Below are 461,373 nucleotides of genomic sequence, written 5' to 3' on the forward strand. Positions count from 1 at the left end.
GAACACCACGCCTGCGAGAGCGTAGAAGAACGACTTTACATTGGGCTTGTAGAATGTGCATCCGAGTGCGATACCGGTAAGCACGGGCGAGAAACCGTAAAGACCGTTGATGATACCTGCGTGCTCGGCATTGAACACGATTGCGACAAAGAGTGCCACAGCCGATGACAATGCGGCCCAGAATGCGGCCCAACGGCTGCACAGTGCCAATCCTACGAGGAAGAATATTCCGGTAACCCATGAGTTTACAAGGAATACCTGGGAGATACCCTTAAGCCAATAGATTACAAGGTCGGCAAATGTATAGGTGAGGTCGGGCGATGTAACGTTGGTGGGAAATTCAGCCACGGCTTCGCCTACGGGAGGCAATTGGCCCATGAGTCGTCCCGACAGCAGGATGAACCATGAAACGACGATAAACGGGAATGTGTAGGATGTGGTGTTAAACGGTGCAAATACATTGTTGAAGCCTCGGCGGGCTACAACAGTCATTGCCGAGCCGAAAATCAAGGCCAACCATGCCCACACGGTGTTGCCGAGGAATGTAAATACCGCACATCCCACCAGGATGCCGTTGAATCCCCAGAGTCCCTGGTCGCCGTCGCTCTTGGACTCAAAGATATATCCCATGGCTGTCGACACTACAAGTCCCACGAGGGCACCCCATGCCACAAGAGGCATGTGTTCACCGTCGGGGCCGTAACATCCCCAGAATATACCTGCCATTATTAACAGTCCTGTCCAGGCACTACCTTGAAACATCACCTGTCCGGCACCTTTAAGTGTGCCTGAAATGTAGGTCATCAGCGTACGCTGCTTGTTTCCCGAAGTTGATTCGTTATCCATAACTATGATTTATTTATCGCCAAGGGAAATCGGGTAGCAATGGCTTGCCTTTTACGACTTGACGAACTGTTGAACAAAAATTTCTTATTTTGTCTTTAACGGGCCCGGTTTCAAATCCGAGGACCTTATACAACAGTCCCGCTTCATTTGGTAATCGGGTCAAACCCACCGCCACCTTTCCGTCATCAAGAAATCCGACTTCGGTTTTGTCGTATATCTCCTGAGCTTTTTCGGGAGGTGTCAGTACTATTACATTGGCAAACATGTCGTATCGTCCCATTATGCCGAGGTTGCGCAGATCATATTCCTTAGGGTCGATTATGAATTTCTCACGGAACAGGCGAGTGCCGTCGGGACGCATGGCGTTGCAGGTTACCGACAAAATGTCGTACTTGAACACCTCGTTGTCGCGATGTTTTCGTCCGCAAGTGAATACCTCGCTATAAAACATGGTGGCCGAAGGATGGCACACGATGTCGGTATAGGTGATGTAGCGTGCGTTGCTGCACGGGATTGTATGCTCGGGAATGAATTCGAGATAACTGTCCTCCTCTAATGTGATTTTTTGATAGAGAGCCGAGAAATTATCCTTCATTTCAGCAATCTTGGTCGCTGCTCCTGTTGTGACATGGCCAAAAGAGCCTCGACGCATCTCGATATCCTGTTCGTAGCGGTCGCCGTCGACATTGGGGCCGCCCGATGATATTATATACACGACCGGCATTTCGGGCATGCCTTCATCACAATATAGCTCCTGCTGTACGATAAGCGGAGCTATGCGCTCATGGTCGCGTAATATGCTTTTACCCCAAGCGTCGATCTCGAATCCAAGACGCAGATAGCCCACCTTGCCCGGAGCGCCGATAAACATAGCTCGGGTAGGGTTGTTGTAGGGCTGCATCTCTCGCATTGATTCAAGACGCTTTATCTCGGGTGCATTTGCTACATCTTTCATAATTAAGGACGATTTTAAATTATATCAGGCTTTGTCGTGGTCAAAAAGGGCCATGGCCTTGATAAGCGAAACGAGTTCATCGATGCCTTCGCCTGTCATGCAGTTGGTAAATACAAACGGCTTGCCGGGACGCATCAGTTTTGAATCATGGTCCATAACCTCAAGTGACGCATGAACGTAGGGGGCGAGGTCGGTCTTGTTGATTACGAGAATGTCGCTTTGCGAGATGCCGGGGCCGTCCTTGCGCGGAATCTTGTCGCCTGCCGCTACATCGATTACATAGATGAAGAAGTCAACCAATGCCGGCGAGAACGTAAGGGTGAGGTTGTCGCCTCCCGATTCGATAAGAACTATATCGGTGTCGGGGAACTTTGCCTCCATCTCCTCAACGGCTGCGATGTTCATCGAGGGATCCTCGCGAACGGCGGTGTGGGGGCATGCTCCGGTTTCGACGCCTATGATGCGATCCTCAAGCAGGACGCCTTTGAGCATTCGACGCACGTGCTTGGCATCCTCGGTGGTTACTATGTCGTTAGTGATAATCAACACCTTGAATCCATCGTTGAGAAGATGGGGTGTTATTGCTTCTATAAGGGCGGTTTTGCCTGATCCGACAGGACCTCCGATACCGATTCGACAAGTACTCATGTAATAAATAGTTTTTGATTTAGTTAATAAGGATGATTATGTAATTATAATGTCGCGTTACATTGTTTAGTTCATGAACATGCGCATGTTGCCTTTCTCATGAAGTGACGCCATGATGTCCATGCCGGGAACGAATGCCCTCATGTCCTCGAAGTCGAGATTGCGCACAACTTCATAGTCACGAGCAATCAACGGAGCCATGTTGTAGGCAATCTTCTGTGTGTCGTAGTGCGACACTCTCACACAACGTAACGACGCGCCGAGAATCATGTTTATGACGCCGAATTGCTGTGAGGTGAACATCTCCTCCTCCGATATTCCGGCGCAGTGCATGGCGATGGCCTGTGCCACGGGGTAGGTGCCGGCAGTGCGTTCATTGCGGATATCATCGAGGAAACGTTGCATCGTCGAACAATCCATGATTTGTACAGCGAGTTCTGCGAGCTTTTTGCCCATTCGCAATACCATTTGCCTTGCTTCATCATTCATTTTGCAGAGTATCACCTCCTTGTCGGCCAGCAACAGTCGGTCGTAATCGTCGTTGCTTATGGCACGATAGGCCTGTATTGCCGCGATTCCGTCACTGTAGGCCGATTGGAGCGATGCTGCATGGGCATACTGGCTCAGCGTGTCGGCATCATGTACTATTTTCTCGTAAGAGGCTGTTTCAAGCCCGTTGGAGAATGAAAAGTTGCCTACCGGAAATTGCGAGTCGCTCATTTCGAGTAGTCGCATACAAGATATGATTGAAGAAGCGCTCATGGTGTAAACAAATTGAGTATTGATTAATGGTCGTGATGGTGTTCGTCGTCATGTACATGGGGATGGACATGTGTCGTCCCGTCGGGATGAGTGTGTACATGGGCGTGCATTCCGGGATCACCGTGAACATGAGCATGACTTTCCTGAGCGGTGCCGCCGAAGAGATTGCGTATCTCATGAGGGGCAAGATAGGGAATCACCTCTTTTCCGGCCTGGAACTCGTAGGTCACCTCGGGAATTGCGTGAGTGTCCATGACGCTTTTCATCACTTTCTTGTCGACGGTGAGCGGGATGTAGACTTTGGTGCCCTTTATCACGGCGGGCCAGTGCTGGTTGCCTATGGCGTGACCGAGCTCGATGCAGGTCTGTATGATTTTAAGCTTATCTTCTTTTTCGATCGCCGCAAGGTCGATGACAAACACCGGACTCAATTCGATGCGTGCCACGATGGCCGAGTTGGTGTCGGGGTCATATTCAAGGACATCGCCTTCAATGAGCTGTGTGTTGCGCTTCAACGCCACTGCACATTGTGTGCCTTTGTCGCCTGTAACTATGAATCGGCTTTTCTGGGCTGTCCATTGATCGAGGTCGAGGTATTCGACCGATGCTTTTTCAATCTTTTCGGCAAGATTCTTGTCACCGTGGATGTTGCCTATTACTTCGCTGAATATCTTCATGTCGGGTATAAATAGTTGAGTTATGCGTTGATTAAATCATCACTGCACGCTCAGTGGGGGCGTGCAGTGACTTTTATGAGAAAACAATGTGTTATCTTTAGCTGAACCAGTACAATTGAGAGAGTGCAAGCGACGGTGCCGGCGGCACGTAGGCAAGTTCTCCGTCAACATATACATAGAATGTTTCAGGATTGATCTCAATGCGAGGCATGGCGGTGTTACGAACCATGTCGTACTTGGATATCTGGCGTGTTCCATGAACAGGATAGCATATACGCTCAAGACCAAGCTTCTCAGGTACGCCTGCATCAATTGAAGCACGTGACATAAGGTTTACGCAAGTAGTCTTCAACGCCTTGCCGAATGCACCGTACATAGGACGCATGTAGACCGGTTGCGGTGTCGGGAGCGAAGCATTGGGGTCGCCCATTTGTGCCCAGTTGATAAGACCGCCCTTGATGACAAGTTTCGGTTTTGTTCCGAAGAATGCCGGTTCCCAAAGAACGAGGTCGGCCATCTTGCCCTTGGCGATGCTTCCGAGCAGGTCGGAGCAACCGTAGGTGATTGCGGGGTTGATGGTGATCTTGGCAAGGTAACGCAGTACACGGAAGTTATCGTTCTCGTCGCTGTCCTCACGAAGTTTTCCGCGGACATCCTTCATGTATGAAGCCATCTGGAATGTACGCATAAACGATTCTCCTACACGGCCCATTGCCTGAGAGTCGGATGATACCATCGACAATACTCCAAGGTCGTGGAGAATGTTCTCGGCCGACTGGGTTTCGGGTCTTACACGGCTTTCGGCAAATGCCACATCGCTCGGGATATTGGGGTTAAGGTTGTGACATACCATAATCATGTCAAACAACTCGGCCTTTGAGTTGATACCGAAAGGAAGAGTGGGGTTGGTCGATGACGGAAGCACGTTGGCCATCGAAGCCACCTTCAAAAGGTCGGGAGCGTGACCGCCACCGGCACCTTCGGTGTGGTAGGTGTGGATTGTACGGCCGTCCATAGCTGCGATAGAATCCTCTACATAACCCGATTCGTTAAGGGTATCGGTGTGGATTGCTACCTGAACATCAAGTCGGTCGGCTGAATCAAGACATGCACGTATTGCGGCAGGTGTCGAACCCCAGTCCTCGTGGATTTTGTATCCGCAACTTCCTGCATAAATCTGTTCGTCCAAAGTTTCCTTAACTGAGCTGTTACCCTTGGCAAGACATCCGTAGTTGATAGGAATACCTTCAAATGACTCAAGCATCTTGTACATGTTCCATACACCTGAGGTTATGGTTGTACCGTTGGTACCATCGGTCGGGCCGATACCACCGCCGATAAGTGTAGTGATACCGTTGGACAGACAGTTATAAGCCTGCTGAGGTGAAATGTGGTGTACGTGACCGTCGATACCTGCAGCGGTAAGGATCAGATGCTCACCTGAGATAGCGTCGGTCGACGGACCTGTAACGAGGTCGGGCGATACACCTTCCATAGTGTCGGGGTTACCGGCCTTTCCTATGCCCGCAATCTTGCCGTCCTTAATACCTACATCGGCCTTTACTACACCGAGGATAGGGTCAAGTATCGTAACATTGGTGATTACCAGGTCAAGGGAGCCTCCCTTAACCGAATAGCGGTTAGCCAAGCCCATGCCGTCGCGCAATGTCTTGCCGCCTCCGTATACGACCTCATCGCCGTATACACGCAAATCCTTTTCAATCTGTACATAGAGGTGAGTGTTGCCGAGTCGGATTTTATCACCTACGGTAGGACCGAAAAGATTGTTATATTCTTGTCGAGAAATAGTTGCCATAGTTTTAGTCAATTACAGTGATTACTTTTGATATTCCGCATCGGCTTCATCTTCGCTTACGCTCTTGAATCCATATTCATTCATTTTGCGGATGGCATGAATCTTATTGGGATAGAATGTAGGAGTATCCTGACCTCCGGTATAACCGTTGGCAAGATCGTTGAAGCCCCACACTTTGCGCTTTCCACTGTAGCTTACAAGCTCTACTTCCTTTTCATCACCGGGTTCAAAACGGATTGCGGTAGTAGCCGGAATGTTCAAGTGACATCCATAGGCTTTGGGGCGGTCAAATTCAAGATAACGGTTCACTTCAAAGAAATGGAAGTGTGAGCCAACCTGAACGGGTCGGTCACCGGTGTTGTGTACTGTTACCTTTACAGTGTAGCGGTCGGTGTTATACTCTATAGGATCCGATGCTAAATCGACTCCACCTACGGGTACATACTTCGTGGGGGTAAATCCGGGCTCTTTTTTGTCGTAGATTGGCGGTACACCGTTATAAATAGTAGTCGGAGTGTCACTTGCTTTGGGTGGATTATCCTTGCTGTAACCTTCGGCATTCAACGGAGGATTACCGGGTATTTGCCCGGCAACGTTAGCCTGATTGTTGTTTGTTGCCATGATTTTTTGTGTTTTAAAGGGTTAATTACTTGATTGGGTGGTGAATACTAACAAGGCGAGAGCCATCGGTAAACACAGCCTCAACCTGAAGCAAGGAAATCATGTCGGCTACGCCGGGCATGACATCGTCTTTAGTGAGAACATTGGAGGCTTCCACCATCACTTCCTCAACCGTCTTACCGGCACGGGCTTCTTCAAGCGCAGCCGATGTGATGTATGCAACAGCTTCCGGATAATTAAGCTTAAGTCCTTTGTTTTTACGGCGCTCAGCAATCATTCCGAGATTGAGCAACATCAATTTGTCAATTTCTTTAGGCGTTAAATGCATAATAGTAGCGAATTAAATATTCATAATATTATAACAAGATTAATTAGAAAAAGATTGATTGTGGGTAAACTTTTTTACAGAATGAAATAATTGGGCTATCTTTGCCATAAAAGAAGCTAAACAATGAATAATTCTATAATAAATAGTATATTGACTTTGTGCGTTACGTTGGCTTCATTCTCGGCTTCGGCTCAGAATTGGGCGTTACCTCATATTTCGGTAGCAAACGTGCGCACCAATCCCTCTCACAGTTCGGAACTGTCGACACAGGTGCTCATGGGTACGCCGTTGCGTGTGCATGACAGGATATCCGATGGCTGGTACTTCGTGGAAATGCCTGACGGATATTGGGGATATGTGATAGACAATTCGCTGACGGTGACCGATGACGAATACATGAAAAAGTGGCGCGACGCTCCGAGGGTAATAGTGGTAAGCGATCGTGAGGTCAAGGCCTACTCGGGCGAGAAAGATAACGTGACGGTAAGTGACCTGGTGCAAGGCGACATTATGGAAGGAAGCATCAAAAACGGAAAGCGGCGTACCGAAGTGACGCTTCCCGACGGGCGTACAGCATGGGTCGACACAAAGGATGTGATGTCGCTTGACAAGTGGAGCCGGCAGAATCCCGATGCATCGCTTGTGGTGTCTACGGCTGCAGCAGTGATGGGAACACCATATCTATGGGGCGGATTGTCGTCAAAGGGAATGGACTGTTCGGGCTTGACTAAGATGTGTTACTATCGCAACGGCTTAATATTGATGCGTGACGCATCGCAACAGGCTTTGACCGGCACTGAGGTTAATGAAGATGACTTAAAGAAGGGCGATTTGCTGTTTTTCGGAAATATGGTCACTCGGCGCGTTAACCATGTGGGTATTTATATAGGTGACGGCATATTCATAGAATCGGCCGGACGCGTGAGATTGAACCGCCTGGATGCGGTGGATAATTTCTTTTTTGCGCGTCGAATATTGGGTGGCGGCGAGTCGAAAGGCATAACCAAGGTGATTAATCATCCTTGGTACTTCAATCAGGAGAATTAGACCCCGTTTCCCAATATTTTAATCGAGGAAAGAGCTGTAGATTGAATCAATTTTAGCTTCAATAACCTCGTCGAGGTCAAATTGCATCGGCTCGTTCTCAAATTTGGGAGTTGCGGGCTTCTCCGGCTTAATCTTTTTGACGGGCTTTGAGGATGTTTTGCGTTGTACGTGACCCGATGAATGGTAGGTTGATGTGTAATATTTCTCTTCAAGTCGGCTTACGATTACGCCGCGACTTGCTGATGAATGTATAATCTGTCCGTTTCCAACATACAGACCGACATGTGACACACGTGTTTTGTCGCGTCCCGTGCAAAAGAATACGAGGTCGCCGGCATTGAGCTTGCTTTTGTGTATCGACTTGCAGAATTGTTGCTGTTCACGTGACGAGCGAGGAAGCGCTATGCCAAGCGCTTTCATGTAAACCTGCATGGTGAGCCCCGAACAATCGGTGCCGTTATAGTCCTTGCCGCCGTATTTGTAACGTGTTCCGAGCCATGTCAACGCTTCGTCGACAAGAAGCTTCTCGTCGCCGTATAACTCGGGAATTTCAATGCGGGTGTCGGCAGGTCGATTCTTGTCATAGGACGATGTCGAACCCGTCACCGATTTTGATGATTTACATCCGGTGGCAAGCAACACTGTGACTATAGCGAATATATATAATGACCTGCGCATTGTCGTTTTGGAAAATTAAGTTGACTACAACAAAATTAAATATAAAATTCATTTATTACACCATAATTCATATTTTTTAGCTTATGTAAAATGACAGTAAAAAGAGGCATCGTTGTCACATGACAGCGATGCCTCGGTATTAACAATGAAAAAATTTTATGCTTTCTTGTAAACGTTTACTTCCGAAGGAGTAAAGTTGTTGATGAATTCGGCGTGCTTTGCAACCTCGGCCTTGGCTATGTTATTGTAAACACGGGCCGAAGCGTCAAACTCGGTAGTTTGACAGTTGCATTTTCATGAATCTTTTTTGCTGGCACGCTTGCACGTGTCAAATTTTATTACTATCTTTGTAGCACCGTGTAGCAATCAACGGCAGGGCGGCATAATATGAAGCTGAAAATAACCAAGACAAAAAAGACTTCCATCCTTTATGTACAGAAGGCATACAGGGACAAGAACGGCAAAAGTACCTCAAGAATCCATGAGCGCCTTGGAACGCTTGAGGAAGTTCGTCAGAGATGCGGAGACAGAGATCCTGTTGAATGGGCCAGGGGATATATCGCCAGGCTTACGGCACAGGAGAAGGAGGGCCGGCAGGTGATAATATCACGTCTGTCGCCCACAAAGCTTATTGAAAAAGGCGAGGCTCAGAGTTGCGAGAGCGGATATCTGTTTCTTAAACGGCTGTACCATAAGGTCGGGATGGACAGGATATGCGAGGCAATCTCACGTAAACATAAGTTCGACTTCGATTTCAACAAAGTTCTGGAGCTGATGGTCTACGAACGGCTTTTGAGACCGGCTTCAAAACTAGGTAATTATCGCAGGAGCGGAAGCTATATCGAGCCTTTTGATATAGAAAAACAGCATATCTACAGGAGTCTGGATATCCTGGACAGACACGGTGAATACATCCAGAAGAGACTTTTCCTTAATTCGTCAAAGGTTGTCGAACGGGATACGACCGTCATGTACTATGACTGCACCAACTATTTTTTCGAGAGAGAATCTGCCGATCCGGACTATGTGACAGACAAAAAAGGGAACGTTCATGAACGTATACGCAAGTACGGAGTCTCCAAGGAACATCGACCGAACCCCATCGTACAGATGGGTATGTTCATCGACAACTCCGGCATGCCGGTTGCGATGTGCATCAATCCCGGCAATGCCAACGAACAGACTACCTTGATTCCAACTGAAAAGATTATAGTTGAGAAGATGGGGGTCAGCAAGATTGTAGTCTGTACAGACGGAGGTCTCTCTTCTGAAGGCAACCGGTCATATAACTCCACAGCAGAAAGATCATTCATAACGGTGCAGTCAATAAAGAAACTGGAGGATAATCTCAGGGACTGGTGTCTGGAACCGACAGGATGGAAACTTGTAAAGTCCGACACGGTACAAAAAGACAAGCGGTACCGGGATGCAGACGAGGATGAACTGGAGTTTGACCTGACTGATGCCGATACTGCCCGTTATTACGGAGACCGCACTTTTTATCGCGAGCGTTGGATTGTCAATGAAAAGACAAAGTTCTCTCAAAGATTGATTGTGACATTTTCATACAAATACCGCGACTACCTCCGATTCCTGCGTCAACGCGAGATTGACAAGGCTGACAGCAATGCACGTGGAAACAGGACATTGACCAAATCTTATAAGAGCCCTGACAGGTTCCTTTCCGAGACCTACGCCACAGAAGACGGCGAGGTTGCGGTATTCAGAACCGTCTCCCTGAATCTTGACGCCATATCAGAAGAAGAAAAATATGACGGCTTCTATGCGATATGTACGGATCTGTCTGACAATGTGACGAAAATCATCGAACTGAACCATAACCGCTGGGAGTCGGAGGATGCCTTCAGGGTCATCAAGACTGACTTCAAGGGTCGACCCGTCTTCGTCTGGACGGCGGAACACATAAGGGCCCACTTCATTGTCTGCTTTATCACACTACTGCTCTTCAGAATAATGGAAAAGGAACTGAACTATAAATACACATCCTCCGCTATAATTGAGAAACTACGGTCAATGACTATGAACATAGTCAAGGGAGAAGGCTACAAGCCTAACTTCACACGGGATGATCTTACCGATGACCTACATGCCAAAGCCGGCTTCAGACTCGACACCGAGATTGTTACTCGTCAGAAAATCAAACAGATTATTGCTAATATTAAAAAAGGTTAAATATAGATAACCCCATTCCAGTGCTACATATATAGACCCTTTTGCACATGGCTTCACGCCAATGTACAAAAGGGTTTGCTCGTTTTTGGACTGTAAAAGATGGGAAATTAAATATAAAATTCATTTATTACACCATAATTCATATTTTTTAGCTTATGTAAAATGACAGTAAAAAGAGGCATCGTTGTCACATGACAGCGATGCCTCGGTATTAACAATGAAAAAATTTTATGCTTTCTTGTAAACGTTTACTTCCGAAGGAGTAAAGTTGTTGATGAATTCGGCGTGCTTTGCAACCTCGGCCTTGGCTATGTTATTGTAAACACGGGCCGAAGCGTCAAACTCTTCGTTGCGGCTTGCATCGAGGATGAGCAGATAGCTCATGATGATGTTGCCTGCCATCTCGACAAGGCGACGGGCCATGAAGTCAAGATATTCCGAATCCTTTGCCGATGTAACTTTCTCAACTGCGGCGGCATATATGTCGGTAAGCTTAACAAGCTCGTCCTTCAACGGCAGATAAGCTTCGGCAATGTTCTCGTTCTCATAAGCGCGTATCTGGTTCAGATAGGTGCCTGTGGTCACGTGGCGTATGGCTGCCACAACCTGGAGCTGTGTAGTACCTTCGTAGATTGAGGTTATGCGTGCGTCACGATAGATGCGCTCGCAAGCGTAGTCCTTCATGAAGCCTGAACCGCCGTGTACCTGTACTGAATCGTAAGCGTTCTGGTTGCTGTATTCGCTGCCCATGCCCTTGGCCATGGGAGTGAAGGCATCGGCAAGACGTGAATACTTCTTCATCTCGGCGCGTTCGTCGGGAGTCAGTGAGCGTTCACGTGCTATGTCCTCGTAGGTCTTGTACATGTCGACAAAACGAGTGGTTTCATAGAGCAGCGAGCGTGATGCATCGAGCTTGGCCTTCATTACTGAAAGCATCTCGTAAACAGCGGGGAACTCGATAATTGCCTTTCCAAACTGACGGCGGTCACGTGCATAGTCAAGAGCTTCACGGTAAGCAGCTTCCGATACACCTACCGACTGAGCTGCGATTCCGAGGCGGGCACCGTTCATGAGGGCCATCACATACTTGATAAGACCGAGCTTACGTGAACCGCAAAGTTCAGCCTTTGCATTCTTGAAAACGAGCTCGCATGTGGGTGAACCCTTGATCCCCATTTTATTTTCGATGCGGCGAACTGTTACGCCTCCGTCATTCTTGTCGTAAATGAACATCGACAATCCGCGACCGTCCTTTGTGCCTTCCTCGCTACGTGCGAGTACAAGTGCTATGTCACCGTCGCCGTTGGTGATGAAGCGCTTCACGCCGTTAAGACGCCAGCAGCCGTTCTCCTCATCGGGAGTAGCCTTGAGCATAACGGCCTGAAGGTCGCTACCTGCATCGGGCTCGGTAAGGTCCATAGCCATGGTTTCGCCTGCGCACACGCGGGGAAGATAACGCTTACGCTGATCCTCATCGGCAAATTCATAGATTGTTTCGGCACAGTCCTGCAGACCCCAGATGTTGACAAATCCGGCATCGGCACGACTAACCATGTCGGCTGCCATGATGTAGGGTACAAGCGAGAAGTTAAGACCGTTGTAGCGGCGGGGCAGTGAGATGCCCATAAGGCCTGCCTTTACAAGAGCGTCGAGATTCTTCTGAGTACCTTCGGCATATACAACTCGACCGTTTACTACGTGAGGGCCTTCGTGGTCTACGCTTTCAGCGTTGGGTGCTACGATGTCACCACTTATTTCACCGGCGATTTCAAGGACCTTTTCATAGGAGTCCATGGCATCGTCATAGTTGAAAGGAGCGTAGTCGTACTTCTCGGCGTCGGTATAGTTACGCTCTTTCAATTTGATAATCTTACGCATCAACGGATGAGTCAGATGATGCTTAAGACTGGGATTGTCGTTATAAAAATTAGCCATTACTATTGGTTGTTTATTATTTCATGTTATTTAGGTGTCACTACAATGCCTATTACATAGTAGTGCGGTGAATTATCGACTATTTCGCTTGACAATGAACTTATCTCCTTTTCTCCGCAGCTTCGGAATATCTTGAAATCATCATCCCACCAAAATGAGCCGGCCCACACGAGTGGAGTGAAATCATTGATACGGATAGAATCCACTTTGAAGGGACGTGTATTATATTCAATCATAATGTCATCGCCCGTGTCGGGATTGTGTACCTTGCGCATTTTAAGGGATAGAGGCATGGTACCAATCTTGGGAATATCCATTAATACGGCTTTGGTGGAATCAGTGACTGAACGCAATCCGATGTTGACTTTTCGGCCTAAAGTGTATATGCCTTTTTCAGGGACAGCCATCTCTTCGGCCGGAATTATGGTATCTTTAAATTCGCTTGCCATAGTTCGATTATATAGAGCATAGGGTATCATGTTGGTCTTGAAATCGGTTTTCCCTGCCTCATATTCGCGAATTTGCAATTGAATGTAATAAGAACTGTCGGCAAGATCCGAAATATCAAAGCTTTCCAAATGGAAACCGGCATTCTCCAGCAGAGGGATGTAATCCTCAAATGAAGTCGTTTTCAAGTGCAATTCACGACCTCCGACAATGGAGGACATGATGCATAAGCAAGCAAATATAGAGATAAGTCGATTCATTCGATCAAATATTATTTTGAGTTCTTCTTGTAATATTTGATGAGTTTGGGAACGATATCTTCAACATTGCCGGTGATAACGTAGTCGGCGATGGTGTTGATGGGAGCGTTGGGGTCGTTGTTTATCGAGATGATGATAGAGCTTTCCTGCATACCTGCAATGTGCTGAATCTGTCCTGAAATACCGCAGGCTATGTAAAGCTTGGGACGAACGGTAACGCCGGTCTGACCAATCTGACGGCCATGCTCGGCAAATCCGGCATCAACGGCTGCACGTGACGCTCCGACTTCACCGCCGAGAGTGTTGGCCAATTCAAACAGAAGGTCAAATCCCTCCTTGCTTCCCATTCCGTAACCTCCGGCAACGATGATGGGTGAGTTCTTGATGTTGACTTTCGACTTCTCGATGTGACGGTCGATGATTTCAACAACAAAGTCTTCGGGGCTTACATACTTGGATGCGTCAAGATTTATGGCCTCGCCTTTGTAAGCGGGATCCTTGATCTCTTTCTTCATCACGCCTTCGCGCACGGTTGCCATCTGAGGACGGCAGTCGGGATTCACGATGGTTGCAACGATGTTACCGCCGAATGCCGGGCGAATCTGGTAGAGAAGGTCGGTGTATTCCTTGCCTGTCTTGGGATCCTTGTGGTCGCCGATTTCAAGAGCTGTACAGTCGGCGGTAAGGCCGCTGTGGAGGCATGAAGATACGCGGGGACCGAGGTCACGGCCTATGCAGGTTGCACCCATGAGGCATATCTGCGGCTTGATTTCCTTGAACAGGTTGATCAGCACGCTTGCATGAGGATTGGAAGTATAGGGATAGAGGCGTGCATCCTCAACCTTATATACAGTGTCGACTCCATAGGGATAGAGCGTTTCTTCGATTTTATCCAACTTGTCGCCAATTACGAGGGCTTCCAACTTGACACCGAGCTTATCGGCAAGTACGCGACCCTTGGTGAGAAGCTCAAGGCTCACATCGGCCACTTTGCCGTCTTCGTATTCGCAATATACGATTAAGTTATTATTGTCTGTCATGATTGTGTTGATTCTTTAAGTAGATTAGCCTATAGTGTGATTAGCGATAAGTTCCTTTACGAGTTCTTCGATCTGGGCATCGTCATTGTCGAGTGTGAGGCTTTCCTTGGCAGTGAATACTACATTTTCGATAGCCTTTACCTTTGTAGGCGATCCTGCAAGACCTATCTGCTGCGGGTCGGCGTCAACGTAGGCGGCGCTCCACTCCTGAAGGTTTAGATAGGGACGGGCGTCAACTATGGCCTTCATGTCATCGGAAAGCTTCTCCTTTTCGCTGGGAGAAACGGCATATTTGTATTTCTGAACTCGACGGGCGTTGCGGGGACGACATTCGGCTGCCGAGCCGTTGACTGTAACGACACAGGGCAGGGGAGCCTTGACGGTTTCAACGCCTGATTCAAGACGACGCTTTACAACTACATGACCATCCTTAAGCTCAAGGATCTCCTCGGCATAAGTAACCTGGGGCAAACCGAGTTTTTCGGCTATCTGAGGACCAACCTGAGCGGTGTCACCGTCGATAGCCTGACGGCCTCCGAGGATTATGTCATAATTGCCGAATTTCTTGACAGCCTGAGCGAGAGAGTATGAGGTGGCAAGAGTGTCGGCACCGCCAAGAGCACGGTCGGTAAGAACGATACCGGTGTCGGCACCGCGGTAAATAGCTTCACGAATGATTTCAGAGGCACGTGGCAGCCCCATTGTAAGCAATGTAATAGTGGACCCCGGATTAGCGTCCTTGAGGCGAAGTGCCTGTTCAAGGGCGTTCAAGTCCTCGGGATTAAAGATGGCAGGGAGAGCCGCACGGTTTATAGTGCCATCTTCCTTCATCGCATCTTTGCCAACATTACGGGTGTCGGGCACCTGCTTTGCGAGCACAATGATGTTTAGACTCATGATTAAAAGATATTAGACAGTTAATATATTATACTTTATATTGATTGCAAAGATAGTGTTTTCTAAGGTCTTAACCAAAAAAACGTATTAATCGAAACTGCTTCCGTCGAAACAGTGGGTGCATACGCAGCATTTGGGCAAGCCTATCGACTTCACTATGGTTTCGATGGAGTTGAACTTCAGCGATGTCAATCCAAGTTCCTCGCGAATGCTCTCAACCATCGCCTTGTATTTGGGCGAATCGGTTGTGGCATACTCCTGGAGATCTTTGTCATGACGACCCTCAAGGCGCTGTATCACGCGTCGTGTGATGAGCTCCATGTCGCTTTTGGATGCCGTAAAGTTAAGGAACTTGCACGGATAGATGAGCGGCGGGCAGCTGATGCGGATGTGCACCTCTTTAGCTCCACAGTCAAACAAGTCCTTCACGTTGTCGCGCAACTGAGTTCCGCGCACTATCGAGTCGTCGCAGAATATGACCTTCTTGTCCTTGAGCAGAGTCTTGTTGGGAATCAACTTCATCTTGGCCACAAGCTCACGGCGTTCCTGGGTGCTGGGTGTAAAGCTTCTGGGCCATGTAGGGGTATATTTCACGATACCGCGCTGGTAGGGGACTCCTTTGCCTTGGGAATAGCCCAAAGCCATTCCAATTCCCGAATCGGGCACCGCGCTGACGAAATCGACTTCAGTGTCATCGTTACGACCCATTTCAAGTCCTGATTCGTAACGCATGAGGTCGACATTCTTTCCTTCATACTCGCATACCGGGTAACCGTAATAGGTCCACAGGAATGCGCATATCTGCATGGTCTTTTCAGCCTCCTTGAGCTTTGTAATGCCATCGGCCTTGACCTCTACAATTTCGGCAGGGCCGAGATTGTAGCACACATCGTAGCCGAGATTGGGGAATGCGCACGTTTCACTTGTAATGGCGTGTGCGCCGTCCTTCTGTCCCACGATTATAGGTGTGCGTCCGTATTTGTCACGCGCCGCTATGATGCTGTCCTCAGTGAGCAACAGCATTGAACATGAGCCTTTGACACGGGCATATACGTTCTTGATACCTGTGACATAGTCGGTTCCCTCGCTGATTAGCGCGGCTATCATCTCAGTGGGGTTGATGATGTCGTAACTGTGTTCACAGAAATGGTGTCCCTTGGCAAGCAGCTCCTTCTCAAGTTCGTTGATATTGTTGATGCGGCCTACGGTGACTATTGCAAACTTGCCGAGGTGGCAGTTTACAATTATGGGTTGTGCATCGGTGTCACTTATGACACCGATGCCTACATTTCCCCTGAAATCCTTCAGATCGCCTTCAAATTTGGATCTGAAATAGGAATTTTCAATATTGTGGATGGAGCGCGTGAACACGCCGCCGTAGCAGGTGGCTATTCCGGCACGTTTGGTGCCCATGTGGGAGTTGTAGTCAACTCCGTAGAACAGCTCGTTTATGCATTCGTCGTGTTTTGCGACTCCGAAAAATCCTCCCATATTATTACGAGATTGATTGTTTTACTTCACTCTTTTTTCAATCCACTTGCGAGCATTGACAAATGCGTCAATCCATGGCGTAACTTCGTCGTTGCGATGGCTGTCGGGATAGAATCCGCACTGCCACGGGAATATGGCGCGTTCGAGGTGGGGCATCATTGCGAGGTGACGACCGTCGGCCGATGCTATACCTGCTACAGCTCCACGCGAGCCGTTGGGATTGCCGGGATAAGCCGAGTAGTTGTACTTGGCCACAATGTTGTATTTGTCAAGCGATTCGGGCAAGTTGAAGCGTCCTTCGCCGTGAGCAACCCATATACCGAGCTTTGAGCCTGAGAGCGAGCCAAACATCACGGAGTTGTTCTGCGGTATTGTTACGCCGAGGAACTGTGACTCAAACTTATGTGAGATGTTATGCTCCATGACAGTTTTGCGCGAATGCTCGGGATTGATAAGGTTGAGCTCAATCATCAGCTGACATCCGTTGCAGATACCGAGGCTGAGAGTGTCGTCGCGCTTGTAGAAGTTGTCAAGCGCTGCTTTTGCCTTTTCATTCCAGAGGAATCCTCCTGCCCATCCCTTGGCTGAGCCGAGTACATCGGAGTTGGAGAATCCGCCGCAGAATACGATCATGTTGACATCCTCAAGCGTTTCACGACCCGACATGAGGTCGGTCATGTGGACATCCTTTACATCAAATCCGGCAAGGTAGAGTGAATAGGCCATTTCACGGTCGCCGTTCACACCCTTTTCACGGATGATTGCTGCGCGTATGCCCGACTTGTTGTCACGACGCAAGGAGAGTCCGCGTGACTTCAGCGAGCCGTTGTAATCCTTGGGAAGACGGTAGCGTATGGGTTGTTTCTTGTAATTCTCAAATCGCATTGCAGCGCACTTCTCACCGCTCTGTACGGCATCCATTAGGTAAGATGAACGGAACCACACATCACGCAGATAGTCGATGAAGAGCATCTGCTCGTTTCCGTCGTGATTTATGACGAGGGTGCGTTCGCTCTGAGGCTGACCTATGGCGCAGAAGCGAGCTCCGGCTTTTTCAAGTACCGATTCAACCTTGGCGGTCTTTGCGTCGGCAACTTGTATTACAAGCGCGGGGTTCTCGGCAAAGAGAATCTTGACGAGATTGGTTTCTCCCATCGAAGCGAAGCCTTCGGTCGACATGGCTATACCTCCGTCGACATTGGCAAATGTCATTTCAAGAAGGGTAGTGACAAGACCTCCGGCTGAGATGTCGTGAGCTGCCATGATGGCTTTGTCGTTGACAAGGCTTTGTACGGCATTGAATGTCTTCACAAACTGTGCTGCGTCGGTAACTGTGGGGGCGTCGCTTCCAAGTCGGTTCAATGACTGGGCAAGTGCCGAACCGCCGAGCTTCAGCGAGTCGCTTGAGAAGTCTATATAATATAATGTGGACTTCTTATTGCGGAGCACGGGTGAAACGGTCTTTTTGACATCGCTGACCTCGCCGGCGGCCGAGATGATTACGGTGCCGGGAGCAAATACTTTGTCGTCGCCGTATTTCTGGGTCATTGAAAGGCTGTCCTTTCCTGTGGGAATGTTCACACCTAATGCGCAAGCGAAATCGCTGCAGGCTTCCACTGCACGGTAAAGAGCTGCATCCTCTCCGGGGTTCTTGCACGGCCACATCCAGTTGGCGCTTAACGACAGGCTCTTTATGCCTTCGCTCAACGGAGCCATGACGATGTTGGTCAGTGCTTCGGCAACTGCAACTACCGAACCCTTGGCGGCATCTACCAATGCAACCTGAGGAGCGTGACCTATAGAGGTGGCGATACCGGCCTTGCCTTGATAGTCGAGTGAAACGACACCGCAGTCGCTCAACGGAAGCTGAGTCTCGCCCTGACACTGCTGACGGGCGATTTTGCCGGTAACCGAACGGTCGACCTTGTTGGTCAACCAATCCTTGCAGGCTACGCCTTCAAGGCTCAGCACATCGCGTAGATAATCCTCGATGTGTGCTGCATCGTATTCAACATCCTTATAGGTGGTGGTAACGGTTGAGTCCTTCATTACGGTCTTGGGCGAATTGCCAAACATGTCGGCCATTGCCAGGTCGATAGGCTTCACGCCGTCCTTCTGCTCAAATACGAAGCGGTCGTCGCCGGTAGTTTCTCCTACTACATAGAAGGGTGCGCGTTCGCGGTCGGCTATTCGTTTAACGTATTCGATATCGTCCTGCTTGAGAACCATACCCATGCGTTCCTGACTCTCGTTGCCCACGATTTCCTTGGCCGAGAGAGTCTTGTCGCCTATAGGCAGTGCGCTGATGTCGATCTTGCCGCCGGTAGCTTCAACGAGCTCCGACAAGGCGTTGAGATGACCGCCTGCGCCATGGTCGTGAATCGATATTATGGGGTTGTCGTCGCTTTCGGCAAGTGCGCGGATTACATTGCTGACGCGTTTCTGCATTTCGGGGTTGGCGCGCTGAACGGCATTAAGCTCGATTGAGTTGTCATATTGTCCGGTTTCAACCGACGATACGGCACCACCGCCCATTCCGATGCGATAGTTGTCGCCGCCCATCACTACAACCTTCTCGTTGGCAACAGGCTCGCCCTTGATTGCATCCTTCTTTGCGGCGAATCCAACACCTCCGGCAAGCATTATCACTTTGTCATAGGCATATTTCTTACCGTTCTCCTCATGCTCAAATGTGAGCAGTGAGCCGCAGATAAGAGGTTGTCCGAATTTGTTTCCGAAGTCCGAAGCTCCGTTTGATGCCTTTATAAGGATGTCGCACGGGGTCTGATATAGCCATGCGCGGGGATCCATCATCATTTCCCATCGATGTTCGGGTGACATGCGGGGATAGGATGTCATGTAAACGGCGGTACCTGCGATGGGAAGACTTGCCTTACCACCGCCGAGGCGGTCGCGTATCTCACCGCCGGTACCTGTAGCAGCACCGTTGAAAGGCTCAACTGTCGTGGGGAAGTTATGGGTTTCGGCTTTAAGCGAGATGACCGTGTCGAGAGGCTTTACCTCGAAGAAATCGGGACGGTCGGGATTTACCGGATAAAATTGGTCAACCTTAGGGCCGTCGACAAATGCCACATTATCTTTGTAGGCTGAAACGAGCTTGTTAGGGTTGACCTGCGATGTTTTCTTGATGAGCTTGAATAGTGACAGCGGTTTCTCCTCACCGTCGATTATGAACGTGCCGTTGAATATCTTGTGGCGGCAATGTTCGGAATTCACCTGTGAGAAACCGAATACTTCGCTGTCGGTAAGGGGGCGTCCGAGCTTTTTGCTCAGGTCGCGAAGATACTGCTCTTCGTCCTTGCTCAATGCGAGTCCTTCGGCTTTATTGTACTCCGATATGTCGTCGATGTAGACGATGGGGGCCGGAGTTTTTGCAACTGTGAATATCTTGCTGTTCAGTCCGTCGTAGACACGCTGCAGCATTTTGTCAAATCGGGGCTTCTCCTCGGTCGTGCGGTCAAACTCCTCGATTCGGGTTATGCCTTCAAGGCCCATGTTTTGGGTAATCTCTACTGCATTTGTACTCCAGGGTGTGATCATTTCACGACGCGGTCCAATGAATCGACCTTTGAGTGATGTACTTGTGAGGGGGGTGGCACCACCGAAAAGCCATGATAGCTTATCGCTTTCATTTTCGTTGAAACGATGATCGGTTTCAACTGCGATGAAATGATTGGCGCCTTTTTTAAAGAAAACAACCATACTCTTTACCTTACTTATTATTGATTGGTTTATGGGTGCAAATTTAGTAAAAATTTAGATATTACTTCGGCTGTCCATCCTTATTTTTGTTAATAAATCATTATAATGCAGCCGGTGTGTGACTGCTTGCCGGTATAAAGATTAATTTGGCATAAAATTTGCTATAATTGCATGTCGTATCGGTAAAAAAGTTGACTTGAAATTGTTTAATACAATATTAAAAGTTAATTTTGTGGCTGAATTTTAGGCCCCGACTTCACGTATTTTAGCTTAATCGGCTGGACGTGACGGCGTTAACTCCGATTTTGAACTATAAAGAAATTAAATATTAATACAGTCTTATGAACGTATCGATTGAGAAGACCGGCAATGTGAGCGCAATACTCACCGTGTCGATTGAGGAGAATGACTACAAGGAAAAGGTGACCAAGGAACTTAAGGAGATTGGCAAGAAGCACAATATCCCCGGATTCCGTCAGGGTCATGTACCTTTCGGCGAACTTAACCGCCGTTTTGGAAAGCAGGTTACAAGCGATGTTATCAACAATGAAGTTTACAATGCAGTTGTAGGTTATATCCGCGACAACAAGCTTGGTGTGCTTGGCGAACCGCTTCCCGTGGATGTAGTAGAGCTCGACCTTAAGAACAAGAAGGACTTCACGTTCCAATATGAACTCGCCCTCGTTCCTGAACTCAACATTGAGGCAGGTAAGGACACTACCGTTCCTTATTACACCATCGAAGTTACCGATGAGATGATCAATGAGCAGGACAAGAACTTCCGTGAGCGTTTCGGCGCACAGGTGCCCGGCGAGGAAGTTGAGCCCAACGCACTTGTAAAGGGTTCGATCATGGAGCTTAACGAGGACGGCACTGTAAAGACCGAAGAGGATGCCATCCAGATGCTTAACGGCATCGTAGCTCCTATGTATTTCAAGGATAAGGAGCAGGCCGACAAGTTCATCGGAAAGAAGGTTAACGACAAGGTTGTGTTCAACCCCTGGAAGACTTGCGAAGGCAATGCCGCCGAGCTCTCATCAATGCTCGGAGTTGACAAGGATAAGGCCGCTGACATAAAGGGCGACTTTGAAATGTCAATTTCTGAAATCATAGTCGTTCGTCCCGCCGAACTCAATCAGGAACTCTTTGACAACGTGCTCGGTAAGGACAAGGCGAAGAATGAAGAGGAGTATCGCAACGGTGTCAAGGAGATGATTGCCCGCGAGCTCGCACGTAACAGCGAAATGCTTTTCCGCGTTGATGTCGAGAAGGCCATGATGGCAAAATACGGCGACATGGAACTTCCCGCCGAGGTGCTTAAGAAGTGGCTCGTGCGTCGCAACGAGGGCGTAACCGCTGAGAACGTTGACGCTGAATACGTTAAGATGGAGCCGTCGCTGAAGTGGCAGCTCGTGAAGGAGCGTCTTGCCGACATCTGCCAGGTTAAGATCGAAGAGCAGGATCTCATAAATCACGCCAAGATGATTGCCCGCGCACAGTTCGCTCAGTACGGCATGACAAATATGGATGACGACACGTTGACCGACTATGCCCGCCGCATTCTCGCCGACAAGAACTACCGTCCGCGTATCGTTGAAGAGGTAGGCGATGTCAAGCTGTTTGACGCCATTAAGGATAAGATTACAGTCGATAATAAGACCGTTTCTCTCGACGAATTTAAGGAAATTGCTACCAAGGAATAATTCAACAGCATATTCTTGAATGATAACGGGGCGGTGCGGAAGCATCGTCCCGATTTTTTTGACAAAAAAAGAAAAACATCACCGTTATTTTTTTGCAGTAATCTAATATTTATTTTGTATCTTTGAATAGTAAACTAAAATGTAACGTACTTATATGAACAACGACTTTAGAAATTACGCCGTAAAGCATTTGGGCATGAACGGACTTGCTCTCGACCAATATGTCGCAGCCACAAATGCTTCCAACATCACCTCAAGCTACATTTCACCTACCATCATAGAGGAACGCCAGCTAAATGTGGCACAAATGGATGTTTTCTCACGACTGATGATGGATAGAATCATATTCCTTGGTACCGATGTCAATGACTATACCGCCAATGTCATACAGGCTCAGCTTCTGTACCTCGACTCGGCAGATCCCGGTAAGGATGTGTCGATATACATCAACTCACCCGGCGGCTCGGTATATGCCGGTCTTGGCATATATGACACTATGCAATACATTTCAAGCGATGTAGCTACTATATGTACAGGCATTGCCGCTTCGATGGCTGCCGTGCTGCTTGTGGCCGGTACCGCCGGCAAGCGATTTGCGCTTCGTCATTCAAGAGTCATGATTCATCAGCCCATGGGCGGCGCTCAGGGTCAGGCTTCCGATATCGAGATTACTGCCCGTGAGATTCAAAAATTAAAGAAGGAATTATATACGATAATTTCCGAGCACTCAGGCGTGCCGTTTGAAAAAGTCGAAAAGGATTCCGACCGCGATTATTGGATGACGGCTGAGGAAGCCAAGGATTACGGCATGATCGATAAGGTCCTTGTAAAGGCTAAACATTAACCCTACGGTCCTGTGATATATGGCAAAAAGCACTGACACAGCTAAATGCTCGTTCTGTGGTCGTCCGGCCAACATGACTGAGGCCCTGGTGCCTTCAGTCGACAAGGCCAACACCTATATATGCGCAGAATGTGTAGCGGCGATAAGCGGAATGCTCGAAGAGTATCACCGCGAGAACAAGGCGGCCTCCAAGGAAGCCACTTCACTCACCGACATACCCAAGCCGAAGGAGATATACGAATTCCTTAATCAATATGTAATCGGGCAGGACGATGCCAAGAAGTATCTTTCGGTGGCCGTCTACAATCACTACAAGCGTCTTTCGCAAAAGCAGGATGACGATGTAGACATCGAGAAGAGCAACATAATCCTTGTAGGGCCTACCGGTACCGGCAAGACATTGCTTGCAAAGACAATCGCCAAGTTGCTCAATGTGCCGTTTACCATAGTCGATGCTACGGTGCTGACACAGGCCGGTTACGTGGGCGAGGATATAGAGAGCCTTCTCACTCGATTGCTGCAAGTCGCTGACTATGATGTCGCTAAGGCTGAAAAGGGTATAGTGTTCATCGATGAGATTGACAAGATAGCCCGTAAGGGCGACAATCCGTCGATTACACGTGATGTGAGCGGCGAGGGTGTGCAGCAGGGCTTGCTTAAGCTACTCGAAGGCTCAATCGTGAATGTACCGCCTCAAGGAGGCCGCAAGCATCCCGAGCAGCGCATGATTCCCGTAAACACCAAGGATATCCTGTTCATTTGCGGAGGTGCATTTGATGGAATCGAGCAGAAGATAGCTCACAGGCTCAACACCCATGTGGTGGGATACTCGACCGACCCGGCCCGTCAGCGCATTCAGCGCGATAACTATCTGAAATTTGTAGCTCCACAGGACTTGAAGTCGTTTGGCCTCATACCGGAGATAATAGGGCGATTGCCCATTCTCACCAATCTTGAACCGCTTAACCGCGATGCTTTGCGCAGGGTGCTCACCGAGCCTAAGAATGCCATCGTGCGTCAATATGTCAAGTTGTTTGAGATGGACGGTGTGAAGTTGTCGTTTAGCGACGACGCACTCGACCTCATTGTGGACAAAGCCATTGAATATAAGCTTGGAGCTCGTGGATTGCGCTCGATTGTCGAGTCGATCATGATAGACTCCATGTTTGATATTCCTACGGAAAAGCCCGAAACTTTCGAGGTGACGCGTGAATACGCGCTCGAAAAACTTAAGAAAGCCAATTTTGAAATAAATCAATAAAACCGGAAGCTGAAAAAGACAAGATAAAGATTGACAGAAACCATCAAAATCTTACAACCATGGCAAAGAATATAGTTCTTACAGAAGAGCTTAAGAAGCACTTCGGATTTGACACCTTCAAAGGTAATCAAGAGGCAATCATTTCCAGCCTTCTTGCGGGGAATGATACATTTGTCTTGATGCCTACGGGCGGTGGCAAGTCATTATGCTATCAATTGCCATCGTTATTGATGGAGGGTACGGCCATTGTCATTTCACCGCTAATTGCATTGATGAAAAATCAAGTCGATGCCATGCGCAATTTCAGTGAGGATGACAATGTGGCCCATTTCCTGAACTCCTCTCTAAATAAAACTGCAATCGATCAAGTCAAGAGCGATATAATAGCAGGGAAGACCAAGCTGCTCTATGTGGCACCTGAATCGCTCACCAAAGAAGAAAATATTGAATTCCTTAAAACAGTTCCCATCTCGTTTTATGCCGTTGACGAGGCACACTGTATTTCGGAGTGGGGTCATGACTTCCGCCCTGAATACCGACGCATACGCCCGATTATAAACGAGATAAGTCGTCGTCCTGTAATAGCTCTTACTGCGACGGCCACACCGAAGGTTCAGCATGACATACAGAAGAATCTTGGTATGCAGGATGCCGCTGTGTTCAAGTCGTCGTTCAATCGCACCAACCTATATTACGAAGTGCGACCCAAGACGGCCAATGTCGACCGCGACATAATCAAGTTCATTAAGGCCAATCCCGACAAGAGCGGAATAATCTACTGCCTGAGTCGAAAGAAGGTCGAGGAACTTGCCGAGATTCTGAAGGTAAACAACATCAAGGCTCTTCCTTATCATGCCGGTATGGATGGAGCCACCAGGTCGGCCAATCAGGATGCATTCCTTCTCGAGAAAGTGGATGTAATCGTTGCCACTATCGCGTTTGGCATGGGTATTGACAAGCCCGATGTGCGATTTGTAATCCACTACGATATCCCCAAGTCGCTCGAAGGTTACTACCAGGAAACCGGTAGAGCCGGAAGAGATGGCGGAGAGGGGCAGTGCATAGCGTTCTACATCAACAAGGATCTCTTGAAGATGGAGAAGTTCATGCAGGGAAAGCCTTTGGCTGAACAGGAGATAGGAAAGCAATTGCTTATTGAAACCGCCTCTTATGCCGAATCGTCGATATGTCGTCGAAAATCGTTGTTGCATTATTTCGGAGAAGAGTACAATGAGGACAACTGCGGGAACTGTGATAATTGTTTAAATCCCAAAAAACAAGTGGAAGCTAAAGATGAATTGTGTGCCGTGATTGAAACTGTCGCCGCACTTAAAGAAAAATTCAAGTCCGACCAAGTAATCGACGTTATGCTGGGAAACAATACGGCTACCGTCAAGTCTTACAATCACGATGACCTGGAAGTATTCGGTTGTCTGCAGGGTAGTGACGCTCGCACTGTCAATACAGTGATACGACAAGCCATAATAGCCGGATACCTTGACCGCGACATCGAGAATTTCGGACTATTGAAAATCACCGCTAAAGGTAAAGCGTATTATAAGAAACCTACTTCGTTCAAGATTGTAGAGGACAATGAATTCAACGAAGAGGAGGAAGAGATGGTTGTGAAGAGCGGAGCCGCTTGTGCGGTCGATCCGGAGTTGTATAACATACTCAAGGATTTGAGAAAGAAGCTGGCCAAGCGACTCGAACTGCCTCCCTACGTGATATTCCAGGATCCGTCGCTGGAAGCCATGGCCACTACCTATCCTATAAGCATCGAAGAGCTGCAGAACATCCCGGGTGTGGGAGCCGGCAAGGCAAAGCGATATGGCGAAGAGTTCATAAAGGTCATAAAGACCCACGTGGAGGAGAATGAAATCGAGCGCCCCGAGGATTTGAGGGTGCGCAGCGTCGCCAACAAGAGCAAGCTTAAGATATCGATAATCCAGGGTATCGACCGTAAGATAGCACTTGATTCGTTGGCTGAGAGCAAGGGCCTTGAATTTGGCGAGCTTCTCGACGAGATAGAGGCTATAGTCTACTCGGGTACGAAGATAAGCATCGACTATTTCCTTAACGAGATTATGGACGAAGACCGTCAGCTCGATATATTCGAGTACTTCAAGGAGAGCGAAAGCGACGCTTTGGAGGATGCCATAAACGAACTCGGCTCCGAATATACGGAAGAAGAGATAAGGCTTATGCGAATAAAGTTCCTCTCGGAATTGGGCAATTAATCGCGGCCGAATAAAGCATTAAAGGGCTGTCCTCATTGTGTAGGACGGCCCTTTATTGTAACAATTGCCTGCAAAGGAGCATGTCGCGGGTGAATTTTTTGGCTCATAGTGCCGATTATTAGCATGTTTTGGTGTAACTTTGCGTTACAATGAAGAAAACTATCTTTATAACAGGCCTTGTCGTTGCCGCTATTGCGGTAATGCAGGCAAAGGACCCGGTAATAGCACCGTCCTATGCATGGAAAATGCTTCCCCCGTTGGGATTGAGGGAGCCGTCAACCATCGACACCACACTCTATAACTACGCGCAGGAGTCGGTGCCGTCGGCAGTGTCGTCGGCTTATGCCACTACCGGCAATCTTGGTGCGGCGGGACAGAACATGATATTCTTTGACCGAGAGCCAATGGGCGAATTCTTCTTCAAGGATGCGCTTTATGCTTGGCTGCCTTCGCTGTCGACCCACAAGTTCTACAACACCCGAATACCTATGACTCTGCTCTCCTACAATACGGGCGGAGGCAAGGAGAATGTTCAGGACCGATTGAAAACGACATTTTCAGGCAACGTGAACAAGAAGGCCCAGATAGGCGCAATGATTGACTACATATACTCGAAGGGTAGTTATGACTATCAGGCCACCAAGGATCTTATCTGGGGATTGTCGGGATCGTACATGGGCGATCGATATGAGATGCAAGCGTTCCTTAACCACTGGAATATGCTTGGTCAGGAGAACGGAGGAATAACCGACGACCTCTATATAACCGACCCGGCACAGCTTCAGGCCGGCCAGAATAAGATTGAGCCTAAGGCTATCCCTACCAATCTTACAGGTGCGTTCAATCGTGTAGTAGGCGCACAGTTTTATGTCAATAATGCCTATAAGGTGGGATTCTGGAAGGAAGAGGAAATCGACGACTCCACTACGGTTGAAACGTTTGTACCCGTGTCGAGCTTTATATGGACGCTCGACTACAAATCGGGCCGTCATACATTCAAAAACAAAGTGGCTTCGGAACGTGACTATTGGGAAAACACCTATCTCAATCTTGACGGAACCGACGACCACACTAAATATTGGTCATTGACCAATACACTTGGAGTGTCGCTGCTTGAGGAGTTTAACAAGTTTGCCAAATTTGGAGCAGCAGCATTTGTAACTCACGAAATACGCAGCTATACTCAGACGACCGATACTATCGACCGATTGCCTTCGCTGCCTGAGGGATTGTCGCCTTACCCCGTAAATAAGGTGCCTGAGAGCGCTAAACAGAATCTGCTGTGGGTAGGGGGCCAGTTGACCAAACAGTATGGCTCGTTATTGACCTATGAGGCAACGGCTCGTTTCGGTCTTATCGGAGATGTGGTAGGCGATCTCGACATCGACGGCAGTGTGTCGACACGATTCAAATTGCTTGGCGATTCAGTTACGATAACCGGATACGGTCGTTTCAGGAATGAAGCGGCTCCATATCTGATGAACCATTACGTGTCAAATCACTTCATCTGGGATAACGATTTTGGCAAAACTCGCAGCTTCAGGGTGGGCGGTCGCCTGTCGATTCCGCACACCGGCACTTTCCTGACGGCAGGTGTTGAAAATATTCAGAATTACATCTATTTCAATAAAAACTGCATGCCGGTGCAGCATGGTGGAAGCGTGCAGATATTCAGTGCCACGCTTAACCAGGATCTTTCATTCGGCCCCTTTAACTGGAACAACAAGGTGACTTATCAGACATCGTCGGAGCAGGACATAATTCCGCTCCCCAAGCTGGCGATCTACTCCAATATGTTCCTTTCGTTTAAGGTGGCTCGCGTGCTTGATGTGCAGCTCGGTGTCGACTGCGACTACTACACCAAGTACAAGGCTCCCGGTTATCAGCCTGCGACTATGACATTCTATAATCAGGATGAAATCGATTGCGGAGGATATCCGTTCATGAATGCCTATGTCAACATGAAGTTGAGCAAGACACGCTTTTATGTCATGTTCAGCCATTTCAACCAGGGTATGACGAGCAACAACTATTTCTCGATGCCTCACTATCCCCTTAATCCCCGCAAATTCCAGATAGGACTTTCAATAGACTTTGCTAACTGATGGGACCGATTAAACCTGCATCACGCGGACATGTGGTGTTATACCTGATTCTGCTTATCGTGATAGTCGGATTGTTTTATTCGCTTCGCAAATGCAATCGCAGCTATCTTTCCGATGAGCTTCGCCCGTCGGGAGGTGACACTCTCGATGTCGCTATCGAGTATTCGCCGATTTCGTTCTATACAATAGAGGATACCCTTGGCGGATTCAATTACGACCTTATGCGCATGATTGCGGAGCGTCACGGTCTTAAGTTGAAGTTTCATCCGGTGGTCACGCTTTCCAAGGCTCTGCAATATATAGAAAACGACACCTACGACATATTGGCCGCCGACATCCCTCTCACCGCCGAATTCAAGGAGCGTTACGCTTTCCTTGAACCCGTTTTGCTCGACAAGCAGGTGCTGGTGCAGCTGCGCGACTCCTCGGGTAACGCAAGGGTCAACAATCAGCTTGATTTGGCGGGCGACACGGTGTGGATTGTCGACGGTTCGTCGATAGAGAGTCGCATAATCAATCTGGGCCATGAGATAGGCGACACAATATACGTGGAGCATGAGAAGCTTTATGGTCCTGAGCAGTTATTCCTGATGACAGCTCTTGGCGAAATAAAGCAGGCCGTAATAAATGAGCGTGTGGCTGAAGCCATGGCAAAGGACTATCCCGATGTTGACATATCGACCGACATCTCATTCACCCAATTCCAATCGTGGATAGTGAGCAATAAGCGTCCCGAGATGCGCGACAGCATCGATAAATGGATAAAGGAGATAAAGTTCACTCCCGAATACAAGGAACTCGAAAATCGATATTTGAAATAGTATTTGTTATAATAATATGCGCGGGGCGAAGTGTTCTAAATGAATCCTTCGCCCCGCGTTATTTTATAAGGACAGGAATTTATATCATTCCCACTATGTCGTTGATGTCATCGACTCCGTGTCGCTCACAGTAGTCGTTCATGTAGTCGATTATCTTAATCGTCACTGCGGGGTCGATGAAGTTGGCCGTACCTACCTCTATGGCACGAGCACCGGCAAGCATGAACTCTATAGCGTCACGACCGTTCATGATGCCTCCAAGGCCCACTACGGGGATTTTGACTGCATGGGCTACCTGCCATACCATACGCACGGCTACGGGGCGTACAGCGGCTCCAGAGAGCCCTCCGGTGATGGTTGACAGATGCGGACGCTGTCGTTCAACATCAATCGACATTCCGAGCAGGGTGTTGATGAGCGATACCGAGTCGGCGCCTTCCGCTTCAACAGCTTTTGCAATTTCGGCGATGGATGTCACGTTGGGTGACAATTTTACTATTACGGTCTTTGGATAGGTGCGTCTTACGGCACGCGTCACCTCGGCGGCTCCCGAGCAGCTGGTGCCGAATGCCATACCGCCTTGCTTTACATTGGGGCATGATATGTTTACCTCGATGGCGTTGATGGCATCGAGCGGAGCGAGTTTTTCGCAAACGGCTACATAGTCGTCAACTGTAGCACCGGAAACATTCACGATTACTTCGGAGCCGGCATCCTTTATGCGCGGATAGATGTGCTCGATCATGTAATCGACGCCTTTGTTTTGCAGTCCTACCGCATTCAACATTCCCGAGGGGGTTTCAACCATGCGGGGATAGGGATTGCCTTCACGATGATTGAGTGTCGTGCCCTTTATTATGAAGCCTCCAAGTCGGCTTAAATCGATAAAATCGGCAAACTCCTCGCCGTAGCCGAATGTTCCCGATGCGGTAAGCACGGGATTTTTCAGCTTGAGTGCTCCTATGTTTACATTCAATCTTGCCATGTCAGACTATTTATATTAAATATGGGACCTTCAGTACATACACATACATTGCCTTTCACAGTGTTCTCGACACAGCACAGGCAGGCGCCGAGGCCGCAGGCCATCATGTTTTCCAATGACACCTCGCATTCGGCATTTATTGATCGTGCAACTTTTGCAACGGCTTTCATCATCGGAGCCGGACCGCAGCAATATATCATATCCCAATGTTGCGACAGGGCGCTGTTGGTGGTGACGAGGCCTTTCTCGCCGAGAGTGCCGTCCTCGGTTGAGATGTTTACTTTTCCGATTGCCTTGAACTCCTCCAGCTCAAGGATGTCGCCGGCCGAACGGGCTCCAAGTAGGAACTCAGGCATGGTTCCATGTTCCTTAAGACATTTTCCCCAATAGAGCATCGGGGCTACACCTACGCCTCCGCCGGTCAGAAGAACCTTCTTGCCGGGAGCGGGGACGGTGAATGAGTTGCCCAGCGGCAATACCAAATTTACAATGTCACCGCTCTCTTTTTCTATAAGAGCGGCTGTGCCGTCGCCGGCTTTACGAATAAGCAGCCACAGATGGTTCTGCTCGTAATCCACATAATTTATGGAGATGGGGCGTCGCAAATAGGTGGTCTTTGAATTGTCGACAGCCACCTGTACGAATTGTCCCGGCAACATGTCGGGTAGTGTTCCCTGACAAGGACGCAGGATGAGTAGTGAATACAGGTCGTGTAGACGACGATTTTCAACTACCGTAAAATCAAGAATGAATTTCTTCATGTTGTTGTGAAAATGATTTTTGATTATTCGCAAAAATAAGAAAAAAACAGCATACCTTAAAGGCTGCTGTTTGAAAAAGTAGGCTTAGATGATTAATTGCGTCATGATTTGGGTACGAACCATTCAAAACTGTTGTCGTTATAAAACACCATGATGTTGACAATCTTCTTTGTGTTGTCAAAATTCAACGACATTGAGGCCTGCGGTGCTGGCTGTACAGTGTCGGCAACGTTGTTTTCCTTGCGAATAGGGCGTTTTATGCTGTTTGCCGATTCATCAATTTTTTCCGGCATTTGAAGCACTTCACTTTGCACGAAGTCGGAATCCAATGCAAATCCCTCATTATCATTTGATTCGGCTGCTTGAGATGCTGAAAACAGGTCATTTTCAGGCTCTGAGATTTCGTTATTTGCATCAGGCACCATGCTCCCTTCGCCAAACATCAACCACAGGACGGATAGCGACGGGTAGGCGTCATGAATTTTGCCGATGACTTCATCGCTGACTTTTTTATTGCGTCCATTCAGCAGTTGCGACAGGGATGGACGCGGGATTCCGCATGTATCGGCAAATTGAGAACTGGGAATTCCCAAATAATCCATGAAAATTTTGATGCGTGAAGCTATATCCATTGGTGTTTAATTTTGTAATTAGGATGTGCAAATGTAATTAATTAAATTGTAAATTCCAAATTTGATAATGAAAATTATTGTAATGCATTTGCAAATTTGATTTTGGTTGCAAAGTACAACAGGGTGGGGAAGATGTAAATCTGCTTATGCTTTAACTTTAATATTTGAATATAATATATATGATTATTAATTAGTTATATTATACCATGAATGGCAAAAGCTAAAGTAATTTGCATTTGCGGCAGAATAGTTAAAGTAATACTTAATCGATTTTAAATAATATATATGGGGATTGGTTAATTAGGTTAAATATTTAGGAGTGTTAAGTGGTAAAATTGGCTTTTGTTAATAGATTTGAGGCGGCAATTTTAAGAATCGAAAACGTTTCGCAGTGTAAATTATCTGTATTCAAATGCAACTTGGATTTGTTTGTAAATCGAGTTGTAATTTGCATTTGCGGATTTGCAAATTGAATTTCGCTATTTCAAATTTGCAAACACATAGATATGTGTTTCATTTGTAAATTTGTAGTCGATCAAACCTCTGTTTATATTCTAACATTATGTTTGATTGAATTGCTTATCGATTTAGTAGTTATTAACCCGATAAGTGCCTATAAATCGGATATTTAAAGTTTATTCACCATTACTCTTAATATTTAAACATATTATGCAAATTATTTTATATGTTTTGCAGCATAAATTCTTTGTGGTATTTTGGATTTTATGGTAGTTGGTGTGCAATATGGCAATCTGCTATAAACAAAAAGTCGCTGCCGTTAATTTAAACGACAGCGACTCAGTATATTGAGTACAATTATTGCTGTTTCAATTCGTTTGCAATATAGATTGCTGTGGGTGAATCTCCACGTGCGACTTCTTCAGGAGTACCTTCGGCAATTATGCAGCCTCCGTTTTTGCCTCCTTCGGGTCCCATGTCTATAATATGGTCGGCGCATTTCAGCACATCGAGGTTGTGTTCGATGACGAGCACTGTGTTTCCGCGCTCGACAAGCTTGTTGATGACGCCGAGAAGCACGTTTATGTCCTCAAAGTGCAATCCGGTCGTAGGTTCGTCAAGGATGAACAGAGTGTTTCCTGTGTCCCTTTTCGATAGTTCGGTGGCAAGTTTCACACGCTGGTTCTCACCTCCCGACAGTGTGCTTGAAGGTTGTCCGAGCTTGATGTAGCCCAATCCTATCTCCTGAAGCACCTTTATCTTTTTCAGGATGTTTGGCACGCTTTCGAAGAACTCTACGGCCTGGTTTATCGTCATGTCGAGCACATCGGCAATCGATTTGCCCTTGAATCTCACCTCAAGGGTTTCCCTGTTGTAACGCTTTCCTCCGCACACTTCACACGGCACAAGCACATCGGGCAGGAAGTTCATTTCAATCGTCTTGTATCCGTTGCCGTTGCAGGCTTCACAGCGTCCTCCTGCGACATTAAACGAGAAGCGTCCTGGCTTGTATCCACGTATTTTGGCTTCGGGAAGATTTACGAAAAGATTGCGTATGTCGGCAAACACTCCGGTATATGTGGCCGGATTGGAGCGTGGCGAGCGGCCGAGAGGCGACTGGTCGACTGTCACGATCTTGTCGATGTTGTCTATGCCTTCGATTTTCTCGTAGGGCAACGGTTCTTGTTGCGAGCGATAGAAATGATGGCTTAATATAGGCTGTAACGTGCCGTTTACGAGGCTTGATTTTCCGCTTCCCGACACGCCTGCTATGCACACGAATTTGCCAAGCGGCAATTTCAGTGTCACATCCTTTAGATTATGTCCCGTGCACCCCGACAGCGTTATGAACTTGCCGTTGCCCTCGCGTCGCTTTTCAGGGATTGCTATGCATTTGGCGCCGTTAAGGTATTGGGCGGTCAATGTGTCGGTTTTAAGCATCTCTGACGGGGTTCCGGCAAATACCACATTACCGCCCTTGCGACCTGCTTTGGGGCCGATATCGACCACGTAATCGGCTTCCAGCATTATCTCCTTGTCATGCTCTACGACTATTATTGAATTATAGGCGTCACGCAGCCTTTTCAGGGAGTTTATAAGCCTTTTGTTGTCGCGTTGGTGGAGGCCTATGCTCGGTTCGTCGAGAATGTACATGACATTTACCAACTCCGATCCAAGTTGTGTGGCAAGCCTTATACGTTGGCTTTCGCCTCCTGAGAGGGTCGATGAGTTGCGGTTGAGCGACAGATATTCCAAGCCCACATCCACCAGGAATTTCAGTCGCGTCCTTATCTCCTTGAGAATTTCACGCGCTATCATTGCCTGCTGCGACGACATTCCCTCTTCGGCGGTGAGCATCCATTGATAGAGTGCCGATATGTCCATCGCGGCAAGCTCCGCGATGTTTTTGCCGTTGATGAAGAAGTGAAGTGCCTCCTTGTTCAGCCGCTGTCCGTTACATTCGGGACACACGCAGCGCGAATAGAATTGTCCGCTCCATTTTTGCGCCTTGGCCGAAGCATCTTCCGATTGCTGAAGCTCGATGTACTTCACCAGTCCCTCATAGGTCTGGAAATAGTTGAATGTGCTTTGGCTGTCAGTCTTTAGCTGCAGGCGTTCATTGGTGCCGTTCAGGATGTCATTCAGCGCCTCTTCGCTCAAATCCTTTATCGGAGTCTTTATCGTGTAGCCATACTTCTCGCAGATGGCTGAAATCTGCCAGAATATCATCGAATTCTTGTAGGAACCCAAGGCCACTATGCCTCCCTCGTGTATCGACAGCTTGTCGTTAGGTATGAGCTTCGAGCGGTCGACGATGTTGACATATCCGAGGCCTTTGCATGTAGGACACGCTCCGAGCGGTGAATTGAACGAAAAATTGTGAGGAGCCGGTTCACGATAGGATATTCCGCTGACGGGATCCATCAGCAACTGGCTGTAGTAACCTATTGAATCACCCTCCACATCATAGATCATCAGCTGCTTTCCACCTTGCTGAAGTGCTTTGTTCACCGAGTCACGCAGTCGCGTCACATCCTTGTGGTTGACCTTCAGCTTGTCGATTACAAGCTCGATGGAGTGATTTTTGTAACGGTCGAGCTTCATGCCGAATGTGATTTCACGCATTTCGCCGTCGACTCTCACCGTGAGGTAGCCTTTTTTGCGCTGTTGCTCAAACAGCTCCTTGTAGTGGCCTTTTCGGTTCTTAACAAGCGGAGCGAGAATGTATATCTTCTTGTCGATATACTTCTCAAGAATCATCGAAACGATTTTCTCGTCGGTGTATTTCAGCATCGGTTCTCCCGTTATGTAGCTTCGGGCCTCTCCGGCGCGAGCATACAGAAGACGCAGATAATCGTATATTTCAGTCGTGGTGCCTATTGTGCTTCGCGGATTTCGGTTGATGGTCTTCTGCTCAATTGCGATTACGGGGCTTAGTCCCGATATGTTGTCGACATCGGGCCGCTCAAGCGTTCCGAGCATATTGCGTGCATAGGCTGAGAATGTTTCGATATAGCGACGCTGGCCTTCGGCGAATATCGTGTCAAAAGCCAGCGATGACTTTCCGCTGCCGCTCAATCCGGTAATTACCGTGAGCTTGTTGTGCGGAATGTCCACATCTATGTTTTTCAGATTATGTACTCTTGCACCGAGTACCGAAAGCACTTCTTGATTCTCTTCCATATATTGTTTCGGGTTTTAATAAGTCCTGGTCGTAGATTGTCGCATCAATCTATGACCCAGTTCTTATTGTAGACGCTCTTTTGCTGGGTCGAGCGGTTCAGGTCTTCCTTCAGCGGTATCTTTACCTCATAGGTCTTGCCCGTCTTGTTGGGAAGCGATTTCGCTCTGATCCAGGGATTGTATTCGCGCAGTATCATGTAGTTTATGTCGTGGTCAAACGCCCACTTCTGCCAGTCCTCCACAGGGCCGTTTACGGTTACGGTCTTTGTGCGTATAGGCTGATAAAGCTGGTCGGATGAAAGTCTGAAACCGTATTTTGCCGGATTCTCCATAATCAGCTTCATCGACAGCAGGCGATAGATGTAACGAGCCGTTTCATCGACAAGATAGAGGTCGTAGGCGCTTGATACACCTTGTGCCGACAGCTCCTTGGTTATTCGCCCCATGCCGCCGTTGTAGGAGGCTGCTACCGATTCCCAGTTGCCGTATTTGGAATATGCCGACTTCAGATAACGGCATGCCGCTGCTGTGGCTTTTTCGGGATGATAACGCTCGTCGACATACTCGTTGACTTCAAGGCCATATTGCTTGGCTGTGGAGGAAATGAATTGCCACAGTCCGGCCGCCTTTGCGCTTGAATAGGCTCGCGGATTTAGCGTGCTTTCAATGCAGGCAAGGTATATCATGTCCTCTGGAACTCCGTTCTTTTTCAGTATGGGTACAAGTTCGGGAAAGTATCTGTTGGCACGCTTCAGCACAAGCAGTGTATTGCCATGGGTGTATATCATTGATGTAAGCTCACGGTCAAGTCGCTCGTACATGTCGGTTCGGTCAAGGTCGATTGTCTTGTCGGCAAACTTTATCAACGAAGGTATGTCGGGACTCTCTACGCGTGAAAACACAGTTGATGACGACGGTGTGTTGTCGGCTCCGTTTATTGCCGTTGTGGAAAGTATTATCAGCGATAACGCCAATATGGTCGATTGTAGATTCATAATTTTGTTGTGTTGTTTTCTGATTAAGTTTCTTACTACACTATGCATCATCAAGCCGATGAATCAGTTTCGGGGCTCGATGATGCACAATTTATATGACGAAGTCAAAGATACGAAAAAAATTCGATATCATAAACTAATTTGATGCTGTGGAGGCGGCTGCAGGAGCGGCTGTAGCGGTGGCGGGCTTCGATGTCGTGTTGTTGCCCTGCGTTGTGTTGTCGGTGCCTTTGCGTGTCATGGCATTGGTTATGTAGACTGTGAATACCGGGAAGAGGATAAGACCTTCGGCCGCCAGTATTACAGCGAGAACCTTGCCGGTGGGCGTTATGGCGTTGATGTTGCATCCTACTGTGGTTACATCCATAAATGCCCACCATAGCGATGACCAGAATGTAGTCACTCCGGGATTAACGTAATGTTCCTCGATGAAAAACATCAGGCTTGCAAAGTAGACCGTCGTGATGAGCAGACCGACATAAGCGGCAAACATACTCGAAATCTTGTCGGTCGACAGCACTCCGAGCACTATTGCAAGTACGTAGGCGGCTCTAATCATGGGTATGAATCTCACAAGATAGAGCATTTCGGGTGACAGCTGGATGTTGTAGTAGGCTATTATGTTAAGATAGGGAATGCTGACAATGAAAAACAGTAGATGCTGGCAAAAATAGGTCCATTTCTTGGGATATAGAAAGAACTCCACCGCAATGTCAAAGATGAAGAACAGGCATATCCAGAATTGCAATTTCAGATACGTTTCATTGGCAATGAACGATATGTTACGGAATGCGTCGTAGGATATCAGCACTATCAAGGCTATTGACATCAACAACACAAGAATGTGAAGAATAAGCAATATTCTCCGCTTAGCACCTCTTTTATGATCCGGTATGGGTTTAGTTACATTATCCATAAAAGTTGAAATTATATCTAATAAAACATAGCATTTAACATTATTGTTTAGCGTCGTTGCCTTACAAACCCACATAAAAAAAGTAAGGGGCTCTCACGAGTCCCTTGCTCTTCATTCATCACATTATGCTTAAAAGTGCTATAGTCGGTTTTGCGCTCTCGCGCGTATATGAGAAAAGTACGATTCTTTATTTCTTGGTGTATCGACTGCCGACTACATCCCAGTCGACGATGTCCCAAAGCTTATGTAAGGCTTCGGCTCGGCGATTCTGGTAGTCGAGGTAGTAGGCGTGTTCCCATACATCGAATGTAAGAATAGGTGTCAATCCCTGAGTGAGGGGATTAGCCGCATTCGGTCCCTGGGTTATAAAGAGTCGTCCGTCACCATCCTGTGAAAGCCATACCCAACCTGAACCGAACAGGTTTACACCTGCCTCTTCAAACAGTTTCTTGAATTCCTCAAATGACCCGAATTCGCGTACTATTGCTTCTGCGAGGTCACCTTCGGGTTCTCCTCCGCCATCGGGCGAGAATGAGAAGAAGTAGAATATGTGGTTCCAAGCCTGCGATGCATTGTTGAACAGCGGACCTGATGCCTTCTTGATTATGTCCTCAAGCGGCATGTCCTCCCATTCGGTATCGCGGATAAGCTTGTTAAGATTATCAATATATGTTTTCTCGTGTTTACCCCAATGATAGCTTATGGTCTCGCTGCTTATAATCGGAGCGAGTGCATCGGGAGCATAAGGTAGTTTTGGCTGAGAATAAATGTTAGTTTCCATAATTCAATAAGTTTTTTATGTATAATAGAAACGCTCCAAACCATAAAAGGTTCAGAGCGTTTTCCGTGAATGAGTTAATGTAATATAATTGTATTATTCGGTCACGAGCGTGTACTTGTTCAGTTCGGCCAGCGCTTGATTGTAGCGGTATTGCAGATCGAGATAATCCTGACGGGCTTCGAGAAAATAGGCCATCTCTCCGAGATAGTCAAGTATCGAAATCTGTCCTCCGTCAAGGGCCATTTTCAACAGTCGGGCATTGTCGTCATTACCGAGTGCCTTGCCGTAGGAATCGAGTTGACGGTGGAGGCTGAGCGCTTTATTGCGATTGCCCATCATCGTGGCGTGCAGCTGTGATGCAACCGATTCCTCCTGATAGGCAAGTGACTGCTGCATAGCCTTTGCCGCTTTCACCTTGTGGCGTGTTGAGAAGAAGGGAAGAGTCATGCCTACTACAAGACCGTTGAACACATCTCCGTCCTCCCAGCTGTGGTGATAACCTAGTGTGAATCCGGGTAACCGGCTCAGTTTTTCGGCCTGTACCATCTGGGCCTGTGACTGTGACATCAGCGACGAGTAGTTGTTCATCGGGTTGTTTTCGGTGAGCATCTTCTCGTAATTATCGACAGGCAGTATCATGTCGTCGGGATATTCATTAAGCTGTTCGATCAATGAGTTGCACTCCTTGCCGCCATTTTCGCCGACTAATGTCGAGCACAGCATTTCATAATCCGATTCAATCGATGATAAAGAGTTGTTAAGTTTTGCTCTTTCGATTTTAATCTTATTTATATCGAGTATTGTCAACTCTCCACGTTCCTGGCCATGGGTGTATTTGTCGATAAGCTCATCCATTATGCCTATGCGGCTTTTGAGCAGGGCGATGTTCTTACGCGCGTTTATGATGTCGATGAAGAGCAATTTAAGCTCAAGCTTTTTATCGATATAGTTGCTGCGGTCGAGAAACTCCATTGCCCGTGATGCTGTGGCAATGGCCTTGCCTCGTGCTCTATACACTCCGGGCCAGTCAAATCCTTGAGAAACGTTTATGTCAAACTTGTCACCAACCTCATGTCGTCCCCACTGGTATTCGACCTCCACTTCCGGGTCGGGAAGATTGTTTTCACTTTTCAGGTTCAACAATTCACTTTCGTTGGCATAACGTGACGATGCCACCGCCTGATTATTTGAAAGGACTGAATTCAGCAATTGGTCGAAGTTTTGGGCCTGAGCGCTCAATGAGATTGTCAGAATAGTTGTGATTCCGATTAAAGACTTCATCTGGTTATATCGTTATTTTATCATTTAGGATGCAAAGTTAATAAATATTACAACTGCTAAACTCACGAAGTTGTTCATTTTTTGATTCTGTTATGATAGGTCAGATAGAACACTATCGGAACAATGAATATGTTCAACACTGTTGAAGTCAACAATCCGCCGAGAATCACAATGGCCATAGGCGATTGAATCTCATTGCCGGGTTCGCCGCCACGCAATGCGAGGGGAATTAGCGCCAGGGCCGATGTCAGGGCCGTCATTACAATGGGGAGCAGTCGATCGGTTGAGCCACGGCGTATGCACTCCATGAATCCTTGACCTTCGGCAAGCAGATGATTGTAACGCGATATAAGCAACATGCCGTTACGTGTCGTGATTCCGAGCAGCGAGATGAATCCTATTATCGCAGGAATGTTAAGCTCCCCTGATGTGCAACACAAGATTATGATGCCGCCAATCATTGCCAGTGGCATATTGATCAATATTATGAGCGACTCTTTCATGTCACGGAATTCCGAGTACAGCAACATGAGAATGATAATCAACGCACCGATTGAGGTGAGGGCAAGAGTGCGTGACGCTTCGGCCTCGCTCTCAAACTGTCCGCCATAATTGATGTAGTAGTTCTCGGGGAGATTTACCTCCTTGTCGACTGTCTTTATTATGTCGTTTACGGCACCTCGCAGGTCGCGTCCGTCGACATTGGCGGCAATGACAATGCGTCGGCTTACATTCTCACGATTGATGGTATTGGGCCCCGTAGTGGATACGATGTCGGCTACGTAGCTCAACGGTATCTTGCCTTGATTGCTGTCAATCATAAGGTTGGATATGTTTTCCATCGAGTTGCGCAAATTGTCGTCGACAATTACCGTCAAGTCGTAGGGGAGGCCGTTTTCATAGACCTGGCTGACAACCTGTCCGGCCAATGCCACATCGACAAATTCCACAAATTTGCTGACAGGAATGCCGTAACGCGCAAGCATTTCACGACGCGGACGCAGATCGAGTTGTGGGCGACCTATCTGCTGCTCTATGTTTATGTCTACGATACCGGGAATCTTCGATATGCTTTTCTTGATGTCGGTACCGAGTGAATAGAGCTTCTCAAGGTCATCGCCGAAAACTTTTATTGCAATCTGCGCCTCGGTGCCTGAAAGCATTGCATCGATGCGGTGGGATATGGGCTGGCCTATCTCTATGTTTACTCCGGGAATTTCGCTGAGTTTTGCTCTAAGTTCCCTTACGACCTCTTCGCGGCTTCGCTTGTCGAGCTTGTAGGGAGCCTCGATTTCCGATACGTTGACACCGAGCGAGTGCTCGTCAAGTTCAGCTCGGCCGGTTTTGCGTGCAACGGTTTTTACTTCGGGTACCGACAGTATCATCTCTTCGGCCATTCGTCCTATCTTGTCACTCTCGTCAAGCGAGATTCCGGGAAGCGAGCTTACATTTATGGTAAACGAGCCTTCATTGAACGAGGGGAGGAAGCTTCGTCCCAAGGTGAAGAACAATCCGATAGAGAGGGCGAATAGAGCGCCTGTGACGATTAGGACACCTTTCTTGTGAGCAAATGAGAATCCAAGAGCTTTGCTGTAGGCAGCTTTCAATTTGCGCGTTGCCCAAGGTTCATTGCTCAATTTTTCCTGTCCCGGATTGTTAAGCAGGTAGCTGCACAATACCGGTGTCAAAGTGAGTGCTACAATTGTCGATGCAATCAAGGCTACTATAAACGATATGCCGAGAGGGATGAGCATTCGACCCTCGATGCCTTGAAGGAAGAACAAGGGAAGGAAGCTCGCAATGATTATAAGCGAAGAGTTGAAGATGGGCATGCGCACTTCCTTAGATGCCTCAAATACGACATCAATTGTTCTGCGGCGTTTATCTTCGGGTAATTTGCGGTTTTCCCTCAGTCGCTTATACACATTCTCCACATCCACAATGGCGTCATCGACGAGCGAGCCTATTGCAATAGCTATACCGCCAAGGCTCATTGTGTTGATGCTGAAGCCGAGGAAGTGCAACACCAGCACCGTCACGATAATCGACAGAGGCAATGCAATGAGCGATATAAGCGTGGTGCGCACGTTCATCAGGAAGAAGAACAGAATTACGATGACAAATATTGAGCCTTCAAACAGTGACTGTTGCAGATTACTTATTGAATTGTCGATGAAGTCGCTCTGTTTGAAAATGTCGGTTGATACGTTGACATCGGAGGGCAGGGTGTGACGCATGACGGCGAGCTCGTCCTCGATGCGTTCGGTAAGGGCGATGGTGCCTGTGCCGGGTTGTTTCGTAACGGTAATTAGCACTGCGGGCTTGGTGCGCTCCGATGCCACACCGATACGCGGCAATTTGTTGCCGGTGGCTACTGTGGCTACATCCTCAAGTAGCACGGTGCCTCGTTCATCACTTCGTACCACCGACTTGCCGATGGCGTTGACCGATGAAGTGTTGACATCGCCCTTGATGATGTACTCGTTGCCATATTCATAGAGAACGCCGCCTCCGGCATTGGCATTTACCTGCGATGCAGCATCAAGTATCTCGGTAAGCGACACGTTGTAGTGACGCATCCGTTCAGGCTCTATCTTGATTTGATACTCCTTTATGTCACCGCCTATGACCGATACTTGCGACACTCCGCCCATGGCAAGCAGTCGTGGACGAATCACACGGTCGGCAAGGGTGCGCAGGTCACCCATTGATGTAGAGTCGGAGGTAAGGCCGATGATCATTATTTCGCCAAGAATCGACGATTGAGGGCCAAGAACGGGAGTGCTTACTCCCGGAGGAAGTGTTTCGGCCACTGCGGCAAGTTTTTCCGACACAATCTGTCGGGCACGGTATATGTCGGTTCCCCAATCAAATTCGACCCAAACTACCGAAAATCCGGTAGCCGACGAAGAGCGCACACGCCTTACATCGGTGGCTCCGTTTACTGCCGTTTCAACGGGAAATGTCACAAGCTTTTCAACCTCTTCGGGTGCAAATCCCGGCGCCTCGGTCATCACGACAACCGTGGGGGCATTAAGGTCGGGGAATATGTCGACCTCCATGCGCAGAAGCACTGTTGTTCCCGCAAGGAGTAACAATCCGGCCAATATTATCACTACGACGCGATTGCGCAATGACAATTGTATAATCTTGTTCAGCATGATGACAAAGGCGATTAATGGTTATGGGAATGTCCTTCAGGAACTACATTGCTTGTTTCGGCAAGCTTTACGGCTATCGCTCCGGCCACTACAACATCGTCGCCGGGATGCAGTCCGCTGAGAATTTCCACCGCCTGACCGTCATTGGCGCCGATGGTGACAAGATGCTTTTGGTAGCCCTCTTCGTCAAGTCTGGTGTAGACGAAATATTTGCCCTGATGTTCGGTAAGTGCGTCGAGGGGAATTGTCAGGACATTGTCGCGTGACTGTCCGAGCAGATAAACTTCGGCGTAAGCACCTGGAATGACACTGCCGTCATTGTCGAATGAGAAGTAGACGGGCACATATCCTGGTTGCGACACTGAATTTACCGAACTGCTTGAAATCAGTTTGCCATTCAGCTTTGCGAGCGATACGATGGTGTCATTATAAGTGGTGCGGAAGTTTGCGTCATTGATTTGCGGCATAAGTGAATAGTATTTTTCGGGCAAATCGGCTCGCAATGTCAGTCGTGAATTGCGTGATATGACGGCTATAGGCTGGCCTGCAGTGACATATTCGCCTTGCTGGACGAGCAATTGGGTTATCGATCCGCTTACAGGTGCTGTCGCCACGCTTCCCGATTTACTGCCCGAATGAGAGGCACGGGCCTGTTCGTAGGCTTGCTCGGCGGCGTTATAGTCCTTCTGTGATACGATTCCTTCCTTATAGAGCGGGGTTATTCGGTCAAGCTCTTTCTTGGCTGCATTAAGTGCGATGGCGGTAGCTTCATTGGTGTCACCTCCCGAGAATCCTTTGGATGACAATGTGGCTATTGTAGCTCCGGAATTTACGCGGCATCCGGGAGTTATGCCGTGAGCGAAGGTGACAATGCCTGATGACCGGGCCGATATAACGACTTGATCGTCGGGGGCGGGGACAATCTGGCCCGATACCTTGATTACTTCATTGAACATGCCCGGTGTCAATTTAGCGGTTTTGACCCCGAAGCGTTCGGCCATTGAATGTGACAATATTATTTCGTCAGAGTGATTATGATCGTCTGCTACGACTTCCTTAGCCGCGTTTTCATGCTGAGCGGCATGGTCATCGTGTTTACATGATGATAAAAGGGAAAATAACACCACAATTGATATGGTGCAGATATAATTTAGGCTATGCATTTTGTCGATTCTTAATTATATAATATAAAACATTGCAAATTAACGTATTGTAGACTCAAATCTACAACCATGCGGCTATGTCATTATATTATATAATCGGAGGGGCGCGGAGAGGCGTTCCTAATCGGTCGATAGGTTTGTAGGCGAATGCATTGTATGGGGTGTCGATGACGCATGAAACAAGCGTTACGGCATTCACCGAATCAATTATGTCGCACAACAGTGCGCTGAGTGTACATGAACTGCAATCACACACTCCAGTGATGTGCTGTCGCAATGCGTCGGTCGCGCCGAGATGCATTGCACAGTTTTGTTCACCGTTGCATTTGTGAGGCTTTCGGTGGTCGTGGTTGCACTTTGAGATTAACGACTGATGGCCTCCAAGCGTAATGTCGGTCGAAGTGGTGAGATTGATGTAGACGCGTCCATCACAATCGTGGTGATGAAATTGAAGCACGGTCGTCATCGTGACAACCGTTACTACAAGATATGTGATAATGGCGCGTAACATCAAGTATGATTTTGGATTGCGTAAAGTTAATGAATTGTCGCATAATATACAAGAGATTGGCGGGCGTTTTCCCTACGGTGTGCGCAATACGTGTTGCACATAATCCATATTATGTTAAATAGGAGATATCGAGAAATAGGGATATAGCTAATTGCACTCTTTTTTTAATATGATGTCCCTTTAAAATATTATGCTATGACAATTCTATTCATGTATCAAGATTTGCAAGCGTTACGACCTACATTACTCAGATAGTTTCATTAATCATGTTTTGCAGCTGCCGCTTCATAAGATACAAAAAAATAGGAGCACCAATCGGATGCTCCTATCAGATGTCTATTGAGTCTTTACTCTAAGCGTTATTTTGCGAATGAGCCAGGTAGATTGCGACAATTGTACTGTGAAGCCATTATCTCTCCATATGCTCCTGCCGAACGTAATGCAAGCAAATCGCCACGCTTGGTCAAAGGCAATGTTTCATCCTGTCCGAAACAGTCGGATGACTCACATATCGGGCCTACTACATCATATACATCGGTAACATCAGATTTTGATGTTATATTCTCTATCTTATGATGTGCTTGATACAGAGCCGGTCGTATGAGATCGGTCATTCCTGCGTCGACAATTACAAACTTTTTCTTAAGCCCCTCCTTGACATACAGTACACGGGTTATCAATGAGCCGCATTGAGCCACAATTGAGCGTCCGAGTTCAAAATGCAGATGCTGTTTGGGCGATAGCTTAAGATATTTGTTGAATGTGTCGAAATAGTCTTTGAAATCAGGAATGGGATTGCGGTCAGGATCGTCATAATCGATTCCGAGGCCACCGCCTACGTTTATCGATGTGAACACTACCCCTTTCTCGGCAAATTGCTTTACGAGATCGTTTATGCGCTCACATAATATGCGGAAAGGCTCATTGGTCGTTATCTGACTTCCGATGTGGAAATGCAGTCCTATGAGCTTTACATTGGGTTGTGCATAGCAATATGATATCGCTTTTTCAAGCATCTGCATCGATATGCCGAACTTGTTTTCTTCCAGTCCCGTGGTTATGTAGTGATGAGTGTGAGCATCGATGTCGGGATTTACTCGCAACGCCACGTTGGCGTTACATCCCAATCGCGATGCAATCATCTGAATCACTTCAAGTTCGGGAATCGATTCAACATTGAAGCATCCGATGTCCGATTTAAGCGCATACTCGATTTCACGGTCACTCTTCCCTACTCCGGCAAACACGATGTCGGAGGGGGCGAATCCCATGTTGAGAGCAGCTTTAATCTCACCACCGCTTACGCAGTCAACACCAAGACCTGCCTGCTGGATTACACGCAGGATTTCGGGGTTGGCATTGGCCTTTACCGCATAGTGTACGTGATAATTGGCGTAATGCGCAGCCTCCTTTATTGCCTTGAGTGTTGATTCAAGCAACTTTAGGTCGTAGTAATAGAATGGAGTTTCGAGATTCTCAAACTCTTGTATTGGAAAAATCATAGGTGTGTCAATTACAATGAATTCTATTACTTTTTGTTCTTGAAGAGGCGGTCGCTCAGCATGTTAAGCGCTTTTACCTTGTCTTCGCGACGCACGAGGAACGAGATGTTGTAGTTGCTTCCTCCGTATGAAATCATACGTACCGGAATGTCCTTCAATGCATCGAGTGCTTCGGCCTCAAATCCGCGGTTCTGCCATTCAAGATCGCCGACAACGCAGATGATCACCATGTCCTTGTCGACTGTAACGGTTCCAAACTTCTTGAGGTCGTCGAGTATATTGGTCAGGTTGCGCTCGCTGTCGATTGTAACCGAAACACCGACTTCCGAAGTCGCAATCATGTCAATCGGAGTCTGATATGTTTCAAATATCTCGAATACCTTACGAAGGAAACCGTAAGCGAGAAGCATTCGGCCCGACTTGATCTTGATTGCGGTGATGTTGTCCTTTGCGGCAACAGCCTTTATGATGTGAGCCGACTGTTGATTGTGAATCAGCGTGCCGGGGGCATCAGGCTGCATTGTATTGAGCAGTCTTACCGGTATATTGTTCAGCTTTGCGGGAAGGATGCAAGTGGGATGAAGAATCTTGGCTCCGAAATAGGCAAGCTCGGCAGCTTCCTCAAAGTGCAGCTGGTGAACAGGTTGAGTGCCTTCTACAAAGCGAGGATCGTTGTTGTGCATACCGTCGATATCGGTCCATATCTCGATTTCATCGGCATTTATGGCCGCTCCTATCAGCGATGCGGTGTAGTCGCTGCCTCCGCGCTGGAGGTTATCGATTTCACCATAAGCGTTTCGGCATATATAACCCTGGGTTATATACAGGTCGGCACCCTGATGCTTGTCAAGCTGGGCGGTGAGCTTCTGACGGATGTACTGTGAATCGGGCTCGGCATTCTTGTCGGTGCGCATATATTCGAGAGCGGGAAGAAGAACCGAGTTTACCCCCTGCTCTTTCAAGTATATGTTCATCAACGCAGTCGACATGAGTTCGCCTTGAGCAAGAATCTCCTTTTCTTCAAACAGGGTGAAGATATCCTTGGTGAAGGAGCGAATGTAATTGAAGCAGGCCTTAATCTCGCGAGTGGCCTCCTCTTTGGCTTCGGGAGTTGAATACAGCTCATCGATGGTGCGCATGTATTTAGCTTCCAACGCATTGACAGTTTCTTTGGCTCCGTCGATATTCTTTTTGTACAGATAATCGGAAATTTCAACAAGTGTATTGGTAGTGCCCGACATAGCCGAAAGCACTATTATGTTACAGCCACGAGCTGTTACAAGCTTAGCTACTTCCTTGATTCTTTGTGCAGAACCCACGGAGGTTCCACCAAATTTTAATACTTTCATCCTGTTATCAGTTAAATTCAAATAGATTATAATCGTTGCAAAATTACAAAATAATGTGCATATACGCTACATTATTCGCATTCAAGTTTTTCTTCATTATTTGATTCCTCCACGATGTGCTTGTCGGAACAGCGTAACAAGCGGCCCGGGAACTGTTCAAGCCACGCGAAATTGTGGGTTGCCATGATGACGGCGGTACCCTCTTTGGCTATATCGTGCAGGTAACGCACTATCTGTTCTCCAGTATCGGGGTCGAGATTTCCGGTAGGTTCGTCGGCAAGAATCAGTTTGGGCTTGTTGAGCAAGGCACGTGCGATTACGATGCGCTGTTGTTCGCCTCCCGAAAGTTCATGCGGCATCTTGTAGGACTTTGTGAGCATACCCACCTCTTTAAGAACCTCCTCGATGCGGTCGTCCATCTCGGTCTTGTCCTTCCAGCCCGTAGCCTGCAACACAAACATCAGATTGTCGTATACCGTGCGGTCGGTAAGAAGCTGAAAATCCTGAAACACGATGCCTATTTCACGCCTTAGCATCGGTATCTGCTTGCGTTTAAGGGTGGTGAGATCGTATTCAAGCACCTTTGCCTCGCCGCTCTCGATGGGAATTTCGGCATACATGGACTTAAGCAGACTGCTCTTTCCGCTTCCCACCTTACCTATTATATAGGTGAACTGTCCGGGCTCTATCGTCAGGTTTACGCTTTTGAGAACTACATGCTCCTTGCGGAGTATCTCAACGTTTTCGTACTTTACAATGCTCATCGGTGTTGTCCTATTTATGGCGTTTGATAAGTTCCTCTGCAAGCTCCTCTATGCGGTGGCCTTTGGATGTCAGCAATACAATCAGGTGATATATAAGGTCAGAAGCCTCATATATAAGACGGTCATCGGTGCCGTTGGTCGCCTCTATCACCGTTTCAACAGCCTCCTCACCTACTTTCTGCGCCATTCTGTTTACTCCCGACTTGAACAGTGAGGTAGTATATGAGCCTTCGGGCATTTCCTCGTGACGGCGTGATATAAAGTCTTGCAGATAGCGGAAGAATTCAACTCCGAAATCATTGGATGTGCCGAAGCAGGTGTCGGTGCCTTTATGACATGTAGGACCTACCGGATGTACCTTTATAAGTAATGTGTCGTGGTCGCAATCCTCCTCGATTGACACCACGTTAAGGAAGTGTCCGCTCTCTTCGCCCTTGGTCCACAGGCGACCTTTTGTGCGGCTGAAGAATGTGACCTTGCCGCTCTCTACCGTTTTCAGATAGGCTTCCTCGTTCATGAATCCGAGCATCAACACATTCTTTGTGTCGGCATCCTGTATGATTGCGGGAATCAGTCCCTGCAATTTGCTGTAATCCAATTGTGCCATATTTATTGTCTGATAATTATATTATTCTCTTTCAAATAGGTTTTCAACTGCGCTATGGGCACTTCGTTGAAGTGAAATATGCTTGCCGCCAATGCAGCATCGGCTTTGCCGATTGTGAATACATCGCGGAAATGCTCGCAATTTCCTGCGCCTCCCGATGCAATTATGGGAATTTCAAGATTGTCGGCGAGTTCGGCAAGGGCCTCGCATGCAAATCCGGTCTTTACACCGTCGTGGTTCATGCTTGTGAAGAGTATCTCCCCTGCTCCACGCTCCTGAGCCTCATGCGCCCATTCAAGCAATCGGCGTGACGTGGGCACTCGACCTCCGTTGAGATAGCATATCCACTCTCCGTTGTCAAAGCGTGCGTCAATTGCGGTGACACACACCTGCCGGCCAAATCGCGATGCTATGTCGTCGATCAGGTCGGGATTGCGCAATGCGGCCGAGTTTATCGATATTTTGTCGGCTCCCGCGCCAAGCAGGGTTTCCACATCGGCTACGTGGTTGATGCCTCCGCCCACGGTGAACGGTATGCTTACATTTTCGGCGACACGACGCACGAGGTCGACAAATGTCTTGCGACCCTCATGTGAGGCCGTTATGTCGAGATAGACCAGTTCGTCGGCTCCGTCTTCGCTATATTTGCGGCCGAGAGCAACAGGGTCGCCGGCATCGCGGAAATTCACGAAATTAACCCCTTTCACGGTTTTACCGTCTTTTACATCGAGGCAAGGTATTATACGTTTTGCAAGCATGTAGGGTTTAATTTAAGTTCATTTTTTCAATTTCCTTCAATGTAATGCGCCCTTCATATATGGCCTTGCCCACAATTACGGCGGGAACCGATATGGAGTCAAGACGCTCGATGTCGGTGATGCAGCTTACGCCACCGCTTGCAATAAGATATATATCGGGAAATGCGGTGAGAATGTTTTTGTACAGCTCGATTGACGGGCCGTTCAATGTGCCGTCGACATTGATGTCGGTCGAGATCACGTAACGTATGCCCTTTTCCACATAGGAACCGATGAACGGCACTATGTCATGTCCCGAATCATCGAGCCAGCCCACTGTCGCTATTTTGCCGTTACGAGCGTCGGCCCCGAGTATTATGTGCTCGTTGCCGTAATGGTTGAGCCAACCGGTGAATATCGCAGGATCCTTTACCGCTATGCTTCCTCCGGTAATCATCGATGCTCCGCTGTCAAACGCTATTTTGGCATCTTCGTTGCTCTTTATTCCACCGCCGAAATCGATAATCATGTCGGTTGACGATGCTATTCGCTCGAGTGTGCGATAATTCACTATGTGCTGCGACCTTGCTCCGTCAAGATCGACGACATGCAGCCGGGTGCATCCGCAGTCGCGGAATCTCAAAGCCATGTCGACAGGATCGTCGGCATACACGCGTGAGCTTTCGTAGTCGCCTTTGGTGAGCCTTACGCATTTGCCATCTATTATGTCTATAGCCGGAATTATCGTCGTCATAGTTCAAGGAAGTTTTTTAGGATGCGTTCACCTATTCCACCGCTCTTCTCGGGATGGAACTGGGTCGAATAGAAATTGTCCTTATGCATGGCCGCACTGAACTGATCAATGTATTCGGTCGTGGCTATTGTCGCGTTGTTGACCGGTACGTAGTAGCTGTGGACATAGTACACGTATTCATTTTCCATGTCGGATGTTATGATTCCGGGATGCGTGACATGAAGCGTGTTCCACCCCATGTGCGGCACCTTCAGTCCCGACATTGCGGGGTTGAATCGCAGCACATCGGCATCAAATATTCCGAGGCAGTCGACATCGCCCTCCATGGAGTGACGGCACATCAGCTGCTGGCCGATGCAAATTCCGAGCACCGGCTGATGTAGCGACTTTATTAACCGATCAAGATTGTGTTGACGCAGATAGGCCATTGCTGAAGCGGCCTCCCCCACTCCGGGAAAAATCACCTTGTCGGCTTCGGCTATCTTTATAGGATCGTCGGTGACAATCGCTTCTACGCCTATGCGCTTCAGTGCGCATATAACCGAAAAATTGTTGCCGGCGTTATATTTTATTATAGCTACACCCATACACAATTGCAATCAACTGAACACCACGGTCTTATTGTTGTAGGCAAGCACTTTGCGCTGGATGTGCTTCTCGACGGCGCGTGACAATACAATCTTCTCAAGGTCGCGGCCTTTCTTGATAAGGTCGTCGATTGTGTCTTTGTGGGTTATGCGCACGATGTCCTGCTCTATTATGGGGCCTGCGTCAAGATCGGCGGTTACGTAATGGCTTGTAGCTCCGATGAGCTTCACGCCTCTCTCGTAGGCCGCATGATAAGGCTTTGCTCCGACGAAAGCAGGGAGGAAAGAGTGATGTATATTGATTATGTGATGGGGATAACGCTTTATCATCTCGTCCGATAGAATTTGCATATATCGGGCCAACACTATGAAGTCAATTTCGTAACGTTCAAGCAATTCAAGCTCGCGGGCCTCCATTTCGGCTTTGTTGTCACGGTTGATTGGAAACACCTCAAAGGGGATGTTGAACTGCTCGGCGACAATCTGCAGGTCGGGGTGGTTGCTTACAATCACGGGTATGTCGACGGCCCACTCTCCGGCGATGTATCGAGCGAGTATGTCATAGAGGCAGTGCGACATCTTGCTTACGAAGATGGCCATGCGCTGACGCTTGTTGGAGAAACTCAGCTTATAGGTCAGCTGGTAACGCTGACCGTAAAGAATCTGGAAATACTCGCTTAGCTTTTCACGCGGAATTATGAAATTTTCCAAATCCCACTCCACCCTCATGTAGAAGATGCCGTTAAATTTATCGACATACTGATCGAGGTAAACGATGTTACCTCCGTTAGCGTTGATGAACTCGGTTATAACGGCGATAATGCCCGGCTGGTCGGGGCAGTGCATGAGAAGTATCGCGGTGTCTTTTTTCTTGCTTTCCACTTTGACAATTAATAATTGATATTAGATGCAAAGATACACAAAATGTGGCTATCAAGAAATAAAATGCTGCCGAAATGCCGTTATGTACTGACAAATTACAACAAAACGCACTATGCAAACGGGTCGATGGAGCTCAACGGCACATCATGGCTACTGTCGATTGCTTCAAGGATATTGCGCAACACCGATTGCACGCCTATGGCTACGAGCCGTTTCTCGTAGGGATTGATATCCGATATATTGTAGTTGACGATGAAATCGGCGAGCTCTTTTGCCGCATTCTGATAGCCTTCGCGCAGGAGGCTCAGCACCATGATGAGTGCATCGGGTAACGATAGGCTCAATCCGCTTATGTCGCGCACTCTCAACACATATTTTCGATATAGCTCCACTACTTCACTATATCGGCCGCAACGATACAGACTTTCAAGCAGTTGCGTCCAGTCAAACAATGAATCGGTGTTATATAGCCGACACAGCAGAATGTCGGCGCAAGCCTGATATTGTTCACGCTGATAGAAGGTGTCGGCCCACGCAACCCATTCCTGTTCGGTGGACAATGCTCCGCTCTTGAAATATCGGTTAAGCTCCTCATTGTCGACCTCCCTGTTGCCTATTGTCAGCAGATGATCGATGGCCTCCTTGTCGCCGGGATGCTCTTTAAGGTAATTGCGTATTATTGCCAAAGCACCCTCGGTGTTACCGTCAAGGGCGAGCATGGCCGCTAAGGTGTGGTTGGCGAGTGCATTGTCGGGATCCTCCAGGAGAACTTCGCGCATCATTGAGCGTGCTTTTTCGCGGTCTTGATTCATGTCATACAGAATCTGTGCCTTCGTGACAAGCATATTTGTCGACTTAGGGTCGATGGCGAGCGCATAGTCGATGGCCTGAAGCGCATTGTTGTAGTCGTCATTGTTGACATATTGCTGTGAAAGCATGTGCCAATATACCGAATTGAACGGCTCAAGCATTGTCAGCTCCTCAAGCACCGAAATGCCGAACTCATAGTCGCGCTTTCCATCGGCGACCTGCGAGAGTTCATAGAGGAATGTGTCGGGATAGAGGCAACGCTTCTTTATCAGCTCACGGTTCTCCTTCAACCAATCATAAAGCTCAAGCTCCACGCATGCGTCAACCAGCTGTATGATGGTTTCATCGTCAAAGTCGGTAAAGGTGTCGACTATGGAGTTCATCTCCTTTATCGACTCCTCCATGGGAGGATGCTTGACGAGCAACAGCAATATCTCCCAAAGCGCCGTTTCCCCCTTATGGTTAAGAGCAATGTTTACAGCCCCTTCGGTCATCGACAATGTCGTGTACAGGAAGAAGGCCCTGCGCTGAGCCAACTCTTCGCTTTCGGGATATATGCGCGCACCGCTTAGGATGACCTCCATCTGGACATATTCATCGTAGATGTCATTGGCATAATCGTATATTTCGATTAAGTCGTTTTCATCGTAACCCGATGCTATATGGCCCGACACGAGGTCAGCCCTGAATTTCATGTATAATTTCTCGCGGCGGCGTTGCTCTTGATCCATCAAATGTAGATGCGGAGAGAGGTTATTGGAAGTTTTTCAATTACTTCTTCTGAAGCTTTTCCCAAGTGTCCTTGAGCTGCATTGTGCGGTTGAACACAAGCTTTTCGGGAGTTGAGTCCTTATCGGGAGTGAAGTAGCCTATGCGCTGGAACTGGTAGTGATCACCCACCTTTGCATTCTCGGCGATAAACGGCTCAATCTTTACTCCTTCCACAACTCTCAACGAATCGGGATTAAGCATCTCACGGAAATCCTTGTCCTTCTCTTCGGCGGGATTTTCTACCGAGAAGAGTCGGTCATACATCCTGACTGTAGCGTCCTTGGCTTGTGCGGCCGACACCCAATGGAGTGTTCCCTTAACCTTGCGCATGCTGCCGGGCAGGCCGCTGCGGGTATCGGGATCGTAGGTACAGTATATCTCTTCGATGTTGCCTTCGTCATCTTTCTTGACTCCGGTGCACTTGATGATGTATCCTCCTTTAAGTCTTACTTCACCGTCAGGGGCGAGGCGGAAGAATTTCTTAGGCGGATTTTCCATGAAGTCGTCACGCTCGATGTATATTTCGCGGCTGAAGGGCATCTGGTGTGTGCCTGCTTCGGGATCCTCGGGATTGTTTTCCATCTCAAGGATTTCGGTCTGACCTTCAGGGTAGTTGGTTATCACCAGTTTTACGGGATTTATCACAGCCATGACACGTGTAGCAACCTTATTGAGGTCCTCGCGCACGGCATGCTCCAGAAGCGAGATGCTGTTCAATGCCTCAAATTTGGTGTAACCTATCATGTTGATGAAGTTCTTGATCGACTGAGGTGTGAAGCCGCGACGGCGCATACCCGATATCGTCGGCATTCGGGGATCGTCCCATCCTGCCACAAGACCTTCCTGTACAAGTTGCAGCAACTTGCGCTTGCTCATTACAGTATAGGTGAGATTGAGTCGGTTGAACTCTATCTGTCGGGGACAATAGCTCTCGTCGGCCAACTCCTTGACGAAGTATTCATACAAGGGGCGGTGAGGCACAAACTCAAGGGTGCATATCGAGTGAGTAACCCCCTCAAAGTAGTCGCTCTGGCCGTGTGCGAAGTCATACATCGGGTATACCTTCCATTTTGTGCCTGTGCGGTGATGGGGATACTTTATAATACGATACATTATAGGGTCACGGAAGTGCATATTGGGCGACGCCATGTCGATTTTTGCACGGAGCACATAGGTGCCTTCCTCAAACTCGCCCGCATTCATGCGCTGGAACAGGTCGAGATTCTCCTCTATCGGACGATCACGATAAGGACTGTTTACACCGGGTTGTGTCGGCGTACCCTTCTGACGGGCAATCTCCTCCGATGTCTGGTGGTCGACATAGGCCTTGCCCTCTTTTATCATGCGTATTGCCAAATCATACAACTGGGGGAAATAGTCGCTCGCGTAATACTCGCGGTCGCCCCAGTCAAATCCAAGCCAGTGGATGTCCTCTCTTATGGAGTCGACATACTCGACATCCTCCTTTGTTGGGTTGGTATCATCGAAACGCAGATTGCAGGTTCCTCCAAATTTCTCGGCTACACCAAAGTCCATGCATATAGCCTTGGCGTGTCCAATGTGAAGATAGCCGTTAGGTTCCGGTGGGAAACGCGTATTGAGGCGTCCGCCATTCTTACCGGCTGCGAGGTCATCGCTTACTATTTGCTCTACAAAGTTAAGCCCTCCTTTTTCTTCAGTGATTTCTTCAGTGATTTCCGACATAGTTTTTGTGTACTATTGGTTTATTTTAGATACAAAATTAGTGATTATCTTTAAGATTGTATGAATTTTTGAGGCTAAAAAAGCAAAGTTTCCGTAACTTTACCGACAGTAATGTCGTTTTATTGCTATGAGCGAGATAAAACATATTATTCGCAGGATGCAAAGCCGTCTACACAACATCAATTTGACTTGGAACCGTGCGTTGCGTCACTCCAGGACTGCGATTACAGCAATCTCGGGACTGCTTGAAGTGCTCTCGGTAATTGCAGCAATCGGATGCCTGCTATGTGCGACATTATATATAGGATTTGAACGCGAGGCTAATGAATTGCGCACGCTGCTTGTGTATTTCCGCACATTCCAGTGCATATTTCTCGCCAAAGTGCTTTTCAACCTTATTTTCAATCTGAAAAATACAATCGAAAACACCCGTGTAATCAAGTGGATAGTCGACATTACACTGCTGTCGACGCTTCTTCCCGCATTATATCCCCGCCCCGCCAATCCTTGGATTCCATGGCTCGAGGATGTCCTTTACAGCAACAAATTCCTGCTTGGCATCCTGGTGGCTTTTGCCATAGTCGAGATAAGCTATTTTGTAATCAGGATAATGGGAAAGCGCACCAACCCGTCGCTTATACTTTCATGCAGCTTCCTGTTTTTCATCTTTTTAGGGTCATTCCTGCTCATGATGCCACGATGCACCTATCACGGCATAGGTTACATCGACTCGCTCTTTGTGTCGACAAGCGCCGTTTGCATCACCGGGCTGACAACTATTGATGTAGCATCGACATTCACTCCGCTGGGACTGTTGATTCTTGGTCTTCTGATTCAGATAGGCGGATTGGGTGTGATGACTTTCACGAGCTTTTTCGCCCTGTTTTTCAGCGGTAACACATCGGTCTACAGCCAGTTGATGGTTAAGGACATGATCTACAGCAAAACCATCAACGCATTGCTGCCTACGCTGCTGTATATCCTCGGTTTTACCGTGATTGTCGAATTGATAGGAGCATTCTTTATATGGCTCTCAATTCACGATGTGCTTATCATGTCGACCGAAGATCAAATCATATTCTCGATATTTCATGCCGTTTCGGCTTTCTGTAACGCCGGATTCTCCAATCTTCCCGGCGGTATGGCAAATCCGGTGTTGATGAATTCCAATCAGATGATATACATTGTCATAGGAATAATCGTGATGGCCGGAGGTATTGGCTTCCCGGTACTTGTAAATTTCAAGGAGGCGTTTATCGAGTATTTCCGTCGATTGTGGCGCCGCATAAATCATGGGACAAAAATAGGACGCTCGGTTCACATCTGGAATGTAAACACCAAGATTGCGCTCTACACCACATTGATTATATTTGCGGTAAGCACGGTCGTGTTTTTCATTCTTGAACGTAACAACACATTGGCCGGCATGAGTCTTTACGACAGCATAGTACAGTCGTTTTTCAACTCCACAACTCCGCGAAGTTCAGGCTTTGTATCGGTCAATCCTGCCAATTTCCTTAATGTGACGCTTGTCATCGTATTGTTTCTGATGTGGATTGGAGGAGCTTCGCAGTCAACCGCCGGAGGTGTCAAGGTCAATACGTTTGCATTGATACTGCTGAATCTTAAATCGATAATACTCGGCAAGGATCATGTCACGGTATATGACCGCACTATTGCTGTAGGTTCTATAAGAAGAGCCAATGCAGTTGTGGCAATCTCGATAGTGTCCTACACCATCTACAGCGTTATATTGTTGCTGCTTGAGCCGCAACTTCCTGCCAAGAGTGTTCTATTTGAAACTTCTTCGGCGCTGTTCACCGTGGGCTCGTCGCTCGGCATTACATCGGAGCTTGGCATGAGCTCTAAAATAGTTTTATGCACCGCGATGTTTCTGGGTCGCGTGGGTATAATATCGCTTCTGATAGGTGTGACAGGCAATCGTCACGACTACCCGGTGAAATATCCAACTGAAAATATAATAATAAACTGATAAATAATATGCGTTATCTGATAATAGGACTCGGAATATATGGCTCCAATCTTGCCACCGACCTTACCGACATGGGACACGAGGTAATAGGAGCCGATCACAACCCCACTCTTGTCGAACAGGTGAAGGATAAGATTTCAACGGCCTATATAATCGACTCGACCGATGAAGCGGCACTTTCGGTATTGCCGTTAAAGACCGTCGACCTCGTGATCGTGGCTATCGGCGAGAACTTCGGCGCAAGTGTCAAAACCGTGGCGCTGTTGCGAAAACTCGGCGTGAAACGCATATATGCACGTGCCGTCGACGACATTCATGAAACGATATTGCAGGGATTTAAAGTCGACCGAATACTTACTCCCGAACAACGTGCCGCCCGTGAGCTCACGCGTGAACTGGAACTGGGTTGCACTGTTGACTCACTTCGCATTGACGCCGACCACTATGTGATAAAATTCGATGTCCCCGACTTCTACTATGGCATGAAGTATGAGGAGCTGAATTTTGAGGCGGATTATGGAATAAAGCTCATATCAATATCTCGACCTGCTCCGCGACGCAATATTATCGGTGTAACCAATGATGTGCCTATGATTGTTGCCGATCCCGATGCCGATTTCCGCATAGAAAAAGGCGATGTGTTCACCATTATGGGTACACAACGCCAATTTCGAGATTTGTTCAATCACATAAAATAATCCTAAAACTCATAGTCGACGCATGCACGCGACTCCTTGTGTCCGGCAAGGAGTGATGCTGCGGCAACATGGGCGGGATGCTTGGCATACACGGCAACATCGTCCATCGTGTTCACTATTGCAGTCAGGACTACATCCCAGTCCTCGGCCGGATTTTCATTTATGCCGACCTCCATTGAGTGAAGCACTTCGATTTTTTCGGGTAGAGCCATCAATGCTGCCTTGAAGCTTTCAGCCACTTGGCGACGCTCCTCTTGAGTGCCGTTGAGCTTGAATGTTACTATATGTTTTACCATGTCACTGACAATTTATGTTTATGCGTTATAAAGTCGTTCACGTGCGGCGGCTACTCGCTCGTCGGTGATGTAGTCGTCATAGTCCATTATCTTGTCGATGATGCCGTTGGGCGTAAGCTCGATTATGCGGTTGGCCACGGTCTGGATGAACTCATGGTCATGCGATGCAAAGAGGATGTTGCCTTTGAATGTCTGAAGCGTGTTGTTGAATGCCTGGATTGACTCAAGGTCAAGATGGTTGGTGGGCGAGTCGAGCACGAGAGTGTTGGCGTCACGCATCATCATTCGGGCTATCATGCAGCGCATCTTCTCACCTCCCGAAAGCACCGAAGCTTTCTTAAGCACCTCTTCGCCCGAGAAGAGCATCTTGCCGAGAAATCCCTTGAGATATATCTCGCTTGAATCCTCACTCCATTGACACAGCCAGTCGACAAGGTTCAGGTCGGTGTTGAAGAACGAAGAGTTATCGAGAGGCAGATATGCGGTTGTTATCGTCTGTCCCCAGTCGTAGCTTCCTTCATCGGGCTTGCGATTGCCGGTTATTATCTCAAACAATGCGGTCATGGCTCGCGGGTCACGGCTCAGGAATGCAACCTTGTCCCACTTCTCGATAGCAAAGTTCACATCCTTAAACAACACCTCTCCGTCGACCGAAGCAGTCAGTCCGTGTACTTCAAGAATTTTGTTGCCCGGCTCGCGCAACGGCGTGAATATGATGCCCGGATATCGGCGTGACGAAGGCTGAATCTCCTCTACGTTAAGCTTTTCGAGCATCTTCTTTCGTGATGTGGTCTGCTTTGATTTGGCTACATTGGCCGAGAATCGCTGTATGAATTCAAGAAGTTCCTTGCGCTTCTCCTCGGCTTTCTTGTTTTGCTGTTGCTGCTGTTTCAATGCAAGCTGCGATGACTCGTACCAGAAACTGTAGTTACCGGCAAACAATGTAACCTTGTTATAGTCGATGTCGAGTGTGTGAGTACATACCGAATCGAGGAAGTGACGGTCGTGTGATACGACAAGCACCGTATTCTCAAACTTTGACAGGTAGTCCTCAAGCCAAGCTACCGTTTCAAGGTCAAGGTCGTTGGTGGGCTCGTCGAGAAGCAGGTTGTCGGGATTGCCGAAAAGTGCCTTGGCCAGCAGCACACGCACCTTTTCGTTACCACTCATGTCCTTCATGAGGGTGTAGTGCTTGTCCTCCTTGATTCCGAGTCCGCTGAGCAGTGCGGCGGCATCGCTCTCGGCATTCCAGCCTTCAAGTTCGGCAAACTTCTCCTCAAGCTCGGCTGCGCGGACACCGTCTTCATCCGAAAAATCGGCCTTCGCGTATATGGCGTCTTTCTCTTTGATGATGTCCCACAACACTGTGTGACCTTGAAGCACCGTGTCCATTACAGTGCAGTCGTCAAACTTGAAGTGATCCTGTTCAAGAACCGACATACGCTCTCCCGGACCCTGGGTCACAGTGCCGTGGGTAGGCGACAGTTGGTCGCTGAGTATGCGCATAAGGGTTGATTTACCGGCTCCGTTGGCTCCGATGATGCCGTAACAGTTGCCCGGTGTGAACTTCAAGTTTACATCCTGGAAAAGGATTCTTTTACCGAATTGAATACCTAAATTATTGACCGCTATCATATATGGATTCTATATATTTCAAAAATGCGACTGCAAAGTTACTAAAAAATCCCGTAACTCCCATCGGGCAAACATAAAAAGACCGCGAGCGACACCTTTAACGGCATCGCTCGCGTTATGAATCGAATGTTCCCTGTGGATTAGAACAAGGGGAATGTGGATGTGCTGTAGACAAACTTGCGCTCAAAGTCGGCCTGCGACATTGTAAACATCATGATTCCTTGAATGAGCCAGAGAATTCCGGGAATACCGCAAGTGATGATGCTGAGCACCAATGCTATTACGCCTGCAGTATTTTTACCGAGATAGAAATATTGGATTCCGAGAGATCCCAGGAATATAGCCAGAAGAGCTGCTACTCCGCGACTTTTACCTGAGGGACCGGGAGAGAATACGTCATTGCTCTGAGGAGGACATTGTTGGTTTTGTTCCATAGCTGTTAAATTTATTAAAGTTAAAATGATAATGATTACACAAACTTACAAATAATTTTTCATTTCATACAACTATTGATATGTAAAATTCATCGTTTGTCTACATTACCCTCATAATAATTGATATAGGCGCGGTTGACAAGTCTTATGCCGCCGGGGGTGGGATAATTACCTGAGAAATACCAATCTCCGGGACATCCGGGCACTGCTTCATGAAGCCCTTCAAGCGATTGATACACTATCGATACCTCGGCCGAAGTGTCATCGGGCGTAAGCATACTCGCGATCTTAGCCGATATTTCATCATCGGTAAACGGTGCATAGATTGCCTTTACGCAATTCTCAAGATGCGCATCATCGACATTCTCCTGTTCAAGGCATCTATTGTAAACCTCTTCAAGCCGATTCTCCATGCCCTTTTCCTTAAGTAGCTCCACTACCGCACGGAAAGCACAGAATTCACCCATGCGTGACATATCGATGCCGTAATAGTCGGGATAACGCACCTGGGGCGATGAACTCACAATAACTATTTTGCGCGGATGCAGCCTGTCGAGCATCTTTATTATCGATTGCTTAAGAGTGGTGCCCCTCACGATTGAATCGTCAATCACTACAAGTGTGTCTACATCATTCTCGACTATGCCGTAGGTCACATCATATACATGGGCGGCGAGGTCGTTGCGTGACTCTCCCTCGGCAATGAACGTGCGCAGTTTTATATCCTTTATGGCTACTTTTTCGATGCGCAGTTTCTGTGACATTATCTTCTCTATCATGTCACGCGACAATGTGCCTTCGGCGTTACATGCCATAATCCTGTCGGCCTTATAGCGGTCGAGATGCTTTTCAAGACCTTCGGCCATGCCTATAAAGGCAACCTCGGCCGTATTGGGGATAAACGAGAACACGGCGTGGGCGAGATCGTAGTCAAGCTCATGCAATATCTTGCCGACAAGATTGCGGCCCAAAGCCTTGCGCTCCTTATATATGTCGGCGTCACTTCCTCTTGAGAAATAGATTCGCTCAAATGAACACCGCTCGTTCCGGCCCATTCCGAGAATGTCGTCCACGCTTACCTTGCCGGCTTTGTTTACTATTATCGCACTTCCAGGAGTAAGCTCGTTTACGGCACGACGCGGAACATTGAACACTGTCTGTATTACCGGACGCTCCGACGCCACTACCACCACCTCGTCGTCATAATAGTAGAAGGCCGGGCGTATGCCGTGAGGATCGCGCAAGGCCCACATGTCACCCGAGCCTAGTGTGCCGCATATCACATATCCCCCATCCCATCCCGGAGCGGTGGACGCAAGTACCGGACGCAGGTCGATGTTATCCTCGATTGCCAAGGCACGAGGTATTCCGTCAAGCCCCTTTTCGGTGAATTCATGATAGAGGCGGTTGTTTTCCTTGTCGAGGGCATATCCAAGCTGTTCAAGTATTATTACAGTGTCGGAGTATATGCGGGGATGCTGTCCTTTTTCGACCACTGAATTGAATATTTCGTCAACGTTGGTCATGTTGAAGTTGCCGCAAAGCATCAGTGAACGCGAGCACCAGTTGTTGCGACGCAAAAACGGGTGTACATAATTCAATCCGCTCCTTCCTGTGGTTGAATATCGCAGGTGCCCCATGTAGACTTCGCCAATGAACGGAGCATAGGATTCGACCCATTCATTTGACTGCTCATTTATGTGGACATTGGCCAGCTGACTGTTTATCGACGAGAATATCTCCTGTATCGCTCCCGACCCCAATGCACGTTCACGGAACACATATTCGCTGCCTGCCGGAGAGTGCATCTTTATACATCCAACTCCGGCACCCTCCTGTCCGCGGTTATGTTGTTTTTCCATCAGCAGGTACAACTTGTTGAGTCCGTAAAGATAGGTGCCGTACTTTTGCTTATAATATTCAAGCGGTTTGAGCAGGCGTATCATTGCCACTCCGCATTCGTGTTTCAAAGGTTCCATTGAAATGTGGTATTGTATTAATTGTAACGGGCCGACTGACAAGCCGACCCGTTGAATTATTCGATTTTATTTTTCAGTGAGATAATTGTGTATTCCTTCAGCAGCTTTTCTGCCCGAAGCGATACATCTTACTACAAGTGATGCGCCAGTAGAGGCGTCGCCGGCGGCAAATACCTTGTCGATGCTGCTTTGCTGCTTATCATCGACCTTTACATTGCCGCGTGCGTCCTTATCGACTCCCAGCTGTTTAAGTATGCCGTCCTGTACGGGATTGGTAAATCCCATCGCGAGCAATACGAGTTCGGCCTTTATGCGCTCTACGTTTCCGGTGTGAATCAAATTCATGCGTCCGGTGGCTTCATCCTTTTCCCAACGCACTTCTTCGACTTCGACCTCGGTTACCTTGCCGTTCTCTCCTATTATTCGGCGAGTGTCGAGCAACCAACGACGATTACAGCCCTCGTCATGCGAACTTGATGTCTTCAACACCACGGGCCAATAGGGCCACGGAGTTGCAGGGTTCTCTCCTTCCGGCGGCTTGGGCATTATCTCGATCTGTGTAACCGAAAGAGCTCCCTGGCGGTTGGCTGTTCCTACACAGTCGCTGCCGGTGTCGCCACCTCCGATTACGAGTACGTTCTTCCCTTTGGCCGATATGCGGTCGTCACGCGAAATCTCGCGTCCGGCGTTTACCCTGTTCTGCTGTTGCAGAAGTTCGAGTGCGAAGTGTACGCCTTTAAGATCTCGGCCTTCTACCTTAAGGTCACGCGGCACTTCAGCGCCGATTGCTATGCACACGGCATCATAGTCGCGCACAATATCCTCGACCGCAATATCCTTGCCCACCTCTACGCCGGGCTTGAACTCAACGCCCTCTTCGGTCATCAGCGCTACGCGACGGTCGATTATGCTCTTGTTGAGCTTGAAATCGGGGATGCCGAATCGCAGCAATCCGCCTATTGCTTCATTCTTCTCAAACACTGTAACCGAGTGTCCGCGGCGATTCAGCTGATTGGCGCAGGCAAGTCCTGCAGGGCCCGAACCTATCACGGCAACTCGCTTTCCTGTACGGTGCTTGGGAACGTAGGGCCTTACATATCCTTCAAGGAATGCTCGCTCTACAATGGCGGCTTCGTTTTCGCGTATGGTGACGGGTTCATGTATCTTGTTAAGTACACAACCCTTCTCGCATAACGCCGGACAAACTCGTCCTGTAAATTCAGGAAAGTCGTCGGTCGCGGTGAGCAATGTATATGCTCCTTTTATATCATTCTTGAACAGTCGGTCCTGCCACTCGGGTTGCTTATTGCCGAGCGGACAGCTCCAGTGACAGAACGGAACGCCGCACTCCATGCAACGTGACGCCTGTAGACGACGGTCCTCGGGGTTCAATGTCTGCTCCACTTCACCGTAATCTCTTATACGATCGGAAACAGGACGATAGCCGGCTTCCTTGCGGTGGATGGTTAAAAACGCTTTTGGATTTCCCATATCATATATAGTTTTAAGCGATTTTCATTAATTTATCAGTCACGTTCCACACTTGCAATTTTCTGTTGCAGCTTGGCCAGCTTTTCATCATGAAGCACTTTCTTGTATTCAAAGGGTATTACCTTTATGAACTGCCCCACATATTCATGCCAGTTGTCGAGCATTCGTCCGGCAAGCTGACTGTGAGTGTGCTTGTAGTGATTGCCTATAAGGCGATAAAGCTCGCGATTGTCGGCCATGTCCTCGATCAATGACAACTCCACCATCTCCATGTTGCAGAAATAGTCGAAATCGCCATTGGGATTCCACACGTAGGCAACACCACCGCTCATACCGGCGGCAAAGTTACGGCCTGTCGAACCGAGCACTACGGTGCGGCCGCCTGTCATGTATTCACAGCAGTGGTCGCCCACTCCTTCGACTACGGCAATGGCACCGGAGTTACGCACGCAGAATCGCTCGCCTACGCGTCCGTTTATATAGACTTCGCCTGAAGTGGCACCATACAGCAGTGTATTTCCGGCGATGATATTGTCCTGCGGAACAAACTGGCTTCCCTTCGGAGGCACGATGACAATCTTGCCGCCCGACAGGCCCTTACCTACATAGTCGTTGGCGTCACCTTCGAGTCGGAACGATATGCCGTGAGCCAGGAACGCACCGAAGCTTTGTCCGGCCGAACCACGGAATGTACACAGGATTGTATTGTCGGGCAATCCGTCGTTGCCATATTTCTTGGCCACCACACCCGACAACATTGCGCCTACCGAACGGTCGGTGTTGGCAATCGGGAAATCAAGCTCGACAGGCATTCCCGATTCTATTGCGGGGAATGAGCGGCTTATAAGCTGACGGTCGAGCACATGCGCTATGTCATGCTGCTGCTCCGTTACATTTATTATGGCGTTGGTACGACACTCTGCCGGCATATACAATATGCGTGAGAAGTCGAGATGTGTTGTCTTGTGGGTGGCGTGTTGGGGCTTTACCTCAAGCATGTCGGCACGACCTATCACATCATCAAGCTTGCGCACTCCTATTTCGGCGAGGGTTTCACGTATCTCCTGAGCAAGGAACTTGAAGAAGTTGATCAGATACTCTGAACGGCCTACAAATCGTTTGCGCAGCTCTTCATTCTGTGTCGCTACTCCCACAGGACAGGTGTTAAGGTGACATTTACGCATCATTACGCATCCGAGCACAATTAACGCACTTGTCGCAAATCCGTACTCTTCGGCACCCAACATGGCCATAATCACCACATCACGCGCTGTCTTTAATTGTCCGTCGGCCTGCAGCTTCACTTGTCCGCGCAGATTGTTGAGCACAAGTGTCTGCTGTGTTTCTGCAAGACCTATCTCGACGGGAAGACCGGCGTAACGTATCGAACTTGCCGGAGAAGCACCCGTTCCGCCGTCGCTACCGCTTATGGTTATAAGGTCGCTCTTGGCTTTTGCCACACCGGCAGCAATTGTCCCCACACCGCTTTCCGACACGAGCTTCACGCTCACGCGAGCATCGGGATTTACATTCTTTAAGTCGAATATCAGCTGAGCCAAGTCCTCAATTGAATATATATCGTGGTGAGGTGGCGGCGATATGAGCGAGATTCCGGGGATTGAGTGACGCGTCTTGGCAATTATCTTGTCGACCTTGAATCCGGGCAGCTGTCCGCCTTCACCGGGCTTTGCTCCCTGTGCAATCTTAATCTGTATCTCGTCAGCATTTACAAGGTACTCTGCGGTAACTCCGAAGCGTCCCGAAGCAACCTGCTTTATAGCCGAGCGTGCCGATGTGCCGTCTTCGCGTGTCTTGAAGCGTTCGGCATCCTCGCCTCCTTCACCGGTGTTGCTTCGTGCGCCGATGGCGTTCATTGCGATACCGAGTGCTTCATGGGCCTCACGGCTTATAGAACCGAATGACATGGCACCTGTCACGAAACGACGCATTATATTCTCTATAGGTTCAACTTCGTCAACAGGTATAGGCTCGCCTTTCTTGAAGTCAAGAAAATCGCGAATGAATATCGGTTCGGGCTTGTTGTCGACCAATGAAGTGAACTCCTTGAACTTCTTGTAACTTCCAAGGCGAGTGGCAAGTTGAAGTGTTGCTATCGATTCGGGATTCCATGCGTGGGTTTCTCCATCCTTGCGGAATGAATATTGTCCGAGGTGACGCAAAGGCAGTTCTTCGTCAAAATAGGGGCTGAACGATTCGGCATGTGACTTCAATATGTCACGACTGAGGTCGTTCATGTCGATTCCTCCGATTTTGCTCACGGTGTTGCCGAAATACTTGCGTGACATCTCTTCCGACACTCCGATAGCTTCAAATAGCTGTGCGCCCTTGTAGCTGGTAAGTGTGGAGATACCCATCTTTGACATAACCTTGAGCAATCCCTTGTCGATAGCCTTGATGTAGTTCTTTACGGCTGTATTGTAGTCAAGCTGTATCTCCTGTCGCTCCACAAGGTCGTTGATTACGGCAAAAGCGAGATAGGGATTTATTGCGCTTGCTCCGTAGCCCGACAGCAATGCGAAGTGCATCACCTCTCGTGCATCGGCGGTTTCTACTACGAGAGCTGTCTGCAGACGCTTCTTGCAGTCGATGAGATGATGATGAACGGCCGAGGTGGCGAGCAATGAGGGTATGGGCGCATTGTCGGCGTTTACTCCGCGGTCCGACAGCACAATGTAGTTGCAACCTTCGTCAACGGCGGCTTCAGCTTCCTTGCACAGGCGCTCCAATGCCTTCGTTATGCCCTCGGCTCCCTCTTTTACGGGGAATGTCATCGAAAGTTTGCGGGTGTTGAATCCCTTGTATCGGAGATTGCACAATATATCAAGCTCCTGATTTGTTATGATGGGGCGCTTCAGCAGCACCATCTTGCATATTTCGGGATTGGGCTCGAGCAGATTCATGTCGATTGCTCCGATGTAGCTGTCGAGGCTCATAACGAGCTCCTCACGCAGAGGGTCGATGGGCGGGTTGGTCACCTGAGCGAAATGCTGACGGAAATAGTTGAACAGCAATTGAGGCTCGTTGGACATGACGGCGAGCGGAGTGTCGTTGCCCATTGAATTGACCGGCTCTTTGGCATCAACCACCATCGGCGTTATTATCTTCTCTACCTCCTCGCGGTGATAGAAGAATGTGTGCAGAAGCCTTGCGAAATCGTCGACTTTGTTGCCGACTTTGCGACCGCTGCTTATCTTGTCAAGTATGATGCGGTTGCGTGACAGCCAGTCGCGATAGGGAAATTCCGATGCAAGTTTCTCCTTGAGTTCAGCATCGTGATATATCTCGCCCTTTTCCATGTCGACCATCAACATTTTTCCGGGACGAAGACGGCCTTTCTCCTTAACCTCCGACGGATCGAATGCCAACACGCCCATTTCGGATGCAATCACCATCGTGTCGTTGTTGGTGATCAGGTATCGTGCGGGGCGCAGTCCGTTTCGGTCAAGCATTCCGCCGGCGTAGCGTCCGTCGCTGAACAGCAATGTCGCAGGACCGTCCCAAGCTTCCATCATGATTGAATGATACTCATAGAATGCCTTCAATTCCGACGAAATCGGGTTCTTGTCGTTGAACGATTCCGGTACGAGCATGGCAAGAGCGTGAGGCAGGCTCATGCCCGACATTACGAAGAATTCCAATACATTGTCGAGTGAAGCCGAGTCGCTCATGTCGGGTTGGATGACAGGCGTGACATCGGCGCCGCCGAGTGTCTGGGGATGTAGTACACATTCACGTGCCTTCATCCACATTCGGTTGCCCTGTATGGTGTTTATCTCGCCGTTATGTCCGAGCATTCTGAAGGGCTGAGCCAACGACCATGTGGGGAATGTGTTGGTACTGAAACGAGAGTGTACCAAAGCCATACCCGTTGTGAAGTGAGGATTCATCAGGTCGGGGAAGTAGTAGCGTAATTGCAGGCTCGACAACATGCCCTTGTAGACTATGACGCGCGACGACAATGACACGATATAGAATGTCTCCTTATCGGGAAGCGACGACTCGGTCACCTTCTTCTCGATGCGTCGGCGCAACACGTAGAGCCGAGGCTCGATACTGTCGTTGCTCTTCTCATCGGCAATGAATATCTGCTTTATTACAGGTTCGGCTTTGCGAGCCACGGGACCGAGCTGCTCATTGTTGGTGGGTATGTCACGCACCGCAATTAGAGTGAGTCCAAGTTCGATGGCTTCGCGCTCGATGATGTCAAATATTATCTGCTGTGTGTCTTCATCGTGAGGCAGGAACACCAATCCGCATCCGTAGCGGCCCTTCTCGGGAACGGCAATTCCTTGAAGCAGAATGAATTCGTGGGGAATCTGCACCATTATACCGGCACCGTCGCCTGTCTTGGGATCGGCACCTTCGGCTCCGCGATGAACCATGTGCTCAAGCACCTGCAATCCTTTTTCTACAAGTTGGTGCGACTTTATTCCCCTGATATTTACCAACAGCCCCACTCCGCATGCGTCACTTTCATACTGCGGATCATAGAGGCCTTGAGTATGAGGCATATTTTTAATCATAACTTTCTAATAAAAACATTTGAAAATGCCATGGAGCACCATGCTACTACTTGATGCCATAACAGGCATCAATGGCGCTCCAGGCTTGTTATTCAATAATTATGTTAACGAATGAAGAGCAATTCGCGATATTTGGGCAACGGCCACATTTCGTCATCGACCATAAGCTCGAGCTTATCGATATGGTAGCGTATGACATCCATGCACGGTACAACAGTGTCGTGATATGCAATGGCCTTTTCTCTCTCATTCTCGATGCGGTTGGCTGCCTTGCGGGCGTTGACCATCTTCTTGGTTTCCTCCATGATTGTTGCCATGTGGGCCGACATGCGCTCGATAGTGTCGAGGTCGAGCTGTGCAAGCTTGTCACCCTTTTCATTGGGGAACAGAGTCTTTAGCTTGAATACATTGTCGGTGAGCACCGATTGATAGCGTATCGCAACGGGAATCACATGATTCACGGCAAGGTCACCGAGCACACGGGCCTCAATCTGAATCTTCTTGGTGTACATTTCCCATTTCACCTCATTGCGAGCTTCAAGCTCTACTTCGGTGAACACGCCGGTGCTCTTAAACATGTCGATTGACGACTTGCTCAGATATGCGTCAAAGATTTTGGGTACGCTTGTTTCGCAGTCAAGACCACGGCGGGCGGCCTCTTCCTTCCATTCATCGCTATAACCGTTTCCGTCGAAGTGTATAGGCTTGGAGTATTTTATAATCTCCTTTATCTCCGACAGGATAGCGTGATTCTTGTCCTGACCATTGGCGATGCGGGCGTCTACATTGGCCTTGAATTCCATAAGCTGCTCGGCTACCGCTGCGTTAAGTGCTATCATGGCCGATGCACAGTTGGCTGAAGAGCCTACGGCACGGAACTCAAAGCGGTTACCGGTGAAAGCAAACGGCGATGTACGGTTACGGTCGGTGTTGTCGATTATAATTTCAGGAATCTGGTCGACATTGAGCTTAAGACCTTTCTTGGCCGAGAGGTTGATGATTTCATCCACATCATCCTTTTCAAGCTTGTCGAGGATTTCGGAGAGCTGTGTACCCATGAATATCGAAATGATGGCAGGGGGCGCCTCGTTGGCTCCAAGACGGTGTCCGTTGGTGGCTGAAGCGATTGATGCCTTCAATACTCCGTTATGGCGGTACACGGCTGCCATTACATTGGCAATGAAGGTGATGAACTGAAGGTTGGCTTCGGGTGTCTTTCCGGGCGCAAACAACAGTACCCCGGTGTCGGTGCCAAGGCTCCAGTTGTTGTGCTTTCCTGAACCGTTGATGCCTGAGAAGGGCTTTTCGTGAAGCAGGACGCGGAAATTGTGACGGCGTGCAACCTCTGCGATAAGCGACATGAGCAACAGATTGTGGTCGTTGGCAAGGTTGGTTTCCTCAAAGATAGGCGCAAGCTCAAACTGGTTGGGCGCTACTTCATTGTGACGGGTCTTTGCCGGAATTCCAAGCCTGTGACACTCGATTTCGAGGTCAAGCATGAAGGCTTCGACGCGCGACGGAATTGCTCCGAAATAGTGGTCCTCAAGCTGCTGATTCTTAGCACTCTCGTGTCCCATCAATGTGCGGCCTGTCATAACAAGGTCGGGACGGGCCGAATAGAGAGCCTCGTCAACAAGGAAGTATTCCTGTTCCCATCCGAGATAGGAGTTGACATGCTTTACATTGGGGTCGAAATACTGTGCGACACCTGTAGCGGCCTTGTCGACTGAATTCAGGGCACGAAGCAACGGAGTCTTGTAGTCGAGCGATTCTCCTGTATACGAAATGAATATTGTAGGAATACAGAGTGTCTTGTCGAGGATGAATGCCGGCGAAGAGATGTCCCATGCCGAATATCCGCGGGCCTCAAATGTGTTGCGGATACCTCCGTTGGGGAAGCTCGACGCATCGGGTTCCTGCTGAACGAGCAGCTTGCCGGTGAATTGTTCAACGACACCGCCTTTGCCGTCATGCTCGATGAAAGCGTCATGCTTCTCGGCTGTACCGTCGGTCAACGGATGGAACCAGTGGGTGTAATGACGCGCACCGTTGTCGATTGCCCACTGCTTCATGCCTGCGGCTACACTGTCGGCAACTTCGCGTGATAGCGGCTTTTTGTTGTCGATCGCTTCAACAAGTGCGTCATAAGTGGTCTTGGGCAGGTATTCAAACATCTTCTGACGATTGAACACGTACTTCCCATAATACTGTTCCGGGCGTTCTGCCGGAATTTCAACCGGAATAGCTTTACGATCAAAAGCTTCTTCCACTACTTTAAATCTCAACTTTGACATAATATATATATAATTTTATATATTGAAATATCATTTTATTTGTTCAGTTTCAATGAACTAAGCCGTTCAACTGCGGCAACAGTGTCCTCATATCGTCCAAAGGCCGTCAAACGGAAGTAACCCTCGCCCGACGGACCGAAACCAACACCCGGAGTGCCGGCGATACCGCACTTTTCAAGCAGCAAATCGAAAAATTCCCATGACGAAAGGCCGCCGGGAGTCTTCACCCAGATGTAGGGAGCGTTTACCCCGCCCCACACTTCAAGTCCGGCAGCCGACAGGCCGTTTCTCAACAATGAAGCGTTACGCATGTAGTAAGCGATGGTTTCTTTCACCTGATGACGCCCCTTTGTCGAGTACAATGCTTCGGCAGCACGCTGCACGATGTAGCTTGCACCGTTGAACTTGGTGCACTGGCGGCGATTCCACAATGCGTTAAGCGATACTTCATCGCCGTTTTTCGACAATCCCTTGAGCTCCTTGGGAACTACTGTGTAACCGCATCGCAATCCTGTGAATCCGGCAGTCTTGGAGAAGCTGCGGAACTCTATAGCCACCTCTTTGGCTCCGGGGATTTCATATATGCTGTGAGGAATGTCGGGTTCTGTAATATATGCCTCATAGGCCGAGTCAAATAATATGAGTGCATTGTTGTCCTTTGCATATTCGACCCATTTTTCAAGCTGTGAGCGATTCAGAGTTGTGCCGGTGGGATTATTGGGATAGCACAAATATATGACATCGGGGTTGTCCTTAGGCAATGATGGAATAAATCCGTTTTCGGCCGTGCACGGCAGATACTCTATCCTACTCCAGCGTCCGTCGACGAGATGCCCTGCCCTTCCGGCCATGACATTTGTGTCGACATATACGGGATATACGGGATCGGTCACGGCAACTTTGCAGTCGGTGGACAGAATGTCGCCTATATTGCCCGTGTCGCTTTTCGCACCGTCGCTTATGAATATCTCATCGATGTCTATGTCGATGTTTCGTGAGCGATAATCAACATCTACGATTCTCCTGCGCAGGAAGTCATATCCCTGCTCCGGGCCATAACCGTGGAAGGTCACGCGATCGGCCTGGTCGGCAACGGCATTTTCCATTGCCTGAATGGCTGCCGGACATATAGGCTGCGTTACATCGCCAATGCCCATCTTGATGATTTCGACATCGGGATGCTCAGCCTTGAAGGCATTGATTCGCTTTGCTACATCGGAGAAAAGGTAGCTTGCAGGAAGCTCGCAAAAATTGTCGTTAATCTTAATCATAGGTCAGTGAATCCGTTTTTTTCTATTGTTTTTATTTGTTATCAACTTTGTCTTTCGTAGACTCCTTCAAACACCGTGGTTGCGCCTCCTGTCATGTAGATGTGTGAATCATCGGGATTCCGATATATCTCAAGGTCGCCGCCAAGCAGATGCACTGTCACCCGATCGCCTGTACGGCCTGTAAGCGCGGCGGCAACTGCGGTGGCACAGGCTCCGGTTCCACAGGCCATTGTTTCGCCGCTACCTCTCTCCCACACTCGCATCGTTATTTCGGAGGGTGAATTTATTTGCGCAAATTCGATGTTTGCCCGGTCGGGCCACATGGGGTGAATTTCAAGTTCACGCCCCAATCCGTGTACATCCACATTATCGAGCGAGTCGACAAACACGACTCCGTGGGGATTGCCCATCGAAACGGCTGTCATCTCAACCACTCCGCACGATGTATCGACCGGAGCGTTGACCATCATCTCATTATTATATATAACCGGAATTTCCCTGACTGATGTGACCGGCTCACCCATGTCGACGGTGACCGAGTCAACTTTGCCTTTATTTACGTGCAGGTGCAATGTTTTGATGCCTGCCAATGTTTCAAGAGTTACGACATTCTTGTCGGTCAATCCGTAATCATATACATATTTGCCGACACAGCGACTTCCGTTTCCACACATCTTGGCTTCGGAACCGTCGGCATTGAATATGCGCATCTTGAAATCAGCAACCTCCGACGGACAAATAAGGATGATGCCGTCACCGCCAACACCTGTGTGGCGGTCGCTCATCTCTATCGATAATTCACTTAGACGCTCCGGCGTGACTTCCATACAGTTTATATATATGTAGTCATTGCTGATGCCATGCATCTTTGTGAACTTTATTTGCTTCATCGCTAATAAGAATGATTTTAATTCTTTAATCTTATTTCACGTTGCAAAGTTAATCAATTTGCAATATAATCCAACTATTTTGTGTGATTTTTCTTCATAAAAGTGTTTTTATTTGACATATTTCAATGATTTTGTGACTTAAAGTGGCGATTTAACATATTCAAGCCGCATATTGGCTACTAAATGCCAACAATAACCTCATTTTGCTTCCATATTTTCACCGGGCAATCTACTTTATTATATGAAAAATAATTATTAACTTTGACGAAGCGTAAAATAATTAATCCAACTCTATTTATAACACGAAATGAAACATTCAATTCAATCATTGTTGGCAGTGTCAGCACTGTCGACATTACTTGCATCCTGCGGAGGCGATAAGAAAGCTCCCGAAGCTGTAACCAACGACGATGTCATACTCCATGCCTGGTCATGGTCGTTTGACACGATTGCAGCCAATATGAAAAATATTGCCGATGCGGGGTTTGATTATGTGCAGACATCACCTGCCAACACTTGCTATGTGGGCGAAGGCGGCGGTATGGCCCTATACAGCCAGCCCGGCGACTCGGTTACCGGAAAATGGTACTACTACTATCAGCCGATCGACTGGAAGATCGGTAACTATCTTCTCGGCGACCGCGACCAGTTCAAGGCTATGTGCGACAGCGCCGCAAAATATGGCATAAAGGTGATTGTCGATGTGCTCCCCAACCACACTGCGGTAGACCACACGGCAGTAACCGCCGACCTTGACAGTGCAGTAGGCGGTCATGACAAGCTGTTCCACGCCAACGGACTCAACGATATTATCGATTATAACGACCGTTATCAGTGTACGACAGGAAAGATGGGTGGTCTTCCCGATGTAAACACCGAGAATCCCGACTTCCAGTACTACTACATGAAATATGTCAACGATCTGATTGCTTGCGGCGCACGCGGATTCCGCTATGACACGGCAAAACACATCGGATTGCCGTCGGACCCCCTCGACTCGCTTGCCGAGCGTAACAACTTCTGGGACATAGCCACCGGTCGCGAACCCATACGTGACATAACCCTGTCGATGCCCGACAGCCTGTTCATATATGGCGAAGTGCTTCAGGACAAGAACGTAAAGGAGGATGAATATGCCGAATATATGAGCCTTACTGCAAGCGCTTACGGACATGCACTGCGTAACGCTCTTGTAAATCACAACTATTATGCCGACAGCCTTGCATCATGGCATCACAAAGCCGACCCCACGAAGCTTGTCACTTGGGTTGAATCGCACGACACCTATGCCAATCAGCATGAATCGGCCGGCATCAGCGACGAGTTGATTCGTGAAGGTTACGTATTCCTCACTGCCCGTCAGAACGGTGTTCCCTTGTTCTTCAGCCGCCCGGCCGGAAGCACCCGCGACAACTACTGGGGCAACAATCGTGTAGGCGCACGCGGAAACGATGAGTTCATGAATCCCGAGGTGGTTGCCGTAAACAAGTTCCGCCACGCAATGCACGGACAGCCTGAATCGATATTCGTGTCCGACAACGGTGCTGTCATCGAAGTGGCCCGCGGCAACAAGGGTGTTGCTCTTATTAATATAGGAGAAGAACAGGCATCGATCGACCTGCCCACCACGTTGAAGGACGGTGAATATGTCGACAAGGTACATGACACGACTTTCAAAGTGAAAGACGGCAAGATTTCAGGTGTTTTAACACCTCTCACATCCTATATAATATATTAAGTTGACAAAATGACATCTCGGAGGGCCGTGAATATAGCATTTCACGGCCCTCCGCTTGCATCTGTAAAGCAGGAATTTGATTTTAACTTATTTTAATTAAGTTTCAATTCGCAACATTTTCTCGCGCAAATATAAATGATTACGATTTTTAATTTTAGGGCTATTATTTTTTATAATTATACATGCCGTTAAAGTTGCGGAGTGTAATTTTATGTTGTAAAACATATAACCTTATATGCATTAAGTTTAAAAACAATTTATTACCTTTGCAATGTGATTGAACGAAGGAATCAATCACCAATGCGAATCTTCTTAGCTAACTAGGAAATCCGTATCATGAGCAACACGAAATACTTAAAAGGTAATAACAGAATACTTTTTCATACGTAACTTTCCAATAAAGACAGAATAGATATTCAACAAGCAACAAGCGAAAAATAAGGGAGCCGGGAGGCTGTCTTATTTTTTTTTGCTAATTTTGTCATCGTCATGAAGAAAATCGATCGGGAAACAGTACAGCGCATTCTTGACGCCGCCGACATTGTGGAGGTGGTCAGCGACTTCGTGCATCTGAAACGCAGAGGCAGCAGCTATCTCGGGCTTTGTCCGTTCCACAATGAGCGCACTCCGTCGTTCTCGGTGTCCAAATCTAAGAATATATGCAAGTGCTTCAGCTGCGGCAAAGGCGGCAGTCCCGTGAATTTCATCATGGAGCACGAACAGATGAGCTATTACGAGGCCCTTCGCTATCTTGCACGTAAATACAACATCGAAATCAAGGAGCATGAAATGTCGGATAAAGAGCGCGAAGAGGAATCGGAGCGCGAAAGCATGCTTGCCGTGAATGATTTCGCTTTGAAACATTTTGAGAAAAATCTGCAAGAAACCGACGATGGCCGTGACATCGGGTTGTCATATTTCCTTGACCGAGGCATAAACGAGGCCTCGATAAAGAAATTCCGACTTGGATATTCGCTTGAGAAGAGCAACGACTTGCTGAATGCAGCAAAATCACGTGGCTATAACGAGAAGTATCTTATTGAAACCGGATTGTGCATAAAGACCGACCAGGGGCGTGTTTACGACCGCTTCAAGGGACGCGTTATGTTTCCGGTATTCTCCATTTCGGGCAAAGTGATAGCATTCGGCGGCCGAACCTTGAAAAAGGATGTCGCCAAATATGTCAACTCACCCGAGTCACTCATTTACAAGAAAAGCTATCAACTCTACGGACTTTACCAGGCCAAGCAGGCCATTGTAAAGCACGACAAATGCATTCTTGTCGAGGGGTATATGGATGTGATATCGATGCATCAGTCGGGCATCGAGAATGTTGTCGCATCATCGGGAACATCGTTGACCGACGGCCAGATAAGACTCATCCATCGGTTTACCGACAATGTAACCGTAATATATGACGGTGACGCTGCCGGAATAAAGGCGTCGTTGCGCGGTATCGACATGCTTCTTGCCGAAGGGCTCGACATAAAGGTGCTGTTGCTCCCCGACGGCGATGACCCGGACTCATTTGCACAGAAGCACACATCATCGGAGTTGGAGGAATATATCTCCGCCAACGAAACCGACTTCCTTCAGTTCAAGACCTCAATATTGCTGAACGGAGTCAAGAACGATCCCATAGCCAAGTCGAGAGTCATCAACGACATCGTGCGCTCAATTGCAGTCATACCCAACCCCATCACCCGCAATGTCTACATAACCGAGTGCAGCCGAATGCTTGAAATCGACGACCGCATCGTGGCATTGCAGGTCAACAAGCTGTTTATGGAGCGTGTGGGCAAGGACAACCTCAAAAAGCAACAGGAAGCGGCAGCGGAAACCATAAGCGACATCGTGAATGTTGAAGAGCCGGCAAAACCGGTCGAGGCAGCCGCCGAAGTGAAGCAACAGCCATCGTCGGTCGATTCCAATTCAAGCTTTCTTCGGGCTTACGAGCAAGGCATACTGCGTTACGTGCTGCGTTACGGAATGTTGGAGTTGTGTGAGGATTACGACGACATCGGCAATCCCATATCGGTAAAAGTCATCGACTATGTCAATGAGGAGCTTAAAAACGATGATCTTAAATTCTCAAACCCCGACATAGAGAAGACCTTTGAGGAGGCCATCAAGTGCTCATCGATGACATGGGAGGAGGACAACCAAAGAAACAATGAAACGCTGCTGAAGGAGCGTGAGCGTTACATTGCGGCCGGCGAAGAGGAGATACGCACAACCGTTACCGACCTGAACAGCATAGCGGTAAGGGAAAAAGAGCTTGTGGAGCGCGCCGATCAGCTCTATTTCAAAGGACAGCGTGAGTACGGAATGATGTATATAGAGAAAATCCTCTGTTCACATCCCGATGACAGCATACGTAATCTGACACTTGAACTCGTAAGCGACAAGCACACCCTGAGCAAGGTTCACACGAAATATGCAAAGATCGAAACCGATGAAGACCGCTTGCCCGAACTTGTGCCGAGATCCATATACGAATTCAAGGATGCAATACTTGAGTGCCGCATCCGCAAGCTTCATGACGACATAAAGGCCGCCTACTCCACCCCGTCGCCCGACAAGGAGGTGATACGCGAGCTTATGGAGCGTCACGTGCAGCTTCAACGCCTTCGCGGAGAGTTTGCAAAATTCCTCGGCGAACGAATAATCAACCCACGTAAATAGACAAAGCGGCCAAATATGGAAATTTTTCCATATTTAGATAGAAAATGCAATAAATTTTTGCTTAAATTTCAAGCGATTTTGTACCTTTGTCATGTATTATAGCACTATTGCATATAATAGTGATTTATACCTGAAAGCATTTTTCTATAAAACTATAAATTAATACCAAAATCATGGCAGAAAAAAAAGAAAAATTGTTCGACATGTTTCCTGAGTGCTCCTACGACGAGTGGAGAGCCAAGGTCGAAGCTGACTTGAAAGGCGCCGACTTTAACAAGAAATTGGTTTGGAGAACAAATGAAGGCTTTAACGTTCAGCCCGTATACCGTGCCGAGAACATAGCCGACTTTAAGACTACCGATTCCCTTCCGGGTGAATATCCTTACGTTCGCGGAACCCGTACCGACAACGACTGGCTTATCCGTCAGGAGGTTCTTGCCGAAACTCCTAAAGAAGCCAATGAAGTTGCCCGCGACATTATCACTAAGGGCGTTACTTCGCTCGGTTTTAATGTTACACTCGATAATGTAGCTGCTGTTCGTGAGCTTCTCGACGGCATTGATGTGGCAAAATATGAACTTAACTTCAAGTGCTGCCCCCGTCACGCCGTTGAAACTGCAAAGGTAATCGTTGAGTATCTGCGCGAAACAAACAACCTCACCAACTTCCGCGGTTCAATCGACTTCAATCCCATGCGTCGCGCCCTCAAGCACGGCACTGAATTCCCCGGCGACATCAAGGCTATAGCTCTTGAACTTCTCGAGGTGGTTAAGTCAGTTCCCGAAATGAGAGTTCTCTCTGTGGATTCATTCATGTTCTGCAACGCCGGAGCTTACATATACCAGGAACTCGGTTATGCTATGGCTTGGGGTGCCGAGTGGATGACAATACTCACCGATGCAGGTGTAAAGGCCGACGAAGTCGCTCACCGCATCAAGTTCAACATGGGCATTTCATCAAACTACTTCATGGAGCTTGCAAAATTCCGCGCCGCTCGCATGGTGTGGGCACAGATTGTTGAGCAGTATAAGCCCGAATCAAAGCTTTCATGCAAGATGATGGCTCATGCAATAACTTCGCGTTTCAACCAGACTATATATGACGCTCATGTGAACCTTCTCCGTTCACAGACCGAAACCATGTCGGCTGCTCTTGCCGGAGTTGACTCGATCACCACTACCCCGTTTGATGTTCCGTTCAAGACTCCCGATGCATTCTCGGAGCGCATTGCACGCAATCAGCAGTTCCTGCTTAAGGAAGAGAGCCACCTTGACAAGGTAGTTGACCCTGCCGGAGGTTCTTATTATGTTGAAACCCTCACCGTTTCACTTGCACAGGAAGCCTGGAAGCTCTTCATCGACATCGAAGACAAGGGCGGATTCCTCGCTTGCATCAACGACGGCTCGATCCAGAAGACAGTCAACGAAACTTCGGCAAAGCGTCACACCGATGTTGCCCGCCGCAAGGAGATTCTGCTTGGAACCAACCAGTACCCCAATGTAAATGAAACCGCCGCCGGAAAGATTGAGAACACCGGATGCAACTGCGGATGCCACCATGGTGACGCCAACGAGGGCGAAGGCCTCTCGATGAAGCGTGCCGCAAGCGACTTCGAGGCTCTGCGTCTTGCAACCGAGGCTGCTTCAAATCGTCCGAAGGTGTTCATGCTCACTATCGGAAATCTTGCAATGCGTCTTGCACGTGCACAGTTCTCAACCAACTTCTTCGGATGCGCCGGATACGAGATTATCGACAACCTCGGATTCGACACCGTTCAGCAGGGTGTTGACGCCGCTCTTGAAAAGGGTGCCGATGTAATCGTGCTCTGCTCAAGCGATGACGAGTATGCAACACTCGCCCCCGAGGCCTACAAGTACCTCGACGGTCGCGCAATGTTTGTTGTGGCAGGTGCTCCCGCTTGCATGGAAGAGCTTCAGGCACTCGGCATCAACGACTTCATCCACGTTCGCTGCAACGTTCTCGAAACACTTCAATCATTCAACGCCAAACTTCTTAAATAACCTATCGCAATGAGACCCGATTTTAAAACAATAGATATTACAAAGGATGCTTTCGGCGCTCAGCATGGTGCCGTAGCTCACGGTGAAGATTGGCTCACTCCCGAGTTGATTCCCGTAAAACCCATATACACCAAGGATGACCTTCAAGGAATGGAACACCTCAATTTCATGTCAGGTATTCCCCCGTTCCTTCGTGGCCCGTACAGCGCCATGTATCCCCTTCGTCCTTGGACAATCCGTCAGTATGCAGGTTTCTCGACTGCTGCCGAATCTAACGCTTTCTACCGCCGCAACCTTGCATCGGGACAGAAAGGATTGTCGGTTGCATTTGACCTTGCTACTCACCGCGGTTACGATGCCGACCACGAACGTGTTGTAGGTGATGTCGGCAAAGCAGGTGTTTCAATCTGCTCGCTTGAGGACATGAAGGTGCTCTTCGACGGTATACCCTTGAACAAGATGTCAGTGTCAATGACCATGAACGGTGCCGTGCTTCCCGTGCTTGCATTCTACATCAATGCAGGTCTTGAGCAGGGTGCCAAGCTTGAAGAGATGGCCGGTACTATACAGAACGACATCCTCAAGGAGTTCATGGTACGTAACACCTACATCTATCCGCCGGAATTCTCAATGCGAATAATCGCCGACATCTTTGAATACACTTCAAAGAACATGCCCAAGTTCAATTCGATTTCAATCTCCGGTTACCACATGCAGGAAGCAGGTGCAACCTGCGACATCGAGCTCGCCTATACTCTTGCCGACGGTCTTGAATATCTGCGTGCAGGTGTGAATGCAGGCATGGACATCGACTCGTTTGCTCCGCGCTTGTCGTTCTTCTGGGCAATCGGTATGAACTTCTTCATGGAAATCGCCAAGATGCGTGCCGCACGTATGCTTTGGGCCAAGATTGTAAGCCAGTTCAATCCCAAGAATCCCAAGTCACTCGCACTGCGTACTCACTCTCAGACTTCAGGATGGTCGCTCACCGAGCAGGATCCCTTCAACAACGTTGGTCGTACATGTATCGAAGCCATGGGTGCCGCTCTCGGTCACACTCAGTCGCTTCACACCAACGCTCTTGACGAGGCTATCGCACTTCCTACCGACTTCTCGGCACGTATCGCACGTAACACTCAGATTTATATCCAGGAAGAAACTTACGTTACAAAGCAGGTTGACCCGTGGGGCGGTTCCTACTATGTTGAAGCTCTTACCAACGAAATCGCACATCGTGCATGGGAGCACATCCAGGAAATCGAGAAGCTCGGCGGTATGGCCAAGGCTATCGAAACCGGACTTCCCAAGCTCCGCATCGAGGAGGCTTCAGCCCGCACTCAGGCCCGCATCGACTCAGGTCGTCAGACTATCGTAGGTATCAACAAGTATCGTCTTGATCACGAAGATCCCATCGACATTCTTGAAATCGACAACACCGAGGTGCGCAAAGAGCAGATCGAGCGTCTTAACGATGTAAAGGCTCACCGTGACGAAGAGGCTGTCAAGAAAGCTCTTGCTGACATTACCGAATGTGTTCGCACCAAGAAGGGCAACCTCCTTGACCTTGCAGTCAAGGCTGCCGGACTCCGTGCTACACTTGGTGAGATTTCAGATGCCTGCGAAGAAGTTGTAGGCCGTTATAAAGCAGTAATCAGAACTATTTCAGGCGTGTACAGCAACGAAACAAAACAAGATCCCGACTTCATCCGCGCACAGCGCATGTGTGAAGAGTTTGCTAAGAAAGAAGGTCGTCAACCTCGTATCATGATTGCCAAGATGGGACAGGACGGACACGACCGCGGTGCAAAGGTTGTAGCTACCGGTTATGCCGACTGCGGATTTGATGTCGACATGGGTCCCTTGTTCCAGACTCCGGCCGAAGCAGCCCGTCAGGCTGTGGAGAACGATGTCCACATTCTCGGTGTATCATCACTTGCCGCAGGTCACAAGACTTTGATTCCTCAGGTTATCGAAGAACTCAAGAAGCTTGGTCGCGAGGATATCATCGTAACCGCCGGTGGTGTAATCCCCGCTCAGGACTACGACTTCCTTTACAAGGCAGGTGTTGCAGCAATCTTCGGCCCCGGTACACGTATTCCCGTATCGGCCATAAAGATGCTTGAAATCCTCAATGGTGAAGAATAATCGTAAGATATTATAACAATCTTGATTGTGGCGCAACATTTTAACGATGTTGCGCCACTTTTTTATATCTACTTGTATTGCTCCCGTTACGTTTGCGTAAATTACTGCAAATACGTAAATTTGCGCATTAATACACGGGAATATGATAATAAACTCAATCATCCGATATGCGTTGATACTGTTTTGCCTGCTACCTCTTTGGTCATGCGGCGGTGCGGAAAGCCGGCTCTTGGAAACTTCAGCACGAATTGTTGATGAAAGGCCCGACAGTGCATATATGCTTCTTAAAAATTTGGATTTCAACAATCTGAAAGATAAGAAACTGAAAGCCGACTATGCACTTACCCGAGCCAAAGCCAATATGTATATGGGAAGGTCGCTCGTAACCGACACGCTTTTGTCGCAGGCGGTCGAATTTTATAAGGCGGCAGGTGATACTGCGTCATATATTGAATCGGCTATAGCACAGTCCAATCATCTTCGTTCGTTGGAGCGTAAAAATGAAGCTTGGGCGTTGATCGATTCGATAGTAAACGACATGCCTTGCGATATTCAGAAACATTTGAATCAAGTGCTTCTCGGCTTCTCGTTCTCTGACAAAGATTATGAAAGGGCATTAATAATAATCGACCGTCAGATAAAATTGGCCCACGATGGTGACGAGCGTCTTGATTTCGAGATAAAGAAAATAACCCCGCTTGTAGCGTTGAATAGAAGCAAGGATGCAGTGGCGTTATGTGATTCTCTTTTTGCCCTACCCGATGCTCCCGAAGAAGGCTCAAACGAATGGCTGTATATGCGCATAAATTATGCCGCAGCCCTTGGTGAATACCGTGAAACTTCTCCACAGGCAGTAGCGATCCTAAAGGATGTAATCGGGCGGATGAAAAATGTGCCCTCCGATAAGCTTGTAGAGTTCTATATTCCTATGGTTAATCTTCAGTTGAACTCCGGAAACATTAATGAAGCCACAAAATATGTCAATCTTGTCGACAGCCTGGACATGGATATGTTCGACCGTGATCCGGTGGCGGCTTCCTATCTTGAGTTTCTAAAGATTGTGCTGGACTACGAGCATAGCGGGGCTCTCTCGCTTAGCCGACTATCAAATACTGCCCACTCGCTGAGAAAAGTGAGCAACGACCTTGAAGTAAAGCGACAGGAACGTGACGATGCTCTTGAGAGTGCTTACGATTTAAGTCGCAGCAACTATGAGCTTACCATCAGGCATCAACATCTATGGTTGTTTATAATCTTGATAATGCTTGCGGGAGTAATCATTGTGGCGGTAATCGTTTTTGTCGCTCATCGTCGCCGACAGAAGCTTATAGAGGCCGAAGAACGGATAGAGGCATTGGAACAGCTTGCAATGGCTGCGACAAAACCTTCGCCCGATGATAAGCAGGCACTCCTTAAGAAAACGCTGTTGTTGCAGATCGACATAATCAGGGCTTTTGCCGAAGCTCCTACAGCCCATAACCAAGAAGCGCTTAAAAAGATAAGCAACGCCGGCAATTCGGATTCGGAAACCGATGCCCTGGTAAACTGGTCGGAACTCTATCCCGTAATCGACGAGCTTTACAATAATTTCCACGCTAACCTGTTGAACGATTATCCCGGATTGCTATCCGAAAGGGAGATACAGATTCTTTGCCTCCTTCGTGCCGGATTCTCGACAAAGGAGATCGGGGTATTGATTCAGCAGACCTCAAACTCAGTTTATGTCAGCAAAACATCTATCAGAAAGAAGCTCAGATTACTCCCCAAAGAAGATTTCATAACGTTTCTGGCTACCCGTAAACCCTCATCAGGGAAGGCTTAAGGCCGCTAAAGGGCGATTTAAGATTTCAATAAGTAATACCCACTGAATATCAACTGATTACATATCTAATTTAAGAGAATTTTGTCATTGTTTAAGTAGGCATGAAAGCCATGTCTACGCTAATTTTGCAGTGTAAAAATTCAAAAACCAAACGATATGAAAAAATCAGTTTTGATTCTAATTGCAATCATCACATGGCTTTCGGCGGCCGCACAAACCGAACGCCGACTTAATGAAGTGACGGTAGTTGCCTCTCGCACGACAACCGATGCCGAAGGCTACACCACCAATCTTCGCGGTTCTGATATAACAAAAGGCAAACCCGCAGTCGATGTCCTCGGTTTTCTCCCAAACATATCACACGAAAACGGCACATTCAAAATCAACGGACTTGTCGCAAGTGAGATATACGTTGACGGCGTGAAACTCTCCGACCTGTCGGAACTTGACAACATCCCCGGTGAAATGATCGATAAGGTGCAGGTAAAATACCTTGCCGGAGCCGACCATAATGCATCACTCAGCGGAGGAAGCATAATGATTACACTCCGTTGTCCTCCTGAGGGAGGCTATTACGGAAGTATCTTGGCAAATGCCGACTGGTACAGAAGTTGCGACTTCGGTAATGCGGGAATAAGCGGTATGATAAACTATCGATATAAGGGATTAAGCGTATACAATAATCTATATGCCGGGAACACAAAATTTGAGGAGAATTCCGCTCAAACATTAAGCGGTCCCGACCTTCACACATTCCTGACTGAAACCTCAAAATCTCACGGATTCAATTTCAGAAATCGTCTTAGCCTCACACAACAGCTTCAATCAGGCGCACAATTGGGAGGCAGTTATCTTATATCCATGTCATCGCCCCGCCCGTCATCCGTGTCTTATGACGGCAACACAATTTCATCGGTCAGCATCCGTGAAAATACATCGTTGCAGGAAGGTACAATAATGTTCATGCAACCGCTTGGATCACGCGGCACTCAATTGCAACTTACAGCCGACTATCTTAACCGTCACAGCAATGACAACAGTAGCTATTTTCTCGATTCGGAAAGAGCGGCTGCAATAAAGGAAACCACCAATCTAAATCTTTGGAAATTCAAAGCCGATTTCATGTATCCGCACAGCCGCTCTCTTATATGGAAGTTCGGTGCATCCGCACAGTTTATATCGTCATCTTACACTCCTGCCGACATCCTTAAAAACGACAGATTTGAAACGAGCGACATTCCAACCAAAACCTCCGGCCTTACCCCTATTGTATATGCCTCGGCACAAGGCCGGATTTGGAAACTTAAATACAGTGCCGGGATGAACTGGCAACTAAACCGTATAACCTACGAAGACCGTTCAGCCAATCGCAAAAACACAAACACCCAATGGTCAATGAATCCCACTGTTCAGGTGATGATGCCGTTTGGCCCGGGAATGGACCATGCCTTAATGGTAAGCTACAAACGAACATTGAGCGATATCCCCTACACTGCCATATCATCTGTCATAAACTGGAGCGACGCATATAACTACACCGTAGGAAATCCCGATCTCAAAGCTCAGTCGGCCGACATTGTCATGGCCGGACTGTCGCTACTGCGAAACAAAATCAACATCACCGCTCTTTATGCCGTGTCGCATGACCGTATCTACTGGCAGACATTGCAAAGCGGAGAGAATCCCGATGTATTCTATACGATGCCATTAAACATCAATAGTCAGGGTGTATGGGGTTTCGGTGCGGAATGGATCGAATCACCGTCACGGGTGTGGTGTTTCAAACTCTCAGGCCGCGTAGAAATTACTCCGGAGAATACTATGCTTGACGGAATACATTACAACAAGACTCGCGTCAAGGAGTATTTTTACTTCAACAACAACTTCCGATTCGGTCATGGCTGGGGAGGAATGCTTAACGCCAATTTCGAGCCTACGTTCCGCACTCTCGACCGCACATATCATGTCGTTTACAACGTAAGCGGACAAATTTACCGAACATTCCTGAATGACAACCTTCAGGTTGCATTGGATTTTACTCCTATAGGAAATCGTCGAAAACTCGACCGATATGCCGACGCAAACAAAGTTTCATATAAATATACTACTCCGGTACAGTATGTGGGATTTTCGCTTACATGGAATTTCGCAGGAGGCAAAAGCGTAAATGTAGATGTTGTTGACGGCATCCAGAACTACTACGAAACCAAAGACAATAGATAATAATTAAGAAAATTATGAAGAAAACAGCAATGATTGCATTGGCGATGTCAGCTCTAATTTTTGTGGCATGTCGTCACACCACTGACTCCGATTATGAGGCCGAACAAATGGAATTTGCCAAAGAGCAGGAAGAGTTGGAAGCAGAGCAGGAAGAGCTTCGCCGCGAGTATGAGAAGATGAAAGAGGAGTATATTCGCGAAAAGGCTGAGTTTAAAAAGGAACTGCAAGCACTTAAGAAAGGCGTGAGAAAAGAACGCAATACCAATACAATAAAGCGTGACTCAACTAAACGCCAATTAAACGAAAACGAGGCTTCGGAATTGACCGACAAAGTTAAATCAGCAGGACTGTGGCCAACTGATAAATAGAGCGACTCTCTCACTTTAGGAATATGATTTCGGGGGATTCGGTATCCGACTTGCGGTATAGATTGTGGCTTGTCATGTAGTCGTTGAACAATGCGCTACGTTGTCTTAACGTAGCCGGAGTAGATGCAATGGCGGCAAGTTCATCCTTATCGGCCGATGTGACGGCTTCCGATGATGCTATAATGATTATTCCGGGGAAGAATTCGGTTGATGAAGTTTCGCGCTCAAATGGCTCTATCGACATCTCATTGCCGTCAACCGACAATAGCGCCGTGTAATGTATAACTCCTCGGTCAAGCACTGCATGAGCGAGATAACGCTTCATAATCCACCTATTATTTCTTTCCGTTACGGTACTCCTTTATATTACCTCGGAAATAGGTGCTTGGCGAGAATCGCGAGCGCACAAGCGATATACTGTCGAGATACACGCTTTCGCCGGGTATGGGGTTCATGGAGATGTTGCCATAGATATATTTTGCCGTCTTAGCCGAATCGGTGACAAGTTTCAGTTCATTCCATCCGTCCTGGTTGACCGATGATGTCATGTAATCGCTCGTACCGTCGGTATAGTCGACAGCCATCGTCCAATTGATTGTCGACAATCGGTTGTTGGCGTAGAAACGCCAGGTATATACATCGCCCTTCTCCCAGTTCTCGTCATGCGAAAATGAGAACTTAACGTTGTCAACCGGCTCTCCGTTGAAGAAATGACGATAAGGCACCTCACTCCATGCATCGACCGAGTCACCCACGACTGCAAGATGCAGACGCTCGCCGCCCGACGACACATCGGCATTCTTGATGTCCTTTTCAAGCTGTTCGATCACGCCGTCGTAGATCTCTATGTACTTCTCCACATTGTGTCCGTACCACACGAGCGAAGTGTCGACCTGCTCAGCCGTTACGCCGTGTTTGGCATATATCGACTGCTTGACAACCTTGCGCATTGAGTCACTGCTGTAGGCCGATCGGTTAAGGTCGATTACGCTCTCACCCTTGTGTATGTCGACAAGCAGTGATGTCATCTCCTTTGGCCCGATTACATAGTCGGGTGTGCGGTCGCAGGCCTGAAACATGGAACCTGCTATCGCAGCGATGAACAATGTTTTGAATATTGTGACAAAACGGCGCATGGGCAAGTGACTCAGCGGTTATTTGTTATTACTGTCATTCGATTCGGCAATCTCTTCCGACTTGTGAGGCGAAGAGAGATACTTGGAATAGAATATTATCAACACGAGGATACCAACGGTGATAGCGGCATCGGCGATGTTGAATATCGGTTGGAAAAACAGGAAATGGTCGCCTCCTACAAAAGGCATCCACTCAGGCCAATAGAAGCTGAACAACGGGAAATAAAGCATATCGACCACCTTGCCGTGGAACAAGGCCGCATATCCGCCTTCAGGAGGAAACATCGTAGCCACCTCGGGGGGATAAGGATTGTTGAATATCAATCCGTAAAACACGGAATCTATAATATTGCCGGCCGCTCCTGCCGTAATCAGCGCGAAACACACTATATAGCCGCTCTTGATGTAGGATTTACCCTTTATACGGCATATATAGATGATCAGTGCCGCTACAGCAACAATGCGGAACAGGGTGAGAAACAGTTTGCTTCCCACCTCCATTCCGAATGCCATACCGTTGTTTTCTATAAAATAGAGATAGAACCAATCGGCTATTTTGTACTCTTCACCAAGATAGAAATGAGTTTTAATCCAAATCTTGAAAATCTGGTCGATTAAAAGTACGCCGATTATAATGATCGTTGCGAGCCAGCCTTTGGACAGCTTCATCAAATTTATTTCTTTTTTTGTTTTGTTGTTCTACTTTTTGCTGTTTTGCTGCTTTACATCGATGCTCAATGTTGCATGGGGAACAGCACGAAGCCTCTCCTTGGGAATCAGCTTGCCGGTTGCACGGCATATTCCGTAGGTCTTGTTCTCGATGCGCACGAGTGCAGCCTGAAGATGTTGAATGAACTTCATCTGACGCTGTGCCAATTGTCCGGCCTCCTCTTTTCCCAATGTACTTGCGCCCTCTTCAAGCACCTTGAATGTGGGCGATGTGTCGGCGGTGTCATTGCCGTCATTGTTCATCACGTTGGCTTTCAACAGGTCGTAGTCGCGCTGTGCCTTTTCAAGCTTGGCGAGAATCAACTCCTTGAATTCCTGGAGTTCTTCATCGGTATACCTTGTCTTTTCGCTCATGGTTGTAGTGCTTTTAATTATTTTAGGTTTAGTTGTTCAGTTCTATGAGTACCTTGACTTCGGTTCCGTCAATGTCGAGAACCTCGGCCGCAGCATCATCGGCAAGTTGTGCCACTTCCAGTGAGGTGGCAAGTACCTGCTTGGCTATATAGTCGCCATAGGCCTTGATTGCCTCCTCGGTAGCCGGATCGGGAGCAAACGTGAGCTTGATTTTGTCGACAATGTCATAGTTGCGTCCCTTACGTATGTTCTGGATGCGGTTCACTATGTCACGTGCTATACCCTCGTTGCGCAGTTCGTCGGTGATTGTCACATCAAGAGCGACGGTTATATTGCCGTCGTTGGCTACCTGCCATCCGGGAATGTCCTCCGATATTATTTCAACATCGGCAAGCTCAACCGAAGCCTTGACACCGTCGATGTCAAACTCCATCGAGCCGTTACGTTCCAGTGCGGCGATATCGGCCTGTGACATGGAGCTTATGGCGGCGGCAACGCTCTTCATAGCCTTTCCGAATTTCGGGCCGAGCTTCTTGAAGTCGGGTTTAACGCGTTTTACGAGCACACCTTCATCGTTGCCTACATACTTTATGGTCTTTACGTTTACCTCATTGAGTATCAAGTCGGCCATCGACTCTATCATCTCCTTCTGTGCTTCATCGAGCACGGGAATCATCAATGTCGACAGCGGTTGACGCACCTTTATATTGACCTTGCGGCGCAATGAAAGCACCATCGATGTTATCTCCTGTGCCAGCTTCATGCGTGCTTCAAGATTCTCGTCGCTTTCTCCTGCCTCGGGGAAGAGTGCCAGATGCACCGATTCGGTCGAGCCTTTGGTGACCGAAGTCAGGTCGGTATAAAGACGATCGGCAAAGAACGGCGATATTGGAGCCATCAACAAGGCCACGGTTTCAAGACAGGTGTACAGAGTCTGGTAAGCCGACAACTTGTCGACATCCATTTCGCCTCCCCAGAAACGCTTGCGGTTAAGACGCACATACCAGTTGCTGAGATTGTCATTGACAAAGTCGTTTATGGCACGGGCTGCCTTGGTGGGTTCATAATCGTCGAGAGCTTCGTCAACCTCACGAATGAGCGTGTTGAGCAGTGAGAGAATCCAGCGGTCTATCTCGGGACGCTCAGCCAGCGGAACCTGCGGTGCGCTGTTGTCAAATCCGTCGACATTGGCATAGAGTGCAAAGAACGAATAGGTGTTGTAAAGTGTCGCAAAGAGCTTGCGGGCGGTTTCCTTGACACCCTCCGAGTCATATTTCAGGTTATCCCATGGCGATGAATTTGCAATCATGTACCATCGCAACGGGTCGGATCCGAATTGCTCTATCGCCTCAAACGGATTCACGGCATTGCCGAGTCGCTTTGACATCTTGTTGCCGAAACGGTCAAGCACAAGACCATTGGATATAACGGCCTTATAGGCAACCGAGTCAAACACCATTCCTGCTATTGCATGGAGGGTGAAGAACCATCCGCGTGTCTGGTCAACACCTTCGGCTATGAAATCGGCCGGATAGAGTTCGCCCGAATCAAGACCCTCCTTGTTCTCAAAGGGATAGTGAATCTGGGCATAGGGCATCGCACCCGAATCAAACCACACATCGATCAAGTCAAGCTCGCGATGCATCGGTTTGCCTGAAGGCGACACAAGCACTATGTCGTCGACATAGGGACGGTGAAGGTCGATTTTCTCATAATTGGCCTTGGTGTATTCGCCGGGCACAAATCCTTTTTCCTTGTAGGGATTGGCCGACATAACGCCAGCGGCTACAGCCTTCTCTATTTCATTGTAAAGTGTTTCAACGCTGTCGATGCATATCTCCTCGGTGCCGTCCTCGCTGCGCCATATAGGCAGAGGTGTGCCCCAATAGCGGCTGCGTGACAGGTTCCAGTCCTGAAGATTTTCAAGCCACTTGCCAAATCGGCCGGTGCCTGTCGACTGCGGTTTCCACTTTATTGTTTCGTTATTGGCCATCAATGCTTCACGAGCCGATGTAGTGCGTATAAACCAGCTGTCGAGCGGGTAATAGAGCACGGGCTTGTCGGTTCGCCAGCAATGAGGATAGTTGTGTACATGCTTCTCGATCTTGAATGCGGTTCCGGCCTGCTTCATCTCCATACACAGGACTATGTTCAGGTCTTCGCTCTTTGATGCGGCGGCTTCGTCATACTTACCGTTGGCATTGAATTTCGGGTCGTAAGCATTCTTCACATAGTCACCTGCATGTTTCTCGTAAGCGGCTACGTTGACGCATTTATCCACAAATTCAGGAGCGCACTCATCGATTGTGTAATATTTACCGGTAAGGTCGACCATGGGGCGTGTTTCGCCTCTGCGGTTTATCATAAACAGCGAGGGGATGCCGGCAAGCTTGGCAACCTTGGCGTCATCGGCACCGAAAGTGGGTGCGATGTGTACGATACCCGTACCGTCCTCAGTAGTAACGTAATCGCCGGGGATTACACGGAAGGCTTCAGCTTCGAGTTCAACGAACTTGTCCTTGCCTACTGAAAATACCTTTTCGGGATTGGCGGCAGCGTAATCCTGTACAAATCCGGGAGCATTGGCGTCAATGCGCTCAACGGGCTTAACCCAGGGCATAAGCTGCTGGTAGTGCATTCCGAGAAGATCGTTGCCGATATATGAACCCACTACGCGGTAAGGCACAATCTTGTCGCCGGGCTTGTACTCGTCAAGCGGCATGTCGGCTCCTTCAGCCTTGAAGTAGGCCGAAAGGCGCTCCTTGGCAAGAACGGCGCTTATTTTCTCTCCGTTGTAGGGATTGTAGGTCTGTACGCACACATATTCAATCTTCGGGCCAACGCACAGTGCAGTGTTTGACGGAAGTGTCCACGGTGTTGTGGTCCATGCGAGGAAGCAGGGAGTACCCCACTCTGTCATTTCGGGACGCGGATCCACGATTTTGAAAGCGGCGGTCACCGTAGTGTCCTTTACATCGCGGTAACATCCCGGCTGGTTAAGCTCATGGGTGCTGAGGCCGGTTCCTGCAGCCGGCGAATAGGGCTGTATTGTGTAACCCTTATAGAGGTAACCCTTCTTGTGCAGCTGACTGAGCAACCACCACACCGATTCGATATAACGGTTGTCGTAGGTGATGTAGGGGTCATTCATGTCGACCCAGTAACCCATGGAGTTGGTAAGATTCTCCCACTCCTTGGTGTACTTCATCACCTCGCGACGACAAGCGGCATTATAGTCATCTACCGAAATTTTCTTTCCGATATCTTCCTTGGTTATTCCGAGTGCTTTCTCCACACCGAGCTCTACGGGCAGTCCGTGAGTGTCCCATCCGGCCTTTCTCTTAACGTGGAAACCCTTCATCGTCTTATAACGGCAGAAGATGTCCTTTATGGTTCGTGCCATGACATGGTGGATGCCGGGCATACCGTTGGCCGAAGGAGGGCCTTCATAAAAGACAAAAGAGGGACACCCCTCGCGCACCTTCATACTCTGCTCAAACAGATGTTCCTTATTCCATCGGTCGAGCACTTGACGATTGATATCTGAAAGATTGAAACTGTCGTATTCGTTAAATTTCTTTTTCATGTAGTGGACTATTAGTGCTACTTAAAAAATTTTTGCAAAGTTACAATAAATAGCTGCAATGTGAAAGTCATTGACTGTTTTTTTATTATATAAGGTGTGATTTTGGAATTTACAATAAAAAAGCGTGACATCCTGTTGAATGTCACGCCCCGTAATCCTTTATCTTAGAGCCGTTAACATTTATTGTCGAACCGGCTCTTAGCATCACTTGGCATGCTGGTAGAGATAACGCTTTATCGACCGCTTAGGTGTCTTTTCAAACTCTTCGTTATAGAGTTTCACCTTACGAATCTGTGAATAGGCCGGCAAATCCTTATTGAGAGCCGCTATGTTGTCGTCCATTATCTTGCTGAGCGTATCGGTGTGAATGCCCTGCTTGGTTGCGAGCTCGAGATCGGGATAGATCAATGCCGCCAATTGTCCGTCGCTGTCTACGACAAGCGATTCGGCCACATAAGGCATATTGTTCAGCTTCTGCTCAATCTCCTCGGGATATATGTTCTGTCCCGACGGGCCGAGAATCATGTTCTTGTTGCGGCCTCTTATGTAAATGAATCCGTCGGAATCCATAGTGCAAAGGTCGCCCGTATTCATCCAACCGTCCTTCATCACGGCATCGGTAGCATCTTTATTCTTGTAATATCCCTTCATTACATTGTCGCCGCGCACCCACAATTCGCCCGGTATATGCTCGGGATCGGGTGAATCGATGCGGCCTTCCATTCGGTCGACAATCTGTCCGCACGAGCCGGGACGCTGCTTGTCCCATTGAGCATAAGCTACAAGAGGAGCACACTCGGTCATGCCATATCCCACCGTATAGGGGAAATTGATGCGACGGAGGAATGTTTCCACATCCTTGTTAAGCGCGGCACCGCCAATGATTATCTCCTGTACATTTCCGCCAAATGCGCCCATGAGCTGAGTCTTTATCTTCTCAAGCAGTCGGTCGTCTATGACGGGAATGTGCATCAACAGCTTCATCAACGGCTTGTCGAGCAGCGGGAACACCTTGGTCTTCACTATCTTTTCGATAATCAGCGGAACCGTCACAATCAATTTGGGACGCACCGTGGCAAACGCCTCAAGGATAACCCTCGGCGAGGGCATTCGGGTAAGGAAGTAAACGTGACACCCCTTTACCAGCGGATGCAGCAGCTCCACTATGAGGCCGTACATGTGAGCAAGCGGAAGCATGCACACTATTCCATCGCCGGGATTAAGGAAAGTAAGACCGTCGATTGTGAACTGAATGTTGCTCCACAGGTTGTTGTAGGTCAACATGACGCCCTTGGAGAATCCCATCGAGCCCGAGGTGTAGTTTATCAACGCCAATTCATCCTTCTTCTCCTTGTAGTAGACGACATCATCGGGAGTGAATCGCTCGGGATACCTCTTGCCGAATATCTCGTTAAGATGCTCTCGGGCATTGGTAAGACGCTTGTTTCGCGACATTATCAGCGAATAATCGTGAAGTCTTATTACACCCTCAAGACCGTTCATCGAATCGGGGTCGAGATTCTCCCATATTGCATCATCGGTGTAGAAGAGCTTTGCCTCGCTGTGGGTTACAAGGTGATGTATGTTATCGGCCTTGAACTCATGCAGAATAGGCACAGCCACAGCTCCGTAGGTTATTGCCGAAAGGAATGCGACAGCCCACTGTGAGGAGTTCTTGCCACACAAGGCAATCTTGTCGCCTCGTTTCACTCCGGCCTGTTCATACAGAAGATGAAGCTTGGCGATTTTACGCGCTATGTCGCGATATTGAAATGACACTCCGTTGAAATCGGTGAGAGCAAGCTCTTCCCAATTCTTTCGCACGGAGCTTTGCAGATATCCGTTTAATGTTGTTTCCATACAATATATAATCGAATGTAATCGTAAATGGTTTTACAAAAATAGCTAAAATTAGCAATCAAAGGAAATAAATCATTAATACCGGAGCAGCTAATCAATGTGACTTGCCATATTTCTTTATCAATCGCTCGACAATGATTTCATCATTCACCTTATAACAATTGCTGCATATCGGCCAACATTGATGCGGCAATTCAGGATGTAGCTAATTTTTGATTTATGCGAATTTAATAAATATTTTGAATTCATTCGCGACATTATGGGGTGAAATCGGGTTATGCGATGCATTATCTTTGTCGAAAAATAAAATTGATATATGGAAACATCACACAACAAGCGAGGCCCCAAGTTTAAATTTGACAAGGAATGGACCGATGCCATTATACGATTACCCAAGCACTATCAGGACGAGTTATACAATGCAATCGAGGCTTATCAGCGCGATTTGACCGTGATTGATGTAAGCGAAGGTGTGCCGAGAGCCATCTTCATGTTGATAATGCCTACAATACGCCGCCGATATATCGCACGACAAAACAGCCGCATGGCACGCGACCGAAAAAGAGCGGTCAGAAGCTCCGACATGAAAGAAAAATCGTCAAAAATTCATAATTCTCCCAATATTTGCAGCTCCGAGCCGGAAACTGAACCGATTGCTGCAAACCCGCCTCAGATAGCCAAATCCACGCCTAAAGACACCAACAAAAAGCGACATCGAAACGCATTGAAAAGGCTCAAACGCCACGCATCACGACGCGACAAATCTTTGCCTCCGATTTAACAAATCCATGAACAGGAGTGTTATAGCTATATCAACTCAACATTTTTATTTATGGATAAATTCAATGCCTTGACAACTGTCGATGAAATGTTCATGGACATGGCGGCCGAACTGGCCGAAGTCAATGTCAGCGAAGGAGGAGGGCCTTTCGGTGCAGTGATAGTGCTTGATGGCACTGTCATTGCGACCGGGGTGAATTCCGTGACACGCGACAACGACCCTACAGCCCATGCCGAAGTGAACGCCATACGCAATGCGTGTGCGGCCCTGGGGACATTCAAGCTCGACCAATGCGTTGTGTACAGTTCTTGCGAGCCGTGCCCCATGTGCCTTAGCGCACTCTATTGGGCAGGCGTGAAACGCATATACTACGGAAACACCAAAGAGGATGCCGACCGAATCAATTTTAGTGACAAGTTCATCTATCAGCAACTCGACAAGCCGCCGGTGGAACGCGCCATACCTTGCATACATGTCAATAGCAAACGCGCTATAAAAGCATTTGAGATGTGGGTCGACAAGAATGACAAAATCACCTATTGAACAGGTCGCCCTGCCTGATGCCTTTGGTTTTGAGGTAGGAGTTGAGCTTGTGGGTGAACTCGTAGTTTTTTAGTCCCCATTGCGGAGAGATCAACAGGGATGCAGGCGACTGACTCGTAAACCGCTCTATTGCTATGGAGGGATTCAGCCGTGCAACAATTCGCGAACATAGATCAATATATTCATCGACCGTGTAACCGGGCACAGTGTACAGCCGTGCCTCGAGGTCGCGTGCAAGTTTCGTGCCCTTTATTACCTGAAGCTGATGCAGCTTAACGGTATCGACGGGCAATTGCGACACTGCATCGATTGTCGACATGATGGTGTCATCGTTCTCCTCGGGAAGTCCTAAGATGAGATGCAGCCCTACCGGTATTCCGGCATCGGCAGTGCGGTTAACGGCATCAACGGTGTCGTTCCAGGAGTGGCATCGGTTAATCAGCTTCAATGTTGATTCGCACGACGATTCAGCGCCATACTCCACCATCACAAAGTGATTCTCATTAAGTCGCGACAGGTAGTCAAGCAGTTCATCGGGCATGCAGTCGGGCCGGGTTCCTATTATCAATCCGTCGACATCGGGCTGCGCCAAAGCCTCTTCATAGAGAGCCGAAAGTCGGCTTATTTCAGCAAATGTATTGGTATGGGCCTGAAAATAGGCCAGATAGCGCATCGACGGATATTTGCGGCTGAAAAATCGCTTTCCTTTCTCAATCTGTTCCGCTACCGACAGCTGCGGCTTGCAGTAGTCGGGATTGAACGTTTGGTTATTGCAGTAGGTACACCCTCCCCTGCCCACTGTGCCGTCACGGTTAGGGCATGAGAATCCGGCGTTTATGGAAATCTTCTGTACCTTCCCGTCGAAGTGCTCGGCGAGAAAGTCGGCATAGTCACGATAAGCTTCAGCCATGGGGAGCAATCACAGGCGAGTGGCCTTATTTAGCAGATAGGCGTCGAGCAGAGTCATAGCCGCCATTGCATCGACCACTGGCACGGCACGCGGCAATACACAGGGATCATGACGACCACGCGCCTTCAGCACCACGGGATTTCCCGAATCGTCAATCGTAGGCACCTCTTGCAGCAGTGTGGCCACAGGCTTGAACGCAACTCTGAAATAGATGTCTTCGCCATTGGATATTCCGCCTTGTATCCCGCCGGAATTGTTGGTTGTAGTCGACACTTTTCCGTTGGCATCGGTGACAAAACGGTCGATCATCTCGCTGCCTCGGTGGCTTACACCGGCAAATCCCATTCCGTATTCAAATCCTTTCACGGCATTGATGCCGAGCATGGCAGCTCCGAACATTGCATGCAGCTTGCCGAACACCGGTTCGCCGAGTCCCGCCGGCACACCCGTTATGACGCAAGTGATAATGCCGCCTATGGTGTCACCTTCGCCCTTTATCTTGCGTATCAGCTCCCGCATTCTTGCGGCCATTTCAGCATCGGGGCACCTCACGTCGTTGCTGTCGATTGTCGAGAGATCGTATTTTGTATAATCGGCGGAGAGCGACAAGTCGCCCACGGTCGATGTATAGGAGTGTATGCTTATGCCGAGTCGCTCAAGAGCCTGCATGGCAAATGCGCCTCCCACCACGCGGGCAATCGTCTCTCTTGCCGACGAGCGGCCGCCTCCACGATGGTCACGCAACCCGTACTTTGTGGTATAGGTATAGTCGGCGTGCGACGGACGGAATGTGTGGCGCATATTCTCATAATCGCTTGAATGTTGATCGCCGTTCTCGACAATGAATCCGATAGGTGTTCCGGTTGTCTTTCCGTCAAACATTCCGCTCAGAATCTTTACACGGTCCTTTTCATCGCGGGCCGTCACGATTGTCGATTGTCCCGGACGGCGACGGTTGAGCTGATGCTGCACGGCATCAAGGTCGATGTCTATGCCGGCCGGCATTCCGTCGATTATCCCCCCCACAGCGGGGCCGTGTGATTCGCCGAACGTAGTCAGGCGATATATGTTGCCAAATGTATTCATAATTATTCAGTCATTGGTGTGGCGATGTCGGCCACCGTTGCCTTAACGTAGCCTATCAGGTCGCCGGGTGATACCTTGAATTGCAGGCCTCTCACCCCTGCGCTTACATAGATGAAGTCGTAATCAAGTGCCGTGGAGTGGAAATATGTAGGAAATGCCTTCTTCATCCCTATGGGTGAACATCCTCCCCTAATGTAACCGGTGAGCGGGAGCAACTCTTTCATCGGAATCATCTCGACCTTCTTTGCACCGGCCGTTTTGGCGGCGGCTTTAAGGTCGACCTCCATGTTACCCGGAATCACACACACGAAGTATCCGCACTTGTCGCCGTGAAGCACAAGGGTCTTGAACACCCTGTTTATGTCCTCGCCCAACTCTTCGGCCACATGGTCGGCGGCAAGATTGTTCTCATCGACCCGATAGGGAATCAACTCATAGGCAATCCGGGCCTTGTCAAGCAGCCTTGCTGCATTGGTTTTAGCTATTCCTGACATGATTACTATTTTTTGCAAAAATAATCATTCCGTATCACTTATCCAAAAGCAAGTATGCGACACGCCGTGAAGCTGTCGATTTTATATATGCTTTTTTGCGTGAATGACGGATTATGAGTAACTTTGTATCGTGGGACGATTAATGGCAATAGATTACGGACGAAAACGTTGCGGCATAGCCGTGACCGATACGTTGCGCATTGTCGCCACGGGACTTACAACGGTGTCGACCCATGAACTCATCGATTGGGTGAAGCGGTATATTGCCTCGGAGCAGGTCGACGAAATAGTTGTGGGAAAGCCCACTACCCTGCGAGGCGAGCCGTCGGAGTCGATGCGCTACATCACGCCAGGCATAAGCAAGCTGCGCTCGGCGATACCCGAAGAGATTCCAATCGTGTTCTGGGACGAACGATTCACCTCGACAATGGCTCATAGGGCCATGATCGACTCAGGCATGCGCAAAAGCCGTCGACGCGACAAGGCGATTGTCGACGAGATGGCTGCTACGATAATATTAAACGACTACATTCAAAGCAAAACATATAACCAATAATGAAATTACCGATATATCTTTACGGGCACCCGGTGCTTCGCCGTGAATCGGCTGAGATAACGCCCGAATATCCCGAGCTCAAAAAGCTCGTCGCCGACATGTGGGAAACGATGTACGGTTCCGACGGTGTAGGACTGGCCGCCCCCCAGATAGGTCGCAACGACCGCATCGTGGTGATCGACAGCAATGCCTTTGCCGAACATTTCCCCGAATGTGCCGACCGCAAGTTCACATTAATAAATCCTGAAGTGGAGGTGCTCGACGGCGAAACCATAACGCGCGACGAAGGCTGCCTCAGCCTGCCCGACCTGAGTGAGGCTGTGCCTCGCATCGAACACATACGCCTTAAGTGGGTCGATGAAAACTTCGAGCCCCACGAAGAGGAGATAACCGGATTCCTGGCACGTATAGTGCAGCATGAATGTGACCATCTCGAAGGCAAGATGTACATAGACCACATTTCGCCCATACGCAAGCAATTGATCAAGGGTAAACTCAACCGCATAGTGACCGGCAAGACACGCTGCGACTATCCGGTGCGTTACGCCCCCAAGAAATAATTAATCATAACAATCAACCTGTAACGACATGGCTGACGATAAGAAAATTATCTTCTCGATGGTGGGAGTGAGCAAAATCTATCCCCCTCAAAAACAAGTTTTAAAGAACATATATCTGTCATTTTTCTATGGCGCAAAGATAGGAATCATAGGTCTTAACGGTTCCGGTAAGTCATCGCTGCTCAAGATAATCGCCGGCCTCGACAAGAGCTATCAGGGCGAAGTTGTATTCTCGCCGGGATATTCGGTGGGATACCTTGAACAGGATCCGCAACTCGATCCCGACAAGACGGTTATCGAGGTTGTTCGCGAAGGCGTTCAGCCCATAATGGATCTGCTTGCCGAATTTGACAAGGTGAACGAGGCATTTGGCGATCCCGATGTGCTTGACGACCCAGACAAGATGGACGCACTCATTGCCCGTCAGTCGGAATTGCAGGACAAGCTTGACGCCGCCGATGCATGGAATATCGACTCTAAGCTTGAGCGTGCAATGGATGCGCTTCAGTGTCCGCCCGACGATCAGGTTATCAAGACCCTTTCGGGAGGTGAGCGCCGTCGTGTGGCTTTGTGTAGCCTTTTATTGCAGCAGCCTGATGTGCTGTTGCTTGACGAGCCTACCAACCACCTCGATGCCGAGTCGATCGACTGGCTCGAGCAGCATCTGCAGCAATATCCCGGTACGGTAATCGCCATTACCCACGACCGTTACTTCCTCGACCATGTTGCAGGATGGATTCTTGAGCTTGATCGTGGCGAAGGAATACCCTGGAAGGGCAACTACTCTTCATGGCTTGAGCAGAAGACAAAGCGCATGGCTCAGGAGGAGAAGCAGGCCAGCAAGCGTCGCAAGACTCTTGAGCGCGAGCTTGAATGGGTGCGCATGGCTCCCAAAGCACGACAGGCCAAAGGAAAGGCCCGACTCAACTCCTACGACCGACTACTCAACGAAGACCAAAAGGCACGCGAGGAGCGTCTTGAGATATTCATTCCCAACGGCCCGCGTCTTGGTCAGAAAGTGATCGAGGCTACATCACTTGCCAAGGCATTCGGAAAGAAGCGCCTGTTCAACGATCTGAGCTTCTCGCTTCCGCCCAACGGCATAGTCGGTGTAATCGGCCCTAACGGCGCCGGCAAGACTACCCTATTCCGTCTTATCATGGGTCAGGAAACGCCCGATAACGGAACATTTGATGTGGGTGAAACTGTCAAAATAGCCTATGTCGACCAGACTCACCATGACCTGCTGCCTGAAAAGACAGTCTATGAAGTGATTTCGCAAGGCACCGAAACATTCCGTATGGGAGGTCGCGATGTCAACGCACGAGCCTATCTGTCGAAGTTTAACTTCACGGGAGCCGACCAGGAGAAGAAGATCGGTGTGCTTTCGGGAGGCGAACGCAACCGATTGCATCTCGCCATGGCGTTGAAGGAGGAAGGTAATGTGCTGTTGCTCGACGAGCCTACCAACGACATCGATGTCAACACGCTTCGTGCCCTTGAGGAAGGTCTTGACGACTTTGCCGGATGTGCGGTGGTTGTCAGCCACGACCGCTGGTTCCTCGATAGAATATGCACCCACATTCTGTCGTTTGAAGGCGAAGGCAATGTAGTGTTCTACGAAGGCTCCTACTCCGACTATGAAGAGTACAAGAAAGCCCGCAACGGAGGCAAAGAACCGCCTCGCCGCCGCTATCGCAAGCTGATGGAGTAATATCCGTATCAATCAACATAAAAATACGACCGTCGACACCCCGTCAACGGTCGTATTTTATTTTATATCATTTCAAGAGGCTTTTCCAGTGTAAATGTCGATGAACATCTTGACGCGGGCAAGGTATTCACGAAGTGTATTTTTTATCTGACTGTGGACTATTGGCGATGGATTGGCGTTATATCCTATAGCATGTATGCAATATTTTTCAGCGAGATATATAGCGCGTTCATTATGATATTTCTGTGAAATCAGTGTCAAACTGTCAAGCCCATAAACCTGTTTTGCTTTTGCAATAGAATTGAGAGTTCGTGTACCCTCATAATCCAATATTATTCTATCTGCCGGAACACCTCTTACTATAAGAGAATCGAGGATGGCTTGCGGTTCGTCACATCCGTTATCTTCTGTTTGAGTGTAGTCGCCGCCACTGGCGATTATATAGTCAACTTTACCGGCCTTATATAATTCTTCAGCAGCTTTTACACGATTGTCAAAGTTGTAGTTGTGAGCTCCCCCGGGAGTGATTGGCGATGTAGCCAAAAATAGCCCCACTTTATTATAAGGAATCTCTGTTGCATCAGAGTACAATCTGCCATCCGCATTTTTCTCCACAATGGAAAAGCATGTAATAGTAACCGCTACGCCGCCAATAAGCATAGCGACAATGCTTAAAATAGCTATTTTATATTTCCTATTTATTTTCATATCAATCAATTATTGAAATGTCATACTTATATTGAGTTCCTTTCTGACAAGTCCTAATAAGTATATTGTCTTTATGTATTTCATCATCAATCCAATAATCTTTATTATCTCCAAGCTTGAAAAGCCTATACTTTCCACTTCTTCATCCATTCAAGAGAGCTTCTATTTCCTGTTTGAGTAATGGCATATGGTTAACTACAATACCCCAAAGGATGTCTGGTTTCAAAGAGTCATAGGCATGGATTACAAAGTTTCTTGTATCCACTACCTTTCTTGATGCTGTGATTGGAAGATTGGGATTAATTCTCAAAGCTTGGTTCATAGCCTCTCTCATTATCTCAATGTTCCTTTCAACACATCTTCATATGGTGTCATTGCAGAAAGTGGCATATTCATTTGGTCTGTCCTCCAAGAATGACTCTATCTCCAAGATTGAAGAAAGAATGTCTGACAGATATTTCTGTAATTTCCTATCCATAAATCAGATGTTTTGTTTCTTCAAGTTCCTCCTTGAAATAAGGGTTCTTAACTGCTGACTCATCAACTAAATCCACATCCCTTCCAAATAAGGCTTTCAAGGCATAGTAGAATTCAAAATAGTTGTCAGCATAAGTATTATGGTCTATTTCAGAATTAAAGTCCACAAGGATGTCAACATCGCTCTGCTCATTGAATTTTTGGGTAAGTATAGGCCCAAAGGTATATAACTTCCTCACCTTGTACTTCCGGCACAAGGCAAAAAGCTTCTTTATGTTGTCATTGATGAGGTGCATACTATTTCTTCTATATGATTACAAAGTTAATGATTTCAGTTGGATAAATGTTCAGACCAAGTCAAAATCTGTATTTCATAGCATGAATTTATATCCGGAATCCTGGTCATCTCAAAAGCAAGATTAAAAATGAGAATATCGTGATTTTAATTATTTTTTTCAGCTTCATATCTATTTTATTATTGAGACATCAAAATTATATTGAATATTTCAGTTCCTATTAAAATTCATTATTTATTTCCACGGAGAATAAGGCGTATGCTTTTTGGCATCATTATAATCTAATCCCATCTTCATGATATGACAACAATTTTAATTTTTTTAGTCTAAAATGAAATGAATTAAGTCTGTTAAATAATACAACCATCTGAAATATGGTTTAATTGTATAATAACGTATACCGCAATGTTCAATGGTAAATGGTGCATAAAAAATAAATATTAGAAAACTCAACAAATATATTATTATTTCTGTACGCCTAATTGTCTTATTTGTTATGTGATTAGATCTTGGAAAATTTAAGCATATTATCATAACCACAATTAAAAACAATAGATCATAAGTTGATAATCCATCTAATCCATATAATAAATAGCAGTATGCTCCGGTGTGATGATCATAAGACTCAACTGATAGACATATTATAATAAAAAAACGTATTTAATTATACCTATCATTACGGGGTTGTATTGTAAATTCATAACTATATAATTTACTGGTTATTAAATTTCGACATTCCACTAATGATTATTGAAATGTCGTACTTATATTTAGTTCCTTTCTGACAAGTCCTAATAAGTATATTGTCTTTATGTATTTCATCATCAATCCAATAACCTCCATTCTCTACAAGCTTGAAAAGCCTGTGCTTTCCACTATTTAGAATTATGACAGCCCAATATCCATCCCTATTTTCAGGCATGAATTTCACTACAACTTTCTGTATCTGATACTTTTCAAATGCAGAAAAGGGTCTGATTTTTATAACAGTCCATTCTTCAGGGAGATAAGCATTCTTCCTATTGAGGATGTTCTTAATCCATTCAAGCCTTTCACTGAAATTAATAAAATATCCTCTCCGGTATACCATTATCAATGGAACAACTAAGTAGCATATTCCAATGCCTATTAGAGCTACAATTATATTCGGGGCATCTTCATCCATACATTTAGTATTTACGGATTAAATCCTCGGCCTATCACAGTATTCTGTTCGTATGTGTCAATTTTTCCAGATACTTCTACAGTTCCGTCTATATCAACAGTACCATGCAGAAAATCTACCACGCAATATCTATTTCTATCAGCCAACTCTATTGAGATAATAATAAGAGTAAGTGCAATGACTGTTAGAATGAATTTCATATAAAGATTCTCAATTTGTATGATGCGTTTCAATAATTGCTTTGAGTTATATAAAAGTGACATATCTCTCATGCTTGAGATTATTGAAATATATTCGGAGCATCCTTCATCCATTATAATTATACTTCTATCCTATAAATGTCTTTCTCACCCTCTTTGCTAAGAGTAAGAATCTGTGCCTCCTGAAGATTTATTTCTGCATTTTCAGAAAGCATATTATTCAGTAAGGGTATGTATGATGATACTTATTGCTATTCTGAAGGTATCGCCAAACACTTATAATCAAGCAAATAAGAAAAGCCCACACCTATTTAGATGCAAGCATTTCCTTTATACTGCGATGATTATATCTGTTAAATTGGCGATTTTTCAGAATACATCAAGTAAAAAGTGAAACACTCTTTTTAATATGTCTTGGTTAATAATTTTATTTCATTGGCTATTATCGTTTTTGTTTATATTGCAAATATAGATAATCGACAGGATATAAGCAAAATATTATAAGCGGAATAAAACTATTGTTTTGAGCATATTCACCCGACACGAGCGTGAGCTACATCTTATTAACAAGTGAAAATGTCGAAATTGGACATTTAATTATTTAAGGGAGCTACGGTTATAGATCGGGGTTGTCCACTGAATAGGGGTAGATGAGTTGCTTTGTCACGCCAAAGAGGAGCATGCCTACCGCTTGCCAGTCAGTATATTCCGGCTTATGATTATATTTTATTTTCGATGCATTAAGGTTAAGCTCATCCGATTTCTTGACGGGCATTGCAGTCAATGTCATGTCGACCATATTGAATCGTATGCGGTCGAAAAGGATTATAGATTGCAAACCGAGATTACAGTCAACATCATCGGCAAACATGGGTATTGAACTATTGTCGCCGCACACAAAAATAGATTGACCGCGTACTTGGCTATTCCCGAGTTTGATAAGCGGATTCTCAAGGTTGAAACCCTCTATCTTAATCCATCCGCCAAGCCCCGCCTGCCGTATAGTATCGGGAACAGAATGTGACAATACATAATCCTTATTACGCTTATAGAACGAAGGCATCAATATGCCGGTGGATGCATCGCCGGTATCAAGATTGAAAAGCAACGGACGCCCGTCGACACCACCTTTGACCAACAGATTCATCTGGGAAGAAAAACACATATTTGACTGTTTGTCACTACGCACCGCAGCCTCTCGTGGTATTGATATGGAGCGCTTTATAAAATCCACAGTCAAATCCTTAATCGCCAACATCAGTTCGCTTCCAACTATTAGTTCAAGATGCGATAAATAATTGTCGGCCTCCCGGTTTCCGGTTGACATGTCGACAACATAAAATGGCACATCGGTCAGCGTGACATTTCCGAGAACGAGCTCCTTTGCAATTGCAAGGCGAGCCGACTTTCGCCCTACGCCCATTACGTTTACATCGGATTCCTGATAAATGAGTCCGCACAATCGGGCAATAGAATCATTGACTATGTTTACTCCCGCACCGGTGTCAAAAGTTGGCTTGACATCATGACCGTTGACTTGGCATCGCTCAAGTTCGATGGCCAATCCAGGTTTCTCAGTGCGACCTACTTGTGTCAACTTAAACGGGATAACACCTTCGTCGCCATCTATCGACATTGCATAGGGTTGATATGTCGACAATTCCCTATATTTTGATTCATAGCTACGCATGGTCATGACCGCCACAGAGTCAAGATATTGTAACGACTGTTCAATAACTTGCGACATCAGCGATGCGGCCTCCTTATTCTTTCCCACCCGGCTTAAATCCATCGCCCACATAACCGAAGAACTGAGATAGTTATTAAGGTCCAGCGACTCATTATAATTATTGAACAGCTCCTCAAACGCCGGGATTGAAACATCGGGGCGGTTAAGACGGTTGCCTATGAGGCAACGTGAGAACACCTCCAAAAACGGATTTATCGAATCCTTAGGTGTGGACTCATATATCGAATCAAGGCCAAACCAATCGGACGCGTTCATGGCATTGGCAATGCGTTCATCCACCGATTGTGAATTTGCCGATATTGAAGCTACAAGCCCTATTGTTAAGATGATAAGCCATTTATGAAACATCATGCAAGGAGATCGCATTAGAGCGAATGCACAAATCTAACATTTTTCATCTTCACAACCTAATTTGTTGTTAAAAAAACATCTTTCAGTTGATTTATTGCGAGGAAACGATTAATTTTGAGCATCAATCAAGCTATCACATTATCACATGAATAATAAGAGGAACATAATATTTCGCAGAATAGGATTATCGTTGGCTACATTTGCAGTCGTCGTCACCCTATTCACCATCATTGCCAATATTGTGGTTGAACGCAGCACACGCGACCGAATATATGACGACATTGATGCCCTGCCGCACAATCGCGTGGCCCTACTGCTCGGAACTTCGCCGCTTAACCGTTACGGCACACCTAACTCCTACTTCACCAACCGCATCAATACTGCGGTAGAGCTGTTCCGTCAAGGAAAGATTGATTACATAATCGTGAGCGGCGACAACCACACACGACAATATGACGAAACGACGGCCATGAAGGACTCACTCATGGCTCACGGAATTCCCGAGGATGCAATCGTGCCTGATTATGCCGGATTCCGCACTCTCGACTCAGTGGTAAGAGCAAAGGAGGTCTTCGGCTGCGACTCATTGACAATAATATCACAGGCCGACCATAACGCACGTGCCCTCTATCTTGCTGAGAAAAGCGGCATCAAGGCAGTGGCTATAGCTGCGCCCCTGCGTGCCGGACGGCTGGTGAGAGTGCGGCTTGCATTGCGTGAATGGCTCGCCCGTGACAAGATGATGCTTGATCTGCTTGTAGGGAAACGACCGCATTTTCTCGGCGAAAAAATCGAAATCCCACAATCGCCATCAAATCCCTACGCTCCGCTAAAGGAGAAGCTTACCCAATACATAGCCGATAAAAATGCCCGAATCGGAATTGCACTACTTGTCAACGGCCGGTATTCGGTATCGGTCAACGGCGATGACGCATTTCCAATGTTGAGCGTTTATAAATTCCCAATCGCCATGGCCGTGGCCGAATATTGCCGAATGCGTGACATCGACTTCTCGGATTCATGCCTCGTTACAGCCGGCGATTTACATCGCGACACCTACAGCCCCATGCTGCAGAAATATGCCGAAGTCGACACCGCGTCAATCACATTTGATGAATTGCTGACCTATGCCCTTCAGCAAAGCGACAACAATGCATCGGACATTTTGCTTAACCGCATAGGCGGAGCCACTTCAGCCAATGAATATGTATCGGGAATCGGAATAGAAGGCGTTACAATCAAATGGAGCGAAGACGACATGCACATCGATATGTCGCGATGCTACGAAAATTCAGCAACCCCTCTAGCCATGGCCAAACTGATGTGGACATTTGACTTCCAATGTAACGACACGCTGTCGAAACGCATAAAGCAATTGATGGAGTCATGCGAAACCGGTCAGGGACGATTGGCCAAGCCTTTGATTGAAGCCAATGCGGTAATAGGACACAAGACGGGAACCGGTTTCGTAAATCCCGATGGTAGCCTCATGGCTGTAAACGATGCGGGATACGTGCATCTTCCCGACGGAACACGCTACAGCATAGCAGTGTTTATCGCCGACTCACACTACGACATGGAGCATACCGAGGATATAATTGCCGACATTTCGGAAATGACAGCAAAGTTCATAACCAACGCGAATCAATAAGCGATTATTGAACTTCTCAACAAACAAAAAGGTTAGGCTCACCGAAGCCATTTCGGCGACACTTTATATATGATTTTACAGACCAACAATTTATAATTTCATCATGAAGAATATACTCATTATCTCATCAAGCCTGCGCCTGAACAGCAACTCCGAAGCTCTTGCCAATGAATTTGCACGTGGAGCCGTAGATGCGGGTCACAATGTAGAGTTTGTGTCACTTCGCGGAAAAGACATAAGATTCTGTCGCGGATGCCTTGCCTGTCAGGCGACACAACAGTGTGTAATCAATGACGACAGCCGTCAGATAGTAGCCCGAATGCATGACGCTGACATAATTGTCTATGCAACGCCAATCTACTATTACGAAATGAGCGGACAACTTAAAACGCTTCTTGACCGAGCCAATCCACTATATACATCCGACTATCGATTTCGCGACATATATGTGCTGACAAGCGCAGCCGAGGACGAAGAGGATGTTCCGTCGCGCGCCGTTGCGGGAATTACAGGATGGATCGATTGCTTCGAGAATGCACGACTTGCAGGCAGCGTTTTTGCCGGCGGAGTATCGGGCCCCGGCGAAATGACCAACCACCCGGCAATGCAGCAAGCCTACACCCTCGGAAACAGCATAAAGTAACGCCACAACCGCCAACCAGGCTCTAAACATCGCTCTAAACACGGGTTGAAAAACTCTAAACTATTTCTAAACATTTCCGTTCATACTGCACATGGGATGTGTCGTTATGTACGTAAAAAATAGGCGATAACCCCTTTTTCATCAAGGGCTTATCGCCTATCTATCTGATTGTCAGAATATTCCGATTATCCCTCAATTGCAGCCTGGGCCATTAGTATATGGCACACAATCTTAATGACTTAACCTGTATTGGTAAACAATTGGTAAACAATTTTTGACCGTTTACAGATTGGCTGCAATGTCGGTGTATAGTAGTTTTAATTCATTGATTTACACGTTGTTTGTATATGTTGATTAACTCGTTTTTATCATCGAGCTGCGATTTGAGTTGAGAAATCTGATCCTTCAGACCATTTATCTGGTCGATAAGAAGGGTCTTACTCTCCTCCATGCCCTCGATTTTCAGCTTTTGCTGCTCTATGATGGAGGCAAGAGCGGCATCTCCTATATTATTCATGGCATTGCCGTCACCCAAGGCAACAGCAGCCATGTAAGCATAGACATTATTGGGAATATCGCAATATAATGAAAAGAAATTGAAGTCAAGGACACGGCTGATCTTAATGAGCTTTGCCGTGTCTATGGACGCCTTTTCAAATATACGATTGACATGTTGCTGAGGAACCCCTATGAGCCGTCCGAATTCGGATTTGCTCATATTAAGCTCCTCTCTGCGCTTGTCAATCTCCTGTCCGATATGGACCTCTTTCAGTTGAATATTAAACATTAAACATTAAACAGCGAATATTTCCTAATTAGCTATCATAATATTTGTTTATCTAAACCAAAATGCTGTACTTTACGTTACAAGAACAGCGATTGATTCTAATCGCAAAATTAGTCATTAATCCTCAAACAACCAAATATTAAACAAGATTTTTAAGGAACTATGAATGAGAACACCCAGAAAATCCGCCCCACATTGGTGGAAATGAAAGGTGGCGATACCGCCACATTCCCCATCGCTCGGCTAAAGAGCGTTCGCACTCAGGCTTCAGAACTCGGAGCAATTTATAATCGTCAGTTTACGACAAAAACGAATCGTGCTGCACAGACTATTGAAGTCCGTCGCATGGCTTGACTAAAGACAGACTACTATGGCATTACTTCAATTTCTTGACCATCTCATTCCGTATGAGACGTTCCTTAACGATTTGGCTTCCCGAGTAGTCGCATTGCTAAAAAACGACAATGACGACCCGGAATACCTGAGCCAGAGAAAAGCATACGAGGTATTTGGCAGACGCAACGTAGAGCGTTGGAGACGTCAGGGTAAAATAGAGCCGATAAAAAGACCCGGAAAGGTTGAATATCGCACTTGCGAGTTGCGTATGCTACAGAGAACTGTTCAGGATTATCTTGACTAAATAACCAGTTGTGGGTATGGGGCAACACATTAATGATGTAAAACACCGCGATGCCAACCAACTTTGTGCATATCTCGATCTGCTCTCGGAACGACAGAGGGTTAAATTTGTGACAGAGGTTGTCGAGGCTACCGGTGTCAACCGCAGGACATTCTTCAACTGGAAGTACATGTGCTGCCGTATTCCTGAGTGGGCGAAGACCGCTATGGGAAAGGTGGCCGGGCAGTCGATATTTCTCGACGAGCTTCCAATAATCAGTGTGACATGAGAGAATTACCACCGACTTGCAATCCGGCTGGGGTGTATTGTGTGAAAAGAGCCTGTGCGGAACTTGGAATCAGCCGTAAGACCCTCCGTAGATACAGATTGCTCGGATTGATTAGTCCAATCAATCCCGATAACAAACAAAGACCGAAATATTCCGGGCAGTCAATCATCGACTGCTGGAATCTACATGCCAAATTATGATAAGCGACAAGACTATCCAAAGAGTCCGCGATCTGGACATAGCCGATGTGCTGAAACCTTATGTGAATCTCAGGAGGAGCGGGGCTTCGCTTATCGGTTCATGTCCGTTTCATACCGATAACAAGCCGTCATTTTCAGTTTCTCCGGTCAAAAAGCTATTTCACTGTTTCAGTTGCCAGCGGGGAGGTGATGCCATCAGCTTCATCATGGAAAAGGAGAACCTTACATTCATCGAGGCAGTAAGGAAGATTGCCAATGATAACAATATCCCCATTGAGGAGAGCGAAGCCGCCGGAACAGAGGAAGACAGAGCCGATGCCAGGCATCGTGAGTCCATGCTTGCTGCGCTGGATATTATACAGAAATTTTTTGTTGACTCCATCCGTGTTAACATGACGGATGAGTCGCGTAAAGCAGTTGAATATCTCAAATTCCGCTGGTCAGAAGATTTTTACAGCATAGCCGGAATCGGTTATGCTCCTAAGAACGAAAGGGGATTTATGGAATACTGCCGACGGAAAGCTATTCCGGAGGATATTCTGTTTGAATTGGGTATGTATTCACGCGGCAAGGACGGAAGTATATATGCGACATTCCGCCAGCGTATAATGATACCCATCCGCAACAGGTGGGGCCGGATCATAGCATATACCGCGAGATACATTGGCGACAAAGTAAATGTTCCAAAATACATCAATTCCCCTACATCACTTATATACGAGAAGGGAGAGACATTGTTCGGCATTGACCGGGCTTCCCGTAACCGCCAGTCAGAATATGTTATCATAGTCGAAGGCGCATCCGACACTCTGCGTATGCAGTCAATCGGATATGATAACACGGTCGCGCCACTCGGCACGGCTATGACCGACAGCCAGTTTGAACAACTGAAGAGAATAACCGAATCGGTATGTTTTATCCCGGACTCGGATGTTGCCGACAACAAGCCATACGGCCCGGGCTTCGAGGCTGTGATGGCAAACGGAGTCACGGCACTTAAAAAGGGCCTTCATGTGACAGTCAGGGAACTTCCATTCAGCGAAGTACCTATGACTGAACAGGATTTGTCGGAACTATATCCTGACGGTGTCCCGGTAAACGCACCGCGAATGAAACCCGGCAAGAACGACGCTGACAGCTTTATCCTCATGCCGGAGGATTATTTATCTTTGAAAGAAAAGCATTTCATAGTTTGGCTTGGCGAAAAACGGTTCTTTCAGGCAGGTTCCATGATGGAGGAAAGAAATGTCGTATCGGAAATAGCCACCCTGCTGCGCTATGTCAGGGATCAGCTTGTGTTCGACCAGTGCATAGAACAACTGTCAAAGATACACGGCAAAGCCAAACAGTGGCGTGATGCCGTCAACATAGTCAGAAATGAAGCCCGGAAGCAGCATGAGAAGCTATCTGCCATGGACGAGCAACAGCGTGATGTGGAGCTGCTGCGTCAGTTCGGGCAGTTTATCCGCGACAACTGCTACTATTCCATCGGTGATGAAGAAGATGAACCTGTACGGTTGTCCAACTTCATCATGGAACCGCTGTTCCACATAGCCGATGAAGTCAACGGCACGAGACTTTTCAAACTAAGGAATATAGCCAATGAGACCGTTGATATAGAACTTCGTGAATCAGAGATGTGTTCCCTCACCAAGTTCCAGCAGAGGACCGCCTCCCTGGGCTATTTCATGTGGAAAGCGAAAATAGACAAACTCAACCGTGTAAAGGAATACATATATAAAAAGACCGATACGGCACAGAGGATAAGGAAACTTGGATGGGATAGCCAGAGGGAGTTCTTCGCTTTTGGTAACGGACTGTATGACGGTGGAGTATTCCGTACTGTGGATAATCTCGGCATTGTCAGGGGCGCCGACGGCAAGGCATACTATATACCGGCGACATCGAAGATGTACCGAGATAATGACGAGATATACCAGTTTGAACGACTGATGATACATGAGAACCGCAATGGTATCAAACTGTATGATTTCGCAGCAATGCTCATAGAGGTGTATGGAGAACAGGCACGGATTGCGATATGCTACCTTCTCGCTACTCTTTTTCGAGACATTATCTACCGTCAGACAAGGCATTTCCCGATTCTCAATCTCTTCGGTGAGAAAGGTACCGGCAAGACCTCGCTCGCTACCTGCCTCCAGCCATTCTTTTTGCATGGAATAGATCCGCCCAATATGAGCGTGACATCCATTCCGGCGATGAACGACAGGGTTTCGCAGGCAGTCGATACCCTTGTGGTGTTCGACGAGTATAAGAATGACCTCGATGATATAAAGATTGGCTTCCTCAAAGGACTCTGGGGAGGCGGCGGTCAAACAAAGAAGAACACCAATACGGACGGCATGGCTGCACAGACCATAGTATCCACCGGGGTTATTGTCTGCGGTTAGGACAAACCTACCACGGACATGGCACTCTATACCCGTCTGGTATATCTCGCTTTCTCGAAAGTGTCATTCTCGTTTCAGGAGAAGAAAAAATACGAAGACCTTATATCCACCGCCAATCTCGGACTCACACATCTGACATTACAACTGCTGGATCACCGGGATTTGTTTGCCGACAACTTCAGGGAAGTATATTCGGCAGTCAAAAAAGAATTTTCATCAAAGCTTTCTGAAGAGAAAATCCATGACCGTATATTCGGCAACTGGGTCATCATACTTGCAGCCTACAGGACACTTGAAACAGCCATTGAGTTGCCGTTCAGTTACAGCGAACTGTTTGAGACGGCATTGAAAGGCGTACGCAATCAGAATGAATACGCCAAGGAAAGCTCCGAGGTGTCTGATTTCTGGAATGCGCTACAAGGGTATCAGACATCAGGCAGATGTATCGAGAAGGCACATTTCAGAATAAAGTATCAGAGAACGTTCAGAGCCATCAACTCCAAGAACGAGATAGAGTTCAAGGAAGCCCGCCCGATACTGTATCTCAACACGGCTGCCGTGGCGGAACTGTTCCGTGGACGCTCCAATAACCCGACATCGAGCCGTTCCAACTGGTCGACGATATTATCATACCTAAAGTCGCATGAATCTTATCTCGGCACCAAGCAGGACAGATTTGTCATTCTCAATCAGAATGCCGTTCCGGAAGTCATAATGCAGGAGGATAACGGACAGCAGGTACGAAGAGTAAAGTATAATCGCCCCAAGGCATTGTGCTTCGATTACCAGATGCTTAAAGATGAATTAAGCCTCGATCTTGAAACCGAGATTATGGACGATGACGAAGATACCTCCGATGACATACCGGAGAACGACACATAAGATACCCACTCACAGAAAATAGAAAAGGAGCCTGTAAATGGCCTCCTTTTCTATATTGAATATCCGGGCTTGGCAGTCCGATGAACTACAAGGGCATTACAGCGGCCGACTCCGGTAATGCAAGGCTTTCGGGAAAAATACCGGAGCGAAGCGAGGATGATTTTTCCCGAAACCGCAAGGCCCGGCCTTGCAGTCCGAAAGAGGCGGACGCTAATTTTGCCCGGTAGTTTCTTCGGGTCTGTCAGCCAGACTATTCCTCTCGACCCTGTTTCATGCAGTCATTTTTCAATGAGGTTCTACTAATATCAAGTTTTGTTGTATGCTTTGTTTCAAATATAATTCAATCCTCATTATTAATTATGAACCATACAGCGGATACAGGTGTTGAAATTGAATAGTAAATATATGTAATATTACAGTTTATGACACAATATCAATTAAAACGGGCTTACGAACCCGCTTCTCCGGAAGACGGCTTCAGGGTATATATAGACAGACTTTGGCCGAGAGGTCTCTCTCACGAGACTTTCCATTATGATTTGTGGGATAAGGATATCGCGCCGTCCACAGAACTCCGCGAATGGCTTCATGCGGATCCCGATAACCGATGGTCTGAATTTGAGACTCGATATTCCAAAGAACTGGAGACCAGCCCTTCGTTTGTGGCATTGCGACATCTTCTTGCACAGAAATCTGTAGTGACATTACTTTATTCGTCTCATGATGAACGACATAACAATGCCATTGTGGTTTACAACTTATTGACAAAATAATCTCTTAACATATCCTCCACTTATGAAAATGTTCTGTTACCAGTGCCAGGAGACCGCACGCGGCAAAGGCTGCGAGATACAAGGTGTATGCGGAAAGAAACCAGAAACGTCTGCAAGAATGGATCAGCTGCTTTACATCGCCCGTGGTATGGCCATCGTAAACCGACAGTTGCGAGAGAAAGGCGCATCAAGCAAGGATGCATCCCGGTTCATCGTCGACGCACTGTTCACCACCATTACCAACGCGAACTTCAACAATGATATGCTCGACGGCTATATCTCAAAAGCCCTCGACCTGAAAAACGAACTCGAAGGAGAGTCGAAAAAGCGCGGCATGGAGCCTCCTTTCATGCCTGAGGTGTCGTATCATATCCCAAAGGAGGAATATGGCGTACATGAGGTAATCGAACACAGCGGCACTCTTGAAGAAGAAATCACAAGTGTGCTCCATGACAAGAACCCGAATATAAGAGGTCTCAAGCAGCTTGCCATGTACGGCTGCAAGGGTATGGCAGCCTATGCCCGCCACGCCTGTAACCTCGGTTATGAGGACGAAGACATATATGTCGTGATAGAGAACGCCCTTGCCGAGATAAGCCGTCCTGACATAAGCGTGGATGAGCTGTTTTCGCTCGTGCTCAATGTGGGTGACGGGGGTGTCAAGGCTATGGCTCTGCTTGACAAGGCAAACACATCGACCTACGGCAATCCAGAAATCACAAAGGTAAACATCGGAGTAAGGAACCGTCCGGGCATACTCGTGAGCGGTCACGACCTCAAGGATCTTGAGGAACTGCTCGAACAGTCAGCAGGCAAAGGGGTTGACATCTACACCCACTCGGAGATGCTCCCTGCCCAGAGCTATCCTTTCTTCAAGAAATTCCCCCACTTTGCAGGTAACTACGGCAACGCATGGTGGCGGCAGATTGACGAGTTCGAGACATTCAACGGCATGTTCCTCTTCACCTCCAACTGCATCGTGCCCCCGCGTCCGAAAACCACCTACATGGACCGCGTCTACACGACCGGTGTCGTCGGAATGCCCGGCACACATTTTATCCCAGAGGGGAAGGACGGCAAAAAGGATTTTTCTGAAATCATAGAGCGGGCGCAGACATGCCAGCCGCCGACAGAGATAGAGCGCGGTGAGATTGTCGCCGGATTCGCCCATAACCAGGTGCTTGCTTTGGCGCCTAAGATTATCGACCTCATCAAAAGCGGTAAAATCCGCAAGTTTGTGGTCATGGCAGGCTGTGACGGCAGAATGCCCTCTCGCAAATACTATACGGAATTTGCGGAAAGGCTTCCTAAAGACTGCGTGATTCTCACCGCAGGCTGTGCCAAATACCGCTACAACAAGCTTCCGCTCGGTGATATCGAGGGTGTTCCGCGCGTGCTCGATGCCGGACAGTGTAACGACTCCTATTCGCTCGTCGTGATTGCCAATGCTCTCAAGGACGCTTTCGACCTGGAGAGTGTCAACGATCTGCCGATTGTCTACAACATCGCATGGTATGAGCAGAAGGCGGTGATTGTGCTTCTGGCCCTGTTGAGCCTCGGAGTGAAGAATATCCACACCGGCCCGACGCTGCCGGCGTTTTTCACCCCCGAAATTCTGAAAGTGCTTCAGGAGAAGTTCAATATAGGTACCATCGCCACCGTTGACGAAGATTTGGCTACCCTTATCGGTTGAAAGAAATGGACGGTCAGAATGTGAATCGATTTATCCATAAATATGTGATAGCGGCGGCGCACGCCATCCTTTGGCTGGCAGCGCTGTCTCTTGCCGCATATTTCCATCTTGACCACGGATATTCGGCTGCCGAGGCGCTTCTCGGCTCCACGCTCATGGCATATTGTGCATATGTCTGTGAGTCCGGACTGTGCACATGGCGCGTGGCGGCCGCTGCCGGTGATGTTAGGATTGATTTCAGGAAGGCCGGATTGTGGGGATGGATTATCGTGAACATAGCGGTAGCAATAACCCTGTCATTGCTTTTTCTGAAATACCCCGAATGGTGGATATTGCTCCTCATCATACTTAACGCCGGATGGCAGAAATATATGAACGGGCGAATACCCCCGCGTTTGCAGGAAACCTTCCAGTCTGTAAAGCTATGAAAATATCATCCGAACTGTTCCTCTGCCTCGGGCTTGTCTTTGCCGCTTTATATTTTCTGATATTCGGTATCGGCTTTGTCATCACTATGAAGATTCGCAAAAAAAGAAACCTCTAAATAAATTTACGACATGTTCAGATTAAAAGACAGAATTCCATACGCTGACGGCTCCATAGCGAAGGAGATTGTCATGCAGAACCATAGCGGGCTTTCGCTCCTTATGGCAGTTGACAAGGGACTTGAGATTCCCACACATACGGCTAATGCCGACGTGCTCGTCCAGGTAATAGATGGGAGCATGGAGTTCAACATTGAGGATAAAGTACTTGAGTTGAAAGAGGGTGATGCGCTCACTATGACACCGGGTGTGAAACATTCCTTAAAGGCTACGGAACGGTTCAAGGTTCTTGTCACAAAGCTCAACGCATGAGCACGGCATCGTTCGGTCTTCAGGCATCCTGAGGGTATGGATTCCCCGGATGCCTTTTCTTTTTGAAACATCTATATTCGGAATATCAGACACATATGTTTCGGGATAGTCAACGTTGAAAAGTCATAATGTGCTACATAATAGACAATTGTCCTATAAAGTATGCGTTGACAAAGGTTGACAAAAGTAGTCATTTTGAAAATCCATCGAAAAATTATAGTCAATGGTTGACACTTTTCACTCTATATATTTATATTCTTTTGTTAGAGAAAAATAGATAAGATATAGTAATAAAGGGAGTTACAGGCAGTGACTGACAATGTTCAGTGGAGCCTTAGTCAGTGTCAACGTTGACTATACCCAAATATACCGGTTCCACAATCTCCGGACAGTTATTCTCTTCCCGACAGCATGGATTAGGCAGGAGGTAAACCATTATCCCCACAAGTAAACCAAATGCCTCTTAATGCCCCAAACCGCAGATTGTGAGGCACATAAATAAGCAGTAACTTTGCAGTACCGAACCAATCTTCATCACATCATGTACTTATGGATTGCCGAAAACACACAGTTGAGATTGTATCGGAACAACTCTACACCGTAGCGTATGCCTCCAGATACCTCGGTGTCCACCGATGCACAATCTACGATTACATCAAGCATCCGGAGCGACCATTGAGGTTCTTCCATTCCCCGGATGAGAGAAGGCTACTGTTCAGAGGAGCAGACCTGATAGCCTACAAAGAAGCGGGCCTTCCGAAGAAGGGTAGAAAACGTAAGACTGGAAAACAGTAACGACCTTTATCTATCTTCAGTTCCAGCGGTACCACGGAAAGTTGAGAAGTTTATCGCCTTGCTCTGCGATTTCGGAAAGGTCTAAGGCGAGAAGCCAAGCACGGGTGCGGATGTCATCCATGTCTGTCACTGCTTGAAAATACCGCGACGGGGATAAGTCACCGGATATTTCAAGCCACTCGCCGGCATAACGCTCGGGGTCGAGCACATCGACAAAGAAGATGATCTCGTCTACGAGTGTGCCGACAAGTCCATCGGTAAGCTCGGCGGTGAAGCTGAACTGCAAGCCGCCGAGCGTCTGCCGATGAAAATCGCAGAAGAAGCCGCCCTCACTATCAGTTATCGAGACCTGCCAGCCATTCTTGACTGCTATCTTAATTATATCACTATGTAACATGCCTACTTACTCGTTTTTCATAAATTAATTGGGTACAATTCCGCGCACTCAGACCTGCCATGTCCGTGATGGATATGGCAGGTCGCTTTGTGGACTTAAAGGGCAATCAGTATTCTTCGGGAACCTCCATTTCCTTTATAGCGTCCAAAAGTTCCCCTATCATCTTCTCGGTGGCTTCCATATCTTCAAGCACGGATCTCATTCTGTAAGGAGCGCCGTTTCTGCCATGTCCCGACTGGTCAAGCCAGATATATGTCTCGGAGTCAACATCAAATCCCTCATAGTAATTGTCGATGTCCTCGATAAGAGAGTTGATGTTGGCGCATTTCATTGTGGCGTTGAAAGAAAAGTCACGTCCGGCAGGGCTGTACTTGCCAAACTCAAACTCACTTTTCTGCTCCTTGTAGATGATGCCCGCTTCCACGTGCCAGCCTTTGGCTTCGGCACATGCAACCACCGCATCGGTCAAATCGTCGATATACATAGTCTATAGGTATTTATGTCAGCCATGGTGGAGAATGCCACGGCTGACAGATTGATTAATCCTCGAACCTTGCGAGGAACTTCTGCAAGCGGTCATCGCGTAGGTTCTTCAATGCGGTCGGCTTGAAGTCGGTCTGCTGGCGCACTTGGAGTTTGCCGTAGCCTTGTGCTGTCAGGTCGAGTTCTACACAGGAGAGTTCTTTCAGCGACACATAGCCGTATTCATCATCAAGCAAGCCTATGACTATGCCGAACAAGATAGTGTCATCGCCCTCCCTTTCGCCCTCAAGTATAAACCATCGGGCGGAGCCTATTGCGAATATTGCACGGCATATCGCTTCCTTTCCCTTGCCGTCCTGGGAGTACAGGGGGAAGCCGTTTAAGGCTTCCTCCAATTGGGGTGTCTGTAATCTGCACATATTATGATGCTTTAGTCAAATTGGAGCGTTGCGAAATCGGGGTCGAATATTAAGGCGGTCTCAATGAGGTGGCCGTATGCCTCGGCGGCGATACGTGAGGCCCACTCGTTGCGGTCATCATAAAGCCCCCTGCGGTAGTTGTGGGCCAGAGCCTTCATGTAGCCCATGAAGACCTTGAAAGCCTGCTGCTGGAGGTAGCGGTGCATGGTGGTCATTGCCATGCCGGTCTTTTCGGCGCTGCTCATCTTGCCGTTCACGAAGTTCTCGAACTCGTGGACGAAAGCCTTGTCTCCCTCGGCTATCTTCATGAAATCAATGTCTGTATTCATATCGGTTGGGGTTAGATTGTTGCCTGATTGTAGATTTGTGGTTCGGGCGACACATTATAGATATAGTCACCACAACGTACCAAAAGGCAGTCCGCTCCATAATAGAGCTTCTTCATGCCTCGGACACTTCCTGTCTTGTGGAAGTTCGGGAAGCGGTTGATGCCTACGCGCTGGCCCTCCTCGATGGTCATTTTCTTTACTCTCATATAGTTCCTTATTATTTGTGAGTTCCTAAATGTCGATCCTTTTTCCTTTTGTGAAGCTCCTATGAGCTTCCCGGTCGGGAGAACCGTTTTTCGTGCAAGTGACCACTGCGGACACGAGGGAGTATAAGGCAAGGGTGTAGGCGAGACTGTGACCGGGATACCCATTTTTTGAGGCACGATAAAAATGCGGAGGCTCACGGGTGCAGTCACCGCCGGAAAGCACGGCGACTCTTGCCGTTGCTCCCGTCCGCAGTAACTTTGCACCGAAAAAACTCTCCGACCGGAAGCGCAAAGGGACTATAGCCAAAATAAAATTTGACAGAAAGTCTTATTATTGAAAGATTTTCATTAATTTTGTGGAAAACAATCCCGCTATGGAGAATCGTCCGACCAATAGACTGAAAGTGGTACTCGCAGAGCGACGGCAGACCAACAAATGGCTTGCCGCCCAGCTTGGTGTTGACCAGACTACCGTCTCGAAATGGTGTACCAACTCCAGTCAACCCGATATATTCACATTCTCCCGAATCTGCCGTCTGCTTAATGTCAGCATGGAGGATATGATTCGCGAGGATTCAACCGTAAAGACCGATGGCAATAGATAAAAACATAATACAAAGTCTGCTCAACGATATAGAGAGCGACCGGGCTGAAAGGACTATATCCGTAAACAACACAGATAAGTTCGGTCAGGCTATATGCGCATTTGCCAATGACCTACCCAACCACGGTAAGCCTGGCTATCTGATTATCGGTGCCGATGACAAGACTGGAAAGGTTATCGGCTTGAATATTACAGATGAGCTGTTAAAAAACCTCTCCGCAATCCGTACTGACGGCAATGTCCAGCCCCAGCCGTCAATGATTGTTCAAAAGGTCGAGCTTGCCGACGGCGATGTCGCAGTTGTTGAAGTACAGCCGTCTCCATTTCCCCCGATACGATATAAGGGGCAGATATGGGTTCGTATCGGCCCGCGCAAAGGTGTCGCCAATGAGCAGGACGAGAAGATTCTGATTGAGAAGCGCAACAGTCAGGCTTTGACATACGATGCGCTTCCATGCCTGCGTGCCACGCTTGACGATATTGACATGCAGCTTTTCCTTAACGGCTATCTGCCGAAGGCGTTCCCTGCCGATGTACTAAAAGATGACAAGCGGGACATCAAGCACCAGATGCAGTCGCTCGGATTCTTCGACACCCGATTTGACTGTCCCACCAATGCCGGAATAATCATGTTCGGAAACAATGTCGAGCGTTTTCTGCCCGGTGCCTACATACAGTATGTCAAGTTCAGAGGAAAAGGCAAAGGCGGCGAGGTGGAGCGTGAGTACAAATTCTCAGGCAACCTGATGAAAGTGCTGTATCAGCTCGACACTTTCGTCGATACCACCATCACCAACAGACGCCCTGTACCTGTATCGGTTCTCCGGGAAGAGACTATCGTGGATTATCCGCATTGGGCTACAAGAGAGCTGCTTATGAATTCGATTTGTCATCGCACGTATGACTCGAATGGCCCGATACAGTTCTATCAGTATGACGACCGCATCGAGATTCTCAACCATGGTGGTCTTTATGGCAAGGCAAATGCAGACAATTTTCCGAACGTAAATGACTATCGGAATACAATCATAGCTGAGGCTCTGCGTGTCCTTGGATTTGTCAATCGTTTTAGTCGTGGAGTCCAAAGGGTTGAGAACGATCTCTTGGAAAACGGCAACGGTCAACCGGAATTTGACCTGTCTTTGGGTACAGCTTTCAAGGTCATCGAGCGCAAGGCTCATATGGATGAGACAGAAAAGGAGACAGAAAAGGAGACAGAAAAGGAGACAGAAAAGGAAACAGAAAATCCTTCATCAAAATTCTCATTATCAGAGCCCCAACGTAAAGTGTTCCATTTGCTTTGCATGAACAGCGACATAACGTATGCGGAACTGATGAGACAAACAAATCTGTCTAGAAGCTATCTATCACGAATAATCTCAGCGTTGAAAGAGCATGGTTATGTTGTACGCAAAGGAAGTGACCGCGCCGGCAACTGGGAAATCCGCAAATCACTGACTGATTAAGCCTTGATTAATGAAATGTCTATGATAAAGATAATGTTTCTTCATGGGTTCACATCAAGCGGAGATTGTGAGATTGCCGATACACTGAGAAAGGAACTGGATGGAATCGCCGAGGTGGTCGCTCCGGATATTCCGCTACATCCATACGAGGCGATGGATGTGCTTCAGGACTTGTGCGGGGAGCAACAGTTCGACCTCATTGTCGGGTCGAGCTGCGGCTCATTCTACGGCCAGCAGCTTGTGAGGTTCACAACTCTGCCGGCGATTCTTGTCAGTCCGTTCCTGAAGATGACGGAGTTTCTGGAGCCGCGCATCGGCATCCACGAATACAAGTCGCCGCGCAAGGACGGCCAACAGCAGTTTGAGATTACTCCAGAGCTTATCGCCGAGTTTGCCTGGATGGAGGCTCATCAGTTCGACTGCTACGACCCCTTCAACCGCGACCGAGTCTGGGGAATGTTCGGCTCGCAGGACACGCTCGCCCATTTTCGGAATCTGTTCACTGAATATTATCCCAAGGCAATCGACTTCGACGGCCCACACACCATGACCGCTGGAAACGTCCATCAAGACCTCGTCCCGGCAATAAAACAGATGCTCGCCGAAGTGACGCCCGTCCGCGAACGCTACTTCCGCCACTTCAAAGGCGGTAAATATCGGCTATGGCATATAGCAAAGGATTCCGAAACCCAGGAGCGCATGGTCGTCTATCAGGCTCTCTACAGCAAACACGGCTATTGGGTACGCCCCGAGCGAATGTTCTTCGAGCGCATCATTCGCGATGGCGACACCTTCCCCCGCTTTGCCGAAATCAAAAAAGAAGATCTATGAGACCGATGAGAAAAGTGCAGCGTCAGCGCGATGCCGCCTGGGCACTGCAAGTGTTCGACAAAGCGCCCTATGTCACAGTAAGCATGACTCGTCCGGACGGAACACCATACGGATTGCCTCTGTCGCTTGTAAGATGCGGCACCGACCGATTATATTTCCATTGCGCCGGAGAGGGAGAAAAGCTGGACTGTCTGAGAGCCAATCCGATAGTCAGCTTGTCGGCAGTCAGCAAGTGCACGCCCAAATTTGAAGAAGAAAAGCATAACTTCACAGAATATTTTCATTCAGCTGTGGCTGTCGGAAAAGCCGAAATAGTCGAAGACGACTCCGAGAAGATACAGGCTCTGCGTTTGCTCTGCGAACGCTTCCTCCCCAACTATATGGCTCATTTCGATGAAGCCATCGCCCGCAGCCTGTCACGCACCACCATAGTAAGGATTACCCTTACCGAACCTCCGGTCGGCAAGTGCAAGCCCTGATCGAAGCAAAAGGCAACTAGACTTCTATTTGAATTGGAACAGTGTATTCAATATCATTTTACATTTCAGTGCAAAGATTTAGCACTGGATATGGCTAATTTTGCGGTGTCCACGGACTTATGCCCTCGACATCAGCATAAAACTCGGGTGTAATGCCATCAAATTCGAGAAAATTTGTTAACTTTGCATTCTATACAACGGAATATCTGAGAAATGACCAGTCAACACAATACAAAGACATAAGGCGCGAGCCGAGAAAACTTTGAGAACCCCTTCGTAGTCGTTACAGGCTTTGGTCGGCCTTCAGATACTACGCTGGGGTTCTCTGCTTTTAATGAACCGACAAATCGCATGAAAGCGAGTGATAAACATAAACTTATTGACCGCATCAAGACCTTGGAGGGCTTGTCCCACGATGAACGCTCGGCCCTTCTTGGGCTTCTCAACGAGACCAAAACATACGGTCTTGTTTGGGAGGATAAGCCCGAGGTGGAAAAGTCGGTGCAGATTGCCCCCTGTCGGCGGGAAAAAATTGACCCCCTCGTCAAAATAAGATTGACCCCTGAAAAGTCCTGGCGGCGGGGGTCAATTTAATATTGTCGATTTTATATCCGGCTTACTTTTTAGCCTTGAGTTTTCGCATGCTTTCTCCGGAGAGTTCGATGGTATGGGCGGAGTGGACTATGCGGTCAAGGATAGCGTCAGCCACAGTCGGATCCCCCACCATGTCGTACCATGCCGAGGGCGGATACTGGGATGTGATGATTATTGATTTGCGCTCGTGCCGGTCTTCGATTATGTCCAGCAGTATGGGACGTTCCTTTGCGTCAAGAGGGACAAGGAACAGGTCGTCAAGAATCAGAAGCTGACAGCGTTCGATTTTCTTGAGTTCGGCTTCAAGGCAGTTTCTGACTTTTGCCACCTTCATGGCGCCGAGAAGTTTTGCGGCATTGCCGTACAGGGTGCGTATGCCGCGCTTGCAGGCCTCATGTCCCAGAGCGCATGCCAGGAAGCTCTTGCCGGTTCCTGCCGAACCTGTGATGAAGAGATTAGTACCCTGGCGCACGAAGTCGAGAGTGGCGAGCCGTTCCATCTGGTTACGGTCGAGGCCCCGGCTGACGGTGTAGTCGATTTCTTCCATATAGGCCTTGTAGCGGAATGACGCATTTCGGGTCAGACGTGCAATGGCGGCCTGAGCGCGCCAGTCCCATTCCCGAGCGAGCAGCATCGAGAGGAAGGAGTCCGGAGTCATCGACTGTGCTGTGGTGCCGGCGATGCTTTCGCGGAAGGCTTCGGCCATGCCGTGCATTTTCATTCGGTTCATCAGATCGAGCGAGATCTGGTTCTGGTCCTGTACTGCGGATACAGGGGCGGTTTTATTGTCTGTTTCCATTGTTGTCTTTTTTATTGTTGTTTGAGTTCCGGGCCAGGAAGTATTCACGGCCACGTATATTTTTGTGTATCAGAGAAGGAACGGGGTCCTGCGGCCGGGAGATGCTGCCGTTTTCATCCGGCAGGAAGTCTGCGTCCTCACCCAGTTCGAGCACCCGGCGCAATGCCTGGTAACCGTATTCCGCCTTCATTCCGGCACAGGCGCAGGCCGCGATGAGACGGTCGGCCCCATACTTCTTTTCAAGGGTGATTATCCCACGGCATGAGCTGAAGGACTTCGGCGGATACTGTAGGTGTCTGTCTACTTCCCGGAGATAGTCGAGCACGATGTTGTCGATCTGTCCGGCGCGTACGAACAGTTCCTCAAGGTCCTTGTCGTAAGCCCCGTAATGGCCCGGCAGGTTGTGCTCCCGTTTCCATGAGTAGGCATAGGGGATGTCGCAGCGGTTGTGAACCGCCACAAGATTATATCTCCACGGTGTCGGCGTCATAGAGAATGACCACACGTTTGCCGACATGTTCTCTGGGTACGCTGTAGTGATGCTTGGAAAGCGACACATAGCAGTTCTTTCCGACAGTCATCAGCTTGCGTTCCTTCACAGTGAAGCTCCGCTCGGGCAGCGGACGCAGCTGGTCTTTCTCCATACGGTTGAACATCTGCACTCGTGAGACGTTCCGCCCGGCCATTGTCTTTTCGTTGAAATCGAGCAACGAGATATGGATGGCGGTGTTAAGCTCGTCAAGGCTGCCGAACGTCATTCCCTCGATATCGGCATAGACGGATTTGTAAAGCAGTTTCACGGCATTCTCCACCAGGGCCTTGTCCTTGGGGTGCCGGACACGTGCCGGATATACCGCACATCCGTAATGCTCGGCAAATGCGGCGAACACTTCATTGATCACCGGCTCGTTGCGGTCGCTTCTGCTTACGGCCGCCTTGAGATTGTCCGGCACTATCGCGGCAGGAACGCCGCCGAAGTATTGCATGGCGCCCTCACATCCTTTGATGAGGTCTTCCTTGCGCTGGGACCATGCGGCCTCACAGTAAGTGTAATGACTGAAAGGCAGTATCGCGACGAACACCTCTGCTTTTTTAGTCTCGCCCGTCATGCAGTCGACCACCTCAAGGCGGTCTCCGGCAAAGTCGATGTACATCTGGTCTCCGGCATAATGCTCCACATGTCCGACCACCTTGCTTTGATGCAGGTACTGACGGAGAGCCTGCTTGAACATCGTCAGTCCATAGCCGTCAGGATAAGCAGCATGATACCGCTCGTACAGCCGTGCCTTGGACATACCCTTGCGTGTCAGCTGTTTTGCATACTCGGGAAGAAGTGCTTCAAGCTCCGTCTCACGCTCTGAAGGTTTGCTGTGTCGCACCTTCTCCTGCCCAAGCTCCTGCCGGAGTTGTTCTTCCGTCATTGCAAGAAGCTTTTCCATGGACTTGCCGCTCGACTGAAACAGACGCACATATTTGCGCGTGCTGTTGCGGGATATATGGAAAACCGCGGCAATTTCCTTTAATCCCATCCCCGACTGGTAACATCGAAGGATATTTTTTAATTTTGTAACCATAAATTTGTAATTTTAGATTTACCCCCGCCGTGCCAGGACTTGGATTTCTAAAACTACAAAAAAATCCCTTGCGGAGTATTCCGACAGGGGTCATTTTTATTTCGTCGCCGAGGGTCAATCTTATTTCGACGAAAAGGGTCACATTTTCCCGCCGACAGGGGTCAATCTGCACCGACTTTTCCAATCTGCACGTAACTCAGTCGCCGAGGCTCCCCGGCAACCCCCGTCGATGCCCCCTGCTCCTTGGGCTTCAACACATCAGGCTTGGATGCCTGCTCCACCGACACCGTCCTCGGCTTCACATCCAGTCCGCCTTCAGGCACCGCAACACGCCGCACCCCGTCGGCAACCGTCGAGCCGCCCGCATCCTGTCGGGCAGTCGGCTGGGCAACAGGCTGCTGCACCTCGTTGCCCAAAATCCTATCTCTCGTCGTCATGGCTAAAACAATCCTGCAATGTTTGTACCCGCCGACGACACACCGCCCACGGCCTGCGACACCGCATGGCTCTTATTGATGTTAAGGTCGTTAATCTGCTGCTGCAACGCATCATCCTTCGCGTGGTACTGCGACTCGATCATGTCCTTGCGGCGTTCCGCATTGGCCGCTATCGCCGTCGTGGCATCCGCAAGAGCGCGGTTGTTGGCCTCCTTGGCCGCAGCAACAGCCTCCTCGGTGCCGCCCATCACCGCCTGTGCTCCCGCCGCCTGGCGGTTACGATTCCTTATCGACTCCTCTGTCTTCGCGAGTATAGCCTGTGCATCAGCACGCTGCGTCGCATCCTCGTTGTACCGGCGGTTGTACCAGTCTGCATTGCGTTGACGCTGCTCGTTAAGGCTGTCGCGCACCTGTCGCATCGCCTTCGACGCTTTAATACCGCCAAATATGCCCCCTATAGCTTTCAAGCCGAGGCCTATTCCTGCACCAATCATTGTAGTTTACGGTTAAAGTTATAATCAATGTGCTAAGTTAAGTCATTAACTTTGTATCAATCTTTTAACTTTAACCGCACGTATACGACAATGGCACTTGGACGAAAAACAGGCGGCCGCGTAGCTGGCACGCCCAACAAAAAAAATCCCCTGAAAGGCTACCTGCGCACCCACTCAATCGAATACTTCACAGCCCGTCCACGCACCGACGAACACGGCAACAGCTTCATCGCATCCGACTTCGACCTCGACCTCGCCGAGCTGGCTCCCGTCGATCGCGTCACCGCCGAGCTCAAACTGCTTAAATTCCACACGCCCGAGATGAAGTCAGTCGACATGGACATGACAGTCGACGACACCTCAAGGTCCATCGCCGACCGCCTCTCACAGCTCGTCGACGACACCCCCGCCTCCTAACCACCCCACCCCGCCCCGTCCCTTGACAGCTCCCAAACCGCTAACCTCGCTTGCAAACGCGCTTCAGCTCTTCAAGGTCACAACGCTTAGGGCTGTCGCTGTTTTTGGTCGCATCTATGAGTGGCATGTCGTTAGTGAAGGCCGTCCACGACTTGCCCGTTGCCGGCGAAGTGTAAATTACCTTATAGCGGCCATGTCCTGCAAATGTGAAGTCAAAGTCGTAGATGGTTGTCTTAGTTCTCATAACGGTTATTTTTTTGTTGTTGGTTAATTTTATGATGCAAAGATATAAGATAAAACTTATATCGCAATACACGTTATAAGATTTAACTAATATTTAACACTATGTTTAATATTCGCTAAAACTAATATAGTTGTAAAATTTTTAAGTTATATCTTATTTATACTTGAATATTGGAAAGTTTTTACTACCTTTGCGGTATTCGATAAAACTTATATTATGGACATAAAAAAGATAATTCAAGAACGCGGATGGACGATCAGCCAAGTCGCTGAACAAATGACAAACAAAAAAGGAGAGAAAGGAATATCTCAATCAGCACTATCTCAGCTCATAAATGGAAATCCAACCATTGATAAGCTTCAAGAAATAGCGTCGATAATAGGAGTGTCACTGTCTGTTTTGGTGGGAGGGGGCAATTTTGTCATTTGCCCATACTGCGGCAACAAAATCAATGTTGAGCTAAAAAAACCGGAATAAAGCCCCCTTCATCTACTTCATCTACTTTTTTCGCAATTATTTCCTCCGCATTTATCGCCGTTAATTACGCAAAAATGGCAATAAATGCGGATTGTCATTAATAGGGTTTTCTCAGAAGAAACTGGGGTTTCCTCCGAAGAAACTGGGGTTTTCTCAGAAGAAACTGGGGTTTTCTCCGAAGAAACTGGGGTTTTCTCCGAAGAAACTCGCAATAATGATTTTTGTCAAAAATTTCAGTACACCTATTTATAAAATATAATATTAATAAGAATAATATATATAAAAGAAAATAAAGAAGAAGACAAGAAGAAAGAAAAGAAAAAAACGACGACGACGCCGACAATAAAAATATTTTTTTTAAAATTTTTTTCAATAAAAAAAACGACAGTGCGCACTAAAGAGCTCTATCGGTCTAAAAAAATTCAAAAGGGAAAAAGGGGGGGCGCGCGAAATTATCAAAAGCTCACACCCTTCATCCGTTCAAAAAACGCAACCTGTCCCTTATCCACGATCTCGATCTTTATCTGCACGTTCGACCGGTTCGGTATCCGGTCAGGAACAAAAGCAAGCAGCTTGCCTATCACCTCGTCCACGTTGCCGTAGCCAATGTCCCGAATCTCGCCCAGCAGCTCGCCCTTAAAATAAATGCCCGCATGTATCATCTGCTTGGGCGAAAAGCGGAATATCCCCGCCCCCTCATCCTCACGATGACGGCTGCTCGGATTATTGGTGAAAAATATAAACTCAACCACCTTTTCGTTAAGCTCCCACGCCGGCGAAAAGTCTGGCCTGATATAGCCACGCGTCACATTATGCCCGTCACTGTGGTTCATCGCAAAGGCAACCTCGGCAATCGTAGCCCCGCAGTCATTCTGCGCCACTGTCCCCCAAGTGTGCCTGAACGTATACACGCAATACCGGCTGTCACCCGTTATGCCCATGCTCTCACAAATCTGCTTAATACCCGTGTTCGCACCGCTGCCAAAGCTGTCCGAAGTCGAGAACCGGTTGTGAAACGAAAACAACCTGTCGTCGTCATCCCCCGTGGCATACTTCTCCATCAGCGGCTGCAAGATAGGCGGCACCCTCATCTCGATGTACGCCTCGTCCGAGCGACTCCCTCGTGTCTTCGACCGCTTGTAGTGCAAGATTCCCTCATGGTAATCCACCTTGCGCATGTTGTACAAGTCAACCGTATTGATGCCCGCCAGGCACAACACAAACATAGCCGTGTCACGGCCCACCTCGCTAAGCGGAGCGACAACCTTCGTCTGTGGTAGCGGAGCGGCAAAAAAAGCCCTCGCCTCCTCAGGAGTGATCGCAAGCTTCTCCGGCCTGTCAGCCCGAGGTATTCTAATCCTCATCCACGGATTAGTCTTAATCCTCATCACCCCCTTGTCATAGTCGTTGTAATCCAACAGCGCCGCGCGGAACACCTGCCGCAAGCACACCGGGTACATCTCCTTAGCTCGGCTCGTCGTCGACAGTGAGCGTATCCACTTCTCGATCGTCGCCGATGTCAGCGCGCTGAACTTCACATCCGTCGTTCCCAAGAACCGCTCCAAGTGTTGAAGTGCAAGCACGTAATTTCTCGCGTTTCGCACATGCCCCTCGTCAACCATCCTGTCAGCGTGCCTTCGCGCATACTCCGAAAAGCTGATATCCTCCGTACCCGTCTTCAGGAAGTTCACCACCTCCTGCACCGTCCAGTTCGTCACATCAACCCTGTTCAAGGCTTCCGTGTATTCCACAATCCGAGGCATCAAAAGCGACAGGACGAAAGTATCCTTGATTTCCCTCGATTTAGTAAGCCCCTTGTCGTTAACAACCTTTCCCGTGGGCATGAAACTCGGCTTTCCCCTATGCACGACCCTGATGTAGACAGGCCAATAACCGTCCTTTCTCTTCTTTTGTACAACCAATCTAAGTGTTGCCATAATCTAATTATTTGATTTACAAAAATTTTCTTTTCTAAGTTTCTTTCTAAGTAGGGGTCCTAAATTTTCTTAGTATTTTCTAAGTTTTTCCGTTCATACTGCACATGGGATGTGTCGTTATGTACGTAAAAAATAGGCGATAACCCCTTTTTCATCAAGGGCTTATCGCCTATCTATCTGATTGTCAGAATATTCCGATTATCCCTCAATTGCAGCCTGCGCCGCAGCTACACGAGCGATAGGAACGCGGTAGGGTGAGCAGCTCACGTAGTTCATGCCAAGTTTAGCACAGAACTTAACTGATGAGGGTTCACCTCCGTGCTCGCCGCAGATACCAACCTTGAGTTCGGGCTTGGTGGCGCGACCCTTCTCAACGCCCATGCGTACGAGCTGGCCAACACCTTCCTGGTCGAGTACCTCAAAGGGATCGGTCTTGATGATGCCGTGCTCCTTGTAGAACTTGAGGAACTTGGGAGCGTCGTCACGAGAGTAACCGAAGGTCATCTGAGTCAAGTCGTTGGTTCCGAATGAGAAGAAGTCGGCAACAGTTGCAATCTGGTCGGCAGTCAAGGCAGCGCGGGGCACCTCAATCATTGTACCTACCTTGTAGGGAACTGATTCGCCTCTTTCCTCAAATACCTTTGCAGCAGTGATGTTGATTACATCGGCCTGGTTCTGGATTTCCTTCAATGTACCAACAAGAGGAATCATGATTTCAGGATGTACATCGATACCGCGAGCCTTCATGTTGAGAGCAGCCTCGATGATGGCGCGGGTCTGCATTTCGGTAATTTCGGGATAGGTGATACCAAGACGGCAACCACGGTGACCGAGCATCGGGTTGAATTCCTCAAGGCTGTCAACCTTAGCCTTAACTTCCTCAAGAGTCAAGCCCATTTCCTGAGCGAGCTCTTTCTGAGTGGCAGTCTGGTGAGGTACGAACTCGTGCAACGGGGGATCGAGAAGACGGATGGTAACTCCGTAGCCGTCCATAGCCTCGAAGATGCCTTCAAAGTCACCACGCTGCATGGGAAGAAGCTTCTTAAGAGCGTTGCGACGGCCATCGACATCATTAGAAAGAATCATCTCGCGAACAGCCTTGATGCGGTCGCCTTCAAAGAACATGTGCTCGGTGCGGCAGAGGCCGATACCCTGAGCGCCGAAGTTGCGAGCCTGCTTTGCATCGCGGGGAGTGTCGGCGTTGGTGCGCACGAGAGTCTTGGTGTATTTTGCAGCGAGGTTCATGATTGCGCCAAAGTCGCCTCCGAGTTCGGGCTCGGTAGTGGGAACCTGACCGTCATAAACTTCACCGGTAGAACCGTTCAATGAAATCCAGTCGCCTTCATTGTAAACTTTACCGCCCATTTCAACAGTCTTGGCCTTGTAGTCAACCTTAATTTCGCCGGCACCTGATACACAGCACTTACCCATACCACGGGCAACCACAGCAGCGTGAGAGGTCATACCACCACGCATTGTGAGGATACCTTGTGCTACAGCCATACCGCGAAGGTCCTCGGGAGAGGTTTCGATACGTACGAGAACGACTTTCTTCTTCTTTTCAGCCCAAGCTTCAGCATCCTCAGCCGAGAATACGACCTGACCTGCAGCAGCACCGGGTGATGCGGGAAGACCCTTGGCAACAACCTTGGCACGCTTGAGGGCAGCCTTGTCGAATACCGGGTGGAGAAGTTCGTCAAGTTTCTGGGGTTCCATGCGCATGAGAGTGGTCTTTTCGTCAATCTGACCGGCACGAAGGAGATCCATAGCTATTTTAACCATAGCAGCACCTGTGCGCTTACCGTTACGGGTCTGGAGCATCCAGAGCTTACCATCCTGAATGGTGAACTCCATGTCCTGCATATCCTTGTAGTAGTCCTCAAGACGGTTTGCGATAGCTATAAGCTCGGCGGCGCAGTCAGGCATAGACTCCTCAAGTGAAGGATACTTGTTCTTGCGGTCGTCTTCCGAAATACCCTGAAGAGCGGCCCAGCGGCGTGAACCCTCTACAGTAATCTGCTGCGGTGTGCGGATACCGGCAACGACATCCTCGCCCTGAGCATTGATAAGGTATTCACCGTTGAACATATTTTCACCGGTTGCGGCGTCACGGCTGAAAGCAACACCGGTAGCCGAATTGTTACCCATGTTACCGTAAACCATTGCCTGTACATTTACTGCAGTACCCCACTCTTCGGGAATCTGGTTCATGCGGCGATAAAGGATGGCGCGCTCGTTCATCCAGCTGTCGAATACGGCGCAGATACCACCCCAAAGCTGTTCCCATGCGCTGTCGGGGAAGTCCTTTCCGGTGAAGTCCTTAACAGCAACCTTAAACAGCTTTACAAGGTTCTTGAGGTCGTCAACATCAAGCTCGGTGTCAAGCTTAACGCCCTTCTGCTCCTTAACTTTTTCCATGATTTCCTCAAACGGATCGATGTCGGCCTTGCTCTTGGGCTTCATGCCAAGAACTACGTCACCATACATCTGGACAAAGCGACGATAGCTGTCCCATGCAAAACGGGGGTTACCGCTCTTTTCAGCAAGTGAAGCTACAGTAGCGTCGTTCATACCAAGATTGAGGACGGTGTCCATCATACCGGGCATTGATGCACGAGCACCCGAGCGAACTGATACGAGCAGGGGATTGGCGGGATCATCGAATTTCTTTCCTGTAAGTGATTCAACGTGGGCAATTGCTGCTTCCACATCCTTTTGAATCAAACGAACGACTGCGTCACGGCCATCCTGAGTGTATTGGTTACATACTTCTGTCGTGATGGTGAATCCCGGAGGAACCGGCATTCCCAAGAGGTTCATTTCAGCGAGGTTAGCGCCTTTACCACCCAGAAGATTTCTCATCTCGGCATTACCTTCGGCTTTACCGTCACCGAATGTGTAAACTCTTTTCATTGGATTTAATTGATGTTAAAATTAAACTTATTTTATTTTTTGGTTATAGTCTAATCGGCATTAGTTATGTTGCAAATTTAGGATAATATAATGAGAAAACGAAACACTTTCGACGAAAAAATACGACAATAGGGCTATTTTTAACGGCAATTTGCTTGTTGTGCATTGTTAAAATAGTATTTAACATACGAAATCGGCCAATACTGTCGATGATATTCAGTTTGTGCAATCAATGATTTCTGATTCTAACTTATTATTAGTAATTTTGTCGCCGATAATCATTAAAACCGACTGAAATTGTCACGGAAACGCAAAGAGCTCCCGGTATTGGAGCAGATAACCATAGAAGATGTTGCAGCTGAAGGCAACTCGATAGCTCGTGTCGACCAAATGGTGGTATTCATTCCCTACGGTGCCCCCGGCGACATAGTTGATGTCAAGATAGACAAAAAGAAGAAAAGCTACGCCGAAGGTCACATCACAAAGATGCACACCCCCGGCGAGGTGAGAATAGAGCCTCGATGCGAGCATTTCACGCTGTGCGGAGGTTGCCGCTGGCAGCACCTTCCCTACTCTTTTCAGCTGAAATGCAAGCAGAAGCAGGTCAAGGATGCTATCGAAAGGATAGCCAAGGTGGAAGCTCCCGAGATAACTCCGATAATAGGCTCGGACAACATCTGGGAATATCGCAACAAGATGGAGTACACATTTTCCAATAAGAAGTGGCTCACATTTGAGCAGCTTGCTTCGGGCAAAGAATTTCCCGACCGCGATGCCGCCGGATTCCACATACCCGGAGCCTTTGACAAGGTGCTCGACATCAACAAGTGCCACCTTCAGGACGATCTCGGAAACAGGCTGCGTCTTTTCGTGAAGAATTTCGGCAAGGAACACGGCTACACATTCTATGACCTCAGAGCGCAGTGCGGATTGTTGCGTACGCTCATGATAAGAATAGCATCAACCGGTCAAGTGATGGCGGTGATGGTATTCGGCGAAAACGACGCCGAGCGCATCAATATGCTCATGTCAGCCATCAAGGAGGCATTCCCCGAAGTCACCTCGCTGATGTATGTAGTCAACACCAAGGTCAACGACACCATAGGCGACCAGGATGTAATACTCTACAGCGGAATGCCTTATATCGAGGAAGAGATGGAAGGTCTGAAATTCAGAGTGGGCCCGAAATCATTTTATCAAACCAATTCCCTTCAAGCCTACAAGCTTTACAAGGTTGCGCGTGACTTCGCACAACTAACGGGAAAGGAACTGGTCTACGACCTGTACACCGGTACAGGAACCATTGCAAATTTCGTGTCACGTAACGCGGCTAAAGTCATAGGCATCGAGTATGTGCCCGAAGCCATCGAAGATGCGAAAATCAATTCGGAGGTAAACGGAATCGACAACACCCTCTTCTTTGCCGGCGACATGAAGGATGTGCTCACCGACTCATTCATCGAGCAGCACGGACATCCCGATGTCATGATAGTCGATCCCCGCGAGCAGGCATGCACGAGGATGTCGTGAAGGTGATTCTGAATGCCCGTCCACATCGCATCGTCTACGTAAGCTGCAACCCGGCCACTCAGGCACGTGACCTTGCACTGCTCGACTCGGAATATCGAATCGAAGCCATACAGCCGGTGGATATGTTCCCCCACACGGCCCATGTCGAGAATGTAGTGAAACTCACATTGCGAAATTAACACCGTCACGCGCCATGTACTATGTAACCAAACGAATCGAGATATCGGCTTCGCATAGACTGGAATTAAGTTATCCGAGCAAGTGCAGCCGGCTTCACGGCCACAATTGGGTCATAACCGTATATTGCCGTGCCCGTGAATTGAACGCCGACGGAATGGTGTGTGACTTTTCGCATATAAAGGAGCTTATTCACGGTTATCTTGACCACGGCAACCTGAATGAATTGCTTCCGTTCAACCCCACGGCCGAGAACATCGCACGATGGATCGTGGACCGCATACCCGAATGTTACAAAGCCCGCGTCCAGGAATCGGAGGGTAACGAAGCGATATACATTGACGACAACGCCACCGACGCATGTATCTGATTAACGAGATATTCTACAGCATTCAGGGCGAAGGCGTCAATGCCGGAGTTCCGGCAATATTCCTGCGATTCAGCGGTTGCAACCTGAAATGCCCTTTTTGCGACACATCACATCAAACGGGAAACCCAATGTCGCTCGACGATATAATGCACGAAGTGTCACGCTACAATGCTTCGCTCGTCGTATTGACAGGCGGAGAGCCTTCGCTGTTCATCGACGACGCTATCGTGGAGGCGCTCCATAACGCAGGCAAGACTATCGCAATTGAAACCAACGGCACTCACCCGCTGCCCGCCGGCATCGACCACGTGACATTGTCGCCCAAAGATGATTTCTGTGACAATGCACAAACGGTAATTGAACATTGCGACGAGCTGAAAATCGTGTATCGCGGCGACAACGATCCGTCGCGCTACAATCACATCAAAGCGTCACATCGTGTACTGCAGCCGTGTGACACTGGCGATGACGAACAAAACCGCCGCATAACATCGGAGGCATTGGACTATTGTCTGTCACATCCGCAATGGCGGCTGTCGCTGCAACTACACAAAATACTTAACGTGCGCTGACAGCACCTGCTCCCTATTTCTTGACTCCGAGCATTGAGTTATAGTAACGGGGATCACCCGTCACCTCCTCGCCGATAAATGGAGGTATATCAAACTCTTCATCAACACTCGACAATTCAACTTCAGCAACAACCAGCCCGGCATCGGGCGACGAAAACTCATCGACTTCCCACACTTTCCCGCTATATGGCACGATGTAACGCTGCTTGTCGATGACCGGTCCGTCGACAAGCCGTTGCAGCATACTCCGTGCATCGTCCAACGGAATCGCATACTCCCACTCATCCCTTTCTATGCCGTGATTGCGACCCTTGACCGTCAAAAACGACTTATCATTGCGTAGGCGCACCCTTACCGTGGCGTCGACATTGCGCGACAAATAGCCCTGGACTATGTGGTCGCAGGATGTCGCAATCGATTTATAACTTTGGTTTACAACGAGGAACTTTCGCTCTATTTCTTTGGACATTTCTATATGACGGAAAAAATTCGTAACTTTGCAACCCTTTCAGTGGCATCGGAATGTAGTATGACGAAACCACACGAGGAATACATTACAAAGTTATGCATTTGTTTTGAATAGATATTGATTTGAAAACGGGTTTTAGGTACATTATAACACACTTGATATTATTTACGGCATTTGCCTGCGGGGTGTCGATCAATGCACAAACGACACAGTTGCGCGGTGTCGTAAGAGATTCCATCACTCATGAGCCGATTCCTTATGTAGCACTGTTTCTTGAAGGCACCAACAACGGAGTGCTCTCGGAAGAGAACGGTACATTTAGATTGTCGTCACCTCGAAAAGCGACCGGATTAAGGGTGTCGGTTATGGGCTATACCACCAAAACAGTGGAGCTGAAGTCATCACAGATACGCAATCTCATAATAGATCTGTCGCCCGACGGAGTGCAGCTTAATGAAATAATAGTCAAGCCCACAAAGGAGAAATACAGCAAGAAAAACAATCCCGCAGTTGAGTTTCTTGAACGAATACGCGCCACGCGTGACATAAACGATCCCTATCGCAACGACTACTTCAACTACGACAAGTATGAGCGCATGACAATAGCGCTCAATGACTTCAACCCATCGGATGATTCATGGATAGAACGCAAATTTGATTTTCTGAAGGATCATATCGACATATCGGAAGTGTCGGGCAAGCCGATACTCAATGTCGCAGTACAGGAAAAGTCGTCATCGGTCCACTATCGCAAGTCGCCCGAAAGCGAACGTGAGTATGTGAAAGGCATAAAGCGCGAGGGAGTCGACCAGATGGCCGACCAAGAAAGTATGCGCCGATTCATGGAAGATGTGTTCCGGGAGATTGACATTTATGACGGAAACGATGTGACATTGCTGCAAAACAGATTTGTGAGTCCGTTGTCACGGATAGCAACCGACTTTTACAAGTACTATCTTTCCGACACTACAGTAGTTGAAGGCGACTCATGCATAGTGCTTAGTTTCGTGCCTCACACACCACAAACATTCGGGTTTCTCGGGAAACTATATGTTTCCAAAAACGACTCGACAATGTTCATTAAGAAAATCGACCTGCATCTGCCCCACTCCATAAATGTAAACTTCGTGGATGCAATGTCGGTGTCGCAAACCTACGAAAAGGCTCCCGACGGCTCCCGTCTTAAGACAAAGGACGACATGATTGTCGAATTTCGCGTCATGCCGGGCACCCCGAGCTTCTATACGCGCCGCAACACGGTTTACAATAATTTCAGCTTCGACAGGCCGCCGGTCGGTGTCGATGATGTGTTCAACCACGCCGAGCACGAAGTTGTCGATGCCTCCGCATTTAAGCGCGACGACGATTTTTGGGAAAAGAACCGACTTGTACCGCTCGAGGTGGGTGAAGGAAGCGTGAAATCGCTTGTTGAGCGTTTACGCAGCGTCCCCTTGTATTACTGGACCGAGAAGACATTGAAGCTGCTCGTTTCAGGCTATGCACCTACGGGCAAGAACAGCAAGTTTGACTACGGTCCTGTAAACACGAGCATCTCCTACAACACAGCCGAGGGAGTGCGCCTGCGAACCGGAGGAATGACAACGGCCAATCTGTCGAAGCGGTGGTTTGGCCGCGGATATGTAGCCTATGGTCTTCGCGACCATAAATGGAAATACAAAGCCGAACTTGAATACTCGTTCATCGATAAAGAATATCATTCACGCGAATTTCCCGTAAAGTCATTGCGATTCACCCAGTCCTACGAGCTTGACCAGCTGGGACAAAAATATCTGTTTACCAATCAGGACAACCTGTTTCTTTCATTCAAGCGCATGGAGGATACACGCGTAACCTACAGGCGGCTCACCGCGCTGGATTATACGCTTGAATTACGTAACGGATTCTCCCTCGTGGCAGGATTTGCCTACGAGCGCCAAGAGGCCACCAAGTGGATACCCTTTATCGACAGCGCAGGCAAGCACTACGGCCACTACAATGAAGCGGCGTTCAACATAAAGCTGCGATATGCACCCGGCGAAAAGTTCTACCAGGGAAGGACCAACCGCTATCCCATCAACCTTGATGCGCCGGTAATAGAGCTTACCCACACCTATGCGCCACGCGGGTTCATGGGAAGCATGTTCCCCATCAACCGCACCGAGCTGCGATTGCAAAAACGCATCTGGCTATCGGCATTCGGCTACATCGACGCCGTGGCAAAGGGCGGTCATGTGTGGGAAGCGGCACCTTATCTGAACCTGTTGCTGCCCAATGCCAATCTCTCCTACACGATTCAGCCCGAAAGCTTCGCATTGATGAATCCACTGGAATTCATCAACGACACCTACGGCCTGATCGACATTACCTACTGGGCCAACGGCGCTCTATTTACACGCCTGCCGTTACTGAAGAAATCGAAACTAAGGGAGGTGGTGTCGTTTAAAAGCCTTTGGGGACATCTCAGCAAAAAGAACGACCCGACCTACAACCCTGAACTGTTTCGCTTCCCTGAGGACATAACGGTTACCCGTATGTCGGGACGCCCCTACATGGAAATAAGCGCGGGACTCGACAACATTTTCAGTGTCCTGCGAGTCGACTATGTGTGGCGTCTATCCTATCGCAACACTCCCGGAGCGCCCAACTCAGGCTTGAGAATAGCGATGCATTTTACTTTCTGACAGCATAAGACACATTGAACATTATCATAGGATATAATGTTATAGTGTTGATAATTTTAATATTAGATAACTATGAAAAAAATTGGAATATTTTATGGTTCTTCGACCGGAGTTACTGCCGATGTAGCACAACTCATAGCAAAAGATCTCGGCGTTGCCGATGTTGATATACATGATGTTGCAAAGTCATCGCCCTCGGATGTGGCACAATATGACGTACTTGTTCTCGGTTCCTCGACCTGGGGTGCCGGCGATCTTCAGGATGATTGGTATGACTTCATCGACGGCCTTGAAGCTCTCGACCTTAAGGGTAAAGAGATTGCAATATTCGGTTGCGGTGATGAATCGATGAGCGACACATTCTGCGGTGCTGTAGGTGAAATCTACAAACGCCTCCAAGGTACCGGCGCCAAATTCATCGCTCCATTTGATGCAAGCGTCTACACATTTGACGAGTCACCCGCATTTATCGACGGAGTTTACGTAGGTTTGCTTCTTGACGAAGTAAATCACCCCGAACTCAGCGATGAACGCATAAAGGAGTGGACCGACAAGATAAAATCAGAGATTTAGCAAATCAAAGGGGTCATCCTTTGGGATGGATGCGGATGTCCCTATTAAATCACTGAATAACGCGGATGAAACTGACGGCAGGAAATCGTCAATTTCATCCGCTTAGGTTTTATATTAATACATTATCTATTTAATAACAGTACGCCCGAAAAGCTTCATAGCTCTTCGGGCGTACCCCTAATTAGAATATTGTGTAATTATTTGTTTGTCGGAGCTTGCTGTGGGCGCTGTCCGTCACCACGATGCTGATGGCGGCCATCCTTCTTCATTCGGTCACCGTGACGCATTGCCTTGTCGCCATGTCGTCCCATCTTACCGGGCATAACCGAGTGGCCTTTGCCTTGAGGATTGTTCAACACGATGTTCTCAAGGAATATCACATACTGGTCGGGGCCTACGATAGCCTTTACTTCCTCAAGATAGTTCTTGCGGTCGGCCATTCTCAATGAGTCATTCTGCCTGCGGTCGCTCTTTTTCTGAGCCTTTGCGCTTTCAGCACGCTGACGCATCTTGGTTGCTCGCTTCTCCTGCAAAGCCTTCAACTGGGCCTGCTGATCGGCGGTAAGATTCATGCCTGAGAAAAGTGTAGGACACTGCTTGTCGCACTTTTGGTCGTTGCACTGAGATGCTTTGCACTCTTTTTTACACTCTTTGGCGGGAGCATTATTTGTTGTCGGATTTTGAGCCACTGCGTTAATCGAGAACATTGACATTGCTATTACAGCAAGACTTAGAATTTTCTTTTTCATAATTTGTTGTTGTTTTTAATTCAGATACTTTATAGACAATATCCCCGATTAAAAGTTTATCTATAATTTTATTGATTAACAACAATTTAACACAATCCCGATATGTGATTACAAAAATTAACCCCGACTCCTATTTAATAAATAGGGAATCGGGGATTGTGGTTATGGATGATAAATTCAGTGTTGTCAGCGTATGCGATCGTAGCTTCTAAGGAGCTTTTCGTCAGCCTTCATTCGAGCATAAGCGAAGTATGTGAATATTATTGCGACAACCGGACACACAAGCTGCACTTCCCAATTGGTGGCAATGTCAAGAACTGAACTGAGATAAGCCGTGATAGCAGCCGAAACAAAACAGAAGCAGATGCATATCAATGCTACGCGTTTCTGCAATTTCAAGTTCCTGTACATAAAAATGTCAACCAACAGCAGCACTGTAACGAGTGCATTAAGGATTGATGTGATATAACCCATCATGCAGCTCACGGGAAGGAAGAAAAATATTCCCATTGCCACTGCCGCAATGAAAAGAAACACCGTTTGCCAACGTTGTATTACCATAATTATAATTGTATTTAATGTTAAAAGATAAACAAATGTACTACACTTTTTGCAAATGACAAAACAGTTGCACAATTTAGTGCCAAATATATTTCATGTTGACAATATCACGACGCATGAATTGGCATATTGTCAGCGAATATAGGTGTGCACATAAGCCGCTGTGGCACTGCACTGTCAAATTGCAACCAAACAGCATAAATACATTAATATTTCAATGAAATGAAGCCCTTTTACTTTACATAAACAATTTAATTAAAGAACATGAAATTTTTCATTAAAAAATAGTGTTTTATTCAAAATTTATTGCTTACATTTGCGATACACAATTACTATTTAATACTTTTAAAGTATGGATATTAACAATATCATGAATGCCCTTGAGGCAAAACACCCCGGAGAAAAGGAATATCTTCAGGCAGTTAAAGAAGTGTTATTATCGGTAGCTGATGTCTACAATCAGCATCCCGAGTTTGAGAAGGCTCGCATAATCGAGCGTATGGTTGAACCCGACAAGATCGTGACATTCCGTGTAACATGGATCGACGATAAGGGCGAAGTTCAAACCAACATCGGTTACCGCGTACAGTTCAACAACGCCATAGGCCCGTACAAGGGAGGCATACGCTTCCATGCATCAGTCAACCTTTCAATCCTTAAGTTCCTCGGATTTGAGCAAACATTCAAGAATGCACTCACCACTCTTCCGATGGGTGGCGGCAAAGGCGGTTCCGATTTCTCGCCCCGTGGCAAGAGCGATCGCGAAATCATGCGTTTCTGCCAGGCATTCATGCTCGGATTATGGAAGAATCTCGGTCCCGACCGTGATGTTCCCGCCGGCGACATAGGTGTAGGCGGCCGTGAGGTAGGCTATATGTACGGTATGTACAAGAAGCTCATCAATGAATGTACAGGAACATTCACCGGAAAGGGTCTTGATTTCGGAGGCTCACGCATTCGTCCCGAAGCTACCGGTTTTGGCGCTATATATTTCGTAAACGACATGCTTGCCCGCAAAGGCGAAACCATCAAGGACAAGAAAGTCGCTATCTCAGGATTCGGAAACGTTGCCTGGGGTGCAGCTCTCAAGGCTACCGAACTCGGCGCAAAGGTTGTGACAATATCGGGTCCCGACGGTTACGTATATGATCCCGACGGAATTTCAGGCGACAAGATTGAATATATGCTTGAATTGCGTGCATCGGGCAACGATGTAGTAGAACCCTATGTTGAGAAATATCCCAATGCAACATTCTTCCCTGGCCGCAAGCCTTGGGAACAGAAGGTTGACATCGCTCTTCCCTGCGCTACCCAGAACGAGCTTAACGGCGACGATGCAAAGCAGCTTGTCGACAATAACGTAGAACTCGTTGCCGAGGTTTCAAACATGGGTTGTACACCCGAAGCCATCGACCACTTTATCGAAACCCGCACAATCTATGCTCCCGGCAAGGCTGTAAATGCCGGCGGAGTTGCAACTTCGGGTCTTGAAATGAGCCAGAATGCAATGCACCTGACTTGGAGCGCCGAAGAGGTTGACCAGAAACTCCACGGAATCATGGACGACATCCACGAGCAGTGTGTGAAGTACGGTACACAGCCCGACGGCTACATCAACTACATGAAGGGCGCCAACATCGCCGGATTCATGAAGGTTGCCAATGCAATGATGGGTCAAGGCATAATCTGATAACCAATCACCTTTATAATAAAATACCTCCGCCGATGATTCGGCGGAGGTATTTTTCTATTTGTATAATCTGAATCGTTACTTATTGAATATATCCTTTATCGCTCCTATTGAGCTCAGCACGCTCGATGCTTCATAAGGGATGTAGACAGTCTTGTTGTCCTTTCCAGTGGTCATCTCACGCAATGTATCGATATACTTCATTGCGAGCATATAGGTTGCCGGATCGGTGTTGGACGACTTTATCGCCTCGGCAACACGCATGATCGCTTCAGCTTCGGCCTGAGCGGTCAACACCTTTGCACGGGCTTCACCTTCGGCACGCAGAATCTCGGCCTCCTTAACGGCTGTAGCCTGATTAATCTGCGACTGCTTGTCACCTTCCGAAAGCAGGATAACCGAGGTCTTCTGTCCTTCGGCGTTCAAGATTTCGGCACGACGATTTCGCTCGGCCTGCATCTGCTTCTCCATAGCCTCACGCACACTGCGGGGAGGCGTTATGTCCTGCAGCTCGACGCGGTTGACCTTGACACCCCACTTGTTGGTGACATCATCGAGAATTACCTGAAGACGCGAGTTTATGGTGTCGCGCGATGTAAGTGTCTGGTCAAGTTCAAGCTCGCCGATTACGTTACGCAGCGATGTCTGTGTCAACTTTTCAAGTGCGTTGGGCAGATTGTCGATTTCATATACGGCCTTCTTGGCATCTACAATCTGGAAGTAAAGCAACGCATTGATTTCGGTAGTCACATTATCCTTGGTGATCACCTGCTGTGAAGGAAAATCATATACCTGCTCACGAAGGTCGATGGCGGTCGATGAAGTTATGCGCACGATGTTCTGACCGTTGATAGTCGATTCCACCCGGCGTGTGTACACTACTTTCGGCTTGTCGATAAAAGGCCAAATGATATTGAGTCCCGGACTAAGTACGCTGTGAAAACGACCAAGACGCTCCACTACGCGAGTTTCGGATTGCGGGACAATCTTTACGCCGGCCGATACGACAATTATCACTATCAGCACAACAAGTCCCAGAAAAATATAAGTTCCCATTGCTTAGAGTATTAATTGGTTAATTATTTACGACTTAAATTACAGGCTTGACGGTAAGTATTATACTGTCGTAGCCGGTGACACGCACGCGCACACCCGATTCAATGGCATCTCCCGAATTGCTTACGGCCTGCCAGCTGTCACCGTCGACGGTTACGCGCCCCACTCCGCCACCGTCGGGAATCGATTGCGTCACAAACACTTCCCTGCCAATGAGTGCGTTCATGTTGCTATTGTACTCCTCACGGTGAACGTTATGCTTTTTCCTAAGGTGATTGATCAACGGCGCAAAAAGGATGAATGCCACTATTACACCTACAGCCAGACCTATAAGTTGCGCTTCAATGCTCAATCCCATAAAATCCAACACGGCAGCAATCACACATCCTATAGCTACACAGAACGTTGCAACAAAGCCGGTTAGCAACTCTATGATCATAAGCACAGCCGCTGCGATAAGATAAACAATCCACAATGACATAATCTAAAAAATATATTTAGAGGTTTATTACTTTTCCAAAAATACAAAATTATGCTTAATAAAACAAATAGTTACTTTAAGATGGCGGAAGAGGAAGAGGAAGAGGAAGAGGAAGATGCCGATGACTCATGTTTCAGCTCATTGTCACGCTCCACCCTTTTTCCATAGCCGAAAGTATATGTGGCGGTCAAAGCGAATCCCATGTGTTGCGAAGGCGAGTATACCCTTCGTGACATGTCGTAATATTCCGAACGGAGTATTTCTCGATTGGCGCGCCAATCCGACCGCAGAAAGTTTGAAGCCGAAACTCTTAAATTCCATGCTCCACTTCCCCACCCGAGTTGCAGCTGATACTGCGATGATGTTTTGCTCTCTATACCGCTGTTCTCGTCGGGATAGTGACTTGGGGTCATATACCAACCTGTGGCATAAAAATTACCGAAAAAATAGGTGAGTTGAGCCGTACATGTCAGCTCGTTACGTGTCATCACAAAAACTCCGGTTGTTCTTCGCAGCCATAATTGGGGATTTATTCTTGCCGTCAGTTTGCCGCCAAGGAGCTTTGCCGTGGCATTAATACCAATCATAGTACTCATATAATTGCCATTGTTAGTGTAAAAACGGAGCATCTTCCCATCGGGACCTTCGGGTAGATAATCGGAAACACGCCTATCGGTAATGTCGTAATGGAATCCGCTGAACGCCAGCTGCCATTTATTGGACGGAAGCCAAACCGCCTGCAGCCCCACCTCATGTGAAGGCGAATTTTTCAGTTTAGGATTACCCGAATAGTACATCAACTCATCCTGTTGAAGGACAACCGGGCCGGTCGATGACGCAGTGGGCATTGTTTCGTAGTATTCATAGGATGCAAGTAGTTGGGAATTTTGTGTCGGGGAATAAGTAACCTCGGCATTTATTCTCGAATAGGATGTGTTGAACTTATAATTGCTTATGGAATTTTTCTGCCATGTCCAACCAAGATTAAGGTGAGTGCTCCAGCAGTCTGTGGCAAAATCATAAGAGGCCCCCGCTTGATACCCGTCAATCTTATAGGACTGGCGTGACGACGAATTGCCTTGATAATCTATTTTGCTGTCACGCCATGCTCCCACCGCATAGGCTCGGAGAGTGTGACAATCGTCAATCAACCAATATAGATTGGGATTTACTGTTCCGGAATAAGATTTTTCATAAGCGTTATTTGTGATCGATGTTCCCTCGTAGCCACAATACAATGAGTTTACCTTATTGTTACCGTATTCAAAGCTCATCCCGATGTTAAGCGTCAGGTTTTCCGGTAGCATAAACAGATGCTGACCTCTATATCGGGCACTCATGTCGCTTCTTGAGGATATCGAACGCGTCGTTTCACTTCCCGACCAATCATTGCCATATAAGAGATTGTTGGTCGTTTCAGTTTCAGGCGACGATGCATAGCTGAAGCCTATGCGATTGTTAAGTTGAATTTTATCGCTATCATATATGGCTCGGAATGAAATGTCATTAGTATTGGTATGACTGTTTTCGGGTTTACTGAAATTGGACCTGATCACATTAGCCGGCCCATTGCCAAGAAGATTGGGAAACCGCATATCCTCAACGCTTTCATCGCCGGCATTTCTGATTGCATTGTATCGTTCTCCGGCATAAATGTCATAACTCATGCTCTTATACTTCATCTTGGAATAGACGGAAGCATCGGTCTTTGTCACCCTAAAGCTTTGCGCGGCATCCATTTTAGTATAACCTCCCCATTCATATTTCTGCATGATGAAATTTATGACATATCTTTTACCCGAAAACCTTGGATCGGAGGTGTTGTCGTAGTATTCAACCTTTTTCACATCACGCGGGTTCAGGCCCGAAATGTCCTCCGACGAAGCTTCTACGTAGTCAATAAAAATTGATACCGGCTGTCCCGAAAGTGTCTCAACAGCATCGGTGACAGGATCGACCGACAATTGCGGGATAGCCATTAAATTAAGCAACGACGCTGCATCCTTTGCTGCATTTTTCTCCCTTGCACCGGGAATGTAAGCCGACATCCGGGCTGTCGTATTCTGCATCTGCGCCTCGACAACAACTTCGTTTAGCACTCCGGCATCCAATGAATCGGGCATCTCAGCAGGCTGCTGCGCATAACCTCCATGCCATAACGACAAAAGTGTTGAAAGGATCATTATTCTCTTCATATAACAGTGACTTTTATTTGATGACAAAATTACATACGATGCTGCCTGTCAAGCCTTAGTTGAGCCTCCTTTAGTCTTAGTTAGTCTTAGAGCCCATTCCCATTTCAAGAAATTCTTCGTAAATTTGTTTATGAAAAAATTCAGAACCATAACAATTGTATGTCTTAGCGCCATTGCCATTATGATAGCGGCAAACGCTTGGTTCATGCACCGACTATATGACACATATAAGCAGCAGTACATAGATAAGGTGGAAAGCTGCGTGCGTCAGGCCGATATAATATCCTGGATCAGCATTGCGCAGTCAACCTATAATGTCGATGACTCAAAGTTGAATCTTATATTGACTTTAACAGGCGATACAACCGAAACCGAATGGTACGATTACCCTGATGTCGATAGAAAAATGGTTGAAGAGCTGATCTCGGCCTTTGCCGCTCAAGGTGAGTATGACCAGCAGATGAAGGGCAAGAACTTCACGATTATAGACAATGTGTTTCGCCGACAACTTGACTATGCCGGTCTTCATCCCGACTATGCGGTTGTTCTGCCTCCCGATTCCACCCTATCTGATGATTCAGGACTTTGGCATATAAAATTTACAATCGACCAAGGCAATACACATCTATATAATGTGTACATATCATCCCTTGGTACAGAGGTTTTGAAACAGATGTCAGGTATTATCGCGACATCAGCTATGATACTAATCCTGATGGGATTCCTGATATGGTATCTGCTTCATTGGGTCGGCAGGTTACGCACTATCGAGCAGATGAAAGACGATTTCACGCATAACATGACGCATGAGTTGAAGACACCTGTAGCCGTGGCATATTCAGCCGCCGATTCCATGCTGCGTTACTACGACCAAAGCGACGAGGCGAGAAACAAGCAGTTCCTTAAGATTATAATGCAGCGGTTGAGTTTCCTGTCGGGAATGATCGAGAACATCCTGTCAATGAGCATGGAACGGTTCAAGACAATGAAGCTCAACATTGAACCGGTTGCAATAAAACCTGTTGTAGAGGATGTTTCGGGCATGATGGGACTGAAAGCCGACAAGCCCGTCGACATAAACATCGATATTCCCGACAACCTTTCGGTACGGGCTGATTCACTGCATCTTGGCAACATATTGTCAAATCTCATCGACAATGCAATCAAATATTCGGGTGATTCAGTGAACATCAACATAAAAGCCGATGACCGCTCAATAACAATAGCCGACAACGGCATAGGAATTGAGAAGGGAAATTTACCTTACATATTCGATAAATTCTATCGCGTGACCTCAGGCGACCGCTATGAGGCGGGAGGTTACGGACTCGGACTTTTTTATGTGAAACAGATTGTCGAATTGCTTGGCTGGAGCATTGATGTGACAAGTAAGCCGGGACAAGGCACAAGATTTACAATAAAATTCAAAAGCGATGAAAAGAGATAAGATTTTGCTTGTTGAGGATGACTCGACACTATCATTCATCATTCAGGACGCGCTGACACGTGAGGGATTTGATGTAGAGTGTGCGCCCAATGGCGAGGCGGGGCTTAAGATGTTCGGCAAATCATCGCCCGATATTATTGTCGCTGATGTTATGATGCCGAAAATGGACGGCTTTGAGATGGTGCGTCTTATAAGGCTGACTTCACCCACCGTACCGGTGCTTTTCCTCACCGCCCGCACAGCTCTCGATGATGTTGTAAAAGGCTTTGAACTGGGAGCCAATGACTATATACGCAAACCGTTTCAGATACTTGAACTTGTTGTGCGCATAAAGGCGTTGTTGAAACGCAACCGTCAAGGCGCGGCCGAAGATTCCAATCCTACCCTATGCGACTGTTCGCTTGACTTTGCATCGCAGCGTCTTGCAGTAGGAGCTGACACAATTGAGCTGTCGCATACCGAGGCCGTGATCATTGACGAACTGTTTCGTCATCCCAATGAGGTGGTCGAGGCCCGAACGCTAATGTATCGCATTTGGCAGAACGACGATTACAACAATCTCAATCGCCTGCACGGCTTCATTTACAAACTACGCAAATATCTGTCGAAGTCAACCGGGCTTGAACTCCTGAATGTGCGCGGAATCGGCTACAAATTGGCCGCAAATCCGACATCTCTTCGCAACGCACCAACCGCCGATTAAACTTCACCGTTTTTGTGAAATATGCTTTTTATGGGCACTCTTTCACCGGATTCCGACCGGCATACTATAGCTGCGTTGTCGCTGTCCCATTCGTGTGACATTATGCGATATAAGATATTAATTTGTCGTGCGACACGATTATGTATCACTTGATAGTAAAGCGAGCCCTCCTTGGTGGCCACGCACGATGGCCGGTATTTCAATCTGACTGTTGCCATAGGTTTTGTTTTTAATATTGTATACATATATTATACCGCTACACTATGGCACGTTGTGCAGGGATGAGATGCGCAACATTTGGCAACACTCTTTAACATACTTGTGCTGCAATTCTGCACACCATGTCGCTAATTTTGCCGATGAAAGTCATATCGGCTTTCCGCGTAATCCATAAATACACTCCGTTATGTTTTTCATCGTTGTTATTATTTGCGTTTTAGGTTGGCTTGGGCCGGCTCTCAAAAGTGGTGCGGACATAAAATGATACAATTATGATTGGTATAGTTATTTGGGCGATATTGATAATCTTCATTGTCATTTGCGCATGCCCCGGCTTCATAACCGCGCTTATCGTCAACTCGGCGATTGTGTTGAGCGTCTATGGACTTATCCTGTGGATAGCTCCCAAAATCAAAAAACGTTTTTAAACAATAATCAGTCATGTCATTCTGGAATTTTCTCGGCGAATTCGCTATATTCAATATGATATGCAACCTGTTTTCGCGCAAATCGAAATCAAGTACAATCGGTACATATCAACCACATTATATTATCAATTCGCAATATGAGGCACGTATTCAAGAACTGGAGAATGAAATCAAGGAGTCGGAAAAGCGAATTGCCGAATGTCAAAAAATAGTCGATAATAGTCAACCGACTGATTTAAAAGATTACGACATTGATGAACTGCAAGACCGCATCGATGAGCTTGAGGATCAGCTCGATAATTGCGATGTGGGGTCGAACCGCTATGAGCTCATACAAGACGAAATGGACCGGCTCCAAGACCAGCTTGATGACATGGAGGGGCTTGATGATATAATGGACGATTTTGACAGTTTCAGAGATGATATATATGACGCGGACTCTTATCGCGATGACCGGTAACCAGCCAATCCCAAGCATCCAGATTGTTAAAAATGCTTAGGCTCATTATCAGTGGGGTCATGGGTTCTAATCCTATTTCTTCATCTTTCTTGTTCTAATGGGTATAGTGCTTAATTTAGGCAATAAATTGGGGTTGTTGCCGAAATTAAGTCGAGTAAAATAGACGAAGCATATTTTTGATACAAAAAATTGCGACTACAATCCTCTATGGGTACAAATTTTTGCGATTATAACTGCGATTTTTACAAAAAACTGAGTTTAGAACGGTTCTGAATTCGGAATTGCTCATATTCTGTTCAATAAAAACGCTGTACTGAATATAATAGTGAATAATTTATTCAGTGCATGTATTGCGAACCATATATTCGGCCAGAACCAAATATAACCGCATTGCCGGAGTTCTATAAAATCCGGTCAACTGTGAATCCGCCAGGCTTTCCGTTTGAATCAGGCAGCTATTTGTCGAGTCGTTCTTTAAGACAGTTAGTATTCAGGCGTAATTGCTTGACGAATGCCTCATTGTTTTGGTACACTCGTACGGATGCTTTGCTGCTGGTTATCCCGAACGTGTTTTCGAGGTGTAGCGTAATATTGTACATGGCATTATAATTGTCTTGGCTGTCGGGCAACATTCCATATTGGGCAATTTGTATGTGTCAATGAAGCCGCGGTTGAGATTACGCTTAAGTACTTTAACATTTTCATCCCAATAACCTTTTTCCGTCAGGTTGGTGGGACTGATTGTTTCCTCAACGGTGTACTTTCTTTTCCAATTGTCATAATCGGCTTTAAGCGATTAGAATAGGGTTTCGTTTATAATCGTAAAATCGAGATCGCTTTTATCGTTGAACGGACGGCCATAATTATCGGTCGAAAGCGAGAACCCGGTCTTTGAGCTCCCTATCAACAGCATATCATGCAGCTCGACTGAAAGCAGATTGCTCAGATATTCCTTGATTTTTTCAAATATCAACGGACGGTCTTTGAATATGTATGGAGTATTACTCTGCATTACATGACGGAGGAACGTTTGCGCATCGCTTTCATTGGAATTGAAGTAATATTTAAGAAACTTCTCAGGCTTGACATAAGTTTCTGATATTGCTCCGATTACTGGCGAATTGTTGAGATAATCGCTGATATTAATTTCAAATGAATAGGATGTTTTCGCAAATATAACTTTAATAAATGAGATGTACGCCGCTCAATTTGATAATTATTACTCTCGGACATTACTCTGGGCTCTGGATATTTCAGCCTCGCTATAATTGATGCGCATACTTTCAGGTCAATATCAGCATCTCTTGAAAGACCGAACCCGGCAAGTATGGCGTCAAGCGATGGGTATTCGGTACCATAATAAGCTATATCAAGATATGATATAGCCAACTGTTGTCTATCAAATTTCATTCTAATGATTACAGCAAGCAATATCTCCTTTAGCTTTCGAGAAAATGTCATGCTGTAGTCAGCGGTTATCACCCTAACAAGTTGTTGCTCTATAGTGCTCGCGCCCTCTTTTAATCCTGTTGTTACACGGCGGTATATGGCCCTCGTTATAGCTATTATATCGAACCCTATGTGATATCTGTTGCGATGGTCCTCTCCTAAAACCAATAAATCTAACAACATTTTGCCTGACTGCGTTGAAAGCAACGGTGAGTTCTTTTCTATCAGGTAGGGGATAGTTGTCAGAAGTACTTCGCGGTCATTAAGGAAGCTTTTAATAAATTTTAAAGTCATCAACGTGATACCAGGACATATTGATTAAAAACAAAAAGGAATCATTTTAAAATGATTCCTTTTGTGATCCGCCTGGTGTCGGATATTTTACACTCAACTGAGTTGATTTGTAGCGTTTTATCTTTCGTGTCCATATTCCTGACCACGAATTGCACACGGCATGAATTCATCGGTTTTCCATGATTTGCCATGTGGATGCGACCGGGACCTCTGTCCCGGAAGGTGATTGAGTGTCCTCTTTCACACCGCAAAGATAGCCGTTTTTATTGGTTCGGACACCATTTTCGATGTTAAAAATCGTGATTTTTGATTCGATTATTTCAATTAAGCGGTCTTATATTGCAGGCGGTGGTGCCGCAACTCCCTAATTCATTAAAAATTTGTATATTTGCAGATTTTATAGCAACGAGTAGTATGTTGACAACGGTCAATATTCTGTCTAACTTTGCATACTAAATATAGCGCAAATAAAGTGACTCGAATAGAGAATACGATGATTATGTTCGGCAGAAATGTTCAATTGCGTAGACAATCAATTGGCATTTCTCAGGAGGAGCTGGCATTTAGAGCCGGGCTTCATAGAACTTATATCGGTATGGTTGAGCGTGCTGAACGGTCAATTTCACTGCAAAACGCAAAAAAAATTGCTGATGCGCTAAATGTGAAATTAGACAATCTACTTAACGATGGTGAAAAAACTTAGAGGCGAAGTTCAGTATCATCCTAATTACGAAAAATATGTAGAATTTATAGTTAATCACCCTAACTATGCCGGATTATTTTATGAACGAGATGACAATGGCAGAGTTAAATGGGTGGTTGCAGGAAAATCGCCTAAAGGTCAGTTACGACAATCTTGGTGGGATAATCAATGCAAAATTCACAATATCCCCATACAAAAAGGCTGTTATGCAAAGTTAGCACGCTTGATTCATCCTACAGGGATACACATATGCCAATGTTGTGGCGAGGGTAGAAGTATATTTTATGAATACCCTGCTAAAACAACTGTTGGAATACTGAATAAAATACTCGGCTGTAACATTGATAAAGATAACGACGAGGAGCGAGCACAAAATACTATTCGTGAAATAATTGAACAATGGTGCGATAGTATGGAAAAGGCTAAAGCGATAGCCGCTGCTTTTGGACTAAGAACACCTAAAGACAAAGACGACTTAATCGAGTTAATATATTCAGAGATGGTCGATAAAGAAAGTTCACGATTTTCTCCGGGCGTTATGTGTAATCCTCCTGACCGATTTAATGGGTTTCATTCTTATGCACTATGTTGTCGAACAAAGTTTGATACTGGAAGGCATTCAGAAAATATGATGACTTATGGACAAGATCGGAGAGCATACGAAGATTGGTCTGACGGCGATTATAACCTTGCCAACCGATTAATGGGTGAGTTTCGTAAACAGCCGCCTATGGCGTGTCCTGTTTGCGGAAATACAGAGAAAATGAGTGCAGATCATATCGGCCCGATTTCTCTTGGTTTCTGCCATAGCAGAAATTTCGCGCCAATGTGTAGCGGTTGCAATAGCTCCAAAAATAATCGCTTTACAAAGAGTGATGTCGATGAATTAATAAAGATAGAAGAAAGTGGTGAACAAGTAATTAGTTGGCACTCAAAAGCAATATGGGATGCTGTAAAGCATACCATAAAAAACGATATAGATGCAAAGTTCGCAAGTTCAGTAATGGCTAAATGCCATCAGAATGTTTTGAATATATTATCTATAATCTATAAGAAAACTGGCACTGAATTTTTAATGCGCTATCTCCATCCTGAATATTCTCTTGTAGATTATAGATATTTGCTTCACCTTGAAAATTTGAAGATAATCTCAACGCCATTGGATAGCAAAAATAAGCGAAAAAATCAGGAGCGTTATGTTCGCATAGCGTTTGACAGTCTTGAAGAATTTTCAAGTAAGAAGAATCGAAAGAACTATTTCTTGATAGATGAGGATTCCAAAGAATTAGACCCTATTATTGCATCAATCGCGTTAAGAGAATATGATAAAGCGGATAAGTTGTTGCGCCAACTTATCCAAAGTGTCAGTAATAGCATATTGGAAAAAGAAACGCATGAAAGGTTTTTCGGATACGGAGAAATAGATAGTCCTTTCTCAATAGCAGCAGAGCCTGAATAAAGAATAAAATAGAGGGGGTCAAAAATGACCCCCTTTATTTTTACTTATTACACATAAGATCGTAGAATTTATCAAAATCAATTTCCTTTTGCATCAACATATCATAAGGAGATTTTAAAACAAATTCATAATCCATTTCAAGTTCGCCGCCTCCATCTTCAATATGAGGTAGGTTTCCAATTGCATCACGGACAGTTACGAAAGGTGGAGCTATCAGAGAATCTTCTTCAAAAAGAGGCAAAGGTTGCTCAATCGTAATGTCGGGATCAAGAGAACCTATAATAATTACACGTTTACGTTTCTGTGGAACGCCAAAGTTAGCTGCGTTCAATTTAAGAGGAGGATTCACGTGGTATCCGATTTCCTCGAAAGCCTCAATAATTTCTTTAATGGCTTGGCCTTTGCGCATAGTAAGAATACCTAATACATTCTCCATAACAAAGAACTTAGGTTTGATACGTTTCACCAACTCAACAAAATCTCTGAATAGTTGATTTCGGGTGTCGTTCGGATCGCGCCATCCTGCGTATGAGAAGCCTTGACAAGGAGGTCCGCCAATTACGACATCTACACTATGACCCTCGCAAGCATTTATAATCTGCTGTTTGGTTTCTTCCTGTGTAATATCACCAAGAATGAAGTGGCTTTCATCTGTATACTTAGAATGATTAAATTTATTCGTAAGCATAATATTCTTGTCAACTTCGTTTACGGCAAGAAGATTAAAGCCATTCATTATAAAGCCTTCCGACATTCCGCCACAACCTGCGAATAAATCGACAAAATTATACGAGTTAAGATGTGGCTTTATTAGACTTGAAACTAACCGAGCCAATAAAGGAGGAACAGCATTCCCAATTTGTTTATATTGGGAAGCCTTTGATCCTTGAAAGATAAAATCGTCAGGGAAACTTTGAAATCGAGCCGCTTCGCGGTTAGACATCACTCGATTTTGTTCTGGATGCAAATTGCACCCATTACCAACACGATTGAAGTATGTAGCAATAGTATAGCTTGGTTTATCCCAAGCTAAGCGACCGTAATAAGTAGTACGACCACCGGTTGCTCTGATATTATCAAGCCTCGTATCTGAATATGATAGCGGAATATCTTGCCAATTCCCTCCTTCTTGTATAAAGGAGGCGATGGTTGCTTCCCGCTGACCCATTTTAAATGCTACGTGATTATATAATTTCATATTGCAATGAGGTTTCTTTCATCTTTAGATAGACCATACAAAGCACCAATATATTCATCTAATTCCTCTTGAGAAGAATACGAGAATGAGGCATCTACTTTGTCAAGGTCAATTATAGGAAGTTCGTCTAATTCATAGTTATTAATATGATTATTCGAACTTGTTATCTTAAATCGCCAGTTAAGAACTGAACTATTTAAGATTAGATACAGTTTTGCAAGAGTTTCTTCATCAGAAGAAATATAATTGCATGAGTTACCGAGAACATCAGTTGAAGCACAGAAAATAAATCTCAGTCGGCGACGGAGTCCACCATTAGAAATTTGTTGACATATTAATCGCTTCCGATTAAAGTCATAAGTACGGTAGTCCTTAGAACGTGTAGGAATAAATGATTCTAAAACAAATTCTCCATTAATGTCCTTTACTTCTGATTCTCCAATCATATTCCCACGTACTAATCTATAGGGAGTCTGTGCTGAAGTAACGAACTCTCTGCATAGAGATAAATCTAATTCTCCGCGACGGTTTCTAATTGAAGGAAATTGCTTAAGTTTTTTCAATGTAGATAATTTTCGCAAAATATCCCATTCTGAAGACTTTATAGTTGGAATTTCAAGATTTTCAGGAAACAATTCTTTAACTAAAGAAATGTTTACATCAAAGACATCCTCCTCCTCAGATATTGTAATATCTGAGGTAGTGCCTCCTTTTTGTAGTATAAAAATATTTGTTGCCTGATTAACATTCTCAAACAATGGAATTTTTTCTGCAAAGAAGCGAATACTTCTAACATTGTTACGGAGTAATAAATGTTTGCGAAGTTTTTTTGCAGAAACATCCCCGAACAAAGTAGAAGGGCAAATAATTCCCAACTCTCCACCTATCTTCAACATTTGAAGCATTCTTTCTATGGAAAGTTGGTATAAATTTAGCATACCTTCAATAGAATATTGATAAAACCCACAAGTACGATAATAATTTACCTGTTCCTGAATTTTATCGGAGCCTCCAACGCCAGCTTTGGATTTGTTGGGCTTTAGAACAAGATATGGAGGGTTTGAAACAATCGCATCAAAGCCACCTTCTGCAAGCCCATCAAGATCCGCAGGTGAGATTTGCAGTGGTTCCGGGAAAAATGAGTTGTTTTTACGAAGAGCGTCTTTTAAGACAATGTGTTGGCATAGTGTAAAGCATTCTTCTTTAGATAAGGAGTCAATAAAAGAAAGAGCCTTTAAACGAGTTATGTTTAATGCGTCTAAGTCCAAATCGATAGCATAGACATTAAATAATACTCCTTTTTTCTTATCTTCAAAGTATGGAATTACATTTTCGTAAAAGCGCCCAGTACCACAAGCGAAGTCAAGTACTTTTGCTTCTTGTATGGGAACAGGAAGATTAGCAAAAGTATCATCAACAATGTTCTTTGCAATATGAGATTGTGTATATACTGCACCAAGTTCAATAAACTGTTCCTTAGATTTAGACCGAACTTTAGAAGACTTAATACTAAGAGAGAATTTAGAATTTAGGAATGAAATATGCAACTGCTCACACAAAGAGGGAATGGTGTCTATGTTTGAAATAGATAAGCCGGTAGTACAGATACTATTTGTATTGAAGCAAATTTGCATTATATCAGTGCAATTTGAGAATTTATTAGAAACATAAATGTATATTAGTTCTAATAAAATATGATGATGAATGCGAGTAGCTATTTCTCGAATCTTAACATTTGCGTTTTCAATAACCTCTGAGGTTATCGGAGCAAATGGATCATCCGAGTTTAAAAGTTCAATTGCATCCTGATAAATATATTTGTCTTCTAATGAAATAAGTGTCTTAATTTCCATAATCGGATTTCTTGCCATCGTTAATATTCTCAGCCACAATATTCAGAATGTCGGATGCATCTTCTTCTTCGTTCACTACTGAAAGAACTTTGTCAGCAATCCACATCTTTCTCAATTCTCCGCAATCAACTTTGAGTTTTGAAGCAAGAATGGGAATATGTTCTTCTTTAAGTGGTCTTTGACCTCGTTCATATCGGCTATACATAGGCACATCCACCGAGAGGACTTCCGCAAGTTCTTTCTGCGCAAGTCCCAACGATTCACGGTGTTGCCGTATATAATCACAAAACTTCATTGTCTTATATTGTCAAAATTTGACAACAAAGTTAGCTCAAATTTTCTACACTGCCAAATGGAATTGTCAAAATTAGACAAACTGGATAGTATTTTGTGTTTCACATAGAGTTGCAAGACTCGCTTACTCGTCAAGTCTAACAAATGGAATTATTGGGTTTGATGGTAAATTCCCAGCTTGAGCAAAATGTACTACTGGAGAATATTCGATATCAATTTCATTTTCCATTCCCTTATTAACAACAAGGGAATGGTGCATTGAGTAATTTGAAATTCCAAGTCTATTTGCAATCTCCCAAAATTCTTGTTGTTTTAAGTCAGTACCGATCCCCTCAATTAATAGCTTAAAAAATTTAGCTTCACATTCTTTATGAATTTTTTATGGTACTTACTCTTAAAGAGTATACTATTACGAGATGCGTTTACCAACATTGTGTCTTCGTAAATAACGTTACAGATAGCAGACGGAGAACATCTAAGAATAAATAGTGCCTTTTCTTGGTTTTCGGTGTCTAAAACGAGATTCCCTTGCATTAAAAGCACTTCATTTAGAAAAGACTGATTGACCAAAGTTTGGTAATCATTAGAAATAATTGAAGAAGGGAAGAATAGATTTGAAAATAAATATCTAAAGAAGGCTATATAGGAAGAAGGTTGAATTATCTTTATCGGAAGTGAATCAGAAACATATTTAGTGTCTTTAAGAACTGAAACAACATCATGAAAAGTGAAATTCATCTTTGTTTTAGACAAAGTGGATTCAATCTCTGCTTTACAATTTCCACAATTGCAAAGAGCGCAATATAGAATAAAACCTCGTAAAGAAGAAATTTTTAATTGGGTTTCCCTTTCTTCGATAAGATCAATATAGTTAAAAAAAGATTTTTTTGACAACTTCGGTAAAGATTTTTTTAATTCTTTGGAAGTAAGAGGTGTTTCATCATTCTTAATTATCGTAAAGTCTTTTGAATTAAACCGAAGCAGCCAGTAGATTTGATTATCATATAAAATAAAATCTACTGTATCAACTACACGATTAGAATAGAGTTCTCCGATTCGTCGTATATGTTCGATTGGAGATAAATTGTACTCCTTGACCACATACTTGATTAAATCGTCTTTAGCAATTATATGAATATTACTTTCGGTAGAGATTAATGGAGTTGCAGCCCCCCATACATTTCCGTTGACACCACATAGTGCAACAAAATATCCTTCTGCCAACTTATTGTTTAATTGTGCAGTATGAAATTTACCAAGAAATTTAAGCCAATGTGTCATTTCACAAGGCTTATTATAAGCCTTGCATTCGGCAATTATTGGAATGGAAACTTCTGTTCCATCTTCTTGCTGAATGATTTTTTCCGCGGTAACATCGTATTCATTACCACCCGCAGCAATAAAATTCAAGGTAGAATTTTTAAAGCCTAATTTTATAAATAATCGTCTACAAAACCTTTCTAATTCTGCACCTTTACTTTTAGTATTCTTCCCAAGTATTATTAGTTCCATTTATCGTATACGGCTTTAATAATTTTCGATGGCTTCGATGAACGGTGCATCGGCTTCCTCGCACGAGCGGAGCGGATAGCGGTCGGGAGTGGCACTTTCGTTTGCGCCGTAGCCTATGCCGGCGCAGAAAGCGAGAGCCTGCTGCTCGGTGTCAAACACTTCGGGGTCGGGGAAGTAGAGCATATCGTCGGAGTCAAGGTATTCCTTGAAGCCGTCGATGTCATCGTCAACGAGGAAATTTATTGCGAGAGGGTCGGAAATCACATAAACTTTTACTGCCATAGTCGAGAGATTTTGAAGTTGTTTTTATAGGTACAAAGTTACGAAAAATCCGCGAGAAAAACAACTATTTCAGCAAAGTATTTGCCTGAAAAAGAGCGGTTTTGTGAGAAATTTTATCGCTTCCAAATATTCTCCCAATAGGTATATTCAGGCATACGGAGATTGTGGAAAATCCAATTAATGATTACCACAATCAGGGCGAGCAGTAGCATAGGCGAAACTGTGAGCCATTGAAGTATTTTTTTGAGCCTTTGCATATCTGCAAAGATAGTAAATAATTTTCAGTTGGGGGCGTGAGGTCCTCAACTGAAATCAGATTACTCCTGACATTGACAGGCTGAAAGAGTCGTGATATGGGAATTTTTCGCAGCCGATGAAAAGAGTATCGAAAGCGTCGGTGCCGTCGGTGCGGTGTTCGAGGAGGTCTTCTTCGGATTCCGCAAGTTTCTCGCCGGACTTGTCTTTGCGGAAGCCGTTGCGACCGCGGCTGACCCTGCCGACTGTAAGGCGATGCAATGCATCTTATATGGCGTAATTTGATTTTAGATTTGGAGAAAAATGCCCTAAAACAAGAATTAAAACCACTAAAAATTCGATTTTGATTTTGTGATGCGACGGATTTTCGCTATATTTGCGCCATTAAAACGCATCGGATATGATACAAGAGCTGAAAATACGTAATTTCAAGTCGTTTCGCGATGAAGTGGAATTGAGTTTTGAGCCGTCGACAGACGACCGTTACAACAGTGTGGTCACGATGCCTGACGGCGTGAAGCTGTTGCGCTTTGCAGTGGTGCTCGGCGCAAACGCCAGCGGCAAATCAAATCTGCTTGAAGCGATTGAGTTCCTGCGCGGTTTCTGGAACACACTTCCATCCACCAACGATGACGGTACGGATGTGCAGCCATTCCTGTTACGCGACGATGCGCTGTCTTTCGACACGGAATTTGAACTTAAATTCTATGCTGACGGTCTGCGCTATTGGTACAAACTCAAGGTAAATCCTGAAAAGGTCTGCCATGAGTCGCTCTTCGTCTATCTCACCAACCGCCCGACAAAGGTGTTCTGTCGCGAGGATGTCGGTGGTATATCCAGGTTGAATTTCAATCCGGCTGTCGTCAGACTCTCTCAGGCGGAGGTGGACGTCATGACGATGAACTGTCTCCGCAATATGTCGCTGCTGGCTACCATGAAGAAGGTGAATGTCTCGGTCGCATATCTTGACAATATGCGCCGGTGGATTGACAGCCGTATTCTTTCATTGCAGAGCGGTTCGCTTTCCTCTCTTTCAAATGATGCGAAAAAGCATATAGCGGACAGTGAGGATTTCCGCGAGTATCTTCTGCAATTCGCAAAGGAGGCAGACTTTAATATATCAGACATAAAGATTCAGAAAATGGCAGCTCTGTTCGGCCATAAGGTAGAGCATGCCGGCGGTTCGCAGGATTATATACTCCCTGAGGCTTGCCAGAGCACGGGCACAAAGCGGATGGTGGAACTGGAGTCTCTGATTTACGAACAACTCAACCGTCAGGCGTTCCTTTGCATTGACGAGATTGAAGCCTCGATGCACCCCAACCTGATGGAGTATATACTCTCGAAATTTGTCAATACACAAGATAACCAGTCTCAGCTTCTTGTCTCTACACATTACGATCCGATTCTTAAAGACATCGACGACATTTTCGGCAAGGACTCCGTATGGTTTACAGAGAAAGGGAAGGACGGCAACTCGCAGTTGTTCTCGCTGGTTGATTTCAATGGTCTAAACAAACTCTCATCTATCCACCGCGCTTATATGAACGGTCGTTTCGGCGCACTTCCCAACGTATTGTAATCATGGCAAGAAGAATCAAAGAGCGTAAACTCAAAAATCCGGCGATTACAATCATCGGCGAGGGTGCTACCGAGCGCTACTACTTCACACACCTGAAACTCCTCAACGGTTATAACTACGTCTGCAAGCCCCGCAACTTTGCCGAGCAGAACATTGATGACATTCAACGGCAGGTGGAACGGGTACTCGCTGATGACGGGATAGCCGTATGTGTATTATATCCTAAAGTTTTATCAAGTTTTTGTGTCTCGATATCCTCAACCCTTTTATAGTCGAACTTATCAATATCGACATATCCTCCACTATTTAGAGTGGCATAGTTGAATATCGCAAATCTCGTTCCCATGAAAAGACGAGTATAGTCAAATCTCATTTGGAATGGATTTCCAATTTCATTCCATACTTTACCATCGAGGCTATAAAAACAGGTCGCCAGATCTTTGCCAAGACGGAAATCAGCAACGATGCGCAGGTAGATTGTATTACCCTTGATCTCTATCCGCTCCTCTTCTTCATCATCGACTTGAACCTCGAGTGTTATGGGGTTGCTGAAATTGACCAATTCGTTATGTTTGACAAGATATTTCTTCCGTCCCATTTTCTTAACTGATAATAGAACTGAATGTCCATTGAATGCTGCCAGACCAGCTATGTCACCATCTTTCATTTTTGACATATCCATTTTAATGGATCCAAAGCATTCCGGGCCTTCCATACGCTGACTGAGTGTATTAACAGCCTGATAGATATTTCTGGCAATCCTGGAAGTTTTAAGCCTCAAGAATCCTGGCCGGTCGGTCAACGACCAGAATTCATTGTCCGGACAATGGTTCCATTGCCAGTTTAAGCCTATTGTATCTGAGTCGAAATCGTCACTTGATACGATACGAGATGGCGCTTCTCCTCGATTAGTATAAGTAATTGTCTTTGGTATCCTGCCGTCTTCATTCCCGAGCATGGGCCAACCGTCAATCCATCGGCAAGGCATAACTGTGGGTACACGACCTACGGCTCCGCGGTCCTGAAATATAAAGCCCCACCAGTTTCCGTCTACATCATCTACAATGGTGCCTTGAGCTGCGTATGGAAAACCGTCAAGATTATCTTCAAGAACCACATGCTTCTCGTATGGGCCCGTGATGTTGTCGGCACGATAACACAATTGACGACGATTTCGTCCTTCGGGCCAGTTGATTATCATAATATAATACTTGCCGTTATACTTTACTGCTCTACTGCCCTCGTGAAGTCCTCTGGCTTCTTCATCAGGCTCGATTACTGTCATGTCGATTCCTCCTTCTTTCACACCGGTCATATCCGGTTTTAATTCACGAAGGTTGATAGCGCCGGAACCATAAAAAACGTATGCCCTGCCATCATCATCAAAAAATAGTGATGAATCATGGAAGTGGTTTGTTCGGCACACCTGCTCCCATTTATCCCGAGGGTTCTTTGCTGCAAAAATATAAGACTGGAAAGGTGCGTCATTGGGCGAAAACATAACATAAAACATTCCGTCGTGATATCTCAAGGAAGTAGCCCATTGACCTTTGCCATAGACAGTCCCTCCTTCGAGATGGTAACGAAGAGAGTCCTCCAGTGTATCAAAAACATAGTTAATTATTTCCCAGTTGACAAGATCTTTTGAGTGCATGATAGGACATCCCGGCATCAAATGCATGGTGGTGGATACCATATAAAAGTCATCTCCGACCCTTATCACATCTGGATCGGGAACGTCTGCCCATATAACTGGGTTAGGAGAGTTTGCAAATCTCTCTCCTGGACTTTCTTCACCGGCAGAAGCGCTGAGGCACAGCAACAGGCTTGCAGACATTATAATATTACGTAGAATCATATTTTGTTATTAAAAATTAATATTCGTTACAGCGAATGCTCTATTGTAGTGGACAACTATAAGTGTAGAGCCGTTTTCAAATATTCATAATATGATTGAATGAATTCTGCCCTAACATGACAGACCACGGCACACACGATATAGGATTTGCAAAGTTACATCATTGCCTCAGAGTGGAGAGGAATATGTTGTTTCTTTCATTCATCAAGATGTATCGGTGTAAAGAATTTATGTTTCACATCTTTTACCAGATGTAATGGATGAATACTGAAGTCATCTGACACATACGATGAATAGTATGATACAAAAAATACAGTGTAACCATCAGTTATTAAGGCGTTAAACATGATTTTTTTGTAATTTTGCAAACGAAACAACAATGGTTATGTTACGCATCATTATTATATCTATAATACTATTATTTGGTATCGTATCGCACGCTCAGCGTCTGCGCACCTATGACTATGCTGAGTTGACGTGTGGAAGAATCAATGCGATGGCGCAGGACTCTGACGGTTTTATATGGATTGCCACAGAGAATGGACTCAACCGTTTTGACGGATGGAAAATGAAGTACTATCTGTCCGACCAAAATGACTCGACCGCACTGTGCAATAATTTCGTAGGGATGATTTATGTCGATAATGATGATCGGTTATGGGTAGGAAGCGGCAGTGGATTACAACGTTATTCTTCCTACTCTGATGCGTTTGAGAATGTCAACTTCACCGGAGGAGAGAAACCGTCAGTTATGGCTATGAAAGAGCTGTCAAACGGCGAAATGTGGGCTGTGACCAATGGCTATGGCATCTATCGGATCAACCCTGTTGATATGAGAGCCGATCGATTGACTGAAATCAACAGCATGTTTGACTCGGAGTTCATGCTCACAATTACCGAAGACAGCTATAAGCGTATCTGGATAACAACCAACAATCAAAGAATATTCTACATCACACCCGACCGCAGTAAAATAGTATCGGTAAACAGTCCGGGAATGATTCAGAACATAACAGTCGACATATTAGGTAATATTTGGTGTGCGACTCGAGACGATATATATTATTGGGACGAGGCCAAATCGCACTTCTGTAAAATAGAACTCACAGGAACAACAATCAAAAATATAAGCGAAATAATATCGTTGTGTGATGGAACTTTGTATATAGTAACCCGTAACAGCGGTGTGTGGCAACTCAAAGACAAGCAACAGTGTCCGACTATTTATTTCCATGAATGGTCATACAGTGCAGACAATCTTTACAAGTGTCTCTTTGATAGCAAGAATCGTTTATGGCTTGGCTATCATAAATCAGGAATTGCCCAACTCTCATCAAATCCGTTCAGATTTTCCTTTGAGGATATCACGCCGAGCATAGACCAATATCTTACCGGTATTGCAGAAGATTCTGCCGGAAGAATTTGGGTCTCGACTAATGACGGTAATATGCGTTGCTATACCCCAGACATGCATTTGGTCAACAGTTTAAGTATAGGCAAATCTATAACCGGCATGACTATAGACCATGATGATATGATATGGACGGTATCATCAGACGGAATTATAAACAGGGTCCGTAAGGATGGAAGCGTTGCTGAGACATACGAGGTAAACAATAGATCTTACCTGAGCAACGTGATTGAAGGAAATGACAGGCGCATGTATGTAGCGACCATAGGAAGTGGTTTTCTGCAGATAGCGAATGGAAAAATAGTCAATGCGATAACTAGCAATACGCAGCTTGCCACTGACAAGTCTTTGTATAATGATTACATAATGACACTTTACTGTGATTCCAACGGGTTTATATGGATAGGACATTGCGATGGCATCGATTGCTATGACCCGTATAATAACCGCATGCTTGACTTAGATTGCAGTGAAGCACTCAAATCGCACGTCGTCTACGCATTAGCGAGCGATCACTACGGTCGGATGTGGATCGGTACAAGTAAGGGGATGTATGTGTATGATGTAAACAAAAGTAAGTTGGCACACTACTATATGTCGGATGGATTGCCGAGTAATATGGTGTGTGGTTTGAACGTTGCCGATAACGGCGACGTATGGTTCTCGACCTATAAGGGACTTGGTAAGCTAAATGCTTCAACAGGTGCGATTAACGCGTATATCTCAGGCAACGGACTGGTCGATACAGAGTATATCAAATCAGTGTACTTGAAATCCTCGACTGGCAGGATGTATTTTGGTGGACTCAGAGGGGTGTCTTACTTTATACCAGATGTTGTACTGCCAGGCAGTGAACCCGGCTGTCCGGTACTAACCAATCTCTATATTAACAACGAACAAATTTCTGCAGATACTTATATTAATGGTAACCGGGTCGCAGATAACAACTGGAGTGAGTGCTCTCAGATAAATCTTGACCTTGAGCACAACTCCTTGGTACTGGAATTTTCGACATTTAGTTTTGATGACAGGGAGACAATACAGTTTGAATTTCGGATACCTGAGATTAATGACAGCTGGCAGACTTTGTTAATTGGCGACAACAAGGTAATGTGCAACTACTTACCATCGGGTAAGTATCATCTGGAAGTGCGTGCTAACGAGAATGGCGTTTACTCACCAGTGCGAAAATTCAATATCTCGATAGCCCCTCCATGGTATGCATCCAACACGGCTATAATCATGTATTTATTTCTGGTGATAGCGTTAATATCGTTAACACTGTATGTGTACAAACGCCAGCTTAATCGAAAGAAAAAGGAGGAAGTACACGAGGAACGTTTTCGGTCGTTTATCAACATAGCCCATGAACTTCGATCACCCTTGTCTCTTATTGTCAGTCCACTTTCTTCATTGATTAAGTCCGAGACCGACAGCAAGAAAAAAAAGGCTCTAATTACTATGTCGCGTAGTGCGTCGAGAATTGAAAATCTTGTGAATCAAATCCTGGATATAAGAAAGATTGAAAAAGGGCAGATGAAACTTGGGTTTATCAAGACTGATGTCGTCATTCTTGTGAAGAACATTGTTGATGAGTTTGAGTATGTAGCAGCCGAACGTCATATCACCTTATCATTTGAACATGACAAGGAGTCTCTTTTCCTTTGGATTGACCCTCACAATTTTGATAAAATCATTATCAACCTTATTGCGAATGCATTTAAATTCACTCCGGACAATGGAATAATCAAGGTAACTATTACGTCTGATGAACAAGAAGCCAAAATCATAGTTGAGGATTCCGGAATAGGATTAGATGAAGGGAAAATAAATAAGATTTTCGAACGCTTTTATCAAGCGTCAAATGAAACGGCAGGTTATGGAATTGGACTTCATCTCACCAAAATGCTGGTAGACCTTCACCATGGAAGACTTACTGCGGAGAACCGAAAAGAAGAGAACGGTAGCCGTTTCATTGTCATAGTCCCTTGCGGGAAAGGACACTTGTCTGAAAAAGAAATTATTAACCCCATTCAAACTAATGCATTGCATGAACGTCCTGTGATACTCAGAGATAATATTGTCCAGGTTGAAAAACCAAACAGTCATTCAATCAAACGCAAACCGCGGTTACTTATCGTGGATGACGATGAGGATATACTTATGTACTTACAGACCAATATGTCTATTGAATATAAAGTATTAACGGCTAAAGATGGTATCGAGGCTTTCAACATAGCCCAGACTTCGGGTGTAGATCTGATTGTTTCAGATGTCATGATGCCTCGCATGGATGGTTTTGAACTTTTGAAACGATTGAAATCCAACTCACGCACCTCTATCATACCGATTATCTTGCTTACCACAAGAGCTGAATATGAGACACGGATCAAGGGTTGGGATATAGGAGCAGAAGCCTTTATCTCAAAACCATTTAAGTTGGAGGAACTTCTTCTTTTGTGTGAAAATCTAATAAATGGTCGTATAAAATTAAAAGGTAGATTGTCAGTAGATAAAGATATCCAAGAGAAAATACAGCCATTAAAGATGAAAAGCAATGATGACATATTTATGGATAAACTCACTGCAGTCATCAATGAGAATATCTCAAATTCGGATTTTAAGATTGAAGATCTGGCAGACAATATAGGCATGAGCCGTGTCACTCTGCACCGAAGAATTAAGAATCTCACCGGCATTTCTCCGGTGGAGTTTGTACGTAACATCCGGCTTGCACAGGCAGCAAAATTGTTGCGCTCATGTGACACAAATATTTCACAAGTTGCCTATGCGGTAGGATTTTCTAATCCTGGTGTATTCTCCACTGCTTTCAAAAACCTATATGGATATACACCTTCTGATTATGCCGAGTTATCAGAAGAACAAGTAAATATTCTTAATAATACCGAAAATTCATATGAATCTGCTATCGACAACTAAGAAGGTACTTTTGTTTATTGCCTTTTCAACTATATCCGTCTTGTCTATCTCATGTAACATGGCAGCCTTGACCGGAAAAGCCGTATTCTCTGATTTTGATTATCGTGTGACCGAACAATTCTTCCAGCCCGATACATCCCATGGTGTGTATTCGTTCTATTATTCAATGGATAATAATTCATTTGAACAAGTGCCGCTGAAACTTCCTGCTGATATATTAAGCACTAAGACTGCAGGAAATTTACTGGTACTATGGTTGGAGTGTATGCCACATCACAACAAAAGAATTCTCGAGAACAATAATAATAACATTATTCATTTTTTAATTAAGCAATGAAGAAACTTTTTTTCATGGCTGTAATCGCCATTTTTTCTTCGTCAGGCTTACTGGCGCAGAAAATTGACTTCTATACCCCTGGTATAGTGAGAGTTACAAGAGATAATGGAGAGGATGCTTCTAAGAATGTATCTCTTGTAGTCACTGCTACTCCTGAAAATGTTGCAGTAGTAAAAAAATCAGAGGATGGTAAAACTGTATATACTACAGACCAGCTCACAGTCACAGTGGAAAACGGTAAGGTGTCTTTTGCCGACTCAAAAGGTAATCTCTTGATGACCGAAGGCGAATATGCTTTCACGCCTCGCCATACTGGTCCTGACCGTAATTCTTATAAGGTAAAGCAAACATTCTCGGTAGAACCTGACGAGGCTATATACGGTATCGGTATGCTTCAAAACGGCAAACTGAATCAGCGCGGCGAGCAACGTCGTATGGAACAGGCTAATACCGAGGACTATGCTCACTTCTATCAGAGTGTCAAAGGTTACGGCGTATACTGGGATAATTATTCTCCAACGTTCATATCGGTACCCGAAAATGGCATGGCCGGTGAACTTGTTCTCGAATCGGAAGTCGGTGATATCATAGACTACTATTTCATCTACGGCGGCGACGCCGACGGTGTAATAGCCGGTATGCGTCATCTTTCTGGTAAAGTGCCTATGGCTCCCCTTTGGACCTATGGTTTTCATCAGAGCCGCGAACGCTATGCAACACAATCTGAATTACTTGAGGTTGTGGATAAATATCGCGACCTGAAAATCCCCTATGATGGTATCGTACAGGACTGGGAATACTGGGGCAGTCCTTTCCTTTGGAATGCAATGGAATTCCTTGCAGAAGGTTTTCCCGAACCTCAGAAGATGATCGATCATGTACATGATCAGAATGCTCATATAAGCGTATCTGTATGGCAGTCTTTTGGCATAGGTACAAAACCTTATCGCGAACTGGCTCGCAAAGGTCACCTGCTTGATTTTGAGACATTCCCTCCCAGTGGTCTCCCAGGCTGGCCTCCTCGCGATGATTATCCCAGCGGTTCAAGAGTCTATGACGCGTATAGCGCTGAAGCCCGTGACATATATTGGAAAAATCTCTCACGTCTCCACCGTATGGGTGTTGATTGCTGGTGGATGGACTCTACCGATCCCGATTTCTATAACGAAAACGACCGCGACCTTGATGTGCCGACGGCGCTCGGATCACTGCGATCGGTGCGCAATGCATATCCTCTTATGACTGTAGAGGGCGTGTACAACCATCAGCGCGATGTCGACAGCACCAAGCGCGCATTTATCTTTACGCGTTCCTATTTTGCTGGTCAGCAGCGCACAGGTGCCAATACATGGAGTGGCGACGTAGCTTCGTCATGGGATGCAATGCGTAAGCAAATACCTGTGTGCCTGAACTTTACCCTGACTGCTAATCCAAATGTTCATTCAGACATAAGTGGTTTCCTTGCCCACGACTACAATACAAATGGTTGGGCTTCAGCAAAAGATAATCCTCAGTTCCGAGAACTATATGTAAGATGGATGCAGCTTGGCGCATTCATGACAATGATGCGAAGCCATGGTACAGGAGCTCCCCGTGAAATATATCTCTATGGAAAAAAGGGAGAACCTGTTTATGACGCCCTTGTAGATGCTGTAAAACTACGCTATCGTTTCCTACCGTATATATATAGCCACGCCTGGCAAGTGTCAAAAAATGATGATTCGTTCATGAGAGCTCTCTTCATGGACTTTAAAAACGATAAAAAAACATGGGATATAAACGATGAATTTATGTTTGGCCGCAATCTGCTGGTTTGTCCTATAGGCAGAGCGCTCTTTACTCCTGAAGAGATCGACCGTTCCGGGAAATTCGCAGAAGTTGACTGGAATGCCGCCAAGACCTATGATGTATATCTTCCCGAAGGAATACGCTGGTATGATTTCTGGACAGGAGAGCTGTTTGACGGCGGGCAGACTATTGCTGCCGATGCACCTATTTCAAGATGTCCGTTATATGTTAAGGAGGGTAGTATTCTCCCATTAGGTCCTGACGTACAGTATGCCAATGAAAACAAATACGATAATATTGACATAGTCGTATATCCCGGAAAAGATGCTTCATTCCTGCTTTATGAGGACGAGGGTGACAATTATAATTACGAAAAGGGCAAATATTCTACTATTCCCTTGAAATGGAATGATAAAGCCAAGAGGCTTACAATAGGCAAACGCAGTGGATCTTTTGACGGCATGCCTCTCTCTCGCAAGTTTAATGTAAAGATTGTCGGTGATGATAAAGTCAGAGAGATACGCTACAACGGAAATCAGATTTCAGTGAAATAAGCCCCAGACTTCATTTAATCTTAAAAAGGGGGATACGTGAATACTTATTCCCCTTTTTTTACAACCAAATTTATGAATAGATTAAGATATATTTTCTCGATTTGTGTGGTTATGCTTACACCGGCATTTGTAATCAATGCCAGATCAAACATTTCTGCAATAAACTCTACGCAAAGAAAACAACTGATTGACGATGCGTGGCAATTCACCCTTGTACAAAACGATAAAGGAGAGCAGGTGCCAACCAGTTTCCAGATGGTTGATCTACCTCATGACTGGAGTATATTGAATGACTTTACCAAAGGCGCTGCCATGGGTAATGACGGCGGGTACCTTCCTGCTGGTAAGGGTTTGTATAAGAAAACATTGGTAGCAACAAACGATGATATAGGCAAAGGTAGACATATGCTGTATCTTGAGGGAGCGTATATGGACGCCCATGTCTTTGTAAACGATTCATTAGTAGGCCATAGACCGTATGGATATTCATCTGTGTTATATGACCTTTCCTCATATCTCAAACCGGGCGAGAATGAGCTGTCGATTTCTGTAGACAATTCACAACAAAGAAACGCACGATGGTACACAGGTTCGGGAATATATCGTCATGTGTGGCTGTTGAATCTGCCAAACACGCATGTAAAGCCATGGTCGGTTTATATCACCACGCCCAAGGTAGAGAAATATAGATCCACAGTCAAGGCTTCGTTTGATGTAAACGGTCAATCCGACGGATTCACAGCAAGTGTTTATATAAAGAATTCCGATGGCAAACTTCTATATGAAACCAATACCCCTATAAACAGTGAGTCAAACAACGTAGAGTTTAAAGATGTCCCCTTAGAGCTTTGGGATATTGACTCTCCATATATTTACACGTTGGAAATTTGTCTTAAAGACAAAGATGGAAACATAATTGATACTATTGACGAAACTTTCGGCGTGAGAAAGATTGAATACTCGGTATCTGAAGGGTTCAAATTAAATGATAGACCGGTATTGTTGACTGGTGCGTGTGTACATAGTGATAACGGACTTATCGGAGCAAGAAGCTATGACGCTGCAGAAGCCCACAAGGTTAAAATGCTTAAGGAGGCTGGATTCAATGCCGTTCGTACGAGCCATAATCATCCGGCACCGTCATTTCTTGACGAGTGTGACCGTCAGGGAATCCTCGTTATTGACGAAGCTTTTGATGGATGGCGTTGGGAGAAAAAACCGTTTGATTATTCCAAACACATTGATCAGTGGTGGGACGCCGACATTAAGTCTCTCGTGCTCCGTGATAGAAATCACCCGTCCATAATATGCTGGAGTATCGGCAATGAAGTAATAGAGCGTAAGCAGATTGAAGTTGTGAAGACTGCTAAAAAACTTGCTGACCTTTGCCGGGAACTCGACCCGACACGTCCTGTGACAAGTGCACTGTGTACCTGGGACCATGAGTGGGACATTTTCGACCCTTTGGCAGCCGAGCTTGACATAGTAGGTTATAATTATCTAATGCATAAGGCCGAAGATGATCATAATCGTGTGCCCGACAGAATCATGTGGCAGACGGAGTCTTATCCCCGCGATGCTTTTGACAACTGGAGTAGAACTGCGAACCTTCCTTATGTGATAGGTGATTTCGTATGGACCGGAATTGACTATTTGGGCGAATCAGGAATAGGAAAGTATTATTATGCAGGTGAAAATAATACCGAATTTTTTGTAAGTGATCAATGGCCCTGGCATTCTTCATATTGTGGAGATATCGACCTGATATATCAGCGCAAGCCTATATCTCACTATCGAGAAATTCTTTATAGTGATAAGCCTTCATTATTCATGTATGTGAAGGAGCCAGAGGGGTATTATGGCTCTATAAATGAAAGTATGTGGGGAACTTATCCTTCATGGGAAAGCTGGACATGGCCCGGATATGAAGGTAAGCCTATAGAAATAGAAGTTATTACCAAATTCCCTGCTGTAAGACTTTATGTGAATGGCTCAGAATATGATACCAAAAAAGTAACATATGACACAAAGTATAAAGCAGTATTCAGCGTGCCCTATGAGGCGGGTAATATAAAATCTGTAGCCCTGGATAAAAATGGCGATGAGACTGATTATTTATCAATCATGGAAACAGCCGGGAATCCAGTGGCTGTCAAGCTTACCGCAAATAGAAATATCCTTACAGCTAACAACCAGGATCTTATATTTGTGTTGGCAGAGGTCGTTGATAAAAATGGGAATTTAGTCCCTATTGCCGACAATGAAATAACTTTTTCAGTGCTTGGTGAAGGAGAATTGATTGGATCTGGAAGTGCAGACCCCAAATCAACTCAGGGCTATCATCACCCAAACCATAAAGCATGGAAAGGGAAAGTCGGTGCTGTAATTAAGTCTACCGGTAAGCCCGGTAATGTTATTATTAAGGCTGAAGCCATAGGTCTTAAGGTTGCACAAATAAAACTCAAGTCACTACGACAGAAATGAAAGCTATGTCTGTAATAATGTCTTTAATCATTATCCCTGCAATGGGAGTTAAGGCAGAGATGCCTATATATCAGAATGATTCATATCCAATACAAGAACGTGTGGAAGATGTTCTCAACCGTATGACTCTTGATGAAAAAGTAGCGATGTGTCATGCTCAGGGGAAATTTTCCTCGCCAGGTGTTCCTCGTCTTGGAATCCCTGATTTATGGCTCAGCGATGGTCCTCACGGTGTTAGAGCCGAGATTAACTGGAACGACTGGAGTTCTTGTAATCGTACAAACGACTCAACTACTGCATTTCCGGCGTTGACTGCGTTGGCAGCTACATGGCGGGAAAACAGTTGTCACCATCTCCGACAATGGCGGCAAAGCTGTGTATTCTGTTGATTATGACGGAAAACGTTTTATACAGGACTCCCCGCTTGGCATGAAAACCAATATCGGTGACTACACAGATGGGCTTTCCATTTCAGGAAATCCTGTTATTGAAAAGATAACAGACTCAGATTCTCTTCCCAACATAAAAAAGAGTGAGGTAAACTATAATGCTAACAAGGGGGAACTGACTTTTGCCAAAGGGGAAACGCCTGTGTTCGATTTCAAATTATCGGCAAATATATGTCTATATTGTTAATAGATATTAAATATTGCCGATTCCACACGATTTTAACCTTGAATTTGAGCAAAATCTTGTTCAAAACCCCACTTTTGAGGCTCGCAACTTCCGTACTGTGTTGATATACCGTATATTGTAAGCCCACATCCTCAATCGTGTGCAAAACTGCACACGATTGGTCTTGCACACGAATTACACACGGCAGAGCCGCACAGGGCGCACTCAGATGCCGTTTGGACATAAAGAAAAAACACTGCTACTGAACCAGTTGCAGTGTTTTGCAGTATTCTGCCGAATACTTCTGTGATCCGAGCGGGCCTTGTGAGAGTGGTGTTATCTTGTTGATTTTCAATTTGTTGGTTGATATAATTGAGAAGCAATGTACCACGGTTTGTACCACATTTTCCGCTCTATTTTGGAGGGCAAAATTGCCCTGATTTATCACTACCTGCGAGAGCATCACAAAATTAACACTTATTATCCGAATATTTGCCAAATAAACAATATTTAACTATTAAAAATTGTGGTTCTCATACTTGAACGCCTGTTTTCGGGCAAAAGTTCGGTGCTGTGGACGGGTGTCCGGGAGCCTCAAAAAAGGTGGCGAAAAAGGTGGCGCACACTGACCGAAAAAGTGGCGGAAAAGGTGTCTGTAAAAGTGTCCCCAAAGGTGTCCCCATAAGTGTCCGAAAGAGTGTCCCCAAGAGTGTATGTAAGTGTGTCTGTATCAGTGGCGGTAAATGTGTCGGAACGGGTGTCTGAAATGGTGGCGGCAGAAGTGGCGGATAAGGTGTCGGTCAAGGTGACGGCAAAGGTGGCGCATATCAGCCGAAATCCGTACTGTTTTTCCCACTTGCTTCCCAGTCTGAAAAATCCCACCGCAGGGAGAAGATTATGCCTGCCCTCCTGATTTTCTCCCTTAAAGAAAATTTCACGGAGCAGTCCTGTGTCGATACCGTCTCCACAACGACCGTAATCCTCTCCAGCCGAGCAGAAGCAGCCAACAAATCATACGCCATACCAAAGACACAATCCGGCAGGCAAGACGTATAATCATTACAAGCGACCATCGGATAAAGCGGAGCAATAATCCTGCGACTATCGCAACGGGCAATAGATATATCATCAATAGAAGTGCGAACATGGTGAGAGATATTATGATGTTCAGATAGTCTGATAATGCCATTTCAACATCATCAAACTATCGCCCGAAGTAATGCTCCGAGTATGTAAATATACTAAATTTCAATGACTTATGCAAATTTTCAAGCCATTATTTTAGTACATATTCATCTGATTTTCACATCATTTCATGCTCTGATACAAGCCATATCACTGTATATGATAATGTGATTGTCGTGACAGCAACAGCAGTCACTATCCGATAACGACAGTATGTGATAATAAGAGTGTATGATACATAGGGCAAATCATTATTCTTTGATTGAGTACCGATGTTCCAAGTTGTCAGATAAAAAGATTATGTTCGGAATTTGTGCGCGGTCAACCGAAGTGAGCTAACTTCGCCGCGCGAAGCGAGGTCGGGAGTGCATCAGGGCACTCGTGCCAAAGGTGCAGAATTTGTTAAGCAAGTTGTACTTTTCCCCGGATAAAACGGAGTTTTACCGAAGAAAAGTAACTTGCCACCCTGTCGGGCGGAGAAAATCAGCTCGCAACTCGCCGATTTTTAATCACTGGAAAATATGGAAAAGAGAACCAACAGAATAGAGATTCTATTTACCGACACCGAACTTGAACGGCTCAAAGTCCGCTCAAAGGAATTCAGGAGCATAAGCTCGTATATCCGTGCCGCACTTGTGGAGTTTTCCGACAAGGACGCGAAAGACCGTATGCAAGCCGTGGAAGAGATGGCCTCGCTCTGCCGGAGATTCAAGGACGAACTTGGCTGGGCCGGCGGCAATCTCAACCAGGCAATGAAACGCGCCAACGAACTTTCCGTAGCCGGATTGTTGAGCGAGACATATTATAAAGAGGTACTGATACCTTCCATAGATGGCTTGAAGAAGACTATGGATAAAATCATAGCCGAACACTCCGATGTAGTAAGCAAGATAATACGCAGTGTACTGAAGAACGGATAATCCGAACATCTGATGCAACTATAACCGAATTATCATATAGCCCCGGTTCCTTATACTCATATAATCCCAAACCGTGATTTTATCTTAATCATATATTCACATGATAGCGACAATACTTCCTTCAAGCACCTGCTTCCATGCAGTCGGATATAATGAACGCAAGGTAGCCAAAGGCTCGGCACATCTGCTGGAAATGAAAAATTTTGATGCGGTCGAAATGTTGGGACACCATACCCCCGACGACCTCGTCGCCTATCTTGAAAATTACTCTTCCAAAAATCCGAGAATCAAGAAAGCGCAGTTCCACATGGCGTTTTCATGCCGGGGACACGAAAAGACGGAACAGGAACTTCTGGACTTCGCCCATGAATATCTCCGGGAGATGGGATATGGAGAAGAAGGACAGCTCCTGCTGGTTTACGGACATACCGATACTGACAACACACATATACATATAATAACATCGCGTGTGGCACCGGACGGTCGCAAGATAGACCATAACCATGAACGGGTAAGGTCGCAACGTGTGGTCGAGCGGTTGCTTGGAAACGACATTAACGAGAAAGCACACAGGGATATGGAAGAAGCCTTGTCTTATAAATTCGCATCCATCACACAGTTCAAGGCTCTTATGAACTCGCTCGGTTATGAGTGTTACGACAATGAGGGAGTGGTATCCATAAAACGTGGCGGTGCCGTGTGTCTTAAAATACCGCTGGAGGAAATCAGCTCACATTACCGTTCAACGACATTCGACCGCCAGCGCAGGAGACAGCTCCGCGCCATATTCGCCAAATACCGAGACCTGACCGCCAACAAGAAAGAACTCGCCGATGAACTGAAAAGGAAATTCGGTATCGAGCTTGTGTTTTTCGGAAAGAAAGATTCTCCATACGGCTATATGATAATCGACCATAACAAGAAAGCTGTCATCAACGGAGGCAAGATATATCCGATAAAGGAGCTGCTGGATTTTGCGACACCTGATGAACGGTTCGCAAGAATAGACTCACAAATCGACGCCCAGTTAGCAAATGATCCAAAAATCACCATCGGCGAGCTTAACGACATACTGAGCCGCCAGTACAAAGCCTATGTGAAACAAGGGCAGATATGGCGAGGCAGAGACAGCCGTCCTCTCCGTTCCCATATGTGGGAGGCTCTGAGACGCAACAACCGTATTCAATGGGTGGAGTCATTCGCTCCGGCAACGGAAGCGGAGCGGGACTTTCTCTGTTCGATCGGAAAGGTGACTGTGCCCCACATGGTGGAAATCAACGGGACAAGGACAACACAATACAATAATCGGCTGTCAGATCTGAGAAGCATATTTGACAGCAGCACAGGTTATATACACCGTCAGACACTCCGCAGTGCAGGATTTACAATCCGGGATATTGAGGGAGAAATGTATGCCTTTGACATGAAAGCCCGCGTCCTTATAAATCTTGAAAACGAGGGCTTCGATATAAGACGGCTCCAGTTTGTCAAGAATCCCGTCGAGGACAAAAAACAAAACGCGGCCGTCAGACGAAAGCCCGGTTCCGGAATAAGGAAGCCGCATGACGTGGAGTCAGGTCAAGGCCAGAACAGGGAATGGGAAGTAGGCTACAAAGGGGACTATGACAGGATAGATGATGAGTCCTCGATAAAACGATAGGTAATTCCGTGACTTTTATCCGATGGCCTTTTTACCGCCATTTTAATTAGAAACGTCATTTGGAGTCTGTTAATGTAATCTTTCTTGGGGTTATGTCAGGAATATGTATTAATTTTGAGCAGTGAAAGAAGTTTTCTACATATCGGCTTTGATAATTGCAATCATTGGGGCTATTATTATAGTCCGATGGTTTGCTCGTTTCATATCAAGACGGTTAAATCCCTGGCTTTCTACATTACTAACTCTTATTGTTACCGGTTTGCTAATTATATTTTTGATAATGTGCATTTTCACTGTCAGCATGAGCTTGGGGCCAACAAATCCAAATATCTTATAGCCGAGTTTTGTTGATATTAAACCGTAGCAGTAGAATATACATAGGTCGCTTATGTAGCAAAATACATAACCTAAACTCCTAATTTGCCGCGAGTATATGACTGCCACAAAAGCATTATATCGCTGACTTCTGCATAATTATTATGTTGAATTAATTTACATATGTGAGTAGCTGAGGAAATTATAGGTGAATACCATTCTTTGTTATCATCGTCATTTAGCGTAATGAGAGTAGTTAAGAATGGGATAGCTTGAGCATATTCATTTAGGACAAGATACGAATAGGCAAATAATTCAGTCCGTGCAACCGAACTACCATAAAAACGGATTTGACAATTCAATACGGCATTGACAACATCAATTATTGAATTTAGATGAGATAGCTTATCATTATACACCCGGCAAATTTCATCTAAAGAAGTATCTATCTCGGTATATTCCCATTCTCCAATCACATCACCCAAAGAAAGATCTATATAATCAAATTTTATGTATAATGGTTGAATGAAATATCTAATAGAAAATGTATTAGATTGGAAACGATTTGGTTCTACACAAAACCCCGCTACCATCAAAAAATTATTATGATTGAGGAATTTATAAGCAATTTGTTTATGATGATGTAAAGATAGCTTATTTGCTATCTTTAATGCCACATTTGAAATCCGAGAATTACGCATATTACTTGGTCTTGAGTGCAAATATAGTAATAATTCTGGTATATATCTTCTTCCATATCAAGCAATTTTCAGTGGTTACCCTTAATAGAAAGAGGAAAGGCATCCTATGCAATCACTATTTCCTGAGAATGGGGTATGAACTCCTTGCCGACTATGCTACTATAATGTGCTTACGGCTTGCGCTTCTCGTTTGAGCTATTATCAAGAAAACATCAGTCGTCTTATAAAACTAATGGCTTTCCCGTGACTTCTATCCGGTGACAATGTGTGCGTGATAGCCACTATATTACACGCTCAGATAGCCATTTCAACACAATATCGCATTATCCGATGATGAAAACTGTTCGGAATTTCGGGTTTAGCAATCGGCCCATGATAATTTTGCTCAAAAACCAACCGACAGTTTCTATCAATGGAATCAACCTGTATAATCACATTCGCCAATCAGAAAGGCGGAGTCGGCAAGACAACGCTGTGCGCCCTTTTCGCAAGCTACCTTGTGTCAAGGGGGCACAGCGTGACCGTGTTCGACACCGATCCGCAGCAGTCCATCGTCAAGAAACGCACAGCGGACACCGCCACCTATGCAGGAGTGCCGCTGCCTTATAACATATATCCTTTCAGCATGAGCAACGAGCCGGCTCTTATCGCGCTGATCGAGAACCTGCACAACTCAGCCGCCGTGGACTTCGCTCTGTTTGACTCGGCAGGCAGTCTCAACGACCAGGCGTTGCTGGCACTTTTCGCCAATACGGATTATTTGCTGACTCCGTTCCACTATGACAATCTGACCGTACCCTCCACCGCTATATTTGTCGCCATGATAGTCGAATTGAGACGAAGCATCGGAAATGCCATGAAAACGGTACACTATGTAATACCCAATCTTGAAGAACAGGGTGTCGGCACCAAAGAGGAAAAGGAGTTATGGAAGCTCGTGAACAAGAAGCTGAGCGAACACGTGCGTATAGCACCGACCGTTTATAAACGCCAGACACTACGCCGTTTCAGCACAATCTCCGGCATGGACGACCAGATGCTCGTAGTTTCACCGGCCTTCGACCATATTTACAATGACATATTCGGCATACCAAATACAGAAGAAGAATGAACCAGGACACCCCATACCCCAAACTGAACGACCTGCTCGGAGGACTCGGCAACCTTGTTCCCGGAGCGGAGACCATGCCACCGGCACCGGAACAGCATACCGTTCCCGAACCTGAGCCGTCGCCCGACAATGACGATGACTGGGAGCTTTTCAGAAAGAACCTTGCCCTGTATAATTTCAGGGAGAAAAAAGATGACCGCATGATATGCAAGCTCGACCGCGACCTTGCGGACTCCCTCGATGCCTGCGACATCGACCGCAAATGCCGCTCCGATATTGTGAACGCAATAGTCAGGACTTTTGTAAACCGGTATCTTGACAGGCTTCGGCAATTCAGGAAAAACAACAGGTCATTACTCGGCAACACATAAAAACTTACTGGATATGAGAACAATCAAATGGTCTTATGATATGCTCCGCACACTGCGTGAGATGTATCCGCACGACACGAATACACGGATAGCAGCAGCTATCGGTGTGGGTACGAGGTGTGTGGTGGCGAAAGCAGCCGAACTCGGACTTGAAAAGGAACGTGACATCAGACGCAAGGAAGCTGAGAGAATCCTGATGGAGAATTACCGCACTCATTCCCAGTCCGAACTGTCACGCCTGACAGGATTGAGTCTCCGCACCGTCAAACGCATGGCCGGACGTTTGGGACTGAAACGCGATGCCGATGATGCCTCACGGTTCATTTCCTCCAGACGCAAGGAAATAATACGTCGTGAGAGACTGCGCCTGAGGATAGGACTTGCCCCGATAACCAATGTCAAGGTCACAGGCAACCGCCGACGAGCCATCTTACGCAACCGGCTCAAACAATACGGATATGTGGTCATGCGAGGCAATGACACCGTATTTTTCAGTCCTGACATGGCACGCTGTTCAAGACACGAGGACAGAGGCGCATCCCTCGGCCTTACTTTTCTCCCCTTGCCGCAACAACAATCATTCACAACAAAAATAATCTGATAATCATGTTCGGAACTATTTTTACCTGCCTGACAGCCGTACTCATATTATATTATGCAGTCCTTGTCTGTATGGATCTTTTCATAAAGCCTACGGGAGCCGCCGATGAATCCGGCACACCCGATGAAGCTGAGATCGACATATCCGATGAAGCAAACTCATTCAAGGCAATCGAAATCAAGCGCGGTCAACAGAGTGCCAAGAAGCCGGTCAAGGCTCCGGCCGAGAAACCGACCCTCTCCAAGCCGCTGATGACAAATTATCTTCCGGTTGAACAGCTTGCAAGAAAAGCCCGCAACATAACCAGTTCTGAAGATGCCTCCCTCGCCGGCCTCGGAGAAATCATCATCAAATGTGAATCCGCTGCTTGACATCAACTGACTTGCCGCTAACCATATTCGTATAACCCGATACCTCTCTCTCCAACCGATGCCTTTATTGAACTAAGTTGTCTTTACTGCCCGACACTGCCTTTAACGCCCTGCATTGCCTTTAACGCCCGATAACCTTTTCAAGAACTTATCAATCAGCGTATATGCAGAAAATCAAATCAAAGTGTCAGCGTGCTATCTCACGCCTCGGCAACTCAGCCTTCGCCCGTAAGGGTATGCTTGCTATGGGCGCGGTGATGCTCACCGTGTCCGACATGATGGCCGCCAGCAAGGGTGCGGCAGGCTTCACCAAAGCCACACAGGAGGTAAGCTCCTACCAGACCCCTGTCTCCAATCTCATGAAGGCGATCGCCGCAGTGATTGTCCTCGTGGGTGCCTTCAACGTCTATTTCAAGATGCAGAACGGCGACCAGGATGTCAAGAAGACCATCATGCTCACCATCGGCGGCTGTATCGCCTTCATCGCACTGAGCGAGGCTCTTCCGCTCTTCTTCAAGTAAGCAACCGCAGATCCATACAGTCATGGCGATATACAACGACGGCTATCCGGTTTACAAAGGGTTACAGAAACCATTGGAGTTCATGGGAATACGCGGACGTTTCCTGACATTGGCGGCTGCCGCCATAGGAGTGTCCTTCGTGGGGTTCATAGTGTTCTCCATAGCATTGGGAAAGCTCGCGGGGTTTATCGCCATGCTTGTAATGGCCGCCGCAGGGCTGGTGACAATATATGTCAAGCAGCGCGGCGGACTGCACAACAAGCGGAAAGACCGTGGAATCTTTATCTATCACAATTTATTCAAGCACTGAATGGCAAAGGAAAACAAAAAAGTCTTCGACGGGATATACGCCCAGTTGGAGGAAACGGACGGTAATGTGGTGCTGTTCGACGCAAAGGGGGCCCCCTCTGTCATTTTTGAAATGACAAACCCTGTTCTCCGGCTGTGTACCGACTCGGAGCGGTACATGGTATTTCAGGACGTGCTGGCTAACATCGTCCAGACGCTCGGCGAGGGCTATGCCTTGCAGAAGCAGGACATATTCTGCCGCCAGCGTTACCACCGCGACGTGCCCGAAGACGCCGAGTTCCTGACCCGGAGTTATTTCAATTACTTCGAGGGCCGTGAGTTCACTGAAATCACAACCTATCTGATAGTGACACAGGAGGCGCAGCGCGGACAGTTCGTGCAATACGACCCCAAGAAATGGCTCGACTTCCATTCAAAGGTCGCCAAAGTTGACGACATCCTTACCGAGAAAGGGATAAGCCACCGCAAGCTGACAAAGCCGGAGGTCAACGAGTACCTGCACCGCTTCATGGCGTTCCATTTCCAGCACGGCCCATTCTCCATGACAAATTTCAAGGCTTCCGACGAATACCTGCGGACAGGCAGCCGCATTATCCGCTCATATCCCCTTGTGGATATTGACGAAATAAATCTCCCCTCGGTAGTGAAGCCATATACCGAGATGAGTGTCAACGGTTATCCCGTGGCTACCGATGTGTTCTCATTTCTTGCCGAAGTGCCCCACGCCGACTGTGTGGTGTTCAATCAGGTGGTGCAGATACCGGGACAGCGGAAGCTGCTCAGAAAACTGCAAGGTAAGGCGAAACGTCACGGCTCCATGCCCGATCCGAGCAACAAGATAGCGAAAGCCGACATTGAGGAAGTTCTCAACATCCTCGCCGTTGACTCTTCCCTTCTTGTCAACACCAATTTCAACATCATCGTGAGCTGTCCTCCCGACAAGGTTACACCGGTCACATCGTTTCTTGAGACCAAACTCTACGAGTGCGGCATAATGCCGTCACGAACAGCCTACAACCAGCTGGAACTGTTCATCAACTCCTTTCCGGGCTGTGCCTACGGCTTCAATCCCGACTATGACCTGTTCCTCACACTGTCGGACTCGGCACTGTGCCTTTTCTTCAAGGAACACCTCAAAGGGTGCGAGGACACGCCTCTCACCACATTCTACACCGACCGTCAGGGACTCCCGGTGTGCATAGACATAACCGGCAAGGAGGGCAAGGTGAAGATGACCGACAACGCCAACTTCTTCTGCATCGGGCCAAGCGGCAGCGGCAAATCCTTCCACATGAACAGTGTGGTAAGGCAGCTGTTGGAGCAGAACACCGATGTCGTGATGGTCGATACCGGCGACTCCTACGAGGGTATTTGCGGCTATTTCGGCGGCACATATATCTCATACTCAAAGGAGAAGCCTATCTCGATGAACCCGTTTAAGGTGACACGCGAGGAATATGAGCAGAACTTCGGGGAGAAGAAGAATTTTCTCAAATCGCTGATATTCCTGATTTTCAAAGGCAACGAGGCTCCTTCAAAAATTGAGGATATGCTTGTCAACCAGGCCATAGTGGAATATTACGAGGCATATTTCAATCCGTTCACCTCATTTTCCGACACGGAGCGCGAGGGCTTGCGCCAGAAATTGCTTGTGGCAGCCAAGATGGAGGACGACTACGAGAAGTTCGCCACCGATATGCGTGACATCGAGGAACAGATAAACGCCCCTGAACCGGAGACCAAGACAACCGTCCGCGCCCTCATACTCCCTTCGGAGGAACGGCGCAACAAGATTATCCGCCAGTGCCGGGCACTGAGGGCCATGATTGTTGACCGTGCCACTACCGAGGCGGAGAAAGAGAAAGCTGCCTCAAAGATTGAGGTATATAAGAAAGAGCTGCACGAGACCTCGATGCTGATGAAGATTGACAAGCAGATAGACCACATGGAGGAGCAGAAACGCCGCCTCAAAGTGCCGTCGCTCTCCTTCAACACCTACTACGAGTTCGCCCTTGAACGGATACCGCAGATCACATCGCTGGAGAAGATACATTTCGACATACGAGACTTTGCCGCTATCCTCAAACAGTTCTACCGTGGTGGAGAGCTGGAGGTGACGCTCAACTCCGACCTTGACACCAATCTTTTCGACGAGCGGTTCATTGTCTTTGAGATTGACAAGATAAAGGATGACCCCGTGCTTTTCCCGATCATCGTGCTGATAATCATGGACGTGTTTCTTCAGAAAATGCGTATCAAGAAAGGACGCAAGGCCCTGATAATCGAGGAGGCATGGAAAGCGATAGCCTCGCCCACTATGGCGGAGTACATAAAGTTCCTGTATAAGACCGTCCGCAAGTTCCACGGCATAGCCGGTGTGGTGACACAGGAGCTTAACGATGTGATCGACTCTCCCATCGTTAAGGAGGCGATAATCAACAACTCCGATGTGAAGATATTGCTCGACCAGTCGAAATTCAAGGACAGATACAGCGACATAGCGGCCATACTCGGACTGACGCCTATTCAGAAGCAGCAGATATTCACAGTCAACGCCCTCAATAACAAGGAGGGACGCAACTACTTCAAAGAGGTGTGGATATGCCGCGGCCAGAACTCCGATGTGTATGGCGTCGAGGAGCCGCCGGAATGTTACTGGGCCTACACCACCGAGCGGGCCGAGAAAGAGGCTCTGAAAATATATCTCCGTCATTACGGCACCATGCAGGAGGCGATAACCAACATCGAGGCCGACCGCAAGAGAGCCGGAATATCCAATTATCTTGATTTTGCCCGTAAGGTCAACCAACAACAGAAAGTAATGTCGCTATGGTAAATCCAAAACATAATTCACAATACGCCATGCGTAATCTCATGCTGATTATATGCGTGACGTGCTTTTTCGGCACTGCCTCGGCTTGGAAAGTGGTGATCGACCCGTACTGCCTGAAAGCGGTGACAACCAATCTCGCATCGCAGAAAGCCATCGAGGATCAGCACAACAGGAGACTCGACTCCATATCCGCAAAGCAGAACAAGCTGGAGCAATACACCGTGAGCATGGCTACCATCACCGAACTCTACAAGGTGACTATGGAGAATATCTCAGGCTTCGGCACCGAGAGCAAATATTATGTGGAGATAGGACTGTGCGCCTTCGACATAGTTAAGAGCGTGCCGGAACTGGTAAAGACCGTAAGCAAGGCCAAGTTCACCAACAAGGCTCTCTGCCTTAACGAACTCGGCAACCTCACGGCCCAGACACAGCAGCTTGTGGCCGACTTCATCAATATAGTCAACAACGGCAAGGTTCAGAATCCCCTCAAAGGCCAGGCCACCGCCGCAACCAAGAGCGACGGATACAATCTCCTTGACCGTTACGACCGACTGACGGTAGCCAACAGGATATACACCGACCTTCTTGAAATCCGCTACAAGGTTCAGGCTATGATGGCTATGGCTCAGTACGCCACAAAAGATGACCTGTTTTTCGCCATAGACCCGGAGGGCTGGGCCAACATGAAAGTCATGCAGAATCAGGTCGGTATGCTGATACTCAACTGGAACGGACTGCGGATTATAAAATGACGGAGCCATTATGATACGCAAACTTACAACTCTCGTTCTTGTGGCTCTGCTTCTTTCCTTCAAGTCATTCGCCTTCGACTTCCCGAAAGACCTGCCGACATTCGAGGCACTTATGGCTCTGCACAAGGCTGTCAAGAAAGATGAAGACCAGGCGTTGGCACGCATAGCCACGAGCTTCGGGGAGCAATCGCTTGTCACCAAAGGGGCGGAGAAGTTCAATGATGTACGCTCGACGCTCGACACCAAACTCAACAACACATACTCATACGTGATACTCGCCGCTGCCATATCCTCGACCGCCAGCTCACTCTATCTGCTGACAAAGGAGTACAAGGACTTTACGGTAAACACCTACAAGTATGTGACCATGAAGCCTTTTGTCGCGTGGTACTATGCCGACGCCAACCTTGCCATAGCACGCGAGATAAAGCACGCCCAGAAACTCTACGCTACCGTGGCCGCCTCCGGCATAAACCTCATGAAAGCCTCGATGGACGAGAAGATGAACCTTGTCATGTCGTTGAAGGACACCATAGAGAACGCCCGGCGGATTATCGACAACGCCAACCTGTGGTGCTACCTCATGACAAACTGCGGCTGGAAGCCTGACTACATCTGGGAGATACTCACCTCCGATGTCAAGGACGAGATTGTGGGAGCGGTAATCAACAAGTGGAACCAATAAACATATACCGATCATGAAATTCAGAACAATCACCGCATTATCGCTCGCCCTGCTCATCGCGGCACTCCCGGCGGCGGTATCGGCCAAGACGCCCAAAATCCATGACGACCAGAAGGAGAAGCAATGGCAGTCGATGGAGAACGGGCCGTGGGGCTTCGCTCCCGACTGGTACTATTATTTCCTGCACAAGAATTATTCCGGCGCGGAAATGTACTGGAAGTGGGCCGGCTTCAAATCCGGCTACCGCGTCCGCTTCAAGGAGGAGAAATCAAATGTAAAACGCATCATGCCCGTGCGTGTCACGGCGGAAGAGACCCAGCGGCAGAAACTCTCTAAAGTTGAGAAAGAGCGTGCATACGTCGAATCTCTCTACAAGGAGGAACTGGCACGCGAGGCTGACCGGGCTGTCGATGTCACCTATTCGATCTACAAGGACGAGTTCAGCCGTATGCAGGACTGTATCGCCGACGGGCTTCTCTACTGCCTTAACAAGAGCAAGGGAAAGATGAAGTATCAGGTTGACGAGCTGTCGCGGCAGAACGAGATCATCTGCGCCAATATCGCCTATATCCATAAACAGGGTGTCGGCTACGGGCTGGAGAATGCAAAGCGTCAGCAGGCATACGAGGAGGCAAAGTCCGAGATGGGAAAACTGGTGTCGCGCACCGCCCGCCTCGCGGCAGTGGCAGCCACCCACTACTAACATTAACCTGACTAATTGAAAACTATATGACTTTATTATCAATACTCTGCACAATGGGGCTTCCGGCTATCGACCAGAGCCTCGACAAGCTGCTTGTGGCGATGGAGGCGTTTCCGAATGTGGCGATTTTAGGCGATACAATCAGCTTCGCCCGTATGCTCGGACTGTTGCTCGCCCTGTGCGTAGGCTCATACGAGTGCTGGATGATGATGCTCGGACGGCGAGGCATGGACGTGATGAAGCTGCTCCGCATCATAGGCATATCAATGTGCATATCATCTTCATCATGGATATGCTCGGCTCTCCAGATGCCAGGCAAGTCTTTGGAAGCCACCACTAAGTCAATGGCTATGGCGAAGAACAAGGAGGTCGCGGCACTGGAGCTGAAAGTGGCCCAGAAGCAAGGCGAGTACCTTGAACGCCTCCGTGCAGTGCAGGATTCAATATCCACTGCAAAACAGGTGGCGTCCATAGGCGAGGACGCGAACTGGTGGGACAAACTCGTGTATAACGTGGAAAACCTCGGCGAGACCATCAACAACTACGCCCAGCGTGCGGCGGTGGCCGCTGAGACAAAGGTAAGCGAATGGATAAACGACGTGATACGCTTTGTCGGGGAGCTGATTTTCCAGATGTCCTACTACGGCATACTTGTGGCGCAGAGGATATTCATAGCGATAATGATTGTGTTCTGCCCCATAATGTTCGCCCTGTCACTCGCTCCGCCGTGGAACTCGGCATGGAGCCAATGGATGTCAAAATTCCTCTCCCTCACGTTATGGGGCTTCGTGACCTATATGTGCCTGTACTATATAGACTTCATACTGATGTATAATCTTCAGGAGGATCTGGTGGCCTACAACCACCTGTTGCACGGTGCTGTCAACTCATGGGAGCAGATAGGCGCGCTCGGTTTGCAGGGCATAGGCTCCAACTGCATGTACGCTATGGGTATGCTTGTCGGGGCCTATATCATACGCTTCGTTCCCGAAGTCGCCTCATGGCTTATACCCGGCGGTGTCAGCAGCGGTGCCGCCTCTCCCTCAGGCAGTGTCGCTATGGGCGCGGCGATGATGGGCGGCTCGGCGGCTCTCAAAGCCACCAACGTGACCCGGAACGTGGCCGGTTCAATCGGCGCACAGGCAGGAAGAAATCTGAAACACACCCCTTAATCCGACTAACAAGATTATCATGCTGATAAAATCCCTTGAACAGAAAACACGGCTCGCAATGATGACGGTAATGGCAACCATAATAGGTTGCGCCGCCATCTGCGGGTTCACCGTGTGGCGTTGCGTGTCGCTCGTGACCGAGGAGCGCAAGCAGATATATATTCTTGACGGCGACATACCGTTCCTTGCCGAGCGTGCCGGACTTGAAGCCAATTTCATCATGGAGGCGAAAGCGCATATCCAGCTCTTCCACCAGTATTTTTTCAATCTCCCTCCCGACAACGACTATATCAAGTGGACTGTCGGCAAGGCCATGTATATGGCAGACGGCACAGCCCTGAAGCAGAAGCAGGCCCTTGACGAAAACGGCTTTTACTCCGACATCATATCATCTTCGGCTGTCTGCACCATAATCTGCGACTCTATCCAGTTCGACGAGCATACACGCAAGTTCAGCTACTACGGGACGCAGATTATCAAGAGGCGCACGCGCGATCTAAAACGCACCATGCTCACCACCGGCTATGTGGAGAATGTGCCACGTACACAGAACAATCCCCACGGACTGATGATAACCAACTGGCGTACTCTTGAAAACAAAGACCTTGACTATTAAAACCTGACTTATGAAATCACTCAGACAAACTTTCAGCGACAACCGGAGGAAAGCGCATGGCGCAATACGCTCATGGCTCCGGCCGAAGATGGGTGCCATAGGCACACGTTACCGTCTGGCCGCCCGGATCAGAAAGGCCAATTCATGGGCCACGCGACACCCTCGCCGGACTTTCGGCTATGTCGTCGGCTCCCTGCTGATGATACTCTTGTGCGACATAATAGTGACCGGGGCGCGGATGGAATCACAGGAGCCGGAACTGCAATCCATCGCCAAGGTCGAGCCTATCTTCAGCGGTTTCCGCACCATTCAGGCCAACAAGGAGGCGCAACGCCGACGGCTCATGGAGATAACAGGCGACGGTCAGACGGTCAAGCATGAACTTGACTCCCTTATCGCAATTCCACGCAAGAGCCATGCCGACTCAATCGGCATAATACGCCGGTACAGGCAACTCGAACAGATTGTAAAATCCCTCAAACATAACGATAACAATGAAAAAAATTAATTTCAGACAACCGAAGTATATCTTCCCTGCGGTGATTTTCGTGCCGCTGTGTGCGCTGATATATTTCGCAATGGAGACTTTCGGCGGCGGTGGCGATGACCCTCAGGCCGTGGCTACAGACCGTATCAACTCCACTCTGCCGGAGGCCAACGCCGAGGCTCCCGGTGACAAGATGTTCGAGATGTCACGCCGCTTCGGTGACGAAGACGCCTTTACCGCCGTGGGCGCGCTCGGCGAGGAACAGGAGGAACGCGAGGCTCTTGAACACGGCTACACCGAGGACGAGCTGAACCGTCTCGACGCGGCCGAGGCCGAGCGTATCCGTCAGCAGCAGGAGCTGGAGGAACTGGAGCGTTCCCTTGCTGAATCGCGCCGGCATATCAACTCATACGCTTACGGTGACGGCTATAATCCTGCCGACTATGAACCTGCCGTTGACCCCCGGAGCGAATATGCACGCGACCTTGAGGCGATACAGCAGCGCAGCTACGAGCGTCAGAAAGCTATCGAGGCCGGACTTGGCATAGGACAGCCCGACCCGGAGGAAGCCATGCGCAAGCACCGGGCCGACTCCATAGCAAGGGCGCGGGAGATAGAGCGTGAGAAGAACCGCCCATTGCTGGTGCTTAAATCACGGGAGACAAATGCCGACAAATTCAATACAGTGGGTAGTTCGGCCGATAATGTCGATGCTCCGCTTATCCGTGCCATGATCGACAAGACAACAAAGGCGCATGAGGGCACGAGGCTACGCTTCAAGTTGCTCGACGATGTGACAATACATGATGTGAGGCTTGCCAAAGGCACATATCTGTACGGCACCGTCACCGGCTTCGGCCAACAGCGTGTCCGCGCCGCCATCACTTCAATTCTTGTAGGCGGAAAGTTCCTGAAAGTGAATCTTTCGGTGTTCGACAACGACGGCATGGAGGGCTTCTATGTCCCGGAGTCCGCTTTCCGCGATTTTATGAAAGAGGCGGGTGCCAGCACAGTGCAGCAGAATATCAGCTTTGAGTCCGAGAGCGGCTACGGCTCCGGAATATCCGGCGAGGCCATCGCTTTGCAGGCTCTCCAGAATATGTATAACTCCGCGACTTCCGCTGTGTCGGCCAATATCCGCAAGAACAAGGCGAAAATCAAATACAACACCATCGTTTACCTTATCAATTCAGACGAAGCATATTAAACGGTAATCAACCAACCCATTATGAAAGATAAAATAATTGCAGCTACCCTCGCGCTATGCGCCGTCGCAATCCCGGCGACCGCCAAAGAGAAGATCCTTGTCAACTCGGAAGTGACAACACATATCGTCATGCCTGAGAATATCAAGATGGTGGACTTATCCACCACAAAGATTATCGGCAACCAGTGTGCCGACAACATCGTGCGTATCAAGCCGTTCATCGAGGCTGACTCCGTACTTACCCACTACCGGGAGGGTGAGCTGATGGGTACTCTCACACTCATCGGCGAGCGACATCTGGCACAGTACGATGTGGTATATACCGCCGCCCCTTCGCGTGCCGCCTCTATCCACCGTGTGCCATACGCCGGTTTGGACTCCTACATCAATCCGGAGGTATCCATGCCTCAGTCGGAAATGGCACGTTACGCCTGGGCCGTATATGGCAGCGGTCGAAAATACAATCAGGTGGTGTCTAAAGCCAACGGCATGAAGGCGATTGTTAACAACATCTATTCGATAGGCGACTATTTCTTCATCGACTATTCCCTTCAGAACAGCACCAAGATAGCATACGACATCGCCGAGGTGCGTGTGAAGCTCACAGACAAGAAGGAGGTCAAGGCCACAAACTCTCAGACGGTGGAACTGTCGCCTGTTTATTCGCTGAACCTTGCAAAGAAGTTCAAGAAGAACTACCGCAACGTGCTTGTGCTCGATAAGCTGACTTTCCCGGACGAGAAGGTGCTCCGCATCGAAATATCGGAGAACCAGATAAGCGGACGTGTCATAACCCTTACCGTGGAGTATGACGATATTCTCAACGCCGACGGCTTCGACTCCGACATACTCAAAAATCTGCCGTTCAACTATTCACCCCATATCTACAAATAATCCGGCACTATGAAAAAGATACTGTTCGCAATCATCTGTGCAGTGGCTTCTATCACGGCCACCGCTCAGGAAAACAAGATAGCCGTCAACGCCGGCTTCCTGTTCCCGTCAACTCTCAACGCCACCGTTGGCTACGAGAGGTCGTTCACCTACGGCAACGCCGTGGAGGTCTATGGAGAGATTGGCAATCACTGGAAATCGGGCGAGGGTCAGTTCTGGAAAGGCTATTACTGGGACGGCGGTATAATCTACAAACACCGTCTGCACCGTTACAAGAACGGCAGCTTCCGTGTCCGCTTCGGCCCTCAGTTCGGAGCGGTGGAGAGAAAGTTTTTCATCGGTATCGAGGGGGGCTTTGAATACAACTATGTGTTTCAGAATGGGTGCGAGTTCTCGATCATACAGAAGAATAATGTAAATTTCCTGCATGGCGACACGTTCCGCAACGGCCTCATGCTCGGATTCAAGATACCGTTCTGAAATCAGCCGAACAATTCCGAATGGGAGCCGAGACGCACAAGATTGATCTCATCTGTGTCCGGGTCAAACCATATCAAAAGGAAATCACCTTCGATATGGCACTCCATGTGGCCGGCATAATTCCCCGTCAGAGGGTGAGGACGGTTTTCTTCCGGTATCGGCTCCTCATTTTGTAGCAACTCCATAATCCTGAACAGTTTTTCAACCTTTTTCGGATTATTGCGGAAACGCTTGTAGTCTTTCTTGTATTGACTGCCGGGTTTGAGTTTTTTCATAATCCCATGGATTTTTCCATCGCCTCAATCGAGGAAAGATTCAGGGCAGGCTCGTTGCGGAGACGTCCGCTTGCCGCCTCTTCCATTGCCTCAAGTGTAACAGCATTAGGCTCGTGGTAGGCGGCATCAAGTAGAACAGTCTCAACATAATTGTTAAGGCTGCGGTTCTGCCGTTTTGCAAGCTGCTTCAATCTTTCAATGAGTTCCACTGAAAGGCGGAAGCTCTGGTTCTTTTTCAGTGCTATTTCCATATCCATATTATTTTATACTGCAAAGTTAGTGTAAATGTATTACAAAAACAATAATTCTACCATATAAGTTCCCAGACTATGGCTTTTGAAGAAACAAAGGAACAGCAACAGATGTATAACTACTTCCGTAGCTGTATCTACATATTCCTGATTATCGAGATTGTGATGAACCTGCCTATCACGTCTGACAACCGCGTGACGCAGTTCATACTCGACCTGCTCGGACGCTTCAAGATGTTCAACTCCGTGGCCGGGTGCAAGGTTGCCGAACTTGTCTGCATCTGTGTGGTATGTATCGGCACCAAAGCGAAAAAGGCGTTGAAGTTCAATCTGAAGACTATGGTGGTATATCCGGTGCTTGCAGGTCTCACTCTCGTAGGACTGTGCTTCATCTTCCATCACGGCACATGGGGTATGTCGCTCTTCGGCTTCCCTGCAAGCCGTGTCCTGTATGCCTTCTGCTCGGTGGTCGGCACCATGCTCGTTCACCAGGGACTTGACGGTATCGCCAAGTATTACAACCACAAGGTCGGCGAGGACAGGTTTAATTTTGAGAATGAATCTTTTGAACAGTCCCGTCAGGAGGTCAATACCCCTTATTCAGTGAACATCCCGATGATATTCTACTGGAAAAAGCGTATGCACAACGGCTACATCAACATTATCAATCCGTTCCGTGGTACGATTGTGCTGGGTACTCCCGGCTCCGGCAAGTCTTTCGGCATAATAGATCCGTTCATAAGGCAGCACGCACGAAAGGGCTTCGCCATGATGGTATATGACTATAAGTTCCCGACGCTTGCCAAGACGCTTTTCTATCAGTATTGCAAGAATTTGCACTACGGCAATCTGCCGAATGGGTGTGGTTTCCGCATAGTCAATTTTACCGATGTGGAGTATTCAAACCGTATCAACCCCATCCAGCGTAAATACATTCCCGACCTCGCGGCGGCTTCGGAGACGGCGGCCACGCTTCTTGCCTCGCTCAACAAGGGCGGTGGCGAGAAAAAGGGCGGCTCGGAGGCTTTCTTCTCCAACTCGGCAGAGAATTTCCTCGCGGCGATCATCTATTTCTTTGTGAATTTCCACCCGACAGGTTTTCTGAAAGGGAAAAAACTGAAACGCTATATATCGCACGAGGGCAAGAAATTGGAGCTTGTGATACGCAACTGGGACGATTTCAACGCTCTGGACGAGAACGGCGAGGTCATGCTTGACTTCGTGAACGAGAACGGGCGCGACGTATCCACCGACGAGGACAAGATGTTCGTTGACCTTAACGGCTTCTCCTATATCGACCGCATGGGTAAGCTGATATTGATTGACCGCTGCTGGTATGAGGACGAGAACGGAAACGAGGTTGAGCCGGACACTATCACAGGTGAGTTTTCGGATATGCCCCATGTGCTGTCGTTCCTCGGACGCAAGTATTCGGAGGTGTTCGACATTCTGATGATGGACGATAAGATAGCCTCGCTGATGGCCCCCTTCAAGTCCGCATACGAGAACAAAGCCAACGACCAGCTTGAAGGTATGGTGGGTACTCTCCGCGTAAATGCGGCACGGCTTGTATCCCCTGAAGCCTATTGGGTGTTCACCGGCGATGATTTTGACTTGAAGATTTCCGACCCGGTGAGTCCGAGCTATCTTGTGATTGCCAACGACCCCGAAAAGGAACAGGTCATCGGCTCTCTGAACGCTCTTGTGCTTAACCGTCTGATAACCCGTGTCAATTCCAAAGGCAATATACCTGTTAGTATCATCGTTGACGAGCTTCCCACTCTGTACTTCCACAAGATTGACCGACTGATCGGCACGGCGCGAAGCAACAAGGTTGCCGTGACTCTCGGTTTTCAGGAGCTTCCGCAGTTGGAGGCTGACTACGGCAAGGTGGGTATGCAGAAGATTATCACGACCTGCGGCAACATATTCATGGGTGCGGCACGAAACAAGGAGACTCTTGAATGGGCGCAGAATGATGTGTTCGGCAAGGCGAAGCAGACATCGACATCAATCACCATAAACGACCAGAAAATCTCAACCTCCATTTCCGAGAAGATGGACTATCTCGTTCCGGCGGCAAAAATCGCAGACATGGCTACGGGCTGGCTTGCGGGTCAGGCGGCACGTGACTTCACGGCCACCGATGAAAAGATGCTGTCGCATTTTGACATCGAGGACTCCGAGGAGTTCAAGACAACCAAGTATTTCTGCAAGACGCACTTCGATATGGCACGTATCAAGGAGGAGGAATCCAACTATGTGGAGCTGCCTAAAATTTATTCTTTCGACAGTGAGCGAGAGAAGGAGATTATGCTCAACCGCAATTTCAAGCGTGTCAACCAGGAGGTGGCCGATATGGTGAAGGAACTTCTCGGCACTGAATAATAAATTACTTATCATGGAAACTACCGCCAAAATATCCGTTCCCCTCTCGCTCCGCTTATCCGGAAGTGCGTTGAAGATTATCGCCATTCTCTCGATGGTGGCCGACCATTGCGCCTACTTCCTTATGGAGCCTGACACTCCGATGTACGACTGTCTGCGATGTATCGGCAGGATAGCGTTCCCTGTGTTCGCTTTCCTTGTTGCCGAGGGGTTCGCACATAGCCGCGACCGTATGAGATATTTTCTGATACTGTTGCTTGCCGGTGCAGTCAGTGAATTGCCGTGGTATCTGCTCAACGGAGCGGACGGCACGCATAATGTCATGTTCACTCTCTCCCTCGGAGTTGTGGCACTCGCCATATTCGACCGTATGTGTGAACATGGGCCGCTGTCGTTCATCGGTATTTCAGGTATCGCTGTTCTGGCATGGTGGCTCGGAACGGATTATGACTGGCGCGGAGTTCTGATGATAGCGGTGTTCTACATTCTCCGGCACCAGACTATGCGTCCGTGGCTGGAGCGTTCATCGACAAATTTTCCCTCTCAGGCTATTCTTCAGATTATATTCACGTTTCCTTTGATGGCTCACTACGGCATAGCCGGTGCGTTGCTCGCCTCCGCAATAATCTTCCTGTATGACGGCACCCGTGGCTTCATACGAAGCAAATCGGCCAAATACAGCTTATATGCCATATACCCCGTACATCTGATGTTGATTTGGTTATGTGGTTGACTACTGACCTTTAGTAATATCTTTGCAAAAGGCACTATCTGTTATTTGTATAATAATACGGATAGTGCCTTTTGATTCAATCTATTACATGAAGCATACATGAGTATGACCTTTGCAAAGTCTTTGTAAGAGTCTGAAAAATAAAGAAGTGATGTATTGTCGGCTATTATCGGCTATTCAATATCGCCTTGTTCATTACATGAAATTACATGACTCATCCCCAACTGGGTATATAAGCAATATCACGTCTGTTAGTCCCTTCGGGTGTTCCAACTTTAATCAAGCCTTGCGCCAATGCTTCCTTTATGACAATAGACACCAAGGGATAATTCTTTTCATCAACACCCAATCTTTCGCGTAATGATTTGTTTGTGAGCATTTCATTCGCCAAATACTTTAAGCAAGCATGTTGATAGCAAGCCTGCACACGTTCTTCCTTTGAGGTCTGTGACCATGTTTTGTATGCTGATAAAATTATTGTTGTACGAATATCAGATACGCGATACTTAATAGGCGGAAGTTGGTATTTTTCTATTGCAGAAAGGGCCTTGTCCATACCACTGCCTTTTTCCTCGCAAAATCCCATTCGGCGCATTATATCTGCAAGTTCTTCGTTGCGCGACTGATATTCATCTATAAAGCGGTCTGTGCTTATAAGTGGTTGACCCGGTGACGATATTTCGACTCTATCAGAATAAATCTCAATCATAGGGAAGCCAAGTACGGAAAAATCCTGATGAATTATCATATTTGCTGAGACTTCTCTTATCGCTATTTCAGGATACATTCTGACATCTTCACGTAATGCTTTGCCAATCTCTTCGTTTGCTGGCAGTTGACCATTTACCCAGTCAATCATTTTTGGAAAACAAACGGCATAACCTTGTTCAAAGCCCTGTTCCCTGACAGTCTCAACTTTGCTTTTCCCGTTATATACAATTACACGCATAGCCTTACGGTAAAGATTATCAAAGTCACGTAAGTCTTTTGCAAGCAGTATCGCGCCTAATTCAGTAATGCCATATCCTGTAAGTGTAGCGATAATGAATTTTTCTGAAATAAAACGGTCGATGATACTATCTACTGTTTGGGGCATAGGTATCTTCAACCGATCATAATATGTCTCCACGCTGAGTAATCGGGTAATATCAGCGGAGCTTCCACATTCTTTTACAACAGTCTTATCCAGAGTCTTACTGCGATTTTTTCTCCATAGTTTTGCTTCTTTCTCCGGATAGCCTATAAGAGGTTTTGTAAGTGAGCCTACACGAATATAGGCCGTATTCAAAAAAGTTACCGGACGTTCAGTTGCGGCTGGGATACGATAAAGAGAGATGTGCTCTTCCTCATAATCAAACTCAAAGCACTCAATGTCAATTCTTGGATTAAGACGGTTGAGGAGCCACATTTCAAGTTCCTCATTACCTTTCTTATGGCGTTTTGCCTTAAATGATGTACCAACGATTTTGTGGGTGCCATCCTCGACTCCGAACACAAGATATCCGAATGGTTTGTTTAGAAGAGCAGCACTGTTAGATAACGCCGACAGTCTTTGACCTATCTCTTCTTCCGAATGAAAATTATGCTTGAACTCAACCCATTCCGTTTCTTGAGGAAGCGAAACAAGTTTATCAAGAAGCTGCGTAAGTCCCAATGTATTCATACTACAAAGTTAATAATTTTAATCGAGCCATGCTATATTTTTATTGAGAGTCAACGCTTTTAGCACATTATAGCATTTTCAATACGCTTATCACAGCACGGATATAGCCCGGATCTTCAGCGTAGCCAATCTTTTTCAGCCACAGCAGATAATTTCCTCCCTTATATCGGTACTGTACTTTTGTGTAGTAGGCTTTGACTGATTCAGTCCAATGGTTGAACTCGTAGTATTTACCTGTGCGTGGATTTGTAAGCCCGAAAAGGTTGTGCTTGTTGCGGCATACCGGAGATTTGAACCAGCCTGTTTCAAGTATTGCCTGTGCCAAAACTATTTTCGGATATTTTATGCCGTTCTTTTCAATCTCGGCAATCAGATTTGGAATGGTCAGATCCGGGAGTCCGGAACTGACCGGTGCTTGCCGGAAATGTGACTTTGATGTGGTGACAATGCTTGCAGATAGCGTTTGTGGCATATTTTTTACGCCAATAACCGTTTCCGGGATTGATGATATTTGAGGCAATATACTATCACTCTTATTATCAGTGTTATAAACTTCTCTATTGTGCATTTCAACCGTCACGGGAGAATCTTTTGTAACGGTGTAAAACTGGGCTGCGGCATACTGTGAACAGAAAACTGCACAGGCAATCGCAACAAAAATGTTCGGAATTTCAAATTTAGCAATCATGTGGGGATAATTTTGAGGTCGACAAGCGGTTACGCCGCAAATTTATAACCTCTAATTCATTGACATGGAAATTCCGAACAAAAATCAGCAGGACACGCTCCCTTATGAAAAACTCGCCCTTTTGGGTATCGACAGGGAGAAAGCTGATATGCTTCCGCAGGACGTGAAGCAAAAACTGATGCAGGGGGAGGTCACGCCTCTTTTGCAGGTGTCTATCGACACCGGGAATGGCATGGTTATCTCATTACCCCTCAAACTTCAGCTCGCAGCCGACAAGGACGGCACCCCCACGCTGATCGCTTATCCCGTGCAGCGTGAACTGTCGGTTGACAGGAACAACGAGCTTCGCCTGTCACAACAGGAACTTGACGCACTGCGCCGTGGCGACGTGTTGCAGAAAGCCATCGACATCAACGGCGAGAAGACTCAGCAGTATCTCCAGCTCGACCCGGAAACGAAGTCAATCATCCACCGCCGCATAACCGAGGTGCAGATTGAGCAGAAGTTGAAGGACATGGAAAAGGTCAACGACATCGAGCTTGGCTCCCAGCAGAAACAGCAGGCACGCGAAGGCAAACCGGTGGAACTGTCGGTAGGCGGCGAAAAGGTATCGGTCGGTATCGACCTAAAGGAACCGCAGGGCTTCAAGGTCGTAAAAGGCGACCTCAAGGAGTGGGAGCGTCAGCAGAAACTCCGCTATGACGAGCAGCACCCCGAATATCTCGGACTGGTAATGACTGACAAGAACCGCTGGGAATATCAGAAAGTTGTCGAGCATGACTCTAAGGAACGTGCCATCAGCCTCGACCCCACGCAGAAAGAGGAACGGAAATCAGGCCTCAAACGCTGACGCACATGGCAGCTTCAAGAAAAAAAGAGCCGGGCCAACTCTCCGTAATGGATCAGTTCGACCACATGAAAGAGAAACACCCCGACGCCTTGCTACTTTTCCGCACCGGCAGCACATACGAAATCTACCGTCAGGACGCGAAAAAGGTGTCGGAAATTCTCGGAACACCAGTCTCCACCCGTACAGTCGGCAAAGAAAAGAATGTCGATGTGGCATCCTTCCCGCACGAAGCACTCGACACTTATTTGCCTCGGCTTGTAAGAGCCGGAATGAGAGTGGCTATATGCGAGCAGCTTGAAAACCCCAAGCAGAAGAAAAAGGAACAGGCGGCTAAACACGGGGAGACTACATCACAACAACCCATTAACAAAGAATCCGATATGCCAAGAAAAAAGAAAGAAAAGACTCCCCAGGAGGAGCCTGTAAAGACCACAAAGAGCGCGGTCGATGAAACGACCCCGAAAGAGAAGAAATCAGAATCCCAATCCGCCACACAGGGCGAAGCCGCCGAGCGCAAGCCCCGCGAGCCTCAGATGGTGACTGTCAACGGCGACAAGGTGACACACGGCCACGCCTACCAGAGCAAGACCAACCCGGAGGACTGGTATTTCACCGCCAAGATCAACGGCGAACAACTGAAGCCTCAGAAGATGGATCCGGCTGACCTCGTCGCCTATAAGGAGAAGGAACTCACCGTGCCGCAGCTAATGGAACGCTACTATCCCACGAAACTTATGCCGAGGGTGCCGGATGTAGCCTATCAAGTGGCAAATGTGCTGCCCGGACCCGGCGGAAACCTGACCATAGACAAGTTCAATGTCTATAAGGAGACCGACGAGACCCGCGCCGACTACGGCAAGTATAAGTTCTACGCACAGGTGGGAGACAAGAAGATGTCAACAACTGCCTCACGCGAGGACCTGAACGCATACTTCGACCGCGTGGCAACTCCCGGACAGCTTGTGGAGCGCAACTTCGGCGACCGTCTGCACCTGCAATCCCACTACGAGCAGTTCAGGCTCCCGGAGGGCATCGACCCCAAGGGTATCCGTGTCGCAAAGGACAAGGAAGATGGAAAGTGGAAGGTGTCGGCCGACCTCGGCGACGGACGTGGACGCACTTCCCGTCAGGAGCTGTCCTTCGACGACGGCTATTCGCTTTTCAAGACGAAGACCGCCACACGCGAGCAGATAGCCGCAAAATATCTCACTGAGGAGATAAGCACCAAACTCGCCGCTCCGCTATCTATGGAGAAATCAGCCTCCATGAAAATGTAAAACCGTTTCCCCACAACACTTAAAAGAATACCACTATGGCAAAATTAGAATATGACGAACTTGTGCAGCTCCTTCAGGACGGTACAATAGGCTTCCTCCGCTTCATGCTTGAAAGCGATAATGCGGAGTCCTACCTCGAATGGTGCGAGCTTCATGGCATCGAACCCTCTGAAGAATCCGCCGAGTTCTACTACGACGAGACCGAGATTGACATGATGGAGCGTCAGCTGATAGATGACGAGGATTATGGCATCTGGAACTAACGGCGCGTCCAACAGTTCAGGCCAGCAGGCTCTCGACCGCTTCGCCCAGATGATGATCGAGCGTATGGAGAAGATGAAGGGCTCGGACTGGGAGAAGGGCTGGATTGGCGGAGCCTCCTCCGCCGGCCTGCCCCAGAACATCATGGGGCGCAACTACTCCGGCTCAAACTCCTTCTTTCTCCAGTTGCACACTGCGGCGCAAGGCTACGAGCTTCCAGTGTTCCTCACATTCAAGCAGGCACACAACTTCAAGGCCCATGTCCTCAAAGGAGAGAAAGCCTTTCCGGTGATATACTGGGACATGATGGTGCGAGACAAGGACGGCAAGAGAATATCCTCCGACGAGTACCGAGCCATGAGCCGTGACGAGCGTAAAAATCTTGACGTGATACCCTTTGTCAAGGCGTTCCCGGTTTACAACATCGACCAGACCAATTTCCGTGAGGCACAGCCTGAGAGGGTGCAGAAACTACTCGACCGCTTCAAGGTGCCTGAAATGCGTGACACACAGGGTATGTACGCCCACGGGGCACTCGACCGCATGGTTGCCGAGCAGACATGGCTCTGCCCCATACAGGCCGACCGCAAGGAGAGCGGCGCGTATTATTCCCCCTCGCGTGATATTGTGGTGCTTCCCATGAAGCAGCAGTTCAACAAGGGCGCGACTCCGGAGGACATATACCGCGACGGCATGGAGTTCTACTCGACCATGCTACACGAAATGACGCACTCCACCATGACACCCGAAAGGCTCAACCGTGAGGCGGGCGCGAAGTTCGGCGACCCGAAATATGCGAAAGAGGAACTGGTGGCCGAACTTACAGCGGCCATGATAAGCCACTCCATGGGCTTTGACTCCAGAGTCACCGACAACTCGGCGGCCTACCTCGATTCATGGATAGGCGCGCTCCGGCAGGAGCCGAAGTTCATCGTGTCGGTGATGGCCGATGTCAACAAGGCTTCGGAAATGATACTCGACCGTGTGGACGCACAGCGCATATCGCTCGGCGAACAGCCTTATCTGGCGAAGAACGACCCTCTGATGGCTCCTTTGGAGGACGAGATATGCCCGTTCAGGAACGCTGCCATAATCAAGACCCGCTCCGGCGACTTCGCCCTGCGTGCCTCATACAACGGTGTCGATCTCGGTGTGAAGCCTATCGAGCGTTCAACCGCGAGAATGTATTTCCAGCTCACCGACCAACGCGAGAAAGACATATTCCTCGGAAGCGCGATACGCAAGAATTATGAATCGGAGATTGCAGGCATCGACCGCCGCGCCTCCAAGTCACTCTCAATCGTCTGAAGCTATGGCACCGGCTGACTATAAAGTTAAGTTCAAAGAACTTAAATCGCGTGTTGGTATTGATGATGTCGCCTATTCGCTCGGCTACCGCCTCGACCGCAAGGCAGGTGTGGGCCGGTACATCGAGCTTGTGCTGGGCGAGGGACGCGACAAGCGCGACACAATCATCGTCAGCAACCGCCGCGACAAGGCTTCGCAGACTTTCTTCCGGCGTGACGGCTCAAAGGGCGACGTGGTGTCGTTCATACGCGAGAACCTTTCATCTTTCAATGTTATCGGGCTTACCGAATGGCAGAAGATAGCGAAAGTGATGGCGCAGTTCGCCAATATGCCGGAGCCGGATTATGACCGCGACAGGGATTATGTACGCTCGGCATCCGCGCCTCAGGTGTTCGACCCTTCGCGCTACCGTGTCAAGGAACTGGACGCGGCCAATATCCCCCGGCTGTTCGCACAGCGCGGACTGTCGGCAGATACGGTCAAGGCTCTCGCCCCGTTCATTTCCCTTGTGTCTGACAGACGCAACGAGAATTTCAACGGCTACAATATTGGCTTCCCCTACACGGAAGCCGGGAGTGACAAGACTGTGGGATATGAGATCCGCGGCGTGAGCGGTTACAAGTCAAAGGCCGCCGGCACCAATTCCTCCACGGCGGCGTGGGTGGCCGACCTGTCGCACGGCAACAACGGTCTCGTGCGTCATGTGTTCTTTTGTGAATCCGCCTTTGACGCTATGGCTTTTTTCCAGCTGAACCGGCCCCGGTTAGGCGAGGATATCGCCCTTGTCTCCCTCGGCGGCACGTTCTCCGACCGTCAGGTACTGGGCGTGATGGAGCGTTTTCCAAACGCCCGTGCCTACGACTGCTTCGACAACGACCTTGCCGGACGCATCAACGGACTCCGCCTCATGGCTCTTGTCGAGGACATTCCACTCAAAATCACCAAGACACCGGAGGGCTTGATGGTGGAGGCCAAAGGCAAGAGTTTTCCGGTGTCACCCGACCGCTCCGCCTACACTCAGTTTGAGCCGCATATCTCCGTGCGTTACCGCATGGGGCAGTGGCAGCCTCCTAAGGACTTCAAGGACTGGAACGACTGCCTGTTGGGTAAACGCTCATCAATCAAGATACTCCCTACCAAACATGACCGTGACGATAACCTCGCCGAGCAACGCGCTTCCGGCTTAAAAATATGACTGACCGATGAAGACTATCAAACCGAAAACAGCCCTGCTCGCACTATCCCTCCTTGTCATTCCTGGAGCGGACATGATGGCGCAACAGACCGACCCGACGCTCACGGCGGCGGTGATAGCGCAGACTGTGGAGCTTAACAATATCCACAAGAAGCGTAAGTCAACCCAGGAGAAGATCATTGCGGCTGAAGCCGCCGTGACAGTAGCCCTCGACCGCGTTCACTCCGTGGAGAACAAGATGCTTGAGTATCTTTCCAACGCCCAGGGTGCCATGCAGAATCTCTACCAGATAAAGCGTGCCGGTGAACTGGTGCTTACGGAGATACCCAAGAACTGTGATCTGTTGCGTAAATCGGTACCTGGGCATCTTAAAGGCACGGCCATAGCGGTGCTGGTGTCCGATGAGCTGACTGACGCGGCCACGCAGATGGCGGCTCTCTATCCCTTCATGCAACAGCTTGTCACGTCGGGTAGCTACACTGTCACAGGTTCTGATGGCAAAAAAGAGAAACACAAAGTCAACCTGCTCAACTCCGCCGAGAGGTACTATGTGGCAAACGAGGTGGTGACACGTCTGGAGACAATCAACACCGACCTGTGGCTACTGGCGTGGCAGATACGCACTCTCTCATGGAACGACCTGTGGTTCTCGCTTGACCCCGACGGCTGGGCCTCGGTTATGTCGGGAAAGGCTATCGCGGAGACCCTTGTGTGGGAGTGGAACACGATAAAATACAGATAAACGAACTATCAACAACATTTTTTACATGGATACAGAAACAAAGATTATCGGCCGTTGCCCTGTGTGCGGCGGCAATGTGGTGAAGACCTGCAAGGGCTACCGCTGTGAGAACAACACCGGGGAGGACGGCAAGTGCGGACTCTTCATCAACGGGGTTATAGGCAACCGCAAGATGGCGGATGCCGAGGTCGCGGAACTGCTGGAGAAGCGGAGCATATTGCTCGACGGCTTCGCCACAAAGGAGTGGAAGACTTTTCCGACCGTGCTTGTCATGGCGGCTGACGGCTCGATCAATATGGAGTCGGTGGTGGCACACTGCCCCCGTTGCGGCGGCGAGATCCGCGTGGGCGCAAAGGCTTTCAACTGCTCCAACTACCGGCAGGAGGGAAGCCCCTGCGACTTCGTGATATGGCGCAATATCGCCGGGCATCTCATGACGCTCGATGAAGTGCGAGAGATATGTGCCGATGGTGTCACATCCCACGAGGTCGAGATGTTCGGCGAGAATGGCTCTGTCTATCGCCGCAAACTCGGCTTATCTCCCGACAAACTAAAGGTTATCAAGGTATGAAGCCGGGAACGAAACTCGCCATACTGCTCATAAGCTGTGTGGCTATGTGGGGCGGCATAGGATATGCCTTCCACTACTTCGGCCAGCCGTCGAAACGGGCGCAGTCGGTGGCGGAGAAGGCACTGATGGCCTCGGTGGATAATCCGGAGTCGGTAAAGGTCATAGCGGTCAGCAAGCCTGACAGTGTGTTCGGCCGCAACTACATCAACAACGACGAGAAAATGGCGATAGCCATGTCGATGATGAAAGTCAACGAACAGGTCATGTCCCGGACAGACGGTCTTCAGAACCTCGATTTTGAGGACAACACCGTTTCCGAGCTTGTCGGCCGCCAGATGTCGGCGATGTCCGCTCTACGCTCGATGGTGGGCTTTGAGACTCCTGACGCTCCACGCAAGCCGTTCTCCGGCTGGAAAGTGAAAATAGAGTATGAGGCTCTGTCGGAAAGCGGCTCTCCATACCGCTCGGAATACTGGTTTATCCTCGACCGCGACGCACAGTGCGTCGTAAACTCTTTTGAAATACCTCTTTTATAAATCCCTAAACTGAATACAACGATGAAAGAACTACTTGATCAGATCGAAAAACTCACATCTACATTCCTGAAAGACGCCGCCTCCCAGCTCGACAAGGGCAACAGGGCTGCCGGACTCCGCGCTCGTCGCGCATCCCTCGAACTGGAGCCGTTGCTTAAACGCTTCCGCAAACTCTCGCTGGAAGCCGCCAACAACAAGGCTGAATAATCCGCCCTCGATAGGACAATTTCTTTGCTGCCAAAAACCGGGACTCCCTGTGCGTGAGCATGGGGAGTTTCCTATTATTTAATCCAACCTTTTTTCAGTACCCGGAATGAATAAAAAGGACTATATATGATGAATAAGCAACTCAGTAGAAACTGGTATCTTAGTGTGTCTTTTTTTCCACTTATAAAATAATTTATTCTTAATAAGATTCCTGAAGGTATCAATAAGGCAATCAGCATCCAAATAGACATTAAATCACCCCGAGGCCATAAGTGAAACGAATCTACGATAGCACACACCACAATATAAACGAACAAAAATATATTGCAAAATGTAAATATCAGATATAATTGTTTGAAATTAGGAATTTTTTCGCAATTAAATTTCATCGCTTACCTCCTTTCCTCCAGAGAATAATGAACAGGACAAGGGATAAAAAATAGGTTATCCACATCAGAGTGGACAAACCATCTATATACATATAGTATCGTTCCTCTATTATGTCTATATTGTATGGTTCAATAATATACTTTGCATCTACATAGGCATTAATCCACGTCAATATGCCAACGATGAATATTGCGATAAATGTTATCAAGCCAACTATCTTCTGCCAAGTCTTCATTAATCTATCAATCTATTGGGAATTGTTGCTCCATTGAATCTATTATTTCCTCAAGTCGTGGATAATACTCTACTATATTCGGCTCTTGTCGTTTATTCATCCACTCAATTTGCTTTATAATAACATCCTTTACTATTTCATAATCTTTCGGAGAAATAATACGTGTTAATGTCAAATATTCAAACGCCCAATCTGCACCAATATCCGGTAATTGTTGCTTGCCTTCCAATATAGGTACAATTCTGCGATCATACATATTCTGTAAGTTGGCATAATGACTAAACACTATCTCAGCACACTCCTTGATAGTGTCACATAGTTTACAATATTCCGTATCAATAGTGGACTCCGTAAAAATAAATTTGTCCTGTCTTTCAAGCATATTACCGCTAAAGCCAACCGATGGATTATCTCGTTGGTCCCGCAACGTCTTGAAACTATACGCCTCAAACCATTTTTTCAATATATCAAAGCGCACCATATATATTGGATATATTGTCAGCATATTATCTCTTATCCAATGATCCAACTCAATCATACTACCAATGCCATTTTCATGCCAGATGAAACAGTTGTCTCGTTTTCTGAACTTGAAATCCATAAGGAAATCCTCACTCTTCAACCGCTCAATTATATATGTGAATATATGTGACGCTTTCATTTATTCAAAATTTAATAAACTTACCGTTAAGCGAGCTGGGCAAAATATGTTCATATGTCCCGGCAGTCCTTAAAGTGTTGCAAATAGAATCATTAAATATTATATGTCTATTCCTTGAACTAATTTCAACATATTCCATATCATCTTTTAATGACAAAGGTGTTGATGCAATAATCATCACAGAAGACGAATCTGAAGAATATACTCCGACATGGCTATCTCCATTATTAATTTTGTTTTTGCTTATTTCAAAGGTAGTGGGCGTAAACTCAATCAGATAATAGGAACCCCCGACATTTCGATATGATTCTACTGAACCTTCCAAATGATAGTCCACCTTTGAGAAATATTCATCTTGGCCGTGGTGATAAGATGCAGACGTTGAAAAAAAGATAACCATAACCCCGACAATACCGGCCATGATTATCAAAATCACGACTAACGACCAACATATAATCCGTATGTATTTACGTCTCGCTGTCATTATAGAGATATTATTGGTTAAATCCATAGGCTGTGACAACAGACAGTCATTATCAAAAGCACATAAAAAGATAATCGCTTCCTGTCGGTGGAGAGGCGATGACGGGAGATGCCAATTATTTTTGCTCGGTCGGGAGGCATTGCTGTCGGATCGGCATAAGAGCCTATCGCAAAGTTAATAAGAATATTTGACATTAGGGTGGTTTGCACGCATAAAAATCACCGTTATATCCTGACAGATGATGATTTATGAATAAAAAGGTACTGGAGGCGGTAACTTATCTTTGATTACTTGCGGCTTCTGCGTCCGTTGGTTTTTCGCTACGAAGTAACGGCGGGCGGTGACGCCGGCAAGCGACCGCCTCCGGCTTGGCTGCATGAAAAAATCCGGCAGCCTTCCACGATTTGCGCCAAATCGGGTATTCCGTATTTTTTCACTTGCCACACTTGCCTTGCGTCACCGCCCGCCGTCTTGATTGTATCGAAAAAATCCCCCGGATGCGAGAAGCCACAAGGCTTCAAACAAAAGGGAAAAAACAAAAAACTCAAACATCTAAAACACTCAAATTATGGAAGCAACAGCAATTCAGACCAACACCGCAAACGTACAGGAAGCCACAATCTCTCTCGCTCTCATTCAGCCGAGCAACTACAACCCCCGTAAGAATTTCGACGAGCAGAGCCTCACCGAACTCGCTGACTCTATCAGCCGTCAAGGTATTCTCCACGCGATAGGTGTGCGACCAATCGCCGGCACCGACCGCTACGAAATCGTGTATGGCGAGCGAAGATACCGCGCCTCCCTCATAGCAGGGAAAGAGGACATCAAGGCAACCGTCTATACCGACCTTTCCGATGATGAAGCCGAACAAAAGGCTATTGCGGAGAACCTGCACCGCCAGGACATCACGCCTATGGAAGAAGCCGAGACGTTAAAGGCTGCAATCGACAGCGGACGCTACGACTATGCCACACTCGCCACGCAGATAGGCAAGAGCGAGACCTATATCCGCACCCGAATAAAACTCACAACCCTCATACCCGAAATCGCACGGCTGATTGACACCGAAGAAATCACGGTGGCAGTGGCTACCGAGATAAGCCGTTACGGAGTTGACATACAGACCGATGTTTACAACTCGCACCTCAAAGACGGTGTGACCTACAATAATTGGCGAGGAATGAACGCCTCCAATGTGGCTCGGCTCATAGAAAAGAACTACACCACCGACCTAAGCCGTTACTGCTTCGACAAATCGGCGTGTGCCTCATGCCCTTTCAATACCATAAATCTTCTGCTGTTCTGCGAGGACGGCTGTGAGGGCAACTGCTCCAATCCCTCTTGTCTCCGAGAGAAGCACATCGGCTATCTCACTGACAAGGCGGTTGAAATGCTGAACGAACACCCCACCGCCAATTTCTGCCACTCCGAATATGACCTAAACGAGAGGGTAAACGCACTGCTGACTGAAATGGGCTATGACATAGAAAAACTCAGTGGCTATCTGACACCTTACCCCTGCGAACCTGCCGTACCACAATCCGACCGCTTCGACACCGAGGAAGAATATGCCGAGGCTGTAAAGGCATACGAGGGCAGAATGGAGGCACATAGGGAAAAGTGTGCCGACATCACGGCAAAAGCCGAGGCAGGAGAAATCTCACTCTACATCACAATCGGGCGCAATGATGTGACGCTCGGATATATGGCTGTAACTGCCAATCCGAGCGAGAACGGCAACAATCCGAAAGCCGAAATCGCCAAGTTGGAGGCAAAGGACAAACGCAACAAGGAGATAGCCGTGGAGCGTACAATCGAGGACACGAAGAAGAAAATCCTCGAAGCCGACATCACCGAGACTAAATTCTCGCAGGACGAGGACAAGATGATATATTTCTTCCTGCTCTCATCGCTCCGCAAAGAGCATTACGAAGCCGTCGGACTGACCGACCGCAAATCTCACAGCGCACTCAACGACAGCGAGAAAATGACAATCCTCGCCAATCTCAACGCCAAGACAAAGGCAATAATCCGCAGGGATTTTCTGATTGACAATTTCAAGGGTGCGTATCGTGACAACGCTATCGCCGACCTCCTGCTCTCATTTGCCAAGAAGCATATGCCGGAAGAACTCGCCAACATCGAAGCCGAGTACAACGATGTTTATGAGAAGCGACACCAACGTATAGAGGAACGCAAGGCTCTACTCGCCAAAGATACCGAACCCGAACCAACCGAGCCGGAAGCCGAGGACGCACCCGAAGAAGAAATCGTGCCGGAGGCAGAAACCACCACGGAAGAAGCCACTCCCGACACTTCCGAGGCAGAGACCGAGGTTGCACCCGAAGCCGAGAACTCACCCGAAGAAGAACCTATGCCGGAGGTAGAACCGACCACGGAAGAAGCCACTCCTGACACTTCCGAGTCAGAGACCGAGGCTATCCAATACGAACCAACGGAAGAAGAAGCCGAGACGATACTAACCGAAGAAGAAAGGTACTGCGAAGAAGCTGTTGCATAAAGCGATAAGCCCCTATGTTTGAGCAAGCCACCCCATGCCGAGAGGCGCGGGGCGGCATTTGCTCGTCCCCTCCCAAAAGCCGCCTCTTTGGAAAACGACAAAGCCCCCGACTCGCGCCGGAAGCTGGCTATTTTAGCATTATATGATGTTTAACAGTATTTATCAAAAGTAATATGATGCGGTAAGATATGCTCCTTGCATGAATGATTTCTTCGGATAGTATTTGCTGAAGGAAGTGCCTTTATAGGAAAGTTGTCGATATTGGCTGTAAACATCCAAATTTGACATTATATATCCAGCACTGAATCCGCAAGGTCCAAAATTCACAAAAATACCCACACGCAAATCTATGGCAAACCATTGACCTTTGGATGTGCTCACGTATTTATAATCATAATCAGGCCAATTGATATATTGTCGTATATTGATACGTTGATACGGAATGTTTAGCATAATGCCGGGTTCTGCATATAACCCCAAATCAACCTGTTTAATCTTTAACGCCGGTGATTTAAGCACAATCGATGGGCGCAAATAAAAATTTGACGGTTTATTATCGTCGCTCTCTATTTCCCAGTCTTTTTCTGCGGCCCAGCCATCTTCATACCATACGCTCCAATATCCGAATGCTCCACCAAGTCCAATGTAACGGTTGAACATATAGTGGTACGATGCTTCCAACTGGTAAGAGTCCGACGAGGTTACAAGACCACTGAATGAAACTTTGCTATTGGCAAAATTAAAGTTTTCTTCACTTTTATCTTGTGCTAAAGCCGGCATTGCAATCAATATAGTGATTAGACAAAATATTTCAGTGATTCTCTTATTCATATTTTGTGGATTAGTTGATTGTTAGAATATATCCTTTCTTCTTCAGAGAAGTTATCGTTATAGAAGGATCGGTGAGGAGTTTTCGGATATAGGTTATCTGCACGTTGAGAGCAAGGGAGTTGGCGTAACTGCTGTCGCCCCACACGGTGTTGAGAATAGTGTCGCGGTCAACAACCTTACCGACATTTTTAGCGAGGATTGCAAGAATCTCCGTTTGGCGCACAGAAAGAGAGTGCGTTTCGCCTTTATATGTCAATGATGCAAGATTTGGTCGGAACAATGTATTACCCAATAGATACTCAATATCCTGTGAGGTTATGTCGCTTTCAAATCGTTCATTTATCTTGGCTATCAACTCTTCAGGATAGAATGGCTTAGGTATATAGTCGTTGCCCTTTAGTTTGAAGCCATATAGGCGGTCAACCTTGTCGGTACGGTCTGTGAGGAAAAATATTATTATGCGACGATCGGTTTCACGTATGGTCTGTGCGACCTCAAAACCGTTCATCTCCGGCATATTTATGTCGAGAAGTATCAAATCGGGATGGACGTCTCGGTATAGTTCCAATCCCACTTTGCCATTAGAGGCATATACAACCTCATACCCCTCAGCCTCTATGAAGCGTTTGAGAAGCATGGAGTTTTTCAAATCATCGTCAACGAGCAGTATTTTTTTCATTGCGGTAGTTTTATTGAGAATGATGAGCCGACACCCACGGTGCTTTCCACAGATATTTCGCCACCATGAGCATCCGTCAGGAGTTTGACGTATGCAAGACCAAGTCCCATTCCTGGGATGTCGGAAGCAGATGCTTTGCCCCGATAGAAACGGTTGAAGATTCTGTTTATATCATCGGCCGCGATACCGTTGCCATTATCCTTGACAATAATCTGGCAACCGTCCGAAGTGCTGACAGCATTTATTTTTATCGTCACCTTATCGCTTGAGTATTTTATTGCGTTCTCAATCAAATTCGTAAGGATATTAATGAGATGTGAGCAATCGGCAGAAATCTCAAAATTTTCCGGAACAGCATTTTCAAACACAACATCCTTAGTACTTGGCACTGTGATTGATTTTATAACACTGTCAACAAGCACAGTAAGGTTGAATGAGGATACATTGAGAGGAATCTGCTCTACGTTATTGAATGTTATGTCACGTAACTTGGAGAAATATGCCGAAAGGTTATCAAGAGCCATACGTATCTCTCCGGTGAGTTCATGACGCAATTGGTTATCTTCCATCAGTTTGTCATTGTCAATTCCGGAAACACACATCTTCAATGTTGAAATTGGTCGTTTCAGTTCGTGAATCATTGTAGTGATAAACGAGTTGCGCATCTTGTCAAGTCGAGTCAGCTTGACTATGGTCTTGATCTGCCATAAGAGGCAATGAATAAGGAACAACGAGAGAACAACGGCCAGAGCTAACGTCCATCCCATATTGCATAATATCTCCGATGAGGGAATCTCACATTCTATCACTACCGCCTTTCTTTCAAGTTCGGAATAAGGGGTTGTGACCTTGAATTTGGGCGATATTACAGATGAATGACGTATAGTGGTGGGTTCCCATGTAACGCTGTCCTGCAAAATCAGAGCGATTTCTGCAATAAGATTGTGCTTTCTGAGGATTGAATCAATACCCTCTTTTGTAAAAGGAGATTGAACCTCACTTTCAAAATTTTTCATGGCATTCCACGCAATACCGTCAGACGGAGCAGATGAGGCATCGATAGTTGCAATCTTGGCATCAACCATTTCAAGGGAGTCCATGACCATTTCCTCAAGTCTTTTCATTTCTTCGGGAGTGAGTTTGCGATTCTCCGCAATGCCCAAAAGTTTTCGACCATTTATAACATTTGTCCTTACGGTGACCTTCCGAATTGATTTACCTATGGAATCCAAACTATGACTCATTTGGAATCGCGACTGCACCTTTACTGTATCCCCCTGTGTTGCAGAACCGCGAGCACGTGCTTTGCTATACTCTTTCAAGGCTTCTATTACTAATAGTCCCGTTCTGTTCTCATATTCAGTCAGAGAGTACTCATATCGACCATACAACCAATATGCTTGCATTCCAAGGAAAGCAAGTATGGCAACAATCGAGAGTATGTAGAGCGTCTTTATTTTCTTTTCCATGATGCAAAATTAGCCATTATCTATGATATAAACGTCTGAAATGATGGATAATTGGACGACAGTAATAATTTAGTAATAATTCCATAATGTTTGAGTAATGATTATTTTCGTCTAAAGGGTAATGGCGGCAGTAACTTTGCATCGTGAAACTTAAACCACAAAAGATATGAAGAAAACAGCAATCATCTTTATGGCCATCATGACACTTGCAATGGCCGCTTCGGGCAAAGTTATGCGCCGTACTCTCGGAATATTCCAGAGCAAAGTTCCCGAAACCGAGACTATCGCACCCGAGACAATGGAATTCGTTTACGATTATTCATGGTGCAATGACACTACCGGCCAACTTGAAGACAACTACACAACAGACCAGATGCTTCTGCAGATCGGCCCCGACGGTCTCTCCAAATTCTCCAGCTACAAGAATCTTACAGTAGATTCGCTCCTGATGAACATAACTCCGGAACAGGTGGCAGAGGCCGCCATGGACGGAAAACTCTCCAACGGAGAATTCATGACTATCTTCAAGAATTATCCCCAGGGCAAACTGACCCATACTGAAAAAATCTGTATGGATTGGTTCTGTTATGAGGACGATATGCCGGAACTTGAATGGGAGCTAACCGACAGCGTTACCAATGTGCTTGGATATGAATGTCATTCAGCTGTCTGCAATTTTCGTGGACGAGAATGGATGGCATTCTATTCCGAGGAGATTCCTCTGATGGAGGGGCCGTGGAAACTGTATGGTCTGCCGGGGCTGATTATGAAGGCGTCCGACAAAGACGGACATTATAATTTTGAATGTATCGGCTTAAAGTCAAAAGCAGACAGACCGATAACGATGTATAAAGTTCCTTACAACACGACATCACGCGCAAAATATTATGATGCAAAGCATCGCTATGACATAAATCCTTACGCTTACTATGAGGAGGGAGGACATGGACATATAGACGTTTATGACGAAGAGGGCAGTCCCGTGCTGGACGCTTACGATCCTATCGAACTGCCATTTGATTACATTGAACGCGATTGGAGAAAATGAACAGATACAGTTTTTTCATACTTTGCCTGTTTCTTGGGCTGCTGTCGGCTTCGGCGGCAGTCCCGGAAACGGCCTCCGGAACAATCATAGACGGAGAAAATGGCCAACCCATAGTGGGTGCGGTGGTGCAGGCTCTGAATAAGCAAGGAAAAGCCACGGCGTTTGCTTCTTCGAATGCGGATGGCGTTTTCAAAATCAAAATATCTGACTCGATAGATTCTATTTCATTCCGCTGTATGGGATATGAGTCATTGAAATTGTCAAAGAACCACGACTTTGCAAAGGGTGTGGAGATGTGGCCGAAAGCAACGCAGTTGAAAGACGTGATTGTACAGGCCCCCGACATCTATGCAAAGGGGGACACACTGGTGTTCAATGTCTCGCGCTATGCAAACGCCTCCGACAATGCTATCATTGACGTGATAAAGCGGTTGCCGGGTATAAAAGTCGAGGACGATGGAACAATCAAGTATCAGGGGAAGCCAATCAATAAATTCTATATTGACGGCGATGATTTCCTTGGAGGTCAGTATGGGCTCGCCACCAACAATATCTCCCACAAGGATGTGAAGTCGGTGGAGGTGATGGAAAATCATCAGCCAGTAAAGGCTTTGGAAGGTATTGAATTCCCCGAAGAGGCCGGCATCAATATCAAGCTCAACGAAGGAGCGAAAGGTAAGACAGTCGGCGTGGCCAAAGCCGGAACAGGTGTGCAACCGTGGCTATACGACGGTTCTCTATACGCCATGCGCATTGCCCCTAAGGTTCAGAATATACTGACCATTCGCGGTGGTAACACGGGCTGGAACCCAGACGAGCAGATTACAGAACATGATTTCAGCGATATGTCGTTCACCGGTTATTCCGAGTCCTTGTGGCCGGAGTATATAGCTGCCGACATTGTCAACGCCCCGCTCAATGAGAAGCGGACACGCGACAACCTGTCGTGGCTTGCCAACTCAATCACGGCATGGAAGCGTGGCGATACCTCAATGCGTTTCAAACTGAATTATGTGGGCGACAGGCTTGACTACAAATCCGGATTAAGGACGGATTACTTCAGCCAAGCAATTCCTGAATTCATTCAGAACAATAGCTTGCGCACGCAGAGCCATGATGTTTCGGCTCAATTCAATATGCAGATTAACAAGCGTGGTTATTTCCTGAAGGATAAATTCACGGTTGAAGGTGTGTGGGAAAAAGCCAATTCCAACATAACCGGCTCTTTTGACCTTGACCAGCGTATCCGTCGCCGCAATTTTTCTGCCAACAACGACCTGAAACTTGTAAAGCGCAATGACAAGAAATTGTTTGAGCTGACCTCGCGCAATTCATTTGCTCATCGCCCCGATAGACTCTTTGTAAATGGCGAGGAGTATGCAGTCCAAAACGTTGGCACTACTGATTTCCGGAGCACCACCGAATCACGTTGGGGCAAGTTGGGTCGTTTTTGGAAATTCTACATCAACGGCGGTGTCGATTTGAATTATCATCGTCTGAATCTTTTCCTGATTGGAATGGGGGATTTCGACAATTCGAGATATTTCAACACATTCCTTTCCAATCTGTACGCTACTCCGCAACTCGACTATGAACGTAATGGATGGCTGCTGTCCGCCAAGATACCCATAAAATGGCTACACCATAGCGTCAATGGCCAGCATGATTATATCAACATCTTACCACGATTTTATGTACGCAAGAAAACTTCGGCAAAGAGCGAGGTTTCAGCATCAATTTCTTATCAGCTCAGCTCACCCCAGGCTTATATGAATATCAGTGTACCGGTAATGTCAGACTATCGCAATCTTTTTATTGCAAGCGATATTGACAAATATTCGCAAAATGTTGTCGCTTCGGCAAGCTATAAATACCGCAATCCTCTGACATCCTTCTTTGGCAATGCCTCGCTGACATACAATTACAGCCGCTGCTCTTTTATGTCAAACCAACTGTTTATTGATGATTTCATTGTGTCAACATACGCAAATAGGCTTTCGGGAAGTCATTTCTGGAACGTAAGCGGCGGAATAAGCAAAGGGCTCGGACATAGCCGCATGGTAATTGGCGTGGAAATAAATGCATCTACGAGTTCAGCATCTTCAATGCGTGACAACATCGTGGAAGATTACAGTCAGCAGACAATCTCGGTCAAACCATATTTCAAGGGAAGTCTTTGCAAATGGCTTTCTGTGAACTATGATGCCAATTACGGCTACTCTCGTCTGAAAATTGGAGAAATTGATAACGACACCCACTCATTCAACCAAAAACTTTACACAACAATTATGCCGCATGACCGCTGGCAATTCACTTTGGGAGCAGAGCATTTCCTCACCAAATTCCCGGAAGGCAATGTCGAAAACCTCGTGCTTCTGGACGCTTCAGCCGTTTGGCACGTAAGCAGCAAAGTGCGTCTTTCTCTTACCGCCAATAATCTCCTTGACAAACGGCACTATCAATATGTGACATACGGAACACTCTCCCGATCGGAACACTCATTCCAAATTCGCCCACGCAACATCCTCGCTTCAATCCAATATCGTTTCTGATTAAAAATCTTAACATTTAAACGTGGTGGCTCAGAAAAAATTAATATTTTGTTGCTATGAGTGGTAACTGATAGGTTTGCAAGCCGTGGCTACAGGAGCGTGAGGCAGTGCGCCGGGCGTATTGCCTCACACAACCTTATCACCACCGCTTGCTCCCCAAATGATGTGATGATTCAAGTGATAAGCCGTGTCAGTGGCCCGCGGATCCACAGGCACGGCACATCGCCTTGTGCTGTTTACCGGTTGCCCTACTGATTCCGTGTCTCACACCGATTCAGCTTCGGGCAGTTCTGATTTTGTATATGATGCCCGGCTGAAGCCGGAGGCGGCGACAACGCCAGAGCAAAGCGAGGGCAAGCCTTCGCTCGACTCTCGCGTTGTAGCCTCTCTTTGGAATACGGTCTGCAAACGATGACTGCGCCGCTTCAAGGCTGGCACTTTGAAACGGCAAGGGTCAACGGTGGCCGGTTCTTTCCCTTGAAGATTTTGAGCCTCGGCAGGGACTGGCGTTTTGGCGTGCGAAGTTACTGCGTCCGGGAGGAACGTCAAGTGACGCTACGCTTGTGGTCGGCGTCCGCACTCGTGAGCCTCCACATTTTTTCGCATTGCGCAATAAACTCACGCTCGGCATACCAAAATAAATTTTGTTCTGCTCTCACTCAATCGTTTATTTCTCCCTCAATTCCGAAAAAAATGGGTATCCCTCGCTTGCCGCAGACTACACACTTGCCTTATCCTCCCTTATGGCCGCAGTTGTGGGACTGCACGAAAAACGGCCAGCCCTGCCGGAGAAGCTCAAAGAGCTTCAAACAAAAGGGAGAAAATTAACTCAAAACTCAAAAAACAATGGCACAATTCAGAGTCAGAACAGAGTACATATTCAGTGGCTTCTTCGACATAGAGGCTGAAAACGCGGCACAGGCAAGGGAGTATGTTGAAAAACACTGCGGATTGGTTATAGGCAGTGACATACATTCCTCACTTCCTGATGATGAAGTAAACTGGGAGTTTCCGGTTCACCCCGACACAAAAATTGGCAAGACCACAAGAATTAAACCGTAGTATAAAACGCTCAAACATCAAAAAGACTATGCACAGCACTATTTATCAAATCAGCACCGAGCCGATAGCCGAGAACGACTATCTGAACATCGACCGTATTGTGGCAGGAGAAAACGCCTCTATATCCTATGTGTGCGAAAACTCCGAGGACGGACGCAAATTCGACATCCGTTTTCTTCTTGAACATATCCTGCCGAAAGGTATGTTTACGTCCACCGATGAAAACGCCCTTACCTACAATGGTGGCTTCGCAATTTGGCGGAAATCCCATTTCGACAACATCAAGGCTATCTCTGCCGAACTTACCCCTGCAAACGTGATGAAATGGAACGGACCAATAGGGCAACTGAAAAAAGCCATTATCAATCCGCTTGGCGTTGACGCTCTTTTCGTGACCGAGTTCTATGGAGGTACAGGCACGGCTGAACGCTCCGCTGACCTAATGGATATTATCGCCCGACTGAAAAAGGGCGATAGACTATACATCGGAGCAATATTAGGGTATCACAACTAAAAACATACAGTCATGGAGTTCTTTATCGAGCCTATCCCAACATGGGCGTTATGCTATCTAATCAACGGAGACCCGACAGGGTTGACTGACGATGAAATTGCGATGATTGACAAATGGTATGCCGACAACAAAGTGCAGACCGTCACCACCGCTTCCGAAGCAGAGGGAGAGAGCAACCCATATTTCTCTCATTTCCCTGCTTTCGGACTACCTGCCGAGGTCACTGACTGCCATGTAATGACCTTTTAATCAACGGAATAATCAATAGCCACTGCGTCAGCACCAATGGCGCAGTGGCAAAAACAATCAAGATATGACAACGACTGAAATCAACTACAAGAGTACGGACTATACCTGCCGTATCGTGACAAGCAACGAGGGCGAGAGCCTTATTATCGGTGGACTGGAATTGCTTGACGCACTTATGCCTTATCCAATCACCGACAAATGCAACGGCTTCGCCGACAAGGAAGCGGAGCGTGTCGATGAAGAAATCTTCTACTATACCTCCGAAAATGATTTGAAGCTCCCCGACAACGAACTTGTCGCAATACTCAGAGAGAGCAACCCCGAATGGTTTGACTGAAAATCCAAATGGTTTCCAGTCCCGGAATGTCATAACGACCACCAAGCCGTCCTGCAACTACGCGGGGCGGCTTTTGCTCGTCACCTCACAAAAGCCGCCTCTATGGAAAACTATAAAGTACCAGGCGTGAGTAGGGAACTTATAGTCTTAGCATGATTAGCTGTTATCTGCGGAAATAATCTGCGAAATAATTCCGGCTATAATTTGTTGGGGTGGAAAAAAATAACTAATTTTGTGGTCACCATGCGGCAGTAATAATATACATACCAACACGAGTTAGGAATCCTGTAGCTCTCTCATGCTACGAGGAGGTATTAAAAGGTGCGTTCCGACAACGCATCTAATGCAGTATATTATTGCTTAATCCAAATGAATATTATAAATTTAGGAATTCTTGCTCACATTGATGCAGGAAAAACTTCCGTAACCGAGAATCTGCTGTTTGCCAGCGGAGCAACGGAAAAGTGCGGCCGCGTGGATAATGGTGACACCATAACAGACTCTATGGATATAGAGAAACGTAGAGGAATTACTGTCCGGGCTTCTACGACATCTATTATCTGGAATGGAGTGAAATGCAATATCATTGACACTCCGGGACACATGGATTTTATTGCGGAAGTGGAGCGGACATTCAAAATGCTTGATGGGGCAGTCCTCATCTTATCCGCAAAGGAAGGCATACAGGCGCAGACAAAGTTGCTGTTCAATACTTTACATAAGCTGCAAATCCCGACAATTATATTTATCAATAAGATTGACCGTGCCGGTGTGAATTTGGAGCGTTTGTATCTGGATATAAAAGCAAATCTGTCTCAAGATGTCCTGTTTATGCAAACTGTTACCGATGGATCGGTTTATCCGGTTTGCTCCCAAACATATATAAAGGAAGAATACAAAGAATTTGTATGCAACCATGACGACGATATATTAGAACGATATTTGTCGGATAGCGAAATTTCACCGGCTGATTATTGGAATACGATAATCGCTCTTGTGGCAAAAGCCAAAGTCTATCCGGTGCTACATGGATCAGCAATGTTCAATATCGGCATCAATGAGTTGATGGACGCCATCACTTCTTTTATACTTCCTCCGGAATCAGTCTCAAACAGACTTTCAGCTTATCTCTATAAGATAGAGCATGATCCCAAAGGACATAAAAGAAGTTTTCTAAAAATAATTGACGGAAGTCTGAGACTTCGAGACGTCGTAAGAATCAACGATTCGGAAAAATCCATCAAGATTAAAAATCTAAAGACTATTTATCAGGGCAGAGAGATAAATTTTGATGAAGTGGGTGCCAATGATATCGCGATTGTAGAGGATATGGAAGATTTTCGAATCGGAGATTATTTAGGTGTTAAGCCTTGTTTGATTCAAGGATTATCCCATCAGCATCCCGCCCTCAAATCCTCCGTCCGGCCAGACAAGCCCGAAGAGAGAAGCAAGGTTATATCCGCTCTGAATACATTGTGGATTGAAGACCCGTCTTTGTCCTTTTCCATAAACTCATATAGCGATGAATTGGAAATCTCGTTATATGGTTTGACCCAAAAGGAAATCATACAGACATTGCTGGAAGAACGGTTTTCCGTCAAGGTCCATTTTGATGAGATCAAGACTATCTACAAAGAACGACCTGTAAAAAAGGTCAATAAGATTATTCAGATTGAAGTACCACCCAACCCTTACTGGGCCACAATAGGGCTGACTCTCGAACCCTTACCGTTAGGGACAGGGTTGCAAATCGAAAGTGACATCTCCTATGGTTATCTGAACCATTCTTTTCAAAACGCCGTTTTTGAAGGGATTCGTATGTCTTGCCAATCGGGGTTACATGGTTGGGAAGTTACAGATCTGAAAGTAACTTTCACTCAAGCCGAGTATTATAGCCCGGTAAGCACACCTGCTGATTTCAGACAGCTGACCCCCTATGTCTTCAGGCTGGCTTTGCAACAGTCAGGTGTGGACATTCTCGAACCGATGCTCTGTTTTGAGTTGCAGATACCCCAGGAGGCGAGTTCCAAAGCTATTACAGATTTGCAAAAAATGATGTCTGAGATTGAAGACATCAGTTGCAATAATGAGTGGTGTCATATTAAAGGGAAAGTTCCATTAAATACAAGTAAAGACTATGCCTCAGAAGTAAGTTCATACACTAAGGGCTTAGGTGTTTTTATGGTTAAGCCATGCGGGTATCAAATAACAAAAGGCGGTTATTCTGATAATATCCGCATGAACGAAAAAGATAAACTTTTATTCATGTTCCAAAAATCAATGTCATCAAAATAATGGAGCGGTCAGGGAATTAATATAAGACGCTGTGGCGACAGGAGCGTGAGGCAGTGCGCCGGGCGTATTACCTCACACAACCTTATCACCACCGCTTGCGTCCAAATGATGTGATAATTCAGGCGATAAGCCGTGTCAGTGGCCCGCGGATCCACAAACACGGCACATCGCCTTGTGCTGTTTATCGGTTGCCCGACTGATTCCGTGCTGCACACCGATTCAGCTTCGGGCAGTTCTGATTTTGGATATGATGCCCGGCTGAAGCCGGAGGCGGCGACAACGCCAGAGCAAAGCGAGGGCAAGCCTTCGCTCGACTCTCGCGTTGTCGCCTCTCTTTGGAATATCTGTCTGCAAACGATGACTGTGGCCGCTTCAAGGCTGGCACTTTGAAACGGCAACGGTCAAAGGTGGCCGGTTCTTTCCCTTGAAGATTTTGAGCCTCGGCAGGGACAGGCGTTTTGGCGTGCGAAGTTACTGCGTCCGGGAGGACCGTCAAGTGACGCTACGCTTGTGGTCGGCGTCCGCACTCGTGAGCCTCCACAAATTCTTCTCGTGCCTCAAACAATTTGGGTATCCCTCGCTTGCCGCTGACTACACACTTGCCTTATCCTCCCTTTATGGCCGCAGTCGTGGAACAGCACGAAAAACGGCCAGCCCTGCCGGAGAAGCTCAAAGAGCTTCAAACAAAAGGGAGAAAATTAACTCAAACGCTCAAACATCAAATGACTATGCGAGTAAAAAGAATGAAAGTAGCAGAGGGCAAACGGCTCAATATCGGGCAGTTCCCAAATTTCCACCGCTCCGGCTCCATTAGGGGCATGAAAAAACTCTACTATGGCGAGAACTGCCTTTTGGTACGCTGTGGCAACTACATCTACAACGTGACCTCCGAACCCTCAATCTACAATCAGGCAACAATCTAAATCATAAGAACATGGAAAATTATAACGGAATAGCAATATCCAACAACGACAAGGAATTTGTCGTGGCGTTTGACAACTTTGTCAACGGCAAAATGCAATCCGCAACCAACACAGGAAAGGCACTCGCCACAATACACCGCTATTTGCAGTCGCAGGCTTTCAAGGTGTGCGTGGCTTATATCCGTCAGCTCGCTGTCAACTACCGCACCGGCTATTATGACGAGCGGAACGAAACGACAGCCCGGAGAGCGGCGATGATGTACGACACACTGATGAACGGCGATGAAATCTATGACCCCGAATATAAGGAACTAAAGGATAAAAGCGTATGAACGACACCGATTTTCCCGAATACGGACGCCAGTGCGAGTTGCTGACACCGTGGCGAGGCTACCACCGTGGCACAATCGTAGGACTGAACGGCTACCGCTTCATCATCGAGGTAAGCAGTGGCGCGAGGATTGAACTTTACGAAGATGAAATTGAATTTGACTGACTATGAACAGACTGTTGACACCGAAATTTGAGGAAGCCATAAAGGACTATCCTCTGTACTCGCAGGACGGCAAGGAGAGAAATGCCGTGTGCGTGGCGATATTCACTATCGGAAATATCTGTTGGTTTGTGCTTGAAGGAGGCAAAGAGGGAGACGATACAATCCTTTACTGCATAGTGGTCGGACTCGGCGAAGATGAATACGGCTATGTGTCGCTCAAAGAACTTGCCGATGTCGAACTTGACTATCGCAAACAAGGCTTCGGCATTATCCGAGTGATACAAATGCCGTATTTCACCCCATGCCCCATAGGGCAAATAAGCGATGAGAGGCTTCAAGACTTCTTGAACCGCCTTTATGATTGACCGAACACGTCAGCCGTGGTGTTGTGCCACGGCTGACATTACCGAAAAATTCGGTCTGCCACCTCCATGCCGGACGTGGCAGACATAAACGTGTACTGACATGATTTTACAAACCATAATCCAAGTTGCCGCACAATGCGGCTGGAGTGTGACCGCCAATGTGAGAGACGGAAACATCACCTCTTTCGATTTCCGGCGGAATACCGAGAGCGGAGTGCCGTTCTGCTTCTCAGCCGACATGACCGGTAGCAAACCGACTTCGCTGGTGGACGACATACTGTCGTTCATCGACGCTTTCCAACCCGACATCTTCGCGCGGCAGTGGTGCCGGATTTCGGGTGCCGGAGAGAGCCGATATGCCCAAACACTCTCCGACATGGACGGCATACGCACCCGGGCATGGCTACTCGCCATCGACCTCTCCGAAGCCTTCGCCGCTCCGCGCCCCTCGCCGTGGTATCTCTGGAACTGACAGTGCCGTTTTATCGGTTCTTCCGTTTTCTTCCCCGCTTGACCTGCGGGTGGTCGAGCAGGAAAATTATGTCGCTTCCGAGTATCAGCCTGTGCCAGCCGTTTTCCGAGCGGCGGTATGGGAGTACCGGGGGCGATTGCCTCATGTATTCGTAAATCGTTGTATGGCTTATGCCGAGCAATTTTCTTGCCGCCATCACCGAATATAGCAAATCGGGGACTATCCTGTGAAAATCAGGGCGCATGGCTTTTCTCCCCACTTTCCATCACCGCCTGCCGGCGGTATGCGTTTATGAAAACTTCGGCGGCTTCCACTGCCATCTCTGCGGAGAGGCTGATATGCGCTGGCCACCTTGTAAGACGGTTCTCCGGAGTCACGACATCCGACAACCGAATGTCGTGATAATACAGCGCGACCGCAAGGTCATATTTCCGCTGTTCCCAATCTATGGGTGTAGGTTGTACGTTGTCTTTCATTTTTCCATGTTCTTTTGAGTGTTTATCCTGAATGTCTTTCCTCGCAAGGCGACGAAATTGAACATCTCCTTGAAGCGGTCATATATCCTCTCGCCATAGGCCTCCTGTATCTGGTCGATTGTGAAGTTGGTGGTGGCATGGGTGAACTGGTGGTAGCGGTTGTCGTAGCGTGACTGGAAGATGTACTGCATAACATTCTCGAAGTTGCCGTACCTTCCTGTCGGCAATGTCTCGCTGCCAAGTTCGTCAAACGCCTGTCTTGGACTGTCGATATACTGCCTGATGCCCCGGTAGCCTCCGTATATTGACTCATCGGCGTAAGCGGCGCATACATCAATCACGTTGTCTATCCGGAAATAATACCGGTTGCCCTCGATGTGCGGCCTCACAAGGTAGCAGAACTCCCTGATGATTTTCAGCATGGTGGATTTGCCCGTACCTATGTCGCCCCAAATAAGAAGCCCCTTGTCCGGATCAAGGTTGCCGTCATAGTCCATCACCGCCCAGTGAACGATGTCGTTGTATGCCGGTTTCATTTCTTCCCTCACTGTGAAGCCCGGGCAGACAGCAACGGCACACTGCATGAAAAGTGTCTTGTATTCGCTAATCCTCGATAAGTCCACAGTTCGGTTTGATCGGCGTTCTGCGGCCTCTCTGATTTCCCTGACGGCTTCCGCCGGGTTTATTTTCTTTGGGTATGCCATTGTTCCGTTCTCGTTCTAATCGGGCGCGGGCCCAGTTGAAAAAATGATCCTTGCACTCCTGCACGGTCTGATGATTCTTTTTCTTGATCCTGCACTCCTGAAAAAAGTCAGGAAGCATATTTTCAAGTATCTTCCTTTCGCAGTGCAAGGCTCCGGCTATTTCGTCGAGCGAAGCCGTATCCTTTGAAAAAATTTCAAAAACTTCTCCTTCACGCGCGGGGGAGAGAGAATTTTTATTTATATTATTATCTATATAATATATGTCCCCAAAGGTGTCCCCAACAGTGTCGGAAGAAGTGTCCCCATTTGTGGGGGATTGAGCTTCTGAAGAAGCCCCGATAGCCGTTGTATCCGATGGAGCCATGATTGAAAAGCCGGGTATCTGATCCATGACAAGCACCGTGTATAATGTCGCGTTGCCTATTTCAAGTCGCCGTATCCACTTCTGCGCCTCAAAAATCCTCATGTATCTTCCTACTGTATCTTTGTCCGCTCCGATTGAGGCGGCCAGTTTTCGTGTCGAGGCCACGAACTGACCGGGCAGGATGTCTATTGTCGTGCCTTTTATGGGATATGTGCCTTTGGCTCTATGCACGCGGAAAAGTATCTCCAGCCAGAGATGTACCATCCGGCTCTCGGAGTAGAGCCATTCCACGTCGCGGAGATAGTGCATTACGGGTATCCATGAACGGTTCATTTCGGCTGTTTATATTCTTGGGGTACATATATATTGGAGTTGTGCGTATGCCTCAGGCTTTTCCGCTTGGAGTGTCAACATCGCGGTCTGTCACATATAGTTCCTTCGGGAACACCACACATCCGGCAATCCTCTCTATCTCTTTCTTGCAGAAGGAGGGTATGCAGCAGCATCCGGCTTTCCAGTTATAGAATGTCTTGCGTTTGATGCCTTCTCCGCAGGCTCTTACTACCGCTGTCACGAAAAAACGGTGGTCAGTATGGGGTAGCGTGGCGAGATAGTCGTTAAGACACTTGGAGTCAATCTCTTTGACCTGTTGTGTAGTCATAATTTCGTCCTTTAAGATTAAATGAATCAGGTCTGCCGTTTTTTTTCAAGTGTTGCGTATCCGGCACGCTCCCTCACATCGTAAAGAGAGAGGAAAAAACGCCGCCCGTTACGCTCCGCTTTCAGGGAGCCGTCATGTATCGCGTCGCGTACACGCTGGTCTGAACAGTGCATGATCTCCGCCGCCTCACGCACGGTTATCTTTCTGTCGGGAGGCACCGGTGCGGTGATGTTCCGCTTTATCTCTTCAAGGGTGTTCTCAATCCTTGTGAGCCTCATTGTTATGCGTCTGTCTTCACTCATAGTCGTATCCGTTTTATAAGCTGTTTGACATTTTTTCTTTTAGCAACCATTAGCTATGTTTAGAAAAATGATTATCTTTGCAATTAGAAATAATTAATCTAAATTAGGTAGTTGCATTAACACTAACAAACTAATTGTACTAAATGATTGTTTGAAGTGTTATTATTGGAAATACCTAATCAAATTTATTATAAAATATAAACATGAGTTTATGGACAACATAAGAAATAGGGTGAGACAGGCGATGGAATGGCTGAAAGACAACAGGCTGTTCAACTCCAACCGTGTCATTGCGGAAAAGATGGGCTACAATCCCAGTGTCGTGTCACAGGTGATAACCGGCAAATCCAAAGTGACGGAACGCTTTGTCAAAAGCCTGTGCAGCATATACCAGCCCCTGAGTTTCGATTGGATATGGAACGGGAATGGGAACATGATACAGGAGACAGTTCCACGACAGCCGGAAGCGGATCCGGAGCCGCCGCAGATGGACCGCTTCTCATATATCCTCGCTGACATGGCTGAGATCATAAAGAACATGACGGCCTTCATGGGGCCGATGAATAACCGGCTTGAACGTCTGGAAAAGAGGATTGATGAACAGGCGAAGGAGATAGAACGGCTACGCTCTGAACTGTCTGCAAAAGAGAAAGCCGCCACCTCCCGGAAGAAGTGACGGCTGCACCCATGTTAAGGTAGAGATTATTTAAGTTTACCGAAGCCCTGTATGACGCTCGTCTGAAGCACATGGGCGTATTTCTCGGTCATTGCCACGTTGGAGTGGGCGAGCATCTTGCTCACAGTCTCGATACCCACGCCTTTTGTCAACGCCCACGTTGCAAACGTGTGGCGGCCTACGTGCATTGTCAGGTTGATGTGCAGACTGGCAAGGTTGGCGATTATCTTCAACTGGTCGTTGCATTTCTGGTTGCTCATCAGATTGAGGTTGTAGTTGTACTTTTTCAATATGGCTATCGCCTTAGGCAACAGCACAATCGTATAGGGCATACCGGTTTTCATACGCTTGTCTCGTATGCAGTAGTCCTCGCCCTGCCTGAACACGTCCGACTTCTTGATCTTCACAAGGTCGGAGTACGCCAGCCCTGTGTAGCATGAGAAGATAAACATATCGCGCACTTTCTCGGTCATGCCGTAGAGTTCAAGGGCTTCCACGCGATCACGTTCCTCTTCGGTAAGGAATTTTATGCCCTCCGATTTTCCACGCGAAATCCTCATGCCGTCGTATGGGTTGGACTCCAGCTTCTCAAACTGTATCGCCTCCACGATATAGGGTTTGAGGCGTTTGTGATAGCCGTGAACCGATGCCTGGGCTGTCACACGCTTGCGTATGAAATCGTCCCATAATCTGATGTTCTTTGGGGTGAGGTCGCTGAAGAAGCGTATCAGCCCGAAGTCGCGCAGGCATTTGAGCATCACCTTGTGCTGCTTGCGTGTTGACTCCGTGACCGGGCGCATGTCGATACGTTCCTCCAGCCAGTCGAGAAAACTTGCCGACGAACCCTGCAACTTCGTTTTCTTGACCTTTTTGAGAAGCGACAGGTCGTATTCGCCCTTTGTCGAGGCTATGGACGACATCTTCTCATGCAGACCGTCATAGACACGGCGTATCTGCTCGTTCAGATGGTCGGCCTGAGGGTGGTTGACCACCTCCTTGCCGTTCCACTGCTGCTTGAGTACAGCCACGCCGGTGGAGAGACGGACGCGCTCACGGTTGTACGACACCTCAATCTCCACGGTGCCGGGGTTGACGGCCGATGCCTTCTTGCGGCGGTCGAAAACAATCTTGATCTGTGGTATTCCTGCCATAAGTAAAAGATTTTAAGAATGATACATTCAAATTTCTCGTGATGTGGTACACGAAAAAGCGTGTACCACAAATTCCGGGAAATGTACCACACGTGTACCACATACCATTTCAACGCATCCAACAACGAGGCTGTTGCACGCCCCGAATCTTTTGGAAACATTTAGCACAAAATAGCAAATATCAGAGAGTTGGCACTCTAAACAGGCTCCGGTCGCTATGGCAAGACCGGGGCAGGAGACAACGGCTGATATTTGTTGGAAAAGCTGGTACATTTGTGGTACTTTTTTGTGGTACATTCACGAAATCTGTACCAAAGATAATGTGCTAATTCCGAACTAACAAATGCTAACTTTGGCTATCGGCAGGAAATACGGTTTGTGCTAAATCTTTCTAAATCAAGATTTTATAAAATTGCTAACACTTGCACATCAGTCACTTACGGACACGAAAAAAGGGCCACTGAAAAGTGACCCTTTAGTGATCCGCCTGGGGCTCGAACCCAGGACCCCAACATTAAAAGTGTTGTGCTCTACCAGCTGAGCTAGCGAATCAGTGCTTTCTAAAAGCGTTGCAAAGGTAGCTACTTTTTTTGTACTATGCAAATTTTTGTTCATCCATTTTGGCCGATCCGCTATAAATCACTATCATGAAATATTTTAACAATACACGAAATAATTCATTTCCCAATTTAGAAACGGCCCTGCTTTATAATTACAGATCGTCCGAGTCATAATTACATGAATCACTTGTCATAATTATAGTCAGACCCAGCGTAATAATTGCGGGCATCCTTCGTGTCGGCACTTTGCCCAATTCAGCAAATAGACCAGCGGGGCGCCCTACGCCCCACCCCCTTAACAGAACCGAAACACAATGCCGATTGTTAATAATTACGAGTTTATTAATTAAATTTTCAGAAACAATGAAATCACGCGGATTAATCATAGCCATAGCGGCTTCTGCCATTACACTTACAAGTTGTGTAAGCAATAAGAAGTATTCTTCACTACAGGGAGAGTATGACGCGCTAAACAAGGAATACAACGCCACCCAAATGGCCCTTGCCGAAAGCCGCGCCAATAACAAGAGCCTTGAAACAATGCTTGCCGAGGCCCGAAAACGTAATCAAGAGCTCAAAGATGATTATGCAGCCTTGCAAGGCTCTCTTGACCAAAGTCTTAAGCAAAGCGCACAAGGAAGCGTAAACATCTCGAAACTTGTCGATGAAATCAATGCCTCCAACAAATACATCAAGCAGCTTGTCGAAGCTAAGTCAAAATCCGACTCACTCAACATGGTGCTCACCAACAATCTGACCCGTTCACTGAGTCGTGACGAATTGCAGGATGTCGACATAAAGGTATTGAAGGGAGTCGTGTACATATCGCTCGCCGACAATATGCTTTTCAAATCGGGAAGCTATCAGATAAACGAAAGAGCGATGGAAACTCTTAGTAAAATCGCAAAGATTATCAAGGATTACCGTGACTACGATGTACTGGTTGAAGGCAATACCGACAATGTACCCATATCGCGTACAAACATCCGCAACAACTGGGATCTCAGCGCCCTTCGTGCATCATCGGTCGTACAGGTTCTACAGACAAAATTCGGTGTAAATCCTTCACGACTGTCAGCTGCCGGACGCGGAGAGTACAACCCCATTGCCGACAATTCAACCGATACGGGCCGTCAGAGAAACCGTCGTACCGAAATAATCATCACGCCCAAGCTCGACCAGTTCCTCGACCTCATCGATCAGGCACCCGAACATGAAGCCACAGATGATACCACAAAGTAAGCTCACATGATTTGCATAACAAGAGAGTCCGTCGGCAATAATTGCCGACGGATTTTCGTTATAGCCAATATAACACCGAAATAACGCACCGATGGATTACGACATAATAAAATCACGACATTCAGTACGCTCCTATACGCTACAGCCGTTGTCGGCCGATGAAGTTGCCATGCTTGACAGTCAAATCAGACGATACAATGCCGAAGGCTCACTAAACATGCAACTTGTTGTCAATGAGCCAAACGCATTCGGACGATCACTTATGGCCCACTACGGCAAATTTCGCAATGTCACCAATTACATAGCATTAACAGGGCCCAAAAGCAACGACACCGAAGCCAAACTCGGATATTACGGTGAAAAAATAGTACTCGAAGCTCAGAAAGCCGGACTCAACACCTGTTGGGTAGGCCTGTCGTTCAGCAAAAAAAATACATCCATAGACATTCCTGACGGCAACAAGTTATACGCCTTGATTGCCATAGGACATGGAGCCGAATCGGGAGCCGCCCATCGCATAAAAATGCCACAACAGATAAGCGACGACTACGCCACAGCACCCGACTGGTTCAAACGCGGAGTCGATTACGCATTACTTGCTCCAACGGCATTGAACCAACAGAAGTTCCATTTCCAATGGCTTGGCGACAACCGCGTCAAGGCATCGCGCGGCATCGGATTTTTCACCAAAATGGACCTCGGCATCGCTTGCTGTCACTTTGAATTGGGAGCCGGCATACCCATCGATTGGCAATAAACATCAGTCGAAGCATTCAATGTAATCATAAAAATAACGGGGTTGCATCGGTTGATGCAACCCCGTTGTTCAGGATATTGAGTATAGAATGTTGTTACCTTATTTTAGAGGATACCCTGTGCCATCATAGCACGTGCCACCTTCATGAATCCGGCAACATTGGCACCCTTCACGTAGTTAACATAGCCGTCAGGTTCCTTGCCGTATTTCTCACACTGGCCATGGATGTTAGCCATGATGCCCTTAAGCTTTTCGTCAACCTCCTCGGAGCTCCATGACAGCTTCTGTGAATTCTGAGCCATCTCAAGACCCGATACCGATACACCGCCTGCGTTGGCAGCCTTTCCGGGAGCATAGAGAATTCTTGCTTTCAAGAACTCCTTGATAGCCTCGGGAGTAGAAGGCATGTTTGCACCTTCGCTCACTGCTATACAGCCGTTGGCAAGAAGTGTGCGTGCATCATCACCATCAAGCTCGTTCTGAGTTGCCGACGGCATTGCAATGTCACACTTGTAAACCCAGGGACGACCGCCTTCAACATATTCGCAACCGTATTCTTCGGCAAATTCACGGATACGACCGCGATATTCATTCTTCAGTTTGAATATATAGTCAAGCTGCTCCTTGGTCAATCCTTCGGGAACGTAGATACAACCGTCAGAGTCGCTCATTGTCACAACCTTAGCACCAAGCTCAAGAAGCTTCTTGGCTGTATAGGTGGCCACGTTGCCCGAACCCGATATTGCCACTACCTTATCCTTAATATCGATGCCGCGTGTAGCAAGCATATTGAGCAGGAAGTAAACGTTACCGTAACCGGTTGCCTCAGGACGGATAAGAGAGCCGCCAAATTCAAGGCCCTTGCCGGTGAATGTTCCGGTAAACTCACGCGACATCTTCTTATACATACCATACATATAACCTACTTCACGACCGCCTACACCTATGTCACCAGCAGGCACATCGGTGTCAGGACCGATATGACGCCAAAGCTCTTCGATGAAGGCCTGGCAGAAGCGCATAACCTCCATGTCGCTCTTTCCTCGAGGCGAGAAGTCGGAACCACCTTTACCGCCACCCATTGCGAGTGTAGTAAGCGAGTTCTTGAAAGTCTGTTCAAAAGCAAGGAACTTAAGAATCGACTGATTTACTGATGAGTGGAAGCGTATACCTCCCTTGTACGGACCAATGGCGTTATTGTGCTGAATACGATATCCCATATTGTTTTGCACTTTTCCCTTATCATCAACCCACGATACACGGAATGAGAAAATACGATCGGGAATACATAGACGCTCAATCAGGTTGTAGCGGTCAAACTCGGGATGCTCGTTATATGCATCCTCGATTGTTGTGATTACTTCTTCTACTGCCTGAAGATATTCAGGTTCATTGGGAAAGCGACGCTTCAGGTCGTCCAATACTTCAGTTGCTTTCATGTAACTTTCTTGTTATAATTGTAGATAATTCTTAATTATTGCGACAAAGGTAATACAATATTCACTATTTTCCTAACATTTTTCAACTTTTTTGTGCGTTTTTGTCGCAATTCGCTATTTCATGGCATCATATACCGCACTCATTATAGCCGGGCGTATGTTAAGGCGGGTAAACGCACTGTTGTCACGCGACGGATTTACACGGTTGCAGAGAAACACATATATCAGTCCGTTATCGGGATCAACCCAGAAGCATGTGCCGGTAAATCCGATGTGCCCATAGGTCGATGCCGAAGCGTCAGGCGCTGTCGGTGTCTTCGCCTCGTTTTCCGTGTCAGGGCCGTCAAATCCCAACCAGCGGCGCGATTTCTTGCTCTTGGTCGTCGTAAACATCTTCACCGTTGAAGGCGACATTATCTGCCGGCCTCCGTAATTTCCGTCGTTAAGCCACATCTGACACAATTTGCCGAGATCGTTGGCGGTCGAAAACAGTCCGGCATTTCCCTGTACTCCCCCCGAAAAAGCGGCAAGTTCATCATGCACGTAACCATGTACCGTTTGACGACGCAAAAAGTTATCCTTTTCGGTAGGCGCGATTTCCGATGCCTTGTGATTCTTGGCAAGCGGGACATAGCAGGTGCGTGTTGCCCCTATCGGGCCATACACTCTCTTCTCCACAAACTCGTCATGCTTTTCGCCCGTAAGCTTCTCCTCCATTGCCATGAGCAAGGCGAAATTGAGGTCGGAATATAGGTAGTTTTTGGATTGACGTAGCTTTGAGTCGAAAATTCGCTGCATGAGAGTGTCACGTGTAGCCGCGCCCACATATACACCCTGCCCTATCTTCATCGGGAAATCCTTGCTCTCCGAAGCCGAAGTGATGTCCTTGCGCATTCGAGCCGTGTTGTTTCCATAGACACCTCGCGATATTTTTATTGTGTTGGCTCCTCGCTGGCGATAAGCAATCAACCGTCCCTTATAAGTCGCCGTATCCATTACGATTCCGGGGATGCTCAATGATGCAGGCAATCCGCTTTCATGAAGGAGCATCTGCCTTATGGTTATATCACTTTTATCGCCCGATTTAAGTCCTTCTACATATTTCGATACCGGATCGTCGAGTTTATAAAGACCTTCGTCGTAGGCGAGCATAAGTCCCGGCAACGTGCCTGCGACCTTACTCACCGATGCAATGTCATACATTGTCGAATCATTGACTCTACGGGTCTTTGCGGCATCCACATATCCGTAACTACGGTCGATTACAACATTACCGTCCTTTGCCACAAGCACCTGACATCCGGGGAATGCACCCGTACGCAATCCCACATTCACGAGCGAATCAACACGCTTGTCAAGCGATGAGTCAAATCCAATAGCAGTCGGCGAGGTGTAGCCAAGACGTGTCTTGACAAGCCCTACACATGCTCCCAATGGTGCAATGCCCTTTACATTCACGGGGAGCGAACCGTTTACGCGAATGCCTCCAAACACCGCTTGCGCTCCGTATTCCTGTGCAAGTTCACCGTTTTCACCTACGAGCAACAATGCCTTGCTGTCAAGCGGCGCAAATTTCGACATCTTGTAGGGGTTCATGAAGAACACCGTCACCAATCCCGAACAACCTTTGAGCTGCTTAAGCGCATTAACCGAGGTCGACTTGTCGTTATATACAGCCGCGATGACTATGTCATGCTTCTCGATCGATGCTATCTGCGTCGCAGTGAATGCTCCGATTGTTCCGTAAGCATCGACATCGGCATACTTTCCACAATAGCGGGTGAACGTATTCCCCTTGCCCTCTCCTATATTTACAACAGCTATCGATTTACGGTCAATGTCACGCACCGGAAGCAGATCATTATCATTGCTGACACACGTTATCATGGCCGATACGAGCTTGCGATTTACAGCATCGGCCTCAGGTGAGTTGAGTTTGCCCTTCAACGAAGCGCTGCTTACTGCCTTGTGACCCGTCGAAAGTCCAAGTGCATATTTATATTCGAGCATCTTGCGACAACGTTCATTGATTGAGTTTTCCGATATCTTACCCGACTTTACCGCCGCCAAAACAGCTGCAATGTCACCCTTGACCGACGACGGTGAGAGCAGCACATCGGCACCAGCCATCAATGCCGCCACACAATTATTCTCGCCAACTATGGCCCCTTTCATGGCAAGTGCATCGGTAAACACCATGCCGCGAAATCCCATGTCCTTTTTCAGCAAATCGGTGATTATGCGATGTGACATCGATGCAGGCACACCCGTGGAGTCGAGCGACGGCACGTTAAGGTGTCCCACCATCACCCCCGACAGGCCGTCATCGATGTAACGGCGGAACGGCATGAGGTCGACATCGCGCATCACCTCGACGCTGTGATCAATCGTAGGCATCGACTTATGGGAGTCGACCGAAGTGTCGCCATGTCCCGGGAAATGCTTCGACACCGACATGACGCCTCCATCCTCAAGTCCTCGCGAATAAGCGATTCCAAGTCGTGCCACACGGTCGGCATCCTCACCAAACGACCGATAGCCTATAACCGGATTATCGGGATTGGAATTCACATCAAGCACAGGGGCGAAATTGACCGTTATACCCATCAATTTGCACTGACGAGCCACTTCACGACCGTAGTCATAGAGCAGGTTCTCATCGGCAATGGCACCAAGGCCCATATTATAAGGGAAGCGTGTAGTTCCCGGAACTCTCATTGACAGTCCCCACTCTCCGTCGAGAGTTATCATCAACGGAACCTTGGCTATCGACTGCGCATAGTCGATCAACGTTGCATATTGGTCTATGCTTCCTTTGCTGAACAACAAGCCGCCCACTCCTTCGGTCTTAACATAACGGTATATCACCTGTTTGGCGGTGGCGATGTGCGTCGGGTCGACCACAGGCACTACAAGTTGTCCGACACGCTGCTCCATTGTCAGCGAACTAAACACCGAGTCCACCCATGCATCGCAATCGCCGCCTTTGCTGTGCGACAACAGTTTAGGCTGCACCGCACCTACATGAAAAGCCGTTGCCACAAGCAACGACATTATTATAAGCACTCTCTTCATAATCTCATCCATTAAAAACCGTTACATTCGCGGCTTGTTGTCATTGTATTTTATTGTCTTGTTTTTCTGTTCAACGATATATTTTATCATCACTTCGTCAAGCTTTTCATCGCTGCGGGCTGTGATTTTTCCATGAGTCAGCGGCTCCATGTAGTCGCCACCGTTGGCAAGATAGTCTATTGTCACCACCCGATAGAGGCGTTCCGGATCGATGTTACGCCAGTCAAAACCTGCGCTCACGCCGTCGCCGCCGCGATGTTCCATCACCTTGAACGCGCCAATCAGGTCGCTTCCTTTCAGTTCAAGCAGCACCAGATGGTTGTCAAATGGCAGCATAGTCATTATCTGCCCCATGGTAATGTCACCCTTCGGAAGTCCGCGTCGTATTCCGCCTTTATTGACTATCGACAGATCCACATTGCTGTCAGGCGACAATCGGCGGCCCATCTCCAGCATCACATCGGCCACCCAGTTAAGCAACAGGTCGCTGCTCGACGACATCTCCTTGTCAAGTCGTCCTATGCGCTCTCCCATCAGGCGCTCCACTCCGGCCTTGTATGGCTCAAGTATCGATGCGGCATCACGGTCTATGCGGTCGTCAAGGCGACGGTCCACAGTCAGGAGCCGATAGTCGCTCTTCATCGAAGGCAGGTCTACGACAATCTCACCGAGATACTGTCCGCGACTTCCGGTCTGCGTCACAAGCACGGTGTCGCCCACGGCATTGACCACATGAAATACCGGAGCTTTCGGCGACTTCGGGTCGATTGTCGTGTGAGAGTGTCCCCCTATTATAAGGTCGATATTCTTTGAGGCGACCGCAAGGTCAATATCGCTCGGCGTGGGCGGATTGCTTGTGTCATATCCTATATGTGTCACCGCAATAACCCCGTCGACATGCTCGTTATGCTTAAGGTGCCATGCCGTGGCATTGGCTGCCTCAATGGCATCGAGATACACGATTCCCTCGGCGTTCTTGTCGGCAATCATTCCTTTAGGATCGAGATTCAGCGCAATCACTCCTATCGAACTGTTGCCATAACGCTTTATCGTATATGGAGCAAATAGTGAGTCAAGCGGAGTGCCGCGCATGTCGTAATTGGTCGACAGCCTCTCGGCATTCACGCCGCGCCACTGCTCGGCAAGAGCCTCCATACCGTTGTCAAACTCATGGTTGCCCAATATCTGTATGTCATATCCGAGAGCATTCATCATTTTGCGCTCGACTTCGCCGCCATAGAGGGTGAAATAGAGCGTACCCTGCACGGCATCGCCGGCATCGATGAGCAACACGTTGTCATGGACGGCTCTCACGCTGTCGACAAGCACCTTTCGGCGCAGTATGCCTCCAAGGTCACGGTCGTTAGGCTCAATCTGGCTATGCGTGTCGTTGGTGTGGAGTATTACCAGCTCCTCGGCATCGACTGCAATGCCACCGGCCATCAACACGCCGCATAATAGCAATCTTTCAAGTATCATACTTTATTAAATGTAATTTATCACTACGAAGATAGCCAAATAAGCCATAATATACAAATCATATTAGAGCCGGTTCGACAATAAATATTAACGGCAGGGTCGCATAGTGCGGAGCGATTTTTGGTTTGCGAGGAAGGAGTGTACTGGATGTACACGACTGACAAACAGACCGAAAAGCGCCCGCAATATGCGAGGCGATGGTAATTTCGGTTCAACCAAAAGGGGAAAAGGTGTGATTTGTGTTATATCTCAATAACATAAATCATTGACTCCATGAAAATAAAGTTTAAGCATTGCCGGCGGAAGCGCATCCGTAAGTTTTTGTCAGGCTTCCATGGAAAGGAACGGACAGGCCTCTATAAGATAATCACAGCTATTGCATATCCGGTTTACACCGGATGTCAGTGGAAGATGCTGCCTCGATATTTGACGGGACGAAAGTTACCTTCGCCTCGGCCACTCGTTGGCGCTTTTCTTCATCTCTTTCGGTCACGATGGAGCCCCATCGCTCCCTCAAGAGCTAAAGAAAATCACTCAACAATTGACCGCCCTGCCGTTAACATTTATTGTCGAACCGGCTCTTAATAGAATCGGCCCCGCTTCAATGTAGAAACAGGGCCGATGAAAAATTCCAAAAAACCAAATATTAAATCAAGAAGGTAAATAGTGAATCGTATTGAATAATGTATTCATTAGGTTAGAAATCTATGAGTGTCATGCCATCTCCTTAAGCTTTGCCTCAAGGTCGGCGGCTGTGTGTACACCTGCTGCTCTCCACTTCACCTCTCCGTCCTTGAAGATGATGAGCGTAGGCACCGACATAACCCTATACTCCTGGGCGAGAGCCTGATTCTTGTCGACATCGATCTTGACTATGGTCACCGAGTCGCCAAGTTTATCCTTCAACTGCTCAAGAATAGGATGCATCATTTTACAAGGGCCACACCATGTAGCAAAGAAGTCGACCAATGTCGGCTTGCTATCTTTGATAATATCAATAAATTCGCTCATAACAGTAAGTTTTAATTACGTTGATATAACATATAAAAGGCTCGTTAGGTTCTTGAACGATGCTTAATTTTTATAATCCCGGACCGATGCCTCACCTCACAATACGAATATTTTTAGCCATGTTTCAATGATTTTTATCAGCAGATGTTGTGAAAAATATCGAATATGCCTAACTTTGTACCGCAAAAACAGCATCTATCGATACGCTATGGCCCGAATTAATCTAAAAGGCATGGGTGTGGCTCTCGTCACCCCTTTCAAGCAAGACAAGTCGATTGACTTCGACGCTCTTGCCCGCTTGCTCGAATATCAGATAAAAAGCGGCGTCGACTACCTCGTAGTATTGGGTACGACCGCCGAAACCGCAACTCTCACGCCCGACGAGAAGCATCGGGTGCGTGACTTCGTCGTTGAACGCGTAGCCGGTAGAGTGCCGCTCGTCATTGGAATCGGAGGCAACAACACCATGGCGCTTGTCGAAGAACTGCGCACAACCGACCTATCGCCATTCAGCGCCGTGCTTTCGGTAGTGCCCTACTACAACAAGCCGTCGCAGGAGGGCATATACCAACACTACTGCGAGATAGCAAAGGCATCGCCTATTCCTGTCATATTATATAATGTACCCGGACGCACCGGCGTAAACATGACCGCCGAAACCACACTGCGACTTGCAGCTGAGTTTGACAATATAATAGGAGTAAAGGAAGCGTCGGGCAACATTTCGCAGATGGACGACATCATAAAGAACAAGCGCGACGACTTCATGGTAATCTCGGGAGATGACGGCATCACATTCCCGCTCATAACACTGGGAGCCGTAGGCGTTATCTCGGTTATCGGCAATGCATTCCCCCGTGAATTTTCACGCATGGTGCGACTTGCGCTTCAAGGTGATTATGCACGCGCCCTCACTATTCATCACCGATTCACCGAATTATTCAGCCTGCTGTTTGTCGACGGAAATCCGGCAGGAGTAAAATGCCTACTGCATGCCATGGGATTCATCGAAAACGAACTTCGACTCCCACTCGTGCCCACACGCATCACCACTTACGAAAAGATACGCAAGGTGCTTGAAAGCCTTGGCTGATTTCGATAAAGATGAAACGCATAGGAGCACATGTATCGGCCGGCGGAGGCGTTGAGAACGCACCGGTCAATGCAGTCGGCATCGGCGCTGACGCATTTGCTTTGTTCACCAAAAATCAAAGGCAATGGGTGGCTAAGGCTTTGACCGACGACAGTATCAACCTGTTTAAAGGCCGCGTGAAAGAGAGCGGACTTGAAACACGCTACATATTGCCCCACGACAGTTACCTCATAAATCTCGGACATCCCGACCCGGAAGCAATTGCCAAGAGCCGTGACGCATTCATCGACGAGATGAAACGCTGCGAGCAACTCGGCCTGCAGTTGCTGAATTTCCATCCAGGAAGCCATCTTAACAAAATAACCGTTGAAGAGTGCCTCGACCGTGTGGCCGAATCAATCAATATCGCGCTTGGCCAAACATCGGGTGTGACAGCCGTGATTGAAAACACTGCCGGGCAAGGCAGCAACATAGGCAACCGGTGGGAGCACCTGCGTTACATAATCGACCGCGTCGACGACAAGAGCCGCGTAGGTGTGTGCATCGACACCTGCCATGCGTTTGCCGCAGGATACGACCTCGCCGACCACTATGATGAAACTTTCGATGAATTTGACAACATCGTGGGATTCAGCTATCTGAGGGCATTCCACCTCAACGACACCAAGAAGCCACTCGGAAGCCGTGTCGACCGTCACGAGTCAATAGGCAGGGGATGCATAGGCATCGATTTCTTCAAGCGCCTCATGGCCGACCCGCGATTTGACGACATGCCCCTCATCCTCGAAACACCTGATGAATCAATCTGGCCCGAAGAGATAGCCCTGCTCCGCTCTTTCTGCTGATAAACTATTGATTTGGCAAATGTTCCGAAAGATAATCAAGTAGAATCTTGGTTTGGTTAAAGCGTCGACACTGTTTTATCTTGTTCCAATCCCGAGGTAATACCTCTCTATTTTTCCAAATTGAATAACATTTAAGAATCATGCTTTTAATGCCTTCAATATCTGATTCTTTTACAGTAAATCCAGCTCTTGTTTCTCTAAGCAAATCGCCGACTACATCATCAGGATCGTATAATGCCAATATTGGTTTATTTGTTGCAAGATAATCAAATATCTTACCTGAATAAACACCTTTTCGCCCTAAAGGATGAATCATTACCAATACATCAACTTCAGTTGTAGATATACGTATAGCTTCATCATGTGGAACCGATTCAATCTCAAATACATTATTAATGATATTGTCAGGGATTTTAATTTTCATATTATTCCCTATAATTTTTATAATACTGTCTTTTGGAATCCGCCCTTCGGATATCAATTCTGAAAAAGCATGAAACCAGTTATCCGGCTTAATTTTATCATAGAATTGTCCGATATAACCCATAGTGAACTTTGATTGGAAATTCACATCATACACTTCTTCATAATCATATCCATTTCTGACTTCCAAATAATTGCTACTACTATGCATTTTCCTAAAGTCATCCAATATGGGTTTTGAAACAGATAGCACAAGGTCGGCATTTTTCAAAAATAGACGTTCATAAATTGCAATATATGCCGATTTATATTTTTTACTAAAATATGGATGTTTTGACATTTCATCCCTCATATCTGCAATCCAAAAAAATTTGTGACCAACTAACTGCAAATTCAAGGCCGCTAGATGCGGTGATATAGGCATATAAGAACTTAGCACTACATCATATCTATTCTCTTTAAATAATTTATTGGCCTTTTTAAAAACTCGGAATCCCCAAAACAGGTTATAATCCAAAAATATTCTGTTCAGTAATGACGCAGTTATTCTACGCACCGTCCATCGCTTTCGTCTTTTAATTTTATCTCGAAGATACGATACGGTCATTATCTTGTTCTTAACATAACTTACTTTGCAACCGTTCCATTCAGTATCCATGTCTTGATCACCTTCGGCAATTACAGTGACAGAATGTCCTGCATTTCTTATATACTTTGCAAATGCATTTATACGAAATGAGGCAATACTATTTCTTGGATAGAAGTATTTGCTTATAATCAGAATATTCATCATCTCAGTCTATTTACTCTCCTCCATAAGTTGTCGAGAAGATTCCGTTTTAAATTTATTGGCAAAAATATCAAGCATGGGTTTAATTATATCAATATACCCAACTCCTAATCTTGATACAAAAGGGAAATATATGAGTGCATATACAACTCCTCCTATAGCAAGAACAGCAAGGACATTTGTAATTCCTGTAATATGAACTAAAAAACGCGCCATAAGGCATGAAATAATCGATGCAAACAGAATCTTAGACATTGCTCCCAAAGGTATCAATTTAAATAAACTTGATTCCAATGACTTCGCTATTGTAATTAGCATAACAAATAGGCAAAACACAGTACAACACGTGGCTATAATTGCGATAGCGATTATGCTTGGGAAAAAATTGACACACAGTACATCAAGCGCCAAAATCATTATAGCCGTAACAAGATGAGTATTAGCGAATCCACGGCCAAGCCCCAATGAAAGCATTATTGGCGAATATGCAACAACCCGTACTATGCCAATAACGGACACAATCATGAATAGAAAAGCAGCACTTCTATAGTTTTCGCCATAAATGAATGCCATAATCTCACCTGCAAATATTAAACAGAACACTGACAGCGGATATATTATAGTCGATGATTTATACCACACAGTCCTCCACAAAGCAACAAAATTCTGCTTATCATCACCATTGCTAGACATCCTCGAAAATTCAGGGAAAATAACTCCTGAGGCAGCACCAATAACCATGCCTAAAAAGGGCAATTCCTTATAACCGTTAGAAAACAATGCAAATTCTTCTACTCCAAAATAACGACTAACAAAGAACAAACTCGACGCCCCAATAAAAAATCCATAAATTCCCTGCATCATCACAGGAAATGAATATGACATTATATCTCCGATCCTAATATTGCTCTTATATGATGTCACTCTCTTAAACGGCCAATAGGATAACCAAAACCCTGCTATACTTGAAAAAGCCGATGAAACCACAAATCCACAAATAGCCCCTGTAACACCACCATCAAATACGACTACTGACATAACCGTGCACACAATCATCATCAGCCGTCCGGCAAATACATAGAACAGCAACATAGCTCCATACCCGTAAACGACCAATATGCTCTCCACTCCCATTACAGGCATAAGCAACATAGGTGTTATTGCAAAATAGCGCAAATTATCAACGAGCAACTCATTGCCCATAATATCAGAAATAAAGTCGGCTCCCAGATACAAAAATATCGAAAACAAAGCCGATAAGGCAAAAAACAATTTGTTTAATAGCTTAACAATATCGGCGCCATATTCAATAGGTACACGTGCAAGAAAATAGGAATAACATTTCGGCAAACCCATTGAAAACACAACGAGCAATGTCGTATATATGAAAATCACTTGTCGATATGTGCCATATTCTACAACAGCCATATAACGGCTAAGAATCGCGGCAGTTATTATGCCTACACTAAATGACATAAGATTGGCCAATGCCAACAAAAAAGTCAACATAGTGCGATTCTTCGGACTATTTGTAGTAACGACATCGACAATCATAAGTTATAAACTATAGTAATTCAATGTTTTTACCTTATTTTTATATATTCCCCTTATGTCTACAAGCAATGATTTACTGCTACGTGCAATGGACATAAAATAATCATTATCAAGATCTATATAACAATCATGAGCAACTGTCACTATTATCAAGTCATAAGGAGCTTCAGGATCTAATTTCAAGTCACGACCATACATGGCTTTTGCTTTGGTCGGATTAACAAATGGATCTACAATGTCAACCTCCATAGAGGCTTCTTCCAATTGCTTAACAATAGGCTCCACAAGCGTATTGCGTATATCGTCAATATTTTCTTTATAAGCATATCCCATTACCAATGCTCTTATCGGTTGTTCAGCGCTTTTAACAATGGTATCAATACGTTTAAGCGATTCCTGAACAATGAATGACGCCATATCGTCATTGACTAAACTACTCATTTTTACAAGCCTCATGTCAATATTCCGTTCCAATGCAGCAGACACTAAAAACCAAGGAGCGACAGGTATGCAATGACCACCCACCAGTCCCGGAGAATAATTTACAAAATTCCATTTAGTCGATGCAGCTTTCAAAACTTCTGTCATATCGATATCCATAGCAGAAAATAGCATCGCCATCTCGTTCATCAATGCGATATTGACATTACGCTGAGTATTCTCAAGCACTTTTGATGCCTCTGCAACCTTTATACAAGACACTAATTCAACTCCTGCATCCACAATATTATTGTATATATTGGCAATACAATCCAACGCTTCATCATCACAAGCACTCACAATTTTAACAGTATTAGTCAGTGTATGTTTCGCGTCATTTGGATTTATACGTTCAGGTGTATACCCTACTTTAAAGTCATCACCACAAACAAGGCCTGACTCCTTTTCCAATACAGGTATGCATTTATCCTCAGTACATCCAGGATAAACAGTAGATTCATATACGACAAAATTCCCGGGCTTAAGACATTTTCCAACAACGGTACTTGATTCAAGTAATTGGTTCAAATCTGGATTTTTATTCTCATCAATAGGAGTTGGAACAGAAATCACATATAATGAAGCATCCGAAATATCAGCAGCATTTGATGTGAAAGTTATGTCAATAGCTTCTTCAAATGTTCCTTGCAATTCTTCTATACGCTCCGAACTTATATCATAGCCTATTGTACGAAAACGCTTCGCAAATTCAATTGCCAACGGAAATCCAACATAACCGAGTCCCAAAACTGCAACTGAAGCCTTATGCTCTTTGAGCTTTTCATATAGATTAAAGTCTTTACAATACATAGACATTATCTTTAAATTTACAATATCGGTGTCCCGACTCTGAACATATAGCGACATCGTACTTGTTGAATTCAAGTCGATGCCCACATTTACACATCCATCCTTTACAGCGAGCAGGCACACCCATAACAATTGCATAATCGGGAACAGAATCAGTCACTACTGCACCTGCACCTATAAAAGCATACTTGCCAATCTCTACACCACATACAATAGTGGCATTGGCCCCTATCGTTGCACCACGATGCACAATCGTAGACTCGTATTTCCCTTTACGGGGGAATTCGCTCCTCGGATTTCTCACATTCGTGAATACGCATGAAGGGCCTAAGAATACATCGTCTTCACAAATGACACCATCATACACCGATACATTATTCTGAATCTTTACATTATTACCTATTATCGCACTACCGGCTATCATGACATTCTGACCTATATTGCATGAATTTCCCAATACGGCACCTTCCATGATATGCACAAAATGCCAAATATGACATCCATTACCTATAATAGCGCCATTGTCTATAACAGCAGTGGGATGAATATATGTATCAATCATGATTTATACACATTATGGTTATTAAAATACGCTTTCACTGCATAAGCTATTTCATCTTGTTGGCCATATGTAAGTTCACCATACATAGGTAATGATAAAACCGATTTACATAGAGAATGACAAATATTCATTTCAGGATCACACAACCCTTTACCCCAGTATGCCGGCTGTTCAAACAGTGGCATAGGATAATAGACCATTGATTGTATTCCTCGGGTCATCAGCATTTCTTTAAGTTCATCACGCATAGATGGCTTAATCTTGATCGTGTACTGATGATAAACATGTTTACCGTAATTAACTTCAACCGGCAGCTCAATATCCTCTATATCACTCAGCAGTTTCGAATAGTGTTCGGCTAACATCCTGCGTCCTCTTATAGATTGTGACAAATGCTTTAATTTAACCCTTAACACAGCGGCCTGCATAGTGTCAAGACGAGAATTAAAACCTATCATTTCATGCATATATTTATAACATTGCCCATGGTTGGATAATTCTCTCACACGTTTGGCCAGAATATCACTATTTGTAAATACAGCACCACCATCACCATAGCATCCAAGCATTTTTGTCGGGAAAAATGAGGTATAACCTATATCACCAATTCCACCCGCATAAATTTCTTTTCCGGAGTTCATACGGCATAATGCGCCGAATGATTGTGCATTATCCTCAATAACCATTATTTTATGGCTACGAGATATTTCCATCAAATCCGACATATTGCACGGCTGTCCAAATAAATGAACCGGAACTATCGCCTTTGTCCTATCCGATATTACCCTCTCAACGCTTTTAACATCAATATTGAAAGTTGTATTATCAACATCGGCAAAAACAGGCACACCTCCAAGCAATAGCACACCTTCTACAATAGAAGCAAATGCAAATGACGGAACAATAACTTCATCGCCGGGCATTAAATCCATAGCCATAAGAGAAAGTATCAATGCATCAGTGCCGTTACCACATGTTATGCAATGCCTGACACCTATATATTCGGCCAATTCCTCCTCAAGCAATGCAACCTCAGCTCCCTTTATAAAATCAGATGATGCAACAACACCCATTATGGCACTGTCAATCTCTTTCTTCATACTAAGATACTGACTATATAAATCAACCATTTTTATCATAACCGCAAACGATATAAAAGTGGATGATACTCTCTGTTCAATGTAGATATTCCGGCATTACGGATAGTTTCAAGTGTATAAATTGTTGTCTTTACATCATCTATGGAAAATCCCGAACCATTGATTATCTCAAAGTAACTCTGTCTATGTAAATCAGTAAATCCACCGGTAAAATCAATGCACTTCCCATCTACAACAATTTGCCTATAAGGCGACATTTTGTCATCTGTTACATCAGGTCTATGTTGTGGATTTATGCTCAAAAAGAATCGCACCCTTGCATTTTCTAATTCCAAATATCCGGCGACACAATCTTCAGACGAATAATGAACATTGACATTATTGGCCGGGCCAAATATCCAATGAAGCATATCTATAAAATGAACACCTATGTTTGTCACCAACCCACCACTCTTCAACAGGTCACCTTTCCATGACTCGGCATACCAACGACCACGTGGAGTAATGTAGGCCAAATCCACATCATGGAATTTATTTTTGTCTGAATTAAAAACTTCCTGTTTCAACTTCATAATCTCAGGATGAAGCCTTAATTGCAATATCGTCCATATATCATGCCCGAACGACTTACGACATTCATCCATTCTATTTAATTCTTCAAAAGTTAAAGCCAACGGTTTTTCGCATATAACATCAACTCCGGCTTCAAGTCCTGCTAATGTATGAGGACAATGCAGATAGTTTGGCGTACAAACAGTAAGGTAATCAACATTATTTTCATGAATACTATGCATAAACGAATTGAAGCTTGTAGTGAAATAAGCGTCAGGGAAATAACTGTCAATCACACCGACGCTGTCAAATAAATCATGGGCTGACACTACATTTTGGCCCAATGACTTAATGGCTTTCAAATGTCTTAAAGCAATGTATCCAGCAATACCGATAATTGCAAAACGTTTATTAATATTTTCTATCACAATCCGTTCAGATACTTTAATATTCCAATAATAACACAAAGATAAGAAATCAAATCATATCTGACAAGCAATTTATAACAATAATTACCCCCCCCGATAAATCATTAATTATCAGCTAATTGCACCACAGACACATCTCTTCACAACCATTAAAAGCACATACGAATAGGTTATTATTTTGCTCATAAAAATATTCTCTAAAAAACGATGTGACTATAAAACATATAAATAATTAATCGACATGGGTCAAAATTTTGTCCATGTCAAAATAAAGCATTAACTTTGCACTCGCAAATAAATGCTGGTTCGGTAGCTCAGCTGAATAGAGCAACAGCCTTCTAAGCTGTGGGTCCTGGGTTTGAGTCCCAGCCGAATCACCAAGGGTCACCATCACGGCGACCCTTTTTTCATGCCGCTTGCCGCAATTATTGGCCGCAGCCTAAAGAGCAACGACACGACTCAATCATTCGGCCTCACGTAACTTATGCCTGAAATGTATTGTCAATGTAATGCTTTTAAATTAACTTTACATCCATTACGGATGACATAGCGTTATATAGATATATAAGATTTAAATCCACGATTTATGTATATAGCTTCTCAGAAACGAAAAGAAAACATAGCGGAATATCTGCTATACATGTGGCAGATAGAGGACCTGATCCGCGCTAACGGTCTTGACCTTGACAAGATAAAAAGCAATGTGATCGACAAATACCAGCTGTCGGAACCGCAAATAAAGGAGATGACTGAATGGTATGAATCGCTAATCGACATGATGAGGCGCGAGAATGTGCAGCAAAAAGGACACCTGCAACTAAACAAAAACGTAATCCTGCAGCTCGATGACCTGCATCACGCACTGCTCAAAGACCCGAAGTTTGCCGAATACGGAGCCGAATTTTACAAGACACTGCCCTTCATCGTAGAGCTTCGAGCCAAGCAAGGCGATGAAAAGCTCGATGAAATCGAAACCTGCTTTGCCGCCCTTTACGGCACATTGATGCTGCGACTACAGGGTAAAGAGCTGTCGGCCGACACGCTCAAGGCCATCACTCAGATATCGCGATTCATCGCCATGCTCGCCCACTACTACAAGCTCGACTCCGAAGATAAGCTTTGGAATGACAACGATTAGGGTAATCGGTTCTTTAATTCAATAAAAATTCTTAACTTTGCATCCGCAAAATTTCATTAGACGCATTATGAAAGTTTTAGTAACCGGATGCAACGGACAGCTTGGTCATGAGATGCGGAACATCCTTGAAAAAGAGATGCCCGGCAAAACCATCTACACTGACATCAAAGAACTCGACCTCACTGACGGTGACGCAGTAAAAAGCTTTGTCGAGAAAAACGAGATTACCCACATTGTCAATTGCGCAGCCTACACAGCTGTCGACAGAGCCGAGGAAGACAAGGCCCTTTGTCATCAAATCAATGTGGATGCAGTGCGTAACCTCGCCAACGCTGCAAGCGCTACCGGAGCCAAGGTTGTACACATTTCCACCGATTATGTGTTTGACGGCAAAGCCTATCGTCCCTACAGCGAAAGCGACAAGGTAAATCCCATGTCACATTACGGAACCACCAAGCGCCAGGGCGAAACAGCGCTCATCGCATTGGCCCCCGACAGCGTAATCGTGCGCACAGCATGGCTCTACTCTCCCTACGGCAACAACTTCGTAAAGACCATGATACGCCTCGGTCGCGAACGCAAGGAGTTGCGCGTGGTTGTCGACCAGATAGGATCGCCCACCTACGCAGCCGATCTCGCAGCAGCCGTTTACAAGATAATCGAGTCGCATCAGTGGGTTCCCGGAATCTATCACTTCACCAATTCAGGTGTAGCATCGTGGTATGACTTCACAAAAGCCATACACCGCATAGCAGGTGTGACCGACTGCAAAGTCATCCCCATTCCCACCGAGGACTACCCCACCGCGGCATCGCGTCCGTTCTACAGCGTGCTCAACACCCATCGACTGAGAACCACCTACAACGTGGAGATACCCTATTGGGTCGACAGCCTCGAAAAGTGCATCGCACGCCTGAAGGAAGAAGAGAGCAACAACTAAATCATCAGTAACATCCCATCAACAACCCACTCCATTGGCTACATTAAACGATGAAATAAGCCGCAGACGCACGTTTGCAATCATCTCGCACCCTGATGCGGGTAAGACAACTTTGACCGAAAAGCTCCTGCTCTTCGGTGGTGCCATTCACGTTGCAGGTGCCGTAAAGTCAAACAAAATCAAGAAAACCGCGACATCTGACTGGATGGAGATTGAAAAGCAGCGCGGAATATCGGTAGCCACATCAGTGATGGGATTCAACTACGGTGATTATAAAATAAACATCCTCGACACTCCAGGTCACCAGGATTTTGCCGAGGACACCTACCGTACACTCACTGCCGTCGACAGCGTAATCATAGTGGTCGATGTGGCAAAGGGTGTCGAGCAGCAGACACGCAAACTGATGGAGGTGTGCCGAATGCGCAACACCCCCGTAATCATATTTGTCAACAAGCTCGACCGCGAAGGCCGCGATCCGTTTGAGATTCTTGACGAGCTTGAAGCCGAACTAAAGATTGCGGTGCGTCCCCTATCATGGCCCATAAACATAGGTGCCAAATTCAAAGGCGTCTACAACATCTACGAGCACTCGCTCGACTTGTTCACCCCGAGCAAGACTCAGGTCACCGAACGTGTCGAAATCGAAAATGTCGACGACCCGCGCATCGACGAGGCCGTAGGCGAGAAGGATGCATCAAAACTGCGCGAGGATCTGGAGCTAATCGAAGGTGTGTATCCTGAGCTTGATGTCAACGAATATCTTGCCGGAAAGGTGGCACCGGTGTTCTTCGGCTCGGCACTGAACACATTCGGCGTAAAGGAGCTTCTCGACTGCTTCGTAAAGATTGCTCCCTCACCCCGCCCTGTTCAGGCTGAGGAGCGTCAGGTTAATCCCGAGGAAGAACCGTTTAGCGGATTCGTATTCAAGATTCACGCCAATATGGACCCCAACCACCGCTCATGTATAGCATTCGTCAAGGTGTGCTCGGGCCGATTTGAGCGTAATGCCAACTACAAGCACATACGCTCGGGCAAAATGATGCGATTTGCCGCTCCTACCGCATTCATGGCCCAGAAAAAGAACATTGTCGACGAGGCTTTCCCCGGCGACATCGTGGGTATTCCCGATACCGGAAACTTCAAGATAGGTGACACTCTCACCGAAGGCGAAAACCTGCATTACAAAGGATTGCCAAGCTTCTCGCCCGAGATGTTCAAATACATCGAGAACACCGACCCAATGAAAGCAAAGCAGCTTGAAAAGGGCATACAGCAGCTCATGGACGAAGGTGTGGCACAGCTGTTTGTCAACCAGTTTAACGGACGAAAAATAATAGGCACCGTAGGTCAGCTGCAATTTGAGGTCATCCAATACCGACTCCTCCACGAATACGGAGCTACGGTGAGATGGGAACCGCTATCGCTCTACAAGGCATGCTGGATTGAAAGCGACGACGAGGAGGCTCTCGCAGCTTTCAAGAAGCGCAAGCACCAGTTCATGGCTGTAGACCGCGACGGACGCGATGTATTTCTCGCCGACTCAAACTATGTGTTGCAGATGGCGCAGTCCGATTTCCCCAAGATAAAATTCCACTTCACAAGCGAGTTTTAACTGTGGCCAACAGGGCCTATACAGGTTAATACTCCCTGTTGACAAGCTCGAAAATGTCGTCGGCCGTATTGACTATATGGTCGGCATGATACTCCTTCAACTCTGTCATAGGACGGAATCCCCAGGTCACGCCTACTGATTCTACACAGGCGCGACGCGCCGTTTCCATGTCGACACCCGAGTCACCCACATAGAGCACGGTCGCCTTAGGAGTCGGCGACTTCGACAGGATGTCAAACACAATCGATGGGTCGGGCTTTACGGGGACATCCTCTTTCTGCCCTTCAACGGCAGCCCATTCAAGATTAGGGAAGAAATGTCCTATCAGCTTCTCCACCGCTTCCTGATACTTATTTGAGGCTACGGCTATCTTCACGCCTTTGTCGCGAAGATTTTCCAACAGCTGCGGAATTCCGGGATAAGGTACCGAATGGTCGGCCGAATGCTCGTCATAGTACTCCTTAAAATAGGTGCGCAGCTCCGCTACCGTGTCGTCATTGTCAAATCCCGACGGAAGAGCCCGGCAAAGAAGTTTTTTAACTCCGTTGCCAACCATGGCCGGATAAGCCGACAGCGGATGCTCGGGAAATCCCATCTTTTTAAGCGCATAGTTGGTGGCTATGCCAAGGTCGGCTATCGTATTCAGCAAAGTTCCGTCAAGGTCAAATATAACCAACTCCTTCATAAGTGTAATCGATTTTTTCTTTTAGTTCATTAATTAAAACGGATAACCCACCGAGAAGTGGAATGTGGCATCGCGTCCCCAGCGAGGATGAAATAACGGCCAACGCTCCTGATTTTGCGCGGGATTGTAGGCCTTCATTCCAAGGTCAAGTCGCAACAGGAAATAAGTGAAGTCAAGTCGCAAGCCTATTCCGTAGGCAGCAGCAAGCTCCTTGTAGAATTTATTGAACTTGAACATACCTCCCGGCTGATTCTCATAGTTATGTATCGTCCAGATGTTGCCGGCGTCGGCAAACAATGCGCCTTCCATTACCCAGAACAGTTTGGCCCTGTACTCCACGCTGAGATCGAGCCTGATGTCACCGCACTGATTGATGAAGTCGGTCACCGAGTTCTTGGCATCGTAGCTACCAGGGCCAAGAGTTCTTACGCCCCATCCGCGCACACCGTTGGCACCTCCGGCAAAGAATCGCTTCTCAAAGGGAAGCATTGACGAGTTGCCGTAAGGCACCCCTATGCCCAGTCCGGCATGAAACGCAATCGAACTGCGTTCGTTGAAATTGCGTGTGAACGTATAGTCGGCGTCGGCTTTCACATATTGAGCATACTGTATGCCGAAGACCTTATAGGCACCTTCGTGACGCTTTTGTCCGGTCAACGATGATATTCCATAGAGCAGATTTCCCGCAGCTTCAAATGTAGCCCTGATTGTGAATACCGACGGCTGCAAGGCGTAACGGCGCAATGCACCTGACGCAATCATGCGCTTGTTGGTGCGGTAGTAGCTGTAGCCGGTGCGCATTATGAAGTGATCCTCGTAACTGTAACGAAGCAACGGATTGGACGGTGCAATCTGGTTTATGAAGTCGATAGTGCTGCGCGGCAGATAAACGTAGTTGATGTCCACGAGGTCAAAGCGGTGACGCAGGTTGTTCTGACGGCTGGCCCAATGGTATTTCCAGGCGGCGCCTGCAATTATGCGTGTGTACTCGGGGCGCTCCTGATAGTTGAACGAAACAGCAAACTCAGTAGTGGCTCTCACCTTCTGCTTGAAGTTATAGGAGAGGAACGGAGCCTCAAACTGAGGGAACGTTATGCCAACCTCACCGGCATACTCCATGTAACGGTTATTGATCAGTCCGTTGAAATCGCCCGAAAGGCTTTCGTAGCTTGTGCGGAACTTGGCTGTAAGAAGTTCCGAGCCGCGTGCAAGGTTGCGGTGCTGATAAGTGAGCCCTACACCGAAGCCGAGGTCGCCCTCGGAATTGGTTCCCTCAAGCTCAAGCGAAATACCCTGCTTCTTGCCTCGCGTAAGCAACACGTAGGCATCGAGCATCACATCATCGCCCACAGCCCCCACCTGACGCATGTCGATGTTTACATAACGCAATATGCCAAACCGCCCGAGAGCCTCGTAGGTACGGTCGACCTCCGATGCGTTATAACGGCCTCCGGCCTTCATGTAACAGGCATCGTAAAGCACCTGCGGACGCAGATAACGGTCCTCGCCATAAAGCACCGTAATGTCGCGGTAACGCACCGAATCGAGAGCATGGAAGTCGTAGTTACCATAGTTTTGCCCCGGATTGTAGTCGGTCACGAATATTATATTGCGTATGGTGTATATCTTGTGCAGAGCCGTAGAGTCATTGTCACTTCCCGACAGATGAGGCCGCCTGAGATTCATCGTGAGATTAACGTCACGCGCTCCGGCAAGAGTGTCGGCAGTGAACGTTATGTACTCCTTATTGAATGTGTAATAGCCTTTGTCGCGCAACAGTTCGGTGATTCTTATGCGCTCCTCGTCAAGCTTGTTACGGTCGAGGAGGTCACCGGGCTTAACAGTAAACGAAAGAGTGTCGCTCATCACAATCCCGGCTATCGCCGAATCAGGCAGATTGTAGTTGATTGTGGATATATAATGCGGCTCTCCAGTGGTTATGTGATAGGTGACATCGATTTTCTTCTTGTTGTCACGACGAACCGTGTCGATTTCCACAACTGTGCCCATGTAACCGCGATTGACCAAAGCCTGTCGCAACTGATAGGCCGATGCCTCGGTAAGTGCCTGATCATATATCACGGGCGGCTGTCCGAGCTTGCGCACCCAGCGGTTAAACCACTTGGTGGTGTCGCTGCCTGACATGTTATAGGTGGCAAGTTGAAGTTTAAGAAATCCGAGCACTTTGTGGTTGGGAGTCTGTCGCAGGAAGTTGACCAGTTCGACGGGTGAAATGTCCTTATTGTCCTCTATCTTGATGTCGACCGACTCGACAAGATACTCTCCTTTGGGGACATGCTTGGTCGAGCTACATCCCCAAAGTGATGCAACAGCCAGTAATCCTATAATCCTAAACAGTAGTTTTCCCGATAACTTGCTCATTTCACTTACAAAGTTAATGCAAGCAATTTGCATTGAAAAGATTTTACCGCGATTTTTAGCAAATAGAACGAGAAAGCCCACGAAATACATACGCGGGCTTTCATTATATCAAATCATCGATGTAGTTCATCAGGCATTCATCGACCTCAGGAGTTCATCGTTGTCACGAGTCTTCTCCATTTGGTCGCGCATGAATTCCATTGCCTCAATGGATGTGCGGTCGCTGAGGTAACGACGCAGAATCCACATTCGTTGCAATGTTTCGGGACGCAACAACAGGTCGTCGCGACGAGTGCTCGACGCCATAATGTCGACAGCCGGGAATATTCGCTTGTTCGATAGCTTGCGGTCGAGCTGAAGCTCCATGTTGCCGGTGCCCTTGAACTCTTCAAATATCACTTCATCCATCTTGGAGCTTGTTTCGGTCAACGCCGTAGCGATGATTGTAAGCGAACCTCCGTTTTCAATGTTACGGGCAGCACCGAAGAAGCGTTTGGGCTTTTGAAGCGCATTGGCATCAACACCTCCCGACAGAATCTTGCCCGATGCAGGGGAAACCGTGTTATAGGCGCGTGCCAGACGAGTTATCGAGTCGAGCAATATCACAACATCGTGTCCGCACTCTACCATGCGCTTTGCCTTCTCAAGAACGATACTTGCAATTTTGACATGTCGGTCGGCCGGCTCATCGAATGTCGAAGCAATGACCTCGGCATTTACGCTACGGCTCATGTCGGTCACCTCCTCGGGACGCTCGTCGATAAGCAATATTATGATATATGTATCGGGGTGATTTTCAGCGATTGCATTGGCTATATCCTTCAGCAATATGGTCTTACCGGTCTTGGGAGGAGCCACAATCAAGCCACGCTGGCCTTTGCCTATGGGCGAGAACATATCTACGACACGAGTCGACAGATTGCAGGTGCGACCACCGGTCAAGTCAAATTTTTCGTCGGGGAAAAGAGGCGTGAGATGTTCAAATGGAACACGGTCACGTATAAACTCGGGGGAGCGACCGTTTACACTCTGAACCGAGCTAAGCGGGAAATATTTCTCGCCCTCCTTAGGCGGACGAATCCATCCGTCAACGACATCGCCGGTCTTTAATCCGTAAAGTTTTATCTGAGCCTGAGTGACATAGACATCATCGGGCGACGACAGGTAGTTGTAGTCGCTTGAACGAAGGAATCCGTATCCGTCGGGCATCACCTCAAGCACACCGGTAGCCATCAATATGCCGTCAAAGTTGTATTGCGGCATTGGCGGTTCCTGAACCGGCTGAGGCTGATTGTTATTATTGTTGTTATTATTGCGGTTGCGCTTATTCTTCTTGCCGCCCTGATTATTATTGGGTTGCGGAGCGGGTTCCTGTCCGGGCTCACGAATGACAATGGGGGCTGTTGCTGCGGCTATTGCAGCGGCTGCGGCAGCTTCCTCCTTCTCACGCTGCGAACGTGGCACAAATTTACGCTCGGTACGGAAGAACGAGCCGAATGAACAGTCCTTTCCGGGACGGAAATCGCGTTTTTTGCCTTGTTGAGGAGCTACAGGTTGGTTTTCGTCAACAGGCAGTTCTTGTTCCTGAGCCTGTTCTTCAACAGCCTTAGGCTCGTCGGTAGCCGACGGCTCTTCACCCGACACGGTAACTTCGGTAGCGGGAAGCGGAGCAACCAGCGTCATAATGTCGCGATGATCATTGTCATCGACAACTTCAACATGAGGAGGCAATTCGCGCTCAGGCTCTACAACCGGTTCAACCTTCTCATCGGTAGCATCCTGATCCTTAGGCTGATTCTGTAGAGCAGCCGCTTCTGCCGCCAACTGTTCCTTTGACGGGCGCCCACGACGGCGACGCGGCGGTTCCGCCAACGGTTGTGACTGAACTGTTTCAGCGCCATCGGCGGTTAAATCCTGCGCTACAGGTGCCGACAGTTCGGCTACAGGCTGCTGTGCCGGTTGCTTCTTTTTCTTTTTAGGCTCATTATTTTTAGGAGTTTTGGGCTCTTTAGATGCCTTCTTCTTTTTCTCTACTGCTGAGGCGGCGACAATGTCCTCGGCCTGTTGGTCAAGGATCTTATACACAAGGTCTTCCTGGGACAATGCGTCGACCTTCTTCATACCCATAGATTCAGCAATGCCCTTGAGTTCGCTCTCAGTCATTGCGTTGAGATCGGCGATATTATACATTATAAACTGTTAGATTTTATATATCATTTTATGGCAGGTCGCTATTTTATAGTCATTCCGAGGCTAAAAGCCTCTTTTTAGCGACTAAACCAAGTTGAAACATCATATAGTAGTTAGTGAAGTTCACTCTTTGTGAGGAGTCGGGATGTAGAACCATCCCGCGAGTGATATATGCTTAAAAGCATTGCAAAGTTAATCTCTTTAGCCGAAATAACAAACATTGAGCGTGAAAAGTTTTGCAAAATGCTAATGTTTTATCAAAAAACATCATTTTTTTAATCTCTTTGCTTTGAAGACTGACAAAAAGTCACTACCTTTGCCAAAGAATAGAGACACTTGTTGAACTTACCTTAGACTGTATAATTATTTTACGCTAATTCATCAATGTGATTTATCGGACTAAGGAAAAGGCAACAATCCTCCCGGCAATGACGCTGCGAAGCGAATAGCAGGAGATGAAGTGAAGAAAGTTTTTCTTTCTCAACACTTTAAATCGCTATAAGACAACTATCTTTAGAATCACAAAATCATGCCTTTTGGCTTTAGTCCGGTTCCTCCTTGTTTGAAAGGAGGGACGGGCAATTCGGTAGTTTGACAGTTGCATTTTCATGAATCTTTTTTGCTGGCACGCTTGCACGTGTCAAATTTTATTACTATCTTTGTAGCACCGTGTAGCAATCAACGGCAGGGCGGCATAATATGAAGCTGAAAATAACCAAGACAAAAAAGACTTCCATCCTTTATGTACAGAAGGCATACAGGGACAAGAACGGCAAAAGTACCTCAAGAATCCATGAGCGCCTTGGAACGCTTGAGGAAGTTCGTCAGAGATGCGGAGACAGAGATCCTGTTGAATGGGCCAGGGAATATATCGCCAGGCTTACGGCACAGGAGAAGGAGGGCCGGCAGGTGATAATATCACGTCTGTCGCCCACAAAGCTTATTGAAAAAGGCGAGGCTCAGAGTTGCGAGAGCGGATATCTGTTTCTTAAACGGCTGTACCATAAGGTCGGGATGGACAGGATATGCGAGGCAATCTCACGTAAACATAAGTTCGACTTCGATTTCAACAAAGTTCTGGAGCTGATGGTCTACGAACGGCTTTTGAGACCGGCTTCAAAACTAGGTAATTATCGCAGGAGCGGAAGCTATATCGAGCCTTTTGATATAGAAAAACAGCATATCTACAGGAGTCTGGATATCCTGGACAGACACGGTGAATACATCCAGAAGAGACTTTTCCTTAATTCGTCAAAGGTTGTCGAACGGGATACGACCGTCATGTACTATGACTGCACCAACTATTTTTTCGAGAGAGAATCTGCCGATCCGGACTATGTGACAGACAAAAAAGGGAACGTTCATGAACGTATACGCAAGTACGGAGTCTCCAAGGAACATCGACCGAACCCCATCGTACAGATGGGTATGTTCATCGACAACTCCGGCATGCCGGTTGCGATGTGCATCAATCCCGGCAATGCCAACGAACAGACTACCTTGATTCCAACTGAAAAGATTATAGTTGAGAAGATGGGGGTCAGCAAGATTGTAGTCTGTACAGACGGAGGTCTCTCTTCTGAAGGCAACCGGTCATATAACTCCACAGCAGAAAGATCATTCATAACGGTGCAGTCAATAAAGAAACTGGAGGATAATCTCAGGGACTGGTGTCTGGAACCGACAGGATGGAAACTTGTAAAGTCCGACACGGTACAAAAAGACAAGCGGTACCGGGATGCAGACGAGGATGAACTGGAGTTTGACCTGACTGATGCCGATACTGCCCGTTATTACGGAGACCGCACTTTTTATCGCGAGCGTTGGATTGTCAATGAAAAGACAAAGTTCTCTCAAAGATTGATTGTGACATTTTCATACAAATACCGCGACTACCTCCGATTCCTGCGTCAACGCGAGATTGACAAGGCTGACAGCAATGCACGTGGAAACAGGACATTGACCAAATCTTATAAGAGCCCTGACAGGTTCCTTTCCGAGACCTACGCCACAGAAGACGGCGAGGTTGCGGTATTCAGAACCGTCTCCCTGAATCTTGACGCCATATCAGAAGAAGAAAAATATGACGGCTTCTATGCGATATGTACGGATCTGTCTGACAATGTGACGAAAATCATCGAACTGAACCATAACCGCTGGGAGTCGGAGGATGCCTTCAGGGTCATCAAGACTGACTTCAAGGGTCGACCCGTCTTCGTCTGGACGGCGGAACACATAAGGGCCCACTTCATTGTCTGCTTTATCACACTACTGCTCTTCAGAATAATGGAAAAGGAACTGAACTATAAATACACATCCTCCGCTATAATTGAGAAACTACGGTCAATGACTATGAACATAGTCAAGGGAGAAGGCTACAAGCCTAACTTCACACGGGATGATCTTACCGATGACCTACATGCCAAAGCCGGCTTCAGACTCGACACCGAGATTGTTACTCGTCAGAAAATCAAACAGATTATTGCTAATATTAAAAAAGGTTAAATATAGATAACCCCATTCCAGTGCTACATATATAGACCCTTTTGCACATGGCTTCACGCCAATGTACAAAAGGGTTTGCTCGTTTTTGGACTGTAAAAGATGGGAAAGTTAATCTCTTTAGCCGAAATAACAAACATTGAGCGTGAAAAGTTTTGCAAAATGCTAATGTTTTATCAAAAAACATCATTTTTTTAATCTCTTTGCTTTGAAGACTGACAAAAAGTCACTACCTTTGCCAAAGAATAGAGACACTTGTTGAACTTACCTTAGACTGTATAATTATTTTACGCTAATTCATCAATGTGATTTATCGGACTAAGGAAAAGGCAACAATCCTCCCGGCAATGACGCTGCGAAGCGAATAGCAGGAGATGAAGTGAAGAAAGTTTTTCTTTCTCAACACTTTAAATCGCTATAAGACAACTATCTTTAGAATCACAAAATCATGCCTTTTGGCTTTAGTCCGGTTCCTCCTTGTTTGAAAGGAGGGACGGGCAATTTTTTTATCCCCCACCCCGCAATCAGCAGCAAATCCACCATGTCACCGTGCGCCGGCATCATTATATCAATCTGTATGCTCCGTGAAAATCTCACGAAAGCGGTGGAGCTGGCGGCGCGAGATATTGAGGTATGAGGCGATTTCACCCATAGATACAAGTTTATGGATATTAGGAAATCGCTCTATCAGTTGTCGGTAACGTTTGATGAGTGAATAATAGTAGCTGTTAAGTATAGTTTGGTGCGCTTGTAGGAACAAGGACTGGACAAGCCGCAGATGAAGTTCCGGATTATTCTCAATGTATATGCGAATCTGTTTTGTCGGGACTACCATCACATCGGAATCTTCCAGTGCTATGATATCAGTGGTTATTGGCCGGTTGAACATTGTTGCCGAGTAGTTTGCCAACACTGCATTTCTGAATACTAAACCAACGACTTTATGATTACCTTCGCTGTCAGTCAACGTATGCTTGAAGCCGCCGGTCTTTATCCAGCCGCAGAATTTCAACTCTTCGCCGGAATGCACGAAACATTCACCTCGACGGAAATGCCGAAGCTCACCATGACTTTCGCATATATTTTTCCAAAAAGCGAAGTCTATATCTCGCTCAAAGTCGTTAAACTTCTCCATAGTGCAAATTTATCATTTTCTTTATGATGTTATGCCATAAGATATTCTCAATATTGAAGAAATCAGCATAAGTGTGACATTTGTCACACTTAAAATCAAATATTCTCACTAAATTTGCAATGTATACAATCAGTTATCATCTTATTGGATAGCAAAGTAAGAATGACTGCCTAAAATATAGTGCAATATGGGAATTAGCCTCTCAAAGATCATAGGCGTGGCGCGTCACCGTCTTTCCACCGACGGCGACGGCGTGACAACGCTTGTGGCTTTTCATGGCTGTCCTCTCCGTTGCAGATATTGTCTTAATCCGCAGTCGCTGGGCGACGGAAGCCGATTAAGAGAGTATTCGCCGCAGTCGCTTTATGATGAAGTGAGGATTGATGAATTGTATTTTCTCGCCACAAATGGCGGCATTACTTTCGGCGGCGGCGAGCCTTGTCTGCGCCCCGATTTCATCAGTGAGTTTCGTGGGCTTTGCGGTCCGGCCTGGCAAATCAATCTTGAAACATCGCTTAATGTTCCATCGGCCAACATCGAGGCGTTGCTCCCGGTTGTCAATACTCTGATTATCGACATCAAGGATATGAATCCCGACATTTACCGTAACTATACGGGGCAGAGCAATGACCTTGTTCTTGACAATCTACGCCTGATTGCGGAGTCCGGACGCCAAAGCGACTGCATAATCCGCATACCGCTGATACCCAACTATAACACCGATACCGACCGCGAGGCAAGCCGCAAGGCTCTTGAAGCACTCGGCTTCAACCGATTCGATCTATTCACCTATCAAATCCGCAAACACTGACTATGGCACGAGGAAAGCAGACCTGCAAGATATTGAAAGAGATACGTCGGCAGATTGCCGAGGCAAACGGCATCGAGTTCGCTACATCGGAATGTCGCTACAAGGGCGACTGCCTCGGCACATGCCCCAAATGCGAAGCCGAAGTCCGCTACTTGGAGCAGCAGCTCCGCGCCCGCTCCCTTGCCGGGAAAGCCGTTGCCATTGCCGGAATCTCAGCAGGGATGATTATCATGTCGGGGTGCAGCGGCACATCATCATCGAATCAGTCAAACGAAACATTGCAGGGCGAACCGATCGAAATAGCTGATACATTGGATTTCGAGGGCGAAATTGATGAGGAATGCTTATTATCCAAAACCAGAGATACAATTTTCAATTCTGCAATCGAAGTTTCAGGTATCAAAGAAGGTGAGATAAGCCATGATCCTAATGAAGTAGTAACACAAGGTGAAATGCCGGAAGAGCGGCCGAAAAATCCGGATGAAAGTGGAATTTACAGTTGTGTTGAACAGCTGCCACAATTTCCGGGAGGTCCCGCTGAAATGTTACGTTTCATAGGTCAACATTTGAAATATCCCGAAGAGCAATTAATGGAGGAGATTCAAGGTCGTGTGGTAGTACAGTTCTATGTTGACACATTAGGTCGTGTTTGTGAGCCGAAAATAGTACGAGATAAAGATTCTGCTCTTGACCGTGAGGCTTTACGGGTAGTAAGATTATTCCCTAATTTTACTCCCGGCATTATTAATGGCAAAAAAGTCAACACATATTTTACTCTTCCCATTACATTCAAATTACCCCCAGATTGATTATGGCACGAGGAAAGCAGACCTGCAAGATACTGAAAGAGATACGCCGACAGATTGCCGAGGCTAACGGCATTGAGTTCGTGACATCAGAATGTCGCTATAAGGGCGACTGCCTCGGTACGTGCCCCAAATGTGAGTCCGAGGTTCGCTACCTTGAGCAACAACTCCGCGCCCGCTCACTTGCCGGGAAAGCCGTAGCCCTTGCCGGAATATCGGCGGCTTCCATCGCCATGCTCATGCCGATGACCTCTGAGGCCCAGAACGTGCAAGAACCGCAGAACATTTTGAAAGGGAACATACCGGCAATGACAGATACAATAACCGTCAAAGGCATTGTGCTGAGTGGCGACACGTTGCCCGACGGTACTATTTCAAAAGAGCCATTAATCGGAGCGACTATTTCAAATAGACGCACTGCGTTAGGTGCCATATCCGATTTAGATGGTCATTTCGGATTACCGGTCTGCATCGGCGATACATTGAAAGTGGAATATGTCGGTTATGAACCGCAGACGATTGTCGTAACCGAGAATATGAGAACCGTAGAAATCACACTTACTCCGGATTATAATGCGTTACCGGGCGAATTTGTTTTTGGTGGTGCTATTTCAGTTAAAAGGGAGGAAAATCATTATCTTGACCTCAATGTGAAAGATGAGTATGGCAATCTGATGGAAAGAGATAAATTGGATATTTCGAGAATTTGGATTGATGAGGACGGAGAGGAAGATTACGAATATCTTTCACCGGAATACCTTGACGAGAAACATTCATGCCGTATTTATTGGGATTATGACTATGGATTGCAAGACGAAGATGGCAAGCCGCTGAAAGAAGCTACTCTCCGCATCGAGGCAGAGGGTTACGATGACCCGGTAACAATCAAGGTCAAATATCCCAAACGCAACGCCAAGAAAACCATCAAGTTCAAACATAGAAAGCAGAAATAGTGATGAAGATATATTTAGGGATACTCAGTTAATTGCCAACTAATTGTTTGCCAAAGTCGTAGATATTTTGTAACTTTACAATGAACCCCCGATGGACCCATCACGGGCTTATTCGGGGGTAATTCTTAAAATAATTGTACGTGAAGTTACGAAAAATATCCGAGATTACGGCCACGTTGCCGTTTACCGAGTTCGATTTCATGCAAAAATATCGCGAGAGTTTTGCCGTAAGCGAGCTCGGGCGCATCCATGCGCAATTGCCATTGAAAGAACTGGCAGAGAAAATCCGTTCGCATTTTCCCAAAACGCATCCTCAGGGCAACACTCCGATGTTCCCGCCGGAGGGAGAGGTGGCGCTGATGTTTCTCAAGCCATATACCGGACAGTCGGATGACGGCCTGATCGAGATGCTCAACGGCAGTATACACATACAGATGTTCTGCGGGGTGCTCATAGATCCGGCCAACCCCATAAAGAACGGCAAGATAGTCAGTGCTATCCGTCAGCGTATAGCCGGAGCTCTTGATATCAAAGAACTACAGAAATTGCTGTATGACAAGTGGGGCGGTTTGTTAAAAGACAAGAACCTGTGCCTGACCGACGCCACCTGTTACGAGAGCCATCTGCGATTCCCGACAGATGTAAAGCTGTTGTGGGAATGCTGCGAGTGGATTCAATCACTTATAAAAAAGACCTGCAAGGCGTTGAAGGAACGGTTGCCACGCAACAAGTATCGTGATATTGACCGCGACAGACTCACCTATGCCAAGCATCGCAAGCACACCAGGGCGGCAACCGCCAAACTCCGCCGTCGATTGCTCGGCCTGCTTTCCAAACAGATAGGTCAATGGAACAGAATCTGCAAGATACACACCGTTGACATCACGCTCACCGCAGAGCAAAGCAAGCGTCTCAGTGCATTAAAAGAGGTGTATCGCCAGCAGAGCGCACTTGCTCAGAAAAAGGAGGTGAAACACCGTATCGTCAGCATAGACCGTCCGTACATCCGTCCTATTGTCAGAGGCAAGGAGAACAAGCGAGTGGAGTTCGGAGTCAAGGTCAACAACATCCAGATTGACGGAATTTCATTCATCGAACACCATTCCTTCGAAGCCTTCAACGAGGGCGTGAGATTACAGGAGTGTATTGAATATCAACAGGAACTGACCGGTATCAAAGTGACCAGGGTAGGGGCAGACACCATCTATGCCAACAACGACAACCGGCGGTATTGCACCGAAAACGGCATGACGACCTGTTTTGTCCGCAAAGGCCCGAAGCCCAAGGATGAAGATGCTGACATAAGCACAGCCCGACGAATAATCGGGACACTGCGCTCTACCGCCATGGAGGGCAGTTTCGGTAATCAGAAACAACACTACAGCGTTGGCCGGATAGCGGCACGCAACTCCCGCAGCGAAACCCTGCTGCTCTTTTTCGGCATCCACATGGCAAACGCCGCAACACTTGCCGCCCGACAACTCGCCATCGAAGAAAAAGAGAAGCAGTTACAAAAACAGCGAGCGTGAAAAATCATACTGTCATCTCATCTCCGAAGCACATCGGAGGCGAATCAGTGTATCCCTATTTGTCCGAAATGTCATATTTTATCGCCGAGAATTGAAAATTTGCCCTCATAATCAAAACAGCACCGCCATAGGGCGACCACGCTCCATTTTCAGCTTGATAAATCAAGCCATTAACTGAATATCCCTATTTATTGATAATAATGTCAGCCTTAATTTCTTCTTGCTCTTATCGCAGTGATAATATTTCCGATAAAGGCGAGTGGGTAAGCGTGCCTGTCGATAGTTTTGCAGAAGGTTACAATAATATTGGCGGACAGGTTTATTGGGGATATATAGTCGGAACGGATTTCACTGAAAAAGAGAATGTCGGCGCGGATAGTGAAACATTCCGTGTGTGCAAAGGCTCGGAGTACGCCAAAGACAAGTATCATGTATATTATCCGCAAAATGAGGTATGCTTTGACGGCTTAGATTGCGCTGGAACTGTCGCAGAGGAGATAGTGCTTAGAGGTGCAAAACCGTCACAATTCAAATATATTGGCAATGGCTATGCTGTTTCCGGAAACAAGATGTTTCACGACGGCGAAGTGATTGAATGGAATGACAGTATCGCAAATCTCAATTTATAGCCGCTATGTCCGATTCTCTCCGATATAAGATAGTGCTGTGGATGGTGTGGGTGCAGATCGCGCTCCTACCTGTTGTCATCTTGATGATAAACGTGACGAATAGCGGCGTGATGTGGCGATGGAATTTAATCAACAACCTTTTAGTTGTAGGTTATATTCTCGGTCTGCTCGTCCTACCTGTCAGCCGAGGTCTTGAAAAACCGAAATTTCTGAAATGGTGGTTGAGAATAGATTCCTGGTTTTCGATCATTCCCGCCATTCTTATATTGCCGCTGTTATTTTACTGTGGCCGACATTTTATTGTGGCTGAAGATGGCGATTATGTGCTTTATGAAAGTAGAGGTGTTATGATGGCTAGATTAGGCAAAAAAGAGGGTCTGTTCATTCGCGAACTGTCACATAGCATCAGACTGTATGATTATGGAAACAGAAAAGTCGACTGTTTCAAAGTCGACACACTGAAAGGTTGCATGTATGGACTGGAGTACGGGGCATCGCCTACCGCATGGGTTATTCCTATTGATTCTGCACGTTATCATCGTCATGCCAGTGACATATCGGTTCTCATTGACAGTCTGTATCAAGTCCAGCCGTTGTTGTCGCAAAAATATTACGGTACATTTGTTTTCCCAGACAACTTCGTTGAAATTAATTACGAAGGAGGAGAAATAGTGTATGAAGATTCCATAACTTATAATATTGATTTTCTTGGAAAAGATAGTTTGAGTGTGACGATTTTTAATAACGACTTTACCCAGTTGTCATTCCCTAAAAATGCTATTGGCAATCTCTCACCGCAAGAAGTCAGAACTTTCATAGAGGTACTGAAAGGAGGCCAACGATGAAAACATGGATTAATACAATCAACAAGATTATAAAAATAGATATCGGTGAAAGAATAGTGATATGAAACCGGTATATCGTATATTTTGGATAATGCTGATTGTGATAGCAAGTGCTGCTGTTGCATCCGCCCAAGCTGTTTTCTCAGTAGAGCAAATAAGCTACGTTGAATATGCCAATGCTGAAAAGGAGTTTTCATGCTATAATGTAATTCCGACAGACTCCATTGCCGACAACGAAATCGTAAGTATGGTGTTAAAAGAATCGCAGGCTAAGTTTGAACGGATTGATTCTGTCATCCGACAAGAAATATATTACGTGATAGAAGCAGACGGGGTTGGGTTTAACAAACAACGGTTATTATATCTTCCGGAATTGAAGTTGTATGGTTTTGTAATCCCGGACAGTCCGCATGACGATTCTATATGGTGGTTTGACTCCGAGAGTGGAAAGTATATATGTAGTGCGGCCTATCCAACAGTTATAAACGCCAACGGGATGTATGTATCGCAGATCGGCTATGATTGCGATTGGCCGTTAGATTTGAGATTTTTTCGCCGAGAAGGAAATGACTTTTATGAATTTGAGTCATATAAGAGCACTCAATATAATGGTGAACCACTATACTGTCAGGCAGAAGAGTCCGGGCTTCGCACTATCTTCTGGCATGACAATAATACGTTGTATCTGAAAACCATCGACCATAACCGTCAAGAATCGGTATACCTAAAAATCAAGGTTCAGCAGTCTGTCAGGGATATGCTTGAAAATATGATGCCGAATGATGCTGTCAGACCTGCTCCGAAAAAGTCAATCAGGAATCAAGAGAAAGGAGGCAAGCGATGAAACTGATATACAAAGCAAAATGGCCGATTGTCATATTATTTGCAATCACATTCGTGGCTTCTTTTGCAGTTCTTTTTGTAGGAGAAACAGCAGTTGTCAACAGGTGTCTGTTGGTAGCGAATGTCTTACTGATAATGGCGCAGTTGGCAAACGTGGTTTATGCGTTTAGAAATAGGCATAAAGATATTGGAATCGCATTACTTGTCTGCCTTCTCATTGGTATTGGGCTGATGTGGGTAATATATATTTGGAGCTGGAATTATACCGTTAAAGCATTAACAATAGGCTTTGAATGAAGAATTTATTGTACATATCTGCCATTGTCGGCAATTTCTTGTTGTTGATTTACGCCGTTATCTTGATTGTCGGAATTAGTGGCGGTTGGCTTGATCGTGAATTGTGGCTACATTCCGATGTGGCTAAAGTTGCACAACTCCTGCTCATGGCATCGGCGATGGGATTGTTATTTGCCAACATTCGTATTAGTCGGGAACAATATGGCGGCAGGTATCTGTCATTGATTTTATGCGGGAACTTCTTTATCAATCCCTTCCTGAGCTTATATTTCTTGAGTGGTAAAACAGATAGCAAACAGACATCAACGGCATTTTCAAAGCGCAATGTATATCTATTCCTTCGCAATGTGCAGATATTTTGGCTGCTATACACATTCGCGGCAGTGTTCTATACCCCGCTGATTGAGTCACAAATTGGCGAGATATTTTATCTCGGATTGATAATTGCGATAATCGCCTTTATACAAAAGAACATTTCAATTGCCGTAAGGCATGACACTCCCGGCTATATATTGCTGAATGTATGCCTATTCTTCATTTACGCACCATTCTATTCACGTCGCGTACTTAAAAATAACTGGCTATGAAAATACAAGACATTAAAAATCGCATATTTTCGGAATTGGAGCCTTTTGCAACATCCAATGGATTTAAGATTGTCAAAAGTAGATTTGCATTAAGCAGGAGAATTGGCAACAGAAGTGAAGAAATATGGTTCACTACAAATTCTTGGGGATTTGAGATACATCTCTTTCCTTATGTCAGTGTGGATTTTAGTGATATAACTGCCATCTGCAATGCCTATGGTTTCCATTTGAATCATTCAGCATTTATAAATCTGAGATTGCTTCAGGCAATAAAATCTAATGGCTTTAATCCGGACTTGCATTGGCAGATGCAAGTGAAAAATACGGATAGATTTGTGCTTACTGACAATAATTTTGCTTGCAACTGGCTCGACCTTAACAATGAGTTATTGCCAATTTTACCTCTTGCTGTGGATTTTATGTCACAATACAATAGTATCGCTGCTTTGGATGCCTTATATAATACAAGACCGATAGAACTCTATTGTCCATATTGTTCCGGACTTGATACTCATTGCATGGTTGGACTGATTTCAGCCAAATTATCTCGTAATAGCGATTACGAGGATGTTAAACAAATGTATCAGCAAATTGTGAAACGGGAAAATTTTACAGTAGAAATGAAATCTTCATTTACACGACTAACGGCCTATCTTGATAATTATGAAGCTGACCGATAAACGATTATGTATTTGGGAGCTTGCGACAACATCATTATCGGCAATGCCTTCATTTTTTACGGTGAAAACCTCGGCTTGATAATGCTGATTGTATTGTCATACGCTTTTTTTAAAAATTGTGGATAACATTAGCAATACTCCGTGCCTCTCCACGACATTGACATACGTGCAAGCCGGTAGGATGTATTTACATTTAGTATTCTCTTTTAATCATCATTCCCAATTAAGTAATCTAATTTTACATTCAGCGCATCTGCAATTTTCTTTGCATTTAAAAGCGAGATTGAACATTCGCCACGTTCAACCATTCCTATATAAGTTTGATGATGACCTGCGCGAAATGCAAGCTCTTCCTGAGAAATGCTCATTGCCAATCGGCATTTGTGAACATTTCGTCCGAATGCTATGTCTGTTTTATTCACTTATGCTATATTTAGTATATAATTTTAAACGTTTAATTTACCGGAATCAACATATTGTATGACACAATTATTTATTCCCTTCATATTGGATAACAAATTAAACCGACCCGAGTTTATGAAATAAAATCATAAATATCTCCCGAGCAATACTTCAATTAAAAGGCAATTTTTTGCAACGGACATTATTGTACAATAAAAATTTATACATTTGTATCTGAATAATAAAATTGATCACAATGTCACAAGCCGACTGCAATAATAAACCTAAATTAAATATGGGTGTATTGAACGATGTAAGCGGAGTAATAGTGTATCATGTCGTAAGAATTCCGAAACGGCAATACGAGGTAAATGAACCATTTGAATTTCCCATCTCGGAAAGAGATTTTTCATCGGCACCATCCTATAAACAAGAAGCGGAGAATCTACTTGAGCAAGCACGGCTCAATGAATTTCCTGAATATCCATCACGAAAAGATTGTCTATTTGTTGCCCGAAATCGTGAAGATATGGACGCGTGGATTCATTATAAATATAGAGATGATTGCGATTTTGTGCTATACAAAATTCTGTTAGAAAAGGGCAAACTTATTTGGCTGGACACCGAATGGTATGAAGGCGCAGCCGAGTTGTTAGCGCCTGACAATATCGTGCTTACTCACAACAAAACATTACCGGAATGCATTTCAAATTATTGGAATGGAGTGCCATACCGTAAAAATGGATATGGATTGATTGAAGGATTGTTCTATGGAACAGCCAAAATATTGTCAAAAGACAAGTATCAGATTCGTAATCGGAAAATAATAAAGGCTTAACAATATATATTATACTACTACGGCGCACCGGAATTCCGGTGCGCCGTAGTAGTATATGTGATGTAGTAGTGGGTAATTAGCGGTTGGCATACATGTCCTCGTAGTAGCGCTGATAGTCGCCCGAGGTTATGTGGTCCATCCAGGGTTGATTGTCAAGATACCAGCGGACGGTCTTTTCGATGCCCTCCTCAAACTGAAGCGACGGCTCCCAACCGAGCTCACGCTGAAGTTTGCGCGAATCAATGGCATAGCGCATGTCGTGACCAAGTCGGTCAGTGACATAGGTTATGAGGTGCTCACTGTGACCTTCGGGGTTGCCGAGCAGACGATCGACAGTGCGTATGATCACACGTATAAGGTCGATATTTTTCCACTCATTGAATCCTCCGATGTTGTAAGTGTCGGCAATCTTTCCCTTATGGAATATCAAATCGATTGCGCGAGCGTGATCCTCAACGAAGAGCCAGTCACGCACATTTTCACCCTTGCCGTAGACTGGCAGCGGCTTGCCGTGGCGTATATTGTTTATAAACAACGGTATCAACTTTTCGGGGAACTGGTAAGGGCCGTAGTTGTTGGAACAATTGGTTACAATTGTAGGCATTCCGTAGGTGTCGTGATAGGCACGCACAAAGTGGTCGCTCGACGCCTTTGAGGCACTATAGGGACTGTGAGGATTGTATTTGGTTGTTTCAAGGAAAAATTCAGAACCGTAGGCGTGATGATGTTCGGTCGACGAAGCTGTGGTAGTGAACGGCGACTCAATACCTTCGGGGTCGGTGAGCTCAAGTGCTCCATAAACTTCATCGGTCGAAATGTGATAGAACAATTTGCCGTCATATTTCTCGGGCAACGACTCCCAATATTCCTTGGCCGCCTGAAGCAAAGCGAGTGTACCCATAACATTTGTGCGGGCAAATGTGAACGGATCCTTGATTGAGCGGTCGACATGACTCTCGGCGGCAAGATGTATAATGCCATCTATCTTATGCTCTACGATTATGCGTCGCATCTCGTCAAGATCGGCGATATCGGCCTTGACAAATGTATAGTTGGGGCTATCCTCTATATCCTTGAGATTGGCGAGGTTACCGGCATAGGTGAGTTTGTCAAGGTTTACGATGTGATAATCGGGATATTTGTTGACAAAAAGTCGCACAACATGTGAGCCTATGAATCCGGCACCGCCGGTTATGAGTATATTTCGTTTCATTATCTTTATTGTATTTATTATTTTTACCAATTAGTCAAATAAGCTGAAATTTTTACTATTGCTTATATTGATCAACATCGTAGTCAAACGGCGAATCAAAGTCGGCAAGCAAAGGATGCTTCGTGTCCTTCTCGCTCAGAATGGCACATGCAGGGTCGATACGCCAATCAATACCAAGCGAATCATCGGCAATAGATATGCCTCCATCGGCCTGAGGGGCATAATAATTGTCACACTTGTATTGGAACACTGCAGTTTCGCTCAACACGGCAAAACCATGGGCGAAACCTCGCGGAACAAAGAACTGCCTATGGTTTTCCTCGCTTAGCTCAACAGCCACATGACGGCCATAGGTAGGCGAACCCTTACGTATGTCAACAGCTACATCAAGCACCCGTCCTTTGACACAACGCACAAGCTTGGACTGAGTGTATGGCGGACGCTGGAAATGCAGTCCTCTCATCACGCCACGTGTCGAGCATGACTCATTGTCCTGTACAAAATCCACAGGACGCACCTTCTCGTCAAATTCGCGTTTTGAGTAGCTCTCAAAAAAATATCCTCGAGAATCATTAAATAAGCGCGGCTCAATTATTACCACGCCCTCTATATCGGTCTTTATTACCTCCATCGCTTTATAATTTGCAGGAATTGAAAAACAATAACTAAAATCAGAGTTATCAATCCAAATTTTTACATCCGGTACGCTCAACCTCTTCTACTACCTTCAGAAGATATTGACCATACTGATTCTTCAACATCGGGCGGGCAAGCTCAACCATTTTATCGCGTGAAATCCAGCCCTGTCGATAAGCGATACCTTCAAGACAGGCAATCTTGAGTCCCTGACGCTTCTCAAGCACCTCGACATATATTGAAGCTTCGGCAAGCGAATCGTGAGTACCGGTATCAAGCCAGGCAAAGCCTCGGGGCAAAGTCTGCACCTTCAACTCACCATCCTTAAGAAATTCCTGATTCACAGTGGTGATTTCCAATTCACCACGTGCCGACGGTTTGATTGTAGCGGCTACATCCACCACCTTGTTGGGGTAGAAATACAATCCAACGACGGCATAGTTTGACTTAGGATGTTCAGGCTTCTCCTCTATCGACAGGCAGTTACCGTTATGATCAAATTCGGCAACACCGTAACGCTCGGGATCGTCAACCCAATATCCAAACACCGTAGCCTTACCCTCACTCTCAGCCGTGCGCACAGCCTCCTTCAAGATACCGGAAAATCCTGCGCCATGGAATATATTATCGCCCAACACAAGACAAGCCGCATCATCGCCAATGAACTCACGACCGATAATAAATGCCTGCGCCAATCCGTCGGGACTTGGCTGCTCGGCATAGCTAAGATTTAAGCCATAGTCGCTGCCATCGCCAAGCAAGCGCTTGAACCCCGGCAAATCCTGCGGAGTTGATATCACCAGAATATCACGAATTCCGGCAAGCATCAATGCCGAAATAGGATAATACACCATCGGCTTGTCATAAATCGGGAGCAACTGCTTGCTAACTCCTTTGGTAATCGGATACAAACGTGTGCCCGATCCTCCTGCCAAAACTATTCCTTTCATTTCATCAAAAAATGATTAAAAGCAACGGGAGGAGCCTAAGCGACACCCGATCCCGCTCGATTCAAAATGAATTTTCTGCAAATATAATGCTATTTCCTTAGATAACAAACACCTCCCCACCCCAATTTCACACAACCGCGAGCCTTCTCAATGCGCCCGCGTTCAAAATCCCTCCCCATTTGAATTGGGTTAAGGCATAAAAATAAGGTCGTTCTCGATTGATGTCGGAACGGCCTTATTTGGTTGAACTGAATCAAATAATATAAAGTATAATCACAGGAGCTCAAAAATAATCCTATTCAGTTCAATATGTCGATAAGGTTTTCTAATAATAATTTCATTTCAATCAGCTACTGATATACAGCGCAATCACAGATAGACAGCAATCTCAAATACCATGCCCTGCACCGGATTGCGGGTATATCGGCTCGATGACTCATAGACGCGGTTGGTGTCAAGATTTGAAATCTTGTAAGCCAACGTTATCAATGCCGGTCCTAACCGCAATGTAGGTCCCACCAACACTCCAAATGACACGTTGTTACATTTATATTCAACCTCCTGCCATTTTTTGCCCGTCTGGCGATAGATAGTACAGTAGTGGTTGGTGCTAAATCTCACCGATGGCGTGATGTTTAGTCCTATTCCCGCATTGCCTATCCGAAAAATCGGCGCTGTATCAATTACAATCGACGGCTCAATATAGAGCGATGTGTTCTGCGCATAATCATTATAATAGTGATTGCAGCAACAATCATCATAACCGCCAAACAAATCAAACAGAAGTCCTGCTTCCGATATTTCGCCCCACACACCAAGGCTTCCGCCAATTCCGATGTGCTTGTCCACCATATAGTGATAGGAGAATGCCACATTATAATTATCACCGTCAACTCCTAAGTTTATGCCGACTCGGTTGGAATCCTCCTGACACCACACATTAGCAATGATAAAAACTGAAAACAATATGCATAGACATCTTTTCATCTTTGATTGATTTTGATTGGTTATATTTCCCATCAGCATCGCCACGTGCCCGACACCAATGCTTATCGTTTACCCCTAAGAGTATAAAAGCCCGATTATCCCCTATTCTTTTATCTTAAAAAATATTAATCGCTCAAAAGCCGCCGTTTTCCACAATCAACTCACCTCAACAACATCCCACCCTCGATCACATTCCCACATAAATATCAATGCCCGGAAGCATATCGCTTTCCGGGCATTGCACATATTCCAACAAAACAGATTAACTATTTATCAATAATTATTTTTCTTACGCTCAAAGTAGCCTTGTTCCTTTCCGCATACCGGGCATTTGCCGGGAGCAGACTTGCCCTTATGGATATATCCGCAGTAACGGCACTGCCATTCCTCTTCCTCCGCGTCACAGAACACGCTTTCGCTCTCTACGCGTTCGAGCAGCTTCAGGTAACGGGCTTCATGACCCTGTTCCACCTGTGCAACAAGTTTGAAGTGTGAAGCAATGCGAGGGAATCCCTCCTCCTGTGCAACACGTGCAAACTCAAGATACATGTCTGACCACTCCTCATGCTCACCGGCAGCAGCTTCACGCAGGTTACGTGCCGTATCGCCAATAGGTCCTGCAGGATATGACGCGGTTATCTCAAGCATTCCTTCATCAAGATAGCTGAAGAAACTCTTGGCATGAGCATATTCCTGCTCAGCCGTTTCAAGGAATATAGCGGCTATCTGCTCATAACCTTCATTCTTGGCTACTTCGGCAAATATTGTGTAACGACCGCGAGCTTGCGATTCACCGGCAAATGACTTAAGCAGATTCTGCTCAGTACGTGTACCTTTGATGCTTTTATTATCCATAATACAAATTATAAAATTTATTTTTTCAATTATACTATTTTAACGCAGGACTAATTAAATTGTTCAACGCTCCGAAACTATTTCTCCGACATTGAAATTTGCATATTTATGCATTACATATTAACAAAAGCACTTAAACACGACAAAATATCGAAAATAATTAAACTTTTGCCCCTAAAATTTGTATTTTAATAAAAACAACTGTATATTTGCAGCATAAAACAATTAATCATGTCATATATATACAACATAAATCATTGGTGGCACATCGGTAACAAATATCGATGGCAATGATATGTTATAGTTGATCAATATCTACAATTAAATACATAACTGCACTTTAGAGAGCCGTCGATATTACATCGATGGCTTTTTTATTAACATCACTATTACGGCAAAACGCAAAAAACAATGAACAACTACCATCATCACACCCTCCCGGTAAACGATGCCGGATATTATGGCCGATTCGGTGGAGCCTATATTCCCGAAATCCTGCACCACAATGTGGAGATGCTCACCGAAGCATACTATCGCTATATCGACGACCCGCAATTCAATCAACAGTTCAACGACCTGATGCGCGACTACGTAGGGCGTCCGTCACCGCTGTATCGCGCCGGCCGACTGAGCGAACTTTACAACACCAACATATACCTTAAGCGTGAAGACCTAAACCACACAGGCGCTCACAAGATAAACAACGCCATAGGCTCGGTGCTGCTGGCAATGCGCATGGGCAAGAAGCGCATCATCGCCGAAACCGGAGCCGGACAACACGGTGTAGCCACAGCAACTGTGTGCGCGCTCATGGGACTTGAATGTGTAGTCTACATGGGAGCAACCGATGTAGCACGACAGCAGCCCAACGTAGAGCGCATGAAGATGCTCGGAGCTACGGTGATTCCGGTCGAAAGCGGCAACATGACCCTAAAGGATGCTACAAATGAAGCCATACGCGACTGGTGCTGCAACCCCGACAGCTTTTATGTCATCGGGAGCACCGTGGGACCTCATCCCTACCCTGAAATGGTAGCACGATTCCAGTCAATAATAAGTGAGGAGATAAAGTCACAGCTCAAGTCACACATAGGTCGCGAAAATCCCGATTACGTAATAGCCTGTGTGGGCGGAGGCAGCAATGCCGCAGGTGCTTTCTACCATTTCATCGACAATCCCGATGTAAAACTTGTAGCTGCCGAAGCAGCCGGACTGGGTGTCGACACCGACAAGACTGCTGCAACAATACAGGCAGGCACCGAGGGCATAATACACGGTGCACGCACATTGGTGATGCAGACACCCGACGGACAGATAATAGAACCCTACTCCATATCGGCAGGTCTTGACTATCCCGGCATAGGCCCCTTGCATGCCTATCTTGCATCAACAGGCCGCACAAAAGTACTGCCCGTAACCGACGACGAAGCGCTGAGAGCGGCATTCAGGCTGACACGCATCGAAGGCATAATTCCGGCTCTTGAATCGGCCCACGCTCTCGGAGCTCTCGACAAAATGGACTTCAAGCCCGATGATATAGTGGTAGTAAACCTCTCAGGGCGCGGCGACAAGGACATGCACACCTACATGGCTTATAAAGACAAATATTAAAACTCACTGACAAGATGAAACGATACAACCTCATTGTAAAATCGCGCATGATTCCTGCCGACCTGGAAACTCCGGTAGGCATCTACCTTAAGATTCGCGACCTCTATCCCGAGTCGGCACTACTTGAAAGCTCCGACTATCACACATCGCAAAACTCCATAAGCTATATCGGTGTCGATCCCATAGCCTCATTTGTAGTCGTCGATGAAGCCATAATAGCCACCTACCCCGACGGTTCGTCACAACGCATTGAAGTGACCGACGACACAGATGTTGTCGACATGCTTCGCGATTATATCGAGTCCTACGACATCGCAGGAGAAACATCGCCCGGGGCCAACGGCTTTTTCGGCTACACAGGCTACGATTGCGTGCGTTACTTTGAAAAGAGCGTACCTGTTCACGGCAAGGACTGCTGTTTCACCGGAATACCAGATATGAAATATGTGTTATACCGCTATATAATAACGGTGAACCACTATAAGAATCAGATGACGATATACGAGCATCTGTCCGACGGTGACGAATCGGGAATCGACGAGATAATAAGCATCTTGCACAATAACAACATGGCCCAGTACTCATTCAGCACTACAGGCGCGGCATCGTCACCGATTACCGACGAAGAGTACAAGGTTATGGTGCAGCGGGGAATCGCCCACGCATTACGAGGTGATGTGTTCCAGATTGTACTGTCACGCCGATTCTCCCAAACCTTCTCAGGTGATGAATTCAATGTTTACCGTGCGTTACGTTGCGTCAACCCGTCACCCTATTTGTTCTATTTTGATTTCGGTTCATTCCGCATTTTCGGTTCCTCACCCGAAACTCATCTGCGCATCAGCGGACATGACGCCTACATTGACCCGATAGCCGGCACATTCAAGCGCACCGGAAACGATGCACGTGACCATGAACTTGCCGAGGCTCTGCTTGTCGACGAGAAAGAAAATGCCGAACACATAATGCTCGTCGACCTTGCACGCAACGACCTCAGCCGAAGCGGCGGACGCGTCAATATAGAGTTCCTGCGACAAATTCAATACTACTCCCATGTCATACACATGGTATCAAGAGTTCATGCCACACTTCCCGAGAATACCAATCCCTATAGATTGTTTGCCGACACATTCCCCGCCGGAACACTAAGCGGAGCACCAAAGGTAAAAGCCATGCAGCTTATCGACTTGATCGAGCCTCACAACCGCATGATATATGGCGGCTGCATAGGATTCATAGGATTCAACGGCGACCTAAACCAGGCCATTACAATAAGGAGTTTCCTCAGCTATAACAACACTCTATATTCACAAGCCGGAGCCGGAGTCGTGGCACATTCCATTACCGAAAACGAGCTTCAGGAAACCAACAACAAGTTAGGCGCACTATTCAACGCAGTGAAGTATGCCGAAACATTCGGACATTAACCCGTAAAAACCGAAACGCAATGAAACTATTGATACTTGACAACTACGACTCGTTTACTTACAACATCGTACACTCGGTAAGATAAATGGGAATAACCCCCGATGTAATACGCAACGACAAAATATCGCTCGACGACATCGACCGATATGACAAAATAATAATATCGCCGGGACCGGGCATACCGTCGGAAGCCGGTGTGCTGCCGGAGCTGCTCAAGCGTTACGCACCGGTAAAACCGATACTCGGAATATGCCTCGGCGAACAGGCCATAGGCGAATGCTTCGGAGCCCGACTCAAAAAACTATCGACAGTATATCACGGCATTCAGTCGACAATCGACATAACCGCAAGCGACTACCTGTTTGAAGGGCTTCCTGATAAGATAGAAGTTGGGCGCTATCACTCTTGGGTCGTCGACCGTGAGGATTTCCCCGACAACAATCTTGAAGTGACAGCAATGAGCAGCGACGGCAACATCATGGCCATCCGTCACCGGGTATACGATGTGCGGGGAGTACAATTCCATCCCGAATCAATACTCACCCCGTCAGGCGACACTATAATAAGGAACTGGATTAATCATTAAAACACGACTAACGATGAAGGATCTATTATATAAAATGTTTGAACACAAGAGCCTTTCGCGCAATGAGGCACGCGATGTGCTGCTTAACATTGCCGACGGACGATATAACGAGTCTCAGCTCTCGGCGTTCATGACTGTATATCTCATGCGCAGCATAACTCTTGACGAGCTTATCGGCTTCCGCGATGCACTCATTGAGCGCCGGCGGCCATTGGACTTCGACGATGTGAAATCGATTGACATCGTAGGCACCGGCGGTGATGGCAAAAACACCTTCAACATCTCGACCGCGACATGCTTTGTTGTCGCCGGCACAGGCCGCAAGGTCATCAAGCACGGCAACTATGGCGCAAGCTCAATATCGGGAGCGTCAAATGTGCTGGAACAGCACGGAGTCAAGTTCACGAGCGACCCCGACCGTCTTCGCAAATCGCTCGATGAAAGCGGAGTGTGCTATCTGCATGCACCGTTCTTCAGTCCGGCACTCAAAAGCGTAGGCCCCGTGAGGAAATCGCTCGGTGTAAGAACATTCTTCAATATGCTCGGACCGCTTGTCAATCCCACCCTGCCGAAGCATCAGCTGCTGGGTGTCTACAACCTCAAGCTGCTCCGATTATACAACTACATCGCCCAGCTTGAAGGCATAAACTGCACTGTCGTACACTCCCTTGACGGATACGACGAAATATCGTTGACCTCGCCATTCAAGGTTGCGTCATCACAAGGCGAGCGCATCTACACTCCTGAATCGCTTGGATGGAGCCGAATCGCTCAAAAGGAGCTGTCGGGAGGAAATTCCATTGAAGACGCCGCGAAAATATTCGACAATGTGCTGCACAATACGGCGACCGAAGCTCAGCTCAATTGCGTCATAGCCAATGCCGCGTTCGCAATTGTCACGCTTGAACCCGAGATTGAGCTTAACGATGCCATAGAGCAGGCCACCGACTCTATAAAAAGCGGCCGTGCCCTAAGCGCATTTGAACGATTTGTCCAACTAAACAACTAACAACGATGAATTCAATACTCAATGCAATAGTCGACAACAAGCGTCGCGAGATAGAAGCCAGGGCCATGCTCGGAATTTACGACAAGGCGTTGTCCCATGCCACAAAGTCGGTCTACACACCGGTGTCGATGAGCCGCAGCATCACCGATAATGAAGTTGGAATAATTGCCGAATTCAAGCGTCGCTCGCCGTCACGCGGCGACATCCACCCCGGTGCAGTAGCCGACGAGATAGTAAAGGGCTACACCAAATCAGGTGCCGCTGCATGCTCGATTCTCACCGACACCGTATATTTCGGAGGCGCATTGAGCGACCTGGCTCTTGCCCGAAAAAGCACTTCGCTACCGTTGCTGCGTAAGGAATTCATAGTCGATTCATGCCAGATATTCGAGGCTCGGCTATATGGTGCCGATGCCATACTACTTATAGCATCAATCCTGTCATTCAACGACATAGTGAAGTTCACCGACACTGCCCATCAATTGGGAATGGAAGTGCTGCTTGAGTTGCACGACATGGATGAGCTCGACCGATTCAATCCCGAGGTCGACATGGTGGGAATCAACAATCGCAATCTGTCGACATTCGTCACCGATACCGATGTTTCGCTGCAGATGGCATCAGCCCTCACCGACGACATTGTAAAGGTGGCTGAAAGCGGCCTCTCCTCCATCGCCGAAATTCATCGGCTCCGCGATGTCGGCTATCGTGGATTTCTGATAGGCGAAACATTCATGAAGCACCAACACCCCGGCAAAGCCCTTAAAGATTTCATCAATGCAACAGAATAAATCCACATTCCCCACTCCTCGCCATAGCGAGATGATGATTAAGATATGCGGCATGCGCGAGCCCGACAACATTGCCCAAGTCGCATCGCTGGCACCTATGCTTATGGGATTCATTTTCTATCCCAAATCACCTCGCAACGCCTGCGAATTGGATCCCATGACAGTAATGTCGCTTCCCGGCTTCATAAGACCCGTCGCCGTATTTGTAAATGACAATTACGACCACATAATCGATATCTGCAACCGTTACCGATTCAAGATAGTGCAGCTCCACGGAGAGGAATCGCCCGAAATGTGCCGGCGGCTGCGCGACAGCGGATTAACTGTGTTCAAGGCTGTAAGCATCGGCAGCGAAATCGACTGGACAAGCCTTCTGCAATATGACGGAAGCGTCGACATGTTCCTGTTTGACAACGTAACGCCATCGTCACATGGAGGCACAGGCCGCAAGTTTGACTGGCAGCTTCTCGACGACTATCCGTTATCCATTCCCTACATGTTAAGCGGAGGCATAGGCCCCGACGATGTCGACTCGATAGTCAATGCAATGCGTCCGGGAATGGCCGGAATCGACATAAACAGCCGGTTTGAGTCAGAACCGGGCCACAAAGACCTCCACAAATTAATCAACTTCATCCTTTCACTAAGAAAATTCAACGAAAATGAACCGACTGCAACACCTTTTTGGGAGAAAACAAAATAATATTCTGTCAGTGTATTTTACCGCCGGATTCCCCGCCATCGACTCAACCGGCGAAATAATAAAGCAACTTGCCTCACAAGGCGTCGACATGATTGAAATAGGCGTGCCCTTCTCCGACCCGATGGCCGACGGCAAGACCATACAGCACAGCTCGACCGTGGCACTCAACAACGGCATGAACCTGCAGCTGCTCTTGTCGCAAGTAGCCGAGGCAAGAAAGGAAGCGCCCGACACACCGCTCGTATTGATGGGCTACCTTAATCCCATGATTCAATATGGAATCGAGCGACTGTTTGAACGCTGCAAGGAAGTGGGTATAGACGCATTGATAATTCCCGACCTGCCGTTTGGCGAATATATGTCGGACTACAAAGCCCTTTGCGATAAGTACGACATACCCATAATAATGCTCATCACCCCCGAAACCGATGAACAACGCATCCAATTGATCGACAAAAACTGCTCGGGATTCATCTACATGGTTTCGTCGGCATCGACCACCGGCACCAAGGATCGCTTCACCGATGAACAGATAGCCTATTTCAAGCGCATCAACCGCATGCCGCTACAACACAACAGGCTCATAGGATTCGGAATATCCAACCCCGCGACACTGCAAGAAGCCTTCGGCAACTCATCGGGAGCCATAATCGGGTCATTGTTCATAAAATGCCTCAACCGACACAGCGACAATATATCGCAAGCTGTCAGCGAGTTATTAACGACGATAGGAATTAAGTGACAAAAAAACGCAAAACTATTTTGCAGCGTCCAAAACAATTTGTAATTTTGTCGCCGTAAAACTCCAAGGAAAGATGCCGGAGTGGTCGATCGGGACGGTCTCGAAAACCGTTGTACCCTTACGGGTACCCAGGGTTCGAATCCCTGTCTTTCCGCAACCTAAGCGGACAAAAGTCGGCTTAATCAAGACAAACCACGGACTATCAACAAGTTCCGTGGTTTTTTTGTGCCCTGACGCCAATAACGCCGGACGCACGAAAGCCCACGAAAACGGCATTCCGGACATTTATTTGCTACAAATTGGCTACACACTTTTGAAGATGCCTAAAATGTAGCAAGTGTGTAGCAAATTCGACTGTAACAATCTGATATAACACAACTTACAAAGACACACATCGGACTGTAACGGTCATAAATCAGCCAAATTTAAGCTCAAAATCATCAAATCGGACAAATGTGTAGCTAATTTGTAGCAAGTAGCGTTGTAAGGCATTGATAATGTGCAATATACAACAACACAACTTGTTCAAACATCGGAAATCCGATGTCCGGTGTCTGACGCGAAAACATTTTGTCCGCAACGTGTCCTCCATTGGCTTGAATCTGTCTCAACTCAAATTATTCACTAATCGTTTCAATGCTGAACACTAAATCCAGCATTTGAAATAAAAAATGATTTAAGATGAAACAGAACACCTTCAACATTCTCTTCTACATCAGGAGAGGACAACTGAACAAGCAAGGGGAAGGGGGTATAATGGTGCGCCTTTCTATCAACGGAGAAAGGGAAATGTTCTCTACCAAACTTGCTGTCAATCCCGAAATCTGGGATTCCAAAAGCGGCAGAGCCATAGGCAAGACCGCCAAAATAAAGGAGCTTAATGGCAAACTGTCGGATATTCAGGTTCTCCTTAAACGCCACTACTATGACCTTGAACAGCGTCATGGCTATGTGACCGCAGAAATGGTGAAGAATGCCTATATGGGCATTACCGCCAAAGCTGAATCCCTTATTCCTTTATATAAGGAGTTTCTTGAAGACACCAAGAAGATGATAGGGATTAACCGCAGCGACAAGACCTATCAGAAATATGAACGCTGCTACCGTCGTGTGGTGGAGTTTATGAAAGAGAAATACAATATCTCCGACATCCCCCTGCGAGAACTGAAACAAAAATTCCTTGTAGATTTTGAGGTTTTCCTCGCTACCCGATACAAGTGCGGGCAGAACACCGTTTACAAGTTTCTCCAACTTTTCCGCATGGTGCTGTTGAAAGCACAGCGTGAGGGTATCGCTTTCCGCGATCCGTATCTCAATCACAAGATGAAGAAAGAGAAGGTTGACCGAGGCTACCTCTCGGAAGATGAAGTTCTCGCCATCGCCAAAAAGGAAATCTCCATCAAGCGGCTCGATCAAGTACGCGATGTGTTCATATTCGCTTGCTATACGGGATTGGCTTATGCCGATATTGCCGCATTAAGGGCAGACAACATTAAAAAAATGTTCGATGGTCGCCTGTGGATAGTAACTCACCGTCAGAAAACCAAGACCAACGTGAACGTACCCCTCCTGCCTATGGCGGAGAAAATCCTCAAAAAGTACGAAGGACAATTCCAAGACGGTGAAATCCTGCCAGTCCTGAGCAATCAGAAGATGAACGCATACCTTAAAGAAATCGGCGACATTTGCGAAATTGAAAAGAAGATAACCTTTCACCTCGCACGTCATACATTCGCAACGACGATGACACTCGGTAAGGGTGTGCCTATCGAATCAGTGTCGAAGATGTTGGGCCATACCAACATTCAGACGACGCAAATCTACGCCAGAATCACAAACGACAAAATCAGTCGTGACATGGAAACACTCTCAAAAAATCTCGGCAATCTCGCAATTTAGTTGATGTATAGCTAATCCACTGACAAAGTGCTGGCTACATATCAATAGCCAGCACTTTGTGTCTTTACGAAAGGGTTAACATGAGTTAAAACCGTGGAATGTTACATGGAACGTCCCGAATGCACCTTTTGGCTATTGCCGAACTTTGCCAGCGTAACACTAAATCCAAAGAACGAATTATGGAAACAATTACACTGGAATATTTGAGCCGTAAGATAGAATCGCTCCAAGAGTTGACGCTATCTGTACTCGAATTGCTGAAAACCGAGAAGAAAAACGAAAAGCGTCGTAAAGAAGAAAAAGAGGAACTTATGGAGATTCCACCTATCTCCAAGACGCTGGCGGCCTCGCTGTTGCTTATGTCGCCCAGACAACTCCAACGAGTGCGCGACCGATACAAATTCAAATGGGTCAAACATGGTAAGGAAACACATTATTTCCTGTTGCCGATTTTGACCGCTATCGGGCAATTCAATCTCACATGGGATCCGGCGGTATTTGAAAAAATAAAGTTGTCATATCAAAACCGTCCGCGCTTATGAATGCCTACGAACTGAAACAGGTGTCGGCGATGATAAAGAGCCTTGAAAACACCTTTATGGAGCGTCTTCGCCAAATGGAACGGTCATATCTTGATGCTCTGAAAGGCTTCGGCATCATTGACGATGAGAAGATGTGGACTGAAAAGCAGGTTTGCGAAAAGTACGGCATCGACCGCAAGACGATGTATAATTACCGCAAAATGGAACTGATTCCATTCACCCGTAAGGGAGAGCGCGGGAAAATCTATTATCTACCCGCAGATGTAAGGGCTTTCTTTGCTGACCTGTAACCCGCATAAAATACACACAACACACATACACCAAAATAACCGCACCGCCTGTCGGTGCAAAGTCAAACAACAAAATTCTTTATTTCTATGGAACAAGACCAGACCCAAGAAAAAGATCAGGTGCTGATTGCCCGTGACAACGAAAGCGGGAAAATCGGTGCAGTGACCGGCATGAACGATGACGGCACCCCCAAGATGTCCGATGTAAAATCGGCCAAGCTCTCCGACCTTGTGAAATTCAACATTCGGCAGAATCCGCTGGAAGCCTTCATGTCGAATTTCCTGCGTCAATGCAAGAATCCTTCGATGTTCAGCTTTTTCAAGGTTGACGCTGACAACTACGAAAAAGAGGCGCCGGTAATGGGCGAAATGCTCAAAGACCCCGAAACGCACAAGTCGATGCTTGAAGACCGCGAGGTAAAGCCTTCCGATGAAATCAGCGAAACACAGAAGAACAAGCCCGTTGACGAAAGCAAGATTGACTGGGCGGAGCTGAAAGAACGCTGGGGTGTTGACAAAGAACAGCTTGAAAAGTCTGGCGACCTGCGCGAAATGCTGTTCAACCGCAAATCGGCGCTTGTCACCATCACCACCGATGTGGGCGGCAAGGTTCAGCAGGTGGACGCACGCCTGTCGTTCCAGACCGATGAGCAGGGCAAAGTCAACCTCGTGCCCCATCTTATCCGCAAGTATCCCAATCTCAACGAGGAATACAACGGATACAAGTTCACCGACGAGGATAAGGAGAACCTGCGCACGACAGGCAACCTCGGAAAAGTCGTTGACCTTGTGGACAAATCCACCGGAGAGGTTATCCCGTCCTATGTCAGCATCGACCGCTACACCCATGAAATGTATCATTTTCCTGCCTCGACGCTTGAAATCAATGATACCATCGGAAAAACGAAACTCTCCAATCAGGAGATAGAATTTCTGAAAACCGGAATGGCTATCCCCAACAAGGAGATTATCGGCAAGAACGGCAAGACCTACCATGCCACTCTCCAAGTGAGCGCAGAACGCCGCGGCGTGGAGTTTGTGCCCAAGCAGCGCACACAGAAGACCACGCAGAAAAATGAGAACAAGCAGGAGCAGAAGGCCGGTGAAGCCGAAAAGACCGAAAAACGCTCCACATGGATAACCAAAGACGGCGGCATAAAGCGGCTGAAACAGTGGAACAAGATTCCGCTTACCGAACAGCAGCAGAATGACTACGTTTCAGGCAATGTCGCCAAGCTCGACCAGATGGTTGACGACAAGGGAAAGCCCTGCACCGTGTATCTCTATTTCAACAAAGAGAAGCAGCGACCCGAAACATCGCTTGACGATCCCCGCATCGCAACCAAAATCACACCGTCAAACGAAAGCAAGACACAGCTTGCGGTCAACAACGACGGTAAGACGCAGGAAGCGACAAAAGGCGTGAGAGAACCGCTCGACAAGGGTCAGACAGAACCCAAGAACGATGAGCAACAGAAACAGCAGCGTAAGCCTAAAGGCCCGAAACTGTAACGCCACAACACACCACTGAATCCACGTTGAAACAGACTGCGGTTTTCTGAACCGTATCCCTCCCGGTAAAGACGCAAGGAGGTCCGGAACTCCCTGCGCCTTACCTCACCACTGAATCCATCCAAGAATTACAAACCACCAAATTCATGTCAAACAAATATGAAAACTGAAAAGATAATCACCATAGTCGCCGACAGCCATCTTATGGCAGACAACATCGCAAGAGCAATCGGCGCAACACCCGCAGGAGAATACCACTATGCAAAGGAAGGCTATGCCGTCACATGGACAAACGGCAGCATCGTCGAGGCAAGCTACAATCCCAAGCAGCCCTTCATACTCTCCGACAGCATGACACCCCAGCAGGTGTACGCCCACAATTTCGATTTCGCCGTGCGCGACTACGACAAGGTTGTGGGTTATGACAAGAAAGCGGAAGACCTCGCCCGGCTCGATGCGATAAAGGCGCTGTTCAAAAACAGCAGCCTTGTAATCAACGCCACTATGCCGACGCCTTACTGCGACCTCGTTTTCTGGAACCTCTACTGGTATCTCGCCGTGCCGGTCAAGACCTGCCGTGCGTGGCTCCCGGTGCTGACAAACCGCGCCATCCGCGGGGCAATCTACAATCCCCGCATCGACGATGAACGCTACAAGCAATATATCAGCAAAGTCATCTACGACAAATTCCTTGAAGAAGATGAGATCTGGCGTGAAGCCGAGGCCGAAGAACAGGCACAACAGGCCCTCAAAGCGGCCGAAGGCAAGGAGGACGACGAAGAAAAGCCGATAATCTATAACGGTCAGGAAGTCAAGCTGGTCGATTACCCTGTGTTACCCAGCTTTCTCTCGCTACTCGTCACCGCATCCGCCGAGTTCGGTTATAACCACGACGAAACAGCCGATGCCGTGCTGCGCCTCTACCTGAAGAAACTGATTTCGTTCCCGTCCGATATTCAGAGCGGCGTACCTTACAGCGTATGGCGCAACATGAAACGCAATATGCGTATGCTACGTTACAACTCACGTTGGGGCGAACAGGCGAAAGCCATCAAAAAGCTCAGCCGACGCTGCGTAATCAAGGGTGTGTCCGATGGTGCGTATGAAACATACGGCATTGTGACCACCGGGCTGCACCCCACCGACCTCACAGGAAAAGAGCGTATAATCTACGACCATATTGTGAAACAAGTTATCGACGCCTTTACCCCATTTGAGGGTGAATGACAGGAAAAAGCCGGATACCGATACCTCCCGTTTGCGAAAAAATTCGTAACTTCGCCACTGATTCATCGTCATAAATTGTTTTCAAATCATTTTTGACATGGATTTAGTGGTCGGACATCGGGAGGGATCCCGGTGTCCTTTTCTTGCCTATTCCGAAAAACACCATTACAGACCCACTAAATCCATACAAATTATGAAACCCAACGATGAATATTCGGAGTTGAACTATTATATAGTTTATCTCCAAGCACATCTTTCCGCCCATTATTTTCCACAAAGCGTTGACCGCAGGTTTATCGCAGAACGGGCCGACAATGCACTCGACACCTATGTTACACTGTTCCTTCAGGGCAAGCCACAGCATATAGCTCAAGAGCTTGCCATGCGCGAACTGCTTAAAGGCTTGTATGTATCGCGCTACGATGTGGTGCATACAATCATCGAGGAAGATTGCTGGCTCCGTATCCCGTCCGATGAAATGGAGGTAAAGGCGTTATATATGCTCACCAAGCCGGTAATCCACTCCATTCTCGACCGCCACGAGGTGAACGGGGATTTTCTCACAAGAGAGGATTACCCGCCGTTGCGCTATGAACTGCTTGCCGCCATAAACGAAATACTGGACGGCGATGAGTTATAACCGCAAGGAGAAACTGCGCGGCAACATCGAGGCGATACGCACGGCGTTTCAGCTTGATGTTGAGCGTAGGCCGCCTACCGACGCCGAGTGGGAACTGCTGTCAAAATATGCCGGATTCGGTGGCTTGAAATGTATATTGCAGGACGCCAACGAAATTTCCGACGCCGCGAAATGGAATAAGAGCGACCTTGAACTGTTCGCTCCCACCGTGGAGTTGCGGCAGCTAATCCACGATTTTTCAAAGGACGACAGGGAGTTTGCCCGCTATATGGATTCATTGAAATCATCGGTGCTGTCTGCATTTTACACGCCGAAGCCCGTGGTTGAAGCCATATCGCAGAGCCTCCAGTTTGCCGGAGTGTCGCCCAAGCGATTTCTTGACCCCAGTGCAGGGTCGGGAGCGTTTGTCGATGCCTTCACATGGGTTGACCCGCACGCGGAGATAACAGCGTTTGAGAAAGACCTGCTGACAGGCAAAATATTGTCGAAACTCTATCCGGACTGTCATGTGAACATTGAGGGATTTGAAAAACTCGATAAATCACAGAACGGATATTTCGATGTCGTTTCGTCAAACATTCCGTTTGGCGATTTTGCGGTATCAGATCCGGTATATGCGACAAGTAGAATAGGTGTTTACTGTCAGTCGGTGAAGATGATACACAATTATTTCTTCCTGAAAGGGCTGGAAGCAGCCCGTGACGGCGGCATTGTGGCGTTCATAACCTCGCAGGGGCTTATGAACGGCAACAACGCTTTGCTCCGTGGCGCACTTGTTAACCAAGCCGACTTACTCTGCGCACTGCGTCTGCCCAACAACACATTCACCGATTCGGCCAACACCGAGGTGGGCAGCGATGTCATTGTGTTGCAGAAAAATACCGGAAAGAAAGGATTGAGCAAGTTGGAAGAAGCCTTTGTAGTAGCTGAAAAAGATGCAAGTACAAGTATCAGCACCAACCGCTATTTCATCGACAATCCCCAGCATATTATCTGCACGGATTCCAAACTCGACACCGACCCATACGGAAAGCCGGCTTATGTCTATAAACATGGCGGCGGCGTAGATGGCATAGGTGACGATATGCGCGGCGCATTGGAAATGGCCCTTTCGCTCAACCTGAACATAGAGTTGTATCAGGGCAAACAGCAGACCACACATATTATAAATGATGTGACGGTTGAAAAGAAACCGGAACAGGAGCCATTGCCGTCTGAACAGCCGCAGATTGAAGATGTGGAGGCGGAGGAAATCCGGCCCGACACACCGCAACCCTCGGCCATAAGTGACCCCGCCGAAATAGACACCTATCAGGCTCCGACGCCGGATTATACACATAATCCCGACCCGAAAGTGATGATGTATAATCTTTTCGGTGAATTGGTGGAGATACCCGGTGCGAAGAAACGCCACAATCAACGGCAAAAAGCACAAGGGCAGACGCCAAAAGCGGCGTCACATCCAAATCAGCCCCAATCCCCGGCCAAAAAGGAAACGATGTCGGAAACACCTGTTTCCGGCAACAGCAACCGTAAACTTACCGACGAGGAACTGAAATTCTACGGTTCGTTGAACTGGGAGGATAACCAGCCCATCAACGGTTTTTATGAAACCATGATGTCTATCGCCCAGCGACAACTTGAAGAAAAGAGGTTGCAGGAAGAAGCGGATAAAGCCGCGCAGCAGGCAAATTCCGACGCTCCCTATATAGAAATGACCGAAGGTAATTTTATTCCGGGTGTGCATACCGGTGTGCGGAAAACAACCGTTATCCCGCTTGAAAAAATTGAGCCGGAACCGGATCTTTCGCCGCGCCCCTTCTCCGAGGACTTGCAGACCTACCATAAGGAAGGTGCTATGGTGTGCGACAAGGGGCAGGTAGGTTTTCTTTCCGATGTCAATAAGAATGGAGCGACATTCACGCCGCTCCAGCTAAAATCGGAGCAGATGAAACGTGCGTTGCTCTATATCACCCTGTCCGACACATACCAGCAGCTATATGACTACGAGGCGAAGACGCATGAGCCGAGTGAACATCTGCGCGAACACCTCAATCAGTATTATGACGAGTATGTAAAGCGTTACGGCTACCTCAATGAAAAGGCGAATGTGAAATTTATCCGCATGGACGCAAACGGCTGTGACGCTCTGGCATTGGAGCGCAGTGAAAACGGAATGTTTGTCAAGGCGGATATTTTCGACCACCCGGTATCTTTCTCCGTTGACGAGCTTACCTCGGTGGATTCGCCCATTGAGGCGTTATCTGCATCGCTCAACAAGTTCGGGGCCGTTGACCTCGGCTACATGAGCCGTCTTGTGGATATGACGGAAGATGAACTGGTTGATAACCTGAAAGGACGAATATTCTACAATCCGCTTGTCAACAATTATGAGATTTCCGATAAATTCATAGCCGGAAACGTGATAGCCAAAGCTGAACAGATCGAGCGGTGGATAACCGACCATGAGGCCGACGACATCCGCATAGATGAATCGCTTGCCGCACTCAAGGAGTCATATCCCGAACCGATACGCTTTGAACAGCTTGATTTCAACTTCGGCGAGCGCTGGATACCGACGGGGATATATGCAAAGTACATGAGCTATCTTTATGAAACCGACATCAAGATAGCCTACTCACCGTCGCTTGATGAGTATTCCGTAACCAATGCGTCATACACCACCAAGATTACCGATGAGTTCAAGGTAAGGGGCCAATACCGCACATACGACGGTATGCACCTGTTGAAACACGCCTTGCAGAACACCGTGCCGGATATTACAAAGTCAATCGGCAAAGACGACAAGGGCAACGACATCAAGGTGCCCGATGCCGAGGCTATCCAGCTTGCCCATACCAAGGTTGATGAGATACGCAACGGCTTTACCGAGTGGCTTGAACAGCAGACGGACGATTTCAAGGATAAACTTGTGGCATTGTATAACCGCAAGTTCAACTGTTTTGTGCGTCCGCACTACGACGGCTCACATCAGACATTTCCTGATCTCAACATGAAAATGTTGGGAGAACGTTTCGGTATCAGCTCAATATATCAGTCGCAGAAAGACTGTGTATGGATGCTGAAACAGAACGGCGGAGGGATATGCGACCACGAGGTGGGTACGGGTAAAACGCTGATAATGTGCATAACAGCACATGAAATGAAGCGTCTTGGCATGGCAAACAAACCTATGATTATCGGCATGAAAGCCAATGTCGCTGAAATTGCCCAGACTTATCAGGCAGCCTATCCCAATGCCCGCATACTTTATGCCGATGAAAAGTCATTCTCTATGGAGAACCGTCAGCGTTTCTTCCGCAGTATCCAGAACAATGACTATGACTGCGTGATAATGTCGCACGATCAGTTTGGCAAAATACCGCAGTCGGAGGAATTGCAGGAGCGCATATTGCAGGAGGAACTTGACACCGTGGAAGAGAACCTTGAAGTCGTGCGCCGGCAAGGAAAGGATATATCGGTGGGTATGCTGAAAGGTCTGGAAGCGAGAAAGAAAAATCTTGAATCAAGGCTGGAAACAGTGCGTTACCGTCTTGAAAGGCAGCGTGATGACGTGGTGGATTTCAAAAGCATGGGCATCGACCATATACTGGTTGATGAAAGCCACCGTTTTAAAAATCTCACGTTCAATACCCGTCACAACCGCGTTGCGGGATTGGGCAACTCCGAAGGCAGCAACCGTGCGCTTAACCTGCTGTTCGCAATCCGCACCATTCAGGAGCGTACCGGCAAAGACCTCGGCGCCACATTCCTTTCGGGTACAACAATCTCAAATTCGTTGACAGAGTTGTATCTGCTGTTCAAATACCTGCGCCCCAATGCGCTTGAAATGCAGGATATTCGGTGTTTCGACGCATGGGCGGCGATTTTCGCCAAGAAAACCACCGATTTTGAATTTTCCGTGACAAACAACATCATTCAGAAGGAGCGTTTCCGCTATTTCATCAAAGTGCCGGAACTTGCGGCGTTCTACAATGAGATAACGGATTACCGAACCGCCGCCGATGTCGGTGTTGACCGCCCGGAAAAACAGGAGATACTGCGCAAGATACCGCCCACGCCCGATCAGGAAGATTTTATTCCCAAACTGATGGCTTTTGCCAAAGACGGCGATGCCACGATACTCGGTCGTGAACCGCTGTCGGAAACGGAAGAAAAGGCGAAGATGCTGATTGCCACTGACTATGCCCGCAAAATGGCGATGGATATGCGACTTATCGACCCTGCTTATGGCGACGACCCCGGCAACAAGGCTTCGGAATGTGCAAAATGGATAGCCGACTACTATCGCCGCTTTGAGCAGTACCAAGCCACGCAGTTTGTGTTCAGCGATTTAAGTACATTCCAGCCGGGCCAATGGAATGTCTATGCCGAAATCAAACGCAAGTTGATTGAGGATTACGGTATTCCGGCACATGAAATCCGTTTCATTCAGGAAACAAAGACGCAGAAGGCGAAGAAAGCGGTGATTGACGCGATGCGCGAGGGTAAAATTCGAGTGCTGTTCGGCTCCACTGAAATGCTCGGCACAGGTGTTAACGCCCAGAAACGAGCCATTGCGGTGCATCATCTTGATTGTCCGTGGCGACCGTCTGACCTCGACCAGCGCGAGGGCCGCGCCGTCCGTACAGGCAATATCGTTGCCAAATTCCATAACGCCAACCGTGTAGATGTCAATATCTACGCTGTTGAGCGCACGTTGGACGCCTACAAGTTCAATCTTCTCCAATGGAAGCAGACTTTTATTTCCCAGTTGAAAAAGGGAGCGTTGGGAGCGCGAACCATTGACGAGGGCGCGATGGACGAAAAGACGGGCATGAGTTATTCCGAATACTCCGCTATTCTTTCGGGCAACACGGATCTTCTTGAAAAAGCCAAACTTGAAAAGAAGATTGCGGCACTTGAAAGTGAACGGCGCTCGTTCAACAAAGGCAAAGGCGACACCAATTTCAAACTGCGCTCCATCACCGATGAGATTGAGAAAACCGAAATCATCATAGGCAAGATGGAGGCAGACCTCGCGCGGTATATGGCTGCTGTCAGGAAGGACAGCGACGGAAATCCGGTCAATGCCCTGACTCTTGACAAATGCGATGCAACCGACGAGGACGGAATGGGCAAGCATCTCCAAAACCTTGCAAGAACTGTCAATACCCACGGCGAATATGTGCGTGTCGGTGAAATCTACGGCTTTCCAATTTGCATAACATCGGAAAAAGCGGTGGTTGACGGCGTGGAATCCGTGCAGAACCGCTTTGTAGTGGAGGGCAATTATAAGTATAAGTACAACAACGGCTTTATAGCTATGGCCGATACCCATGCCGCCTGTACCAACTTTATAAAAGCCCTTGAACATCTGCCAGAAATAATCAAGCAACACCAAGAGCGCAACGAGAAGGCGAAGAAAGATGTTCCGGCGCTGCAAGCCATTGTAGCGAAGACATGGAGCAAGGAAGATGAGTTGAAAGCCTTGAAAGCACAGCTCCTTGAACTTGAACACAAGATCGCCGCCGACCTCGCCCCAAAGCACGAGCAACCAAAGCAATCAGAAGATGTAGAGCAAGACACGCAGCAACATCAGCCCGTCACAGTCGTAGAACCACCCGGCCAAGCGACCGACGATAAAAAGTCAATGGTGGCAGAGCCGGCAACTCCTTATCGGAGTATTGATTACCCAACCCGTAGCACACCCCGCTCAATCGGATTATGATTATAAATGGCAACGAATGATTTTTTCTTTCATTGGTTGCCATTTTTTATTTATAGATATTATCCAGTTGAACAGTAGCTGTTTATAATATTATATCGATATTTCATAGTTAATTTTTTCACACATAATTTAATTTTTTACTTGTGTAGTTAAAAAATTAGCTGTATATTTGCAGCGTAACTCCAAACTAATATTGTTATGAAGAAACTTTCCGAACGTGAAGAAGAAATCATGAGCATTCTCTGGAATGATGGTAATCCACTATTTATCCGCGAGATAATAGACAGGATGACATCGGATGGGCAAAGCCGTCCAAACTTCAGCACAATCGCCACTTTTGTGAGGGGGTTGGAAACTAAAGGATGGTTGGCACATGAGATGATAGGAAACTGCAATCGCTATTATCCAGTAAAGAGCCTTGCAGAATACCGAGCAAATTCTCTTAAGAGTATGGTAAGCCGCTTTTTTGGCGGTTCATACCTAAACCTTGTTTCTACTCTTATCGGCAACGAAAAAATTTCCTCTGATGATATGGAAAAAATCTTGGGGGAAATAGAAAGACAACGAAAGGAGGATGAATCATGATGCAGTATTTAGTTAACTATTCTCTGAATGCCGGAGTGATTATCATGATATTATGGGTTGGCTATCAATTCGCTCTCTCTCGCAATACTAATTTCAAGACAAGCCGCGCAGCTCTACTTTCTATTTATCTACTTGCTGCGCTTCTCCCATTTATGCCCATAATTTCGTTTATTCCTTCCGATATAGCCTTGGTTGGAGGAAATGTTGAAGTGGGTAACATCGAAGCATCCAATAACCCTACAGTAAGCGGTATTCAATTCAATCGTATTATTGGATTGATTTATATTGCTGGATGTCTTGCTGTTTCATTTTTTCTACTTATCGGTTGGTATAAAATAATCCGCATTATCAAAAATGCCAATAAAGAAGAAAGAATCGGCTATACTTTGGCAATCAGCCCACTCTCCTCGACTGCTCCATTTAATTGTTGGAGATATATTGTTGTCAATGAGAAAGACGCAGACAATGAAACAATCCTTGCACATGAATCAAAACATGTATTTTACGGTCATACTTTTGATTTGATATTAGGTCAATTTGTACTTGTATTACAGTGGTGGAATCCCGCAGCTTGGTTGATGTTCCGCAGTTTACGCACACTACATGAATACCAAGCAGATGAAGGCGTCCTGACAGAAGGATATTCCCGGTGTGATTATGAATTACTGATGCTGAATAGAGCCATTGAAAAACAGAACTTCTTCTTGGCTAATACATTTAGCTCCGGAAGTCTCAATGCTCGTATCACGATGATGGGCAAGCGTAGAAAACAGTCATCGAAATTAAGTTATCTGGTACTTATTCCTGTGATTTTATTGGCCGCCTTATTTCCAAAAATCCCGTTTGCTCGAACCCCGATAGAACCTGCTCAAAATTTAGTTTTTGTGGAGGGTTCTGAAACGATGCCTGAATACCCCGGTGGGGAACAAGCAATGATGAGTGCTATTCTTTGGGAGGTGAAATATCCGCATGATCTACTCGAAAAGGGAGCCAGTGGTGTGGCACGAATTGGTTTTACTGTAAATACTGACGGCTCAATGTCTGATTTCAAAGTAGTAAAATCATCGGGGTTTGATGAACTTGACAGTGAAGCTATCCGAGCTATCCAAAGTTCTTTGAAAGAATCTTGGATTTCCGGCACTGTTGATGGAAAAGCCGTAGCGAGTGCCGTTTCAATTCCTGTAACATTCTACATCGCACAATAAAACTCTATATTAATATGTCCGCTCGTCTATATATACTTGTATTTTTTATTATTTCGTTTGCTGTGCCAATGTCGGCACAGCAAGATGACGAGCGGCTTGACTCTTTAATCAGAACGCTCGAATTAAAAGAGGTTGTTGTCACGGCTAAAAAAATAAGACAATCGGGTGATACAATATCTTATGCTGCATCTTCATATATAAGCAAAAATGATAAGACATTAGAGGACTTACTCCGGAAAATGCCCGGTATTGAAGTGAAATCGGACGGACAAATTATATATAATGGACAATGGATTAATGAGTTCTATATCGAAGGGTTAGATATGCTTGGCTCTAACTATGGAGTAGCCACCAAAAATATAGATGCGCATGACATTGGGACTGTACAAATTCTTGAAGATCACCAAGATGTAAAAATGCTCCAAGGCGTAAGGCGCGGAGCCGCACCAGCAATGAATATACGCCTAAAGCAGAGCGCAAAGGGTATCTGGTCGTCCACTTTTGATGGCGCTATAGGAAGCCAGCCCAATATATCCTGGGATGCATCGGCTTCACTAATGAACTTCAGACGTAATGCTCAAAATATATCGGTTTATAAAACCAATAACATAGGTATTGATTTACGGACTGAAATTAATGCTCCATCTACATACACATCATCTTACGGAACCGGGATATTATATCCTGAGACTCCATCCTTATCTAATAAGTACATTTATAGAAACACCTCTCATAGCCTTTCAGTGAACCAGTTGCTGAAACTTAGTGAAGATAAAACATTTACGTTTAATCTTAATTATCTTTTCGACAAAGAAAAGCGTAATTCAAATGATGAAACAACGTATTTGTCTGACAGTGTGGCAAGGTATATCATCAAGGAATCTAATTCTTCTGATATACATCAGCATTTTGTTGGGACCCATGCTGTTTATAAACTTAATGGGAAGAAAATATACCTCAAAAATACTCTTTCCGCAAATGCTTCTTTTCCAAAAGGAGAAGGACTAATTAATGATTTAATTCTCCAAAAATTTTCAGCTCACTCAATAAAAATTGATGATGAATTGAAACTTAACTATAAGAAACATAATGGGGGAATTGCAGATGCTTCATTCCATATATCCTATAACGATAAGAAGGGATTATTGAATCTGCCTAATAATGAATTTTGTCAGATAGTAGATCAACGAAGCTTCAATATTGACGGAAGTGGCTCCTTGATTGCTCTTTCAATACCACACTTCATGTTTAATCTGAATGGAGAAATTGATGCAAGTTGGCAACATGCTAATACCAATCTTGATATTGACAATCAGTCTATGCCTGATGATCAACAAACATGGCAGGTTGGTGCAAGGGTTACTCCAAAAATATTTTGGCATTATGGGCAAAAATTTCAATGGCTTATATATGTGCCTGCAGGTTTTATGTATTATAAGTCTGACAATCAAACTTGGAATTATAATAAAACATTCTTCTCGATAAGACCATATTCGAACATAACATATAAACCATCAGACCGGCTTTCGTTCTCACTTACCACAATAGGTGAAGAATCCTTACCTTCTGCCATATCCCTTATGGTTCAAAAACGATTTATAGACTACCGCACAACCATCTCTAACCCGGGACATATTGAAGCGACAATGAACCGAACACTAAAAACGGCATTCAATGCGAGCTATACAAATGTGTTGGATATGCTATTTGGTAGCCTTGCATTAACGTATGTTCAATCGCGTTATGGCAATAGTTCCGGATATGACATAACTGACGATATTATTAATTATATAAGATTGCCATATTCTACAAATAGCCGGATATGGCAACTTGATCAAACATTTTCAAAAGGTTTTTTCCGATGGAACTCAAAGGTAAGTGAGTCATTTAGTATAGGCATGAATAATAGTGAATATTATATCAATGATGAAATTCATGAAGGCAAAAGCAAGTATCTTCGGGCTAAACTTTCATATAATGCGACGTTTACTAAATGGCTGTCTTTTGAGACCTCAAATGAATATACCCTATCCAAGAGCTTTACAGATGGCAAAGCTAATGATGGCACGAAACATACCTTCACCAATGCCACGTCCATTGTATTATGGCCGTTTAAGCAACTGAATGTCTCGCCATCTGTGATGTTCTATAATAATAATTACTCTACATCATATAGGAATAATGTGTTCCTGAATTGCAACATTGAATATACTCTCGGAAACACCATACTGTCACTGCAATGCAGTAACTTGTTAAACAACGATGTTTTTAGAAGGTATAACGACAATGGAATCATTAGATACTCAAGTGAATATCATTTGCGAGGACGCACTATTATGGTAGGCATTAGAATACGAATAACATAAATATACACCCATGAGAATTTTGATTACACTTTTAGCATCCTTAATGATGCTTGCCGGGCCTGCCGCTATAGCACAGGTTACCGTATCGTATGCTATGGATACGCCTACGTTTACCCTCGCTCATGAGGACACTGATAAGTATGAGACATTAGATACTTGCTATCTTAACGTTTCATACCAGTTCAAGTATCGCAATTCAGAGAAAGACGATTCTTTGAGTTTCGATGACATCATGGACTTGCAAATGGGAAAAGACTACAATGCTTTCTTTAGCCGTGATTTGCGAGCTCTTGATACACAAAACACGAAAGAACTTAAATCTACAATGCAATTCTCTACTATTCCGGAGAATTATGTTGGGTTCGACCTTCTGTTCAATCATAAGGACTCACTGACTACAGTCACCAATCGTCTTCCATACACTTCTCAAGTCATTGAATACAGTGAACAATCAGAATCTCCTGAATGGACGTATATACCCGATGAGATTGCTACTGTAATGGACTATCATTGCCATGTCGCAACATGCAATTATGGAGGAAGAAATTGGAAAGTGTATTATACAAATGACATTCCTGTTCCTTATGGACCGTGGAAGCTGAACGGAGTAAAGGGATTGGTCCTTAAGGCTGAAGACTCTGAAAACAACTTTATTTTTGAAGCTGTAGGTTTGACACAAAAGCCACAACCTATTATTCGCTATGACTGGAGTAGAAAGAAAATGAAGAAAGAAGATTGGAAAAAATATGAACAGGAGATGTATAAAAACGCCGGGGCATTCGTCCGAAATACTGGGGCACGCATCCTTATTATGGATAACAGTGAACAAGGTTTTCATCGTCTCAATGAAGATTGGTCTCAATACTACAATCCATTAGAAAGATAATAACCAAACAGTCTTTTCAAAACGTAGATTATCAAGTTATACTGTGAACTCCGCCCTCGGCATAAAATGTCGGGGGCTACTCTTAACGACAATAACTCAATGTATTCATCATATTTTATAACCAGAGCAATGAACAAGATTCTCATTGTAGATGCGTCCGCACCCGACGGGAGAATTATGGCGGGCTTGTTGACACGGGCCGGTTATGATCCTGTCGTTACGGATTGCATCGAGGCCGGAAAAGTTGAGGCGGCAAAGCTGCCTCCCGGCGCGGTTATCGTAGCGGCAATGCGATTGTCGGACGGTACCGCAAAAGAGTTTATTAACTGGCTGAAGACCGAGGGATACAAATTCCCTGTCATAGCCATAGTGGATAACCTGAACACTGACGCTGTTGATGTGATGCGTGGCGGTGGAGCTGTCGATGTGGTTCAGCGTCTTGCGATTGACAAGCAACTGATTGAAACGGTTGAGAAATATGCAAAACCGGAACACGTCGTGCTGACACTCGGCAATCAACTGTTACCGCGCAAAAGCGAGGTATGGCAGAAGATTGAGGAAAAGATAACGGCTATTGCCGCTACCAACGCCAACGCAATCATCTTCGGAGAGTGCGGTTCGGGCAAGGAACAGGTGGCACACCAAATCTACCTCAACAGTTCGCGTGAGCAGAAACCAATAACCATCGTCGATGCCGGGGGTGCTGCTCTCGTAGGTCGGCACAATCCCGAAAATGAGCGCAGTGAAATCTACAACCGCATAGAGGGATACTTTCAAAAGTCAGCAGGTGGAACAATCATCATAAAGAATGTGCATCTGTTGACCTTTGAGAAACAATCGGTGTTACTGCACATCCTCGAAACCGAACATCCCGACGTGCGTGTAATCTGCACCGCAGAGCCGGAGTTGTTGAAGATGGTAACGGAAAAGACATTCCGCCCCAATCTGTTCTTCATTCTCCGACAATCAGACATCGCTGTGCCGGCGCTGAAAGATACAACCGAGGACATTCCAGAAATTGCCGATTTCTTCCTCAAACGCTATTCAGCCAAGACAGGCAAACAGCGAAAGCACCTCGACGCATCGGCGATAAAGGCGCTTAAACTCTACCCGTGGCCCGGCAACGTGCGCGAGTTGAAAGACATCGTTCTTTTCGCCGCTTTCCACGCCAAAGGCGATATCATATCCGAGGCTGACATCAATTTCAACCTATCGGAGCCGAGGGCTGACGATGATTTAAGCCTGCGCAATCCGCAACGTGAACGTGAGAAAATACTCGAAGCGTATCGTCGCGGAGGCAGTTGGAGCGAGGCTGCCAAGCTGTTAGGCATAACCGAAAAAACACTTTTCAATCTTCGCAATAAGTACGGAATTGAGCGAAACGGTGAAAATCAGCCTTGACATACTCGCTAAAAATGACTAACTTTGCAGTATAAAACTGCAAAACATGCGGCTGGAGAGCCAGCCCTACATACTTTTTACATATCATAACACCGCATTGTGTTCAGTGAAAAATCTGGTAATTTTATATTAACGCTTGTAACCATACTGATAATCAATCTTATTCACATATTGCGGCGTACGAATAGTGTACTTTTGGAGAAGTTATAGGAAACCCTAGACTAAGAGATTTGAGATATTTATATTACATTAAGGATTTTTAATTGCGCTGGTTTGCCTCTTTTCTCGTTACTACAACCTCTACCTTCAAACCGCAGTCTCCATTACGACTTCCATTTCTTGTAGATAAATTTTCCTCTGCGTGGGCACTCTCAATTCAAAGATTTTTCGTAACTTTGCACTACATCGCAATTTGCGCTGACAAAGACCACCCAAATGTAATTAATACATTACCATATATAAGAGACTCTTTCATAGTTGCAAAAGGTTTGGTCGCCTGTCAGCCTATGAAGGAGTTTCTTGCTTATTGGCTGTATGCTTGACAGAACAGTTAGATTTATTGACCTATTCGCCGGCATTGGCGGAATACGCACTGGCTTGTCTCAGGCTTTAGAGGAAGCCGGATATACGCCTCATTGCGTGTTGACGTCAGAAATCAAACCGTATGCAGTCAAGGTCTTGCAAGATAATTATCCGCAAGAAAATATGGTTGGTGATGTCACGCAGTTATCCACTGATGATATTCCGGATTTTGATATTCTTTGTGCGGGATTCCCATGTCAGGCATTTTCTTCGGCTGGGAAAAGACAAGGTTTTGCCGATACACGAGGAACTTTGTTTTTTGAGGTGGAAAGGATATTACGGGCTAAGCGACCTCAAGGATTTATTCTTGAAAATGTTGAAGGTCTTGTCAACCATGATGGAGGCAGAACACTTGATGTCATCATTTCCAAATTGCTTGATTTGGGGTATAAAGTGGAATATAAGGTATTGAATTCAACTCAGTTTGGCGTACCCCAAGAACGTAAACGCATATATATTGTAGGTACATTTGTGGAGAAACCCAATCTTGAGCAATTTCCTGTGGCGACAAAAACCGTAGGGGACGTGCTTGAATTCGGAAGACCCACAGTTGATAGTCCGTTTGTTAAATTGCTTCTACAACATTTTAAGATTGAGGAACTTTACGGCAAATCAATCAAAGACAAACGAGGCGGAGATACAAATATTCATTCTTGGGATATCGAAACAAAGGGGCCGGTTTCCCAAGAACAGAAAAAATTGTTGAACAGCATTCTTCGTGAGAGAAGAAAGAAGAAATGGGCAGAAGACATTGGTATTGAGTGGATGGATGGAATGCCTCTGACAACAGCACAAATATCATCATTCTTCCCTCATCCTAACTTACAGGAGTTGCTTGATGATTTGGCTGATAAAGGCTACCTAAAATTTGAGCATCCCAAACAGAAGAAGAAAAAAACAGACTTGTTTGGCAATACAACAACAATTCGAGAACAGGATTTATCTCTCCCGAAAGGATATAATATTGTTGCAGGTAAATTGAGCTTTGAAATCAGCAAAGTTATGGGACCAAATGAAATAGCCCCCACTTTGGTAGCTATGGATATGCAAAAACTGTTCGTGGCTGATGGCGGAGGACTGCGCCGTCTTACACTTCGTGAAGGATTGCGATTGTTCGGATATCCCGAAACGATGCAGCTCAATGTGTCAGAAAAGGATGGTTTTGACTTGTTGGGCAATACAGTTGTTGTCCCTGTTATCAAAGCTGTTGCAACACGCTTAATTAACGCCATAAATAGCTTAAATGAATAATCCAATTATATTGACAGCAGAGGAAGTTTTTGACAGACTCCTAAACGTAGATAGGATTAAAACCGCAGAAGGGCAAATACGCTTTTATCTCGGTGATGTGGACATTATTGTCAAACAAAAGGATGTGGTAGGCAATATCATTCAAGAATGGCTCGAAGGATGGTTAAGAAAAAACAACATTGCATTTGACACTAATGTCAACACACAAATGCCACCCGATATTTTTCTTAATCCGGAGAATCATACCGTAGACCTTCTTGAAGTCAAAGCCTTCAATCGTCAAGCTTCACCGGGTTTTGATATTGCTGATTTTAAGGCATACGCTCGTGAAATATTACAATCGCCACATATGCTCCATACAAAATACCTCATATTTGGCTACAAAATGTCGAATGAAGGTGTAGTCACTATTCAAGACTTATGGTTAAAGAATGTTTGGGAAATTTGTAGGTCTATGGATAGATGGGCTCTTAATGTTCAATATAAGAACCATGTAATCCATAAAATACGTCCGGCTACTTGGTACAGCAATAATCGCAAGTATCCTTTGTTTCAATCATTGGAACATTTCCTTTCGGCTATTGAGGAAACCTTATTTGGGTATCCTGATACTCATGAACTATCAATTGGATGGAGAAAAAGAGTGGCAGACTCATATCAACAAGCGTTTGGCGTGAAAATCAATATTCCTCGATGGGAGGACATAGTAGATATTTATAAGCCTAAAAATTAGTGTCGGATGTTTGTGGATATAGACAATGATGCCATTTCAATACATTTTGAAACGGATAACGATCAGCACTTTATTGATGCTTTTGTAGAGGCATCTTGTTCAACCGCATTTCTTGAATTCGCGAGACATCTTGCAAAAATTTATAATTGTGAGATTAAGGTAGAAACTGCTGTACTAAGAGAAGGCAGTGTAATCAAAGACTTTAAGATTCTTTGGAAAGAAAAAAGCGTAAGAAAAACTTTTTATGCGACCTTACTTACTCTGCTTTTTTACAACCCATGCAATCATTTATTAGAAAAGGGTATTGATAGATTATTTGAGGATACGGAGTTAACTGAATTACAAAAAGAAGCTCTGAGATTAGAAATTGAACAACGCAAGTCAGAATTGGAATCATGCTATTCATTAGTTAAGAAACAATCTGATTTTTATAAGTCTGCTTCTAAAGATGAGTCCATAGAAGGAATTTCACTAAGTGTTTCATCAAACAACAGTCATAGTGGCTTTCGTACGCCAACTATTAAGCGATCTTCTTTTGATGAATATATCCTTGATTCAAATAAACTCGATCCCGAAATAAACGATGCTGCAATTGTTATTATTGATAGTCCAGTTATTTCGGACAAGAATTATAAATGGCGTGGCACATATAACGGAGTGCCAATTAGTTTCAATATTCAAGATTCCGAGTTTTTGGTTAAAGTTCGAGCGGGAATATATGTGTTCAAAGCAGGGATGGCTATCAAATGTCAATTAAAATGCAATAGGAGTATTAATGAGAATGGCGATATTATTGCATCAGACTACCTCGTTCAGGAGGTTTATGAACTAATTAGTGGTGTTGCGATAGAAATAACGTCCGCTGGTAAACGTAAGGAACAAAAGAAAGTTCAAGACATTTCTCCAAACCTTTTTACCTATTTAGATGATAAGCAGTAAATATGTTTCAAATTTACTTTACGAATTGACGAAATGGACACATCCACAAAACATCCTATGACATATGAACAAGCGAGACATCTTTTTCTTAATATGGGCGAAGCCATTAAAGAATTAGAGCCGAATGTTGATAAACTTGCCCAAACCCTGTCCCATATTGAGAATATTAATATGATGGATAATTACACACTAAATGTGACCAAAAACGCATTAACCTGTCAACTTACGATATCACTTATACATTTAGACCTTTGTGCCGCTACACGCCAATATTTAAGTGGATTAACAAATTATGACCAACGCTTTGCAATTAAGAATCTTCAAGCGATTTTGAATGAAGCCTATAAGCGTGTATTTGGTTTTTCATCTACTAAATTGAAAGATACACTAATATACCCATTAATATCTTCGCTTTCAGATGAAGATAAAGACAAATACAGGTCTTATTTGGATAAAATGGCTTCTATAAAATCTAATTTTCATGAACCTACAATATTTAATAAAGAAAGTCGGTGTATGATATATCATTATTCCAATGATATACTCAAAGCTCATAAATTTTTATCGGATATTGATGCCGATGTAGTAATACACGCCTCAAATCAATTTCTTAGTGTCATAGTACAACTTTCTGAATTTGTCCACAATCTTTTATTAGATTTTGATAAGCGTATGATGCTCTTATTGGAAAGCTTGAGAAATACAATTGAGGATTAACAATATTATCTTCATTAGTAATACTATGCTAAATTGTGTTTATCCCAGGACGAGCCAATCATCTGAAAGATCAATCATTCAATCAGTCAGCCATTCAATCAGTCAGCCATTCAATCAGCCAATCATCTGAATGATTAATCATTCAATCACCCAGTCATTCAGTCAGTCAATCATCTGAATGAACAGTCATTCAGTCATCTGTCCAGACATTCAGACTATAATATTTCAATACAATCATACATAAGTACATCAACACGTCAATACATCATTACGTCATTACGTCATGACATCATGACATTCATAAATAAATACGTCATTACATCATTTCAGCCGTCTTGCAATCAAGACTGTTATCGTTAATAGCCTGTATCATTGTAGTTTATTCACCACAAAACCATAACTTCATTACATATTTAGTCCGAAACAACCTTAACTATCCTTTGCAAAATCTTATTCTTCCCTCATTGCCATCCCAGATATTTATGTCCCTTTGAGATTCCAACAGACTGAAATGCCACTTTCCACGATTTCAGACATGAATCCGGCATAAAATCCGTGTCCACGTATTCCACAACCTTATATAATTACTTAATGTGCAACGGAATCCGTCGGGATTCGGCGAGGTATGTTTTAAGCAGCGCGAAATAGATTTAGCTGCTCAAAACCCTCGCCGAATGTAGGTTGGTCTTACTCCAAAGTCGTAATCCCCATTGCCGATTTTCATGCTCCATTTTTTCTTTTTTGTTCTCATTGGGATTGGCAGCGAAAAGAAAAAGCCGATAAATCACATCGGACTTATCGGCTTCGGATTGGATAGCGATTACTTTACATCGGTGCATAATTGATTTCGCCGAGGGAGTCAATAGCATCCTGTTTGAGGCTGTCAACGACATGGAGATATCGCTCCGTCATCTTTATTGAGGTGTGTCCGAGCAGACTTGACACCGTCTTGATGTTCGCTCCTTTGGTGAGGACATTCACCGCGAAGCTGTGCCTCGCGCAATGCCATGTAATTTTCTTCCTGATGCCTGCTTCCTTGACCCATTTCCGAAGGTACAGGTTGCAGACGTTGTAATGCGGCAATTTGAACACACGCTCATCAAAGTTGTCATCGCTCGGCTCACCAATCAGACGGATAAGGGTGTCGTTCAACGGAACGATTACCCAGCTGCGGCTGCTGTGGTCTTTCGTCTTTTGCTGTTGGAAACGCAGCGTCTTTGTGGAGTAATCCACATTGCGATATGTGAGCAGGCTTGTGTCACACCAACGCACCCCGGTATATAGACCGAAGATGAAGGCACGGTGAATCTCTCCCTTCTCGCCATCGAAGTGTGTAGCCACAAGCTGCTGTATCTCCTCCGGCAGAAGAATTTCCTTTTGCAGGGTCATGTTGTCGTTCTTCAGCACAAATCCCCGGCACGGATTTTTCTTGATGAGGTCTTTGTCAACGGCAGTTGTAACCATACGCTTGAACATCCGGAAATAGATTTTCGGGCCGTCGCCTGTTCCGTTCTCTTTCAGATACTCCACATAGGCCGCCACCATATCAACCGTGAGCTGCGTCATCTTCAGATTTTTCTTGTAAAGGGAATATCTCGGTGTTCCGGCAAGAAAGTCCATGAACTTTTGCAGACCATGCTTGAGCGTTATGCGGGTGTATTTCGTGAATGACGGGGATTTGATGAACTCCTTGCAGAATTCAAGGAAATCCTCGTCCATATCCTTGCGGAGCCGGTAACCCTCCCTGTCCTCCAAGAACGACTGCTCACGCTCAAAGCGTATCTTCTCGGCAAGGGCGAAAGTGTTCTTGTTCTGCATACGCTCCTGCTGGTTGCGGGGATGAAGCCAGATGTAGAGGTTGAGGTTTTCTTTCTTGCGGGAATGCTTGATTTTGTATTTCGGTTTTCCCGCCATCGCTCCATCGGTGTAGAATACCTGATTGCCGTCATCGTCAAGCACGGGCGATTCAGTCCTTCCGAGATAATATTCAAGGTAGAGGCTGGCGCGGCCGTCGCTTAATTCCGACTGCTGGAGCTTGGGATTCTGCTTCTTGCGATTTTCTAAATTTGCCATACGATTCTAATTTTGCGCAAATATAATCCGGGGTGTAATAATTTGAAAATCGCCATACACATCCCTTAACATTTACCCCATGCCTACGGTTCACAATCAAGGGTACAAAAGGTGTACTTTTTGAGAAAATCGGGGCAAAAGACGAAAAACTACCGCAACTCCAACGATAGCTATTATATTGAAAATAAGCGTGGTTAGCTTATTTGGCTTATCATCATTTTCTATCATTGGAATCTGGTAAATTTTAACTGTTAGAGCAAAATGCGTGATGCTTATGCTATGCACTTGCATAGCGTGTCGTCACGTTCTCTAACAAAGGTCCTACCAGATACCTACACTGAAAGCGTGTGCGACACGCTTTTTTTGTTTGACTATAAAACAGCCTTAATTCTGATAATCTTTACCGATAGCCCGGTAATAATTACCGATGACCTTTATCAACACACCGAACTACCTTCATTATTATATCTTTTATTTTCAGCGGAATACACACTTTTAGCCTTGCGCTGTAATCCGATTGTAACATTCGCTGGTTCTATATCCGTGATTTGAAAACAATATAAAATATAATCCGCAAAACGAAATGTTCCGGCTTCCCGAAACGAAATGTTCCGCTACCTAAAACGAAACGTACCTTTTTCTCCCCCCTCATAAGTGACCGCCACAACCCATTTCAAGGCTGTGGCGGTTCTGTTTTTATGCGATTGTAATGGCATTATAACGCCGTTCTCCCCTACTCCAGCCAGCGGTCAACGGTGGCGATGGCTTCGGTGCGGAAGGCGTTGAAGGCTTCCCACTCGGCTTCGTAATCCCCGGCTTTAGCTATGTCTGGGTTCTTAAACAGCTCTATCTGGTGGGTCTTGATGGCATCCTCCTCCGTCTGGCTGTAACGGCTGCGGATTATGCCGTTTATCAGGCTGTCACGGCTCATATCGCCAGAGGCTATCAGTGTGCCACCGTCAGGCTCGGTGCCGGTATAGGCATAGCCTGTAACAGGCTCAGGGGCTTCCTCTCCGTCCCTGACCTCAGGCACATAATCCTCTATGACTTCCTCGTTGAGGTAAGCCATATAACGGTTGTCATCATATTTGACGAGCGTCTTGCGCTCGGTGTAGATTGCTTTATTCATTGTCACGTGAATTTGTAAAACTTCTTGTTTAACTTGTTGACCTGCTCCATGACCACGGTCGGACATGGGAGGTCAGCCTTGGTAAAGTCTTTTTCGGCTTGGTCGATCATGATAGCTGAACCTGTGTAGGAATAGTATTCGGCATCCTTTACCGTAGGGGTGCCGTTGCTGTCCTTTTCCCTCTCATAGACATAGCTCTCATGTTCCTCGCCGTCCACCGCCGTTTGAACGACGGTTTGCAGTATGCGCTTGTACCGGATCACGAGGCACTTCTTGGGGCGGGTTTTTCGCTCCTGCCTCACGACACCATCCGGGCCGGTGACCTCGGCGAAGTAGTCTTCGGTTTCAACCTTGCTGTCCTCTATGGCATAGTCGAGCAGCATTATCTTGAAGTTATCCTCCTGCGCCGGATCTTTACAGACAATATCAGTAAACGGGCGCTTCTGGTCGTAGCGCATACCCTTGAACGGGATGTTGGCACGACGGTTCTTTATGACCTTTCCAAGTCGCTTTTCCATGTTTATATCGAGTTTTCTTAATAATGTATGCGAATTTGCGTGGGTGGCGAAACCTATACGGCTGGCACATTCCAACCGGGTTTCCTCCGGTGTCATGCCCTTCTTTTTACATTTTGCCACCTGCCGACATAGGGCTTTCTTATTGCGCTTGCGAAGGGCGCGGTGGGTATGAAATGAAACATAGCTGCACACGTCTATGCCTCTGCTCCAGACCGGGCGCACGTTCCAGTTCCGGTTGACCTCTATCAGATAATCCCGGGCAAGTACCATTATGCACATCTCCGTGACAAGGTGTAAGAATGTCTTGTCACGATGGAGCATGACTATATTGTCGGCAAATCTGAAATACTGTATCGGTTCACTTATATAGCGGTCAAACTTGCCGACCATATAAGCCACTCCCCTGCCTAATTCATCCGCCTGTTCCTTCGTGCGGCAGGTCACGAGGCTGTCGCTGACATAACGGTTACGCCAATATGCGAGCCTTTCGGGGTCTCCGGCTATACCGAAAATCCCTACCGCGTCATGGTCAAACTTGGCTAAAAAGAAATTTGCTAATATCTGCGAGATCTTGACCCCTAAAGGCAGCCCCTGACGGAAGCTGTCGATAAATTCATCGAGGAACCGCAACAGTTTTGGGTCTTTGATTTTAGTCCTGACCCGTTCTTTCATCAGGAAATGTGCGATATTCTGGAAATAGTGGTGGGCGTCAAGCTGAACGAAATACCACGTGCTTTCCGGATCAGTATAAAGCTCCTTGCGCAGCAGGTTGATGAAATCATGGGTGCCGCGTCCCTTGACGCAGGAGCACGACCGCCGGATGAACGTGTCGGTAAACAGACGCTCGGTCTGAAGCAGCGGCGCCCACTGGCGCACATGGTCACGCACGGGAAGTTTGCTCACGATCCTGCGCTTGGGCTCGAAAATCTCCTCGTCCTGATACTCGGAGGTATGCCCGGTGCCGTCCCGGTATTCAGCCAGAAGTTCCATGAGGTTGGCTTTGAGGTTTGCCGCGAAGCGCTGCACATTGTCGCGCCGCTCTTTATATTCGGCAAAGCCCCGGAAAGCCGCCTCATAGTTCTCGATGGTCTCAATACGAGGAGATATGTATCCTCGTCGTTTCATTGTGTCTCGGTGTCATGGGTGTCTTAATGTGTCATTTTGGGTCAAACCGCAGTGTGATCTGCAATTTTCTCTTGCTTCGTTACCGTCGGCTGGAATCGTTGATTCCATCTACCGGCACTGCCCGCATTTCGTTTGTTTTTCGCCTTGGGGCGAGGCCCTGTCACCCCGCTTCTGGATTGTTGAGGGGCGAGCCGATGTTCGCATTGGCATTCGTGGGAGCGTTGTTCACATTGACCGCTCCTACGCCCGCATTGCCACCGTTGTTGGCGTTGGCGCCGCGAAACACAGCACGGAAGCCCGAAGACCGACTCTTGGACGACAGCAGCCCGATTGTTAAATCAACGCAAATTTAACACTTTTTCGTCTATCGAGACCGATATAAACATGGAAATATGTCAATGTTCTCTTTGCCCCCATTGCTGACGGGTGTCGGAACAAGTCCGACACGGGGGCTCCCTACGGTCGCCGGGTGCTTTGCCTTCGGCGCGTGCCAGGAACACCATGCACACACCGGACACCGGGCACCCTTTGACCTCCTGACCACTTTAGGCCACCGCGTAATACTCCGGCTCCAACGAGAACTCCTCTGCGAAATCGCAGAGGGGCGAGCCGATGCCCGCAGCGGCAGACGTGGGAGCGTTGTTCACACTGACCGCTCCTACGCCCGCATGGCCACCGTTGTAGGCGTTGGCGCCGCGAAACACAGCACGGAAGCCCGAAGTGACGTTACCGTTGTTCCAGAAATAGTCACATTGGTAGGTAGATTCACTGCCGCCCGACTGGGTAGGCCACATCTCAAGATTATCGTAGCTCATCTTTATGATATAGCCGGAAGCGATCGGAGACGTTGATTTCAATACCATCCCGGCGGTGGAACCGTAGGTGTAGGTTCCATAGATGCTCGGGGTAACCCAATGTCTCATTGACTTGTCGGCATTCGCCTCGCCAAGTTCATCCTCGCTTACACGCCAGATATAGCCGAAGAAGTTTTTAAGACCGAAGAATACGGGTACTTTGGCGGTGAATACTGTCGTGCCGTCGGCATTAACTATCGGGATCTCTTTCACTCCGAGACCGTCTGCCATATCGACGCCGGCGCTCATGTGCAGTATCGGATTATTACCGTTATAATTACTCCAGCTCGTCCAGTCCCAGTTGGTCACACCGGTGCCGAAGCCGCCTTGATAGAGCCCGTTGGCGTCCTTGTTGGCGTTGAAGGCTGCCTGAACGTTGCGGGTGCCCATGACTATCTCGACAAGGATCTTTACCACGGCTGCGGCTCTCATTGTGCCCGCAAGCCATCCTGCCCCGTTCTTATGGGCCGCCGCCGCGAACTGGGCGGTGCTTCGGTTCGTGGCGCAATGGCCGAGCAAGGAGCGGTAGGTGTCATCCCACCCCGAGGTGTTGTTGCCGCCACGGTACTTGACATCATCGTTGATATAGCTGACAAGGGTGTCGGTGTCGCGGTCAAGGGCCGCAAGGCCGGTGGCGCTGAGAGAGCCCACCGGGATACGGTAGTTGTACTGTCCTTTGATAGGATACAGGCTCACGGCTTCAAACTCAAGATTGCCCTGCGTCCACTTGGCGAAGTAGAAGGGTTTGCCCCACCCCCACTGATAATGCCCCATGCTTCCGTCGAGCTTGGCGGTCTCGCCATTTGCAAAGCGGTAGTGGTTGGTGGGGTCGAGCTTGCGCCGGCTGTGGTCGTTCTTGACAAGGTAGCCGCCAAGACCGAGTATATCCTTGAGGTTTTTTAGCATCTCAAGGCTGCCACAATAGGTGGCTGCCGCAGGGGTGGCGAGGTCTGTGCGCCATACCCTGCCGCACCACGGGGCGTTTGCCATATTGACGGCCGCTGTAAGGTCCATGCACTGGCTGGCGCCGCTTTTGGTGTCGAAAACCTCTATCTTCTTGTCGGTGGCATCCGTCGAGGCTGCCGGGAGATCGTCTATCTGCTCGCCGGTTTTGTATGCGTCGAGCATCGATAACAGGTCCGCTTCCTGTTGTGCTGTTAATGCCATTTGAATTTCGTTTTAATGGTGTTTGAATTTGTTATACTACTCTCATTCTCGTGCTGCGCCGGATTTTGCCGGAGCTTGTCAGGCGCATCCTCGGAGGTCGTACCGTGATGCTGACCTCTTTCCACAGTTCCGTGTTGCCGGGCGGTATCACATAGAAGGTGGTCGTACCGGTGCCGGTGACTGTCAGTTCCCCGGAAGGGTTTACTTTCAGGCTGCTCCCCTCCTCCCTCTGATATAGGAGGTTCTGCATTACATAGCTCGGAAGCAGTTTTGCATCGATACGCTGTGCCTTCTTGTTTTTGGTCGAGATGGTCGCCGGGGCTGACACTTCGAGGATTGCCGGCGCGGCGGCCGACTCCCCGGAGACGGCTTTCATCAACGCCTCAAGCTCGACTATTTTCTCCCCTGCCGTCTGTGCCGCCGCGCTTGCGGAGGCTCCCGCATTTTGCGTTTCTGACTTCAGGGTCGAGAGGTTCTGGGCTTCGGTGTTGGCTGCCGTGGCGGCTCGGTTCGCCGCGAGGGTGGCCGCCTCGGCATTGCCCTTGGCGGTGTTCAGCTCGGCAATCTTAGCCGCCACGTTGGTCTGACGCTGCGTCTCGTTGGACTGGCGTGCCGTTTCCTGACTCTTGCGGGTCGCCTCGGCGGTCTGACGAGCCGACTCCTGATTCTGTCGGGTGGTCTCGTTCGCCTGACGGGTCGCCTCGTTAGCCTCGATCTGCTTACGGGAGTTGTCGGCGTTGGTGGCTGCCGCGTTGGCTTTGGCCGTCGCCGCCTGTGCCGCCGCTTTCTCGGCGCTTATATCCGTTATGGCGGTCGTAACGCGATTGGCGGCGGCATTGGCGTTGTCGGCTGCGGTGTTCGCCTTGGTGGTGGCCTGCTGACAGACAGCTATCTGCACATCCACATCTTTTGTCAGCAGCTTCAAGGGGGCGAGGACATTCTTTTCGACTCCGCCCAATGAGTAGCGTGCCGGAAGGGAGGTTATACCGTCAAGCGACGTAGCTACCTCGATGCGGTCAACCGCCGTACCGTGCGTGCGCAGGTATTCAAGGAACACCGGGGCGAGCTGGGCGCAGAATGCCTCAAGCTCCATCTGCGGGGTCTGTATCTGTCCCATGGCCCCGCAGCTTAGTCGTTGAGCATTTCGGTTATGCAGCCGGGGACGGCAGCATAGACAGCCGTCACTTCATCTGCCGTGAGGGCATTATAGGGCTTGAGCTGCGTGATCAGGTAATTGCCGGTGGTCTCGAAGCTCACGGTACCGGCATCGGCGCTACCCTTCTTTATGGTACCGCTGATTGTGGTGTTGCCGCCGCTCACGATTTTCGTGAAGTGGATCTCGACGGCCTCGGTGACTTTTTCCGGGGCGTAGTTGGTGGTGGAGTTTTCTGCTTTCTTTTCCATGTTTGATTATTTTTGATGGTTAGACATTGTTTTCTATTATATCGACTATCTGCCCGTAGGCTCCGCACGAATAGGCTTCGGCTGCCACCTCCTTGAGAAGGCTGGCCTCCTCGGTGGTCATCTCAACCGATTCCGGATCGGCCGCTATCTTGCGGCTGATCTTATGGAGCTCGTATTTCTTCTCCGGAGGCATAGGGGCGCCCCCCACGTTGTTAAGGTTGAAGATTACCATACACAGTGACTCGGCGATGTTGGTTCCTTTGCCGGTCTTTTCGTTGACCACCTCTTTGCCGAAGCAGTCCACAAACGGTTTGTTGAAGTTCACTTTCATTGTTTTTGTATTTTGGAATTTTTACTCATATCATTACCATTCCCTCGGGAACTTGTGCTGAACCCATGCGCCGTAATAGGTCACATTGCTTATAGTCACCTGCAATTCCCGATGGTAAATAAAGCACATGGCATCGCCGCAACTCTCGATAGTCAACGGGCTGGAATAGGTCGCGTAACTTTCGTTATCATAGATTATATAGCTGCGTCCGCTTTTGGTCTCCCATTTCATCGTGGAGGAATTATACTCACGGCGGTAACTCCAGCCCGGTATCACCCGCACATAGTTGCCGTTGTTGGAACCACGTTTGATAAACAGGACGTGCCCGTTATCGTAGGGCTGCATGTCCGGAAGGGTCAGTCTTATTTCGCGGGTCTTGGACTCGTAGGATTTGCTGCTGTTGGCGCGCCAGTTGAAATGGGTTGAGACATACACGCTGTTGACATCTCGGGCTATGGTGACGCTCTTTGTCGTCGGAACGGTCGTCTGTGTGATACTGTCGTGGCCTATGACCTGAGTTTTCAGTGCGAGGCCGGAAACGTAGCCACCGCTTATGGCTATGGCGCTGTTGTCCGCAGCTCCACGGGCACCGACAAGAAGGGCGTAGTTGTGACCCAATCCCCACCAGTCAGAATCATCGTAGTTCTCAAACCGTGCAACACCTCTCGCTCCGGAGGTCGAAGGAAGCACGTTGCCGCCTATCCCGGCGAAACATCCGTGGGCGTCGTTACGGAAGATTATGTAGGCGTCGTTGCTGAAATCGGGGCCGTTGGTCAGACCGCTGCCGGACACGACAAATCCTCCGATGTGGGTGGTGCCGTTTGTCTCAACACGGAAAGAGTTGTTCATCGTCACCATGCCGTTGAAGTTGATTTTAGACGCTTGGATGGTAACGGACTCCGCACTCTGGTTTATTGCCGAGATTATGCCGTCCTTCTCTACCCGCATGGCTATCTGGGTGGAATGCACGTTGATGCTCGCCTCGGCGGTGCTGACGCGTCCGCTCAGGGCATCCACAGTCGTTTTGGTGGCGTAGATCTGACTGGCGTAGGCGGTGGTCACAAGACCGCTCGTGTTGGTCAGATTGCCGGCGCTGTCGAAGCTGCCGACCACCGTGCTGATTTTGTCCTTGTTTTGCAGGATATAGCTCACGCTGTCCTGCTGGTTGGTTATATCCTCCCACGTGTTGGAGTTGTCGTAACCGATATAACGGTAGGTGTGTCCGTCAGAGGTGTTGTGCCACGTGGCACCCACATATTTATGTTCCTGACCGCTGGGCCATGAATTCCATGGATTGCTTGCCTGATTATATACTTTTGCGTCACCGGCGCTGTTGGCAATGGCCGCGACCGCCTCGATCCTCGCCTTGGCTGTGTCGAGGTCACCCTGAACACCCGCCACTGTCGAGCTTATGGAGTCGGTCTTGACACGGAGCGCCGAGATGGCGGTCTCGTTGGCGCTTATCCGCGTAGCATAGTTTGTTATGCTTCCTTCGGCCGCATTTAGCCTGACACCGAGCCGTGTGATGTTGTCGTTAATGTTGTCAATGTAATTTGCATGGAGCGACAGGGTCGCCTCGGCCGCGTCAAGGTCTATGCCGATCTGTGTGACGGTGCCGTTGAGCTTGTCGTATTTGTCGGCGTATATTCTTATCTGCTCCTCGGCCGCGTCAAGCTCAATGCCGAGATTGGTGACCGTGCCCTTCAGATTGTTGATATTGGTGCCAAGCAGCCTGATATTACCGGCTGTCTGAATAATCTGCGTCGAGACCTCTTTTTTGAAGTCATCGAGGGGCTTGTCTGTGACGGATAATATCGACACATACATGTCGCCGGTGTACTGAAGCACGAAATCCCCTTTGCCGTCCCATGTGCCCTGCCATTGAAGATCCTGCCACTCCATCGAGGAGGTGACAGCCACAGTTGCCGGAACCGGGAGGGAACCGGGCTCCGATGTAGCTCCGCTCATTCCGATAGTCAGGGTACCGTCGCTTTTGGCAAAGAAGCAGATGCTCATATAAAGCGTATCTTTGACATCGACCCATTGGTCGGTCATGTCATTGTGCGCGGGAGGCACATATTCCTTATGGGTGCCGGGCTTCCGGATCAATGCGTTTGCCTGACGGATCATGCTCTTTTTTATATGCAGCACGTTGCGACCGTCAAGTTGCTCGATACCGGCTATCCTGCCGTCGGCGACATAGGTGTTGCCGTTCATCAGCAACGCTTTGCCGTTGGAGGTTATCACCTTGCCGTCGTCCTGAACGGTCCATCCGTCCATGGTCTCGTCGAAGGTGGCGTTGCGCAGGTAGTTGTCATCCTCGGTAAGCTCATAACGGAGGTTGCTGTACCGGGTGGCGAACATCGCCTTGAGCATCTCTATCTTGGCATCAATGCTCTCGCCCGTGCGCCGCAGCCTAAAATCCCCGACGGCATATAGGTTGGTCAGCAGCTCGCCGAAGCCGTCGAGCCACCCGAAAAGGTGATGGTGTATGCCTTGAAGATTGCCGAGCCTTCCCTTCAGGTAATTGTCCGGATCGGTTTTCATTCCATAGACAATATCCATGTAAGGCGTGGCGGTGCCGACCGTGATTATTTGGATCAGACCCTTGCGGTCGGCATCGGTGGCGTTGTCAACCCTCGTGAACGTGTCGCCCTTGGATATGACATCGGCGGCAGCCCTGCCGTCTGCCGACACGAAGTTTTTTAACTCCACCCAGTCGAGACGGTCCTCGCCGTCGCTCTGGTCGCCGCAGCCTGCATCGGTGATGATAAGCTCATAGTGCTTGGTGATATAATGGTCGTTCTCGCCAGAGGGCATACCGTTATACTGCTGCACCATTATGTAGTCATCCTTGCGGAATGGATTGTAGAATTTGCCGTCATGAGTCTGGAGATAGACCCTGCCTGTCGCCGGGTCGTAATGGTCAACCTCCATCATACCTGTGAAGATGCGGTTGTCATTCTCGCCCAGCAACTGGGATATCACCATGGTGAAAACACGGAGGGTGCCGCGTATCACTATGTCGTCGAACTCGGCGGTATATTTCGTTTCCGGTATGCCGAGGGCGTTCAGAACCTCACGTTTGAATATGGACCACCCTTTGCCGCCGATGAAGCCGGAGATGAAATCCTCGCTCGATAGTTGACCCCGGAACTCGGATGCGCCGTTGACCTGCAGCTGCGCAAGCGTAGCCTTGAGCCGGGTGAGCAGTTCACCGAATATGGCGTTGCCGTCAGCATCGATCTTAGCTCCGCTCAGCCCCTCTTTGTAAGTGCCGACCTCCAGCCCGGCAAGGAACTTGATCAGCCCCGCCGCCTCGTCGTCATGAAGCCGGGAGAGCGCACGCTTGGCAATCTCCTTGATCGTGCGCAGCGCGCTCAATATGTTTGTATCAGTGAACGGTGTATTGTCACCGGTGCCTATGATATCCGGCAACCCCGCTTTTCCGCTCTCGACATAGTTCTTGATGCCGGTTATATTATCCCGCACCTTATCGAGGGTGCGACGGCTCAATGCGTCACTGATCTCAAGATCCATCTGCGAAGGCAGATTGACCTTACGGGTTATTTTTGTAATGCGGCTGTCTCGATAACCGGGACCGGGAAAATATTTCTCGCTCTCAAGGCGCACACGCCGACCTACCGTCAGAACGATATTGTTCTGCTCAATCCATACGTGATCTGTCGGGGCCTTATACACCGCTACGTCAAGGGCGTGGTCGGCATTATATTTGTTTACGGCGTCCAGCAGTTCGGCTTCAGCACGCCTGTAATATTCATCGGGCATCCTGATGTTCCAAGGAATGTACCTGTCACCGGGCTTAGGCACCAGCGTCGTGCCCGGCAACTGTGTACCGTCATCGTATGGCCAGATGGTGATGATTTCAAACTCACGGGTAGCGCTGTCAAAATTGACCTCGAAATAATATGTGCCGTTATCCTCGTTGCCAAGACCGGCAAGCTCGCTGCCCTCTTGAAACGACACACGCTTTACAAGACCGCCTATCTCATATTGGTTCGGATCAAACGGCAGGTTATTGTCCTTGAAATAATAAACCGTGAATTTATTGCCGTCCTCGCCGGTAAGTTCCTCACTCCTGACGCTGCTGACAGTACCCGTATAATGAGGATATATTCCGGAGAATGCCGCTTCCTCATAATGGTCCACCCTGCTGTATTTATCGGCATTGACTTCCACATAGCGTTGACCGCCGGGAAGGCGAAGCCGGGACGAACCGTATTTTGTCTGGTCTATGTTTTTGCTGCTTCCGACCGGAAACAGCCTTGTGTAGAATTTTACATTATCAGCATCGCCGCAATCAAGGGAAGTCAGACCTTTGTCATATCCGAGTGTCAAAGGTTCCCCATGTTCGCAACGACACAAATTAACGGTGGTTCCCTCTCCCCAGTATTCCACACCGACCTTCTCGGCGAGCTCACGCAGCGCCTCGTCACAATATTTGCCCCGGTAGTCTATAACGATGTTGTCAACGCCTTCGACTATGCCCACTTTCCAGTCGTTCGTGCCGAAACCGTCATTGATGCATTTTACAATCAACGCAAGATGCTCCCTCGGGGATGCGGTAAGCGTAAACACCGGCTCGTTATCACCGTCCACGCTCTTTATCACAAGGAAATTCTTTATAAGGCTCTCGACACCGTACATTTTCAGGTTGTAGATCCATTCGCCGGTGCTTTTCTGCTTGGGACGGTACTGCTTTGTCAGCCAATATCGCTCCCACATGAAGTCCGCGTAATCATCGACATCAAGAGCTATATGCCGGGGCAATGTGAAGGACAGGGACAGCACATTATCCCCCTGTATCTCCTTGACCTGTGTCGATGAGTTTTCAGGGGACAGCTCCGCCTTCAGGATACCTGTTTTGTCGTATATCTTTATAAGCATATTGTAACATCGTTATAATACGGTTAAAAAGATGGTTCCGGCTCCTTGAATGTCACTTTGAAACGGCTTGCCTGAACCCCCTCCTTCCATAGATATGTAAGGGGCTTGTAAGATGTGCTCGACATATAATACATGCGCATGGTAAGACCGATGGAGGGGAAGTTAAATGAAAGCCACCCGTCGGCACCCTGCTTCAAGAACGTTATGAATGCACGATACCGGGTAAGCCATCCGGTAACCGTCGGTGCGAATATGGCGAAATGCAGGGTAACTTCACGCTCCTCGTTTTTAACATCGAGTTTGTCTGAATATTTGGTGCCGTCATGCTCCCGTATATTCACTCCGACATGACTCTTGACCTTGGAAGGTGCCATGATGGCGGTGAGGTTCTCCCTGCCGCCGGCTTTCTCCTCGGTCAGGAAGGCTCCGAACTCACTCCAGATGTCGATGCCGTTGATTGTAACAAGTCCGTCAAGTCCACACATAGTCTTATATCTTTATTCCGTCACGTATTATCTGATCAAGTTTCTCGTTGATTTCACGGGTATTCCGGGCCGTGTCCCCGGTATTTTCCTCTATTTTCGCCAAGCGGTCGAGCGCCACACCCATTTTTTGGGAGACATCCTCCACATTCTCGTCGATGGAGACAGTGTGCATCTGTACGCTCGTGCCTATCCCTTCGAGTTTGGTGCCCTGATCCTGCGACATGGCGGTATAGACACCGGCCCTCCCGCTTTGGGACTGCGACTGGGACTCTGAGTCCGGATCGTCAGGGTGGCGTATGTCGATGCCGGCTTTGTCAAACATACCCGCGACGGTCTCAAGCAATCCTTCAAGCGTGGGGAGATTGCTTCCGTAGCGGTCGATGAGTCCCGCGGTGAGCTTGGCAACCTCGCCCATAAGCTCCTGTTCGGTCATCTTTCCTTCAGCGTATTTCTCATAAAGAGCGGATATGTCGTCACTGAAGCTCCCCACCACCTTGTCAAGGACTATCGTCCTGAGCATGTCGGTTACTATGTTCCGGAATGTGTCGGATGCATACTCCTTGAAGGAATCAAGCGCATCCTTGCCGTTGTCGAGCCAGTCCCATAAACCGTCCACGAAGTTGCCGACAAGCGGTTCATACAGGGAACTTACATATTCGTGCAGGTTCTGAAGATACTCGTCATATTTCTCCCGAAGCTCGATGAGGGCCTCAAGAGTCTCCTTGGTCTGGCCGACAAGTTTATTGCCGTAGTTGTCAAGTATCGAACGGGCAAGCTCCTTGTCTATAAGCCCTCTATCATCAAACAGTTCGCCGAGACCGTTTTTGCGCGCCCAAGACACAAGGTCTTCGGTTTTCTGGGAATGGCCTCCAATACCCGAACCGAGGAATCCGCTGCTCTTTTTGCGTGTCTCGATACGGAGATTATTGATTGCTGCCGTAGTGCCTTCTTTATAGCCCCCCTGTCCCCAGATGTCCCGCCACTCGTCCCACCATGACAATGCGGACAGGTTGCCCATCACCCAATTGAATGCTCCGGTGAGCCAGCCCCCGCCGCTTTGATTGCGGTATATTGCCTGCGCCTCGGCTGCCTTCTTCACATAGGCGGCATAAACCTCGTCATGATATTCACGCCAGTTTCGCAGGTTCCGCAGGCCGTCCTCGGCAAACCATGTGTCCTCCTCATGGCGGGCATCCATAACGGCTATTCGATACTGGCTCACTGCGTCAGTTAGGGCGTTGATCTCCTTTACCTTCTCAGCATAGGCTTCGTATTCCTTGAATGCCTTGTTGTTGCCAAGCTCGCTTATCTTCTGCAGTAACTGAACCGCAGTGGAAACAAGGGCCAGAATTATCGAGGCTTTCTCGACTGCGGAGACAGCCTCCACGCCGACTTTCTGCACGGTGGCTATTCCGTCGATGGTGTCAGTGACAAAGCTCCCGATATCCATTATCAGACCCACAATCTCGCCGGCAGTACCTCCGATGGCATTGCCGACACCTTTAATGGCTTCCGTCAGCTGCGAGACGCTATCCCGGGCTTCCTTCTCTGCCTTGACAAAGTTGTTGCTCGCCCTGACATGCCGGTCCTTTGCCTCGGTGTATTTTTTCAGCGCCTCGCCCATGCTGAGATAGGTGGCTACAATAACCGGCTTGCCGTTGGCGTCAACGCCTTCGGACTTGAGACCTGTAAAGATTTTGCCTCCGTTGGTCACGGTATCGAGCTGCCGTTTGGCTGCAGCAAGCTCACGCTGGGCCACCGACAATTCCTGCGCCCTTTTAGACAAAGCACCAAACGGATCACGGCTGTCCAACTCATCCATTATCTCGCGGATTGTCGTAGTATATTCGCGCAGGTCCTGAGGGTCAAGAACCGAGGACGCTGCGGTCTTGGCTTTCTCAAGCTGTGAAAGAAGTTCGTTCAGGGTCTCGGTCGAGGTGCCGCGAAGATCCTCAAAGGCGCGGATATAATCGGGCGACTGGCGCAGCACATCGAAGTCATGCGCCATCAGTTCCTTCCCTTTGGATTTTATAGCCTCGGCCATGGAACGGTCAATCCGCGCCACAGCTTCAGCATCTCCGGCAGATTCAGCCTGTAACCGGGCTTTACGAAGCTCCGCTATCTCGGAGTTATACCGCTCCTCTATTTCTTTGCGTTGGTCGGCATAGGATTGATATTTATCCAGAAGCTCCTTATAAAGATTGTCCGTGCCGGCTTTCATGGCGGCGTCCGCGCTTTCCTGCGCCCTCGTGATCTGCTCCTGCTGCTCGGTAGTCAACCCGTATTCATTCAGCCCGACAGTTCCGGCTTCCTTATTCCGTGCGGCAAAATCATCCCGCATCTTGTCTATCTCGGCACATTGCTTCTCATAGTCAAGAGCTATCTGACGGCGGCGGCGCTCGGCACTGTCGGCCATTTGGTCGATTTCATCCTGCTCGTTCTGCCAACGGAGCTTACGCAACTCCTCCGCAGCCTTGCGGACTGCCTCCAACCGCTCATCTTTGCCGGGAACGGTCTTAGATTGGCTCTCTACAGTTGTGGCTGCCATCTGTGGAATTCTGAGTGCTGCAAGGGCGTCCTCAGTCGCCCCGATTTCTTTCTGCAGATCACCCACGCGTTTTTCAGCTTCATCAGCGGCCGCCTTTATCTGACGGTCACGCTCCTGAAGGGCAAGCCTGTTGCTTTCTGAGTTATATGTCTGCGCATCACTGACTTCATAGGTGTAAGTTTTCCACGTCCTTCCGACACCGGCAGAGGTCACGGCATAGTGATCGTGAGCGACCTCCCGTACCCCCTTCATGCCACGTGCCTTTGCATCAGCGTAACTAACCTCATCACCTTTGGATTTGACACCGTACCGGGCATTGCGCCGGGCAAGTTCCTGCTTCTCGATCATCGTCGAGTAAGCGCCGGTGACAGCCTTGTCAAGAGCAGCCGCCTTGGCGCGCAGAACGAATGATTGCACCACGTTAGAGGTGTTGTTGACAAGCACAGCTTCCGCATCCTTGACATTGTTTACAGACAATCCAAGTTCCTGAAAAGCCTTCTTGTTCTCATCGACAAATTTACGCCGCTTTGACATGTCATCCCCGAGGGCTTTCCACGCGCGCTGCAGTTTATTATATGCGGCAATCTGGGAACCCGCACTTTCCCCTATCGACCGGGCGATTTCCCCGTTGATTTCCTTTGTGCGCTCCAGTTGTGCCTGACGCTCCTCCTCGGCTTTCTTTGCGGCATCGTTGCCTTTCGCAAACGCGTATAGGGCACCTACAACGGTGACTATGGCCATCGCGAGCAGCACATAGGGATTCGCCTTGGCTACAGCGTTGAATGCCGCCTGTGCGACCGTGGCCGCTTTGGTGGCGATGACACCGCGCCCTACCGCCCATGTGCGTATGGTCTCGGCAGTGGCGGCGGCGTTGGTCTGTATTGTGTTGACTCCCTGCATGAGGGCGGACTGCCCCTGAAGATTGACTTGCATGGAGGTAAGGGCATTACTCGCCACAAGTGCCGTCTGCAGACGTGTCTGTACTTCAATGAGGTCGGCTTCGCTGAGTCCGAGAGCCTGTGCTCCGGCGGTCGCCAGCCCGAACCCGTCAACGACAAGCTGCATACCTCCCGCCAATTGATCGAAGCCGCGAGTGTCGGATGCTGCGTTGGTGACGGCTTGGGAAGTGTCCACTATTGCATCGTTGAGCTCTCCGGCTTTCTCGGTAAGTTCATCGATATGGCGGGCAAGTTCCCGACCTTGCGCAGTCTGTTTCTCTGCATCTGTCAGGGAACGGTAAGCCAACAGCAATGTGGCTATCTCTTCGCGGACATTACGTAGCTGCATACGCAGTGACTGCCCGGCATTCTCGGATTCTGCCTTGAGTCGGCGTTGCTCTTCCTCCAATTGCCTGATGGCCGCACGTTCCCCTTCCAGTTCGCTCTTGTAGGCTTTGAGTTTAGCCTGAGCCTCCATCCAGCTTTTACCGGGTGCCGCATTTTTTAGGCTCTTTTCAAGACGGGCATATTCCTTCTCCATGCCGCTGACATAGCTTTTCTGCAGCTTCAGGGATTCGGTGATTTCCTTGAGCTCCTTTTTGGATTCATCGGAAAAACGCGCCACTGTCTGACCGGCCTTCTTAAGACCGGGGGACAGTCCGTCCTGTAAAAATATCTCAAGCTCTACTGGCTTCATGCTTTTTCAATGTTTCAGGTTGCTTTTGAAAAATCCGGCTACTTCTGCAGCCTGCTCTTCCGGAGTGGCGTTTACAATGTTATTGCCGGAAGATGATTTGGGGCTTTTGTTTGTCTTTTTGTAATGAGGAGCATCACTCAACATCATTATCAAGGTCTGATAGTTCACCTTGTTAAGGATGTAGTCAACACTCCATCCTGTGACGTCGGCGATCTGCCATATAAATCCGAAGATGCTATGGGAGCTTTCATAACCGCTCGTTAACTCATCTTCGCCTTTCGGCTCAGTCTCGGCTTCATCGGATTCGTCCGCTCGGCCAATCTGATAATATTCGTAAAAGGGTCGGTACCCATGAGACTCACAAAACGATGTATGGCACCAATCTGGTAACGATGCTCCACACAGTTGCGGATAAACCATGAGACCGGGCGCAGGAACCGGCGCCGAATGGGACCGACACAGATGGCACATGCTATCATGTGACATATTTTGGCTCCGTGGTCGGCGATGAACCGCATCTGCTCCTCGCTGTTGAAAGCCGCCATCTGCGCCGCCGTCACACCCATTGACAGATATGTCCGGGCAAAATCTATCTGCCCGGACATGTAAGGTCGTTTGAGGGTGACACGAAGCACGACTGGGCGTTTACGGAACGGCACCTTGAATCCCTTTAGCGGAATTGATATTCCACGGTTCAACAGCGCGTCGGCAGCTTCGCACTGTATCGCCCTTGCCGTAGCTTCATCCATGCTCTGTCAGGATTAGGAGCCGGCTGCGGCTTCGGTCTCTTCGGGAAGGAGCCATCCGTTGTCGGCGCTCCATTCTGTCGGTAATTCCGTGCTTTCGAACACTCCGTAAGGGGGGACCTTGTCGGCCACAGGCGCCGCCACCTTCAGTTCTACTTCAATCTTTGCGGTCTCGGTGAGGGTGAGCTTGCCGCCGAGATCCGACAGCAGCGTGGCGTTGGGGATAAGTACGGACTGGCCGGAAACAAGTTCAAGCTCCCACGGCCCTTCCATCACTATGATTTTTCTCGGGGCGGTCCAGCCTGTCACTTTCTCTCCCTTTTTATGGAGAGAACCGCCAAGGAGCTGTTGAAGACTCTCGAAATTCAACTGGATCATGTCGAACTTGGGTCCGATCTTACCGTTTGACTGAGGTATCACAAGAACCGGCGCACCCGGGACCTGCTCCGCATCTATCTCGGCAGACTCGGGCTTCGTACCGCCCATGTCGAAACTGTTTTTGGCTATATAGCCGACTTTCTTGTTTTTATATTTTACGGCACCTATGCCGTACATGAAGTCTTTGTTCATTTCTCTTTCTTTTTCAGATTGAATGTAATTGTTACAAGTACCCCGGAAACTATACCCAAAACATAAATCAGTATAGGGTCTGCCAATGGGTCTGAGCGTTTCTGCCGCTCCTGTATAAGTTCGTTCTGTTTCTGTTCGAGAGCATCACGCGCAGTATGATAGAGTGCCTCGTAGTATTCTACTTGACGTTGCAGCGAATCACATGTGCCGGTAATGTATATCACACCACCTTTTTGCTTCGCCTCTATATGCGCCCGGTCTTTACTTTCGCGAAAGACGGCTCCCTCTGGTAGCTTAAGGAGGCTGTCCACGGATACCGTAAGATTCACCTTGCTCCCCGGGATCATCTCGGTCTGAATGTGTTTTACTACAATACCCGTCGTGTCGCTCCTCTCGAATGTCGAAGATGTCTGCTCCTGCTGCATCTGAGTCTTTTTGGTTGTCGCGCAACTTGAAAAGCACAGGACAATAATCAGCATGACGGCAGCCGGAAGCAGCCTCGACAGCCTTGCGCAACCGGGCCATCTCGCGTTTGGTTGAAGCCATCTCCTTCTTTGTTGACTGAAGGTCTGTTCTCGTAGCGTTGAGTTCATCTTTCAAGGGTTTTACGATATTCTCCACCAAAATCCGTGTGGCATTCTCGGTGTTGGTGATACGCACGGTCTCGGCATCTGCCCGGGCTTTCTCTGCATCGGCGTTAGCCTTGCGCACGGTCGCTTTCATAGTAGCTACCGCCACCACGAGGGCGACAAGACCGCCACCAAGCAATATGTTGAGGATTTCGCTGAAGGACATCGCTGTGTTTGGTTTTAATTGTTGTTTACTGGTTTATGTCTATCGACTTAAGCCATTTCTGGACATCGAAACTCGGACAGGCTTTGGCCGCCACTTCGTTGTGGCCGATTATTCTGACTCCGGGGAAGCGGCAATGAAAGTCCTTTACATACGCTTCCATTGCCTTGAGCTGCGCAGGGGTGCGGGTATCCTTGGGCTTCATCGCCCTGTCACAGCCCCCGGCATATACCACATGACGACTGACAGAATTGTAACCTTTGGCGCCATTAGTGATTTCCCACGGATCGACGTTGGCATCCTCGTTGTTATCGACCAGACGCTCAACGCTGCCGTCAAGATGAATAATGTCGGTGTAACCTACTTGTTTCCATCCACGGCCTCCGGCAGCACCGGGGAGAGGTGCATGCGCCGTATATCGGCAGCCGTCACCTCACGCCCTTCGGGTGTCGCCGTGCAGTGGAGGACTAAATACTGCAGCTTTGCCATCTTTAACCCTTATTTGCTGCCGGGGCTTCGTATCCGCTCATTATGGCAGCTCCCGCATCCTGCTTCTTGAACAGGCAGATGAAGTAATGACGGAAGTTGATGAGGCTACGCTGGTTCAACGGGTCGGTGGATGCCTCGCTGTAATACATCTTGGTAGAGCCGGTGGCCTTGAATACACGGGGTGTGTAGAAGGCGAAGGAGGCTTGGAACTCGCCGGCTTCGGCAGTGGCACCTACAGCCTTCTTTTTACCGGCGGTGGTATAGAGCGGACATGCAGCATAGGTGTAAATGGTGAAGCCGTACAGATTGCCCACCTTTCCGGTGTTGCGGTCGATATTGAACTGTTCACGGAAAGTCTGGCTGACGAGGAGCAGGTCATTTACATGATCTGTACAAAGCACTAATCGACGGTTATCCGTGGGAACCTTAAGCTTGTCAAGGGCAGCTTTTAGCGCAACAAGGTCATTGGGAGTCAGACGGCGACGACCTGTTTCGGGATCGACCTCACCGGTGGTTTTCAACAGCGGGGTAGTGGCGCTGTTCTCGTTGGGGCAAAGCGCATGTGCAGCCTTGCGGAACTTGGCATCGCTGATGGCGTTGCCATGACTCTCTTTGACACGCGACATCTTGTCATAGGTAATGGCATGAAGCTCGTCATCTGTAATCGGGGTCGCCTTGGTCTGGAATTTGTCAAGGTTTATCGCGATATCTCCGTCATCAAGCTTCTGCGTCTCGATGGGATAGGTGGTGTTGTTGATCAGCACATCCGGGTCAACCCCCACATCCACGAGGTGTATGACATCGTTGTTGACTATCGAGGACTGGTCCGGCACCCCGTCGAGCCATGAGCCGCTGAGGAACTCGCGCAAAGCTTTGACAAGTTCGCCGGTCCATATCTCGGCATAGACACCGGCCCGGAGCGCGGATCCGACCGAAGGGACGAAACTCATCACGGAACCCACGGCGACCATTGCGGCAGAACCCGCAAGGGGATGCACATCAACGGCAGTCGCCATGACCGCGCCCATCACAATGTTGAAAAGCAGGGCGCAAAGGATTTTTAATGTTGTTTTCATTTGCGGTTATTTTTGTTGGTTAGATGTTGCAGTCCATGCCGTACTCGGATTTGTAGAGACGGCGGTATTCGCCGGGGTTGTCCTTTCGAAGCTTCAGAAGCTCCTCCTCCGGAACCTCGCTGAGTTTGGTGTAGGTCTTGGCTTCTCCTGAAACCGGGGTCGTATCACTTGAGGAGTTTACCGTCTTGCTAAGGCGGGCACGCGGGGACATGGCATCAAGAGTTGCTTTAAGCGAGTCGATGCCGATTGTTTTGCCGAGGTTGATGAAGTGTTCCTTCTTGTCCTCGGTAAGGCGATTTTCTCTGATGGCAAGCTCCACTGCGGATGTCACCTGAGTAAGCTCGAGCCCGGCCTTGTCTTTCTTTAACTGCTCGTTCTCGGTCGCGGCGGCTTGTAATTCCGTCACTTTGGCGAGAACTGCCGTTTCATCTGCCGTTTCCGGCAAGCCCAGTTTAAGGGCAATGGTCTTGAGTTCCATTTGCTGTTTTGTTGTTTGAGGTTTATTACTGAGTGCGGGCAGGGGGTTCTCGCTGTCTCTGCCCAGCGTTATCTGCTTTCCATTATGGCGCATGACTATGGCGTTGTCATTGGCACCGATATCTACTATGGAGGTCTCGAAGATTTTGCTCTTCGTGATTGTGGGAGCGGTCTGCCCGGCGACGAGATGTTCCGGCTCCTCGCTAAGTTCAAGCACGTCGATGCCTATGCTCACCATGCGGAGGGAACCGACCTCCCACTGTTTCTTACACTGTTTCGACAACTCGGTCGCACAGTCGAAGACCGGCTCCCCGGTAATCTCACCGTCCTTGACCTCTATGTCCTTCATGAAGCCGATGACCTTGCCTCGCTCGTGCATATATAGCAGCACAGGGTTCCGCTCATACTGCGCGGTATCGCACCCGGCTGTCAGCACCCGGCTGCCATGGCTGTTCAGGCTGTCGTCCGTTAGTCTTACTCGTTTTCCCATTGCGATGTGATGCGTTTGAATTTCGATGCAATATTACAGGGTAATTCCCTGCCTGACAAAAAAGTGTGAAACGGTTGCACACTTCTATGAAACCATTGCTCACTTTTTTTGCCGGCACGGTCGAACTCGCCACTTTTGCATTGCAAAAGCGCAAAAATCATTATCATCATGACTAAAGCAGAACTGGAAAAAAAGAAATCCACAGCCCGGGCACTGTTCATGTCCGGCATGGAGCAGACAGAGATAGCCGACAAGACCGGCGTGTCACGCACGACCATATCGAAGTGGTGCACAGCCGAGGGATGGAAGGAGGCCCGAGCCGCCAAAAACATAACCCGTCCGGAACTCGTCAACAAGCTGCTCCTGACAATCGACAACCTCATTGAGCAGGTCAACAGCTCTAAAGACCCGGCTATGATGTCCTCTCTCGGTGACAGACTCGCAAAGCTATCATCGGTAATAGAGAAGCTCGACAAGAAGGCCAATGTGGTGGATGCGATTGAGGTGTTCACCGCTTTCTCGAAATGGCTCGAATTCAGGGCTAAGACAGACCCGGAAGTCACCGTGGAGCTCATCAAGCAGATCAATCGTTTTCAGGACAAGTTCATAATCGAATCGGTGGGCAAAGGCTCACTGGCATGATACTATGGCAAAAAAGCTGACGGCTGACCAGAAAGTCGCTCTGGAGAAATGGCGGGAGCATTGCCGGGATGTGCAGTCGATGACGGGCGTGTCCCTCGCGGTGGCACGCGAATCTCCGGCGGAGCGTGACCGGCGCATCAAAAGGCTGCTTTCCAATTACAATGAATTCTGCGAGTATTATTTCGCACACTTCATGACGCTCCGGGACAAATCCACCGGGGAGGTGGTAAAGGTTATACACAACGCGCCTTTCCACACCAAAGCAGCCATGAAGATCAGGAACACACCGAACCTGAAGGCGGTGTTCAAATGGCCGCGTGGTCATGCCAAATCCACCCATATCGGAGTATTCATTCCCCTTTGGCTGATTTTCCAACCGAAGCGCCTGATTGATTTCATGGTGACGGTAGGCAAGTCGGAGGACAGCGCCGTGCGTCTGCTCGGAGACCTTCAGGCGGAGCTTGAGTATAACCAGAAGCTGATTGCTGATTTCGGCGAACAGAAGAACCTCGGCTCATGGCTCGAAGGGGAATTCAAAACCAAGGGCGGGGCCAAGTTCCTCGCCGTGGGGCGCGGCCAGTCACCCCGAGGTCTGCGTGACCGGGAGGCCCGTCCTGACTTCATAGTCATAGACGACTTGGACGATGACGAAACGTGCCGCAACGAAAAGCGCGTGAAGGATTTGACCGATTGGGTCAAGGAAGCTTTGTTCGGCGCGCTCGACGTGGGACGTGGCCGCTTCATCATGGTCGGCAACCTTATATCCAAAACCTCTGTCCTCGCAAATATATGCGCCTCGAAGGGAGTCCATGTGTCGGAAATAAAGGCTGTCGATGCCGAAGGAAATCCGGTGTGGGCGGATAAATGGACACGCGAGGAGGCGGAGGCTTACCGTGAATTCGTGGGCTATCGTGCATGGGAAAAGGAAATGATGCATAATCCGATAAAGGACGGTACTATCTTCCGGCACGAGTGGATACGCTTCAAGAAGATACTTCCGCTGCATAAATACGACATGCTCGTGTGCTATACCGACCCCTCGTTCAAATCAACGACCTCTAACGACTATAAAGCCTCGCGTCTGTGGGGCAAGGTCGGCACTGAACTGCATCTGATCGACTGTTATGTGCGGCAGGACACGGTATCGGGCATGGTCCGCTGGCTATATAATCTTTACGAGTCTTTGCCGGACGATGTGGTGGTGTCATTCTTCATGGAAGCGAATTTCATGCAGGACATAATCCTTGACGAATTCGATGCGGAAGGGCGACTCAGGGGATATCAGCTCCCCTTGATGCCGGACACCCGAAAAAAGCCGGAAAAGATACAGCGCATCGAGGCTGTGTCGCCGCTGTGGGAGCGTGGCAAGGTTTTCTACAACGAGGAGCTGAAGGAGTCGCCGGACATGCAGGTCGGAATCGACCAGACCCTTTCGCTTGAGCGTGGCTCCCGCGCCCATGACGACGCTCCGGATGCTGACGAGGGTGCTATATGGATTCTCCAGCGATGCTCAAGACAAGAAGTTTTCAAACCGGTGGTCATCGAAAGACGGTCACCCAAAAATATGTGGTAACTATGATAGAGAGAATCAGACAGTATGTATTCGCATGGCGCTATCGTCGCGCTGTGCGCAAAGCAAAGGAGCTCGCCGGACTGTTCGGCATGAGATATTATGTCATATCCCTGAACGGTAAGCTCAAGGTTGTGCCCAAGCAGACCATAAAGGAGCTTGTGCGCCGCAAGAGGTTCCGCAAGGGAGTGACTGTCGATGACATAGAGAAAAAAGCGCTGTTTGTAACCCGATAACCTTTTATAATATGTTTGTGACAGATGATGATTACAGCGTGGTTGTCGGTGATGACGCACTGAAGGTGATATCCCGTGCTTCAGTCGAGAACCGTGCCAATGCCGAACTTGAGGCGATGGAGGAGATTTCCGGATATCTGCGACCGGTATATGACTGCGCCGCAATATTCGGCTCCGAGGGGGACGGCCGCAACCGGCTAATTGTGATGTACACGGTTGATATAGCCCTATACCACATGGTGGCTTCTTTACCGCAAAAGATGGGTATTGAGATACGCAAGGAGCGCTACGAGCGCGCCATCAAATGGCTCGAAGGGGTCCAGTCCGGGAAAATAGTGCCTGATCTGCCTGTTGTAGATGACTCCGACAATTCCCCTACAAATACAATAATTTATCACTCGGAACGAAAGCTCCGGCATAACTGGTAACGGTATGAATATTCTCGACAATTTTCTTCAGAATTTCCGCTCAAGGAAAACTGAAGCTCCAATACTGCATACACCGCATGGTGATCTTAATCTCGCCAAGCCCGGAGACCGCAAGAAGTTCCAACGCACGGTGTTTGAGATTCAACGGGTGACCGATGCCTTAACCCAACAGGACATAGCCGACTGGCGCATGGCTTGGCAGATGGCATTGAACGTTGACTCACCAAACCGCCGCAAGTTATACGATATATATCGGGATGTGGATGCCGACCCGCACCTCTCCGGCTGTACCACCCAGCGCCGGGGATTCGTGATGTCCCGATCATTCAAACTCGTAAACGCCTCCGGCGACGAGGATGAGAAAGCTCGGCATTATTTCGACCAGTCATGGTTCAAACAGCTCCTGAGACTCGCACATGATTCCATCTGGTGGGGGCATTCACTGATCGAGCTCGGGGAACTTACCCGTGACGGCGACGGTTGCCTCTGCTATGACGGCGTGAAGCTCATCCCCCGAAAACATGTGATCCCGGAATACCATCGTTGTGTTGTGAATATCGGCGACGACTGGAAATCCGGGGTTAACTATCACGAGGCACCCTACGCCGACTGGCTTATAGAGGCCGGTTTGCCGGATGACCTCGGGATTTATCTCAAGGCTGCCCAGCAGACCATACCGAAAAAACATGCCAATGCGTTCTGGGACGCTTTCGCTGAGATTTTCGGGATGCCGATGCGCATTGCCCGAACCACGACACGCGACCCTAAGGAGTGGAACCGCCTCGAAAAGATGATGCGGGATGCCGGAACCGCTCTCTCCATGGTCGCCGGCATGGAGACCGAGATACAGTTTGTCGAGTCCGGAAAGGGCGACGCTTTCAACGTCTATGACAAGCGCATCGACAGGGCAAACTCGGAGTTGTCAAAACTTACCATCGGGCAGACCATGACCATCGAGGACGGCTCCTCCCTTTCACAATCGGAAACTCACCTTCAGGTGTTCGAGAACCTTGTTGAGTCAGACCGGGATATGCTGCGCGACATAGTGAACAATCAGCTCATACCACGAATGATAAAACACGGTTTCCCTCTGAAGGGACTGCGTTTTGAATGGAATGATGCGGTTGATTACACTCCGGAACAGCAGATTCAATACGAGACTATGATTGCCGACCGTTACGAAGTTGATCCGTCATATTTTGCCGACAAATACGGCATGCCGGTCGGAGAGCGTCGCGACAGGATGCCAGAACCTCCGACAGATAGTTCTGACGATAATCCTGACGATGACGGAAAGCAAAAGAATTCCCGCCGTTTTTTCGACTGAGCCCCGCTGACTATGCGGGGCTGCATGAGCGTTATGCCCGGTGGCTCGGCGACAATCCCCCGACACTGACTCTCGGGAAAGAGGAGGATGCTTTACGCAAGCGACTCTCCGGATTATTCAATGGTATGATGAAAGCTGTGTACAAAACAGACGGCGCAGAACTTGCCATCGACATATTGTCAACCCCTCAAGTCCGGGAATTCATGGATGCCCATGCGGTGGCTCTCGACTCGTCGTTTGAAAAGGTCGATATGTCGGACGCCATGCGCCGGAGGCTTCAACGCTCAAACTTCGTTTTCTCCGGCATGAAGTCGTACCATGAGGTCAATGAGGCTCTCTCGTTGCTTTATGATGATAACGGTGTTATAAAGCCGTTCGAACAGTTTTTGAACGATGCCCGGAATATCGATGAGATCTACAACCGCAACTGGCTCCGGTCTGAGTATAATTTCGTGGCTTCATCGGCACAGATGGCTTCCAAATGGGAAAGGTTCATGGCTGACGGTGACCGTTACAATCTCCAGTACCGAACCCAGAAGGATGACAAGGTGCGTCCGGAACATGCCGCTCTCGACGGTGTGACGCTGCCGCCTTCGGATTCTTTCTGGGAAGAATTCTATCCGCCCAACGGTTGGAACTGCCGTTGCACCGTGGTTCAGGTGCGCAAATCTAAATACACCGAGACTCCGCATGACGAGGCTATGCGTCTCGGCGATGACGCTCTCCAGCGCGACACCAAGGGGATATTCCGTTTCAATCCCGGACTGGAGCAAAAGTCTGTCCCGGATTACAACCCATACACCATCCGTCGCTGCCGGGACTGCGACATAGCCAAAGGGAAGCTCAAGCTCGCCCGGGCATTCGTGCCGGACAATGAGGTCTGCGCGGCTTGCAAGTACATACGCTCCTGTCTGGAATTCCGCCGAGATCCCGGGTTCGTGAATTATCGTAAAAGTATCGTTGAAGATGCGACCAGACTTGAAGCCGGGCATCCGAATCTGGCGACAGGGAATTTTTACCAGACTAAAAAATCATTCAAACGTGGAATAGCCCATGCCATGAATATCGAGGAGGCTGAAATGTTCTCCAAAATCAATCTGCACATATCAGATCTTGTTTATGTGCGCGAGAGCCCATTGGGTGAAGTCAAAGATATGACGAACCCGAAGGCTATCGCGAACATCAAAAAGAAAAAGGAGCGTGGCGTAACCGGATATAACGTTTATGAGCTTCAACTCGGTTCCGACACTTGGATTGTAAAGACCGAAGTCTATAAAGAGCGCACTGAAGCCATATACCATATAATGAAAAAAGAGTAAGCAATAACCCACACGTCGATCACATACGACTTTAAAGGCTAAAACCTACTCTTTGAGTGCAAAGATAACACATTAATTTCAAATATAGTTGATGTTATGAGCTAAAAATATCATTGTCCCTCCGGGGAGGACATAAAAATGCCCCCGGCTTGTTAAACAGTCGTCTCACTTACTCTTTAACACAAACACGGATTCACCGGCCGCCGGGAGCATTATGCCTTACCGGCCGGTGAATCCGTGCTATTTGAATAAGTGAGACACTGCAAAATTAACAATTAATTTCGATATGACGATATTTGAGATACTGAAATTCAACCGGGAACTGCTTGAAAGGCTACGCAATATCGGTGTGCGTCTCGAGGACACACGTTATATTGACCTTTTCGGTGAATTCAACGATATGGTTCTTGCCGGGGAAAAGGTGTCCTATGCGGTAGCCGTCCTTGCCGAGAAATACGGTATCAGCGAAAGGAAGGTATATAGCCTTGTCAGGCATTTCCGCAATGACTGCAATCCGGGTGCAGTGTGATTGGTCTTTGCCGTGGTGAAGGGGTGTCTCCCCTGCTCTACCTTTGCATCATCACCAACGACAAATCATCATGGCAAAAAACAAATACCATCAAATTCTTGCCCGTATCCTTTCGGAGGGCAAGACACAGACCAACCGCAAGGGAGATATACTCTATCTGATCAACCAGTCACTGTCTCTTACACCGGGCGACCTCCTCGATATTTTTGAGGAACACGGCATTGCCCGGAAGAAACTGCGCACCGAGCTTCAGCTTTTCATGCAGGGTGAAAGTTCAGTGGAGCGATACCGCGAGGTCGGCATCAACTGGTGGGATTACTGCGGCTCCATACTCATCAATTCCTATCCCACTTACTTCGAGAAGCTGCCCCCGCTCATCGACCGTATCAACCGGGAAAAGCGCAATTCAAAGAATTATGTGCTGTTCCTCAGTGAGACCAACGCCCAATCAAATCAAACGCCGTGCCTGTCGCTTGTGCAGTTCCAGATCGACGAGGGCGAGCTTGTACTAACCGCATACCAGCGCAGCTCTGACGCAAGTCTCGGTCTTCCCGCCGACATATACCATCTCTACCTTATGGCAAAGCACATTGATGTGCCGCTCAAGTCCATCACGCTGTTCCTCGGCAATGTGCATATCTACGAAAATAATATTGACAACACCCGCAAGCTGCTCTCCGGCAACGATACGGTAAGATTCAAACTCAACGTATGAGCAAACTGTATATGTCCGCGCCATTGCCTTTCGTAGGGCAAAAGCGCATGTTCGCCAAGCACTTCATAGAGGTTATAAAGCAATATCCCGCCGGCACCGTATTCGTTGACCTGTTCGGAGGCTCCGGATTATTGTCGCATATCACAAAACACTTCCATCCCGATTCAACAGTGATATATAATGACTTTGACGGATACCGCCGGCGCATCGACAACATATCGCGCACCAACCATCTGCTGTCATTGATCCGTCCCATCGCATCCCGGTTCCCGCGCCATAAGCCGGTGACCGGCGATGCCCGGGAGGAGATATTCCGCATACTGGAATCGGAGGAGCGAGAATCAGGATTCCTTGATTTCATCACCATTTCGTCATCGTTGATGTTCTCAATGAAATACAAGATGTCAATCCCTGAGATGCGCAAGGAAGTTCTTTACAATAATGTCCGCAAATCCGGGTATGCCGAATGCCCGGATTATCTCGAAGGGCTTGAGATAACCTCGTGTGACTACAAAGAGCTTTTCGAAAGATATCGAAACATCCCGGGAGTTGTATTCCTTGTGGACCCACCGTACCTCTCAACTGATGTCGGCACCTACCGTATGTATTGGCGACTCGCCGATTACCTCGATGTGCTGTCGGTACTCCCGAGGCATAATTTCATCTATTTCACGTCCGAAAAATCATGCATTGTGGAGCTGTGCGAGTGGATGGGTCGGAACCCGGCTCTCGGCAACCCGTTTGCCCGATGCCGGCGCAAGGAATTCAACGCCACCATGAATTATAATGCAGGATACACCGATATTATGCTTTTCACAGACCCGGGCGCGCAACCATCACGCCAAATTTAGCCGTTTATTCGCCCATATAACGCAATAGAGCCGTCACCCGATAAAGGTAACGGCTCCCGTTGTTTTAATGCGACACGTGGCGTTTATGGGGCTTTGGGCGCAGCACTCTTGATGGCTACGTAGCTGTAAACCTCGATGCTCTCCACAATATCCTCATGGTCGTGGTTGGTGTGGGACTCGGCGAGTTGGAAGTCTTTGAAGGTCTCGCCATCGATGCCGGCGATCACATCATGGATTTTATCGGGCAGATCAAGGTCTATCCCGACACCGGCAAAATCCTTATATGCCGGAGCCCAGTCAGTAACTATATGCAGTCTGACATTAGCCTCGGCACGGTATTCCACCGCCGGAACAATGTCATTCCAACGGATAGGCTCGAATTCGATGAACACCGCCGGACGCTCCCATGGAGTGTCCTGATCGATGAATTCGACATTGCGGTTCCACAGGTCGATATGCTTTATAGCCCGAGGATAAAGTTCGTCATCGACATCCGCTTCATCCGGTCTTGTGTAATATTCCCCGGCAGCGTTTACGCAAAGAGCCTCAAGCCGGGTCTTGATCGCGTTGTATAATTCCTTTCTCATTTCTCGTTTATGTCAAAATCAATTTTGAAGTATTCTGTTATATTTTCCTCGATTATCTCCCTGACGGTTGCCTCGACCTCGGGAGATGTGCCGATGAATTTGCGCTGTGGTATCTTGATTGTCCTGCCGACCTTCATCAATGCCATGAATTTCCAGAACTCGGCTTCGGTGGACAGCTGTATGGTTCTTTTGTCATTGCGCCGGGTCCCGTCCTTCTTCCTGCCGAAGGAACCGGTGGCTTCGTAATACTTGTGCCAGAAAAACCGCTTCATGCGTTCTGTTACCTTTATCTCCCCGCCTTCGTTGTGGATGGCGGCCGCCGGGTGATCCGAGCGGAAAACTATGCTGCTGTCCTTCCTGACACTGTAAATGCTCCGGCGAAGACCGCCGGTGTCCACGAGTATCAGACCGCCGGGACGGGTCGGACTTTTTCGCCGTTGCCATGCCTGAGTGAAAAAAGCCTGACGCTCGAAGTTCCGGTCGAACTCGTCGGTCAGCTCAACCTCGATATCCCGGAGTATGTTCCGGATCACACGCTCGAAATCATTGCTCATCATCGTCATCGAATAGTGATGGCTGTATATTGCTGTCAACGAATCCCGGCTTGGTCGGTGCTTTCAGCAGGTTATAAAACGTCCGTTCGCTGAAACCATACAAAGGATATATGTACCTCAGCCATATCTCCTTTGTATGGTTTCAGCGACTCGCTTTTTGTAACTTATTCCGGGTTTCTTTTTTGACATTCAGCTCATCGATGTTTCTTTGGTTCCGGTTTATACGGTCTGATGTCGAGGATCATTTCGCAGCTCACTGTCACTCTGCCGCTCCCCTCGCACTGGAGGCACGTGTGGGTCTCCCCTTCCTCGTCACCGGGGACTCTGCCCGAGCCTTTGCAGACCCGGCAGAGTGCCACTTTCGGAGGACGTGATATTTCTCGTTTCATACTACGCTCTCCTCCTTTTTGGGTTCGACGAAGAAGGTCTCCTCCTGCACCACCGAGATGCCGCAACGTGCGAGGTTGGCTGCCACTGTCTCATCTTCTCGGTCGGCGAGAAGTTTGTCCTTGGCTATCTCCTCGGTGGCACGGATATGACCGGGCAGGAACTCTTTGATGAGCTGCAGTGCGCTTGCCCATGTGAACCCCTTGAGAGTTTTGAGCTTTGGGGTACCGGTGCGGAACCCGATGGTGCCATGCACCATGTCGAGGCTCTTTTTCTTTGAGAACAGCTCCGACTGGTTTTCGGTGGCGAAAGACTGAAGTGTCTCAAACGCTTCGTCCTGTGTGGTCTGCAGCTGTGAGAGTCTTTCCTGATGCTTCTCTCGAATACGTGCGCACTGGAGCTCGATGTCTGCAGTGATTTTCGCACGTTCTGCGTCTGCCTTGGCGTAAACTGCGAAGGCTTCCTCGGCCGCGTCTTTTGACACGCCGGTGATGATTGTCTTTTTTGCTCTTTTTGCCATATAGTTTTGTTGTTGATGGTGATTATTCATCTATCGGGAACACCGTGTCGGTGTCATCGCTGTATTCGGCTATGTCAGCCTGACTCGTGGTCCATTCAGCAAGTTCACGCATGAGGTTTATATAATCCTCGTTCTCCATGTCGGAGGTATGGAGCTGAATGAAGTTCTTGATTTGTTGTATTACCCTTTTCATTTCAGTTATAGCTTGTCATGCCGGGACCGGCAAGGTTGATAAGATAAGTTATTCGCTCGGTTGGGGCCGGAGCCTGTTCAGGCTGTTCCTTCTTGCGCTGCCATCCCTTGCGCTTGATTGAGCGGAGTTTGGTCGCAAGTTCCATCAGTTCTTCGATTGACAGCTGACCGAAGGCTTTGCCGGCTATTCTCGGGTGACGGCAGAAATCGTTGATCTGCGCCCAGTCGGTAGTATCAACCTCAAGCTCCTGCATCAGCTTAAGGACTATGCTGCGGCGACGCTTCAGCTCGTCCTTGGTGCCGCTCATTCCCTCGATGGCGGTGCAGAGGTCGGAGTATTCTTTCCGGGTCATCTCCTTGAGGGAGTCGGTGCGCCCGGCGGTGTACTGCAGCACGAACTGACGCTTTGCCTCGTCCGGCTCTCCATGTATGGTGAGCTTATGGAAAGCGGAGTAGAACCGCCCGAAGTTAGTTACCTGCTGTTTCATTGCTCTTGCTCTGTTCTTGTTTGTAGTGAAGCATTGCCATCAGGGTTTCTTCTGACAGATGTTTTGCCACCCCTAAGAAATATGTGTCCACATACTCGGCGATTGCCCATTCAGAAGCATATTCAAGGTTCTTCTCGATGAATTGAGCTTTTTCGGTTCGGCCTAACTGCCGAAAGGCTTGATTGATGTTTTGTGCCATAATCTTATCTTTTATTAGGTTTCCACTCTACTGTTACCACGGCAATGACCTCGCCGGTTCCCTTGCAGTCGGGGCACTCCTCCATCGATGGGCCTTCGACCGTATCAATCGGGAATCCTCCCCTGCCGTTGCAATAGCGGCATGTCATCGGAGCGGAAACAAACGCCTCATTATGGATGCGCCCGGAAGGTTCAAGCTCCACTATCTGTTTCTTTATGCTCATCTTTTTCTATGTTGTTTGACGTTCTTAACTCTCCTTCTTCCCATATTGTGTAGCAGCTGCCCGGATCTCCGGTGAAGCGCCCTTGACAATAAGCCTTGTAGCCTACCACTCGGATTTTAATTCCGGCTTTGTATTTGAGTCGCCCTGCCGGTTTGCCGGCTGGTTCCCCTTTATACTCCTGCGATATGAATATGAAACTCTTGCGATGGAAACGGCTTATCAGCTCCATGAATTGATCGTAAGTGATTCCGCTCTCCTGAAAGCTGTCGATTATGACGAACTTTGCGCTCTTAGGGCGACCGAGTCTCTCAGCAAGTTCCTCGTAGGTGTCATCAGTGATCACGCGGAATCGCCCCTGCACCTCACTCATCCTTTCACGCTTTATTCGCATCTGGAACGACTGACTTATTCCTTCCTCATAGCTCAAATACAGGGTGGTCCCGTAGTTGCATAATTCCTTGGCAAGCTGCATCACGAAGCTGCTCTTGCCGGATGCCGAGGCGCCACTGATAAACCATGTCTCGTTGACTGGCACCTCACCAAATGGACCGCTCCATTTCTCGCCCCATGGTAAGGTCTTGTATTTTTTGGCGAGAACCTCTTTCGGACTGTATGCTCGCTTTGCCATCGTTACTTCTTCTCTTGAGTCTTTTTCAATTCTGCTATAAGCAAATCTGCCTCTGCCACAGCGTCCTTAACATCATCCTCTCTTGATGTCAAGAGTTTTCTGCGTTCCATATAGACAGCAAACGCTATCTCATATCGACGCTGCTCCCAATCGGGCTCAGCATCCTGTGCCTTACGCATCATTCGGTTGATATTGATCACCGAATCCATATATTGTTTTTCAATCACAGTCATAATTATTTACGTTTTGAGGTTTTATGGGGAAACTTGTAACACCATCCCATGATTTTTTCCAACTTGATGCCTTCGGGCAAAAGGCCAAATGTATTTACCTTTACAATACCCAACTTAGGACATACACGGCCTAAATGAAGGTCAATATACTTGCCGTCCTTAAAGACCACTCGAATTTCACGACGCTTGTTTGCTTTCGTTAACTCTGACGGATCCTTCAGCACTCTACGGCTCCCGTCCGCAAACGTGACTTTAATCTTGTAATCCATCATAGTCACGCCATTTTAAGTTTTTCAATTTCGGTATACACACGGCGCAGACCGCCGGCACTCTTTCTCACGATCACACCGATATCGGTGCCTTCCGGAGCGTTGACCTTAGCCACAACGCGAGCTTGCTCTTTCAGGAATGCCTCACGTTCACGTCCGTCATCCGGGGTTATCCTGCTGTAACGGTCTCCGTAACGGCTGAACATCTCGGCATAACCAACCTTGTTGCACTCGATGGAGCGGTTGATTTTCGCCTTGAGTCCGTCGGCGCCCATCATATACCATGCGCAGCACCGCTCGGTGGCGTTCCAAAGTGCCTTCAATTCGAGGAAGGCTTCATACTGGAGGTCGCCGGCTTCGTCAAGTATGATCAGCGGGGTGTCTATTGAGCGAAGGTAGAACACAAGGTCGGCATACACATCCGAGTATGACCCTCTGGTGTTGGAACCGAACTCGGTCGCTATCTTGCGAACGAGCTTCAGCTTGGTCTTGACCTGCGAACAGTCGATGTAGACCGCATTCGGATGGGTCTTGACATAATGCCGGGCGGTAAAGGTCTTGCCGATATTGGGAAGGTCACACAACAGACCGCTCAACCCACGCTCCTGTATGAATTCGAGCTGCGTAGTGATATACTTGAAGGTCTCGGTCTTGGCTGCCTTCCATTCTATCCCGCCACGGAGATTGACCCCGAGCTTGCGGGCTATGCTCATCCAGTTGCCGTCGCTAAGGACACGCTCGGTCTGCCCGTTCTTGATGGAGCTGTATGCCGAGGTTGTCACCCCGAGTGAAGCGGCGTGTTTGGCATCGCTCGGGTAATTTGTCCGGGCTGCCCTTATCGCTTCTGCGATTTTGTTTCTGATTTCTGTTGTAATCATATTCTAACAGTGTTTTAATTTCATTATAAATCTTCGATTGCCACCTTTGCGGTGTCATATTCAACCCATGCCGCTGTGAGCGTTTCGGGCGCGTCTGTCGCCGTTTCGACCTCCGGCACGGTAATGTCCTCGTCCTCCGGCTCCGGAGCCGCCGTGCGCGCCTGTATGCCCAGACGGGCGATTGCGTTTTTACTCAAGTATTCCTTGAACTGGTTTATCTTCTGCATCTGCCTTGCAAACCGGGCTTTATCCTCCTCCGTCTGCTCTGCCATGACACGGCTGAATGTCTCGACTTTCTCAACCTTGTCGATGTAGCGGTCATCCTGATAAAGGTACACGTCCTGAGCGTCGCCTTCATCATCCGGCAGATAGTATGCCGTCACTTTATAGCTGTTCGACTTCAGGCGACCGAGCACCTCCGGCTCGCTGAGCCACCAGTCACTATGGCTGACCCTTACTGTAGAATTGCGCCGGATACTCGTGGAAACCTTCATACCTACGTACCGGGCTACCATCCGGTCATCGTAAGGTCTGAGATTGGGGTTGATATTGGAGACCAGGACTTCCCATCGTGTCATTCCGGGATAATTCTTTTGATCCGGATGGAGGCTGTTGTTCCATTCAGCGTTGTCGGCTCGGTCGTCGGCCACAAGCTCCTCGAAGGTATAGTATTTTTTGTCCTCCCATGTCTCGTTGGTCTCGTCGCTGATCTTTTTCTGGTATGTGCGCCACTTACCTTTGCCATAGAAGCGTCCCACTTCCTCACGGTTCTTATGGATTATGCTCCGCTTCTTGGCTCCGTTGAGCGGCTCAGCCTGTTTCTCCTGTGAATTCTGAGGGGCGCAGAACCTTACCCGGGAGAACACGACGCCTTCGGCAAGCAATCCCTCTTTATGACGGGTCATAAGGTGGTTCTCGACCTCGATACCGGCGGGCATTCCCCATCGGCGACGCTTGATCAGCCGGAACATCTGCCTGAAGCAGTCATCAACAAGAGCCTCGTCCTTTTTCATCGAATAGGTGGCGGCAAGCACACACTCGCTCACTGAGTCGTAGGCATAATAGGCGTGTACCCGTTTGTTGCCCGGCATCCGTCGAGGAAGATCAACGTCATCCATTGTAATCTGCGAGAGTGAGTATTGACCACGGTGACGGTGAACATGGGGCATATTCTCGTGGTAGAAATCCACATTGGGTTTTAGACGCTGGTCGATAAAAAGCTTAACGTCCGGGCGATTAAGGTAATTGGTGATGGTCGCCTCGCTCGGTATCCAAGGTTCCCCGTTCTTTATCCTTGCGCATTCGTCCGGGTCAAGCAGTTCGCCTGTTTCCGGATCCCATACATCAAGCTCACCGCACACGAACATCTCATACATCTTCCTGACGGTGGTGTTCCACGGACGGGTGGGCAATACCGCCAGACCCTTGATGGCTCTCTCCTCATTCTCGGTCAGCATCTGGGCATTCTTATTGCCGAATTTGCCGCTCACAAGGGCGATATAACCATATTTACGGTAATCGTTGACCTTGCGACGGAAGCGAAGCACCGAAGCCGGAAGAGTGTGGCCGAATTGCACCCGGAGGCTCTCTATCACGGCGGTCATGCGTGACCAGTCATAGTCCCTGCCGAAAAGTCGTTGTGATGCAGATGCGTTGTCATATAGCTTGATGCAGGTGTTCAGCACTGAAGCGTTTACCATATACTCACGCTTCTTGCCGATCTTCAGCTCGGTACCGGTCTTTTTCGGGTCGTTGAAAAATTCGACCGCTTTTTGATCCTCCACATAGTTGCTGCGTACCCATGCTGCTATATGGGCGTCTTTGCCACCAAGCTTTTCATCAACTTGAATTCGGTGTTCCGGCTTGAGGGAGTCGTATGCGACAAGGGCATAGTTGCCGGCTCCACCTCCTGGGCGCACGACATCGAGGCGTTTACGCTGAACCGCCTTCTCATAACTGCCAACAGTCATGATGCCGGTGTCGATAAGCTCACGCGCCGATACACAATATATGCCGTTGTGGTACTGCATGACTCTCCGAATTTAGAGTGCCTCCGCCATTCTCTTTATATCATCGATCTGGCTCATCATGACATGCTCATATCTCGCTGCCACTTCCCCTTTGGGACCATATACCGTCCCCTCGCCGGTCTGCTTGTCAAGGTAGATTTCGGCCCGGTTGGGATAGACTGCGTGCCAGCAGCCATCGGAGTCAAAGAAGAATTCTCCCTCCTTGAGGTTGTAGTACGTGCAGCCTCCATGTTGCTTGAGAGCCACAAAACGTATCTTTTTGGCAAGGTCGTTGTTTTGGCGATAGGCAAGTGCGTTTCTCACACAACGTTCCCCGATGGGCTTGCCATCGATGCGAAACGCCTTCTGGAGCTTGAGTATGCCTTCTTTGCTTACTGAAATATACTTTTTCATATTCTCACTTATTTGATTTTTTGTTATTTTTGCGCTTATTTTCCAAATGGAATAGTTATGGTTAGAAAATCTCCCTTTCATCCATGGTCATCCGCTTTCGTGGCCATGTATTTTGATACTTCCTTAGCACAGTGGGCGAGACCACTCCTCCAAGAATGTGTATCAGCCTTTGCGCATCTTCAAGGAATTGAACTCGTGTGTACCGACCGAATATCTCTGCCGGATGACATTTCAGAAGCCAACGCTCAGCTTGGTGCATACAACGAAGCTGATCTTTTTCTGTGCCGCTCTTCAGAGCAGTCGCTAATGTCGCAAAAGGAGTTTGAGAAAGCCATTTCCGGACTCTTTTCAAATGTTCAATTTGGCAGTCCAGTATGGTTGAATCTTTTGCCGGATAGATACAAAGCGTTTTATCATCTACCGGAATAATCATTTGCTTCATAGTCTCACTTTTTATTTAGTTGGTTATTCATCTTGTCTATCGCTTCCTTGATGGCAAAGTGACCCTCCACTAATGCGCCGTACTGTTTGGATTGGTCGGCTTCATATTCGCTGTGGGTCGCCTCATATTCGTCAAGGACGGTCGAAGTGTCCTCAAACTGACGCTGCAAGGTCGTTAACATCACCTTGACTGCGTTATCGATCATTCGTTCTGCTCGTTGCTTCATCTTTGAAAGCTTTTAGTAGGAGGTCGGGGAATCGAACCCCGATACTTGCGCCATGGTCGCTCACCTTCCGGGCCTCCCTGATTCCCCGGTGAAATTTGGCAACACCGGGGAGTGGAAAAATTTGTTTTGCCTTTCGGCTTTAACCGGCTCTCTTGCCGGAGGATCGCCCTCTCTTGGGTCTAACCCTGTTCGTTTATAGTCTCTTGACGGCGACGGTTGTTGTCAACTATGTCGTCGAACCACCTGTCGCTCATCAGAATCTTAAATATCGCAAGCCGACCCATATTAAGACCTGTCAATGGGAACATCAGGAAGGTAAGGCCATCGGGGTAGGCGTTATCACCTGTAAGCCCGTATTCCATGTTCATATCCTTGCCTCGGAAAGTAATAAACCACTCCGGCTCACCTACACCTTCCTCTTTAAGCAACCGGCAGTATCCGTTGGTCCACTCATCGAGATTCCCGCCACATCCTGTAATCGTGTAGAAACTTCCGTTATAGGCTGCCGTGAAAATCTCTTCGCGGTTGTTGGGGGTCATGTTAATTATTGCGCTCATAGTCTTACTCGTTACAGGTGATTGCCCAAAGAAGTCTCTGAAGGTCGCCTCTAAGCTCTTGCATGGCGACACGCTTGAGTACCTCCGCCGCGTTCATCATCATGTTTGTGCTTGAGGGGGTCTGACTCCCTTCGATAAGGGTGTGCTCTATATTCCCGATATGGTTACCGAGGCAAGTCTTGATCTTGTCAAGGTCATCCAATGAGGTCATCGGGCGCAACTCTCGCACTGCCATGAGGTTTACCTGAGCCTTATACATCTCGTCGCTGTGCCAACGGAAGAAGTATTCATAATCCTCATTCATCTCGGTAGCATACTTCTCCACCTTGCGCTCGTACTTACGACGCACGCTTTTATACTCGCCCTTGAATATTTCAAGGATCTCCTGCTTGGTCATTTTCTTTGTCTCACTCATAGGTATTTAGTCTTTGTTTTTGATTGATTTGTAACGTGCCGAAATCATATCGGCCATCTTGTCGATCTCGTCAGCCTTGATACCGAGGGCGAGGTAAAGCTCTTCATCTTCAGGATCCACGAGCGAGAAATCCTCGTCCTCATCCTCAGCTATCATCATACTCATCAGCTCCTCGATGGCATAGTGAAGACTTGTCGCCATCGAAATGACTCGTGCCATCTGGCGGGTCTTTTGTTCTTTGATTTCGTTGTTGGTCATAATCTTAAATTTGTTAAAATCGCGGCTTTTTTGTATCTTTGGCCGCTCGTTCCATCAGGAACACGCTGCAAAGATAAGCGATAATTCTCGCACAACAAAATTTTTCAACGATAATTTTCGCATTATGTGTAAAATTTTATCTCGTATAAAGACTTTAGCAGATGCCGAAGGGATCTCCATCGGCACTATCGAGCGTACCATTGGAGCAAGCCGAGGCGTTATATCTAAGGCAATTGCGAAAGGAACCGACATTCAATCTAAATGGCTGGAACTCATCTGTGAAAAATTTCCCAAGTATTCTCCTGTATGGCTACTAACAGGGCAAGGGGCAATGTTATTGGAATCCTCGGACACTCCAATAATTCATTCCTCTGTGCCGGAGGACCACATTGACGAGAAAATTTTCGTTGACAACCCTCAAAAATTATCGCAAAACCCGGTCCCCTCCATGGTAAACACATTCTTAGAAACCATTAAGCAGCAAGCGGAAGAAATCGGGCGGTTAAAGGCTCGCATCGAGGAATTAGAGAGAGAGAGGCCGGTCCCTGCCTATGCCCGTTCTACATCGAAGGAGACTGTAGATCTCTGAGACCTATGTCTAAGCATGACCTCCTTCGCTTGATCCACACCCAGTGCCACCTGAATTGACCTTTGGGATGTTCACTGTGGTACCCTCGGTGACCACCGGTATACCCTCCCTCCACTCGGCTTTAGCAGTTCCCCCCTCGCTTAACCGCTATAAATAAGCTAAAATGCTGATTTTACGCTATATTAATAATGTGGATTTGAAAAAGTAGGGGTTTCTACGTTCGCAACAAAACCCCGATTTTAACATTTCATTTTGAAGTAACGGTATTTTGCCCCTATCAGCTTTTTGCACCTCAACGGACTGAAACCTGTCCGTCCAAGTTTTGCAAAATGTCCGTCCAAGTTGTCCGCCCTTGTGTCCGTCCTCGCATGAAAATCGCCCTAAATCGAACTGTTCGGGCACAAAAATAGGGAACCGGCTGGCTCCCTTCTCTTATGGCGTTAATATGCCGTTATAATACCTTTAGAATCCTATCCGGATTATTCTCGACAACTATCCCCACGAGGACACGTTATAAGCGTTGACTGCTTGATACACGCCTTTTTAGTCATTACCATGCCTCCTCCGCTCAATCCGGCACGACGTAGGTAATCATACCCACAACCCACCTCATCAGGCGTTAAAACGGTAAATATGGCGGCTATTGAGCCAAAATATAGATCCCGGCGCTTGCCGATAAGATGCACATGTATCACTTTCACTGGTCCCATAGTCCTAATATTTCCTGCAAAATTACACAAATAACCGTTATATCAACCTTTTTGACTTTACAAAGTAACGAAACGGGCATAAAAATAACCGGCACACAACCGGCTCCACTACCCCATCATCCATCTTGATCAGCGGCTCAACCCGTCGAAACCCCGGTCAAAACTATTGCAAGCCCGGCGACAATCCCGATTAAACCATGCGCAGCCCTCGTGTAAACTTTTCGGCTCAAAAATTAAACCGAAATCCAATCCATGTTAACTTTCGGAACATTTCGTTTTCATGCACTCCACTCCCCTGCCCTCATCTAACCCTCTGAAATCAAAAGCATTTTACAAAATCACGCCGACCACATCAAGCAACGCTTCGTTCTGTGCCCCATAGAAATCAGAATCGAGCTTGCCCGAGAGCTGAAAAAATCAGCTAAGGAGCGTGCCGACCTTATCTCGTCGATCAACAAGGCGACTGCCGATAACGAAAAGATAAGGCAATTGCTTATCAATGAGTTCGGTATTCAACGGCCAAGCCGAAATGATGTAATACGATATCGCCTATACGATGAGCTGAGTAAAGTAGGATACCACACTTTATACTCGGATACCTATATACCCCGCGAGGAGCTGTTTTCCAAGCGATTTGACATTGAGCACATAATACCTCAGTCACGATTGTTTGACGACTCTTTTGCTAACAAAACCATCGAGGCGCGTGACATAAACATTGAAAAGGGCAATGCCACGGCTTTGGACTTCGTTGAAGCCAAGTATGACTCGGAATATGTCAAGGAGTATCGCAATCGTGTGGATAAATTGCTTAAGGAAGGTAAAATAGGTCACGGTAAGTACAATAAGCTTCTCACCAAGGAGAATGACATTCCCGAGGATTTCATAAACCGCGATTTGCGCAACACCCAATACATATCGCGCAAGGCGTTGGAGATACTGTCGGAAGTCGCACCCGAGGTCACGGCGACATCAGGCTCGATTACCGAGCGCTTGCGTGAGGACTGGCAACTTATCGATGTGCTGCAGGAGCTTAACTGGGATAAGTATGACAGGCAGGGCCTTACAGAAACAATTGTCAACCGTGACGGTAACACCGTGAGGCGCATAAAGGATTGGACCAAGCGTAACGATCACCGTCACCATGCTGTCGACGCAGTGGCCATTGCCTTTACCAGGGCGGAATATGTGCATTATCTAAACAATCTTAATGCACAGAGCGACAAGGGTAAGGAGTTTTACGCCATACGCGAACGCTATCTTGAGCGTGACAAGCACAATAATCTGCGATTCCGATCGCCGATTCCCGTCAAGGAATTCCGCACGGTGGTGAAGGATCAGCTTGAAAAGTCATTTGTTTCGCATAAGTCCAAAAACAAGGTAGTGACAAAGAATGTCAATGCCACAAAGTGCAGCGGCGGTGTCAATCGAAAGGTGCAGCTCACACCCCGCGGACAATTGCACAACGAAACGGTGTACGGACGCATAATGCAGCCTGTCGTGCGGGAAGAGAAGATAGGAGTAGCATTTGACTACGACAAGATTGCTACTGTGGCATCGGCCGTTGAGCGAAAAGCGTTGGCACGCAGGCTTGATATGTTTAACGGCGACCCCAAGAAAGCATTTACTGGCAAGAACAGCCCGACAAAGAATCCCGTATATATCGACAACGAGCGCAAGGTTGAATTAGGCACGAAGGTGAAAACCGTTACGATGGAGTGTGTCTACACTATAAGGAAGGAGATTTCCGAGAGCCTTAAGCTTGACAAGGTCATTGACAAAGGAGTTAAGCGCATACTGCAACAGCGACTCGATGAGAACGGCGGTGACCCCAAAGAGGCATTCACCAATCTTGATGCTAATCCCATATACCTGAATAAGGAGAAGGGCATAACCATAAAGCGGGTGACCATAACCGGTCCTACCGAGGTGGAACCGCTTCACTCCAAGAGGGATCATCTTGGCAATGAAATGCGTGATGCCGACGGACGCACTATACCCACCGACTTTATAAACACCGGCAACAACCATCACATAGCCATATACCGTGATGCTTCGGGAAATCTTCAGGAACGTGTCATGAGCTTCTTTGAAGCCACAGCTCGTGCTTGTGCCCAGCCCCCGCTTCCGGTGATCGATAAGGATTATAGAAAGTGCGACGGATGGGAATTCCTGTTTACAATGAAACGTAATGAGTACTTTGTGTTTCCGCGATATGAATCGGTCGTAGACAGCTCAACAGGTCAGGAAAAGTTGATAAAGACATTTGATCCCAAGGCCGTTGACTTGCTCGACAGAGATAATTACGCAAAGATTAGCCCGAATCTGTTCAGGGTTCAAAAACTCGCATCTAAATATTATGTTTTCCGTCATCATCTGGAAACCAATGTCGACGATGTAAAGGAGCTTCGTGACATTACCTGGAAACGAATACAGACCATTAAATTAATGGACGAAGCAGTCAAGGTAAGAATCGACAATCTTGGCCGGATTGTCGCTGTGGGCGAATCGTAATCGTTAATAAAATTATACCATGATAAAACGTACTTTATATTTCGGTAATCCGGCTTATTTGTCGACCGAAAACCGACAGCTGGTAATAAGATTGCCCGACAAATGCGGGTCGGGCAATGCTGTTACCAAAAGTATTCCCATAGAGGATATAGGTGTTGTTGTACTTGACAACCGGCAGATAACCATCACCCAAGCCGCCTTGGAATCGCTTAGCGAAAATGCATCGGCCGTCATTGTGTGTGACAGCACTCATCATCCGGTTTCGTTACAGCTACCGCTTGATGGCAACACATTGCAGAGCGAGAGATTTGCGGCACAGATAAGGGCCTCACTTCCGTTGAAGAAGCAGCTGTGGCAGCAAACGATTCAATGCAAGATACGCAATCAGGCTATGGTGTTGTCATCGATACGCAATTGCGAAACAGGCAACATGATTGCATGGTCGTCGCAGGTGAAGAGCGGCGACAGTGACAATCTTGAGGCTCGTGCTGCAGCATATTATTGGCGTAATATGTTTCCTTCGGTTCCCGACTTTACACGTGATCGTTACGGATGCCAGCCCAATAATCTTTTAAACTATGGTTATGCGATACTTCGGGCAGTTGTGGCAAGAGCCTTGGTGGTAAACGGACTATTGCCAACGCTTGGCATTCATCATCACAACCGATATAATGCCTATTGTCTTGCCGATGACATAATGGAACCTTATCGACCGTTTGTGGATGCTTTAGTAGTTGATATCTTCGATAATTCTGATGGATTGGTGGATTTGACGACATCGGTAAAATCACGATTGTTGTCAATTCCCACGATTGATGTTGTGATTGACGGATGCCGGAGTCCGTTGATGAATGGAGTAGGACGCACTACCTATTCGTTATACAAGTGTTTTAGCGGTGAATCGCGGAAATTGGTCTATCCATCTTTCAACATTTGAGTTAGACGATGAACAGTCGCATCAGTGAATATAGGGTTATGTGGGTGTTTGTATTCTTTGATCTTCCTACCGAAACGAAGCATCAGCGCAAGCAAGCTGCAAAGTTCCGCAAGAATCTTATATGCGATGGCTTCACTATGTTTCAATTTTCTTTTTATATAAGGCACTGTCCGAGCAAGGAGAATGCCGATGTGCATATTAAGCGTGTGAAAAGCTTTATCCCTACTGATGGAGTTGTGGGCTTGTTGTGCGTTACCGATAAGCAATTCGGCGCAATGGAATTATTTCAGGGAAAATCCGAAAAAAATTTGCCTATAGGAAGTCAACAACTTGAGTTGTTCTGACTTTCGGAAATTAAATCTAATGAAAACAAAAAACTGTTGCCGTTTATTGACAACAGTTTTTTATTTGAAATAATCTTTGTAATATATTGCCAATCAGTAAATTACGAGCAATCTGCTGTGAACTATACACAAAGATACAAAAAATGAAAGCAATTCACAACACACGCCGAGCCATCGGGCGAAGCGTATGTGCTGTGAACTATACACAAAGATACAAAAAATGAAAGCAATTCACAACTCATTGAATTGCTTATAGCGTTCATGTGGTGCTGTGAACTATACACAAAGATACAAAAAATGAAAGCAATTCACAACAATAACATTAAAAATGCGGACAAGGCTATAGCTGTGAACTATACACAAAGATACAAAAAATGAAAGCAATTCACAACGGCGGCGGCGAATACTACCCCGGTGTTAAGCTGTGAACTATACACAAAGATACAAAAAATGAAAGCAATTCACAACTGCTTAGATGCTCTTCCCTAAAGTCAAACAGCTGTGAACTATACACAAAGATACAAAAAATGAAAGCAATTCACAACCAAAGCACAAGACGGTTGTCATGGTCACGAGCTGTGAACTATACACAAAGATACAAAAAATGAAAGCAATTCACAACACAAGTGCTTATGGGCACGACTTGCACGCGGCTGTGAACTATACACAAAGATACAAAAAATGAAAGCAATTCACAACTGTGTCAGATTTATCATACAGTACGAACTGCTGTGAACTATACACAAAGATACAAAAAATGAAAGCAATTCACAACCGTTTTTTGCCACCGGGTGTTGAAGGTATCGCTGTGAACTATACACAAAGATACAAAAAATGAAAGCAATTCACAACTTGTTCTCTGAGCATATTGCCGTTGCCTGTGCTGTGAACTATACACAAAGATACAAAAAATGAAAGCAATTCACAACACTTTTTAAAATATGCCGATAAATATACACGCTGTGAACTATACACAAAGATACAAAAAATGAAAGCAATTCACAACACAAGTGCTTATGGGCACGACTTGCACGCGGCTGTGAACTATACACAAAGATACAAAAAATGAAAGCAATTCACAACCGACCGCGAAGAACTTGAAGAGTATCTGAAGCTGTGAACTATACACAAAGATACAAAAAATGAAAGCAATTCACAACGAGAGCAGCCGATTCAGCGATTTGAGCTTTGCTGTGAACTATACACAAAGATACAAAAAATGAAAGCAATTCACAACTAAATCTAATAGGTCTTCTATTCGTGAAGCGCTGTGAACTATACACAAAGATACAAAAAATGAAAGCAATTCACAACGTACCGGTCGGTTTTAGAAACTCTCCCGTGCTGTGAACTATACACAAAGATACAAAAAATGAAAGCAATTCACAACCGTCAGGTGACGAAAGTAACCCTCAAGGTAGCTGTGAACTATACACAAAGATACAAAAAATGAAAGCAATTCACAACACCTTTTAAATTATGCCGATAAATATACACGCTGTGAACTATACACAAAGATACAAAAAATGAAAGCAATTCACAACAAGATTCTGACCCAAGTGAGAACCGAGGAAGCTGTGAACTATACACAAAGATACAAAAAATGAAAGCAATTCACAACCCGACGGCAGGATAGCCGGTATCGAGCAGCGCTGTGAACTATACACAAAGATACAAAAAATGAAAGCAATTCACAACTATTTCATTTCATATAAGTTAATTGGTTAAGCTGTGAACTATACACAAAGATACAAAAAATGAAAGCAATTCACAACTTGGGCGGCATCCACAAAGAAACTGTCGGCGCTGTGAACTATACACAAAGATACAAAAAATGAAAGCAATTCACAACAACGACCTTTTTAAAGTGTCGACCGAAATGCTGTGAACTATACACAAAGATACAAAAAATGAAAGCAATTCACAACTGTGCTGGTGGTAATGCTATCAGACAACTTGCTGTGAACTATACACAAAGATACAAAAATGGGAGTAATTAGTCAGGGAAAAATGCGCTTCGCGACATTATGGGGTGAAATCGGGGATTTCAGCGTACTATATTTGCTGAAAAAATAATGATTATGGAAAATAGAGCAATGAACGCACAGAGCAAGAGAGGTAAAAGTTTGAAATTTGATCGGGAGTGGAAGGATGCCGTCGACAGGCTGCCAAAGCATTACCGTGACGAGATATGCGCGGCAATCGATGCCTATCAGCGCGACCTGACCGTAATCGAGGTGACTGCGGGAGTGCCACGTGCAATATTCATGTTGATTATGCCTACAATCCGCCGCCGATACCGCGCACGTGAACTACAACGCCTCGCCCGTGAGCGCAAAGCAGCCGCAAAGGCGGCAAAGGCACAAAAGACAGCAAAAGCGTCATCGTCGCGCCAACCGAAATCAAAGCAAAAGCCGGACATGCAGGGCATTGAGCCTCGAGAAACATCAGCACAAGCTTGTCAACAATCCCCGATGCCCACTTCCGGGCAGTCGGATGAGCCGCGCCCTACCCTCGCAAAAACGCACAGCACCCCCGCCAAAGGGAAACCGGGCAAAAGCACGCTTGATAAGCTCCTCCGACACAAGCCGCGCCAAGCAAAAACACCCGGCCGCCGATGACCGAGTGTTTTTGTGAGTATCGAGGTTATGCCTCCCAAAATTACCAGATGACAACGCGCTCCGATTGGGGACGGAACATATCGTCGCCATCGGTGATTCCAAACGTTGTGAAGAAGGTGTCGAGATTGCGGATTGCCACATTGACGCGGTTCTTGGCGAGCGAGTGGACATCGCCGATTGTAAGCGAACGAATCTCCTCGTCACGGATGTTATTGGCCCAAACGTTGGCGAAATTCAGATAGAATACCTGCATCGGGTCAAAGCCGTCGATCTTGGCTTCCTCCGATTTCACATCGACGCCTTTCTTCTTCTGAGAGTCAAGGAAAGCCGTCATAGCGATGCGCAAGCCTCCCTGATCGGCGATATTCTCACCAAGAGTATACCGGCCGTTTGCATATAAACCGGGAAGCACCTCTACTGCGGAATACTGGTCAACAAGACCCTCGGTGAGCTTCTTGAACTCAGCAGCATCCTCATCGGTCCACCAGTTAACCATATTGCCCTGAGAATCAAATTGGCGTCCCTGATCGTCGAAACCGTGAGTAAGCTCATGACCTATCACCACACCTATGCCGCCGTAATTCTCGGCGTCGCTTGCCTCAGGGTCATAGAAAGGAGCCTGAAGTATGCCGGCGGGAAATACGATTTCGTTATTCAATGCGTTGGCATAGGCATTGATAGTTTGGGGAGTCATATCCCATTCGGTGCGGTCTACAGGCTTGCCCCACTTCGCCAGATATTCACCTCGCGACCACATCTCGGCGTTGTGCATATTCTCCCAATAGGAGAAGGCAGGATCGATGTCAAGATCGCTGTAATCCTTCCATTTGTCGGGATAGCCAATCTTCACGGTTGTGGCATTGAGTTTCTTGAGAGCCTGCAGTTTGGTGTCATCGCTCATCCATGACAGGTGGATTATGTGCTTGCCGAGCGCATTGCGAAGATTCTCCACGAGGCCCTCAACATAATCTTTGGAGCTCTGCGGGAAGTATTCGGCCACGTAAAGTTCGCCTATACCCTCTCCGAGCACCCCTTCTACGGCACCGAGGGCGCGTTTCCAGCGAGGAGCCTGCTCCTGCACTCCGCTCATCACCTTGTTAAACTCAAAGTTGGCATCGGAAAATGAGTCGCTCAGGCAGTTGGATGCCTCGTCTACGAGGCTCCAGATATAGTAATCCTTCATCTCACGGTCGGTGAGTCGGCCAAGAAGGTTGTCGCCCTGCTTGACAGTATTGATGGTGGTGACTATGAGCATTTCGGGAGTGTCGATGCCCATTGCCTCGTTGAATATGCGATCCCAGGGGATGTTGGGAAACATCTCCTTCACTTGCGATATGCTACGTATATTATACATTGCCGGGATGTTGCGGCTCTCCTCGCGCGTCCATGTTGAGTCGGCAAGAAGTGTTTCGATATTCATCACATTCTTGACTATGCGTGCGGCATCCTTCTTGCTGTAGCCCGCATTAATTATCTGCGCGGCGATAAGTTTCTTATATGCCTCGCGCACATCCTTGCTCCGCTTGTCGTTATTGAGGTAATAGTCGCGGTCGCCAAGCCTTATTGCGCCACCGTTGACATACATAGCGTATTCCCTGCTGTCGGCAACATTAGCCATGTGGCCGGCTTTGACAAAGGGGGAGCCATAGTACTTATGGAACCAGATGAAGAGATCATCCATGCCGTCGGGCGTAGTGTTCTCGATTTTCGAGAGGGCCTCCCTGATGGGTGCCGCTCCGAGCTGATTGCGGCGTGTTGAGTCCATGGCCGATTCATAGAGAGCAGCTATCTTATAGGCCGTAGTGCCCTTCTCGGGATTGGTTTTGGCGAGATTTGTCACAATGCGGCGCACACGGTTATTGCCTGAGTCGCTCAGGATTTTGTATTGCCCGTAGGATGCATATTCGGGAGTAAGAGGATGGGATTCCATCCAACCTTTGTTTACGTGACGGTAGAAATCTTTCGACACCGGTGTATCGGCATCGAAGCCTGAAGGGGCGAGGCTCTTCAGATGCTCCTGTGCGCTTACGGCAATGACACTGCTTGCAAACGCTGCGATGATGAATGTTCTTAATAAGTTCATTGTTTTAATATTGGTTATGCGAGATTGATTTCACACAATTAAGCATCTCTTGCGCAGAGATATTGCCAATGTACAACCGGCTATGCTACAATACATTGCACGGCGTTATAATGCAGTAATTGCCAACTTTTCACTATCACAAATTACACTCGGCAAAATTTCATGCAAAATATATTTACTCAAATGTCATAATATCAGATTTATTGATTAATTTTACGGCATCCAATTATGCAGTTAAGCATCTCTGCGCAAGAGATTTACATCTTTCAACGCCCATTATCGCACATTATTTTTCTTGCAAATCAACATATTTATTGAATTTTTATTTGCAAAAAAATGTTGTACTTTTACGAAATATCGGCTGAATTGCAACCTCGCATAACGCAATTCTTTCAGCTGACAAAACAGAAACGATTTAATATATACCATAATGAAGATTATTATCACAATTCTAAGCATACTCGTAATGCTATGCTGTCCCTTGCAAAGCGACGCAAAGAAAAAAAGCAATAAAACCGTTGTGCCACAAATGCAGAACTATCCAAGTGCCACAATCGGCGAATACCGCATGCACGGTGGCGATGTGTTGATGAGGGTAAAAGTGTTGATGCCTGAAGAATTAAAAAGGCTTCAGAGGAAGGTTGAACGAATAATCACGTTGGACCGATAGCGCTGGAAATTTAAGAACAATCCTTTTGGGAGATTTTCGGGGATTTTTTGCTATTTTTGCCGTATGAACAGAATGACAAACAGGCAAGTGTGGTGCGATGACATTCAGCCTATAGAGAATCTTTGCTTTGAACCGGTAGAGCGCAGCTACATGAATGTGGTTGTGATTCGCATAATTATCGTATATATTCTTTTGATGGCGTGTGCGTTGCTCATTCCGCTGATGTGGGAGCAATGGTTGCCCATGCTGATTGTAGATTGTGTCTTGGCAATTGCCTTCGCCGTGAATGTGGCACTGGCTCACAAAATATATGATTTCAAGGGTTATGCGCTTCGCGAAAGGGACATATCCTACCGCACGGGGATATTTTTCACTTCGGTCACCACGATTCCTTTCAGCAAAATCCAACAGGTGAGCTTGCGCATGAATTTGGTAAGCCGCATTTTCAAGCTTTACTATGTCGATGTTGTAAACGGCTCGCAATCGGCCTCCAACCGGCTCACCATTCCCGGGCTGACGCTTGAAAACGCCGAGCGGCTTAAATTATTGCTCATCAATAAAGCCGACTGCGACAATGACTGACTTCTCTACTCCCCGGCGAATGAGCCCCGGCGCATTCGTGATAATGTTTCTGAAATCGTTCAAAGATATTGTAGGGGCGGCATTCGTTGCATTGGTTTATCTGCTCTACGACAGCCACGATTCAGGAGGACGACTATTTTGGAAATTTGCCTTGGCGGCCGGAGTCATACTCACTTATTCCCTTGCAGTGGCGTTCACGAGATATTATTTCAGAAAATTCCATATCGAGGGCGACAAACTGATATATACCCGTGGACTCGCGGAAAAGCAGACAACAAGCATACCGCTTTCGCGAATCCATACACTGCGCACAAAAAGAGGGCTGGTCTACCGACTTTTATCAATGCGCGGCGTTGCTTTTGACACTCTTGCAAGCGACAAGCAGGAGGTGGAGCTGATTCTCGACGAAAGTGACTGGCAGATGCTACTGGAGCGAGTCAGCAAGGGCGAGAATTTTGCCCATATAACCGACGATTCAGTTGCGCTTCCGCCGCCCGTAAAGGATGACACACAGAGCATAAGCAACTTAAACATACTGAAAGGCGCACTGTGCCAGAATCATCTCAAAGGATTTGCCGTACTTGCCACAGTTACCTTGGCGCTGCTTGACAAGGTAAACCAGATCGATGACAACGCTACCGACCGAATCATCGAGTATATCGGGACCCATGCCGGCGATGTGATGCCAACAGCCTGGCAGTGCCTGTGCCTCCTTGTAGCTATATATCTAATAGTAATGGCGCTGTGGACGGGCAAAATAGCCTTGCGATACAGCAACATGACGCTGAGGATGACCGATAACCTGCTGACGATTGAATCGGGCCTCGTGTCGCGGTTTACATGCCGGCTCACACGTGAAAAGACTACCGTGCTCACGATAAAACGGAATCCGCTTGAAAAGATTGCCGGATGTCAAACCATTTCACTTCAGCAGGCCGAGAATGCTACCGACAATAAAAATGAAGGCGGCATACGCATCTACGGGTCAAATCTCGGCGACGAGCTGCTCGCATGGTGGCTTGGCAACAACGGCAACGTGAACGACACTACCCTGCTCTCGGCCGCATCGGGCATAGGATTGCTGATGCGCACATTCATCCCGCATCTGCTATTGGCAATCGGTGGTGCTGCGTTAATAATGATCAGCACAAAGCTTGCACTGCCCGGAGTGATGGCCGGCGCGGTCTACGCTGCAATTGCAGCAGTGCGTGCGGCAATGGCCTGGAAGCACAGCAGCATAGAATTGAAAGAGTCGTATATGAAGATAAACCGAGGCAACATTGCATGCATACGCGAGTATATAAGATACCGTGACATTCAATCGGTGGCCATTGCAAGCACTCCGTTTACCCCTTACACAGGGCGAGTGTCGCTTAATGTGTCAACCAATGCCGGCTGCGCCACGGTACCCTCGCTGGCAATGGACGAGGCTCTTGCCATACGCAACTATATTCTCGACGGAAAAGTCAGCTCAAGCGCGTCAGAATCGGTTGTATGACACCTTACCGAATAGTATAATTATTACGCGTTATCTTTTCTCAAATAAACCATATCGCGGAGTATCACCCCCTCTTCGATAATAGGATTGGAATAGTTGTCGGTGAAAAAATTTGGTATGCGGTGAGAATAGCGATAACCACATTTTTCATAAAAGCGAAGAGTTGATGGAGTTTCACCTGTACCGAGGATAATGGATTTATCAGGATTCTCACATTCTACATGTTTAAGCATTAATCTGCCAAAACCGCAACGATGGAAATCGGGGCGAACTGCAAGATTTTTAATCGCAACCGTTGTGTTATCAATAATCAAAGTCACGCATACAGCAATGGAAATATCGTTGGATATACCCACATATAGATTACCTTTTTGAAGATAGCGGTCAATCATCGCTTCCGATTCGTCACCGATGAGTAAAAGTTGTATAAACCGCTTTTTGTCGTTTTTGATTTCTACTATTTTAAAGTTTTCAGACATGATAGCATCCTATTTTTTATAATTTAAACGGTGTGTTACATGGCAACCGAGATAATCCTGTGCACTATGAGGAATGACAGGTATACGCTCCTATGGACTTAGGGCTAAATTTTAGCCAAACGAGCCCCTATGATGCTACTTCTTTTCATCGCAGCAGTGGACGCGATGAAATTTTAGATGCCGAGTAGGCGAATTGCTTGAAAAAGGCTGTCGACTGATACAACCCCATCAGGTACATCGACACGGGGCTTGCCATGTCTTGGCTGAAGAAAGAATGCCGTCCATCCGGCGTCCAAAGCTCCCTTTATGTCGGTATTGATATTATCGCCTATCATGATATGTTGGGAGGGGTCTTGAACACCTACGGTTTCCATGGCGTATTTGTAAAGTCGCACATCGGGTTTCATAATGTCGATGTCATCACTTAGCACAACCCTATCGATATATCCCGTAAGTCCGGCGCGTTCTATTTTGCGTCCCTGAACGCAACTGAACCCATTGCTCAGGATGCCGACTTTCGTTCCTGACCTACGTACTGCCGAAAGAGCCTCGACCGCTCCGGGGACAAGTTCTTTTTCGTTTGCAAGGAAATTAAGATACAACCGGCTTAGATCATCAGATATCATGTAGGCTTCATGTTTCGGCATCCCGGCTTCGACAAGCGGTCGTCGGAAACGCTCCGCTTTAAGAAATGATGATGTTATTTCGCCGCGTGCCGCCGCATCCCAAAGAGCGTGGTTGTGCTTCTCGTAGCATCTAATCCAGCAATACTGATCGGAGAACCAACGGTTAAGTTTTGCATAGTGAAATGTCTTGACGAGTGCAATGCGTGAATTTGTTGTGAAGTCAATAAGTGTGTCGTCAAGATCAAACCACAGCCATTTTATATCGCAATTATTGTATATCATGTATTATTTTACCATTATGACTCACAAGAGTTACATCGAACACATTTTTTTATCCCGTAGGTCTTGGATACAGTTATTATCAATCCGAATACAAAAGTAGTGTAAATCCCGCAAAATTTCTCGTCCACAGATGAAAATCAGTGTTTGACGGCTCATTTTTTCCACTTTTCACGATATTGATTCTTCAAGCGTTCGACATCAAATAATGAAATCGATTATGGTGTACCTCAACCTTCACGGATGTCATAAGGTTATATTTACAGCAACTCCTTCTCCTGCATCATTCCTTCGTATTTATTGAATAATCAGATGACTATATCACATTTGTGAGATTTTATTTAACTTTGCGACCTGAAATAAACCAAATATGATAAGATGGCAACATTGAATTCCAAGATTTCTAAAGCTATTTTTGCTGTGGTTGCCTCTTTTGTTGTCAATCTTGCATGGCAAAATGTATGGCGCATCACTTCACTTCTCGATATACCAAGCCAAACTGTGCTCAACTCTTCAATACGAGATCTACTAATGGCACTTTCTATTTTTATAGTTCTCTCTATTGTTGTTAAGCCCCAGAAGGAGTGTTTATTTCTCGGGCTTGAATCAAATTTTGCAAAAGGATTTTTGGTAGCTATAATTTCGGTATTACCTCTATATATCGTATTTCCTATTATTGGAACAATAAATCCCGATTTAACATTTTCGCTGCTTGTAAGGAAGAGCCTTCTACCGGGATTCATAGAGGAACTTTTATGCCGTGCCTTTATGTTTGGATTATTTTTCCGATATGCAAAAATAGGCTTTTTCTGGGCTACACTATTCCCTGCAGCTTTATTTGGTCTTGCTCATACCTATCAGGGGCATGACATGATTTCAAGCCTTGCAGCATTTGGTGTCACATTTATTGGAGCTGTGTATTTCAGTTGGATGTACGTTGCTTGGAACTTCAATCTTTGGGTTCCAATCGGGCTTCATATACTGATGAATGCAGCTTGGGTAATATTCAACGTTACAGGTACGGAGAATGCTGCCTGAGGTCTGATTTCTAATATTGCTCGTGTCATTAGCATACTTTTGGCTGTCGGATTAACGATATGGTATAAGAGAAAGAACGAAACCAAAGTTTTAAGCTATCCAGTCTGGCAACTCTAAACTGCGTTAAAATATTTGACTACACAAAATGAAGAGTTGAAAATATACTTTATAAATATACTCAAAGTATATTATAATATTAAAATTTCAACCAAATAAGAAATATTTCCTCCAGTTCATTTTAGTTCATACTATTACATATAAGAAAATCCTGCAACTCATTTAGTTGCAGGATTTTTCATTGCCTTTCACCAGACTTTGGTGGAGCTGGAGGAACTTGTTCCTTACACTCCAAATGCAGTTATACCAATGATTTAGATAGTCGTCAATGATTAGGGGTAACGAGATGGTAACGAAAAATCCGTCTGTCTCGCCGGCTCTCTTGCCGATGCAGTAACGAGGTGTTCTTACATAGTGCCAAGGTAGTGGATTTTAGCCATAAAACAAATCTGAGGTTCGTTTTAACGATTCTTATGCCGAGTGTTAAACATCACTCAATTCCAAAAATGAGCCTGAGCTTATTGGCTTCAGCCTTAAGTTTCCGAGGATTGGTCGTCTTGAGTTTTTGTAGATTCTGAATCTTCCATTTGACGGATGGAAAATCAAAGAACATCGAATACGGACTTTCCTCTCGGTTGACAGTCAGTTCCTCATAGCTGACAAGAAATCTCTTGTCAGCCTCGGTCATAATGTCGTTGACTCCTTTTATAAGCTTGTTTCTTGTCATCTCGAATTCCTCATAGCTGAACGGAATATCGCTCATCCCCACAAACTGGTTCTCCATTGCCTCCCTCTGATCTATAAAATTTGGAGAGAAGGATTCGTGAATCGGTCTGTCGCTGCCAAGTAGACAATATATAATTCCATCCTTGACTTCTGACAGAAGAATGTCCATTTGCTTCACATCGAATAAATCCCGAGGATGCTGCCGTGAAAGAGCAGCAGATATTTTGCCGCCATACAGTTGCGACAACGACACGATACGGGCATCCACTTCCATGCCGAACAGCCTCTGAGCTTTTTCGCATAAAGGGTATAATCTGGCCTCGCCGCATACCAAACCTCTCTTTGTTTGATTGACCTCTATCTTTACCTGACAACCCTGTCTTTCACATGTGATTTTACAAATATCAAGACGAGGTATGATTCTAATATCACTAAAACTTCGCTTGGTTTTGTCGGCAATTCTCATCAACGCCTCATTAATATACTTCAGACTGGTCGCTCTATCCTCTAGCGGTAAATATGTCACATCAATGTCTACCGAAAGGCGGTTAAGATTTTTCACGAACAGATTTATTGCGGTTCCTCCATGTATGGCGAAACACTCCTCATCCGTAACAAACGGCAATATTCTTAGGAGAAGCTCCACCTTCTTCTTATACACATCATTCATAGTCGGCAAGTTCTTTAGGTATTACAATATCATATTTGGCATTCTTCACGCCCCCTTTTGAATAACTCCTCGTCCCGGAGCCAAGAGAAATCTTTGATAAGTCAAGTTTTACGAACCAACGATGTCCCGCTTTCTCAGCCATATATAAAAACATTCTTTTTACTTTTACAGATGTGCAATTCTCTAGGAGTTGCTGAACCAAACCGGATCTAAGCGAAGTGAGCATCTCCATTAAATAGTAGACATCCATCAGATTATATTGGGTTGGCGACAACAACAGACATTCCATTATTGCTCTTTCGGGTGCGGCCAATGTTAATTGCCGACCGTTATATTCCATTTGTTCGACACCTACTTCTCCGAAAATTTTGGTTGAAACCTCTACTATGCGCATATCAAGTTCTGCCGAATTCAGCCATTTAGGAAGCCGCGGCCTTATCGGGGAGAAGATGACAGCAGCAGGTTTTCCCATAGCGACATAATGAGAGAATCCTTTTAATTCCAATGCCGAGGCAGCTCCTATATGATACGAAATAGTACCTTGACTTTGATATGAAGCAAGTATCCCGTAAACAGTCGGATTATCACCGACAAAGGTATAAACTCCGGTGGCGACACGTTGAAGCCATCCCGATTCGGTATAATCGGAAATTTCGCTTCTGCTTAATCCTGATTTCTCAAGCCATGATGTAAGCAGAATTCCGTCAGAAGGAGTTTGCCTGCGTATATTATTTATCTTAGTTCCCATTATGCAATGATTAACATTACAAATATAGCACTAAAATAAATACACACCAAATGTATTCTTCAGAAAATGAATTGGTAACGAATAATTGTCAGTAGTAATTTTTTATTTGCCCAATTATATTGAAAATCAGTCAAATAAAAAAGTTCTAACCTACGATATGTTGAGGTTAGAACCTATATTGTGGAGCTGGAGGGACTTGTTCCTTGCCAGTCAAATGCACTTATATCAACAAGTTGCAATTGGTTAACATTCGTGTGTAGCGAATTTGCAACCTAAATTTCTTTATCCTCACGCAGCCGCTCGCTGCATGCCCCGTAAGGGTTCTAAGTGTATTGCAAAGTTAATACTTTTTCCGCTGGCTTTCAAGTTCGAGGGTTCATTTTAACCATTCTTATGCAGAGTGTTAAAATGTTCAGCGAGGTGCAAAAGCCGGTTCAAGAATCTCCAGATGAAGAGCATTTTCAATCTTTGAGATTGTTTCGAGTGAAAGATTCTCTGTCCCTTTCAGCACACGAGAGATATACTGCTGGGAGCAATCCATTCGTTCGGCAAGTGTCTTTTGCGTCAGTCCGAGTTCTTCCATTTTGTCAAGCATCATCATCGCGATTCTCTGCGAGTATCTCATCCACGATTTATTGGCCATACGCCATTCTGCATTCTCCCTCCATTTTGAGGGAGTCGTGCTTCGATGCTCGTCAAGTTTTGATATTGTATTTTCTATTGTTGTTCCCATTACGTATGATTAACTATTATCTTCATTGGTGCAGACAAGTTGCAGTTTTGCCTTCACGTTATCCACTGAAGTATTCAGCAGTGCAGCCGCTTTAGAGAAAGAAATTATCTCATCGGCAAGCGCACGATATACCATTCTTACGAAACGTCCGGACGTTTCAGAAATCGCAAGCGAACGCTCTACCGAGGATTTGAAATCCGGGAAGAGCTTCTTCTTTTTAAGGTAGCCTTCATAACGTCGCCCGGTAATGACTCCATTATGCACCAAAGATTCCATTATAGAATCAATGGAAATGCCGTATTGTTTTTGAATGTCGGTCAGTTCTGCCAATGATATATCATGTCTGCTGTTTCCGAGTCTTAATTTGAGAACCTCAGACGGCAAAAGCATTTCTCTGGCAAAGGTGTTACATGAATCCTCTATTACTTTATTTGAAGCATCAGTGCCAAACATCATGAAAAGATGACCAAACTCGTGAAGAAGAGTGAAGCGTTTCCTTTCGGGAATCAGATTGCAATTTATGACAATCAAAGGGATATTATCATTCGCATATCCACTCAATCCCCCGAATGAGTCAGACTCGGACACTTCGATAATCTTAATGCCATTTTCCTCCAATATTTCGATAACATTAGATATGCCATCAATACCTAAACCGAGCTTTTGTCTGATTGAATTGGCAAATGCTATCACATCATTGTCATTGCTGATATACCCGTGAGGAAAATTTAAGGAGGATGAAGTTCCGGAGAGTTGTTCTGCTTCGAGGTACCGTTCAAGCTCTTCGCGCGCTTTTTCCTTGACAGATAACACATCCTTCTCTGAGAATTTTCTTCTCTTGCGGAAAATTACCTTGTCAACTTCCACAGTAAAAGGACGAAAGAAATAATCAGGCTTTACACCGAGAACCTTGCCGAGTGAAATCAGCATCAGGCTATCAGGTATTGTCTGACCTTTTTCATATTTGTTGATAGCCTGACGTGACACGCTGGGCTGAACCGACCGGCCCAGCTCTTCCATGCTTATTCCTTTAATCAGCCGCGCTTGATTGAGCCTGCGACCGAATATATTTGAAGTGTCCTTATCCATATTGCTACGTTTTGGTTGACAAAATTACAAAATATTTCTTAAATGTCAACTGCAACCGGAGCTAAGAGGTTTATTATTATCCTATTATTCAATATGATATGATTGGTATTATAAGTATTGCTGATATTTCTTTACGTACTTCAGGAATAGCCATCAATAGAATTTTATTTGGGAGTTTTAGCCAAAACTCTAACTGCAAATGGGACAACTGTTTATCTTTTGGTTCCATTGTCGATTATTTTCCAAACTTGAAAAATAATCGACTTTGGGAAATACTTCAAATTGATCAGTTCGAGGATTCATTTTAACGATTCTTATACCGACAGTCATAATATCAGACTCAATCTTTGAGTAGGTTTTCAGGATGTTCAAGTTCATCAACAAGCAGGTCTATCGTAGTACACGGCTTGTGGGATTTATAGTCGAGTGTGTGCTCAAAGAATCGGCGTAGTTTTTCAGCTAGTCTTTTTGCAAGCGCTTCATTTCCGATGCTCTGCAACAATGCGTATATCCCTTTGTCGTTTTTGTGATATTTGTAATCCTGATAATCCTCATTTCGTCTGATTTCTGTTTCGAGTTTGGAGATGTAATCGGCACTGGAAACAGCGGCATCAAGGAAGGTGAAGTGAAGGAGATACCACAGTTCAAAGGCTTCATTTGTCCACCCGGCTTTATATCCTTTTCGTTCGGCAAGTGATATGGCTTCATTGAAATCGTTGAAGTCATCCTTGTCAAACACTACCCAAACACGATCAAACTTCAGTTGCCGCTGCCGTTCCAGTCGTTCTCTGATCTCTTCGGTCTTTTTGACCAATACACACGTTGAGCGTCCTTCTCCGATAATCTCCTCGGAACGGACTTCCGAATATCTGTCCCTGACAAGTTCCCTGAAATAGTTCGGTTCGGTACGCTCACCCTCGCAAACCACAAGAAAGCGCACTATTTTTTCACGAGTGGCAACCTTGCGTTTCTTCGCAGCTTTGGCCTCCCGCTTTTCGCGCTTGAGCTGTTCGATTCTTGATTTTGGAAGCTGTCCCATAACTTAGCTCATGAAAGGGATTGCACCATAGCGACCATTGATATAGTCCTTCTCGATGTTGCGGTCGTTGCGAACCTTATTTCCGGATTCATCACGGAACTCTACCAGAGAGTAAAGTTCTGTCGAGTCGGATTTGTCTTTCTCGGTAAACCAGATTTGGTCACGACGGAGATATTGGATATTCAGAAGATTTGTATCATGAGTCGCAAAAATAAGCTGGGCCCCATTTTTGTTGAACTCCTTGTCCATAAACAGTCCGATTATCTTGCGAGTCAGAAAAGGATGGAGTTTTGCGTCCAGTTCATCGACAACAAGAATCTTTCCGAGTCTTATTGCATCTACAAGCGGGCCGGCAATCTCAATCATTTTCTTGGTTCCCTCAGACTCCATCTTGTCAGTCGGAAACTCTTTTTGACCGATAACATTCCCGTTTGCATCGAAAATGTTGTGTACGGTCTTTGAATCGACCGATTCTTCATCCCCGGTATTCATGATGACCTGAAGTCCGCTGAAGCCCAAATGGGTCTGATATAGCAGGTTCATGATTTCTTCATTGCCGTCTTCCTGATAGAAGATAGTGCGTAGTGTCTTCCCTGCGTACCCTTTTCCATCCATTCCTGACATATATTCAATATTTGAAAACCAGTCGAGAATAGCCTGAGATACTTTGCCGTTGAGTTGTGCCACCAACGAAACGAACAATCGGTTGGCAGGTGTGGCGTCCTGTTTGCCGATACCTTCGGCAAAACGGGACTTTGAAATCTTAAACTCATTGCCGCTCCGCAGAAATAGTTCAAATTCCCTTTCTCCGGGACGTTTCTCATAGAGCCATTCGTCAATGATTTCGTCTGATGTATAATCGAATCCATAGCGGAACTTGGAGCCGTTGAGGGTGAACTGAATCTCAAACGAGGTCGGTTCCGATGCGGATGTTTCATTCAGAGAAAACGGATCGGCTTCAAGTTTATCCTTGGGATTCAGTCTGACCGAATTAAGCAAAACATCCCTCATAGCTTTTAGCGCCTTAAGCACATTGCTCTTGCCGCTTGAGTTGGCACCATACATCACAGCGACGGGAAGCAGTTCTTCTCCACACGATTTTACAACGGCATCCGACAGCTCCTGAATGGAAGCAGCCTCCATGCTCAGTGTCATTTCATCCTTGAAAGACCTGAAATTCTTGAATGTGAAATTTACCAACATATCTGACTTGTTCTTTAACGATGTTATCAGAGACAATTCTCATGAACGCCCCTTCCGACTGCAAAGATAACAATAAAATTTCAAACAGGGTTTATTTTATGAGAATATTTCTCAAATATCACTATCGGAGTATTCGATTTTCGTTTGGTAAAGGTTGAAACAAGTCCGTTTTGTTCGGTTTCCAGTTCAGAAGACCGAAGATTTGTATCATCGGAGGTGACTATCCCTGTAAAGCGTTGACAGATTTGAGGGGATTGACTAATATAGTTTACACTGTCAGGTATATTTTCAGTGGAATTAGTCGTAATTAGCAAATCGAATGGTTCAATTCAGGTTGTCTCTACTGTTTTTTTGTTACGAGAGGCATAGCCAGACCTTATTGTTTTTGTTTGGATGAATGCCGTGTAAGGCGTTTGCCGTTGGCTGCTCTACCTCACACCGCTTTCATCCGATATAGGTCGGCACACACCGATGATTGTCAATGGCTCGGAAGTTAGCATCGGAGACGCTGCTTTCACCTTTCCGTTCCATTGCCAATCATCCGTGTGCATTACGCCGACCTCCTGAGAAATTCCATTCTGGGCTATGCCACTCTTCACAAATGACAGCAGTCCACGAGCCGAGACAGTGATATGCCGCCTTCCTACGTTGACGGCATATCACTGTCTCGCCTTTCCGGGACTGGACATACACTTTCTCTTTTCAACAGATGATTTCGAAGTGGTTCTCACCATGTGCTTGATTATACGGCGTATTGTGCTCCATTTCGGAAAGATTGCGAATGGTCGTACCGAACTGTAACTTACGAGTATTACGGTGAGCGATGCGAGGGCAACGATAAGCAGCCAGCCGTAAATCTCTTTCATGGAAACGACTAAAGCCTGTGTCTGTACCATTCCATATAGCTGTCCAAGCGTGGCAAATGCTATGTCGGGATTTGTTCCTGAAATGTTGGCTCCAAGCAAGGCTGCATTTTTTGCCATAGTGTGACGCAGGATTTCTCCGATTATCGCGGGGCCAAAGGTCGCTCCCATTACAGCACCTGTGAAGCCGTTGATTGTAAGAGCCTGAGGGAATACCTGAAAAGGTAATCCGCTCTGCACTATTGAGGTCAGGAATACGATTGATATTATCACGGCCGCCGCACCACGGAAAAAGAGCGGGATGAAGAGCATCTCTTTCTCAACCCCGTAGTCTATGAAGAAATAGAAGTACGCGAGATATACAATCGCCAGGGCAAAAGCAATGACTGTCATGGCCTTGTAGCGCCATTTGCGCAAAGCGAATGTGAGGTAGGTAAAGGCACATCCGGCAACAATACCGGCGAATACATACCAGTTCAGGTCTATGAGGTTTATCTCGTCAAAACCGAGAATATTTGCTGCATAGCTGTGTTCAAAGACGTGTTCAGTGGCTATGAGTGTGAAAAACACGAGATATATTCCGGTGGCGCGGATCACATTCCTGTTTTTCATTGCCTGAAATGAGATGTAGGGATGATGGAGAAACGAAGCCCGCCAGAGATTTATGCCAAGACAGGCGAGCCCAAGGAGCGCAGCTCCCCGGATTTCAACGGCCTCCCACCAGTCGAAATAGTTGCCATACACGCAGATGAAAGTGAAGCATAACATAAAGCCTGCCCAAAGTATTGCCCCGATCCAGTCAATGCCGAGCAACGGTATGAACATCGGTCCGCGTACAGGTTTCACAAGTATCATCACCATTATCATCATCAGGACAAGCAGTCCGATCATTATCCAGTGCATGTATTCCCATTGAGAGAAAAATGCCGTGTATATGGTGGCTATTCCGCTGAGCTGGATAACGCTGTCAACTATTATATAGACATAGCAGAAGAATATCGCCATATCCCTGACAGGCGTCAGCCAAAGCTGAATAGTGGAATTGCAGGCGAAAGTAGCCTGCATCCTGAACCATCCGGCTATGAAGCAGGTAATCACCAAAAGCGGAACATTGGTTGTATGGGCGCATATCAGATTTGCGGCAATCAGGACGATGCCGGATACAAGCAACTGTATCCGAGCCGAGAACCTGAACTTTATGCGGAACATAACGGCAAAGTTAATAGCCAGCCCTATGAGCGAGGCATATCCCGCCATCAGAATATCTTCCTGCATCAACCCGGTTGTCCCAACCATATCAGAGGCGGCGGCGAGATAGACACCGCCTGAGAACTGCACGATCAGGACAAAGAATATGAACAGATACGGTTTTAACCGTCGGGGAATATAGTAAGGGACATCCGGTATGTCAAACGGGCCCTGCGGAGCGTGCCAGTCTGCCATGTCAATACTTCACGCTACATTCCACATTCATTCCAGCACGCAGTTTTGCCATTTCCTCCGGTTTGTTGTCGGCACTGAATTCAATTCTTACCGGCACACGCTGACGCACTTTTACGAAATTTCCCGCTGAATTGTCCTGCGGCAAAAGTGACAGAGACGCACCCGTGGCAGTTGATATGGACTTGACCTTGCCGTTGAACACAACTCCCGGAATTGCATCTACCTTTATCTCGACATCGCAGCCCGGCGCAATGTGATGAAGCTGAGTTTCCTTATAATTGGCTGTCACCCATATATCCTGAGAATCAACAACGTCAAGCAGTGTCTGACCGGGCTGTACGAGTTGACCGACCTGTATTTCTTTTCGTGAAGTGTAGCCGTCGCACGGAGCGGTAATGGCAGTATAGCTGAGATTAAGCTCCGCTGTTTCAAGCAATGCTTTTGCCAACTCAATACCGGCTTCCGACTGGGATATACGCTGACGGTTAATATCCACAACAGCCGAGGTTGCCGAGCGCTGGCGCGACAGCATTTCATAGCGGGCTTTTTTCGCCTCATAATCCGTCTTTGCCCCGTCATATTGCTGACGTGTGACGGCATCCTGTGCCAACAGCTTCTCATAACGGGCAAGGTCTGTGGCAGCCATTTCCATAAGCACCTTTGCCTCTGCGATGGAAGCCTCGCTTACAGCCACATTCGCTGAAGCGGAAGTGACCGATCGGTCGGCTACATCATGTCCGGCAAGGGCGTTCTGATAATCCGCACGGGCGCGGGCTACGTTAAGGCGCATATCCGCATCGTCGATTATGACGAGTGTGTCACCCTTTTTCACGGGCTCATACTCGTTGAAACGGATTTCCTTGATATATCCCTGCACACGGCTGTTGACAGGGACTATCTGTTGACGCACTTGGGCATTGTCGGTAAACTCGACATCCCCGAGATAGATAAACTTACCCCCTACCCAGATTGCGGCTATGGTGATTACTGCTATTGTGACGATATAGGAGAGTATCTTTTTGCTACGGTGTTTCATATCTTTCCGGTTGAGAACAAGAGTTTGTAATAATAGTAAATTATGTTGATGCGGGCGTTTACGAGCCGTTGCTCCGCATCAAGTTTTGCATTTGCCGCATCGAGCATATCTGTGATAAGTGCCATATCAGCGGAATAGCGGGTCGATGTTGTGCGGTAGTTCCTTTCGGCGAGTTCCACACTTTTCTGCTGTGTTTTAAGCTCCTCGTATGCTTCGAGGTAATGGACATGGTCAGCATTGACCGCTAACGTCACATTCTCGCGTGTCGCATCCAACTGTTCTAAGGCTCTTTGTGTGGCGGCACGGCTTTTGGAAAGCGACCTATTGCTTTTGTAGAGAGATGAGATGTTATAGCTTACGCCTATCCCGACATACCAGTAACTTAGATTGCGGTTAATTGGGGGTACCTCCACAAGTATAGGGCCATCCATGCTCCATCCGGCTTGTAGCCCTATCTTAGGCAGACGCTCCGAGCGCACAAGCGACTCCGCCTTACGGCTTATGTCAACACCTGAACGTGCGAGGCTAAGAGACGGGGAGTTTGCTTCTGCCTCGGCCTGCCACCATTCAGCCCCGTTTTTCGGCAGGGATCGCACCAATATCATACTATCGGGAACTATCACTGTTCCGTCCGGGAGTCCTGATGTCGTGACAAGATTGGTATTGAGAATTTCGATTGTATTGTTGATTTTTACCAGTTGCAATTCAAGATTTGAAACGAGCAACTCATATCGGGTAATGTCATTCTGCAATGCCGTGCCCTGCTCGTATCTCGCCCTCATCTCCTGAAGCACCTTTTGGGCTGCGGCAATATTGCTTTCCACCACCGCCCTCAGATTATTGTACTTGTAGATGTCGAGATAAAATCCTGTCAGTTGGAAACGGATATTGTCGCGTTGCAGGTCTGTCGCGAACCTTGCTGCAGTGGATTTCAGTTCGGCAAGTTCTATGGCACTTGTCACCGCTCCGCCGGTGTAAACGGGTTGTGAAATGTTTAGAGACAGCCCTGTGCCGAGATGCGGAATCGGGGCTTTCTGATAGTCACTGAAATTGCGTTTAGTTGTGAAACCGTCGCCAATATAGCTTAGTGACAGCGATGCGTTGATGTCGGGCAGACGACCTGCGCGGGCAACTCTGATTTCTCGCTCGGCCTCGGTCTGCGCTGTAAATGACGGGCGCAACTGTGCGCTGTTGGTTTCGGCACTCTCGAAAATTTCTTCAAGAGTCACAACCGACTGGCCATAAGCACACACCCCGCCGCTCGACAGGACTACTGACAACAGTCCTGTGAGCAATCGAAGATTGTTCATACAGTTTTTATGAAATAAAATTATGTGTTGGGATTGTTTTACAGCCTCATGGCTATGGCTGTCATGGGCAATTCATCAAATCGCCGAATGACTGGAAATTGAAGCCGTGCTTTTCCAGTTTTCAAGAAATCCCCAGTTTCTAACAACGGGGCAATTCAGGATAATGTGATAATAGTTTTCTGACATAAACATCGTGACTCTATGTGAATCACGCTGCAAAATTACTCAAAAAATCTGAAATCAGAGCAATTATGTGACAGTATGTTTTCACCGTGCCGGAGTCGTGGCTCCCGTTATTGTCTAATCAACAACGATTTTCAACTTGCTTGCCATTGGGGAACGTGTGGTGCCGGGGATATTCTTTTGCCTTTTGCCTTTTGACTGAAAAATCTCCAGACCTCCCGTCGGTCGGCTTGTATTTTTCCGCCAAAGGCGAACATCCCCTCAGTTCACCACACGCCTTGTAGGTGTCAAGCAAGCGAAAACCGATGGTGATATACAAATAAAAAAAGTCGCAACGATGAAATCTGAAAGATTCACGGCTCCAAAAATAAACAATCGCCGTAAAACAAACAGCCACATAAAAGGTCAAAGCGAAGCTCAAAGCCTCAGGTTCAACCAAATAAAAAGGGTTGCAACGACAAAGTCCTCACGAGTGAGCTTAAAGCGTATGTCAGCCGTAGGCTGGTACGCGGTGGCGAAGCCATTAAAACTCACCGCAAAGGTGGTGGCAATCATCATCGGAGCAATAATCGGAACTCTGGTGTGGGCGATAGTCAGACCTGTAATCCGAGGTGCGGGCTGGGTTATATCCCTCATAACCGCAATACTGATAATCTATTGGTTATTCACACTTTAATACAATACTGATATGGCAAACTCAATGAAATCCAACAACGCTGCAATCGCAGTTATGCAGCAGATGCTCCAAGAGCGTTGCATCGCAGAACCCACCTTCGCTATCAAGATGGCTCAACCGAACAAGAACATGGAAGGCGCAGTAAATCACCTTTGCAGAACTATCCAAAAGAGCGGTCTGTGCGTAGTAGATGACAAAACTGTAGAAAATATCCTCGTGGACTACTTTGATGAGTCGAACATCGAGGATGGCGGAAGTCCTATCAACTGCAACATCGTGGTATCCAGGCCGGAACTCACCGATGAGGATAAGGTGGCTCTCAAAGAGCAGGCTATGGAGCAGTTCAAGCAGGAACAACTCCGGGAACTCCGCAGACAATCCCAGCCGAAGGCACAACCAAAGCCGACCGCCACCGCTCCCAAAGCCGGAGCAGAGATAGACACTATCCCCAACCTTTTTGATGAACTCTAAACACCCCAAGACAATGAAACCCCGTAACAAAAAACAACAGCATATAGTGGATTTGAGTGGGCGACTTCGCCCGCTCACCACTCCACAAATGAATTGGGCTCTCAACTCAACAATCAATCACTACGGATACCGCCTTAAATCCGGAATGTGTACCTGTATGAAATGCGGTCACGAGTGGTTGGAGAGTCGTAACGGAATGTGCCTATGTCCCGAATGTGGCACACAACTTGAAATCAAGGACACCAAAGAGCGTGTAATCCGCGACAAGTCCTATTTCAACGTAATCACTACCATTGAAGGCTATCAGGTAATCCGCATGTTCCTGATGATAGTTGAAATGCGCAAAGGATTGAAGGCAAAGCCAGCCTTTCTTGAAATCGGCAGTTACTGGATTGACTGCAAGGGCAATACCACCGTAGTGGGATTGCAGGGAACTTTGGGATACTACATAGACAGTTTCGCCTTTGGCTCTCCATTGGAGATAAGGCGTGATAACGATGCTTTCCGACACATATCCGATGAATGGGTTTACCCTCGCATCAAGGTAACTGACACCATCAAGCGCAACGGATTCAAAGGCAGTTGCCACCATATCCACCCCGTGACACTCTTCCAAGAATTGCTGACCAACCCCAAAGCCGAGACTCTGATGAAAGCCAACGAGATAGAATTACTCCGATACTTATGTTATAGACCTATCAACAAGGTTGACATCGAGGACTATTGGAACTCTATCAAAATAGCCAACCGCAATGGCTACAAGGTCAATAACTCGCAGATGTGGATAGACACACATCAAGATGTTGGAGCGTTGTGGCAGAGACATACAATCCCCAAGTATGTCTGCCCCGCCAATCTCCAAGAGGAACACGACCGATATGTGAGAAAACTCCAAACCATCCAAGAGAAGGAGAAGAAAGCCGAGGACATCCGCAAAGCCCAAGAGAGGGAAGCGAGTTTCAAAGAGCAGAAAGAAAAGTTCTTCGGCATCCGTATCAACGACGGAGAGATTGAGGTCAAGGTATTGGAAAGCGTTGAGGAATACCGACAGGAGGCTGAAAGTCAGCATATATGTCTGTTTAGCGCAGCCTATGACCAGCGTGAGGACAGCCTTATCTTCTCAGCGAGGATAGACGGCAGAATAATCGAGACCATTGAGGTTGACCTCAGAACCCTAAAGGTGGTTCAGTCAAGAGGAGTCTGCAATCAGAACACCGAATACCACGACCGGATAATCAGACTCATCAACGCCAACACACACCTAATCAAAGAGCGAATTACAGCATAACAATAGATTTCATAGTCAGAGCGGACGTCCTCGTGATGAAGTCGCCCGCTCATTTTTGCCAAAAATTTTGGCCGCCAAAAGGCGGCGTTTGGTGCTATGTGTTTTAGTATTGTAAACTGATATAATCCTCAATAATTTTGACAAGCGAATCGCTGCCGGGCTTGACCTCTACACCCTGCCATCCCAATTCCTTGGCAACCGCTATGTTATAAGGAGAGTCATCAATGAATAATGTTTTCTCCGGATTTATGCCGAACTCTTTGGCAGCTATATCTAAGATTTTCTTATCCGGTTTAGCCACGCGAGCCTCATAAGACTTTACCATGCCCTCGAAATAGTAATTGATGAGCGGAATATAAGGGTCTAAGGCCCCGCAAAGTTACTAAAATTGAGATACATTTCGTAAATTTGCAAACAGAATTTCGAGACGTGTATTTGCTCTGATTTGTTATATTGATAAATATACTGAGTTATGGACTATAACAATGATATAATCGTCATGCCTGATATTCACGGACGTCAGTTCTGGCGCCGTGCCGTTGAACTATATCCTGATGCGGATACAATTTTTCTCGGAGATTACCACGATCCCTATCCGGCTGAAGGAATCACAAATGAGGAGTCTCTTGCAAATCTTCGGGAACTTTTTGACTATGTAAAGAGCCATGATAATGTACATCTTCTGATGGGTAATCATGACCTCAACTATTTTGCTGATTTTGGGAAGAAAGTGCGGTATGATGAAAAAAATACCCGGACAATCAGGTCATTACTGACCGAAATGTTGCCAAGAATGACTATCGCAACGACACGCATAGTCAGTGGCAAGACCGTTTTCTTCAGCCACAGTCCGGTATTGGTTGATTGGGTCAAAGATGCAGGAGTGTCCGATGATGTTCCGACTCTTGTTAAAACATTGAACGACTCAATCAAGAATCTTGACACTGACCCGTCAGAAGCTGTAAAGCTACTCAGATATGTACCCTCTTACCGAGGAGGTGAAGCGCCTTTCGGCTCTCCTACATGGGCCGATGTGCGCGAACTTGACAATGACGGCAAACAAATCATTGACACGATTGACTACTCAATTTTTGCACATACGCGAGTAAATCCGCCTAGGATAACCTCAAGGTGGGCAGATCTCGACAGTCAACGAGCATTCCGACTTACGCAGGAACTGAAGCTGATTGTAATTTAGGGAACTGCATCAAAAGTCCTTATCATAAGCTACCAAGGAAAATGATTAAAATTGTGAGTTAACCGTTATCCTTGGCAATCGCCGCCCTTATTCTGCTTAAACTAACCTGTGTTATGCCGAGATACGATGCAATACATCCCAATGGCATTCGTTGTAATAAATTAGGTTGAGTATCAAGAAAGTCCTGATAACGTTCGGTCGCTGTTGAAAGAAGTAAGGTAATAACACGCATTTCAGCATCAAGAAGTTCAGTTTCAGCAAATCTACGTCCCCAGTTCGCTATATTAATATCCTCCTTGAAAAGGCGTAGCAATACTTCTCTCTTTATAACGTAGAGTTCCGAATCTTCCATGAGTTCCATTGTTTCGTAGCCGGGTTGGTCTCTTACATAGCCCATCATAGATACAATAGTAGCACCTTCCTCTCCAATCCAGAAAGTAACCTCCTTGCCATCGACAAGAGTATATGCTCTAACAATGCCTTTTGCTATGAAAAACACATCACGTTCTATCTTGCCTATTTCAAGAACATTATATCCTTTGGGGTAACAGACTCTTTCCATTGACTCACATATTTTGGTCAATGAACTCTCAGGCAGTTTATATCTGCAATCTATTATCTCTTTTATATCCATAGTAACGAGATTGCAAAATTACAAATAATTCAGCACGTGGTTATTATTTATCAAATGTAAAATATAGTCCGACGCATTCTTGGTAATTTTGCACTCGGAATTGGAATTAACAGGCCCCAAATTAAAATCGTATATAATTTATCATATGAACTGGATTTTTTTACTTCTTGCAGGACTGTTTGAAGTCAGTCTCGCGTTTTGCTTAGGCAAGACCAAAACATCTGTTGGCACTGAATATTATTGTTGGGGTGCAGGTTTCCTTTTGTCAACGGTTCTCAGTATGTATCTGTTGGCCAAAGCTGTCCAGACATTGCCTATAGGTACAGCCTATGCTGTTTGGACCGGTATTGGTGCAGTAGGCACAGTCATCATGGGGATAGTTTTTTTCAAAGAACCCGCTACTCCGATACGACTATTCTTCATCTTCACGTTGATTGCATCCATAATAGGCCTGAAGCTTGTAACAAACTAAACTATTTAGTTATATCCCTGTTTTTTCAGACAAGTGATGTTATGGATTATAGACGCAGGTCGCATAAATGGGTGGCATGAGTGCCACCCATTTATGCGTGATGAAACCGAAATATTTCAGAACCTTCATTATCTATCAGCAACCTAATGTTGTGCTCTTTGTCCATGTGTTTGATAAATATATCAATATCGTTGTGGATACACGACTCAAAGCAGACCGAGGCATCCACATACCAGCCACATTTAATGCAGTTCAGCATGTATTTTGAGCGAAACAAAGATATTATTTCAACCACATGATTTCTTTTCCATCAATCAGAGAATATTTTTAAGATTAGCGAATGAGCCAATAATGTAGTCAGCACCTGCATTTTGCAGTTCGGCTATAGTTCCATTTCCGTATGTCACACCTGTAGTCTTGCACCCTGCTGACTTACCCATAAGGATGTCTACGCCGGCATCGCCAACAACGAGAGTCTCGTTGGCTTGCCACCCCATTAGGTTGGAAATAGTGAGAACTGGTTCGGGGGATGGTTTTCCGTTCTTGACGTTGTCACCACCAATAATCATGTCAAACAGAGTCGACATTTTCAAACTGTTGACTATTTCTTCAAGCGAGAACCTGTGTCGGCTACTCGCAATTGCCAAATTATATCCGCTGTCTTTCAATTCCGTCAGCGTTTCGGGCACTCCTTCAAATGCAATAATTGACCCCGGGGTATTATACGTCTTGAAGAGGCGTTGGTATGTCTTAGTGTATATCTCGCCAAGACCCGCTCTATTAGGAAACAGTTTTGACGGAATTTCATGTAATCTTAGCCCGATAGTCGATTTGCATTCTTCGCGTGAAGGAGCCGGCAAATCAAGTTCTTTGAATGTTGCAAACATGGTTGCAAGAATGACCGGTGCTGTATCTACAAGAGTGCCATCGAAATCAAATATTATGTTCTTAATCATCATCTTTTAATTCAAGATAATTATTATTCCTTATGGTCGCTTGGTTACGTTTGTGATAAATGTATTTGTAGCCTTTTATTTTGAATGATTTGAGACTACAAAATTAACTAAAATTGTCCGATTTTTAGTAACTTTGCATTACGAAAACGTATCAAATTCAAATAACTACAAGAAAATGACAAAAGCAGAAATAGCGAGTGAAATATATTCGCGCATGAGCCGAGAGCGCATGTCGGCGACCGCGAAGCAGGTGACCATCGGGAACAACCCGGTGCGCGGTGCGAAGCACTCGGACTCATTGCAAATCGCAAAGACAACCGGCATCGACAAGGCTGCGGTTGTTACCGTTATCGAACAGTTCATGACGGTTGTGAAGGACAGCCTCGCACACGGCGAAAATGTATATCTCCGTGGTTTTGGTTCATTCGTTGTGAAACAGAGAGCCGAGAAGACCGCCCGCAACATCAGCAAGAACACTACACTCGTTATCCCTGCTCACAATATTCCGGCTTTCAAACCCGCAAACGTATTCAAAAACGAGGTTTCCGGACTGAAATAATTTATGAATCGCATAGAACGGGAGAAACTGGTGGTTAGACAGATGATTGCCATCTATTGCCATAGGCATCATGCTCACAATGATAATATTCTATGTGATGACTGCCTTGACCTCTTGAACTATGCCCATAGGCGTCTTGACTATTGCCCCAAAGGCAACGGCAAGTCAAGTTGCCGTAAATGCGAGATTCACTGTTATTCCACGGCTAACCGTGAAAAGATACGTGCAGTGATGAAATATGTCGGCCCACGAATGATATTCATACATCCGTGGTCTGCCATACGCCACTTGATTACAGAATTTTGTTGATTATCTATGGAAGAAGAATTTGAAGACTATGGAGAAAATACAGTTGATGATATGATGGTCGATTACGACTACCACATCAACACCGGCGACCTCCCCGAACTATTTGATGAATCATCGGTTGACGACTTTATCGCCAACCTTAATGACTGGGACTGAAATATGGGACTGCTCAACCGAATAAAGAGAACCAACGTAACCCGTAATATCTGGACTCAAATGGCTCAGATAACTGTGATTTGCGGACTTATTGCCGCTACAGGAGTCGCTGTAACCTGCAATCAAGGAGACCATTGCGGTCTCGCATTTGTCAGTGTGGCAGCAATTTTAGCTGTTGCCATTGTTTTTATTGCTTGGTTGGTATGATTCATATATGTCATCTGGGCTAAACGCTATCTGACTCCAATGGCTCCACACGGGTACAAGATACTCAATTCGATTGATTTTTGTCTTTTCACATATTGGATAATCGCTTCGATTTTCAAAGTTGCGATTGGTGCATGGGTAGTTCCAATAGTGGCACTAATCTGGATAGCATCCATCGCAATAGCAATAAAATATCGTGAATCTAAATGATTAAACTCCGGTGTGTCGTCGAGCATATCACTTACCAGAATGAGAAAAACGGCTGGTCGGTGATGAAAGTCAAGGTCAAGGGGTATGACAATCTCGTGACCCTGACCGGCTCGTTGCTCGACGTACCCGTTGGAAGTGTTCTTCTTGTTGACGGTGACTGGCGCGTTGACCCAAAATATGGACAGCAATTTGTGGCGCAGTCATGGGGCGAGGTAATGCCCGCCACTCTTTATGGCATTGAGAAGTATCTCGGCAGCGGGCTGGTCAAGGGTATCGGCCCGGCATACGCCAAGGCTATTGTCAGTAGATTCGGTCTGGAGACAATCGACGTTATTGAAAACGACATAGAGCGGTTGCTTGAAGTGCCACGTCTCGGCAAGAAACGGATGGAGAAAATCCGTGATAGCTGGGAAAAGCAGAAAGACATCAAGGAGGTTATGGTGTTCCTGCAAGGGTATGGCGTAAGCACCGCCTTTGCCGCCAAGATCTACCGCAAGTATGAACAAGATCTACCGCAAGTATGAAAAGGAGTCGATTGCCAAGGTCAAAGAGAATCCGTATCAGCTTGCCGATGACATCTGGGGCATCGGTTTCAAGACAGCCGACAGCATAGCCTCGAAGATGGGCTATGAGAAGAACTATCCTCGCCGTTGTCGTAGCGGAATACTTTACGCCCTCAATGAACTCGCCGAGGATGGTCACGTCTATGCCGAGCCTGATCAGTTGGTCGAAGCCGCCACCAAACTGTTGGATGCTGAGGAAGCACCCGTGCGTCAGGCTCTCACCACAATGATAGAGACCAAGGATGTTATCGCCGACAACGATGTGATTTATCTCCCTCCGTTCTATCATGCCGAGAACGGTTCGGCAAAGCGGTTACAGTCGCTACTCGCCGACACATCCCTCTTCAATTCCGATATTGCCGCAGAACCGGAAGCCGAATATGGCGTAAAATCCGGTGGCATAGTCTATGACGAAGTACAACAGGCGGCAATTCAGAAGGCACTCGACTCAAAAGTCATGGTGCTGACAGGCGGGCCCGGCACAGGCAAGACGACCACCACACAAGGCATAATCGCCGCGTTCAAAGCCCGGCACATGAGTATTCTTCTCGCCGCTCCCACAGGTCGCGCCGCCAAACGGATGACCGAAGCCACCGGCATGGAAGCCAAGACGATACACCGTCTGCTGGAATACAATCCGATGGACGGATACAAACGTAATGACGAGAACCCGCTGGAGGGTGACGCTCTGATTGTGGATGAATGTTCGATGATTGACATCCTGCTGTTTTACAATCTGATGAAGGCTATCCCATCAAATATGCGCCTGATACTCGTGGGCGACATCGACCAGTTGCCGAGTGTCGGAGCGGGCAATGTGCTTCGTGACATCATCGACTCACAACAGATTCCGGTGGTACGGCTGACCCGCATCTTCCGTCAGGCACAGTCGAGCCGGATTGTGATGAATGCCCACGCCATAAACGCCGGGCATTTCCCTAACATCAAGAATGGTCTTAACACCGATTTCTTCTTCATAAATCAGGAGGATGCCGATGAAATGGTCAAACTCATCATCGGACTTGTGCGCGACCGTCTGCCGAAGAAATATGGCTATCCGCCAAAAGAGATACAGGTACTGACACCGATGCAACGTGGCACGGTCGGAGCCGGCAACCTCAACATCGAACTGCAAAACGCCCTAAATCCTACGGGTCCGTCATTGGCTCGTGGCGGTTACACCTTCCGTCAGGGCGACAAGGTGATGCAGATTCGCAACAACTATGACAAGAATGTATTCAACGGTGACATCGGCTATATCACCGCTGTTGATGCCAACGAACGGACTCTGACCGTCACATTCGACAGCCGCCTTGTAGAATACGACATAACCGAACTTGACGAGATTGTATTAGCATACGCCGTCACAATTCACAAGAGCCAAGGCTCGGAGTTTCCGGTTGTGGTGATGCCTGTGACGATGAAACACTTCGTTATGCTCCAGCGCAACCTCATCTACACCGGCATAACCCGCGCCAAGAAAATATGCGTACTCGTAGGCACCACCAAAGCCCTCGCATACGCCATAAAACAAAATACCGTTTCCAAACGCAACACCAAGCTGAAAGAGCGGCTAAACAAAAATAGCTTATGAGTAGTAAAAAATATATCGCGACACTAATCGCCATTAGCGGCTTCCTAACCGCATTTGCCGACACCGACAATCTCACAGGAGCTTGGAAAGGCCCGAAGGATTTGATGGTCAATCTCTGCATTGACAATGATAAGCAGTTGTATGTGGGATATTGCGGTATTCTCCGCACCTACGGCTGGGTGGATTTCTCAACAAGCCTCACTCCTGATTCACTTATAATAAAGTCTGCCGATATAGGAAGTCCGTTCGAGGGACGCTTCAAAATCGAGTCTGACAATAGACTCGTCGGAAAACTTGAAATGGGCAGTCATGGCGATGATTGGTATTTCAACGGCAATGCCGAGCTTGTTAAAGAAAAGCCTGTAATGCCGGAAAATCTTAACCCAAAACTTGAAGGTATCATACTTCCATCAGATTATGGTGTGCTGGCTCGTGACCGGAATATAGCATGGGAAGCTCTCTCAATCCTAACCCCAAAATCATACGGCTACGCAGAGAAAAACATGGTGGAAAAACTGCTGAACGCAAAGACATATCCGATTACACCGGAAGATATGATAGGTTTTCACCGTGTGCGTTCCATACAGATAGATGCCCGTGACGGCATATTCTCTTATCCGTATTTCAATTGCAGGTTCAAGAAAGCCGATGGTGGAAAAGTCGGTGCAGATTGACCCCTGTCGGCGGGAAAATGTGACCCTTTTCGTCGAAATAAGATTGACCCTCGGCGACGAAATAAAAATGACCCCTGTCGGAATACTCCGCAAGGGATTTTTTTGTAGTTTTAGAAATCCAAGTCCTGGCACGGCGGGGGTAAATCTAAAATTACAAATTTATGGTTACAAAATTAAAAAATATCCTTCGATGTTACCAGTCGGGGATGGGATTAAAGGAAATTGCCGCGGTTTTCCATATATCCCGCAACAGCACGCGCAAATATGTGCGTCTGTTTCAGTCGAGCGGCAAGTCCATGGAAAAGCTTCTTGCAATGACGGAAGAACAACTCCGGCAGGAGCTTGGGCAGGAGAAGGTGCGACACAGCAAACCTTCAGAGCGTGAGACGGAGCTTGAAGCACTTCTTCCCGAGTATGCAAAACAGCTGACACGCAAGGGTATGTCCAAGGCACGGCTGTACGAGCGGTATCATGCTGCTTATCCTGACGGCTATGGACTGACGATGTTCAAGCAGGCTCTCCGTCAGTACCTGCATCAAAGCAAGGTGGTCGGACATGTGGAGCATTATGCCGGAGACCAGATGTACATCGACTTTGCCGGAGACCGCCTTGAGGTGGTCGACTGCATGACGGGCGAGACTAAAAAAGCAGAGGTGTTCGTCGCGATACTGCCTTTCAGTCATTACACTTACTGTGAGGCCGCATGGTCCCAGCGCAAGGAAGACCTCATCAAAGGATGTGAGGGCGCCATGCAATACTTCGGCGGCGTTCCTGCCGCGATAGTGCCGGACAATCTCAAGGCGGCCGTAAGCAGAAGCGACCGCAACGAGCCGGTGATCAATGAAGTGTTCGCCGCATTTGCCGAGCATTACGGATGTGCGGTATATCCGGCACGTGTCCGGCACCCCAAGGACAAGGCCCTGGTGGAGAATGCCGTGAAACTGCTTTACAAATCCGTCTATGCCGATATCGAGGGAATGACGTTCGGCAGCCTTGACGAGCTTAACACCGCCATCCATATCTCGTTGCTCGATTTCAACGAAAAGACAATGGCCGGGCGGAACGTCTCACGAGTGCAGATGTTCAACCGTATGGAGAAAGACCAGCTGCGTCCGCTGCCCGAGCGGAGCTTCACTGTGAAGGAACGCAAGCTGATGACTGTCGGAAAGAACTGCTATGTGTCGCTTTCCAAGCATCACTACAGCGTACCCAGAGAACATGTCGGCAAACGTGTGGTCATTCTCTATGACGCCGACACCGTGGAGATATAATCTTGTGGCGGTTCACGACCGCTGCGACATCCCCTATGCCTACTCATGGAAACGGGAGCACAACCTGCCGGGCCATTACGGGGCTTACGACAAGGACCTTGAGGAACTGTTCGTACGCGCCGGACAGATCGACAACATCGTGCTCGACTATCTCCGGGAAGTAGACAGACACCTACAGTATCCGCCGAAGTCCTTCAGCTCATGCCGTGGGATAATCACCCTTGAAAAGAAGTATGGGGCCGACCGTCTCATCGCGGCCTGCGCCTGTGCCGGAATGAAGGCGGAATACGGTTACCAGGCATTGCGCCGGGTGCTCGAACTGGGTGAGGACGCAGACTTCCTGCCGGATGAAAACGGCAGCATCTCCCGGCCGCAGGACCCCGTTCCTTCTCTGATACACAAAAATATACGTGGCCGTGAATACTTCCTGGCCCGGAACTCAAACAACAATAAAAAAGACAACAATGGAAACAGACAATAAAACCGCCCCTGTATCCGCAGTACAGGACCAGAACCAGATCTCGCTCGATCTGATGAACCGAATGAAAATGCACGGCATGGCCGAAGCCTTCCGCGAAAGCATCGCCGGCACCACAGCACAGTCGATGACTCCGGACTCCTTCCTCTCGATGCTGCTCGCTCGGGAATGGGACTGGCGCGCTCAGGCCGCCATTGCACGTCTGACCCGAAATGCGTCATTCCGCTACAAGGCCTATATGGAAGAAATCGACTACACCGTCAGCCGGGGCCTCGACCGTAACCAGATGGAACGGCTCGCCACTCTCGACTTCGTGCGCCAGGGTACTAATCTCTTCATCACAGGTTCGGCAGGAACCGGCAAGAGCTTCCTGGCATGCGCTCTGGGACATGAGGCCTGCAAGCGCGGCATACGCACCCTGTACGGCAATGCCGCAAAACTTCTCGGCGCCCTGAAGGTGGCAAAAGTCAGAAACTGCCTTGAAGCCGAACTCAAGAAAATCGAACGCTGTCAGCTTCTGATTCTTGACGACCTGTTCCTTGTCCCTCTTGACGCAAAGGAACGTCCCATACTGCTGGACATAATCGAAGACCGGCACGAGCGCAAATCAATAATCATCACATCCCAGTATCCGCCCTCGGCATGGTACGACATGGTGGGGGATCCGACTGTGGCTGACGCTATCCTTGACCGCATAGTCCACTCCGCCCATACCATCGAACTCTCCGGAGAAAGCATGCGAAAACTCAAGGCTAAAAAGTAAGCCGGATATAAAATCGACAATATTAAATTGACCCCCGCCGCCAGGACTTTTCAGGGGTCAATCTTATTTTGACGAGGGGGTCAATTTTTTCCCGCCGACAGGGGGCAATCTGCACCGACTTTTCCAGTATGTAACGAATCAATTCTTTCCATTTCCGACGGCTCTCATCTTTAGGGCTGCAAGGTCGATGATGTCGCCGCTTTGGTCAGTGGCGTGGTCATACCATCGGTTTGTTTTGGTATCAACTACCAGCATCGGCTCCGGGTCGTCGCGTTGCGGTGCATAATAGAGCTTCATGTCATCGAAGGACTTGACCGGCTTTTCGCCGAGAGCCGCCAAGAACTCCGCCAGCGGGATATTCTTTATATTATTCTTTGTGTACCTCATAGGCTAAAACTGATATTTGAGGTGAACGCCATACAGGAACAGGAAATGCCCGGTGTCGTTTCCGAATACAAACCGCTCCTTGATGTGTGCGCCGAGCGCCACATGATCTGATGGAAAAGTCGGTGCAGATTGCCCCCTGTCGGCGGGAAAAAATTGACCCCCTCGTCAAAATAAGATTGACCCCTGAAAAGTCCTGGCGGCGGGGGTCAATTTAATATTGTCGATTTTATATCCGGCTTACTTTTTAGCCTTGAGTTTTCGCATGCTTTCTCCGGAGAGTTCGATGGTATGGGCGGAGTGGACTATGCGGTCAAGGATAGCGTCAGCCACAGTCGGATCCCCCACCATGTCGTACCATGCCGAGGGCGGATACTGGGATGTGATGATTATTGATTTGCGCTCGTGCCGGTCTTCGATTATGTCCAGCAGTATGGGACGTTCCTTTGCGTCAAGAGGGACAAGGAACAGGTCGTCAAGAATCAGAAGCTGACAGCGTTCGATTTTCTTGAGTTCGGCTTCAAGGCAGTTTCTGACTTTTGCCACCTTCATGGCGCCGAGAAGTTTTGCGGCATTGCCGTACAGGGTGCGTATGCCGCGCTTGCAGGCCTCATGTCCCAGAGCGCATGCCAGGAAGCTCTTGCCGGTTCCTGCCGAACCTGTGATGAAGAGATTGGTCCCCTGGCGCACGAAGTCGAGAGTGGCGAGCCGTTCCATCTGGTTACGGTCGAGGCCCCGGCTGACGGTGTAGTCGATTTCTTCCATATAGGCCTTGTAGCGGAATGACGCATTTCGGGTCAGACGTGCAATGGCGGCCTGAGCGCGCCAGTCCCATTCCCGAGCGAGCAGCATCGAGAGGAAGGAGTCCGGAGTCATCGACTGTGCTGTGGTGTCGGCGATGCTTTCGCGGAAGGCTTCGGCCATGCCGTGCATTTTCATTCGGTTCATCAGATCGAGCGAGATCTGGTTCTGGTCCTGTACTGCGGATACAGGGGCGGTTTTATTGTCTGTTTCCATTGTTGTCTTTTTTATTGTTGTTTGAGTTCCGGGCCAGGAAGTATTCACGGCCACGTATATTTTTGTGTATCAGAGAAGGAACGGGGTCCTGCGGCCGGGAGATGCTGCCGTTTTCATCCGGCAGGAAGTCTGCGTCCTCACCCAGTTCGAGCACCCGGCGCAATGCCTGGTAACCGTATTCCGCCTTCATTCCGGCACAGGCGCAGGCCGCGATGAGACGGTCGGCCCCATACTTCTTTTCAAGGGTGATTATCCCACGGCATGAGCTGAAGGACTTCGGCGGATACTGTAGGTGTCTGTCTACTTCCCGGAGATAGTCGAGCACGATGTTGTCGATCTGTCCGGCGCGTACGAACAGTTCCTCAAGGTCCTTGTCGTAAGCCCCGTAATGGCCCGGCAGGTTGTGCTCCCGTTTCCATGAGTAGGCATAGGGGATGTCGCAGCGGTCGTGAACCGCCACAAGATTATATCTCCACGGTGTCGGCGTCATAGAGAATGACCACACGTTTGCCGACATGTTCTCTGGGTACGCTGTAGTGATGCTTGGAAAGCGACACATAGCAGTTCTTTCCGACAGTCATCAGCTTGCGTTCCTTCACAGTGAAGCTCCGCTCGGGCAGCGGACGCAGCTGGTCTTTCTCCATACGGTTGAACATCTGCACTCGTGAGACGTTCCGCCCGGCCATTGTCTTTTCGTTGAAATCGAGCAACGAGATATGGATGGCGGTGTTAAGCTCGTCAAGGCTGCCGAACGTCATTCCCTCGATATCGGCATAGACGGATTTGTAAAGCAGTTTCACGGCATTCTCCACCAGGGCCTTGTCCTTGGGGTGCCGGACACGTGCCGGATATACCGCACATCCGTAATGCTCGGCAAATGCGGCGAACACTTCATTGATCACCGGCTCGTTGCGGTCGCTTCTGCTTACGGCCGCCTTGAGATTGTCCGGCACTATCGCGGCAGGAACGCCGCCGAAGTATTGCATGGCGCCCTCACATCCTTTGATGAGGTCTTCCTTGCGCTGGGACCATGCGGCCTCACAGTAAGTGTAATGACTGAAAGGCAGTATCGCGACGAACACCTCTGCTTTTTTAGTCTCGCCCGTCATGCAGTCGACCACCTCAAGGCGGTCTCCGGCAAAGTCGATGTACATCTGGTCTCCGGCATAATGCTCCACATGTCCGACCACCTTGCTTTGATGCAGGTACTGACGGAGAGCCTGCTTGAACATCGTCAGTCCATAGCCGTCAGGATAAGCAGCATGATACCGCTCGTACAGCCGTGCCTTGGACATACCCTTGCGTGTCAGCTGTTTTGCATACTCGGGAAGAAGTGCTTCAAGCTCCGTCTCACGCTCTGAAGGTTTGCTGTGTCGCACCTTCTCCTGCCCAAGCTCCTGCCGGAGTTGTTCTTCCGTCATTGCAAGAAGCTTTTCCATGGACTTGCCGCTCGACTGAAACAGACGCACATATTTGCGCGTGCTGTTGCGGGATATATGGAAAACCGCGGCAATTTCCTTTAATCCCATCCCCGACTGGTAACATCGAAGGATATTTTTTAATTTTGTAACCATAAATTTGTAATTTTAGATTTACCCCCGCCGTGCCAGGACTTGGGTTTCTAAAACTACAAAAAAATCCCTTGCGGAGTATTCCGACAGGGGTCATTTTTATTTCGTCGCCGAGGGTCAATCTTATTTCGACGAAAAGGGTCACATTTTCCCGCCGACAGGGGTCAATCTGCACCGACTTTTCCACTTCGGAGGAAGAACAGAATTTTGAATGTGTTCTGTTTCATCTTACATTTGGATTTTGTGGTTATGATTGCCCGAGTTTTACCCCTTGCAAAAATCATAACGAGTTAAACTAAATTTTGCTTAGACACATTTTGGCCAATAGAGGACGAATGTCGGACATCCATCCTCAGCCCATGTAAGAGGTATTGAAGATAAGGTAAAATCAGGTGTCAAATGTAAAGTAAGTCAGTGCCACTGCAACAATAAAATCCGTTGGATTTATTGTGTCCGAAAATGACCGGTTTTGACCGATAATTTCCGAGTTGGTGTTTTGTAACATGTTGCACTAAACACAGTTACGAGGCTTCTGGTGGCAATGGAGTGGCAATTTGGTATTGCAGAATTTTCTGCCACTAATTTGCCACCAATGGGTGTCTTGTTCGGTCTTTTTTCTGTCCGATGACGGTCCTGAGTCGTCATTTTTAGGCACTAAAAAAACCGCACAATAAGTTGATATTGTGCGGTTTAGTCTTGTTTAAACTTTTGTTGGCCGGAATCTGTCCGACCCGTCAAGTGGAGCTGGAGGGAATTGAACCCTCGTCCAAACGTGGAGTTAATGAGCTTTCTACATGCTTAGTCTTGACTTGGTTGTAGGGCAATGACAGGTTCAAGACCGCCAATCGTTGCCTTAGCCTTTAAAATTTCGGAAACCGCGCAAGGCTCTTGGCTTCCTATTCCCGATTTATCTGCACCACCTTATCGATCCGTCTCGGAAAAAGGACAATCGGGTGATGTCTTGTCTTCGCCACTGTGGCGAAGATTAAGCTAATCTACTGTACTTCGATTAAGCAGCAAGAGCGTAGTTGTTTTCGCCATTTAAAATTTTGATGTCCCATATTATAGAGCGTAGCCATCATTGCTCTGCATGCTTACACACCACCTCTACACGCTGTCAAAGCCAGTCAGCCCCGTAGATTTTGTGTAATTGGATGCAAATTTACTAATTTATATGTGATAACACAGCAATTGTCGAGGTTTTTAACACTTTTACAGTACATTAATGGATTAATTAAAGTTTTGTAGTATATATTACGGAGTATAATTGGTACCTTTGCACCCAAAAATAAAAATAGAGAGTTGAATAGATCTGTTAGAAAAATGAAATCGCATCAACCTTCGCTGGTTGCATCACTCATTCCTATTGCTGCTCTTATTTCCGGATTGGTAGCAGTCATTGTCACAAGCGGAGCTGATGCAGTGCAAAATATGAGCCAACCTATCCTTCTTACCGGAGCGTTGATTGCATTGCTTATAGCGATAGTGTTCTATCGCCGTCCGATGAAGGCATTCCGTATCGGCCTGATGAAAAGTGCGTCACAGATACTGCCCACAGTGCCCATTTTGTTGATGATAGGAACCGTATCGGCCACATGGATGCTTAGCGGAGTTGTGCCTACGCTTATCGACTACGGACTCGTGGCACTTAATCCCAAGATGTTTCTGTTTACCACCTGTGCAGTGTGCGCATTGATTTCGGTGTTGAGCGGAAGCTCCTGGACCACCATAGCAACCATAGGCGTTGCATTCATGGGCATAGGCACCGTGTGGGGCTACAGTCCGGGGTGGATAGCCGGAGCCATAATATCGGGAGCCTATTTCGGCGACAAAATATCACCGTTGTCCGACACTACGGTTCTGGCGTCATCGACCTGTGGCGTAAAGCTGTTTCCCCACATACGTTACATGATGATCACCACAGTACCGGCAATAGTCATAGCACTTGCAGTGTTTGCATTAGTGGGCATATTGACTCCGCCCACCTCGCAGGAGCAGTCGTCGGACATGATGCACTATCTTCATGCCACGTTCAACATAACTCCGTGGACACTCCTCATCCCCTGTGCCACAATACTGTTGCTTGTTATGAAGCTCGGCACCACTACAACACTTGCGCTCAGCACGCTGTTGGGTGTCATAGGCATATTCCTGTTCCAGCCGTCGCTGTTATCGACGATTGAAGGCACCGACAATCCGTCGCTGCTTATCCATGCAAAGGCCATATTCAACATACTTGCATCGGAAACATCAGTCCCCACCGGCCATGAGCTGCTTGACTCGCTTGTGTCGACAGGAGGCATGAAGGGAATGCTTTCAACCATATTACTTATACTGTGTGCAATGATATTCGGAGGTGTAATGATAGGCACCGGAATGGTTTCGACAATCACACATTCGGTGACCAAACGCCTTAAACGCTCCCAGAGCATCGTTTCGGCCACCGTGGGAACGGGACTTATGCTGAATGCCTGCACTGGCGACCAGTATCTTTCCATAATACTTAACGGTAATCTGTACCGCAATCTTTACCACCGCAACCGATTGGAGCCGAGGCTTTTGAGCCGTTCAATCGAGGACTCCACCTCGGTTACATCCGTGCTGATTCCGTGGAACTCATGCGGACTCACTCAGTCGTCGGTTCTCGGAGTCGCCACACTGCATTACCTGCCCTATTGCATATTCAATATAATGAGTCCGCTCATCACAATTGCCATAGCATGGGTAGGGTTCCGCATACGCAAACCTGCATATAAGGCAATAGCATAAATATAGAATAATCTATTATCAGAAACACGTGAGAGGGAACAATCCATCGCCATTGGATTGTTCCTTTTTTAACATTTAACTTTTTTAGCAATATCCCGCATATTTCATGTAATGTCGGGTATTTGCCGACATTATGGCAATATAAACGCAAACCGATAAAGTTAACATCAGTTATTAAGAACTAATTATGCTTGAATGTGTTATTATTGTATAATGATACATTAATACAACATCCTATGGTACACCGTAAATATCTTTTCACCATCGTTGGACTATTAATACTCCTTTCATGCAGCAGCAGTCTATGGGACGAATTACCCGGCCCCATCTCGGAATTCCTGTCGACCTACTATCCGTCATCTACAATAAGCAGCTACTCGGAACATAACGGAGAATACTATGTAACGGTGAAAAACGGAGCGTCACTTACATTTGACAGCAACTACCACTGGACCTTAATAAACGGAAACGGAGAGATTCTGCCTCAAGTGTTTCTTTACGACCAGCTTCCACCGGCCTTGTATCAATACATCGAAAGCCTTGAAGCACTCGACGATGTGTATGTCGCTTCCAACAACGCACGCAACTGCATGCTCACGCTCAAGGATTGCACAGTCGATTACATCTACGAAACCGGAAAGATAAGCGAAATAAGGCTGAAATAGGCTATCGCTTATAAAACCTCAATTGACTGCGATATACAGGGAACTTAAGCGTCAATATCATCTCATCGTCAACCATAGAGAATGTATCATCGTCCATGGGCACCATCATGCTGTCGTACCACGTAAGGTCGTAATGCGACTTGAAGGGGGTAGGCGTCATGCGTCCCTTAACCATCATGGGCTTCCAATTGGATGAGTTGACATCGGCACCGCCGACATATAGCAGCAAATACTCATCACCCTCCCTCACTATAGCCAGATCATAACGACCTCCCAACCGGGCTCGAGCATCATCGGTTTCACGATCAAGATAGCTCCAATAGCCCTCAATAGGGTCGACGCTTGCGGCAAATCGGTCATCAAGCATCGCCTTTGAATAGGAAGTCGCCAACAATCGGGGCTTATTTTCCTCCGACTCAGTAATCAACGACAATAGCTTGAATCGGCCGCTGTATAGAATAGCACATTGAGGTTGCACCGGTTTAGGGTACTCAACATCCATGACAAGTTCAGGCTCCTTGGCTCCTACAAACAACTTCATGCGCCCCCTATCCCACTCCACGGCAAGCGAATTGGCTCCCTTCTGAAGGCTCACACCGCGCTCCAGCGTGGTGACATGCTTAACAGCCTCCTCTCCGTTACGCCTCTCGACAACCGTCAGGTCAAGCACTCTTGAATCGGTCAAATCACCGAAATCGGTGTTTCGGACACCGATTCTCGCCATGCAGCAATTTGCATCGTCGACATAGTTCCAGGCTATTCCCCACCACTCCTTGGCGGAACCTCGCCGCTCCTTCACCCCAATCAGCTCTCCGCGAGCCTCAACGGCAATGAATACGCCCGATGTATCGACGTCAAACTCCGGCCTGTTGTCGCCCCACGACAACGGGTCATAATATTCACGCTTTTGTGAATTGCCTGAAAACACGACGGCAATAGCCAGGATAATTGAGAAGAGATGTTTCATGGTGATATAATATTTACGATATGAGGATGAATCGACAGTTGATCGGCAACCTCCGACTCACTCTTTTATGTCACTGACAGTGTCGCTGTCGGAAATGTCACGCACAACCTTGCATGGATTGCCGAAAGCGAGCACACCTGCAGGAATGTCGTGAGTGACAACACTTCCGGCACCTATAACCGCACGCTCTCCAATAGTGACTCCGGGCAGAATCGTAACCCCTGCGCCAATCCACACGTTGTCGCCTATAGTGACCGGCTTGGAGCGCATTATGCCTTCGTTACGCTGGCGATGATCAAGGGCGTGAATCACCGTATATATGCCTACATTGGGGCCTATGAACACGTTACTGCCTATCGTAACCTGAGCTTCGTCGAGTATTGTGAGATTATAGTTGCCTACAAAATTCGGGCCTATGGTGATATTTGTTCCAAAATCGCAGTGAAACGGACTGTGGATGTCGAAGGGCTCCTCAATCCTGCCGATAAGACCGCGCATGATGTCATGACGGCTGTCACGCTGCCGGGGCGACAATGAATTGTATTGAAAACATAGTTCCTCGGCCCTTATCAGCGCTTCAAATATTTCATTAGTAAACCCGTTGTGCCAGCATCCGCTACGCATCAATTCAAGACTGTCCATTATTGCAAATTATTTTCTCTATCGATTCGACAAAATCAACATCGGGCATATCCCACGGAAGCCAATGTATGTGATAACCTCGGCGCTCCATGCCTCGGAACCAAGTCATCTGGCGTTTGGCAAACTGATGTATCGCGATTTCAAGCTCGCGCACCATGTCGTCATAACTCATATCGCCCACCACGTAACGGGTCAGATACTTGTACTCAAGTCCGTAGTATATCAAGTCGTCGGAAGCTACTCCCTGCTCAATCAACCGGCGCACCTCATCGACCATTCCCGAGTCAAGACGGGCTTTAAGACGAGCCGATATGCGTTTGCGCCTCGAATCGCGGTCAATGTCAACGCCTATGATCGTCACATCGCTCATGGGATGCGGCTCGGTCAGCACCGCCTCATCGGGATGCTCGCGATAGTAATGCTGAATCTCAATTGCGCGTATGGCCCTCTTACAGCTGTCAACATCGGTAGTGTTGTGCAGCACCTTTATCTTGCTTAATATGGTCGTAAGCTCATCGAGCGACTTTCCGGCAAGCGATTCGCGCAGCTCGCGGTTTTCGGGTACTTCAGGCAATCTCACTCCGCTTATCACCGACTCCACATACAATCCCGTGCCTCCGCACATTATGGGTAGCTTTCCGCGACCCTTAATGTCGTCGTACACGGCATCGAAATCACGCAGATACTCGTAGAGATTATAACGATAGCCGGCCGGGCATATATCAATCAGGTGATAAGGCACTGTGCCGTATTCGTCCAAGTCCTTTCCCGTACCCAGATCCATGCCACGATAAATCTGGCGGGAATCGGCACTTATTATCTCCCCGTCAAAGTGACGGGCAAGGTCGACGGCGCGAGCAGTCTTGCCCGAGGCCGTAGGGCCTGTAACGACAAGCAGCTTAGTCCTCAAATCCTTCAACATATTTACGCCAGAATTTCCTGAATTTGAAGAAATGACTGTCGGCATTGTCCTTCACCACCCTAAGCCATACCGGGTCATTGAAGTTCACATCCATCTTGTTAAGGTCATGGAGATGGAATGTAGGCTTATAGTGCTTGATGTCATATAATCGGCATCCATCACGATTGTATGTCTTGCAAGCCACCACGATGTTATAGAGCCTGAGCATCTCCGACTTCATCAATGATGTAAGCCTGTTGGACGACATCATGTTGTGAAGCTCATGCTGCGTACACCACACACCCTTGAGTCGCGAAGACTCAAGTTCCGACTTACCCGAGAAGAAGCAAGCGTAATGGAAAATGTTGCTGTCGGAGTAGTAGTTGAAATTCTCATACAGGAACTTTATTTCCACTTTGCGATGCAGACCCGACAACATTCTGAAATTCTGTTCGGCATCATACATGGTCACTTTCTCACGATAAGGCACATACATTTTAGCCGGAGTGTCGACCTTCTCGTCAGACAATTCATCGGCAGACACCTTAAGAAATATGTTGTCGTCACACAATAGTATATAACGAATCAGAGTCGAATCACCACGGTCGTTGTCCTCACCTACGACATTCTTGCGATAGAAAGCATAGATGCTCATATAACGCAAGCGAAGATAGATCAACGACAGCACATATAATATCACCGGAATCCAGACGAAAAAGAATCGGTCGGGAGTGTTTAGATTGACATTACAATAGAACAACCAATAGTAAAGCCACCCGAATAGCGTCATTGCACCCGACAGCATTATCATCAAACGAATCTGATAGATGCTCTCATGGCTGAAGATGCGTCCCAGGAATCCACGCTCGGCGGGAAGGCCGTACTTTATATGACATTGGAAGCAGAATGCCAATCGCGAGCGACGCAGATAGATCCATAGCGACAGCACAAATGTGACAGGCGCCACGACAAGAACTGAGATGTAGGGTATCTTACGGTTGGAAAGTCCTATGACATACTCCTGCGGATCGATGAACTCCATGTAATAGATGTTGATTCCCACCATTATTACAGCCGTGAAGAAGAGTATACGGGTAGTAAGGAACGGCAACAGATTGCACACGGGTGCCTTCTCGTCCTTGTTTTTCAATAAGCCCACAAAGAGGAGCTCAAGGATAAGCACAACCGCCGGCAGCCACACCTTGGATACAATCGGCGAAATAAACACTATAAAATTTATAGCGCCAAACGAGATGGCCCAATGGTTCCACAGGCTCGATATTCCTCGGTTTTTGGCATGATTACGGCGCTTATGCATGATTAATTATCTACTTTAAGTTATTGTTGAAGAAATCAAGCATCTTAAGATAGACCACGCTCCGTGAATTGCATCCGTAAATCGAATGATTCATGTTGGGGAAAAGGAACATGTCGCATATCTTGCCCTCGGACTGCAAAGCCGAAACATACTGCAACGTATTCATCAGATGCACATTGTCGTCGGCGGTGCCGTGCATGAGCAGAAGCTTGCAATTCATGCTTCCTACATGATTCACGGGAGCGCTCTCGTTGTAGCCATCCTCATTTTCACGCGGGGTGAGCATGTAACGCTCGGCATATACCGTGTCATAGTAACGCCAGTCGGTTACCGGTGCCACAGCGACAGCGGCCTTATAGGGGCTGTCGAATGCCGACGCAGCCATGAGCGTTTCATATCCGCCATAACTCCATCCATATATTCCTATGCGCGAACCGTCGACATAGGGAAGATTTCCGGCATAACGCGCTGCGTTGACCTGGTCGATAGTTTCATAATGTCCGAGATTGCGATATACGGCATCCTTGAAAGCCTTGCCTCGGCCTCCGGTTCCGCGTCCGTCGACACTTATCACGATGTAACCCTGCGACACGAAGTAATAGTCCCAATCCATGCGCCACCTGTTGAGAACCTCCTGCGAACCGGGACCGCTGTACTGCGACATTATCACCGGATATTTGCGTGACGGAGTGAAATCAACGGGTTTCAAAATCATTCCGTTCAACGTATTGCCGTCGGAAGTCATCGTAAAGAACTCACGCTGCGGCAAGGCGGGATAACGTGACAAGTAGTCGGAATTATCCTCAAGCACTCTCAGCATGCCTCCTTTAGAGCTGTTGAGCGTGTAAACCGGAGGAGTTGTGATGTTGCTGTAGGACATCGTATAGAAGGCCATGTCGGGAGAGAAGATTGCCGACGAACTGCCTTCGGCCTCCCCTATCGTGGTAAGTTTGCCCTTAGCGTCAAGTCGGCTTACAGTGCGATTTATGGCACCGTTGATTGTCGACTGGAAATAATGGGCGCCCTGAACGTTATCGTAACCGTAGTAAGCCGTGACATCATAGTCGCCTGAAGTTATCTGGCGCATCATCGCTCCGGAATAGCTGTACTGATAGAGATGATTGTAGCCTGAACGCTCCGACGACACTACAAAAAAGTCAGGATAATAACGGGTAATCTCCCACGCTGATTCATCGACCCATCCGTCGGCCACCTCATCGACATAGAGCGACTTGCTCACGGTCGACTTAGGATTGACCAGATACATTTCCAAGCGATTCTGGGCACGGTTCAGGGTAGTCACAATAAGACGCTCAGGAGTGAGCGCATAGCTTATGCGAGGGATGTACTCGATACGGCTGTCGGAAAGCTCGATGTTCTTGGTCTTACGCGTTTCCACATCATAACTGTGGAGCGTTACTACCGAATTGGGCTCGCCGGCCACAGGGTATTTGTAGGTATATGCTCCGGGATACAGTGCATATTGATTCATGGGGTCGCAAGTACCCTGATATAAAGGAAACGAATAGAGCGGGACATTGCTCTCATTGTATTTCAGATAACAAAGCGTGAGATTGTCGGGAGCCCATGTCATAGAGCAGTTGGTAGAAAATTCCTCCTCATAGGTCCAGTCGGGAACACCATTTATAACCTCGTTAATGCGTCCGTCGGTGGTAACGGCCACCTCGGTATTGTAATCGAGCTTGCGCAGGTAGATGTTATTGTCGCTCACAAAAGCCACCATGCGGCCGTCGGGCGACCAGATCGGCGACTGCTGTGTGCGATGCTCGGTGCTCAAGGGTGACAATACGTTATGTCGTATTTCATATATGTAATACTCGGCCTTGAATGAACGGCGGTAAACAGGGGTCGACTTTTCGTAAATCAATATTTTGGACTCGTCGGGGCTCAGTTCATAAGCAGCGATGCGCTTCACTTGGTTGTCACGCGTATTTGCGGCATCGAGCACAACTTCGATCTCCTTTCCCGACTTTATGTCATACTTTACAATTTTGGTATTGTCATCGGCAAGTGCGAGGCAGTTTTTTCCATCGGCAAGATATGTAACTGCCGAAGGCGCTTTTGCAGCATTGGCGGGATATACATAGGGGGCTATGTCATCGGCTGTCACGGCATAAGCTACCGACGGAATCAACAGGGGAAACAGCAATAAGTATCTAAACTTCATAATATTGAAACTTTACAATCTAAATAAACATCTTAAAAGAGCGACATCTGAGCCGAGTTGTCGGGAGCCGACTTGCGTTGCGGTTCCTGATAACCGAAGTCGGAGTCGGAGCTTACGCCCGTAGCCTTTGCGACTACACCCTCGGGAGGCGTTGCAATCAACCATTCAGTATCATTGAGGCTTTCATCTATCGCCGATATTTTAGGAGCCTTCTTACGGCGTCGGGTCTTGTCGTTAACCGGAGTTGTCGCAGCGGCTTCCTCCGATACACGCTTCAAGGTTTCTATCTCATTGCGCAACTCCGTTTCAGAGGCGGCACGTTCGTGAAGATTTCGCTCGATTGTCGTCTTCAGAGTTTCATTTTCCTTCTCCAACCGGGCGATTTGGTCGGTCATCGACTCCTTTTCAGCCTTAAGCGCGCTTATGCGCTCGTTACGCTTGTTTATGATTGTCTCGCACTGCTCAATCTTGTCCTGGACATCGGCTGCAATCTCAAGATTGTCGTTGGCCTCTTTCAACTCCTCGCGACAGGCTTCAAGCTCTTCAAGAGTTGAACGATAACGCTCATTGATTTCGTTATTGGCATTTACATGCTCCTCCATTTCATGGCGTGACTGGGCCAATCGGTTGCGAAGGTCGTTAATCATGTTGTCGGACATTGACATGCGGGTCTTGAACAGTTCCTCCTTCGATTCACGCTCCTTCACCTCCTTCTCGACCTCCTTTTTAAGCGAGGCGACTTCGGCTTCACGCATTGCACTTGAAACATTCATCGATGTTATGCGGCGATTCAAATCCTGGATGTCGTTCTGCTTTTCCTGCAACTCGGCCTCGACGCGTTCAAGGGCTGAAATCAACCTTGCGTTCTCCTCCTGCAATTCGGTATTTGAGTTTTCCGACTTTGACTTTTCAAGCTGCTGACGCATTGCGTCCATTTGTCCTCGCATTTCTACAAGGTCATTCTCGCGCACGCCCGAAGCCTTCACCTTGTTGACAAGGCTTTTGTTTTCGAGCTGATACTGCTCGTTCTCAGCTTGCAGTTCAAGGATGCGGCGTTCAAGCTCCTGTACCTTGTCGGCCAACGCGCGCTTCTGTCGGTCGGCACTCAACCGCTGTTGCGTCCATTGCTCTTCCTTTCCTTCAACGGCTGCACAACGTGACTGCAATTTACCGATTTCGGCCTGCAACGTTTCGCGGTCTTGAGCTATGCGCGAATCGCCTTCCTGACGAAGGCGTGACTTGATTCCTTCGATATACTCCTTGAATGATCCGTCGAGCGAATCATACAGGTACTTACGCTGAGCCTCTATGTCGATACAATTCTTGATGAAGTCGGGCTGTGCATTGTTGAATACCTCCAGAAGGCCGTCAAAAGCAGTAAGAGGAAAGTCGATATTCTCCACATCTACAACCACTTTGGCAGGTGGCTGAGGCGACAATGTTTCAGGCTCGTCACTTGAATTATAATTGTTATCTACGGCAACATCATCGACTTCATACTCCTCGTATTCGTCGTCGCTACCAAAACCGAAAGCTCTTTTCAATGTCTTAAAAAAGGACATAACGCAATATTGCTATAAAAGATTAGTACTATATCGAAGTGTTAACTTCAGGCTTCACAACAACTCCGGAGCCTTTACGGCCATTAATGCCGATTGTAAGCGGAGCCGGGAACTTCACTATCCTGATGAAGTCGCTTTCATAAACGGCATCACAACCGTTGAGGAAATCGACATCATATATACCGTCGTTGGACGACGGGTCGATCGTAAAGTAGCCGACACCGAACGATGTCAGGTTTTGGAAGAAATGAGTTCCCTGGCTCGGTTCTATGCGATAGTTCTTAAGCGATGACTCTACAATAAGACGCGCCGATGAAATGTGAGGCCATTTAACCGGTATGCCGAGAGCAGTGTCGCTTGAGCCCCATCGTCCGGGACCAATGAGGACATAGCCTTCGTTACGCTCCGTAAAGTTACGATTTATTTTTTCAATTTCACGTGCTATCAGAGAATTATTTGACGATGAGAAGTTTTCGGGTCTTACATACACCACCGTATCCACATTGTCGATGTTGCCGTGACCCAACGCCGTGTTACTTCTTAGCAGCACTTTCTCATCGGGAAGTCCGAGAATGCTCTCATCCACGATATCCTTACGCTCAACGATAGGCCTTATCTGAAGCCAATACAGCGAGCCCTTGCCCCGGGCATCGACATCAAGCACTCCGGCAAATTCTATCTCGACCGGACGTCCCATCTCTTCCTGTCCTTTAGTGAGCATGAAATCGACAATCTCAGCAAGTGGGAACACCTTGTGCTGAAGGATGTTGGCAAATGTCACCACACGACGGCCCTCACCGAAATCGCTGTCACGAATCACCTGATCACGGAAATCGTAGGTTGACACCATGTAGCGAAGGGCTCCGGTCTGAGCCACATCCTGTATGCGCGGCTTTGCGATATTGAACCCGTCGTCAACCTTGAAGTCGGCTTCGACGCCACGCTTCATGTCAAGAGCGTAGAACTTGGTCTGAGTGTCACGTAACGCAAGGTCGAGGGTCGAAGTCTGCAACACCTTGTCGGCGTGACGCGGCGAAAATCTGAGGCTCAGGCCACCGTCGACAATATATTTACCCAGTCCGACGGCCACTTCAGTAACGCCGTCCTCGGGAATTTCATCGTTAATGGGATAGTAGTTAAGCGAGCGTCCCACACCCGAGAACGAGGGGAAATAGTAGTCGCCCACCTGTTTTCCCACCACCTCCTGTATGATAACGGCCATCTTCTCCTGGTCGATGACATTGCTCGTCGCCGTCATATAGGCTTTGCTGTCGGCATAGAACACCGATGCATACACGCTCTTTATTGCATCGCCGAGCATAGCGAGCATCTCGTAACGGTCGTCGACATGAGGAATCATGTAGGTCGAATAGATTCCAGCAAAAGGCTGATAATGAGAGTCCTCAAGCAAGCTCGAGCTACGAATGGCAAGAGGCTTGTCGACAACCTCAAACAGCGCGAAGAAATCCTCAATCAGACGCTCGGGCAGACGAGCCTGAAGGAAGTATTTAAGAATCTTCTCGTCAGGAATGTCGGACAACGCAACAGGATAGAGGTTGTTGGTTTCCATGAACTCATCGAATATGTCGGTACATATAACGACAGTGCGCGGAATTGTTAACGTAACGCCGTCATAGTTGTCGCATATAGGATTCTTCTTTATTATCGAGTCAATGAAAGCAAGGCCGCGGCCTTTTCCTCCAAGCGACCCCTGCCCTATTCTTGCAAAGTTGGAATAGTGGTCAAATCGGTCCTTGCGGAACACAGCCACAACTCCACGATTCTTCATCTTTCGATACTTGACAATCAGGTCAAAGAATAGCTGACGCACAGCCGGCGCCTCCTCGATGTTACGGAAGCGATGATTCTTGATCACCTCGGCTATCGGGAACATGGCACGCGAATAGAGCCATCGTGAAATGTCGTTGAACGAAGCATGGTAGAGCAACGACTTGGCCGGAATGTCAAAGATGTGACGCTGGAGGTCCTTCAGGTCATGGATGCGCAGCAACTCCTCGCCCGTTTCAGGGTCACGGATTATGAAGTCACCGAATCCAAAGTCCTTCATTATGGTATTTCCCAGGTCGACAGGGAATTTCTTGGAATTCTTGTCAATGAAAGCGCCGCCGAATTCCTTTACCAGAGGTGCGTTTTCCTCCTCCGACGATTCCATTATTATGGGCAGATAAGGGTCACGCTCACGCAGATATTTGGCGAGCTTGATACCGGCCTTTGAATCCTTAACGCCTTCACGCTTGAACGACACATCGGAGATGACACCGAGCATATTCTTGCCGTAACGCTCATAGAGAGCCACGGCCTCCTCGTAGTCACGCGCAAGCATAACTTTTGGACGGCCGCGCATGCGCAGCATCTGCTCATGCTCATTGAGCGCCTCGGTGGAGAATATAAGCGACTGCTTAAGCAGGAACTTATAAAGCGTGGGCAATACCGACGAATAGAACCTGACCGAGTCCTCGACAAGCAAGATGAGCTGCACTCCCACTTCGTTTATGTCGTTGTCGGCATTCATCTTGTCCTCAAGCAGCTTGATTATAGCAAGCAGCAGGTCGACATTTCCCAGCCAGCTGAACACATAGTCGACAGCCGTCAAATCCTCTTTGGCAAGTCGTCGCGACACCTCCTTGGAGAATGGCGTGAGAACGATTATGGGAACATCGGGATAGCGTGACTTAATCTCCTTGGCTCCGACAAAAGTTTCACTAAGGTCGATTCCCGGCATCATTATTATCAAGTCAAATCGCTTCACGGCAAGAAGGTCGAGAGCTTCCGACGGCCGAGAAACACGAGTGACTCGCGGAGGCGAGCTAAGATTCAGCGCCACGTATTCAAAATAGAGTTGTTCCTCAACACGCCCGTCCTCTTCCATCATGAAAGCGTCGTAAGGCGAAGCAACAAGAAGCACGTTGAATATGCGCCTCTGCATAAGGTCCTGAAATGCAGTATCTTTCAGATATAATTGGCTTACACTTTCCTCATTCATTTATTGCAAGATTTTGAATAACAAATTTAGCAATAAATAATAATATTAAGTAATTTAAGCCCACATTTTTTAATTATCGTTGACAAAAACAGCGCGCAAAAAAAGAGTCGGCAACCAAAGGCTGCCGACCCGTATGTCAATTAGCCTGAAACATCATCAGAAGAGGCTCCAGCTTACAGTCAATCCGGCCATCACGATAGCCACCATCGACATGAGCTTGATAAGGATGTTAAGGCTGGGACCGGATGTATCCTTAAAGGGATCACCAACAGTGTCACCCACTACAGTGGCCTTGTGCACCTCGCTACCCTTTCCACCGAAGTTTCCTTCCTCGACATACTTCTTGGCGTTATCCCAGGCACCGCCTGCGTTGGCCATGAAGATAGCGAGTACGAATCCTGATGACAGACCGCCTACGAGCAGACCGATCACACCGGGGACTCCGAAGATTATACCGGTTATGATGGGAGCAACAATCGCAAGCAACGACGGGAACACCATTTCACGCTGCGCACCCTTGGTCGAAATCTGTACGCAACGGGCGTAGTCGGGCTCTGCGTCACCTGTAAGGATACCCTTTATTTCACGGAACTGACGGCGAACCTCCTCAACCATGTGAGCGGCAGCGCGTCCTACAGCATTCATTGTAAGACCGCAGAAGAGGAATGCCATCATGCTACCGATAAACATACCTGAAAGCACCTTCGGATTCATGAGGTTTACATCGTAATAGTTCATGAAGTCGGTAAACGAAGCCTCATGGATGGGCTTTGTCAAGTCGCCGAGATTAAGAGCAGTCTGTCCGAGGCGTGACAATCCGATGCGGATTTCCTCTATGTAGGAAGCCAAGAGAGCAAGACCGGTAAGAGCTGCCGAACCGATCGCGAAGCCCTTTCCTGTAGCTGCGGTGGTGTTGCCGAGCGAGTCGAGAGCATCGGTGCGGCGGCGAACCTCTTCACCGAGGCCGCTCATTTCGGCATTACCTCCGGCATTGTCGGCGATAGGCCCGTAAGCGTCAGTGGCAAGAGTTATACCAAGAGTCGAGAGCATTCCCACAGCAGCGATACCGATACCGTAAAGACCCATGCTCACATTTGCCAAATCATAGCCCGAAGCGAGCCAATAAGAAAGGATGATACCTACAACCACTGCTAATACAGGAATTGCGGTTGAAATCATACCAAGACCGATACCCGATATAATAACGGTAGCCGGACCCGTGGTTCCGCTCTCCGACAAACGACGAGTAGGAGCATAGGACTGCGATGTATAATACTCGGTGGAACGGCCAATAACTATACCAACCAGCAGACCGATCAAAACAGCAATGGCGATATTAAGCCAGTTGTCAATCTGGAGAAGCCACAGAATCAAGAATGTAGCACCTACAATGAGCACCGAGCTCAGATTGGTTCCGAATGAGAGCGAGTTGAGCAAGTCCTTCATCTTGGCGTTTTCCTTGGTCTTAACCGAGAATATACCGATGATTGACAGGATGATGCCCACTGCGGCAATCAACATGGGGGCTACCACAGCCTTAAACTGCATGTCGACATCGCCCGAAGTCATATAAGCGGCGGCGCCGAGAGCAGCAGTTGCAAGAATCGAGCCGCAATATGACTCATAAAGGTCAGCGCCCATACCGGCCACATCACCTACATTGTCACCAACATTGTCGGCAATCGTGGCGGGATTTCGGGGGTCGTCCTCGGGAATTCCGGCCTCAACCTTACCCACAAGGTCGGCACCGACATCGGCAGCCTTTGTGTATATACCTCCGCCCACACGAGCAAACAGCGCCTGCGTGCTGGCACCCATTCCGAAGGTAAGCATCGTGGTGGTAATCATGCACAGCTTGGCAGTGGGAGTCGCCGGATCGTTAGGCACGAAATAGTCAAGAACGAGATACCAGAACGAGATGTCGAGCAATCCAAGACCTACGACAACAAGACCCATCACAGCTCCGCTTCGGAAAGCGACACGCAATCCGCTGTTCAATGAATTGCGGGCGGCATTGGCAGTGCGGGCCGAAGCCTGAGTAGCCGTCTTCATTCCCAGGAATCCCGAAAGTCCCGAGAAGAAACCTCCGGTAAGGAATGCCACCGGTACCCATTGATTCTGCAAGTTGAATCCATAGGCCATAATTGAGAACAGGATTACAAGGCACAGGAACACTATGCCCACAATCTTGTACTGTTGTTTAAGATAAGACATTGCACCCTTACGCACATGGGATGCAATTTTCTGCATCAAAGGAGTGCCTTCGCTCTCTCCCATCATCTGACGGTAGAAGTGCCATGCAAGAAGCAAAGCAAGCAACGACGAAATCGGCACAATCCAAAATAATACTTGTTCCATTGTTACTAAATTTTTGGTTAAGAAATGTGAGTTACAAAGTTAATAATAAATGTGACGCAAAACTAAATGTAGAATCGGAAAATATTGAGAAAAAACTACACAAAACACGCCGTTTCTTCCCTTTTTAAGCCGACAATCGTAAAAAAATTCAAGAAATATTGGGTATAATGCCCTTACTTTTAGTATCTTTGCAGCAAAATTCGCGGATGACTCGCTAAAGGCTTGAAATCCAAGCAAAATTTTAACAATCAAAAATATCGATATAAATCACTTTATGGCAACAACTGCAGATTTTAAAAACGGAATGTGCCTCGACATCGACGGCAACTACTTCTTCATCGTAGAGTTTCTTCATGTAAAACCCGGCAAGGGTCCGGCTTTCGTGCGCACCAAGCTCAAGAATGTCAAGACCGGCCGCATCCTTGACAAGACTTGGAACTCGGGCGTAAAGGTTGATGAAGTACGCATCGAGCGTCGTCCCTACCAATATCTATATAAGGATGACATGGGCTACAACTTCATGCACACCGAAACATTTGAACAAGTAGCAATCCCCGGCGAAAGCATCGACGGCGTTCAGTTCCTTAAAGAAGGTGATATATGCGAGGCCATGGTTCATGCAGCTTCCGACACCATCCTCACTTGCGAGATGCCCACCAGCGTTGTGCTCGAAATCACCTACACCGAGCCCGGAATCAAAGGTGACACAGCAACCAACACGCTTAAGCCCGCAACAGTGGAAACCGGCGCCGAGGTACGCGTGCCCTTGTTCTGTGAAACCGGCGACAAAGTGCGCATCGACACTCGCGACGGTTCATACGTAGAACGTGTAGAACGCGCAAAATCATAAAGAAATCACCAATCAACCTTATCACATTTCAAGCCGCCTAATCCAATAAAAGGATAAAGCGGCTTTGCTCATATCTGCTAATATTAACATTTAACACATCGAAACAATTCATGAACATCAGAAACATAACCGACGGCATATCATACGTTGGAGTAAACGACCGAACCACCCACCGATTTGAAGCCCTTTGGCCCCTTCCTGCAGGAGTGAGCTATAACTCTTACATAGTAAAAGGCTCGTCAAAGACAGCCCTCATCGACGGCGTGGAGATAAGCGAATGCGACAAGCTCCTCTCCAACATCAGAGAGATAGCCGGCACTGAAGCTCCCGACTACCTGGTGATCAACCACATGGAACCCGACCACTCAGGCTCCATAAAGGTGCTGCGCAGCTTCTTTCCCGAAATGACCATAGTGGGTAATGCAAAGACCCTTGAAATGGTGAAAGGTTTTTACGGCATAGAGGACAATCTGCTCAAGGTGGCCGACAATGACACAATCGCCCTTGGCGGATTGACACTGACATTCAAGCTCACCCCCATGGTGCACTGGCCCGAGACCATGATGACCTACGTAAACGAGCGCAACGTGCTCTTTTCAGGCGACGGATTCGGATGCTTTGGCGCAATCAACGGCGGTGTAATCGACAACGAAACCGATGTTGAGTACTACATCCCTGAAATGTACCGCTATTACTCCAACATCGTGGGCAAATACGGAGTGTTTGTGCAAAAAGCACTTGCCAAGCTCAAGGACCTGAAAATCGACTACATCTGCTCGACCCACGGTCCCGTGTGGCACGATGAGGTGAAGAGGATTGGCGGCATTTACGACAAACTGAGCCGATATGAAGCCGAAACAGGCGTGGTGATAGTTTACGGCTCAATGTATGGCAACACCGAGGAGATGGCCGAAGCGATAGCGTCGCGCCTTGCCGAAAAGGGCATAAAAAACATACGCGTACATAACGCATCCTACTCCCACCTCTCCTACATATTGAGCGACATATTCCGCTACAAAGGACTCATAATAGGAGCGCCCACCTATTCCAACACTCTCTATCCGCCGATAGAAAGCGTGATGCAGGCAATAAAGACACGCGAACTAAAGAACCGCGTCGTAGCCACATTCGGCTCCTATACATGGGCTCCGCAGGCAGTAAAGCGCATAAACAGCGTGCTTGAAGAGGCTAAGATGCTCACCCCCGACATGGTATCGGTAGAAGCCAAGCAAGCTCCGAGCGCCAAAACATTGGCCGACTGTGCCGCCCTTGCCGACAGCGTGGCATCACAGCTGTTGTCGTAACGCAATGACAATGATACCGGTCGAAATTCATCCGTTTGAACCCTACGTGCCCGATGACGCACGCCTGCTGATAATGGGCACCTTCCCGCCCAAAAGCGAAAGATGGTCGATGGAGTTCTACTACCCTAACCGCATCAACGACTTTTGGCGAATCATGGGACTAATATTCCATGACGACAAGGAGTACTTCTACGACGCGGCGGCACGCACTTTCAGGCTCGGACTGATAAAAAAGTTCCTCAACGCAAAGGGCATAGCCCTGAACGACACCGGGCATAAGGTGCGCCGTCTTAAGGACAATGCCTCCGACAAGTATCTGGAGATAGTGGAGCCGGTGCCGCTGATGGAGCTGCTGAGCCGTATGCCCCATTGTCATGCCCTCGCCACGACAGGCGAGAAAGCAGGCGAAACTCTTGCTTCGATTACCGGCACAGTGTCGCCGAAAATCGGAGAATATGTAACAGCCACACTTGGCGACGGACGCGAAGTGAAGATATTCAGGATGCCGTCGACATCAAGGGCCTATCCACTCGCCATCGAGAAGAAAGCGGCCTATTATGCCGACATGTTTCGCGAAATAGGGATTTTGTGATGTTTTATCGCCAATCCCGGCTGTTTAATTGATTTATTTACTAATTTTGAACTTTGCTTCAATACACCTGATAAAGTATAACTTGATATATGCTTGACCTGATTCCGCTTTTTGCGCTTTTTGACCCGGCCGAGATAATGATGAAATTTCTCACGGCCGATGCAATGACTGTGTACCTTCTTGTGTTCGCATTCATGGTAATCGAAAGCTCCTTCATTCCCTTCCCCTCGGAAGTAATTGTTCCGCCGGCAGCATATCTCGCCTGCACCAAAGGCGATGTAAACCTCATCTCGGTGATACTGATAGCCACAGCGGGAGCCATAGTGGGAGCGTTGATCAACTACTATCTTTCATTGTGGATAGGACGCCCGATAGTGTACAAATTCGCAAATAGCCGATTTGGTCACGCATGCCTCATCAACGAGGAGAAAGTGCGTCACGCCGAAGAGTATTTCGACAATCACGGAGCTGTGTCGACATTCATAGGCCGACTGATACCCGCTGTCAGACAGTTGATATCAATTCCGGCCGGACTTGCCCGAATGAACATAGGCAAATTCGTGATATTCACCGGACTCGGAGCCCTCGTGTGGAACTGCATCCTTGCCGCGCTCGGTTATTGGCTCGGCAAGATAGTACCGCAAGAACAACTATATGCCAAAGTAGAGGAGTACAACGAATACCTCACCTACATAGGCCTCGGCATAGGAGTTGTGTGCGTGCTCTTCATCCTGTGGAACGCATTCAAGCCTCATCCACAAAGCAACGACCAACAATTGTAAGCAATCAATATCTAAAGCCATGCTCGTAGCACCATCATTATTATCAGCCAATTTCGCCAATCTGCAAGCCGATTTTGAAATTCTTAACTCAAGCAATGCCGATTATCTGCATGTGGATGTAATGGACGGAGTATTTGTGCCTAACATCTCTATAGGCTTTCCGGTTATAAAAGCCATTCAACGGCTCGCCCGAAAACCGCTCGATGTGCACATGATGATCGTAGAACCGCAGAAGTACATATCGCAAGTGCGTGACTGCGGAGCCGAAATCATGAACGTACACTTTGAGGCCTGCACCCATCTCAACCGCGTGGTGCATGAAATCAAGGAGGCAGGAATGAAAGCCGGAGTGACATTAAATCCCGCCACACCTGTTTTCATGCTTGAGGACATCATTTCGGAACTCGACCTCGTGCTCATTATGTCGGTCAATCCGGGATTCGGCGGACAGGCATTCATTGAAAACTCGCTGAACAAGGTCAGCCGTCTGCGCCGACTTATCGAGGCAAGCGGCTCGCACGCACTGATAGAGGTCGACGGAGGTGTCAACGAAATGACCGGAGCCGCCCTGTCGAAAGCGGGAGCCGACATTCTCGTCGCCGGCAGCTATGTGTTCAAGGCTCCCGACCCGATGAAAGCCATCGACACATTGAAAAGCCTCTAAGATATTGCTGGCTTGCGATTTGAAATTTTTCAAGCAACACATTCCATGTTTTTTTGTTTTTGAGCCGAGGTTGTTGTAACTTTGTACTAACAACATCGGCTTAAAATTTTATTTGCTATAGAGCTTCACTATTAGTTATTAAGCACTTATGAGATCAGACAATATATTATCCGACAACTTCGACCCCGATGTACTCGACCGCGAGTACAAGGAGCCGTCACAACCCGCACCGCGCAAGCGCAACACGACGCGCCAGGCTGCAGCTAAAAAGGAATCCAAACCGGGCGCCATATCGCGATTTATCCATGACAAGCGTACACGCCTCTTTGTGGGTATAGCAATGATATGCTGGGCCGCCTACCTTATAATCGTCACCCTCTCCTACTTCACACACGGAGCCGACGACCAAAGCGCGACAATCAATCTGTCGATATCGGAAATGGCGCAACGCGGCGATGAGATCAACAATGCGGGAGGCCCCATAGGAGCATTCCTGTCACAAAGCGCAATATCCAATGGCATAGGAATAGGAGCACTTGTAATCATATACTACTTCCTTGCCCTCGGATGGGGATTGCTGCATAAGGGTAAAGTGGGATTCTGGTCGCTGACTATGAAATCGCTCATTGTTGCGATTACCGTTTCAATCGTTACAGGACTTGTAACCTATAAGGCACATTCATGGGTGTTCTGGGGCGGTATACACGGATATGAGGTCAACACGTTCCTGATGTCGCACATAGGCGTAACCGGAGCAATACTTGTAAGCATCCTGCTTGTGGCTCTTGTCGCATCAATATACCTCAATGAGCTGAGACTCCTCTATGTTGCCTATCGCAAGCGCGTGGATGAGCACCGCAGACGCGTAGAAGCCGAACGCGCCGCCGCTGAAGAATCACGCCGAAAGGTTGAGGAATCACTGAAAGAGTCGGCCGAAATAGTTGACAATTCCAGAAATGAGGTTACGCGCGAATCATCGGTACAGCTTGAGAACAAGACCCTTGACTTCGAGGATTATGCCAACGATAACAATGTTGACGACAACCCTGCCGACACCTACAAGACCGAACCCGAAATCGACGATGACATCTACGACACCTTGGACGACGAAACGAAAGACGACATTCAAGACGAGCCTGAAGCCACCGACAACAACGAGGATGTGAGCATGACCGTAAATGAAGGCGAAATCGAAGAAGCCGACGAAATAGCGACCGACACCTACGACCCGACGGCCGAACTGTCGCGCTACCATTTCCCGTCAATAGAGCTGCTCAACAACATTCAGGTCAAAGCCAACAGTGTCGACCAGCAGGAAATGGAGGAGAACAAGGAGCGCATCACTTCAACGCTTTCCAACTACAGCATCCCCATTTCACATATCGAGGCTACGGTAGGCCCCACCGTTACACTTTATGAAATAGTACCTGCCGAGGGCGTGCGAATTGCCAAGATAAAGCGCCTTGAGGACGACATAGCCTTGAGCCTTGCCGCACTGGGAATACGTATCATCGCACCTATTCCGGGCAAGGGAACGATAGGTATCGAAGTGCCCAACAAGGAGCCTCAGATGGTGCCTATACGCTCGATAATATCATCGCGTAAGTTCCAGGAGTGCAACTATGAGTTGCCGATGGCAATGGGATCCACAATTTCCAAGGATGTATTCATAGCCGACCTCACCAAGATGCCCCACGTGCTTGTGGCCGGTGCCACCGGACAGGGAAAATCGGTGGGCCTCAACACCATAATAGCATCGCTGCTTTACAAGAAGCATCCGGCCGAGCTGAAATTTGTGCTTGTCGACCCCAAGATGGTTGAGTTCAGCCTTTACAGCAAGCTTGAGCGCCACTATCTTGCCAAGCTCCCCGACGAGAATGAAGCTATCATCACCGATCCGATGAAGGTCGTAGCCACGCTCAACTCCCTGTGTGTGGAGATGGACAACCGTTACGCCTTGCTCAAGGATGCCAACGTGCGCACAATAAAGGAGTATAACAATAAGTTCATCCAGCGTCGACTCAATCCCGAAAAGGGACACCGCTACCTCCCCTACATTGTTATCATAGTCGACGAGTTTGGCGACTTGATAATGATGGCAGGAAAGGAAGTTGAAACTCCTATAGCGCGTATAGCCCAGAAGGCACGTGCCGTGGGTATGCACATGATTCTTGCCACACAGCGTCCGTCGACCAATGTAATCACAGGTATCATCAAGGCCAACTTCCCGGGACGAATCGCGTTCAGGGTATCGCAGATGGTCGACAGCCGCACGATTCTCGACCGCACGGGAGCCAATCAGCTGATAGGAAAGGGCGACATGCTATTCTCGCACAACGGCGAGATGGAGCGTGTGCAGTGCGCATTCATCAGCACCGAGGAGGTCGAAGCTATATGTGATGCGATCGACGAACAGGTAGGATATCCCAACGCCTATCCCCTGCCCGACTATGTTCCTGAAAGCGACGGTTCAACAAGCCTCGGAGCAGTCAACGACCGCGATCCGCTCTTTGAAGAAGCGGCAAGATTTATCGTTACTTCAAGCACCGCCTCAACATCTTCGCTTCAAAGGCGTTATTCTATAGGATACAATCGAGCAGGCAAAATCATGGATCAGCTCGAGGCCGCCGGCATAGTAGGCCCCGCTTCGGGAGCCAAGCCCCGTCAGGTTCTTGTCGATTCATTGCAGCTCGAGAGAATGCTTGAAATAACTGCTTAAAACGTAATTTTACAATGTCACGACTCATAACTGCAATACTTCTCATTTTAGCCGTTTCACTGAATGCGGCGGTTCCCGTAACATCGCCCGAGGAGGTAATAGCCTCGGCGGCTAAAAGCTTTAAGAATGCCAAATCGGTAACCGCACCCTACAGCATGACAATGGACGGCAACACGGTGAAAGGCGAAGCGGTTATAAGCGGCGACAAATTCAGGATAACCACTCCGGGAATGTCGATATGGTATGACGGACGCACTCAATGGACCTATTCCTCATCGACCGGCGAAGTAAACGTAACCGAGCCGACAGCCGAGGAGCTGCAGCAAATCAACCCGTTTGCAATAATCAACTCATTCCGCAGCAGCTATAAGGCGCGCATGATTTCGTCGACCTCATCATCGTGCAAAATCGAGTTCACGCCTGTCAACAGCCGGGGAGCGCAGATTCTGAAAGCCACGATAACGTTCAACGCCTCGACCCACATGCCGGTCGACATTGCATTGACACTTGACAATGGAGCGCAGGCGTCGATAAAGGTCGGGACGGTAAAAACCGGTATCAGTTATCCGGCATCGACATTTGTGTATGACAAGAGCAAATATCCCGATGCCGAGATTATCGACCTCCGATAGTGACACAGAACATTAAAGTTAACAACGCATAATCAATTTAAATCATGAGTAACGAGTCAACAAAATGCCTCATCATCGGTTCGGGGCCGGCAGGATACACCGCCGCCATATATGCCTCGCGAGCCAATATCTCTCCCATATTGTATGAAGGAATAATGCCCGGCGGACAGCTCACCACCACATCGGAAGTGGAGAACTTTCCCGGCTATCCCGAAGGTGTAATGGGAGCACAGCTCATGGACGACCTGCGCAAGCAAGCCGAACGATTCGGAGCCGACATTCGCCCGGGAATAATAACCAAGGTCGACTTCAGCAAGCGTCCATTTACCGCTGTCGCCGACGATAACACTACAATAGTTGCCGACACGGTCATAATAGCAACCGGAGCGTCGGCTCGTTATCTTGGTCTACCCGACGAGCAACGCTATTCAGGTCTTGGTGTTTCAGCCTGTGCCACCTGCGACGGCTTCTTCTATCGCGGACGCACTGTGGCTGTTGTAGGCGGAGGCGATACAGCCTGCGAAGAAGCCTACTATCTCAGCAATCTCGCTCAAAAGGTATATCTGATTGTGCGTAAGGACTATCTGCGTGCATCAAAGGTTATGCAGAAGCGAGTGATGGATAAGAATAACATCACAATTCTCTTTAACACCAACACATTGGGACTCTTTGGCTCGGAATTCCTCGAAGGAGCGCATCTGGTGGAACATGTAGGCACCGACAAGGAGCGTAAATTTGACATAAACATCGACGGTTTCTTCCTTGCAATCGGCCACAATCCCAACACCGAGATATTCAAAGGCCAGGTCGACCTCGACGCACAAGGTTATGTCGTGGTTTCAGGCGGTTCAACAGCAACGAGCGTGCCCGGAGTATTTGCAGCCGGCGATGTCGCCGACCCGCACTATCAGCAGGCAATATCGGCAGCCGGAACCGGATGTCGCGCCGCACTCGATGCCGAGCGCTTCATTATGGAATCGCAATCTTAGCAACCTAAAACAATCAATAAATATCTGCAAAGTCCATGACCTCCCTATCAGGAAGTCATGGACTTTCTATATTTCTCTAATTGCATTTTTTGCTTAAAAAGTTGCATAATCGAAAAATCGTCATTATTTTTGCAGCAAATTGGGTAATAGCCCTTGTGGCATAAGCTCATATTTTTACAGTTTAATAACTTCATTTTCAACTATGAAGCATCTACATCTCAACAACAAGAAGTTCGGCGGTGCCGCTCCCCCAGGGGAGTGAGATGAGGTGTGCATAGTTATTTCCCACCAACATTTTACAACCGCAGAAATGCCCCGACAGCTCGTGGTGTGTCTTTACGCATCCCTATTCAGCAGCTCGGAGCAGGGAGTACATTGACATGTTGGTAACAAATCCGGAGGAAGGCCTCCGGCTGAGATTAGTAAAATGAAATATTAACCCGGAGGGCTTAACGGCTCTCCCTCTAAAACTGTATAAATATGACAAAAAAATCCCCTATATCAGTAGATAAAATTCAATTTTGTGATTACTATCTGGATCAAGTAAATGATTTGTCATCCATGGACAAATTCCATTACGACGATCGCCGCGATTTCATCAAACATGAATTTTTCGGGGGCATTGCCGTGAAAGTGGAAATCAATAACATCCGCTACGACAAGGGCGCTCGCCGTGAAGTTTCTTTCAGATTGATAGACATGACCTCACGCTGCCAAGCTGCCATCCTACGGAAGAGAATCAACTTAGCAAAAGAGGACTTCAAAGAAGATTTTGTTCATTTTCCCGCTGAATCCTCAGGTCTAAAGGGAGGCCACACATATAAACTCGTGGTAAGCGATGAAAATGTATCGCAAACACTCGCCGAAGAGTTCATCCATGTTTATGACTATCCATTAGGACGGTATTACAATGTATGTAACTGCGGCGTGCGTCCCGCATGGGAGGACAACCTCTACAAGTCGCTCAACACAATTGACGACCACGACTACTATTTGAGATTCAATCTCACCACCAAAACGCCCTCAATACACCCGACAATCATGCCCGAGCTGGAACTAAGGCTCCACTACCCTGACGGCAAATATGTTAAGACATACTTCAAGGAGCCGCGCTGCTTTGGGCTTGAAAATTTTAACAATGACATTTGGAGCGTTGAGTTCCCTTTTACCACTTTCGGTGATGTTAACGGTGTTTTCTATGCCGAACTCTTATGTATGAATCTACCTATTGCCGGTTTCGTATTTGACACTATGAGCGGCACCGACATAAAAGGGAAATGTGACCCTGAGTATATCATCCCATTGGATGAATATTCGCCCGAAGCTGCCATAAAGCGAATCGACAATTATCTTCCCCACCGAAATGAATCCGAATCGGAATTTGATGACGATGATTTTGATAAAGTTCTCGACAAATTCATCGCTTCAGAACTTGAAAATTCAACCGACGAAGTGGAAGAAAGCATCGAATACGACACCGAGGATGCCACGACAAACGAGGATACCACGACAAACGAGGAAGAATCGGAACCGCTCGTATCGCTCGACCATCTCACCGGCATAAAATCGGCAAAAGAGAAACTGGCGCTATATGAACGCGTTGTACGCTTTAACAAGATGCGAGCCGACAATGGATTGCCTTATGTAAATGCTCCGCTTCATGCCATGTTCTTAGGCTCGCCCGGTACAGGCAAAACCACCGTAGCCAAATTGATGGGCGAGATGCTGCGACGCGCCGGAGTATTAAGCCAGGGGCATGTCGTGATAAAAGAACGCGCCACGCTCCTTGGACAAAACTACAACTCCGAGTCGGAAAAGACACTTCAAGCCCTCGAGGAGGCTCAAGGCGGCATTCTGTTTATCGATGAGGCATATCAGCTCTATCAGGGCGACGATCCCCGCGATCCTGGAAAATTTGTAATCGAAACATTGATGACGGCACTCGCCGACGAATCAAACCGCGACTGGATGCTCATACTTGCCGGTTATCCCGACAATATGATGAAAATGCTGAAAATGAACCCGGGATTCAAGTCACGAATCCCCGACTCCAACATCTATGTATTTGACGACTACACCGAACAGGAGTTGATGGAGATCGCCGAAAACTACTTGACGAGCAATCATTACAGCCTGTCTGACGAAGCACGTTCGGCACTGGCCAAGCGAGTTAACATCGATTACCTCCATCGTGACAAGAACTTCGGCAATGCACGTTACATAATCAACATGATACAGACCGACATTCTCCCCGCAATGGCCCGGAGAGTGACCTCGGCTGAAACTTTTGATTGTAAAACATTAACCGAGATACTGCCTTGCGACATACCAAGTCGCGACACAACACCTGCCCGACACTCCGAATCCCGTCAGCGCATCGGCTTCACAATCTGATCATCAACCATCCACACTCTATTCATTACCATCCACACTCTATTCATCACCATCCCGGAATCCTCACGATTCCGGGATTTTAACATTTAATCTATATGAGCAAACATATTAGCGATACACTATACCGAGTCGGCCACATAATGAGCTCCGACGAGGACCAGCCAATAATAATGGACCTGCTTGTCGGCTTCAATTTTTCCGATGAGCTTGTCATTGTCATCGACCTCTTCGACTACGAAGAGCCGGCCTACAACTGTTCGACCGCAGCCATTGTCAACACCGACGACGCCCGCATAATGGCCCGTAGGCACAACATTGCCTACTCACAGCTTCCACGCTTTATTGCCGAATGTATGGCTGAATGGCGGGGAATCATAAATCCCGGTCTGAATTGTGTGAGGGATTGCTTCAAGGAAATCACCGAATGTCTACTCGACGAAGGCTGCCGCTTCCGCATAAAACGCACCCACGGCCCCAACTACTACATCTGCTGCTGACACCCCCTAACCTCTCTCCTCCTTTTCCCTTCCCTCCAAATTGCTGCCGCATCCAACTTCACCCCCCGCCACATCAACGAAACTCAACCCCAGCGATAAATAACCGCCGCCTCCCTCTGCGGCATTTCGCATCTAAACGCCTCTAATATTGCTCTTAGCCGCATATTTCATATTGACTTCGATTGCTACCTCAAAAATTATCTGTAACTTTACGTTTAACAACAATGTATTACAAGTAAAAATGGAATCGCAAAAAATGAATAGGATAAAAATTGCAGCCCTCTTTTGATACTCTTGTAAGGATTTCAGAACTACTTGATATTGATGTTAAAGATTTAATTGTAAGCAATAAAGCATAGTCATGGACAAGAAAGAGATATTTAATAGAATTGAATATGTAGTGGCTTGTGTAGGAGCATTCGCCCAGCGGTATCAAATCTCCAATATGCAGGCCTACGCATATTTGCGCCGTTTCACAGGCATAGATTTCCTTCTCGACTGCTATGCTGCCGAGCATACCCTCTCCATTGACGATGCCGTTTCTGACCTTCAGATCATTTGCCAACGGGAAGGAGGTAAGATATGATACGACTCTATCACGGCTCCAACGTGGCCATTGAACAGATTGACCTTTCGCGCAGTAAGCGTGGCAAGGATTTTGGACAAGGATTCTATCTCAACGCCAATCCTGACCAAGCCATGGAGATGGCAGCTCGAACAACTCGATTCCTAAATGAGGGCGAACCAACATTATCATGCTTTGAGTTTGATGAAGACGAGACAATAAAGAACGGCTTGAACATAAAGATTTTTCCTGAATACTCCGAGGAATGGGCAGAATTTGTTGTGATGAACCGCAAGAATAATTCCGATGTTCAGGCTCATCCTTATGATATTGTAATCGGTCCGATTGCGGATGATACGGTTGGTGTGCAAATTCGCCGTTTCATAATGGGGTATTTGTCTGCCTCCGCATTAGTTGAAGAGCTGAAATTCCGTGGCGACCATGCAGTCCAATACTTCTTTGGTTCCCCCAAAGCTGTAGAACACTTAAAACGCATCGAATTATGACACAAGACATACAGTTTCAAATAGAATGCCTTGCGGCAGAACTCGCTGAAATGCTCATGGCAGAATATAACTGGGACATACACCGTGCTCTTGACGAACTGTATTTATCAACCACCTTCGCCAAGCTCAACGACCCCGAATGCGGCCTCTACTATCAAGGAGCCGTCTATATCTTCCAGTTCCTTAAATCCGAGATCGAAACCGGCAAAATCGCATAAACCAAATTATTAACTATTGCAATACTGCTTGACAGAGGCTGCAATGGGATGGAAAAGCATATCTTTTCAAACTAAATGCGACATGGAGAAAGATGATGACAACGTTAGGATACATCGACAAGCTCTGGGACTTGGAGGATGCTGTTGAGGTTGTCGGTTGAAGCATCGCAATGGCAGCATGGCGATAACAGCATTGCGTTAACAGCATGGTAATAACAGCATGACAGGCGGCCCTCGGTGGGGAGGGTCGCCTGCGATGTTTCGGTGTATTCAATGAAGGGTGTTTACTTTGTCTTCGATTCAACTTCGGGGGCGATGAGCTTGTAGCCCTTGCCGTGGATGTTGATGATTTCAATCGAAGGATCATCCTTCAAGTGCTTACGCAGCTTGGTGATGTAAACATCCATCGAACGTGCATTGAAGTAGTTGTCGTCGATCCAGATGGTCTTAAGCGCGAAGTTACGTTCAAGAATCTCATTAACATGGGCACAGAGAAGGCTCAACAGCTCCGACTCCTTGGTGGTAAGCTTTGTCACCTTGTCGTCGATCATCAACACTTGCTTCTGGGTGTCAAAAGTAAAGCGTCCGATCTTGTACATGGTAATCTCCTTACCCTTCTTTCCCTTTACACGACGCAATATGGCTTCGATACGGAACACGAGTTCCTCCATAGAGAAAGGTTTGGTGATATAGTCGTCGGCTCCGATTTTGAAGCCCTCAAGTATATCTTCCTTCAAAGACTTGGCGGTGAGGAAAATGATAGGAACCTCTGAATTGACAGTGCGAATTTCCTGTGCCAATGCAAATCCGTCCTTTTTAGGCATCATCACATCCAGGACACATAAATCGTATTTTCCCTTAAGGAATGCTTTATAACCGGCCTCTCCGTCAGGAAACAAGTCGGCATTGAATCCCTTTGCCTGAAGATATTCTCGCAGCAACATGCCAAGATTCTCGTCATCCTCGCATAGTAATATACGCAAACGCTCTTCCATAATAGTTTAGTTTTTAGTAAGTGGTAATATAATTATAAATGTTGTTCCTATTCCAAGTTCGCTCTCTACGCGAATGTCGCCCTTCAGCTCGGTAACCATCTTGTGGACATAAGCAAGTCCAAGACCGAAACCCTTCACATCGTGGCGGTTGCCCGTAGATACGCGATAGAATTTTTCAAATATCTTCTTGAGGTCGTCACGCTTTATGCCTATTCCGTTGTCGGATATCCTTATCTCAAAGCGATTGCCCGAGATGTCGGCCGTAGCCACCTTAAGCATCAGCGGCTCATCCTCACGACGGTATTTAACAGCGTTGTCGAGAAGGTTGAAAATGACATTGGTAAAATGCATTTCATCCACCTCGACTATAGCGTCATAAGCTGCAAGGTCGCTTTCAATCTTGCCTCCGTAGCTCTCGACCTTGAGCTTGAATGTCGACACAATGTTGGCGATTGCCTTGTTAGCATCTATTTCCTGAAGTCGCAAAGTCGCCTTCTGACGGTCAAACATCGACATCTGCAACACCTTCTCTACCTGAAAACGCAGTCGCTTCGTTTCATCATTTATCACCGTGGCGATGTGCTGCATCATGGTCGGCGACTTGCGCACCGAGTCATCATTGAGCATCTGCGCGGCAAGCGATATTGACGAAATGGGCGTCTTAAACTCATGCGTCATGTTGTTGATGAAGTCATTCTTCATCTCGGTAAGGCGTTTCTGTTTAAACGCTATGATGATGGTGTAGAGAAATATCACAAGCAGAATGAAGGTGAAGATAAACGACGGTATCATAAACTTGACCGACGAAAAGATGTAGTCCTTCTTGGTGGGGAAATACACCTTTATATAATTCATCTTGCTCACCGGATCGTTGGGGAACAGAGTCTGCACAAACATGTTATTCTTGCCGGCATGGTTGGCCTCATAACCCGAAGAGCTGTAGATGACGCGTCCGGAACGATTGACGACGGCAAACTCAAACGGCAGATTCAATCCGTTGTTCTCAAACTCGGAGTGCAGATAGCCCGCAACCGTGGCCGAGTCAGCACGCTCCACAATAGGACGGTTGCTCGACTGACTCAGTATATTGAGAATCACCTCATTCAGCAATCCTTTCTGATAGAGATACTGGCCGCGTATATTCTCCTGCATGTTGCGGTACCGGTCCTTGTTGACCTTACTGCCACTCCGTTCAGTCAACGGCTTGACATCAAGGTTGTCGGCCTTCGGGAACGAATACTTCAGCGCATCCTTGCCGGGCAACGATGCGTCAAGCTGGGAATATATCGACTGTTCTATCGCAGCGGCATCCTCCTCAAGGAAATGCCGGGTTTCATCCTGCTCAAGCGTAGTGGAAACGCTATACAGGCTACGGCGCACACCTTCCGAGAATTGGTCGTCACGCATCCTGATTATGTTTTTCATATACATAATCTGAAGGTACAACAACCCGCAAAAGGTCAGCGCCATTATTATTGTCAAAAACCAGATAGTCGCTTTCTTCATATTTTAATTAATGTAGAACCTACATGAGGTTTCCATTTATATTATATAACGTTAACAATCTTAATCGTTAATTGTTTTTAAGCACATGCACTTATATTCATCGCAATTAACGCTTAAATGCAAAATTAACATAATTAATATTCCAACCAAAATATTTTATCTATTTTTTCAAAACTTTTCCAATGTAACGTTTCATAATCAAAGATTTTTGAAACACAAGTAACACCCAGGGCATTAAATAGTGACTAATTTTGTAATAACCAATAATCACAAAACATCATGAACCAGTTATTACAAATTTCAGCATGTGCAGTGACTCTGTTGCTGAGCACATCGTTCATGGCTCAAGGCCAGGTAAAGGAAGACTTTGTTCCTTCAACCAAGAATCACCCCGGTAAGGAGTATCCCATGGTAAACTCTCAAGGTTATGCACGTTTCAAGGTTGACGCTCCCGAAGCAAAATCGGTAACCGTGACATTGGGTCTTGGTGGCAGCGGAGGCACAAAACTCGAAAAGCAGGCCGACGGCTCCTGGATGGGAACAACCGCAGGACCTATGGACGAAGGTTTCCACTACTATCACCTTATTGTCGACGACGGAACGTTTAACGACCCCGGCACACTCAACTACTTCGGCTCATGCCGTTGGGAAAGCGGTATCGAGATTCCCGCCCATGACCGTGACTTCTATGCCTTGAAGGATGTTCCCCACGGCAATGTACAGCAAGTGCTGTTCAACTCACCGAGCACAGGCACCCATCAGCGCGCATTCGTTTACACTCCCCCGGAGTATGGAAAGAGCAACAAGAAGTACCCCGTACTCTATCTTCAGCACGGATGGGGCGAGGACGAAACCGCATGGTCAAGCCAAGGTCACGCCAACCTCATCATGGACAACCTCATCGCCGAGGGCAAAATCGATCCGTTTATCATCGTGATGACCTACGGACTGACCAACAACGTTAAGTTCGGCACCATCGACTCATTTGACGCAAAGGAGTTTGAGAAGCTGCTCATCGACGAGCTCATTCCCTATATCGACGCCAATTTCAACACAATTCCCGACAAGGATCATCGCGCAATGGCCGGACTCTCGATGGGAGGCGTTGAAACCAAGCTCATCACTACCCGTCGTCCCGAGGTGTTCGGTTACTACGGACTGCTCAGCGGCGGAACTTACGCTCCCGAGGACTTGAAGGACAGCGGTGTAAAACTCGCCTTCATCAGCTGCGGAAGCAAGGAGAACCCCGAAGGCGTTACAGCCGCCGCCAAGGCATTGAAGGATGCAGGCTACAATGCTGTGTCCTACGTTTCGCCCGGCACAGCCCATGAATTCCTCACATGGCGCCGCAGCCTCTATCAGCTCGCCCCGATGTTGTTCAAATAACAAATTGACTCTTCCGCAACAATAAGAGCCAACACGCAATAAGCTTTCGACCGTCACCGCAATGATTGTCGAAAGCTTTTTTTAGGTCATATATTATCTAATATTTCCCAATATCACTTTTTTTACGTACTTTTGAAGCTCAATTTAAATTATTGACCGAGTAAATGAAGAATTTATTGTTGCGAAGCCTTTCGGGAGCCGTGTATGTGGCTCTTATCGTGGCGGCCATACTCATAAATCGATGGACATTCCTCGCGTTATGTCTGTTGTTTGCAATATTGGCGCTTATTGAATTTTTCAAATTAAGTCATGTAAGCACCACCAAAAAGAGTACGGCTACATGCATAGTCGACATTTTGGGAGCAATCGCACTTATCACCTCGACATGGTGTGCCGTGTCATTTAATATATATACCCCGTTTGCCGCCTATCTGGGCTATTTCCTTGTACGCTTCATCATGCAGCTGTACATCCAGGACAAATCTCCGCTGGTCAATCTTGCCTACTCCATGATGGGCCAACTCTACATCGGCTTCCCCCTGGCGATGATGTCGTGCATATATGCCATATCGCCCTACCTCGTATTGGCGATGTTCATTTTTATATGGCTCAACGACACCGGAGCCTTCATCGTAGGCAGCTCTATAGGCCGGCACCCGTTGTTCCCGCGCATATCACCCAAGAAGTCATGGGAGGGATTCTGGGGCGGATTGGTGTTCTGCATCGCCACCGCACTGCTCATCATGAACCTGTGGCCTGCGACATTCGCACCCGTGAAGCTATCGCTTATGGTGGCCATGTCGGTTGTCGTGTCGATATTCGCCACATGGGGCGATCTCGTCGAATCGATGATAAAGCGCACCCTGCACGTAAAGGATTCAGGCACCATAATGCCCGGTCACGGAGGCATACTCGACCGCATCGACTCGCTGCTGTGCGTTTCACCCGCGGTGCTGTGCTACTTGCTATTGATTCTGTATCTGTAACATCATAAACTTCAATATAAACTATGAGCGATCAGCGATATGACATGCGTGGAGTATCGGCCTCAAAGGAGGATGTCCACAATGCAATCAAGAATGTTGACAAAGGTCTTTACCCAAAAGCTTTCTGTAAAATCATTCCCGACTACCTCGGCAATGATTCGGAGTACTGCAACATAATGCACGCCGACGGAGCCGGAACCAAATCATCATTAGCCTATATATATTGGAAAGAAACCGGCGACCTGAGCGTGTGGAAAGGCATAGCACAGGACGCCCTTATAATGAACATCGACGACCTGCTCTGTGTAGGTGCAACCGACAACATACTCGTAAGCTCAACAATCGGACGCAACAAGATGCTGATTCCGGGCGAAGTAATAGCCGCCATAATCAACGGCACCGAAGAGCTGCTTGAAGAGCTTCGCGGAATGGGAGTGTCGATATACAGCACCGGAGGTGAAACAGCCGATGTAGGCGACCTCGTTCGCACGATAATCGTCGACAGCACGGTAACATGCCGCATGCGTCGCAGCGATGTAATCGACAACGCCAACATAAAGGGCGGCGATGTGATCGTGGGACTTGCCAGCTACGGACAGGCCGCTTATGAAAAAGAGTATAACGGCGGAATGGGTTCCAACGGATTGACTTCGGCGCGTCACGATGTGTTTAAGCACGACCTCGCTATCAAGTATCCCGAGAGCTATGATGCAGCAGTGCCTGTAGAGCTGGTATATTCAGGTTCGATGGGTCTCACCGACGCCGTCGACAACGCACCCGTCAACGCCGGAAAGCTCGTTCTGTCGCCCACCCGCACCTACGCCCCCGTTATCAAGAAGCTTCTCGACGAGATGCGTGACAAGATTGACGGAATGGTACACTGCTCGGGCGGAGCCCAGACCAAAGTTATGCACTTCGTCACCGACAAGCATGTGATAAAGGACAACCTCTTCCCCGTTCCTCCTCTGTTTGACCTGATTCAGCGCGAATCGGGAACCGACTGGAAAGAGATGTACAAGGTGTTCAACATGGGTCACCGCATGGAGATATACGTAGCACCCGAGGATGCTGCTTGCGTCATCGAGATTTCAGAATCAATGGGCATCCCGGCCCGCATCATCGGACGCGTGGAGGATGCGCCGGCCAATATGCTCACCATCATCTCGGATAAGGGTACATTCAAGTATTAACAAGCTCCTAAAAGCGCGACATCATGCGTAGTCTTGCAACAATGTTACTATCGGTGTTGCTCGTGTGCACCCTGGCATACTCATGCCGAGGCGGCTCAACCTCTGAATCAGCCGAGGCCGCCGATTCCATACACAGCATCCCCGACACGTTAAGAGTGGGAACTCTCTACAGTCCCCTCTCCTACTTCATCTACCGTGAAGAACAGATGGGCTACGACTACGATCTTATAAAGCAGTTTGGTGCCGACAAGGGCGTCTATATCGACCTTGTAGTTGCTCCAAGCATATCCTCGCTGCTTGAAATGCTCGATTCGGGCAAAGTAGACCTCGCAGCCTACGAGATTCCAATCATCGCCGCCAACCGCGACAGGGTGATTCCCTGCGGTGTTGAAAACATAACACATCAGGTGCTCGTACAACCCAAAGGCAATCCCGACTCGCTCATCACCGATGTGACGCAGCTTGTAGGGCGTGAAGTCTACGTAGAGAAGGACTCCAAGTACCAGCATCGTCTTGCCAATCTCAACGACGAGCTGGGAGGAGGCATAATGATGCATGTTGTCGACCAGGACACATTGATTACCGAGGACTTGATAGAGATGGTGTCATCGGGCAAGATACCCCTAACGATTGTCGACAGCGACATTGCGCGGTTGAACAAAACCTACTATAACTCCCTTGATGTGTCACTTGAGGTGAGCTTCCCCAACGGTCGTCGTGGGGAGTGCCGCTTGACAAGGCATGGCTGGCCGACAGCATAAACGCATGGATCGGCAGCAGCGAGCCGCGGCAGGCTCAGGAGAAGTTGCTGAAGCGTTACTTCGAGCTGAGCAAAAACAGTCCGTCACTGTCGCTCGACCTGTCAAAAGGCCGAATGTCGCCCTACGACAACCTCTTCAAGAAATATGCCAAGGAGATTGGTTGGGACTGGCGAATGCTTGCCTCACAAGGATATGCCGAAAGCAGGTTTGACACCACGGTTGTGTCATGGGCGGGAGCACGCGGACTCATGCAGATCATGCCCCGCACGGCACGTGCCTACGGACTGTCGATGAACCGAATATCAAACCCCGAAGCGAGCATAAGCACAGCCACGGCGATAATACGCGACCTCGACAAGTCGCTGTCACGTTACGTTCCCGACCCCGAGGAGCGGAAAAAGTTTGTAGTCGCAGCCTACAACTCGGGCATCGCACACATATACGATGCAATAGCGTTGGCTCGAAAATACGGCAAAAACCCGCAAGTGTGGAGTGGAAACGTCGCCGAAGCTCTGTTGATGAAAGCAAATCCCGACTATTACAACGACCCTGTGTGTAAATATGGATATTTTCGTGGCAAGGAAACAACAAATTACGTGATAAAAGTGTTTGATATGTACAACCGGGCTCGTAAAAACGTGCCTGTTTGAATTATGTTTCAACTATTAGCATAATCACATTATAATTTAATCAACTATCTATTATGAAAAAAAAGTATCTGAGTGTTGCTCTCGTAATCGCTTTAGCCGGTTCGATGTTGACAACATCCTGTATTGGTAACTTTGCTCTTACCAACAAACTATTGGCATGGAACAAGACTATCAGCAACAAGTTTGTGAACGAACTCGTATTCTTCGCATTCTGGATCATCCCGGTATACGAAGTTTCAGCACTGGCTGATGTACTCGTGTTCAACACAATCGAGTTCTGGAGCGGTAACAACCCCGTGGCTTGCGGTAAGAAAGTAATAGACGGACAGGACGGTCGCTACCTCGTTGAGTGCGACGGCAAGGGTTACACCATCACAAGCGAAAACGACAACAGCGTCGTACGCCTTGACTTCGATGCAGCCGACGACTCATGGAGTGTAAGAGTTAACGAGGGCGAAAGCTACAAGCTCATGACATTCATCGACGACTCTCATGTAAAGATGATCACCCCCGACGGATCAATGCAGGTTGTCGAACTGTCACAGAGCGGAGTTTGGGCTTACCAGCAGACAGCTACTCAGGCAGCATTCGCAATGAAATAATCGATTTTATAAAAAAACATAAATAATGGCCGTGCCGCGTTATGTGACACGGCCACTATTTTTACATTAAGCCTATATGTCGTAACTTTGAATAGAAATAACGACATCAACTATGATTTGCAAGATATTTTCACTATTGACCGCAGCAGCAATAACGCTTCCCGCTTCAGCGCAGAGCACCGAAGTTCAACTCGCCAAGCCTCTTAATATTCCGCTATACTTGAGCGGAAACTTCGGCGAGTTACGCAGCAACCACTTCCATTCGGGACTCGACTTCAAGACCCAGGGACGCACCGGCATCCCCGTACACAGTGCCGATGACGGATATGTGTCACGCATAGTCGTGTCGCCTTGGGGATTCGGACGCGCTATCTACATCACCCATCCGGCTACGGGACTCACCACCGTCTACGGTCACCTGAGTTCGTTTTCGCCCAAAATAGACAATCCGGTGCGCAAGCTCCAATATGAAAAAGAGTCATTTGCCGTCGACCTTGAGTTTGCACCCGATGAAATTCCGGTAAAACGCGGCGAGCAGATAGCCTTGAGCGGAAACTCGGGATCGTCGGGTGGTCCGCATCTCCACATGGATGTGCGTGACACCAAGACCGAAGAGGCCCTCGACCCAATGCCCTACTTCAAGCAGTACATCACCGACAAGGTGGCTCCCGAGCTGCGCTCACTGGCGCTATATCCTGTCAACGGTGAAGGCGTGGTCAACGGCGGTTCGTCACCCGTCACCCACTCGCCCCAGCAGGCATCGGTACCTTTCAAGGCATGGGGCAAAGTGACTCCGGCCATAAAAGCCTACGACAAGATGTCGGGCACCTCCAATATCTACGGCGTTAAATATCTCACTCTCACCGTCGACGGCAATCCGGTCTACAAGCGTGTCATCGACCGATTCAGCTTCGACAACACTCGCGGAATCAACACAATCGTCGACTATGCCGGCGTAGTGCGCAACAACTCATGGATGATGACATCGCGCGTTGCCGCCGCCCGTCCGCTCGGCGACATGATTGAAGCCGTCGACAACGGCGTGCTCGACATCAACGAGGAGCGTGACTACAAGTGCGTGTGGATTCTTGAGGATGAACACGGCAACACCCGCCGCGTACCGTTCACCATAACGGGAGTGCGTCACGACATACCCGAAGCCGTCCATAAAGGTGACATGCTTTCGTGGAAAGGCAACAACGTTTACTCGGGCAACGGCATAAAAGCGTCATTCCCGGCCGGTACATTCTACGACGACATATACCTGAAAGTGACTTCCGAACCAATTGCCGGATACGTTACCGACCGATTCACCGTAGGCGACACAACAATCCCCGTAAGCGGCGAATACACAATTGAAATCGACATTGACCGTGACACCGTACCCGACAAAAACAAATATTGTCTTGTGCGCATCGACGGCAAGCGACGCTCGGCTGTCGACGCAAAATATGTCGACGGCAAGATGCAGGGGACTCCCAACCGATTAGGATCATTTGCCGTAACCACCGACACGCGTCCTCCGGTCATAAAGCCCGAAGCACCGGCCAACTGGGGCAAGCGTGGAAGAGTGAGTTACATAATTTCGGACAATCTCAGCGGAATCACCGAATATCGCGGTGAAATCGACGGAAAATGGGCGATGTTTGAACTCGACGGAAAAACGGGACGACTCTCGTTTACCATGGATCCGTCACGCTTTACCCGAAACACCAATCATGAGGTTGTGCTGAAGGTAACCGACCGATGCGGCAACACTTCGGAGCATAAATCCAATTTCCGATGGTAGTAACTTTATTTAATAAAATTGGAGTAACTATTTTAACAATAGATTTGCTTTAGATAACTCAAAACACTATCTTTGCCTTATAAATATATTTCTAAATACCAAAAAAATTCGATATGGAAAATGACGAACTTATGAAGGTTGTAACCGAAAAAGCCAATCTGTGGCTTGGTGACGGTTATGACGAAGCCACCAAAGCTGAAGTACGACGCATGCTAAATGCTGAAGATAAGACCGAACTCATCGATTCATTCTATCGTGACCTCGAATTCGGAACCGGTGGATTGCGCGGCATCATGGGTGCAGGTAGCAACCGCATGAACAAATACACTGTAGGTGCAGCCACCCAGGGCCTTGCCAACTATCTTAAGGAGGCTTTTGCCGAACTGCCAGAAATAGCAGTTGTAGTTGGCCACGACGTGCGCAACAACAGCCGTGAATATGCTGAAATCGTTGCCGACATCTTCTCGGCCAACGGCATCAAGGCATATCTGTTTGACAGCTTCCGCCCCACTCCCGAACTTTCATTCGCAATCCGCGAACTCGGTTGCCAGAGCGGTGTCAACATCACAGCTTCCCACAACCCCAAGGAGTATAACGGCTATAAGGCCTATTGGTCAGACGGCGCTCAGATTATCGCTCCCCATGATGTCAACATCATTGACAACGTAAACAAGATCAAGAGCGTAAGCGAAATCAAGTTTGAGGGCGACAAGTCCAAGATCGTCATCATCGGCGATGAAATGGACCAGAAGTTCCTCACCGCAATCAAGGGTCTTCAGCTCAGCCCCGAAGCCGTGGCACAATATCACGACCTCAAGCTCGTCTACACCCCTATCCACGGAACAGGCGTGAAACTGATTCCCGCATCACTGCGCAACTACGGATTCACCAACATCATCAACGTTCCCGAACAGGATGTACCCAGCGGTGACTTCCCCACCGTAGAATCGCCCAACCCCGAGGTTCCCTCGGCAATGGCAATGGCTATCGCAAAGGCCAAGGAAGTGGAAGCCGACCTCATCCTCGCATCGGACCCCGATGCCGACCGTATCGGCTGTGTGCTTCGTGACGACAACGGCGAGTATGTCCTCATCAACGGCAACCAGATTGTCATGATACTTCTCAACTACATCATGACCCGCAACAAGGAGCTCGGCCGCATCACCGGCAAGGAGTACATCGTAAAGACCATCGTGACAACCGAAACGATAAAGTCAATCGCCGACCAGAACGGCTTCAAGATGTATGACTGCTACACCGGCTTCAAATGGATTGCAGCCGTAATCCGCGACAATGAGGGCGTAGGACGCTACCTCGGTGGAGGTGAAGAGAGCTACGGATTCCTCGCCGAGGACTTCTGCCGCGACAAGGACGCCGTATCGGCTATATCACTCATGGCCGAAGCTCTTGCATGGGCCAAGACCAAGGGCATGAACTTCCTCCAGATGCTTCAGGACATATACATCAAGTACGGATACTCTCGCGAAGCAGGCGTTTCACTCGTGCGCAAGGGCAAATCGGGCGCCGAAGAGATTATCGCCATCATGAAGGAGTTCCGCGCCAATCCTCCCAAGCAGATTGCAGGCAGCGATGTTGTCATCGTCAAGGATTATGCCGACCTTAACATGAAGAATCTCAAGACCGGCGAAATCACCAAGATGGACATGCCCACAACAAGCAATGTACTCCAGTACTTCACCGAGGACGGCACAAAGGTTTCCATACGCCCGTCAGGTACCGAGCCCAAGATTAAGTTCTATGTCGAAGTCAAAGGCTCGATGAAGACCAACGCCGACTATGCCGACGCCAACAACAAGGCCGACGCTAAGATCGAAGCCGTCAAGAAAGATCTTGGCATCGATTAATCAAGACTATATTATCGTCATCACAAATAAGCGGGCGCCCCAACAAGCGCCCGCATTTTTAAATCATAGCTATGGAAGTCGTTTACGAGGACAATCACCTGCTTGTAGTCAACAAGGCTCCCGGTGAAATAGTGCAAGGCGACAAGACCGGCGACACACCGCTTGTCGAAACGCTCAAATTGTGGTTGAAGGAGAAGTATGCCAAACCCGGCAACGTATTCTGCGGAGTTGTACACCGTCTTGACAGGCCGGTGGGCGGTCTTGTCATATTCGCCAAGACATCAAAGGCCCTGTCGCGACTCAACGAAATGTTTCGCAACGGCGAGGTAAACAAAACCTATTGGGCAATAACGCGCAACCTTCCCCCTAAAGAGGAGGACACGCTCACCCACTACATAACCACCACCGAGCGAAACAACAAGTCCTATGCCTCGTTGACCGAGAAGAAAGGCTCTCAGAAAGCGGTGCTCAAATACCGTCACATCGCATCGACCGACCGCTACCATCTGCTTGAAGTGAATCTGCTCACAGGCCGCAAGCATCAGATAAGAGTGCAGCTGTCGGCCATAGGATGTCCCATAAAAGGTGACTTGAAATACGGTGACAAGCGCAGCAATCCCGACGGAAGCATATCGTTGATGTCACATCGCATTGAGTTCACACATCCGGTCAGCGGCAACAAAATCGATGTAACGGCACCCGTTCCCGACGACAATCTGTGGCGAGCGCTTGATGAGTCAATAAAAAAGGAGGATTGAATCCTCCTTTTTTATTTTAAAGCCGGTTGTCAGGTATCTACAGGTCATAGAATTTGGTAAACGCCTTTATCGTGTAGAGGTGGTCGTCGACCGATGCAGTTTCCCTTACCGAGTGCATGGCCCACAAAGCCGCACCCATGTCGACGCCCCAGAGGTCGATTTGCGAAGTGAGTATATTGCCGAGTGTCGAGCCTCCGGCCACATCGGAGTGGTTGACGAAGTATTGACACGGCACTCCGGCCTCGTCGCATATAGTCTTGAACACCGCCGCCGAATCGGCATCGGTCATATACTTGCAATTGGCATTTATCTTGATTACGGGACCGCCGCCCACTACCGGATGATTGGTGGGATCATGCTTCTCCGCATAGTTGGGATGCAGGGCATGCGCATTGTCGGCCGACACCATGAATGAATTTGACACAGCTCTCAGATAATCCTCCTCGTTTCCGCCAAGCGACATGGTTATTCTGCGACATATATGCTCCAATACCGGTGACGCTGCACCCTGCTTCGTACCTGAACCGGTTTCCTCGTTGTCAAATATAGCCATGACACGCGTCATCCTGCACATCTCCGATGAAGCAAGCAGAGCCGAAACGGCAGCGTGTACCATCGACAAATCATCAAGACGGCCTGAAGTGATGAACTCATTGTTAACTCCCACCCTGCAAGCCTTAGTGGTGTCATAGAGCGACAGGTCAAAGTCGATTATGTCATTTGACGCCACACCGAGTTCTTCGGCTACAAAACGATGAAGGAAACCGTCACGCTCGGCCTGCTGCTTGATGATACCCAAAACCGGGAGCATATCCTTCTGCTTGGAGAGCGGATTGCCTTCGTTGACCTGACGGTTGAAGTGAATAGCCAGATGCGGTATGGTCATGATAGGACGATTGACGCGCAATAGTCGTGTTTCAGGATTAAAGGGGTCGTTGCTACGCAACAACACACGCCCGGCAATTGACAGCGGGCGGTCAAACCACGTGTATAGTATAGGGCCTCCGTAGACTTCGGTATTCAGTTTCATGACACCGCCGTCGCTCATCATTTCGGGACGGGGCTTGATGCGGAATCCGGGAGAGTCGCTATGGGCCGATATAATCTTGAATCCCGATGAAGCGTCACATTCACCCACAATAAATGCAAAGAGCGCCGAGTGATTCTTTATCGTATAGTATTTCCCACCCGGCTTCAACGACCATGCGTCACGCGGGTCAAGCTTCTTGAATCCATGAGAGTCAAGCATCGATGCAAGAGTGTCAACGGCCAAAAAGTTGCACACACCGGCATCCATAAATTCCATAAGTCCCTCGATAGAGGCGTTGTATTTCTCCATATCACTTATTTTAAGGGTTAACTTTAAATTAAAAATATACTGTAATCAAAGATACGAATAAGTCGAGTGCAATGCCAAATATATTTGAGCATTGCCGAGCGTGAGTATCTAAGACTATAGTCAAAGATACGAATAAGTCGAGTGCAATGCCAAATGTATTTGAGCATTGCCGAGCGTGAGTATCTAAGATGTAATCAAAGATACGAATAAATTTTGATTTTGGCGAGCGTAAGCATCGATAACGGGGTACAAATGTTTACGTTTGTTTCGTTAAGTTGTGCAATATATGTTAATTATCGGCATTCACAGTTAAAAATAAGGTCATAATTAGAATAAACCCATTGCATTTTAACATTATTTTAACAATAGGGAGGGATAACACGATATTTTTGTATAACTTTGTCGCACAAACAATAATTTTTTTCAAATTTGCTGCAACCTTTAATCAGCTTGTTGCGTCTAAAAAGCAAAATTCATCCACATAACAGTGCAATGATACATTTAGAAGATATCAATAAAACTTATCCCGGCGCTGTGCCCCTGCATGTGCTGAAAGGAATCAACCTCGACATAGCACGTGGCGAACTCGTGGCAATCATGGGAGCATCGGGTTCCGGAAAGTCAACTCTGCTCAACATTCTTGGCATTCTCGACAACTACGATACCGGAGAGTACATTCTCGACGGCACATTGATAAAAAATCTCAGCGAAAACCGAGCCGCCGAACTTCGCAACAAGCTGATTGGTTTTGTGTTCCAGTCATTCAACCTCATCAACTACAAGAATGCGGTTGAAAATGTAGCCCTGCCACTGTTTTACCAAGGCGTGTCACGCCGCAAGCGCAACGCACTCGCACTTGAGCAACTCGACCGCATGGGACTTGCCGACTGGGCTCACCATCTTCCCGGAGAGCTGTCGGGCGGACAGAAGCAGCGCGTAGCCATAGCCCGCGCACTCATAACCAAGCCTGCAATAATACTTGCCGACGAACCCACCGGAGCGCTCGACAGCAAGACTTCGGTCGATGTGATGCAGGTGTTCCGACAACTGAACTCCGAAGGCATGACAACCGTAATCGTAACGCACGACCCCAATGTGGGAGCACAGACCAACCGAATCATACGCATTTCCGACGGAATCATAACCCAATAACCCCGACAGCACAAAATGTTTGACCTTATCAATGAAATATGGCAAACGATGCGCACCAACAAACTGCGCACCGCACTCACCGGAATTTCCGTTGCCTGGGGTATATTCATGCTTATCATATTGCTTGGAATATCCAAAGGGGTACTCACCTCATTTCAGTCATCGTCACTTGCCCAGAATCCCAACAAGATAACCGTATATCCCGGCAACACATCAATGCCTTACAAAGGGTTAAAGGAGGGACGATACATACAGCTGCGTGACCGAAATCTGGATGAGATTAAAAACGACAATCCCCATGATGTGGCTTCGGCAACGGCCGAAATGAATCAAAGCGGCACAATATCGACTCCGCTCGACTACATTACCACAAGCTATTCAGGTGTGTTTCCCGGAACCGAAAAAATGTTGCAGCTGCCCATGATATATGGTCGCTTCATCAACGAAAAGGATCTCAATGACATGCGCAAGGTAATCGTGCTTAACAAGAAGGATGCCGAAACGCTTTTCAAAAACATCGGTTCATCGATAGGCAAGACTGTCGATGTCAACGGAATAGCATTCACCCTGGTAGGTATATACGAACATGAATGGCGCAGCGGCACCTTCATTCCCTATACGACCGCTCGCGCGTTATCAGGATTTGACGACAAGGTCTACTCCATCCAAGTCGACATAAAAGGCGTAAAAAACATGGAAGATGCAGAGCGTGTAGAACGCAACATCAAATCCACGTTGGCCAAATACAATCAGTTTAACCCCGATGATGAAAGCGCGGTGTGGATGTGGAATCGCTTTTCATCCTATCTTAACAGCCAGGAAGCGGCAGGCGTTCTCAACACAGCCATGTGGGTGATCGGTTTGCTTACGCTTATAACCGGCATCGTGGGAGTCAGCAACATCATGTTTGTATCGGTTCGCGAACGCACCCATGAGATAGGCATACGACGCGCCATAGGAGCCCGCCCCCACAACATATTGCTTCAGGTGATAATCGAAAGCGTGGCAATGACGACCTTGTTCGGTTATATAGGAATACTGCTCGGCACGATAGGCAATGAAATAATGGCACAGGTATTTGCCGACGGAGATTTCATAAAGGACCCGAGAGTCGACCTGTCACTCGCCATTGAAGTAACGGTAGTGCTTATAGTGTCGGGAGCTCTTGCTGGAATATTCCCGGCGATGCGAGCCTTGAAGATACGCCCTGTCGAAGCATTGAGAACTGAATAAACCATTCAAACGACAACAATGAAAAATCCTATATTCGACATAGACAACTGGAAGGAGATAACCGCCACTCTTGCCCGCAACAAGATACGCACATTCCTCACCGCATTCGGAATCTTCTGGGGCACTGCAATGCTTGCAATGCTGTGGGGAGGAGCCCAAGGAATGCAGCGAATGTTACGCGGACAATTTGAAGGTTTCGCTACTAACTCGGCAATAATCGCCTCCAGCCGCACAAGCATGCCCTACAAAGGGTATAAAAAGGGCATGTACTGGTCACTGACACAGACCGACATCGACAACATACGCCACAGTGTTAGCGATATAAAAGCGATGAGCGCAGTGTCCAATCGCTCAGCCTCGCTGCATTACGGCACAAAGAGTTACGAAGCGTCGGTGCAAGGAGTCGAAAGCGCATTCCCCGAAATATTCACTCCTGTAATATATAGCGGACGCTTCATCAACGAAGCTGACGAGCGCGACAGCAAGAAAGTGTGCTGCATAGGCAAACGCGTGGCCGGAGAACTCTTCGGCAGCACCGATCCCCTCGGTAAATTCATCGAGGTAAACAACATTTACTACCGCGTTGTGGGAGTCGTCGGACAAGAATCGGAAGTGCAGATCAACGGTGATGTCGACAACATGATCACAATACCGCTGTCGACGATGCGCAAAGCCTACAACCTCGGTACGCGTGTTGACATGGCCTTGATAGATGTTAAAAGCGGTCACACTCCTGCCGAACTGCAGCCACAAATCGAACGCATAATACGACTGTCACATCCCATCCATCCCGATGACAAGCGTGCAATCATGTACATGGACATCTCGGAGGAGTTTGACATGATCGACAAGATGTTTACCGGTGTCGATGTGCTGGTGCTGTTCGTTGGATTCGGATCGCTCCTTGCCGGAATCATAGGCGTGGGCAACATAATGTGGATCATCGTCAAGGAACGCACCCAGGAGATAGGAATACGCCGAGCAATCGGAGCAAAGCCGCGTGACATAATCATGCAGGTTCTGTCGGAAAGCATCGTACTGACCGTCATCGCCGGAATAGCCGGAATATGCTTCGCCTCGGGAATACTCGCAATAGCCGAAATGATAACACCGCCCATCAACGAAGAGCCTCTACCCTTCCAGCTTACATTCTATTCGGCGATAATAATCCTTGTAGTGTTCCTGACGCTCGGAACGGCAGCCGGAACAATACCCGCCATAAAGGCCATGCGCATAAAACCCATCGAAGCACTTAACGATAAATAAAATAAATAACATCATAACTTAAAATGAAAAAGTTTTTCCGAATTTTGCTTTGGACGATTATCGCAGTGATATTCGTAGGCACGTTTGTCTATCTTTTCTACAACTCCAAGAAGAAAGATACGATTTATGAAATTGTTACGCCCGAAATAGGCAATATCGAACGCACGACAGTGCTCACCGGCAAGATAGAGCCGCGTGACGAAATCGAAATCAAGCCGCAGATTTCCGGTATTATATCGGAGATAAATGTAGAGCCCGGCGACATTGTAAAGGAGGGCGACATAATCGCTAAAATCAAGGTAATCCCCGAAGAGTCGCAGCTGTCATCGGCTCAAAACCGCGTCGATGTGGCAAAGATTTCGCTTGAGCAGTCAAAACTGGTGTATGAACGCACAAAGACATTGTACGACAAGAAGTTTGTGAGCCGTGAAGAGTATGAACAGGCCCTGACCGACTACCGCAAGTCGCAACAGGAACTTGAGTCGGCCATCGACGCACTCTCGATTGTGCGTGACGGTATATCGACAGCCAATGCTCAACAGAGTAACACACTTGTGCGTGCAACAATCGACGGCCTCATCCTTGAAGTTCCCGTGAAGGTGGGTACATCGGTAATCCAGGCCAATACAATGAACGACGGTACCACGGTTGCCAAGATAGCCAACATGAACGACCTCCTCTTCATAGGAAAAGTCGACGAAACCGAAGTGGGCCAGATAAAGACCGGCATGAACACAAAGATTTCAATCGGCGCCATTCCCGATGTAACACCCGATGCAGTGATAGAATATATCGCTCCTAAAAGCACCGAGGAAAACGGTTCCAACACATTTGAGCTAAAGGCGGCCATAACAGTGCCCGATTCAGTACAGCTGCGCGCCGGCTACAGCGCAAATGCCACCATTAACCTAAACGGAGTTAGCAATGTACTCACAGTGCCTGAAGGAGTGATCGAATGGGTAGGCGACAGCACATTTGTGTATTGCCTCACATCCGAAGAGCCCGTGCAGCAGTTTGAACGCCGCGCAGTAACCACCGGACTTTCCAACGGCATCAATATCGAGGTGAAATCGGGCATCGACAAGAATGTCAAACTCCGTGGTAATGAAAAGAAAGATTAACGCCATCACAACAACGAAAGTCATGAAACGTATCATAGCGATGTTGACAATCGCCACGGCTTCCACCGTCACAATGTGGGCCGACACATGGAGCCTCGACAGCTGCATAAATTACGCCGTTGAGCACAACCTGACCGTAAAGACGCGTCAAAACGACATCGAATCATCGAAACTGAGCGTGACATCGGCCAAATCGCAACTACTTCCCAACGTATCGGCAAGCGCAGGACAATCCTGGAGCATAGGACGAGGACTTACCGCCGAAAACACCTATGCCAACAGAAATACCTCCAATACACAATGGGGCGCATCGTTCACCCTCCCGGTGTTCAACGGATTGTCGACCGTGCGTCAGATACAACTCGCCAAGGCCAATCTTTCCACTGTGATTGAGCAGTATGCCGCCGCCAAGGATGACATAACGCTGAATGTAATCACAGCCTATCTGCAGGTGCTGTACAACAGGGAGCTTCATGAAGTGGCCTTGAACCAGGTTGAACTGTCGAGCTACGAGCTGACGCGCCAGAGAGCACTGCTCGAAGCGGGAAAAATACCCGAAGTCGACCTGCTTGAGGCCGAGTCACAGCTTGCACAGGATAAGCTCCAGGCAACTACCACAGCCAACGACACTCGCCTCGCGCTTGTCGACCTTGCCCAGCTGCTTGAGCTCGACGACATAGACAACTTTGACATAACGACTCTCGATGGTGAGGAGCAGCCCATCCTTCCTGCCGAATCGGTCTACAACAATGCGTTGAACATCAATCACACCCTGAAGGCTGCGCGAGGTGAAATAGCGGCAGCGGAGCGTAACATCTCGGTTGCACAAAGCGGCTACATACCCCGCCTGTCATTCAACGCCGGAATAGGTAGCAGCTACTATACTGTAACAGGCATGGAGCATCCGTCGTTCAGCCGACAGATGAAGGACAACTTCAACACCTACTTCGGATTCTCGTTGAGCATACCCATATTTGACGGACTGTCGACACGCAACTCGGTAAAGCGCGCACGCGTGCAGCACGTTGCTTCAAAGTTGCAGTATCAGGATGCCGAAAACCGCCTGTACAAGACCATTCAGCAAGCCTACTATCAGGCAGTAAGCGCACAGGAACGCTCAAAGTCGTGCCTCATCGCCGAAGATGCCGCCAACAAAGCCTTTGAAGCGATGCGCGAAAAGTACAACTTGGGACGAGCCACACCGAGCGAGTATGAGCAGGCCAAGAACAAGGCACTGCGCACCACAGCCGAGCGCATACAAGCCCATTATGAACTCATACTGCGCACCCGCATCCTGAATTTCTACGACACGGGACGCTATTGATTGTCACCGCTGCCGTATTGCTCAAGATACGCCTCACAAGCCGTTGCAAGCTCTTCGTACCATTCACGACCGAAGTAGCTTGTCAACGGCTCTTTTAGGAATTTATAGAGCCTGATTCCCTCCTTCTTGCCAAGCACTTCGGCGCAACGGCATATTTTCCAGCGGTGATAGTTCACGGCTGTAAATGAGGGATACTTGGTAATTCTCACGGGATAGAGATAACATGACGCAGGTTTGCGGAAATCGCTTATGCGTCCCTCACGGTAGGCCTTCTCAATGGCGCATTGACACATTCCACCGGGACCGTAACATGTAAATACGCAGTTGCGTCCGTCGACAATTGTAGTGACAAGATCGCCCTCTTCATCGACATAACCCACCCCACGCTCGGCTATCTCACGCTGCGCCGCAGGAGTGAGGTCGTCATGTATCACCGGAAGTATCTCTTCCAACTTCTTATACTCCTCTTGCGTTATGGGTGCGCCTGCGTCACCCTCTATGCAGCACTCGCCAAGACACTTGTCGAGGTCGCAACAAAAATATTGCTCGGCAAGGTCGAGCGTTACCAATGTATCTTTAATCTGCAGCATAATTTGTTGCTCTTCTTCCATTTATCAATTATTTAATATCCTGAATATATCACGGTGGAACCCAAAAGCCGATCATATCGCGCACCGGGTTCCCTATAGTACACGCTTATAAGGTATTCGTTGACCGTCGGATGACAGTCGCCTTCAATTACCGATGTCACGCCACGCTTTCCACCCTTTGGCACAGCAAGATACTGATAGTTGTAGGCGCCTTGCTTGAGCAGCAGAGCACCGCGATAAGAGTTGGATTCAGCATCGTAACGCATCATGCTTTCAGGCGAGAATCTGCGACAGGTCATGTCACCATCTATATATATGTCGTAATCATATAACTCGGGCATGTCGAGAATAAAGTGCGTTATCATATAGTCGGCCTCAACATCGCTGTCGTCCGAGTTATATTCACGCACCTTGAAACGGCCGTACTGCGTGCTGTCGTAACGGTATTGCTCCCCTACTCTCGGAGCGTCGCGAAATAGCGTCACATGATAGTAGGGATATTCGTAATCGATGCTCTCCACACCCATCGTCGGGAAATCGACCGATGTGTTCTCAAACCGCCTGTACTCATTGCCTCCGGGGAAAATCAGATTGCGCAAATGCTCGTAATAGGCTATTCGTCCGTTGATGCGTTGCGGAGATTCAAGCATGACAACATCGTCGGTGCGACCGTTACGTGACACAACGACCTTTAAGTCTGACAACATATTCTTCACATCGACACCCGAGGCGTCAACAGTAAAACTCAATTGCTGATTGCCGTTGTCACTTCCGGTATCGGTGCGTGACGATGCCTCCCCGTTTATCCTAACTTTGGATTCGCTTACCGAGAAGCGAGCCTGCAACAGATTAACATCAGGGTCATCCTCGGAATAGACACGCATCATATAGTTGCCCGAAAACTTCATCGTCATGTGCTGATTGGGTAGCGTCACGCTGTAATGTACATAATGCACGGTCGTCGATCTTGAAAAGGAATAATCCTCGACATCGGCCTGATTGAACCCGTCGAGATACTCACTCTCCACAAGTCCCGACGGCTGCCACGAAGCATCGCAATGCACCAGTGAGTAACGCAGGTAACTGCGATCCTCGGCCAGTTCATCAAAGGCTATCGTGACCTTGTCGTCAGAGTTCAGTGTTATTACGGGAGGCGCAAGCTCATTGCCGTCAACCGTAACCTGAAGAGAACGAAAACGAGGCGTGACCATATTGCCGGTATCGACCGCCATAGCGTGTGACATCGACAAAATCACCGACAGAAGCAACGACAACCGCCGGATCATGCTTCACTCAGTTTTTCATGAAGAATCGTTATCGAATCCTCGATGTATTGCGAACAAGGCTTACGGTTAGCTCGGTCGGCAAGCAGCTCGGCACATACTATTGACCCGTTACGCTCATTAAAACTATTGCAGCACTCCTTCACTTTTCCGTAAACCGCAAGTTTATCCTTCGGATTGCCAAAACGTGACGCACCGATTAGCATCGACATGGCGGAAACCGTTCCACACACCTGATGCTGTCCGCCTACACCTCCGCCAAGACCGGCGGTAATGCGTGCGGCGTCATCGGGCGACAAAGAGTGGATGTCGTCAAATACCATGAATACGCATTGAGAGCAATTATAGCCCTCGGCGTGTAGTGCGCGAGCGCGTTCAATGCGCTCTTCCAATGTAGGTCTATTATTCATCGCCAGTTTATAGGAGTTTCATTATGTTGGACAAGATATTGATTGGCACGGCTGAAAGGATGCGACCCGAAGAATCCGCGATAAGCCGACAACGGCGATGGATGAGGCGATGTCAACACAAGATGACGGTTTCGGTCAATGAAAGCACCTTTCTTTATGGCGTAGGAGCCCCATAGAATAAACACCAGATGCTCCCGGTCGCGGTTAAGACGCATTATCACTTCATCGGTAAATGTTTCCCAACCCTTGCCCTGATGCGATGTAGGCCGATGAGCCTCCACGGTAAGAGTCGAGTTGAGAAGCAGCACACCCTGTCGTGCCCATCGCGACAAATCACCGTCGGTCGACGCCTCAGGCAGCTTAAGGTCGTCCTGCACCTCCTTAAATATATTTACAAGCGACGGAGGCAGAGCAACACCGTTGCCCACCGAGAAGCACAAACCGTTGGCCTGTCCGGGACCGTGGTAGGGATCCTGACCGAGAATAACGACTTTCACCTTGTCGAAAGGACACTCGTCAAAAGCTGCAAAAATTTTGGAAGCAGGAGGATATACAATCTGTCGGGAATCCTGGTATTGCTGACGCACAAAATCGGTCAATTCCGCGAAATAAGGCTTATCCCACTCATCCTGAAGTTCTTTATTCCAAGAAGGGTCGATTCTTACATTCATGATTGAAATAAGTGTTTTATCTGATTTGCAAAACTACAAAAACTTTCGTACTTTTGCACATGAAATCCATTCAAAATGTTCCCATAGTTCAATGGATAGAATAACGGATTCCGGTTCCGTCGATTGGGGTTCGACTCCCCATGGGAATACACTATTCAATCGCAATCGCTTTATCACAAAACGGTTGCGATTTTTATTTTGCAAATTTTGATTACAGACTGACTATATATGCCGATTTTAACATATAAAACTCTAAACTGTTGCATTCAAAAATACTTTTCGATTAGTGAATAAATGGAAATCCGAACAAAAATTATCTCCAAAATGTTTCTTATTATGTAAACTTTTTGATTAACTTTGCAGAGTAATTAAGAATGACCATGGATAAACCGCTTTTCAAGCTCATCGCTCTCAAAGATGCACGGGAATTTCTCGACGCACTCCCTGATAAGGTCAGAGAGAAAATTCTTTACAATATTCGTAAAGTCCGTTTCGGCGTACAAGATAAAGAGTTGTTCAAGAAGTTGGACGATGACATTTGGGAGTTCCGCACATCATGTCAGGGCATGGCATACCGTCTGTTTGCCTTTTGGGACAATGACGGCGAAACACTTGTGATAGCGACCCATGGACTCATCAAGAAATCTCAAAAAACGCCTCAACGAGATAAAGACAAAGCGAAAGCAATTCGCAAAGAATGGTTCAACAATAAAAATAAATAAGCTATGGCACAATTAGAATATACCACCATTGAGGAACTTGAAGATAAGTACCTCGGAACCGTCGGAACTCCACGCCGCGACGCTTTTGAGGCATCGGTAAAAGAGGAAATCCATGCCTACCATATAGGAGAAGCGATAAAGCAAGCTCGAAAAGAAAAAAACATGACCCAAGAAGAACTTGGAACACTCATGGGAGTAAAGAAAGCACAAATATCGCGCATTGAGAACGGACATAACTTAACCATCAATACAATATCAAGGGCGTTTAAGGCTCTTGGTGTTAATGTTTCCCTCAATTGCGGAAATATGCGTATAGTACTTGTATAAATTCCTCTTCAATAGTTGTATGCCATACTCTTTTGCAGAGTATGGCAATGACATTTTTGGACTTTTGTAAGGAGATGTCGTCACAATTTGAGATGACATACAATCATTACTCTTGGTCTAATATTCCGTTATACATAGTAATATAAATCGACTTCTATATTTGTGTCAGCAGAAAAAGGGATGCAATCAGTGAAAAGTGCAATGTGTGCGTGATTTTCAAATAAAAATATGCATCTCTTCGCAAGAGATTTTGAAATGATACAATTGATTAGTAATTAGTGCGTTTAGTCAGCAAAAAGTTATAGATTGAGAAACAATCGTCTATAATTGTAAACATTTTTATGCAACAGAATGGCATATTAATTTGCTAATCTTGATTAAATGCATTATTTTTGTAATGAAAAATCTCTTGCGAAGAGATAATACCTCAAAATTATATTATAATACCTCAAAATTATATTATAGTACCTCAAAATTATATTATAGTACCTCAAAATTATATTACATATCCTTATACTACACAACTAATAATTTACGACAAACGGCAGATTTACTTAAAATGATAAATCGGTGATTGATTGTTTGTGATAAATGGTTTCTCATCTTTTGGACTAATTACCAATTAGTTAATTATGCCTGTAAGGACTGTCCGACAATCGTCGGACAGTCCCTTTTTATATGGATTCCCAATATTTTGCAGTCAAGTCAATTCGGTGATTTTCAAATTTATTATTATCTTTGTGAATCCATAAACGCAATCGTTGTCACGTTGTGTACATGATGCCAAGACAATTTATTTACCAAACATTTAATAACCTCTAAGCATGAAAAAGTTCTTTTGCAACTTGGCGATAGCAGCAAGCCTGCTATTAAGTGCATCAATCGCTGAAGCCAAGCCGATAGAAAACAATGTCATTGTCCCCGGTGAAGTGTGGAACGACACCGACGGAAACCCAATCAATGCTCATGGCGGCGGTATTCTTTACCATAACGGCAAATATTACTGGTATGGTGAGTACAAGAAAGGCAAAACCGTATTGCCCGACTGGGCGACATGGGAATGTTACCGCACCGATGTGACAGGTGTGAGCTGCTATTCATCACCCGACATGGTAAACTGGACCTTTGAGGGCATCGTTCTTCCCGCCGAGGAAGATGCGAGCAGCGATCTCCACCCGAGCAAGGTACTTGAGCGCCCCAAAGTAATCTACAACGCCAAGGCAGGCAAATTTGTAATGTGGGCCCATGTCGAAAGCGCCGACTACAGCAAGGCCGCAGCAGGTGTTGCCGTAAGCGACTCCCCCACCGGCCCATTCAAATATCTCGGCAGCTTCCGTCCCAACAATGCGATGAGCCGCGACCAGACACTCTTTGTCGACGATGACGGACGAGCCTATCAGCTATACTCATCAGAAAATAACGCAACTCTCTATATCAGCGAGCTGACCGACGACTATCTACGCCCCTCGGGACGATTTACCCGCAACTTCATCGGTGCAAGCCGCGAAGCTCCTGCCGTGTTCAAGCACGACGGAAAGTACTACATGCTGTCATCGGGCTGCACCGGATGGGACCCCAATCAGGCCGAACTTGCTGTTGCCGACTCCATAATGGGACAGTGGAAAGTATTAGGCAATCCATGTACCGGAACCGACGCCGACAAGACATTTTACGCACAGAGCACCTATGTTCAGCCCGTATACGGCAAGAAAGATCTCTACGTAGCCATGTTTGACCGTTGGAACAAGACTGATCTTGAAAACTCGCGTTACGTGTGGCTGCCGTTGTCGATGAAAAACGGCAAGATAACAATTCCTTGGAAAGAGCGATGGAGCATGAACGACTATGCCGATCAACCGCGTTTCGAGGCCGGCGACGGTACATTCCTGCTCAATGGAGAGCCATTTGTAGTGAAAGCTGCCGAGCTTCACTATCCGCGCATACCCAAACCCTACTGGGATCAGCGCATCAAGATGTGCAAAGCCCTCGGCATGAATGCAGTGTGCCTCTATGTATTCTGGAACTCTCACGAGCCCAAGCCCGACCAATTTGACTTCACCGGACAGAATGACCTCCGTGAATTCGTAAAACTTTGCGAGCAAAATGACATGAAAGTCATATTGCGTCCCGGCCCATACGTATGCGCCGAATGGGAAATGGGAGGTCTTCCTTGGTGGCTTCTGAAGAAGAAGGATATACGCCTTCGCGAATCCGATCCCTATTTCCTTGAGCGTGTCGACAAATTCCAGAAGGCCGTAGCTGATCAGGTATCCGACCTCACCATTGCCAACGGAGGCCCCATAATCATGGTTCAGGTTGAAAACGAATACGGTTCCTACGGTATCGACAAGCAGTATGTTTCGGAAATACGTGACATGCTGCGCAAGAACTTCGGCAACGAAGTCACCCTGTTCCAGTGTGACTGGTCGTCCAACTTCCTGAACAACGGACTTAACGACCTTATATGGACAATGAACTTCGGCACCGGAGCCAACATCGACCAGCAGTTTGCCAAGCTTAAAGAGGTACGACCCAACAGTCCGTTGATGTGTTCCGAATTCTGGAGCGGATGGTTTGACAAGTGGGGAGCCAATCACGAAACACGCCCTGCCGCCGACATGATAGCCGGCATCGACGAGATGCTTTCAAAGGGCATATCATTCAGCCTCTACATGACTCACGGCGGAACCAACTGGGGACATTGGGCCGGAGCCAACTCTCCCGGATTTGCTCCCGATGTCACATCCTACGACTACGATGCACCCATCAGCGAGTCGGGACAGACAACTCCCAAATATTGGGAACTCCGCAAGACACTCGCCAAATACATGGACGGCAAGAAGCAGGCCGATGTGCCCTCGCTCATCAAGCCCATCGCCATACCGTCGTTCACATTCACAGAAGTGGCACCGTTGTTCTCCAATCTGCCGGAGCCTAAGAGTGATGCCGAGATACGCACCATGGAAGAGTATGACCAGGGATTCGGCAGCATCCTCTACCGCACTACACTTCCCGAACTCAAGCAACCGGCACTTCTTACCGTTAACGATCCTCATGACTACGCTCAGGTATTTGTCGACGGAAAATTCATCGGCAAGCTCGATCGTCGCAACGGCGAGAAAGCCCTCACAATTCCGGCATGCAAGAAAGGCGCAACACTCGACATACTCATCGAGGCCATGGGCCGCATCAACTTCGGCCGCGCAATAAAGGACTTCAAGGGTATAACCGGCAATGTCACCGTCACCGTCGACAATGAAGGACACCGATTTGTGTGCGACCTCAAAAACTGGAAGGTATATAATATAGAGGACACCTACGACACCTATACCTCGATTGGTGAATTCTATCCTATCGAAACCTTCACTCCCGACGAAAACGGACGCCTGCCTCGCGGTGTATATCGCGGAACATTCAATGTCAAGAAACCGTCGGATACATTCCTGAATTTTGAGACATGGGGTAAAGGTCTTGTATATGTCAACGGACATCCCATGGGACGCATTTGGGAGATAGGCCCGCAACAGACTCTGTATATGCCAGGATGCTGGCTCAAGAAAGGCGAAAATGAAATACTTGTATTCGACATTATAGGCCCGAAGGAAGCAAAGTCGGAAGGATTGCGTGAACCGCTCCTCGACCAGCTGCTTGTTCAGAAACCTCTCACCCACCGCGAAGAGGGACAGAATCTCGTGCTTTCATCGGAAACTCCGGTCTACACCGGCAGCTTCGCTCCCGGCAACGGATGGCAGGAGGTGAAATTTGACAAGCCTGTGACCGGTCGCTACATCTGCCTTGAGGCACTTAATTCAATCAATGGAAAGGATATCGCCGCCATAGCCGAGATGTATGTATTGGACGACAAAGGCGAGCGTCTGTCACGCGAGCCGTGGATTGTAAACTATGCCGACAGCGAGGATGTGGCAAGAATGAACCGCTCGGGCGACAAGACATTCGACCTTCAGGAGTCGACCTATTGGAGCACCGTTCCCGGAACACCGTTCCCCCACGCCATAGTGATTGACCTCGGAGCGACCCACAGCATCGAAGGATTCCAGTATCTCCCGCGAATGGAGAGCGATGTTCCCGGCGCAATCAAGGATTTCAAAATCTATGTAAAGAACACTCCGTTTAAATATTAATTGACGGCATTAACATAAACTACAATTCAATGACGGATGATGCGGGTAAAAACCATGTCATCCGTCATTATTTTGATTGATAGTGCATTGTGGCCGTCAGGCCCATCCTCGGGCAAAAAACTTTAACGGTGACAACACATTTTTATCCGAAAAGTTTTGGAGATTTCAGAAATGTTGCTTACCTTTGCAACCGCAAACCAAGAAAGGCTCCTTAGCTCAACTGAATAGAGCATCTGACTACGGATCAGAAGGTTACAGGTTTGAATCCTGTAGGAGTCACATTGAAATAGAGAGAGTTTTTTGGCTCCTTAGCTCAACTGAATAGAGCATCTGACTACGGATCAGAAGGTTACAGGTTTGAATCCTGTAGGAGTCACCAAAGAGGTCGTTACACTGCGTAACGACCTCTTTTTTTATCGCCCTATTGGTCGTATAAAAATAAATTTGTAAGTTTGCAGCATAAGATTAACCATATCACCCATGAAATTTTCGCTATCCGACAAGCTCCCCGAATATCCCGAATTTGTGCCGGGCATAAGGCGAGCACCCGACCGAGGCTACAGGCTTACAAAAGCACAAACCGAAACAGCCTTAAAAAATGCGTTACGCTACATCCCCGAATCACTTCATGCCCAACTCGCTCCCGAGTTCATGGAAGAGTTGCTCACCCGAGGCAAAATATACGGTTACCGTTATCGTCCTCAAGGTGACTTGAAAGCAAAACCTATCGATGAATATAAAGGAAAATGCATCGAGGGCAAGGCTTTTCAGGTGATGATCGACAATAATTTGTGTTTCGACATTGCTCTTTATCCCTATGAGCTCGTCACTTACGGCGAAACCGGCCAGGTGTGCCAAAACTGGATGCAATACCGGCTCATAAAGCAATATCTTGAGGAGCTCACTCAGGACCAGACACTCGTAATCGAGTCGGGACACCCTCTCGGCCTCTTCAAGTCGAAGCCCGAAGCACCCCGCGTAATCATAACCAACTCCATGATGGTGGGACTTTTCGACAACATAAAGGATTGGGAAGTCGCAGCACAGATGGGAGTTGCCAACTATGGCCAGATGACTGCCGGCGGATGGATGTACATAGGCCCGCAAGGCATCGTACACGGAACATTCAACACCCTGCTGAATGCAGGACGCATGAAACTCGGTGTGCCGCAGGACGGCAATCTGCGCGGACACTTATTTGTTTCGTCGGGACTCGGCGGCATGAGCGGCGCACAGCCCAAAGCAGCCGAAATTGCCGGAGCCACCGCTATAATCGCCGAAGTCGACGCATCGCGCATCAAGACCCGTCACGATCAGGGATGGGTTCAATATGTAACCGACGACCTTGCCGAAGCCTATCGCCTTGCCCATGAATCAATGGAAGCAAAAGAGCCACGCTCAATCGCCTATCACGGCAATGTAGTGGACCTGTTGCAATATGCGCTCGACAACAACATTCACATCGAGCTTCTGAGCGACCAGACATCATGTCACGCCGTATACGAAGGCGGATATTGTCCGGCAGGTGTGACATTTGAGGAGCGTACACGTTTACTGCGTGACGATCGCGATGAATTTGAGCGTCTTGTCAACACCTCATTGCACCGTCACTTCAACATCATAAAGCAGCTCGTAGAGCGCGGAACCTACTTCTTCGATTACGGCAACTCATTCATGAAAGCCATATATGACGCCGGAGTAAAGGAGATATCACGTAACGGCATCGACGAGAAGGACGGCTTTATATGGCCCTCCTACGTTGAGGACATAATGGGTCCCGAGCTGTTTGACTACGGTTACGGCCCGTTCCGCTGGGTATGCCTTAGCGGAAAACACAGCGACCTTATAAAGACCGACCACGCCGCAATGGAGTGCATCGACCCCAATCGACGCGGACAGGACATGGACAACTGGATATGGATTCGCGACGCCGAGCGCAATGCCCTTGTCGTGGGAACCCAGGCGCGCATCCTTTACCAGGATGCCGAAGGACGCATGAAAATAGCGCTTCGATTCAACGAGATGGTGCGCAACGGCGAAGTCGGCCCCATCATGCTTGGACGCGACCACCACGATGTAAGCGGAACCGACTCACCCTTCCGTGAAACTTCCAACATCAAGGATGGCAGCAACGTAATGGCCGACATGGCCGTACAGTGCTTTGCAGGAAACTGCGCCAGAGGCATGAGTCTTGTAGCACTGCACAACGGCGGCGGCGTGGGAATAGGCAAGGCCATCAACGGCGGATTCGGAATGGTGTGCGACGGCTCGGAGCGCGTCGATGAGATACTGCGCTCGTCAATGCTGTGGGATGTAATGGGAGGTGTGGCCCGCCGTTCATGGGCACGAAATCCCAACGCCATGGCCACATCGCAAGAGTTCAACGACAAAAACGGCGACTATTACCACATAACCATCCCGAACATAGCCGATGACGAATTGATAACCAACACAGTAAACAACTATTTAAACAAAAACGCAAAATGAGCTGGACTAAAATAATGGAGTGCGTGCCTAACTTCAGCGAAGGGCGCGACCTTGAAAAGATAGATAAGATTGTAAACCCGTTTCGCAGCAAAGAAGGAGTTAAACTGCTCGACTACAGCAATGACATCGACCACAACCGACTTGTTGTAACCGTAGTAGGACAACCCGAAGCACTCAAAGAGGCTGTAATCGAAGCCATAGGCATAGCTGTCCAACTGATCGACCTGAATCACCATCAAGGCCAGCATCCGCGCATGGGAGCTGCCGATGTAGTGCCTTTCATTCCCATAAAAGGCTGCACCATGGACGATGCAATTGCATTGTCACGTGAAGTAGGCGCAACGGTTGCCGAGCGTTACAATCTTCCCGTATTCCTGTATGAGAAATCGGCATCGGCACCTCATCGCGAAAATCTTGCAGCAGTGCGCAAGGGTGAGTTTGAAGGCATGGCCGAAAAGATAAAACTCCCCGAATGGCATCCCGACTTCGGACCGGCCGAACGCCATCCGACAGCCGGAACAGTAGCCATAGGAGCACGCATGCCTCTTGTAGCCTACAACATAAATCTCGACACTCCAAGCCTTGAAATAGCCCACGGCATAGCCAAGAAGATACGCTTCATAGGCGGTGGCCTGCGTTACTGCAAAGCAATGGGAGTGGAACTTAAAGAGCGCGGCATAACCCAAGTGTCGATCAACATGACCGACTACACCAAGACAGCACTCTACCAGGCCATGGAGATGGTGCGCTTTGAGGCTCGCCGTTACGGAGTAAACGTAGTCGGCAGCGAAATAATAGGCCTCGTGCCCATGGCTGCACTCATCGACACATCGGCCTACTACCTCGGACTCGAAAACTTCTCCATGCAACAGGTGCTTGAAGCACGCATAATGGAATAAACGCCCATGTCGACATTACGAATAATCCACGCCAACATCCTCACGCCTAAGGGTCGCAAGGCCCTTCACGGCAAAGCGATGAACGAGCTTCACCATATACCCGACGGTGAAATAACGATAGTAGACGGGACTATCGACTATGTGGGTCACGTGCGCGAAAACATCGACATCACCGCCATCGATGCACAAGGCCGAGTGGTTCTGCCCGGATTTGTAGACTCACACACCCATTTGGTGTTCGGCGGTTTCCGTCCCGAAGAATTCATGTGGCGAATGCGTGGTGACAGCTATATGTCGATAATGGAGCGTGGAGGAGGCATAGTCAACACAATGAAATCAACCCGCGAGGCATCGACCGAACAGCTCGTTGAAAAGACGCGTCACTTCATCGACATAATGAGCCGCATGGGTGTCACGACAGTCGAAGCAAAGAGCGGTTACGGACTCGACCGCGAAGCCGAGTTGAAACAACTGCGCGTAATGGCCGAAATCAACGATGATCCCGAACGCAAAGTCGACATAGCCACAACCTATCTCGGCGCACATGCCCTGCCGCCCGAGTATGACGGTCGACATGACGAATATATCGATTTCATAATACGTGAGATGCTGCCCGAAGTCAAGAAGCAAAATCTCGCCGAAAATTGCGACATATTCTGCGAACGCGGAGTTTTCACCGTGGAACAGTCACGACGACTGCTTAAGGCAGCCGCCGACATGGGTTACGGCATAAAAATCCATGCCGACGAGATAGTGACCACAGGAGGTGCCGAACTGTCGGCTGAGCTGAACGCATTGTCGGCCGATCACCTGCTTCACGCATCGGATGAAGGCATAAAGGCGATGGCCCACAGCGATGTGGTGGCAACTCTGCTGCCGCTGACGGCATTCACGCTGCGCGAGCCCTACGCCCACGGACGCGAAATGATTGACTCCGGATGTGCCGTGGCATTGGCCACCGACCTTAACCCCGGAAGCTGCTGCAGCGGCTCAATACCGTTGACATTCGCCCTCGCATGCATCTACATGAACCTCTCGGTTGAAGAGGCCATAACCGCACTTACACTCAACGGAGCTGCGGCAATAGGCCGAGCCGAATATATCGGCTCACTTGAACCGGGCAAGCTCGGCGACCTCGTGATGCTCGACTCCGACACTCACTACACGCTACCCTATTACACCGGCATGAACTCAGTAATCATGACTGTAAAGCGCGGCCGGATTGTTTCGTATAACAACAATTAACCTGAATAAACCATGTTGACCGATCTATCAGTAAAAGATTTTCTAAACAAGACCGCAGGCAACGACCCCGTACCCGGCGGAGGCAGCATCTCGGCCCTTAACGGAGCCATAGCCGCAGCACTCGGCGAAATGGTGACACGCCTCACGATAGGCCGAAAGAAATATGCCGACCGTGAAGCCGAAATGACGACATTGCTTGCCGAAATAGAGCCTGTACGTAACGAACTCGAAGCCGACATTGACCGCGACAGCGATGCTTACAATCTCGTGTTTGACGCATTCAAGCTTCCCAAGGACACCGACGAGGAGAAATCGACAAGAAGCGCCGCAATACAATCGGCTACGAAATATGCAGCCGAAGTGCCTATGCAGGTTGCCCGCCGCGTAATCTCCATCATGCCCAAACTCGAAGTGATAGCACGCACCGGCAACCAGAATGCCGTAACCGATGCCTGCGTAGCCACAATGTGCGCACGCACGGCAGTTCTCGGAGCTTTGATGAACGTGCGCATCAACCTTTCATCGATCAAGGACGAAGATTACGTAAAAACTATGGCGCTCGAAGCATCCTCTCTACAGGACCAAGCAGTGGCCATCGAGAAGCGAGTGCTTGACTATCTTAATGAAAATCTACAATAAACCAATCACCAATGAGCAAAAACATATTTCAAATAGGCAATGGCGACCTCACATTTGAGGACATTGAACGAATAATCAACGAGAATCTCAAACTCGAACTCTCGCCTGCGGCCAAAGAGCGAATTGAAAAGTGCCGAAACTATCTCGACCGCAAAATCGAAGAATCGACCGAACCTCTTTACGGCATTACAACAGGATTCGGATCGCTGTGTACCAAAAACATCTCGCTCGACGAGCTCAACACACTACAGGAAAACCTCGTGAAGAGCCATGCCTGCAGTGTAGGCAACGAAATTCCCCATGTAATAGTGAAGCTCATGTTCCTGCTGAAGGCTCATGCGCTTTCATTGGGCCATAGCGGTGTGCAGCTGATAACAGTGCAGCGCATCATCGACTTCTTCAACAACGATGTCATGCCCATTGTCTACGACCGTGGCTCACTCGGCGCATCGGGCGACCTCGCCCCTCTCGCCAATCTGTTCCTCCCCCTTATCGGCGTAGGTGATGTATATTATAAAGGGAAACGCTGCGAGGCGATAAGCGTGCTCGACGAATTTGGATGGGAGCCCATAAAGCTGAAAAGCAAAGAGGGCCTCGCGCTGCTCAACGGCACCCAGTTCATGAGCGCAAACGGCGTTTACGCGCTGTTGAAAGCTATGCGCCTGTCCAAGAAAGCCGACCTCATCGCCGCCATTTCACTTGAAGCCTACGACGGCCTGCTGGCTCCCTTCATGGACTGCATACAGCAGATGCGTCCCCATAAGGGCCAGATAGAAACCGGCAACAACTTCAGGCACCTCCTTGAAGGAAGCGAAATAATAAACCGTCCCAAGAAGCACGTACAGGACCCCTACTCCTTCCGTTGCATACCTCAGGTACATGGCGCAACCAAGGATGCAATAAGGCACGCCGCATCGGTGCTGCTGACTGAAATCAACTCAGTGACCGACAACCCGACCATATTCCCCGACGAAGACCTCATCATTTCGGGAGGTAACTTCCACGGTCAGCCCCTTGCACTGGTCTATGACTATCTTGCAATAGCCATGGCCGAACTCGGCAACATATCGGAGCGTCGTGTGGCTCAATTGATAATGGGACTCCGAGGTCTTCCCGAATTCCTTGTAGCCGAACCGGGACTCAACTCCGGATTCATGATTCCGCAATATGCCGCAGCATCGATGGTAAGCCAGAACAAGATGTACTGCTACGCTGCATCAAGCGACTCAATCGTGTCGAGCAACGGACAGGAGGATCATGTGAGCATGGGAGCCAATGCAGCCACCAAGCTTTACAAGGTCATGGACAATCTTGAACTGATATTGTCGATAGAGCTGATGAATGCGGCTCAGGGCATCGAATTCCGTCGTCCACTCAAGTCGTCGCCCTACATCGAGAAGTTCCTGAAAGCCTACCGCAACGAAGTGCCCTTCATTCGCGAGGACATCGTCATGTACAAGGAGATTCACAAGTCGCAGGCGTTCCTTAAACGCTGGAAATGCGATTTTTAAACTGAATATTGACAAAATAATGACTGCAGGAGTGTTATTTTTAACATTTCCTGCAGTTTTACTTTGTAATATGCGCAAAAATCAATACCCCATCTTTTACAGTCCAAAAACGAGCAAACCCTTTTGTACATTGGCGTGAAGCCATGTGCAAAAGGGTCTATATATGTAGCACTGGAATGGGGTTATCTATATTTAACCTTTTTTAATATTAGCAATAATCTGTTTGATTTTCTGACGAGTAACAATCTCGGTGTCGAGTCTGAAGCCGGCTTTGGCATGTAGGTCATCGGTAAGATCATCCCGTGTGAAGTTAGGCTTGTAGCCTTCTCCCTTGACTATGTTCATAGTCATTGACCGTAGTTTCTCAATTATAGCGGAGGATGTGTATTTATAGTTCAGTTCCTTTTCCATTATTCTGAAGAGCAGTAGTGTGATAAAGCAGACAATGAAGTGGGCCCTTATGTGTTCCGCCGTCCAGACGAAGACGGGTCGACCCTTGAAGTCAGTCTTGATGACCCTGAAGGCATCCTCCGACTCCCAGCGGTTATGGTTCAGTTCGATGATTTTCGTCACATTGTCAGACAGATCCGTACATATCGCATAGAAGCCGTCATATTTTTCTTCTTCTGATATGGCGTCAAGATTCAGGGAGACGGTTCTGAATACCGCAACCTCGCCGTCTTCTGTGGCGTAGGTCTCGGAAAGGAACCTGTCAGGGCTCTTATAAGATTTGGTCAATGTCCTGTTTCCACGTGCATTGCTGTCAGCCTTGTCAATCTCGCGTTGACGCAGGAATCGGAGGTAGTCGCGGTATTTGTATGAAAATGTCACAATCAATCTTTGAGAGAACTTTGTCTTTTCATTGACAATCCAACGCTCGCGATAAAAAGTGCGGTCTCCGTAATAACGGGCAGTATCGGCATCAGTCAGGTCAAACTCCAGTTCATCCTCGTCTGCATCCCGGTACCGCTTGTCTTTTTGTACCGTGTCGGACTTTACAAGTTTCCATCCTGTCGGTTCCAGACACCAGTCCCTGAGATTATCCTCCAGTTTCTTTATTGACTGCACCGTTATGAATGATCTTTCTGCTGTGGAGTTATATGACCGGTTGCCTTCAGAAGAGAGACCTCCGTCTGTACAGACTACAATCTTGCTGACCCCCATCTTCTCAACTATAATCTTTTCAGTTGGAATCAAGGTAGTCTGTTCGTTGGCATTGCCGGGATTGATGCACATCGCAACCGGCATGCCGGAGTTGTCGATGAACATACCCATCTGTACGATGGGGTTCGGTCGATGTTCCTTGGAGACTCCGTACTTGCGTATACGTTCATGAACGTTCCCTTTTTTGTCTGTCACATAGTCCGGATCGGCAGATTCTCTCTCGAAAAAATAGTTGGTGCAGTCATAGTACATGACGGTCGTATCCCGTTCGACAACCTTTGACGAATTAAGGAAAAGTCTCTTCTGGATGTATTCACCGTGTCTGTCCAGGATATCCAGACTCCTGTAGATATGCTGTTTTTCTATATCAAAAGGCTCGATATAGCTTCCGCTCCTGCGATAATTACCTAGTTTTGAAGCCGGTCTCAAAAGCCGTTCGTAGACCATCAGCTCCAGAACTTTGTTGAAATCGAAGTCGAACTTATGTTTACGTGAGATTGCCTCGCATATCCTGTCCATCCCGACCTTATGGTACAGCCGTTTAAGAAACAGATATCCGCTCTCGCAACTCTGAGCCTCGCCTTTTTCAATAAGCTTTGTGGGCGACAGACGTGATATTATCACCTGCCGGCCCTCCTTCTCCTGTGCCGTAAGCCTGGCGATATATCCCCTGGCCCATTCAACAGGATCTCTGTCTCCGCATCTCTGACGAACTTCCTCAAGCGTTCCAAGGCGCTCATGGATTCTTGAGGTACTTTTGCCGTTCTTGTCCCTGTATGCCTTCTGTACATAAAGGATGGAAGTCTTTTTTGTCTTGGTTATTTTCAGCTTCATATTATGCCGCCCTGCCGTTGATTGCTACACGGTGCTACAAAGATAGTAATAAAATTTGACACGTGCAAGCGTGCCAGCAAAAAAGATTCATGAAAATGCAACTGTCAAACTACCGAGTGTTATTTTTAACATTTCCTGCAGTTTTACTTTGTAATATGCGCAAAAATCAATACCTTTGCACCGCTTTTTAGCATCCCGTGTGATGGGAAATTAAGGAGCATTACAAGTATCACTTAATTTTGAGTAACACAACTAAACTATTTCAACGAAATGAAAACTTATCAGTTATCAGCCGAGCCCCGTACCGATTTGGGTAAGAAGGCCGCCAAGGCACTCCGTGCCGAGAACAAAATCCCCGTAGTGCTTAACGGTGGTGAAATCGTAGAACTTCCCTACACCGCAGCTCTCAAGCCCGGTGAGAAGATTGTAGAAATCGGTCGTGGCAGAGGTCTTGTAACTACCGACCTCGCAGTAAGCAACGAGGATGTGCGCAAGCTCATATACACTCCCGACATCTACGCAATCGAGCTCGACATCAACGGCGAAAAGCGCAATGCTGTTCTCCGCGAAATCCAGTTCCACCCTGTAAAGGATTCAATCCTCCACATCGACCTTCTTGAGGTTAACGACAAGAAGCCCGTTGTAGTTGAAGTTCCCGTACAGCTCGAAGGCCACGCCGAAGGTGTTAAGGCCGGTGGTAAGCTCAACCTCTCAATGAAGAAGATTAAGGTTAAGGCTCCCTACACTGCAATTCCCGAACGCGTTGTCATCAACATCGACAACCTCGGTCTTGGCAAGACACTTCAGATTGGCGACCTCCACTTCGAGGGCCTCGAACTGATGAATGCAAAGAACGCTGTTGTTTGCGCCGTTCAGCTCACCCGTGCCGCTCGTGGTGCACAGGCTAAGGCTTAAACCCCACAACCTATTAAATTGATTGAATGAAATACTTGATTGTCGGCTTGGGAAACATCGGTGACGAATACCGGGGAACCCGCCACAATATAGGTTTTAGAATATTGGATGCCTTTGCCGAGGCATCCAATATTTCTTTTTCCACCGAACGTTACGGCGATGTGGCTCACATGAGGCTCAAGAACAAGCAGCTTACCCTGCTCAAACCTTCGACCTACATGAACCTCAGCGGAAACGCCGTGCGATACTGGAAGGAGAAAGAGAACATCGACATAAACCACATTCTGGTTCTTGTCGACGACATCGCATTGGCCTTCGGAGCCATACGCATAAAGCCTAACGGAAGCGACGCCGGACACAACGGCCTCAAAAACATAGCCCAGATGCTCGGCACACCCGCCTATCCGCGACTGAGATTCGGCATAGGCAACGACTTTCCGCGCGGTTGCCAGGTCGACTATGTGCTCGGACACTTCACCCTCGACCAACGCCAGCAGCTTCCGGCCCGAGTGGATGTGGCTTGCGAGGCCATAAAGGCATTCTGCCTCTCGGGAATAGATTTCGCAATGTGCAACTTCAATAACAAATAGGCGAAATGGCAAAGAGTGAAGAACGCATTGACAAGTGGATGTGGGCCACACGTATTTTCAAGACCCGCACCATATCGACCGATGCATGCAAGAAAGGACGAGTTATGGTAGGTGACACCACAGTAAAGCCGTCACGCACAATAAAGCCCGGCGATGTTATAAAGGTGAGAAAACCACCGGTAACCTATTCATTCCTCGTAAAGGCTCTTACCGAGAACCGACTCGGCGCGAAACTTGTGCCCGACTATCTTGAGAACATAACTCCTCAATCGGAACTCGACCTGCTTGAAGTTGTAAAGATAAGCGGATTCATAGACCGTCGCAAGGGCCTCGGCCGTCCCACCAAGAGAGAGGGCCGTGAACTGTCGCGCTTCAAAGAGGACGCACTCAACGACGGCTGGGACTTTGACTTTGACTTCGACTTCGATGATGATGACGAAGACGAGGATTGATTCACGACAACAACACGACTTTATAAAAAAAGCGATGGAGCATCTCAAATAAATGAAACGCTCCATCGTTTTTTTCGTTATACCTGTCAGCCTTTAGAAAGGAAGGTCGTCGGTAGCATCACTGCCGAGATCGGGCACGGGAGGCGGAGGAACCGCACCGGGGAAGTCCTGCACGGGAGCAGCGGCGGGAGCGGCCTGCGCACCGGCCTTCTCTACCTTCCAACCGCTAACCGAGGTGTACCAGCGGCCGTTGAACTCACGGCTGTTTATATCGAAGCTCAACACAATTTCATCACCTACATTCAGGGGATATTGGTCGGCACGGTCGCCAAAAAGGTCAAAGTGCACCTTCTTGGGATAAGTTTCTTGTGTTTCAAGAACATATTCACGCTTTTTCCACGCATTACCGGCCTTTGAAACTCCCGACTGTTCAGGTAAGGCAAGTATGATTTTTCCTGCTATTTCCATTATTGAATACGATTTTTAATTTTTATCAAAGTTACTCAATCGTGAGCCGTTCACCAAATTTTTCCATCCTTTTTTATGTTCAATCACAATTTTGAATCAACAGGAATCAGTTTTTAACAAGCATCTGGAGTAATCGTTTATAGTGCTTGGCTCGCAATGGAACATACTTGTTGGAATAGGAGCGGAAATAAGCCAAATCACGCTTATTCAACCCATAAGCCGATGAATCGGGCAACAATCGGTGCAAAAATCTGCGGCGAAGCTCATATTCGGCACGAAACCGGTCGTCGACAGTTATCGACTCCACCACATCGGCATCAGGGCTCTCGTCAATCTTCAGCCGTTTCAGCCTATAGCCTCCGCCGTCGTTCTTTAGCAGGAATATGCGGCCCCTCGCATTTATTCGGTGATACTCATCTTGTGCTTCCGAATAGACCTTCTTGAATTCCGCTACAATATCCGTGACATCGTTATCGCTACCCGACATGTATTTATTCTCAAAACTGCGGGCCAGCTCCACAAAACAGTCAAGCGTCACCTTTGCGTCATTGGATGCCGAGTGTGCGTCATCATCGGGGAAATAAATGCCGAGGTCACCGGCACACACTGTCAATCCCGGACCGTTAAGCATGTCATAACCCTTGTCGCGTCCAATACACAGCCAGTACCACTCCCTGATGTTGACAACATGCTTCTTGGTGAAGTGCCTTATCCCCGACCCTTTCAGATGCTTTATGTCATTCTCGGTAGCGAAGCCTATTATATAGCCGGCACGGTCTATGATCGCCTGAATGTCGTGAGTACACTCCTTGAATGTAGGCTTATCCTTGACCATCGCGGGCGTTATGTGATGAATTTTTTCGGTATTCTTCCATTTGCGGGTCTTAACAGGCTTAAAGTATTGGTGATATATCTCCTCTCCTGAAATGTCATGTATCGACAACTCCAGAATCTCATTGTTGCGTGAATCGGCAAATTCGGCATCAAGACAAATAAACTCCAATCGGTCGGCTGTCACCATAGGCTCTTCTCCTATAAAAAATCATAATCGACATAGACGCCTTCATCGCTACTGTCGTTATCGGATTTCGACTTTTTCTTCTTACTCTTATCCTTACCGCGATTTACATAGACGGGATCGCTCTCGGAATAGTCGCGGTCAAATGCCGTGACGGCAAACCTCAACCCTTTCTTTGACGAACGATAGTTGAAGCTGTTGCCCTTTACCTTGAATCCTACTATATCGTCGGAGGCTTGATCTATCCTCACACCCTTGTCGTCGGTAAGATAGACCGAATAGTATCTTACATCGCAATTGCGAGGAGCATCCCAAGTGATTACATAACCGCCATTGGAATATTCGGCCTTTACATTGCGTGGCGACGGAGCTTTGCCGCTTCCAAACTGCGGCAGATGGGCAGGGCGGCTGAAAACATTCTTGCGCAACCTGTCGTAGAGTCGCTTTATCTTGGGATTGTTTCCAAGCAGATGCTCAGCCCTGAAAAAGCACACACCGGCCACTCCGTCGGTGCGGCGCGTCTTCTCGATCTGGTCGATTATCACATCTACATCCCACTTAGAGTCAACGAGCTTATAGGGAGCAAGTCCCACTACTACGGGATGCTTGCAGCTGTTGTTGACCCATGTGACCATATTAGGCGTAAATCCGAAATCCTCGTTCCAATACATCTGAGGGATGATGAAATCATGATGTCCCGACTCTATCCACTGACAAGGATCCTGCTGATAGCTAAAATATGATGTCGCGTTCTTATATTTGTCTACATTTTTATATGTGCCTATGGGCGCCGACCCTACCCTTATGCCAGGACGCACCTTCTTGGCCATGTCATGCAGCTCAGCGACAAACTCATTTATATTAGCCCGCCGCCAGTCGTCGCGCGACAACTTGCCGGGATTGTAGGCCTTGAACGATGACGCATCATTGAATTTATCACCGGGATAACGCGTATAGTCAAGGTTGATTCCGTCAAAGTCATACTTTTCAATCAACTCATTATACAGCTTCAAGAGATACTTTCGTGTTTCAGGCAACCCGGGGTCGAGATAGTAGCCGCCCGAATAGAGCACACACAAGTCACGGTGTGACTTCAAAGGATGCTTTACTTTATTGGATGCATAACGTGCGGCGTTACGTGACGAGCCTATGCGGAACGGCACAACCCATGCGTGACATTCCATCGAACGCTTGTGACATTCATCTATCACAAAGCGGCACACATCGTAGGAGAGGCTGCGTGACCCGTTACCGGTCAGCGACTCCATGGCCGGCTGCAGCGAAGAGTTCCACGCCACATCACCATTGGCCTGAACCTGAAATAAAACCATATTGAAATTGGCTTCGGCAAGACGGTCAAGCATCTCGACAAGCGACTTTTTCTGCGACGACTCATCATATCGGCCTGCCGGCCAGTCCATACCACCGTTTGTCGTGAGCCATACACCCCTCACCTCCCTTAAAGGCTGCGCATAAACCGATGTACACTGTAGGACGACAATAGCCAGGATTAACAATCTGAGCATAATGAATTCAAGATTACAATGCGAAAATACACAAATCCGAAAGCTTTTACAAAATTTTATTCCTAAAAATAGTCCTATATTCAGGTAATTTCGCTAATTTCGGAAAAAATAAGAGCGAGTATAAAACAACCGATTATGAAAATAGGTTCGGAATGGTGGACATCGCCCACCGAAAGCGAAAACGGGCGACTGATAATAGTGACCGGCCGTGGCGGCATCGATGAAGTGCGCAACAGCGGCAAGTACAACATTCGTGTTGAAGTGACATGGAAATATCCCGGCGATGCGACAGGAATGCCCGACTACCCCACCTCCAAAGTGATGGAGGCGGTGCAGGACGCCATGACCAAGGCATTCGACAAAGACCCTGTGGCGGTACTCACCGGCATATACACTGGCGATGACGAGCGCAACTGGATATTCTACACCCGTTCAATACACATCTTTGAAAAGAAGATCAACGAGGCTCTTGCCGACTTCGACCTGCTTCCAATCAACATATACACTGAAAACGATCCCGATTGGCAGGAATATGACGAAATGAGGGAAGCCTCGGAACTTGAAGGCTAAGAGCCGGTTCGACAATAAATATTAACGGCTCTAAAAAACTACAGGGGCATCGCACTACACAATGCGATGCCCCTGCTATATTTATCGGGAAAATATTCCGATTATACGTATCCGCGTATAATTCCGCGCTTGGAGTTGCGCACAAACAGAATGATTTCGTCACGCTCCTTGGTTGCGGGAAGCTCGGCCTCGATGCGCTCAACGGCATCCGACACGTTAAGAGCCGAGAGATAAAGATAGCGGTATATCTCCTGAATTTCACGAATCTGCTCGTTGGAGAAGTTACGACGACGAAGTCCTATCGAATTAACTCCGGCATAGGCTATGGGTTCGCGTGCAGCCTTTACGTAAGGAGGAATGTCCTTATTTACGAGCGCACCGCCCTGAATCATAACATGCGGGCCTATGTGACAGAACTGATGAACGAGTGTTCCTCCACCGATCACGGCAAAATTGTCGACCACCACTTCACCGGCAAGCTGGGTGGCGTTTGACATGATTACATTGTCACCGACAATGCAGTCATGAGCCACGTGACAGTAAGCCATGAGAAGGCAATTGTTGCCGACTACCGTCTTACCGCGTGCAGCCGTTCCGCGATTCACTGTAACGCATTCACGTATTGTAGTGTTATCTCCGATTATGGCAAGTGTTTCCTCGCCACGGAACTTAAGGTCCTGAGGTATTGCCGAAATAACGGCACCGGGAAATATCGTGCAATTTTTGCCGATACGTGCACCTTCCATTATGGTCACGTTGCTTCCAATGCGTGTACCCTCGCCGATTTCAACATTTTGGTCGATGGTTACAAACGGGTCTATGACTACGCTCGGAGCAATCTTGGCCGCAGGATGTACGTAAGCTAAAGGTTGTTTCATTTCTAATATAATAATGATGTGATTATTTATTCTTTACAATTTGGGCCATGAATTCGCACTCGGTAACAATCTTCTCGCCCACGAATGCATAGCCCTTCATGATTGCACAGCCTCGGCGCAAGGGAGTCATGAATGAAACGTGGAATATGAGAGTGTCGCCCGGAACCACCTTGTTACGGAACTTCACGTTGTCAATCTTCATGAAATAGGTTGAATACTTCTCGGGATCGTCGACGGTGCTGAGCACAAGCAGTCCTCCGGTCTGAGCCATCGCCTCGACTTGAAGCACACCGGGCATCACAGGTTCCTGAGGGAAGTGCCCCACAAAGAAGGGTTCATTGCCTGTTACATTCTTTACGCCCACGATGTAGTTGTCGCCTTTATCGATGATTTTGTCCACAAGCAGGAAGGGGTAACGGTGAGGAAGCAACTCGCGTATACGGTTAACATCCATCAGCGGCTCTACCGACGGATTGTATATCGGGGCCTGCAGTTCCTGATGCTTGATCTCCTTGCGTATCTTCTTGGCAAATGTAGTGTTGATTGAATGTCCGGGACGGGTGGCTATCACCTTGCCGCGCATCGGACGACCGATGAGTGCGATGTCGCCCAGTACATCAAGAAGCTTGTGACGGGCGGGTTCATTATCGGCCAGCAAGGGGAAGTCGTTTATATAACCAAACTCGGTGACATTCTTGTGGGGAACGCCCATAAGGTCGGCAAGACGGTCGAGCTCCTCCTGCTGCATGGGTGAGTCGTAGATCACTATTGCATTGTCAAGGTCGCCGCCCTTGATGAGATTGCCTTTTACAAGCGGCTCAACCTCGCGTACGAATACAAATGTGCGGCTTGCGCCTATTTCACGCGAAAAGTCATCAAGCTTGTCAAGCGAAGCATATTGGTTAGTCAGCACGGGAGAGTCAAAAGAAACCATCGTGTCGATGCTGAACTCATCGTCGGGAAGCACAACTATCGACGAACCGGAAGTGTCGTCGCGCACCTCTATCTTCTGTTTTACAACGTAGAAGTCCTTGTCGGCATTCTGCTCCTCTATTCCGGCTTCGATTATCTTTTCGCAATATACCTTGGCACTTCCGTCAAGGATGGGAAGCTCGGGAGCGTTCAGCTGGATGAGGCAGTTGTCGATGCCGGCAGCATAAAGCGCAGCCAGAGCATGCTCGATGGTGCTTATGCGAAGGTCGCCTCTACTGATTACGGTGCCGCGAGTTGTGGCTGTGACATACTCGGCAAGTGCATCGATGACGGGTTGCCCCTCCATGTCAAGACGCTGAAATTTATAACCGTGGTTCTCAGGTGCGGGAAGGAAAGTGGCCTCTATCATCAAGCCGGTATGCAATCCTTTACCATTAACCTTAAATGATTCCTTGAGCGTACGTTGTTTCATTGTTATGAGTATGAATTAATATTATTTTTTCGATTGATTGAGTTGTTTCTCAAGCTCGGCTACACGTTCATATAGCTTTCCGAGATTCTTTACATGCACAACCTGGCGGGCAAAGTCGCTGTAGTCGGTTGACGGATAACCCATAATGCGGCTGCCGTCTTTTACACTCTTGGGTACGCCCGACTGGGGACCCACCTGAACATTGTCGCCTACATGTATGTGTCCCGAGAATCCGGCCTGACCGCCAACCATGCAACCGGAACCTATCTTTGTTGATCCGGCCACACCAACCTGCGAGGCCATGACGGTGTTGCTGCCCACTTCACAGTTGTGGGCTATCTGTATGAGATTGTCGAGTTTCACGCCCTTGTGTATGCGTGTACTGCCCATAGTTGCGCGGTCAACCGTAGTGTTGGCGCCTATCTCAACATCGTCGTCAATCTCTACATTGCCAATTTGAGGTATCTTGTTGTAAACCCCGTTGACCGGAGCAAATCCGAAGCCGTCGGCTCCTATCACAACTCCGCTGTGCAATATACAGTTACGGCCTATCCTGCAACCGTGGTACACCTTGACTCCGGGATACAGGATTGTGTTGTCGCCTATGACGGCATTGTCGCCCACATAGCATTGGGGATATATCTTAACGCCTTTTCCTATCGTAACACCCTTTCCTATATATGAAAAGGCGCCTACGTATGCGTCATCGGGAACTGTTACTCCTTCAGCCACATGCACAGGCGACTCAACGCCTACAGGCTGCGGAGCGGTGAGCTTGCTTACCATGCTCAGCAGCTGAGCCACGGTAGCATACGGGTCGTCGACCCTTATCAATGTAGCCTTAACGGGATGTTCAAGGACGAAATCACGGCCTATGAGCACCACCGAGCTACCCGTATCATATAGATAATGTGCATATTTAGGGTTGGCGAGAAAAGAAATTGCGCCCGGACGGCCTTCTTCAATCTTAGCAAACGTGCTCACTGTTGCCGAGCCGTCACCTTCGACAGTGCCATTGACCAAGGCAGCAATTTGAGTAGCTGAAAACTCCATTATTACTATATTTACCTGTTGGATGTTAGTTTTAATATGCAAAGTTGCGCAAAATTTTTCACACTTAGGCTAAAATATGATTTAAAAATGCCTTATAAAGCCTTATATTGACAGCAAATTCAATCATTTATCGGCAATAAGCCTCAACCCGTCTTCAACCAGTGCTATTTTGCCTTGCTTGTAAAGCTGGCCTATGGCCTTCTTGAAGTCCTTCTTGCTGCAGCCGAACACTACTCTTATTTCATCGGGTGAAGAGTTGTCGCCCATCGGTGAAAAGCCATTGTTCATTTCAAGATAGCGCAATATGGCACGCTCGGCTGTAGCCACGCGGTCATATTCATGCGAGCGCAGCGTCAGGTCGATTTTCCTGTCGGGACGAATGTATTTCACACGCGCGTCGATAGTCTGGCCTATTGCTATGTCGACATATATGTCGCCGTTGTATATCATTCCGCTGTAGAGGTTGTCGACAATGACCTTGTAGCCTATGTCGGTGCGCTGCAGCACAAGCGCCTTCACCTCGGCACCCGAGCGATAGTCGGGAATTCGATTGTTCAGGAAACGCTCTATGCGGGCCGAAGCCACTATTCGCTTTGACGAATCGTCAAGATACACGTAGACAGGATAGCGGCGGCCGGGATACATCTTCATCTTCTGTTCGCGATAAGGACACAGCAGATGCTTGGTAGGAAGTCCCCAGTCAAGAAATGCTCCGGTAGAATTGACATCGACAACACGAAGAAATGCAAACTGTCCTACCGTTACGTAAGGCTCCTCGGTAGTTGCAATAAGCCTACCCTCCGAGTCCACGTAAACAAACACCCTCAACTTTTGGCCTACATCGGGATTTCCCGGCACATATCGTTGAGGTAAAAGGATATCGGTTCCGTCACCATCAGTCAGATAGATTCCAAAATCGACTTTTCGAGCGACTTCAAGCTCGTTGTAATCTCCAATTTTAATCATATTTCACAAAATTACAACGATTGAGCCATGATTGCAAACAAAACAGCCATATTTACAATATTTAGTACCGTCTGCGACATAGGCGGCAACCGCCTCATTTGTGTCGGCAATCACAATACCGAGCCGATTTTTTGCCATGTTATCATCCATGATAGACTTAAAAACGTTATCTTTGCGTAGGATAACATTTCAACCCCGACCAAGATGATAGATACGATTCTGAAATATTTCACCCTCACCGACAAGCAGAAACAACAGTTTGAACAAATCGGCAACCTCTATCCCGAGTGGAATGCCAAAATCAATGTCATTTCACGCAAGGATATCGACAACCTGTGGGGGAATCACATCCTGCACTCATTGGCGATAGCCAAGTTCATCAATCCGGTCACGGGCACTACATTTCTCGACATGGGCACCGGTGGCGGATTTCCGGGAATACCTCTCGCCATAATGTGGCCCGAATGTAAGCTTCACCTGATTGACCGCATAGGTAAAAAGATAAAAGTAGCGCAGGACATAGCTCAGCAAATCGGACTTGACAACGTGACATTCCAGCACGGCGACATAGGCGAATGTCGCAACACCTACGACTTCGTGGTGAGCCGTGCCGTGATGAGGCTCGACGAGCTGCTGCCTCTAATCAAGAAGAATGTGAGCCGCACATCGCGCAACGCCTACCCCAACGGACTGATATGCCTGAAGGGCGGTGACTTGTCGAGCGAACTTCACGGGATAAAGAATCCCGTAATCGAAGAGCCGCTTAACCGTTACTTCGATGAGCCGTTCTTTGAAACAAAAAAACTAATTTATGTCCAAATCTAACAAATCAAAATTACCATGTTGAAAATCAAGACTTTTACATTCAATATGTTTGGGGTCAACACCTATATAGTGTGGAACCCCGACACCCGTGAGGCCGCAATAATCGACCCGGGCATGATAAACGAGGATGAGCAGCTTGCACTCGACCGCTTCATCAAAAACAACGACCTAACCGTAAAGCAGCTCATAAACACACACATGCATGTCGACCACATATTCGGCGACATATATGTCAAAAACAAATACGGAGTCGATGTACAGGCATGCCCCGATGACTCATTCCTCGGTGAACGTGCCGCAGCGCAATGTCGCATGTTCGGCCTGCCCGAAAGCATATCGATGGTAACGATAGACCGCCGGCTTCAGCACGGCGACACCATAGAAATAGGCGGAGAGAAAGTGGAGGTGCTTGGCGTACCCGGTCACTCACCCGGCAGCATAGTCCTCTATTTCCCCCAATCCAAATGGGCCATAACCGGCGATGTGATATTCAAGTCGAGCATCGGCCGCACCGACCTCGTAGGCGGCAATCACCATCAGCTGATTGACGGCATACGCAACAAGGTTCTCACCCTCCCCGGCGACACCATCGTCTATCCGGGACACGGCGATCCCACCACGATAGACCGCGAAGAGCGTCACAATCCGTTTGTATAAGAGCCGGTACGACCATAAATATTAACGGCAGGGCGGTCAATTGTTGAGTGATTTTCTTTAGCTCTTGAGGGAGCGATGGGGCTCCATCGTGACCGAAAGAGATGAAGAAAAGCACCAACGAGTGGCCGAGGCGAAGGTAACTTTCGTCCCATCAAATATCGGGGCAGCATCTTCCACTGACATCCGGTGTAAACCAAATATGCAATAGCTGTGAATATCTTATAGGGGTCTGTCCGTTCCTTTCCATGGAAGCCTGACAAAAACTTACGGATGCGCTTCCGCCGGCAATGCTTAAACTTTATTTTCATGGAGCCAATGATTCATGTTACTGAGATATAACACAAATCAAACCTTTTCCCTTTTGGTTGAACCAAAATTACCATCGCCTCGCATATTGCGGGCGCTTTTCCGTCTGTTTGTCAGTCGTGTACATCCAGTACACTCCTTCCTCGCAGACCAAAAAACGCTCCGCACTATGCGACCCTGCCGTTAATATTTATTGTCGAACCGGCTCTAAAATCGCCGGTTCATGCGTCACGAAGCATTTTTCGCAAATAATTGTTGAACTTTTCAAGAAATTTGTTGCAAGTTTAAAACTTTTACCATACTTTTGCATCGCAATTATAACTAAAGCAGAAACAAATGACACGATTTTACGCATATTACTTTTCTTACTTTTATTTCGCAAGAAATTGAAGCGGGATGAGGCGCGCGTAAAATTGCTCAATAAATCATCTTTAAGACATCACCGTAAGTCCCGCTCCTTTAACAAGGTCGGGACTTTGGTTTTATAATGACACTGAATGAAACAATGAAAAAACGAGTAACAATTCAAGGAGTGGCGGGATGCTATCACGATGCGGCCGCCCGCAACTATTTCAGCAACGAGGAAATCGAAACAATACCCTGCGACTCATTTCAGGAGATGTTTGACCATCTTGCAACCGATGCTTCATTGCTGGCCATCCTGGCCATCGAGAACACCATAGCGGGATCGCTGCTGCAGAATCACGAATTGTTGCGCAAGAACCAGACTCGCATCATAGGCGAATACAAAATGAGAATATCGCACACTCTTGCAGCGCTGCCGGGACAGTCGATCGACCAGCTCACCGAAGTCAACTCCCATCCCATGGCATTGCGACAGTGTGAGCAGTTTCTACTGCGTCACCCCAACATGAAGATGATTGAGAAGTTTGACACGGCAGGAAGCGCAAAGGAGATTGCCGAAAACAATCTGCTCGGACATGCGGCCGTGTGCGGTGAATATGCCGCTGAGCTCTACGGGCTCAACATCCTTGAGCGTAGCATCGAAACCAACAAGCGCAACTTCACCCGCTTCCTTATTCTCGCCGACCCGCTCCTCGCCGCCGAGATAGGCCCCGACGAAAGCAAGATAAACAAGGCATCAATCGTATTCACAACTCCCCACACCAAAGGAGCGTTGTCAAAAGTGCTCACCATCCTGTCGTTCTACGACATAAACCTGTCAAAGATTCAGTCGATGCCCATACTCGGGCGCGAATGGGAATACCGATTCTACGCCGACTTCACATTTGACAGTTACGCTCGCTACCGACAGTCAATCGAAGCAATCAAACCGTTAATCAACGACCTCCGTATTCTTGGAGAATATACCGAATGTAAAAATGAAATCTGAATCAACAACACAAATAGTTCCGGCCAAACGAGTGTCGGAGATACAAGAATATTATTTTTCACGCCGACTGCGTGAAGTGGCACAACTCAACGCTCAGGGTGCCGACATCATATCGCTCGGAATCGGAGGTCCCGACCGTCCGCCCCACAGCTCGGTTATATCGACACTTGCCGACGAAGCCGCCAAGCCCGGCAACCACAGCTACCAGCCCTATGTAGGCATTCCGCAACTGCGTCAGGCAATGGCCGACTGGTACAACCGTTGGTATGGCGTGACACTAAACCCCGACACCGAGATTCAGCCGCTCATAGGCTCTAAGGAGGGAATACTTCACGTTTCGCTCGCATTCCTGAACCCCGGCGACGGCGTGCTCGTGCCCAATCCCGGCTACCCCACCTACACTTCGGTAAGCCGACTCGCACAGGCTGAGATATTCAACTACGACCTCACCGAGGAGGGCGGATGGATGCCCGATTTCGATGCTCTTGAACGCCTGCCCCTCGACCGCATCAAGCTCATGTGGATCAACTACCCCCACATGCCCACCGGAACTCCGGCATCGCTTGAGCTCTTTGAGAAGATTGTAGCTTTCGGCAAAAAGCACAACATAGTCATAGCCCACGACAACCCCTACAGCTTCATCCTCAACGAAAAGCCGTTGAGCCTGCTGCAGGTCGACGGAGCGCGTGACATAGCCATCGAGATGAACTCGATGAGCAAGTCACACAACATGGCCGGATGGCGCGTCGGCATGCTTGCATCCAATCCTACATTCATCAACTGGATACTCAAAGTGAAGTCCAACATCGACTCGGGACAATTTAAGCCGCTCATGCTGGCCGCAGTCAAGGGACTGGAAGCCGACAAGGATTGGTATGACGAGGTGAATGCCACCTACGCGTCACGGCGCAAGGTTGCCGAAGAGATAATGTCGGCGCTTAACTGCACATTCGACCCGCGCCAGAAAGGATTGTTCCTGTGGGGACGCATACCCGACGACGAAGCCTCCAGCGAGTCGCTCGCCGACCGAGTACTCTACGAAGGCCGCGTATTCATCACCCCGGGATTCATATTCGGAAGCAACGGCGACCGATACATACGCATATCACTGTGCGCCACCGAGGAGAACATGCGCAAGGCGCTTGACCGTATCAACAAAATGAATAACAAACAATAAACACTACATAAAATTATGAATGATTTAAAGCCCATCCTTCCCGATGGAATAGAGATGCCCCACCCGCTGATAATAGCAGGTCCGTGCAGCGCCGAAACCGAGGAACAAGTAATGAACACCGCCCGCGAGCTGGCTCGTAACGGCATCAAGATATTCCGTGCCGGTATATGGAAACCGCGCACCAAGCCCGGAGGCTTTGAAGGTATAGGTGTAGAGGGTCTTGAATGGCTCAAAAGAGTAAAGGCCGAAACAGGAATGTTGACCGCTACCGAAGTGGCAACCCGTCAGCATGTCGAAGCTGCATTGAACGCAGGTGTCGACATCCTGTGGATAGGAGCCCGCACATCGGCCAACCCCTTCGCAATGCAGGAGATAGCCGACTCTCTTGCCGCCGCAAAGGTCGACATACCCGTACTTGTCAAGAATCCCGTAAACCCCGATCTCGAACTGTGGATAGGAGCGTTACAGCGCATCTACAATGCAGGCATACGCCGAATTGGCGCAATACATCGCGGATTCAGCTCCTACGGAAAGCATCTTTACCGCAACCTGCCCCAATGGCACATTCCCATCGAGCTGCGCCGCCGCATGCCCAACCTGCCCATAATATGCGACCCCAGCCACATTGGCGGAAAGCGCGAACTTGTAGCTCCGTTGTCGCAGCAGGCACTCGACATGGGATTTGACGGACTTATAATCGAAAGCCATTGCGACCCCGACTGCGCATGGAGCGACAAAGCTCAGCAGGTAACGCCCGATGTGTTGAACTTCATTCTCAACACCCTTGTGCTCCGCGACTCAACCGTAACGACCGAAAGCCTCACCCTTCTGCGTCAGCAAATCGATGAACTCGACAACGAGCTTCTTGAAGTTCTCAACAAGCGCATGAGAGTGTCACGCGAAATAGGACAATACAAGAAAGAACATAGAATGCCGGTACTGCAGATAGGCCGTCACGACCACATAATGCAGACACGCGCAAAGCTTGCCGAAGAGATGGGCATGAGCGGAGAATTCATGAAGACGGTGCTCGCCGCAATCCACGAGGAATCGGTGCGCCAGCAGATAGAGGTGTTCAACGACCGCACAAAATAACGCGCTATGAAGATTTTGATTATAGGAGCGGGAAAAATGGGCTCGTTCTTCTGCGATGTATTGTCGATGAAGCATGACATAGCCATCTATGACACCGACCCCAAGCGACTCCTCTTCACATTCAACTGCCGCCGATTCAACAATCTTGAGGAGATTGACGAATTTGCGCCCGACCTCGTGATAAACGCCGCCACTGTAAAATACACCATCGAAGCGTTCAACAAGGTACTTCCCCATCTGCCCGAGAAGTGTATACTTAGTGACATCGCATCGGTAAAGACGGGTCTGCCGGAGTTCTATGCCAAATGCGGACATCCTTTTGTATCGACCCACCCGATGTTTGGCCCCACATTTGCATCGCTCAGCAACCTCAGCAACGAAAACGCCATAATAATTGCTGAAAGCGACCATCTCGGCAAGGTGTTTTTCAAGGATCTCTACAATGAGTTGCACCTGCACATCGAGGAGTACACCTTCAGTCAGCATGACGAAACGATAGCCTACTCGCTTTCAATACCGTTTGCCTCGACACTTGTGTTTGCCGGCTGCATGAAACACCAGGATGCTCCGGGCACGACATTCAAGCGTCACCTGATGATTGCCAACGGGCTAATGAGCGAGGACGACTATCTGCTCAGCGAAATTCTCTTTAATCCGCACACATCGGGTCAGCTTGAAAAAATACAGGCCAAGCTGAGCCAACTGCAGGTAATCGTCGAGAATCATGACTCCGAGGCAATGAAGCACTATCTTGAAGAGGTGCGCAACAATCTGAAATAAATCGCGTCACTTGGGGCTCGTTTTATGAATTTTGTATAATTTTGCATAATGTAATTTTGTGCATTACACATCTCTTGTTACATCATTATTTCATATATGACTAAAATAGGTTCAGTTATGACGCCGGTAGGACGCAAAGCGTTACTGCTGGGCAGTGGAGAATTAGGAAAAGAAGTTGCTTTGGAACTACAGCGTTACGGCGTGGAGGTGATTGCTTGCGACCGTTACGCCAACGCTCCGGCCATGCAGGTGGCTCATCGCAGCTATGTGTTCAACATGCTTGATGCCGATGAACTGAAAGCCGTCGTTAAGCGCGAAAATCCCGACCACATCATCCCCGAGGTCGAGGCCATTGCTACCGGAGCATTGCGCGAACTCGAAGCCGAGGGATACCATGTAACGCCTACAGCTCAGGCCGCATGGCTTACAATGAATCGCGAAGGCATTCGTCGTCTTGCAGCCGAAGAGCTCGGACTTCCCACCTCACGCTATAAATTCGCATCCACATTTGAGGAATTCAAGGCGGCTGTCGAGGAGATAGGACTGCCATGCGTCATAAAGCCGATCATGAGCTCATCGGGTCACGGACAGAGCGTAGCACGCAAGCCCGAGGACATTGAGCGCTCATGGCACATATCACAGGAAGGCGGACGCGCCGGAGCCGGTCGCGTAATCGTGGAAGGATTTGTCGATTTCGACTACGAAATAACACTGTTGACTGTGCGCAGCTGCTCGGGAACAACCTATTGCGAGCCCGTAGGTCACATTCAGGTCGACGGCGACTACCGTTACTCATGGCAGCCTCAACCCATGACCGCCAATGCACTCAACCGCGCAAGAGAG

416 protein-coding genes, 6 tRNA genes, 1 other RNA gene, 11 pseudogenes and 1 CRISPR repeat array (2 of these 435 running past the window's edge) are annotated in these 461,373 nt (G+C 47.5%); of the genes and pseudogenes, 227 read left to right on the plus strand and 207 right to left on the minus strand.

What is annotated here, in order from left to right; all coding sequences use genetic code 11:
• The 8 genes from E7746_RS05280 to E7746_RS05315 all read right to left on the minus strand — a co-directional run.
• Positions 1 to 846 carry the 5' portion of an urea transporter gene (locus E7746_RS05280; RefSeq protein ID WP_136410088.1) on the minus strand. The gene continues 144 nt to the left of window position 1, outside the view, so the window shows 846 of its 990 coding nt (coding positions 1-846); it begins with the start codon at positions 844 to 846; the stop codon falls past the left edge of the window.
• Between the two features lie 13 nt (positions 847 to 859).
• Positions 860 to 1,801 carry an urease accessory protein UreD gene (locus E7746_RS05285; protein ID WP_123396647.1) on the minus strand — a complete coding sequence of 314 codons (942 nt, stop codon included), beginning with the start codon at positions 1,799 to 1,801 and terminating at the stop codon, positions 860 to 862.
• 24 nt (positions 1,802 to 1,825) lie between these two features.
• Complete coding sequence (gene ureG, locus E7746_RS05290; protein WP_123396648.1) at positions 1,826 to 2,449, minus strand: urease accessory protein UreG; 624 nt, start codon at positions 2,447 to 2,449, stop codon at positions 1,826 to 1,828.
• 66 nt (positions 2,450 to 2,515) lie between these two features.
• Positions 2,516 to 3,184: an urease accessory protein UreF gene (locus tag E7746_RS05295; protein WP_238337340.1), complete on the minus strand. Its 669-nt coding sequence runs from the start codon at positions 3,182 to 3,184 to the stop codon at positions 2,516 to 2,518.
• A gap of 50 nt (positions 3,185 to 3,234) precedes the next feature.
• Positions 3,235 to 3,888, minus strand: a complete 654-nt coding sequence (gene ureE / locus E7746_RS05300; protein WP_123396650.1) for an urease accessory protein UreE — start codon at positions 3,886 to 3,888, stop codon at positions 3,235 to 3,237.
• 97 nt (positions 3,889 to 3,985) lie between these two features.
• Positions 3,986 to 5,704 carry an urease subunit alpha gene (locus tag E7746_RS05305; RefSeq protein WP_123396651.1) on the minus strand — a complete coding sequence of 573 codons (1,719 nt, stop codon included), beginning with the start codon at positions 5,702 to 5,704 and terminating at the stop codon, positions 3,986 to 3,988.
• 21 nt (positions 5,705 to 5,725) lie between these two features.
• Positions 5,726 to 6,325, minus strand: coding sequence for an urease subunit beta (locus E7746_RS15420; RefSeq protein ID WP_123396652.1), 600 nt, complete (start codon positions 6,323 to 6,325; stop codon positions 5,726 to 5,728).
• Between the two features lie 25 nt (positions 6,326 to 6,350).
• A complete protein-coding gene (locus tag E7746_RS05315) occupies positions 6,351 to 6,653 on the minus strand; it encodes an urease subunit gamma (protein ID WP_123396653.1) in 303 nt (100 codons plus the stop codon).
• A 123-nt stretch (positions 6,654 to 6,776) separates the two neighbouring features.
• Here E7746_RS05315 and E7746_RS05320 point away from each other — a divergent pair, with 123 nt between their 5' ends.
• Entirely contained in the window at positions 6,777 to 7,700 is a 924-nt protein-coding gene (locus tag E7746_RS05320) for a C40 family peptidase (RefSeq protein ID WP_123396654.1), read from the plus strand.
• An 18-nt stretch (positions 7,701 to 7,718) separates the two neighbouring features.
• Here E7746_RS05320 and E7746_RS05325 read toward each other — a convergent pair whose 3' ends face one another.
• Both E7746_RS05325 and E7746_RS15380 read right to left on the minus strand, forming a co-directional pair.
• Positions 7,719 to 8,378: a C40 family peptidase gene (locus E7746_RS05325; RefSeq protein ID WP_123396655.1), complete on the minus strand. Its 660-nt coding sequence runs from the start codon at positions 8,376 to 8,378 to the stop codon at positions 7,719 to 7,721.
• Positions 8,379 to 8,534: 156 nt separating this feature from the next.
• Positions 8,535 to 8,642 (minus strand): annotated as a pseudogene (locus E7746_RS15380) (Acyl-CoA dehydrogenase C-terminal domain-containing protein); the annotation flags it as partial.
• 123 nt (positions 8,643 to 8,765) lie between these two features.
• Between E7746_RS15380 and E7746_RS05335 the strand changes: the two are divergent.
• Positions 8,766 to 10,571: an IS1634 family transposase gene (locus E7746_RS05335; protein ID WP_136409411.1), complete on the plus strand. Its 1,806-nt coding sequence runs from the start codon at positions 8,766 to 8,768 to the stop codon at positions 10,569 to 10,571.
• Between the two features lie 228 nt (positions 10,572 to 10,799).
• On the opposite strand, the gene E7746_RS05340 is transcribed toward E7746_RS05335, so the two are convergent.
• The 6 genes from E7746_RS05340 to purL form a co-directional block, all read right to left on the minus strand.
• Positions 10,800 to 12,506, minus strand: coding sequence for an acyl-CoA dehydrogenase family protein (locus E7746_RS05340; RefSeq protein WP_123396656.1), 1,707 nt, complete (start codon positions 12,504 to 12,506; stop codon positions 10,800 to 10,802).
• Between the two features lie 26 nt (positions 12,507 to 12,532).
• Positions 12,533 to 13,174 carry a DUF5041 domain-containing protein gene (locus E7746_RS05345; protein WP_168184304.1) on the minus strand — a complete coding sequence of 214 codons (642 nt, stop codon included), beginning with the start codon at positions 13,172 to 13,174 and terminating at the stop codon, positions 12,533 to 12,535.
• 50 nt (positions 13,175 to 13,224) lie between these two features.
• Positions 13,225 to 14,253, minus strand: a complete 1,029-nt coding sequence (locus E7746_RS05350; RefSeq protein WP_136410090.1) for an electron transfer flavoprotein subunit alpha/FixB family protein — start codon at positions 14,251 to 14,253, stop codon at positions 13,225 to 13,227.
• 24 nt (positions 14,254 to 14,277) lie between these two features.
• Entirely contained in the window at positions 14,278 to 15,150 is an 873-nt protein-coding gene (locus E7746_RS05355) for an electron transfer flavoprotein subunit beta/FixA family protein (protein ID WP_136410091.1), read from the minus strand.
• Between the two features lie 87 nt (positions 15,151 to 15,237).
• Positions 15,238 to 16,641, minus strand: coding sequence for an amidophosphoribosyltransferase (locus E7746_RS05360; RefSeq protein WP_123396660.1), 1,404 nt, complete (start codon positions 16,639 to 16,641; stop codon positions 15,238 to 15,240).
• A 21-nt stretch (positions 16,642 to 16,662) separates the two neighbouring features.
• Positions 16,663 to 20,382 carry a phosphoribosylformylglycinamidine synthase gene (purL, locus tag E7746_RS05365; RefSeq protein WP_262709702.1) on the minus strand — a complete coding sequence of 1,240 codons (3,720 nt, stop codon included), beginning with the start codon at positions 20,380 to 20,382 and terminating at the stop codon, positions 16,663 to 16,665.
• Positions 20,383 to 20,705: 323 nt separating this feature from the next.
• Between purL and E7746_RS05370 the strand changes: the two genes are divergently transcribed.
• The 6 genes from E7746_RS05370 to E7746_RS05395 all read left to right on the plus strand — a co-directional run bounded on the left by E7746_RS05370 (position 20,706) and on the right by E7746_RS05395 (position 29,338).
• The gene (locus E7746_RS05370) at positions 20,706 to 22,067 is read left to right on the plus strand and encodes a trigger factor (protein WP_136410093.1); all 1,362 of its coding nucleotides are present in this window, start codon (positions 20,706 to 20,708) and stop codon (positions 22,065 to 22,067) included.
• Positions 22,068 to 22,221: 154 nt separating this feature from the next.
• The gene (clpP, locus tag E7746_RS05375) at positions 22,222 to 22,911 is read left to right on the plus strand and encodes an ATP-dependent Clp endopeptidase proteolytic subunit ClpP (RefSeq protein ID WP_123396663.1); all 690 of its coding nucleotides are present in this window, start codon (positions 22,222 to 22,224) and stop codon (positions 22,909 to 22,911) included.
• A gap of 19 nt (positions 22,912 to 22,930) precedes the next feature.
• Positions 22,931 to 24,172 carry an ATP-dependent Clp protease ATP-binding subunit ClpX gene (gene clpX / locus E7746_RS05380; protein WP_136410094.1) on the plus strand — a complete coding sequence of 414 codons (1,242 nt, stop codon included), beginning with the start codon at positions 22,931 to 22,933 and terminating at the stop codon, positions 24,170 to 24,172.
• A gap of 59 nt (positions 24,173 to 24,231) precedes the next feature.
• Positions 24,232 to 26,412: a DNA helicase RecQ gene (gene recQ, locus E7746_RS05385; RefSeq protein WP_136410095.1), complete on the plus strand. Its 2,181-nt coding sequence runs from the start codon at positions 24,232 to 24,234 to the stop codon at positions 26,410 to 26,412.
• 149 nt (positions 26,413 to 26,561) lie between these two features.
• The gene (locus E7746_RS05390) at positions 26,562 to 28,517 is read left to right on the plus strand and encodes a putative porin (RefSeq protein WP_136410096.1); all 1,956 of its coding nucleotides are present in this window, start codon (positions 26,562 to 26,564) and stop codon (positions 28,515 to 28,517) included.
• Positions 28,517 to 29,338 (plus strand): transporter substrate-binding domain-containing protein, encoded by an 822-nt coding sequence (locus E7746_RS05395; protein WP_136410097.1) that lies wholly within the window; start codon positions 28,517 to 28,519, stop codon positions 29,336 to 29,338. Before E7746_RS05390 ends, E7746_RS05395 begins: the two co-directional genes overlap by 1 nt.
• 79 nt (positions 29,339 to 29,417) lie before the next feature.
• Here E7746_RS05395 and E7746_RS05400 read toward each other — a convergent pair whose 3' ends face one another.
• The 21 genes from E7746_RS05400 to E7746_RS05500 all read right to left on the minus strand — a co-directional run bounded on the left by E7746_RS05400 (position 29,418) and on the right by E7746_RS05500 (position 54,633).
• On the minus strand, positions 29,418 to 30,323 hold the full coding sequence (locus E7746_RS05400; protein WP_136410098.1) for a dihydroorotate dehydrogenase: 906 nt from the start codon (positions 30,321 to 30,323) through the stop codon (positions 29,418 to 29,420).
• Entirely contained in the window at positions 30,311 to 31,084 is a 774-nt protein-coding gene (locus tag E7746_RS05405) for a dihydroorotate dehydrogenase electron transfer subunit (RefSeq protein WP_136410099.1), read from the minus strand. The genes E7746_RS05400 and E7746_RS05405 overlap by 13 nt, the downstream gene beginning before the upstream one ends.
• Before the next feature lie 101 nt (positions 31,085 to 31,185).
• Positions 31,186 to 31,716 (minus strand): helix-turn-helix domain-containing protein, encoded by a 531-nt coding sequence (locus tag E7746_RS05410; RefSeq protein WP_136410100.1) that lies wholly within the window; start codon positions 31,714 to 31,716, stop codon positions 31,186 to 31,188.
• 816 nt (positions 31,717 to 32,532) lie between these two features.
• The gene (gene uvrA, locus E7746_RS05415; RefSeq protein WP_136410101.1) at positions 32,533 to 35,358 is read right to left on the minus strand and encodes an excinuclease ABC subunit UvrA; all 2,826 of its coding nucleotides are present in this window, start codon (positions 35,356 to 35,358) and stop codon (positions 32,533 to 32,535) included.
• A 44-nt stretch (positions 35,359 to 35,402) separates the two neighbouring features.
• Complete coding sequence (locus E7746_RS05420; RefSeq protein WP_168184305.1) at positions 35,403 to 36,353, minus strand: lytic transglycosylase domain-containing protein; 951 nt, start codon at positions 36,351 to 36,353, stop codon at positions 35,403 to 35,405.
• A gap of 136 nt (positions 36,354 to 36,489) precedes the next feature.
• Entirely contained in the window at positions 36,490 to 37,269 is a 780-nt protein-coding gene (locus tag E7746_RS05425) for a potassium channel family protein (RefSeq protein WP_136410103.1), read from the minus strand.
• Positions 37,270 to 37,456: 187 nt separating this feature from the next.
• Positions 37,457 to 38,050 carry a superoxide dismutase gene (locus E7746_RS05430; RefSeq protein ID WP_135946232.1) on the minus strand — a complete coding sequence of 198 codons (594 nt, stop codon included), beginning with the start codon at positions 38,048 to 38,050 and terminating at the stop codon, positions 37,457 to 37,459.
• A 93-nt stretch (positions 38,051 to 38,143) separates the two neighbouring features.
• Positions 38,144 to 39,331 carry a TolC family protein gene (locus E7746_RS05435; protein ID WP_136410104.1) on the minus strand — a complete coding sequence of 396 codons (1,188 nt, stop codon included), beginning with the start codon at positions 39,329 to 39,331 and terminating at the stop codon, positions 38,144 to 38,146.
• Positions 39,332 to 39,405: 74 nt separating this feature from the next.
• The gene (locus E7746_RS05440) at positions 39,406 to 42,492 is read right to left on the minus strand and encodes an efflux RND transporter permease subunit (RefSeq protein ID WP_136410105.1); all 3,087 of its coding nucleotides are present in this window, start codon (positions 42,490 to 42,492) and stop codon (positions 39,406 to 39,408) included.
• A 14-nt stretch (positions 42,493 to 42,506) separates the two neighbouring features.
• A complete protein-coding gene (locus tag E7746_RS05445; protein WP_168184306.1) occupies positions 42,507 to 43,493 on the minus strand; it encodes an efflux RND transporter periplasmic adaptor subunit in 987 nt (328 codons plus the stop codon).
• A 250-nt stretch (positions 43,494 to 43,743) separates the two neighbouring features.
• Entirely contained in the window at positions 43,744 to 44,166 is a 423-nt protein-coding gene (locus E7746_RS05450) for a hypothetical protein (RefSeq protein ID WP_136410107.1), read from the minus strand.
• A 359-nt stretch (positions 44,167 to 44,525) separates the two neighbouring features.
• The gene (gene lysA, locus E7746_RS05455) at positions 44,526 to 45,668 is read right to left on the minus strand and encodes a diaminopimelate decarboxylase (RefSeq protein WP_136410108.1); all 1,143 of its coding nucleotides are present in this window, start codon (positions 45,666 to 45,668) and stop codon (positions 44,526 to 44,528) included.
• Positions 45,669 to 45,694: 26 nt separating this feature from the next.
• Positions 45,695 to 47,017, minus strand: a complete 1,323-nt coding sequence (locus E7746_RS05460; protein ID WP_123396680.1) for an aspartate kinase — start codon at positions 47,015 to 47,017, stop codon at positions 45,695 to 45,697.
• Between the two features lie 71 nt (positions 47,018 to 47,088).
• Entirely contained in the window at positions 47,089 to 47,781 is a 693-nt protein-coding gene (locus tag E7746_RS05465) for a cell division ATP-binding protein FtsE (RefSeq protein WP_136410109.1), read from the minus strand.
• Between the two features lie 10 nt (positions 47,782 to 47,791).
• Positions 47,792 to 48,388, minus strand: a complete 597-nt coding sequence (hisIE, locus tag E7746_RS05470) for a bifunctional phosphoribosyl-AMP cyclohydrolase/phosphoribosyl-ATP diphosphatase HisIE (RefSeq protein WP_136410110.1) — start codon at positions 48,386 to 48,388, stop codon at positions 47,792 to 47,794.
• 2 nt (positions 48,389 to 48,390) lie between these two features.
• The gene (hisF, locus tag E7746_RS05475; protein ID WP_136410111.1) at positions 48,391 to 49,146 is read right to left on the minus strand and encodes an imidazole glycerol phosphate synthase subunit HisF; all 756 of its coding nucleotides are present in this window, start codon (positions 49,144 to 49,146) and stop codon (positions 48,391 to 48,393) included.
• 7 nt (positions 49,147 to 49,153) lie between these two features.
• Positions 49,154 to 49,879, minus strand: a complete 726-nt coding sequence (hisA, locus tag E7746_RS05480; protein ID WP_136410112.1) for a 1-(5-phosphoribosyl)-5-[(5-phosphoribosylamino)methylideneamino]imidazole-4-carboxamide isomerase — start codon at positions 49,877 to 49,879, stop codon at positions 49,154 to 49,156.
• Positions 49,876 to 50,466, minus strand: coding sequence for an imidazole glycerol phosphate synthase subunit HisH (hisH, locus tag E7746_RS05485; protein WP_136410113.1), 591 nt, complete (start codon positions 50,464 to 50,466; stop codon positions 49,876 to 49,878). Before hisH ends, hisA begins: the two co-directional genes overlap by 4 nt.
• A gap of 12 nt (positions 50,467 to 50,478) precedes the next feature.
• Positions 50,479 to 51,348 (minus strand): formyltetrahydrofolate deformylase, encoded by an 870-nt coding sequence (purU, locus tag E7746_RS05490; RefSeq protein ID WP_262709696.1) that lies wholly within the window; start codon positions 51,346 to 51,348, stop codon positions 50,479 to 50,481.
• Positions 51,349 to 51,458: 110 nt separating this feature from the next.
• Positions 51,459 to 52,889, minus strand: coding sequence for a tetratricopeptide repeat protein (locus tag E7746_RS05495; protein WP_136410114.1), 1,431 nt, complete (start codon positions 52,887 to 52,889; stop codon positions 51,459 to 51,461).
• A 40-nt stretch (positions 52,890 to 52,929) separates the two neighbouring features.
• The gene (locus E7746_RS05500; RefSeq protein ID WP_136410115.1) at positions 52,930 to 54,633 is read right to left on the minus strand and encodes a glutamine--tRNA ligase/YqeY domain fusion protein; all 1,704 of its coding nucleotides are present in this window, start codon (positions 54,631 to 54,633) and stop codon (positions 52,930 to 52,932) included.
• Between the two features lie 184 nt (positions 54,634 to 54,817).
• Between E7746_RS05500 and E7746_RS05505 the strand changes: the two genes are divergently transcribed.
• The gene (locus E7746_RS05505) at positions 54,818 to 56,626 is read left to right on the plus strand and encodes a TrkH family potassium uptake protein (protein ID WP_168184307.1); all 1,809 of its coding nucleotides are present in this window, start codon (positions 54,818 to 54,820) and stop codon (positions 56,624 to 56,626) included.
• Between the two features lie 8 nt (positions 56,627 to 56,634).
• Positions 56,635 to 57,324 (plus strand): potassium channel family protein, encoded by a 690-nt coding sequence (locus tag E7746_RS05510; RefSeq protein WP_238337341.1) that lies wholly within the window; start codon positions 56,635 to 56,637, stop codon positions 57,322 to 57,324.
• Between the two features lie 2 nt (positions 57,325 to 57,326).
• Here E7746_RS05510 and E7746_RS05515 read toward each other — a convergent pair whose 3' ends face one another.
• The 9 genes from E7746_RS05515 to dapF form a co-directional block, all read right to left on the minus strand.
• Positions 57,327 to 57,620: a Dabb family protein gene (locus E7746_RS05515; RefSeq protein ID WP_136410118.1), complete on the minus strand. Its 294-nt coding sequence runs from the start codon at positions 57,618 to 57,620 to the stop codon at positions 57,327 to 57,329.
• A gap of 18 nt (positions 57,621 to 57,638) precedes the next feature.
• Positions 57,639 to 59,255, minus strand: a complete 1,617-nt coding sequence (locus tag E7746_RS05520) for an ABC-F family ATP-binding cassette domain-containing protein (RefSeq protein WP_136410119.1) — start codon at positions 59,253 to 59,255, stop codon at positions 57,639 to 57,641.
• A 140-nt stretch (positions 59,256 to 59,395) separates the two neighbouring features.
• The gene (locus E7746_RS05525; protein WP_123396692.1) at positions 59,396 to 59,689 is read right to left on the minus strand and encodes a TM2 domain-containing protein; all 294 of its coding nucleotides are present in this window, start codon (positions 59,687 to 59,689) and stop codon (positions 59,396 to 59,398) included.
• Between the two features lie 89 nt (positions 59,690 to 59,778).
• On the minus strand, positions 59,779 to 61,668 hold the full coding sequence (locus tag E7746_RS05530; RefSeq protein ID WP_136410120.1) for an amidophosphoribosyltransferase: 1,890 nt from the start codon (positions 61,666 to 61,668) through the stop codon (positions 59,779 to 59,781).
• Positions 61,669 to 61,734: 66 nt separating this feature from the next.
• On the minus strand, positions 61,735 to 63,159 hold the full coding sequence (locus tag E7746_RS05535) for a glutamate synthase subunit beta (RefSeq protein WP_136410121.1): 1,425 nt from the start codon (positions 63,157 to 63,159) through the stop codon (positions 61,735 to 61,737).
• Positions 63,160 to 63,194: 35 nt separating this feature from the next.
• Positions 63,195 to 67,691 carry a glutamate synthase large subunit gene (gene gltB / locus E7746_RS05540; RefSeq protein ID WP_238337342.1) on the minus strand — a complete coding sequence of 1,499 codons (4,497 nt, stop codon included), beginning with the start codon at positions 67,689 to 67,691 and terminating at the stop codon, positions 63,195 to 63,197.
• Positions 67,692 to 67,807: 116 nt separating this feature from the next.
• Positions 67,808 to 69,997, minus strand: coding sequence for a glutamine synthetase III family protein (locus E7746_RS05545; protein ID WP_136410123.1), 2,190 nt, complete (start codon positions 69,995 to 69,997; stop codon positions 67,808 to 67,810).
• A 35-nt stretch (positions 69,998 to 70,032) separates the two neighbouring features.
• Positions 70,033 to 71,268: an LL-diaminopimelate aminotransferase gene (locus E7746_RS05550; RefSeq protein WP_136410124.1), complete on the minus strand. Its 1,236-nt coding sequence runs from the start codon at positions 71,266 to 71,268 to the stop codon at positions 70,033 to 70,035.
• A gap of 41 nt (positions 71,269 to 71,309) precedes the next feature.
• Positions 71,310 to 72,158: a diaminopimelate epimerase gene (gene dapF / locus E7746_RS05555; RefSeq protein ID WP_202877168.1), complete on the minus strand. Its 849-nt coding sequence runs from the start codon at positions 72,156 to 72,158 to the stop codon at positions 71,310 to 71,312.
• A 307-nt stretch (positions 72,159 to 72,465) separates the two neighbouring features.
• Here dapF and E7746_RS05560 point away from each other — a divergent pair, with 307 nt between their 5' ends.
• The 7 genes from E7746_RS05560 to E7746_RS05590 all read left to right on the plus strand — a co-directional run bounded on the left by E7746_RS05560 (position 72,466) and on the right by E7746_RS05590 (position 85,160).
• Positions 72,466 to 73,896 (plus strand): alpha-amylase family glycosyl hydrolase, encoded by a 1,431-nt coding sequence (locus E7746_RS05560; RefSeq protein ID WP_136410125.1) that lies wholly within the window; start codon positions 72,466 to 72,468, stop codon positions 73,894 to 73,896.
• Positions 73,897 to 74,385: 489 nt separating this feature from the next.
• Positions 74,386 to 76,581: a DNA primase gene (dnaG, locus tag E7746_RS05565; RefSeq protein ID WP_136410126.1), complete on the plus strand. Its 2,196-nt coding sequence runs from the start codon at positions 74,386 to 74,388 to the stop codon at positions 76,579 to 76,581.
• 173 nt (positions 76,582 to 76,754) lie between these two features.
• Positions 76,755 to 78,602 (plus strand): methylmalonyl-CoA mutase small subunit, encoded by a 1,848-nt coding sequence (mutA, locus tag E7746_RS05570; protein WP_136410127.1) that lies wholly within the window; start codon positions 76,755 to 76,757, stop codon positions 78,600 to 78,602.
• Positions 78,603 to 78,611: 9 nt separating this feature from the next.
• The gene (gene scpA / locus E7746_RS05575) at positions 78,612 to 80,747 is read left to right on the plus strand and encodes a methylmalonyl-CoA mutase (RefSeq protein WP_123396701.1); all 2,136 of its coding nucleotides are present in this window, start codon (positions 78,612 to 78,614) and stop codon (positions 80,745 to 80,747) included.
• Positions 80,748 to 81,039: 292 nt separating this feature from the next.
• A complete protein-coding gene (locus E7746_RS05580) occupies positions 81,040 to 82,569 on the plus strand; it encodes a helix-turn-helix transcriptional regulator (RefSeq protein WP_168184308.1) in 1,530 nt (509 codons plus the stop codon).
• A gap of 156 nt (positions 82,570 to 82,725) precedes the next feature.
• Positions 82,726 to 84,792, plus strand: a complete 2,067-nt coding sequence (locus E7746_RS05585; protein ID WP_136410129.1) for an outer membrane beta-barrel family protein — start codon at positions 82,726 to 82,728, stop codon at positions 84,790 to 84,792.
• Positions 84,793 to 84,806: 14 nt separating this feature from the next.
• The gene (locus E7746_RS05590; protein ID WP_136410130.1) at positions 84,807 to 85,160 is read left to right on the plus strand and encodes a hypothetical protein; all 354 of its coding nucleotides are present in this window, start codon (positions 84,807 to 84,809) and stop codon (positions 85,158 to 85,160) included.
• A 10-nt stretch (positions 85,161 to 85,170) separates the two neighbouring features.
• On the opposite strand, the gene E7746_RS05595 is transcribed toward E7746_RS05590, so the two are convergent.
• The 6 genes from E7746_RS05595 to E7746_RS05620 all read right to left on the minus strand — a co-directional run bounded on the left by E7746_RS05595 (position 85,171) and on the right by E7746_RS05620 (position 92,825).
• Positions 85,171 to 85,485, minus strand: a complete 315-nt coding sequence (locus tag E7746_RS05595; protein WP_136410131.1) for a hypothetical protein — start codon at positions 85,483 to 85,485, stop codon at positions 85,171 to 85,173.
• Positions 85,486 to 85,495: 10 nt separating this feature from the next.
• On the minus strand, positions 85,496 to 86,296 hold the full coding sequence (locus tag E7746_RS05600; protein ID WP_136410132.1) for a DUF4296 domain-containing protein: 801 nt from the start codon (positions 86,294 to 86,296) through the stop codon (positions 85,496 to 85,498).
• 18 nt (positions 86,297 to 86,314) lie between these two features.
• Entirely contained in the window at positions 86,315 to 86,965 is a 651-nt protein-coding gene (locus tag E7746_RS05605; RefSeq protein ID WP_135946257.1) for a lipoprotein signal peptidase, read from the minus strand.
• 30 nt (positions 86,966 to 86,995) lie between these two features.
• Positions 86,996 to 87,379 carry a TraR/DksA family transcriptional regulator gene (locus E7746_RS05610; RefSeq protein ID WP_123396749.1) on the minus strand — a complete coding sequence of 128 codons (384 nt, stop codon included), beginning with the start codon at positions 87,377 to 87,379 and terminating at the stop codon, positions 86,996 to 86,998.
• A gap of 28 nt (positions 87,380 to 87,407) precedes the next feature.
• Complete coding sequence (gene ileS / locus E7746_RS05615) at positions 87,408 to 90,965, minus strand: isoleucine--tRNA ligase (RefSeq protein ID WP_136410133.1); 3,558 nt, start codon at positions 90,963 to 90,965, stop codon at positions 87,408 to 87,410.
• 204 nt (positions 90,966 to 91,169) lie between these two features.
• Positions 91,170 to 92,825, minus strand: a complete 1,656-nt coding sequence (locus E7746_RS05620; RefSeq protein ID WP_136410134.1) for an AMP-binding protein — start codon at positions 92,823 to 92,825, stop codon at positions 91,170 to 91,172.
• Between the two features lie 316 nt (positions 92,826 to 93,141).
• On the opposite strand from E7746_RS05620, the gene E7746_RS05625 reads away from it, so the two are divergent.
• Positions 93,142 to 93,606 carry a DUF6291 domain-containing protein gene (locus tag E7746_RS05625; protein WP_136410135.1) on the plus strand — a complete coding sequence of 155 codons (465 nt, stop codon included), beginning with the start codon at positions 93,142 to 93,144 and terminating at the stop codon, positions 93,604 to 93,606.
• A 51-nt stretch (positions 93,607 to 93,657) separates the two neighbouring features.
• A complete protein-coding gene (locus tag E7746_RS05630; RefSeq protein WP_136410136.1) occupies positions 93,658 to 94,149 on the plus strand; it encodes a nucleoside deaminase in 492 nt (163 codons plus the stop codon).
• On the opposite strand, the gene E7746_RS05635 is transcribed toward E7746_RS05630, so the two are convergent.
• Genes E7746_RS05635 through ybaK form a run of 3 tightly spaced genes read right to left on the minus strand, consistent with a single transcriptional unit; the run spans position 94,139 to position 96,639 of the window.
• Entirely contained in the window at positions 94,139 to 95,059 is a 921-nt protein-coding gene (locus tag E7746_RS05635; protein WP_136410137.1) for a TIGR01212 family radical SAM protein, read from the minus strand. The genes E7746_RS05630 and E7746_RS05635 overlap by 11 nt on opposite strands.
• 9 nt (positions 95,060 to 95,068) lie before the next feature.
• Positions 95,069 to 96,145 (minus strand): chorismate synthase, encoded by a 1,077-nt coding sequence (aroC, locus tag E7746_RS05640; RefSeq protein ID WP_202877170.1) that lies wholly within the window; start codon positions 96,143 to 96,145, stop codon positions 95,069 to 95,071.
• Between the two features lie 2 nt (positions 96,146 to 96,147).
• The gene (gene ybaK, locus E7746_RS05645) at positions 96,148 to 96,639 is read right to left on the minus strand and encodes a Cys-tRNA(Pro) deacylase (RefSeq protein ID WP_136410139.1); all 492 of its coding nucleotides are present in this window, start codon (positions 96,637 to 96,639) and stop codon (positions 96,148 to 96,150) included.
• A gap of 130 nt (positions 96,640 to 96,769) precedes the next feature.
• On the opposite strand from ybaK, the gene ruvX reads away from it, so the two are divergent.
• The 3 genes from ruvX to ettA are packed head-to-tail and all read left to right on the plus strand — an operon-like array spanning position 96,770 to position 99,469.
• Positions 96,770 to 97,195, plus strand: a complete 426-nt coding sequence (ruvX, locus tag E7746_RS05650; RefSeq protein WP_123396758.1) for a Holliday junction resolvase RuvX — start codon at positions 96,770 to 96,772, stop codon at positions 97,193 to 97,195.
• Positions 97,195 to 97,755 (plus strand): peptide deformylase, encoded by a 561-nt coding sequence (gene def, locus E7746_RS05655; RefSeq protein ID WP_136410140.1) that lies wholly within the window; start codon positions 97,195 to 97,197, stop codon positions 97,753 to 97,755. Before ruvX ends, def begins: the two co-directional genes overlap by 1 nt.
• 28 nt (positions 97,756 to 97,783) lie before the next feature.
• Positions 97,784 to 99,469: an energy-dependent translational throttle protein EttA gene (gene ettA / locus E7746_RS05660; protein WP_136410141.1), complete on the plus strand. Its 1,686-nt coding sequence runs from the start codon at positions 97,784 to 97,786 to the stop codon at positions 99,467 to 99,469.
• Between the two features lie 72 nt (positions 99,470 to 99,541).
• On the opposite strand, the gene E7746_RS05665 is transcribed toward ettA, so the two are convergent.
• From E7746_RS05665 to E7746_RS05690, 6 genes are all read right to left on the minus strand, one after another.
• Positions 99,542 to 100,177 carry a SanA/YdcF family protein gene (locus E7746_RS05665; RefSeq protein ID WP_238337343.1) on the minus strand — a complete coding sequence of 212 codons (636 nt, stop codon included), beginning with the start codon at positions 100,175 to 100,177 and terminating at the stop codon, positions 99,542 to 99,544.
• Positions 100,178 to 100,319: 142 nt separating this feature from the next.
• Complete coding sequence (locus E7746_RS15220; RefSeq protein WP_347280447.1) at positions 100,320 to 100,520, minus strand: HepT-like ribonuclease domain-containing protein; 201 nt, start codon at positions 100,518 to 100,520, stop codon at positions 100,320 to 100,322.
• Positions 100,521 to 100,647: 127 nt separating this feature from the next.
• Positions 100,648 to 100,950, minus strand: a complete 303-nt coding sequence (locus E7746_RS05675) for a nucleotidyltransferase family protein (RefSeq protein WP_136410142.1) — start codon at positions 100,948 to 100,950, stop codon at positions 100,648 to 100,650.
• A 712-nt stretch (positions 100,951 to 101,662) separates the two neighbouring features.
• Positions 101,663 to 102,115: a hypothetical protein gene (locus E7746_RS05680; protein ID WP_136410143.1), complete on the minus strand. Its 453-nt coding sequence runs from the start codon at positions 102,113 to 102,115 to the stop codon at positions 101,663 to 101,665.
• A gap of 11 nt (positions 102,116 to 102,126) precedes the next feature.
• Positions 102,127 to 102,429: a hypothetical protein gene (locus E7746_RS05685; protein ID WP_168184309.1), complete on the minus strand. Its 303-nt coding sequence runs from the start codon at positions 102,427 to 102,429 to the stop codon at positions 102,127 to 102,129.
• A 502-nt stretch (positions 102,430 to 102,931) separates the two neighbouring features.
• Positions 102,932 to 104,344 carry a retropepsin-like aspartic protease gene (locus E7746_RS05690; protein ID WP_168184310.1) on the minus strand — a complete coding sequence of 471 codons (1,413 nt, stop codon included), beginning with the start codon at positions 104,342 to 104,344 and terminating at the stop codon, positions 102,932 to 102,934.
• 217 nt (positions 104,345 to 104,561) lie between these two features.
• Here E7746_RS05690 and bla point away from each other — a divergent pair, with 217 nt between their 5' ends.
• Together bla and E7746_RS05700 are read left to right on the plus strand one after the other, a co-directional pair.
• Positions 104,562 to 106,067: a class A beta-lactamase gene (gene bla / locus E7746_RS15080; protein WP_168184311.1), complete on the plus strand. Its 1,506-nt coding sequence runs from the start codon at positions 104,562 to 104,564 to the stop codon at positions 106,065 to 106,067.
• 103 nt (positions 106,068 to 106,170) lie between these two features.
• A complete protein-coding gene (locus E7746_RS05700; RefSeq protein ID WP_136410146.1) occupies positions 106,171 to 106,710 on the plus strand; it encodes a flavodoxin family protein in 540 nt (179 codons plus the stop codon).
• Positions 106,711 to 107,032: 322 nt separating this feature from the next.
• Here E7746_RS05700 and E7746_RS05705 read toward each other — a convergent pair whose 3' ends face one another.
• Entirely contained in the window at positions 107,033 to 107,497 is a 465-nt protein-coding gene (locus E7746_RS05705; RefSeq protein WP_136410147.1) for a helix-turn-helix domain-containing protein, read from the minus strand.
• Positions 107,498 to 107,659: 162 nt separating this feature from the next.
• Here E7746_RS05705 and E7746_RS05710 point away from each other — a divergent pair, with 162 nt between their 5' ends.
• The 9 genes and pseudogenes from E7746_RS05710 (at position 107,660) to E7746_RS05755 (ending at position 116,016) form a co-directional block, all read left to right on the plus strand.
• The gene (locus E7746_RS05710; RefSeq protein ID WP_136410148.1) at positions 107,660 to 107,851 is read left to right on the plus strand and encodes a hypothetical protein; all 192 of its coding nucleotides are present in this window, start codon (positions 107,660 to 107,662) and stop codon (positions 107,849 to 107,851) included.
• Between the two features lie 16 nt (positions 107,852 to 107,867).
• Complete coding sequence (locus E7746_RS15225) at positions 107,868 to 108,137, plus strand: hypothetical protein (protein ID WP_136410149.1); 270 nt, start codon at positions 107,868 to 107,870, stop codon at positions 108,135 to 108,137.
• Between the two features lie 16 nt (positions 108,138 to 108,153).
• Positions 108,154 to 108,405 carry a hypothetical protein gene (locus tag E7746_RS05720; RefSeq protein WP_136410150.1) on the plus strand — a complete coding sequence of 84 codons (252 nt, stop codon included), beginning with the start codon at positions 108,154 to 108,156 and terminating at the stop codon, positions 108,403 to 108,405.
• A 196-nt stretch (positions 108,406 to 108,601) separates the two neighbouring features.
• Positions 108,602 to 111,898: pseudogene (gene dnaG / locus E7746_RS05730) on the plus strand (DNA primase).
• A gap of 422 nt (positions 111,899 to 112,320) precedes the next feature.
• Positions 112,321 to 112,671: a DUF488 domain-containing protein gene (locus E7746_RS05735; protein WP_136410151.1), complete on the plus strand. Its 351-nt coding sequence runs from the start codon at positions 112,321 to 112,323 to the stop codon at positions 112,669 to 112,671.
• Positions 112,672 to 112,693: 22 nt separating this feature from the next.
• A complete protein-coding gene (gene hcp / locus E7746_RS05740) occupies positions 112,694 to 114,364 on the plus strand; it encodes a hydroxylamine reductase (protein ID WP_136410152.1) in 1,671 nt (556 codons plus the stop codon).
• Positions 114,365 to 114,369: 5 nt separating this feature from the next.
• Positions 114,370 to 114,792, plus strand: coding sequence for a hypothetical protein (locus tag E7746_RS05745; RefSeq protein ID WP_136410153.1), 423 nt, complete (start codon positions 114,370 to 114,372; stop codon positions 114,790 to 114,792).
• Between the two features lie 189 nt (positions 114,793 to 114,981).
• Positions 114,982 to 115,221, plus strand: coding sequence for a cupin domain-containing protein (locus E7746_RS05750; protein WP_136408861.1), 240 nt, complete (start codon positions 114,982 to 114,984; stop codon positions 115,219 to 115,221).
• Between the two features lie 549 nt (positions 115,222 to 115,770).
• Positions 115,771 to 116,016, plus strand: coding sequence for a helix-turn-helix domain-containing protein (locus E7746_RS05755; protein ID WP_136410154.1), 246 nt, complete (start codon positions 115,771 to 115,773; stop codon positions 116,014 to 116,016).
• A gap of 16 nt (positions 116,017 to 116,032) precedes the next feature.
• On the opposite strand, the gene E7746_RS05760 is transcribed toward E7746_RS05755, so the two are convergent.
• From E7746_RS05760 to E7746_RS05780, 5 genes are all read right to left on the minus strand, one after another.
• The gene (locus E7746_RS05760; protein WP_136410155.1) at positions 116,033 to 116,413 is read right to left on the minus strand and encodes a hypothetical protein; all 381 of its coding nucleotides are present in this window, start codon (positions 116,411 to 116,413) and stop codon (positions 116,033 to 116,035) included.
• A gap of 106 nt (positions 116,414 to 116,519) precedes the next feature.
• Positions 116,520 to 116,897 (minus strand): hypothetical protein, encoded by a 378-nt coding sequence (locus E7746_RS05765; RefSeq protein WP_136410156.1) that lies wholly within the window; start codon positions 116,895 to 116,897, stop codon positions 116,520 to 116,522.
• Positions 116,898 to 116,952: 55 nt separating this feature from the next.
• Positions 116,953 to 117,315, minus strand: coding sequence for a hypothetical protein (locus E7746_RS05770; RefSeq protein WP_136410157.1), 363 nt, complete (start codon positions 117,313 to 117,315; stop codon positions 116,953 to 116,955).
• Positions 117,316 to 117,326: 11 nt separating this feature from the next.
• Positions 117,327 to 117,644: a sulfide:quinone reductase gene (locus E7746_RS05775; protein WP_238337345.1), complete on the minus strand. Its 318-nt coding sequence runs from the start codon at positions 117,642 to 117,644 to the stop codon at positions 117,327 to 117,329.
• Between the two features lie 11 nt (positions 117,645 to 117,655).
• Positions 117,656 to 117,850 carry a hypothetical protein gene (locus tag E7746_RS05780; RefSeq protein ID WP_136410158.1) on the minus strand — a complete coding sequence of 65 codons (195 nt, stop codon included), beginning with the start codon at positions 117,848 to 117,850 and terminating at the stop codon, positions 117,656 to 117,658.
• A gap of 374 nt (positions 117,851 to 118,224) precedes the next feature.
• On the opposite strand from E7746_RS05780, the gene E7746_RS05785 reads away from it, so the two are divergent.
• The 5 genes from E7746_RS05785 (at position 118,225) to E7746_RS05805 (ending at position 121,824) form a co-directional block, all read left to right on the plus strand.
• The gene (locus E7746_RS05785; RefSeq protein ID WP_136410159.1) at positions 118,225 to 118,455 is read left to right on the plus strand and encodes a helix-turn-helix transcriptional regulator; all 231 of its coding nucleotides are present in this window, start codon (positions 118,225 to 118,227) and stop codon (positions 118,453 to 118,455) included.
• Complete coding sequence (locus tag E7746_RS05790; protein WP_136410160.1) at positions 118,442 to 119,920, plus strand: RNA-binding domain-containing protein; 1,479 nt, start codon at positions 118,442 to 118,444, stop codon at positions 119,918 to 119,920. Before E7746_RS05785 ends, E7746_RS05790 begins: the two co-directional genes overlap by 14 nt.
• A 15-nt stretch (positions 119,921 to 119,935) precedes the next feature.
• Entirely contained in the window at positions 119,936 to 120,751 is an 816-nt protein-coding gene (locus E7746_RS05795) for a YqiA/YcfP family alpha/beta fold hydrolase (protein ID WP_238337346.1), read from the plus strand.
• Positions 120,748 to 121,230, plus strand: coding sequence for a pyridoxamine 5'-phosphate oxidase family protein (locus tag E7746_RS05800; RefSeq protein WP_238337347.1), 483 nt, complete (start codon positions 120,748 to 120,750; stop codon positions 121,228 to 121,230). Before E7746_RS05795 ends, E7746_RS05800 begins: the two co-directional genes overlap by 4 nt.
• Before the next feature lie 351 nt (positions 121,231 to 121,581).
• Positions 121,582 to 121,824 (plus strand): hypothetical protein, encoded by a 243-nt coding sequence (locus E7746_RS05805; RefSeq protein WP_136410162.1) that lies wholly within the window; start codon positions 121,582 to 121,584, stop codon positions 121,822 to 121,824.
• 22 nt (positions 121,825 to 121,846) lie between these two features.
• Here E7746_RS05805 and istB (E7746_RS05810) read toward each other — a convergent pair whose 3' ends face one another.
• The 4 genes and pseudogenes from istB (E7746_RS05810) to E7746_RS05820 all read right to left on the minus strand — a co-directional run bounded on the left by istB (E7746_RS05810) (position 121,847) and on the right by E7746_RS05820 (position 125,128).
• Positions 121,847 to 122,623 (minus strand): IS21-like element helper ATPase IstB, encoded by a 777-nt coding sequence (gene istB / locus E7746_RS05810; RefSeq protein WP_136410163.1) that lies wholly within the window; start codon positions 122,621 to 122,623, stop codon positions 121,847 to 121,849.
• A pseudogene (gene istA, locus E7746_RS05815) lies at positions 122,607 to 124,197 on the minus strand (IS21 family transposase). Before istA (E7746_RS05815) ends, istB (E7746_RS05810) begins: the two are co-directional and overlap by 17 nt.
• Positions 124,198 to 124,358: 161 nt before the next feature.
• Complete coding sequence (locus E7746_RS15085) at positions 124,359 to 124,535, minus strand: hypothetical protein (protein ID WP_168184312.1); 177 nt, start codon at positions 124,533 to 124,535, stop codon at positions 124,359 to 124,361.
• A gap of 101 nt (positions 124,536 to 124,636) precedes the next feature.
• On the minus strand, positions 124,637 to 125,128 hold the full coding sequence (locus tag E7746_RS05820) for a hypothetical protein (protein ID WP_136410164.1): 492 nt from the start codon (positions 125,126 to 125,128) through the stop codon (positions 124,637 to 124,639).
• A 90-nt stretch (positions 125,129 to 125,218) separates the two neighbouring features.
• Here E7746_RS05820 and E7746_RS05825 point away from each other — a divergent pair, with 90 nt between their 5' ends.
• Positions 125,219 to 125,545, plus strand: a complete 327-nt coding sequence (locus tag E7746_RS05825) for a hypothetical protein (RefSeq protein WP_136410165.1) — start codon at positions 125,219 to 125,221, stop codon at positions 125,543 to 125,545.
• A 40-nt stretch (positions 125,546 to 125,585) separates the two neighbouring features.
• On the opposite strand, the gene E7746_RS05830 is transcribed toward E7746_RS05825, so the two are convergent.
• A complete protein-coding gene (locus tag E7746_RS05830; protein ID WP_136410166.1) occupies positions 125,586 to 125,789 on the minus strand; it encodes a hypothetical protein in 204 nt (67 codons plus the stop codon).
• A gap of 216 nt (positions 125,790 to 126,005) precedes the next feature.
• Here E7746_RS05830 and E7746_RS05835 point away from each other — a divergent pair, with 216 nt between their 5' ends.
• On the plus strand, positions 126,006 to 126,266 hold the full coding sequence (locus tag E7746_RS05835; protein WP_136410167.1) for a helix-turn-helix domain-containing protein: 261 nt from the start codon (positions 126,006 to 126,008) through the stop codon (positions 126,264 to 126,266).
• Between the two features lie 455 nt (positions 126,267 to 126,721).
• Here the strand turns inward: E7746_RS05835 and E7746_RS05840 are convergent, their stop codons facing one another.
• Together E7746_RS05840 and ppdK are read right to left on the minus strand one after the other, a co-directional pair.
• On the minus strand, positions 126,722 to 128,203 hold the full coding sequence (locus E7746_RS05840; protein ID WP_136410168.1) for a tyrosine-type recombinase/integrase: 1,482 nt from the start codon (positions 128,201 to 128,203) through the stop codon (positions 126,722 to 126,724).
• A 198-nt stretch (positions 128,204 to 128,401) separates the two neighbouring features.
• Complete coding sequence (gene ppdK, locus E7746_RS05845) at positions 128,402 to 131,116, minus strand: pyruvate, phosphate dikinase (protein ID WP_136410169.1); 2,715 nt, start codon at positions 131,114 to 131,116, stop codon at positions 128,402 to 128,404.
• A gap of 297 nt (positions 131,117 to 131,413) precedes the next feature.
• On the opposite strand from ppdK, the pseudogene rlmD reads away from it, so the two are divergent.
• The 3 genes and pseudogenes from rlmD to E7746_RS05860 all read left to right on the plus strand — a co-directional run bounded on the left by rlmD (position 131,414) and on the right by E7746_RS05860 (position 133,765).
• Positions 131,414 to 132,825 (plus strand): annotated as a pseudogene (rlmD, locus tag E7746_RS05850) (23S rRNA (uracil(1939)-C(5))-methyltransferase RlmD).
• A gap of 14 nt (positions 132,826 to 132,839) precedes the next feature.
• Positions 132,840 to 133,193, plus strand: coding sequence for a 6-pyruvoyl trahydropterin synthase family protein (locus E7746_RS05855; protein ID WP_136410170.1), 354 nt, complete (start codon positions 132,840 to 132,842; stop codon positions 133,191 to 133,193).
• Positions 133,184 to 133,765 (plus strand): 7-carboxy-7-deazaguanine synthase QueE, encoded by a 582-nt coding sequence (locus E7746_RS05860; RefSeq protein WP_136410171.1) that lies wholly within the window; start codon positions 133,184 to 133,186, stop codon positions 133,763 to 133,765. The genes E7746_RS05855 and E7746_RS05860 overlap by 10 nt, the downstream gene beginning before the upstream one ends.
• A 13-nt stretch (positions 133,766 to 133,778) precedes the next feature.
• On the opposite strand, the gene E7746_RS05865 is transcribed toward E7746_RS05860, so the two are convergent.
• Positions 133,779 to 134,234, minus strand: a complete 456-nt coding sequence (locus tag E7746_RS05865) for a CYTH domain-containing protein (RefSeq protein WP_136410172.1) — start codon at positions 134,232 to 134,234, stop codon at positions 133,779 to 133,781.
• 155 nt (positions 134,235 to 134,389) lie between these two features.
• On the opposite strand from E7746_RS05865, the gene E7746_RS05870 reads away from it, so the two are divergent.
• A complete protein-coding gene (locus E7746_RS05870) occupies positions 134,390 to 136,915 on the plus strand; it encodes a DUF5686 and carboxypeptidase-like regulatory domain-containing protein (protein ID WP_238337348.1) in 2,526 nt (841 codons plus the stop codon).
• Positions 136,916 to 136,987: 72 nt separating this feature from the next.
• Positions 136,988 to 137,488 carry a flavodoxin gene (locus E7746_RS05875; protein WP_136410173.1) on the plus strand — a complete coding sequence of 167 codons (501 nt, stop codon included), beginning with the start codon at positions 136,988 to 136,990 and terminating at the stop codon, positions 137,486 to 137,488.
• A gap of 197 nt (positions 137,489 to 137,685) precedes the next feature.
• Here the strand turns inward: E7746_RS05875 and E7746_RS05880 are convergent, their stop codons facing one another.
• Together E7746_RS05880 and E7746_RS05885 are read right to left on the minus strand one after the other, a co-directional pair.
• Positions 137,686 to 138,237, minus strand: a complete 552-nt coding sequence (locus tag E7746_RS05880; RefSeq protein ID WP_136410174.1) for a hypothetical protein — start codon at positions 138,235 to 138,237, stop codon at positions 137,686 to 137,688.
• A 186-nt stretch (positions 138,238 to 138,423) separates the two neighbouring features.
• Positions 138,424 to 138,798 (minus strand): DUF4293 domain-containing protein, encoded by a 375-nt coding sequence (locus E7746_RS05885; RefSeq protein ID WP_136410175.1) that lies wholly within the window; start codon positions 138,796 to 138,798, stop codon positions 138,424 to 138,426.
• Between the two features lie 352 nt (positions 138,799 to 139,150).
• Here E7746_RS05885 and gdhA point away from each other — a divergent pair, with 352 nt between their 5' ends.
• Positions 139,151 to 140,488 (plus strand): NADP-specific glutamate dehydrogenase, encoded by a 1,338-nt coding sequence (gdhA, locus tag E7746_RS05890; RefSeq protein WP_136410176.1) that lies wholly within the window; start codon positions 139,151 to 139,153, stop codon positions 140,486 to 140,488.
• A 78-nt stretch (positions 140,489 to 140,566) separates the two neighbouring features.
• Here the strand turns inward: gdhA and E7746_RS05895 are convergent, their stop codons facing one another.
• The 3 genes from E7746_RS05895 to E7746_RS05905 all read right to left on the minus strand — a co-directional run bounded on the left by E7746_RS05895 (position 140,567) and on the right by E7746_RS05905 (position 144,220).
• Positions 140,567 to 141,544, minus strand: coding sequence for an SPFH domain-containing protein (locus E7746_RS05895; RefSeq protein WP_136410177.1), 978 nt, complete (start codon positions 141,542 to 141,544; stop codon positions 140,567 to 140,569).
• 34 nt (positions 141,545 to 141,578) lie between these two features.
• On the minus strand, positions 141,579 to 142,025 hold the full coding sequence (locus tag E7746_RS05900; RefSeq protein ID WP_136410178.1) for an NfeD family protein: 447 nt from the start codon (positions 142,023 to 142,025) through the stop codon (positions 141,579 to 141,581).
• 71 nt (positions 142,026 to 142,096) lie between these two features.
• A complete protein-coding gene (locus E7746_RS05905) occupies positions 142,097 to 144,220 on the minus strand; it encodes a TonB-dependent receptor (RefSeq protein WP_136410179.1) in 2,124 nt (707 codons plus the stop codon).
• A gap of 181 nt (positions 144,221 to 144,401) precedes the next feature.
• Here E7746_RS05905 and E7746_RS05910 point away from each other — a divergent pair, with 181 nt between their 5' ends.
• From E7746_RS05910 to E7746_RS05920, 3 genes are all read left to right on the plus strand, one after another.
• Entirely contained in the window at positions 144,402 to 145,667 is a 1,266-nt protein-coding gene (locus tag E7746_RS05910; RefSeq protein WP_168184313.1) for a sensor histidine kinase, read from the plus strand.
• A complete protein-coding gene (locus tag E7746_RS05915; RefSeq protein WP_136410181.1) occupies positions 145,654 to 146,370 on the plus strand; it encodes a response regulator transcription factor in 717 nt (238 codons plus the stop codon). The genes E7746_RS05910 and E7746_RS05915 overlap by 14 nt, the downstream gene beginning before the upstream one ends.
• Before the next feature lie 660 nt (positions 146,371 to 147,030).
• Positions 147,031 to 147,477: a hypothetical protein gene (locus E7746_RS05920; protein ID WP_136410182.1), complete on the plus strand. Its 447-nt coding sequence runs from the start codon at positions 147,031 to 147,033 to the stop codon at positions 147,475 to 147,477.
• 796 nt (positions 147,478 to 148,273) lie between these two features.
• Here the strand turns inward: E7746_RS05920 and E7746_RS05925 are convergent.
• Entirely contained in the window at positions 148,274 to 148,489 is a 216-nt protein-coding gene (locus E7746_RS05925; RefSeq protein ID WP_136410183.1) for a hypothetical protein, read from the minus strand.
• Positions 148,490 to 148,587: 98 nt separating this feature from the next.
• A complete protein-coding gene (locus E7746_RS05930; RefSeq protein WP_136410184.1) occupies positions 148,588 to 149,220 on the minus strand; it encodes a transglycosylase domain-containing protein in 633 nt (210 codons plus the stop codon).
• Positions 149,221 to 149,719: 499 nt separating this feature from the next.
• Here E7746_RS05930 and E7746_RS05935 point away from each other — a divergent pair, with 499 nt between their 5' ends.
• On the plus strand, positions 149,720 to 149,923 hold the full coding sequence (locus tag E7746_RS05935; RefSeq protein ID WP_136410185.1) for a helix-turn-helix domain-containing protein: 204 nt from the start codon (positions 149,720 to 149,722) through the stop codon (positions 149,921 to 149,923).
• The gene (locus tag E7746_RS05940; protein WP_136410186.1) at positions 149,907 to 151,382 is read left to right on the plus strand and encodes a restriction endonuclease; all 1,476 of its coding nucleotides are present in this window, start codon (positions 149,907 to 149,909) and stop codon (positions 151,380 to 151,382) included. The genes E7746_RS05935 and E7746_RS05940 overlap by 17 nt, the downstream gene beginning before the upstream one ends.
• A gap of 40 nt (positions 151,383 to 151,422) precedes the next feature.
• Here the strand turns inward: E7746_RS05940 and dcm (E7746_RS05945) are convergent, their stop codons facing one another.
• From dcm (E7746_RS05945) to E7746_RS05970, 6 genes are all read right to left on the minus strand, one after another.
• On the minus strand, positions 151,423 to 152,580 hold the full coding sequence (gene dcm, locus E7746_RS05945) for a DNA (cytosine-5-)-methyltransferase (protein WP_136410187.1): 1,158 nt from the start codon (positions 152,578 to 152,580) through the stop codon (positions 151,423 to 151,425).
• Positions 152,577 to 154,433: an Eco57I restriction-modification methylase domain-containing protein gene (locus tag E7746_RS05950; protein ID WP_238337349.1), complete on the minus strand. Its 1,857-nt coding sequence runs from the start codon at positions 154,431 to 154,433 to the stop codon at positions 152,577 to 152,579. Before E7746_RS05950 ends, dcm (E7746_RS05945) begins: the two co-directional genes overlap by 4 nt.
• The gene (locus E7746_RS05955; protein ID WP_136410189.1) at positions 154,423 to 154,728 is read right to left on the minus strand and encodes a helix-turn-helix domain-containing protein; all 306 of its coding nucleotides are present in this window, start codon (positions 154,726 to 154,728) and stop codon (positions 154,423 to 154,425) included. Before E7746_RS05955 ends, E7746_RS05950 begins: the two co-directional genes overlap by 11 nt.
• 335 nt (positions 154,729 to 155,063) lie before the next feature.
• Entirely contained in the window at positions 155,064 to 156,239 is a 1,176-nt protein-coding gene (locus E7746_RS05960) for a hypothetical protein (RefSeq protein WP_136410190.1), read from the minus strand.
• A 15-nt stretch (positions 156,240 to 156,254) separates the two neighbouring features.
• On the minus strand, positions 156,255 to 156,521 hold the full coding sequence (locus E7746_RS05965) for a hypothetical protein (RefSeq protein ID WP_136410191.1): 267 nt from the start codon (positions 156,519 to 156,521) through the stop codon (positions 156,255 to 156,257).
• Between the two features lie 312 nt (positions 156,522 to 156,833).
• On the minus strand, positions 156,834 to 157,037 hold the full coding sequence (locus tag E7746_RS05970; protein WP_238337350.1) for a hypothetical protein: 204 nt from the start codon (positions 157,035 to 157,037) through the stop codon (positions 156,834 to 156,836).
• Between the two features lie 139 nt (positions 157,038 to 157,176).
• On the opposite strand from E7746_RS05970, the gene E7746_RS05975 reads away from it, so the two are divergent.
• Positions 157,177 to 158,358 (plus strand): AAA family ATPase, encoded by a 1,182-nt coding sequence (locus E7746_RS05975; protein WP_136410192.1) that lies wholly within the window; start codon positions 157,177 to 157,179, stop codon positions 158,356 to 158,358.
• 163 nt (positions 158,359 to 158,521) lie between these two features.
• Here the strand turns inward: E7746_RS05975 and E7746_RS05980 are convergent, their stop codons facing one another.
• Positions 158,522 to 160,216, minus strand: a complete 1,695-nt coding sequence (locus E7746_RS05980) for a glycoside hydrolase family 43 protein (protein ID WP_136410193.1) — start codon at positions 160,214 to 160,216, stop codon at positions 158,522 to 158,524.
• A gap of 385 nt (positions 160,217 to 160,601) precedes the next feature.
• Here E7746_RS05980 and E7746_RS05985 point away from each other — a divergent pair, with 385 nt between their 5' ends.
• The 8 genes and pseudogenes from E7746_RS05985 (at position 160,602) to E7746_RS06020 (ending at position 174,110) form a co-directional block, all read left to right on the plus strand.
• Positions 160,602 to 164,567: a hybrid sensor histidine kinase/response regulator transcription factor gene (locus E7746_RS05985; protein WP_168184316.1), complete on the plus strand. Its 3,966-nt coding sequence runs from the start codon at positions 160,602 to 160,604 to the stop codon at positions 164,565 to 164,567.
• A gap of 58 nt (positions 164,568 to 164,625) precedes the next feature.
• Positions 164,626 to 164,904: a hypothetical protein gene (locus E7746_RS05990; protein ID WP_136410195.1), complete on the plus strand. Its 279-nt coding sequence runs from the start codon at positions 164,626 to 164,628 to the stop codon at positions 164,902 to 164,904.
• 14 nt (positions 164,905 to 164,918) lie between these two features.
• Positions 164,919 to 167,246 (plus strand): glycoside hydrolase family 31 protein, encoded by a 2,328-nt coding sequence (locus E7746_RS05995; RefSeq protein ID WP_238337374.1) that lies wholly within the window; start codon positions 164,919 to 164,921, stop codon positions 167,244 to 167,246.
• 72 nt (positions 167,247 to 167,318) lie between these two features.
• Positions 167,319 to 169,730: a glycoside hydrolase family 2 protein gene (locus E7746_RS06000; RefSeq protein ID WP_136410197.1), complete on the plus strand. Its 2,412-nt coding sequence runs from the start codon at positions 167,319 to 167,321 to the stop codon at positions 169,728 to 169,730.
• 17 nt (positions 169,731 to 169,747) lie between these two features.
• Positions 169,748 to 170,062: pseudogene (locus E7746_RS06005) on the plus strand (glycosyl hydrolase); the annotation flags it as partial.
• Positions 170,063 to 170,105: 43 nt separating this feature from the next.
• Positions 170,106 to 170,366: a glycoside hydrolase family 97 N-terminal domain-containing protein gene (locus E7746_RS15385; protein WP_289818844.1), complete on the plus strand. Its 261-nt coding sequence runs from the start codon at positions 170,106 to 170,108 to the stop codon at positions 170,364 to 170,366.
• Positions 170,367 to 172,051: 1,685 nt separating this feature from the next.
• Complete coding sequence (locus E7746_RS06015) at positions 172,052 to 172,450, plus strand: hypothetical protein (RefSeq protein WP_016277697.1); 399 nt, start codon at positions 172,052 to 172,054, stop codon at positions 172,448 to 172,450.
• Positions 172,451 to 172,550: 100 nt separating this feature from the next.
• Positions 172,551 to 174,110: a relaxase/mobilization nuclease domain-containing protein gene (locus E7746_RS06020; RefSeq protein WP_136410198.1), complete on the plus strand. Its 1,560-nt coding sequence runs from the start codon at positions 172,551 to 172,553 to the stop codon at positions 174,108 to 174,110.
• A gap of 407 nt (positions 174,111 to 174,517) precedes the next feature.
• Here the strand turns inward: E7746_RS06020 and E7746_RS06025 are convergent, their stop codons facing one another.
• A complete protein-coding gene (locus E7746_RS06025; protein WP_136410199.1) occupies positions 174,518 to 175,102 on the minus strand; it encodes a hypothetical protein in 585 nt (194 codons plus the stop codon).
• A 436-nt stretch (positions 175,103 to 175,538) separates the two neighbouring features.
• Here E7746_RS06025 and E7746_RS06030 point away from each other — a divergent pair, with 436 nt between their 5' ends.
• The 16 genes from E7746_RS06030 (at position 175,539) to E7746_RS06105 (ending at position 188,242) form a co-directional block, all read left to right on the plus strand.
• Positions 175,539 to 176,237, plus strand: a complete 699-nt coding sequence (locus E7746_RS06030) for a ParA family protein (protein WP_016277694.1) — start codon at positions 175,539 to 175,541, stop codon at positions 176,235 to 176,237.
• Positions 176,234 to 176,608, plus strand: coding sequence for a hypothetical protein (locus E7746_RS06035; RefSeq protein ID WP_016277693.1), 375 nt, complete (start codon positions 176,234 to 176,236; stop codon positions 176,606 to 176,608). The genes E7746_RS06030 and E7746_RS06035 overlap by 4 nt, the downstream gene beginning before the upstream one ends.
• A 13-nt stretch (positions 176,609 to 176,621) precedes the next feature.
• Positions 176,622 to 177,209: a hypothetical protein gene (locus E7746_RS06040; protein ID WP_016277692.1), complete on the plus strand. Its 588-nt coding sequence runs from the start codon at positions 176,622 to 176,624 to the stop codon at positions 177,207 to 177,209.
• Between the two features lie 71 nt (positions 177,210 to 177,280).
• Complete coding sequence (locus tag E7746_RS06045) at positions 177,281 to 177,580, plus strand: hypothetical protein (RefSeq protein WP_123617527.1); 300 nt, start codon at positions 177,281 to 177,283, stop codon at positions 177,578 to 177,580.
• A 164-nt stretch (positions 177,581 to 177,744) separates the two neighbouring features.
• Positions 177,745 to 178,101, plus strand: coding sequence for a DUF4134 domain-containing protein (locus E7746_RS06050; protein ID WP_016277690.1), 357 nt, complete (start codon positions 177,745 to 177,747; stop codon positions 178,099 to 178,101).
• Positions 178,102 to 178,123: 22 nt separating this feature from the next.
• Entirely contained in the window at positions 178,124 to 178,411 is a 288-nt protein-coding gene (locus E7746_RS06055; protein ID WP_032942047.1) for a DUF4133 domain-containing protein, read from the plus strand.
• Entirely contained in the window at positions 178,412 to 181,246 is a 2,835-nt protein-coding gene (locus E7746_RS06060; protein WP_016277688.1) for a TraG family conjugative transposon ATPase, read from the plus strand.
• 26 nt (positions 181,247 to 181,272) lie between these two features.
• Positions 181,273 to 181,998 (plus strand): hypothetical protein, encoded by a 726-nt coding sequence (locus E7746_RS06065; RefSeq protein ID WP_016277687.1) that lies wholly within the window; start codon positions 181,273 to 181,275, stop codon positions 181,996 to 181,998.
• Positions 181,999 to 182,008: 10 nt separating this feature from the next.
• On the plus strand, positions 182,009 to 182,683 hold the full coding sequence (locus tag E7746_RS06070) for a hypothetical protein (RefSeq protein WP_016277686.1): 675 nt from the start codon (positions 182,009 to 182,011) through the stop codon (positions 182,681 to 182,683).
• Between the two features lie 13 nt (positions 182,684 to 182,696).
• Complete coding sequence (locus E7746_RS06075) at positions 182,697 to 183,386, plus strand: DUF5045 domain-containing protein (RefSeq protein ID WP_016277685.1); 690 nt, start codon at positions 182,697 to 182,699, stop codon at positions 183,384 to 183,386.
• Positions 183,387 to 183,412: 26 nt separating this feature from the next.
• Complete coding sequence (locus tag E7746_RS06080) at positions 183,413 to 184,558, plus strand: hypothetical protein (RefSeq protein WP_016277684.1); 1,146 nt, start codon at positions 183,413 to 183,415, stop codon at positions 184,556 to 184,558.
• A 19-nt stretch (positions 184,559 to 184,577) separates the two neighbouring features.
• The gene (traK, locus tag E7746_RS06085; RefSeq protein ID WP_103983131.1) at positions 184,578 to 185,174 is read left to right on the plus strand and encodes a conjugative transposon protein TraK; all 597 of its coding nucleotides are present in this window, start codon (positions 184,578 to 184,580) and stop codon (positions 185,172 to 185,174) included.
• A 10-nt stretch (positions 185,175 to 185,184) separates the two neighbouring features.
• Positions 185,185 to 185,682: a hypothetical protein gene (locus tag E7746_RS06090; protein ID WP_136410200.1), complete on the plus strand. Its 498-nt coding sequence runs from the start codon at positions 185,185 to 185,187 to the stop codon at positions 185,680 to 185,682.
• Entirely contained in the window at positions 185,669 to 186,868 is a 1,200-nt protein-coding gene (locus tag E7746_RS06095) for a conjugative transposon protein TraM (protein ID WP_136410201.1), read from the plus strand. Before E7746_RS06090 ends, E7746_RS06095 begins: the two co-directional genes overlap by 14 nt.
• A gap of 21 nt (positions 186,869 to 186,889) precedes the next feature.
• The gene (gene traN, locus E7746_RS06100; RefSeq protein ID WP_136410202.1) at positions 186,890 to 187,762 is read left to right on the plus strand and encodes a conjugative transposon protein TraN; all 873 of its coding nucleotides are present in this window, start codon (positions 186,890 to 186,892) and stop codon (positions 187,760 to 187,762) included.
• Between the two features lie 9 nt (positions 187,763 to 187,771).
• A complete protein-coding gene (locus E7746_RS06105; protein WP_016278705.1) occupies positions 187,772 to 188,242 on the plus strand; it encodes a hypothetical protein in 471 nt (156 codons plus the stop codon).
• A gap of 2 nt (positions 188,243 to 188,244) precedes the next feature.
• On the opposite strand, the gene E7746_RS06110 is transcribed toward E7746_RS06105, so the two are convergent.
• The gene (locus E7746_RS06110) at positions 188,245 to 188,517 is read right to left on the minus strand and encodes a type II toxin-antitoxin system YafQ family toxin (RefSeq protein ID WP_136410203.1); all 273 of its coding nucleotides are present in this window, start codon (positions 188,515 to 188,517) and stop codon (positions 188,245 to 188,247) included.
• Complete coding sequence (locus tag E7746_RS06115) at positions 188,514 to 188,768, minus strand: hypothetical protein (protein ID WP_016278703.1); 255 nt, start codon at positions 188,766 to 188,768, stop codon at positions 188,514 to 188,516. Before E7746_RS06115 ends, E7746_RS06110 begins: the two co-directional genes overlap by 4 nt.
• Positions 188,769 to 188,846: 78 nt before the next feature.
• Between E7746_RS06115 and E7746_RS06120 the strand changes: the two genes are divergently transcribed.
• Together E7746_RS06120 and E7746_RS06125 are read left to right on the plus strand one after the other, a co-directional pair.
• The gene (locus E7746_RS06120; RefSeq protein WP_136410204.1) at positions 188,847 to 191,156 is read left to right on the plus strand and encodes a type IV secretory system conjugative DNA transfer family protein; all 2,310 of its coding nucleotides are present in this window, start codon (positions 188,847 to 188,849) and stop codon (positions 191,154 to 191,156) included.
• Between the two features lie 13 nt (positions 191,157 to 191,169).
• A complete protein-coding gene (locus tag E7746_RS06125) occupies positions 191,170 to 191,889 on the plus strand; it encodes a TraX family protein (RefSeq protein ID WP_136410205.1) in 720 nt (239 codons plus the stop codon).
• Positions 191,890 to 192,103: 214 nt separating this feature from the next.
• Here E7746_RS06125 and E7746_RS06130 read toward each other — a convergent pair whose 3' ends face one another.
• Both E7746_RS06130 and E7746_RS06135 read right to left on the minus strand, forming a co-directional pair.
• Positions 192,104 to 193,552: an RNA-binding domain-containing protein gene (locus E7746_RS06130; RefSeq protein WP_136410206.1), complete on the minus strand. Its 1,449-nt coding sequence runs from the start codon at positions 193,550 to 193,552 to the stop codon at positions 192,104 to 192,106.
• Positions 193,553 to 193,619: 67 nt separating this feature from the next.
• Positions 193,620 to 194,240: a glucosaminidase domain-containing protein gene (locus E7746_RS06135; RefSeq protein ID WP_136410207.1), complete on the minus strand. Its 621-nt coding sequence runs from the start codon at positions 194,238 to 194,240 to the stop codon at positions 193,620 to 193,622.
• A 64-nt stretch (positions 194,241 to 194,304) separates the two neighbouring features.
• Here E7746_RS06135 and E7746_RS06140 point away from each other — a divergent pair, with 64 nt between their 5' ends.
• From E7746_RS06140 to E7746_RS06180, 9 genes are read left to right on the plus strand one after another with little or no spacing between them, the layout of a single operon-like run.
• Entirely contained in the window at positions 194,305 to 195,090 is a 786-nt protein-coding gene (locus E7746_RS06140) for a DUF4099 domain-containing protein (RefSeq protein ID WP_136410208.1), read from the plus strand.
• Between the two features lie 5 nt (positions 195,091 to 195,095).
• A complete protein-coding gene (locus E7746_RS06145; protein ID WP_136410209.1) occupies positions 195,096 to 196,367 on the plus strand; it encodes a MutS N-terminal domain-containing protein in 1,272 nt (423 codons plus the stop codon).
• A 35-nt stretch (positions 196,368 to 196,402) separates the two neighbouring features.
• The gene (locus tag E7746_RS06150; RefSeq protein ID WP_123398943.1) at positions 196,403 to 196,630 is read left to right on the plus strand and encodes a hypothetical protein; all 228 of its coding nucleotides are present in this window, start codon (positions 196,403 to 196,405) and stop codon (positions 196,628 to 196,630) included.
• Positions 196,614 to 197,936, plus strand: coding sequence for an ArdC family protein (locus tag E7746_RS06155; protein WP_136410210.1), 1,323 nt, complete (start codon positions 196,614 to 196,616; stop codon positions 197,934 to 197,936). Before E7746_RS06150 ends, E7746_RS06155 begins: the two co-directional genes overlap by 17 nt.
• 4 nt (positions 197,937 to 197,940) lie before the next feature.
• A complete protein-coding gene (locus tag E7746_RS06160; protein WP_123398941.1) occupies positions 197,941 to 199,131 on the plus strand; it encodes a toprim domain-containing protein in 1,191 nt (396 codons plus the stop codon).
• Positions 199,132 to 199,138: 7 nt separating this feature from the next.
• Positions 199,139 to 199,873: a hypothetical protein gene (locus E7746_RS06165; RefSeq protein WP_123398940.1), complete on the plus strand. Its 735-nt coding sequence runs from the start codon at positions 199,139 to 199,141 to the stop codon at positions 199,871 to 199,873.
• Positions 199,874 to 199,898: 25 nt separating this feature from the next.
• Positions 199,899 to 200,444, plus strand: a complete 546-nt coding sequence (locus E7746_RS06170) for a topoisomerase C-terminal repeat-containing protein (protein ID WP_016278682.1) — start codon at positions 199,899 to 199,901, stop codon at positions 200,442 to 200,444.
• On the plus strand, positions 200,441 to 200,980 hold the full coding sequence (locus E7746_RS06175; protein ID WP_016278681.1) for a hypothetical protein: 540 nt from the start codon (positions 200,441 to 200,443) through the stop codon (positions 200,978 to 200,980). Before E7746_RS06170 ends, E7746_RS06175 begins: the two co-directional genes overlap by 4 nt.
• Positions 200,981 to 201,001: 21 nt before the next feature.
• Positions 201,002 to 201,187 (plus strand): hypothetical protein, encoded by a 186-nt coding sequence (locus E7746_RS06180; protein ID WP_016278680.1) that lies wholly within the window; start codon positions 201,002 to 201,004, stop codon positions 201,185 to 201,187.
• A 632-nt stretch (positions 201,188 to 201,819) separates the two neighbouring features.
• Here the strand turns inward: E7746_RS06180 and E7746_RS06185 are convergent.
• Together E7746_RS06185 and E7746_RS06190 are read right to left on the minus strand one after the other, a co-directional pair.
• Entirely contained in the window at positions 201,820 to 202,413 is a 594-nt protein-coding gene (locus tag E7746_RS06185; protein WP_136410211.1) for a hypothetical protein, read from the minus strand.
• Between the two features lie 64 nt (positions 202,414 to 202,477).
• Positions 202,478 to 202,894, minus strand: a complete 417-nt coding sequence (locus tag E7746_RS06190) for a hypothetical protein (RefSeq protein ID WP_032941559.1) — start codon at positions 202,892 to 202,894, stop codon at positions 202,478 to 202,480.
• A gap of 631 nt (positions 202,895 to 203,525) precedes the next feature.
• Here E7746_RS06190 and E7746_RS06195 point away from each other — a divergent pair.
• On the plus strand, positions 203,526 to 205,478 hold the full coding sequence (locus tag E7746_RS06195; RefSeq protein ID WP_016278675.1) for a ParB/RepB/Spo0J family partition protein: 1,953 nt from the start codon (positions 203,526 to 203,528) through the stop codon (positions 205,476 to 205,478).
• Between the two features lie 162 nt (positions 205,479 to 205,640).
• On the opposite strand, the gene E7746_RS06200 is transcribed toward E7746_RS06195, so the two are convergent.
• Genes E7746_RS06200 through E7746_RS06210 form a run of 3 tightly spaced genes read right to left on the minus strand, consistent with a single transcriptional unit; the run spans position 205,641 to position 208,457 of the window.
• Positions 205,641 to 206,309, minus strand: coding sequence for a hypothetical protein (locus E7746_RS06200; protein WP_016278674.1), 669 nt, complete (start codon positions 206,307 to 206,309; stop codon positions 205,641 to 205,643).
• 10 nt (positions 206,310 to 206,319) lie between these two features.
• Positions 206,320 to 206,988, minus strand: coding sequence for a response regulator transcription factor (locus E7746_RS06205; protein WP_016278673.1), 669 nt, complete (start codon positions 206,986 to 206,988; stop codon positions 206,320 to 206,322).
• Positions 206,985 to 208,457: a sensor histidine kinase gene (locus E7746_RS06210; RefSeq protein ID WP_016278672.1), complete on the minus strand. Its 1,473-nt coding sequence runs from the start codon at positions 208,455 to 208,457 to the stop codon at positions 206,985 to 206,987. Before E7746_RS06210 ends, E7746_RS06205 begins: the two co-directional genes overlap by 4 nt.
• A 166-nt stretch (positions 208,458 to 208,623) precedes the next feature.
• Between E7746_RS06210 and E7746_RS06215 the strand changes: the two genes are divergently transcribed.
• The 13 genes from E7746_RS06215 (at position 208,624) to E7746_RS06275 (ending at position 218,770) form a co-directional block, all read left to right on the plus strand.
• Positions 208,624 to 209,505: a GLPGLI family protein gene (locus tag E7746_RS06215; RefSeq protein WP_016278671.1), complete on the plus strand. Its 882-nt coding sequence runs from the start codon at positions 208,624 to 208,626 to the stop codon at positions 209,503 to 209,505.
• Positions 209,502 to 212,057 carry a peptidase associated domain and porin domain-containing protein gene (locus tag E7746_RS06220; protein WP_016278670.1) on the plus strand — a complete coding sequence of 852 codons (2,556 nt, stop codon included), beginning with the start codon at positions 209,502 to 209,504 and terminating at the stop codon, positions 212,055 to 212,057. Before E7746_RS06215 ends, E7746_RS06220 begins: the two co-directional genes overlap by 4 nt.
• A gap of 846 nt (positions 212,058 to 212,903) precedes the next feature.
• On the plus strand, positions 212,904 to 213,119 hold the full coding sequence (locus E7746_RS06225) for a hypothetical protein (RefSeq protein WP_016278669.1): 216 nt from the start codon (positions 212,904 to 212,906) through the stop codon (positions 213,117 to 213,119).
• A 28-nt stretch (positions 213,120 to 213,147) separates the two neighbouring features.
• The gene (locus tag E7746_RS06230) at positions 213,148 to 213,633 is read left to right on the plus strand and encodes a hypothetical protein (protein WP_016278668.1); all 486 of its coding nucleotides are present in this window, start codon (positions 213,148 to 213,150) and stop codon (positions 213,631 to 213,633) included.
• Positions 213,634 to 213,645: 12 nt separating this feature from the next.
• Entirely contained in the window at positions 213,646 to 213,882 is a 237-nt protein-coding gene (locus E7746_RS06235; RefSeq protein WP_016278667.1) for a DUF6926 domain-containing protein, read from the plus strand.
• Positions 213,883 to 213,946: 64 nt separating this feature from the next.
• Positions 213,947 to 214,219, plus strand: a complete 273-nt coding sequence (locus E7746_RS06240; RefSeq protein ID WP_016278666.1) for a hypothetical protein — start codon at positions 213,947 to 213,949, stop codon at positions 214,217 to 214,219.
• Positions 214,220 to 214,588: 369 nt separating this feature from the next.
• The gene (tet(Q), locus tag E7746_RS06245) at positions 214,589 to 216,514 is read left to right on the plus strand and encodes a tetracycline resistance ribosomal protection protein Tet(Q) (RefSeq protein WP_016278665.1); all 1,926 of its coding nucleotides are present in this window, start codon (positions 214,589 to 214,591) and stop codon (positions 216,512 to 216,514) included.
• A 132-nt stretch (positions 216,515 to 216,646) separates the two neighbouring features.
• A complete protein-coding gene (locus tag E7746_RS06250; protein ID WP_135986407.1) occupies positions 216,647 to 216,904 on the plus strand; it encodes a hypothetical protein in 258 nt (85 codons plus the stop codon).
• Between the two features lie 338 nt (positions 216,905 to 217,242).
• A complete protein-coding gene (locus tag E7746_RS06255; protein ID WP_032941567.1) occupies positions 217,243 to 217,437 on the plus strand; it encodes a hypothetical protein in 195 nt (64 codons plus the stop codon).
• Positions 217,438 to 217,448: 11 nt separating this feature from the next.
• Complete coding sequence (locus E7746_RS06260) at positions 217,449 to 217,769, plus strand: hypothetical protein (RefSeq protein ID WP_016278664.1); 321 nt, start codon at positions 217,449 to 217,451, stop codon at positions 217,767 to 217,769.
• A complete protein-coding gene (locus tag E7746_RS06265; RefSeq protein WP_016278663.1) occupies positions 217,766 to 217,933 on the plus strand; it encodes a hypothetical protein in 168 nt (55 codons plus the stop codon). Before E7746_RS06260 ends, E7746_RS06265 begins: the two co-directional genes overlap by 4 nt.
• 2 nt (positions 217,934 to 217,935) lie before the next feature.
• The gene (locus tag E7746_RS06270) at positions 217,936 to 218,298 is read left to right on the plus strand and encodes a DUF2958 domain-containing protein (RefSeq protein WP_016278662.1); all 363 of its coding nucleotides are present in this window, start codon (positions 217,936 to 217,938) and stop codon (positions 218,296 to 218,298) included.
• A gap of 100 nt (positions 218,299 to 218,398) precedes the next feature.
• The gene (locus tag E7746_RS06275) at positions 218,399 to 218,770 is read left to right on the plus strand and encodes a hypothetical protein (protein ID WP_016278661.1); all 372 of its coding nucleotides are present in this window, start codon (positions 218,399 to 218,401) and stop codon (positions 218,768 to 218,770) included.
• A gap of 10 nt (positions 218,771 to 218,780) precedes the next feature.
• Here the strand turns inward: E7746_RS06275 and E7746_RS06280 are convergent, their stop codons facing one another.
• The 6 genes from E7746_RS06280 to E7746_RS06305 all read right to left on the minus strand — a co-directional run bounded on the left by E7746_RS06280 (position 218,781) and on the right by E7746_RS06305 (position 221,277).
• On the minus strand, positions 218,781 to 219,014 hold the full coding sequence (locus E7746_RS06280; protein WP_135469636.1) for a hypothetical protein: 234 nt from the start codon (positions 219,012 to 219,014) through the stop codon (positions 218,781 to 218,783).
• Complete coding sequence (locus E7746_RS06285; protein WP_016278660.1) at positions 219,004 to 219,246, minus strand: hypothetical protein; 243 nt, start codon at positions 219,244 to 219,246, stop codon at positions 219,004 to 219,006. Before E7746_RS06285 ends, E7746_RS06280 begins: the two co-directional genes overlap by 11 nt.
• Entirely contained in the window at positions 219,243 to 219,782 is a 540-nt protein-coding gene (locus tag E7746_RS06290) for a P-loop NTPase family protein (RefSeq protein ID WP_136410212.1), read from the minus strand. Before E7746_RS06290 ends, E7746_RS06285 begins: the two co-directional genes overlap by 4 nt.
• 67 nt (positions 219,783 to 219,849) lie before the next feature.
• Positions 219,850 to 220,647, minus strand: coding sequence for a DUF7833 domain-containing protein (locus E7746_RS06295; RefSeq protein WP_016278658.1), 798 nt, complete (start codon positions 220,645 to 220,647; stop codon positions 219,850 to 219,852).
• A 52-nt stretch (positions 220,648 to 220,699) separates the two neighbouring features.
• Positions 220,700 to 220,975, minus strand: a complete 276-nt coding sequence (locus E7746_RS06300) for a hypothetical protein (protein WP_136410213.1) — start codon at positions 220,973 to 220,975, stop codon at positions 220,700 to 220,702.
• A 26-nt stretch (positions 220,976 to 221,001) separates the two neighbouring features.
• The gene (locus E7746_RS06305) at positions 221,002 to 221,277 is read right to left on the minus strand and encodes an excisionase family DNA-binding protein (RefSeq protein WP_016278656.1); all 276 of its coding nucleotides are present in this window, start codon (positions 221,275 to 221,277) and stop codon (positions 221,002 to 221,004) included.
• Positions 221,278 to 221,488: 211 nt separating this feature from the next.
• Here E7746_RS06305 and E7746_RS06310 point away from each other — a divergent pair, with 211 nt between their 5' ends.
• Complete coding sequence (locus tag E7746_RS06310; protein WP_016278655.1) at positions 221,489 to 221,953, plus strand: TMF family protein; 465 nt, start codon at positions 221,489 to 221,491, stop codon at positions 221,951 to 221,953.
• A 26-nt stretch (positions 221,954 to 221,979) separates the two neighbouring features.
• On the opposite strand, the gene E7746_RS06315 is transcribed toward E7746_RS06310, so the two are convergent.
• Both E7746_RS06315 and E7746_RS06320 read right to left on the minus strand, forming a co-directional pair.
• Entirely contained in the window at positions 221,980 to 223,104 is a 1,125-nt protein-coding gene (locus tag E7746_RS06315; protein ID WP_016278654.1) for a site-specific integrase, read from the minus strand.
• Between the two features lie 479 nt (positions 223,105 to 223,583).
• Positions 223,584 to 223,656: transfer RNA gene (locus E7746_RS06320), tRNA-Lys, on the minus strand.
• A 371-nt stretch (positions 223,657 to 224,027) separates the two neighbouring features.
• Between E7746_RS06320 and E7746_RS06325 the strand changes: the two genes are divergently transcribed.
• Positions 224,028 to 224,906: an OmpA/MotB family protein gene (locus E7746_RS06325; protein WP_123397147.1), complete on the plus strand. Its 879-nt coding sequence runs from the start codon at positions 224,028 to 224,030 to the stop codon at positions 224,904 to 224,906.
• A 91-nt stretch (positions 224,907 to 224,997) separates the two neighbouring features.
• Positions 224,998 to 225,663 carry a nitroreductase family protein gene (locus E7746_RS06330; protein WP_123397148.1) on the plus strand — a complete coding sequence of 222 codons (666 nt, stop codon included), beginning with the start codon at positions 224,998 to 225,000 and terminating at the stop codon, positions 225,661 to 225,663.
• 104 nt (positions 225,664 to 225,767) lie between these two features.
• Here the strand turns inward: E7746_RS06330 and E7746_RS06335 are convergent, their stop codons facing one another.
• From E7746_RS06335 to trxA, 4 genes are all read right to left on the minus strand, one after another.
• Complete coding sequence (locus E7746_RS06335) at positions 225,768 to 227,102, minus strand: NADP-specific glutamate dehydrogenase (RefSeq protein ID WP_123397149.1); 1,335 nt, start codon at positions 227,100 to 227,102, stop codon at positions 225,768 to 225,770.
• 114 nt (positions 227,103 to 227,216) lie between these two features.
• Complete coding sequence (locus tag E7746_RS06340) at positions 227,217 to 230,177, minus strand: glycoside hydrolase family 3 N-terminal domain-containing protein (RefSeq protein ID WP_168184317.1); 2,961 nt, start codon at positions 230,175 to 230,177, stop codon at positions 227,217 to 227,219.
• 21 nt (positions 230,178 to 230,198) lie between these two features.
• Positions 230,199 to 231,656 carry a bifunctional metallophosphatase/5'-nucleotidase gene (locus E7746_RS06345; RefSeq protein WP_136410214.1) on the minus strand — a complete coding sequence of 486 codons (1,458 nt, stop codon included), beginning with the start codon at positions 231,654 to 231,656 and terminating at the stop codon, positions 230,199 to 230,201.
• 714 nt (positions 231,657 to 232,370) lie between these two features.
• The gene (gene trxA / locus E7746_RS06355; RefSeq protein ID WP_123397153.1) at positions 232,371 to 232,667 is read right to left on the minus strand and encodes a thioredoxin; all 297 of its coding nucleotides are present in this window, start codon (positions 232,665 to 232,667) and stop codon (positions 232,371 to 232,373) included.
• A 208-nt stretch (positions 232,668 to 232,875) separates the two neighbouring features.
• Here trxA and dapA point away from each other — a divergent pair, with 208 nt between their 5' ends.
• Positions 232,876 to 233,760 carry a 4-hydroxy-tetrahydrodipicolinate synthase gene (gene dapA, locus E7746_RS06360; protein ID WP_136410216.1) on the plus strand — a complete coding sequence of 295 codons (885 nt, stop codon included), beginning with the start codon at positions 232,876 to 232,878 and terminating at the stop codon, positions 233,758 to 233,760.
• An 11-nt stretch (positions 233,761 to 233,771) separates the two neighbouring features.
• Positions 233,772 to 234,605 (plus strand): deoxyribonuclease IV, encoded by an 834-nt coding sequence (nfo, locus tag E7746_RS06365; protein WP_136410217.1) that lies wholly within the window; start codon positions 233,772 to 233,774, stop codon positions 234,603 to 234,605.
• A 4-nt stretch (positions 234,606 to 234,609) separates the two neighbouring features.
• On the opposite strand, the gene E7746_RS06370 is transcribed toward nfo, so the two are convergent.
• Genes E7746_RS06370 through E7746_RS06395 form a run of 6 tightly spaced genes read right to left on the minus strand, consistent with a single transcriptional unit; the run spans position 234,610 to position 241,304 of the window.
• A complete protein-coding gene (locus E7746_RS06370; protein WP_238337351.1) occupies positions 234,610 to 235,821 on the minus strand; it encodes a glycosyltransferase in 1,212 nt (403 codons plus the stop codon).
• 6 nt (positions 235,822 to 235,827) lie between these two features.
• Complete coding sequence (locus E7746_RS06375; protein WP_136410218.1) at positions 235,828 to 237,372, minus strand: oligosaccharide flippase family protein; 1,545 nt, start codon at positions 237,370 to 237,372, stop codon at positions 235,828 to 235,830.
• A gap of 3 nt (positions 237,373 to 237,375) precedes the next feature.
• Positions 237,376 to 238,662, minus strand: a complete 1,287-nt coding sequence (locus E7746_RS06380) for a nucleotide sugar dehydrogenase (protein ID WP_136410219.1) — start codon at positions 238,660 to 238,662, stop codon at positions 237,376 to 237,378.
• Complete coding sequence (locus tag E7746_RS06385) at positions 238,652 to 239,224, minus strand: acyltransferase (protein ID WP_136410220.1); 573 nt, start codon at positions 239,222 to 239,224, stop codon at positions 238,652 to 238,654. The genes E7746_RS06380 and E7746_RS06385 overlap by 11 nt, the downstream gene beginning before the upstream one ends.
• The gene (locus tag E7746_RS06390; protein ID WP_238337352.1) at positions 239,221 to 240,324 is read right to left on the minus strand and encodes a DegT/DnrJ/EryC1/StrS family aminotransferase; all 1,104 of its coding nucleotides are present in this window, start codon (positions 240,322 to 240,324) and stop codon (positions 239,221 to 239,223) included. The genes E7746_RS06385 and E7746_RS06390 overlap by 4 nt, the downstream gene beginning before the upstream one ends.
• 35 nt (positions 240,325 to 240,359) lie before the next feature.
• Positions 240,360 to 241,304, minus strand: a complete 945-nt coding sequence (locus E7746_RS06395) for a Gfo/Idh/MocA family protein (protein ID WP_238337353.1) — start codon at positions 241,302 to 241,304, stop codon at positions 240,360 to 240,362.
• A gap of 303 nt (positions 241,305 to 241,607) precedes the next feature.
• Between E7746_RS06395 and E7746_RS06400 the strand changes: the two genes are divergently transcribed.
• The 4 genes from E7746_RS06400 (at position 241,608) to E7746_RS06415 (ending at position 244,997) form a co-directional block, all read left to right on the plus strand.
• A tRNA-Arg gene (locus E7746_RS06400) sits at positions 241,608 to 241,684 on the plus strand.
• A gap of 206 nt (positions 241,685 to 241,890) precedes the next feature.
• Positions 241,891 to 242,442 carry a DUF4924 family protein gene (locus E7746_RS06405; protein ID WP_123397161.1) on the plus strand — a complete coding sequence of 184 codons (552 nt, stop codon included), beginning with the start codon at positions 241,891 to 241,893 and terminating at the stop codon, positions 242,440 to 242,442.
• Between the two features lie 67 nt (positions 242,443 to 242,509).
• On the plus strand, positions 242,510 to 243,382 hold the full coding sequence (gene rfbD, locus E7746_RS06410; protein WP_123397162.1) for a dTDP-4-dehydrorhamnose reductase: 873 nt from the start codon (positions 242,510 to 242,512) through the stop codon (positions 243,380 to 243,382).
• Positions 243,383 to 243,416: 34 nt separating this feature from the next.
• Positions 243,417 to 244,997: a peptide chain release factor 3 gene (locus tag E7746_RS06415; RefSeq protein WP_123397163.1), complete on the plus strand. Its 1,581-nt coding sequence runs from the start codon at positions 243,417 to 243,419 to the stop codon at positions 244,995 to 244,997.
• A 25-nt stretch (positions 244,998 to 245,022) separates the two neighbouring features.
• Here E7746_RS06415 and E7746_RS06420 read toward each other — a convergent pair whose 3' ends face one another.
• The 3 genes from E7746_RS06420 to rho all read right to left on the minus strand — a co-directional run bounded on the left by E7746_RS06420 (position 245,023) and on the right by rho (position 250,254).
• Positions 245,023 to 245,682, minus strand: coding sequence for an HAD family hydrolase (locus E7746_RS06420; protein ID WP_136410221.1), 660 nt, complete (start codon positions 245,680 to 245,682; stop codon positions 245,023 to 245,025).
• 33 nt (positions 245,683 to 245,715) lie between these two features.
• Positions 245,716 to 248,064 carry a translocation and assembly module lipoprotein TamL gene (gene tamL / locus E7746_RS06425; protein ID WP_136410222.1) on the minus strand — a complete coding sequence of 783 codons (2,349 nt, stop codon included), beginning with the start codon at positions 248,062 to 248,064 and terminating at the stop codon, positions 245,716 to 245,718.
• Positions 248,065 to 248,193: 129 nt separating this feature from the next.
• Entirely contained in the window at positions 248,194 to 250,254 is a 2,061-nt protein-coding gene (gene rho / locus E7746_RS06430) for a transcription termination factor Rho (RefSeq protein WP_123397166.1), read from the minus strand.
• A gap of 699 nt (positions 250,255 to 250,953) precedes the next feature.
• Here rho and E7746_RS06435 point away from each other — a divergent pair.
• Positions 250,954 to 252,759 carry an IS1634 family transposase gene (locus E7746_RS06435; RefSeq protein ID WP_107681949.1) on the plus strand — a complete coding sequence of 602 codons (1,806 nt, stop codon included), beginning with the start codon at positions 250,954 to 250,956 and terminating at the stop codon, positions 252,757 to 252,759.
• 565 nt (positions 252,760 to 253,324) lie between these two features.
• Here the strand turns inward: E7746_RS06435 and E7746_RS06440 are convergent.
• Entirely contained in the window at positions 253,325 to 253,891 is a 567-nt protein-coding gene (locus E7746_RS06440; RefSeq protein ID WP_123397167.1) for a Crp/Fnr family transcriptional regulator, read from the minus strand.
• Positions 253,892 to 254,078: 187 nt separating this feature from the next.
• Between E7746_RS06440 and E7746_RS06445 the strand changes: the two genes are divergently transcribed.
• The 10 genes from E7746_RS06445 to E7746_RS06490 all read left to right on the plus strand — a co-directional run bounded on the left by E7746_RS06445 (position 254,079) and on the right by E7746_RS06490 (position 261,871).
• Complete coding sequence (locus E7746_RS06445; RefSeq protein ID WP_168184318.1) at positions 254,079 to 254,702, plus strand: radical SAM protein; 624 nt, start codon at positions 254,079 to 254,081, stop codon at positions 254,700 to 254,702.
• Between the two features lie 2 nt (positions 254,703 to 254,704).
• Positions 254,705 to 255,511: a TonB family protein gene (locus E7746_RS15095; RefSeq protein WP_168184319.1), complete on the plus strand. Its 807-nt coding sequence runs from the start codon at positions 254,705 to 254,707 to the stop codon at positions 255,509 to 255,511.
• A 2-nt stretch (positions 255,512 to 255,513) separates the two neighbouring features.
• The gene (locus E7746_RS06455; protein ID WP_136410223.1) at positions 255,514 to 256,461 is read left to right on the plus strand and encodes a carboxypeptidase-like regulatory domain-containing protein; all 948 of its coding nucleotides are present in this window, start codon (positions 255,514 to 255,516) and stop codon (positions 256,459 to 256,461) included.
• A 140-nt stretch (positions 256,462 to 256,601) separates the two neighbouring features.
• A complete protein-coding gene (locus tag E7746_RS06460) occupies positions 256,602 to 257,990 on the plus strand; it encodes a DDE transposase (RefSeq protein ID WP_136409462.1) in 1,389 nt (462 codons plus the stop codon).
• Between the two features lie 200 nt (positions 257,991 to 258,190).
• Complete coding sequence (locus E7746_RS06465) at positions 258,191 to 258,619, plus strand: DKNYY domain-containing protein (RefSeq protein ID WP_136410224.1); 429 nt, start codon at positions 258,191 to 258,193, stop codon at positions 258,617 to 258,619.
• Between the two features lie 5 nt (positions 258,620 to 258,624).
• Complete coding sequence (locus E7746_RS06470) at positions 258,625 to 259,464, plus strand: hypothetical protein (protein WP_136410225.1); 840 nt, start codon at positions 258,625 to 258,627, stop codon at positions 259,462 to 259,464.
• A 61-nt stretch (positions 259,465 to 259,525) separates the two neighbouring features.
• Positions 259,526 to 260,308 carry a hypothetical protein gene (locus E7746_RS06475; RefSeq protein WP_136410226.1) on the plus strand — a complete coding sequence of 261 codons (783 nt, stop codon included), beginning with the start codon at positions 259,526 to 259,528 and terminating at the stop codon, positions 260,306 to 260,308.
• On the plus strand, positions 260,305 to 260,604 hold the full coding sequence (locus tag E7746_RS06480) for a hypothetical protein (RefSeq protein WP_123397172.1): 300 nt from the start codon (positions 260,305 to 260,307) through the stop codon (positions 260,602 to 260,604). The genes E7746_RS06475 and E7746_RS06480 overlap by 4 nt, the downstream gene beginning before the upstream one ends.
• Positions 260,601 to 261,191, plus strand: a complete 591-nt coding sequence (locus E7746_RS06485) for a hypothetical protein (RefSeq protein WP_135947571.1) — start codon at positions 260,601 to 260,603, stop codon at positions 261,189 to 261,191. The genes E7746_RS06480 and E7746_RS06485 overlap by 4 nt, the downstream gene beginning before the upstream one ends.
• Positions 261,188 to 261,871, plus strand: coding sequence for a hypothetical protein (locus tag E7746_RS06490; RefSeq protein ID WP_123397174.1), 684 nt, complete (start codon positions 261,188 to 261,190; stop codon positions 261,869 to 261,871). The genes E7746_RS06485 and E7746_RS06490 overlap by 4 nt, the downstream gene beginning before the upstream one ends.
• Before the next feature lie 206 nt (positions 261,872 to 262,077).
• On the opposite strand, the gene E7746_RS06495 is transcribed toward E7746_RS06490, so the two are convergent.
• Complete coding sequence (locus E7746_RS06495; protein ID WP_262709697.1) at positions 262,078 to 262,293, minus strand: helix-turn-helix domain-containing protein; 216 nt, start codon at positions 262,291 to 262,293, stop codon at positions 262,078 to 262,080.
• A gap of 236 nt (positions 262,294 to 262,529) precedes the next feature.
• Here E7746_RS06495 and E7746_RS06500 point away from each other — a divergent pair, with 236 nt between their 5' ends.
• Positions 262,530 to 263,111, plus strand: coding sequence for a DUF2441 domain-containing protein (locus E7746_RS06500; RefSeq protein ID WP_123397176.1), 582 nt, complete (start codon positions 262,530 to 262,532; stop codon positions 263,109 to 263,111).
• A gap of 76 nt (positions 263,112 to 263,187) precedes the next feature.
• Here E7746_RS06500 and E7746_RS06505 read toward each other — a convergent pair whose 3' ends face one another.
• The 5 genes from E7746_RS06505 to rbr form a co-directional block, all read right to left on the minus strand.
• Positions 263,188 to 264,324, minus strand: coding sequence for a dTDP-glucose 4,6-dehydratase (locus E7746_RS06505; protein ID WP_136410227.1), 1,137 nt, complete (start codon positions 264,322 to 264,324; stop codon positions 263,188 to 263,190).
• Positions 264,325 to 264,379: 55 nt separating this feature from the next.
• Positions 264,380 to 264,955 (minus strand): dTDP-4-dehydrorhamnose 3,5-epimerase, encoded by a 576-nt coding sequence (gene rfbC / locus E7746_RS06510; RefSeq protein ID WP_136410228.1) that lies wholly within the window; start codon positions 264,953 to 264,955, stop codon positions 264,380 to 264,382.
• A gap of 49 nt (positions 264,956 to 265,004) precedes the next feature.
• Positions 265,005 to 265,910: a glucose-1-phosphate thymidylyltransferase RfbA gene (gene rfbA / locus E7746_RS06515; RefSeq protein ID WP_136410229.1), complete on the minus strand. Its 906-nt coding sequence runs from the start codon at positions 265,908 to 265,910 to the stop codon at positions 265,005 to 265,007.
• 369 nt (positions 265,911 to 266,279) lie between these two features.
• Positions 266,280 to 266,897, minus strand: coding sequence for a hypothetical protein (locus E7746_RS06520; RefSeq protein WP_136410230.1), 618 nt, complete (start codon positions 266,895 to 266,897; stop codon positions 266,280 to 266,282).
• 273 nt (positions 266,898 to 267,170) lie between these two features.
• Positions 267,171 to 267,752: a rubrerythrin gene (gene rbr, locus E7746_RS06525; protein ID WP_136410231.1), complete on the minus strand. Its 582-nt coding sequence runs from the start codon at positions 267,750 to 267,752 to the stop codon at positions 267,171 to 267,173.
• 411 nt (positions 267,753 to 268,163) lie between these two features.
• Between rbr and trpB the strand changes: the two genes are divergently transcribed.
• The 24 genes and pseudogenes from trpB to E7746_RS06645 all read left to right on the plus strand — a co-directional run bounded on the left by trpB (position 268,164) and on the right by E7746_RS06645 (position 297,128).
• Positions 268,164 to 269,363 (plus strand): tryptophan synthase subunit beta, encoded by a 1,200-nt coding sequence (gene trpB, locus E7746_RS06530; RefSeq protein ID WP_136410232.1) that lies wholly within the window; start codon positions 268,164 to 268,166, stop codon positions 269,361 to 269,363.
• A gap of 14 nt (positions 269,364 to 269,377) precedes the next feature.
• On the plus strand, positions 269,378 to 270,790 hold the full coding sequence (locus E7746_RS06535; protein WP_136410233.1) for an anthranilate synthase component I family protein: 1,413 nt from the start codon (positions 269,378 to 269,380) through the stop codon (positions 270,788 to 270,790).
• Positions 270,791 to 270,810: 20 nt separating this feature from the next.
• Positions 270,811 to 271,377: pseudogene (locus tag E7746_RS06540) on the plus strand (anthranilate synthase component II).
• Positions 271,378 to 271,390: 13 nt separating this feature from the next.
• Complete coding sequence (gene trpD, locus E7746_RS06545) at positions 271,391 to 272,386, plus strand: anthranilate phosphoribosyltransferase (protein WP_136410234.1); 996 nt, start codon at positions 271,391 to 271,393, stop codon at positions 272,384 to 272,386.
• 5 nt (positions 272,387 to 272,391) lie between these two features.
• Positions 272,392 to 273,177 carry an indole-3-glycerol phosphate synthase TrpC gene (trpC, locus tag E7746_RS06550; RefSeq protein WP_136410235.1) on the plus strand — a complete coding sequence of 262 codons (786 nt, stop codon included), beginning with the start codon at positions 272,392 to 272,394 and terminating at the stop codon, positions 273,175 to 273,177.
• Entirely contained in the window at positions 273,164 to 273,880 is a 717-nt protein-coding gene (locus tag E7746_RS06555; RefSeq protein ID WP_136410236.1) for a phosphoribosylanthranilate isomerase, read from the plus strand. Before trpC ends, E7746_RS06555 begins: the two co-directional genes overlap by 14 nt.
• Complete coding sequence (gene trpA / locus E7746_RS06560) at positions 273,840 to 274,622, plus strand: tryptophan synthase subunit alpha (protein ID WP_136410237.1); 783 nt, start codon at positions 273,840 to 273,842, stop codon at positions 274,620 to 274,622. Before E7746_RS06555 ends, trpA begins: the two co-directional genes overlap by 41 nt.
• 67 nt (positions 274,623 to 274,689) lie before the next feature.
• A tRNA-Ser gene (locus E7746_RS06565) sits at positions 274,690 to 274,776 on the plus strand.
• A gap of 527 nt (positions 274,777 to 275,303) precedes the next feature.
• Positions 275,304 to 276,521 (plus strand): site-specific integrase, encoded by a 1,218-nt coding sequence (locus tag E7746_RS06570; protein WP_136410238.1) that lies wholly within the window; start codon positions 275,304 to 275,306, stop codon positions 276,519 to 276,521.
• A 179-nt stretch (positions 276,522 to 276,700) separates the two neighbouring features.
• Positions 276,701 to 277,063 carry a hypothetical protein gene (locus E7746_RS06575; RefSeq protein ID WP_121697889.1) on the plus strand — a complete coding sequence of 121 codons (363 nt, stop codon included), beginning with the start codon at positions 276,701 to 276,703 and terminating at the stop codon, positions 277,061 to 277,063.
• The gene (locus tag E7746_RS06580) at positions 277,060 to 277,353 is read left to right on the plus strand and encodes a helix-turn-helix domain-containing protein (protein WP_121697890.1); all 294 of its coding nucleotides are present in this window, start codon (positions 277,060 to 277,062) and stop codon (positions 277,351 to 277,353) included. The genes E7746_RS06575 and E7746_RS06580 overlap by 4 nt, the downstream gene beginning before the upstream one ends.
• Positions 277,354 to 277,440: 87 nt before the next feature.
• On the plus strand, positions 277,441 to 278,865 hold the full coding sequence (locus E7746_RS06585) for a DUF4099 domain-containing protein (protein WP_136410239.1): 1,425 nt from the start codon (positions 277,441 to 277,443) through the stop codon (positions 278,863 to 278,865).
• Positions 278,866 to 279,024: 159 nt separating this feature from the next.
• Positions 279,025 to 280,092 carry a DNA topoisomerase family protein gene (locus E7746_RS06590; protein ID WP_136410240.1) on the plus strand — a complete coding sequence of 356 codons (1,068 nt, stop codon included), beginning with the start codon at positions 279,025 to 279,027 and terminating at the stop codon, positions 280,090 to 280,092.
• A gap of 193 nt (positions 280,093 to 280,285) precedes the next feature.
• The gene (locus tag E7746_RS06595) at positions 280,286 to 280,732 is read left to right on the plus strand and encodes a DUF1896 family protein (protein ID WP_168184320.1); all 447 of its coding nucleotides are present in this window, start codon (positions 280,286 to 280,288) and stop codon (positions 280,730 to 280,732) included.
• Complete coding sequence (locus E7746_RS06600; RefSeq protein ID WP_136410242.1) at positions 280,722 to 286,463, plus strand: helicase-related protein; 5,742 nt, start codon at positions 280,722 to 280,724, stop codon at positions 286,461 to 286,463. The genes E7746_RS06595 and E7746_RS06600 overlap by 11 nt, the downstream gene beginning before the upstream one ends.
• Before the next feature lie 198 nt (positions 286,464 to 286,661).
• Entirely contained in the window at positions 286,662 to 287,048 is a 387-nt protein-coding gene (locus E7746_RS06605; RefSeq protein WP_121697895.1) for a BlaI/MecI/CopY family transcriptional regulator, read from the plus strand.
• Positions 287,045 to 288,253, plus strand: a complete 1,209-nt coding sequence (locus tag E7746_RS06610; protein WP_136410243.1) for a M56 family metallopeptidase — start codon at positions 287,045 to 287,047, stop codon at positions 288,251 to 288,253. Before E7746_RS06605 ends, E7746_RS06610 begins: the two co-directional genes overlap by 4 nt.
• 14 nt (positions 288,254 to 288,267) lie before the next feature.
• Positions 288,268 to 290,619 (plus strand): TonB-dependent receptor, encoded by a 2,352-nt coding sequence (locus E7746_RS06615; RefSeq protein ID WP_136410244.1) that lies wholly within the window; start codon positions 288,268 to 288,270, stop codon positions 290,617 to 290,619.
• A 10-nt stretch (positions 290,620 to 290,629) separates the two neighbouring features.
• Positions 290,630 to 291,505: a GLPGLI family protein gene (locus tag E7746_RS06620; protein ID WP_136410245.1), complete on the plus strand. Its 876-nt coding sequence runs from the start codon at positions 290,630 to 290,632 to the stop codon at positions 291,503 to 291,505.
• 129 nt (positions 291,506 to 291,634) lie between these two features.
• A complete protein-coding gene (locus tag E7746_RS06625; RefSeq protein ID WP_168184321.1) occupies positions 291,635 to 292,906 on the plus strand; it encodes a sigma-54-dependent transcriptional regulator in 1,272 nt (423 codons plus the stop codon).
• A 534-nt stretch (positions 292,907 to 293,440) separates the two neighbouring features.
• Positions 293,441 to 294,739, plus strand: a complete 1,299-nt coding sequence (gene dcm / locus E7746_RS06630; protein ID WP_136410247.1) for a DNA (cytosine-5-)-methyltransferase — start codon at positions 293,441 to 293,443, stop codon at positions 294,737 to 294,739.
• Positions 294,732 to 295,472: an NgoBV family restriction endonuclease gene (locus tag E7746_RS06635; RefSeq protein WP_136410248.1), complete on the plus strand. Its 741-nt coding sequence runs from the start codon at positions 294,732 to 294,734 to the stop codon at positions 295,470 to 295,472. Before dcm (E7746_RS06630) ends, E7746_RS06635 begins: the two co-directional genes overlap by 8 nt.
• Positions 295,473 to 295,484: 12 nt before the next feature.
• Positions 295,485 to 296,411, plus strand: coding sequence for a hypothetical protein (locus tag E7746_RS06640; RefSeq protein ID WP_136410249.1), 927 nt, complete (start codon positions 295,485 to 295,487; stop codon positions 296,409 to 296,411).
• 33 nt (positions 296,412 to 296,444) lie between these two features.
• Entirely contained in the window at positions 296,445 to 297,128 is a 684-nt protein-coding gene (locus tag E7746_RS06645) for a hypothetical protein (protein ID WP_160630751.1), read from the plus strand.
• 825 nt (positions 297,129 to 297,953) lie between these two features.
• Here the strand turns inward: E7746_RS06645 and E7746_RS06650 are convergent.
• The 18 genes and pseudogenes from E7746_RS06650 to E7746_RS15350 form a co-directional block, all read right to left on the minus strand.
• Positions 297,954 to 299,201, minus strand: coding sequence for a site-specific integrase (locus E7746_RS06650; RefSeq protein ID WP_136410251.1), 1,248 nt, complete (start codon positions 299,199 to 299,201; stop codon positions 297,954 to 297,956).
• A 733-nt stretch (positions 299,202 to 299,934) separates the two neighbouring features.
• On the minus strand, positions 299,935 to 300,330 hold the full coding sequence (locus tag E7746_RS06655) for a hypothetical protein (protein WP_136410252.1): 396 nt from the start codon (positions 300,328 to 300,330) through the stop codon (positions 299,935 to 299,937).
• A 2-nt stretch (positions 300,331 to 300,332) separates the two neighbouring features.
• Positions 300,333 to 301,973: an RNA-dependent RNA polymerase family protein gene (locus E7746_RS06660; RefSeq protein ID WP_136410253.1), complete on the minus strand. Its 1,641-nt coding sequence runs from the start codon at positions 301,971 to 301,973 to the stop codon at positions 300,333 to 300,335.
• A gap of 545 nt (positions 301,974 to 302,518) precedes the next feature.
• Positions 302,519 to 303,994 carry a hypothetical protein gene (locus E7746_RS06665; protein WP_136410254.1) on the minus strand — a complete coding sequence of 492 codons (1,476 nt, stop codon included), beginning with the start codon at positions 303,992 to 303,994 and terminating at the stop codon, positions 302,519 to 302,521.
• Between the two features lie 31 nt (positions 303,995 to 304,025).
• Positions 304,026 to 305,111, minus strand: coding sequence for a hypothetical protein (locus E7746_RS06670; RefSeq protein ID WP_136410255.1), 1,086 nt, complete (start codon positions 305,109 to 305,111; stop codon positions 304,026 to 304,028).
• Between the two features lie 11 nt (positions 305,112 to 305,122).
• Complete coding sequence (locus E7746_RS06675; protein WP_136410256.1) at positions 305,123 to 305,398, minus strand: hypothetical protein; 276 nt, start codon at positions 305,396 to 305,398, stop codon at positions 305,123 to 305,125.
• A 19-nt stretch (positions 305,399 to 305,417) separates the two neighbouring features.
• The gene (locus E7746_RS06680; protein ID WP_136410257.1) at positions 305,418 to 305,729 is read right to left on the minus strand and encodes a hypothetical protein; all 312 of its coding nucleotides are present in this window, start codon (positions 305,727 to 305,729) and stop codon (positions 305,418 to 305,420) included.
• 33 nt (positions 305,730 to 305,762) lie between these two features.
• Positions 305,763 to 310,637 carry a hypothetical protein gene (locus tag E7746_RS06685; protein WP_136410258.1) on the minus strand — a complete coding sequence of 1,625 codons (4,875 nt, stop codon included), beginning with the start codon at positions 310,635 to 310,637 and terminating at the stop codon, positions 305,763 to 305,765.
• A 23-nt stretch (positions 310,638 to 310,660) separates the two neighbouring features.
• Positions 310,661 to 311,122 (minus strand): hypothetical protein, encoded by a 462-nt coding sequence (locus tag E7746_RS06690; RefSeq protein ID WP_136410259.1) that lies wholly within the window; start codon positions 311,120 to 311,122, stop codon positions 310,661 to 310,663.
• Between the two features lie 4 nt (positions 311,123 to 311,126).
• Positions 311,127 to 315,305, minus strand: coding sequence for a coiled-coil domain-containing protein (locus E7746_RS06695; RefSeq protein ID WP_136410260.1), 4,179 nt, complete (start codon positions 315,303 to 315,305; stop codon positions 311,127 to 311,129).
• Between the two features lie 6 nt (positions 315,306 to 315,311).
• Entirely contained in the window at positions 315,312 to 315,527 is a 216-nt protein-coding gene (locus E7746_RS06700) for a hypothetical protein (protein ID WP_136411309.1), read from the minus strand.
• Between the two features lie 38 nt (positions 315,528 to 315,565).
• The gene (locus E7746_RS06705) at positions 315,566 to 316,054 is read right to left on the minus strand and encodes a hypothetical protein (RefSeq protein WP_136410261.1); all 489 of its coding nucleotides are present in this window, start codon (positions 316,052 to 316,054) and stop codon (positions 315,566 to 315,568) included.
• 12 nt (positions 316,055 to 316,066) lie between these two features.
• Positions 316,067 to 316,621 carry a hypothetical protein gene (locus tag E7746_RS06710; RefSeq protein WP_136410262.1) on the minus strand — a complete coding sequence of 185 codons (555 nt, stop codon included), beginning with the start codon at positions 316,619 to 316,621 and terminating at the stop codon, positions 316,067 to 316,069.
• Positions 316,622 to 316,915: 294 nt separating this feature from the next.
• Positions 316,916 to 317,416, minus strand: a complete 501-nt coding sequence (locus E7746_RS06715; RefSeq protein WP_123396712.1) for a hypothetical protein — start codon at positions 317,414 to 317,416, stop codon at positions 316,916 to 316,918.
• A gap of 25 nt (positions 317,417 to 317,441) precedes the next feature.
• A pseudogene (locus tag E7746_RS06720) lies at positions 317,442 to 317,902 on the minus strand (N-acetylmuramoyl-L-alanine amidase).
• A gap of 2 nt (positions 317,903 to 317,904) precedes the next feature.
• Entirely contained in the window at positions 317,905 to 318,978 is a 1,074-nt protein-coding gene (locus E7746_RS06725) for a hypothetical protein (RefSeq protein WP_136410263.1), read from the minus strand.
• 19 nt (positions 318,979 to 318,997) lie between these two features.
• Complete coding sequence (locus tag E7746_RS15345; protein ID WP_317130905.1) at positions 318,998 to 319,456, minus strand: phage protease; 459 nt, start codon at positions 319,454 to 319,456, stop codon at positions 318,998 to 319,000.
• 153 nt (positions 319,457 to 319,609) lie between these two features.
• Positions 319,610 to 319,945, minus strand: a pseudogene (locus tag E7746_RS15350) (peptidase); the annotation flags it as partial.
• A gap of 168 nt (positions 319,946 to 320,113) precedes the next feature.
• Here E7746_RS15350 and E7746_RS06735 point away from each other — a divergent pair.
• The 9 genes from E7746_RS06735 to E7746_RS06775 all read left to right on the plus strand — a co-directional run bounded on the left by E7746_RS06735 (position 320,114) and on the right by E7746_RS06775 (position 327,562).
• On the plus strand, positions 320,114 to 320,587 hold the full coding sequence (locus tag E7746_RS06735) for a terminase gpP N-terminus-related DNA-binding protein (RefSeq protein ID WP_123396716.1): 474 nt from the start codon (positions 320,114 to 320,116) through the stop codon (positions 320,585 to 320,587).
• A gap of 4 nt (positions 320,588 to 320,591) precedes the next feature.
• Positions 320,592 to 322,160: a hypothetical protein gene (locus E7746_RS06740; RefSeq protein WP_136410265.1), complete on the plus strand. Its 1,569-nt coding sequence runs from the start codon at positions 320,592 to 320,594 to the stop codon at positions 322,158 to 322,160.
• A 2-nt stretch (positions 322,161 to 322,162) separates the two neighbouring features.
• Complete coding sequence (locus tag E7746_RS06745; protein WP_123396718.1) at positions 322,163 to 322,393, plus strand: hypothetical protein; 231 nt, start codon at positions 322,163 to 322,165, stop codon at positions 322,391 to 322,393.
• 11 nt (positions 322,394 to 322,404) lie between these two features.
• Complete coding sequence (locus tag E7746_RS06750) at positions 322,405 to 322,821, plus strand: phage protein Gp36 family protein (RefSeq protein ID WP_123396719.1); 417 nt, start codon at positions 322,405 to 322,407, stop codon at positions 322,819 to 322,821.
• A 4-nt stretch (positions 322,822 to 322,825) separates the two neighbouring features.
• Complete coding sequence (locus E7746_RS06755) at positions 322,826 to 324,148, plus strand: phage portal protein family protein (protein WP_136410266.1); 1,323 nt, start codon at positions 322,826 to 322,828, stop codon at positions 324,146 to 324,148.
• A 128-nt stretch (positions 324,149 to 324,276) separates the two neighbouring features.
• A complete protein-coding gene (locus tag E7746_RS06760) occupies positions 324,277 to 325,467 on the plus strand; it encodes a phage head morphogenesis protein (protein WP_238337375.1) in 1,191 nt (396 codons plus the stop codon).
• Between the two features lie 286 nt (positions 325,468 to 325,753).
• Positions 325,754 to 325,996, plus strand: a complete 243-nt coding sequence (locus E7746_RS06765; RefSeq protein ID WP_136410268.1) for a hypothetical protein — start codon at positions 325,754 to 325,756, stop codon at positions 325,994 to 325,996.
• A gap of 70 nt (positions 325,997 to 326,066) precedes the next feature.
• Positions 326,067 to 326,711 (plus strand): thymidylate synthase, encoded by a 645-nt coding sequence (locus tag E7746_RS06770; protein ID WP_136410269.1) that lies wholly within the window; start codon positions 326,067 to 326,069, stop codon positions 326,709 to 326,711.
• Positions 326,708 to 327,562: a DNA adenine methylase gene (locus E7746_RS06775; RefSeq protein ID WP_136410270.1), complete on the plus strand. Its 855-nt coding sequence runs from the start codon at positions 326,708 to 326,710 to the stop codon at positions 327,560 to 327,562. Before E7746_RS06770 ends, E7746_RS06775 begins: the two co-directional genes overlap by 4 nt.
• An 83-nt stretch (positions 327,563 to 327,645) precedes the next feature.
• On the opposite strand, the gene E7746_RS06780 is transcribed toward E7746_RS06775, so the two are convergent.
• The 18 genes from E7746_RS06780 to E7746_RS06865 form a co-directional block, all read right to left on the minus strand.
• Entirely contained in the window at positions 327,646 to 328,149 is a 504-nt protein-coding gene (locus E7746_RS06780) for a hypothetical protein (protein ID WP_238337355.1), read from the minus strand.
• Positions 328,146 to 328,703 carry a phage virion morphogenesis protein gene (locus E7746_RS06785; protein ID WP_136411310.1) on the minus strand — a complete coding sequence of 186 codons (558 nt, stop codon included), beginning with the start codon at positions 328,701 to 328,703 and terminating at the stop codon, positions 328,146 to 328,148. Before E7746_RS06785 ends, E7746_RS06780 begins: the two co-directional genes overlap by 4 nt.
• Before the next feature lie 385 nt (positions 328,704 to 329,088).
• Positions 329,089 to 329,610 (minus strand): host-nuclease inhibitor Gam family protein, encoded by a 522-nt coding sequence (locus tag E7746_RS06795; RefSeq protein ID WP_123396727.1) that lies wholly within the window; start codon positions 329,608 to 329,610, stop codon positions 329,089 to 329,091.
• A 22-nt stretch (positions 329,611 to 329,632) separates the two neighbouring features.
• Positions 329,633 to 329,803, minus strand: a complete 171-nt coding sequence (locus E7746_RS15100; RefSeq protein WP_168184322.1) for a hypothetical protein — start codon at positions 329,801 to 329,803, stop codon at positions 329,633 to 329,635.
• 1 nt (position 329,804) lies between these two features.
• Positions 329,805 to 330,290, minus strand: a complete 486-nt coding sequence (locus tag E7746_RS06800; protein ID WP_123396728.1) for a hypothetical protein — start codon at positions 330,288 to 330,290, stop codon at positions 329,805 to 329,807.
• Entirely contained in the window at positions 330,271 to 330,489 is a 219-nt protein-coding gene (locus E7746_RS06805; RefSeq protein WP_123396729.1) for a hypothetical protein, read from the minus strand. Before E7746_RS06805 ends, E7746_RS06800 begins: the two co-directional genes overlap by 20 nt.
• Positions 330,490 to 330,493: 4 nt before the next feature.
• Positions 330,494 to 330,712, minus strand: a complete 219-nt coding sequence (locus E7746_RS06810) for a hypothetical protein (RefSeq protein ID WP_136410271.1) — start codon at positions 330,710 to 330,712, stop codon at positions 330,494 to 330,496.
• Positions 330,681 to 331,340 carry an AAA family ATPase gene (locus E7746_RS06815; protein WP_136410272.1) on the minus strand — a complete coding sequence of 220 codons (660 nt, stop codon included), beginning with the start codon at positions 331,338 to 331,340 and terminating at the stop codon, positions 330,681 to 330,683. Before E7746_RS06815 ends, E7746_RS06810 begins: the two co-directional genes overlap by 32 nt.
• 2 nt (positions 331,341 to 331,342) lie before the next feature.
• Entirely contained in the window at positions 331,343 to 331,573 is a 231-nt protein-coding gene (locus tag E7746_RS06820; RefSeq protein ID WP_238337356.1) for a hypothetical protein, read from the minus strand.
• A gap of 2 nt (positions 331,574 to 331,575) precedes the next feature.
• Positions 331,576 to 331,845: a hypothetical protein gene (locus E7746_RS06825; protein WP_136410274.1), complete on the minus strand. Its 270-nt coding sequence runs from the start codon at positions 331,843 to 331,845 to the stop codon at positions 331,576 to 331,578.
• Between the two features lie 2 nt (positions 331,846 to 331,847).
• Complete coding sequence (locus E7746_RS06830; protein WP_136410275.1) at positions 331,848 to 332,720, minus strand: AAA family ATPase; 873 nt, start codon at positions 332,718 to 332,720, stop codon at positions 331,848 to 331,850.
• A gap of 23 nt (positions 332,721 to 332,743) precedes the next feature.
• Complete coding sequence (locus E7746_RS06835) at positions 332,744 to 334,750, minus strand: hypothetical protein (RefSeq protein WP_136410276.1); 2,007 nt, start codon at positions 334,748 to 334,750, stop codon at positions 332,744 to 332,746.
• 12 nt (positions 334,751 to 334,762) lie between these two features.
• Complete coding sequence (locus E7746_RS06840) at positions 334,763 to 335,143, minus strand: hypothetical protein (RefSeq protein WP_136410277.1); 381 nt, start codon at positions 335,141 to 335,143, stop codon at positions 334,763 to 334,765.
• 61 nt (positions 335,144 to 335,204) lie between these two features.
• Positions 335,205 to 335,585, minus strand: a complete 381-nt coding sequence (locus tag E7746_RS06845; protein ID WP_136410278.1) for a hypothetical protein — start codon at positions 335,583 to 335,585, stop codon at positions 335,205 to 335,207.
• Between the two features lie 4 nt (positions 335,586 to 335,589).
• On the minus strand, positions 335,590 to 335,811 hold the full coding sequence (locus tag E7746_RS06850; RefSeq protein WP_123396737.1) for a hypothetical protein: 222 nt from the start codon (positions 335,809 to 335,811) through the stop codon (positions 335,590 to 335,592).
• 179 nt (positions 335,812 to 335,990) lie between these two features.
• Complete coding sequence (locus E7746_RS06855) at positions 335,991 to 336,368, minus strand: hypothetical protein (RefSeq protein ID WP_136410279.1); 378 nt, start codon at positions 336,366 to 336,368, stop codon at positions 335,991 to 335,993.
• A gap of 4 nt (positions 336,369 to 336,372) precedes the next feature.
• Positions 336,373 to 336,783, minus strand: coding sequence for a hypothetical protein (locus E7746_RS06860; RefSeq protein ID WP_136410280.1), 411 nt, complete (start codon positions 336,781 to 336,783; stop codon positions 336,373 to 336,375).
• Between the two features lie 6 nt (positions 336,784 to 336,789).
• The gene (locus E7746_RS06865; protein ID WP_136410281.1) at positions 336,790 to 337,002 is read right to left on the minus strand and encodes a hypothetical protein; all 213 of its coding nucleotides are present in this window, start codon (positions 337,000 to 337,002) and stop codon (positions 336,790 to 336,792) included.
• On the opposite strand from E7746_RS06865, the gene E7746_RS06870 reads away from it, so the two are divergent.
• Positions 336,989 to 337,630 (plus strand): hypothetical protein, encoded by a 642-nt coding sequence (locus tag E7746_RS06870; protein ID WP_136410282.1) that lies wholly within the window; start codon positions 336,989 to 336,991, stop codon positions 337,628 to 337,630. The two genes, E7746_RS06865 and E7746_RS06870, sit on opposite strands and share 14 nt — an antisense overlap.
• A 479-nt stretch (positions 337,631 to 338,109) precedes the next feature.
• On the opposite strand, the gene E7746_RS15240 is transcribed toward E7746_RS06870, so the two are convergent.
• Positions 338,110 to 338,340, minus strand: a complete 231-nt coding sequence (locus E7746_RS15240; RefSeq protein ID WP_136410283.1) for a hypothetical protein — start codon at positions 338,338 to 338,340, stop codon at positions 338,110 to 338,112.
• Between the two features lie 351 nt (positions 338,341 to 338,691).
• On the opposite strand from E7746_RS15240, the gene cas9 reads away from it, so the two are divergent.
• The 4 genes from cas9 (at position 338,692) to E7746_RS06895 (ending at position 344,756) form a co-directional block, all read left to right on the plus strand.
• Entirely contained in the window at positions 338,692 to 340,854 is a 2,163-nt protein-coding gene (gene cas9, locus E7746_RS06880) for a type II CRISPR RNA-guided endonuclease Cas9 (protein WP_354665511.1), read from the plus strand.
• Between the two features lie 19 nt (positions 340,855 to 340,873).
• On the plus strand, positions 340,874 to 341,791 hold the full coding sequence (gene cas1 / locus E7746_RS06885; protein WP_136410285.1) for a type II CRISPR-associated endonuclease Cas1: 918 nt from the start codon (positions 340,874 to 340,876) through the stop codon (positions 341,789 to 341,791).
• An 8-nt stretch (positions 341,792 to 341,799) separates the two neighbouring features.
• Entirely contained in the window at positions 341,800 to 342,135 is a 336-nt protein-coding gene (gene cas2 / locus E7746_RS06890; protein WP_238337357.1) for a CRISPR-associated endonuclease Cas2, read from the plus strand.
• A gap of 114 nt (positions 342,136 to 342,249) precedes the next feature.
• Positions 342,250 to 344,063: a CRISPR direct-repeat array (repeat unit 47 nt; unit sequence GCTGTGAACTATACACAAAGATACAAAAAATGAAAGCAATTCACAAC).
• 153 nt (positions 344,064 to 344,216) lie between these two features.
• On the plus strand, positions 344,217 to 344,756 hold the full coding sequence (locus tag E7746_RS06895) for a DUF6291 domain-containing protein (RefSeq protein WP_136410286.1): 540 nt from the start codon (positions 344,217 to 344,219) through the stop codon (positions 344,754 to 344,756).
• Positions 344,757 to 344,796: 40 nt separating this feature from the next.
• Here the strand turns inward: E7746_RS06895 and E7746_RS06900 are convergent, their stop codons facing one another.
• Positions 344,797 to 346,839, minus strand: a complete 2,043-nt coding sequence (locus tag E7746_RS06900) for a M13 family metallopeptidase (RefSeq protein WP_136410287.1) — start codon at positions 346,837 to 346,839, stop codon at positions 344,797 to 344,799.
• 529 nt (positions 346,840 to 347,368) lie between these two features.
• Between E7746_RS06900 and E7746_RS15105 the strand changes: the two genes are divergently transcribed.
• The 3 genes from E7746_RS15105 (at position 347,369) to E7746_RS06910 (ending at position 349,589) form a co-directional block, all read left to right on the plus strand.
• Entirely contained in the window at positions 347,369 to 347,509 is a 141-nt protein-coding gene (locus E7746_RS15105; protein ID WP_168184324.1) for a hypothetical protein, read from the plus strand.
• Between the two features lie 72 nt (positions 347,510 to 347,581).
• Complete coding sequence (locus E7746_RS06905; protein WP_168184325.1) at positions 347,582 to 348,091, plus strand: PH domain-containing protein; 510 nt, start codon at positions 347,582 to 347,584, stop codon at positions 348,089 to 348,091.
• Entirely contained in the window at positions 348,084 to 349,589 is a 1,506-nt protein-coding gene (locus E7746_RS06910; RefSeq protein WP_136410289.1) for a PH domain-containing protein, read from the plus strand. Before E7746_RS06905 ends, E7746_RS06910 begins: the two co-directional genes overlap by 8 nt.
• 23 nt (positions 349,590 to 349,612) lie before the next feature.
• On the opposite strand, the gene E7746_RS06915 is transcribed toward E7746_RS06910, so the two are convergent.
• Together E7746_RS06915 and E7746_RS06920 are read right to left on the minus strand one after the other, a co-directional pair.
• Positions 349,613 to 350,068, minus strand: coding sequence for a GNAT family N-acetyltransferase (locus E7746_RS06915; RefSeq protein WP_136410290.1), 456 nt, complete (start codon positions 350,066 to 350,068; stop codon positions 349,613 to 349,615).
• Positions 350,069 to 350,241: 173 nt separating this feature from the next.
• Positions 350,242 to 350,976, minus strand: coding sequence for an HAD family hydrolase (locus tag E7746_RS06920; RefSeq protein WP_136410291.1), 735 nt, complete (start codon positions 350,974 to 350,976; stop codon positions 350,242 to 350,244).
• A gap of 375 nt (positions 350,977 to 351,351) precedes the next feature.
• Between E7746_RS06920 and E7746_RS06925 the strand changes: the two genes are divergently transcribed.
• Entirely contained in the window at positions 351,352 to 352,011 is a 660-nt protein-coding gene (locus E7746_RS06925) for a CPBP family intramembrane glutamic endopeptidase (RefSeq protein ID WP_136410292.1), read from the plus strand.
• Between the two features lie 547 nt (positions 352,012 to 352,558).
• Here the strand turns inward: E7746_RS06925 and E7746_RS06930 are convergent.
• From E7746_RS06930 to E7746_RS06970, 9 genes are all read right to left on the minus strand, one after another.
• A complete protein-coding gene (locus E7746_RS06930) occupies positions 352,559 to 353,464 on the minus strand; it encodes a nucleotidyl transferase AbiEii/AbiGii toxin family protein (RefSeq protein WP_136410293.1) in 906 nt (301 codons plus the stop codon).
• On the minus strand, positions 353,457 to 354,212 hold the full coding sequence (locus E7746_RS06935) for a type IV toxin-antitoxin system AbiEi family antitoxin (RefSeq protein WP_136410294.1): 756 nt from the start codon (positions 354,210 to 354,212) through the stop codon (positions 353,457 to 353,459). The genes E7746_RS06930 and E7746_RS06935 overlap by 8 nt, the downstream gene beginning before the upstream one ends.
• Before the next feature lie 412 nt (positions 354,213 to 354,624).
• Positions 354,625 to 354,945, minus strand: a complete 321-nt coding sequence (locus E7746_RS06940; protein ID WP_202877171.1) for a helix-turn-helix domain-containing protein — start codon at positions 354,943 to 354,945, stop codon at positions 354,625 to 354,627.
• Positions 354,946 to 354,954: 9 nt separating this feature from the next.
• A complete protein-coding gene (locus E7746_RS06945) occupies positions 354,955 to 356,034 on the minus strand; it encodes a helix-turn-helix domain-containing protein (protein ID WP_136410295.1) in 1,080 nt (359 codons plus the stop codon).
• Positions 356,035 to 356,374: 340 nt separating this feature from the next.
• Positions 356,375 to 357,073 carry an RloB family protein gene (locus E7746_RS06950; RefSeq protein WP_136410296.1) on the minus strand — a complete coding sequence of 233 codons (699 nt, stop codon included), beginning with the start codon at positions 357,071 to 357,073 and terminating at the stop codon, positions 356,375 to 356,377.
• Between the two features lie 3 nt (positions 357,074 to 357,076).
• Positions 357,077 to 358,276, minus strand: coding sequence for an AAA family ATPase (locus E7746_RS06955; protein ID WP_136410297.1), 1,200 nt, complete (start codon positions 358,274 to 358,276; stop codon positions 357,077 to 357,079).
• A 659-nt stretch (positions 358,277 to 358,935) separates the two neighbouring features.
• Complete coding sequence (locus E7746_RS06960) at positions 358,936 to 360,582, minus strand: hypothetical protein (protein WP_202877172.1); 1,647 nt, start codon at positions 360,580 to 360,582, stop codon at positions 358,936 to 358,938.
• Position 360,583: 1 nt separating this feature from the next.
• Positions 360,584 to 361,618, minus strand: a complete 1,035-nt coding sequence (locus E7746_RS06965; RefSeq protein WP_136410298.1) for an HlyD family secretion protein — start codon at positions 361,616 to 361,618, stop codon at positions 360,584 to 360,586.
• Positions 361,615 to 362,928 carry a TolC family protein gene (locus E7746_RS06970; RefSeq protein WP_136410299.1) on the minus strand — a complete coding sequence of 438 codons (1,314 nt, stop codon included), beginning with the start codon at positions 362,926 to 362,928 and terminating at the stop codon, positions 361,615 to 361,617. The genes E7746_RS06965 and E7746_RS06970 overlap by 4 nt, the downstream gene beginning before the upstream one ends.
• A 520-nt stretch (positions 362,929 to 363,448) precedes the next feature.
• Here E7746_RS06970 and E7746_RS06975 point away from each other — a divergent pair.
• The 3 genes from E7746_RS06975 to E7746_RS06985 all read left to right on the plus strand — a co-directional run bounded on the left by E7746_RS06975 (position 363,449) and on the right by E7746_RS06985 (position 365,546).
• Positions 363,449 to 363,787: a hypothetical protein gene (locus E7746_RS06975; protein WP_136410300.1), complete on the plus strand. Its 339-nt coding sequence runs from the start codon at positions 363,449 to 363,451 to the stop codon at positions 363,785 to 363,787.
• A 12-nt stretch (positions 363,788 to 363,799) separates the two neighbouring features.
• Positions 363,800 to 364,258: a Cas9 inhibitor AcrIIA9 family protein gene (locus E7746_RS06980; protein ID WP_136410301.1), complete on the plus strand. Its 459-nt coding sequence runs from the start codon at positions 363,800 to 363,802 to the stop codon at positions 364,256 to 364,258.
• Positions 364,259 to 364,346: 88 nt separating this feature from the next.
• Positions 364,347 to 365,546: a PcfJ domain-containing protein gene (locus E7746_RS06985; RefSeq protein ID WP_168184327.1), complete on the plus strand. Its 1,200-nt coding sequence runs from the start codon at positions 364,347 to 364,349 to the stop codon at positions 365,544 to 365,546.
• Between the two features lie 103 nt (positions 365,547 to 365,649).
• Here E7746_RS06985 and E7746_RS06990 read toward each other — a convergent pair whose 3' ends face one another.
• A complete protein-coding gene (locus tag E7746_RS06990) occupies positions 365,650 to 365,901 on the minus strand; it encodes an HAD-IA family hydrolase (protein ID WP_317130903.1) in 252 nt (83 codons plus the stop codon).
• 117 nt (positions 365,902 to 366,018) lie between these two features.
• On the opposite strand from E7746_RS06990, the gene E7746_RS06995 reads away from it, so the two are divergent.
• Positions 366,019 to 366,744: a metallophosphoesterase gene (locus E7746_RS06995; RefSeq protein ID WP_136410304.1), complete on the plus strand. Its 726-nt coding sequence runs from the start codon at positions 366,019 to 366,021 to the stop codon at positions 366,742 to 366,744.
• Positions 366,745 to 366,802: 58 nt separating this feature from the next.
• Here the strand turns inward: E7746_RS06995 and E7746_RS07000 are convergent, their stop codons facing one another.
• Positions 366,803 to 367,378 carry a Crp/Fnr family transcriptional regulator gene (locus E7746_RS07000; RefSeq protein ID WP_136410305.1) on the minus strand — a complete coding sequence of 192 codons (576 nt, stop codon included), beginning with the start codon at positions 367,376 to 367,378 and terminating at the stop codon, positions 366,803 to 366,805.
• A gap of 145 nt (positions 367,379 to 367,523) precedes the next feature.
• Here E7746_RS07000 and E7746_RS07005 point away from each other — a divergent pair, with 145 nt between their 5' ends.
• A complete protein-coding gene (locus E7746_RS07005; protein WP_136410306.1) occupies positions 367,524 to 367,850 on the plus strand; it encodes a DMT family transporter in 327 nt (108 codons plus the stop codon).
• Between the two features lie 314 nt (positions 367,851 to 368,164).
• Here E7746_RS07005 and E7746_RS07010 read toward each other — a convergent pair whose 3' ends face one another.
• Entirely contained in the window at positions 368,165 to 368,809 is a 645-nt protein-coding gene (locus tag E7746_RS07010; RefSeq protein ID WP_136410307.1) for an HAD family hydrolase, read from the minus strand.
• A gap of 295 nt (positions 368,810 to 369,104) precedes the next feature.
• Between E7746_RS07010 and E7746_RS07015 the strand changes: the two genes are divergently transcribed.
• The 7 genes and pseudogenes from E7746_RS07015 to istB (E7746_RS07040) all read left to right on the plus strand — a co-directional run bounded on the left by E7746_RS07015 (position 369,105) and on the right by istB (E7746_RS07040) (position 375,590).
• Positions 369,105 to 369,365 (plus strand): HU family DNA-binding protein, encoded by a 261-nt coding sequence (locus tag E7746_RS07015; RefSeq protein ID WP_238337376.1) that lies wholly within the window; start codon positions 369,105 to 369,107, stop codon positions 369,363 to 369,365.
• Positions 369,366 to 369,368: 3 nt separating this feature from the next.
• Positions 369,369 to 369,674, plus strand: a complete 306-nt coding sequence (locus tag E7746_RS07020) for a nitrous oxide-stimulated promoter family protein (protein WP_136410308.1) — start codon at positions 369,369 to 369,371, stop codon at positions 369,672 to 369,674.
• A gap of 6 nt (positions 369,675 to 369,680) precedes the next feature.
• A complete protein-coding gene (locus E7746_RS15110) occupies positions 369,681 to 369,830 on the plus strand; it encodes a hypothetical protein (RefSeq protein WP_168184328.1) in 150 nt (49 codons plus the stop codon).
• A 413-nt stretch (positions 369,831 to 370,243) separates the two neighbouring features.
• Positions 370,244 to 372,404: pseudogene (gene recD2 / locus E7746_RS07025) on the plus strand (SF1B family DNA helicase RecD2).
• Positions 372,401 to 373,078 (plus strand): hypothetical protein, encoded by a 678-nt coding sequence (locus tag E7746_RS07030; protein ID WP_136410309.1) that lies wholly within the window; start codon positions 372,401 to 372,403, stop codon positions 373,076 to 373,078. Before recD2 ends, E7746_RS07030 begins: the two are co-directional and overlap by 4 nt.
• Positions 373,079 to 373,239: 161 nt before the next feature.
• Positions 373,240 to 374,830 (plus strand): annotated as a pseudogene (gene istA, locus E7746_RS07035) (IS21 family transposase).
• Positions 374,814 to 375,590, plus strand: coding sequence for an IS21-like element helper ATPase IstB (gene istB, locus E7746_RS07040; RefSeq protein ID WP_136410310.1), 777 nt, complete (start codon positions 374,814 to 374,816; stop codon positions 375,588 to 375,590). The pseudogene istA (E7746_RS07035) and the gene istB (E7746_RS07040) overlap by 17 nt, the downstream one beginning before the upstream one ends.
• Before the next feature lie 138 nt (positions 375,591 to 375,728).
• Here the strand turns inward: istB (E7746_RS07040) and E7746_RS07045 are convergent, their stop codons facing one another.
• From E7746_RS07045 to ssrA, 4 genes and pseudogenes are all read right to left on the minus strand, one after another.
• Positions 375,729 to 375,977 (minus strand): hypothetical protein, encoded by a 249-nt coding sequence (locus E7746_RS07045; RefSeq protein ID WP_136410311.1) that lies wholly within the window; start codon positions 375,975 to 375,977, stop codon positions 375,729 to 375,731.
• 237 nt (positions 375,978 to 376,214) lie between these two features.
• Positions 376,215 to 376,991: an IS21-like element helper ATPase IstB gene (gene istB / locus E7746_RS07050; RefSeq protein WP_136410312.1), complete on the minus strand. Its 777-nt coding sequence runs from the start codon at positions 376,989 to 376,991 to the stop codon at positions 376,215 to 376,217.
• Positions 376,975 to 378,565, minus strand: a pseudogene (gene istA / locus E7746_RS07055) (IS21 family transposase). The gene istB (E7746_RS07050) and the pseudogene istA (E7746_RS07055) overlap by 17 nt, the downstream one beginning before the upstream one ends.
• A gap of 733 nt (positions 378,566 to 379,298) precedes the next feature.
• Positions 379,299 to 379,697, minus strand: a transfer-messenger RNA (tmRNA) gene (ssrA, locus tag E7746_RS07060).
• A 188-nt stretch (positions 379,698 to 379,885) separates the two neighbouring features.
• On the opposite strand from ssrA, the gene E7746_RS07065 reads away from it, so the two are divergent.
• Positions 379,886 to 381,331, plus strand: a complete 1,446-nt coding sequence (locus tag E7746_RS07065; RefSeq protein ID WP_136410313.1) for a Na+/H+ antiporter NhaC family protein — start codon at positions 379,886 to 379,888, stop codon at positions 381,329 to 381,331.
• A 236-nt stretch (positions 381,332 to 381,567) separates the two neighbouring features.
• The gene (locus tag E7746_RS07070; RefSeq protein ID WP_136410314.1) at positions 381,568 to 381,996 is read left to right on the plus strand and encodes a hypothetical protein; all 429 of its coding nucleotides are present in this window, start codon (positions 381,568 to 381,570) and stop codon (positions 381,994 to 381,996) included.
• Between the two features lies 1 nt (position 381,997).
• On the opposite strand, the gene E7746_RS07075 is transcribed toward E7746_RS07070, so the two are convergent.
• The 8 genes from E7746_RS07075 to E7746_RS07110 form a co-directional block, all read right to left on the minus strand.
• Positions 381,998 to 382,963 (minus strand): hypothetical protein, encoded by a 966-nt coding sequence (locus tag E7746_RS07075; RefSeq protein WP_136410315.1) that lies wholly within the window; start codon positions 382,961 to 382,963, stop codon positions 381,998 to 382,000.
• Positions 382,964 to 383,020: 57 nt separating this feature from the next.
• Positions 383,021 to 383,605 (minus strand): sugar O-acetyltransferase, encoded by a 585-nt coding sequence (locus tag E7746_RS07080; RefSeq protein ID WP_136410316.1) that lies wholly within the window; start codon positions 383,603 to 383,605, stop codon positions 383,021 to 383,023.
• Positions 383,592 to 384,527, minus strand: a complete 936-nt coding sequence (gene miaA, locus E7746_RS07085; RefSeq protein ID WP_136410317.1) for a tRNA (adenosine(37)-N6)-dimethylallyltransferase MiaA — start codon at positions 384,525 to 384,527, stop codon at positions 383,592 to 383,594. Before miaA ends, E7746_RS07080 begins: the two co-directional genes overlap by 14 nt.
• Positions 384,505 to 385,824 (minus strand): hypothetical protein, encoded by a 1,320-nt coding sequence (locus E7746_RS07090; protein ID WP_136410318.1) that lies wholly within the window; start codon positions 385,822 to 385,824, stop codon positions 384,505 to 384,507. Before E7746_RS07090 ends, miaA begins: the two co-directional genes overlap by 23 nt.
• A 10-nt stretch (positions 385,825 to 385,834) precedes the next feature.
• Entirely contained in the window at positions 385,835 to 388,012 is a 2,178-nt protein-coding gene (locus tag E7746_RS07095) for a S9 family peptidase (protein ID WP_136410319.1), read from the minus strand.
• 32 nt (positions 388,013 to 388,044) lie between these two features.
• Positions 388,045 to 389,556 (minus strand): coiled-coil domain-containing protein, encoded by a 1,512-nt coding sequence (locus tag E7746_RS07100; RefSeq protein WP_238337360.1) that lies wholly within the window; start codon positions 389,554 to 389,556, stop codon positions 388,045 to 388,047.
• Between the two features lie 46 nt (positions 389,557 to 389,602).
• On the minus strand, positions 389,603 to 392,578 hold the full coding sequence (locus E7746_RS07105) for a PEP/pyruvate-binding domain-containing protein (RefSeq protein WP_136410321.1): 2,976 nt from the start codon (positions 392,576 to 392,578) through the stop codon (positions 389,603 to 389,605).
• 156 nt (positions 392,579 to 392,734) lie between these two features.
• Positions 392,735 to 394,936 carry a sodium-translocating pyrophosphatase gene (locus E7746_RS07110; RefSeq protein ID WP_136410322.1) on the minus strand — a complete coding sequence of 734 codons (2,202 nt, stop codon included), beginning with the start codon at positions 394,934 to 394,936 and terminating at the stop codon, positions 392,735 to 392,737.
• 274 nt (positions 394,937 to 395,210) lie between these two features.
• Between E7746_RS07110 and efp the strand changes: the two genes are divergently transcribed.
• From efp to E7746_RS07175, 13 genes are all read left to right on the plus strand, one after another.
• The gene (efp, locus tag E7746_RS07115) at positions 395,211 to 395,786 is read left to right on the plus strand and encodes an elongation factor P (protein WP_123396964.1); all 576 of its coding nucleotides are present in this window, start codon (positions 395,211 to 395,213) and stop codon (positions 395,784 to 395,786) included.
• A 110-nt stretch (positions 395,787 to 395,896) separates the two neighbouring features.
• The gene (locus tag E7746_RS07120) at positions 395,897 to 397,090 is read left to right on the plus strand and encodes an FprA family A-type flavoprotein (RefSeq protein ID WP_136410323.1); all 1,194 of its coding nucleotides are present in this window, start codon (positions 395,897 to 395,899) and stop codon (positions 397,088 to 397,090) included.
• Positions 397,091 to 397,094: 4 nt separating this feature from the next.
• The gene (locus tag E7746_RS07125; RefSeq protein ID WP_317130902.1) at positions 397,095 to 397,682 is read left to right on the plus strand and encodes a uracil-DNA glycosylase family protein; all 588 of its coding nucleotides are present in this window, start codon (positions 397,095 to 397,097) and stop codon (positions 397,680 to 397,682) included.
• 137 nt (positions 397,683 to 397,819) lie between these two features.
• Positions 397,820 to 398,464, plus strand: coding sequence for a DedA family protein (locus E7746_RS07130; protein WP_136411315.1), 645 nt, complete (start codon positions 397,820 to 397,822; stop codon positions 398,462 to 398,464).
• Positions 398,465 to 398,483: 19 nt separating this feature from the next.
• Positions 398,484 to 399,128: a ribulose-phosphate 3-epimerase gene (gene rpe / locus E7746_RS07135; protein ID WP_136410324.1), complete on the plus strand. Its 645-nt coding sequence runs from the start codon at positions 398,484 to 398,486 to the stop codon at positions 399,126 to 399,128.
• 148 nt (positions 399,129 to 399,276) lie between these two features.
• Positions 399,277 to 401,847 (plus strand): FtsK/SpoIIIE family DNA translocase, encoded by a 2,571-nt coding sequence (locus E7746_RS07140; RefSeq protein ID WP_136410325.1) that lies wholly within the window; start codon positions 399,277 to 399,279, stop codon positions 401,845 to 401,847.
• A gap of 14 nt (positions 401,848 to 401,861) precedes the next feature.
• Positions 401,862 to 402,479 (plus strand): LolA family protein, encoded by a 618-nt coding sequence (locus tag E7746_RS07145; RefSeq protein ID WP_123396960.1) that lies wholly within the window; start codon positions 401,862 to 401,864, stop codon positions 402,477 to 402,479.
• Between the two features lie 44 nt (positions 402,480 to 402,523).
• Positions 402,524 to 403,468 (plus strand): thioredoxin-disulfide reductase, encoded by a 945-nt coding sequence (gene trxB / locus E7746_RS07150; protein ID WP_136410326.1) that lies wholly within the window; start codon positions 402,524 to 402,526, stop codon positions 403,466 to 403,468.
• Positions 403,469 to 404,029: 561 nt separating this feature from the next.
• Complete coding sequence (locus E7746_RS07155; RefSeq protein ID WP_168184329.1) at positions 404,030 to 405,862, plus strand: AAA family ATPase; 1,833 nt, start codon at positions 404,030 to 404,032, stop codon at positions 405,860 to 405,862.
• A 95-nt stretch (positions 405,863 to 405,957) separates the two neighbouring features.
• Entirely contained in the window at positions 405,958 to 406,359 is a 402-nt protein-coding gene (locus tag E7746_RS07160) for a hypothetical protein (protein WP_136410328.1), read from the plus strand.
• Positions 406,360 to 406,720: 361 nt separating this feature from the next.
• Entirely contained in the window at positions 406,721 to 406,945 is a 225-nt protein-coding gene (locus E7746_RS07165) for a DUF3791 domain-containing protein (RefSeq protein ID WP_123396955.1), read from the plus strand.
• Positions 406,942 to 407,430, plus strand: a complete 489-nt coding sequence (locus E7746_RS07170; protein WP_136410329.1) for a DUF3990 domain-containing protein — start codon at positions 406,942 to 406,944, stop codon at positions 407,428 to 407,430. The genes E7746_RS07165 and E7746_RS07170 overlap by 4 nt, the downstream gene beginning before the upstream one ends.
• Complete coding sequence (locus tag E7746_RS07175) at positions 407,427 to 407,648, plus strand: hypothetical protein (protein ID WP_123396953.1); 222 nt, start codon at positions 407,427 to 407,429, stop codon at positions 407,646 to 407,648. The genes E7746_RS07170 and E7746_RS07175 overlap by 4 nt, the downstream gene beginning before the upstream one ends.
• A gap of 284 nt (positions 407,649 to 407,932) precedes the next feature.
• Here E7746_RS07175 and rprY read toward each other — a convergent pair whose 3' ends face one another.
• Together rprY and E7746_RS07185 are read right to left on the minus strand one after the other, a co-directional pair.
• Positions 407,933 to 408,643, minus strand: a complete 711-nt coding sequence (gene rprY, locus E7746_RS07180) for a response regulator transcription factor RprY (RefSeq protein WP_123396952.1) — start codon at positions 408,641 to 408,643, stop codon at positions 407,933 to 407,935.
• A gap of 6 nt (positions 408,644 to 408,649) precedes the next feature.
• A complete protein-coding gene (locus tag E7746_RS07185; RefSeq protein WP_123396951.1) occupies positions 408,650 to 410,149 on the minus strand; it encodes a sensor histidine kinase in 1,500 nt (499 codons plus the stop codon).
• A 279-nt stretch (positions 410,150 to 410,428) separates the two neighbouring features.
• Here E7746_RS07185 and E7746_RS07190 point away from each other — a divergent pair, with 279 nt between their 5' ends.
• From E7746_RS07190 to E7746_RS07225, 9 genes are all read left to right on the plus strand, one after another.
• Positions 410,429 to 411,535 (plus strand): alpha/beta hydrolase, encoded by a 1,107-nt coding sequence (locus E7746_RS07190; RefSeq protein WP_136410330.1) that lies wholly within the window; start codon positions 410,429 to 410,431, stop codon positions 411,533 to 411,535.
• A gap of 164 nt (positions 411,536 to 411,699) precedes the next feature.
• A complete protein-coding gene (locus E7746_RS07195) occupies positions 411,700 to 412,521 on the plus strand; it encodes a phosphatidate cytidylyltransferase (RefSeq protein ID WP_136410331.1) in 822 nt (273 codons plus the stop codon).
• A 23-nt stretch (positions 412,522 to 412,544) separates the two neighbouring features.
• Entirely contained in the window at positions 412,545 to 413,711 is a 1,167-nt protein-coding gene (locus tag E7746_RS07200) for an AIR synthase related protein (protein ID WP_136410332.1), read from the plus strand.
• 23 nt (positions 413,712 to 413,734) lie between these two features.
• Positions 413,735 to 414,472, plus strand: a complete 738-nt coding sequence (locus E7746_RS15250) for a transporter substrate-binding domain-containing protein (RefSeq protein ID WP_238337361.1) — start codon at positions 413,735 to 413,737, stop codon at positions 414,470 to 414,472.
• Entirely contained in the window at positions 414,436 to 415,122 is a 687-nt protein-coding gene (locus tag E7746_RS15255) for a transglycosylase SLT domain-containing protein (RefSeq protein ID WP_238337362.1), read from the plus strand. Before E7746_RS15250 ends, E7746_RS15255 begins: the two co-directional genes overlap by 37 nt.
• 53 nt (positions 415,123 to 415,175) lie before the next feature.
• Positions 415,176 to 415,724, plus strand: a complete 549-nt coding sequence (locus E7746_RS07210; protein WP_123396946.1) for a DUF3332 domain-containing protein — start codon at positions 415,176 to 415,178, stop codon at positions 415,722 to 415,724.
• 112 nt (positions 415,725 to 415,836) lie between these two features.
• Positions 415,837 to 417,513 carry a M23 family metallopeptidase gene (locus E7746_RS07215; RefSeq protein WP_136410333.1) on the plus strand — a complete coding sequence of 559 codons (1,677 nt, stop codon included), beginning with the start codon at positions 415,837 to 415,839 and terminating at the stop codon, positions 417,511 to 417,513.
• Positions 417,514 to 417,626: 113 nt separating this feature from the next.
• Positions 417,627 to 419,378, plus strand: a complete 1,752-nt coding sequence (locus E7746_RS07220) for a phospho-sugar mutase (protein ID WP_136410334.1) — start codon at positions 417,627 to 417,629, stop codon at positions 419,376 to 419,378.
• Between the two features lie 71 nt (positions 419,379 to 419,449).
• Entirely contained in the window at positions 419,450 to 420,136 is a 687-nt protein-coding gene (locus E7746_RS07225) for an RluA family pseudouridine synthase (protein ID WP_135947481.1), read from the plus strand.
• A gap of 37 nt (positions 420,137 to 420,173) precedes the next feature.
• Here the strand turns inward: E7746_RS07225 and E7746_RS07230 are convergent, their stop codons facing one another.
• Positions 420,174 to 421,475, minus strand: coding sequence for a M18 family aminopeptidase (locus tag E7746_RS07230; protein ID WP_136410335.1), 1,302 nt, complete (start codon positions 421,473 to 421,475; stop codon positions 420,174 to 420,176).
• A 492-nt stretch (positions 421,476 to 421,967) separates the two neighbouring features.
• Between E7746_RS07230 and E7746_RS07235 the strand changes: the two genes are divergently transcribed.
• From E7746_RS07235 to E7746_RS07255, 5 genes are read left to right on the plus strand one after another with little or no spacing between them, the layout of a single operon-like run.
• Entirely contained in the window at positions 421,968 to 422,627 is a 660-nt protein-coding gene (locus E7746_RS07235; RefSeq protein WP_136410336.1) for an ABC transporter ATP-binding protein, read from the plus strand.
• Between the two features lie 15 nt (positions 422,628 to 422,642).
• The gene (locus tag E7746_RS07240) at positions 422,643 to 423,860 is read left to right on the plus strand and encodes an ABC transporter permease (protein ID WP_136410337.1); all 1,218 of its coding nucleotides are present in this window, start codon (positions 422,643 to 422,645) and stop codon (positions 423,858 to 423,860) included.
• A gap of 18 nt (positions 423,861 to 423,878) precedes the next feature.
• Entirely contained in the window at positions 423,879 to 425,126 is a 1,248-nt protein-coding gene (locus tag E7746_RS07245; RefSeq protein ID WP_136410338.1) for an ABC transporter permease, read from the plus strand.
• Between the two features lie 23 nt (positions 425,127 to 425,149).
• Entirely contained in the window at positions 425,150 to 426,247 is a 1,098-nt protein-coding gene (locus tag E7746_RS07250) for an efflux RND transporter periplasmic adaptor subunit (RefSeq protein ID WP_136410339.1), read from the plus strand.
• A gap of 22 nt (positions 426,248 to 426,269) precedes the next feature.
• Positions 426,270 to 427,571 carry a TolC family protein gene (locus tag E7746_RS07255; protein WP_168184330.1) on the plus strand — a complete coding sequence of 434 codons (1,302 nt, stop codon included), beginning with the start codon at positions 426,270 to 426,272 and terminating at the stop codon, positions 427,569 to 427,571.
• Here E7746_RS07255 and E7746_RS07260 read toward each other — a convergent pair.
• From E7746_RS07260 to ung, 4 genes are read right to left on the minus strand one after another with little or no spacing between them, the layout of a single operon-like run.
• Positions 427,565 to 428,161 (minus strand): DUF3109 family protein, encoded by a 597-nt coding sequence (locus tag E7746_RS07260; RefSeq protein WP_123396936.1) that lies wholly within the window; start codon positions 428,159 to 428,161, stop codon positions 427,565 to 427,567. The two genes, E7746_RS07255 and E7746_RS07260, sit on opposite strands and share 7 nt — an antisense overlap.
• A 32-nt stretch (positions 428,162 to 428,193) precedes the next feature.
• A complete protein-coding gene (locus E7746_RS07265; protein ID WP_238337363.1) occupies positions 428,194 to 429,393 on the minus strand; it encodes a type IX secretion system plug protein in 1,200 nt (399 codons plus the stop codon).
• Between the two features lie 50 nt (positions 429,394 to 429,443).
• On the minus strand, positions 429,444 to 429,854 hold the full coding sequence (locus E7746_RS07270; RefSeq protein WP_136410342.1) for a C-GCAxxG-C-C family protein: 411 nt from the start codon (positions 429,852 to 429,854) through the stop codon (positions 429,444 to 429,446).
• The gene (ung, locus tag E7746_RS07275; RefSeq protein ID WP_136410343.1) at positions 429,851 to 430,525 is read right to left on the minus strand and encodes a uracil-DNA glycosylase; all 675 of its coding nucleotides are present in this window, start codon (positions 430,523 to 430,525) and stop codon (positions 429,851 to 429,853) included. The genes E7746_RS07270 and ung overlap by 4 nt, the downstream gene beginning before the upstream one ends.
• Positions 430,526 to 430,602: 77 nt before the next feature.
• On the opposite strand from ung, the gene E7746_RS07280 reads away from it, so the two are divergent.
• The 11 genes from E7746_RS07280 to hutH all read left to right on the plus strand — a co-directional run bounded on the left by E7746_RS07280 (position 430,603) and on the right by hutH (position 442,497).
• Positions 430,603 to 430,674 (plus strand) — tRNA-Arg (locus tag E7746_RS07280).
• Positions 430,675 to 430,905: 231 nt separating this feature from the next.
• Positions 430,906 to 431,247: a type II toxin-antitoxin system RelE/ParE family toxin gene (locus E7746_RS07285; protein WP_123396932.1), complete on the plus strand. Its 342-nt coding sequence runs from the start codon at positions 430,906 to 430,908 to the stop codon at positions 431,245 to 431,247.
• A gap of 3 nt (positions 431,248 to 431,250) precedes the next feature.
• Positions 431,251 to 431,574 carry a helix-turn-helix domain-containing protein gene (locus E7746_RS07290; RefSeq protein ID WP_136410344.1) on the plus strand — a complete coding sequence of 108 codons (324 nt, stop codon included), beginning with the start codon at positions 431,251 to 431,253 and terminating at the stop codon, positions 431,572 to 431,574.
• Between the two features lie 824 nt (positions 431,575 to 432,398).
• The gene (locus E7746_RS07295) at positions 432,399 to 435,716 is read left to right on the plus strand and encodes a beta-galactosidase (protein WP_136410345.1); all 3,318 of its coding nucleotides are present in this window, start codon (positions 432,399 to 432,401) and stop codon (positions 435,714 to 435,716) included.
• 205 nt (positions 435,717 to 435,921) lie between these two features.
• A tRNA-Arg gene (locus tag E7746_RS07300) sits at positions 435,922 to 435,995 on the plus strand.
• 23 nt (positions 435,996 to 436,018) lie between these two features.
• Positions 436,019 to 436,095, plus strand: a tRNA-Arg gene (locus E7746_RS07305).
• A 101-nt stretch (positions 436,096 to 436,196) separates the two neighbouring features.
• Entirely contained in the window at positions 436,197 to 438,203 is a 2,007-nt protein-coding gene (locus E7746_RS07310; protein WP_136410346.1) for a urocanate hydratase, read from the plus strand.
• Positions 438,200 to 439,102 carry a glutamate formimidoyltransferase gene (gene ftcD, locus E7746_RS07315; RefSeq protein ID WP_136410347.1) on the plus strand — a complete coding sequence of 301 codons (903 nt, stop codon included), beginning with the start codon at positions 438,200 to 438,202 and terminating at the stop codon, positions 439,100 to 439,102. Before E7746_RS07310 ends, ftcD begins: the two co-directional genes overlap by 4 nt.
• A gap of 6 nt (positions 439,103 to 439,108) precedes the next feature.
• Positions 439,109 to 440,347 (plus strand): imidazolonepropionase, encoded by a 1,239-nt coding sequence (gene hutI, locus E7746_RS07320; RefSeq protein ID WP_136410348.1) that lies wholly within the window; start codon positions 439,109 to 439,111, stop codon positions 440,345 to 440,347.
• 12 nt (positions 440,348 to 440,359) lie between these two features.
• Positions 440,360 to 440,986, plus strand: a complete 627-nt coding sequence (locus tag E7746_RS07325; protein ID WP_136410349.1) for a cyclodeaminase/cyclohydrolase family protein — start codon at positions 440,360 to 440,362, stop codon at positions 440,984 to 440,986.
• 11 nt (positions 440,987 to 440,997) lie between these two features.
• On the plus strand, positions 440,998 to 442,497 hold the full coding sequence (gene hutH / locus E7746_RS07330) for a histidine ammonia-lyase (RefSeq protein WP_136410350.1): 1,500 nt from the start codon (positions 440,998 to 441,000) through the stop codon (positions 442,495 to 442,497).
• Positions 442,498 to 442,689: 192 nt separating this feature from the next.
• Here hutH and E7746_RS07335 read toward each other — a convergent pair whose 3' ends face one another.
• On the minus strand, positions 442,690 to 444,495 hold the full coding sequence (locus tag E7746_RS07335) for an IS1634 family transposase (protein ID WP_136409411.1): 1,806 nt from the start codon (positions 444,493 to 444,495) through the stop codon (positions 442,690 to 442,692).
• A 270-nt stretch (positions 444,496 to 444,765) separates the two neighbouring features.
• Between E7746_RS07335 and E7746_RS07340 the strand changes: the two genes are divergently transcribed.
• The 3 genes from E7746_RS07340 to E7746_RS07350 are packed head-to-tail and all read left to right on the plus strand — an operon-like array spanning position 444,766 to position 446,452.
• On the plus strand, positions 444,766 to 445,410 hold the full coding sequence (locus E7746_RS07340) for a 50S ribosomal protein L25/general stress protein Ctc (RefSeq protein WP_136410351.1): 645 nt from the start codon (positions 444,766 to 444,768) through the stop codon (positions 445,408 to 445,410).
• A gap of 26 nt (positions 445,411 to 445,436) precedes the next feature.
• Positions 445,437 to 446,000: an aminoacyl-tRNA hydrolase gene (pth, locus tag E7746_RS07345; RefSeq protein ID WP_136410352.1), complete on the plus strand. Its 564-nt coding sequence runs from the start codon at positions 445,437 to 445,439 to the stop codon at positions 445,998 to 446,000.
• Between the two features lie 5 nt (positions 446,001 to 446,005).
• Complete coding sequence (locus E7746_RS07350) at positions 446,006 to 446,452, plus strand: RNA-binding S4 domain-containing protein (RefSeq protein WP_136410353.1); 447 nt, start codon at positions 446,006 to 446,008, stop codon at positions 446,450 to 446,452.
• 93 nt (positions 446,453 to 446,545) lie between these two features.
• Here E7746_RS07350 and E7746_RS07355 read toward each other — a convergent pair whose 3' ends face one another.
• The 3 genes from E7746_RS07355 to E7746_RS07365 all read right to left on the minus strand — a co-directional run bounded on the left by E7746_RS07355 (position 446,546) and on the right by E7746_RS07365 (position 449,464).
• Positions 446,546 to 446,920: a DUF3127 domain-containing protein gene (locus E7746_RS07355; RefSeq protein ID WP_123396921.1), complete on the minus strand. Its 375-nt coding sequence runs from the start codon at positions 446,918 to 446,920 to the stop codon at positions 446,546 to 446,548.
• A 106-nt stretch (positions 446,921 to 447,026) separates the two neighbouring features.
• The gene (locus tag E7746_RS07360; RefSeq protein ID WP_136410354.1) at positions 447,027 to 447,941 is read right to left on the minus strand and encodes a 3'-5' exonuclease; all 915 of its coding nucleotides are present in this window, start codon (positions 447,939 to 447,941) and stop codon (positions 447,027 to 447,029) included.
• A gap of 11 nt (positions 447,942 to 447,952) precedes the next feature.
• Positions 447,953 to 449,464 carry a glycoside hydrolase family 10 protein gene (locus E7746_RS07365; protein WP_136410355.1) on the minus strand — a complete coding sequence of 504 codons (1,512 nt, stop codon included), beginning with the start codon at positions 449,462 to 449,464 and terminating at the stop codon, positions 447,953 to 447,955.
• A 135-nt stretch (positions 449,465 to 449,599) separates the two neighbouring features.
• On the opposite strand from E7746_RS07365, the gene E7746_RS07370 reads away from it, so the two are divergent.
• Positions 449,600 to 450,034 carry a DUF695 domain-containing protein gene (locus tag E7746_RS07370; protein ID WP_123396918.1) on the plus strand — a complete coding sequence of 145 codons (435 nt, stop codon included), beginning with the start codon at positions 449,600 to 449,602 and terminating at the stop codon, positions 450,032 to 450,034.
• Positions 450,035 to 450,135: 101 nt separating this feature from the next.
• On the opposite strand, the gene lpxA is transcribed toward E7746_RS07370, so the two are convergent.
• The 5 genes from lpxA to E7746_RS15260 form a co-directional block, all read right to left on the minus strand.
• Positions 450,136 to 450,912, minus strand: a complete 777-nt coding sequence (gene lpxA, locus E7746_RS07375) for an acyl-ACP--UDP-N-acetylglucosamine O-acyltransferase (protein ID WP_136410356.1) — start codon at positions 450,910 to 450,912, stop codon at positions 450,136 to 450,138.
• A 22-nt stretch (positions 450,913 to 450,934) separates the two neighbouring features.
• Positions 450,935 to 452,317 (minus strand): bifunctional UDP-3-O-[3-hydroxymyristoyl] N-acetylglucosamine deacetylase/3-hydroxyacyl-ACP dehydratase, encoded by a 1,383-nt coding sequence (locus E7746_RS07380; protein ID WP_123396916.1) that lies wholly within the window; start codon positions 452,315 to 452,317, stop codon positions 450,935 to 450,937.
• Positions 452,318 to 452,338: 21 nt separating this feature from the next.
• A complete protein-coding gene (gene lpxD / locus E7746_RS07385) occupies positions 452,339 to 453,370 on the minus strand; it encodes a UDP-3-O-(3-hydroxymyristoyl)glucosamine N-acyltransferase (RefSeq protein ID WP_123396915.1) in 1,032 nt (343 codons plus the stop codon).
• Positions 453,371 to 453,493: 123 nt separating this feature from the next.
• Entirely contained in the window at positions 453,494 to 454,336 is an 843-nt protein-coding gene (locus tag E7746_RS07390) for a CvfB family protein (protein ID WP_136410357.1), read from the minus strand.
• Between the two features lie 3 nt (positions 454,337 to 454,339).
• Entirely contained in the window at positions 454,340 to 454,486 is a 147-nt protein-coding gene (locus tag E7746_RS15260) for a hypothetical protein (protein WP_238337145.1), read from the minus strand.
• Positions 454,487 to 454,543: 57 nt separating this feature from the next.
• Between E7746_RS15260 and rsmG the strand changes: the two genes are divergently transcribed.
• The 7 genes from rsmG to purT form a co-directional block, all read left to right on the plus strand.
• Positions 454,544 to 455,161, plus strand: a complete 618-nt coding sequence (gene rsmG / locus E7746_RS07395; protein ID WP_123397017.1) for a 16S rRNA (guanine(527)-N(7))-methyltransferase RsmG — start codon at positions 454,544 to 454,546, stop codon at positions 455,159 to 455,161.
• Between the two features lie 15 nt (positions 455,162 to 455,176).
• The gene (locus E7746_RS07400; RefSeq protein ID WP_136410358.1) at positions 455,177 to 455,818 is read left to right on the plus strand and encodes an MBL fold metallo-hydrolase; all 642 of its coding nucleotides are present in this window, start codon (positions 455,177 to 455,179) and stop codon (positions 455,816 to 455,818) included.
• An 811-nt stretch (positions 455,819 to 456,629) separates the two neighbouring features.
• The gene (locus tag E7746_RS07410; RefSeq protein WP_136410360.1) at positions 456,630 to 457,478 is read left to right on the plus strand and encodes a prephenate dehydratase; all 849 of its coding nucleotides are present in this window, start codon (positions 456,630 to 456,632) and stop codon (positions 457,476 to 457,478) included.
• The gene (locus tag E7746_RS07415; protein WP_136410361.1) at positions 457,468 to 458,655 is read left to right on the plus strand and encodes a pyridoxal phosphate-dependent aminotransferase; all 1,188 of its coding nucleotides are present in this window, start codon (positions 457,468 to 457,470) and stop codon (positions 458,653 to 458,655) included. The genes E7746_RS07410 and E7746_RS07415 overlap by 11 nt, the downstream gene beginning before the upstream one ends.
• A 15-nt stretch (positions 458,656 to 458,670) precedes the next feature.
• Entirely contained in the window at positions 458,671 to 459,750 is a 1,080-nt protein-coding gene (locus E7746_RS07420; protein WP_136410362.1) for a bifunctional 3-deoxy-7-phosphoheptulonate synthase/chorismate mutase type II, read from the plus strand.
• A gap of 6 nt (positions 459,751 to 459,756) precedes the next feature.
• Positions 459,757 to 460,530, plus strand: a complete 774-nt coding sequence (locus E7746_RS07425; protein WP_136410363.1) for a prephenate dehydrogenase — start codon at positions 459,757 to 459,759, stop codon at positions 460,528 to 460,530.
• Positions 460,531 to 460,626: 96 nt separating this feature from the next.
• On the plus strand, positions 460,627 to 461,373 hold the 5' portion of the coding sequence (purT, locus tag E7746_RS07430) for a formate-dependent phosphoribosylglycinamide formyltransferase (protein ID WP_136410364.1). The gene runs 444 nt beyond the window's last position; 747 of the gene's 1,191 nt are visible here — the first part of the coding sequence; the start codon lies at positions 460,627 to 460,629; the stop codon falls past the right edge of the window.

Origin of the sequence: Muribaculum gordoncarteri (assembly GCF_004803695.1) — a bacterium.
GTDB lineage: Bacteria > Bacteroidota > Bacteroidia > Bacteroidales > Muribaculaceae > Muribaculum > Muribaculum gordoncarteri.

Excerpts from the sequence above, each read along its gene's own strand:
- E7746_RS07250 (WP_136410339.1), top strand. The coding sequence starts at position 425,150 with ATGAAAAAGTTTTTCCGAATTTTGCTTTGGACGATTATCGCAGTGATA.
- E7746_RS05925 (WP_136410183.1), bottom strand. The coding sequence starts at position 148,489 with ATGCAGAGTAATACTCCATACATATTCAAAGACCGTCCGTTGATATTT.
- E7746_RS05295 (WP_238337340.1), bottom strand. The coding sequence starts at position 3,184 with ATGCGACTACTCGAAATGAGCGACTCGCAATTTCCGGTAGGCAACTTT.
- E7746_RS07230 (WP_136410335.1), bottom strand. The coding sequence starts at position 421,475 with ATGGAGAAATACAACGCCTCTATCGAGGGACTTATGGAATTTATGGAT.
- E7746_RS07185 (WP_123396951.1), bottom strand. The coding sequence starts at position 410,149 with ATGAAGAAAGCGACTATCTGGTTTTTGACAATAATAATGGCGCTGACC.
- E7746_RS06940 (WP_202877171.1), bottom strand. The coding sequence starts at position 354,945 with ATGGGAACAACAATAGAAAATACAATATCAAAACTTGACGAGCATCGA.
- E7746_RS06925 (WP_136410292.1), top strand. The coding sequence starts at position 351,352 with ATGGCAACATTGAATTCCAAGATTTCTAAAGCTATTTTTGCTGTGGTT.
- E7746_RS05720 (WP_136410150.1), top strand. The coding sequence starts at position 108,154 with ATGGGGCAACACATTAATGATGTAAAACACCGCGATGCCAACCAACTT.
- E7746_RS06150 (WP_123398943.1), top strand. The coding sequence starts at position 196,403 with ATGGCAAAATTAGAATATGACGAACTTGTGCAGCTCCTTCAGGACGGT.
- E7746_RS06130 (WP_136410206.1), bottom strand. The coding sequence starts at position 193,552 with ATGAATACATTGGGACTTACGCAGCTTCTTGATAAACTTGTTTCGCTT.
- E7746_RS15110 (WP_168184328.1), top strand. The coding sequence starts at position 369,681 with ATGGAAGAAGAATTTGAAGACTATGGAGAAAATACAGTTGATGATATG.
- E7746_RS06325 (WP_123397147.1), top strand. The coding sequence starts at position 224,028 with ATGAAATCACGCGGATTAATCATAGCCATAGCGGCTTCTGCCATTACA.
- E7746_RS05930 (WP_136410184.1), bottom strand. The coding sequence starts at position 149,220 with ATGACTTTAAAATTTATTAAAAGCTTCCTTAATGACCGCGAAGTACTT.
- E7746_RS15345 (WP_317130905.1), bottom strand. The coding sequence starts at position 319,456 with ATGGAACTCAAGACCATTGCCCTTAAACTGGGCTTGCCGGAAACGGCA.
- E7746_RS06295 (WP_016278658.1), bottom strand. The coding sequence starts at position 220,647 with ATGAACCGTTCATGGATACCCGTAATGCACTATCTCCGCGACGTGGAA.
- E7746_RS05465 (WP_136410109.1), bottom strand. The coding sequence starts at position 47,781 with ATGAGCATTGTAAAGTACGAAAACGTTGAGATACTCCGCAAGGAGCAT.
- E7746_RS06795 (WP_123396727.1), bottom strand. The coding sequence starts at position 329,610 with ATGGCAAAAAGAGCAAAAAAGACAATCATCACCGGCGTGTCAAAAGAC.
- E7746_RS05680 (WP_136410143.1), bottom strand. The coding sequence starts at position 102,115 with ATGGATGAAGATGCCCCGAATATAATTGTAGCTCTAATAGGCATTGGA.
- E7746_RS06805 (WP_123396729.1), bottom strand. The coding sequence starts at position 330,489 with ATGGCACAAAACATCAATCAAGCCTTTCGGCAGTTAGGCCGAACCGAA.
- E7746_RS07290 (WP_136410344.1), top strand. The coding sequence starts at position 431,251 with ATGGCACAATTAGAATATACCACCATTGAGGAACTTGAAGATAAGTAC.
- E7746_RS06385 (WP_136410220.1), bottom strand. The coding sequence starts at position 239,224 with ATGATTGATACATATATTCATCCCACTGCTGTTATAGACAATGGCGCT.
- E7746_RS07365 (WP_136410355.1), bottom strand. The coding sequence starts at position 449,464 with ATGCTCAGATTGTTAATCCTGGCTATTGTCGTCCTACAGTGTACATCG.
- dapA (WP_136410216.1), top strand. The coding sequence starts at position 232,876 with ATGGCCCGAATTAATCTAAAAGGCATGGGTGTGGCTCTCGTCACCCCT.
- E7746_RS05625 (WP_136410135.1), top strand. The coding sequence starts at position 93,142 with ATGGAAACATCACACAACAAGCGAGGCCCCAAGTTTAAATTTGACAAG.
- def (WP_136410140.1), top strand. The coding sequence starts at position 97,195 with ATGAAATTACCGATATATCTTTACGGGCACCCGGTGCTTCGCCGTGAA.
- E7746_RS05325 (WP_123396655.1), bottom strand. The coding sequence starts at position 8,378 with ATGCGCAGGTCATTATATATATTCGCTATAGTCACAGTGTTGCTTGCC.
- E7746_RS06405 (WP_123397161.1), top strand. The coding sequence starts at position 241,891 with ATGTATATAGCTTCTCAGAAACGAAAAGAAAACATAGCGGAATATCTG.
- E7746_RS05760 (WP_136410155.1), bottom strand. The coding sequence starts at position 116,413 with ATGTTACATAGTGATATAATTAAGATAGCAGTCAAGAATGGCTGGCAG.
- E7746_RS06065 (WP_016277687.1), top strand. The coding sequence starts at position 181,273 with ATGCGTAATCTCATGCTGATTATATGCGTGACGTGCTTTTTCGGCACT.
- E7746_RS06505 (WP_136410227.1), bottom strand. The coding sequence starts at position 264,324 with ATGAAACGAAATATACTCATAACCGGCGGTGCCGGATTCATAGGCTCA.
- clpX (WP_136410094.1), top strand. The coding sequence starts at position 22,931 with ATGGCAAAAAGCACTGACACAGCTAAATGCTCGTTCTGTGGTCGTCCG.
- E7746_RS06105 (WP_016278705.1), top strand. The coding sequence starts at position 187,772 with ATGAAAAAGATACTGTTCGCAATCATCTGTGCAGTGGCTTCTATCACG.
- E7746_RS05985 (WP_168184316.1), top strand. The coding sequence starts at position 160,602 with ATGTTACGCATCATTATTATATCTATAATACTATTATTTGGTATCGTA.
- E7746_RS07080 (WP_136410316.1), bottom strand. The coding sequence starts at position 383,605 with ATGGACAGTCTTGAATTGATGCGTAGCGGATGCTGGCACAACGGGTTT.
- E7746_RS06310 (WP_016278655.1), top strand. The coding sequence starts at position 221,489 with ATGGACAACATAAGAAATAGGGTGAGACAGGCGATGGAATGGCTGAAA.
- E7746_RS06620 (WP_136410245.1), top strand. The coding sequence starts at position 290,630 with ATGAGAATTTTGATTACACTTTTAGCATCCTTAATGATGCTTGCCGGG.
- E7746_RS07410 (WP_136410360.1), top strand. The coding sequence starts at position 456,630 with ATGAAAAAACGAGTAACAATTCAAGGAGTGGCGGGATGCTATCACGAT.
- E7746_RS06345 (WP_136410214.1), bottom strand. The coding sequence starts at position 231,656 with ATGATACTTGAAAGATTGCTATTATGCGGCGTGTTGATGGCCGGTGGC.
- E7746_RS05885 (WP_136410175.1), bottom strand. The coding sequence starts at position 138,798 with ATGGTAATACAACGTTGGCAAACGGTGTTTCTTTTCATTGCGGCAGTG.
- E7746_RS05535 (WP_136410121.1), bottom strand. The coding sequence starts at position 63,159 with ATGGGAAATCCAAAAGCGTTTTTAACCATCCACCGCAAGGAAGCCGGC.
- rprY (WP_123396952.1), bottom strand. The coding sequence starts at position 408,643 with ATGGAAGAGCGTTTGCGTATATTACTATGCGAGGATGACGAGAATCTT.
- E7746_RS05830 (WP_136410166.1), bottom strand. The coding sequence starts at position 125,789 with ATGAGAACTAAGACAACCATCTACGACTTTGACTTCACATTTGCAGGA.
- E7746_RS05785 (WP_136410159.1), top strand. The coding sequence starts at position 118,225 with ATGGAGAATCGTCCGACCAATAGACTGAAAGTGGTACTCGCAGAGCGA.
- E7746_RS06230 (WP_016278668.1), top strand. The coding sequence starts at position 213,148 with ATGCACAGCACTATTTATCAAATCAGCACCGAGCCGATAGCCGAGAAC.
- hisA (WP_136410112.1), bottom strand. The coding sequence starts at position 49,879 with ATGACGACGATAATTCCGGCTATAGACATAATAGATGGCAAATGCGTA.
- E7746_RS06435 (WP_107681949.1), top strand. The coding sequence starts at position 250,954 with ATGAAGCTGAAAATAACCAAGACAAAAAAGACTTCCATCCTTTATGTA.
- E7746_RS06225 (WP_016278669.1), top strand. The coding sequence starts at position 212,904 with ATGGCACAATTCAGAGTCAGAACAGAGTACATATTCAGTGGCTTCTTC.
- E7746_RS06715 (WP_123396712.1), bottom strand. The coding sequence starts at position 317,416 with ATGTCCTTCAGCGAAATCCTCAACATATTGCTTGGTGGCGGTCTTGTC.
- E7746_RS06765 (WP_136410268.1), top strand. The coding sequence starts at position 325,754 with ATGACGATATTTGAGATACTGAAATTCAACCGGGAACTGCTTGAAAGG.
- E7746_RS06370 (WP_238337351.1), bottom strand. The coding sequence starts at position 235,821 with ATGATGAATATTCTGATTATAAGCAAATACTTCTATCCAAGAAATAGT.
- E7746_RS07095 (WP_136410319.1), bottom strand. The coding sequence starts at position 388,012 with ATGAAGTTTAGATACTTATTGCTGTTTCCCCTGTTGATTCCGTCGGTA.
- E7746_RS07225 (WP_135947481.1), top strand. The coding sequence starts at position 419,450 with ATGGAAGTCGTTTACGAGGACAATCACCTGCTTGTAGTCAACAAGGCT.
- E7746_RS05605 (WP_135946257.1), bottom strand. The coding sequence starts at position 86,965 with ATGAAGCTGTCCAAAGGCTGGCTCGCAACGATCATTATAATCGGCGTA.
- lysA (WP_136410108.1), bottom strand. The coding sequence starts at position 45,668 with ATGATTTTTCCAATACAAGAGTTTGAGAATCTCGAAACTCCATTCTAT.
- E7746_RS05765 (WP_136410156.1), bottom strand. The coding sequence starts at position 116,897 with ATGTATATCGACGATTTGACCGATGCGGTGGTTGCATGTGCCGAAGCC.
- E7746_RS07155 (WP_168184329.1), top strand. The coding sequence starts at position 404,030 with ATGGACAAATTCCATTACGACGATCGCCGCGATTTCATCAAACATGAA.
- E7746_RS07425 (WP_136410363.1), top strand. The coding sequence starts at position 459,757 with ATGAAGATTTTGATTATAGGAGCGGGAAAAATGGGCTCGTTCTTCTGC.
- E7746_RS05900 (WP_136410178.1), bottom strand. The coding sequence starts at position 142,025 with ATGTCATTGTGGATTGTTTATCTTATCGCAGCGGCTGTGCTTATGATC.
- mutA (WP_136410127.1), top strand. The coding sequence starts at position 76,755 with ATGGCAGAAAAAAAAGAAAAATTGTTCGACATGTTTCCTGAGTGCTCC.
- E7746_RS06050 (WP_016277690.1), top strand. The coding sequence starts at position 177,745 with ATGCAGAAAATCAAATCAAAGTGTCAGCGTGCTATCTCACGCCTCGGC.
- E7746_RS07265 (WP_238337363.1), bottom strand. The coding sequence starts at position 429,393 with ATGGCGGTCGATACCGGCAATATGGTCACGCCTCGTTTTCGTTCTCTT.
- E7746_RS06160 (WP_123398941.1), top strand. The coding sequence starts at position 197,941 with ATGGCACCGGCTGACTATAAAGTTAAGTTCAAAGAACTTAAATCGCGT.
- E7746_RS06285 (WP_016278660.1), bottom strand. The coding sequence starts at position 219,246 with ATGAAAGACAACGTACAACCTACACCCATAGATTGGGAACAGCGGAAA.
- E7746_RS06595 (WP_168184320.1), top strand. The coding sequence starts at position 280,286 with ATGAAACCCAACGATGAATATTCGGAGTTGAACTATTATATAGTTTAT.
- E7746_RS06420 (WP_136410221.1), bottom strand. The coding sequence starts at position 245,682 with ATGAAGGAGTTGGTTATATTTGACCTTGACGGAACTTTGCTGAATACG.
- E7746_RS05835 (WP_136410167.1), top strand. The coding sequence starts at position 126,006 with ATGGACATAAAAAAGATAATTCAAGAACGCGGATGGACGATCAGCCAA.
- E7746_RS06600 (WP_136410242.1), top strand. The coding sequence starts at position 280,722 with ATGAGTTATAACCGCAAGGAGAAACTGCGCGGCAACATCGAGGCGATA.
- E7746_RS07235 (WP_136410336.1), top strand. The coding sequence starts at position 421,968 with ATGATACATTTAGAAGATATCAATAAAACTTATCCCGGCGCTGTGCCC.
- E7746_RS05405 (WP_136410099.1), bottom strand. The coding sequence starts at position 31,084 with ATGAAGAAATTCATTCTTGATTTTACGGTAGTTGAAAATCGTCGTCTA.
- E7746_RS05630 (WP_136410136.1), top strand. The coding sequence starts at position 93,658 with ATGGATAAATTCAATGCCTTGACAACTGTCGATGAAATGTTCATGGAC.
- E7746_RS06975 (WP_136410300.1), top strand. The coding sequence starts at position 363,449 with ATGAAATCTGAAAGATTCACGGCTCCAAAAATAAACAATCGCCGTAAA.
- E7746_RS07285 (WP_123396932.1), top strand. The coding sequence starts at position 430,906 with ATGGATAAACCGCTTTTCAAGCTCATCGCTCTCAAAGATGCACGGGAA.
- E7746_RS05790 (WP_136410160.1), top strand. The coding sequence starts at position 118,442 with ATGGCAATAGATAAAAACATAATACAAAGTCTGCTCAACGATATAGAG.
- E7746_RS06075 (WP_016277685.1), top strand. The coding sequence starts at position 182,697 with ATGAAATTCAGAACAATCACCGCATTATCGCTCGCCCTGCTCATCGCG.
- E7746_RS06305 (WP_016278656.1), bottom strand. The coding sequence starts at position 221,277 with ATGAGTGAAGACAGACGCATAACAATGAGGCTCACAAGGATTGAGAAC.
- E7746_RS06685 (WP_136410258.1), bottom strand. The coding sequence starts at position 310,637 with ATGCTTATAAAGATATACGACAAAACAGGTATCCTGAAGGCGGAGCTG.
- traN (WP_136410202.1), top strand. The coding sequence starts at position 186,890 with ATGAAAGATAAAATAATTGCAGCTACCCTCGCGCTATGCGCCGTCGCA.
- E7746_RS07255 (WP_168184330.1), top strand. The coding sequence starts at position 426,270 with ATGAAACGTATCATAGCGATGTTGACAATCGCCACGGCTTCCACCGTC.
- E7746_RS05675 (WP_136410142.1), bottom strand. The coding sequence starts at position 100,950 with ATGCACCTCATCAATGACAACATAAAGAAGCTTTTTGCCTTGTGCCGG.
- E7746_RS05620 (WP_136410134.1), bottom strand. The coding sequence starts at position 92,825 with ATGGAAACAACATTAAACGGATATCTGCAAAGCTCCGTGCGAAAGAAT.
- dcm (WP_136410187.1), bottom strand. The coding sequence starts at position 152,580 with ATGAAATTATATAATCACGTAGCATTTAAAATGGGTCAGCGGGAAGCA.
- E7746_RS05750 (WP_136408861.1), top strand. The coding sequence starts at position 114,982 with ATGCAGAACCATAGCGGGCTTTCGCTCCTTATGGCAGTTGACAAGGGA.
- E7746_RS06330 (WP_123397148.1), top strand. The coding sequence starts at position 224,998 with ATGGATTACGACATAATAAAATCACGACATTCAGTACGCTCCTATACG.
- E7746_RS06665 (WP_136410254.1), bottom strand. The coding sequence starts at position 303,994 with ATGGCATTAACAGCACAACAGGAAGCGGACCTGTTATCGATGCTCGAC.
- E7746_RS07380 (WP_123396916.1), bottom strand. The coding sequence starts at position 452,317 with ATGAAACAACGTACGCTCAAGGAATCATTTAAGGTTAATGGTAAAGGA.
- istB (WP_136410310.1), top strand. The coding sequence starts at position 374,814 with ATGGAAACAGACAATAAAACCGCCCCTGTATCCGCAGTACAGGACCAG.
- E7746_RS05685 (WP_168184309.1), bottom strand. The coding sequence starts at position 102,429 with ATGGATGAAGGATGCTCCGAATATATTTCAATAATCTCAAGCATGAGA.
- E7746_RS15100 (WP_168184322.1), bottom strand. The coding sequence starts at position 329,803 with ATGAAAAGGGTAATACAACAAATCAAGAACTTCATTCAGCTCCATACC.
- E7746_RS06960 (WP_202877172.1), bottom strand. The coding sequence starts at position 360,582 with ATGGCAGACTGGCACGCTCCGCAGGGCCCGTTTGACATACCGGATGTC.
- dapF (WP_202877168.1), bottom strand. The coding sequence starts at position 72,158 with ATGAAGCAAATAAAGTTCACAAAGATGCATGGCATCAGCAATGACTAC.
- E7746_RS06290 (WP_136410212.1), bottom strand. The coding sequence starts at position 219,782 with ATGAAACCGGCATACAACGACATCGTTCACTGGGCGGTGATGGACTAT.
- E7746_RS06535 (WP_136410233.1), top strand. The coding sequence starts at position 269,378 with ATGAAACGATACAACCTCATTGTAAAATCGCGCATGATTCCTGCCGAC.
- E7746_RS05795 (WP_238337346.1), top strand. The coding sequence starts at position 119,936 with ATGTCTATGATAAAGATAATGTTTCTTCATGGGTTCACATCAAGCGGA.
- E7746_RS06860 (WP_136410280.1), bottom strand. The coding sequence starts at position 336,783 with ATGAGTGAGACAAAGAAAATGACCAAGCAGGAGATCCTTGAAATATTC.
- E7746_RS06255 (WP_032941567.1), top strand. The coding sequence starts at position 217,243 with ATGCGAGTAAAAAGAATGAAAGTAGCAGAGGGCAAACGGCTCAATATC.
- ureG (WP_123396648.1), bottom strand. The coding sequence starts at position 2,449 with ATGAGTACTTGTCGAATCGGTATCGGAGGTCCTGTCGGATCAGGCAAA.
- tamL (WP_136410222.1), bottom strand. The coding sequence starts at position 248,064 with ATGAGCAAGTTATCGGGAAAACTACTGTTTAGGATTATAGGATTACTG.
- E7746_RS06340 (WP_168184317.1), bottom strand. The coding sequence starts at position 230,177 with ATGAAGAGAGTGCTTATAATAATGTCGTTGCTTGTGGCAACGGCTTTT.
- hisF (WP_136410111.1), bottom strand. The coding sequence starts at position 49,146 with ATGCTTGCAAAACGTATAATACCTTGCCTCGATGTAAAAGACGGTAAA.
- E7746_RS07360 (WP_136410354.1), bottom strand. The coding sequence starts at position 447,941 with ATGGTGACAGCCGACCGATTGGAGTTTATTTGTCTTGATGCCGAATTT.
- E7746_RS07145 (WP_123396960.1), top strand. The coding sequence starts at position 401,862 with ATGTCACGACTCATAACTGCAATACTTCTCATTTTAGCCGTTTCACTG.
- E7746_RS06270 (WP_016278662.1), top strand. The coding sequence starts at position 217,936 with ATGAACAGACTGTTGACACCGAAATTTGAGGAAGCCATAAAGGACTAT.
- E7746_RS07105 (WP_136410321.1), bottom strand. The coding sequence starts at position 392,578 with ATGAATGAGGAAAGTGTAAGCCAATTATATCTGAAAGATACTGCATTT.
- E7746_RS05335 (WP_136409411.1), top strand. The coding sequence starts at position 8,766 with ATGAAGCTGAAAATAACCAAGACAAAAAAGACTTCCATCCTTTATGTA.
- E7746_RS15225 (WP_136410149.1), top strand. The coding sequence starts at position 107,868 with ATGGCATTACTTCAATTTCTTGACCATCTCATTCCGTATGAGACGTTC.
- E7746_RS05530 (WP_136410120.1), bottom strand. The coding sequence starts at position 61,668 with ATGGAACCTTTGAAACACGAATGCGGAGTGGCAATGATACGCCTGCTC.
- aroC (WP_202877170.1), bottom strand. The coding sequence starts at position 96,145 with ATGAATACATTTGGCAACATATATCGCCTGACTACGTTCGGCGAATCA.
- E7746_RS06215 (WP_016278671.1), top strand. The coding sequence starts at position 208,624 with ATGAAGAAAACAGCAATCATCTTTATGGCCATCATGACACTTGCAATG.
- E7746_RS05600 (WP_136410132.1), bottom strand. The coding sequence starts at position 86,296 with ATGCGCCGTTTTGTCACAATATTCAAAACATTGTTCATCGCTGCGATA.
- E7746_RS06830 (WP_136410275.1), bottom strand. The coding sequence starts at position 332,720 with ATGATTACAACAGAAATCAGAAACAAAATCGCAGAAGCGATAAGGGCA.
- E7746_RS05875 (WP_136410173.1), top strand. The coding sequence starts at position 136,988 with ATGAAAAAAATTGGAATATTTTATGGTTCTTCGACCGGAGTTACTGCC.
- trpD (WP_136410234.1), top strand. The coding sequence starts at position 271,391 with ATGAAGGATCTATTATATAAAATGTTTGAACACAAGAGCCTTTCGCGC.
- E7746_RS06915 (WP_136410290.1), bottom strand. The coding sequence starts at position 350,068 with ATGTCTGAAAACTTTAAAATAGTAGAAATCAAAAACGACAAAAAGCGG.
- ileS (WP_136410133.1), bottom strand. The coding sequence starts at position 90,965 with ATGAAAAAGAAATTTAACGAATACGACAGTTTCAATCTTTCAGATATC.
- E7746_RS06520 (WP_136410230.1), bottom strand. The coding sequence starts at position 266,897 with ATGAAAAGATGTCTATGCATATTGTTTTCAGTTTTTATCATTGCTAAT.
- E7746_RS06030 (WP_016277694.1), top strand. The coding sequence starts at position 175,539 with ATGGAATCAACCTGTATAATCACATTCGCCAATCAGAAAGGCGGAGTC.
- E7746_RS05420 (WP_168184305.1), bottom strand. The coding sequence starts at position 36,353 with ATGAATCTACAATCGACCATATTGGCGTTATCGCTGATAATACTTTCC.
- E7746_RS05285 (WP_123396647.1), bottom strand. The coding sequence starts at position 1,801 with ATGAAAGATGTAGCAAATGCACCCGAGATAAAGCGTCTTGAATCAATG.
- E7746_RS07075 (WP_136410315.1), bottom strand. The coding sequence starts at position 382,963 with ATGAAACATCTCTTCTCAATTATCCTGGCTATTGCCGTCGTGTTTTCA.
- E7746_RS06575 (WP_121697889.1), top strand. The coding sequence starts at position 276,701 with ATGGAAACAATTACACTGGAATATTTGAGCCGTAAGATAGAATCGCTC.
- E7746_RS06200 (WP_016278674.1), bottom strand. The coding sequence starts at position 206,309 with ATGAATAAGAGAATCACTGAAATATTTTGTCTAATCACTATATTGATT.
- E7746_RS05445 (WP_168184306.1), bottom strand. The coding sequence starts at position 43,493 with ATGGCCGAACGCTTCGGGGTCAAAACCGCTAAATTGACACCGGGCATG.
- E7746_RS05800 (WP_238337347.1), top strand. The coding sequence starts at position 120,748 with ATGAGACCGATGAGAAAAGTGCAGCGTCAGCGCGATGCCGCCTGGGCA.
- E7746_RS07125 (WP_317130902.1), top strand. The coding sequence starts at position 397,095 with ATGACAATGATACCGGTCGAAATTCATCCGTTTGAACCCTACGTGCCC.
- gdhA (WP_136410176.1), top strand. The coding sequence starts at position 139,151 with ATGGATATTAACAATATCATGAATGCCCTTGAGGCAAAACACCCCGGA.
- E7746_RS05525 (WP_123396692.1), bottom strand. The coding sequence starts at position 59,689 with ATGGAACAAAACCAACAATGTCCTCCTCAGAGCAATGACGTATTCTCT.
- E7746_RS05895 (WP_136410177.1), bottom strand. The coding sequence starts at position 141,544 with ATGGGAACTTATATTTTTCTGGGACTTGTTGTGCTGATAGTGATAATT.
- E7746_RS06445 (WP_168184318.1), top strand. The coding sequence starts at position 254,079 with ATGGGAATTAGCCTCTCAAAGATCATAGGCGTGGCGCGTCACCGTCTT.
- E7746_RS07195 (WP_136410331.1), top strand. The coding sequence starts at position 411,700 with ATGAAGAATTTATTGTTGCGAAGCCTTTCGGGAGCCGTGTATGTGGCT.
- E7746_RS05350 (WP_136410090.1), bottom strand. The coding sequence starts at position 14,253 with ATGACAGACAATAATAACTTAATCGTATATTGCGAATACGAAGACGGC.
- E7746_RS06480 (WP_123397172.1), top strand. The coding sequence starts at position 260,305 with ATGAAACTGATATACAAAGCAAAATGGCCGATTGTCATATTATTTGCA.
- hisH (WP_136410113.1), bottom strand. The coding sequence starts at position 50,466 with ATGGGTGTAGCTATAATAAAATATAACGCCGGCAACAATTTTTCGGTT.
- lpxD (WP_123396915.1), bottom strand. The coding sequence starts at position 453,370 with ATGGAGTTTTCAGCTACTCAAATTGCTGCCTTGGTCAATGGCACTGTC.
- E7746_RS06500 (WP_123397176.1), top strand. The coding sequence starts at position 262,530 with ATGTCACAAGCCGACTGCAATAATAAACCTAAATTAAATATGGGTGTA.
- E7746_RS06590 (WP_136410240.1), top strand. The coding sequence starts at position 279,025 with ATGAAAACTGAAAAGATAATCACCATAGTCGCCGACAGCCATCTTATG.
- E7746_RS07120 (WP_136410323.1), top strand. The coding sequence starts at position 395,897 with ATGAACATCAGAAACATAACCGACGGCATATCATACGTTGGAGTAAAC.
- E7746_RS06710 (WP_136410262.1), bottom strand. The coding sequence starts at position 316,621 with ATGAACAAAGACTTCATGTACGGCATAGGTGCCGTAAAATATAAAAAC.
- E7746_RS06935 (WP_136410294.1), bottom strand. The coding sequence starts at position 354,212 with ATGGGAACTAAGATAAATAATATACGCAGGCAAACTCCTTCTGACGGA.
- E7746_RS07215 (WP_136410333.1), top strand. The coding sequence starts at position 415,837 with ATGATTTGCAAGATATTTTCACTATTGACCGCAGCAGCAATAACGCTT.
- E7746_RS05710 (WP_136410148.1), top strand. The coding sequence starts at position 107,660 with ATGAATGAGAACACCCAGAAAATCCGCCCCACATTGGTGGAAATGAAA.
- ybaK (WP_136410139.1), bottom strand. The coding sequence starts at position 96,639 with ATGTCAGGAATAGCTAAAACCAATGCAGCAAGGCTGCTTGACAAGGCC.
- E7746_RS06645 (WP_160630751.1), top strand. The coding sequence starts at position 296,445 with ATGGACACATCCACAAAACATCCTATGACATATGAACAAGCGAGACAT.
- E7746_RS06810 (WP_136410271.1), bottom strand. The coding sequence starts at position 330,712 with ATGAGCATAAAGAAACAGATAGTGGAGCTTGAACCTTCCGGGCGCATC.
- E7746_RS07260 (WP_123396936.1), bottom strand. The coding sequence starts at position 428,161 with ATGCTGCAGATTAAAGATACATTGGTAACGCTCGACCTTGCCGAGCAA.
- E7746_RS05550 (WP_136410124.1), bottom strand. The coding sequence starts at position 71,268 with ATGATTAAGATTAACGACAATTTTTGCGAGCTTCCTGCAAGCTACCTT.
- E7746_RS15240 (WP_136410283.1), bottom strand. The coding sequence starts at position 338,340 with ATGGGACCAGTGAAAGTGATACATGTGCATCTTATCGGCAAGCGCCGG.
- E7746_RS06995 (WP_136410304.1), top strand. The coding sequence starts at position 366,019 with ATGGACTATAACAATGATATAATCGTCATGCCTGATATTCACGGACGT.
- efp (WP_123396964.1), top strand. The coding sequence starts at position 395,211 with ATGGCAACAACTGCAGATTTTAAAAACGGAATGTGCCTCGACATCGAC.
- E7746_RS06690 (WP_136410259.1), bottom strand. The coding sequence starts at position 311,122 with ATGTGTGGACTTGACGGACTTGTTACAATCAACGGCATCGACATCTGG.
- E7746_RS06185 (WP_136410211.1), bottom strand. The coding sequence starts at position 202,413 with ATGGATTTCAAGTTCAGAAAACGAGACAACTGTTTCATCTGGCATGAA.
- E7746_RS06180 (WP_016278680.1), top strand. The coding sequence starts at position 201,002 with ATGAAAGAACTACTTGATCAGATCGAAAAACTCACATCTACATTCCTG.
- E7746_RS07200 (WP_136410332.1), top strand. The coding sequence starts at position 412,545 with ATGAGCGATCAGCGATATGACATGCGTGGAGTATCGGCCTCAAAGGAG.
- E7746_RS06155 (WP_136410210.1), top strand. The coding sequence starts at position 196,614 with ATGGCATCTGGAACTAACGGCGCGTCCAACAGTTCAGGCCAGCAGGCT.
- E7746_RS05450 (WP_136410107.1), bottom strand. The coding sequence starts at position 44,166 with ATGTTACGCGCCATTATCACATATCTTGTAGTAACGGTTGTCACGATG.
- E7746_RS06650 (WP_136410251.1), bottom strand. The coding sequence starts at position 299,201 with ATGGCAAATTTAGAAAATCGCAAGAAGCAGAATCCCAAGCTCCAGCAG.
- E7746_RS15095 (WP_168184319.1), top strand. The coding sequence starts at position 254,705 with ATGGCACGAGGAAAGCAGACCTGCAAGATATTGAAAGAGATACGTCGG.
- E7746_RS06905 (WP_168184325.1), top strand. The coding sequence starts at position 347,582 with ATGACAAACAGGCAAGTGTGGTGCGATGACATTCAGCCTATAGAGAAT.
- E7746_RS06210 (WP_016278672.1), bottom strand. The coding sequence starts at position 208,457 with ATGGAAAAGAAAATAAAGACGCTCTACATACTCTCGATTGTTGCCATA.
- E7746_RS05515 (WP_136410118.1), bottom strand. The coding sequence starts at position 57,620 with ATGGTAAAACATATAGTAACATTCAAGCTCAACGGCACTCAAGAGGAG.
- E7746_RS06260 (WP_016278664.1), top strand. The coding sequence starts at position 217,449 with ATGGAAAATTATAACGGAATAGCAATATCCAACAACGACAAGGAATTT.
- E7746_RS07350 (WP_136410353.1), top strand. The coding sequence starts at position 446,006 with ATGGCAAAGAGTGAAGAACGCATTGACAAGTGGATGTGGGCCACACGT.
- E7746_RS06825 (WP_136410274.1), bottom strand. The coding sequence starts at position 331,845 with ATGATGGATTACAAGATTAAAGTCACGTTTGCGGACGGGAGCCGTAGA.
- E7746_RS05495 (WP_136410114.1), bottom strand. The coding sequence starts at position 52,889 with ATGGATCAAGAGCAACGCCGCCGCGAGAAATTATACATGAAATTCAGG.
- E7746_RS06220 (WP_016278670.1), top strand. The coding sequence starts at position 209,502 with ATGAACAGATACAGTTTTTTCATACTTTGCCTGTTTCTTGGGCTGCTG.
- E7746_RS05735 (WP_136410151.1), top strand. The coding sequence starts at position 112,321 with ATGACACAATATCAATTAAAACGGGCTTACGAACCCGCTTCTCCGGAA.
- E7746_RS05975 (WP_136410192.1), top strand. The coding sequence starts at position 157,177 with ATGATACAAGAGCTGAAAATACGTAATTTCAAGTCGTTTCGCGATGAA.
- E7746_RS07020 (WP_136410308.1), top strand. The coding sequence starts at position 369,369 with ATGAATCGCATAGAACGGGAGAAACTGGTGGTTAGACAGATGATTGCC.
- E7746_RS06470 (WP_136410225.1), top strand. The coding sequence starts at position 258,625 with ATGTCCGATTCTCTCCGATATAAGATAGTGCTGTGGATGGTGTGGGTG.
- E7746_RS07175 (WP_123396953.1), top strand. The coding sequence starts at position 407,427 with ATGACACAAGACATACAGTTTCAAATAGAATGCCTTGCGGCAGAACTC.
- E7746_RS06015 (WP_016277697.1), top strand. The coding sequence starts at position 172,052 with ATGGAAAAGAGAACCAACAGAATAGAGATTCTATTTACCGACACCGAA.
- E7746_RS07415 (WP_136410361.1), top strand. The coding sequence starts at position 457,468 with ATGAAATCTGAATCAACAACACAAATAGTTCCGGCCAAACGAGTGTCG.
- E7746_RS05920 (WP_136410182.1), top strand. The coding sequence starts at position 147,031 with ATGTCATTCTGGAATTTTCTCGGCGAATTCGCTATATTCAATATGATA.
- gltB (WP_238337342.1), bottom strand. The coding sequence starts at position 67,691 with ATGCCTCATACTCAAGGCCTCTATGATCCGCAGTATGAAAGTGACGCA.
- E7746_RS05805 (WP_136410162.1), top strand. The coding sequence starts at position 121,582 with ATGAAAGCGAGTGATAAACATAAACTTATTGACCGCATCAAGACCTTG.
- E7746_RS06955 (WP_136410297.1), bottom strand. The coding sequence starts at position 358,276 with ATGTTGGTAAATTTCACATTCAAGAATTTCAGGTCTTTCAAGGATGAA.
- E7746_RS05910 (WP_168184313.1), top strand. The coding sequence starts at position 144,402 with ATGATAGCGGCAAACGCTTGGTTCATGCACCGACTATATGACACATAT.
- E7746_RS06845 (WP_136410278.1), bottom strand. The coding sequence starts at position 335,585 with ATGAAGCAAATGATTATTCCGGTAGATGATAAAACGCTTTGTATCTAT.
- E7746_RS06570 (WP_136410238.1), top strand. The coding sequence starts at position 275,304 with ATGAAACAGAACACCTTCAACATTCTCTTCTACATCAGGAGAGGACAA.
- E7746_RS05315 (WP_123396653.1), bottom strand. The coding sequence starts at position 6,653 with ATGCATTTAACGCCTAAAGAAATTGACAAATTGATGTTGCTCAATCTC.
- E7746_RS07065 (WP_136410313.1), top strand. The coding sequence starts at position 379,886 with ATGAAATCGCATCAACCTTCGCTGGTTGCATCACTCATTCCTATTGCT.
- E7746_RS05780 (WP_136410158.1), bottom strand. The coding sequence starts at position 117,850 with ATGAGAGTAAAGAAAATGACCATCGAGGAGGGCCAGCGCGTAGGCATC.
- uvrA (WP_136410101.1), bottom strand. The coding sequence starts at position 35,358 with ATGGAAGAGAATCAAGAAGTGCTTTCGGTACTCGGTGCAAGAGTACAT.
- E7746_RS06170 (WP_016278682.1), top strand. The coding sequence starts at position 199,899 with ATGGATACAGAAACAAAGATTATCGGCCGTTGCCCTGTGTGCGGCGGC.
- E7746_RS05860 (WP_136410171.1), top strand. The coding sequence starts at position 133,184 with ATGTATCTGATTAACGAGATATTCTACAGCATTCAGGGCGAAGGCGTC.
- E7746_RS07010 (WP_136410307.1), bottom strand. The coding sequence starts at position 368,809 with ATGATGATTAAGAACATAATATTTGATTTCGATGGCACTCTTGTAGAT.
- E7746_RS05360 (WP_123396660.1), bottom strand. The coding sequence starts at position 16,641 with ATGGGAGGATTTTTCGGAGTCGCAAAACACGACGAATGCATAAACGAG.
- E7746_RS06020 (WP_136410198.1), top strand. The coding sequence starts at position 172,551 with ATGATAGCGACAATACTTCCTTCAAGCACCTGCTTCCATGCAGTCGGA.
- E7746_RS06970 (WP_136410299.1), bottom strand. The coding sequence starts at position 362,928 with ATGAACAATCTTCGATTGCTCACAGGACTGTTGTCAGTAGTCCTGTCG.
- ung (WP_136410343.1), bottom strand. The coding sequence starts at position 430,525 with ATGAATGTAAGAATCGACCCTTCTTGGAATAAAGAACTTCAGGATGAG.
- E7746_RS07325 (WP_136410349.1), top strand. The coding sequence starts at position 440,360 with ATGTTGACCGATCTATCAGTAAAAGATTTTCTAAACAAGACCGCAGGC.
- E7746_RS06490 (WP_123397174.1), top strand. The coding sequence starts at position 261,188 with ATGAAAATACAAGACATTAAAAATCGCATATTTTCGGAATTGGAGCCT.
- E7746_RS05855 (WP_136410170.1), top strand. The coding sequence starts at position 132,840 with ATGTACTATGTAACCAAACGAATCGAGATATCGGCTTCGCATAGACTG.
- E7746_RS06175 (WP_016278681.1), top strand. The coding sequence starts at position 200,441 with ATGAAGCCGGGAACGAAACTCGCCATACTGCTCATAAGCTGTGTGGCT.
- E7746_RS07335 (WP_136409411.1), bottom strand. The coding sequence starts at position 444,495 with ATGAAGCTGAAAATAACCAAGACAAAAAAGACTTCCATCCTTTATGTA.
- E7746_RS05590 (WP_136410130.1), top strand. The coding sequence starts at position 84,807 with ATGAAGAAAACAGCAATGATTGCATTGGCGATGTCAGCTCTAATTTTT.
- E7746_RS05980 (WP_136410193.1), bottom strand. The coding sequence starts at position 160,216 with ATGATTCTACGTAATATTATAATGTCTGCAAGCCTGTTGCTGTGCCTC.
- E7746_RS06335 (WP_123397149.1), bottom strand. The coding sequence starts at position 227,102 with ATGAAAGCAACTGAAGTATTGGACGACCTGAAGCGTCGCTTTCCCAAT.
- E7746_RS06475 (WP_136410226.1), top strand. The coding sequence starts at position 259,526 with ATGAAACCGGTATATCGTATATTTTGGATAATGCTGATTGTGATAGCA.
- E7746_RS07170 (WP_136410329.1), top strand. The coding sequence starts at position 406,942 with ATGATACGACTCTATCACGGCTCCAACGTGGCCATTGAACAGATTGAC.
- E7746_RS07340 (WP_136410351.1), top strand. The coding sequence starts at position 444,766 with ATGAAAACTTATCAGTTATCAGCCGAGCCCCGTACCGATTTGGGTAAG.
- trpB (WP_136410232.1), top strand. The coding sequence starts at position 268,164 with ATGAACAACTACCATCATCACACCCTCCCGGTAAACGATGCCGGATAT.
- E7746_RS05395 (WP_136410097.1), top strand. The coding sequence starts at position 28,517 with ATGGGACCGATTAAACCTGCATCACGCGGACATGTGGTGTTATACCTG.
- E7746_RS07110 (WP_136410322.1), bottom strand. The coding sequence starts at position 394,936 with ATGGAACAAGTATTATTTTGGATTGTGCCGATTTCGTCGTTGCTTGCT.
- E7746_RS06145 (WP_136410209.1), top strand. The coding sequence starts at position 195,096 with ATGGCAGCTTCAAGAAAAAAAGAGCCGGGCCAACTCTCCGTAATGGAT.
- E7746_RS07070 (WP_136410314.1), top strand. The coding sequence starts at position 381,568 with ATGGTACACCGTAAATATCTTTTCACCATCGTTGGACTATTAATACTC.
- E7746_RS06140 (WP_136410208.1), top strand. The coding sequence starts at position 194,305 with ATGGAAATTCCGAACAAAAATCAGCAGGACACGCTCCCTTATGAAAAA.
- E7746_RS06660 (WP_136410253.1), bottom strand. The coding sequence starts at position 301,973 with ATGAAACGACGAGGATACATATCTCCTCGTATTGAGACCATCGAGAAC.
- E7746_RS05965 (WP_136410191.1), bottom strand. The coding sequence starts at position 156,521 with ATGGCAGTAAAAGTTTATGTGATTTCCGACCCTCTCGCAATAAATTTC.
- E7746_RS06635 (WP_136410248.1), top strand. The coding sequence starts at position 294,732 with ATGAATAATCCAATTATATTGACAGCAGAGGAAGTTTTTGACAGACTC.
- recQ (WP_136410095.1), top strand. The coding sequence starts at position 24,232 with ATGGCAAAGAATATAGTTCTTACAGAAGAGCTTAAGAAGCACTTCGGA.
- E7746_RS06760 (WP_238337375.1), top strand. The coding sequence starts at position 324,277 with ATGAAAGCTGTGTACAAAACAGACGGCGCAGAACTTGCCATCGACATA.
- E7746_RS06110 (WP_136410203.1), bottom strand. The coding sequence starts at position 188,517 with ATGAAAAAACTCAAACCCGGCAGTCAATACAAGAAAGACTACAAGCGT.
- E7746_RS06190 (WP_032941559.1), bottom strand. The coding sequence starts at position 202,894 with ATGGCCGGTATTGTCGGGGTTATGGTTATCTTTTTTTCAACGTCTGCA.
- E7746_RS06235 (WP_016278667.1), top strand. The coding sequence starts at position 213,646 with ATGGAGTTCTTTATCGAGCCTATCCCAACATGGGCGTTATGCTATCTA.
- E7746_RS06865 (WP_136410281.1), bottom strand. The coding sequence starts at position 337,002 with ATGGCACGAGTCATTTCGATGGCGACAAGTCTTCACTATGCCATCGAG.
- E7746_RS15105 (WP_168184324.1), top strand. The coding sequence starts at position 347,369 with ATGCAGAACTATCCAAGTGCCACAATCGGCGAATACCGCATGCACGGT.
- bla (WP_168184311.1), top strand. The coding sequence starts at position 104,562 with ATGAATAATAAGAGGAACATAATATTTCGCAGAATAGGATTATCGTTG.
- E7746_RS15250 (WP_238337361.1), top strand. The coding sequence starts at position 413,735 with ATGCGTAGTCTTGCAACAATGTTACTATCGGTGTTGCTCGTGTGCACC.
- E7746_RS05355 (WP_136410091.1), bottom strand. The coding sequence starts at position 15,150 with ATGAGTCTAAACATCATTGTGCTCGCAAAGCAGGTGCCCGACACCCGT.
- E7746_RS06750 (WP_123396719.1), top strand. The coding sequence starts at position 322,405 with ATGTTTGTGACAGATGATGATTACAGCGTGGTTGTCGGTGATGACGCA.
- E7746_RS07165 (WP_123396955.1), top strand. The coding sequence starts at position 406,721 with ATGGACAAGAAAGAGATATTTAATAGAATTGAATATGTAGTGGCTTGT.
- E7746_RS06585 (WP_136410239.1), top strand. The coding sequence starts at position 277,441 with ATGGAACAAGACCAGACCCAAGAAAAAGATCAGGTGCTGATTGCCCGT.
- E7746_RS06745 (WP_123396718.1), top strand. The coding sequence starts at position 322,163 with ATGATAGAGAGAATCAGACAGTATGTATTCGCATGGCGCTATCGTCGC.
- E7746_RS06895 (WP_136410286.1), top strand. The coding sequence starts at position 344,217 with ATGGAAAATAGAGCAATGAACGCACAGAGCAAGAGAGGTAAAAGTTTG.
- E7746_RS07210 (WP_123396946.1), top strand. The coding sequence starts at position 415,176 with ATGAAAAAAAAGTATCTGAGTGTTGCTCTCGTAATCGCTTTAGCCGGT.
- E7746_RS06580 (WP_121697890.1), top strand. The coding sequence starts at position 277,060 with ATGAATGCCTACGAACTGAAACAGGTGTCGGCGATGATAAAGAGCCTT.
- E7746_RS05430 (WP_135946232.1), bottom strand. The coding sequence starts at position 38,050 with ATGGAAACTAACATTTATTCTCAGCCAAAACTACCTTATGCTCCCGAT.
- traK (WP_103983131.1), top strand. The coding sequence starts at position 184,578 with ATGCTGATAAAATCCCTTGAACAGAAAACACGGCTCGCAATGATGACG.
- clpP (WP_123396663.1), top strand. The coding sequence starts at position 22,222 with ATGAACAACGACTTTAGAAATTACGCCGTAAAGCATTTGGGCATGAAC.
- E7746_RS07190 (WP_136410330.1), top strand. The coding sequence starts at position 410,429 with ATGAACCAGTTATTACAAATTTCAGCATGTGCAGTGACTCTGTTGCTG.
- E7746_RS05340 (WP_123396656.1), bottom strand. The coding sequence starts at position 12,506 with ATGGCTAATTTTTATAACGACAATCCCAGTCTTAAGCATCATCTGACT.
- E7746_RS06165 (WP_123398940.1), top strand. The coding sequence starts at position 199,139 with ATGAAGACTATCAAACCGAAAACAGCCCTGCTCGCACTATCCCTCCTT.
- E7746_RS06205 (WP_016278673.1), bottom strand. The coding sequence starts at position 206,988 with ATGAAAAAAATACTGCTCGTTGACGATGATTTGAAAAACTCCATGCTT.
- E7746_RS05585 (WP_136410129.1), top strand. The coding sequence starts at position 82,726 with ATGAAAAAATCAGTTTTGATTCTAATTGCAATCATCACATGGCTTTCG.
- E7746_RS06870 (WP_136410282.1), top strand. The coding sequence starts at position 336,989 with ATGACTCGTGCCATCTGGCGGGTCTTTTGTTCTTTGATTTCGTTGTTG.
- E7746_RS05705 (WP_136410147.1), bottom strand. The coding sequence starts at position 107,497 with ATGTTTAATATTCAACTGAAAGAGGTCCATATCGGACAGGAGATTGAC.
- istB (WP_136410163.1), bottom strand. The coding sequence starts at position 122,623 with ATGGAAACAGACAATAAAACCGCCCCTGTATCCGCAGTACAGGACCAG.
- E7746_RS07220 (WP_136410334.1), top strand. The coding sequence starts at position 417,627 with ATGGAAAATGACGAACTTATGAAGGTTGTAACCGAAAAAGCCAATCTG.
- E7746_RS06380 (WP_136410219.1), bottom strand. The coding sequence starts at position 238,662 with ATGTATTGTAAAGACTTTAATCTATATGAAAAGCTCAAAGAGCATAAG.
- hcp (WP_136410152.1), top strand. The coding sequence starts at position 112,694 with ATGAAAATGTTCTGTTACCAGTGCCAGGAGACCGCACGCGGCAAAGGC.
- E7746_RS05665 (WP_238337343.1), bottom strand. The coding sequence starts at position 100,177 with ATGAAAATAAATAGGAAATATAAAATAGCTATTTTAAGCATTGTCGCT.
- E7746_RS06485 (WP_135947571.1), top strand. The coding sequence starts at position 260,601 with ATGAAGAATTTATTGTACATATCTGCCATTGTCGGCAATTTCTTGTTG.
- hisIE (WP_136410110.1), bottom strand. The coding sequence starts at position 48,388 with ATGGCACAATTGGATTACAGCAAATTGCAGGGACTGATTCCCGCAATC.
- E7746_RS06040 (WP_016277692.1), top strand. The coding sequence starts at position 176,622 with ATGAGAACAATCAAATGGTCTTATGATATGCTCCGCACACTGCGTGAG.
- E7746_RS06035 (WP_016277693.1), top strand. The coding sequence starts at position 176,234 with ATGAACCAGGACACCCCATACCCCAAACTGAACGACCTGCTCGGAGGA.
- E7746_RS05545 (WP_136410123.1), bottom strand. The coding sequence starts at position 69,997 with ATGTCAAAGTTGAGATTTAAAGTAGTGGAAGAAGCTTTTGATCGTAAA.
- hutI (WP_136410348.1), top strand. The coding sequence starts at position 439,109 with ATGTCGACATTACGAATAATCCACGCCAACATCCTCACGCCTAAGGGT.
- E7746_RS06555 (WP_136410236.1), top strand. The coding sequence starts at position 273,164 with ATGCAACAGAATAAATCCACATTCCCCACTCCTCGCCATAGCGAGATG.
- E7746_RS07295 (WP_136410345.1), top strand. The coding sequence starts at position 432,399 with ATGAAAAAGTTCTTTTGCAACTTGGCGATAGCAGCAAGCCTGCTATTA.
- E7746_RS06135 (WP_136410207.1), bottom strand. The coding sequence starts at position 194,240 with ATGATTGCTAAATTTGAAATTCCGAACATTTTTGTTGCGATTGCCTGT.
- E7746_RS06945 (WP_136410295.1), bottom strand. The coding sequence starts at position 356,034 with ATGGATAAGGACACTTCAAATATATTCGGTCGCAGGCTCAATCAAGCG.
- E7746_RS06980 (WP_136410301.1), top strand. The coding sequence starts at position 363,800 with ATGGCAAACTCAATGAAATCCAACAACGCTGCAATCGCAGTTATGCAG.
- E7746_RS06120 (WP_136410204.1), top strand. The coding sequence starts at position 188,847 with ATGGCTTTTGAAGAAACAAAGGAACAGCAACAGATGTATAACTACTTC.
- E7746_RS06610 (WP_136410243.1), top strand. The coding sequence starts at position 287,045 with ATGATGCAGTATTTAGTTAACTATTCTCTGAATGCCGGAGTGATTATC.
- trpC (WP_136410235.1), top strand. The coding sequence starts at position 272,392 with ATGAATTCAATACTCAATGCAATAGTCGACAACAAGCGTCGCGAGATA.
- E7746_RS05960 (WP_136410190.1), bottom strand. The coding sequence starts at position 156,239 with ATGGAACTAATAATACTTGGGAAGAATACTAAAAGTAAAGGTGCAGAA.
- E7746_RS05390 (WP_136410096.1), top strand. The coding sequence starts at position 26,562 with ATGAAGAAAACTATCTTTATAACAGGCCTTGTCGTTGCCGCTATTGCG.
- E7746_RS05510 (WP_238337341.1), top strand. The coding sequence starts at position 56,635 with ATGCGTTATCTGATAATAGGACTCGGAATATATGGCTCCAATCTTGCC.
- E7746_RS05560 (WP_136410125.1), top strand. The coding sequence starts at position 72,466 with ATGAAACATTCAATTCAATCATTGTTGGCAGTGTCAGCACTGTCGACA.
- E7746_RS06390 (WP_238337352.1), bottom strand. The coding sequence starts at position 240,324 with ATGAAGAAAGAGATTGACAGTGCCATAATGGGTGTTGTTGCATCATCT.
- E7746_RS06300 (WP_136410213.1), bottom strand. The coding sequence starts at position 220,975 with ATGACTACACAACAGGTCAAAGAGATTGACTCCAAGTGTCTTAACGAC.
- E7746_RS06740 (WP_136410265.1), top strand. The coding sequence starts at position 320,592 with ATGGCAAAAAAGCTGACGGCTGACCAGAAAGTCGCTCTGGAGAAATGG.
- E7746_RS06900 (WP_136410287.1), bottom strand. The coding sequence starts at position 346,839 with ATGAACTTATTAAGAACATTCATCATCGCAGCGTTTGCAAGCAGTGTC.
- E7746_RS06755 (WP_136410266.1), top strand. The coding sequence starts at position 322,826 with ATGAATATTCTCGACAATTTTCTTCAGAATTTCCGCTCAAGGAAAACT.
- rpe (WP_136410324.1), top strand. The coding sequence starts at position 398,484 with ATGCTCGTAGCACCATCATTATTATCAGCCAATTTCGCCAATCTGCAA.
- rfbD (WP_123397162.1), top strand. The coding sequence starts at position 242,510 with ATGAAAGTTTTAGTAACCGGATGCAACGGACAGCTTGGTCATGAGATG.
- E7746_RS07140 (WP_136410325.1), top strand. The coding sequence starts at position 399,277 with ATGAGATCAGACAATATATTATCCGACAACTTCGACCCCGATGTACTC.
- E7746_RS06265 (WP_016278663.1), top strand. The coding sequence starts at position 217,766 with ATGAACGACACCGATTTTCCCGAATACGGACGCCAGTGCGAGTTGCTG.
- E7746_RS05520 (WP_136410119.1), bottom strand. The coding sequence starts at position 59,255 with ATGATAGCGGTCAATAATTTAGGTATTCAATTCGGTAAAAGAATCCTT.
- E7746_RS07270 (WP_136410342.1), bottom strand. The coding sequence starts at position 429,854 with ATGAATAATAGACCTACATTGGAAGAGCGCATTGAACGCGCTCGCGCA.
- E7746_RS05915 (WP_136410181.1), top strand. The coding sequence starts at position 145,654 with ATGAAAAGAGATAAGATTTTGCTTGTTGAGGATGACTCGACACTATCA.
- E7746_RS06115 (WP_016278703.1), bottom strand. The coding sequence starts at position 188,768 with ATGGAAATAGCACTGAAAAAGAACCAGAGCTTCCGCCTTTCAGTGGAA.
- E7746_RS06850 (WP_123396737.1), bottom strand. The coding sequence starts at position 335,811 with ATGAAGCAACGAGCAGAACGAATGATCGATAACGCAGTCAAGGTGATG.
- ureE (WP_123396650.1), bottom strand. The coding sequence starts at position 3,888 with ATGAAGATATTCAGCGAAGTAATAGGCAACATCCACGGTGACAAGAAT.
- E7746_RS06055 (WP_032942047.1), top strand. The coding sequence starts at position 178,124 with ATGGCGATATACAACGACGGCTATCCGGTTTACAAAGGGTTACAGAAA.
- ppdK (WP_136410169.1), bottom strand. The coding sequence starts at position 131,116 with ATGAAAAGAGTTTACACATTCGGTGACGGTAAAGCCGAAGGTAATGCC.
- E7746_RS07420 (WP_136410362.1), top strand. The coding sequence starts at position 458,671 with ATGAATGATTTAAAGCCCATCCTTCCCGATGGAATAGAGATGCCCCAC.
- E7746_RS05370 (WP_136410093.1), top strand. The coding sequence starts at position 20,706 with ATGAACGTATCGATTGAGAAGACCGGCAATGTGAGCGCAATACTCACC.
- cas1 (WP_136410285.1), top strand. The coding sequence starts at position 340,874 with ATGATAAAACGTACTTTATATTTCGGTAATCCGGCTTATTTGTCGACC.
- E7746_RS06815 (WP_136410272.1), bottom strand. The coding sequence starts at position 331,340 with ATGGCAAAGCGAGCATACAGTCCGAAAGAGGTTCTCGCCAAAAAATAC.
- E7746_RS06000 (WP_136410197.1), top strand. The coding sequence starts at position 167,319 with ATGAATAGATTAAGATATATTTTCTCGATTTGTGTGGTTATGCTTACA.
- E7746_RS06280 (WP_135469636.1), bottom strand. The coding sequence starts at position 219,014 with ATGCGCCCTGATTTTCACAGGATAGTCCCCGATTTGCTATATTCGGTG.
- ettA (WP_136410141.1), top strand. The coding sequence starts at position 97,784 with ATGGCTGACGATAAGAAAATTATCTTCTCGATGGTGGGAGTGAGCAAA.
- E7746_RS05425 (WP_136410103.1), bottom strand. The coding sequence starts at position 37,269 with ATGGATAATGTAACTAAACCCATACCGGATCATAAAAGAGGTGCTAAG.
- E7746_RS07090 (WP_136410318.1), bottom strand. The coding sequence starts at position 385,824 with ATGCATAAGCGCCGTAATCATGCCAAAAACCGAGGAATATCGAGCCTG.
- rfbA (WP_136410229.1), bottom strand. The coding sequence starts at position 265,910 with ATGAAAGGAATAGTTTTGGCAGGAGGATCGGGCACACGTTTGTATCCG.
- E7746_RS06670 (WP_136410255.1), bottom strand. The coding sequence starts at position 305,111 with ATGGGACAGATACAGACCCCGCAGATGGAGCTTGAGGCATTCTGCGCC.
- E7746_RS05460 (WP_123396680.1), bottom strand. The coding sequence starts at position 47,017 with ATGAAAGTATTAAAATTTGGTGGAACCTCCGTGGGTTCTGCACAAAGA.
- E7746_RS06785 (WP_136411310.1), bottom strand. The coding sequence starts at position 328,703 with ATGAGCAATGATTTCGAGCGTGTGATCCGGAACATACTCCGGGATATC.
- E7746_RS05840 (WP_136410168.1), bottom strand. The coding sequence starts at position 128,203 with ATGGCAACACTTAGATTGGTTGTACAAAAGAAGAGAAAGGACGGTTAT.
- E7746_RS05595 (WP_136410131.1), bottom strand. The coding sequence starts at position 85,485 with ATGAAGCGTTATCTCGCTCATGCAGTGCTTGACCGAGGAGTTATACAT.
- E7746_RS06910 (WP_136410289.1), top strand. The coding sequence starts at position 348,084 with ATGACTGACTTCTCTACTCCCCGGCGAATGAGCCCCGGCGCATTCGTG.
- E7746_RS05955 (WP_136410189.1), bottom strand. The coding sequence starts at position 154,728 with ATGAAGTTTTGTGATTATATACGGCAACACCGTGAATCGTTGGGACTT.
- hutH (WP_136410350.1), top strand. The coding sequence starts at position 440,998 with ATGAGCAAAAACATATTTCAAATAGGCAATGGCGACCTCACATTTGAG.
- E7746_RS06070 (WP_016277686.1), top strand. The coding sequence starts at position 182,009 with ATGATACGCAAACTTACAACTCTCGTTCTTGTGGCTCTGCTTCTTTCC.
- E7746_RS06985 (WP_168184327.1), top strand. The coding sequence starts at position 364,347 with ATGAATTGGGCTCTCAACTCAACAATCAATCACTACGGATACCGCCTT.
- E7746_RS07160 (WP_136410328.1), top strand. The coding sequence starts at position 405,958 with ATGAGCAAACATATTAGCGATACACTATACCGAGTCGGCCACATAATG.
- E7746_RS06090 (WP_136410200.1), top strand. The coding sequence starts at position 185,185 with ATGAAATCACTCAGACAAACTTTCAGCGACAACCGGAGGAAAGCGCAT.
- nfo (WP_136410217.1), top strand. The coding sequence starts at position 233,772 with ATGAAACGCATAGGAGCACATGTATCGGCCGGCGGAGGCGTTGAGAAC.
- E7746_RS07245 (WP_136410338.1), top strand. The coding sequence starts at position 423,879 with ATGAAAAATCCTATATTCGACATAGACAACTGGAAGGAGATAACCGCC.
- E7746_RS05825 (WP_136410165.1), top strand. The coding sequence starts at position 125,219 with ATGGCACTTGGACGAAAAACAGGCGGCCGCGTAGCTGGCACGCCCAAC.
- trpA (WP_136410237.1), top strand. The coding sequence starts at position 273,840 with ATGAACCGACTGCAACACCTTTTTGGGAGAAAACAAAATAATATTCTG.
- E7746_RS07310 (WP_136410346.1), top strand. The coding sequence starts at position 436,197 with ATGAAATTTTCGCTATCCGACAAGCTCCCCGAATATCCCGAATTTGTG.
- E7746_RS06625 (WP_168184321.1), top strand. The coding sequence starts at position 291,635 with ATGAACAAGATTCTCATTGTAGATGCGTCCGCACCCGACGGGAGAATT.
- E7746_RS07240 (WP_136410337.1), top strand. The coding sequence starts at position 422,643 with ATGTTTGACCTTATCAATGAAATATGGCAAACGATGCGCACCAACAAA.
- E7746_RS06705 (WP_136410261.1), bottom strand. The coding sequence starts at position 316,054 with ATGGATGAAGCTACGGCAAGGGCGATACAGTGCGAAGCTGCCGACGCG.
- E7746_RS07000 (WP_136410305.1), bottom strand. The coding sequence starts at position 367,378 with ATGGATATAAAAGAGATAATAGATTGCAGATATAAACTGCCTGAGAGT.
- istB (WP_136410312.1), bottom strand. The coding sequence starts at position 376,991 with ATGGAAACAGACAATAAAACCGCCCCTGTATCCGCAGTACAGGACCAG.
- E7746_RS05305 (WP_123396651.1), bottom strand. The coding sequence starts at position 5,704 with ATGGCAACTATTTCTCGACAAGAATATAACAATCTTTTCGGTCCTACC.
- E7746_RS07400 (WP_136410358.1), top strand. The coding sequence starts at position 455,177 with ATGTTGAAAATCAAGACTTTTACATTCAATATGTTTGGGGTCAACACC.
- E7746_RS06080 (WP_016277684.1), top strand. The coding sequence starts at position 183,413 with ATGACTTTATTATCAATACTCTGCACAATGGGGCTTCCGGCTATCGAC.
- E7746_RS07130 (WP_136411315.1), top strand. The coding sequence starts at position 397,820 with ATGATGAAATTTCTCACGGCCGATGCAATGACTGTGTACCTTCTTGTG.
- E7746_RS06675 (WP_136410256.1), bottom strand. The coding sequence starts at position 305,398 with ATGGAAAAGAAAGCAGAAAACTCCACCACCAACTACGCCCCGGAAAAA.
- E7746_RS06770 (WP_136410269.1), top strand. The coding sequence starts at position 326,067 with ATGGCAAAAAACAAATACCATCAAATTCTTGCCCGTATCCTTTCGGAG.
- E7746_RS07045 (WP_136410311.1), bottom strand. The coding sequence starts at position 375,977 with ATGAGGTACACAAAGAATAATATAAAGAATATCCCGCTGGCGGAGTTC.
- rho (WP_123397166.1), bottom strand. The coding sequence starts at position 250,254 with ATGTATAATATCGCCGATCTCAACGCAATGACTGAGAGCGAACTCAAG.
- dcm (WP_136410247.1), top strand. The coding sequence starts at position 293,441 with ATGCTTGACAGAACAGTTAGATTTATTGACCTATTCGCCGGCATTGGC.
- E7746_RS06965 (WP_136410298.1), bottom strand. The coding sequence starts at position 361,618 with ATGAAACACCGTAGCAAAAAGATACTCTCCTATATCGTCACAATAGCA.
- E7746_RS05745 (WP_136410153.1), top strand. The coding sequence starts at position 114,370 with ATGGACGGTCAGAATGTGAATCGATTTATCCATAAATATGTGATAGCG.
- E7746_RS07005 (WP_136410306.1), top strand. The coding sequence starts at position 367,524 with ATGAACTGGATTTTTTTACTTCTTGCAGGACTGTTTGAAGTCAGTCTC.
- E7746_RS05995 (WP_238337374.1), top strand. The coding sequence starts at position 164,919 with ATGGCTGTAATCGCCATTTTTTCTTCGTCAGGCTTACTGGCGCAGAAA.
- E7746_RS06680 (WP_136410257.1), bottom strand. The coding sequence starts at position 305,729 with ATGAAAGTGAACTTCAACAAACCGTTTGTGGACTGCTTCGGCAAAGAG.
- E7746_RS06125 (WP_136410205.1), top strand. The coding sequence starts at position 191,170 with ATGGAAACTACCGCCAAAATATCCGTTCCCCTCTCGCTCCGCTTATCC.
- E7746_RS15420 (WP_123396652.1), bottom strand. The coding sequence starts at position 6,325 with ATGGCAACAAACAACAATCAGGCTAACGTTGCCGGGCAAATACCCGGT.
- ftcD (WP_136410347.1), top strand. The coding sequence starts at position 438,200 with ATGAGCTGGACTAAAATAATGGAGTGCGTGCCTAACTTCAGCGAAGGG.
- lpxA (WP_136410356.1), bottom strand. The coding sequence starts at position 450,912 with ATGAAACAACCTTTAGCTTACGTACATCCTGCGGCCAAGATTGCTCCG.
- E7746_RS06275 (WP_016278661.1), top strand. The coding sequence starts at position 218,399 with ATGATTTTACAAACCATAATCCAAGTTGCCGCACAATGCGGCTGGAGT.
- miaA (WP_136410317.1), bottom strand. The coding sequence starts at position 384,527 with ATGTTGAAGGATTTGAGGACTAAGCTGCTTGTCGTTACAGGCCCTACG.
- E7746_RS06695 (WP_136410260.1), bottom strand. The coding sequence starts at position 315,305 with ATGAAGCCAGTAGAGCTTGAGATATTTTTACAGGACGGACTGTCCCCC.
- E7746_RS05775 (WP_238337345.1), bottom strand. The coding sequence starts at position 117,644 with ATGAATACAGACATTGATTTCATGAAGATAGCCGAGGGAGACAAGGCT.
- E7746_RS06095 (WP_136410201.1), top strand. The coding sequence starts at position 185,669 with ATGAAAAAAATTAATTTCAGACAACCGAAGTATATCTTCCCTGCGGTG.
- E7746_RS05935 (WP_136410185.1), top strand. The coding sequence starts at position 149,720 with ATGTTCGGCAGAAATGTTCAATTGCGTAGACAATCAATTGGCATTTCT.
- E7746_RS05610 (WP_123396749.1), bottom strand. The coding sequence starts at position 87,379 with ATGAGCGAAAAGACAAGGTATACCGATGAAGAACTCCAGGAATTCAAG.
- E7746_RS06465 (WP_136410224.1), top strand. The coding sequence starts at position 258,191 with ATGTCAGCCTTAATTTCTTCTTGCTCTTATCGCAGTGATAATATTTCC.
- E7746_RS06725 (WP_136410263.1), bottom strand. The coding sequence starts at position 318,978 with ATGAAAACAACATTAAAAATCCTTTGCGCCCTGCTTTTCAACATTGTG.
- cas2 (WP_238337357.1), top strand. The coding sequence starts at position 341,800 with ATGAACAGTCGCATCAGTGAATATAGGGTTATGTGGGTGTTTGTATTC.
- E7746_RS05755 (WP_136410154.1), top strand. The coding sequence starts at position 115,771 with ATGGATTGCCGAAAACACACAGTTGAGATTGTATCGGAACAACTCTAC.
- E7746_RS05700 (WP_136410146.1), top strand. The coding sequence starts at position 106,171 with ATGAAGAATATACTCATTATCTCATCAAGCCTGCGCCTGAACAGCAAC.
- E7746_RS06775 (WP_136410270.1), top strand. The coding sequence starts at position 326,708 with ATGAGCAAACTGTATATGTCCGCGCCATTGCCTTTCGTAGGGCAAAAG.
- E7746_RS06800 (WP_123396728.1), bottom strand. The coding sequence starts at position 330,290 with ATGAAACAGCAGGTAACTAACTTCGGGCGGTTCTACTCCGCTTTCCAT.
- E7746_RS05990 (WP_136410195.1), top strand. The coding sequence starts at position 164,626 with ATGGCAGCCTTGACCGGAAAAGCCGTATTCTCTGATTTTGATTATCGT.
- E7746_RS05905 (WP_136410179.1), bottom strand. The coding sequence starts at position 144,220 with ATGAAGAGAATAATGATCCTTTCAACACTTTTGTCGTTATGGCATGGA.
- scpA (WP_123396701.1), top strand. The coding sequence starts at position 78,612 with ATGAGACCCGATTTTAAAACAATAGATATTACAAAGGATGCTTTCGGC.
- E7746_RS06840 (WP_136410277.1), bottom strand. The coding sequence starts at position 335,143 with ATGAAAAAGTATATTTCAGTAAGCAAAGAAGGCATACTCAAGCTCCAG.
- E7746_RS06920 (WP_136410291.1), bottom strand. The coding sequence starts at position 350,976 with ATGATATACAATAATTGCGATATAAAATGGCTGTGGTTTGATCTTGAC.
- E7746_RS06315 (WP_016278654.1), bottom strand. The coding sequence starts at position 223,104 with ATGGCAGGAATACCACAGATCAAGATTGTTTTCGACCGCCGCAAGAAG.
- E7746_RS05880 (WP_136410174.1), bottom strand. The coding sequence starts at position 138,237 with ATGAAAAAGAAAATTCTAAGTCTTGCTGTAATAGCAATGTCAATGTTC.
- E7746_RS06605 (WP_121697895.1), top strand. The coding sequence starts at position 286,662 with ATGAAGAAACTTTCCGAACGTGAAGAAGAAATCATGAGCATTCTCTGG.
- E7746_RS05865 (WP_136410172.1), bottom strand. The coding sequence starts at position 134,234 with ATGTCCAAAGAAATAGAGCGAAAGTTCCTCGTTGTAAACCAAAGTTAT.
- pth (WP_136410352.1), top strand. The coding sequence starts at position 445,437 with ATGAAATACTTGATTGTCGGCTTGGGAAACATCGGTGACGAATACCGG.
- trxB (WP_136410326.1), top strand. The coding sequence starts at position 402,524 with ATGAGTAACGAGTCAACAAAATGCCTCATCATCGGTTCGGGGCCGGCA.
- E7746_RS06820 (WP_238337356.1), bottom strand. The coding sequence starts at position 331,573 with ATGACTGTGATTGAAAAACAATATATGGATTCGGTGATCAATATCAAC.
- E7746_RS07355 (WP_123396921.1), bottom strand. The coding sequence starts at position 446,920 with ATGGAAATAGCAGGAAAAATCATACTTGCCTTACCTGAACAGTCGGGA.
- dnaG (WP_136410126.1), top strand. The coding sequence starts at position 74,386 with ATGAAGAAAATCGATCGGGAAACAGTACAGCGCATTCTTGACGCCGCC.
- E7746_RS06045 (WP_123617527.1), top strand. The coding sequence starts at position 177,281 with ATGGATCTTTTCATAAAGCCTACGGGAGCCGCCGATGAATCCGGCACA.
- E7746_RS06950 (WP_136410296.1), bottom strand. The coding sequence starts at position 357,073 with ATGGGACAGCTTCCAAAATCAAGAATCGAACAGCTCAAGCGCGAAAAG.
- trxA (WP_123397153.1), bottom strand. The coding sequence starts at position 232,667 with ATGAGCGAATTTATTGATATTATCAAAGATAGCAAGCCGACATTGGTC.
- E7746_RS06930 (WP_136410293.1), bottom strand. The coding sequence starts at position 353,464 with ATGAATGATGTGTATAAGAAGAAGGTGGAGCTTCTCCTAAGAATATTG.
- E7746_RS06855 (WP_136410279.1), bottom strand. The coding sequence starts at position 336,368 with ATGAGCGCAATAATTAACATGACCCCCAACAACCGCGAAGAGATTTTC.
- E7746_RS07370 (WP_123396918.1), top strand. The coding sequence starts at position 449,600 with ATGAAAATAGGTTCGGAATGGTGGACATCGCCCACCGAAAGCGAAAAC.
- rbr (WP_136410231.1), bottom strand. The coding sequence starts at position 267,752 with ATGGATAATAAAAGCATCAAAGGTACACGTACTGAGCAGAATCTGCTT.
- E7746_RS05820 (WP_136410164.1), bottom strand. The coding sequence starts at position 125,128 with ATGATTGGTGCAGGAATAGGCCTCGGCTTGAAAGCTATAGGGGGCATA.
- E7746_RS05950 (WP_238337349.1), bottom strand. The coding sequence starts at position 154,433 with ATGGAAATTAAGACACTTATTTCATTAGAAGACAAATATATTTATCAG.
- E7746_RS06240 (WP_016278666.1), top strand. The coding sequence starts at position 213,947 with ATGACAACGACTGAAATCAACTACAAGAGTACGGACTATACCTGCCGT.
- E7746_RS15260 (WP_238337145.1), bottom strand. The coding sequence starts at position 454,486 with ATGGATGATAACATGGCAAAAAATCGGCTCGGTATTGTGATTGCCGAC.
- E7746_RS06655 (WP_136410252.1), bottom strand. The coding sequence starts at position 300,330 with ATGAATAAAGCAATCTACACCGAGCGCAAGACGCTCGTCAAATATGAT.
- E7746_RS07030 (WP_136410309.1), top strand. The coding sequence starts at position 372,401 with ATGAGTAGTAAAAAATATATCGCGACACTAATCGCCATTAGCGGCTTC.
- rfbC (WP_136410228.1), bottom strand. The coding sequence starts at position 264,955 with ATGGAGGTAATAAAGACCGATATAGAGGGCGTGGTAATAATTGAGCCG.
- E7746_RS06440 (WP_123397167.1), bottom strand. The coding sequence starts at position 253,891 with ATGGAGAAGTTTAACGACTTTGAGCGAGATATAGACTTCGCTTTTTGG.
- E7746_RS05320 (WP_123396654.1), top strand. The coding sequence starts at position 6,777 with ATGAATAATTCTATAATAAATAGTATATTGACTTTGTGCGTTACGTTG.
- E7746_RS06835 (WP_136410276.1), bottom strand. The coding sequence starts at position 334,750 with ATGCAGTACCACAACGGCATATATTGTGTATCGGCGCGTGAGCTTATC.
- E7746_RS06060 (WP_016277688.1), top strand. The coding sequence starts at position 178,412 with ATGGCAAAGGAAAACAAAAAAGTCTTCGACGGGATATACGCCCAGTTG.
- E7746_RS06780 (WP_238337355.1), bottom strand. The coding sequence starts at position 328,149 with ATGAGAAAGGAATTATACAACGCGATCAAGACCCGGCTTGAGGCTCTT.
- E7746_RS05940 (WP_136410186.1), top strand. The coding sequence starts at position 149,907 with ATGGTGAAAAAACTTAGAGGCGAAGTTCAGTATCATCCTAATTACGAA.
- E7746_RS05410 (WP_136410100.1), bottom strand. The coding sequence starts at position 31,716 with ATGGATATAGCTTCACGCATCAAAATTTTCATGGATTATTTGGGAATT.
- E7746_RS05440 (WP_136410105.1), bottom strand. The coding sequence starts at position 42,492 with ATGCTGAACAAGATTATACAATTGTCATTGCGCAATCGCGTCGTAGTG.
- E7746_RS06455 (WP_136410223.1), top strand. The coding sequence starts at position 255,514 with ATGGCACGAGGAAAGCAGACCTGCAAGATACTGAAAGAGATACGCCGA.
- E7746_RS05500 (WP_136410115.1), bottom strand. The coding sequence starts at position 54,633 with ATGTCGGAAATCACTGAAGAAATCACTGAAGAAAAAGGAGGGCTTAAC.
- E7746_RS06735 (WP_123396716.1), top strand. The coding sequence starts at position 320,114 with ATGACTAAAGCAGAACTGGAAAAAAAGAAATCCACAGCCCGGGCACTG.
- E7746_RS07390 (WP_136410357.1), bottom strand. The coding sequence starts at position 454,336 with ATGATTAAAATTGGAGATTACAACGAGCTTGAAGTCGCTCGAAAAGTC.
- E7746_RS06195 (WP_016278675.1), top strand. The coding sequence starts at position 203,526 with ATGGAAGCAACAGCAATTCAGACCAACACCGCAAACGTACAGGAAGCC.
- E7746_RS05635 (WP_136410137.1), bottom strand. The coding sequence starts at position 95,059 with ATGGCTGAAGCTTATCGTGACTATGCCGACTTTCTCGCCGAGCACTTC.
- E7746_RS06615 (WP_136410244.1), top strand. The coding sequence starts at position 288,268 with ATGTCCGCTCGTCTATATATACTTGTATTTTTTATTATTTCGTTTGCT.
- E7746_RS05435 (WP_136410104.1), bottom strand. The coding sequence starts at position 39,331 with ATGAAGTCTTTAATCGGAATCACAACTATTCTGACAATCTCATTGAGC.
- E7746_RS05770 (WP_136410157.1), bottom strand. The coding sequence starts at position 117,315 with ATGTGCAGATTACAGACACCCCAATTGGAGGAAGCCTTAAACGGCTTC.
- E7746_RS05345 (WP_168184304.1), bottom strand. The coding sequence starts at position 13,174 with ATGTCCTCCATTGTCGGAGGTCGTGAATTGCACTTGAAAACGACTTCA.
- E7746_RS06375 (WP_136410218.1), bottom strand. The coding sequence starts at position 237,372 with ATGATTGTCGATGTCGTTACTACAAATAGTCCGAAGAATCGCACTATG.
- E7746_RS05400 (WP_136410098.1), bottom strand. The coding sequence starts at position 30,323 with ATGGCAAGATTGAATGTAAACATAGGAGCACTCAAGCTGAAAAATCCC.